This is a genomic window from Edaphocola flava (assembly GCF_004118155.1).
Lineage (GTDB): Bacteria > Bacteroidota > Bacteroidia > Chitinophagales > Chitinophagaceae > Edaphocola > Edaphocola flava.
The window spans coordinates 748,955-1,210,327 of the sequence record NZ_SAIQ01000001.1; the positions used below are offsets into that span (position 1 = coordinate 748,955).

The following is a 461,373-nucleotide window of genomic DNA, read 5'->3' on the forward strand; positions in this document are numbered from 1 at the left end:
ATTTTTTTTTAATTATTTATTTTTTTCAAAAAAAACACTTAAATCAGCTCCGGGCAATTATTAAGCCATGATTATCACTGCTTATCGCAGTAATGTAACATTGCCTGTTTTATTGACCATTTTGCCGGTTTGTGCATCTCTGAGGCGTATAATGTAAACATATACTCCATTAGGCTGTGGCATACCATTCAACTTGCCATCCCATCCTGAATTGATGTTAGAAGAGGAGAAGATCTTCTGACCCCATCTGTCATAAATTTCAAAGATCTCCATTGCGAAATTGCCTCTGAAGCTTGGTTTGAAGGTGGTATTGTTCGGGTTAAAGGCATTAGGCATATCTGCTACACCTTCTTGTCTCACAATAAAGTCAATAGAATCTGATACAGAACAACCTTCATCAGTAGTTGCTGTATAGAAGTAACGGGTATTTACCAATGGGCTGAACAATGGATTGGACAGGCTTGAATTATTGATACCAGATACCGGGAACCAGTTGAAATGAACGGCATTTGTTGATGGCTCCAGCTGATAGCTTTCTCCGGCCCAGATTACTACAGAATCAGGCAGGCTTACCGCTGCAGCAGGATGCACCGTAATGTTTACAAATTGTGTATCGATACAGCCATACTCGCTGGTGGCCAGCAGGCGGAACTGTGTTGTGGTTATCGGGCTAAAGGTCGGTGTCAGGCTATTCGGATCGCTGACCCAGTTGGTCGGCGTCCAGCTGTATGTATTATCCGGATCCAATGGCTGATTATCAATCGTACTGTACGCACTTACCGGAACGGACTGGTTAGGACAGATACTGGTATCTCCCGGCAGCACATTCAGGAATTCTCCCGGATACACGGTGACCGTCATCGTATCACTACCCACACAACCGGCCGGGGTGGTGGCCATAACAATAATATCTGTGGTGGCATTAGCCTTGAAGATCGGTGCAATACGGTACGGATCATTAAAGTTTGATTCCGGCATCCATTTGTATGTAAAGGCACCTGTATCCTGAGGATTGGTCTCTACAAACATAAACAGACTGTCATAAGTACACATTGAGGTATCGCTACCGATATTCACCCCTATGGTCTGTACATCTACGGTAAAGCTGGCATTAGAAACACGACAGTTCGTATCCAGCGAAGGGATGTTTACATACAGATTATAATTATAGATACCAGGAGCAGGGAAGCTGATGCTGGCAAAATCGATAGTTGGAGCTGTTACACCTAATGTTGGATTCCATACATAACTTAATGGTCCGAAGATGGTATCTGTTTCTACATTTACATCCAGTATTTGTCCAAAACACATTGCAGTATCACCTACATCAATAGTCACATGGATAGAATCCTGAATTACTACGATTGCAGAATCCAGTACTACAGGGTTAGCGCTACAGCTGTACGGAGACAAGAATTTGATCCATACTGTTTTATCGGCTCCGGCAACTGGCAATGGTAATGCTTTTACATATACGTGTCCGGTAGTTGCATTTGCAGGAATAGTTACTGTTCCTGTCAATAACTGATAGTCCACACCATTAACAGCTGTACCGGATAACTGGTACGGGATTGTCAGCGGCAGAGGAGCAGCATTTGGTCTGGAGATGGTTACATCTGCCTGAGGACAACCTCTTACGATAAATGCGGTATCGCTGGTAGTAATATTCATACCGGAAGCACCTGCAGATAAGGCAATAGAGTTAAGGCTTCCTGCTTTCAGGAATACACCAGAGTTTAATGAACCATCAGACACATCCGCTACGGCCAGTTTCAATCTGTATGTATCACATGGAACAACACTCTGTATTGCAGTTAATACCGTAGTCATACCGTCAAATACGATATTTGGATTAGCTGTAGGAGTAAGGTTATCTACATAATATGCGGTAAATGGAGAACCGGTAGCAATAGCATTACACGTAGTAATATTACCGAAAGTACCTGCACCACCGTTTACAGTATTGATCGCAATAGGTACATTGGTTGTACCCGGTACCAGGGCTATGTTACGTTTAGTAGGAATAGAAGGGATGTTAGAAACAATACCAGGTCCGGAGATCAGGAATGCGAAAGCATCGTTGAACTGAGAACAGGCATATTCCGGATACTCTTCTGAACCAAATACATATTGGAATTTAACTGTATCACCAGCCGGAATAAAGTCAAACTGCAGCACGCAGGCATTATTGGTTGTAGCACCATTCATAAGTGCAGAAAGGTCAGCATCACCTCCATTATTAGCAGCAGATGACAGCATTCCATTGGTTGCAATAGCATCTACACCAGTCGTAAATGTAGCAGTATTGGTCTTGGCAGCACCGGTAGTTAGTACGATACCGCTGTCGATACCGAGGTTACTGATACCGGAAAAGGTGCCCGCACCACCAGTACGACAGGTCATGGTAGGATTCAGGGTAATAACCCCTACCCCAACCAGCTTATCGACAAGTTGAGCAGCGGTTACATTGTCTACAATAGTCAATTGCGCTTGGGAGCGGGGCATTGCAAAAAGAATACACAAGCCCAGCAAAAGAACATGTCGGATTTTAGTATAACTCAATTTCATAAATTGACTTTTTTTATATGATGAATAAGGGGTTTTTCGACTACTAAAATATGAAAAATTGTTTAAAGATAGTTAAAACGGGCTAAAATTCAAGTACCGGACAAAAAAACGGTCATGAAAACCATGACCGTTTTAATATTTATTTTTTTAATAATATTTACTTTCCTTGTATTAATCCGAACTGAGCGCTCAGCTCCATCATCTTATCCATAGGCTTCTTAGCCGCCAGGCGTAAAGATTCTTCCATCAATATTTCCGGCATCTCATACTTCAGGCAGAGGTAGAGTTTTTCAAGCGTATTGAGCTTCATATAAGGGCAATCGTTGCAGGCACAATTATTTTCCGGCGGTGCCGCAATCAGGGTTTTATGCGGAGCATTCTTCTGCATCTGGTGCAGGATTCCGGATTCAGTGGCCACAATAAAGGTATCTGCCTCGTCTTTTTCTACGTAAGACAGCAATTGCGATGTAGAACCGATAAAATCTGCAATTTTCAGCAGCGGCTCCTCACATTCCGGGTGGGCGATCAGCTTAGCCTCAGGATGCTGTTCTTTCAGACGGGTAATTTTCTCCAGCGAGAAGATTTCATGTACCATACAGGCCCCGTCCCACAGCAGCATATTGCGGCCGGTAACTTTATTAATATATCCTCCCAGATTCTTGTCCGGAGCAAAAATGATTTTCTGGTCTGCAGGCAGGCTATCTACAATCATCTTGGCATTGGAAGAGGTACAGATGATGTCACTGAGTGCTTTCATACCGGCACTACAGTTAATATAGGTAATCACAATATGATCCGGGTGCTTTGCTTTGAACTGGGCAAACAATTCCGGAGGGCAGCTATCGCTGAGCGAGCAGCCTGCATTAAGATCCGGCAGCACCACTTTCTTACCCGGGTTCAGTATTTTGGCCGTTTCTGCCATAAAGTGTACTCCGGCAAATACGATCATATCTGCATCCGTTTTCGCAGCAGCCTCTGCAAGTGCCAGGCTGTCGCCGATAAAGTCTGCAATATCCTGTATTTCCGACTCCTGATAATAGTGTGCCAGCAGCACCGCATTCTTTTCTTTCTTTAGTCTCTTGATTTCTTCAAACAGGTCCAGGCGGGGATCAATAGGCATATCCAGGTAGCCTTTTGCAGGCACCTGAGCCACCAATTCGTTGTATTTATCTGCAGTTTCCATTTTAATTATATATATCCGTTATTATTCAGATATCTAATTTAGACAATTTAATGACAAAGAACGACCAATTTTTCTTTATGACTTTGTTAATTTAAACCTGTTCTTTGCAGAATACAAAGGTACGACATTCAGATGCCTTGTTTCTTTATTGTTTTTTGTAGATTTGCCCGAATATATAGTTCTGTATCCGATTTTTTACAATACATTTTCCGACATGAAAAAATTGTCTATACTTCTTTTCTCTCTTGCTTCAACAATGGCACAAGCACAACAATTACTGACACCCGAAACCCTATGGAAACTGGGCCGCGTCAGTACACAATCTACTACTCCCGATGGCAGTACGGTCCTGTACACGGTAGCGCATACTGACCTTACTACTGAAAAAAGTAACAAGACGCAGTACCTGCTGAATATGGCCACAGGCGAGAGCAAGCCAACTACGGTACTACAGGGCAAACAGTTTGTACAATGGGACAAAACTGGTCTGTATGCTTTAAATGACGGCTCTTTATTCCTGAGTAAGGATAATGGTGTAACCTGGACCAGGATTCATTCCGGCCTGAAGGATGCGACCAATGTGCGCATCTCTCCAGATGGTAAAACAATTGCCTACAGTAAAATGGTTGCTATTGACAAGATCAAAGGCAACGCTCGTTATAATGATGTACCCAACAGTTCTGCATATGTATTTACAGACCTGGACATCAGACACTGGGATTACTGGAATGATGGTAATTACTCCCATATCTTCATCACCGGCATTAACAGCAGTGAGTCGAAAGATATTATGCAGGATGAGCCCTACTATGCACCACAGGTACCTTTCGGCGGAGCCGAAGATTTTGTGTTCAGCACAGACAGCAAGACACTGATCTATGTATGTAAAAAGGCAAAAGGTAAGGCTTATGCGCAAAGCACCAACACGGATCTGTATGCATATAATATGCAGGATGGCCGTACCGATAACTGGACCAAAGGTATGATGGGTTATGATATGAAACCTTTATTCAGCCCGGACGGAAAGTACGTTGCCTGGACCAGTATGGCACGTGATGGTTTCGAGGCCGATAAAGTGGACCTGTACCTGATGGATCTGGCTACTAAAAAGAAAACAAACCTGACTGCTAGCTGGAACGAAACAGTAGATGGTGATTATATCTGGGGCAATGACAGTCGTACCCTTTATTTCAATGCGGCTTACCGTGGCACCCAGCAACTGTTCTCTGTTAATATTACTACTCCTGGCAAAGTAAAGATGATCACGGATGGTGCGTTTGATGTAGCGGGTGTTGTCGCACAACATAAGAAAGATATACTGGTAAGCAGAACGGATATGAACCATAGTGCAGAACTGTATATGGTGAATACGGCCAATGGTAAAATGAGCCAGGTATCTCATGCCAATGATGAGGTATATGCAGGCACTGCAATGTGTACTTCTGAATTGAAAATGGTCACTACAACTGATGGTAAGCAAATGGGTGTATGGGTTGTATATCCACCAAACTTTGACCGTACCAAAAAATACCCTACCCTGCTGTACTGCCAGGGCGGACCACAATCTGCGTTAACACAGTTCTACAGTGTACGCTGGAACTTTGCGCTGATGGCCGCTAATGGATATATCGTTGTCGCGCCAAACCGCAGAGGTATGCCGGGCTGGGGCACTGAATGGAATGAAGCGATCAGCAAAGACTGGGGCGGACAACCTATGCGCGATTATCTTGCGGCAATTGATGCTGTGGCAAAAGAATCTTATGTAGATAAGAACCGACTGGGTTGTGTAGGTGCAAGCTATGGTGGTTACAGCGTATTTATGCTGGCTGGTATTCATGAAAATCGCTTTAAAACATTTATCGCACATGATGGCCTGTTTGATATGAAGAGCTGGTATGGCACTACTGAGGAGTTATGGTTTGCCAACTGGGACCTGGGTGGTAATTACTGGCAGAAAGATATGCCGAAAGCATACACTCAATATAATCCAAGCAACTATATAGACAAATGGAATACTCCGATCATGGTCATCCAGGGTGGTATTGACTTCCGTGTGCCGATCGAACAAGGGCTGCAGGCATTCCAGGCGGCGCAGTTGAAAGGTATTAAAAGCAAGCTGCTGTATTTGCCGGATGAGAACCACTGGGTATTGCACCCGCATAATGGCCTGGTATGGCAACGTGAATTCTTCTCCTGGTTGAAGGAAACCCTGAAATAAATACAAGAAAACCATTAAATAAAGAATTATGCAATTACATACTATCGATACGGGCTTATTCAAACTGGACGGCGGTGCCATGCATGGTGTAGTACCTAAAAGTTTGTGGAACAAACTGAACCCGGCAGATGAGCATAATCTGTGTAGCTGGGCGATGCGTTGTATGCTGGTTGAGACAGACGGCAGACTGATCCTGATCGATACCGGTATAGGTGACAAACAGGACGAGAAATTTTTCGGGCACTATTACCTGCATGGAAATGCAAGCCTGCTGGGCTCTATCAAAGCGAAAGGCTATAGCCCGGAAGATATTACAGATGTATTCCTGACGCACATGCACTTTGACCATGTAGGAGGTGCTGTAAAAAGAGCGGGTGATCAACTGGTGCCTACGTTTAAAAATGCTACTTACTGGAGCAATGCCAATCACTGGGACTGGGCGGTAAACCCTAATGACCGTGAAAAGGCTTCTTTCCTGAAAGATAATATCCTGCCCCTGCAGGAGAGCGGACAACTTCGATTTTTCGAAGGTGCCGATGGCGATGAGTTCGTTCCCGGTTTTAAAGTAAGACTGGTAAACGGCCATACAGAATCGATGATGCTGCCACAGATTGAATACAAAGGAAAAACAATCCTTTACTGTGCCGATCTGTTACCAAGCATGCATCACCTGCCGTTGCCATGGGTTATGGCTTACGATACCCGCCCCCTGGAAACGTTGAAAGAGAAAAAAATATTGCTTGATGAGGCTGTTGCGAACGACTGGCTGCTGTACTTTGAGCATGATGCAACCAATGAGTTGTGCTCTTTACAACAAACAGACCGCGGGATCCGTTCTGGCACCATAATGACATTAGAAAATATGTAATATACAATTCTGTTTTTTATCAGTATCTTATATTTCACGTCTAAAAAGCTGCTTTTTTCTTATAAAAAGCAGCTTTCTTTTTTTAAACCTTTTTTGTATATTGTCAACTTTCAGGCTATTTATTGGCATTTTTCACCAACCAATCTACTGTAATGGTAGTCTATATTAGGGTGTGACAATTAATAACCATCATTGTAAAATAACTAGTGTACTATGGGTAAATTTTTATTACTAACCGGCATTTTAGGCTTAGCTGCATCTACCAGCTGGGGCGGTCCTAAAATACCGGATGCAAAGCATCAGCACGAGGCCGGAGAGCAGGCTGCACTTTCTTTTATTGAAAATAAAGGACAATGGGTTTCGGAAGCCAAGTATCAGGCACATGTTGCCGGCGGTGTTATGTTCCTGACCGACAAGGGCTTCGTGTACAACTTTGTCAGTTCAGATGATCTGGAGGCATTCCACGAAGCGGCAGACAAGGGCAACAATTCTGCTGACCTGCCGATACACGGCCACGCTTATAAAGTAAACTTTGTAGGTGCAAATACGAATGTAACGTACAGCAATTCCGGTAAGAAAAGTACGTATCATAACTACTTTATCGGTAACGACGCCAGCAAATGGGCTGGACATGTGGGATTATACGAAGGTGTAACCCAACATGATATATATAATGGTGTTGATCTGAAGGTTTATTCAGAAAACAACAATGTAAAGTATGACTTTGTAGTGAAACAAGGTGCTAACCCTCAGCAAATCCACCTGTCTTTCGACGGTGTGAGCCCTAAAATTCAGGCTGACGGTTCCCTGCTGATTGCAACAAGCGTAAATAAGGTAATTGAGCATGCACCGTATACCTACCAGGTAATTGACGGTCAGAAAGTTACCGTTCCTTCCCGTTATAAATACGAGAAAGGAGCACTTACCTTTGATTTCCCTAAAGGATATAACAAAAACTACGACCTGGTGATTGACCCGGCCCTGGTTTTTGCAACATATAGCGGTGGTGTAGGTACTACACCATACTATGCCCACTCTACCACTTATGACAAAGCAGGTAATACCTATACTGCGTCATTGGCTTACGGTATAGGCTGGCCTACCACAACAGGTGCTTACCAGACTACTTTCCCTGGCGGTACAGGTTGTGCTGGTATTAATAAATATACTTCTAATGGCTCTACGCTGGTATACTCTACCTACTTCGGTGGTACGGCCAATAACGTTCAGCCTAATACCTTAAGAGTAAATGACAGTAACCAGCTGGTAATGGCGGGTAATGTGTCTACTACTACCATGCCGGTTACAACCGGTGCTTATCAAAGTACCCTGAATGGTGCATCAGATATCTATGTAGTTAAATTTACGGCTGACGGTTCCGGCATCCTGGCCAGTACTTACCTTGGTGGTACCGGTATGGAAGCCTTACAAAACGGTTCTACCTTTGCCTACACAGGTCTGGGTGGTTCTAACGGTAACCCTGCAGACGTTGCATTCGATGCTTCCGGTAATATCTGGGTGGTATCCAATACTGCTTCTACCGACTTCCCTACTACTGCTACAGCGTACCAGTCTGCCAATGGTGGTAGCCACGATGCGGTAATCGCTAAACTGAATGGCAACTTAAGTTCCTTAATGTACGCTACTTATATGGGTGGTAATGCCTGGGACGGTGCTATCGGTATTGAATATAATAAGAATACAGACGAGATGGTTGTAGCAGGTTATGCCGGCTCTGCCAACTTCCCTACTACTTCAGGTGCTTACCATACCACTTCAGGTGGTGGTATCGACGGTTTTGCCGTTAAATTCCGCAACAACAACCCTATGGTTCAGGCAAGTACTTTGTTAGGTACTTCCGGTACAGATATCGCTTACCGTGTAGCGTTTGACTGTGGTAATAATATCTTTATCGCAGGTAGAACAGATGGTGCTTACCCCGTAACCAATACAACGGCTCAGGGTTTAGTATCAAATGGATATGTATTTATCGATAAACTGAATCCAAGTCTTTCTTCTACTATTGCTTCTACCAGAACAGGTGCCAGCAACAGCAGCATCACGCCTACGGCGATGATGGTGGATATCTGTGGTAACATTATGATCTCTACAGTAACCAGCTCAAGTAACCAGACTGGTATGCCACTGACTCCGGATGCATTCGATGCGTCTCCTAAACCTTCTTACTTCGCAGCCTTTAAAGCAAACTTTACGGAACTGATCTTTGGTAGCTTCTTCGGAAGTGCGAGTGGTGACCACTTCCACACCGGTATCTGCCGTATGGACCCTAACGGTATTGTATACCAATCAGTATGTGGTACAAGCACAGGCTTCCCTACTACTCCATGGTCTTATGCTCCAGTTAAGTTAAACGGTGGTACCAACGATAACATTACGTTCAAATTCGCTTATGATATCGTAAGTATTGAAATGGAAACAGAATCAGGCCAGGGTGGTAACCAACTGAACAGAAAACACACCGTGAGAGGTTGTAATTCTGCAAAAATCACCTTTACAAGAGGCGGTGACACTACAGTACCAATGATCCTGCACATCAACAAATTAGGTGATGCTGTAAACGGAACCGACTACCAATACCTGCCAGATACCGTTTATTTCAATGCCCTGCAAACAAGCAGAACTATCGAAATCAAACCATTACTGGTACCTAACATGCCTACCGGTCCTAAAATGGTCATCATTGAGGCGCTGAACCCTTGCGGATGTGATAATGGTGTACAAAATGTAATTAAGAAAGATACCGTTTACATCTTAGACTCTCTGTATGTAAATATCTCTAACCCTTTACCGGCTTATTGCCCTGGTACCCAGATATCTATTACTGCCGATACAGACCCTACCCTGGACTTTGACTGGACGCCTGTACAATATAACCTGGGTAGCCTGACGATCAACCCGATCCTGTTAACAACCCGCGACTATACTATTACAGTAAGACAACCTGGAGCTCCGGCTACCTGTCCTCCGCACAGCAAAACATTCCATGCCCTGGTAGAACAGTACCCTATAATCTCCATGCCTTCCGATACCATCGTCTGCGGTCAGGACTCTGCAGTAATCGCGGTATCAGTATATCCTGACACGGTTAATTACCTGTATACCTGGACTCCAAGCACAGGTCTGAGAGCGGCTAATATCGGTACAAACTACCTGTTAAGACCAACTGGTACTTATACCTATAACCTGCATGTAACAACGCCTTTAGCGAACTGTTTCTCAGATCACCAAATGATCATTAATGTAAGACCTCCGTTCCAGCTGACTAACGTACTGCCAGTAAGTGGCACTACCGTAAACTATGGTGAAGAGGTAAATATGTCTGCAATGGGTGGTATCTTATACTCCTGGTTACCGGTAAGCATGTTCTACGATCCGGATAATCAATATGCAAGAACCTTCCCGATCACTGAGCCAGGAACCTTCCAGGTAATCGGTATCGATGAGTATGGTTGTAAAGACACTGCATCAATTGACCTGGAAGTGAAATATCCGCTGGATCCGATTATGCCAAATGCATTTACACCAAACGGTGACGGTAAAAACGATGTATTCGGTCTGACCAACGCTAAATTCCAGAAACTGCTGCGCTTCGAAATCTATAACAGATGGGGTCAGCAAGTATTCAACACTATCGATCCGATGAAAGGATGGGATGGTAACTTTGAGGGAAATCCATGTGCACAAGCTGTATATAGTTATATCATTACAGTAGAACTGCCTAACAAGGAACTCAAAACATATAAAGGAACGGTCACCTTATTCAGATAAGACTGATTGAATCTGATACAAAAAGACCGGGAACGATAAACGTTCCCGGTCTTTTTTATATGCCTTACTCACATATAAGCCCATATACGAAAGGAGCCGCAAGATCATCTTGCGGCTCCTTTCGTATTATTAAATGATGTATTGCTTATTTGTTAAGAATGTAGGACATGATATAATCATTCATAGCTTCTATATAGTTACATCCTGGTCTGTTCTGATCGCTCTTCAGTTTCACGGCCATATTATTCAGTACTTTCTGTACTGTATGGTCAAAATCTTTATCCTCTATAGCATCTGCCAGCTCTCCGTTCAGTTCTTTAATCTTTTCTTTGGCCACCTTCAGCACCGGTACACTCTGGCGCATGATATACCATTCTGCAAATTCGTGAATATAGAATGATATTAATGCTTTAGCTTTTGGTACTTCTTCCTGACGGCGTTGCAGGGTCACATCATTGATCTTGGACAGGTCATCTACATTAGCCAGGATGATGTGCTTGTATGAGCCCAGAGAAGGACTTACATTATTAGGGATAGAAAGGTCTATAATGATCTTGTGGTCCTCTTCAGCAAAATGTGCCTCTGTGATAATCGGGGCCGATGCATTTGTGGCTACAATAATCACATCATATGCACGTATCGCCTCACTCATTTCGGCAAATGGAATATGACGAATGCCCAGTTCTGCTGCAAAAGTAGCCGCTTTATCTTCGGTACGGTTTACCACAGCCAGGTTGTCTTTCAGTCCCAGTTCCTGGATCAGGTTTTTACAGGTATTCTTACCTATATCTCCCACCCCGATCACCAGTATCTTACTGTCACTTAAGGTCGGCACATGCCATTTAAGAAATTGTACAGCTGCGTAGGCTACCGATACGGTACCACTGCTCAGATTGGTCTGGCTGCGGATTGCGCGGGAAGACTGCAATACGGTATTGAATAAACGATCAAGAAAGGCATTGGTTTTACCTTTCTCTTTAGCGTAGTTAAAGGCTGTTTTTAACTGCCCTACGATCTCATAATCGCCCAGGATCTGAGAGTCTATACCAGCCGCGACATTAAACAAATGCTGTACCGCCATAGTACTCTCCATTGTATAAGCATGCTCCCGCAGCAGGTGCAGATCGCCATCTGTGTATTTACACATCAGGGCCATCAACAGCTCTACATCTTTGGCTACACCATATACTTCTGTACGATTACAGGTAGATATTACAAAAAGGGCCCCCACTCCATAATCAGGGGCATCGGCCAGTAGACGGTCATAGGCATCTGCACCAATGGCAAAACGACTACGAATCTCCGTACTCGTGTTCAGGTGGTTAATACCCACACACCAGAATTCCTGTAAATTGTTCCGCTCGTCTAAAATCATAATCGATGAATACAAGAATTGACATTACTGGCGCAAAGGTACATTATCATTTGCACACCTTTAAGTAGTTCTGTCATTCTAATGTCATAAAAATTGTACCATATATCCTATATACGAATAAAGACAGAAGTCAGTTTTAAATATTATTTTTGCTAAAACTTCTGTGTACATGGCTAAAAAAGGCTTGATTTTAATGAATTTGGGTTCTCCCGACAGCACTTCTGTCAAGGATCTGCGTAAATACCTGAATGAATTTCTAATGGATGAGCGGGTAATTGACAAACCATACCTGTTTCGCTTGCTGCTGGTTAAGGGTATAATTGTTCCTTTCCGTGCACCGAAATCTGCCGAAGCATATGAGCAGATCTGGTGGCCAGAGGGCTCTCCACTGGTAGTCCTTACGCAACAACTGAGAGAAAAGGTAGCTGAAAAGACTGATATGCCTGTAGCTATATCCATGCGCTATGGCAATCCGACTCCGGAAGCAGCCTATGAGGCCTTACTGAAAGAAAATCCAGACCTGGAAGAGGTAATCTTATTCCCATTATACCCGCACTATGCTATGAGCAGCTATGAAACAGCCGTGGAGCATATGGTTCAGGCTAAACAAAAGCATAACTACAACTTTAAACTAAGTGTTGTGCCCCCGTTCTACAACCACCCGGCATATATTGCGGCCCTGTCTAACAGCATTAAACCGCATGTGGCCGATACCGACAGCTTTGATCAGCTATTATTCAGCTATCATGGTATCCCGGAGCGCCATGTAACCAAAACAGACCCTACCGGACAGCATTGTATGAAGGTGGAGAACTGCTGTTACAAATCTAACCCGAGCCATAAAACCTGCTACCGTCACCAGGTAACGATGACCAGCGAGCTGGTGACTAAAAAACTGGGCCTGCCTAAAACCAAATGGCAGCAAAGCTACCAGAGCCGCCTGGGCCGTGATCCATGGCTATTGCCAAGCACACAGACTGTAATACCTGAAATGCCGGCAAACGGGGTTAAGCGCCTGAAAGTAGTTTGCCCTTCATTTGTAAGCGACTGCCTGGAAACATTGGAAGAAATCGAAATGCGCGGTAAAGAAGACTTCATCTCTAATGGCGGTACGACATATGAGTACATTCCCTGTATGAATACGGCCGATGACTGGGTAGATGCGGTAATTGAGCTCTGCAATACAGCAGTATAACAATATATATAGTATAGTAAACATAACCGGAAAGGGGTACTTAGACAGCTCAGTACCCCTTTCCGGTTAATAGTTAATAATTAAGTAACAATAATTTCAAATTGTAGTAACATTAAGTTTAAACCTTTGCGCGAAATTCCACAACACGAAATAAGTATGCACAAAATTATTACTACAGTTGCTATTGCGTCTATCGCGACAACTGCATTCGCACAAAATGCGCCTAATCTTAAAGGTAATATTAAAGACGGCAGCAACAGCGAAGGATTACCAGGGGTAACCGTAAGTGTATTTGAAGCTGGCAAAACAACCAGTACACTGAATGCGCTTACCGACATTGACGGTAATTTTGAGTTTACCCTGAAGCCAGGTAATTATAAAATTGTGATCGAGAGCATGGGCTATCAAAGCAAAGAGATTACGGATATCACAATTGCGGAAGGTGCAAGTATGCCTGCTGTAAATGTAGTAATGAGTGAGTCCAAATCTACCGAGCTGAATGAGGTTGTTGTAAGCAGCTCCATGAAGAAAGAAACGGTAAATGCACTGTTCACCATGCAGAAAAATGCAGCATCCGTTTCTGACGGTATCTCTGCAGAAGCGATCAAACGTTCTCCGGATAGAAATACTGCCGATGTGCTGAAAAGGGTAAGCGGTACAACCATCCAGGATAATAAATTTGTAATCATCCGCGGTCTGAGCGACCGTTATAATACTGCCTTGGTAGATGATGCGGTACTGCCTAGTACTGAACCTAACCGTAAGGCATTCTCTTTCGACATTATCCCTTCTGCGGTAATTGACAATATCATCATCACTAAAGCCGGCACACCGGATCTGCCTGCCGATTTCGCAGGTGGGGTGATCAATGTACTGACTAAAGAAGTACCTGAAGAGAACTTCAACAATATCAGCATCGGTACAGGTTACAATACCGTATCTACCTTTAAAGATTTCAAAACGGGTTATAAAAGCAGCACCGATTTCCTGGGATTTGACAATGGCAGAAAATTGCCTAAAAACTTCCCTACGGTTAAAGAAGCAGGTGGATTCCTGACTCCGGCTCAAAGCGCATCATACCTGAATATGCTGAACAATGACTTCAGTGTACAGACACGCAGCGCTTTACCGATGATGAACCTGCAGGCTGGCCTGGGTCGCGTATACAGACTGGGTAACGGCCGCAAATTCGGCTTCTTCGGTGCCCTTAACTACAACCACAGCGAGAACATCAGACCAAATGTACTGCGCCAGTACGATGACTATAACTATACGGACAATGTATATAACTACTCTACTACTTTAGGTGGTGTGGTGAATATGGGCTACTACTACGGCAAAAGCAAGATCGGTCTGAAAACATTATACAACCGCAACTTCGATGACAACTTCATGTATCGTGAAGGATTGAACATCGGAAGAGGTACAGACATCCGTTACTATGCCTTTGACCTGGTACAGAAAGCCCTGTTCAAAACTACGCTGAACGGTGAGCACCAATTAGCTGGCCAGAGCAAGATCAACTGGTTATTATCGTATAACTATATCAGCAATAACCAACCGGATCAGAAGAAATTATCCTACGGTTATAACAATGCAGAACAAGCTTATGTAGCGGATCTGGGTACCCTGGGTAAAGCCAATAACCGTATGTTCAGCAAGCTGGGTGAATCTATCATCAATGCAAACATCAACTACAGCAAGCCGGTTAACCTGTTTGAAAAATCAACTTTAAAAACCGGTCTGTTCGGACAATACCGTACCCGCGATTTCAGCAACAGATATGTGGGTGCCACTACATCTGATCAGAGCGTACTGAAAAATGGTATTCAGGACCTGTTCAGCCCGACCAATATCAACAACCAGATCTATGATTTCAGAGACCAGACCGGTCCTGGAGATGCATACACTGCACAATCCAGCACATCAGGAGCTTACGCTATGCTGGACAATAAATTCACTGATAAGTTAAGACTGGTTTGGGGTGCACGTCTCGAAGCATATAAAATTGACCTGAGTACTGTAGAGAAAAAGTATGTAGATCAGTTCTGGTGGGATGTATTGCCATCTGCTAACCTGACTTATGCCCTGACAGAGAAAACCAACCTGCGCGCTTCTTATTTCAAGAGCCTGGCCCGTCCGGAGCTGAGAGAGATGGCTTTAATGAGCTATTATGATTATGAGCTGAATGCAAACATCAACGGTAATCCGAATCTGAAAAGAACGACGATCAACAACTTCGATCTGAAGTATGAATACTTCCCTACCGGTGGTGAGATCCTTTCTGCATCAGTATTCTACAAGGACTTCTCTAACCCTATTGAGAATTACCTGTACGGTTCTAACAGTGCGTATGACATCACTCCTATGAACTTCCCTAATGCCCGTAACATCGGTGTGGAATTGGAAATTCGTAAGAAATTAGGTTTCCTGGGTAGCGATTTCCTGAACAACTTTACGTTCTATGCAAACGTAGCCCTGATCAATTCTAAGGTTACACTGGACAAGACACGTTATATCAATGGTATCGCTTCTGACTCCCGCCCACTGGCCGGACAGTCTCCGTACATGATCAATACCAGCCTGAGCTACCGCTCTCCTAACAGCAAACTGAACCTGACAGCGATGTACAACGTAATCGGTCAGCGTATTTACCTGGTAGGTGACGGACGTTTCGGAGATGTGTATGAAATGCCACGTAACCTGTTAGACTTCCAGGTAGCATACAACCTGTCTGAAAGAAGCGAACTGAAACTGAATGTTAAAGATATCCTGAGTAGTCCTTATCGTTTCTACTTCGACCAGGACAGCGATAGTAAATTTACCGGTTCTGCATTCAAAGATGGCAGCATGCAGGCAAATAAAGACTGGATCCTGCAACAATACAGACCAGGTACGACTTTATCACTGACTTATTCTTATAAGTTCTAAGACCAAAAATTGTCCCCCATAATACACACATGCGAAAGGGCTGCCATATGGCAGCCCTTTCGCATGTAATCGGCAAAATATTCTTTAGTTTTGTACCCGTAATTTCAACAAGCCCAAAACCATCAGCTACAGCGGAGAACCCATATTGCAAACCTCAGTCGAATTCCTGAAAGGAATCGGCTCCTTTAAGGCGGAACTGCTCCGCAAGGAACTGCATATCAGTACCTATGGAGATCTGCTCCATTACTTTCCCTACCGCTATATCGACGGCACCCAGGTACAGAATATACAATCGTTACAGCCAGACCAGGAATGGGTACAGCTGAAGGGCATCATTATGAACTTTAATGAGCATGGCAGTGGTTTTAAGAAAAGGCTTACCGCCACCCTCTATGATCAGACGGGCCAGCTGGAACTGGTATGGTTTCAGGGCATCAGCTATGTGCAGAAAAACATACTGCCCAATACGGCGTACAGCATATTTGGTAAGCTGACCTTTTTTAATGGTTTCCCTACCATTACCCATCCCGAGATTGAAGCCATCAAACCGGGGCAAAACAATGCTGCACCGACTATGCAACCCGCATACAGTGTAACAGAAAAACTGAGGTCCAAAGGGTTAAACAACCGTTCATTTGCAAAGGTGACCCAGGCACTGCTTGAAAAGATCAGGCCGGGAGATATTTATGAAACGCTTCCACCAAACATCCTGCAGCAGTACAATCTTTGCGGCCGGTATGAAGCCTTAAGCCAGATACACTTCCCTCAGAATGCTATGGCACAGCAGCGCGCCAGCCATCGCCTTAAATGGGAAGAGCTATTGATCGCACAATTGAAAATCACACGTGCCAATATCCGCAATCACCAGCAACCGGGCTATGTGTTCGGTTCTGTGGGCGATCTGTTCAATACCTTCTACAACGATTACCTGCCTTTCGACCTAACGGGGGCTCAGAAAAGGGTTATTAAAGAAATCCGAACCGATACCCTGCAGGGAAGACAGATGAACCGGCTGGTACAGGGAGATGTAGGCAGCGGCAAGACAATGGTGGCATTGCTCAGTATGCTTATAGCTGCAGATAACGGCTACCAGAGCTGTATGATGGCACCTACTGAGATATTAGCCCAGCAGCACTTTCAGGGCATCAGCGATTTGTTGAAAGACATGCCGGTCTCCATAGCGATACTTACCGGATCTGTAAAAACGAAGGAGCGCCGCCGTATACTGGAGGGACTGAAAGAGGGCACTATTCATATAGTTGTGGGTACCCATGCCCTGGTAGAAGATAAGGTTACATTCCGGAACCTGGGCCTGGCCGTGATTGATGAGCAACACCGTTTCGGGGTATCGCAAAGAGCTAAGCTCTGGCAGAAAAACACATTACCACCGCATGTATTGGTCATGACGGCAACGCCTATTCCCCGCACACTGGCCATGACCTTGTACGGAGACCTGGACGTATCTGTTATTGATGAGCTGCCTCCGGGACGTAAGCCTATTCACACCACCCACCGGTTCGATGTGTACCGGTTCAAGATCATGGAATTCATCAAATATGAAATTGAAAAAGGGCGACAGATCTATATCGTATACCCTTTGATCGATGAGAGTGATAAGCTGGACTATGAGAGCCTGATCGCCAATTATGAGCAGGTCAAAACATACTTCCCTGATCCGAAGTATAATGTGGCTATGGTTCATGGCCGTCAGCCTGCCGATGAAAAGGACCGGAATATGCAGCGCTTTGTCTCCGGCGAGGCCCATATACTGGTATCGACAACCGTAATCGAGGTGGGGGTAAATGTACCTAATGCATCGGTGATGCTGATTGAAAGTGCAGAACGCTTCGGGCTGTCACAATTACATCAGCTGCGTGGCCGTGTGGGGCGTGGTAGCGAAAAATCTTACTGCATATTGCTTACCGGGCAGGAGATCTCTAAAGAGAGCCGTCAGCGCATGAGCATCATGACGCAGACCAATGATGGCTTCCTGATTGCGGAAGAAGACCTGAAGATGCGTGGCCCTGGAGATATATACGGTACCCGCCAAAGCGGGGCACTCGATTTCAAAATTGCCGACATCGTACAGGATGCAGCGCTGGTCGAAGAAACGAAAAAGGCAGCTGAACTGATCTTATCTGAAGATCCCGGCCTTACCCATCCCAACCACAGAATGCTGTACCAGGCATTGCACCATAATACCCAGAGCAATACTCTGCAATGGAATAAGATCAGTTAAAAAACAGGGATACATGGCTCAGCAATTATCCTTATTTTTGTCTGAATCTAAAAAAGTATTACCCATTATGAAACGGATTTTATTATTAGCGGCTTTAATGAGTTCGGCTACATTTGCGGCGATTGCACAGAAATATAAAGCCATTATTAAAACCGATGCCGGCACAATCGAGGCTTTCCTGTATAACAATACTCCGCAACATACCAAGAACTTTGTAAAGCTGGCTAAATCGCACTTTTACGAAGGCGTACTGTTCCACCGTGTTATTCCTGATTTCATGATCCAGTCCGGAGACCCTAATTCCAAAAAGACGAAAGCCGGTGAAATGCTGGGCGATGGTGATGTGGGATATAAAGTACCTGCTGAGTTTCGCTATGAGTATTTCCATAAAAGAGGTGCTTTAGCTGCAGCACGGGACAACAATCCAGAAAAAGCATCTTCCGGATGCCAGTTCTATATCGTAGACGGTAAGAAATATACCGATGCTGAGCTGGACCAGATTGAAAAGCGCAACAATAAGAAAATACCGGATGCACAGAGAAAAATCTATAAAACTATAGGTGGCACTCCGTTCCTGGATGGCAATTACACCGTTTTCGGTGAGGTAACTAAAGGTATGGATGTTGTGGAGAAAATAGTAAACCAGCCTCGCAATCAGGCCGATCGTCCGAATAAGGATCAGCACATTCAGTCTGTAAAAATCAAGAAAAAATGGTTGGGCATCTGGTGGTAAACTAACAAAGCGTACATGTATACTAACGTAAAAAAACTGCTGGATCTTAAATATGAGACCTATCATAATGAAGCCTTCATAAAGAAAGATCCGGTTTCTATACCACATTTATTTTCTCAAGTACAGGATATTGAAATTGCTGCATTTTTTGCAGCAATTTTAGCATGGGGCAATCGTACCATGATCCTGAATAATTGCCGCAGGCTGCTGGAGATGATGGACAATGCTCCTTACCAGTTTGTATTGCAGCATGAAGAGCAGGATCTTAAACCACTGTTTCACTTTGTACACCGTACATTTAACGGTACAGACCTGTTACATTTTATAGCCTTCTTTAAAGTGCATTACAGCAAATACGAACTGCTGGAAAGTGCCTTTATCCCGCCGGGAACTGAGGCAGTAAATGTGGAACGATCGCTGAATCATTTCCATCACTATTTCTTCAGTATACCGGATGCTGCAGAACGCACCCGTAAGCATATTGCCAGCCCGGAACGGGGCTCTGCCTGTAAGCGGTTAAATATGTTCCTGCGCTGGATGATCCGCAAAGACAGTCCGGTAGACCTGGGTATCTGGAATTACCTGACTCCGGCACAACTCATTTGTCCATTAGATACGCATGTGGCAGATGTATCCCGCAGATTGGGGTTAATCGAGCGCAAGCAAAATGACTGGAAGACGGCTATAGCGCTTACGGAACACCTGCGTGCTTTTGATCCCGAAGACCCGGTAAAATATGATTATGCTTTATTTGCATTGGGCGTGGAAGAACGTTTTTAAAATACTGAGGCGCGGGCTTTGCCCGCGCCTCAGTATTTTAAAAACGCATTTTATATCGTTACCTGCTGATGCAGTCTCGGGATGTGCACTACGCCAAAACCCTTAGCCAGCAATCGCTCGCGGAAAGCACGCTGCGGTTCATATTCTCCATGCACAAGGAATACCTGCTGCACTTTAGTGGCATCCTGACAGGAAATCCATTGCAGGAGATCGTTATAATCGCCATGAGCACTCATACTCTCAATCACTTTTACCCTCGCATTCACCTCATAGCCCTTACCGAAAATGGTGACTTCTTTCTGACCAGACTTCAGCCTTCCGCCCAGTGAGTTAGGTTCACAATATCCTACGATCAATATTGTATTGCGGGTATTCTCAATATTGTTGGCAATATGATGTTTCACCCTTCCGGCTTCTGCCATACCGGAAGAAGAGATGATGACACAAGGATCGTTACGCAGATTCAGCGCTTTAGAAGCATCTACGTTTTTGATCATGGTCAGCCCAGGAAATGCAAAAGGATCATCATCACGTTTCATCACTTCCTGCACCGCGTCATTAAACAATTCCGGAAAGCGTTTAGTCAGTTCCGTAGCTTCAACAGACAGAGGACTGTCTACATAATATGGTACTGGTGGTAAGCGCTTTTGTAAGGAAAGTGCATTAAGGGCATACAGCAGTTCCTGTGTACGACCCACACTGAAAGAAGGTATGATCAGTTTGCCTTTTTTAACAAGGCAGGTTTCTACAATAGTCTCCAGGAAGCGCTCCAGAGAAGGCTGTACACGATTATGTTCCCGGTCGCCGTAAGTACTTTCCATGAGGATAATATCTGCCTGCGGGAAAGGAGCCGGAGCATCCAGGATAGCATCATCATAACGCCCCACATCTCCGCTGAAGGTGATATGTTTGGTCACACCCTCTTCTTCTATTTTCAGGTGCACACAGGTGCTACCAATAATATGTCCGGCTTCGGTATGCAGCACGCTGATCTGCGGATCTATCTGGTACCATTCGCCCAGGGGTGCAGCCTGCATTAAGGCAGTTGCCTTGTCTACATCTTCTTCCGTATACAATGGCTCGACTAAGGGCCTGCCCTGGCGCTTTCTTCTTTTATTGATATAAGTGGCCTCACTTTCCTGAATCCGGGCAGAATCGGCCAGCAATAACCCCGCCAATGCTGCTGTGGCTTCGGTACAGAATATTTTACCCTTAAACCCTTCCAGCACCAGCTTGGGCAGTAAACCCACATGGTCGATATGCGCATGCGATAACACCACATAATCTACCGTAGCAGGATTAAAACCAAAATGAGCATTCAGCTCCATGGTCTCACTACCCATACCCTGGAACATACCACAATCCAGCAGTACCTGTTTGCCGTTATCCAGGGTAATGAGGTGCTTGGAGCCGGTTACCGTACGGGCCGCCCCGTGAAATCCTATTTTCATAATTATAATTAAAAATGATCCGTAATATAGCCTGACGGCCTGTTGAGAATAGATTCCAAGTTACAGATTAAAGTGTTACAATCTTCTAAATTGTTTATTTTTGGTCAGCATAAATCATTTATATGAAAAAATCTCTTCTGCCTCTGGCCTCTCTCTTACTTATGGGCCAGATGTCAAACGCACAACATATGAATTATCCTCAGACCCGTAAAGAAGACCAGGCCGACAATTATTTCGGTCAGAAGGTAACCGATCCTTACCGCTGGCTGGAACAAGATACAGCCAAAGAAACGGAAGCTTGGGTACAGACGCAAAACCAGTTCACCAATGCTTACCTGCAACAGATCCCTTACCGCGATGCCATCAGAGAAAGACTGACGCAGTTATGGAATTATGAAAAATACTCTGCTCCTTTCAAAAACGGGCAATACTACACTTTCTACAAAAATGATGGTTTACAGAACCAGTCCGTACTTTATATCCAGACTGGCATTAATGGCAAGCCAGAAGTATTACTGGACCCGAACAAATTATCCGGCGATGGAACGGTAGCCTTACAGGCGACAGCATTCTCCAAAAAAGAAAAATACTTTGCATATGCAGTATCTGCCTCCGGTAGTGACTGGCAGGAAATATATGTGATGGATGTAAAGACGAAGCAACTGCTTTCTGAGAAAATTGAATACGTAAAATTCACCGGTATTTCCTGGAAAGGCGAAGAAGGCTTTTACTACAGCGGTTATTCCAAGCCTAAAGATGAGGCCACCAAATATTCTGCAAAAACAGAATACCAGAAAGTATTCTTCCATAAAATAGGTACTGCACAAAGTGAAGATATACTGGTGTATGAAGACAAGGAACATCCATTACGCTATGTAGGCGCAGACCTTACCGAAGATGAGCGCTTCCTCGTGCTGGGTATTTCTGAAGGTACAGACGGTAGCGAGATCAAGATCAAAGACCTGAAAGATGCAAGTAATAAAGGCTTTACCACTATCGTACCGGGCTTCGAAACCAATGCTTCCGTGGTAGATAACATCGGCGACAAAATCGTACTAAACACCAATAACGGCGCCCCGAATTATAAAGTAGTTTTACTGGACCCAAAAAATCCGGCAGCTGCCAACTGGCAAACCCTTATCCCAGAACAGAAAGAAAAACTGGAAGGCGTGGGTACAGCAGGTGGCAAATTGTTTGCCAATTACCTGAGAAACGCGGTAAGCGTAGTAGAACAATATGATTACAAAGGCAAGAAAGAACGCAGCATCACCTTACCGGGCTTAGGTACGGCAAGTGGTTTTGGTGCGCATAAAGACGATAAGGATTTTTATTATACCTATACTTCGTTCATCAATCCTCCTACGATTTATCACTATGATATTGCCACAGGAAAGTCTACCCTGTTCCGCAAGTCCAGTGCCAAATTCAACCCGGAAGAGTATGAGACGAAACAGGTTTTCTATCCTTCTAAAGACGGCACTAAAGTACCCATGTTCATTACCTACAAAAAAGGCTTGAAGCTGGATGGCAATAACCCTACGATGCTGTATGCATACGGCGGATTCAACATCAGTCTGACCCCATCATTCTCTATGGCACTGATTCCATTCCTGGAAAGTGGTGGTGTTTACTGCCTGGCCAATCTGCGCGGTGGTGGCGAGTTTGGCGAAGACTGGCATAAAGGTGGTATGCTGTCTAACAAGCAAAATGTATTTGACGACTTTATCTCTGGTGCTGAATTCCTGATCAAAGAAAAATATACTTCCAGCAGCAAGCTCGCTATCCGCGGTGGTTCTAACGGAGGTTTGCTGGTCGGCGCCTGCCTGACGCAGCGCCCGGACCTTTATGCAGTAGCCATCCCGCAGGTGGGCGTACTGGACATGCTGCGCTATCATAAATTCACTGTAGGTTGGGGCTGGGCTGTAGAGTACGGTAGCAGTGATAATCAGGATCAGTTCGACTACCTGATCAAATATTCTCCTTTGCACAATATCAAAAAAGGCACGTGCTACCCTGCAACTATGATCACCACTGCCGATCATGATGACCGTGTAGTACCGGCGCACTCTTTCAAATTTGCAGCGACCCTGCAGGAAAATCAAGGCTGCGAAAAACCGAATCTGATCCGTATCGACTCCAAAGCCGGACACGGCGCCGGTAAGCCAACAACAAAAGTAATTGATGAAGCTGCTGACATCTGGGCATTCACTTTATGGAATATGGGCATTAAAAACCTGAAGTTTCCTAAATAAGTACAATTCAAGATTTCAAGTATAATAAGAAGGCTATCCCGACGGGATAGCCTTCTTATTATTAGTATTTCTGAAATTTCACCTGCTCTGTTCTCCCTTGCTGCTGCACTTCCAGAATATAAATTCCTTCCGGGAATTGCGTAATATTCAGCGCTCTGTCTTGTGCCAGTTTATTCTGATCTACAACTACCCCTTTCATATTGATGATCTGGTAATCCACCAATTCATTCTCCTTAAATGATTTGCCCAGTATAATAGTTATACGATCATTGGCCGGGTTAGGAAATACAAGTGTTTGGCTTGTCTTCATTACCGGAAACGGAAGTGTTGCATTATACTGAATTTCTGTTTGATCAAAATCATCGAAGTAAATATAAGGTTCCAGATTCGTCATATACAAATCATCAATCATACTGTGTATAGCAATCGTATCATTAATATCTTCTACCATTTTATTGGCCACTGCCTCATATACATTTCGTTCCAGTAGTGTACTGTCTTCCTCATTAAGGCGGGTTTGCAGATATATGGCCGAACCATCTTTCTCCCTATAAGTGTCCGGCCTGCCATATGTAGGCGCGACCATATTCAGGGCATTTTTTGATCCATAAAACATACGCTGACCACATGCATTGGTCACTTTAAGCGACCAGCTTACGCTATAGTAAAAAATACCGAAATGAAAAAAGCGCGGTGTCTGTATAGACGAACCATAAGCATGATAAGTATTACTGCCGTTGACCGGATGGGAATAATTCACCACCCACTCATAAGTTGCGCCAGCCTGTGGATTAAGCACCTGTAGGCTCAGGCCCATTTTAAAAGGGAATATGTTCTGAAAGCAGGATACGACCTGGTTACTCACGGTACCATTCTGCACCAGTTTATTTATTTTATTTGAAGGACATCCATCGGGTGTATACTGATACTGTAGCAGCGCTGTATTGGCCGGTACAGGATTGGCTGTATTGTTCTGTACATATACTGTACTGCCCTGGTTAGCATAACCGGTAATGTTTAAAGAGTTATTATCGACCGACCAGGTACCCCCCGTTACCGGAGGAGTTACCGAAAAGGCTGCTGTACCGCATACATAAGCAGGCCCAGTGATCTGCGACGAACTGTTACATATTTCGCTATACCCATCAAGCTCAGGATGGCGCTGCCAGATTTTTACATAATCGACTTCGGCCTCGCCCAGCTCGGTGACACCTGAAGTAGCTGGGCCATGAATCCCGTCAACACCGGTAGTAATATTAAAGTTACAGTTTGAGTTATCCCTTCTGTAAGGGAAACCGTAGGTAACTTTATAGGTTCCATTTGGGTTACAACCCGAACCGATCTTAACTGTATAGCTCAGACCACTGTTTGTATAGACTGAAGCCTCTTTATAATACTTCCACATGGTATGCACCAGCTCATTGTCCAGGTAGAAGCGTATGACAGTAGTATCCCACTCACAGGTATAGGTATGCCAGTCATTCAGGTAAAGGTAATTGCCCGCCATCCAGTTGATATATTTTTGCCGGGGATACTGGATATCTTTTGCATTTTGTGAGGCATTTTTAGTAGTATGATATGGTAGGGGAGCAACAGATGTATCGGTAGACTTCTTACCCCATGCATGGGTTGGATAAGACATTCTGGTCCTGTAACGGTTAAAGGTGAAGGGATTGCCTCCATACTGTCCGCTCCAGTCCGGGCCATAGCTTTCGGCCATATCTATTTCATTGACTCCTACATAACTACCATACCAAGTCCATAAAGTAGTATGGGCTTTGGGGAATACCGGCATTTTCATACGCACCTCAAACTTGCCGGCATTAAAAGCCTTTTTCTGGTTCTGGTAATAGTACCGGGTAGATATTTTACCTGTGGTATAATATTCTGTATGCCCATCAGCATCCGTATAGGCCTGGCTTTTCACCTTCAGTTTTACCGTACCATTACTCACAATCACATTTTGGTCCAGGTCACCGGCATTCCATTCGTCATGTATCCCATCAGGCTGCCACCAGCCGGAGCGTCGCGAGTTAGCGTTCTGGCAGTAATCGTTATAATACCAGCCTCCATTGGGCAGAGGCTGCTCCATACCCAGCCAGGAGCCATAGGTGATCCATTTAGAATCGTCCAGACTGGTTCCATTGAAATCGTCAAACAAAATGAGTTTCCAGGGGCTGTTGTCACAAATCTGTGGATTTGAACCGGAAGCAAAGGTACGATCGGGCAGCCAGGCATTCTGTGCGTAAGATAAGCTGCATAAACCTGAGGACAGCAGCAGGGCTGTTAAGTATTTTTTCATAAATGATTTATGATTTTAAGTGTTAAAAATAAAATATTGTGGATTTATGGGGGATTAGACATAGCAACCCCAGACCGTACCGAACATAGTACAGATCAGGTTAGTTGTAAAATCATTAGAGGAAATTGCTCAGGACGCTAGCGGACGGTAATATCCTTTGGTTCATATATAGTACCCCTGACTAATAAGCTATCATTGCCTTTGATATAAAAACTATTAGTAGGATCCGGGAAGTAAGAATAAAATACTGTAGGGTTAATTATATACTTACCCTTACCCTTATACTCATAAGCATCAATACGCGAAGAGTTATGCTTGTCTGTAAAGTACTGTACACCATCAAGAATAAACCCAATGGGTACCAGGGTATCATCTGTTCCTCCATAACTAAGAACAAATGAACCTGATTTAGGATATGAATGAACATTAAAATCAAATTCGAAGCTGATTTCTTTTCCATTAATTTTATTGAGTAGGTATATTTGTGGTTGTCCCATCATATAATATCCTTCAACGTTTCGTGTACTTAGTCTTGTACCATCAATATATAATTCAGATTTTTCATTTCTATCCTTATTGCAGGCCGCAAAGCCCAAAAGAAATAAAGCGGATAATAATAGTGAAGTGTATTTCATAAAAGTGTACTTGTAGTGGTATAAAAGTTTTTATAGATTCAGATTATGATAAGTACTATCGTATAGTTTTATCTTTAGCTTCGTAAATAGTGCCCCAAAAGCGGATACTGTCATTGCCTTCTATAGCTTTAGTGCTATCACTTGGATCAGGTACCCGTATCCGCAACCAGATCGGCTCTATAGTATATTTTCCTAGACCATTTTCTTCAGTAGCCGAAACAACAGCGTTTGTATAAGAGGAAACAATATAAATTTTACCATCCCCAAGGATAACTCCAATATTTGCAGTAGCAGGTTGGGTACTGTTAGAAATTGGGATAGCACCACTTTTGGAGAATCCCGCATCAAAAAAGACCAGAGATACAAATTCACTCCCTGAATAAGTCATCTCTGAGTTTCCACTCATAACATAAGCCTCAAACTTTCGTGTTTCATATTGTTTACCGTCAATATAGAAGGTAGATTTTTTATTTCGATCCTTATTGCAGGCCGAGAATAGAAGAAGAAGCGAGGCAAATAAAGAAAGGTATTTTTTCGGCACAGTTTAGTTGTATTGATTAGCTAAAATTAAAATAAATCATCTGTTTGTGTATCAATTCCTTACTATCTAAATGTTAAAGACGTAAGGAAAATTTCAATTTCAAAACCAGCATTTTAAATAGTGAAGGAAGCCGTAAATGAACGGGCGCTACAATTATATATATTCTGAATCAATGATGTTCCTGTAAAATATTTGTTATCTGAATGGTCATTTCATTGTATTACTGTAGTTTTAAACTCACAAAACTGATCCTACGATATTTTATCACCAATATAATTGTGCGATTTGCAGACTGACTTTCTAATCATAGGTTCCGGTATTGCCGGACTCACTTTTGCCATCAAAACGGCACAACGCTTTCCTGAGGCCAGGATCACTTTGCTGACCAAGGCTCAGGAAGATAATGAAACCAATACTAAATATGCACAGGGCGGTATCGCGGTAGTAGATACTGACGGTGATAGCTTTGACAAACATATAAAGGATACCCTCATTGCCGGTGACGGATTGTGTAATGAGGAGGTGGTTAAAATTGTGGTTACTGAAGGTCCGCAGATGGTACAGGAGATGATCGACTGGGGTACCCGCTTTGATAAAGATGCGCAAGGCGAATACCTTAGGGGTAAAGAAGGCGGGCACTCCGACTTCCGCATCCTGCATTATAAAGATATTACCGGCTGGGAAATTGAGCGCGCACTACTCGAAGAAGTCAAGCGTTTTGACAATATCCATATCTTCAAAAATTATTTTGTGGTGGATATTATTACACAACACCACCTGGGACACCTGGTGACCAAATCGACACCGGATATTACCTGCTATGGTGTATATGTGCTCAATAAAGAGACCAACCATATAGAGAAGATACTGGGTAAGGTCACGCTTATGGCGACCGGTGGTGCCGGACAGGTGTACCGCAGTACAACCAATCCTAAGATCGCGACCGGCGATGGTATTGCTATGGTATACCGTGCTAAGGGACGTATCGAAAATATGGAGTTTATACAATTCCACCCTACTGCCCTGTACGAAGTGGGCGTCAGTCCTTCTTTCCTGATTACGGAAGCGGTACGTGGCGACGGGGGCATCTTACGCAATGTGCATGGAGAAGCATTTATGCCACGCTATGATGAACGTAAAGACCTGGCTCCCCGCGATATTGTAGCCCGCGCTATAGATAATGAAATGAAGGTAACAGGTGCATCGCACGTATACCTTGATTGCCGTCATATGGATCAGGAAAAATTCCTGCATCACTTCCCCAACATTTATGAGAAGTGTAAAAGCATCGGTATAGATGTGTTTACACAAATGATACCAGTAGCTCCGGCGGCACATTACTGCTGCGGAGGTATTAAAACGGATACACGCGGACAAACCTCGATCATGCACTTACTGGCCTGCGGTGAATGCAGCAGTACGGGCCTGCATGGTGCCAATCGCCTGGCGAGCAACTCCCTGTTGGAGGCACTGGTATACGGTAACCGCTGTGCAGACCGGGCTGCAGAACTATACCTGAACAGCACCTTCCGGGACGATATTCCCGACTGGAATGCGGACGGTACTGGAGAACCGAAAGAGATGATCCTGATCACCCAGACCCGTAAAGAGCTGGAATCGATTATGAGTGATTATGTGGGTATCGTACGTAATGATGTGCGGCTGCAAAGGGCTATGCGCCGCCTGGATCTCCTGCATGATGAAACGGAAGCCCTGTATGAAACCAGCACAATCTCACCGCAACTGGTCGAGCTGCGCAACCTGATCACTATCGGCTACCTGATTGTAAAAGGGGCTCAGTTCCGTAAAGAGAGCCGGGGCCTGCATTACACCACAGACTATCCCGGAAAGAATGATATACTACAGAATATTGTTCTGTAATAAAAAAGGAAGCGCATATGCGCTTCTTTTTTTATTGATGATATTTTTTAGCCCTGCGGATAAAGTATATGGCCAGTAATATTACACCTACTACTTCGCCCAACATACCCAGGCCTAGCATCATCGCTGCACCAGGCAGGTGTTCCAGCTTGAATAAAGCACCTACGAGTGTGGAGATAATTCCTGCAGCGGTCAGAATGATTGCGGTAATGACTAATGATTTCATGTTTTTATATCTGTTTTTCGGGTGTACAAATTGTAATGCTTACTCCTGGCTCATTACTTTATAAGTCGGGTCTTCCATAATATTTACCTCTATTACAGTAGCGGCGTTTTGCAATATTTTCCGGCAGTCTTCACTCAGGTGGCGCAGGCGCAATACCTTACCCTGCTGCTGGTAGCGATCTGTCAGTTTATGCAGCATGTCGATAGCGCTCATATCTGCCACACGACTTTCTTTAAAATCGATGATCACTTCGGCAGGATCATGTGCCGGATCAAATTTTTCTGCAAAAGCGGAAACAGAACCGAAGAATAAGGGTCCGTAAATCTCATAATGCTTCACCCCGTTTTCATCGACATACTTGCGGGCACGAATGCGTTTGGCATTATCCCAGGCAAATACAAGCGCGGCAATGACCACACCGGCTAATACAGCCAGCGCAAGGTTATGCAGCAGCACGGTAATTACCGCAACGGTAATGCCTACAAATATATCTGATTTAGGCATTTTGTTGATGATGCGAAACGATACCCACTGGAAGGTCCCGATCGCCACCATCATCATCACGCCAACCAATGCAGCCATAGGTATCTTTTCTATAAAAGGTGCACCCACCAGGATGATGATGAGTATAGTAACGGAAGCGATAATACCGGCCAGTCTGGCACGAGAACCGGCGTTAATATTGACCAGCGTTTGCGCTACCATGGCACAACCTCCCATACCTGCAAAAAGGCCATTAGTCACATTGGCCGCACCCTGTGCCATAGCTTCTCTGTTGGCATTTCCCTTTGTACCGGTAATCTCATCAACCATAGACAAGGTGAGCAAGGACTCGATCAGGCCCACACCCGCCATAACAAGAGAGAAAGGAAAGATGATCTTTAGGGTATCCAGTGAAAAGGGTACCAGTGGAATATGAAATGCCGGCAGGCTACCGCTGATATGGGCAATATCCGCTACCGTTCTGGTCTGTATACCAAAGCCTGTAACGATGGCAAATACGACCAGTATAGCCACAAGCGATGCCGGAACGGCTTTGGTCATTTGAGGAAAAAAATATACAATGGCAATGGTCAGCAAAGTTAATCCCAGCATCACATACAGGGCATTACCCTGCAACCATTGGGTGCCACCGGCAGTTTTGAATTGTACTACCTGCGCCATAAAGATGATGACAGCCAGGCCATTCAGAAAACCATACATTACCGGCTGGGGTATAAGGCGTACAAACTTTGCCAGCTTCAGTGCACCAACCAGGAATTGTAATACTCCGGCCAGCAACACTGCTGCAAACAGGTACTCCATACCATGATCTTTGGCCAGGGCAATTAATACCACCACCGTGGCTCCGGCACCGCCGGAAACCATTCCCGGACGGCCTCCAAGGATGGCTGTAACCAATCCCATCAGGAAGGCAGCATACAGTCCGGTAAGTGGGCTAAGGCCCGCCAGGATCGCAAAAGACAGCGATTCCGGGATCATGGTCATGGCTACGGTAAGCCCGGCTAGTATTTCATTTTTATAATTAACCTTCCGGCTAAAATCAAATGGACTGGTAAAAAAAGGCATAATGAATAAAACTGAAAATAGCTGAGGTGCGGGGGATTACAAAAAGAAGCGCTCCGGGCAGAAGCCTGAAGCGCAATATATAAGGTCGGTGAGGAGAAACGGATTATCCTTTTACGTTCGTTTTAGGCTTACGCATGATAGCTACGATCTCAACAATGAATCCCAGGATCACCACAATCGGTGCCAGCGTAATTCTTCTGAAACTGAAGATATCTTTTGAATACACATTTGGATCGTCACTTTTACCACCTGCCATCAGCATGAAGCCGATAACGATCAATGCCAGTCCGGCAAACATCAGGTAATAGTTCTCTTTGCTAAACTGAAATGTCTTTGGTGAATTGCTTTTATTATTGGGTAATGCCATTGATTGAATATTAGAATGCCAAAAATAGTAAATTATTTTTTAATACAAATCCTCAACTTTAAGTTTAAGATACTTTAATACTGAACGGTGTGTACTGATCAGGGATATCAGCACGCCCAGTATCAGTACCAGTACCAGTAAAGCGATAAACAGGGTATTGTCACTGAATGCGTTCAGTTCCGGGAAGCGGCTCAGTACAAAGGATTTTAAACCCAGGATTGCTACAATGGCCACCGCTGCACTGATTAGTCCGCTGAAGATCGCAGAACGGTCAAAAGGACGGGCAATAAAGCGATGGGTTGCACCCACCATCTGCATGGTCTTAATGGTATGACGGCTGCTGAACATGGATAAACGAACGGTATTGTCGATGAGGAAAATAACACTGAACAGTAAGATCAGGGAAACTACCGCCAGGATAATGCTGACACGGTTAAGGGTGCTGTCCAGCGTGTTGACGATCGGTTTAGGATACACCACTTCACGCACAATATTGCTCTGCAACATGAATTTTTTGATCTTCTCCATGCTGTCTGTATTCACATAGCCCGGATACAGATTTACATTAAGAGAGGTATACAGTGGGTTGAAGTCCAGCAGTTCGGTAAAGTCTTCATCGTACTCTTTAGAAAACTGTGCAGCCGCTTCTTCCTTTGTGATCATTTTGACCTGGGATACAAAACCCTGTTTTTCCAGTATTTTCTGCAACTCATCCGCTTTTTCCTGGCGGGTATTATCATGCATGATGACCTGCATCTGTACATTCCCTTTCAGGAATTTGTTCATGCCACGGCCATTCAGCATCAGCCAGCCCAGTGAGCCCAGCAGGAATAATACCAGCGCTACGCCGATGATGGAGTATATATAAGAAGGTGTGATTTTCTTCATCTGATCTGTTTAAGCTAATCCGGTATAATAGCAGATATACCGGCGATTTGCCCAAAAATAGTAAAAAACTGGCTAAACATAAGCCATTAACATTGGATAAATACCCACATTTCTCTAAATTTGCTTCACGAAATTTCAAAAAATTCAACATTTTCAATTATTCCCGATGGATAAATTAGCAACCCTGCAGCAGCATACCGAAAAAGCATTATCAGGTGGCGGACAGGCAAGAATCGAAAGTCAGCACAAAAAAGGAAAACTTACGGCGAGAGAAAGAGTGCAGTTATTAATGGATGAAGGTTCGTTTGAGGAGATCGGTATGTTTGTGAAGCACCGTTGCACAGACTTCGGCATGGAAAATGAACAATACCTGGGTGATGGTGTGGTAACGGGTTACGGTACGGTAAACGGAAGACTGGTATATGTATTCTCTCAGGACTTTACTGTATTCGGGGGCAGCCTTTCCGAAACGCAGGCAGAAAAGATCTGTAAGATCATGGACCTGGCCATGCAGAACGGTGCTCCGGTAATCGGTCTGAATGACAGTGGTGGTGCGCGTATCCAGGAAGGAGTAGTCTCCCTGGGTGGTTATGCCGATATCTTCTATCGCAATGTACAGGCTTCAGGTGTAATCCCGCAGCTGTCGGCCATTATGGGACCTTGTGCCGGTGGTGCGGTATATTCTCCAGCAATTACCGATTTCATCCTGATGGTAGAGCATACTTCTTATATGTTCGTAACCGGACCGAATGTGGTAAAAACAGTGACACATGAAAATGTAACCAGTGAAGAGCTGGGTGGTGCAATGACGCATGCTGAGAAATCGGGTGTGACACACTTTGCCTGTGCCAATGAGATCGAGTGTATTGATTACCTGAAAAAACTGCTGAGCTATATGCCACAGAACTGCGAAGAGGATGCACCTATCTACCCTTACGAAGCGGGCAATGAAATCAGGGAGAAACTGAAAAACATTATCCCGGAAAATGCGAACCAGCCTTATGATATGAAAGAGGTGATCGAAGAGCTGGCCGATGCAGATTCTTTTGTGGAAGTACATAAACATTATGCGGAGAATATTGTGGTAGGCTTTGCACGCATTGCTGGTCGCAGCATCGGTATCGTAGCCAATCAGCCGGCAAGCATGGCAGGTGTACTGGACATTAATGCTTCTAAAAAAGGAGCACGTTTCGTACGTTTCTGTGATGCCTTCAATATTCCTTTATTAGTACTGGTAGATGTTCCGGGCTTCCTGCCAGGTACAGACCAGGAGTGGAACGGTATCATCTCTAACGGTGCTAAATTATTATTTGCGCTGAGTGAGGCTACTGTACCTAAGCTGACCGTGATTACCCGTAAAGCTTACGGCGGTGCTTATGATGTGATGAACTCTAAACACATCGGTGCGGATATGAACTATGCATGGCCTACTGCAGAGATCGCGGTAATGGGTGCTAAGGGTGCTGCAGAGATCATCTTCAAAAAAGACATCGCTGCTGCTGAGGATAAAGATGCAAAATGGAAAGAAAAAGAACTGGAATACACAGAGAAATTTGCAAACCCTTACGGTGCTGCAGCACGTGGCTTTATCGACGAGGTTATCTTACCGGAAAACACGCGTGAGAAACTGATCCGTGCATTTAAAATGCTGGAAAATAAAGTGGTTAAAATGCCGAAGAAAAAACACGATAATATTCCGCTGTAAACGGTATACATCGATATAAAAAAGGGTTCGCAATGCGAACCCTTTTTTATATCGATTCTAATTTAGAATTATCTTAACTGACTATCCGCATATAGTAAACTATTTTATTCGTCCTTTTGTCCGGCAACAAAAGGACCAAAAGTGCCTTTGTTTTCATCAAGGCGATTGCGAGGCACCGCCATTTTGTACCGTTGCGTGCACTGATCGTCTGAGCTTAACGTGTGATGCGTTCGCTGCTCAACGATCGCAGCTCCACTCCAAAATGGCTATCGCTGTGATGAAAACAAGTAAGCGATCCGTACGGTACGGATCGCTTAGAAAGGCCTTATAAATCCAGCGTTGATTTTTTGGCGGTACCTTTTGCATCAAGGCAAAAGGTAGCAATAGATATAAATAGAATGCATAAAATATAATACTAGACTTTGTTCCCTTTAAGCGGATACCAGTTTATCTTATTTACCACATTTATTGTATTCATCCATAATGCGCAGGAATACTTCATTGTTTTCTGCTCCTTTGAATACATTGTATTTATAACCGTCTTTTTTGTCTTTGATTTTCTCAGATACTTCCGGACAGTCTTTCAGGTATTCGCTCATTTTTTTTGCAAACGGAGTGAAGGTAATGTCAATAATCTCATGAGCATTTTTAAACTCCGGCAACATTACATAATAGCCTGTGCTTAAGGTATAAGGCTTGCTTGCTGCAAAGTCTTTAGGTGTTACTTCCAGTTTGCGCAGGAAGAACATTTTGAATTTATCATCATCACTGTTGTTCAGGCGCTCCATGAAGATGCGGGTATTGCCGATAGAGATATCGTCTTCCTTCATGCGTATAGGATAGAAGGTTTTATTCTTTACCGTAAAGAATTTTACATCCTTACTGCCCAGTTGTTTCGGCTCCATTTCATTTGCAGGCGTAAACCATACAAATTTCAGATCTGTCATGCTTGTACTCACTATAAACTTCACAGTACCTTCCTGTGTGGTACCATCCTCAAACGTTACACTGCCATTACCATCGATGATGTAATTAGCACCTTCATATCTGCCCAGATCATCTTCCTTTCCGGCAAATTTGTTCAGCTTATCCATAAATTTTCCCTGTGCCTGTACAGTGTGTACAGCACCCAGGATGCAAGAAAAGAGCATTGCGCCCAGTAAAATTTTTTTCATGATTATTTGTTTATCTTTAGCGGCAAAAATATATAAAAAATGTTCAATAAGTACCCTGTCCTTGTTTTTATCCTGTTATTGCTGCCTGGCTTATCCAAAGCCCAGCAAATCACTTTTGATAAAAAATCCGGCAACTTCCAGGCTGATGGGAAAGTGATTGCCAACCTCTCTTCGGAGAAAGTAAAAAGCATCGGCAAAAGCTACTATGTAAAAGATGCTGCCGGTACAAAGACACTGCTCTCTTATGAGCTGCACAGCTTTGAAGACACCTTCGGCAGTGCCACCGTTTACTATTACAGCATTGAGGCTCCTGAGCCGGGCTATAAAGCTTACCGACCGAACTTCACCAGTATGAATACATTCAAAGAAGTGGGTGAACTGGTCGTGGCCGAAAATCTGTTGCAGGCCGATGGTTCGCTGAACAGCGAAAAGGTAAAGGCTTATTTTGAAGAAAACAGTTCAAAGAATATAGACTACCCTTCCCGTCATGCATTCATTAATGACTCTCTGATGAAGCTGGTGAATATACCGTCTACACCTGCAGAACGGGATATGCGTAAACCGCCTGTCGCCAATGAATATGGTAAGATAGGACAGGATAATGTAGTCATCGGTTTCTGGGAGCTGGTAGAGGGCGTGAATGATGATTTCAATCACAGTAAAAACTACAAATTTATTATCCGTAACCTGAATGGTGGTATCGTATGTGTATCCTGGATCAGGCTGTCAGGCTCGCATACGTATGCATTCAAAAACGGAATGCGTACCCGTGAAAGCTGGCAGGGACTTGACCTGGTGAATAATAACCCGATCAGCAGCCCTGGTGGTCAGCAGGGATATGCGGCGGCACTGGCACAGAACTTAATCAGAATGGGTTTGCTTTAAACAAACCCATTTATTTTAACTGAGTATCCGCTTTTAGAAAAAAAGCTCTACATTATTTCTTTGATTTCATTTTGTATTTATGGCTACCTTTTGCCTTGATGCAAAAGGTACCGCCAAAAAATCAAGGCTGTATAAATCCCTGGCTAAAAATCAAGGTGTCGGTCGGTCGCAAACCAGACTCACTTCGCTCAGACAGTGGTTTCCGACTTTATCGACCGAGCCAATGATTTTATTAACGCCGGATTTATAAGGCCATTTGAACGATCTGTACTTGTACGGATCGCTTATTGTTTTCATCACAGCGATAGCCATTTTGGTTGGAGATGCGATCGTTGAGCACCGAAAGCATCACACGTTAAGCTCAGACGATCAATGCACGCAACGGTACAAAATGGCGGTGCACCGCAATCGCCTTGATGAAAACAAAGGCACTTTTGGTCCTTTTGTTGCCGGACAAAAGGACGAAGAAAATAGGTTACTACATGCGGATTTCAGTTTATTTTATTTAAGGTGTTTCCAGCAAGGCATATATGGCAAAGGAAGCCAGCCAGTGCTCTCCTCCGTAACCGCCATTGAATATCTGCGGCAGCGTGGCATTGAGAAAGGCATCTGATGCGGTTTTAAAGCGTACTTTGTAAGGATTACGATCACTCAACTGACTGCTGATTGAGCGCATACACCATGCCCTGCTGAACGAGAGTCCGTCAAGATGTACGGTCTGGTAATCGCTGCGATCACTCACTACCGGCATGGCACATAAACGATCTATACTGCGTGTCTTATAGTATTGTTCAAACCAGGTATTAAATGCTTTTTTATCCAGCACTCTCTTCATCAGATCGGCGGCCATCAGGCTGGGTGAAAAAAAGTCGCTGCCATCAGGCTCCAGATAGGCAGGCATATCACTGTTACCAAAATAAAACTCTTTCGCTTTAGTACTGATCTGGTGCAGGAATGCGGTATCGCCCTGCTGTTTAGCCCAATCATAGGCAAAGGCTAAACCAAAGGCTGTATTGGGATGCACACCGGTCCTGTTCGGATAGGTCTGCTTAGGCAGGTATGCTTTCCAGAGGCTGATGATCTTTTGGGTAAGGGGCTGCATGGACTGATGCCATTTCTGAAACACCGGATCCTTACCGCTGGCCAATGCTTCATCCAGCTTCAGCAACCAGGCCCAGCCATAGGTACGTTCATAGGTGTTGGAGGCGGTATACTTACCGAAATAACTGGCTTCCCGCTCCATTTTATCTCGTTGAAAACTGTTATCCAATACGGCAATGATGCTGTCCCGATTGGGTAGCTGTGGATATTCCTGTAATAATCGTACCAGCATCCAGTGCCCATGTACACTACTGTGCCAGTCCAGGCAACCGTAAAATACGGGATGCAGTTCGCTTGGCAGCAGTCGCGCATCTGCAACGCTATCGGACAGATGGCTTGTCTTATTCGGAAATTCGGATGGGATACAATGCAGGGGCATTCTGCTAAGCTTCAGTGCGATCTCCTGGTTCAGCTTTGTCTGCGCAGACAGGTTGCATGCAGCACAAAACAGGCCAAGCAATACGATAACTTTTTTCATAAACACTAATATAGTTATTCTACTTCAATTGCCATCCTTTCCGGATCAGGAACTCTTTACAGGAAGGACAGAAGCCGGTTTCTTCATCGGTTGGATTACCACCTTCTGCATCGCGCATATAACATGTGGGCACAGGGCAATGCGGTAAGCCTTGTGTATGACCTAATTCATGTATCGCAATTTTAAAAAACTGGTCTTTCACTTTATCCTTATTTACCCGGAATGTAGATGCGACACAGGCATTGCCCGGCCGGAAACCCAGACCCATTAAACCCCAGTCTGCGACATCTCCTTTCGTTGCACTGATGTCTTTATGCGTAAGGGCAATCCAAACGGTATCGGCACCGCTTTTATGTCTGAGCATATGAATAATGGAATCGGCCCGATAGCGGTTGCGCGGTTGGTAATATGCTTGGGCAGGCATTGGTAAAGGCTTGCATAAATATGTTTTGGTATTGATCTGCCTTATCTGTTGCAGCATTGCACGGGAAAGCTCAGGAGAAAAATCGCCCAGAGGCTGAATCATAATAGTCTTGCCGGATGACTGCTTTGTATCTGAGCTACAGGATACAGCACTGCAAAACAGCAAAACCAACAGAAGAAATAAAATGGATTTTAAGAAGTAATGCATAGTAAACCGTATGAATTCAAATATACGCAAAAACAAGCTGGGATAAGCGCCTGTCTGGTTTCATATAAAAAAGTAATCGCTTAAAAAAGGGGGGAATAACACCTAAAGCAAAGGGGAGAAACACCCTGGGCTCGCGGGTATTTTTCACGGTATTTTTTCAAGCAATCATTTTTAATATTATCATATCTCCGCTCAAACAATTATACGTAAAGGCTTGACGCCTGCGCACGTCATATAATCCTTTTTTTACGTTCTTTGCAGCTGCTGATACTATTGACTATAGGGTGTACCTTAGCGCTGCAATTATTCACCCATATAAACACATAGAGTTATGACAAAAATGCCGATTTCGGAAGTTCCTGAAGTACAGATCAACATTGAAGCGTACAGAGATAACGTAATTTTCACCGACCTGGGTGGCAGACCTATCGAACGCCCACAGGGAGAACTGCATTCTATTGAATCTTTTCAGACTTTATTTGATGATTTTTGTAAGCTGCCTGCATTAAATCCAGACCAGGATTGGTATGTAGGTGTTTACCCTTGCATTAAAACAGATAAAGACGGTATCCAAAGACTCTCTTTCTATTTTATTCCTACTATCGGAGAGAAAGGTCTGACTAACCCTCCGGGCACAAGAATCAGTACTTCGAAGTTAACGGACTACTTACAGGCAGTAAACGGCGGTGTAACACCTGCTCAATTAGGAGACATTCAAAACAACGTATTTGACATCGGCAATCTGTGGCCATAAAACACTATGATCCTCTATCTTAATATCATCTTCGAACTGATCTGTCTTTGTTTTGCTGTTTTTACCCTTCCAAAAGTAAAAGCACCATGGACATTATTTATACTGTACCTGTTATTTGTAGTGGGCATTGAAAGCTATGGCCTGTACGCCGCAGAAAACCACATCAGCAGTAAAATGGTTTATAACATTTATGTCCTTACCAATTTCTATTTTGTTCAGGCGATATTATATAAGATCTGTAACCTGAACAGTACGGGAAAGATACCTGCATGGATCTTTTCCGTATTGTTTCTTTTGTTTTACGGAGGAGAATTAATGTATAATGGTCCGGAACAATTTACGCTGACCAGCATGATTCTTTCCAATATTCTCATTACTATACAAAGTCTGTACTATTTTTACAGCCTGATGACGCAGGATGATTTTGTACAACTGAAAAGTCATGCTCCCTTCTGGCTGGTAGCCGGGCTGCTGATACATGCATTCGGCAGTACTGCTTCCTTCCTGTTTTACGAGTACCTTGTTGCTATTAATAAAGAACTAAAGATTCCTGTACGGCAAGTCATCATTCTTTTTCTTAATTTTATCTTGTACGGCTCCTGGAGCTATGCCTTTGTATGCAAGTATCAGCAACGGATATCATCTTAATTGTAGGACTCATTACCACAATGACACTCATTGTCGTCATTTTTTTGCTTGCTTATGTTGCGGTCTATAATAAACGGAAGAGAAAGCATGTGGAAGAAAAGGACAATATGAAACAGGCATTTTCGGAACAGTTGCTCCAGGCCCAGCTCGAAATACAGGAGCAGACCTCCCGGAACATCAGTGAGGAGATACATGATAATGTGGGACAGGTATTGAGCCTATCCAGCATACAACTGAATATGCTGATTCAGCATCCTGAAAAAGCAAAAATTGAACTTGCCGAAATCAAAGAAAACATTGATCTTGCACTGGAAGATCTCAGGGGCATAGCCCGTAATCTTAACGGTGGTTACCTGCAGCAGATCAGCATCAATGAGTTTCTGCAAAAACAACGGCGACAGCTGAATAAAGGAGGTCAGCATCTTTGCGAAATGTACACTTCCGGTACTGAAAAAAATATACCGGTACAACATAAAATTATCCTATTCCGTATTTTGCAGGAGTGCCTGCAGAATATCATTAAACATGCACAGGCTACAGAGATTATCCTGCGTACTGCATACACTGAAGATCAGGGATTGAAAGTGACAGTACAGGATAATGGTATTGGCTTTAATGTTTCAGACCAACAGAACAGAGGGCTGGGTATTGGCAACATGGAGCGCCGAATGCATTTACTGCAGGGCGAGTTTGCAATAGAAAGTAATGCCGGACAAGGCACAACCATACACCTCAACATCCCTTCTTATGACTAGTAAATATATTAATGTTGCCATTATTGATGACCATGCCTTATTTAGAAAAGGGCTTAAAATGCTCATCAACAGCATCGACAACTTCGAGGTGATTATGGAAGCCGATAACGGCCAGTCCTTCATCGAGGCATTGCCCTCAGACAAGTTGCCGGATATAGCCTTGCTGGATATCCGTATGCCGGGGCTGGATGGTTACGAAACGGCCTCCTGGCTGAGTCACCATTACCCTCAGATCGCCATCCTGGCCCTGAGCACTATGGATGATGAGGCGGCGATTATTAAAATGATTCAGAGAGGAGCCAAAGGTTATTTACTGAAAAATGCAGATACCGATGAGCTGCAGAAAGCTATTGTAGCTGTACTGGAGCAAGGGTATTTTTACAATAATCATATCACCCATAAAGTGATCAGTACTATAGGTGGAGTGATCAATGGCAGTTCTCCGATTGCTACAATCATTAACCTGAACGAACGGGAAAAGGAATTCCTGAAACTGGCCTGCTCTGAAATGAGCTATGCAGAAATCGCCAAAGCGATGTTCCTGAGCCCGCGCACTATAGATGGATACCGGGAGAGCCTGTTTGAGAAATTCCAGGTTAAATCCAGGGTGGGACTGGTCTTATATGCCATTAAACATGGCATTGTTGTACTGGACTAATCCTGCTGAAATGAATATAAAAATTGTGGCCCTCTTATACAGAGGGCCACAATTTTTATATTATCAATATTCAAACTTATCTGAATAATCTATCTCAGTAAAGTCACCGTTCCTTGTTTTTTAAATGGCTTACCTTCTGCCGTACGGGCATCGATCTGGTACACATATACTCCGGCGCCCTGCGGCTTGCCTTGCCAGGTCCCATCCCATCCATGCTCTATATCGGTGGTAGAGAATATTTCTTCTCCCCAACGGTTAAATATCTTAAAGACATTCAATGCGGCAATACCTCTTTTCACCACTTTAAAACTACCATTACCTGGAACAAAGGCATTAGGCATATCAATCGCTGTGTTCATCACCAGTATATCTACAGAGTCAGAAACGGTACAACCGTTTTCGGTAGTGGCTACCACAAAATAACGTGTATTTACTTCGGGACTCATCACAGGATTGCTGACATGTGCTGAGTTCAGCCCTGCATCCGGGAACCAGGTAAAGTGTACTGCATTGGTGGCCGGCTCCATAAAATACTGCTCTCCGCTATAGATATTGACTACATCAGGAATACTCAGCACTGCAGCCGGGTGTACGGTGATCTGTACCTGCTGTGTATCGGTACAGCCTTTATCACTTGTACCGATTAAGGTATAGGTACCACTGGTTACCGGTGTAATCAGCGGAGTGGCACTGCTTGTATTATCTACGTACAGAGCGGGCGACCAGCTATACTGCTGTGCTCCTGTGGCCTGTAATTGTACAGAGTTGCCGGGGCATATTGCGGCTTCATTGAGGTTCAGATTAAGGAAGTCACCGGGATTGACAATCACATGTACGGTATGCTCCATCCAGCAAGTGAGATTAGGATCCGGTGCCGATACTCTCAGGGTGTAATTGCGGGACTGATCTGCAATGAACCATACATTAGGGGCAGTAGTACTATTCAGGCCCGTAGATGGGGTCCAGGAATAGCTGAAATTAGGATTAATGGGATTGGTACTCGTTTCTAAACGAACGGTATCATACTGACATACAATCAGGCTGTCCGGTGCCAGAATCTTGCCTGGTGACGGCATAACATTTACCGTAATCGTCGAGACACTGTCGCATCCGTTTATATTCTGGAAGGTGCTGTCGAAAGTACCTGCGGTATGTACAAACTGCCCGAAAATATTAATAGAGTCTCCCTCACAGATATAGGCAATATCGTTAGTGGCTGTAGTGCTTAAGGTAATCGCAAACTGACCCGTTACCTGCACACAACCATTCAAGGTCATAGTACAGGTATAGGTGCCCGTAGCTGCTAGCGGTGCATTGGTAACCGTTGCGGTCTGCCCTGTAGCGGTAAAGCCATTAGGCCCGGTCCACTGGTAATTGGTGTATACTGCATTGGGTGCAGTACTTGCCGGAGCAGTAAGGGTAAAGTCGCCTCCCACACAAGCCTGGCCTGAAAAATTGATTACCTGATTCACGGGGGTAATGGTAATATCGTCCATGATCATACCCAGCGTGGATGGATTATTTACATTGGCCAGATCTAAAGTTACCGTAGCCGTGGTTGGGGTAAACTGGTAATTCTGGCACTGCAGGTTGAAAACCGTATTGGAAGAAGATACATTCTGGTTTAAGAAAACCGCAGTACCATTATATACTTTTGCATTAATCGTGCAAGGAATAGGCGGCAGGCTAAAGCCCGCACCTCCTGCGGTTCTTCGCGTACATTTAAAGGAAAGGTTGTAGGTTTCTCCCGGTGTTACAGGGATATTTATCTGGCGAAAATTAGAACCGTTATCGATCTCTGCGGTAAGATTGGTTGTGGTACCACCATATACATTTTCTGCCATCACCTCGGCGGTAGTAGCCGGGGCAAAAAATGTCCAGCCGGTATTGCCGGCAGTAAAGGTTCCGTTGGTTACGAGATTTTGTGCCCGGGCTTTCCCTAAGCTTAAAATACCGGTAAATAAGAAAAATAATCCGAGACGATAATTCAGATTTTTCATATAAAATGAGATAAAATTGTTTTCAGATGCTAGCACAAAATAGAGCTGTGTTTTGTGGAAATGAAACTTTTGACAGACATTTTTGCGCTCCTTGCTATCTATAAAAGACAGGCTGAAAGCAGATTTAGTTTGTATTAAAAAAATATTCAGATAAGTATTTGAAGATTGATGCAGTACAAATTGACTATAATTATATGTATATAAGTTACCGATTCGTTAATCATAAAATGTTTATCAATTACATGTCTGTAATCCTGTAATGAAGCTAAAAACACTCAAAATTGGTGATATGCTAGAGTTGAAGCATAAAATATAGGGATGGGTAAGATTTACATTGAGAGCGAACAATCATCAATAATAATATTTGCCTTGCCAGTATCCTGCCTGTAACATACCTGTTTAATGAAGAGAAGAGACTACCAGCCTTCAGGTCAAGTGGACTTCTCTTCAAAGCCTGAACAGTATACGTGAGGATTCAGAACCTGAAACACAGCGTTAAAATATGGGCAGATGAATAGACATTCACCTGCCCATATTTATACTATGCGATCAAAAGTCTGTTGTCAATAAGATTAGTCTTTAATCACCTTTACATATTCAATGATACCATCTGCATGTTTTACCTGAAGCGTATACATACCAGAGGCCAAGGCACCGAAGCCGTTTAACTCGTATTCTTTGACACCTTTAATTGCCTCAATGTGCATACTCATATGCTGTTTGCCAATGGCGTCCAGAACACTGATCTGTACCTTACCGGATTGCGACTCATTCAGCTTAACATATAGGGTATTGTGCTCTGTACCATAAGGATTGGGATACACCTCAATATTATTATTGCTATGGTCGCAGGTATTGGCCAGACGTGTTGTCTTGCTGTAATAAATACCACCATCTTCTACCTGAGCGATACGGATGTAGTTATCTTTATAAGGTAAGTCTATTAACTGCTCATAGGAGGCAAGCCTGAGATTCTGGCCTTTGACAGTGGCTACAGTATTATATGTTTTACCATTTTCGCCCAGCTCTATCCTATACTTCATATTTCCTCCTGCTTCATCCTGTGCGGTCCACCGTACAACAGCGGTATTGCACGCCTGCTGCGCTGCTTCGAACCAGGTGATTGACAATGGCAGTGGCAGAATCTCTGAATTCTGGATTGTGCTTGTTGACACCGTATCACAAAGACATTGACTCTGACCAACCGGTTGTGACGGATTGTTAGCAAAACGCAAGAGTACATTTTTACTGACACAAGCTGCACAATTGGCCTGCATAGTGTCATAATAATCAATACTTATCGACTGCCCAGCAGCCAGACCTCCTGTATAGTTCAGGGAAGCATATTGTTTATCTCCTGCATTAATAGAACCGGAGTTGTCCATATCCATAAATACTTCCATAATAACTGATGTACCAGAAGCCACATCGGCAGTACCACTGTTCGTCAGCATACCGGACATTTTAAGTTTACTGTGCGGATTGCAGTTTGTACCCTGTGGTGTACAACCGGTATTAAAGCGAATGGTATCAATATCTGCGCTCAGTGAAGGCCGCAGGGTAATCAATGGGGTACTGGTATCTGCTCCGTTTATGGTAGAAATAACACACATCATATTGTCCCGGGCACACCAGAGATTCCCTCCGATATAGGTATTAATGGTCGCTACCCGCTCAGAATCAATGGTACAGTGGTTAACTCCTGCAGATTCTGTATACTGCATATAAAACACTATACTATCGCCCGCAGGTATACCAGCTGCATATTGCCAGCCAATGGTCTGCTTGCCGGTGCCATCTGTACTGACGGCAGGGTTAGTAGCCGGGGCATTATGAGAACCTGTGGTGGCTGATGAATAGCTCACAAAGTTATATGCTGCCGGCAATTTGACTTTAACAGAATCACCGGACAAAGTCGCGCCACCACTAATAGGAAGTACAATACGCATAACACCGTTACTGCCTGATCCGCAGTCGCTGATCTGGGTTACGCTCATCTTCGGATTGGTCAGATAGCTGAGGCTGGGCGCTCCTACAATGTTCAATGGTGGCGGGTCTGTATTAAACAGGCTGGTGACCGGACCACAGGCTACATTACCGGCAACACGACTATGAATCATTGAACCTGAAGTATAGCCACAACTGGTCGTAATGGCGACCCGAAGTTTCATCTTATTGGCCGGTGTCATACTGATCTTTCTCAGGGTATCTGTGGCGGGCATCGTCCAGCTGTATACCCCTGCGCTGAGTACGGGATCTGTTGTATTGACAAAAGCACCATTTCCATATTGCAGCTGTGTACGGCCCGGAATCATGCTCATGCCATTGGGCAGCTCAAAAGATACCTTAACGGCATTTGCATCCTGTGTCTGGCTGTTGACTATATAGAACTGTACGGTATCGTCATTACAGATATCCTTGGTTGTTGTAAACAGACTATCACTCATCTGCAGTTCTCCGGCAAAGGTATTCAGGGTATATGTCGATTTATTGGCGTTAGCCTTACAGTTATAATTGGCCCAGCTGGTCGGATATCCCATACATGGTGTACGGTCGGCATAAATATCCAGGTTCAGACTTCCTGCACACTGAACAATATGGGTATAGATATCGTAATCTTTGGTAGTGCCATTGGCCCCCAGATTGCCTAACTGAAAGATGTAACTGCCCGGGGCACTCATCGGCACTATGTCTCCGGTACTCTTAATCTTTACGCTATCTACAATAATACCTGATGTATTGGGAATGTACATCCAGTTGTTATCTATGGTGCCGAATGCCTGTGAATTATTAACCGTGTAGCGAACCGGAATGATCGCTTTATTACTGGTTACATTGGCCGTGCTGCCAGCATATAATACAGGCTGACAATTATTAACTCCGGGCCAGAATAATGTTGTGCCTGTGCCGGTAACAGTATTCGCATTCAGATTAAGGGTATCCAGCATAGGACGCATATGCTCAAAATTCCAGACTACCGGGAAGGTTGTGGATGGCTGTGTATGGTCTCTTGTGCAGGTCGTGGATGGATTGGTATACTTTGTAGTCACATCGACATTAAACGCAGAATACAAATTAATCTGCCTGTAGTTAAATCCGTAGTTAGCGGGTATCTGTTTCAGATCAACAATCAATGTATCATTGACAAACGTATACGCAGATGCGGGCAATAATTGGTTATTGATGGAACTAACGCACTGAGGGCTTCCTTTGATAATACGCACCCAAGTGAGGCGCACTGCGGTTGGTGTGAAATTAGAAGAAGCCGGTATATTTATTTTGAGCAAAGTTGGTGCATAAACATTCCTGCTCTCATAAGGAAACCAGTTTGTACCACAGGAAGATGCCTGAATCTGGCTGCTAAGAATATATCGCACGGCTACAGAATCTGAGCACGTGGCAGGACCTGCCAAACGAGTTGTACTAAAGCTTCTGTTCATATCTATTGTATGAAAGTCGCAGACTACAGAATCACACTTCAGCAATTGTGTTGTTGTAGGATTTACTGTCTGTGAAATACCCGGTATATGCTGGAAGCTCCAGACCATATCTCCCCATCCGAAGTGTGGTTTATAATAAATTACATTCTGGGTAAGTTCTACGGTATCTCCATCCATATAGGTAAGCAGGCCGGGAATATTTAGTCCTCCAGTGCCCTGCAAGGAGATATTGGTCCGGAAAGTCCTGCCGGTACTTACGGGCGTAGAGGTTCCTGTACCGGAATACGTACCTACTCCTGGCCGCCTGATCACTACCTGCGGTGCCTCTTTGGTCAGAAATGCATTACAGGCATTGGCGGAATTAGTATCTGAGTAATTAATAGAGCTGTTCACAAACAGGGATGGTATCCCCGCCACGTTAGTGGTGTGTACTACTAATTTGTACTTCAACTGTAATGTATCACCCCAGGTAATGCGGTTTATGGCCACCTGGTTCAGATCAATATTACCTGAAGCATCTGGTAGTCCATCCTGATTATTGTCCGGGGCGTCGAAAGTCGTACGCTGATGACCATAATTCAAAATAGACACCCCATCTGTACAGGCACTTGCACACTGGCTGTTCCATATCCAGGTTGCGGGGAATGTAGTTGCTCCCGATTCTATGGCAGGCTCAGTATTGGTTGTATCAATATCATAGATACGGGTCATGCGTACACGACGCTGGGCCAGGCCCGGACACTGGTTTACAAAGCCGATACTCAGCTGCCAGGCTCCGCGACGGTAACAGTTATACACATCTTTGGTACGAAAGTCCGGAACCGGGCAATTACTGCGTTTAAAATATATGGTGATTGTACTATCAATTGCTGTGTTATCCAAAACCATATCAGCATACCAGGGGTTATTACTCCAGGTACTCAGGCGACCGAATGTCCGGTTCAGCTTTCCATCCCATTTTACGCCACCATTGGTATAAATCCTGATCGCGAATGAGCTTTTATCTGTGTAGAACGGAAGGTCCATAACATCCATACGCAATAAGGTACGTATGGTATCATTTTCAAAATAGGCACATTTACGGCCATCGGTATTTGTACTATCGATAAAAACACCTGGTGCATGGAACTCTGCCAGCAAATGGCCGCTCCCGCTTGTAGGGTTAAATTCTGAGCGCTGCACTGTATCCAGTCCATTATAGATTTTTTGGGGAAAGGCCATTGCACAGCCCGTAAAGGTCCCTGACGGACAGCCTTGCCAGCTAATACGGTTGTCAGAAGCGCCACTCAATGCAGGACCGTAAATACCGCGCATACAGCCGCCACAAAAGCTTTCGGAGAAGCAATGGTCAAATTCTGAGGAGGACACACGGGTGAGCGGTCCTGCCGTCCTTACCTCAAAGGTAACGACCACACTATCGCCAGGAGCCAGATCGCCCAGACTCAGCATGGCATTATTCCATTTATTTGAATTGGGAAAAGTCGTTAATGATTGCGCATAATCAGCTGGTGTACCGGTATTCCAGGCCCATGGTATACCGGTTAGGCGGCTCATCGGAGGACGATATAGGGTGCCCCCGTTTTTGGTTACCCAGATTGTTGCTGTATCGATATACTTCAGTCCGTAAACTGAGGGAATTATTGTCGTATTCACAGCGGTCACCTGCGAGTTATTCTTCACTAATTCCATATACTTATTGACACGGGTATATATCTGTCCAGGTGTATCAGGATCGCCTAATGCATATAAAGTGCGGGTTAGTGCCGGTTGTAAGGGGCTACTGGCATTAATACTGGTAACTGTATTTGCGGTATTACTGCTTGGATTGCTGCAATTAGATCCATAGCATCCCCAGGTAGCCGTGAGTGTCCCGTTGATCGGGCTGGTGCTTCCTACCGCCATAACAGTATCATGCAAAACCAGGCATTCATTCTGATCCAGTTTGCCATCACCATTACCAATGGTTGCAAAATCGGCTGCAGTCAGTACTGTTCTGGCATTGTTTGTGCCCAGACCAGTGGCAATACCATTGCTAAATCCCTTGACTATAAGACTACTGTTGCTATACACGTCGGAAAACACTAGGCTATCCAATGCTCCGAAACCACCATTGCAAATTGTAATGTCACGAACAAAAGGTGTAAGGCAGTTCGCACTGATGGTACCGGTCTGCGCTGGTGTAATGGAAACTGAAGGGAACAGCATTCCATAGTTGGCCGTAACAAATGGTGCAGTATACAGGCTACCCCAACTGGCGGTATAAGTATTTTTAATATTGGCTGCTATTGTTGATACAGCGCAGGAAGCCCGTACCTGGAAAGTAATATCTACAAATCCGCTGGCCGGTATCGAAGCCAGGTTAAAGGTTACAATATTAGCGGATACGGTGGTCCCGAAAGTAACGCCTGTACCTGATACAGAGCCCGATACATAATTGACACCTGGAGGCAGGGAGTCCCGTACGACTACTCCGGTAATGGGTGCGGCCGTAACATTACTCACCCGGAGTACAAAAGTACCTGGTGTCATCGCACAGGTGGTCAGATCCGGTAATTGCACCGAACTAATATTTAGGCTGGTGCTTTGCTGAGCTAAACCGAAAGTGCCCCGTACGAAGCATGTGAGCAGCAAAAACAAGAATTTAAGATAGTCGAGCTTTTTCATTTTTTTAATTTTGATATACAATAAGTCAGTGTATGGCAATAGTTTATACTGAATAATTGCAAAATTATTTTAAATAAAAGCCAGCTCATAAGCCTGAGCACTAGATTAAGTACTGTTTTTATGGCGATCTCAATTATTTAATACGTGTCAAATAAGTTGAATTTCAGGCAGAAATAAAGCATAAAAAAATACAACAAATACTAAATCAATATGTTATCTAAACATATTAGCTACTCGAGTGAAAATAGCACCCCATACTTTTGTTTGGTATTGCCGATATTGGCATATCGCGGGGTTGGGCCATAAAACATAGAATGTCAGAGACTTGGCATGACCTTATGCCAAAATCATTCAGCCTGCCCTGAAATAAGGATATTATTCTTTGGATCCAGTCTCCGGCTTTCAATTCCGATGCAGGATAAAAATAAATCTACTCTTCTCTATAATTTATACAGACTTGTTTTCGTTATTTATTTAACACAATTGTGAATAATTAATTAGAGTCAGAAGGCCTATTGGTTCTAATTTCTTTTTTTAACCTTTAAAGTTAATTTGATTATGAAAAAATTCTTTTTTGCAATTACTTTAAGTTTGTTTGCAGCCTTTACTGCAGATGCAGCGGTTACCCCGGTTGGTAGCGGAACAATACCATGTGCATATACCGCTTCTGTAAGACATTATACGTATAACCCTACTACAGGTGTTACCACATATTATGGCCCATACTATTATTTTAATTCTCTAACAGATGCGTTTACGTATATATTAGAACAATACCCACCTGTGCCTTACGAAAGGAATAGTGGTGCTAATATAGCGTGTTATACAGAAGGTCCGGTAATAGGTCCTCCTGGTCCCTAAATGATGCGTAAGTATATATTCCATTATATGATTAAGCCTACCCATTTTGGGTAGGCTTAATCTATTTACAGCATTTATTTGTGCTTATTATTTTGCTCTATTTTATCCCGGGCATATACATTAATAAAAGAGATATTCAGAGAGGTAAAATCGGCTGTAATGCGCAAAGAAAAAGGGAAACAGCGCGATTGCTATTTCCCTTTTGTGACCTCGTTAGGATTCAAACCTAAAACCTTCTGAGCCGTAATCAGATGCGCTATTCAGTTGCGCCACGAGGCCATTCCCTTGATTGGAGTGCAAAGATAGGAAGTTGTTTTTTTTCTACCAAATTTTTTTAAAAAAAATTAAAGGCCGGGTGTAAAAACCCGGCCTTTATTATTCTGAAGCTTAACGCTTTGGATATTAATATTTAGTTGTCTCAGCAGCCCAGTTTGTCCATCCTGCAGTCCAATCGGTAGTACCGTCAAATGCACCGATATAAGCAACTTGCTGGAAGCCTGTCAGACCTGCGAAGCTTGCACCTGTAGCTGCCATAGAACCACTTTTCAGCAGGAAGCTAGGTGTACCGGTTGTTGCAGATACAGCTGGTGAATATTTGTATGCATCAGCTAACATAACTGTATCGCCGTTTGCATAGCTTTTGTTGTTGTTGGCATCAAACCATGTGGCAACATCGAAAGAAGAAGAAGATGCTTTCTTAGGAGTTGTACAACCAGCGATGATGTTGTTTTTGAACATTAATGTACCTGCAATAGCATTACCTGAAGTAGCCGTACCTTTTGTATCATCGATGTATACACCTACAGGGAAACCTAATAACATAGAGTTTACCAGAGACATAGATGAGTTACGACGGATCTGCGCACCATTCTGGAAGTTAGCATTGATACCGCTCAGAGAAGTTCCTTTACCAGGTCCAACGATGGTCATGTTAGAGAAGATCGCTTTGGTCTGAGGCGTCTGAGTAGAACCGTTACCATCGTTATCTGATTCGAAACCGTTAGAACCACTTACGTCCGCTACGTTTTTAGCACGTTGTGCCACACCGAACTGAACCTGACCAGAGAAACCGAAATCTGTATCGAAATCATCATCCCATGAATAAGTAGCTACTAAGTGATCACAGTTTACAGTACCACCGAACCATTCGAAGGCATCATCACCAGAACGGTAAACCTGTACATAGCTGATAGTAGTACCGTTACCAACACCACCCATAGTCAGACCGTTGATTTCGTTATCCGGAGAATATGCGATACCAGCGAACTCAATTCTTACATATTTTAATACACCAGAGTTATCGTTAGCAGCTGTACCACCATACTCATTGTATTTAGCTTCCTGACCAGCAACTGTAGGAACCAGACCACCTTCGATGCGCGCTGTACCACCACTTGGGTTGATAGGCGCTTTACCTAATACGATGATACCACCCCAGTCACCTTCACGACGAGAACCCGCAGCTTCTTCTGAAGTAAATACGATAGGTTTATCTTTAGTACCTTCTGCCATAATTTTACCACCACGGGTAATGATCAGGGTACCTTTAGTTTGTTTATCGCCCATGATGATCGCACCTGGCTCAACAGTCAGGGTTACACCATCCATTACATACACAAAACCTTCGATGGTATACTTAACACCCGCTTTCAGGGTTTTGTTAGCAGTAATATCACCTTTCAGCACGTTACTCTCCGGAGTCGGATCTACAGTAGTTTTATCTTTACAAGATGTCAAAGATGTTGCAGCAAACAGTGAGCCGGCAACGGTTGCGAGTAATAAACCCTTTTTCATAATCGCTTGATTAAATTTGTTTTTTATAAACTTTGGGGCAAAAGTACCCTACCAGTATAACCAAATTGTTATCCCACTATTACGCTTATATTATCGCATTATTACCGAATTGTTACCAGCAGTCTGGACCACGCTATAAAAGGATAAGGAGCCGCAGTTGCGGCTCCTTATCCTTTTATAGCGTAATCTATTTAATCCATTATATATTCGACTTTGACCTTCTCAATACGCAGCTTATCTACTGCCAGTATAGTAAAGTCATAGTCTTCGAAACTGATCTGTTCATTGATCGTAGGAAACTTACCGGCAATCTCGAGCACAAGGCCGGCCAGAGAATCGCTCTCTCCTCGTATTTCGGCAAAGGTGCTGAGCGGTATACCCATTATACGACACATATCATTAATGAGCATTCGCCCTTCAAATATATATGCGGTGTCGCTTATCTTTTTAAAGTTATGTTCATCTTCATCAAACTCATCCTTAATATCACCGATGATCTCTTCCATAATATCCTCTAGGGTAATGATACCGGCTGTGCCACCAAACTCATCTACAACCACTGCAAAGTGTACCCTGTTATCTCTGAAATCATTCAGCAGATCATCAATCAGTTTATGCTGATGTACATAATATGCCGGGCGTATAAGGGTGTGCCAGTCAAAGTCATCTAAACCTATATAAGGCAGAAAATCTTTAGTAAATACCATACCCACAACCTCATCTATATTAGTACGGTATACGGGTAAACGGGAATATCCTGCATCCAGCAGCTTCTCTCTTACTTTGGTAATGTTCCAGCTCTCACGGATAGCCACTACATCAAGGCGGGGCTGCATAATCTGTTTTACACTGATGCTGCCGAACTTTAGTACGCCTTTAAAAATCTCCACTTCTTCTTTCGAAGCTGCATGACCCAGACTGGCTTCTATAGCATCTTCCAGCTCCTTGAGGTTATCGATCTCTTCCAGTTTGCGGTTGCGTTTCTGATCGCGGTATTCATCAGAGTCCACCAGTACCTGACCTATTCCTTTAAAGGTAAGAAACAGCACATTCACAATTGGTGCGGAGAATCCTGCCATGCGTATATTATTCTGACGGGAATAAACCTTCGGTAATACTTCTACAAAAAGTAATAACAGGAACATGGAGGCCAGTAATACAATGCCGAGTATAACTACTAAATGAGCCTCTTTGGGTAACAGTAAACGGGCCATGTGATTCATCAGGAAGATGATCAGTATTGCCAGGGTTATTTTGGATACTCTTAAAGTAGACAGCAATAGTTCAGGATCTTCCAGGAGGGTAATGATCATGCGGGAGTTCTGATCCTCTTTTGTTTTCAGGTAATTGATATCCTTCAGTTTAAGACTGAAGAAACCTACCTCTGCTCCTGCAGCAACAGATGCAAGAAAGAGTATACCCAGTACAAGGATACATAATGTGGTAATTGTTGTTGGCGATACCGCCAATGCCGCCTGTAAAATCACAACCATAATCTCTGAATATCTGTCAATAAAACGTCCTATCGCTAAAATAATCAAAACGCATGGTTTTGATTATTCAGTATTGCTCTGCCACTGCAGAAAATTTAATCTTAAAAAGGCAATATGTCATCCAGTTCCGGATCATTTCCCGGGTTCAGGAAAGTGTTATCAATATTGTCCGGTTTGCCCGATCCCTGGTGGTCACTTTCTTTACGCTTATCCAGCATGACCAGGTTTTCGGCTATAATCTCTGTCTGAAATCTCTTGTTCTTATCTTTATCTTCCCAGCTGCGGGTTCTCAGTCTTCCTTCTATATATACGAGGCTGCCTTTATGTAAGTACTTACCCGCCAGTTCTGCCAACCCTCTCCATAAAACAATTGTATGCCATTCTGTTTCTGATACCACATTTCCGTTTTTCTCCTTCCTCATCTCAGTAGTCGCCAATGGAAATTTTGCTACGGGAATTTCTCCCTCTATATACTGCAGATCCGGTTCCTTACCCAAATTTCCAATTAGTACTACTTTATTCACGCCTCTCATACGATATAAATTTTACTGTTAAAAATATGGCTTTTTCTAATTTAATAAATAAAAATAAGGTTTTTCTTCCAAAAACGAAACTATTGTTTTGGGGAAGGAATAATTATTCAACTCCGTATAAGGGACCCACATTCCATCGGCTGTGAAGTAATCTGGAATAGCATTCAGGTGAACTATAGAGAACGTACTGTGTATCAGTTGATGGGTTAACCGCTGCCTGGTCTGCAGTACTTGTTCCTGCTTGCTGCTGATATATTGTGTATCATTCAAAAGACGGCACAGCTGCTCCGGCATGCTATCTTCTACCAGGAAAAACTCATACAGGCTCTGCCATACATCTCTGGCCGTTCGTTGCTGCACATATACCTTATCTGCGCAAACCAGCACCCAATAATTGAGCCAGCGTTCTTTCACCTTTATCTTTTGCAGCTTAACCGGCAGCTCAGCCACCGTGCCCTGATTGTATGCTTTGCACTGTGCAGACAGACAACATTCAGCACACAAGGGCTGTTTCGGTTTACATACCACTGCTCCGAAATCCATTATCGCCTGGTTGTAAGCCGCAGGATGCTGTGCATCAAATACGGCATCTGCCAGTTCTGTAAATATCTTTTTCCCTTCAGGAGTATTGACGGGTGTGGGTTCTGCAAAATAGCGCGACAGTACGCGGTACACATTCCCATCTATGACAGGATAAGGCAAGCCATATGCAAAGGAGGCTATGGCTGCAGCTGTATAGGCCCCTACTCCTTTGAGGGCAATAATATCGTCATACTGATCCGGGAAACGCCCCTTGTAGCGTTCTGCAATTTCCCTCGCGGTATGCAACAGATTGCGGCAGCGGGCATAATAACCCAACCCCTGCCATAGGCGGAACACTTCGTCTTCCGGCGCATTCGCCAGATCGGTTACGGTCGGATATTGTGTGATAAAACGCAGGTAATAAGGTAATCCCTGCTCTGCACGGGTTTGCTGCAATATAATTTCAGAGAGCCATATTTTATACGGATCTTTTTCCTCTTTCCAGGGCAGACTTCTATCATTAGACTCGGTATGCCAGCGCAACAGGGCTTTGGCAAAAGCAGAAACAGTTTTCATTCTTATGGGTAAAATACAAAAATAATGGCTGCCTGAAATATACAGGCAGCCATTATTCTGTTAAGGCAAATATAGTTTAAATGATCGGATATTACTTAACTACATTCAGTTTCTTGGTCGTATGACCTTTACTGGTCTGAATGCGTAAGGTATACATACCTCCGGCCAGGTGTTCTGGTAATGCTACTTTGTATGTACCATTATGCTGCTCGAAAGAAGGTACCTGCATTATCTCCTGACCCATTACATTATAGATCGCCAGAGATTGCAGTTTAACCGATACATCATCAATTTTGATATAAGCAATGGTTCCGTCATTAGGGTTTGGATATACCTGTACCAGTTTACCCACCTGGTCTACGTCATTAAGACCGGTACCGATAATGCTTACCATTGTGCTGTCTAATACATCACCGCAGGTGCTGTATGTAGTCAGGCTCACATTGTAGTTACCACCTGCAGGATAAGTATGCGTAGTTTGTCCTGTGCTGGAAGCGCTTGCAGAAACCGTTACCGGAGCAGAACCGTCACCAAAGTTCCATTTGAAACTGGTTACATTCTGAGGATTAACTGCAGAGAAGCTGAAGCTGCTCGCCGCCGTAGGTTGTGTAACGATGCCATCTACTATCGGCATATATCCTGTTGCGATGATTTTAATGGTATCAATTGTCAGACAGCCCTCATTGCTGGTTACATATACCACATAAGTACCTTCACCTGCAATAGAAATTGTTCTGGTCGTTGCACCGTTATTCCAGTAATAATTACCACCGTTTTGTCCGCCAGGACCCGCATCCAGTATACGTGTACCACCCAGACACAGACCTGTTCCACCAGCTTCCAGATTTACAACCGGATTCCATTTCAGGCGCACTTCGATAGTATCTCTTCCAATACACCCATATGAGTTGTCTACGGCAACATGATATATGCCGCTCTGACCTACTGTACGTGTCGGTGTAACCGCACCATTATCCCAGGTAAATACAGGACTGTTCGGAATAGTACCCGGATCCAGTGTAATGGTTGTACCCTGGTCAACGCAGGTGTTAACATCTGGCCCCAGGTCTGGCATAGGCACAGGATTAACTGTAGCTACTACCGGAACCCTTACTGATTCACAAGATGTTTTGACAACCCATTTGTATAAATAATAGTAGTAATCACTTGTTGCACCACCGGAATATGCTGAGGTAATGCTGGATACACCTGCAACAGTGTAAGGATAAGAGAAACCGGTAGCATACTCACGCACCAGGTTAGTGATACCGGATGTAGCTACTACAACCAGTCTGTAACCAGTACCTGCCGGTACGCTGAAGTTCAGCGGAACAACATTCATGGTACCGTTTGCACTAACATTAACGCTGGCAGTAGCAGATTGTAAGGTTGTACCGGCAGCATTTTTCAGGGCAATTGTTACCGCTCCCGTAGGTGAGGTACCCATTGGATACACATTGACACTTTCCAGGGTAAACGGCGCCAGGGCATCGAACATCAGACCAACATCGTTAAAGCCACTGTTACCAGAGGTAGAAGTAGGTGTAGGTTTACCCGTATTATAAACGGAAGTACCTGCGCTGGCCGCTGCATAGAATGTAGTTGTTACCGTCAGGGAAGGAGTATTGAATGTAGCTCCTGAACCGATGCTATTGCCGCCGGTTGCCGCTTCATACCATAATACCTGGCTGGAAGCACTGGTTGGCGTAGCGCCGATTACAACAGAACCATCTCCGCATCGTTGGCCATCTGTAGCGGTAATAGATCCTGGATCACCTACTACTACGCTGTCTACAGTGGTTGTCTGTACCAGTGTGCCATCACAAAGGATCTGCATGCGGTAGTATGTTGTACTGGTAATGCCGGTAACCGGAAGGTTAACTGTCGTCAGCGGGCTGCCGATATTAGTCCACGGACCTGCTGCTGCAGTGGCACGTTGCCATTGATAGGTAAAGCCGGTAGCCGGTGGCATACTGATATTGATACCTAAGGTACTATTACCATTTAGACACAGGAAATTAGGGCTGGTTACTGAATGTATTGCAGGCAGCGTTATGGTGCTACATGCCGGAGGATTAATAATGATAATTGTATAATCTTCTGTTTCTCCATAATAGTAATCGGGACATGGATCAAATGAGGTAGAACCTTCTACACCACGTACACGGATTCTGGTAGGACCTGTTAAGGCAGTAGCAGGAGGAATGATGGTACCGGTAAAGGCACTACCCGCAGGAATGGTATTAGGAGAGGCGGCACATAATTCTGTAACCGGATCGAACACACCATCATGGTTCCAGTCTGCCCAGATGCGTACACCTGTGCTGTAAGATGCAATATTTACCGCAAAGTCAAACCCGAATGAATGGGCTGCTGTAACGGCCATAGAAGTGTAATCGGAATATCCAAGTGCACCGCTGGCGCAACCAGTACCCAGATTGCTCACATCTATCATAGCACCTGTTGTGGCAAAGCCATCAATTGTACCACCATAGGTACAACCATAGGTATACGTCGGTGTACAATAACAGTTAATGAAGTTCTTAATCGTAATATGCTTGGCATTGCTGTATACCGGTGTACCACCGCTACATGATGTTTTCAGACGATAGTAAGCAGCGGTATTGATACCTGCTGTCATCATATAGTATACAGTGTTAGCACCCGTAACATCTGTCCAGCTACCTGCAGCTCCGGTAGGAGATTGTTCCCACTGGTATACCATGCCACTACCATAACTGGTACCGGTTGTATTCAGGGCAAAGGAAATATTAGGACAGATAGAATCTGGTACACTTGCAGCAATAGTGCCTGGTGTCGGCGGATTGGTACAAGGTGGTAATGCAATAATATTAATGGTATAATCTTCAGCCTCTCCATAATAAGCAGAAGCACATGGTCCAAAGCTTGTAGAGCCTTCTACACCACGTACACGAATCCTGGTAGGACCGGTAAGCGCAGTCACCGGCGGAATGATCAGGCCATTAAATGAAGAGCCTGCAGGAATGGTATTTGCAGATTCCGAACATAATTCTGTAACCGGATCGAAGATACCGTCATGGTTCCAGTCGGCCCAGATTTTTACACCTGTTTCGTAAGCAGAAATATTTACGGTAAATGTGAATGGTAAAGATTGCACTGCAGAGATGGCCATGGAGGTATAGTCAGAATAACCCGCACCGCCGCTTGCACAACCGGTATTGAGGTTACTGATGTCAACCTGCGCACCGCTGGTAGAAAAGCCATCAATCGTACCGCCATACGTACAACCATAAGAGTAAGTAGGTGTACAGAAGCAGTTCATGAAGTTTTTCTTCAATACTTGTTTTGCATTGGTGTATACTGGTGTACCGCCACTACAAATAACTTTAAGGCGGAAATAGGTAGTCGCTGAAATACCCGCAGAAAGGGTGTATGTGATATTGGTTGCACCCGTAACATCTGTCCAGCTACCCGCAGCTCCGGTAGGAGACTGCTCCCACTGATAGGTCATACCACCACCCAGGCCTGTGCCTGTGCTCGCTAAAGCGAAAGAGACGTTAGGACATATAGAATCCGGAACGCTGGTCGCAACTGTACCTGCAGTCGGAGGGTTAGTACAAGGTGTAGACGGTGTAACCAGGAGTGTATAGTCTTCTACTTCTCCATAATCCACTGCGTTACAGGCATCAAAAACAGTAGAGCTGTAAGAACATCTAACACGCATTCTCTTGCTGCCTGCTGTTGCACTGGCCGGAACGGTAAAAGATCCGGTAGCCGTAGCTCCTGAAGAAAGTGTTGTTGTCGGATCATAAACAATCTCACCCGGATCGGTAAAATCGCCATCTTCATTCCAGTCAACGAAAATTTTATAACCCTCGCTCCAGCCAGGATTATTGACAATAGTAAAGTTAACTGTTGCACCTGCCGTAGTGGTGTGGAGCATCGAGGTCTGGTTGCTGATACATGCTGTGGCAACTGAGGATCCTGAGTTCAGATTCGAAATGTTGGTGACGCCCCCGGTAGTAGAAAAGGATTGGATGTAGTCATCATCACAACCATAGTTGTAAGTGGGGGTACAATAGGTCTGGGCATTGCTTTTGACACCCAGTCCGAGCAGCATCATAATGCAGATGATGCCGCGAAGATGAATAAATTTCAGATTCATACTTAAAGGTTTACATGTGGAGAATGCGTGTCGCTCATGCCCTGTAATGAATTGCAGCTTTATCTTGTTGGTAATAGTAGGTACAACTTATAAAACAACTATTAGCAGAAATGAGAAACAAATGCTAAAGTATGAATATTTTCACATACAAGTGTAAAATATGTAAACTTTAATTAAACAATCAATTTCATTATGCATAAAAAAGAGGCATGCAGTAAACTACATGCCTCTTTTAGGTATTTAAGGATAAGAAAAAGTACTATTTCACTATCTCCAGTTTCCTGGTGGTCATACCTTTATTCGTATTAATACGGATATTGTACACACCAGAAGCCAGGCGCTGAGGCAGTGTTACTTTATGTTTATTTGTGCTGCCATCAAACGATTTAAGCGTATAGATCTCCTGCCCTAAAACATTGTACATTGTGATCTCTGTAACTTTTACATTACCGATTGCTTCGATGTACAGGATATTACCATCGTTCGGATTAGGATAGATCTGAACCAGTTTGGCATCTCTATCGATGTCATTGATACCGGTACCACCTACAATCGTTACCATAGTGCTGTCCATAATATCGCCGCAGACGCTGTATGTAGTCAGTCTTACGTTGTAGTTACCACCACCTGTGAATACGTGATTGGTCAGCCCTACAGACGAAGTAGTTGCAGGCACCGTTACCGGAGCCGAACCGTCACCAAAGTTCCAGGTAAAGCTGGTTACATTCTGAGGATTCAGTGCAGAGAATTTAAAGCTGCTTGCAGTTAATGGCTGTGTTACAATACCATCCACTATAGGCATATAACCACTAGGGGTGATCGCTACAGTATCAATGGTCAGACAGCCCTGGTTGCTGGTTACATAAGCGATGTATGTACCCGGATTAGTGATCGTAATGGTTCTGGTTGTTGCACCGGTATTCCAGTAATAGTTACCACCATTCAGACCGCCAGTACCGGCATCCAGTACTTTAGTACCGCCCAGACAAAGGCCTGTTCCGTTTGCACCAAGATCTACAACAGGATTCCATCTCATGTTTACATTAATGGTATCTCTGCCCACACAGCCGAATGTATTGGTCACTTTGACATTGTATACGCCAGTTTGTGTTACATCTCTTGTTGCAGTAGTTGCACCATTATCCCATAAGTATACTGGCACATTAGGTATCGTACCCGGATTCAAAGTAATCGCAGCACCCTGATCAATACAGGTGTCGATATTTGGTCCCAGGTTAGGAGCCGGTACCGGATGGATGGTTGCAATAACCATCTGACGTGGAGCCGATTCACAAGGTTTGATACCCAGTATCATATTTGGTCTCTGCGTAATGGTAGAACCTGTACCCGTATTGCTACATTTTACAGCAGGGGTTACATTATCCTGGTTGTTATAGTGAGTAGATACAAATGTTGTAGTATGATATCTTACGGTACTGATCGGATTCGAGCTATTGTTATTGCTCCAGCAGGTCTGTACTACGATGTTAGATACACCATCCCATGTAAACGGAACGTCGAAGTTAAGCGTATTCAGACCAACAGAGGTTGTCCAGTTCGCAGGGTTTCTCACCTGAGTAGTGGCAATCCATGTAGCTGTGGTCAGTGCAGTAGCATTAGTCTGACCCATGCTTACCGCAAAACCGTTATAAGTAGTACCCGCAGTAGAACCCGGAACCACTACATCAAATGCCAGGGAGTTGATTGTAGCACCCATAGTAGCACCTGCAGCCAGCAATTCAGAAGCTGTAATCAGGAACTGGTGTCTGTATCCGCCCCATACGCCATAGAATGGAGTAACGGCACCTGTACTAACTGTTGTACCATTTCCGATAGCGACACTGCTTGGTGCAGAACCGCCTACACCACCTACAACCCAGAAGGTATCGGTTTGTGTCAGGAACGGAGTTTGCCATGGAGAGCCGGTACCAATAGGAGCACCGCCGGCACTGTTTTCATACCATTTTGCAGTACTGTTACCGCCTGTTACGGCTTTCAGGGTAACCTGGCCTGGTCCGCAATTGAAGCTATCTGTTTTAGAGATCAGCGTCGGGTTAGCAATCACAATCTGTTTCACAGGTTGCTGACAGGTTGTGCTGCTTGCAGAGATAAGGGCACGATAAAATCTGTTTGTCGTCAGTGTTGGTGTCGTATAGGCCACGCCTGTTGCACCGGTAATATTAGTATATGTCGCACCGCCATTCAGTGACTCCTGCCATTGAATGCTACCGGTGTAATAATTGGTATTAGGACTCAGTGATAACAGGGATGCACCGCTGGTACAGATCGTATCAGGAGCAGCTGTAATCGTCACATTACCTGGTTGTACCCATACTCTAAAGGTATCTGCTCTGGAACAGGTAGTAGATGCTGCTGTGGTATCACCACCGATTGCAAAATAAGTGCGTTGTCCTGCTACTGATGATTTCATGTATACGGTGTTTGCAGAACCTCCGGTGTACGGAATAGTTGCAGCAGCATCGGTATACAAATCTGTAGTCGGATACCAAATGTATGGAGTATACGGGTTTGGTGTCGGAGGTGTAATAGACAGTGTAGCAATAGTATTGTTACATACTACCGGTGGCGCAGATTTGGTTGCAGCCGGTCCGGCATTTACAGTAGCCACAACTGGTACACGAGGAGATTCACAACCTACTTTTAATATCCAGTTGTAGAAGTAATAGTAGAATGCAGTTGAAGCACCACCTGTATAAGATGAAGTGATAGAACTGATACCGGCTACATTATACGGGAAGGTAAATCCTGTACCGGACTCACGGATCAGTGTAGTCATACCGGTAGCAGCGGTTACTACCAGACGGTAGTTAGTACCAGCAGGCACGGTAAAGTTCAATGGTACTGTATTCAAAGCACCTGCAGCACTCACCGTTACATTGGCTGTTGTAGACTGTAAAGTCGTACCAGCTGAGTTTTTCAGCGCGATGGTAATCGTACCTGTAGTAGATGTGGTACTCATTGGGTATACATCTACACTTTGGATAGTGAATGGAGCTAATGCATTGAACATTAAACCTACATCACTGAAGCCAGAGTTACCGCTGGTAGAAGTAGGGGTGATTTTACCTGTAGCATAGTTGGTTGTACCCGAACCTGCCGCAGCGTAGAAAGTTGTTGTACCGGTAATATATGGTGTATTAAATGGTGTACCCGTTCCGATAGACAGACCACCGGTTGCAGCGGTATACCATAATACCTGGCTTGCAGGGATGGTTGGCGTAGCACCGATCTGTACCTGGCCTGGTCCGCAACGTTGTCCGTTTACGGCATTTACCGTTCCCGGATTGGTTACAATCACGGTATCGGTTGATGTAGTAACTACCGGAGAGCCGTTACATAATACTTGTAAGCGATAATAAGTTGTTGCCGTAACGCCATTTGCAGTAGCACTTGAACTGGTACCTGCAGTACCCAGATTGGTCCAAGGGGCAAGACCGTTAGGAGAGGTTTGCCATTGGTACGTAATACCTGTTGCTGCAGGCATTAATGAATCTATAGTCAGACTTACATTTCCGGTTACACATAATGCACTCGGGTTTACAATGGCGTTAACATTGGACGGGAAGGTTACAGTATTACATGCAGGAGGTACGATGATACTGATCGTATAATCCTCTGTTTCACCCCAGGTCTGGCTGCTACAAGGCGTAAAGGTTGTAGAACCTTCTACGGCTCTTACTCTCAAACGTGTAGGGCCGGTAAGCGCTGTTGCAGGAGGAGTGATGGTACCAGTGTAAGAGCTACCGGCAGCAATCGTAGCTGCAGAAGCAGCACACAGTTCTGTTGTAGGATCAAAAACACCATCATGGTTCCAGTCTGCCCAGATTTTTACACCAGAACCGAAAGCAGAGATATCTACTTTAAAGTTGAACGCAAATGTTTGCGCTGCAGTTACCGTAAATGCGGCATAGTTGGAATAACCCAGGTTACCACTGGCACAACCCGTATTCAGGTTGTTTACATTGGCAATCGCACCGGTAGTGGAGAAGCCGTTGATCGTACCACCATTGGTACAACCGGAGGTATATACAGGATTACAGTAACAGTTGATAAAGCTTTTTACAGCAACCAGTTTTTCATTGCTGAATACTGGCGTACCACCGCTACAGATTGATTTCAGGCGATAGTAAGTATTCGCAGTAATACCGGCTACGGTGTAGTTCAGCGTAGTACCACCGGTAACATTGGTCCAGGAACCGGCAGCACCGGTAGCGGATTGTTCCCATTGATAAGTCATACCCGAACCCAGGGATGTACCTGTAGTCGCTAAAGTAAATGCAACGTTAGGACAAATAGAATCCGGAACGCTGGTAGCTATAGTACCTGGTGTAGCAGGATTGGTACATGGTGCGGAAGGAATTACAGTTAAGGTGTAATCTTCTGTCTCACCGAAACCCTGGCTGCTACAACCGTCGAATGTGGTGGTATTAAATACACAACGTACCCTCAGGCGTTTATTACCAGGAGTAGTTCCTGCAGGAATCACAAATGATCCTGTTGCTGAAGCTCCGGCTGCTAGTACAGCAGTGGGGTTATACACGATTTCTCCTGCATCCAGGAAGTCTCCGTCTTCATTCCAGTCTACAAATATTTTGTAGCCTTCTCCCCAACCGGGGCAGTTCAGAATGGTAAAGTTAACTGTGGTCGTGGCCGTAGCCGTATGCACCAGCGTCGTCTTGTTGCTGAAGCAGGAGGTGGCAGAGGAGGACCCAGAGTTCAGATTCGAAATGTTGGTTGTACCGCCGGTTGTGGAAAATGACTGTATATAGTCATCTGTGCAACCATTCGTGTATGGAGGTGTACAATACTGGCCGTAGCCTTTCATTATACCCCCGGTACCCAACACCAGCATTAGCAGCATAAATAGCTGCCTGCCTAAGGTAAATTTCCGTTTCATACTTCTAAAATTTATTAGTTGGCAATAGTGATAAGTGGCTTGAATTAAATATTACAGCAATGGAGACGCCATAAAGAGATCATAATGTGATTATGACCCAAATACAGCTCTCTCATCTTTAATTAGACATCTCCCTGTAAATAAAGGTTGGTATATCTTTAAAAATATTCCATATAAAAAATTAAGTATTCTCTTTAAGCAAAAAAGACCTGTAGTATTCCTCTATTTCCCCATTTTATGGTGCGTATCTGACCTGGTGCTGATCGTCGCCTGCAGGCAGACAGCCATAAAAAAAAGGCCAACCTTACGGCTGGCCTTTTTTTATATGGAATTGCAACAGATTATTTCGCAATTTCAAGTTTACGTGTTGTCAATCCTTTATCGGTATTGATACGGATGTTGTATATACCGGCAGCCAGGTGTTGTGGCAGGGTTACTTTATGCTTATTGGTAGTAGATTCAAAAGCATTCACTTTTAATACCTCTTGTCCGATAGCATTATAGATAACCAGTTCTTTCACTTTAACTGCTCCTACTGCTTCAACATACAGTACATCACCATTATTCGGGTTAGGATAAACCTGTACCAGTTTAGCATCTTTGTCTATATCATTGACACCGGTACCGCCGATAATAGTTACCATAGTACTGTCTGTAATATCACCGCAGACGCTGTATGTTTTCAGTGTCACGTTGTAGTTACCGCCACCAGGGAATGTGTGGTTGGTTAAACCTACTGTTGACGTAGAAACAGGCACAGTAACCGGTGCAGATCCGTCACCGAAGTTCCAAACGAAGTTGGCAACATTCTGAGGGTTCAGTACAGAGAACTTGAAACCGGTTGCAGATAATGGCTGAGTAATGATCGCATCAACTGTTGGCATATAACCGCTTGGTACGATATCTACTGTATCAATGGTCAGACAGCCCTGGTTGCTGGTTACATAAGCAATATATGTTCCCGGGTTAGAAATAGTAACCGTTCTGCTGGTTGCACCTGTATTCCAGTAGTAGTTACCACCGTTCAGGCCACCTGTACCGGCATCCAGAACTTTTGTACCACCCAGACACAGACCTGTACCATTAGCTGCTAAGTCTACAACAGGATTCCATTTCATGTTTACATCAATCGTATCTCTGCCTACGCAACCATATGTGTTGGTTACTTTCACATTGTAGATACCAGTTTGCATCACACCTCTTGTCTGTGTAGTTGCACCGTTATCCCATACAAATACTGGGTTATCAGGCAGTGTACCAGGGTTCAGGGTAATTGTGCTGCCCTGATTGATACAGGTATCGATATTCGCACCCAGGTTCGGAGCTGGTACAGGACGGATATACGCAATTACCATTTGACGTGGTGTTGATTCACAAGGTTTAGTGATCAGGAAGCGCATATTTGGTCTTTGACTCAGTACAGAACCAGTCGCAGTATAGTTACATGCATCGGCTGGTGTAAAGCTATAAGAAGTATTATAGTGTGTAGCAGCAGATGAAGTCGTATGGTACTTAACTGTATTAGACGTGTTAGAAGAGTTATTATTACTCCAACAAGTTTGTACTACCACATTAGATACACCATCCCAAATGAATGGTACGTCAAATGTCAGGGTGTTATAACCGGTAGTTGTGGTCCAGTTAGCAGGCAGTTTTACATCTGTAACCGGTAACCATGAGCTGGTTACTAAAGTTGTAGCTGTAGTATGACCCATTTTCACCGCAAATCCGTTATAAGTTGCACCTGAAGTAACAACGTCAAATGCCAGATTCAGAATTTTAGAACCACCTGTTGCACCTGCAGCAGTCATTTCCGCAGCAGTGATCAGGTATTGATGTCTGTAACCACCACCTATACCGTAGAATGGAGATACCGCACCAGTACTGGTCGTAGTACCTGACCCGATATTCACATTAGTTGGTGTCATACCACCACCTGCAACTACCCAGAAAGTATCTGTTTGTGTCAGGTATGGCGTCTGCCAAGGAGAACCGGAACCGATTGCAATACCACCATTTGCACTTTCGTACCATTTTGGTGTACTGTTACCGGCAGTAGTAGCTTCCAGGGTTACAGAACCCGGTCCGCAATGCATACTGTCTTTTTTAGATACAAAGCTTGGTGTAGATACTACAATGTATTTGGTTGGTGATGCACATACGCTAGAACCCGCATTTACCATCAGACGATAGTATTTGTTAGCCGTCAGCGATGCAGTGGTATAGCTTGTACCATTAGCACTGGCTATATTCACATATGTAGCACCATTGTCATTAGACTGTTGCCATTGCAGGCTGTTTGGATAATAGTTATTGGTAGGTACTACTGTCAGTACAGTTGTACCGCTGTTACAGATCGTATCCGGGAATCCGGTAATCGTTTGGTTACCTGGTTGTACCCATACATTAAAGGTATCCGCTCTTGAACAGGTAGTAGCCGCTACAGTAGTATCGCCACCGATTGCATAATAAGTGTGCTGACCAGCTACAGAAGATTTCATATAAACTGTATTTGCAGAACCACCAGTGTATGGAATAGTTGCCGCAGCATCAGTATATAATTCTGTAATTGGATACCATTTGTATGGAGTATAAGGATTCGGAGTCGGAGGGGTCATAGATAAAGTCGCAACTGCATTATTACATACAACCGGAGGAGCTGACTTAGTTGCAGCAGGACCAGGGTTGATTGTAGCAGTAACCGGTACACGTGGAGATTCACAACCTACCAGCATGTTGAAACGGATATTAGGACGGCTGGTGCTGGTGTAGGTATATGCAGGAGCAGAACATACTACAGCGTTATCACCATAATAATATAATGATGAGTTGAAGCTTGTTGTGCTACCCGCTACGGTGTTACCAGATACATATGATGTATTGTTGAAACAGGTTTCAATAATGATGTTAGATGCACCATCCCATACAAACGGAGTGCTCAGTGTGTGCACGTTAGTGCTGGAAGCAGTCGGTAAGTATGAAGCATTGGTATATACAGAAGTCATACCAGTCTCCCATGCAGCTAAAGCAGTCAGTGTTGTTTGCTTCATTTTGATTTCGAAGTTGGTCAGTGCCAGAGTATTGGCACCAATCACCTGAAATGCTATTGACTGGATAGTACCAGGACCGAACCCTAAAGCTGTCAGTTCTGATGCACGGATCAGGTACTGATTCTTATTACCATAATAATAGTTATAGTAAGGGTTAGGTATGCTTAATGCCGTAGTACCTGTACCCACCCATTGTGAAACCGGGCTGGTACCAGAAGCAGCAGCAGCATAAAAGTTGGTAGTAGCAGGGATGTACGGAGTTACATATGCGGGACCTGTAGCTACTGGTAAACCACCCGTTGCTGCTGTATACCAGTTAATCTGTGTACCTGCGATAGATGGTGTAGCACCCAGAGATACCTGACCAGGTCCGCAACGCTGACCGTTTGTACCAGTTACAGTACCAGGGTTATTTACAATAACAGTATCTACAGAAGAGGTTACTGCCGGAGAACCGTTACACAGTACCTGCATACGATAGTATGTAGTTGCAGTCAGACCAGTAACACTACCACCAGGAGTTGCTGTAGCAGTACCCAGGTTAGTCCATGGACCAGTAGCAGCAGGTGCACTTTGCCATTGATAAGTGATTCCGCTGGCCTGAGGCATCAGGGAGTCAATAGTCAATACTACATTACCGGTAACACATAATTTACCAGGAGATGCATCAGAGTGAACGTTAGTAGGGAAAGTAATTGTGTTACAAGCAGGAGGAGTTACAACATTGATTGTGTAATCTTCTGTCTCACCATAACTGTATGTTGTACATGGATCAAAGTTAGTAGTATTATATACCGTTCTTACACGTAAACGGGTAGGACCAGCCAGTGCCGTTACAGGAGGAGTGATCGTACCGGTAAAGGTACCGCTGGTTACCATGGTAGCACCAGAGTTTGCACAAATCTCAGAAGTACTGAACACACCATCGTGGTTCCAGTCTGCCCAGATCATAACACCGCAACCATAAGTCATTAAGCTTACATTAAAGTTGAACGGGAAACCTGCAGCGTTAGAAATCGACATTGCCATGAAGTTACCATAGCTGGCAGGAGAACAACCAGAGTTCAGGTTGCTTACGTTCACCATAGCACCAGTAGTAGAGAAACTGTTGATCTGACCTAAAGTACAACCATATTGGAAGGTTGGTACACAGAAACAGTTCAGCCAGCTTTTTACAGCAACCAGCTTAGCAGTAGAGTAAACCGGAGTACCACCGCTACATACTGCTTTCATACGGAAATAAGTATTAGCTGTAATACCTGCAGTCAGGTAAGAGTTAGGGCTTACCGCGCTGGTCACATTAGACCATGAACCTGCAGCACCAGTAGCGGATTGTTCCCATTGATAAGTCATACCGCTACCGATTGTAGCACCAGTATCTACCAGGGCAAATCCCACGTTAGGACAAATAGAATCTACAAGAACCGGAGAACCGGCCAGAGGAGGGTTAGTACATGCTGGACCAGTTACGATATCAAACTGTGCATCCGGTCTGCTTAAAAATGCAGTTGCACCGGCAGTATTCCCAGTTGTCATTGAACAACCTGCAACACCATCAGCATAATAACCAAAAGTACGGGTAGTAGTGAATGTAGTACATCTAAAGCCATAGTTTACACTATAGCTGGTATTATCTCTACACACCTCGATCAGGATATTGTCTACTCCGTTCCAGAAGTATGGGGTCGAAAAGGTATACGTGTTCCATCCTACAACCGGAGTCATAGTGGCAGCAGTATACACATTCGTCATACCAGTTGTCTGTAACGCAGTAATCGAAGTGATGGTATTAGATATACCAGCAATCTTGATGTTTACATTCAACGGAGTCGGAGAACCTAATGAAGTAATATTAAAGCCGAGGCTGTTAATATTACCGGCAGTAGCACCTGCAGCAGTCAGCTCAGATGCAAGATACAGATATTGTATTCTGTTATCATGATAGTAGGTAGAGTACGGCACAACGCCGGTTGTGCTGTTTGCTGTACCTGTAGTACCTATTGTATAGACAACAGCATGGCTCAAACGCGGCATAAACGCCAGCGGAATAAGCAGTAAAGAGAAAAGCCAATGTTTTGCTCTCTCAATAAACGTAAAGTTTTGCTTCATACTTTAAATTTTAAAAATCCTTATATACTAGTTTGCTTCACGAATATAAAAAAATTATTATCAATTTCTTATATTTTAAAAGAAAAAAATTTTATAATTTCTTAACAAATGTATGTATATACAAATACCCTTAACAAGGTAGACAGGCCCCAAAATAAAAGGGTTGGTTTGCAGGGAAATATTTTTTTTAAAGAAGATTATCCAGGGCAGACCGCAGCTCTCCCATGGCATGCATGTCACCGGCAGCACGGGCACGCTCAATCCCCGCCTCATATATTTCCGCCGCAGCCGACTCCTTACCTGTACGCTCCAGCAGCTTGCCTAAATGATAATAGGTTGCAATGTATTCCGGCCGGGCTTTTAAGTTATCATTAAAATATTTTTCTGCATCTTCAAGGGCATCATTTTTTACATACTCCAGTGCCAAAGCATGCACGAGAAAAGGATCTTGAGGCGATTGGGCTAAAAATTCTTTAAGTCTGGTGATTCTATCCATATTACAATGTTCTTTCTTGTTTTCTGATTAAAGATTGAATTAATGCAAAAATTGAATAAACTTTTTATTTTTGTTGCTTATCCAAAATCTTTTTTTATCACATGCAAAAAACAAACGGAATAAAAAGATTCCTGCCTGATGCTATAGTCATCATTGCATTTCTGATTATTAGCGCACTATACTGTGCTCCGGCCCTTAAAGGTAACCGCATAGCTCCACATGATACCATCAGCTGGATGTATATGAGTAAAGAAGCCAGAGACTATTATGCCGTGAATGGTAAAGGACCGGGCTGGTCTAACTCCATGTTCGGTGGGTCTCCTGCTTCAATGATCTATCAGCCAAGCTCTGCCAACTGGTACAATACCATATTTGGAAAAGTACAATTGCAGCCGGACGACGGCAGCCTTAACCCGATTATGCTCTTCTTCTTGGCTATGGTGAGCTTTTTCCTGCTCATGAAAGCACTGCGACTCAATTCATGGTTGAGCGGAATAGCCTCGGTTGCATTTGCATTCACCTCCTACCACTTCATCATTATTGCGGCAGGGCACGTGACCAAAATGATAGACCTGTTGCTATTCCCCGGAGTCATTGCAGGTATCATCTATATTTACCGCGGCAGGTATGCCTTAGGTACATTGTTATTCGGTATATTCATGGCTTTGTTTATTGGTGCCAATCACTTCCAGATTATTTATTACGGCGTTATCGTTTTTGCAGTATTAGGACTGGCATTCCTCTTTATTGCCATTCGCCAAAAACAGTTAATGTCTTTTGTCAAAGGCTCTTTACTGATCCTGCTGCTGTCAGGGGTATCGCTCCTGCTTAACTATGCCAGCATCATCATCACCTCAGACTATAGTAAGTATTCTATCAGGGGTAATGCCAGCGAGTTAACCATCAACAAAAAAGACAACCCCGAAGAGAACAAGAATAAAAGTGGCTTATCCAAAGACTATGCCTTCCAGTGGAGCAATGGTATCGGAGAGACATTCTGTATCCTGGTACCGAACCTGTATGGCGGACAGAGTGGTGAAAACATCGGTCCAAATTCCAAATTCGGAGAGGCGCTCTCGGAGCTGGGTGTACAAGACTACCAGGTAGAGCAGATGACCTCCAGAGCACCAACCTACTGGGGGCCACAGCCATTCCTTTCCGGCCCTATCTACTTTGGTGCGATTGTTTGCTTCCTGTTTGTATTGGCATTGTTTGCAATCAAGAGCCCTTTAAAATGGTGGATTACGGCATTATCAGTATTATTTATGATGCTGTCATGGGGTAAAAACTTCGAAGCATTTAACTACTTCCTGTTCGACCACCTGCCCTTATACAACAAGTTCAGAACGCCGAGCATGGCACTGTCTATCACCGGAATATTATTCCCTTTACTGGGCTTCTGGGGACTGCACGAGTTCATGAGCGATCGCTATACAAAAGAGCAGCGCATAGCCATGCTGAAAAAAGCACTGTACATTACCGGTGGCTTAACGGTACTGATCCTGCTGTACAGCCAGACGATGATGAGCTTTAAAGGAGACGGTGATGCTGAAATGGCAAAATCTTACGGAGAGCATGCCAATAATCTGCTGAAAGCCATCAGAGAAGACCGCCAGTCACTGGCTCTGAAAGACAGCTTCCGCAGCCTGTTATTCATTCTGATTGCCGCTGGTGCAATATGGGCATATGCAACCGAGAAATTACAGAAAAATATTGCGGTTGCCTTACTGGGACTGTTCTGTATTATTGACTTATGGGGTGTAGGACACCGCTATGAGCATGAAGAGACCTATACCGATGCGGCTACCCTGGAACAGAACTATTATACCCCACGCCCGGTAGATGTCGAAATCCTGAAAGACAAAGACCCTGACTTCCGTGTGCTGGATCTGTCGATCAATACATTCAATGATGCCAAATCTTCCTATTTCTATAAAACAATAGGCGGGTATCACGCTGCAAAACTGCAGATTTACCAGGATCTGATCGAAACACAAATCAGCAAATTGAACAGTTCAGTACTGAACATGCTGAATACAAAATACATCATTACACAGGGTCAGCAACCAGGACAGGAGCGATTAATTCCGAATCCCAATGCACTGGGCAATGCATGGTTTGTATCAGAAATTCACTTTACCAAAACAGCTGATGAGACGATTCTGAGCATGAATGCCCCAAGTATCCAGGATGCAAAACCGGATAGCCTGAACAGTGGATTCAATGCACTGAAAACGGCCGTAATCCGCGATCAGTACCGTGCTGCAATAGGAGCCGACAAATACACTAAAGATTCTACTGCACGCATCAAACTGACCAAATATGATCTGCCGGCATTAACCTATGAATCTGTAAATGATCATGATGGTTTCGCCGTATTTTCCGAGATCTATTACCCGGAAAACTGGAAAGCATTTGTCGATGGTAAAGAAACGCCGATCTATTGCGTAAACTATGTTTTAAGAGGTATTAAAGTACCTGCAGGTAAACATGAAATCAAATTTATCTACGAGGATAAAGCGTTTAAGAAAGCAGAAAATATTACCACTATCGGTAGTATTGTCCTCACTGTAATTATGCTGGCTGCTCTTGTTATGGCATTCATAAAAAGAAATAAGCCTAAAGAGGAAACACCGAACGACGAACTGGTGTAAATACAGACGTAAATACTTACATTAAAAAAAGTGCGGACAGTTAAACTGTCCGCACTTTTTTTGCTTACTATGTATAGGTTTATTTCTTTATCTGCCATATAACGGCACCATGATAATGGAGCAGATGCCTGATCAGGTAAGGATCTGATACCGTAACAACACTATCCCCTACCTGGCTCTGTATATACGCTCCGGCAAGATCCGGCACCTCCTGTTTTTTCATGATCAAACCCTTTGCTTTAGCCTGATACAAATAAAATTTCAAAGGTGCATTATAGTGATCATCAAAAACCAATACAGCTCCCTTTTCATCCTCATCTCCTCTGTTATACTGGCTAATGTGCTGCACGTTGATTTCCGCATGTGCATCATTTCCCGAAAGGGTATCTTTCAACAACACAACATAGGCCGTCGTAAACAATAATATCAAGAAACCGATCCCCATCCTGCGCTTCAGCTGGCTGATGTTTGCCGCATGGCGCAGGTATTGATATGCGCTCGACAAAGCATAAGCCGCTACAATGGCTAAGAAAGGATATACCGGGGCATCATACCAGCCCAGCTTGGTTTTGGCCAGAGAGATCATCAGCAAAAACCCCAGGCCCATTAAAGCCGTAAACAGGACCAAGCGGCCATGTGCGGTACGGCGTTGCCGATACCCCAGCCACATACCTGCAGGCACAAACAGGAACCAGAAAATAAAGTCTCTGCCCGTCATCCAGGAAAGGTAGAAAGTCCAGTTCCCGTCGTTGGCTTCTTTTGCTTCCAGAAAACGCCCGCCCAGTTCATTTTCCATCACCGCATGAAGATAGCCGGGATTATACCGCTCGCGGATAAAGTAATAAGGTAGCGCTATCAGCAAGAAAAGTACTATTGCGAAATAAGTATTTTTATTGCGGAGAAAAGCCTGTAATTGCCCGCTCAGCAGGAGATAAAAGACGAGAGCAGGCACAAATAATAATCCGGCAACCCCCTTGGTAAGCACGCCCAAACCGAATGCCACAGCCGCTATCCAGATCTGGCGGGTAGATTTTGTCTCGGTATACTGCCACAAACTAATTCCTCCTACTGTAGTCCATAAAGTAAGCAGGGCATCGTAATCTCCCGTACGCGTTACATGCAGGTCTACATAACCTTTCGTCGTTACCAGTATACCGGCTGTAAGTATTGCCCATACCGGGTTTCCAATGCGTTGTTGTATAAACCGGAACAAAAAAATCAGTGTCAGCAGGGCGGCCATTGCAGAAGGAAAACGTATAGCCCATTCATTAATGCCCCATAATTTCAGGGAGCATACCTGCAGCCATATCATCAATGGCGGTTTGGTATTCCACATATCAGGTTTGCCATCGAAATAGGTAACCCAGGGATTGTGGTTTTCATACATTTCTATGGCATTTACCGCCAGTCTCGATTCATCCCAGAGCCGGATGGACAAACTACCCAAACCGGCAAATAAGGGAATGCAGGCCAGGATAAACAGGGCAGCATATATAATTCGGTTCTGATGGAATTGCTGAGGCATGAGACTATGAAAACATTTTTAGATCTGCTACATAACAGAACGCAATATTACTAATGTCTACGTAAAAATAAGCGGGCAATAAAAGATCCTGGTAAGATAGCAGATCTTTCAAAAAAGGGCATAAAAAAAGTCCAAACAATATGTTTGGACTTTTGAAGAGAGCAGAAGACGCGATTCGAACGCGCGACCCCAACCTTGGCAGAAGAATAGTCCTGCTGCTTTTAACGGCTTACAAAAGGACAATGATGTAGTGTAAGTGGATAGTACGTTGCGACAATATATTCTCAAAGGAATTACAACACTCAAATTGCAAATAAAATAGTTTGACTCTATAAATTTAAGCTGGATAAATAATTCACAAAACTATTAAATATATTGCCTTTATACCAACAATATTTATACATTTGCATTTTTTTCAGCAATAAGGTTTTTTAACATTTAAACTTAAACAATTACCGAAAAATATAATATTAATAAGGAACAACAATACATTCAAATTTAAAAAAATATGAAAATCACTAACTACAGTTAATATCAAAGTATGACATCCCTAACTATGATTAATAATTTTTATTTGCGCAGAGTTTCATTTTGAACTGCAAAACAAGTATCCGCTATCTAATTTTAACAAATACTATTATTACCAAGCGTTTTTCAAACACCAATATTTATCACTATACTCAACATAGGTAAAAGAACGCCATGCCAAACTATGTTGAAAAAATTTAATGGTAGGCAAAAGACTTTATGATGAAAAAAATTATTGCACCATTTGCAATTCTGGTTTCATGTTGCACAGTTACCAACACAAATGCGCAGGATTATCGACCTGCATATTTAACTGTAGAAAATCAATTCATTTCTACAAATTTCGACATTGTCGATTTCTCTGGTTGGTTGGAAGCTAAGTATGATAAAGAATTAACGCTTGAAGAGTTTCTTGCCAATAAACAACATTTTGGTCTTGGGGACGAAGATGGCTTCGTTTTAGTTAGAGAAACCGGAGATAATTATCCATTCATCAAGGAAGAAGATAGAATAACACACTCCCGGTACAACCAAACTCACAATGGTGTAAAAGTAGAATATGCCGAAATATTTCTGCATCATCAGAATGATAAAATTAAATTCATTAATGGAAAAACAGCAGAAGGGCTCAGCATAAATGTTTCACCATCGTTGAATGAGAATGAGGCTTACGACAAAGCAATTGACTACTTAGGTACAGGCAATATTTATAGCTGGCAGGATGCAGAATACGAAATATCACACAAAGAATGGAAGAATGATACAGATGCGACATCATATCCAAAGGGAGAACTTTTAATAGCAAAATTAAATCTGAATCAGGACTATTCTAACAAAGAGTTCGTATTGGCTTGGAAGTTCAACATTATCTCTTTGTCACCAGCAATGTCAAAAGCAGTTTATGTTGATGCTCATACAGGAGAAATCATCAAAGATCTTGATTTACAAAGCCATGGATCAGGAAATCTATCTTACGGTTATGGAAGTAATGTTTATTTAGACACTCGATACAGAGGCGGATTGTACTCGCATTATGTAGCAAGAAGCGACGACGCAAATGCTCCTAAAATCTGGACAAAAAAACACCACTCTACAGGTGCATTCGGAGGTTATAACTGCACCTGGCCATATAATATAATGGGATGCACCACCAATGCCTTCGACCAGGATGATTACTGGGAAGATGAAGTTGTAGCTACCCCTCACTGGTTAGGTACAAAGGCATGGAATTTCTGGAAAGTAAAATTTAATAGAGAGAGCTATGATAATGCGGGCGCGGAAGTAAGGATACTCAATAATATGCCGCAGAAGCAATCTTCATACGATCCGAACGATGATGTACTCCGTTTTGGACGCTTAGATGGCGCGAACGGCGGACCCCATCAGGCCACAAGGGATATTTTCGGTCATGAATTTGGCCACGCAGTGATTAGATATACACTTGCTAACGGAAATTTCAATGGAGCCAATGAACCCGGAGCATTATGTGAGTCTTTTTCGGATATTTTCGGGTACGAACTGGAACGATATATCAATGGAGGACATCTCAACTGGTCTCTGGGCGAAGATACACAAATAAGAAGATGGATGAACAATCCTTCTCAATCAGTAGTTTATGGAGCAGCAGAAGGTTGCAGTGATCACAATCAAAGTCAGCCTGCTTTCTACAAAGGACCAAGATGGTATTTTGGTAGTTGCGACCGAGGTGGTGTGCATATAAACAATGGTGTACAAAACTACTGGTATTACCTACTATCTCAAGGTTCCGTCAATGCTCCCGAAGGAACATTTAATAATATTTCTGTAGGTGGAATCGGCTCCGATAAAGCTTTGAATATAACTTTCTACAGCCTCGACAACATTTTGTCTTCAAATTCAAATTTTAATGACGCCAAAAATGGTGCCATTTTAGCTGCTGCTATACTTTACGGTAGTTGTAGTAATGAAGTGATACAAACGACCAATGCCTGGGCTGCAGTAGGTCTGGGAACAGCCAGACTTCCACTCTCAATTTCAGGGCCTAGTTTTATAGGATTTAGTGGAAGCACAGGCCTTCCAAATTCAGGCTATCCAATTAATTATTATGCTAATGGTGGTAATGCAAGACAGTATGTATGGTCTTATAGCGGGAACTGGTCTTATTCTGTTTTAAGCCCAGGTTTCCCTTGGGATAATCATTTTAAAATTACTAATTTTAACAACCAATTTGCTACTTCTATACTTAGTGTTAGTGATAGATGCACTACGGTTTCCAGAACAATCTATTTCCTTAATACAGACCATATTATTGAAATAAATCCCAACCCGGTAATATCAGGTACAGCACAAGTTCGCTTAAAAATGCCGGTTGTTGACGACGCTAATCCTGTTATTATAAACATTGTAGACCTGCAGGGAAATTTAAAACTAAACCGAACAGCGACTACCAGTGAATTAACAATTGATCTGAATGCTCTGCCAAATGGCAATTATGTACTTCATGCCAGTCAAAATGAATTGGCAGGAAGCATTCAGTTTATTAAACAATAAAATTACCATTCACACGTTGCACTAAGCATAAGTGATTTGCAGCGTGTGAATATTTAAACCCGATTAAATGAAAACAATATCACTAATAGCTTCATTCATTTTGTATTCTATTTATGCAACAGGACAATTAAAACATTCATTCGCATTAGATTACAATATATATGGAAATGTTTTTTCATCGCCACAACAAGGCTTTTTCTCTAAAGAAAATTACAGGTATTTTTGGCCACAAATAAGTTATACAGTAAAAAAAGGTAAACAAAGCCTAAGTCTATCTGCGTTAATTTATGGAAAGGAATTGTATTATAGAGAATTAAAAGAAGGTGATCTATATAGATATGAAAATACTAGCTTTAATGCACTATATGGATATGAAATATGGGAAAAGAAAAACTTTGCCTTCAATCTAAACGCAGGCTTGAATTATGGCAAGTATTCGCATAGCAGTGTTGCTTGGATGCCCGATCCATACGAATACATTCTTGATGGAGGAAAAGAATGGGCTCTTGGGCTTGTAATTGGTGCAAACCCTCGTTTGAAAGTGTGGAATGGCTTTTTTGTAAATGGTAATTTTAGATATACATTGAACCCATTTACTCATTATACCAGACATTCAAATACACTATATATAGGGGTCGGATTGGGTTACGAATTTGGGAAAAGCAGAAATTAGGAATTATTTACGCCAATTAATAAAAAATCATCTTTGAAAATTACTATTCCGTTTTATTGTCCTCAATTTTGGCAAAACGTAGCTATTAAATAACAAACTTATACTTGTTTAATAGTTAACTGTACCTCAGAATTTATCAAGAACAATTGATAAAAATAGTAGTCTAAATAATCATCAGGTAAAGAGTTTGAACTTTTACAGGTTCTCCCTGGCAAATGAAATAGGTCATCAACGTTGATGACCTATTTCATTTATATCAGCCTTTGAAGAAAGTAATATTTGTTCGACACAATAAAAAAACCGTACTCAAATGAGTACGGTTTTTACTTGGAGCAGAAGACGCGATTCGAACGCGCGACCCCAACCTTGGCAAGGTTGTGCTCTACCAGCTGAGCTACTTCTGCAGGTTAGGTACGCTTGCGTACCTACTGGTTTTTTGTGCCCCGGGCCGGACTTGAACCGGCACGGACATTGCTGCCCACAGGATTTTAAGTCCTGCGTGTCTACCAATTTCACCACCAGGGCTTAGGCAAATCATAAAAATGATTGTCTAAAAATTCCCTAAAGAATTTGGAGCAGAAGACGCGATTCGAACGCGCGACCCCAACCTTGGCAAGGTTGTGCTCTACCAGCTGAGCTACTTCTGCATTGAATATTGAAAGAACTTTAGAACTCTTTTCCCGTTTGGGATTGCAAAGATAGGATTCTTTTTTAATCGCACAAATTTTTTTGTCAAAAAATTCAAAAAAATTTTTCCAATATTCCGTTTATACTAGTATTCAAAGTCTACCCCGGTATAGTTATGCGGAGTGATCGCTTTAAGCTCTTTTTTGATTTCTACTGAAACATCCAGCCCTTCGATAAACTGGTGCAGCGTTTTCTGTGTTATACCCTCTTGTCCTCTGGTCAGCTCTTTAAGCGCTTCATACGGTTGCGGATATTGTGCTCTTCTCAGAATGGTCTGAATAGCCTCTGCCACTACAGCCCAGTTATTATCCAGATCTGCACTGATTTTCGCCTCATTCAGCAACAGTTTACCTAAACCTTTTTCAATAGATTTTAAGGCAATCAGACCATGCGCCATAGGCACACCAATGTTTCTCAATACCGTAGAATCGGTAAGGTCTCTCTGCAGGCGGCTGATCGGTAATTTGGCACTCAGGTGCTCATATAAAGCATTGGCTACACCCAGGTTTCCTTCTGCATTTTCAAAATCGATAGGATTTACTTTATGTGGCATGGCAGAAGAACCAACTTCTCCTTTCTTTGTCTTTTGCTTAAAGTACTCCATCGATACATATGTCCAGATATCACGACAGAAATCGATCAGGATATTGTCAATACGTTTTAAGGTATCGAAGTGTGCCGCAAGGTTATCGTAGTGCTCGATCTGAGTCGTAAACTGCATTCTCTGCAGGCCCAGGCGCTCATTTACAAATTCGTTACCGAAAGCAACCCAGTCATGGCCCGGGAAGGTTACGTGGTGCGCATTGAAGTTACCGGTCGCCCCTCCGAATTTCGCAGCATAAGGAACATATCCGAACAGGTCGATCTGGTTTTGCAGACGCTCTATAAACACCATAATCTCTTTACCTAATGTTGTCGGAGAAGCAGGCTGACCGTGTGTTTTAGCCAGCATAGAAATATCTTTCCAGGAGCGGGCCATCGTGCGTATTGTAGACATTACATTCAGCAGGTAAGGCATGTATACTTCCTCTACAGCTTCTTTCCATAAAAGCGGGATAGCTGTATTGTTTACATCCTGAGAAGTAAGCCCAAAGTGTACCCATTCTGCAACACTTTCTCCGCCCAGCTGATTCAGCCGCTCTTTGATAAAATACTCTACTGCTTTTACGTCGTGGTTGGTTACCTTTTCGGTTTCCTTGATCTGCTGTGCATCCTCTTCAGTCATCTCTTCATAGATCGCACGCAACTGAGCTGGCTTTACAGATTCCGGCATCGTGAAAATGCCTTTATCTGCCAGTAAAATAAAATACTCAATTTCTACCCGTACACGATAACGGATCAGACCGAATTCAGAAAAATATCCGGCCAGTTCCTGTACTTGTTTATGATAACGACCGTCTACAGGGCTTATGGCGCCTAATGGAGAAAATGATGACTGCATAATATTGATATGAAATATTTTTTATATAGAACAGCGCAAAAGTACAAACTATTGTTAGAATCATAAAATACTGTAACCAGACCACTTTCGAAATATGCTTGTTACAGCCGGACAATCCATACTTGTACGGCACCTTACACAAATGGCATTAAAAAATATTTAAGATTCTTTGTAACTTTTTTGCCTTTAATTCGATTAAGTATCATTGACCGCATAAGATTACGATGTGGTCCGTTCTGGTATATATCACCCCCTATAGACCCTATCATGATGAAATGTAAAACACTGTTACTGCTTTGCTGCAGCTTACTCTGCTGCCAGGTAATATGGGCAGTCACACTTAAAGGAAAAATCACAGACCCTAAAGGCGAGGCTATTCCATTTGCCACCCTGCAGGTCAGCGGAACGAGTAATGGCACTGCCGCCAATGAAGATGGTTACTATGTGCTGCAGCTGCCCGAAGGCAAAGCCACACTGGTTGTACGCATGATCGGTTATAAGCCGGCCTATAAAACCCTTATGGTAAGCAATAGTACTGAAACGCTGGACATCGTCCTGGAAGAAGAGTCGAAAGAACTGACAGAGGTTACGGTAAAAGCTAATGCGGAAGATCCTGCATATGCCATCATGCGCCAGGTTATTGCACAAAAATCGAAGCACAGTAAGGCGATTAAAACACTGGAGGCAGATGTGTACCTTAAAGGTAAACTCCTGATGCGGGATATACCTAAATCTTTTTTCGGAGTAAAGATAGAAGAGAAGGATGCGGCTGACATGCAAAAGGACCTGATGCTGGACAGTAACAACAGGGGTATCTTATACCTGTTGGAGCAAATGACGCATTATACCTATAAGGCCCCAAAAAGCACCTACAATGAGGTAAAAGCGATAAAGACCAGCGGAGATCCCAAGGGACTGGGATTTGCGCAAATGCCGGCTATTGTAAATATTTATGAAAATAATGTAAGCCTGCTCTCCGGCATCGGCAGCCGTGGCTTCATCTCTCCGGCACATAACAATGCATTTTTCTATTACCGCTTCCGGCTGCTGCAATCCTATATGGACAATGGCCTGATGATTCATAAAATTGCGGTTATACCAAAAAGGGAGTATGAACCTCTGTTCCGGGGTACGGTTTATGTGGTAGAGGGCGACTGGGTTTTCCAGCAGGTGCAGCTATCGCTGGACAAGCGGGCCCAGATGGAGATGCTGGACACGCTTGTGTTTGAGCAGCAATACCGCAAAACGGAAGACAGTAAATTATGGGTGATACAGCAGCAGATTATGTACCCGCATATGTCTCTCCTGGGCTTTAAATTCTCCGGTGATTTTGTGACCAATTACGGCAATATGGTGATCAATAAACCGGTGAATGAAAAATTATTCAGCAGCAAAATAATCAGCACCTACGATCCTGAATCTTTATCAAGAGACAGTAGCTATTGGGAGCAGCAAAGGCCCATAAGCCTTAGTACGGAAGAGCAGACCAACTATCATAAAAAAGACAGTGCGGCACAGATAATGCAGAAAATGCGGGACTCGCTCGGCCCTCCGAGTTCCCGCCGGCTGGACTTCATTTCCTTCTTGACCACCGGTGCGTATATCCGCAAAGGCCATCATGAATTCGGATTAAGCGGGCTGCTCAATCAAGTAGGATATAATACCGTTGAGGGTTTATACACCGGACTGGAGCCTTACTGGCAATACAATCCGCACAAAGGAGATATGGTAAAACTCATCGCCAACAATCGTTATGGCTGGGCCAATCAGCAATACCAGTATATGTACACCGCACAATATGCGCATGAGGATACTACCCGAACAGATAAGGGCTGGAAAGTACAGCTCAGTGGCGGCCGTTATGTATTCCAGATTAACCCGGACAACCCGATCAGTGCACCATGGAATACTTCTGTAAGCCTTTTTTACGGGGCAAATTATATGAAACTGTACCAGGCAAGCATCGGCAGACTTAACTTTGAAAACCGTTGGGGCAACGGATTATCCTTATCGGCAGATCTGCGTTACGAGGACAGAAGCCCGATGGAGAACCATACGGATTATACTTTCTATCAAAAAAGAAGAGGCGAATTTACGCCTAACAATCCACCCGAATTGCCCGCATTTGAGGCGCATAAAGCGGCCATCGCAACCATCAGCCTGAACTATCAGCCAGGCTGGAAATATATACAATACCCCCAACAAAAAGCAGCTGTAAAAGGCAATGCTCCACTGTTCGGCTTATCCTATAGTAAAGGTATAGCAGGTATTATGGGCAGCCGCAGCGATTTTGACCGCTGGACGGTTTCGGTAAAAGATGAATTCTCTATGAAGTTACTGGGAAATATCCGCTACAATGTACTGGCAGGGGGCTTTCTGAACAAGCGCTATGTAGGCAACCCGGATATGTATCATATTATGGGCAACCAGACTATCCTGTCAGGTCAATACCTGAATAGCTTCCAGCTGGCCCCTTATTACCGCTTCAGCAGCATTCCCTCTCTGTATACTGAAATGCATGCAGAATGGCATTTCAACGGCTGGCTTACGAACAAAGTGCCCCTGTTTAAACGCCTGAACTGGCATTTGGTTGCTGCCGGTAATCTTATGTACATTAACCAGAACCAGTACTACGGCGAATATTCTGTCGGACTGGAAAATATAGGCTTCAAATTTATGAAAGTGCTGAGGGTCGACCTGGTTGCCGGATACGAGCAGGGTAAGGCACGGCCGAATTATGGTTTACGCCTCGGGTTAAGCGGAATTTTCTCAACCTTGAAATAATCTGGGAAAAGCTGTATATTACCCCTTTGTAATCACTATTGCGCACATTTTTGAAATGATATTAATTTTTATTAGATTTGCGCACTTTCATTTTATTAAAAACATAAAGTAGGAAAATGGCAATAATTCAAAACATCCGTGACAAATACGCTAAAATAGCAGGTGGGGTCATCGTTGTGGCCTTAGTAGGCTTTGTTCTTATGGATGCTACCAGTGGCGGTCGCGGCGGAGGGTTATTTGGGAAATCTACCAAAATAGCGAATGTAAACGGCAGCAAAATCGATTTTAAAGAATATGAATCCCGTATTACGGCATATGAAGATCAGCTGAAACAACAGGGACAACCGACTGACGAAAATACCCGTGCACAGGCGAGAGACCAGGTGTTCAACCAAATGGTACTGGAAAAGCTGATGGCTGACATCAATGATAAACTGGGCCTGACGGTTACAGAATCAGAGATGAAAGAAATGTTCTCCGGCAATAACCTGGACCCTATGGTAATGCAGGCACTGACTGGTGGCCAGCAGGTAGATCCTGCACAGGTGGCTGCTCAGGTAATGCAACTGGAGCGCACTAAAGATCCTAAGCAAAAAGCACAATGGGAGCAGTTCAAAGCACAATTGAGAGAGGCTAAAATCCAGAATAAATTTTCTGCTATGGTAGCCGGTAGCGTGTATACTCCAAAATTCGTACTGGATGACCAGCACGAAGGCAGAGCCAACAACGCGACCATCAGCTATGTAAACCTGCCATTCACACTGATCAGTGATGATAAAGTAAAGGTTACTGATGATGATATTAACAAATACATTCAGGCTCATAAAAAACAATTCGAATCTAAAGAAGAGACTCGTGCTGTGGAATATGTAAGCTTCAACATCCTGCCTTCTAAAGATGATACTGCACGTGTAATGACTTCGATCAATGCACTGCGTGCAGACTTTGCTGCAGCTACAGATGATGAGGCATTTGTAAAAAGAAATTCTGACAACCCGGTTCCGGTAGCGTACCAGACTAACGAAGCGTTACAAACTTTACCTAATGCTGCAGAAATTACTTCAGCTGCTCCGGGTAGCGTTGTAGGCCCGTTCTTTGTGGGTGAAAATGTTACATTGGCTAAAGTGGTTGATCGTGGTAGCTTCCCTGATTCTGTAAAAGTGCGCCACATCCTGGTGATGACGAAACAAGGTCCTAATGCAATGCGTACTGATGCTCAGGCTCAGGCTCGTATTGACAGTGTACTGGCTATGGAAAAAGCTGGTGTACCTTTCGATTCACTGGTTGTACGCTTCTCCGATGACTATAATCCTCAGAGGCCTGATGCACAGAAAGGTGAATATGAATTCCCGCTGTCTCAGAAATCAGGTATCAGCAAAGAATTTGGTGACTTCGCATTCAGCAGTGCTGCTGTAGGCGCTACTAAAGTGGTAAAAGTTGACAACCAGGGTTATGCCGGTTTCCACTATATCCAGATCCTGAAAAAAGGTAAAGAAATCTCCAGCAGCAAAATTGCGTTTGTTGGTAAGCAATTAAGCGCGGATAACAATACTTATAATGCGATTTACGCAAAAGCATCTCAGTTTGCTCAGAAGATCACTACTGATCCTAAAGCTTTCGATAAAGAAGCATTGGCTAATGGGCTGAACAAACAAAATGCTGCTGGTATCAATCAAAACAGCTTTATCATTCCTGGTGTAGGTGCATCTAATGATATGGTAAGATGGGTATATAATGCTAAGGTTGGTGATGCTTCTCAGATCTTCCCATTAAGCGGCAACCGCCTGGTGGTAGCTAAACTTACGGAGATCAATCCTAAAGGTATCATTAAGCCTACCGGTGCTACTAAAACAGCCCTGGAAAGCTACCTGAAACAACAGAAGAAAGCTCAGTTACTGATCGATGCCAACAAAGGCAAAGGACTGGATGTAATTGCACAAAACAATCAATTACAGGTTGCTACTGCAGATTCAGTAACATTCGTTGCTAACTCTATCCAGGGTATCGGTAACGAACCTAAAGTACAGGGTTATATCTTCAATAAAAACTTCAAAGAAAACACTGTTTCTCCTGGTATCGGTGGTCTGAATGGCGTATACTTCGTTCTGGTAAACAAACGTTTTGTAAATGCTGCAATGGGCCGTGATCTGAAAACAGAGCGTATGATGAACGATATGATGATGAAATCAAATGCAACGCAAATGATTATGCAATCAATCCGTGAGTCTGCTGATGTAAAAGACATGAGAAGCAGCCTGTATAACTAGACTACTACTTTTCGTATATAAAAAGGGTTATGTATCACTACATAACCCTTTTTCTGTAATATTGCATACCCAAAATGTTCTGAGCAATGCCGGCACCCAAACGTCTCGTATTTACTGTAACCAATGACCTGAATTATGACCAGCGCATGATTCGCATCTGCACTACCCTCGCCGAGGCAGGGTATGATGTTACGCTGGTAGGTCCCTGGCGCAAAAGAGGGCAGCCTTTGATCAAACGGCCATTCCGCCAGACACAGTTACGGGTACTGGCACCAGCCGGCAAATTATTCTACGGCAGCTACTGGATTGTACTGTTCTTTTACCTGCTGTTCAAAAGAGCAGATGTGATCTGTGCCATAGACCTGGATACTATCATGTCCGTACTCTGGGCTTCGAAGATCAAGGGCTGCAAGCGTGTATATGATGCGCATGAGCTATTTACCGAAATGAAAGAGGTGGTTACTAAACCACGTGAAGCAAAGATCTGGAACTGGATTGCAGATTATGCGGTACCGCAATTTCCGGTTGGCTACACTGTAGGTAATTACTGTGGCCAGTACCTGCTGAAAAGACATGGAGTACACTACCCTACTATTACGAATGCAACGGTTTTACGTCCGCTGGAAACCATACCGGACCGGGATAGTAAACCGTTTATACTATATCAGGGTGCGGTGAATAAAGGGCGCTGTTTCGAACAATTAATACCCGCCATGCAGTGGGTAGATACACCATTGCTCATCTGCGGCAGAGGAAACTTTTTTGAAGAGGCACAGCAGCTTGCAAAGGAATATAATGTGAGTGATAAGATCACTTTTAAAGGGTTTGTACCACCGGACGATCTGTACCATATTACCCGTGAGGCTAAGATAGGCCTTATCTTACTGGATAGCGTGTCACAGAATAATGTGTATTCTTTGGCCAATCGCCTGTTTGATTATATGCATAATGCCGTACCTCAGTTATCGATGGATTACCCGGAGTACCGTGCGGTAAATGAACAATATGAAATTGCACTTTTGCTACCCGCAGATCCGAGTCCGGAACTGATTGCAGCAAAAATCAATTACCTGCTGCACGAAAAGGATTATTACAATAAACTGGTTGCAAACAGTCTCGAAGCCCGTAAGGTGTATAACTGGCAGGAAAATGAAAAAGTCCTGCTGGATATTTATAAAAAATTATTAGCCGGCTCATGAGTTTACGTTTCTCTGTAGTCATACCGATGTATAATGCGAGCCGGACGATACTCGCAACAATTACCTCCTGTCTCGAACAGGAGTACTTGCCGCATGAGATAATTGTTGTTGATGATTGCAGTACGGACAATGGCGTAGCACTGGTACAACAAACATTCGGAGATAAAGTAAGGGTATTGCAACAGGCCGCCAATGCTGGCCCTGCTGCGGCCCGTAACAGCGGCTGGGACCATGCCTCCGGCGATTTTATAGCCTTCCTCGACAGCGATGATCAATGGCACCGGGAAAAATTGCGTTTATGCCATCAGGTACTGCTGGCACAACCTCAGATCGACCTGCTCTGGCATTATTACCAGACTGCTGATCTGCCCCAAACATTCAATAGCGCAACAACACCCGTTAGGACCTCATTTTTGAGCCTTTTGCGCCAAAACCCCATATCTACCAGCTGCGTATTATTCAGGCGAAATACGAGCCTGAGATTCGATAGCAGGATGCGGTATTGTGAAGATTATGATCTTGCACTGAGATTTACCTATAGTCACCAGACCTGGTTGCTGCCCTTATTCCTAACTCAGCTCGACAGACCGGTGCTGAGTGAAGGCGGACTGAGTGCCAACCGGAAGCGCATGCGTATGGGTGAAATGCAGGCCTATAGTCATCTGGCCAGGTTACACCCCGCCTTTACCTTGCTGATACCAATTTTATATATCTGGAGTGGGGTCAAGCACCTGCTGGGTGCCCTTTGGCCTTCCAGGAAAATAAAAAAAGCCGCAGAATAATTTCTGCGGCTTTTTGTTTACACTGAATATTTTATACTCTTTGATAGTCATCATCCAAACGAATGATGTCATCCTCACCAAAATAGGTACCATATTGGATCTCTATTATGGTCAGCGGAGTTTCTTGTTTGTTTTCCAATCTGTGCTTGGCACCTTGCGGTACTCTGAATACTTCACTGGGACCTAAAGTATACACTTCACCATCAAGGGTTATGGTTGCCTCACCTTCAATAATAGTCCATATTTCAGAACGATGATGATGATACTGATAGCTTAACCGCCCTTTTGGCTTCACTACGATACGCTTTACTTTATGTGTCGGTGCATCTTCCAATACCCAATATTGCCCCCATGGTCTGATATCTGTCTCCATCTTTTATTGCGTCAAAACTTTTAAAAAATACGATCTCGAATTATAGAACTGAAAATTCGGGAAAAATATTATAACAAAAAAGTAAATTATGAATAATAAGGCGAAATCATGAGGTAAACCACCACACCGGTTACCGATACATAGAACCATAAAGGCCAGGTATACTTTGCTATCTTGCGATGACGGTCAGACTCTCCGGTCAAGCCCCTGTATGCTGTGAACAGGATGAACGGCAGGATCACTGCAGCAAGAATAATGTGTGTAATCAGGATGAAATAATATACCAGTTTGATGACTCCGGCACCGCCATATTTAGTATCTCCAGCCCATAAATGGTGACAGATATAAGATACCAGGAATAGTACCGAAAGAATAATGGCCAGTAACACTACATTTTTATGCAGGTTAATATTCTTTTGTTTAATCGCAACCAGGGCGATGATCAGGCACAGAGAAACCAGCGAGTTGATGATTGCATTAGCCAGGGCAAACTGGTGCACATCAAAGCTAAACGGGTATGGAATTTTCAGCACTTTACTGTCGAGTAAAACAACTGCTGCAAAAATGATCACAGAGACCAGGATAATCCAGAAACGAGCCCGGCGGTCATTCTTATTAATAATGGCTTGCATAGAACTATTTATTATGATTTTTACGTTTTTCGAGATCCAGTAAGATGACACCATCTGCAACCTTGGTCAGGGCGTGGCCATCCAATCCATCATAGTAACCGCGTATATTACGGAAGGTATCGACCAGCACTACCTGCTGAGAGTGGATGAACTCATCCGGAGTTTCCGCATCCAGCTTCAATCCCAGCTCATTTTTGGCATAGTCAAATATTTCCTGCTGATTGCCGGTCAGGAACCACCAGCGGTCATGCTGCGTTGTAAATCGATTGGCATAGGCTCTCAACGCAGGCACACTATCATTAGGATCTACAGAGATGCTGATGAACTGAACCAGGTCACGGCTTTTCTTATCAAATGCTTTTACCACTCCCTGGATATTGTGTGTCATTGCGGGACATACAGTCGGGCATTTGGAGAAAAAGAAATTGATCACCAGTATCTTTCCCCTCAGATCTTTATTAAGGCTTACCTGCTGGCCTAACTGATTGGTCAGCTGTATATCTTTCAGGGTATGAAATACAGTATCATACTTCATTTTACCATCTACCAGTTGACTATCTACCTTTTCCGGACGATAGAATTTCGGGATATTAAGTGCGCTGCTTACGGATTTGTTATAGTATAGGAAAAAAGAAAGCGGGAGCAAAACTGCCACCGCTATTCCTATTAAAAATCCTTTTGACTTTTTTGAAGACATTATGGATAAATATGTTTTAAAATATTAATGGCCTCCTACAATAGCTTTAACCGTATGGCCGAAAGTTTCACCAATACCTAAGTGATAAGTAGAATCTACTAATAACACTACTGCCAGCCACACTACTAAAAGCATCGGGAAGAGCACGAATTTAGCAAATACTTTGGTTTCATCACCTAAGTGCATGAACACTTTAACAATGTAGTATGCTTTTAACAGAGTAAAAGCTACGAAGAAAGTAATGATCAGGATATGCGGTACATTAGCATTAGATGTATATAACATCAGACCTGCAAATACCTCGATAATAGTGATCAGGGTAAGGATACCGGTAACTTTCCAGATTCTCTTAACCTTAGCACGGCTTTCATCAGAGTTGATATCTTCATGATGAGCCAGAACACCGGAATATAATTTAGACTGATCTCCTTCATATAAGTGAGTCAGATCGTGAGTATCGTGATGGTGAGACATAATTTATTTGATATTGATAATCTGAATAATAATATTTTTTCCTCGCAAGGTATCGGTTACAACAGGTAGAAGAAGGTGAATACGAATACCCAAACCAGATCTACAAAGTGCCAGTAAAGACCTACTTTTTCAACCATTTCATAGTGACCCCTCAGCTCGTAAGTGTTATTTACAACATTCAATAAGATAATGATGTTGATGATTACACCTGATGTTACGTGCATACCGTGGAAACCGGTAATGGTAAAGAAGTAGTTATAGAACTCATGTGTTGCGCTCAGGGCTACCTCTGGTGTCTTCTGCAACACATCCGTTACATAAGGTTTATGGGTATTAAAGAGGTGTTCAAAAGAGCTAACAGGTGTTTTAGACAGATCATTGTAAGAATCCCACCATGCACCGCTGTGGTATAAGTGGGTCCACTCCCAAGCCTGACAAGATAAGAAGATCACACCACCGATAATGGTCCAGAGCATCCATTTGATTACGCCGGCTTTATCATTACAGTGACCGGCATGTACAGCAAGTACCATGGTTACAGAAGATACGATCAGCACGAAAGTCATAAAACTTACAAATACCAGTGGAGCATTCCAACCTTCGAAAAATGGTACAGAATGGAATACATGGTTTGGATCAGGCCATACTTTGTGCATAAATCTGTTAGAGCCCATTGAGGCTAACAAACCGCTGAAGGTTAAAGCATCTGATAACAGGAAAAACCACATCATTACTTTACCGTAGCTCAACTTAAACGGCGACTGCCCTCCGCCCCAGATAGAAGGGGATTTAGCATTTGTTGTTGCGTGTGTCATAATTTTGTAAAAACAATTTTATTGGTATACTTCTATGCCAAATTACTTTTTAAATTGGGTGCAATTTAGTAATAGAAATTCACTTTTGCTGTATTTTTGTTAAAATATTTTTTATTATAATTAGTCTCCTACTGCTTTCTAGCGATACATCAGCAGGAATACATATAAGTATAACCACAGAATATCGATAAAGTGCCAGTATGCACCGAAAATTTCCAGTCCCACCGCATTTTTCTGAGGATTAAAGAAACGATTCTTGATCAGTACAACAATCAGGGCTACTACGCCACCCAGGATGTGCGCAAGGTGCGCTCCGGCAATAACATAGAAGAATGAGTTGCTCACATTACCGTTGATGCGGATATTATGCGCATACATATCTTTAAATCCAAGGTATTGTAATACCATGAAGGTGATACCCAGAGCCAGTGTCAGCAGCATCAGTCCGTTATAGGCACCCCAGTTTTTCTTTTTAAATGATTTCAGGCCCAGGAAGTAGGTAAGGCTGCTCACCAGGATTACACCGGTTGAAACGGTAAATATCTGCGGCATTTCAAATTGCTCCCACATACCTTGACCACGGCGTACCAGGTAACCGCTGGTAAAGCCGGCAAACATCAGCATGATACTCCCTAAGGCAAACCACATTGCAAACTTCTGCGGATGCACTTTCCGGGTAGGCGCTGGTAATTGTTCAGTCATCATCGGGTCCTTTACTGTTTCCATTATTATTTAAATATATTGATTTAATTAGAGTTTGTCATATAAAAATGCCAGCAACACTATCGGGAGGTAAAAGAATGAAGTATACATCAATCCTTTAGCGCTGGAATTATCACTTCTGCGGTAGAACATGAAAGAAGCTACAAAATAAGCCAGCCCCAGGGTTACGGCAACATACATAGAGAACGTTCCGGTAAGCTTTATAGCATAAGGGATCATGCTGATCGGAATCAGGGTAAGGCTATAGTACATACACTGCAGACCGGTATAGCGGGTCTTTCCGGCATGGCTCGGCAGCATACGAATGCCTGCGCGCAGGTAGTCATCATACCCCACCCAGGCGATAGCCCAGAAGTGAGGAAACTGCCAGAAGAATTGTATCAGGAAGAGTGCCCAGCCGCCTACATTTTCCAGGCCACTGAGCGAGTTGCTGGCCGCAACCCAGCCGATGATCGGCGGTAATGCGCCCGGTATAGCTCCGATGAACGTTGCGATCGGGTGGATCTTTTTCATCGGGGTATAGGCAAACCCGTAAAGTAATAGGGATAACAGGCCAAGCATGCCTGCGAAAACATTGAAGAAATAGCAAATGGTGCCCACACCAATTACGCCAAAGATAAACACCAGTACCCATGCCTCAGAGGTCTTCATGCGTCCGTCCGGCAAAGGTCTGTTCTGCGTACGACGCATGTGCTTGTCGCTCTCCCGCTCCAGGATCTGGTTTACGATATTGGCACTGATCGTAATCAGGCTACCTCCTATGGCGAGCAATAAAGCTGTTACCCAGGTAAAGTTGCCATGAGGTGCCAATAAATAACCGATTAAACTGGAATATACAACCATAAAGCTCAGATTAGCTTTGGTCAGTTGTATATAATCCTTCAGTTTAGAGGGTTGCGTCTTATTTTTGTCATCAGTAATTGCCACCGTGGTACTCAATTTCTAGAAGTGTTATATGATCAGCTTGCAAAATTAAGGCTTTCGGGTGGATAAAAATTTAATTTTTTAGACAGAAAAACTGTCGCCACAGGCACAGGTACGGCTGGCATTAGGGTTGATAAAGTGGAATCCTTTACCATCTAACCCGTCGGAATAATCCAGGGTGGTATCGCATAAATACAGGAAACTCTTGATATCTGTTACCAGGGTAATGCCTTTATCTACAAATACCTGATCTCCGGATTGTGATTGATTATCAAAATCCAGCTTATAAGAAAGGCCCGAACAGCCACCACCTACAACACTAACGCGCACAAAAAAATTCTCACCCAGGCTTTCATCCTGTTGAATCTGTAATACACGTGCAACGGCTTTATCAGAAATATATATCATGTTATTATTTTTTCAGTTCATTTACTGCCGCTTTAATTTTCTCTACTGCGAAGCGGACTTCTTCCACAGTATTATATCTTCCAAAGCTCAGGCGTACTGAACCCTCTATCACCGTTTGAGGCAGGTTCATCGCTGTAAGCACATGAGAAGCCTTTTGTTGTGCCGAGGTACAGGCCGACCCTACTGAAAAGGCAATGTCATTGTTTAACTTGCTCACCAGCCGCTCTGCTTTTATCCCTTCAAATGCAATATTCAGCACATTCGGCAATCGCTGCACCGGGTCTCCGTTCAACACGGCCCCTTCAATTTCCAGCAACGCCTCCTCAGCTTCATTTCTAAGCGCATGTACTGCACTCATCCACTCTTCCATATGCAGACGGCACTGCTCTGCAGCCTTTCCCAGGCCCACAATAGCCGGCACGTTTAAAGTGCCGCTGCGCATTCCGTTCTGGTGCCCTCCTCCATCGATCTGTGCAACCAGCTGGACCCTTGGTGATCTGCGCCGGGTGTACAGGATACCCACTCCTTTAGGACCATAAAATTTATGCGCGCTTAGCGCTAAAAGATCTATACCATCGTCCTGCACATTAACGGGTACCTTTCCCACAGCCTGTGTAGCATCACAGAAAAAGAACACTTTGTGTGCTTTCGCAATGGCACCAATCTCTTTTACCGGATGTATAACGCCGGTTTCATTATTGGCATACATCAGGGCAATCAGGATCGTGTCCGGAGTAATAGCCGCTGTAAGTTCCTCCAGGCTTATTCTTCCGGCTTCGTCCGGATTAAGATATGTAATCCTTGCTCCCTGGCTTTCCAGGTGTGCGCAGGTATCTAATACTGCCTTATGCTCTGTACTGCAGGTGATGATGTGATTACCAAATCCTTTCATCACCTCAAATACGCCCTTCAGAGCCAGGTTACAGCTTTCTGTTGCTCCGGAAGTAAATACAATAGATTGGTCTTCTGCATGTATTAATTCCGCCACCTGCCTCTTTGCTATCTCAACCGCTTCATCAGCCTGCCAGCCTTTAGCATGCGTCCTGCTTGCTGCATTCCCAAATTTTTCTGAGAAATAAGGCAGCATCGCCTGCACCACTTCTTCCGAACAGGGAGTTGTTGCGTTATAATCGAGATATACCAAAGCCGATCAGGGTTGAGAAAATTAAATACAAAAGTACGGGCTTTAACTTAGTTTTGTAGCCTCAAGTATATCATCATTTTTGATTCCTTGATTTGCAATATTTATAATTTTATTTTATGTTTAAAAATGTAGAACATATCGGCATCGCTGTCAAAGACCTGAATGCCTCCATTTCCCTCTTCGAGCAGTTACTGAATGACAAAAGTTATAAGACAGAAGCTGTTGAAAGTGAAAACGTAAGTACCGCTTTTTTCCAGACCGGTGAAACTAAAATTGAGCTGGTTGCCTCATCCAGCCCGGATGGCACCATTGCGAAGTATATTGAGAAGAAAGGGGAAGGTATTCACCACATTGCTTTCGAGGTTGAAAACATCGAAAGTGAGATGGCCAGATTGAAAGAATCAGGCTTTGTTTTACTCAATGAACAACCTAAAAAAGGCGCAGATAACAAGCTAGTATGCTTTTTACACCCAAAAAGTACAAATAGTGTACTGATCGAATTATGTCAAGAAATTAGATAACAATCTATTCTACAAATAAATACACATATCACCTTTTCTCATTAACAATCGCGTAAGACATAGCTATACATATATTTCAGTAATTTTGTTGGCGTATACCACTATTCGTACAGTAGTGGGCGTATAAGTATTATGTGTAACGTCATTTTTCATCTCTTTAACAATTGTACTACTGACCTATGAGAAAAGCAGACATGGTAGCAAGGATTGCTGACAAAACTGGCATTCCGAAAGTTGACGTACTCGTAACCTTAGAAACATTTTTCAAAGAAGTTAAGAACTCTCTTACCGACGGCGAAGCAGTGTTTATAAGAGGATTCGGGAGTTTTATCGTCAAAAAAAGAGCGGCAAAAATCGGCCGCAACATTAAGAAAAACGTAGCAGTTGAGATTCCGGAGCACCTCATTCCGGCATTCAAACCTGCTAAGGAATTTGCACAATCCATCAAGGATTATGGCAAATCAACCACTTCCGATGACGGAAGTGACGATTAAACCCTATAGAAAAAGAGCAAGAAGAGTCTTACTGAAATAAATCATAATGTCGCCTTGGTTACACGGGCGACATTATGTTTTTTGCAAATATGAAATTGTGCACAACTTTTCATAGAATTTTTTTTATGTAAATGTATCTTTGTTTTAAAAAATAAATAATATGTCAGAGGAAAAACTGAAAGCGCTCAAAATGACGCTGGATAAGATTGATAAGGACTTTGGTAAGGGTTCTGTGATGAAGCTGGGTGAGAAGAATCAGTCAGAGATGGAAGTTATTTCTACGGGTTCTCTCGGACTGGATATTGCATTAGGAGTAGGCGGTCTGCCTAAAGGAAGAATTATAGAAATATACGGACCGGAATCTTCTGGTAAAACAACCATAGCTATACATACTGTTGCCGAAGCACAGAAAGCAGGCGGTATCTGCGCTATTATAGATGCAGAGCATGCTTTTGATGCTGCTTACGCCCGTAAACTCGGCGTGAATGTGGATGAGTTACTGATTTCTCAACCTGACTATGGTGAGCAGGCCCTGGAGATTGCAGAGCGCCTGATCTTATCCGGAGCACTGGATGTAGTTGTAATTGACTCTGTTGCAGCCCTGGTACCGAAAGGTGAGCTGGAAGGCGAAATGGGTGAAAGCAAAATGGGATTGCAGGCTCGTCTGATGAGCCAGGCCATGCGTAAGCTGACTGCCGCTATTTCCCGTACTAACTGTACCTGTATTTTCATCAATCAGTTGCGTGAAAAAATCGGTGTAATGTTCGGTAACCCCGAAACTACAACCGGTGGTAATGCCCTTAAATTCTACGCATCTGTACGTCTTGACATCCGCAGATCTACTGCAATTAAAGATGGCGATGTAGTGTTGGGTAACCGTGCTAAGGTTAAAGTTGTTAAAAACAAAGTTGCACCTCCATTCCGCGTAGCAGAATTCGACATTATGTATGGTGAGGGTATCAGCAAAATCGGAGAACTGATTGATCTTGGTGTTGAACTGGCTATCCTGACCAAAAGTGGTTCATGGTTCAGCTATGGCGATAACAAAATAGGCCAGGGTCGTGATGCAGTGAAAAACTTCCTGCAGGACAATCCTGAATTTGCCGCAGAGATTGAAGCAAAGATAAGAGAGCAGCTGAAAACAGCTTAATTCTGACCAATAAAACAAAAAGGGTACGCCAATATACAATGGCGTACCCTTTTTGTTTAAATACAGCACTCAAACAGCTTTAAAAACAAAGAGCGCAATCATTATCTGGTTGCGCTCTTTGTAATATGCTATAGAAGGATTATAATTCCCACATATCCATTTCTTTTTCGATGATTGCATTCATCTCATCTTGTCCTTTAATCAGACCATCAAATCCACCTTTGTAGTTCTCATTGGTAGGATTGTTATGACTAGTTTTAATAACATATGAAGAGAAGAAGCCACGATCCAGGAAATCGGTCCATGACATACGACGTACATCATTTTCAGGATTATATACTTCATACTGTGCCAGTATATCTCTGGCTTCAGGATAGTAAACTGTGAATAATCTTCTAAACCCTCTAGGTACGCCGTCCTCTGTGTAAGTAATCATTAATGGTGAAATTGCGCGGATACGGGAGATCATACGGCCTGCATTGCGGTCGAAGATCCAATCTTCCTGAATTTCATATTTATCAACACTAGAAGGATCAAAGCTACCATCGGTGGTTACTTGTTTTTCCTCTCCTGTTACAGGATCTACAACGGTAGTAGTTCTAGACTCACCCATTATATTCTTATCTAAATCTTCAGTCGACAATACTCTCGTAAATTTATCATCAGCAAATGCTCTAATTTTACCTTTACGGGCTGCGTCAACTAAAATCTCGATGAAAGCTCCACCACCAGTATATTCATCACCCTCGTACAGGAATGAAACATTCTGCTTTTCTTTTACATCGATACGCTTCCATACACGACGTTTGAAGGCTACATCAATTTCACGGATATTGTGCCATTGTAAAGCTTTGTTGTCGTGATTTACACGATCAATCATTCCATCCGGAACTAATGAAGGCTGCCACTCTTGGGTTACATATTCCTTAGGACGAGCTTCACTGTTCGCTCTGTCAGCGTTTAAGGATCCTTGAGCCATAACAGCAGGGCCAACCATAACCAGGTTACCAAGGATTAATGAATATCTTAAAAGGGCTTTCATATCTAAATTTTCTTAATTATATTAATAAATATTATCTCAGCTTTACAATAATTGCACCATCAACGCTTCTTGGCGGTACACCAGGACCAACAACTTTGATATTCTCAAAATACCAAGTGTCACCAGGCTTAGAGCTGTTTATGAGTGCTTTAGAAGCTGCATTAAATGTAGGACCAGCTACTTCAACTCCTTGCTCTTCACCATCTGAACCTTTACCAATACGCACCATTCTGAAAGAGGATACTGTAAATCGATAATCATAAATAAAGTTCTCTAAGTCAGCAACCAGACCCAGCTGTGCTTTCGCCTGATTAGCAGGTATTGTAATTGAACCTGTTTTGCCAGCAAATTTTATTACAGGGTTAGGTACCGTTCTGATCCGCATTGTACCACCACCAACTTTTACAATCTGGCCCGACTTATTACGCGCAGATATAGTATAATCTACACCTTTATTATTAGGAGTTGTCACCTTTACAGTAAATTTGCCAGAGCCTACTTTGGTAATTGTTGCACCAGGCATATCCCATGACACATCTTCAATGTTATAACCAGAAGCAGACAGGGTAACCGGGTTATCCAGACCGATATACATCACGTTCATCTTATCTAACTGTAAAGAAGCACCTGCAGTACCTACGGTATAGTTGAATGACCAAGGTTGTGTTTCAGTTTTACCTTTTACAGTCAGAGAGATAGTACCACGTACTGTTTGTACACCTGTACCATTTGCCTTGAACTTGATCACACCAACGCCGTCTTTTACCGTTGCACCACCTACGTTAGAAGTAACAACCGGATTAGCAGACTTACTGTAAGAAGCTAATGCAATGTTTGCAGTAATTTCATCACCTGCCAGTGCGTAGTTTGTACTTGGTACAGCTACCGCCATCAGACCGTCAATCTTATAAATAGTAGAGTCAAATACTTCATCCCCTACCTGAGCCATCAAATGCTCAATCATTACGCTCTCTGAATTCTTCACATCACTCTGCCATTTAGAGAACAGGGTTACTGCTGCAATAACAGGAATGTTATGGAAGGTACCAAAAGACCAGTCACCACCAGGGTTCAGATCACTTTTATCAATTGAATTGATTTTTAAAGGTATACTTTTTCGTAGATCAGCTTGCTGATCCTGTGGAACTTTTGCAACCAAAGAGTTTATATAATCTTCCAGTTGCTTTTTAACCACATCACCTTTTTTCTCTTCTACGAACATTCTTGTAGCGATATCAATATCATCCATGAATTTGATGCGCTTAACACCAGATTCCGTAACCCAGCCACCTGCTGTAGTAACAATCTGATCTTTCCATTTGGAAAGTTTATCATCCATACTCTGTGTTTCAGTACGGATCAACTCTGCAATTTTATACAAAGAGTCTGCTTTAGGTTTTAACTCAGGTCTCTTATCTGCAATATGCTCAAATGCAGTGTACATTCTCTTATTCTTATCTGCTATACCCTCATTCGAAGTCTCGATACTGGTATTGATCGTGCTAAATGCATCCAACACCTCCTTAGTGATATTCAGAGCTAACATCGCTGTTAACACCAAATACATAAGGTTGATCATCAACTGCCGGGGCTCCTTAGGTATTGACATCCTTTATACTTTTGTTATATAGTGAATTAATGAAGTTGAAACAATCTCAGGATTAACGTCCCTGCATAGCAGATAACATGTTACCGTAAATGTTGTTCAATGAAGTTAAGTTTCTGTTCAGGGAAGCAATTTGTGTTTTTACTGCTTCGGCATCCTGAGCGGTAGAAGACATTGCTTCTGAAGCGCTTGCCAATGTACCGTAGAACTTGTTCATTGCTTTCAGGTGATTGTTTGCATCTTGCAATTCTACTTCGTAAATCTGGTTCAGGGAACCTAAGTTTTTAGACAATGTCTGTACTTGTGAGTGGAATTTCTGAGTATCTTCTGCAGCATTGTTGAAAGACTGCATTGTACCTACTGCTCCAGCGAAAGTATCTTTCATCTGACCTAATGAAGTTGCCGCTTCACGAGCACTTTGAGTGAACTCGCCTGTTGCTGCAGTTACATCAGTGATATCTTTCATTTGACTAACGGTAGTACCGAATTTGTCAAAGTTTGATTTCAGGCTCTTGAAGTAATCTGCTTTCAGATCTGCTTCGTCCAGCATTTTATCCAGTGCTGCACCAGCTCCTGTTGCACCGCTTCCGCTACCAGCACCTAATGGTTGTGTAGGAGGAACGAATTTAATACCTTTTTTATAACCTTCAACTACAGGGTTTTCATCCAGGTTAGGATAGTAACGCTCCCAGTAGTAATCTTTGTGAGGAGGTAAGATACCTAACAGTAAGAATAGAAACGCTTCAGTTAACAGACCAATAGTCAACATGGTACCAGCTCCCGGTAAGTGCTCCAGTTTAAACAGGGCTCCCACCAATACTACAGCCGCACCCACACCAATGATCAGGTTTTTGATATATTTACCTTTCTTCGTTTCAAAAAATAAGACTATTGAATTCATTATTTTGAGTTGTTTAATTATTGTTATTAATGATTAATTATTTTCTGGTACCAGGTGCAGGTTCAGCGATACCGATTGCCTCAGCAGTACGGATATAAACGTTTCTGAAACCAATGTATGCCTTAGCGGTATCAGCAAATTCATAGTCACGATTTTGGATTTGTAAGAACGGAGCAGGGTCTCTCCAGCTACCACCTTTAACTACTTTTCTGCGCATCCATGCTGGGTCAGAATCTTTAATTTTAATATTGATATCCGGGTTCATGTCAGAAAGGAAGTTGCGGTCATAAGCACTTACAGTATACGTTGTGCTTGTCCACTCTGCAACGTTTCCGGACATGTTGAACAGACCGTAGTCGTTCGCCCAGTAAGCATCAGCTCTTGTGGTATAAAGACCACCGTCTGCTGCGTAGTCACCGCGGCCAGGTTTGAAGTTAGCCAGGTAACATCCTTTTTGGTTGGCCACATATGGTCCGCCCCAAGGATATGGAGACAGTTGACGACCACCTCTTGCTGCCCACTCCCATTGCGTTTCGCTAGGCAGTGCGAAGTAACCTTCGAAGTACAGTTTACGGCCTTCTCTGTCTGTTCTCCACAATTGTGTTCTCCAGTGAGCGAAAGCGTTAGCCTGGAACCAGGTAACACCTACAACAGGATACTCATTAAATGTAGGAGACCAGTTGTATTGTAAAGCGATCGGCTCATTGTTAGAGTAGTTAAACTGTCTTACCCAAACAGCTGTATCCGGGTAGGAAGAAATGCTCTTTTTCACAACGAAATCCGTTCTTGGTTTTCCCGGATTTTTAGTCGCTTCTTCGTAATCGAAGTAAGAGAAGTTATATACCAGTTTGGAATTATCAAACTCTTTTTTACCCCAACCCGATTGCTCTGCAGGGATGTATAAGTTCATCAGCTGATCTTGAACATCAGCATCTTTCCAGTTGATTTTTTGCTTCCAGTCAATACGTTGGGAGCCATCTTCGTTATCTACAAAATGCTGTAATTGCGTATGTGCGATTGAATCTCTTACCCAGTTCGTAAATTGACGATACTCTGCATTAGTGATTTCGGTAGCATCCATATAGAACCCTTGCACCTGAACGTTGCGCACTTCAGCATCTAATGCATTCTGAACATCCTGATCGCTGTAGCCAGTTCTTAGATAGCCCGCCGGAACCCAAACCATACCTACTGGTGTAGGAGGTCTGTAGCCGGGATTTGTGTTGTAATCACCCACAACCTGACCTTGCGAACCAGGTTTTCCGCAACTGGCGAACAACATAGCGACAACGGCAATACTCAAGGATTGTTTTCTCATCTGTTTGTAATTTTCTTTGTTATTGCTTCTTGATTTTTAAGTTTTCTGCCCAACAAAAGTTTTAGCAAAATATTAAAATAATGATATCTAACCTTTCAGGGCCTGAACTCGTCTAAATTCATAAAACACTTAAAGATAAAGCACTTTAACGATTTTTTACAAGTTTTTTAACCAAATTTAATTTCCAAATATCTAAAAAAAACTTCAGAAATCAAATATTTTCTAAAAAATCACAGCACAATATTTAAAAAGTTTTTTAAATAAACAAGTGTCTTGCTCTTTTTTTAATAAAAAACAGAGTGGGTACCCTTATTTAACAGTTAACAATTGGCTAAATAAAGATATTTTGTAAATTATTCCAACATTTCCTTCACTTTTATTTTAGATAAAATATTTCTCAGCCCTGTCTCGGGTGGTAAACAGGCAAAGTGATCACAGAGATAGAGTTGTTGCTCGCCCGAAAGGTTCTTCCCGACACACACAGGTAATTGATTACCAGGCTGAACGGGCATAAGCAGAACATGCGGGACAAAGGTCCTGTGTAGGGTAGACAGGCTCTCTTCAATATTATTTCCGGCGATAAGGAGGGTGTTCAAATTATTATAACGTTGCAATGTTGTAGCCCAGTATGCAAAAGAGGTAGGATATCTGATAACCTTTGCCTGCATACTCAATAACATGCGCTTCCCCCGGCTTTCGGTCTCCTGATCTTCGTACCATCTCGCCAGGCGAATGCTGTTTTCTGCCATCATTGCATTCACAGAAGGCATGGCTCCGTCATAGGTTTCAATCTTGCGCACAATAATGTCTTTCTGAGCCTCATCGCTAAAATAAAAGAACATTTGCTGCGGGTCGCTGAAATGCGCTACGGTGTACTGGTAAAGGCTTTGAGCAACATCCAGGTACCTGCCGTCTGCCAGTGTACTGCTGTAATCCAGCAGCGCCTTGATCAGGTAAGCATAATCTTCCAGGCTGGCATTAAATTTCACCTGCTTGCCGTCATAACTACGATATAAAACGTCTTCTTTCAAGAAGGTCTGTAATAACCAGTCCAGTAGTGTTGAAGCGGTATCACTGTATTTTTTTTCACCCAGTGCTGCAGCAGCTTTCAGCAAGGCAGAAGCCATCAGTGCATTCCAGGAGAGGAGAATTTTATGGTCCAGTAATGGCCGGTTACGCTGTGCTCTCCGGCCGAATAATTGTTGCTTCGCAGTACGCAGTAGTTCGTCCAGATTTTCGGAGGTTAAGCTGTATTTTTCCAGTATATAATGCAACGGTTTATCATTATGCAGAATAGTGGCCCCTTCCCAGTTCCCTTCCGGAGTGATATCCCAGTACTCCAGTAATGCCGGATGAATATCCGGGATGAGTTCCAGAACTTCTTCATAAGTCCAGGTGTAAAATTTACCTTCCTCGCCATCAGAGTCCGCATCCAGCGCTGCAAAGAAGCCTTTTCCGCTTTGCACAGGAGATAATTCGCGCAGGCAGAAAGCAATTGTTTCTTCTATCACCCGGCGGTATCTTGCGGCCCCGGTAATCTTATACGCATCTGATAAAACCTGAATAAAAAGTGCGTTGTCATACAGCATCTTTTCAAAATGCGGAATCAACCAGTCATTATCGGTAGCGTAACGTGCCAGTCCGCCGCCAACCTGATCATATATACCACCGTTCAGCAGGGCATCGAGGCTAAGCAGGGCCTGGTCCAGCGCAGTTTTATTATCTGTAAAAAAGTAATAGTCCAGCAGAAACTGGATCGTCATGGTCTGCGGAAATTTAGGTGCGGCACCAAAGCCTCCGCTCTCCATATCTGCCTGCCCCATTATGTTTCGAAACACCGTTTCAAAATGCTGCTGCGGGTTTTCGGTTTCTATATCAACCGCAGTTTCCGTAAGACTCAATTGCTGCAAATGGGCCACGAGCTGTTCGGACTGATGGTGAATATCTTCAGGTTTCTTTAACCAGGTCATGTGTATCGCTTCCAGCACCTCCATCCAGGAGGCTCTTTGGTATACCCTTTTCGGAGGAAAATAGGTACCGCCATAAAATGGCTTACGCTCCGGTGTCACAAACATGTTCAGCGGCCAGCCTCCCTGCCCGTTCAGCACCTGTAGGGCATCCATGTACAAATGGTCTACATCAGGGCGCTCTTCACGGTCTACTTTTATATTGATAAAATGCTCGTTCATGTATGCCGCAATAGCCTCATCTTCGAAACTCTCTCTCTCCATAACATGACACCAGTGGCAGGCCGCATATCCAATACTGACCAGGACAGGTTTCTGCTCGCGGCGCGCGCGCTCAAAAGCTTCTTCTCCCCAGGGATACCATTCAACGGGGTTATGAGCATGCTGCAAAAGATAAGGACTTGATTCGTGTATGAGACGGTTAGCCATAATTGTGTTTGATCTGTTTTTAACCGGTGAAATCCAGTTAGATATAGTTAAATGAAATATAAAGGGATGAAATTAGTCATTTTTGCCATTTGGAAGATTAACTTTGCGCAATATGCAGCAAAGGCTGCCCGGATGAATCTGATATGAAAAAAGTATTTCCTGTTATTATTGTCCTCATATGTCTCTCCCTCTTCGGGCTGATGTTTATTCAGCTCAACTGGGTAAAAACGACAATGGAGGTGCAGAAGATTAAGTATAGCTTTGAGATTGAGAATGTTATAAACAAAACCCGTTCTGACCTGCGTAGCCGTTTGGCCATGGTCAGGGGACTTAACCCTAATTTTATCCGTATTACAGATCTGAATTCAGATAACTTTCTGTGGTCGGGTGTGAGTACCTTGCCTGAGGCGGACATCCGTAATATTATTCAGACGCACCTTAATGAGGAAAAGATAAAACTGCCCTTTGAATACTGCATTACCCTAAGGGGAATGGTAGAGAATAATTCCCGTAATTTCAGAAGAGAAATGTTTGAAAGTGCTTACCAGGCACCACTTACGCTGGATGGCAGTTATGGATTGATCCTGTATATCGAAGAGCCTAAAAATTATATTTCTCAGCGCACGGCATGGATGTTTGGCGCCGCAGCTTTATTTACAATCATCATTATTGCGGCTTTTGCACTGACCATCCGAACCATGTTTAACCAGAAAAAGATCGCAGAAATCAAGTCGGACTTTATCAACAACATGACGCATGAGTTCAAAACGCCGCTGGCTACAATTTCCCTGGCATCAGATGCCCTCTCAATGGAGAAAGTACGCAAAAATCCCGATATGCTGGACTACTATTCCGGCATCATTAAATCGGAAAATAAGCGGATGAACAAGCAGGTTGAAAAAATTCTGCAGGCAGCGCAGATCGACAAAGATGATCTTAAGCTGAAATTGCAACCGATTAATGTTCATGATGTTATCGAGAAAATGACGGAAAGTTTCTCCCTGCAGATTGAGCAGCAAAACGGCACACTGGACTCTAACCTGCTGGCCAAAAAATCGATGATCATGGCAGATGAAGTGCACTTCTCCAACATCATATATAACCTTATGGATAATGCCGTTAAATACTCCGGCGATCATGTTAAACTAGAGATCTCTACGGCTAACAGCAAAGGTAATGTGGTGATCAAAATAAAGGATAGCGGCATTGGGATGAACAAAGAGACGCAAATGCATATTTTTGAAAAGTTCTATCGCGCCCATACCGGCAATCTGCACAATATCAAAGGGTTTGGCCTGGGGCTGAGCTATGTGAAAGCGATTGTAGAATCACATAAAGGAAAAATAAAGGTGGACAGTGCATTGGGCAAGGGAAGTACCTTTACTATTGAACTGCCTTTATCTTCAGAAGAAATAGCATAAACTCAATTCTTTTTATACTCATTTATTAACCAAAAAATCAAAACAGAAAACAATTTTATGAAAGTAGCTGTTGTCGGCGCCACAGGACTTGTTGGCAGTACAATGCTCCAGATCTTATCAGAGCGCAATTTTCCAGTAACTCAACTGATCCCTATCGCATCCGCAAAGTCTAAGGGTAAACAGATAAAGTTTAAGGGAAATGAATACCCGGTTGTAACGCTTGAAGAAGGACTGGAAATGAAGCCAGACATTGCACTATTTTCCGCAGGGGGCAGCACTTCCCTGGAATGGGCTGAGCGCTTTGCTGATGCTGGATGTTTTGTCATTGACAATTCATCTGCATGGCGTATGGATCCTACCAAGAAACTGGTAGTACCTGAAGTAAACGGTGATACGCTTACCAAAGCTGATAAGATCATCGCTAACCCTAACTGCAGCACCATACAAATGGTGGTAGTATTACAACCTTTACATAAACTGTATCATATCAAACGTGTAGTAGTGAGCACTTACCAGTCTGTAACCGGAAGCGGTCAGAAAGGTGTAGATCACTTGCTGGCAGAGCGTTCCGGGGCAAATGACAAACAATTCTATCCGCATGCGATTGATATGAATGTTATCCCGCATATTGATGTATTTACCGAAAACGGTTATACCAAGGAAGAGATCAAAATGATTAAAGAGACCTGTAAAATTATGGGTGATGACAATATCAAGGTTACCGCAACTACAGTGCGTGTACCGGTAATGGGTGGCCATAGTGAAAGTGTCAATATTGAATTTGAAAACGACTTCGATCTGAATACGGTAAAAGATACCCTGGCTAATGCAGATGGTATAAAACTGGTAGACGATGTACAGCAGAATCAATATCCGATGCCGCTGGATGCATTCGGTAAAGACGAGGTATTTGTAGGCCGTGTGCGCAGAGATGAATCCCAGGCCAATACCCTTAATTGCTGGATCGTGGCAGACAACCTGAGAAAAGGAGCTGCTACAAATGCAGTTCAAATTGCAGAACATCTGGTAAAACACAGCCTAGTATAAAAATAAAAACATTATATTAGATAATTATATTATACATATTTACCTAAAAAGCTATAGTACAGATTGTACTGTAGCTTTTTTTTCATTTAAATACAGTGTTTATAACTTGCTCAAACTCAAAATGGAGCGTTTTCTGTATTTTTTTTATATTTTTACCAACCAGTAATAAAGCCTTGGCTGTCTTTATATTATAATGCGATAAAATAAGTTTTTTTACTCCAATAAACTGTATGACGATGAAAAAGTATACCATATTGCTCTTGCTTGCAATATTCTCAGGCTTCCTTTCCAGGGCGCAAATCGGGTTAACGTTTGATGACACACTCATTTGTAGGGGAACCACTATAACTATGGGTGCCACATTTACCGGTCAGGTGAATGGCCTGAATACGGATGACTACTTTACCGATGAAGTAATTGATATCGGTTTCCCATTTGTATTTTACGGACAGACATATAATAAATGTGTGATCTCCGGTAATAATTTTATCTCTTTTGACACCACACTGGCTACAGCGTATAGTTCTTACCAGTACACTACGGCCTTAAACTCTACCAACGGCCAGCTGAACAAAGTGGCTATGCTTGGTTTTCAGGATCTGGATTTGAGTCAAGGTGGTACACTTAAGTACCAGACCTTCGGTACTCCCGGTTCCAGAAGATTTATCGTAGAGTATTGCCAGGTACCGAAATATGGTTTTTCCTGTAACCAATACAAGGTAACTAACCAGATCATCCTGTATGAAGGTTCCAATATCATTGAGTTCCATACAGCTGATATGCCTGGTACACCAACTTGTCCGAGCACAAACAGTGCTGCTAACGGCGGTAACTCTATCCAGGGCCTTCGTGATGTAACAGGTACAACTACTAATCAGATTTTTACACCAAACAGAGCTCCAGCAGATCTGTGGGGAACTATCGGTAGCACCAACTCTTCAAGAAGATATACGCCAATCGCGACTGCTCCGTTTTATGTAATTGACAGCATTCCGTTCAATCCATGGCAGATCATCGAAAATGCGAATAGTGCATTACTGAAATGGTATGATGCAAACGGTACATTCTTAGGTCAGGGACCAACAATGACAGTTACACCAGTTAACCCTCCATCTCCTGCAACCGGAACTTTCTATGTGGTAGAATATGTAGGACAGGCTGGTTGTGATCAGACTCAGACCTATACATTCCTTGATACAATCCATGTCCGCTATGATGATAAGAAAGCGTATGTTTCCCAGGCTATCTGTGCGGGCGAAACCTACAATTTCTACGGACAAGTACTGTACAAATCAGGCGTATATGACACAACTTTCAGCACTACAGGCTTAAGCTGTGACAGTACTATTATCCTGACACTTACTGTAAATCCTCGTCCTAATGTGACCCTGAATGAAAATAGCAGCGTTAAAATCTGTCAGGGAGATACATACATCTTCAGAGCGGTGAAACAAACCGGTGCTACTTATCAATGGATAAAAGACGGTGGTGCCATACCAGGTGCAACAAGAGATACATTGCCAGCCACTACACCGGGTAACTATCGTGTACGTATCACGACCAATAAAGGTTGCGTGGACACATCGAAATCTGTAGAGCTGAAGGTTAAACCAAACCCTACAGTGAAGATATCTTATGTGAGCAGAAACGATTTCTGTGCTGAGGATACGGTAACCCTGAAAGCTACTGCTACGGGTGATAACCTGGAATATGTATGGACTCCGGATGAGTACGTGAGAAGAACCTCATTGGGTATATACAGCATTGCAGAGGCAGCGGTACCGCAAACCGGTTATGTGAAAGTAACGGTATACAACGGCGATATCTGTTCGGCTTCTGACTCTGTGCTGATCAAAGTACATCCTTGTTGTGAAATCGGTATGCCTTCTGCATTCACACCGAATGGTGATGGTAAAAATGATTACTTCAACCCGATCCTTCAGGTAGGTCAGAAAGTGGTAACCTTACAGGTATATCACCGCAATGGTCAGCTGATTTATGACAACGAAAACCCGACCAAAGGATGGGATGGTAAAGATAAAAACGGTAACTATTATACCAGTGATGTCTTCATGTATATCCTGAAATACAACTGTTCGGATAATAAAATTTATGAGAAAAAAGGTGACATTACTATCGTAAGATAACATCCATCCACATCATATAAAAAGAGCGGCACGCAATTATTGCGTGCCGCTCTTTTATGATTCAGCTATTTCAAAAAGCTGACAAAAATCATAAAAGGGGCTGACATTCATCAGCCCCTTTTGCATTTGTGCCGGCTAATTTTGTATTCAAACGAAGCCGGTATATGAGCATTTCTTTTATCAACTTCAATTCTTTTTCCAAAAAAGAATTGTGCCAGTTTATCGTGCGGAGATGCTATGAGAATATGCGTAAAGCTATCCGGCGGATGGAGGCACATTATGTGCATGAGGACTTTGATACGGACCGCAATGATGACCTGGAGACCGCACTTCCCTTTATATTTCTACAGTTCAAGGAATCCTGCGAACAGTTGATGCTATGGGAAGAGAAGCTTATACTTCCGTACTTCCAGGATCAGGATCATACACAGTCCAGATACCGGGCCAATACGATCCTGAACCCTCATCTGCTCACCGTCAAACATGAAAAGCTGAAACAATTATATGATAAGATAAAGTTTCATAGTGTGCATGATGTACATCACCAGAATGAAACACTGTACCAGATAATGAGGTACGACCTGTTGCAAACCAATATACAACTGCTGGACTGGGAGTATCTGATACAGATACTCCTCTACAGCAAGCCAGTCCCTTAAGATCTCACCTGTCCTACTTCAACTCAAACAAAACAACATGGTGAACGAAACTGTATTGCAGACGGCTACGGCTACTGTTTGCTATCACTGCGGAGAAGATTGTCCCAACAACAGCATGCGGTATGATGATAAAGTATTTTGCTGCAGCGGTTGCCAGACCGTATACACCCTATTGCAGGAGAATGGCCTCTGCAATTATTACAACCTGAACGAACATGCAGGTATTAACCGGAGAGAAGTCATCCGGAAAGATAAATTTGCGTTCCTGGAAGATCAGTCTATCCGGCAGGCGCTCATCCGGTTCAAAAACGAGGTCGAGACCCACGTAACGTTTTACATTCCCTACATACACTGCAGCAGCTGTATGTATCTCCTGGAGCAGCTATACCGGATTCATCCTGGTGTAATCCGTACCGATATCAACTTCCTTAAAAAAGAAGCAAGTATTATTTTCAATGAAAAGCAACTACCCCTGCGGGCTTTGGTAGAGCTGCTTACAGAACTGGGGTATGAACCTCATCTCAGCCTGCAGCAAATGAAGCAGGAAAAGCCGAAAGTTAATCGCAGACTGGTTTACCGCCTGGGCGTTGCCGGATTTTGTTTCGGCAATATTATGCTGATGAGTTTCCCCGAATACTTCTCTGAAGATGTACAGCAGGAGGCTTACCTGGGCAGCATTTTCCGCTATCTTAATCTCGTGCTGGCACTACCTGTATTTTTCTATTGTTCTTCCATATTCCTGCTATCTGCCTGGAAAGGTTTAAAACATAAGCACATCAATATCGACTTCCCCGTTGCCATAGCCATTGTAGCCACCTTCGGACGCAGTGTAGCCGATGTCCTTTTTCAACAGGGAGCCGGCTATTTCGATTCCCTTTCCGGCATCGTTTTCTTCATGCTCATCGGTCGTGTGGTACAGGACAAGACATACGGCGCACTAAGCTTTGAGCGTGATTATACAGATTACTTTCCTATAGCTGCAACAGTAGTAAAAGACGGACAGACAATTGCTCGTCCACTACCGGATATAAAGGCCGGTGATACGCTGAAAATACATAACAATGAACTGGTACCTGCCGATGGCATCCTGGTCAGGGGAAAGGCCCAGATAGATTATAGTTTCGTGACCGGGGAATCCGTTCCAGTACTGCCAGAAACGGGAGAGATCATCTATGCAGGAGGTAAACAGCTGGGTGCTGATATAGAACTGCTCACGGTCAAAGAAGTGGCCCAGAGCTACCTTACCGGTTTATGGAACAAAGAACACCAACAGGATGATGCCGCGATAAAAGCACATGAAACGCAGTCTTTCGTACATAAACTTGCCACAAATTTTACCTGGATCGTACTGGCGATTGCATTCATTACCGGCCTATACTGGTGGGCTCATGATCCTGCCAAAATATGGCCTTCTGTCACTGCCATACTCATCATCGCCTGTCCCTGTGCACTGCTGCTGACCTCTACCTTTACAAGAGGCTATATCCTGCGCATATTGGGCCGAAACGGATTGTACCTGCGCAATGCACATGTAATCGAACCGCTGGGAAAATTAAACCACCTGGTGTTTGATAAAACCGGTACCCTGACTGCAGCAGAGCAGATTTCGGCTGCACACTACGGGCCCGAACTTACAATTGAAGAACAGCAGCTCATTGCCTCGCTCACCCACCCCACAACACATGCCATGAGCCGTCCGGTAAGGGCTATTCTTAACCACGATCACTTATACGAAGTCTTCGGCTTTCATGAATATCCCGGACTAGGCGTAAGTGGTACGGTTAATGGAAAAGAAGTCCGCATCGGTACTGCCGGATTTATGCAAAGGAATGCGGAACACATTGCACAAAAGGGCACCATACTACTGATCACTATTGATGAAGAAGATAAAGGATATTTTGTCTTGACACAGGGCTTAAGAAAAGGAATAGAAGGCCTGCTGCACCGCTTACAAAAGTTGCTGCGTATCTCTATGCTTTCCGGCGATATGCCGCACCAGGCCAAACTGCTGCAACAGGTAGCCGGCCCGGATGTAAATCTGCGCTTCCAGCAGCAACCGCATGATAAGCTGGCTTATGTGCAGCAACTGCAACAGCAGGGCAAAACGGTGGGCATGATCGGGGACGGATTGAATGATGCCGGTGCCCTCAGGCAAAGTAATGTGGGCATTTGTATTGCAGAAGATACCAACTCCTTTACTCCGGCAGGAGATGCTATTCTGAAAGGCGCGCAGTTGCATATGCTGGACAAACTGATCCTGATGAGCAAGAGCAGCAGGCTGATCATTATCCTGTGTTTCAGTTTCTCGTTCCTCTACAATACCATCGGTTTAATCCTGGCGGTACAGGCCAGACTATCTCCTATTGCAGCCGCTATATTAATGCCCTGCAGTACCCTCAGTATCATCTTACTGACCTATATCGTCAGTAAAATCCGCAGTAAAAAGCTGGGCCTGAAATAGGCACTAATCAAAGTATGATAAAAGTCATATTCCGCTATGAGTATTGTCATAGAATAGTCGGGTAGCCGGGAATAATTTTGTATAAATTTTAAGACAATGAGCGTAATCATCATTTTACTGGGATTGAGCTTATGCGTGAGCATCGGCTTTCTCATTGCATTTATCTGGTCTGTAAAATCAGGTCAGCTGGAAGATGACTACTCTCCCGCACATAAAATATTCTTCGACGATAACCAGCCCGGAAACGTCCAATAAGCATTCTTACAAATCGTCTATACAATTAACCAATATGAATAACGAAGCTATAGTACAAAACACTTCCGGCATGCAGGTAGAGAAATTCTACTACGACAACAAGACGGTGAAAATGTTTGGTGTTGCAGCCATTTTCTGGGGCGTGATCGGTATGCTCGCAGGGGTTTACATTGCATTTGAACTGGCCTTCCCATCCTGGAATCTGGGTTGGGCCCCGATTACCTTTGGGCGCATGCGCCCTGTGCATACCAATGCAGTCATCTTTGCCTTCGTCGGCAACATTATATACATGGGTGTTTACTACTCCCTGCAACGCCTGCTGAAAGCGCGTATGTTCAGCGACAAACTCAGCAAGATCCACTTCTGGGGCTGGCAACTGATTATTCTTTTCGGCGCATTAAGCCTCTGGATGGGTTTTACACAAGGTAAAGAATACGCCGAACTGGAATGGCCGCTGGATATTGCCATCACACTCATCTGGGTAGTCTTCGGTATCAATATGTTTGGTACAATTCTGAAAAGAAGAGAGCGCCATCTGTATGTGGCTATCTGGTTCTATATCGGCACCTGGGTAGCTGTGGCTATGCTGCATATTGTCAACTCATTTGCACTGCCCTACTCCGGTATGCATAGCTATAGCTGGTATGCTGGTGTACAGGACGGCCTGGTACAATGGTGGTACGGACACAATGCGGTAGCTTTCTTCCTGACTACTCCATTCCTGGGTTTGATGTATTACTTCGTGCCTAAAGCGGCCGGCAGACCTGTTTATTCTTACCGCTGGTCTATTATCCACTTCTGGTCACTTATCTTCATTTATATCTGGGCCGGGCCACACCATCTGCTCAATACCGCATTACCCGGCTGGGCACAGTCTTTAGGTACCGTCTTTTCCATCATGCTTATTGCACCCTCATGGGGTGGTATGCTCAATGGCTTACTGACGCTGAGAGGAGCATGGGATAAGGTAAGAGACGAACCTATTCTGAAGTTCTTTGTGGTAGCACTTACCTGCTACGGTATGGCTACATTTGAAGGTCCGATGCTGTCTCTGAAAAGTGTTAATGCCATCAGCCACTATACAGACTGGACCATTGCACACGTACACGTTGGTGCGCTGGGCTGGAACGGATTCCTTGCCTTCGGCGCCATTTACTGGCTGTTCCCGAGATTGTACCGCACAGAATTATTTTCCAAAAAACTGGCCAATACGCACTTCCTTATCGGCACCCTCGGCATCATCCTGTATGTAGTACCTATGTACTGGGCTGCACTGACACAATACATGATGTGGAAGCAGTTTACACCGGAAGGAACACTGAAATATCAGTTCATCGAAACAGTAACCAAAATTGTACCAATGTATGCCTTAAGGGGATTCGGTGGCCTGCTCTATGTTTCCGGAATATTCCTGCTGATATACAACATTGTCAAAACAGCTAAGAAAGGAAACTTCCTGGCTGAAGAAGAAGCCTTTGCCGCACCATTACCAAAAGTAATGCCTAAGGTGGCCAAAGAGCACTGGCACAACTGGATCGAGCGCCGCCCTGTGCAAATGCTGGTATTGGCCCTGATCGCAGTCGCTATCGGTGGTATTGTAGAGATGGTACCAACATTCCTGGTCAAATCAAATATTCCATCAATCACTTCTGTGAAACCCTATACCCCACTTGAGTTACACGGCCGTAACATTTATATCCGCGAAGGCTGTTATACCTGTCACTCCCAGATGATACGCCCATTCCGTCATGAAGTAGCCCGTTACGGAGATTATTCTAAAGCAGGTGAATTTGTGTATGATCATCCGTATCAATGGGGTTCTAAACGCACCGGACCGGATCTGGCCCGTATCGGCGGTAAATACCCGGACAGCTGGCATTACAATCATATGCTGGAACCGGAAATGATGACCGCAGGCTCTATCATGCCGGCTTACCCATGGTTGTTCACCGATCGCATCGACAAAACCAAAACACCGGATATCATCAATGCGATGACCAGACTGGGTGTGCCTTATCCTAAAGGATATGATGCTATCGCAAATGACGATCTGGAAAAGCAGGCCATGCAGATCAAAGAAAGCCTGGCGAAAGATAAAATAAACGTAAAAACAACTGATGAGATCGTAGCCCTGATCGCTTATCTGCAACGCATGGGTACAGACATCAAAAAAGATAACAGGGATAGCCTGAATATGGCCGTACCGAATTAATCATACACAAACTAAGGTTTATGAAATTCAGAAATTATCTGACCTCAATCGAAGGTATCAGTGCGTATCCATTGTTTACACTGATCTTGTTCATGCTCATTTTCGTGCTCGCATCGATCCTGATTTTCAGCAAGAGTAAAAAAACAATCGATCACATCAAGAATATTCCCCTGGAAGACGGACAGGAATAAAACACCATTAATCCACATAGCTGATGAGAAAAATATTATCACTAATCGCCCTTACAGCCCCTAATATATTGTGGGCCGCAGACCCAGCCCCAGTCGCAGCAAGTGCAGGTCCGGAAAGTCCATGGGCAGCCCTGGCCAATCCTGTAGCCATCATCATGGTCACTATACTGATCGTACTGCTCTTCGTTATTATTTTCCTGAGCCGTATTGTACTGAACTCCCTGGAGTTTTACAAGGCTAAACGGCAGGCCGAAAAAAGCAAAAGCAATAGTAGTGCACTGACGGCAATATTAATCCCACTACTCCTGTTCTCCGGCCTGAATGCCTTTGCACAGACAGCCGATGAGGCTGCCGAAGCCGCGCCCAAAGCTGTGGAGCTGATCGGAGGCATGAACCCTACATTGTTCTATACGCTTTTTGGTGTGTTTATCCTGGAAGTGGTGGTCATTATTGTCCTGCTTTCTGTAACCCGCTTCCTGGTTGGCCTGGAGCGCAAGAAAGAGCATAAGAAAGAAAAAGGGATCAGCTGGTGGGAAAAAATGAATGCCACCAAATCACTGGATGCCGCCTCAGAAGCAGAGGCCAACTGGGGGCATAGTTATGATGGCATTGAGGAGCTGGACAATCCTACACCACCCTGGTGGGTAGCAGGCTTTGCCCTCTCTGTCATTGTAGGGGTCATATACTTCTACCGCTATGATATTGCTAAAACGGCTCCGAACCAATTGGAAGAATATGCGATTGAGGTACAGAAAGGAGAAGCTGCCAAGCTGGCCTACCTTGCTTCTGCTGCCAATAATGTAGATGAGAATACCGTAACGGCATTGACTGAAGCAACAGATATTGAAGCCGGAAAAGCAGTATTTGTACAGGTATGTGCAGCCTGCCACGGAGCAGATGGCGGTGGTAGTGTAGGACCAAACCTCACAGATGACTACTGGCTGCATGGCGGTGGTATCAAAGACATCTTCCGCACCATTACAGTCGGCGTTCAGGATAAGGGAATGAAATCCTGGAAAGATGATTACTCACCAAGACAGATTCAGCAAATTGCCAGCTATATTAAAACACTGCATGGCACCAAACCCGCGACACCAAAAGCTTCGCAAGGAGAGTTGTATATAGAGGAAAGCAAAGAAAACGGTGCACAAGCCACAGCAGCTCATGGGACAGCTGCTGCAGCGGACAGTACATCAGTACAGTAAGTTTTTTTGTTTTGAGTTGAAAAAAAGGCTGTCCTGATTCTTCAAGACGGCCTCTATTTTTTCAGAAAGTCCTGCAAATCCTTCATCCATGTTTCCTTAAAATTTTACAACATGGCATTTATTAAAGAGAGTGAACACTCTTTCAGAGACGAGTTATCAACCATAGATGAAAAAGGCAAACGTAAGTGGATCTATCCTTCAAAACCAAAAGGAAAATTCACCACTGCACGCTATTACCTGAGTTACCTGTATTATGCACTGTTCTTCGGTCTTCCGCTAATACATATTCATGGACATCCGCTATTGCAATTCAATATTCCGGAAGGTAAGTTCATTATTTTCGGCACCATATTCTGGCCCCAGGATTTTTTCATTTTCGGGCTCATCATGGTTGCGGCCATCCTTTCGATTGCCCTGTTTACCATGGCATATGGCCGTATTTTCTGCGGATGGATCTGTCCGCAAACTATATTCATGGAAACTCTTTTTCGCCGTATCGAATATGCAATTGACGGCGACGCCGCGCAGCAGCGTATCCTGAAAAAACAAACCTGGACCACTACAAAAATTATTAAAAGAGTCCTTAAACAAAGTCTCTTCATTGCACTATCCTTCCTGATCGCAAATACTTTTCTGGCCTACATCATCGGCACAAAATCATTGCTTAAAATCATGAGCGAACCGGTAATGCAGCATGTCGGCGGCTTCATGGCCATACTGTTATTTACGGGGGTATTCTACGGAGTATTTGCCTACATGCGCGAACTGATATGTACGAACATCTGTCCCTACGGAAGGCTGCAAAGTGTACTGCTCGATAAGGATTCTATAGTAGTGGCCTATGATTATAAAAGAGGCGAGCCCCGTGCCAAATTCCGTAAAGAACAGGGAGATGCCGGTGATTGTATTGACTGTCTGCAATGTGTGCGGGTATGCCCTACCGGTATTGACATCCGGAATGGTACACAACTGGAGTGTATTAATTGCACTGCTTGTATTGATGCCTGTGATGCTATGATGGTAAACATAAAACGCGATACCGGCCTGATCCGGTATGCATCTGAAAGCAATATTGCAGAAGGCAAAAAAAGTGTTTTCACGTTAAAGCTAAAAGTATATACCAGTATCCTGGCCATTATTATGATCGGCATTACAGTGCTGCTTGTAAAGAGTAAAAACGTAGATGGAAATATCATCCGTTCCGCGGGCATGCTATTTCAGGAACGCGGTACAGACAGCATTTCAAACCTGTACAATGCCAAATTTATCAACAAAACATTTGACCGTTTCGACCTTAGTCTGAAGCTGGAAGACCGGAAAGGGTATATACAGATGGTAGGTAAGGAACAGATCGGCATGCGCCCGGAAAGCCAGGGCAGTACTAATTTCTTCATCGTACTACCTCGTACAGAAATCCGCAACCGGAAGGAGAAACTAAAAATCGGTGTATACGAAAACGGGAAACTGGTCATGTACCTGCATACTACTTTCCTCGGACCAATGTCCTGAACAATTTATTCAACCAAATCAAAAAAATAAAATCATGGAATACCAAGTCAAAACAAAAAAGCCATACGGCTTCTGGAATTGGGGTACTATACTCACCTTTGTTTTTATCCTCGGGGCTTCAGGCATCATCTTCATGGTGTACCGCTCACAGCAAATGTCTGCAGAGCTGGTTACAGACAATTATTATGCAGAGGAATTGCAATTTCAAAAAAAGATAGACGCACGTACCGCAGCCAATACCCTATCCCGCAAAGTGGCTATTGAATATATCAATGCACAGCATGCAATCGTGGTATCCTTCCCGCAGGAGTGCCTGAAAGAACATATAAAAGGCCATATCTATTTCTACAATCCTGCCAGTGGCAAACAGGATCGCATTATTCCCATCGCTATGGATGCACAAGGCTTGCAGGTGATCGCCGCAGACAAGATCGACAAAGGCACCTATTCTGTGCAGGTGGAGTGGAGCATGAATGACAAGGCTTTCAGTACGGATGTTCCGTTTACCAAACTATAGCGATATGTACACCGCAATTATTTTTTCCGCATTGGCAATGGGTTTCCTGGGTAGTTTTCACTGTATCGGTATGTGTGGCCCACTGGCCTTATCGCTTCCGGTACAGCACCTCAGCGGATGGAGGCGATGGATGGGTATACTCCTTTACAATCTCGGACGCATCAGTACCTATGCTATACTGGGTTTACTACTGGGCCTGATCAGCACACAATTTTCATTCTTCGGCTGGCAGCAAAAAATATCGGTAATACTGGGTTCTGCGATGATCGGCTACCTGCTCTACAGCTTGTTGGCAGGAAGAAAAACCGGCAGAAAAGCCATACAACTCCCCTGGCAGAAAAATGTGCTGCAAGCCCTGGGCCGATTATATGCTCATAAAAAAAGCTACACCCTTTTCTTAATTGGGCTGCTCAATGGTTTATTACCCTGCGGCATGGTCTATATGGCCCTTACCGCAGCCTTTGCACTGGGCAGCCATCAGCAGGCAGCTGCGTTTATGGCGGCCTTCGGTGCCGGTACATTACCGGCCATGGCAGGTATCGGTTACCTGGGTAGTATGATCAGTCTTAATTTACGCAACAAGATCCGTCGTGCAGGACCTTATCTGGCAGGCTTTATGGGGCTACTGCTCGTCCTTCGTGGTCTGAATCTGGGCATTCCCTACCTGAGTCCGGAAATCAGGGAGCAAAAGGTGAGTTGCTGCAGCCCGAAATAAAGGGCAGGAAAAGCAAAAAATCAAAATCCTTATCCTTAAATAGTTTATTTTCGTCACATATTTTTCGGTATGGTATTAAATTATGTCTGGATAGGTTTTTTCCTCATCGGTTTTATCGTTGCATTATATAAGGTGGCATTTCTGGGCCAGATGGATATTTTTTCCACCATGGTCACCAACTTATTTGACAGTGCCAAGACCGGCTTTGAAATATCTATCGGTCTTACCGGTATGATGGCCCTCTGGCTGGGTGTTATGAAGATCGGTGAGCATGCGGGTGTGGTAAATTTTTTTGCCCGTGGCGTACAGCCGTTTTTCAAAACCCTCTTCCGCGGTGTACCTAAAGGACATCCGGCCTATGGCAACATCGCCATGAACTTCTCGGCCAATATGCTGGGACTGGACAATGCCGCGACTCCGCTCGGGTTAAAAGCCATGAATGATTTGCAGGAGCTGAACCCGCAGAAGGAAAAAGCGAGCGATGCCCAGATCATGTTCCTGGTGCTGAATACCGCAGGCATTACCCTTATCCCCTCATCGGTCATTGCCATTCGCCAGTCTATGGCAATAGAACAGCATATAGCCAACTTTAATGCTGCTGACATTTTCTTACCTATTCTTATTTCCACATTTGTCGCCTTTACAGCGGGCATACTGATCACGTCTGCATTTCAGCGCATCAATATCTTTAAATGGCCGGTGATTATTTTTATCCTGGGCTTTGGTGGTGCTATATTCGGGCTGGCCGCATGGTTGCGCCAGTTTCCTGCTGAGACCATGAGCAAATATGTGGGCCTTATTGGTAGTGGGGTGATCCTTACGATCATTATGCTGTTCCTGATAGCTGGTCTGCGCAAAAAACTCAACGTATACGATCTGTTTATCGAGGGGGCCAAAGAAGGCTTTACTACGGCCATTAAAATCATCCCTTACCTGGTGGCCATGCTGGCGGCAATCAGCGTTTTCCGCAGCTCCGGCTGTATGGATTATCTGGTTGGGGGCATTGCTTTTGTAGTAGCTGCAATGGGATTAAATACAGATTTTGTACCGGCACTTCCGGTGGCTTTCATGAAGCCATTAAGTGGTGGCGGCGCCCGTGGTTTGATGGTTGATGTACTTAAGGAGCATGGTGTAAACTCTTTCCCCGGAAAGATTGCCTCTATTATCCAAGGCTCTACAGAGACCACATTTTATGTACTCGCCGTATACTTCGGCAGTATCAATGTTAAAGATACCCGCTATGCTTTGCTATGCGGTTTACTGGCCGATGGAATCGGCTTAATTACAGCTATTCTAGTAGGCTATCTTTTCTTTCATTAATTTTATAGCTGATTTTTTATCTGATGAAGATATTTCTGGCCCAACAAAACTATATTATCGGTGACTTTGAACACAACACTTCCAGGATACTGCAAGCCATAGAACAGGCTGCAGCTGCAGGTGGTGAGCTTATCGTCTTCCCCGAACTGGCTATCTGTGGCTACCCTCCGCGCGACTTCCTGGAGTTCGAAGATTTTATCGACGCCTGCAAAAATAGTATTGACCGTATCTGCGCCGCAGCGCAGGATATTGCAGTACTGGTAGGTGCGCCCAGCCGCAATCCGGTACCACAAGGCAAAGACCTGTTCAATAGTGCATACTTTATTTACGAAGGCAAGGTGCAGCAGGTGATCAACAAAACCTTGCTGCCCAATTATGATATTTTTGATGAATACCGCTACTTCGAACCATCCTTTGACTGGAATATAGTTTCGTTCAAAGGCAAGCGTCTGGCAGTAACTATTTGTGAAGATATATGGGATATGGAAGCTGATCAGATGTATCGCTTCTCTCCTATGGACAAGCTGATCGAGCAGCAACCAGATATCATGATCAACCTCAGTGCTTCTCCATTTGATTATACGCACGCAGAAGACAGGCTTTGGGTGGTTAAGGAGAACTGTAAAAAGTACCAGCTGCCGATGCTCTATTGCAATACGGTCGGCTCTCAAACCGAGATCGTCTTTGACGGTGGATCGATCATTGCGGATGCCTCCGGCAACATCCTCAAAACATTACCCTATTTCGAAGAGGCTTTAGATTTTGTAATCTGGAATGAAGAAGACAACAGCCTGGAGCTGCCGGTGCAGCACAGTGCGGAAACACTGCCATCTGCTCCATTGAACCCGGTTACCTATGAAAGTGAACTGAATATCGATCGCATTCATAGTGCACTGGTTATGGGCATACGTCAGTATTTTGAAAAGATGGGCTTTAGCCAGGCTGTTGTAGCCAGCTCTGGTGGTATTGATAGTGCAGTAACACTGGCACTGGCCTGTGAGGCACTGGGACCAGATAAGGTACATGCGCTGCTGATGCCTTCACAATTTTCTACGGGCCATTCAGTAGATGATGCGGTACAGCTGTCTGAAAATCTGAACAACCGTTATGACATCATCCCGATCAAGCCGGTATTTGACACCTTTGAAGCTGCGCTGAAACCCGTTTTTGGTGACAGGCCATTTGACGTAGCGGAGGAGAATATACAGGCCCGTACCCGTGGCACGATGGTGATGGCACTGGCCAATAAATTTAATTACATATTACTCAACACTTCCAACAAAAGCGAACTGGCTACCGGTTACGGCACCTTATATGGTGACATGGCCGGTGGGCTTGCCGTGCTGGGAGATGTATACAAAATGCAGGTGTACGCCCTGGCGCGATACATCAATCGCGACAGAGAGATCATACCGGAACATATCATTACCAAAGCCCCTTCTGCAGAGCTGCGCCCGGGACAAAAGGACAGCGACAGCCTGCCGGACTACCAGGTACTCGACAGCATTATATACCAGTATGTAGAACGCCGTCAGAGCCCGCAGAACATTACCGGTCAGGGTTATGATCCTGCATTGGTTAAAAGGGTTATTACCATGATCAACCGGAATGAATATAAGCGCAATCAATTTTGCCCTATCATCAGGGTATCATCCAAATCCTTTGGCATCGGTCGCAGAATACCGATCGTAGGAAAATATTTAGGTTAAAAACATAAACGACAAACCGTAAAAAACGAAGTACAACAATAAAGAAAATGGATACAAAACAGAGACCACCGGTATATTACAGCGAATATCTGCAACTGGATAAAATCCTGAATGCACAGTTTCCGGAAAGTGCAAAAGAAGGCATAAAGGCAGATGATGAAATGCTGTTTATTATCATTCACCAGGCATATGAACTCTGGTTCAAGCAAATCCTGCACGAGGTCAATATTGTAAGAGAGATCTTCAAACAACCGAACGTACCGGACAACTCTTCCGATATTTTCAATGCTGTATCCCGCCTCAAAAGGGTGATCAAAATAATGGAGATTCTCGTGGCGCAGATCTCTGTACTGGAGACCATGACTCCACTGGACTTCCTGGATTTCAGAGACCTGCTGCGTCCTGCATCGGGCTTCCAGAGCATACAATTTAAAATTATTGAAGCCCTGCTGGGGCTGGAATATGCAAACCGTTTCGGTCATGAATATTACCTGTCTCAACTGAACGAGGGTGATATTAAAAGAGTAAAAGATGCAGAGCATGAAGTGTCTCTGATTGTATTGCTGAATGGCTGGCTGGAGCGCATGCCTTTTGCCAACCAGGATAAGTACTGGTCTGAGCATACATTCTGGGATATTTACCGTGCGCAATATGCATCGGGACTATCTCCTAATGAGCAAGCTAACCTGGAAGTATTTGATCAGCTGTTCATCCAGCCAGAGCGTTATCCGGAAGGTCGCCGCCTGAGTCAGCTGGCTATGAAAAATGCATTGTTCATTATGCTGTACAGGGATTATCCTATGCTGCACCTGCCTTTTGAACTGCTGGATCGTTTACTGGAAATAGATGAGCAATTATCGATGTGGCGTTACCGCCATATTCATATGGTACAACGTGCAATCGGTAAACGTGTGGGTACAGGAGGCAGCTCTGGTGCCGCTTACCTGAAATCTGCTGCGGAGAGTCATATTATCTTCAAAGAGATTGCAGAGATCAGCTCCTTCCTGATGCCTAGAAATGCGTTACCGCAATTACCGGATGTACTGGTTAAGGATCTGAGTTACAATAAAGACTAAGCTTAGTTAATTAATTGTAATTAATGCTTCCGTATCTGTTTGGATGATATAAATGCAGTACATTAGTACACACATAAAAAAACAGTACATTATGAATATCTCTGAATTATTAAACAGTGCTACCGGCCAACAAATCGTATCTCAGGTTTCTGAACGATTTGGTCTGGATCAGCAACAGGCAGGCGCTGCAGTGCAGTCCGCCATTCCTATGATCCTGGGTGGTCTGGGTCGCAACTCACAAACCCCGGAAGGTGCTGCTGCACTGAGCCAGGCATTGGACAACAAACATGATGGTAGTATACTGGATAATATCCAGGGATTTTTTGGAAACAGCGATGCCGCTGAACAGGACGGCAATGGTATCCTGGGACATATCTTTGGCAACCAGGTTTCTGAAGTGAATAATGGTGTGGCACAGTCTTCCGGCATCAGCCTGGCTAAGATAGGACCGATTGTAGCTATGCTCGCACCTATTGTAATGGGTTATCTGAGTAAACAGAAACAACAGAATAATGTATCAAACTCCGGCGGTCTGGGTGACCTGATCGGTGGCTTAACCGGCGGCGGACAAGGTTCCAAAGGCGGACTGATAGACATGGTATCCGGCTTCCTGGATAAAAACAAGGATGGCAATATGCTGGACGATATCATGGGTATGTTCGGTAAGAAATAAGTGAAATTTTAAATTGTGATTGAATATTAACTAACAGGGCATCCTTCATGAAGGATGCCCTGTTAGTTAATAACACTTTTATGTAAGCTTATTTATATATTTGTCTCTATGAAAAAGATAGAGCCGATACTCATTACCCTCGTATTTACAGGTGTTGTTTTAAAACAATTTCATATTGCCGGTCATGCTACTATTATTACCCTAAGTATATTGATATTAGCATTCATATATATGATATTTGGCTTTGCCTTATTTAACGATATCCGATTACGGGATATTTTCAAAAAATCAGCCTATCAGCAATTAAATGTTTGGCGTATAATTGGAAGTGTATTCCTGGGTCTGACCTTAAGTACATCAGTTGTAGCCATTTTGTTTGGACTACAGGATATGCCAGGGAAAGAATATATGTTATTAATTAGTATGTTAGAACTGGCGCCGGCATTTCTTGTGGTCTTGTTCAAAACGATACAGCACAAATCAAGTTTTTATATTAAAGTACTTTCAAGGGTATCAGCGGTAATAATTCTTATTGCCCTACTATGGCAATATCCCGGTATACTATAATCTTTTCCTATATTATGCGCAACATTCATACCCATATTGTTCATCCCCTGGAGGAAGAGGTTGTCAGCCTTTACGAAAATTTTCCTCAATGCCTGGATCTGTCTTCCTGCAGCCTGGGCCTGCATCCATGGTATCTGGAACAGGCAGAGCGAGACTGGGAGGTGCTGCAGCAGTATGCAACATACTCACATGTAATGGCTATTGGTGAATGCGGACTGGATAAGGTCTGCGGTACTCCCTGGGAGCGGCAACAGCAGTATTTTCAATTGCAGATAGGATTGGCCAACCGCCTAAACAAACCATTAATCATTCATTGTGTAAAGGCATATGCCGAATGCATGGCGGAACTACAGGCCGCCAAAGTGCCAGTGGTCTTTCACGGTTTTAATAAATCTATAGAAACGGCACAAATGCTGCTGAGTAAGGGCTACTATCTTTCCTTCGGACATAGCCTGTTCCGGGAGGGCTATGGAGACATTCTGAAGCGGGTACCACCGGAGCGCATTTTCCTGGAAACAGACGATAAAACGGACATTTCTATCGAAGATGTATATAAAAGAGCGGCAGAATTGCTCAATTTTCCATTAGATGCGCTTATTTTGCAGCTGGAAAAAAATTATCAAAATATTTTATAGGTATGCAGGATAAAAGTTGGTTGTCGAGAACGACCTTACTTATTGGGGAAGAGGCTTTAGATAAGCTGGTGAACAGCCATGTTATGGTAGTAGGTCTTGGTGGTGTAGGTTCTTATGCTGCTGAATTTATATGCCGTGCTGGTGTAGGTAAGATGACCATTATTGATGGTGATGTGGTAGACCCGACCAATCGTAACCGCCAGCTGCCGGCCCTGGCCACCAATCATGGTGTATCGAAAGCCGATATTATGGCGGAGCGCCTTAAGGCGATCAACCCCGAACTGGAGCTGATCGTTGTAAAAGAATTTATTACTCCTGAGCGTGTTGAGGAACTGCTGGATACTAATCCGGACTATGTGATCGACGCGATTGACAGCTTTACGCCAAAGACTACTTTTATGCGTATAGCCCATAACCGTAATATCCGGTTTGTGAGTTCTATGGGTGCCGGTGGAAAGGTAGATCCTACCCGACTGAAGGTGACGGAATTGTCTAAAACATACAACTGTCCCTTTGCTATGAAAGTGCGCAAAAGAATGCGCAAATACGGTGTGAACGGAAAAGGCGTTACGGTTGTTTTTTCAGATGAAATGCCGATAGAGGAATCACTGATGATGACCGATGGCAGTAACTTTAAGAAGTCATTCTACGGTACGATTTCATATGTACCGGCAGCATTTGGCGGCGCTGTTGCTTCCGTTGCGATCAGAGAACTGATGAAGTAACAATTAGCGGGGTATTGTGTACCTTTGCCCCACATTTATTTTATATATAAAATTTCCGCAATCGTGAGAACGAAAATTAAAGACATTTTAAACAGCGAATCATTAGATTATACGGTAAACATTAAAGGATGGGTACGCTCTTTCCGCAATAACCAGTTTATTGCGCTGAATGACGGATCTACTATTCATAATATCCAGATCGTGATTAATCCGGAGCAGGCTGATGAAGCCGTACTGAAAAATATTCAGACTGGTGCGTCCATGAATATTAACGGTAAGGTTATCGCCTCTCAGGGTAAAGGACAGCGTGTAGAGATCGTTGCGGAAAATTTTGAAGTTTTAGGCACCTGTAATCCGGAAGAGTTTCCGTTACAAGCCAAGAACAGACCTAGCCTGGAATACCTGAGAGAAATTGCACATCTGCGTTTCCGTACCAATGTATTCGGTGCGGTATTCCGCGTACGCCACAGCATTGCTTATGCTATCCATAAATTTTTTAATGATAAAGGTTTTGTATACCTGCACACCCCTATCGTAACGGCTTCTGATGCCGAAGGCGCAGGTGAGATGTTCCGTGTAACCACACTGCCGTTTGACAATCCTCCGCGACTGGAGAATGGAGAAATCGACTTTACGGAAGACTTCTTTGGCAAAAGCACTAACCTGACCGTAAGTGGTCAGCTGGAAGCGGAACTGGCAGCGATGTCATTCGGTGAAGTATACACTTTCGGCCCTACGTTCCGTGCAGAAAACTCTAATACTACACGCCACCTGGCTGAGTTCTGGATGGTGGAGCCAGAGGTTGCGTTCAACGATCTGAAAGATAACATGAACCTTGCTGAGGAATTCATTCAATATATCATCAGGTATGTGCTGGAGCACAATATGGATGATCTGCAATTTCTGGAAGAAAGACTGGCGAATGAAGAAAAGCAGAAACCGGCAAATGAGCGCAGTGAAATGAGCCTGCTGGAGAAGCTGAACTTCGTTATCAATAATCAATTCGAGCGCATTACGTATACCGAGGCGATCGACATCCTGCTGCAATCAAAACCATACCAGAAGAAACAATTCAAATATGATGTTTCCTGGGGTATAGACCTGCAGAGTGAGCATGAGCGCTTCCTGGTAGAAAAACACTTTAAAAAACCAGTTATCGTTACCGATTACCCTAAAGATATCAAGGCCTTCTACATGCGCCAGAATGATGATGGCAAAACCGTTGCGGCTATGGATATCCTGGCACCGGGTATTGGCGAAATCGTCGGCGGTTCTCAGCGTGAAGAGCGCCTGGAACTGTTGGAAAAACGCATGGAAGAGATGGACATCCCTACTGAAGAAATGTACTGGTACCTGGACAGCAGACGCTTTGGTACGGCACCACATGCCGGTTTCGGACTGGGCTTTGAGCGTATGGTATTGTTCATCACCGGTATGACCAACATCCGTGACGTAATTCCTTTCCCGCGTACACCTAAGAACGCAGCGTTCTAAGGTACCGGCCTAAAAAGACATTAATAAATGGACATATCCTTATCCTTAATTGTACCTGTGTACAACAGGCCTCAAGAGGTAGAAGAATTATTAAACAGCCTGAGCCATCAGAGCAATAAGCATTTCGAAGTGCTTATTGTGGAAGATGGCTCTTCTGTGCCTTGTAGCGATGTGGTGGCCAAATATGCGCCTGTACTGGATGTCAGCTATTACAATAAGCCGAACTCCGGCCCTGGTCAGAGCCGTAACTATGGGGCAGAAAGAGCGAAAGGTAATTACCTTGTATTCCTGGATTCTGATTGCGTCATTCCACCAGACTATATCAAGGCCGTGCTGGATTCTTTAAACAATCAGTATGTAGATGCATTTGGCGGTCCGGATGCGGCCCATGAAGATTTTACGGATTTTCAGAAAGCCATCAATTACTCCATGACATCTATTATTACAACAGGTGGCATTCGTGGTGGCGGGGAGAAAATGGATAAATTTTTTCCCAGGAGCTTTAATATGGGTTACTCCAAAGAAGTATTCGAGCGTACCGGGGGCTTTGCTAAAATCCGTTTTGGCGAAGATATTGATATGAGTATCCGTATCCTGTCCAACGGATTCAAAACAAGATTGATCAGGGAAGCATTTGTATACCATAAAAGACGCAGCACGTTCAAACAGTTTTTCAAACAGGTACATAACTCCGGCATTGCCCGCATCAACCTGCAGAAAAGACATCCGGGTACGCTGAAGCTGGTACATACCTTACCGGCTCTATTTACCCTCGGATTTCTGGCCTGTCTTATCGGTGCCATATGGTGCCCCTATTTGTTACTGCCTTTAGTACTGTTTTTTGTGATTGTATTCCTGGATGCCACACGCAGTACCAAAAGTGTACGTATCGGATGGCTGGCTATGGGTGTAAGCTGGATGCAGCTCGTGGGCTATGGCAGTGGTTTCATCATCGCCTTTATCCGCCGCAATATCCTGGGTCAGGGGGAATATGCATCTTTCGAAAAAACATTTTACTCTTAAAGCGTCCCCATTTTCTATGCTTTATATAAAAGCTTTACATATCATATTTGTAGTGACCTGGTTTGCGGGCATATTTTACATGCCACGCCTGTTTATCTACAATACCGAGGCACAGGGCAGAGCAGATCTTTCCGCAGAAAGTAAAGGTGTATTGACCCAGCAATTTCAGATCATGATGAAGCGTCTGTGGCGCGGCATTACCATTCCCTCTGCCGTACTGACGGCCATTTTCGGTCCCTTAACAATGTATCGTTTCGGTTACTTCAGCTCGGTGCCTTCATGGCTCTGGGTCAAGCTGGGCTTCGTCATAGCGCTCTATATTTATTTCTTCTTTCTGCATGGTATTTTTAAACAGCAGATGCAGGGTATATATAAGCACAGCTCTATGCAGTTAAGGATCTGGAATGAAGTGGCGACTATTTTCCTGGTCGTGATCGTATTCCTGGTATCGGTAAAAGATAGCATGAGCTGGATCTATGGCCTTATTGGTCTTATAGTATTTGTAGTAGCACTGATGAGTGCGATACGTGTTTATAAAGTCATTCGTAGTAAAAAACAATCTTAAAAATATAAGTAATGGAACAATTAGTAAAAGAATTAGTGGAGAAAGCTAACCTGACTGAAGAGCAGGCTGCCAAAGCAACTGAAGTTATGGTCGCTTTTGTAAAATCAAAAGTACCGCCGATGTTTCAGGATAAAGTCGATGATATGATTGCCGGTAAATTTGATATGGGTTCTATTGCCAGCATGCTGGGAGGAAGTCCCCTGGATATGCTGAAAGGGATGTTTGGTAAGAAATAATTTTCAAAAGTAAAAAGGAATGGGTTGCAGCATATGCTGCAACCCATTCCTTTTTATAATAAATAAAATAACTATCCGCTATAAGCAACCTTTTTATTCGTCCTTTTGTCCGGCAACAAAAGGACCAAAAATGCCTTTGTTTCCTTTAAGTGGATGCTCAGTATAAATAATATCTAATCAAAATACTGATCTGCCATGTAGATAAAGCTGGTCATGGCTACAGCACCTAGATGTAACTCTCTTTTGTTGACATCCTCAAACACATCTCTACGGCTGTGGTGCATATCGAAATAACGTTGCGAATCAGGCTGTAATCCGGCCAGACGGCAACCGGTTTTTCCTAAAGGTCCTATGTCTACACCACCGCCTTCTTCTTCAAAATCATATACACCTAATGGCATAAAAATCGATTTCCAGTTACGGATTTTATCGCGATCCGCAGCAGATACCTTCAGACTGAAACCGCGTGGTGTATAACCACCCTCATCACTCTCTAATGCAAAAACATGTTTCTCCTTACGGGCTTTAGCGCTGTCGGCATAGGTTACGCCACCACGTGCACCGTTTTCTTCATTGGCATATAATACCACACGAATGGTATGCTTTGGCTGCAGACCCAGTTGTTTAAATGTACGCAGTACTTCTATCGACTGCACACAACCCGCACCATCGTCCTGTGCCCCCTCGCCTACATCCCAGGAATCAAGGTGACCGCCCACAACAATAAAGCCCTCTTTCTGACCCCGCAATTCACCAATCACATTATAAGACAGGGCAGTACCCTTCATACCACAGGTTGATTGTAATGCAGCTTCTGTCTTACCTGCCTTACACCACTTAGCCAGTGCATCTGCGGTACTGTTTCCGATCGCAATAGCGGGTATCTTGCGCACATCATCATCATATCTCATAGACCCGGTATGCGGCACATCTTCCAGGCCGGTCGACAATGATCGTATAATCAAGCCGGAAGCTCCTTTACGCGAAGCAACATTGGCCCCGTTAAAACGGTATGAAGCAATATCGGAATATCCGTCAAAGGTCTTTACAAATTCCTGGCGGAAGGCATAGTTCATAAATACAATCTTTCCTTTCACCTTAGCCTCCGGTGCTGCATTCAACTCTTCCATATTATTGAAGCAAACGATCTCGGCAGTTAAGACCTTACCTTCTGTACCTTCCGAATTGCCCAGAGACAGCATAGGAATGGTTTGCCACTTACCCTCATATTTTACTCTCAGCGATTCTTCGCCCCGTATCCATTTAGGTACCGTTACCGGCTGCAGCCAGACCTTATCAGCACCGGAACGCTCCAGCAATGCCTGGCCCCAGGCAATAGCTTTGTCCTGCTGCGGACTGCCGCTCAGTCTATGTCCTATGGTTTTACACAAGACCCTTAAGTTTTCATAGGCCTCACCGCGCAATAAAATCTCATCACTGATCTTTTTTACGATGGCACTGTCAGACTGTGCATGAGCCGTGGCGGCCAGCAGGCCTAAACATAAGCATAGTAATCTTTTCATATTATTTCTTAATCTGTTGCAAATGTAAGTGTTGTATCAGACAAATTATAATGATAAGGCTGCCGGACAGAAACAGTTAAATAAGAATCAGTAATTTTACAATTGCACAAAGTACAGACGAATGGGAGATAGCCGCAACTTCATTATTGAACGCGTACAGACGGAGACCAATCAGGCCAAAACTTTTTTTATCATACCTGTGGAAGGACAGCAACCGGTCTATAAGCCCGGCCAGTTCTTACACCTGGCCTTTCCAGCCAAAAACAATACGGAGTATCGCTCTTATTCTTTTTCTTCTATTCCGGAGGAGGGAATGGCTTTTACCGTTAAGGCAATGGAGAATGGCAATATTTCCCGCCTGTTTTATGATCATTATAAAGAGGGGGATGAGCTTAATGTCATCAACATCGCCGGAAAGTTCGTTTTACCGGATGATCTTTCTGAGATACAACAGGTACTCTTATTTGCTGCCGGAAGCGGCATCACGCCTGTCTTTTCTTTGATCAAATCCATACTGCTGCATCAGCCACACATCCATATTTTCCTGGCCTACAGCAATAGTAGTCCGCAACAGACTATCTTCTACCATACCCTACAGGAGCTGCAACAACAGTTTCCGGAACGGCTGGAGATCGAATTTATCTTCAGCAATAATAAAAACCTGCTTAAGGCAAGGCTGAGCGGCTTCTGGTTGCAGGAATTGATTGCCCGGCATAAAAAAGCCGACTGGCCCCATATACTGGCCTATACCTGCGGTCCGATAGAATATATGGATACGGTGAAGATTACTTTATTTACAGAGGGTATGGTACCGGCGCAGTTCTTTATGGAGTACTTTGAAACAATGAGCGAAGAGATGATCATTGCCCCAGAAGACAAAGAAGCCCATATGGTGCATATTCATTTTAAAGATACCGACACGACCGTAACCGTACAGTATCCGGATAGTATACTGGATGCCGGTTTAAACGCAGGTCTGCACCTGCCACATAGCTGTCGCTCCGGGCAATGCGGTACCTGCGCTGCCCGAATTGTAAAAGGTGAGGTATGGATACAGTATAATGAAGTACTGACCCACAAAGACCTGGAAAACGGACTGACGCTTACCTGTATGGGATTTCCGATAAACGGTGATGTAACGATTACCTACGATTAAGCAGGGTGTACGAGAAAGATTGTGGGACGCTTATGCAGATCCGGTTTTTGTTTGCTCCATTCACCTATCGTGAGTGTTTTTACAGAGGCTGTTTCTGCAGTGATGTCTACCGCAATACATAATTTCGTTTTTTGCGGATGCAGGGCTTTTAATGCCTCTTCCAATAACTGGTTATTACGGTACGGAGTTTCTATAAAGATCTGTGTTTCCTGTTTTTGCTGGGCGATCTGTTCCAGCTCTTTTAATGCTTTGCCACGCATGGGCTCCTTTACCGGTAAGTAACCCAGGAAGCGGAATCCCTGACCATTAAAGCCGGAACCCATCAATGCCAGCAAAATAGAACTCGGCCCTGTATAGGGAATGACTACTGCACCCAATTCCTGGGCACAGGATACGAGCTCACTACCGGGATCGGCCACAGCAGGGCATCCGGCCTCACTCATCACACCCACATCATAGCCCGCTTTAAGCCATTGACGCAGCAATGCCTTGTCTGTGGTATGCTGCTTGTTTACTTCTGCAAAAGTGATCTCATCAATCACAACTTCTTTGTCATATGCCTTAAGCCACCTTCTCGCGGTACGTACCTGTTCTACAAAATAGTATTTCAGGCGACATGCCTGCTGCTTTACTGCTTCCGGTATGGTATCTGTTGCTTGTTCTGCAAGGGGTACGGGTATGAGGTGTAATCGGCCTAAAGACATATCTGTTGTTTATTTTCAAACACAAAGAACGTCATTTTTCTACAAATCATCCGGTAGCCGATTTCAACAATAACTTACTAGTTTTGCAGCATGATCCGAAAAGGAGTTTGTTTCTGTTTATTAATTTGCCTCGCCTTGCTGTTGCACAGCTGCAGCCAGAAAAGTAATGGACGTGTACATAAACCCAATTACATTCCTGCAGATTCCTTGTCTGCACTGCTTTCCGGACTGGAAGAGGGAGACATTGTATTGCGTGCGGGCAATGATGTGACCAGCAATATGCTGCGGCAACTGAACCTTAAGGATAAACGGTTTTCACATTGTGGCATTGTATTTTCCGAATCGGGTGCCTGGTGGGTATACCATAGTATAGGCAGTGAGTCTGCTCCTGACCAGGCCATTAAAAAAGAGCCGCTCATGCATTACTGGAATCCTGAAGATAACCTTGCCATCGGCTATGCCCACCTGCATATAAGCCGGCAGGAACGTACAAAGCTCTTACATACTGCAGATAGCTTATATCGCCTGCAGATCCCCTTCGATATGCAATTTGACCTGAAGAGTGACGATCGCATGTACTGCACAGAAATGGTGGCAAAGTCCATACAGTGGAGTATTCCGGAAGCTCACCTGCAACCTACAGATACGCTGGGCAGGCAATACTGGGCGGTAGATAATATCATTCGTAACAGGCTTGTAAGCGCAGTACATTACCTGCAGGTGAAATAAAGTCAATTTTATTACCTTTGCTGACAATTACGCATTATTATGAACAAATATATTCTGGGTTTATTATGCAGTCTTTTCCTGTTTCTGGGTGGATGCAGGAAAGATTCTTCTAAAGATGTAGCAGAACGCTTTGCCAATGCTTTTCATCACCGCGACTACAAAACAGCTATGTCTCTGGCTACAGCAACCAGCCGTACACAACTGGAAACCATCAGCCAGTTTGCAGGTAACCTTCCGGATGCATCTGCACAGGAGGCCAAAAATATCCTGGTAGTGATGGGTAAAGGTGAGGAGAAAGGCGATCGTGCGACGTACTACTATACGACCTCCGACAGTGATATAGAACAGAAGATCAACCTCATAAAAGTTGATGGTAAATGGCAGGTAGAATGGAATAAAATGGACAGCCCTGTAGTAGACAAGAAAACAGAAGCTCCGGCTGCTGCTCCCGCAGACTCCAGCGTACAACTGGAAGTTGGTACACCGGAAGGCCTGGATACTACCCTGATACGCGAGTAGACTAATCAAAAAATAAATCGGCAGCAATGCCATCGGCGAACAGTTTTCCGGCAGCAGTCAGGATATACTGTTCGCCTTTTTGCTGCACACGCTCACCCAGGAAGGGATCAATTTTCTCCTCCAGCTCTTTCAGATAATCTGTACCGAAACGATTGGTTACATACTGCCGGTCTATACCCCACATGGTGCGTAAAGCGGTTAGGATATACTCATTGAGCTGATCGGCTACAGACAATACTTCCCGTTCTATATTCATGATCCCTGCTTCAATGCCTTTTATATACAGGGCATTATTAGCTACATTCCACTGACGGCTTACCTGGTCGAAAGAGTGAGCAGACGGACCTATTCCAAGATATGACACACCCTTCCAGTAATTGGTATTATGTACTGCATACTGCCCGGGTAAAGCGAAATTGGAAATTTCATAATGATCAAATCCGGCAGCGGTAAGAAATGCCGTCATCAGCTCAAACTGCTGTGCCGCCTGTTCTGTCATTGGTGCAGGCACCTTTCCTTTTCCTACCTGGTGCGCCAGTAAGGTATGCTCCTCTACTGTCAATGCGTAGGCTGATACATGTGGTATACCGAAACGTACGGCTTTCTGCATATTCTCCATCCAGAGGGCATTGCTTAGGCCCGGTGTACCGTAAATAAGGTCAATCGTTAGATTGCTGTACCCTGCATCCTGTGCTCTTTTGATGGCAGACTCTGCTTCTCCCGCCGTATGTGCTCGCTGCATAAAACGCAGATCGGACTCTTCAAAGGATTGAACGCCCATGCTCAGTCTATTGATTGGTGTATGCCGTAAGCCGGACAAAAAGGTATCATTCACATCGTCGGGATTAGCCTCCAGCGTACATTCCTTAAGGTCAAGGGTATAATTCCGGTAAATTGTTTCCCATATCAGCGCTAATTCCTTCTCTGAAAGCAGCGATGGTGTGCCACCACCAAAATATACTGTTTCTACAGCTGCTCCGGCCAGGTAGTCCTTACGCAGCACCAGTTCCCGGCAGATTGCGCTCACCACGTCTTCTTTATATTTCAGTGAAGTGGAAAAGTGGAAGTTGCAATAGTTGCAGGCTTGCTTACAAAAAGGAATGTGAATATATATACCGCCCATGGATTATGTGAATCTGTATGGCAAATTTCAGTATTTTCGCTGTATTAAAAATGAAAATTACTATGCAAAAAATATTGAGCCTCCTGATGATGATTTGCTTTGGTACTGTTGCCGCTGTGGCACAGCAGTCTGCGGCCCCAAAACAACCGGCCTGCTCCGATGCTAAAGTGCATGGCAAACTGGTTTCTATCGATAAAGAATGGGAAAGCAAACAATATAAGCTGGTGTACTTCAGTTCTGAAAATGTTCCGAGCAAAGCTATGGTTCCGTTTAAGTTTGAGGTAAAACAGGGTGAGACTTACCAGATCAACTATGTTGTGGGCGCACACGCATCCAAATACCAGGTAACTGTGGTGGATGAGCAGATAAAAGAAGTAGTGAAAGAAAAGGGCAAAACCACAGGCAATGACCAGATGACGGTTGTGAGCAAACAGTTTACAGCTCACTCAAATGGCGTATATATGCTTGTATTTTCACAGCAAACCAAATCAGGCAATTGTGTAGGTATTTCTTTATTGAAAAAATAAATCCGGTATGAAACGGCTGATCCGTAAACTTTTCGGCTGGCGTGAGGGTACGCCCTTCAGCTTTTATCTTACCGATTTTGTATTTCGTAAGGTGCTCCGGCAGAATGCTTCGGCCCGATGGCCGGTGCACTTTACCAGTACTATTCATAACGGAGAGCGCATTACGGTGGGTAAGGATACCTATCCAGGAGACTCTCCGAATAATTATATCAATGCGGCCAATGGTATAGAAATAGGTAGCTATACCAATCTGGGGCCGAATGTAAGCCTGATATCTGCCAACCATGATGCTGTTGATAATAGTGTCTCTATACCGGCAGAACCGATACGGATAGGGGCATACAGCTGGATCGGCAGTCAGGTTGTTGTATTGCCAGGTGTACAACTTGGCGAATTTACAATCGTAGGTGCAGGAGCTGTAGTAACCAAAAGTTTTACTGAAGGCTATTGTGTCATTGCGGGTAATCCTGCCCGTATAATCAAGTCCCTCGACAAAGAAAAGTGTTTAGCATTTGCAAGAGAAAACCCTAAATAAGATCATTTACAAAGATTCCTTTATCATCTTTTCCATAAGGTTGCTCAGCACCCTGGCGATGATACTGATCGCTTATGCTTTCTCGCACAGCCTGTCTACTACAGATTACGGTCGCTATACCAATTACTGGAACCGTTTCTATGCCTTTAATGCTTTTGCAGGGCTGGGTATTGCGGCTTTTATCTTTACTTATTCAAAAGACAAACTGATCCTGCTCTTGCGGCAGATCAAAAGAGGGCAATATATTGCACTGGCCTTATTTATGCTGGTAGCCAGCATTGCCTTTGCCGGTGTACAGGCCCGATCGGGATACCCCGCTCTTATCTCCATAGCATTTATGCTGTTGAATACACTGTGTATCATCACAGAATCTGCACTGATCATCTTCCGTAAATTCCGGCAGATATTCTGGATCAACCTCCTATACCTGATCGCTTTTCTCTGGCTGCATTACCGGCAATTACATGCACCGATATTTGATGCTGCCAGTTTATTCAGCAGTCTATGTATCCTGTTTGCCGTAAAGTTGCTGGTCAGCGGTTTTTTCCTGTACGAGCGTAATGCGGCACCACAAGCAGAAGAGGTGCCTGCCGAAACTAATTACCAGAAATTGTGGTTGCATCTGTATCTGTTCGACATGACGCAGATACTGATGGTCTATGTAGATAAGTTTGTGGTTTCTATTTTGCTGAACGAGTCTACGGCTGCTATTTATAATAACGGGTCTACGCCCATTCCTCTATTGCCTATTATTTTCTCAGCAGTATCCAGTGCTTCACTGATGCAGTTTTCGAAATATGATAAAGGAGATACCGTAATGCAAACAAGCATTATGCGCAACCTGGCCAGGATATTGTCCAACTTTGCCTTCCCGATCTTTTTCTTTTTTGTGTTTTTCAGATACGAGTTTATCGTCACTTATTTTTCGAACAAATACATTCCATCGATCCCCATATTCCTGGCTTCGCTTTTCGTCATTCCATTGAGGATGTTCAATTACACGATTATTTTCCAGAAGCATGAGCGGGGAGATATTATTAATACCGGGGTACTGCTGGATATAGGTGCTACACTGGCACTGGTGTATCCTTTATACCTCTTTATGGGCCTTCCGGGTATTGCACTAAGCTTTGTATTGGGCACTTACATACAAGCCGGTTTTTACCTGTATAAGATGACCCGCATTTTACAACAACCCATACACAGGATTGTACCAATAACCAATCTGGTGATGAAGTTTCTTTTCTATGGGCTGCTGGTCTACGGTCTGTATGAAGGTTTGATCCCTTTTGTGAGACCCATAACGGCTATGCTCAGCACCATTTGTGTGACCGCTGTGGTGATACTGGCCATCGTACGCAGAGAATACAGATCTGCACAACACCTCTCATAATACACCATAAAGAGTTTTTTTGAGCGCTTAGGGAATAAGCGCTAATTTTGCTACATATTAAAAACGATTAGGATTTGATAGAGAATAAGAATATCCTGGACCAGGAAGTGGATGCTGTACTGGTGGGATTGATCCAAAAGGATCAGAATGAGCGACAGGTAATGGAATACCTGGATGAGCTGGCTTTCCTGGCAGAGACTGCCGGTGCAAAGACCATGAGGAAATTTGTACAGAAATTGCCACACCCTGATAGCCGCACGTTTATCGGGAAAGGTAAGCTGGAAGAAGTTGCGGCTTATGTAAAAATGAAAAATATAGGCCTGGTTATATTCGATGATGAACTGACCGGCTCACAGATCAGTAATGTACAGAAAGAAGTAGGGGTTAAGGTTATTGACCGTTCGGATCTGATCCTGGATATTTTTGCCCGCAGAGCCAAAACGGCACAGGCCAAAACACAGGTCGAACTGGCCCAGTACCAGTACATCCTGCCACGCCTGAGAGGGATGTGGAGTCACCTGGAGCGCCAGGGAGGGGGTATCGGTTCTCGTGGTCCGGGTGAAACGGAGATCGAGACTGACCGTCGTCTGGTAAAAGATAAGATCAACTTACTGCGCAAACGCCTTCAGGAGATTGACAAACAATCTCAGACTCAGCGCCAGCAAAGAGGAACCTTTATCCGCGTAGCCCTGGTTGGCTATACCAATGTGGGGAAGAGTACGCTGATGACGGTATTGAGTAAATCGGATGTATTTGCAGAAAATAAACTGTTTGCCACACTGGAAACCACTACCCGTAAGGTGGTGTTTGAGCAGACTCCTTTCCTGCTGAGCGATACGGTTGGGTTTATCCGTAAGCTGCCGCATCACCTTGTAGAAAGCTTCAAATCAACACTGGATGAAGTTAGAGAGGCGGATATCCTGTTACATGTGGTGGATGTATCACACCCTAAATATGAAGATCAGATTGGTGTTGTGGACAAAACCCTGCAGGAAATTGGTGCATTTGATAAACCGATCGTACTGATCTTTAATAAAATGGACCAGTATATCAGAGAAACCTTTGATGAATTCCTGACAGAAGAGGTAAAAGAGGACTTGCTGAAACAATTGTACCGCCGCTGGGATAACCTGACGCACGGTAATGCTTTGTTTATTTCTGCTACAGAACTGTCTAATATCGAACGCCTGCGGGAGACTTTATTACACAAGGTAAAAGAGCTGTACAGCATCCGTTACCCATACATGACCAACTTCTTCTAGACTATGAACCAGACCAAATTATCGGTTAACGTAAATAAAATTGCCACCCTGCGCAACAGCCGCGGTGGCAATAACCCTAACCTGTTGCAGGTAGCCCTGGATTGTGAGCGTTTTGGAGCAGATGGCATTACGGTACATCCGCGCCCGGATGAGCGCCATATCCGCTATGCAGATGTGTATGAGTTGAAACAGGCGATCAGTACTGAATTTAATATCGAGGGTAATCCTAAGGAAGATAAATTTGTACAACTGGTACTGGACAATAAACCGGCGCAGGTAACTCTTGTGCCTGATGCTACCAACCAGCTTACCTCAAATCACGGCTGGGATACGATTAAGGAACAGGCTTTTTTACAGGAAATCATACCAGTATTTAAGCAGGAAGGTATACGCGTATCGGTATTTGTAGATCCGGTGGTGGATATGGTGAAGGCGGCAAAAGACTGTGGTACGGATCGTATAGAACTGTATACTGAGGCCTATGCTGCATATTTTCCCAAAGATAAAGAATCGGCCATAGCGGCTTATATAGCTGCTGCAAAAGCCGCACAGGAGGTATCACTGGGCCTGAATGCGGGACATGACCTGGACCTGCATAACCTTACTTATTTTGCGCAGCACATTCCTGGTCTGCTCGAAGTATCGATCGGCCATGCACTGGTCAGCGATGCTTTGTACATGGGCTTACAGAATACAGTAGCCATGTATAAGCGTTGCCTGGGCGCATATTAAATCAGAAAAACAGCTGGATATATTCAGTCCAGTATAGTACAGCAGAAAAATATTTTTCACTGTACTATACTGGACTTTTCTTTTTTTACGTCTTATATTTAGGAAATAAAATAAAATATGCTTGAATTGATCTTTACAAATATGTAGCATTTCATATCGGATTTCATTTTTTTGATGTTTGCCAAAATCAGCGACATGAATAGTAAAATCTTATCAACCCTGCTCCTGCTCTGCTTTCTCTCTACATCTGCAACAGCACAGCAAACCAGGTACGGGTCCAATATCATACGCCTTACACCACTATCAGGATTTGGTCAGACTTTTAATGAATATGACGGGCACTGGTCCATAGGTATGTCTTATGAGTATATCCTGGGCAGACAACAACGTATCGGGATTTGCATACCATTCTATTACGGACTAAATGTACAAACAGAGGTAGTCTTGTCTAATGGCATCACTATTGATAACTATGCATACCTCTGGAACCCTGGTGTGAAATTCTACCCCTTTGGCCAGACAAGGCTGAACTATGCGCTGGGACCGTCTGTATTTGCTGCTTATGGCGATGCAAGTACCTATATAGGTATGGGTCGTACGGAGATTGCTACCTACCGGAAGTACGGAATGATGATCAATAATTATCTTCATTTCAATTGCACGCCTTTATTCAATATTGGTATGGAGCTGGCCATCGGCATCAGCCCGATCAATAAACGTAAGGTTGCCTTCCAGCAGGAGCAATCACTGGAGACCGCTTCTTTTATTAAATTAGGTTTCCAGGTAGGCTTTCGTTTCTGATCCGTATCATTATTTCTATCTTTGCCCTAAGGCGTGTCACGTTTTTTACGTCTATACAAAAAGAGCTATAATTGCATATTACAGATTTAAGTATTTTTTCACCGTTAAACGAGCTATCTATGTCTAAAAAAATCGCCCTTACACTATTGAGTGCTGTTGCCTTATGTAGCACCACCTCTCTGTCTGCCAGACCACCTGTGCAACAAGCCTCTGCCAGACCTCTGTATGGCCCGAATGTCGTACGCTTCACGCCAGTAACGGTTTTTGATAATTCTGTAGGTATTGGTTTTGCCTATGAGCGCATTCTGGACAAGGAGGGTAAAATAAGCGTCAATATCCCTATATACCTGGGCATAAATACGAACAGCGGTTATTACAGCGGACCTGGCTATAACAACAATACCAATTATTCCATGTTATTGAATCCTGGTGTTAAATTCTATCCTGCCGGGCAGAGAAGAGTAACTTATGCACTGGGTGCATCTTTATTTACTATGATGGGTGAAGACGATTATTATTATGGCGGTCCTGCAGATAAAGCAGATTATCTTAAAGCCGGCATCATGATTAATAACTATGTTCACTTCAACATTACGCCGAAATTTAACCTGGGCCTGGAGTTAGGTGTGGGCCCGAGCTACATCAATCAGTACAAAACCGTTAATTACACTAATAATGAGGGTATCGGTTTTAGTGCACAGTTCGGCTTCCATATGGGCTTCCGTTTCTAATTTAATTATAAATACTAAAAACAATGTTCAAAAAATTACTTTCAGCACTGCTCGTACTGGTTATGGCAACCGGAGCAGCTACTGCTCAGCAAAACAATTATGGTCCTAATATTATCCGTATTATGCCGCTTACCGCTTTTAACGGAGGCGTGGGTCTGGGGGCATCTTATGAGCGTATCCTGGACAAAGATGGCAAAATAGGACTGAACATACCGTTCTCCCTGGGTTTTCGTAACAACGGTGATTATAACAATGATATGAACGCCACATTCATGGTTAATCCTGGTATTAAATTCTATCCGGGTGGTCAGCGTAAGGTAACTTATGCCCTGGGTGCGTCTTTATTTGCATCTTTCGGGACAAACAATGGTTATCGTTATGATATAAACCAAAGCTATCAGTATGTAAATGCCAATACGCTGCAAGCTGGTATTATGGTGAACAACTACCTTCAATTCAACCTGTCTCCGAAAGTAAATATCGGACTGGAACTGGGTGTGGGACCTGCCTACATCGATCAGGAGAGAGATGTTACGAATCATATTACATACAACAACGGACTGAATGTAATGGGGCAATTCAGCTTTCATATCGGTTTCAGATTCTAAAAAAATACATATCAATGAAACTATGGGGATTACCGGATGGTAATCCCCTTTTGTTTTTATATTTTTGTGACAGATATTCAATGCATGAAAAGTATTTATTTTAAAGAGCTGAGCTCTTTTCTCAGCTCCGTGGTGGGTTATGTGGTCTTACTGGTATTCCTGGTGGTGCTGGGTTTATTTTTATGGGTGCTGCCCGACAGCAATTTCCTGGATTACGGCTATGCCAGTATGGAACAATTCTTTACAATTACCCCCTGGTTAATGTTATTCCTGATACCGGCCATAACCATGCGCTCGTTTGCAGATGAATTTAAGGGAGGCACTATTGAATGGCTTTCGACCAAGCCGCTAACCTTGCACCAGATTGTGGGTGGTAAGTTCTGGGCATCGTTTACCCTTGTGGTTATTGCCCTGATTCCTACATTGATCTATGTATTTGCGATTAACTGGTTAGCTATCGAAAATGCGACCCTCGATTTCGGCGCGATTACCGGGGCTTATATCGGTTTATTACTGCTGATTGCCTCATTTGTTTCTATAGGTATTTTCTGCTCTACACTTACAGATAACCAGATCGTGGGTTTCCTGCTGGCACTGATTCTGTGCTGGCTGCTCTATAGTGGCTTTGAAGCCATAAGCCGCTTACCGGTATTCTCCGGCGGTGCAGATTATTATATTCAGCTGGTGGGCATGGACGCCCATTACAATTCGATCAACCGCGGGGTGATCAATACTAAAGATGTAATCTATTTCCTGAGTATAACTGCTGTATTCTGGCAGCTGACCATATTTTCATTAAAGCGTAAAAAACTCAACTAATCTTATTGGAAGCGATCATATATAAGTCGACAGGAAGTTTTTATACCGCCATAGATGATACGGGAAAGGTGTGGATTGCACGCGCCCGGGGTAAATTCAAAATAGATAAAAGCATTAAATCTACCAATCCGATTGCTGTGGGTGACCAGGTTACCCTGCAACCGGAAAGCGAGCAGGACAGTACGGCCATCATTACAAAAATTGGCCAGCGGCACAATTATATGGTCCGCACTTCGCCGCATAACCGCCACCACAAACATATTGTTGCGTCGAATATAGACGAAGCTATTGTGGTAGCAACGATTCATAGCCCGCGCACCTCTAACGGTTTCCTGGATCGCTTCCTGATTACTGCAGAAGCATATCATATTCCTGCTACCATCGTGTTTAATAAAGCCGATCTGATAGAGGGAGCATATGTGGCCGAATGGGAGGAAAGAAAACAATTATACGAAGCGATCGGTTATCCTACATTTACCATTCAGGCTACTGACCCTACAAGTGTGCAAACGCTGAAAGATCACCTTGCAGGTAAGACCACTCTGATCAGTGGTCACTCCGGTGTGGGTAAGAGTACGCTTATCAATGCGCTCCTGCCTACTCTGGACTTAAGGGTTCAGGAGGTTTCTGACTGGAGTGGTAAGGGACAACACACAACTACTTTTGCAGAAATGTTTGAGCTGAGCAACGGAGGTAAAATTATAGACACACCGGGTGTAAAAGAATTCGGGATTGTGGATATTGACCAATACGAACTGGCACAATACTTTCCGGAGATGCGTGCCAGGATGCCGGATTGCAGGTTCAACAACTGTCTGCATATAAACGAGCCGGACTGTGCGGTGAAAGAATCTCTGGGAGCCGATATCAGCATTTCCCGTTATGAAAGCTACCTGAATATCCTGGAGTCATTACCCAAAAACAATTATTAGAAGTATGAATCCTGCAGCACTGCACGTCATCAGGAGTCAGCATCCTGATTATTTAAAAGTACTGGTATTAAGACAGAAAGTATTGCGCGCACCGCTGGGCATGAACCTTTATGATGAAGACCTGAGCCGTGAAATAGACGAGCATATATTTATCTATAAAGAAAATGAAACTATAAAAGGTTGTCTGCTACTGGCACCGGTTGCGGTTCAGAAAGGAAAGTTGCGCCAGATGGCTGTTTCAGAAGAGGAGCAAGGCAAAGGAATAGGTGCAGCCCTGATCCGGTTTGCAGAAGAATTTGCCAGAAGCAAACAGTACAAAACATTCGAATTACATGCCCGTATATCTGCCCTTCCGTTTTATGAAAAACTGGGCTACGAAGCAATAGGAGCACAGTTTACAGAAGTTGGCATTCCACATGTAAAAATGATCAAACAGTTATAACAAAATGGCTAAGGCAACGAAAGAGAAAGTAGATACTTTAGGAGAGTTCAACCGGCTGATGGCGGTGTTGAAGTCTCGTCAATACAAGAATATTTATTTACTGGAAGGAGAAGAGCCGTATTATATAGATCTGCTGCTGGACTATTTTGATAACCAGATCCTGGATGCAGATCAGAAAGATTTTAACCTGATTACCCTGTATGGTAAGGACAGCGAATGGAGTGAGATAGTCAATGCCTGTAGCCGCTTTCCGATGTTTGCAGAACACACTATTGTGATCTTAAGGGAGGCTGCCCAGTTGCGCCAGCCCGATCAGCTGATTCCCTACTTCGAGCAACCGTCTGCCAGTACTATACTGGTAATCGATTATCGCGGTAAGGAGACAAACAGTAAAGACAAATGGGTAAAGCCCCTGAAGGATAAAGCTGTTATTTTCAAAAGCAACAGGCTGGCCGAAGATGATATACCTTCATGGATACAGCAATATGGCGCCATGCAACAATATAAGGTATCTGCTGAACTGGCAGAAATGCTGGCCGGATACCTGGGCAATGACCTGCAGAAAATAACGAATGAACTGGAGAAGGTAAAGATCAATGAGCCGAATATGGCTGAGCTTACCGCAGAAATGATAGAACGTTATGTGGGCATCAGCCGGGAGTATAATTATATGGATCTGCCCAAAATGATTTTTACTAATGACAAAGTGCGCATAAGCCGTATGCTTACTTATTTTGTGGCTAACCCCAAAAGTGCTCCTCTGCCTGCGCTGATGGCAACATTCTATACGTTTGCCGACCGTACTTATCGCTGCTATTCTGTGCCAGATGATTATAACAACCCGGAGAGTCGTGCATTGTATTATTACCGTTCATACTCCCGGATGTTTTCCGTTACGACAATACATAAATTCATTGCCCTGCTGAATGAATTTGCTTTAAAAGCAGTGGGCATCAATATCTCAAACAAAGACGACAGTGAATTATTAAAAGAGCTGGTCGGTAAATTAAACGCATTATTATACCCTCAAGGATAAAAAAACAATTATCATGAATTTAGATCTGACAAATAAAAGAGCGCTTGTTGGCGGCAGTACCCAAGGTATAGGATTAGCCATTGCGAAAGAATTATCTTTGCTGGGTGCAAGTTGTACCCTGATTGCCCGTAATGAAGATAGCCTTAAAACGGCTGTTGCGACATTGGATACAAGTAAAGGACAGGTACATGAATACCTGGTAGCAGACTATAGCGATTATCAGAAAGTAGCTGCTACAGCACAGGAATATGTGGCCGGAAAGCCGGTGCATATCCTGATCAATAATAGTGGTGGCCCTGCTGCGGGACCAATCGTAGATGCGCAGCCAGAAGCATTCCTGGCTACTTTCCAACAGCACCTTATCTGTAACCAGCTGCTGACGCAGGCAGTGATTCCTTCAATGAAAAAAGACGGGTATGGCCGTATTGTAAATGTGATCTCTACTTCTGTAAAAATACCTTTGAAAAACCTGGGTGTATCCAATACAATTCGTGGTGCAGTAGCTTCCTGGGCTAAAACAATGAGCAATGAACTGGCTCCGTTTGGCATTACCGTAAACAACGTATTACCAGGTGCAACCGCAACTGCACGCCTGAGCAACATTATCGATAATAAAGCCAGCAAAACCGGCATGGATAAGGATGCGGCGGCACAGGAAATGATTGAAGAGATACCGATGAAGCGCTTCGGTCAGCCAGAAGAGATTGCTTCACTTGCAGCTTATTTATGTTCTCCGGCTGCGGCATATCTTACAGGGGTAAGTATCCCTGTGGATGGTGGCAGAACAGGAAGCCTGTAGAGCAGTACAATAATTTCAAAAAATAACAGGGATCAGAAAACGAACAATTCGCTCGTTTTCCGATCCTTGTTATTTTTTAGCTAAAACCATTTCACTTGTTTTTACCGTATATAGTGGAAACTCGTTAATTATGAAGAAAATTATTTTACTATTATCCGTTTCCATCGCGTGCACAACAGCGAAAGCACAATCCATTATCGGTATCACTACCGATGATAAAATATTTGAAATGGCACAGGCAAACAGTCCTGGCACCATTACCACTCCTATAAGTATAACCGGTATTAGCGCAGGCCAGACCATTGCCGGGATCGACTATCGGCCAAATACCGGCGAATTATATGCACTAGGGTATAACGCTGCTTTGAGCAGCGGCAATGCAAGATTGTATGTAATTAATAAAACGACAGGAGCTGCCACAGCCATTGGCCCTAATGCTATTGATCTCAATCTAGGCAATGGCAGTATCAGTATTGACTTTAACCCTACTGTAGACCGCATACGGATTGTAGGTGCAAATGGTAAAAATTACCGTTTACACCCTGTAACCGGTGCAATTGTAGCGACAGATGGAGATCTGGCCTATGCAACCGGCGATGTAAATAGCAGTACAGTTGCGCAAATCGGAGCTTGTGCCTATACAAACAGTTATATAGGCAGTGAATCTACCACACTGTACGACTATGACAAAAACCTGAATATACTGGCTACACAGGTTCCTCCAAACAATGGTACACTCAATACAATTGGCAGCTCGGGTATTATGGTAAATAATACAGTCCCGAGTTTGGGTATGGATATATACTTCGACCCGGTGTCCAAGACGAACATGGCTTACCTTAATGCTAATACCGGAAGTGGCAGTAATGATAATCTTTACTCGCTTAATCTGACTACAGGATCTGCAACATTGGTAGGGCAGATCGGTACCGGTATTAATGTAAAAGACATAGCTGTGGTCATTGACAGAACTGTTCCAGCCACCTACAGCGGCCAGCTGGTATATGGTCTGACTACTAATAACCGTAACCTTATTAAATTCTCTACCGGTAATCCAGAACTGATACGAGAGCTGTTACCGATTAGCGGTGTAACTGCCGGACAAGTAATTGTCGGAATGGATGTACGCCCTGCGGATCTGGGATTGTATGCTTTGGGCTATAACAGCATGAGCCGGGAGTATCAGGTGTATCAGATCAATACCAGCAACGGTGTGGCAACTGCGGTAAATACTACACCCGGAATGATCAATTTAGGAACTGGTGAAAAGATCAGTTTTGATTTTAACCCTACTGTAGACCGTATACGGGTTGTCTCAACAAATGATTCGAACTATCGCATAAACCCTGCAACAGGTGCCATAGGTGCCTTGGACACCAACCTGGCCTTTGCAGCTACTGATATACATGCTGGCGTCAATCCTCACATAGGCTCTGTAGCATACATCAATAGTTATAAGGGTGCTACAACTACTGCTATGTATGGTATTGAAGATTCTTTACAGTCGCTTGTGCAGATCAATCCTCCTAACCAGGGTACTATCATTACTATTGCCGATAATATCCTGATGTTTAATCCTGCAGATTTGACTTCTGATATAGATTTCTATTATGACTCTGTCAGTATGATGAATATGGGTTATCTCCATGCCAATACCAATACCTCGGTTAATGATAAATTATACAGCATTAATACCAATGGCACGGTAACATTGATTAATGATATAGGAATGGGCATTCCGGTATCAGATATTGCAGTACAATTGACGTTCACTAACACTTCTACTAATAGTATTGCAGAGCTGCCCCAGAAAGCATTGTACGCAGTATATCCTAACCCGGCCTATGATGAGCTACATATTGTCTTCTCTGAAAATACAGCACAGCAAATGGTTCTAAATATTACGGACATAAGTGGCAAAACAGTGTTACAACAATCTATAGCCAAAGGTGCTTCCGAGATAAGCATATCGGTAAATGCACTGAGCAATGGACTTTATTTCCTGAATAGCTCCATACCAGGTGCAAAAGCAGTATCATTTATGAAGCAATAATAAGCAAACCGGTTATAATATAAACAGAGGGATGTCTGAAGACATCCCTCTGTTTATATTATAACTTTACTATTCTCTAGGCAATCTCTTCTTCCTTAACAATCTCTTCCTCGCCCATTACCATTTCTTTTTCTACAACCAGGTTATCGATAATAAACTTCTGGCGCTGTGGGGTATTATTACCCATATAGTATTCCAGCAGTTTCTGTATAGGCGCATCTTTGGAGATCAATACTGGGTCTTTACGCATATCCTCCCCGATAAAGTTACCGAACTCGTCCGGAGAAATCTCTCCCAATCCTTTGAATCGGGTAATCTCTGGCTTACCTCCCAGTTTATACACTGCTTTCTGCTTCTCTTCTTCTGAATAGCAATAAATAGTTTCCTTCTTATTGCGCACACGGAATAATGGCGTCTCCAGTATGTATATATGACCATTACGCACCAGGTCAGGGAAGAACTGCAGGAAGAATGTCATGATCAGCAAACGAATGTGCATCCCATCGACATCGGCATCGGTTGCAATTACAATGTTGTTGTATCGCAGGCCATCCATACCGTCTTCAATATTCAATGCGTGTTGCAGCAGGTTGAACTCCTCATTCTCATATACCACCTTTTTGGTAAGGCCAAAACTGTTCAGCGGCTTACCTCTCAAACTGAATACGGCCTGAGATTCTACATCACGGCTTTTGGTAATAGATCCGCTCGCAGAGTCACCCTCAGTAATGAAAATAGTGGATGTCAGTTGCTTTTCCTGCAATGCTTCTTTATTCTTTCCGCTTACCTCTTCATTAAGGTGCACACGGCAATCTCTTAATTTCTTATTGTGCAGATTGGCTTTTTTCGCTCGCTCATTTGCGATCTTACGGATGCCTGAAAGTTCTTTACGCTCACGCTCACTCTGTTCAATCCTTTTTTTCAGGGCATCTGCTACGGCCACATTTTTATGCAGATAATCATCCAGTGCCTTCGAGAGAAAGTCCAGTACAAAGCTCTTCATGGACGGGCCATCGGGCGCTATAGTAAGGGAGCCCAGTTTTGTTTTTGTCTGACTTTCAAATACCGGTTCCTGCACTTTTACCGCAACTGCAGCACAGATCGTCTGGCGTATATCAGAAGCATCATAGTCCTTTTTAAAGAAGTCTCTTATTGTCTTTACATAAGCCTCTCTGAATGCCTGCTGATGGGTACCACCCTGGGTTGTATGCTGCCCGTTTACAAAGGAAACGATGTCTTCTCCGTAACTTCCGGTATGTGATATGGCTACTTCAATATCTTCTCCTTTCAGGTGAACGATCGGATAGCGCAGATCATCTTCATTAGTCTTATTCTGCAACAGATCCAGCAGACCGTTTTTGGAAACGTATTTTTTACCATTCAGGTATATTGCTAAACCGGCGTTCAGGTAACAATAGTTCCATATCTGGTTCTGTACATAATCCATAATGAAGTGATAGTTCTTAAACACCGTATTGTCCGGTGTAAATGTCACTTCAGTACCATTAGCTTCTTCCGTTTTTGTTTCTTTACCTTCTTCGAGCAATTCTCCTTTCGCAAACGTAGCAGTTTTGCATTTTCCCTCACGATAAGCGGTAACAGAAAAGGCAGAGCTCAATGCATTCACGGCTTTGGTACCCACACCATTCAGACCCACCGATTTCTGGAAGGCCTTGCTATCGTATTTTGCACCGGTATTGATCTTACTCACTACATCTACCAGCTTACCCAAAGGAATACCGCGACCAAAGTCTCTTACGGTAACCACACCTTCCTGGATAGTGATATTGACTTGCTTACCAAATCCCATGGTATACTCATCAATACAGTTATCTACAACTTCTTTCAGCAGAATGTAGATCCCGTCATCCATACTGCTCCCATCACCAAGCTTACCGATATACATACCGGGGCGGAGGCGTATGTGTTCTTTCCAGTCAAGGGATTTAATACTACTCTCATCGTAGTTGCTTTGCATTTCACTCATATGACGACTTCACTGATTTTATTAAAATATGATGGCAAATTTAACTAATTGTGGCGGCTTTATATTTAAGTATTTGCCCAGTTCTTCAATATATTTAATCCCGACTCGGTCAGAACCGACTCCGGATGAAACTGTACACCGGTACAGGAGTACTTCTTATGACGGAAGGCCATAATAATGCCCTCATCAGTTGTGGCAAGGATCTGCAGGTCTGGCTTGTCTTCCATTCCTGTTGCCAGTAAAGAGTGGTAACGCATCACCTGTAAGGGACTTGATAGTCCGGAAAATATATGCTGTCCATTATGTTGTATCTGACTCGTCTTACCATGCACAGGAAAAGGAGCTTTAGTGACCTTGCAGCCGAAATATTGTGCCAGCGCCTGATGACCGAGACATACGCCCAGGATTGGGATTTTATCATGAAAATAATCAATCACAGACATCGTAATCCCGGCATGTTCCGGATCTTTGGGACCTGGTGATAAAATAATGCGTTCCGGGTTCAGCTTAATGATTTCATTCAAACTCAACTCATCGTTACGGATCATGCGCACATTCTGATGCACCTGCTTCAGATAATCCGCCAGGATATCCGAGAAAGAATCGTAATTATCAATCAGTAACCACATTTACGGCAGATGATTATTTACCTTATCAAACATGCTGCCCAGTTCGGTATAGCTTTCTTTTACAAATGGTAATAATTTACCAATAATATCAAAACCTTTAGCTGCGAAGGGTTCTACTATGGCGTAAGTCTTCGATCCGGCTTTGGTTTCCGGCCTGATCAGGCTTACTTTATCGGCCAGCCACAATACACTGCTCCAGCCAAAGGTCACTATAATACCATACACAAGGGCTCCGGCCATTTTATTGGCCCAACCAAGCTTTACTGTTTTCAAGCCCTTATCTATCGTTCGCGCAATCATATTAATGATAAATATAATCGCTATAAATACGACTAAATAAGAAAGCATCGGTATCCAGGGACTTAATGACGATTGCTCATTAAATAAATAAGCGGATAATTTATGAGAAAACTTCAAGGCACCCAGCATGGCAATGATGACTGCGGCCAGCGAAAAGGCAGCAAAGACCAGTCCTTTCCGGTATCCCTTCATCATAAACCATACCAATAGTACAAGATATATAAAATCAATGGGCATAAATATGCAGGTATTTTAAAGATTCAAAAGTACGAAAACGAAGGTTCCATAAAACAAAAGATTCAAACCAATGATGGCTTGAATCTTTATATCCATTCTGAGCTATATAATATTATTATATTACGCTAAAAGTCTTTTTACTGTTTCGGAGATCAATTTGCCATCAGCGCGGCCCGCAAGTTTTTTGGAGGCAGATCCCATCACTTTACCTAAGTCGGCAGCACTGGTTGCACCTACTTCTGCAATGATTGCTTTAACCTCAGCTTCCAGCTCTTCGTTACTTAATTGCGCAGGCAGAAACTTGTTGATGATTTCAATCTCTTCCTGCTCTTTTTGTGCAAGGTCAGTTCTGTTTTGCTGTGTAAAAATCTCCAGAGAATCCTTGCGCTGTTTCGACATTTTAGTTAATAACTTTAATTCATCTGCCTCGCTCAAAGATTCTTTCGCTCCACTGGCTGTTTGTTCAACCAATATTGCCGCCTTTATTGCTCTAAGGGTACGCAAAGCCACTTCGTCTTTAGCACGCATAGCCGCTTTGAGTTCTTCCATTACTTTTGCTTCTAAACTCATGATTATTAAAATTTAAGCAAAAGTAAACCTTAAAAAATACATTGAAAATATTTTGTTGAAATTATATCATTCTATTAAATTTTATTTATCTTTGGTTTAAAATTGTTTAACTTCAATAAAAACTTTTTAAGAGCATGAAAAAAATATTATCTACTCTAGCTTTAGCGACAATTGGCGCTTTTAGTTCTTATGCGCAGAACATTGATCTGCAAGCATTCGTATTCATCGACACAACCGGTAATCCATTAACAGATACTGCTGATCGTACAAACACAATGAATGTAAGCATCAACCAAGGTCAGACTTTTACCGGAACAGATGCTTATGCTGTTCCTAACGGTGCTACTACTGATAGTATCTACGGTATTTACGGTATGTTCACTAACGGTCCTGATGCCTTAGGTAACGGTGACAAAATTTTATTCTCTTATTCTGGCGGTCGCTTCCTGAGAGAAGATGAGGCTATTGCACAAGGAGTACCATTTGCAGATAAGTATTTCTGGCTGAACCAAATTACTTTAAGCAGTGCAGTAGAATCACCTAGTACTGTTGCAAGCTTCTCCAAATTAGCAGTTGACAGTATTGGTCTGTTAATGGACTGGGATATGTGGGTTGACAGTGGTAAAATGTCTTTAAAAGGTAAACCACATGATACTTACGTAAATGGTAAAGCTTATGGCTTCTTCTTCCGTGTCTATGGTTTAGGAGACGATGCTGACAACCCAGGAAACATTGATGCTAATAAAAAGAACAACCTGTATGTTCAGAAAGTAATCTGGAATGGAGGTGGCGTTGGTCTGAAAGATATGCTGGCTAAAACTAAGCGTGAAAACTTAGTTGTATATCCTAACCCAGCTACAAGCGAAATCTCTTTTGATTATAACTTCAAAGTTAATACTACTGCTGTATTAACCATCAGAGACATTACTGGTAAAACAGTTCGTGTAAATAACTATGGTCGTCAAGTTGCTGGTGCCAGAAACTTCAAATATGATATTTCTGGTTTAGCTGCTGGTACTTACACCGTTGAATTCGTTACTGGCGAAACTAACGCTGTGAGCAAAGTAGTTATCAAGTAATCTGATAATAACCAAGACAATAAAAAGGGCGCTATTCAATGAATAGCGCCCTTTTTATGTCTTTCTTGTATGTGGCGGTTTTTTGGATAATGTGGTTGATTACCCACCCAAGATAAGGGCGGCATTATGAATTACAATGCCATAGCAATGCTCCACAGATACCCTATTATCCTCTTACTTATTGTATAAACTTACTCCATTTAAACTATATACACTACTTGAGCCCAAATAGTTCAATATTTCAAGAGTGTACTCCGGAAGATTATACAATCCTACAACAGAAGCTTATAACCGTCTAAATTATAGTCAAAAACATTATTCAATAAGACATAGCTCACTTAGTATACACTATAATCTGGGTAACCTCTAACTATACGCTATTACTTATAAACACGACTATCACATTTGGATAAATCTATCTAACTTCCATATAGAGACTTAAAACAAGGGATCAATTTTTATACTATACTAACTAAAACAGGTTGTTTAAAAAAATTACTACATAAAAGTAAAGGCCATGATTTATTATCATGGCCTTTACTTTTATGTAGTAATAAGTACTATTATGGATTTTGATAAACTCCTAAGTTCTGATTTAATTCAGATCCAGGAATTCTCCAGTTAATCTTATCATCTGTAGCGTTAATCACCATGTTATCAGAACCGATAATTCCAGATAAGAAGCCAGAAGAACCTCTGTTAATAGCAGCTAAAGAAGTTACACCGTTAAATCTAGCCATTTGACGCTTAGCATCGAAATATCTAAAGCCTTCACCCCATAATTCGACACGTCTTTGACGCCAGATTTCATGAACGATCTGATCTTTATTTACAAAAGCCGTAGTTGTATAGTTTGGATCACGAGTAACACCGAACTGGCCCAATAAAGTTAAGGCATCAGTAGTATTCCCTTGTTGTGCTAAAGCTTCTGCTTCAATCAAATACATCTCAGCAGTTCTCATCATCGGATAATCTGCGATGAAGCTGGTTTTAGAATTAGCATAAAATTTAAGCTGAGATTTACGAGCCAAGTTACCTGATGGGTTAGATAACCACCATTGTCTTCTTACGTCAGAATCAGGAATTCTTGTTAAAGTTGTATCGATAGTGCCAGCACCAAAGAAGATCGCGTTACCAATAATTTTCTGAGAACCAGTTGCATAAGCATTTAATGCAGGATCCATATGAGACATAAATGACGCATAAACACCATTTTGCTCAGCATTGATTACTAAACCCCATATCCACTCTCTGTTAGATACTTGGTTAAAACCATTAAGCAATTCAGTACCATTCATCAGTGACCAGCCCTGACGAGCGGCATTTGCCATAGTAGCTGCTTTAGGCCAGTCTTGCTCATACATTGCCGCTCTTGCATATATACCTCTAGCAACATTGATGTTGATCTGAGATTTATCACGACGGGCAGGAGTTCCCGGTTTCTCAAAATAAGCAATAGAAGAATCCAAATCACGATTGATCTGATCAATTACTTCAGTCAAACTTGCACGCGGATTACCAACTTTCGTAGGCTCAGTGTAAATAGGTACCCCTAAAGCTTGTGAAGGGGGCACTGCGGCCTTAACACCAGTTCTTGAACCAGGATTAGCTACAACATATTTACCATCAATGCTGTTATATGGGTACTGATAACATTGAATCAGTTGCAGGTATGCCCAGCCACGGAAAGCATAAGCTTGCGCTTTGATTTCGTTTCTATCTTCTTCTTCACCTGTGGCCGCATCAATATTTTGCAGAATGAAGTTTGCATTATTGATCACAGCATAGTAAATACTCCATTGGTATGAACTTCCACCACGGGCATCATTCCAACGTACAGCAGAAGTAATGAACCAGTTTGATCCATAAGCAGACAAACCCATATCTTCACACATTAATTCATATGTCATGTTGATAGAAGGTATGCTGAACTGATCGTGATCATCAGCATCAAACAGTCTTCTAGTCATACCGTTAATCACAGAACGGGCACCACTAACTGTTTTGAATACATCCTGTGTAATAGCCTGATCGGTAGGCTTTGTATCCAGGAAAGATTTTTTACAAGAGGTTGCACCTAAAGCTAATGCTAGAGATAAACCCGCAAACCCTAATATTTTATTGATTTTCATTTTAATTTAATTATTTGAGTGAATTACAGTCCAACATTAACACCAACTACATAAGTTCTATATGGGAAGTATGTAAAGTTAGTCGCTCCGAAGAAAGAAGATTGTACATCCAGACCTGTTCTAGCAGTAAAATTCAGTACATTATCCATTGCATAATAAATTCTTACACTCTTGAAAGAAGAGCGTGATAACATTTTTGGAGTTAAAGTATAGCCAAGGTTTACATTTCTTAATTTCAAGAAGCTATTGCTTACCAGGAAACGACTAGAAGCGGAACCAGCATTAGTACCTGCACTACCATAAGAGAATTTAGGAACAACATTTGCATTATTTTCATCACCAGATTGGCTCCATGCATTAATCATATCAGCATGAATTGCATTACCACGGGTCTCAGCACCACCACTCATCAACAGTGCGTAAGTACCATCATAGTTCTGGCCACCCAGACCAAATGTAAATGTGAATGATAAGTCGAAGTTTTTATAGCTAATTTGATTAGACATTGAACCTTCAAGATCTCTGAAAGGAGATTTGAATAATTTTCTGTCTTCTGTAGTCAAGCTATTATAGTCAGTGGTTACAGAACCATCTTTCTTATACCATTGAGATACACCATTAGAACTAACACCAGCATATTCATATGTAAAGTAAGAACCAACAGGTAAGCCTTTTGCTAAGATATCAATTCCGCCAATCAGAGAGTCTTCGCCCTGAATCTGAGTAATCTGGTTTTGGTTATGTGCCAGGTTTACTCTTGTATTCCAGTTGAATTTTTTAGAACGTACCCAGTCATAAGATACCTGCAGTTCAACACCACGGTTTCTCATAGAACCAACGTTTGCGTAATAACCAGAAGTACCAACAGATAATGCTAAGGGCTGAATATATAACAGGTTGTTAGAACCTTTGTTATAGAAATCCAGGGAAGCAGTCAGTCTGTAATTCTTTGTTGCAACGTCGATACCTAAGTCCATTTCAACCTGGCCTTCCCATTTCAATTTATCATTACCATAGTTAGCAAAAATCAGACCTGGATTACCAGCATTAGGATAAGAAGCGAAACGATCTAACCATGAATAGTAACCATTGATCGCGTCATTACCGGTAACACCCCAGCTGAAGCGCAATTTCAACATTTCAAGTTTATCTTTCATGCCGCTCATGAAAGATTCTTCAGAAATCAACCAACCAGCACCGGCAGCACCAAAGTTACCCCAACGAGACTGAGGGCTGAAACGAGAAGACCCGTTTCTACTGAATGAACCGTTCAAGAAGTATTTCTTTTTGAAGCTATACTCAGCCTGACCAAAATATGTTTCAATTCTCAGACGATCAACTTGAGAACCAGAACCTTCACCAACAGCAAAAGCAGCACCTTCAGTAAAGCCAGGAGCGAAAGCACCTGTTCTACGCATATAAGTGAATGAATTCTTCCAGTTGTATGCCTCGTGACCAACAGTCAAAGAGAATGTATGCTGAGAAGAGTCATTCTGGTTCAGGTTGTTAGCCTGTGGTTTCCAGGTTAAAAACTGGTTGAATGTGTAGTTAATGTTTGTAGTAGATTGTCTGGTAGTTCTACCCAGTACATTAGCAGCATCACCGTACTCAGAGTTATAATAGTTTAACTGATCACCGGAATAATAGTTTACGGAGAACTGTGTTTTTGCAGTCAGGTCTCTGTAGATTTTTGCCTCTAAGTATCCAACACCGTTACCATTTAGAGCAAGTGTATTAGGCTTATTATAAGTTAATGCAGCAACAGTATTCGTATTCAAACCGAATGGTCTTAATTCAGTATTACCGTGCGCAGTACCGGTAGTGTTATAACCGAAGTCATATACAGGAGTACCATCTGCCTGATACATTCTGTTACCATTTGCATCGTAACGGTATACCGGGTAGATTGGACCCATTTGCATTGCACCAAAGAAAGGGTTAGAATATGCAGTACCTGAACCTAAGAAGAACAATTGATCTTCATAAGCAGTCTGAATTTTAAACCCAGTTTTTAACCAGCTGTTAATTTTAGAGTTAACATTTAATAATGCTGTAATACGACTATAGTCAGAGTTCTTAACGATACCCTGATCTCTTGTATAACCTAAAGAGAAATAGTAATCACTTTTATTGTCTCCGTTAGAAACAGACAAGTTGTAGTTCTGACGGATACCAGTACGTTTCAGTTCATTTTCCCAGTTATCTGTCCATAACAAACTTGCATCAGGATTAACTTTACCGTCAATCATTAATTTATCGTTAGGAACATTATATGCATTGTAACCACCCAGGAAATCAACAAAATCTTCTGAGCTTGTACCAGTTGTAGACTGATCTGCATAACCTTTCCAGGCCATTTCATAGTAGTCCTTAACCCCTAAAGTTTTATAAGCAGGGATAAAACGCTGTAAAGCACCTACAGAAGCATCAAAACTAATTCTTGGACGCTCAGATTTTTCACCACGTTTAGTAGTAACCAGGATTACGCCATTCGCTGCACGCGCACCATATACCGCTTTAGTAGTCGCATCTTTCAGGATAACGATATCTTTGATATCAGAAGGGTTAATTGTATTTAACGCACCGGAATAAGGAGCACCATCCAATACGATCAGCGGGGAGCTGCTCGCACTCAAAGAACCCATACCACGCACCATGATATCAGGGTTAGAGCCAGGCTGACCGCCGCCACTGGTAACTAATACACCCGGAGCAGCACCATCTAAAGCCGCAGCTACACTGGTAACTGGTCTTTTAGCGATTTCCTTAGCAGTAACTGTACTGATCGCACCTACATAAGTTCTTGGATCTAATTTGGTACCATATACTGTAACCTCGTCGGTTTCTGTAGAAGCACCTGCACTAAATGAAAAATCTACAGTGTTGTTATTGCTTCTAATTCTAACTTCTTGCTTTTCGTTACCAAATGATGAAAAGATCAAAGTGTTCGCATCATTCGGTACAGAAATGCTGTAGTTACCATCATCATCACTCAGTGCAGAGATGTCTGTACCTTTAACTGTGATTACAGCACCAGATATAGCTTCTCCGTCTTTATCCTTAACGGTACCTGTAATTACTTTCGTCTGGGCGAAAGCTGTTTGCGTGATGGCTGAGACCACTGCAAACGAGAGTAGCATTTTCTTCATACCCTTTTTAGATTATTGAAAAATTTAAATTTTTATTTTCTATAACATATTAACACAGCATTATCTTAAAATGTAACAACACTTCTCAATAATGCTGCGCTAAATTAACTAAAAAATAATACAATTTGTATTTTTTTTATAAAACTTATTACTTATTGATAACAATTCTTTTTGTAAGTTGACTATTGTCTACCAACACGTTAACCATGTAAACACCATTCGCGGCATAGTCAATTGACATTTTGTAACTATTATTAGTAACCTGGTTCACGCTTGCTTTGCTCACCACCTTTCCTAATACATCATAAATTACGATAGATGCATTTTTAGGCGTAGCAAAGTTGAACTGAATTGTGATATTACCATCAGCACTTGGATTAGGATATACCTGGAAAGCAGAATTATCCATTTGATCCAGGCCTCTGATACCTACAGCATTTGTACAGTTGCTTACCGGAACCGTTTCTACGGCCATTACGTTGCTACCGCTTGGATCCAAAGCATCTTTCAGACGGCTTTGTGCACCGGCAAAAGCAGGGAAGTTCGTTTGATCGAACGGATTTTCCCAACCTACAGGAATTTTAGAATACTGAGAAGAAACACCGAAATCTTTACCATCCAGGTTACAAGATGCATCAGGACCACCGGATAATACACCAATGATTCTACCGTACACATCGAATAAGCCAGAACCTGAAGATCCGCCAGCAGTACCACCGGTTAAGGTATTAATATTCCAGTGCGTATTAGATACTGCGGTCTGGTTGAAGGTACCGTTACCGGCAACTTCCAGTGCAGCTGACAATTTCATCAGGTCACCGCCAGGATGGTGCATACCAATGAAGTAGTTATATTCATCTTCCATTTCTGCAACAGAATAACCGGCTTTTCTAGACCAGCCAGCCAAGTGTGCATTAGTAATTGGAGACAGGTTATCATTCAGCTCTAACAACAGGAAATCCTGTACCAGAGAAGGATGCGCAGGATTACCTGCCATCGAAGGGTAGTTACTTCTGGATACGAATTTCGCACCGCCAGTCAAGGTTGGGGCATTTATGGCATTAGGTAATCCGGTACCATTACAGTTAGTTGCTTTGAAATTAAAACGGAACTGCCAGTACTGGAAGTGTGCGTTTGTTCTTTGGTTATCACCATCACAGTGTGATGCAGTGATAAATAAAGGACGACAAGTAGTACCATAGTTACGTGTATTGTTGATCAGTGTACCGCTACAGAAACCGATATCAGCGAACGTAGAATCCGGAGAAATCAGAATTCTCGCTACACCTGTTCTTTCATCAGCATAATCATTTGCAGCAGGACAGATCGCATTTACGTGACATTGAGCAGACTGGCCAATTACTGGTGGGTTAACAGGATCAATCTGGGTACTGCTGTATTGTGCTACATCATTATCCAGACCTCTGTATAAGGCACCAGCATTTTTAATGCGGTATTGAATATCGCTTACATTTACGTTAGGATCAATATCCATTTCGATATTCACAACGCTACCCTGTACAGGTTCATTGGAGAATCTGCCATCAGCAACATTATGGTCTGCAGTGTATGCACCCAAAATCTGGCGACCGTTTGCATTGCTTACAAACAATCTAACCCCTTTCGGCAAGTGGAACTGATCATAATATAAAGTGATCGCTTGTGCTTCCGGAATTTCTACAGAAAGTTTCCAGATACGAGTACCATCAGCAAGATAAGTCCAGCTACCGGTTTTTTGAAAATCCAGATCAGCAGGTATTGTAGTACCAACTCTGTACATCTTCACCGCATTCGCTGCTTGTGCATCTTCCAGAGCCAGACGCTCATAATCCGGTTTTTGCAATATTACATGCTTATTAGCAATCGTCACATAGTCTCTAACACTAGCGGACAATGGGAATCCTCCTGCTCCAACCTGAGCCTGCGCAGTAAGACCGCCAAGACACGAAAGCAAGGTAATAAAATACAACTTCTTCATAAAAGAGTTTAAAATCGTGAACTTTTAAAAAATAAGGTTTGTAAATGTAGGGCTTATTTTGTAAATATAAGACAATTTTTCAAATCTGAACGGCATATCTGCTATATTTTCTATGATACTTATTCCTTCCATTTCTTTCAATTTATTCGAATTATTGAACAGAAAAGTATCTCCATTTCAAAGCATGAAATTGTAACAAATGACATCTATTGCCAATCCCTTTACGACAAAGGTTTTCCACATTTTTTTAAAAATGTGTATATTTTTTAATAAAAAATTTCACTACGTAAAAATTACTTTTTAATATTGTGCAAGAATTCGTTCTTACTAACCCATTTTATACAAAAGTTCAGTGTAGCATACGCTGAACTTTTTATTTTTACATTCCGCTCAAACAAAGGCCCCTACAGCGTTTCAACGGTTAGCCATTTCAATGATGAAAACTTTTTCCTACATTTTGTTTTACAAACCCTTTCAGGTCTTGTCTCAGTTTTCTGCAGAGGGCGATAAAAAAACACTCGCAAATTTTTTCAGCGACATTGAAAAAAATATTTATCCTGTAGGTCGTCTCGACTATGATAGTGAAGGCCTGATCTTACTCACAAACGATACAAAAATAAATCAGCAATTGCTGAGCCCAGCAGCAGCACATCAGAAGACATACTACGTACAGGTTGAAGGTATCCCGTCGAAAGAGATGCTGCAACAATTAACCGAAGGCGTAGTTATTTCTGTAAATGGCAAGCCGCATAAAACAGCTCCTGCAAAAGTTTCTGTAATTACCGAACCGGAGGCTATTCCGGAACGAAATCCTCCCATACGTTTCCGCAAAAATATTCCTACTAGCTGGATTGCACTGAGCATTACAGAAGGCAAAAACCGGCAAGTCCGCAAGATGACCGCAGCCGTAGGCCTGCCAACACTAAGACTGATCCGTCAAAGCATAGGCAGTGTAGAAATCGGCAGTATGCAGCCAGGAGAATTTATATACCTGCGCCCCAATCTTGTAAAGAAATTATTCCTCCCAATCTCCTAAATGACCCATTAATAATTTCGCAACAATTGCGTAATGATAGTGTAATAGGCATCTAACATTTCCGTAATAGGTTTAAGGTTACTTCGCATAAACCTTTATACCAATTCTTATGGCAAGATCCTTGTCTGTAGCGGTTATTAGTGATGTACACCTGGGTACGTACGGATGTCATGCCACCGAATTACTCAATTATCTGAGGAGTATTAATCCCCAGATACTAATCCTCAACGGCGATATTATTGACGGATGGCAGTTCAGTAAAAGATACTTTCCCCAAAGCCACTTTGAAGTCATCAATGAAATCTTTAAAAAGGTCTCTGAGGGTACACGCGTGGTGTATATCACCGGTAATCATGATGAAATCCTGAGAAGATACTCTGATATGGAAATCGGCAATATCCTACTGACCGATAAATTTCTACTGAACATTGATGGCAAAAAGATGTGGATCTTTCATGGTGATGTTTTTGATAATACCACAAAAGGATCCGCTAAAATTATTGCCAAACTGGGCGGAAAGGGATATGACCTGCTCATACTGCTAAACCGTGCTATCAACTTTTGCTTAAAGCTGATGCACAAGAACAAAGTATCTCTATCCAAAAAGGTGAAAAATGGTGTAAAAAAGGCGATTACTTATATTCACAACTTCGAACAGACCATAGCAGATCTGGCGATTGAAAAGAAGTATGACTATGTGATCTGTGGCCATATACACCAGCCCTTGATTAAAAATATCAGTCAGGAAGATGGGTCTGTCACCTATCTGAACTCCGGCGACTGGATCGAAAACCTCACCGCACTGGAATATAATAACAATGAATGGTCTCTGTATCAGTATACAGAATGTGAGTTTGCAGATATTCCCAAATCAAAAAAAATGTACAAGAAATACGAGGTAAACCTGGAAATGGATATCCTCCAATACATACATTCCACAAAGACGGCAATATGAGGATTTTCTATGCGGTACAGGCCACTGGCAACGGGCACATCAGCAGAGCAATGGAGATACTTCCCGCACTATCACAATATGGAGAAGTAGATGTTTTTCTAAGCGGAAACAATGCAACGCTAAAGGCAGATTTACCTGTTATAATGCGCAGTAAAGGCATTAGCTTACATTACACTTCAAAAGGGAAAATAAACTTCTTAAAAACGGCGCTGAATATAGATCCATTGCACGTTATAAAGTATGCAAAAGAGCTACCGCTGAAGCAATACGATCTTATCATTAACGACTTTGAAAGCATTACCTCTCTTGCTTGCAAATGGCAGCGCGTACCATCTGTTCATTTCGGGCATCAGGCCAGTTTTGCCTCACCCAAGACGCCAAGACCCCGGCATAAAAACTTCATGGGAGAAGCGATCTTAAAGTACTATGCGAGCGGAACAGTTTCAGTGGGACTGCATTTTGCAGCATACGACCAGTATATACTACCGCCGGTAATTAAAACAGAGATCTGGACTGCACAACCGACAAAACAGGATTTTATCTGTGTATATCTACCTTCCTGTTCAGATGAAATGCTGCTCCCCTATTTATCACAGATAAAGGATTGCAGTTTCCATGTATTTTCCCGGCAAACTTCTTTCATCACAACGAAGCAAAACTGTACTTTCTTTCCTGTAGATAAATCATTGTTCAACCTCAATCTTACGCACTGCCAGGGAATCATTACCAATGCCGGTTTTGAAACTCCAGCTGAAGCTATGGCCCTGAACAAAAAGATACTGGCGATTCCTATTGGCGGGCAATATGAACAGCAGTGCAATGCTGCTGCACTGGCCAGACTGGGCGTATCTACGCTAAATAAAATAGACCTTCATTTCACAGAAAAGGTCCGCCAATGGCTGGACCTTCCTGATACAGTTTATGATCACTCCTTTAACCGCTCTACTGCTCATATAATTCAAGAAATGATGCAGATAGCAGAAAAGGAGCAGGTATTTACTTCACAATCTCATCAACTACTTTTTGAGTAAGCGGATGATAATTGGGTCTGGCAAGGGTATAGATTTCTGAAGCCATTTGTTTGCCTTCAGCAGTCTTCATCATCTCTTTATATAAAGGCTGCAAGAACTTCTCTCTGCCGGTTACATAAAGGAAAGAGCGCATTGCGGGGTATGCAGGCGTATACTTTGTTTTTATAGACAAAAGATACCAGAGATCAGCCTTTTCACTGTTCTGTGTCTGTGTAAGATGATATACCTGATCCAGGTCTTTCATCTGCTCCAGATTGATGTTTGAAGTAACCATCTGGCGCAGGAAATGCATCCATTCATAAGTACTCCATTGTACAGCCGGTAAAGCAGCAGCTTTAGTACCGGTAGTAAACTTTTTCGCCACAGAATCAACTTTTACGAAACGCTCCATATCTGCTCTCGGACAGCTTTTCGGAATGCCGGCACTATATACCCATTCATTGATATTTATCTTCATCTTCCAATCAGGATTCTGATCCAGCAGATGCTTGTTCAGATAATCAATGAAATCTTTTGTGTTCATTGTCTTGAAGGCATTATCGTTGAAATATTGAGTAAGGAAAGTATCCATTTTTGCACGGCCAACGGTCAGTTCAATAAGCTTCAGCAAATGTGCTCCTTTTTCATAGGCAATGTCGGTAAGCCCGTCATCTGGATTACGTCCTTTCAGGTTCAGCCGCAGGTGTGTATCTTCAGGTTTATCTTTCAGATCTTCCATAGTAGCCACAAGGTCCTGATAGCCCAGTTCCCATTGCATATCAGTATACGATTTACCTTGCATGGCTTCTGTAATACGACGCTCGAAATACATGGTAAATCCTTCGTTCAGCCAGAAATCATTCCAGGTATGATTGGTCACCAGATTACCACTCCAGTTATGTGCCAGTTCATGTGCAATCAGGTTGACCAGCGATTTATCTCCGGCCAGGATAGTAGGGGTACAGAATGTTAGTTTAGGATTCTCCATACCTCCGATCGGGAAGCCTGAAGGCAGTACCAGTATATCGTATCTTCCCCAACGATATGGTCCATATAATTCTTCGGCCGTATGCACCATCTTACCTACATCTGTAAACTCGTTATACGCTTTGGCCAATATGGACGGCTCGGCATAAACACCTGTACGGTCATCAATAGATTTAAATCCGATATCACCAACGGCCAGAGCCATCAGGTAAGCAGGTATCGGCTTATCCATATGGAAGGTATAGACGCCATCTGCCGCTTTCTGTTGTGGATTGGTTGCACTCATCAGGGCCATCAAACCCTTCGGAACAGTGACTTTTGCATCGTAGGTATAACGTACGCCAGGACCATCCTGCACCGGTATCCAGGTACGGGCATGTATACTCTCCGATTGTGTGTAGAGGAATGGGTGCTGCTTGCCGAAAGTTTGCTCCGGCGCCAGCCATTGCAACGCAGTCGCTTTATCGGTGGTATGGTAGTAAATCTTAACTGACTTATTTTCTGGCTTGATGGTTACATTCAATGCAGTACCCAGTACAGAATCCGGGTTACCCAGTGTATATGCAGCTTTGGTTACACCATCCAGGAAAACACTGTCAATAACCAGGTCTTTCGTATCAAAAATAATCTGGCTTTTTTTATACGGATTTTCGATATCCCAGAGGGCACTTCCTGTGATCATTTTTGTATCAAAACTCACCTCAATATCCAGGAACAGATGTGTGCCCTTTACACTGTCTGCATTGCTTTGTGTATGGTAATCTTTATTGTCGAAAGCAGCTTCTGCTGCCAGTGACTGTCCTTTATCCTTATCGCCCGACTGTTTACAGGCAAGAAGCGTACAAGCCGCCGCAGAAAGGAGAAGTAGTATTTTATTCATATTAGATATTATCAGATTATCGTGGGTTTACATTGCCCGAAACAAAACTACTGAATTAATTTTCTTTATCCCCATGCTGACTTAATTTCGTGTTATTCAAGCAATGAACATATGGAGCAGATCAATATATTCTGGCATCGGAGAGACCTTAGAGCAGATGATAATGCAGGACTGTATTACGCATTAAAGCAACAGAAGAATGTGTTACCGGTATTTATTTACGATACCGATATACTGGACGAATTAGGTGACAAAACTGATGCCCGGGTAAGTTTTATACATCAATCTGTTGAGCAACTTGGGGAATTTTATGCAACACAGGGTTCAGGCTTACATACGTTTAAGGGCCGCCCTGCCGAAGTTTTTGCTGCACTGGCACGGCAATACAAGATTGGAGCTATTTATTGCAATGAAGATTATGAGCCCTATGCCCTTAAACGGGATCAGGCCATTGCACAATGGTGTGCGCAAAATGATATATCCTTTCATTCTTATAAAGATCAGGTCATATTTTCTGCACAAGAAGTACTTAAATCTGATGGAAATCCATACACAGTGTTTACTCCATACAGCAAAGTGTGGAAGGCCAAATTGAATGACTTCTTTACACGCTCCTACCCGACGGAAACATACTACGCATCCCTGATTCAGCTGAACTCAAAGCCGGTGTCTTTAAGCCTCGAGGTACTCGGATTTGAACAAACAAGAATAGCCCTACCAGGTAAAAATATTAAGGCCACACAAATACGGGAGTATCACTTAACCCGTGATCTACCCTACCTTATAAACGGAACAACACGTCTGGGTATACACCTCCGGTTCGGAACGCTTTCTGTCCGCAAACTCGTAAGGCATATTATACCTCTGAATGAAACCTTTCTGAATGAGCTGATCTGGAGAGAATTTTTCCAGTCTATTTTATGGCATTTCCCACAGGTAGTACAACAATCTTTTAAGCCGCAGTACGATCATATCCGCTGGCGTAACAATGAGCAGGAGTTTGCTTTATGGTGCCAGGGCAATACCGGCTTTCCGATTGTAGATGCAGGTATGCGTGAACTCAATGCTACAGGGCATATGCATAACCGTGTACGCATGATCGTGGCCAGCTTTCTGGTTAAGGATCTGTTGATTGACTGGAGATGGGGCGAAGCATACTTTGCAGAGAAACTACTGGACTATGAACTGGCTGCAAATAATGGAAACTGGCAGTGGGCTGCTGGTTGCGGATGTGATGCGGCACCTTATTTCCGGGTATTCAATCCAGAATTGCAGCAAGATAAATTTGATCCGGATAAACAATATATCAAGAAATGGGTACCGGAATACGGAACAGGAAATTATGCGGAGCCCATGGTAGACCATAAAGCGGCAAAGGAGCGCTGCATCAGCGCACATAAAGAGGCTTTGCAACAGGCAAAATAAAACAGGGACTAATGTTGTCCCTGTGAATAACTTACGCCGGCTAAAACAGCCACCTGCAAACGGTTTGTGGCTGGTGGAATAGGGCAATTATAATGTACACTGTATGCACAATAGGGATTATATGCTTTGTTGAAATCCACAGTCAATATACCATTACGGATATCTTTTACCGAAAGATCAATATACCTTCCTGCACCATAGGAGGTATGTCCACTGGTCTTATCTGTAAACGGTAAAAATAGCCCGTCAGGATCTTGTGCATGCGGAGGATCGGCCTGGTATATAATCAGGCTTACAGCAGTATCTTTCAGCGTAAAATCCAGTTTACCATATTCCTTAAAGTATTTTGTCTTCTTTGCGGAAGTAGGCATCGCCAATGTTGCACCACTGTCGATTGGGGTAAACCGTGCATCGACTATATAGTCCTTACTCAAAGGATAAAAGGTAATGCCCTTGAAGTCAGCTTTCTCTTCCGGATGCAATGGTGTGGTACTATCCTGCTCCCAGAAAACCTTCAGCTCTTGCTGAAAATCGCCGGCAGGCTTCAGGACCGGGTCAGTAGCTGTACCAGCACAGGATTGCAACAGAAGCGCAGCAACAATGATCGTAATTATAAAACGCATAGACTATACATAAAGCTCCATGACATGAGCCATGGAGCTGATGAATAAATATTAAGACAATCCGGTAATGACACCATTGTTATCGATATCCATACCTGCAGATGCCGGCACTTCAGGCAAGCCCGGCATACGCATCATCTGGCCAATGACCGGAATAATGAAACCTGCTCCGGCTGCCACTTCAAATGTGCGTACATTAATCACAAAGCCTTCCGGACGGCCCACTTTCTTTTCATCATCTGAGAAAGACTTCTGGGTCTTGGCCATACATACCGGAAACTTATCAAAGCCTAACTTCGCAAATGTCTTCATCTGGTTTTTGGCCTCTGCACTGAATACAACCTCAGCCGCTCCGTATATTTCTTTGGCAATGATATTGATCTTCTCTTCGATGCTCAGGTTCCAGTCATATAATTTGCGATATGCATTCTTGCCTTCTTCGATAGAAGCAACTACAGCCTCTGCCAATGCGGCTGTACCAGCACCACCTTCAGAGAAACCTCTGGAGACTACTGCTTTGACACCCAGGCTGGCACATTTATCAATTACAAAATTGACTTCTGCATCGCTGTCGGCCGGGAAATGGTTAATGGCCACAACAGGATTCAGGCCGAATTTCTTACAGTTTTCAATATGTTTTTCCAGGTTAGCAAAACCATTCGCTACCCTTACCAGATCTGGTGTGTTATATTCTTCTTTTTTGGCACCACCATGATGTCTCAGGGCACGGATAGTGGCCACCAGTACCATCGCCTTCGGAGCAATATTTCCGGTAGGGCATTTAATATCCAGAAATTTTTCTGCACCAAGATCGGCGCCAAATCCGGCTTCTGTCACTGCATAATCTGCAAGAGACATACCCGTCTTGGTAGCAATAATAGAATTCGTTCCCTGTGCAATGTTGGCGAATGGTCCGGCATGTACGATTGCAGGATTACCCTCCAGGGTTTGTACCAGGTTAGGCTTAATGGCATCTTTCAACAGGATCGCCATAGCACCCTGTGCTTTCAGGTCGCGCGCAAATACGGGCTTGCGGTCGTAGGTATAGCCAACGAAGATATTACCCAGTCTGTTTTTCAGGTCTTCAAAATCCTTAGCCAGACAAACGATCGCCATTACTTCGGAAGCCGCGGTAATGTTGAACCCATCTTCTCTTGGCACACCATTTGCCTTACCACCCAATCCTATTACGATCTGGCGCAGCGCACGGTCATTATTATCCATTACCCGCTTCCAGACTATGGTACGCGGATCGATATCAACTCCGCTGGAACGATGCTGGAGATCATTATCAATTAGTGCAGAAAGCAGGTTATTGGCCTTTTCAATAGCAGAGAAATCTCCGGTAAAGTGCAGGTTAATATCGACCATTGGAATTACCTGAGAATATCCGCCTCCGGCAGCACCACCCTTAATGCCGAATACTGGCCCCAGTGAAGGTTCCCTCAGTACGGCAATAGCTTTTTTGCCTATTTTATTCAGTCCGTCCGTGAGGCCGATGCTTACCGTAGTTTTTCCTTCTCCGGCGGGTGTCGGGGTAATAGCAGATACCAGGATGAGGTTGCTGTTTTTTACTTTTTCTTCATCAATAAAACTAAGCGGTAGCTTAGCTTTATGCTTACCATAATATTCCAGGTCATCGGCTGAAATACCAATAGTAGCTGCGATATCGCGAATATGTTTAATGTGCGCACTTTGCGCAATCTCTAAATCCGTAAGCATGGGATGTATATTATTTTGGAGTACAAAGCTACGCATTAAGCGTGAAGATGTATGATATTGGATATCCGATTATTTCTACTATTTGAATTTATTATTCCCTCTTCATTTTATGAGATTTATCACATTTTTAGTGGCTAAAATTTGCGAAATTTACGGTGTACACTAAAATGGATTTTTTATGAAAACGATTATTGTTCCGGTAGATTTCTCTCATGCTTCTGTAAACGCTGCAGAGTATGCCAGTCAGATGGCCGGTCATATGCGGGCTGATAAAATAGTATTGTACCATACCTATGGTGGTTCTTACCAGATCCTGGATGCCGGTACTGAGATTATTCGTTCTGAAATCAACTCCCAGTTACAACATCTTTCAGATGCATTGATTCCGCTTGCCGGAAATGACGTAAAATTTGAGCTGGTGGCCGGTGATGGTTTCCTGATAGATGAGATATTGGAACTGGTCGACAAATACAATGCTGACTTGATTGTGATGGGTATAACCGGTAAAAATGCGCTTGAACATAAACTGATTGGCAGCAATACGCTGCGCGTGGCCAGCGATTCGGCCTGCCCGGTATTGATTGTGCCTTCGGAGGCCAGCTTTAAGGAAGTAAAAAAGGTAGCCTTGTCTATGAAGTTTAAGGCGGGTATACTTGATGAAACGCCTTATGACCATATCCGTAATATGATCAAAGACCTGAATGCAGAGCTGGTGATCCTGAATGTTGCAGATGAAAGCCATAGGGTAAACCCGCAGAATATACAATCCGGTCTTACCGCGACACACATTATGTTCGATGATATAAATGCAAGCATTGAGTTCCTGGGCGAAGATCGTGTTGTGGAAAGGGTTACGGATTATGTACAGCAGCATGAAGTTCAGATGCTGATCTCGATAACCCATAAACTCGGATTCCTGGAATCCTTATTTAAAGGATCAGTAACCAAGCAACTTGCTTTTCACACTCATGTTCCACTAATGGTATTCAAAGCGATTCAACCGGAGGAGTAATGCTGCGATGTTTCTTTAACTGAGTATCCACTTAAAGGAAACAAAAACTAATATTATGATTTAAATAGTCTATTTATATCTTTTGGTACCTTTTGCCTTGATGCAAAAGGTACCGCCAAAAAATCAAGGCTTTATAAATCCCTGGCTAAAAATCAATGTGTCGGTCGGTCACAAACCAGACTCGCTACTCTCAGACAGTGGTTTCCGACTTAATCGACCGAGCCAATGATTTTATTAACGCCGGATTTATAAGGCCATTCTAAGCGATCTGTACTTGTACGGATCGCTTGTTGTTTTCATCACAGCGATAGCCATTTTGGTTGGAGATGCGATCGTTGAGCAGCGAACGCATTACACGTTAAGCTCAGACGATCAATGCACGCAACGGTACAAAATGGCGGTGCAACGCAATCGCCTTGATGAAAACAAAGGCACTTTTGGTCCTTTTGTTGCCGGACAAAAGGACGAATAGAATAGTCACCTACATGCGGATAATCAAGTTTACTTTATATAAAAATGGCACTATCACTGATAGTGCCATTTTTATATAAAGTAAACTGTCTTTAGAATGTTTTTCCTTTATAGAATACTTTGTACATATTCTGACCGAAGCGGTACTGGATCACATCATAATCCAGTCTCCACTCTGCTACGGAAGCACTGGTCACATCAAAAATATCGCCTTCGGTAAACACCCGCAGTACATTAGCCGTATTCACATAGGCCAGTGAGTTATAAGCCACCTTATAGGATTGCGGATAGTACGCATCCAGGGTATAGATCTTTCCTTTGTAAAATACTTTAAAATAACCACTCGCATCCCTATAGGCCACTACATTATCTCCGACTTTATAATCAGGGTTAAAATAGCCTACAGTATTGGTTTCTCCATTATAGAATATTTTAAAATAGCCGTCATTGCTTACATAAGCGACCAGGTTATCTCCGGCCTTATAACTCGTCGGAGTAAAAGATTCGAGCTCGGTAACCTCTCCTTTATAGAACACTTTAAAATTACGGTTGGCATCTACATACGGAACTACATTACGACCTACATCGAAGCTGGTAACAGTATAGGTTTCCAGTTCATTCAACTCGCCCTTATAAAAAACTTTAAAGCGATTGGCATAGTTTACAAATGCTGCGATGTTATCCGATACTTTTACAGAAGGCAACTGCCCGTCTGCAATGCTCAGGCCATCATTGACTACACTGGTATCAATGTCCAGGGTATTGCCTCCACCCAGGAAGGATTCAATCTCTACAATATTGCCACCGTAATATGCTTTGTACAGGGAGCGTACATTATCGAAGAACAACACTACACTATCTCCAACTGCATAGGTGGACATATAATTGGACAGTCTTGTTGTTGTACCATTTTCCCATACAAACAGCGCATTGTTATTGCGATAGGCAACCAGGTTGTCTGTCACCTTAAAATCGGATGTAAAGCCCTGGTTGATCAGTTGTACGCCGCCTTTGCTGTAAATTTTAAAATTGCGGGTATTGTCCAGGTAAGGAATGGCTACTCTGCCTATATCATACCGAACCGGAAGCAGGCTTTCAATTTTACGGTCAATGCCATTATCCCAAACCATAAACTGGTTCTGAAAGTTGGTGTAAGCCGATACGGGTTGTGCCATTACTTTGCTGCCTATGCTGCATAAAATGGCCAGAAGCGTATAAACATATTTCATTATAAAAGGAAATTTTATAAGCAGTAAAGATAATCGAAATATTCCAGAATGCTTATAATGCATATGAGCAATATGCTAATGCATATTGCTCATATCTACTTTTGCTTTACTGCTTTTTGCAAACAGTATAATTGGGATACCCACCAGGAATACAATACCAATGCCCATAAATACATCCATGTAGGATAATACTACTGACTGTTTCATGATATTTCCTTCCAGTGCTGTGTAGGCCATTTGTCTTGCTATATTCAAAGGACTACCCGAACTCATAAATTGCGCCACCATACCCTCAAATCGCTGCTGGAATGCAAGATTATCTGGGCGTATATGACCAATCATATCCATTCTGTGTACGGCGTTCTGATGGCTCATATATGTTGTTATCAGTGCCACACCAAACGATCCGCCCAACTGACGCATCATTCCCGTAAAGGAAGCACCCTCTCCGATCTCTTTTCCTTTCAATGTACTCAGTGAAAGTGTGGTGATCGGGATGAACAGCATACTTAAAGCGAAGCCACGGAACATCAGTAACCAGAAGAAGTGTTCTTTACCAGTATCCGGTGTAAGAATGTTGTGTCCCCATACACTGTAGACAAAGAAGAGGAAAAACCCTGTAGCGGCTATGTATTGCTGCTTCACGCCTCTCTGGATCATCTGACCTACAATAGGCATCATAAAGGCTGTCATTAATGCTGCCGGCACCATGATCAGACCTGCCTGGAAGGCAGTCCAGCCTAAAGAGCTCTGCAGGTATAAGGGGATAATGAATGTTGAACCATAGAGTCCGAAACCGAGGATAAAGGTAAGTACTACCCCGATCTTAAGGTTACCATCCTTCAGTACCTTGAGGTTTACAATAGGATTGGCACAGGTCATTTCTCTCCAGATAAACAGGTAGAAACTTACTGCTGATACAATGGATGTGATCAGGATTGTCGGGTCACTGAACCAGTCAGATTCCTGCCCCCTTTCCAGTACAAACTGTAAGCAGCCTACCGCTGCGGTAAGAAACAGAATCCCCCACCAATCCACTTGCTTAGCACTTTTCTTGGTGCCGCCATAGTTCGGATTACGGACATATTGCAATGCCAGTATTGCGGCGATAATTCCTAAAGGAATATTGATATAAAAGATATAAGGCCAGCTGTAATTCTCTACCAGGTATCCGCCTAATGGTGGTCCTAAAGTAGGGCCGATAATTACACCCATACCATATAAGGCCTGAGCCATACCGCGCTTTTCTTTAGGGAATACCTCGGTAATAATTGTCTGAGAAGTTACGAGTAAGGCACCGCCACCGACACCCTGCAGGAAGCGGAACAATACCAGCTCCCACATCGTTGACGCATTACCACATAATAAGGAACATATGGTAAAGAGAATAACAGATCCGGCAAAATAGTTACGACGGCCAAACTGTTGTGACAACCAGCTTGTCATCGGGATAATGATTACATTGCCGATGGCATATGCCGTAATCACCCAGCCGATCTCGCTCAATGTTGCGCCCATATTACCTTTCATTTCATTCAGGGCCACATTCACGATCGTCGTATCCACGATTTCTAAGAGCGCACACATGATAGCGGTAACTACGATAATCACCCGCCTGCTGCCGTACTCTACTAAAGAGTCTTGTTCCATAAAATTTTGAATGGATGATTAAATAATTATTTCAAATGCACATCGACAAATACGCTCATACCTGAACTTAATTTCTTCAGGAAATCCGGGCTTACCTTATCCGTAAAGTCGATTCTTACCGGAACTCTTTGTACAGTTTTTACAAAGTTGCCAGAAGCATTATCCGGAGGTAACAGAGACGTTTTTGCACCTGTTGCCGGTGAGAATGAGGTCAGTGTACCTTCCAGTTTCTGGCCAGGGAATGCGTCTACTGTTACCGTTACGCGCTGTCCGACTTTCATTTTGGTCAGCTGTGTTTCTTTAAAGTTCGCTACTACCCATTTTTTATCATCCGGTATGATCTGAAATAAAGACTGTCCAGGTTGTACCATTTGCCCGGGCTGGATATTTACGGTACCTACATAACCATCTACCGGAGCCAGGATTACAGTATAGCTCAGATTCAGTTCTGCAGAAGCGATGCCTGCTTCAGCCTGCGCAATTGCTGCATTAGCTACTGCTACCTGACCGCGGTTTATACCACTCTGAGAAGCTACAGAAGCAGTTTGCTTCATTGCTGCTTGTTTCTGTGCATTCAGAATACCTAATTGTTTCTGTGCAATCTGGTACGCGGCTTCGGCCTGCTCAAACTGTTGCTGTGTAACAGAGTGATCTTTGATCAGATTCTGGAAACGTTCGTAATCTTTCTGCGTTCTCCACAGGTTCACTTTTGCACTTTCGATCTGTGCATCGATAGTACCGGTATTGGCTTGTGATGAAATTACATTCGTCTCAGTAACAGAAGAACCCGCCGCAGCTACGCTGACATTGCTTTTTGCAGATACCAGTCGGGCTTGCGCCTCTTCCAGTTTAACTACGTAATCTCTGTCATCAAGGATAACTAATGTATCTCCTTTCTTAACCATCTGGTTGTCCTGAACCCTGATATCTGCAACATAACCTCCTACGCGCGGAATTACCGGGCTGATGCGGCTACTGATCTGTGCATCATCTGTATCTTCATGTTTCTGTCCTTCTGAGTATTTATAGAAACCGTAACCACCGCCTAATATTACCAACGCCCCGAATATGACTGCAAATTTTTTGCTTTGCTTTTTCTTTGAAGCAGTTTCCACGTCGTGTTGTGCTTGATTATTTTTCATTTTGATATTTATTGTACTTTATTTTTTAAATGAATTATTTTTTTTGAGGATAATAAGACTGGTACAGTGTACCGGTAGTGAGCAGTAATTTCTGATAAGCCACTTTGCTGTCTACTTTAGCGAATTCGTAGTTTACATTAGCCTGCAGTTTGCTGGCATCAGCATCCAGTAATTCGGTTGCGGTAGCCAGGCTATTGTCGTACTTATTTTTAACGATCTTGTAGTTCTCATTTGCGAGGTCAATAGCGCGAGACAATACTTCTACTTTCTTCACACTCTCCAGGTAATCCTGGTATGCTTTATGTGTCTGCAGTTTTACACCGTCTTTCAGTTCTTCCTGGGCCAGGCGCACATCTTCCTGCTGTGCCACACTCTGCTTTACCTTCGCTTTATTCTTGTACAGATCCGCGATATTGTAACTAATACCTACTCCAACATTCATGGCATTGGTTACGGTAAGTGCATCATGAATGTCTATCGCCGCATAACCACCGCTGGCTGCTATTGTAGGCAGGTAGTTGCCTTTGGTGACCTTAGTATTGTATACTGCTGCCTGCGCTCTGTTGTCCAGTGCTTTCATATCGGAACGGTTGGCCAGGGCTGCAGATTCATAGTAATCCATGGACTGCACTTCTGGTTGTATCGCTTCTTTATCTCCGGCAATCGTTACATCAGTCTGCTCATTAATACCCACCATCAGATCGAAATTATAGTTTGCGATCTTTTTATTGTTCTCTGCATCGAGCACTGATAATTCCATGTTTTTTTCCTGCAATTGAATGTTCAGTAGGTCATTTCTCGGAATCAGGCCATTCTTTTCCAGATTGGAAAAGTCTACAACTCTTTGTTGTGCTGTTTTTAAATGCTCTTTTACCAGGTCCAGGTATGTTTGCGCTTTGTACAGGTTGTAATACGCTTCAATGGTATTTTCTACAACTGCATCTTTCTGATGTTCAAAATCCAGCACTGCTGCTTTTTGCAGGTATTTTGCGGCCTGTACACCATTATTGATTTTGCCACCAGCATAAATCGGAACAGATGCAGTAGCCATTCCTAAGGCAATCTGGTTTACTTTAATACTTCCACCCTCAGACTGTCCGCCATTATCTCCCGAAGACATGGCCTTCAGTAATGGTCCTGTTACAGTCGGTGTGTTCAGTCGCATGTATTGCCCGTTGATCTTCAGATCCGGCAGGCGACGATCACGTGCTTCTTCCAGTTGAGCAGAAGCCTTGTCCACAGCAATGTTGCTTCTTTTCAATGCTTTGTTGTTCTGAATACCTAATTCAATGGCTTCAGTAAGGCCCATATTGCGCTGCTCCTGAGCGCCGGCAACTGTGCTAAAAGTCATCAGCGCCGCAAATGCACATACGGATAATCTATTTTTCTGTATCATTGGTTAAATATGCTTTTAGCATTATTTTTAATTCTTTACTTAATTTTTTCACCACTTTTTGCTGGTACAGCTCTTCGTTATCTTCAGGAATATTATAAACCAGGCTGTAATACGGAGTATTGGAGATCACCTGATTTATGGATCCGATCATTACACATGCCAGCATTATTACGTCAATATCTTTACGGAACAGGCCCGTCATCTGTCCTTTCCTGATCACAGATTCAATTGTTTTACGATTTTCCATCCGGCTCTTCACCACTTTAGCAAAAATCACAGAATCCTTATCCACTTCCTTCGTTGTTTCGCGGATCATGATCTTATTGAACTGGCGGCTTTTGTAGAATGAGGTCACAAAGAAATCGACAAAACGCTCGATCATCTGAAAAGGCTCCAGCTTATCATTAGCGATTATGGCATCAATCTTAGAGGTTTTTTCGCTTAAATGCTGGTCGAAAATCGCTTCCAGCAGTTCTTGTTTGGACCCGAAATAATAAGAGATCATCGCAAGATTAACACCAGCCTCATCGGCAATATTACGTACCGAGGTTTTAGTGAAACCCTGGTCAGCAAAGAGCCGCAATGCTACCTCCATAAGGTGCAACTGCTTATCGTTATACTGACTTTCCATAGTAATTAAACGTTTGTTTGAAAAGCAAAAGTAAAATAAAAAACTAAACAAACGTTTAATTGGTTTATTTTTTTACAATTTTATCACAAAAAGGACCGGCACCATAAGGTGCCGGTCCACATATAATAGCTACAATCAGGCTGTTTTTTTAGGAAAGATTAAATGATAAATCTGTATAATCCCGATCAGACCATTGGAGATAATGATGGGCATTTTCCAACCCAGCAGGATACCATATGCTACAAATAAGATGCAGCCCACCAGGTTGATGATGCGTACGATTTTCAATTGCCTGGGCATAAATGAGATAACCAGGAAGGCCATAGCCAGATAACCTACAATCTCTATCTGCTGATCCATAAAGAGGATTATTTATTAATTAAAAGAGGTTAAAGGGCTTCCAGCACCACTTCCATTTTGGAGCCACGGGAACCTTTTACCAGTACAACACTATTGACAATGGGGTTACGACTGATCCAGTCATAAGCCTCTGCAGATGTAGCAAACCATTGGTACTGGTCCTTCACCGATTCAAACTCCTCACCGACCAGCAGTACTTGCTCAAAATTCAGATGCTTTGCAAGATCCACCAGCGATTTATGCTCCTCGTAGCAACTCTCTCCCATTTCCTTCATAGCGCCCAGCAACAACCATTTGCTTTTGTCTGTGTGCAGGGTAGCCATATTTTCCAGTGCCAGTTTCATACTACTCGGATTAGCATTGTAGGCATCCAGTATAATTGTATTGGTTCCTTTTTCGAGTAATTGTGAGCGGCTGTTAGAGGGTTGGTAAGCTTCCAATGCCGATTTGATGGTATCAATATCCATATCGAAATAGGTACCGATCGCTACGGCAGCAAGCACATTGGGCAGGTTATAATCACCTACCAATTGGGTTTGTATGGTGGTTTCCATACCCGAACTCAATACGGCCAGCTTCAGCAGTCCGCTGCTTTGCAGGGGCTTACCGATAATTTTAGCATTAGTCGTACCATATGTATATTGATGGGCTATGCCCTGAGCCATTTCGCCCAGGTAGTCAAGATCGCTGTTGATAAAGATCGTTCCCTGATGTTCGCGTATATAGTCATATAGCTCTCCTTTTGCTTTACGCACACCTTCCACACTCCCAAAACCTTCCAGGTGGGCTTTCCCTACATTATTGATCAGACCAAAATCGGGTTCTGCTACAGTACAGTAAAAAGCGATTTCTTTCTGGTGATTGGCCCCCATCTCTATAATGGCCATTTCTGCATCTTTCCTGATTTTGAGTATGGTCAGCGGTACGCCGATATGATTGTTCAGGTTGCCTTCTGTAGCATAGGTACGGTACTTTGCCGAGAGGACTTTTGTTACCAGTTCTTTAGTCGTTGTCTTACCATTGGTACCGGTAATGGCAATAAAAGGGATGGTGAATTGACGGCGATGATGCAAGGCCAGCTGTTGCAAGGTCTCCAATACATCAGCCACTAAGATACAACGCTCGTCTACGACAGCATCTGCTTCATCTACGATGCAGTAAGCAGCTCCGGCATCTAGAGCTGTTGCTGCAAAACGGTTGCCGTTAAAATTAGCTCCTTTAAGGGCGAAATACAGATCTCCCGATTTAAGTTTGCGGGTATCGGTTTGCACATCCGGGTGCTGCAGGTATATCTTATATAAAGAAACAATATCCATGTTCCAAAAATAAATTAGTCTTGTTTACAATAATTCAGGTGTATTATTTTTTGTGCACCGGCACGCACTTTATATCGCTCATCGCTACGCATGCCACACACCCACACTACTTTCTTGCTATCTTCCAGTACCCATATATGCTCTTTTTCATGCAATGGCACTTTAGCATCGATCAGTATTTTCTTGACTTTCTTTTTCTTCATTCCCATACCGAAGGGATAGAAATAATCTCCTTCTTTCCATGGGCGCAGGATCAACGGAAAAGTCAGCTGGTCTGCATTCAAATATAAATCATTTGGACCGATCTGCGTCGCTACGGGCAGTTCATGGACAGACTTTATCTGTATATCGAAACCCGGGCCCTGTATCTGTTGCTGCCCTTCTTCTATCAGGATATGCCCACTCTCTTCTGTTTTTCGGGCAGTAATGATGAAAAAGTTGCGATCTTTGATCAGGCGGTAATCGCCCATAGGTATATAATGTCCAGAAATGCTGTGCATCATATGCAGCACATCCGGCACCTGTGCCGGTGTGAGCCCGAATGGCTTCAGCAATTCATAGGTAATTGTAGCCAGGGGCTTGCAGTGTACCAGCTTACGCAACGGGATGCGCCAATCCTTGCCCGATTGCATCAGTAATGATTTACGATAGCGCTCCACACCCTGACGATATAACTCTTCTGCTTCTGCGAAGCGCAGGGTATTGTCGAAAAGGCTTTGCTGTGCATTGGGGAAAATCTCCTGCACCTGCGGCAGCAGATGATGCCTTACTTTATTGCGCAGATAATCATCTTTCTCATTGCTGGCATCTTCTCTCCATTCAAGATTGATCTCTTCTGCGTATGTTTTAAGCTGTTCTTTTGTAAAAGGCAACAAAGGACGAATAATGCGTTTCTGCTCCGGCAATATACCATGCAAACCAGCCATGCCCGTACCCTTAAAGAAATTCATCAATAATGTTTCTACGCTATCCTGCTGATGGTGGGCCGTAGCGATACAATCGTAGTTAATCTCCTTTCGCAGGGTTTCAAACCAGTCATAACGCAATTGTCGTGCGACCAGTTGTATATTCCCCCCTTCTGCTTCAATAACTGTTGTAGTATCAAAATCTTTGCTGTAGTACTGCACTTCATTGACAGTACACCATTCCTGCACCAGGGCAGCGTCTGCATCTGATGCGGCCGCCCGAAGATGAAAATTGCAGTGTGCTACAGCAATTTCAAAACCGGCAAGCCCGTATGGCGATTGTGCAAAGTATTTTTTAGCCTGAACGAACAGGCTGGCCATTGCCATACTATCCAGTCCTCCGCTCACAGCCAGTATAATCTTACTGTGCCTCCAGTTATATCGATCTATAATATTAATCAGTTGCTCCAACATATGCGGCAACAAAGGTACATACAATAAAAAAACCTCTTCAGAAAGAAGAGGCTTTTTACAAAAAATATTTAAAGGCTTATTTAGCGCCTAATTTAGCTTTGATCTGAGCAGTTATGTTATCTGCATCTTTAGCATACAGGATACCTTCAGAGTTCAGGATGTAATCATAACCGTTTGCTGTACCGTAATCTTTGATCGCTTTTTGCGCTTTTTCCAGTACTGGTTTGATTAATTCTTCACGTTTTTTCTCAACTTTCTCCTGAGAAGATTGATCATAATCCTGAATACGTTTTTGCAGGTCCATGATCTCTTTATATTTTACTTCTTTAACTGCTTCAGACATTGTTTTTTCACCTTTAGTGAATGCATCAGCTTTAGTCTGGTATTCAGTCATCATTGTTTTTCCAGCGTCTTCAAAAGTTTTGGCATAAACCTCCAAATCTTTATTTGCCTTTACCATATCAGGCATGGTTGCTAACAGTTCAGAAGCATTTACATAACCGATTTTTTGTGCACTCGCGCCAATCGTCATCAGAACCCCAACAATGGCTAATACAAAGATTTTTCTCATTTCTTGTTTAATTTATTTGGTTTTTTGTGTGTGCAAATATATAGTAATATATTTTATTTTTTGGTAATCATCTTTAAAATATCTTCACTTTTATCCAGCTTAGGATCAGCGTAAAATATGGTAATTCCACCCGACTTATCATAAATGATATCATAACCTCTTGAAGCTGCGTAAGACTGAACAGAGTTAAACACTTTATCCTGAATCGGCTTGATCAGTGTCTGGCGTTTTTTGAACAATTCTCCTTCATAACCGAAGTATTTTTTCTGCAGATCTTTGGCTTCTTTCTCTTTGGTTACAATCTCTTCTTCTCTTTTAGCCCTCATAGCTTCTGAAAGCATGGCGCGCTCGGCCTGATAGCTTTTATACATCTGGTCTACACTCTGCATTTTAGCATCTACTTCTTTCTGCCAGCCATCAGAGATATTGTCCAGTTGCTTTTGTGCAGAACTGTATTCCGGTATTTTCTCCAGGATATATTTAGAATCAATTACACAATATTTCTGTGCCTGTGCGGCAAATCCGGTACCGATGAACAGTAAAGCGGCAACGATTAGTTTTTTCATCATGATATTTTTTGCTTTTGGATGCACTAAATTACTTTAAGTTTAATGAAAGCAGGTCTTTAACGGCTAATTTTCACTATTTCTTTACAACATTACAGGTTCTGGCCTTGATTTCCTTGCCAAAAAAGAGGCTGGCATGTGCCTCGAAATCAGCGGCATCGCCTGTGGTAAAGAATAATTCCGTTCCGCTCTTGTCCATGCGCGTCTCCATTTCCGGATGTCTTTGCAGGTAATCGGCAAGACTATCGGCTACTAATTCGCCCTGGCTGATTATACTAACGGAATCTGGCACGAATTGTTGTAATATGGGTGTTAAAATGGGATAATGTGTGCAGGCGAGCAGTATAGCATCAATTTGTTCATCCTGTTCCAGCAATTGCGATACATCACTGCGAATAATCAATTGTGCGGCTTCGGTCTGGTAGGCATTCGCCTCAACTAATGGCACCCAGAGAGGACAGGCATGCTGCTGCACTTCCATTTCGGGGGCAAAGTTCTTGATCTCGATCAGGTAAGATTCTGACTGTACTGTACCCATTGTACCTAATATACCGATATGCTTACTACGGGAGTATTGTCCGACCACCTCTGCTGTGGGGCGAATAACGCCCAGCACCCTCTTATGTGCTCCCAGGCGGGGCAGATCATGTTGCTGAATGGTCCGCAAGGCTTTTGCGGAGGCAGTATTGCAGGCCAGGATCACCAGTTCGCAACCATTCGCAAACAGCCATTCCACGCATTCCAGCGTATATTCATATACCGTTTCAAAAGATCGGTTACCATAAGGTGCACGGGCATTGTCGCCGAGATAAATGTAGTTATACTCCGGCATACGGGCAGCAATGGACTTAAATACGGTAAGCCCGCCATAGCCTGAATCGAAAATACCTATTGATGCCATGAAAAATCGGTTGTAAGGACTGCAAAATACACAATACAAACGGATTTATACATATCAGCTATTTAATTGTTCCTTAACATTAATGACAAAAAATGACAAAGCCAGACCTGTAACAGGACTCAGAAAACAGACTTTATGTATTATCTTTGCCGGATTATGCCTGTGATGTGATTCACTTAGTTAATTCAGATTTGACATGAAAACGATAGGAGAAAATACACCATCACTTACCCTTGAAAACTGTTCTAAATGTGTTGCCCAGGATGCGGGCAGTATGCATGTGTGCCATATCGGCAAAGGCTCTGTTCAGGAAGTGTTCCTGAAAGACTTTTCGATCTGCTATGGCAATGTAGATATGATGCGGGAACGCCTGATTAACTATGAGTATGCAGAGCCTAGCGTAAAAATGCTGTTTCAGTTCTGTGGATCCAGGATTGTAAAGATTGATGGGTTCAAAGAAGATGTAGAAATGTCCTGCAACAGCCATACACTTCTGTATACTAATATTAATGCTGGTCAGGTACATTATTCCGGTTGTGAACAGCAAAAGTTTCTGGAGGTTAATTTCAAACCGTCTTTCCTGATTCCTTATCTGCCTAACGAAACAATATTCAGCAAATTTCTCTCCCGCATAAAGGATCAGAAAAATGCAGTATTGTCCGGCACGAAAGGCCTCGTATCTGTTCCGATGCAGCAGGTGATCGACAGCATTTTTGACAGTAAGCGTAACGGTGCATTACAGCATTTATTCCTCGAAAGTAAGGTGAAAGAACTCTTACTTCTCCAGATCGAAAGCTACCTTAAATCTGCGGCTGAAGACAAAGCTGCGGTACATAAATATCATGTAGACAAGATTTACCAGGCAAAGGCAATTATCGAAGCCAATATAGGCCATCCCTGCTCGCTGATCGATCTTGCGCACCAGGTAGGCACTAATGAATGCACGCTTAAAAAAGGTTTCCGTGCTTTACTGGATACCAGTGTCTACAGTTACTGGAACGATCTGAAAATGCAAAAGGCTTATAAAATGCTCCAGGAAAGTGATGCTTCTATAGCAGATATTGCGCTGGATACCGGATTTAAAACGCCTCAGCACTTCTCTACTGCCTTCAAAAAGAAATATGGTATAACACCCGGAAAGGTAAGGACCGAACCGGTTGCAAAATAAGATATTCAATTAAAAAGCGGCTCCTGTATTGTACAGGAGCCGCTTTTTAATTATCGTGTTTTGATTATTTATTGTTGCTGGAAAGTGCTGACATGCCTTTCCGCTTTGGTCGGAAAGATATCCTTAATGGTAATCAGGATACAGGTTTCTTCTACATCTCCGAAATCAGGGTTATTTGCCGTATCGAATGTTTTCATCGTGCTACTCAGGTTCATATAGTTATTGATCAGCGGAGGTATATTTTCACCACGCTCCTTCACAAAGTTATTGAGCAGTAGGTGTCCTTTCTTGTACTCCTGCCCCTGCAGCTGATTCAGGAAATCATTTACAGGACTCACAATATTTACTTTCAGCTCCGGCTTCGCCTGCAGCAGGTTATCCTTATCCGGGAAGTAATACTGCATAAAGGCCATAATATGATCTCTGGCCAACAGGTCGAAGGTCTTATACATGGTTACTTTACCAAAGAAGTACTTAATATCAGGGTGCAGTACGACTAGTGCCCCCAGTCCATCCCAAAGATTGTCCAGGCTGAAAAGCCCTTTTTTACCTCCGTCTTTTCCCTGGTACAAGGGTTGTACGAAACTGCGACCCAATTCTATGGTATCCGGCAGGTAATTCTTTATAAACTGTTCTGAAAAATCAAAGTAATGTGTGGTAGACAGGTGTACTTTACCTGCTTCGTCAATGGCATCCTTGCATTTAATATAACGATACCCACCAATAATTTCCTTATCCTCAGGGTTCCATACAATCAGCTGCTGATAACTGTACGGTCCTTCATCATTCTCGTCCAGGTCATAAGGTTTTCCGGTGCCCCCGCCGCCGTCACGGAAGGCCCACTCGCGCAGGCGGCCGATCTCCAGCAATACATTAGGGGCATTGTCTGCATTTACAATATATATTTCATTGCCCCCTTTATTGGTTTTACGCAAAAAGGTATGCTCGTTCAGCTCCTGCTCTAATAATGCTCTGGATACCGGTGCTATGATCTCTTCCATCAAAATCTTGTAGAATATAGAATAGGTTAAAATTAATCAGGTCTAAATTTAATATTAATATTTGTAATCTCTATGACCTTATTTTCCCTTTGAGGGCTGCTGGTACACAAATGTACGGGCATACTCTTCAAAGCTGAGTTCTGGGTTTTTGCCCATTGCATATACGTATGTTCTCATACACTCTGCCCACTCATCCGGCTTGCGGCTATTGTCAAATACGGTATAAGGTATAGGCTTTCCAAAATGTATGTGCGTACTGTTATTGCGCAGTTTATACATTTCATTTGGGAGATAAAGCATTTCAATATTGGCCTTTATCCCTAACATTTTACGGAAACTGCTGAGTCGGTAAAAGAATTTGCTGAGCTTGCCCTGTACCAGAACAGGGATAACAGGTTGCTTATATTGTACTGCCTTTCTGATAAAGCTGCGGTTCCAGGGAAGATCCTGTATCACGCCATCTATTTTACGGCTTACCAGTCCGGCAGGGAAGATCATCGTTACATTGCCACCGGCATATATCTGATCTATCCGGCGCAGGTTCTGGGCTGCATTAGCACCTACTTTATTTACAGGTACGAAAAGGGAACCAAAGTTCTCTAGCCGTGTAAGGATGTCATTAACCAGGAAGTGGATATCTTTTCTTACCTTACTCACTATCTGTATCAATGCCATACCGTCGATACCACCAAGCGGGTGATTAGAGGCGATGATACAACCTCCTTCCGTCGGCACATTTTCCAGGCCCGACCAGGTGATCTTTGCACTTACCTCTTCCAGTGCGGCTTCCAGGTATTCAAATTCAAACTTATGGTGATTTGCATTTTCGAAGCGGTTTATATCCTCTTCATGTACAATATTCTTGATGTAGTTAACCAGAAAGCTGGGTGTCCACTTATGGGCAGACGGATTTTTATCCCGGAAGATCTTATCTATATCCACATATTTCTTAAATGCCATACTCAACTTATTGAACCTTGCAAATTAGTGAATTTATGCGGCTTGTATTACAAATATGGGCGTTTAGCGGAGAAATTTTGCATTTCTGTTAGTACTCCACTCTGGCGGCATCAGGGCCAAAAGAATCTTTTCCCGGATCGTTTTTGCCGCCCGCATCTCTGCAAACAGTTTACGGAAAGCATATAGCTGCACATCCCAGAATCCCTTGGGCTCATGGCCTATGGAGCCGTATACTGGTTTGGCCTCTTCTGCCACGAAAGTGCCGAAAAGCTTATCATAAACATTCATAAACTCGCCGTAATTCTTATCGATATACTCCGGGTTGCGTGCATGGTGTACATGGTGTGCCGAGGGGTCAATCATAATCCAGTTCACCAATGGTATTTTAGACACCAGATCTTCATTGATATGTATAAATGTACCCCAGATTTTAAGCAATGAGTATGTGATCACGAAGACGACTGGCTCTACACCAAACAAGGGTATAAGCAGGTATAATGCATCTGTGCTGATGACGTCAAATATAGAGTTCCTCACCCCTGTAGAAGTATTCATATGTAATGCAGAGTGATGCACTTCATGCAGGCACCAGAAAAAGCGCACTTTATGGCTCAGGTAATGGGAGCAGTATTGCAGGAATGTGTAGAGGAAGAAGCACAACGCAAACTGGTACCAGCCCGGAAGGAGGTTTATAAAACGATGCTGATACAAATAGGGATTAACCCGGGCGAGCAGTATATACTGAAGACTTGTCTGGGTCACAATGACCAAGAGACCAGACAGGACATTGATGCGAACTTCCCTTAAAAGAAAGCGCTTGTTGTTATAAAGATTGTATGCAAATTCCAGTGCTATAAAACTGATGACATAGACTGGCAAAAACTGTTTCAATGATTGGTAAAAGGCGATCTGATTCATAAATGATCATATTTTATTATATCCTCTCCAACGTCCAGATAATTTCTCCACAAATTTAATGAATCAGGATATTAATAACATCTATTAACCTTCATTTATGAAATAAAAAAAGGGTACCCTATTCAGGGTACCCATCACATTGTGAAAAGAAAGTTTATTTGATAGTGATGTACTTCATCATTACTTTTTCAATTTCTTTTTTGCGTGCTGCATCTTTCAGTTGTTTTTGCTCTACTACATCCAGTGCCTCATACATTAATTTATCATCTACCGCTTTAACCAGGGTCAGTGTGTTACCTTTGGACATTTGCTCATTCCATACCGCTACAACATCTTTCCAGAATTCTTTTTTCTCAGCAGTCCAGAATTTAGCGGCAGCATCACATTTACTGTCTTCTACACGCACATATTTGTTATATCCCTTTTCGTATGCCAGTACATTATCAGCAGCGCCTTCTTTGCGAATGATCTTTTTATTGTCCTGCTCATGCATATATCCTTTAGAAGAAACGATAAGGCGATTAGTACGCTCCATTACGTTATAATCGCTGCGTTTAGTATACTCTCTGCGAGGTAAAGGTGCATCTGCAGTGTTCAGCCAGAAAAGCTGACCATTAGTCTCTACCCATTTAGAAGTACCCTGGTAGCGTGGTGCATCATCTACTTCCCATACCGTTTGCGTCCACTCACCTTTTACAGCAGCTGCGCTTAATGGTGCTTTTTTGATCCACTTCTGATCGCCGTTATAGCTCCATAAGTTTGTTTTTTCAAACTCCCAGTCTTCTCTCCAGTGCTTGATCACCTGACCACCGGCAACGAGTAAGTGCTGCATTACATATTTTTTAGGAGTAGCTTCCAGGGGCAATACCATTTCCACTACGGCATGCTCATTCAGTTTTCCCACAGTTTGTTTTTCTGTAGTATCGTTAGTGAAGGTCTCTGCGTAGTTGAAGCTAACTTCGAAACAGCCGCACAGGTTTTTAATGGCTTCCTGATCTTTTGCTGTTTGTGCATTTGCGGCAGAGATTGCTGCCAGTACTGAAATCCCCGTAATTGCTAATGTTCTTAACATGATTTTTTTGTATTGTAATGATTGATTTAAGCTTAAGTATTTATAAGTAATAAAGTAGAATTATTGAAGCAGTTCGTATCTTAACTCCGGTCTTCCTCTTTCTCCACCGTCTTCAGAAGTGAAACTCAGGAACTTCAACCTGTAGTAATTACCCTGGCTGTCTTTTACAATATAGAAGCGGGTCTTGATCACACCAGGATCAGTAACACTTGGTGCAGCGGTTTTACGCCATCTGCTGCCAATTTTCCAGCGCTCGCTGACAAAAGTTTCTGCCTCAGCCATAGCCCTGGTATAATTATTAAACGCAGTCGTAGCTTCTGCTGCAGTCGCATATTCCTTTTCTACAGCCATTGTACCATTGAGGTAGTTGATGGCTACCAGATCGGAGAAAACATATGCTACGAAATCGTTACCCAGTGGTGTTTTGTAGATAGCCATGGTCCACATAATATCCCAGTCAGATTTTTTAGGCTCACCACTTACTACACCCTGCTCAAAGAACCAGTATTTAAAGTTGTAGTCCTCGTCTTTGGCAATTTCAATTGTATTGAACGTGGTAGCATCGATGGGCGCATATTGCAAAGTATAGCCACCGCTTACATTACGCTGCACACGAATCTTTATGAGATCTCTTGCTGCAACCGAACCCGCTGTGCCACGATGAATGACAATTACTTTATTTTCTGCTTCAGTACTGCTGACTACCGGAATGGCCGTTTTGGTCAGGTCTCCGTCAATATCATCTATCATAGCAAATGCTTCCGGTGAAGGATTGGCTATATCCAGCTCAAAGCTGACACCTGCTACATCTGAACTATTAACCGCATTGATATCGGTCTTATTGGTCACTTTGGCCATAGCAGCTGTAGTATTATTGATCAATACACGAAAATCGCTACCGCAGTAAAAGGCCAGATCCCAGCCCGCACGCGTAAGTGTACGCTGCTTATCTTTACTGAAATCAATGAATACGGAATTACCGGCAGCCGACCCTTGTTCTGAACCCACAATTCCATTTACCTGCATAGTATTACCGTTAGAACTGCTGTCTATAGGGGGAACATAAATATCTTCAATCTTTGTTTTATTACAAGAGGCAAGGCTCAGCAAAAGCACCGTAAACCATAATGCATATCTCATACTCACTATTTTAATTTGTTATTAAAATTTACGTTCAGAGAAACGAAGTAAGAACGACCGTAACTAAACGCAATATTCCCGCCACCACCGTGTACAGACCCAGAAGTAGCTGTACTTTGTAACTGGCTTACATTAAATATATTTCTTACGCCGCCGGTAACACTTAGCATAGAGCTAATTCTTTGCTGTACATTCACATCGGCCAAATGGTAGCCCTGTGTGTAGGTCAGGTATATTTCCTGTTCTCCATGATCATTCTTTTGGCTACCATAATTGGTACGTTTTGCGGTGTATTTATAAAACAGATTGATCCTGGTTTTGGTCTTTTGAATGTGATACATCACCTCCACGTTTGCTTCTGGGCTCCAGTTAAGCGCACCATACTTTGTTTCAAGTTTTGAAGATGCCTCCAGATCATTACGTAAGCCCAACAGTAAGCCGCCCAACTTCCATTCAATATTTTGTGTGGTATACTTGTTTGTAAAGGATATTCCGGTTGTTTTATTGTTCGCAATATTTACATAAGTATATTTAGTAGTACTGTTCTCTGCCAGCGCCAGTACAATCTGGTTATCAAATACGTTGTAGAAATATCCGATTTCTGTAGAATAGACACTTTTATCATTTACCGGTTTGCGATAAGTTAGAGATCCGTTAAAGCTGTTAGAGTTTTCTGCTTTAAGTTCCGGATTGCCTTCAATATCGTGGTTAGCATCCTGGAAGTTGAGATACAATTCTGTAAGCGATGGTGCACGAAAGCCTCTTGCATAAGACAGTCTTACGGATAAGTTATTATTGAAGCGGAATAAAGTATTTAATGAAGGTAGAGCCGGCGGTGCATCATATTTAGAGTTCTTATTGAAACGGACTCCGGGACGAATATTAATCCGATCCGTAGGTTTATATTCTGCCGATACAAAGCCTGCATAGTTACTTATTTCAGGCATACCTTTAATACGCTCTCCACTAGCCTTATCCCAGCTGTATTCAATACCCGGCTGTATACTCAGCTTATCATGAACATTATACACCGCAGAGGCACGGAAGTTAATAGAATTGAACTTTGCGGTATCCTGATCTCCATCACCATTAGTCAAACTTATGGTTCTGCTACGGTAATCGATTAATTCTGTTCTTGTAAAACGGGCATAGTCGGTATAGGCAAAGCTACTATTCAGAACCAGATTTGGATTCCAGCGATAATTGAACTGTGCCTGCTGCGCCATTCTGCTGGTGGTAAATGTTTTGTTTTGTGCCCTATATGTATTCAGGTTAACAGGTAATTTGGTGAGGATCTGCTCCAGCAAATAATCATTGCGATAGAAAAGATCCCATTTATTGGCATGATATCCCAGCTTTACAGATGGCAGCCACTGTTCCTTTGGCTTCCAGCTCTGTCCACGACCTATGCTGTCTGCACCAAAACCGCCAAAATCGTAGTGTAATATACCTACCTGCGCATTCCAGCCTTTATTATCCCAGCTGGCACCCAATTGCTGTGTGTGCAAGCCTTTATTGGTCCCAAAGCTATACTCTTTACCTACAGTTTCTTCAGCCACTTGAGCCTGTAACTGCAGTGTTTTTTCTTTAGATTTTTTAGTAATGATATTAATAACTCCCGCCAGGGCATCGGAACCATACATGGTAGACATTGGCCCTTCTATAATTTCAATACGTTCGATCTGAGCCGCATTGATCTGGTTCAGGCTCTCGCGGATATCGCCGCGGTCCAGCACCGGCACGCCGTCCATCAGGATCTTGATATTACGGCCGCTCATCCCCATTAGAGAAATGTCGGCAGTGCCTAATGCCATATCATTATTAAAACGAATGCCCAGCTCGCCACTCAGGATCTGCTGTACATTAGTTGCTGCACGGGCCTCAATCTTTTTCTGATCAATGACCTGCATCTTATATACCGATCTGCGCAGGCTCTGCGGCTGGTACTGTGCGGTAACCACCACCTCATCCAGGTTATGTCGGGTAGAGTCGGATTGCTTTTGTGCATTTGCCGTTTGCGAGAGTCCATTCACAGCTAAACCTATACACAATATAGTTAAGTGTACACAGGTACGGGAACGGCCTTTCAAAAACATAACTTTTCGCACAATTACAAGATTTTTTGCAAAACTATTAACAATAACGGCATTGAAGTTGTCAAATCAGGAACTCTTGTTATAAAATCGGGATTTTTTACGGTTATCTGACAATACTATATACATAAAAAATATTTTAAATGTAACAGAATTCAGAAAAAGATCAAATTAGCCTTATATTAGCGGAAACATTTAGTACATGAAGAAATTTTTACTTTTCCTGGGCCTGCTCTTCTGCAGCCTTCATTTTTCTGCATCCGCACAGACTACAACTATAAAGGTATTTGATACTGTACTGTATTTTGACGGTTATGCCAACAGAGTAGATACTCCATTGCCTCCTCCCGGTGTTATACGCCACCGTAACGACCTGTATGCACGCAAGCTCAGCACGCAGGAATTACAATCTATCGGTAATACCCTTACCATGAATATAACGATTAAGGCTGCCTGCGATAACTATGACCGTATAGGTAATGTAAACATCGCATTTGTACCTAAAGGTGATACTACATACAGTCCGGATAGCGTGTCCAGAATTGAGATAGGCCGTTATATTACTCCATTCATGAATAAAAATGTATCTCCAAAGCAGGTACCCTATACTTATACAATGGACAATGTAGCATACCTTTTGCGTGATGCTGCACTGAATGCGGAATATGATATATGGGTAGAACTGGAGCTATTTGGTGTGCCTTATGCAGCTAATACCCAGGTGGCAGGCTGTGCCGGCAGAAACGATGTATTCTACGGATCTCTGGATTTCGTGACCAGCGGCCCTACCGGATCACAGAACAATAATGTGCTTATTCCTATTGCATTTAAAGAATCATTCAATAATTATAATGCAAATGCTACAGATACTGTGGGTAAAACAACCAGAACATTTACGTTTGATGTGCCGCAGAACCTGACTGATGCCTCTTTCTTCCTGATTACTTCTAATCATGGTGCAAACTCCGGAGGAGAAGAATATATCCGACGCAACCACTATGTATATTATGACGGCAGCCTGATTCATACGTACAAGCCGGGACGTACCTCCTGTGAGCCGTTCAGACAATACAACACTCAGGGTAATGGCATCTATGGCAGCAGCCCTAAATCGGATGCAACCTGGCAGTCGTTCAGTAACTGGTGTCCTGGAGATAAAATCGACATTCGGGTATTGAACCTGGGTCCAGTAACTGCAGGTACGCATAAATTTATGATCACTGTACCGGCGGCTACCTTTGCCGGCGGACAAGGAAACTTCCCGTTATCCTTATACTTCCAGGGCAAAACTTCTGGCATGCTATCGACCAAGGATGCGCAGATTACGAAGTCTTCTTTCAGTGTATATCCTAATCCTGCACAAGGTGCCGTAATCGTAGAGCAAAAGGGTAACCTGTCTATAAAAGGTATACGCGTATATGATGCGCTGGGCAGAAATGTCCTGACACAGACTCAGGTTAATCAACCGAAATTCAGCTTTGTTACTACAGATTATGCTTCCGGTTTATACCTGATCCATATCGAAACCAAAGAAGGAACTGTAATTGAAAAATTACAGGTTATCAAATAGAACATAATAACATTTTCGTTCCGCAGGGAAGCTCCAAAAGGGCTTCCCTGCTTGTTTTTAACCCTATTGAGCAATTTATTATTTGCTGCGTCACAGCTTGACGGAGACACGTTGTTTCTTTGCTCTAACAAACCAGAAAACCCTATCAACCTCAAAAACCACACCTATGATTTTATATATTCCCCGGTATGAAATGCCCATCTTAAAACCGGCATAAAAACGCTTGCTCCGGCACCCAATAGTATAATCATACAAGCATACCCCAAACCTGCATTCTTCATTCGGCACTAGCGAGAATAAGATGCCACACCCTACTGGGGTATGACATTGTATTGCCTTATAAACCCCATATTTTTTAAAACCCTATTATTTATGACAACTTATCAAAAACTAACCGGTAAAGTGACCATTACCGGTGGAAAACCGGCCAGTCAAAATCCATCCGGCCTGTTATTACAAGCCTACATCAGTACCACACCTGAACACCAGCTGTGGCTGGGATCTGCCCGTGTAGCCGCAGACGGCAACTTTACGCTGCTGGCCAACACAGATAGCACGGCCTCAGACAACATGGTTATCTATGTCTACAACAATGAAACATTGATCAAGCAATTTTCTCTGGAAGGCATCAAAGAAGACCTGGAAATCGAAATTACAGCAACAGAATATGATACAGCCGTACCGGATGATGTGATGGGCAAAGAACATGCCGATTATTTTGTGATCCGCGGCTCTGTATTACTGGGTACTGCAGGTGTTGCTGCCGTACCACTGGATACCAATAACTGGCAACTGGTATTGCAGAAAGCTCTGTTCCGTGAAAGTATTGCCATTGCAGGTACACAGATCGATTCGTTTGGCAATTTCGAGTTCAAAATTCCGTATCGACTGTTGTATGAAAGCACAACTGCCAAAGAGTTCAATGCAATCCCTAAACTGCAGATTGCACTGGAGCGCAATGAGATTACCGGTCCGGTTGCACTGTCTTCATGGATCGACCTGGATGTACAGGAGCAGTTTGTAACGGTGACAATGGATACACCAAGTCAGTATAGTGATTTCTACAGAGAGTACGATTACACAACACAGGTAATCGTAGAAGTTTCTGGATTTGGTGAAGCAGTCTTCAATGGCTTCGTTACAGAAGGCGAACAACCTGAAATAAACCTGCTGAAAGCCACAACTGGTATAGACCCGGTAAATGTGGGCAACCGAATTGCAGCAGCCAAACTGACCAGTAGTTATAGTCTTAATGCAGAACTGATGTATGCATTGATCCGTAAAGGATACCCAACAATGGAAGCTATCGCTACACTGAACGCTGAAAGCATTTTGGCTATTGTTCAGGAAGCGAAAGATCAATGGGTCATCAACAATGAAACTTCGACAAGCACACTGTTAGAGAAAATTGACCTGGCCCGCGTGAATATGGCTACAGAAGAGCTTACCTCTGAAGGTGTAAGCCTGAGAACCCTGTTACTGGCCATGGTGAATGATGCTGATGTGGTAGCAGCATTCCTGAAAATGTACCTGAACAATGATTCGGAGGACATGCCCGCATTCTGGACTGCTGTTGCTGCCAATAGTAGTATTGGCACAACCAATGCCAAACGATTCCAGGATGGCCTGCAGGTAATGGCTGTAGTAGGTATGCAACCCGAGATGATCAAGGACATTATGGGAAAAGATCTGCCCGCTGATGTAAGCGAATACCTGAAACAAACTCCTGGCGCCTGGCTTGAGGAAATCAACTACGTATGTAATACCAATCTGAAGCTCTGTGTACCTGATGGTATCCGTAATGGTGTATCTCAGGAAGACTATACCAATATTGAGGTGAAGCAAGCCTACAGTGAAAAAATCTACAGTATCGTTTCCGAATTATACACGGTAAGCCGCATTAAAGATATGCTGACTACCGATACCGCTTTCATCGCAAAGTTTGAGAAAGCCACCGAGATTAAGGCTTTCCTGAATGCTAATCCTGAATTTGATTTCAGAATCAGCCGCATCTGGGATGTAGCACCGGAGGTAGATGCAGATACCCGTAAAGAACTACAGGGATTACAAAATATGAGCCGACTGGCCTCTGGTAAACCTGATGTATTACAGAAACTGATCACTGCGGGTTTCCGTTCTTCCAATGCAATTGTGGCAGAGGGAAAAGATTCCTTTGTGACTAAGCTCTCGGGTGAACAACCGGAACAATATGCTGGCATAGCCAAAGAAATCTATGATAAAGCAAAACTGGTTGATGCCCATATCAAACAATCTTATGTACAGCTGCTGCCGGGCAACTTTGCAGAAAGAGTAACTACCAATTGGGAAGCCTCTATGTGGACCAACGAGGCGCAACCTGGCTCTGAATACAGTTATCCTGATCTGGAGTCATTATTTGGCGACATGGACTTCTGTGCCTGCTCCGACTGCTCTTCTATGTACAGTCCATCAGCTTATTTTACCGATGTCTTCAACTTCATTAAGACCAAAGTAATGAGCAATGCCGGAGAAGAACTGGTGCGTCGCAGACCGGATCTGAAACACATCGATCTGAGCTGTAAGAATGCCAATACGCTCATGCCCTACATCGACCTGGTGAATGAGCTCCTGGAACTGCAGATCCTGAAAGACATTTCTAAACAAAATGGACAGGATCAAAACATGTTTGTTCCCGATTCTTTCCAGACAACGGCTACCGCTGAGGAGCTGGCTGCTTATCCGGAACACACCTATAATGTACTGGAAACCATTAATGGCAAAACACATAAAATACCGACCGCATACCACAACTACGTAAAAGTATATGATGATCGTCTGAACAAGGCTATCTTCCCAAATACCTTACCGTTCAACCTGGCCACAGATGAGAGCCGTGTGTTTCTGAAGCACCTTGGCCATGCCCGTAAAGACCTGATGCAATTGTTCAAGTCTACTACGTTCGATACTGCATGGAATAATACAGAGGTGAATGCCTATACTGCTGCTGCAGAGGTACTGGAAATCAACAGTCAGGTTGCCGATATCATTACTAAAAACGTTTCGAATGATATCTGGAAATACTACGGATTTGCTGCCGAAAATACCTGGTATGATACCTTGCGTACAGACCTTGAAACCCTGCTGCACAATATCCAGGTGGAATACAAGACCTTCCTGGAAATGCTCACTACCGACTTCCTGAACCCTGTTGTACCAGCCATTGATGGTCGTGCATTTGCCATTACAGCAAAAGATCCGGATCCGTCAAAAGCAGGTACTTGTAAGATCGAAGAACTGATGCTGGTGTTTAATGTTACTCCTGGTGATAATACAACACAAATTAAAGACAAGAAGGTAGCTTTCTTCGACAAGCTACACCGATTTGTACGCCTGATGAATGCTACAAAATGGACCGTTTATCAGCTAGACACAGTTTTGCGCAGCCTGGATGCAGAAGATATCGCAGCCGCTGAACTTATCTATGTCGCACTGACCAAACAATGGTCTGAACAATACTCCCTGGCTCCGGAATACCTCTGTGCTTTATGGAGTGGTATTGATACAGTGCGATATATGAATATGGATAATGAGACGCAACCGGAATATCCGTCTGCATATGATCGTTTATTCCGTAATAAAGGGGTTACGAATCCTACAGATCCGAACTTTGAAGATCACGGTGCGATCTCAGGAACGATCCAGGATAACCTGGGTACGATTATTGCCGCATTTAATACCACCGAAGAGGATATTACAATGGCGATCGGCAGCAATCTGAATGTGAACACCACGCTGGAATTGCTCAGCCGTATACAGCAGCAAGTGTTATTGTATCGCTTAACGGGTTATGAATCCCTGAAGGAATTATACTACAACCTGCAGCTAACCTTCAACCTGTCGTTTGATGATACTACTCCTGCAGCTGCCATTGCATCGTTCCGCAGATTCCGCGAAGCAAAAGCATTTGCCGATAAATGTGTCCTGAAAACAGACGAACTGCAATTCCTCCTGCAGCACCGCGACAGTGGCAATAAATTTATCGTAGATGATGCCGGCATACAAGCATTCTACGAGCAGTTGAGAACAGAGCTGAAACAGGTGCTGGGCGATGGCAAACTTACCGGCAACACAGATGAGGTACTGGCCATGAAAGATCGTCTGGAAAAACTAACGATTCAGAAATTTACCGCTGCATTTGCCACAGACCTGGATTATACCAAAGCATTGTTATCCGGTTTGATTGTACCACTGACCAGTACAAAAACATTGCTGGAGATACTGGTATCTGATGAATTTATCAACAGTACAATAGCCATCACAGCCACAGACTTTATTTCCGGGCTCATCACTTTTGATGAACTGTACAGAACGTATCACTTATGTTCCAAGGCAGCATTGATCACTTCAAAACTGCTGTTAGGCTCTAAGTTGTCTATCCTGTTACAGCAGGCCCATGCACCATTGGGAGTATTCAATATCAATGATCTTCCGGTAGCCACGTTCCAGACAGGACAAGATCTTGTTGATGGATTTACCAATCTCAATAACTGGATTGAGCTGAGAGATACCTTGCGTCTGACCGACACACAGCTGATCGGCATCCTGAAGGAGATTACCACCGGTGTGGACAATAGCCAGCTGTTACAGACACTGGTCAACACCATGCTGTGGAGTGCCGATGACCTGGTATACTTACTGGGCGAAGGTATCACCAACAAAGGTGTGCTGAAATATACCTTCTCTCCGGCAGTAGCCAATACCCATGATTACCGCAAAGCCAGTCTACTCCTGCAGGTCGATAAGATCATGCGCGCCATCAAAAAAACAGGTCTTTCTGCAAGAGCGTTACATGCAAGCTTATTACCACAGATCATTACGGAACAATCCGTTGCGGTGCGTAAAGCTGCGAAAGCCAAATATGAAATTACAGAATGGTATAGCGTCGTAAAACCATTGCAGGATGTATTAAGAAGAAGTCAGCGCGACGCGCTGGTAGCTTATCTGCTGGTAAATCCGGAGATTATCTTGAAAGACAGTACAATGAAACTGAAGAATGAAAACGACTTGTTTACATATCTTCTGATTGATGTGGAAATGGAATCCTGCATGAAGACTTCGCGTCTGAAACTGGGTATCAGCAGCCTGCAATTATTCATGGATCGTGCAATCCTGAACCTGGAGCAGTATTATAAAATTATACGCGATCCGAATACCGGTCTCATTACAAGCAGTACTATTGAGCCTATCAACCTTACGGAAGATAATATAAGCCAATGGCAGTCCTGGAGAAAATGGTATCGCATCTGGGAAGCAAACCGTAAGATCTTCATGTATCCGGAGAACTGGATCGAACCGGAACTGCGCGATAAGAAAACCGGTTTATTCAAAGAACTGGAATCACACCTGTTACAGGATGAGGTAACGGATGCGCGTGTAGAAGAAGGATTCCGTACTTACCTGGACGGGTTGAATGAAATCGCCCGACTGGAGCCGGTTTCCGCTTACCACCAGACCAGTTACGGAAAAGATATCCTGCACGTATTCGGCCGCACGGACAGCGATCCGCAACGTTACTATTACCGTAACCGTGAGGATAATGAATGGTCTGAATGGCAGCGAGTATCTGTTGATATCAAGAGCCAGCATGTGGTACCCGTAATGTGGAACAATAAGATGTACCTGTTCTGGCTGACTTTCCAGAAGAAAAAACCAAGTACCAGCAGCAGTACCAATACGACTACTGGGGAAACTGTGGGTAATGGCAAACCAAGCATGGACAGCAAAGCAGAACGATTCGCCGATCCTAAAAAAGCCAGAGAATTTGCTTACACCGGAAATAACTGGACAGAGTTAATGACCAATCCTTATGCCAATGCAGGCACTGCAATCATGAATGATACGGACAACGACCGTTACAGCATCTGGAACATTACCCTTAACTGGAGCCAATTCCAGGACGGCAAATGGTTAAGCCACGACCTGAGCAAGGATATTATGGACATCGATCTCGCGAAAATCCAGATCAACGGCAATGCAAAGTCGAGTATTACAGATAATGCACAGGCTGCTGATATTATTTACAAACTGACCAATAATGGTTCCATTACGATTGAAGAATTCTTCCGTAAAAGAATCTTCCTGTTCACACCGTTCGATCTGACACAGGATACAGAAGATGGTATAGCGTTCAACCTGTTGTTCGCACCAGGATTGAATGAGGTAGGAACTGGCCTGCATACTTTCCTGTGGAAAGGAGATAACAGCCGTGACCCGTTTGTATTAAGAGACAGCGATCGCGGACACAGCATGCTGGCTCCAAGCGGTACGCGTTTCAATAATATGAAATTTGTACAGGACAAGGCACAAGGTGCAGGATTCAAGAAAGATGCTGCATATAGTCATAATAACTCCGGCTACTTTACGTATTCGTACCTGACTTATTACCCTAACCAGGCATCTGTAAAAGTATACGGTTCTCCGGTACAGATCCTGAAACAGTCGCCAACACCGTTCCGTTTAACGGCTTGTGCCGCTACGACGACAGATACGATGTTTGACCCGGTAAATAAACGCTTCTTCTATGAAGATGAAAACAATACCTTCCTGGTTGAAGATACATCCGGTACACTCACCGCCTACTTCGATCCGAAACTGATCAATGCGGGCAAGTACATTTCTCTGGATAACGTAACGCGCTTCTCTGCTGCGAATTTCTCTGCTACGGCAACCAAGTCTGGTGCGATCAGCAATACACCAGTACTGGGTCAAAGCAAGACAGCAGAAAAGGGTTATAAATTCCAGACCTTCTATCATGCTCAGGCTCCGAAACTTACGGCAGCACTGAATAGAGGTGGTATTAATAATCTGTTGACCCTGGCCAACCAAAGCCAGTCAGATACGATGAACTTCGTTTCAAAATATGCGCCAACGGCTAAGGTAACGAGTCCGTATCCGAAGAATAATATGCAGTTCGATTTCTCCGATCCGTTCAGCATGTATAACTGGGAACTGTTCTTCCATGCACCGATGCTGATTGCACAACAACTGAGCAATAACCAACAGTTTGCTGAAGCACAGAAATGGTATCATTATATCTTCAACCCGACCAGTACCACCGGAAATGGCGTGCAGCGCTACTGGAAATTCCAGAAGTTCTATGAGATTGCCGGCACACCGATCCAGACGATAAATGATCTGCTGATCAGCATCCATAACAATAACCCGGATGCAGTGGCACAGGTAAAAAAATGGGAGAAAGACCCGTTCAATCCACACCTGATCGCCCGTATGCGTATACTGGCATACATGAAAAATGTGCTGATGAAATACCTGGATAACCTTATTGCCTGGGCAGATAATCTCTTCAAAAGAGATACCATCGAATCCATCAACGAGGCTACACAACTATACATTTTAGCAGCCAACCTGCTGGGTGAACGTCCGAGACAAATTCCTGCAAGAGTTAAACGTACCGATCTCACTTTCGAAGAGCTAGCTGATGAAGGACTGGATGCATTATCCAATGCGATGGTTGCTATCGAATCATTCCTGGCACCTAACCAAGCTCCGGGTGTAAACATCTACCAGACCGATGCAGAGAAAGGTGAAGAGCGCAAAGAGGAGGGCAGTATTGCAGTAGAAACCTTCTACTTCTGTCTGCCGAAAAATGACAAGCTGTTGTCTTACTGGGATACTCTGGCCGATCGCTTATTTAAGATCCGCAACTGTATGAACATTGACGGTGTTACACGCCAGCTGGCCCTTTATGAGCCACCGATCGATCCGGCATTAATGGTGCGCGCCAAAGCTATGGGTCTGAGTACAGAAAGCCTGCTGAATGATATATACGGAAAAGGCAGACCATTCTACCGTTTCAGCTATATGGTACAAAAAACCAATGAGCTGCTGGGTGATGTAAAATCACTGGGAGGTTCTATGCTGAGTGCCCTGGAGAAGAAAGATGCAGAAGCCTTGTCGTTATTACGCTCCGGCCAGGAATACGACCTGCTGGAAAAAGTAAAAGAGATCAAGACGCAACAGATCGCAGAAGCGACCAGCAACCTGGAAAACCTGCGCCTGGCGAAGAGCAATACGCAGATCCGCTACGACTTCTACAGCTCCAGACCGTTTATGAATGCCAATGAACAGAAACATCTGGACAAAATGCAGTCTGCGATGACTTACCAGATCGTACAAGGCATTTTGCAAACTGTTGCTGGTGCTGTCGCTGGTGTACCAACCTTCCATCTGCAAATACCAGGTGCAGGTACAAGTTATGGAGGCCTTCACCTTTCTAACGTTATGCAGGCAGCAAGTACCGCAATTGGTATAAAAGTAGCAGTGGATAACAGTAAAGGCTCTATGGCTGCCACAACCGGTGGTTATGAGCGCAGGAGAGATGACTGGCAAATGCAGGCTGCAACAGCAGCGAAAGAACTGCAGCAACTGGATCAACAAATACTTGCATCAGAAATCCGACTGGATATCGCGAATAAAGAACTGCGCAACCATGAGTTGCAGATGGATCACAACATCGCTGTAGACAACTACATGCGCAGCAAGTTTACCAATGTTGATCTGTACAGCTGGATGATTGCACAATTAGCTACGACCTACTTCCAGAGCTATCAGATGGCTTATGACCTGGCTAAACAGGCTGATGTATGCTTCCAGAGCGAATTACCGGCAGGTAAATACCCAACCGGAGGTTTCATCAAGTATGGTTACTGGGATAGTCTGAAAAAAGGTTTACTGAGCGGAGAGAAATTACAGATGGACCTGCGTAAAATGGAACTGGCGTATATGGAGTCTAACGAACGCGAACTGGAACTGACCAAACATGTATCCATGGCGATGTTCAGCCCTGCATCCATTATACAACTGCGCCAGTCTGGCAACTGCACCATTGATATTCCAGAGGTATTGTTCGACCTGGATTACCCGGGCCATTATATGCGCCGCATTAAATCGGTAAGCATTTCTGTGCCTTGTGTAGCTGGTCCATACACGACCATCAGCTGTGAATTGCGACAAGTGAATAGCAAATACCGCAAGTCTGCCAGTACCGCAGGCAACTATACCGATTCGGATAAATATGTATCCACTACATCTAATAGTGTAGTAGCGACCAGCAGTGCGCAAAATGACAGTGGTGTATTTGAACTGAACTTCAGAGATGAGCGTTACCTGCCGTTTGAAGGAACCGGTGCTATTTCGGAATGGAGCATTACCTTCCCGGATACTTATCGTCAGTTCGACTACGATACCATTAATGATATCATCCTGCATATCAAGTACACAGCCCGTTCCGGTGGTGAAACCTTGAAAACCAAAGCAGAGGAAAATATCAGTACAACACTTGCGGCTATTTCATCAGACATCATGTTACACCGCTATTTCAGTGCCCGTCACGAGTTCAGCAATAACTGGTTTGCCTATGCCAAAAACTTTGAACACAACAGCTATGCCCGTTTGCAGATGAGTATGACACAAGACAACTTCCCGTTCTTTACCAAGGGTAAAACCATTACGGTAAAACAGATCAGGATGAGTATGAACGGCAAGTCCAATCTAACGGATGACTATACTGTAGGCATTACCTACACCTCAGCAAACGGTTATAAAACGGTAAGCAAAACATTCGATAGCGACAATAAATACACCAATACATTTGGTTTGGGTGCAAACCCGATTGTCTTCGCGAACAATGCCAAACTATTGCAGATTGCTGTAACAGACAGTGATGGCAATCCTGTTAATGCAGCTGACTTACTGGACGATCTGTATGTAGTACTGGATTACACCATTGCCTCACCAGGACCGGATACTGAAGAGGACGATGTAGCGCAAATTGATATTCCTACAGCAAATCAAGTTGCCTGGTGGAAAGCAGATGATGCACTAAACACGGTCGTTACCGATCAGAAAGTAACTATGCTAAAAGACAAGAGTGACCAAAACATCAATATGATTCCATATAGCGGTGTCAATACCCCTACTTTAGTGAGCAGAAACGGGATCAAAGCACTCGAATTTATCAACAGTGCCCTTTATAATACAAGCAACCCTAATATCATTTCCGGATATGATTCATTTACCATTTTCATGGTCGGTAGTACCTCGCTTATTCGTGGTTCATATGGTATAGGTTCTAATAACTGGAGCATTGCTGTGCTGCCTGTTTTATTCTCAACATTATTCAGTCAGAATGCCATTGAGCGGGTAGACCTGCACCAGACTGCATCAGAATTAATGATTACCAGCCTGGAGCAAACACTGGGTATGGCCACGATAAAGACATACAATACTAACGGTGGCATGGATCAATCAACAACTGTCAGCAATGGCTATTTAAGAGACACTGACAATATTGGCTTTGCCTTAGGAACCGATGCCAAAATAGATGTGCCTTACAACGGTGACTTCTATGAAGCCCTTGTCTATGACCGCGTACTGACAGAACAGGAAATCCAATCTGTACTGAGTTACCTGAAATCAAAGTACCCATTCCTTAACGCATAAACCTGATGTAACCATGAAAAATACAGATCAGCAATACAATAATCAAGAACAAACCAGGAGCCAGGCCGCAAAGGCCTCGCCCCTGGAACAATACAGCGTCCAACCAAAACAGGACGAGGACCGCAGTCCTTATTACAAAAGCGCTGCGCCCGCTATCGCCCTCCCCAAAGGGGGAGGCGCGATCAGGGGGATAGATGAGAAGTTTACGGTCAATGCCGTGAACGGAACAGCTTCAGTAGAAATCCCTCTGCCCCTTACAGGGGGCAGAGGAGGTTTCTCTCCTGCCTTATCGATCAGCTACAGCAGTGGCGGTGGTAATGGTATCTGCGGACTGGGATGGAACCTGGGCCTGCCTTCTATTCAACGTAAAACAGACAAGCGTTTGCCGGAATATGACGACGCACATGAAAGTGACGTATTCCTGCTGGCCGGTGCCGAGGATTTGATTCCGGAACTGGATGCACAGGCAAATCGCCTGATCTCCACAGAAGGGATCTATACGGTAAAAAAATATCGTCCGCGCATCGAAGGTTTATTTGCCCGCATCGAGCAGATCAGCCAGGGACAACAAGTGTGGTGGCGCGTCACTACAAAAGACAATATCACTACTTATTACGGACTCAATGCTGCAAGCCGGATCGCCGATCCAGCTGATGCTACACGTATCTTCCAATGGCTGCCTGATATGGTAGTAGACCATAAAGGAAATGTGCAGCAGTTTGTATATGTTGCAGAGAACCTGGATAATGTTCCGGATCATGTATTCGAGCGCAATCGACTGAACGGAACCGCAGCCTGTACCAATACATACCTGAAAACGGTCCGTTATAGCAACCGTACTCCTTATTTCATTGCAGAAGCCGACACCTGGAAACCAACACTACCGGACACAGAATGGTTGATGGAAGCCGTCATAGACTACGGTGACCACTCCGGCGAAAATCTGGTCCCTGATCAGAACTGGGCGTGCAGAAAGGATGCCAGTTCTGGTTTCCACGCAGGTTTTGAGATCCGCACCTGGCGCAAGATTCAGCGTGTGTTGATGTTCCACCGTTTTGAAGATTTAAACGATGGTGCAGCAACGCTGGTCCGCAGCCTGGAACTGCAGTATAAAAGTGATACCCAAACTACCGCAGAAACGCTGGAAGCAGACTTCATTACAGCAGCCCTATCAAAGGGATACAAGTTGGATGGCAGTGGCAACTATATTTTCAAAGCCTTACCGGCCATGACTATGGAATATAGTCCGTTGGTATGGGATACTACTATTCATAAAGTCGATGCAGCATCTTTCCGTGGTGCACCACAGGGCTTAACGGGTCCTTATCAGTGGACCGATCTGGAGGGAGAAGGCATCAGCGGTATCCTGAGCGAGCAGGAGGGTAACTGGTACTATAAACATAACCTGGGTAACGGACAATTTGCCGCACCCAAACAAGTAGCGGAAAAGCCTAATTTCTCCGGCCTGGGCAATGGTTTGCAGTGGCAGGATCTGGATGCAGACGGCCGCAGACAATTAGTGGATGCACAGCTGGCCAAAGGCTACTGGCAGCTGGACGGACCAGATGCCTATACCGAATACAAAAGCAAATGGGAGCCTTTCCGCACGTTTGAAAAAAATATCAATATTGACTGGAATAGCCCATTCACCAAAATGCTGGACCTGAATGGTGATGGCCGTGCCGATGTGCTGATCACCGAAGACCGCGCCTGGACCTGGTGGGAGAATGAAGGCAAGACCGGTTTTGATTTTGGAGGAAACAGTCCGGTATATACCGATGAAGAAAAAGGACCTTCTTTACTGTTGCGCGATGCAGTGCAGAGCATCTTTCTGGCCGATATGAATGGCGATGGTATGACCGACCTGGTGCGTGTGCGCAATGGTGAAGTCTGCTACTGGCCTAATATGGGCTATGGTCGTTTCGGAGCAAAAGTGAGCATGAGCAATGCACCGCTTATGGCGGAAACAGACCTCTTCAACCCGCTCTACATCAGCCTTTCGGACATTAGTGGCACGGGAGCTGCCGATATTATTTATACCGATGGCTACAACTGTACCGCCTGGATCAACCATTGTGGTAACGCCTTCTCCGAAGCAGTAGAGATCAATCCGCTGCCGGCAACCGATGCATTCAGCAAACTGGCGGTGATGGATTTTCTGGGCACGGGAACAGCCTGCCTGGTATGGAGTTCTCCATTGCCTAAATATGCCGATGCTCCTATACAGTATATCGACCTGATGGCAGGCATTAAGCCACACTTACTCGTACAGTACCATAACGGTACCGGTAAAACCGTAAGTGTATCTTACAAAACCTCTACCCAGTATTACCTGCAGGACAAACAGGAGGGGCTGAAATGGGCTACCCGTTTGCCTTTCCCGGTGCATTGTATCGATACGGTTACGACTTATGATGTTGTGAGCGATACTCGTTTTGCCCAAAGCTATCGTTATCGTCATGGTTATTACGACCATGAAGAGCGTGAGTTCCGCGGCTTTGGATATGTAGAAACGGTGGATATCGAAACGGTAGATCATACCGAAGGCAGCATGGACCAGGAACCCGTACTGACCAAAAGTTGGTACCATACCGGGGCCTGGCTGCGCGGTGATGCCATTCACCAGGAATTTGCCAAAGAATATTTAGCATTCGAAGGCTGGGATACCCCTTTTGCAGATGGTCAATCAAGACCCATTATTACAATGCCGCAGGGTATGGATGCTTTGCAGCAAAGAGAAGCCTGTCGCGCATTGAAAGGCAGTCCGCTGAGACAGGAAGTATATGCCTTACCCCAAAATGAATTACCGCACATTTATACGGTGACAGCATTTGCCTATGCCGTAAAACAGGTACAGCCAGCACCGGTTAATGCCAACTGGCACGCACCCATACATGCCTCCTTTATGAGTTTGCAGGAACAGCAGATCGCCTTCAGTTGTGAAGGAAATATGGAAGATCCGCGCATCATGCATCAGCTGACTTTATCAACAGATGCGTATGGCAATCCGAAAGAGCAGGTACAGATCGCCTATGCCCGTAAGCATAGTGATACCAGTCTGCCGACAATCGTACAGCAGGAGCAGGCAAAGCTCCACATCACTTACAGTACCAATACTTTTACCGAAGATGCCATCACGCCACAGCATTATCGCCTGCGGGTGCCATATGAACAGAAGGCCTATGAAGTGCGCATCGCTGCTCCGGTAAATGAGCCCCTGTATAGCATCTCCGGGCTAAAAGCAGCAATCGCTGATACAACTGAAATCGATTACAGTCAAAGCAGTACATTGGGTACGCGCAGACTGCTGAGCCATGGAAAAACAAAATTCCTGGGTAATGATACCACTACGGTATTGGCTTTTGGAGCGCTGGATACCCTGGGCTTAGGATATGAAAGTTACCAGAAAGCTATTACGGACACTACCCTGGCCTATGCCTATGACAGCCGGGTCAATGATACCATGCTGGAAGAAGGCGGATATGTGGATATGGATGGTGCCTGGTGGATTCCCTCCGGAACGGCAACATATGATCTGCCACAACAGCATTTCTACACACCAACCACTTTTACTGATCCCTGGGATAATGTGACCGTAGTGGAATTCTGGGACAATGATCGCATGCTGCCTAAGAAGGTGACCGATGCGATAGGCAACAGCAGTGAAGTGCTGCGCTACAACTGGTATACCTTGCAGCCAGAGCGGATGAAAGATGCCAACAATAATATCAGTGAAGTGCTGTACGATGCTCTGGGTATGGCCGTGGCTATGGCCGTTAAAGGTAAAGACGAGGGTACTGAAGGAGATACGCTGAGTGGCCTGGACATTGATAGCGTTACCGATCTGGCTAACCAGCAAACCTTCTGGAGCAACCCGGACAGCATTGCAGAGGAACTCTTACAGGATGCTACCTGGCGTTGTATCTATGATATGAACAGCCTTCCGGTGCGTGTAGGCATGATTGCCTGCACAGAGCACACATACGGAACGGCCGTTAATACGCCGGAACTATTGATCCGACTGAGTTACAGCGATGGCTTCGGCAGATTAATTATGCACAAAGCGATTGCCGATGTGGCACAGGATCAAGACTGGATCGGAACTGGAAGAACGGTGTATAACAATAAGGGCAATGCGATTATGCAGTACGAGCCCTACTTCAGCGATACCCATCTCTGCGATACAACAGAACAGGCTGAAGCACAGGGTGTAAGTGCAAAAGTATTTTATGATCCGGTAGGTCGTGTGCGCGAAACGCAGGTGCCGGATGGTACCTTTAGCCGTACCCGATGGACCGCCTGGGAGCAGGAGTTATGGGATGCAAATGATACCGTGCTGGAAAGTGACTGGTATACAGCCCGCATTGGTGGTACCTTAGGTACTGCTGAACAGGAAGCCGCTACAAAAGCAGCCGCACATGCCAACACACCAACCATCGTTCATACTGACTCTTTAGCCCGTGGTTTCTTTTCCATACAGCAAAGCGATGCGACAACCTTTATTGAAAGTTATGAGGTGTTGGATATACAGGGACAAAGGATTTCGATGTTCGATGGCCGCGGATTGCAGCCTTTACAATACCGTTATAATATGCTGCAGGCACCTTGCCACCAGGAAAGTATCGACAGTGGCACGGCCTACACCTTATTGGACGTAGCCGGACAGCCGCTCTACGCCTGGGATGCAGAGGATCGCAAAACCTATATGACTTATGATGTACTGCGCCGCCCATTAGCGCGTTACCTGACGATTGGTCTTACAACCACTAAACCCGAATACTGGATTTATGGTGAAGAGCAAACCGACGATACCGCACTGAACCTGCGCGGACAAGTGTATGAGCACTTTGATGCCAGTGGCAAACAACAGGCGGTGCAATACGATTTTAAAGGCGCTCCGCTGGAAAGCACACAACGATTACTCAGCAGTGCGACCATCACAGAAGTAGACTGGGACAATGCTCCGGCTTTAAGTACCGAAGTATTTACGGCCACCATACAATATGATGCACTGGGCAGAGCGGCTAAAACTACCGACCCGGGCGGGCATGAACATCATTACATTTTTGCACGCAGTGGGGCTTTACAGCAAGTGAAGCTTGACGGAACGATTTATGTTCAGGAGATCGTACATGATGCCAAAGGACAAAGGCAGGCCATCTGGTATGGTAATGGTACCAAGACTTCGTATACCAACGACCCCTTTACTTATAGTCTGCGTCGCCTGCTTACAGTGAAGCTCAGCACCAACGACATTTTGCAGGACCTGAATTATATCTATGATCCTTCGGGCAATATTACCCGTATTACCGATGCGGCACAACAAACGTTGTTCTTCGACAATACGGTGGTGAGCCCCGATCAGGTCTTTACCTACGATGCACTGTATCGCCTCATCCAAGCGGAGGGGCGTGAACAGAAAGGCACTAATGACTTTGAGGTAACGGATAATTTCACCGACACCTCCTGGAAGGTGGCCCATAAAGGAGATGGTGCAGGGGTACAAAGGTATACGCAATACTATACCTACGACGAGGTGGGCAATATTCTTGAACTGCAGCATAGTGCCGGCACGGCGAGCTATACCCGCACTTATACCTACAGCAATAGCCATAACCGATTACTGAGTACTACGGTGGGTAGCGATACCTACACCTATGCACATGATGTACGGGGCAATATGAGTGCCTTACCGCATATGAATAACATGGCCTGGAACCATCATAACGAACTGGCTTCGGTGGTGAAAGGTACAGACACTACTTATTACCAGTATGGTGGTGGTCAGCGTATCCGCAAGCATACCATAAAAGGTACGATTGCAGAGGAGCGGATTTATTTGGGTGATTATGAAATCTACCGTAAATTCGACAATAGTTCTTTGATTTGTGAAAGAGAGACCCTGCATGTAAGCGATGACAGCGGACGCATTGCGATGCTCGAAAACCGGACTTACGGCACGGCTGCTGACGATAATAATACCACAGCTACCCTGACCCGATATGTGTACAGCAATCACCTGCAATCGGCATCTTTAGAGTTGGACGAGGATGCCAATATCATCAGCTATGAGGAATATCATCCTTATGGTACTACATCTTACCAGGCCGTAAATGCCAGTATTAATGCCGTAGCCAAACGCTACCGCTACACCGGCAAAGAACGGGATGAGGAAAGTGGCTTGTACTATCATGGTGCACGCTATTATATTCCCTGGTTATGCCGATGGACAGCGGTAGATCCTCTGGAGGTTAAGTTTGCGGGTATGAGCCCATATAACTATGCTTTTAATAACCCGGTGATGTGGAATGACTTGAGTGGGGCGAGTCCGGGGAGTGATAAAGATGAAATATTCATGGGAGGTGTAGGAGAGACTGTTGATGTTATTGATACAAGAATGCGTGAAGGTCAAAAGAAAACTTTAACCTACTCCACAACAATCTCTGGGCCCGGCGGACAAGCAGCCACATTCACGTCTTCAACCAATTTTTATTTCCACATTCAGGATGACAAGAATGCAAGTGGTTGGTATGCAGAGGACGACTACATCAATATGATGGCTAACCCAATGGTTGGATTAATTCATGCTGCAGTAGGTGATGAAAAACGATATATTTTTGGATTTGGGGTTGGAAATAATGAAGCACTTGCTAAAGCCGATGATGCTGCATTACAATTCTTAAAATCTAATAAAGGTTTAATTTCACCTGACTTTTACGATCTTTTACAAAATAAATCAGGAGAATTAGCCAGTAATTTCAGTCTTAAAAATTCTGGAAGTGGGGTAGTTTATCTTTCTGATAGTCCACTTGATATAATCGGGCCGGGAATTTTGAAAGCTGCAGGAAAGGCAAGTATTTCGATGGTAGAAATGCTAGGAGCATTAACAAAATCCGAAATTTCCGCATTTAATATTTCTGTCTTTAATCTAACGCGTCAAATGACAACACAGATGACGTCTGAAATGCTGGAAGGATCATTAGCAAAAATGGCTACTGCTATTGATGAAATTGCAGGATCAAGTCGTAATGCCGTCACTAGGGCGGTCGGAGCGAATTCATTACAAGTAGAAGCCAGATGGATTAATCATGATGTATGGAATAAATTAACAAAATTGGGATTACAGGATAAATTTAAATCTGCTATGGATAAAGGGTTTGCACCAACGAGAGAAGGGGGAAGCGGAATTATCCGATTAACCACTGGGGAAAAAATCGAGCATGCAGGAAACCTTTATGAATACAAGATTAAAATATTAGGAAAAGGTGTAAGTCATTATAGATTATACGGAAGGCTAGATAATAACGGTGCTCTTGTTTTTGATTACTTACTAAATAAATAAATATGAACTTATTAGAAATCGAGAATCAATTTTCTACATCATGCAACATTGATAAAATAAAAGATGATTTAACTCAATCCTTTTTTCGTCTCATTCATAATGAAGAAAACATTGAAATTAAAAATGAAATTGATGAATATGCGAAAGGTAATGATTTGGTTCTGATCTTTTCTGGCATAAGTTTACACATATTAAATCACAACAAAAGGGCCCCATACTTCTTTGCTAGATTAGATATTAGTACAAACTCATTGAACAACCCATTTGCATGGTATGATATTGAATATGGGGTACAGGGTGAGTTTTTAGATGATTATTTAGATTTTTATTGATTAGATTGTTTCCATTTTGGAAAGTAGTGTATAAGCTTTCTTATTTTTACTAAAATATTTCATATCTAGCAAATACTAGAATATATTGATATCAAAATAATTACTACAAAAGGCAGCCCTAAGGCTGCCTTTTGTAGTTCTAACTTAAATAATAGCCTCTGATGAGATCAAATAAAACTAAGTGTCACAGATTTATGGGCGAACAATAAAAACCGTTGGTCTCGTATTTGGAACAACTATGAAACCTTCCGTAAATTCGATACTCTCTTAGCACGCGCAGGGGGTGCACGCCAGTTGGGCCTTTAAATCAAGTGTAATGGGTGAAGTATTTGAAAGTGCAGCATATGGTATTGAAAATACATTTTGGCAACATTATCTCAACAATAAAAAGTAATTAACATGAATTGGGAAAAGATTTTTATAAGAATTTTAAATGGAGAGCAGGACATCCCCTCACCATACAGTAAAGATGGAATATTAAAAACACTCTTTGTTATAGTAGATAAAGAAACAAATTTAGGCTATCTTTTAATTTGGTGTTCAGTTACACATAAAGCAGTTCAGCTATCTCGAATGAAAGTTCCCCAAAACACAAAGCTAAATTCTGTATATTCTGATGAAATAAAGAAAATGGATGTAATAAACTATGAATTACAGGATATAGGAGTTTTTACATCTGAGATGGAGGCTAATATGAGAAGGTAGTATTATAACTTTAAGTATGACTCTATTATTTTAAATTACGCATCCGATACCGGGGGTTCTTTTTCTAAAATATTTTCCTTTTCCTAAAGCCTCGACATGTCCTGGCGTAGGCGGGCCGTTTCTTTGCTATATAAACACAGACACCCTATAAACCCTGAAACACCGAACCTACATCTTTTCTATTTTTCAGGGTTAAGCACTGCACTCCTTTATTTGATACTATTCTATCAAAATTTCTAAATCTACCGTAAATTCGATACTTCGACAGCATCAAGACTGTCTAGTTCTTTGACACCATCGACAAGCTCAGTGCAGGTTTGTGAAAAAGAGACCCTGCATATAAGCGATGACAGCGGACGCATTGTGATGCTCGAAAACCGGACATATGGTACGGCTGCTAATGATAATAACACCGCAGCTACCCTGACCCGTTATGTATACAGCAATCACCTGCAATCTGCGTCACTGGAATTAGATGAAAATGCAGCTATCATTAGTTACGAGGAAATCAAGCCCGCGCAGATTCGCCAATTCCAAAATGAAAAATAAAAAATAGATTGGCAATATCATCCTTATGGCACCACATCTTACCAGGCGGTTAATGCCAGCATTAATGCCGTGGCCAAGCGTTACCGCTATACCGGCAAAGAAAGAGATGAGGAAAGCGGCTTGTACTATCATGGTGCGCGCTATTATATTCCCTGGTTGTGCCGATGGACGGCTGTAGATCCGATGGAGGCTAAATATACGGGTATGAGCCCTTACAACTATGCCTTTAATAACCCGGCGATGTTTAATGATCCGAGTGGAATGGAGGGTGAAGGATTTAAACAATCCAATCCAATTAATCTTGATGAAGTTTCCATTATCGGACGACATCCAGTTCATGATAAAATTTAGAGTTTACAAAGTGAAATTACTGGTCATTTGATTAATGCTGGCATCAATCTTGCTACAACAAAAACACAGTTTTCTCCCACAGCTACCGTCCTAGCAATTTTAATGCCTTCTCCTGGAGAAAATGCAGCAGCGGATTATTTACAAGGTGTAAAATCAAGAGCATCTGAATACGCTGATATACTAAGCGCGCTTGCAGGTTTAGCAGACAAACTAATAGAGGCAAGCGGAGCCGAAATTAGTCCTGCTAAGCCTCCAGAACATTCTAATTTGGACCCAGTGGGTCAAGCAATGCAATTCTATGCACAACTCCAGATCGTTAACGCTCTTGCAAAAAATATTGAAGACTTTACAGCTGATGTAAAAGCTGCTTCACATGGGGACAATACCGCAAAAGGAAAATTAGGTTTAGACGTGCTAATCACCGTACTTACAGAAGCAGTGGGCGCATATGCAAAAGCGACACGGGCGGTTAGACTAGGAGAGGAAATACGTGCACCTCAAGGATTCAAAAGTCCGTATCCTGAAAAATGGCAGAGGTCAACATTTAGTACTACTCAAGGTTCAGAGTTCATTGATGATGCAATTAGGACTACAGAACAACCACTATCCTCCAGTGTGACAAGTAGAATAAAACGAAAAGCTGCATATGAAACATATAGTCCTCATTGGGTTGAAGCCAATCTAAATGATGCTCTAAGTCAATTCGCCCCAGGAGTAGGTGGCATTATTTCGGCAGACGGAGTAAAAACCAGATTTTTGAATCGTAATACAAACATAGAAGTAATTTTTGACAATGAGAATAGTTATTTCAGAATCTATGATCACAATAAAAATCAATACATAAATATGAATGGGCGTGTCCCCTCGACCAATAAACTTAGTGGTAAAGCAGCAAAAAATTATATACAGTCACAAACCCATTTCAAAAATGTTAGAAAATGAAAAGACAATATTTAATCTTTGTTCCAGACAAAAATCTAAATGAAACAAACACCGAGTATGCAGATATTATTAATTGGGGCTTTGAACATATAGGTCACTCTAATGTTTTTGCACTGAATGAAGAAGAGGCGTATATATTACAAAATGAGACCCCTATATTGGATTATATTAACGACAATAATGAAAGTATGATTCAAGTCGGAGAAGATAGCTGGATCGACTCTATTGAGGTAAAAAATATCGTATATAATGAAGTGAAAGATTATTATTCCAAACTTAAGGACGGACAAATAAAAGACATGGTCTCAAAAATTTTATCCATACTAAATATTTCCATACAGACTGGGCGGAATATGTACTTTTTTTGGTAATCTTAAAAATCTCACTAAAGGAATTGATCTTCAGACTTATTATTTTAATTTCAACACTTCTCTGACGGCGAGATAAGTATATCAAAAAATTCTGAAACGCGAACCTGCGATATGTAGCTTTTGAGGGTTATCTACTTATTAATTTGGCATTGATTCTATCATACTCTGAACCAATCCATTATAAATTCAATAATCGAGCATTATACTTTATTTATTCTGCACGCGTAGGGGTTCGCGCGCAAGTGAGGTTTTGAATGATTAACAAACGTATGTGCAACAGAATAGGAACTATACTTTTTAATAGATAGCAAAATCCAGATCTTATAAAAGCAGTTAATAAACAAATTCAAAGATTAAAGCAAGTATATTTTAATTGAAAATTCTATCCTTTATTTGGAAGATAAAAACTATAAAATATGTCAATAGCCTTAACGATAAAAATTAAAAACAATCCAGAAATCAACATTCCCATTGCAACAGAATTATTCTTTGATCGTTGTTGGATTAAAGTCGCAAAGAAGAATAATCTTCAACTTATTTTATCAATGCAGTCTGGCTATATATTTGATCAATCATCAATTAAACCCATTTTAGAAGAACTAACTCAAATGACTAAAAGTATCAATATAGAAGAATTAGAAACTCAAGATTTTAATTTCTTAAAGGAAAGACTGGCTTTTATAGTTAATAAGATTAGTCAAGTTTTAGCACAAGAAGAGGGCTCTTTTATTGGTTATGTTGGCTAAGAAGTAAAATTGCTCTATAAATTGGCACACAAAGTTCGTGCGCCAGTTTATATGTTTTATAAATATTGTCGATATTTACTTTTAAGGCATAAACATTAACTAAAGAAAGAAATCCAGTAACGTGTATTTCAGTTCTCCTACGAGCTTAAAATTGCATTCTATAGATTAGGATAAGCCAAGCAATTGAAAACAATAAATTCAATAAAGTATACTATGTATCTTTCAGCATTTCTAAAACGCTAAATTATGGAATCCAAAATATACGGAGCCATGAAGAAAATCTTTTTTGTTGCCGATGAAGATACAGCATTGGCGATACGGATTATTTCAAGATATCTCAAAAAGTACCTTAACTACAATACTATTGAAGATATTATCAATGCGATCAATAACTACTATTCGAAAATGCAATCTGATTCAAATGAATCAGGAAATGATTTTTTTGATTTGTATTTTCATCATGATCATCCTTTTTTGGTAGCTTGCAGAATCCATTACCATAACAATCAAACACTACAAGATCAATATTCAGATTTGTTAAAATGGCTTAGAGATATAAATTGGTTTAATGTGCCAGATAATGCTCAAACTGATTATCAAATTTGGTTTGATGAAGAAAGCAAAAAATAAATTTCATTAAAAAAAATTCCAATTCCCCCGGTATCTTCCTTCCGATACCGGGGGCTCTTTTTTAAAAAATATTTTCTCCTTTTCTCAAAGCCTGAACGTATCTTGGCGTAGACTGGTTGTTTCATTATTAAACCTTATAATTAATCTACAGTAAATTCGACAATAGTACATTATATTTTAGTCTATTTACACACGCAGGGCTCCCCGCGCCAGCAGGGGAGTACAAAAGGGCACTTACAGAAAGGACAAGGACTTTAAATACCTACAGAGATTTATTGAAAGGAAATAAAGGACAATTAAATGAAATGGACAGAAGTACTATTTTCGAACAAATTGCAGATTTAACAAATAGATACTGGCCTTCAATGGAAAGGGTTAAACTATGATTATTCACAAAATAAAGTTTTAAAATGATAGAAAATAAAATATTAAAAAAAATAAAACTGGAATATCCAGAATTTTTATTTAAAGAAAATGGCCTGATATTAAATATGAATAGCTTGCTAACTACCATTTTTGAAAAGGGAGGGCCTATTGATATTAAAGAAGCCATGAAATTTTTCGATTTTGTCAATTCATTTAATACCGGAGATAAAGAAATCTATGATATTATAGAAGTTGGTTTTCTAGAATTGCTTACTGACAATATTGAACGGCAAAAATTAGGTTTCGAGAATTTAAAGCTTGATTTATTAGAAAGATTTAATAGACTCTTTGACCATAAATTCATTAGATTATATGGAAATCAATAATTTTTTTTGTCAATTTTGATATTAAGTAAAATCATTAAGTCCTCAATTTTCTCATTAAAAATGGTTTAATAAAGAAAAAAATAATTTGTCATTAAAAGAGCCTCCGCCATCTCATGATACCGGGGGTTCTTTTCTAAAATACTTTTCCATTTCACATAGCCAGTAAATAGACGGGCTACCTCATTGCTGCACTTTCAAATCTAATCTACCGTAAATTCGATACTCGACAGGCTAAGCACTGTCAAGTTCTTTGACACCTTCGAAAAAATTAGCATCAATGCCGTAGCCAAACGCTACCGCTATACCGGTAAGTAGCGCGATGAGGAAAGCGGCTTGTACTATCATTGTGCGCTATTACATTCCCTGGTTGTGTAAATGGACAGCGGCAGATCCTCTGGAGGCTAAGTTTGCGGGTATGAGCCCATATAACTATGCTTTTAATAACCCGGTGATGTGGAATGATTTGAATGGGAAGGCTCCGGAGGATGGAGATACTCCAAAAATATTTTTCACACCTGCTCCCTTACCTGCCGATAGAAGCGATAATACTAACTATAATCCAGGACCTAATCCTAGTGATTATAAAAAGCCAACAATATCATCTGATTTTTAAAAAAATAGACGAACTACAATTTCAACCACAATACCTGCTGATCGATCGGAACTCCCCAATATTATACCATAAGAAAAGTGCGTCAGAGGGAAAAGCAATCGTAGAAAAAAATAAGGAGTAAGCAAAAGCGCAAGCTGCAGCTGATACCTACAGACAAAATCAAACATATCTTTCTGGTGCAGCATCATTGACACCAGGGGACATAAGAAGGCGAAATCAGGCAAAATTTGATGCATGGTATAAGAATGAGATGGCGCAAAGGGCAACACAAGATCCTTATGGACACGGTCTTGCTTCAAGTGTTGGTGTACAAGGAGGAATGGCTCTTGTTGTTCCAGGGTATGGAGCTTCTTTAGGAGTACTTCAAACATATTCTGGAATAAAGAATGACAATAAGGTGGATATTGGTTTAGGTTTATTAAATCTTTCAATTTCAACTTATGGGGCTTATAGAAGTGCTAGTAATTATCTAAAATCAAATCCTATAAAAAGCACGAAGGTGGAACTTATGGGGGGGCTAATCCGAATTTAGCAGATGGCGTGATTAATTTTGATTTGGAGGCGAATATTGGAATTCGAGATGGTGTGGCTAATTTTTCTAAACATTTTGCCCCAGAAAGTATTGATGCCGTTCAAGTTAATAATCCAAGAGCTGAATTTTTAACTGAAATTAATACATCATTAAGACTTGGTGCAGTCGTAAGTATAAGAGGAACATATAGCAATCCCTTTTTCAGAAAAATATGGACATGAAAGGCTGACGGCTTAAGTGGATATACTGTGATAAGTACTACAGAAAATGTTCCAAATTTAGGATATATGCATACTGGAGGACAAAAGCCTGTTACTGGTGTAATAAATCAGATTATTTTACAAAAAAATTAATTATGAAATTGGTATTTGAAAAAAACATTGACGAATTGGATACTTTTGAATCCTTCTTTGGACAAATTGAAAAGAACAAAAGCAACTTAATAATTCCATATTTAAACTTAGGGATTAGCAATCATGAGTTAAATCCAAGTAAAAAGATTCAATACATTGATTATGCTTATATTATAGCCCAAGAGTTGCTTTTTTTTAAAATAGATCAAATTGTAGTAGTCAATAAGCTTAACGATAAGTATAACTACAAAGAGTCAGTATTTTTAGGAGGTGAATCTTTAATTGAAAATCAAAAAGTGTATGATATTGAGTTACAAGCAAAACATATATTTTTGCAAATCAATGAAAATTATCAGATCCGCGAAGAGCCTTGGCTGCCAGTGGATACACCTAAATATCCCAAAAATATGGACTTCGACAAAGTAGATCAATTTATCTATAACAGAAGCATACCTGAGAATGTAAAAAAGTATTTGTTATAATGACATATTATATAAACTGAGTCTCCGCTTTTAGGAAACAAAGGAAAAAAGAGTACATTCCCTGTATATTATATAGTAAAGTAGGGGATAAAAAATAAGAGAGGGCATTTAAGCCCTCTCTTTTACTATATAGTTTATGAAGTATTTAGAGACATTTAATGATTTTAGCCATATATGTCCCCCGGTTGATTATAATAAAAAGGCTAGGGATAAAAAGGTTATGGCCGAATTTGAAAGAGAAAGAGAATAAGCAGATTATATAAATAAAGCGATTTAAGCTAATAAACTTTTAGATTACATTGATAAGAAATATGTGTTAATTACCTTGACTTATCAATATAAATTTACAGAAGTATCAATGTTATCTATTTAGGAAAGTTCAAATATATCCACTTTCCAATGAGCAATTATGAGCTTTTGTTACGAAGCTACGCACATGGAAATAGAGATTATAATATTGACATCTTATTTAAAGGAGTTTATAGTTTGAATATAATTACAAGCTATAAAGGTTTAACTATATCTGCCATTCCTAATAGGATAACTATGTTGTTTTGAATTCTTCAGAAGAGTACATTTTCAAATTAACCAGTCTAGACAGAATAAGTACTTATATAAATGCTGCGGCTTTTGGTGTATTTCATAATAAGCAACAATTTAGAGAAACAAGCGTAGGGGGATTTTATGTAGTCAGAACATAATAAACAACAGTATTTGTCAGAATATGATGAAAAGGTCATTGATGTATTCATCAGAAAATAGCTAGTATATATTATACCCCCGGCATCTCCCTATACCGGGGTTCTTTTTTAAAAAATGCACTTATAATCAATATACCCTAAATTCGATACTTTGATAGGCTCAGTAATGTATATAGTTCTTTCGACTTTATCTCTTAGCACGCGCAAAGGCGCGCGCGCCAGTCGGGGGCGCTATCAGTTATCACGATTTTGACAAGATTCGGGGATACGCTTTTAAGCAATTCTCAACATTTGAATCTTCTTTTAAATACGCAACCGACTATATAATAAAATCGAAAGGCAAAATACTATTTAATTTAACAGGTGTTGATGTTAAATTCGCAATGACTATGCCTAAAAATGTTAGTTTATATGAGCAAGTCTATAATGGTAAAAGTCTGTGGGAATTGGGTAAAATTACGGAGTGGGAATTTAGCAGAATTAGTCAAAATCCTGAATTGCTAAAAAGAACATATTTCATATTGAAAAATGTGAACATACCATTTAAATCTTTAATTAAATATTTTAAATAAAACCCTATGTTTTATCAATTTAGAGAACAACTCAAAATGAGAGGATGTTATGCAGGTATAGTTTTAAAAACACACTTGAATCCTGTTAAAGAAACCAAGCTTATTTTCAACTATGAAGGAGATCCTCAATGGCAAACAATATGCGAAGCAGGAGCTAATATTTTCTTCGATTATTTTAAATGGGTTGCCAAGGGAGAATTAATAGTCGATATTGAAAATATTGATTGGATGCCCGCTGACAGCAATAACCTCATTATTTTGTATGCAACTATAGAAGCCTTAGGCAAAGATCTAGACATTGTAATCCCCAATCTTTCTTTTCACCGAGATTCTGAAAGTTTTATCTTTCCTGAATGTAGAATTTTAACCGTGTAATAGTTGGCAATGTATCAAAAGTGGTGACATTTATTACAACTCTTATTGGTACTGCATCTTATTCCTCAAGTACTAATATTTTTAAATCAATCGCGGCAACCTATATGGTTGCCGCGATTGATTTAAATGCAAAAACCCCATTTAAAATCGCTTCATCACAAGTAAGTGTATCAAAAGTGTTGATGAAATTTTCAGATAATTAATGAGCGTTACCGTAAATTCGATACTTCGACAGGTTCAGTACTGTCTAGTTCTTTGACACCTTCGACAAGCTCAGTGCAGGTTTGTGAAAGAGAGACCCTGCATGTAAGCGATGACAGCGGACGCATTGCAATGCTCGAAAACCGCACTTATGGTGCGGCAGCTGACGATAATAATACCGCAGCTACACTCACCCGGTATATGTATAGCAATCATCTGCAATTGGCTTCACTGGAATTAGATGAAAACGCAGCTATTATTAGTTACGAGGAAATCAAGCCCGCGCAGATTCGCCAATTCCAAAATGAAGAATAAAAAATAGATTGGCAATATCATCCTTATGGTACCACATCTTACCAGGCCGTTAATGCCAGCATTAATGCCGTAGCCAAGCGCTACCGCTATACCGGTAAAGAGCGGGATGAGGAATCTGGCTTGTACTATCATGGTGCACGCTATTATATTCCCTGGTTGTGCCGATGGACGGCTGTAGATCCTTTGGAGGCTAAATATGCGGGTATGAGCCCATACAACTATGCGTTTAATAATCCGGTGATGTGGAATGATCCGAGTGGGATGGAAGGGGAAAAAGTTGGGGTTGGTACCGAAACTCTGCTGGTAATTTAAAGTTTTTTGAAGGAGATGTATATGGAGATGCATTTAAAAAATCAGGCATAAAGGGTACATTTGAAGGTGAGGTACACGATGGAATAACTGGAAATCATTACAAACAGGATGGAACTATTGAGTCCGGTAAAGTAAGATCAGCAGGCGGTGCCCCATCTTCTGGAAGAAGTACCCCACCCAAAGCGGCGGCAGCTGTTGAAACCGCTAAGCCACCAGAGGCCCCTGAAGTAAAGAAATTCAACATGGCTTATATCGGTTCAAAAGCCAAAACAGCCTCAGATGAATTGTCATTGAATAATTTATGGGAAAGCTATAAGAAAAACTATCCTATTGCTGCCGGAGCAACTAATGGAGCTTGGAATTTTGTCAGTGGTACATTAACCGGGTTATGGGAAATGGCAAAGCATCCTGTAAATTCCATAATTGGACTGGGGAAACTTTCTATTGCGACAAATCCTGGTTTGTCTGGTTTATTCCCTAATATCACCAACGAAGTGTATTCAGGATTATATCATACTGGTGTAGGAATGGTGAATAAGTTTAAAACCGGAGACAGCTACACCAGGAGCTCGATGGTAACAGAAGGAGCATTAACGATTCTCTCAATGTTCGTTGGGGGGAGAAATCAAAGGGGTGACTACAGCAAGAGAGCTTGGATGGTCTTCAAAAAGTTTAAGAATTGCGGAAGCAGAATTAAATACTGGGAAAACAGAAATCTGGGCAAAGTCGCAGATGGAAGCTGAAGAGCTGTTTTTAGGTAAATTCCAAGCGGAAGGTTATAGAAATTCAGAAGGGCTTACACCAACTGGTTCCAGAGACTATTTTGGACAAAAAGAAGGTTTTTATCATTGGGATATTGAATTTGAAACTTTAAAAGATGGAAAATCATGGTTAAAACAACATAGTCCAGATAATCCTCATGGGGCTACCCCACATTTACAAATTGAACCTGTTAAAGGTCCTAGATTATACATTTTTTGGCCACGATAAAATAAATATGGAAAATGAAATAAAATTTTCAATGAAAGTGTGGAATACCTTGAACATGACAAAAGGCTGTATAGCCACAGAGGTCAAACCTATTAAAGACGAAAATAGAAAATGGATAGCCATTTACCCTTTAGATGAAGGCGACAATAGAGGTAGATACAAATATTTCGAAATAGAATTATCAAGAAAAATTATTGATAATGATTTAGATTGGTTTGATCAAGATGAAATAAAAGAGGAAATTTTTATTCATTCTTTATCTGAGCTTAATACGCTTTTAGAAACAAAGAATTTAAACCCTCTATCTTTCGATGTTCCATGGAAATTTAATTATCCTTATCATTATTAGGGTAATGTTATTTTCGGATAGTGCTACTTTTATCTTGTTATGTAATAATGTAGAGTATTACATTCATAAACAATAATTAATATTCTACGCTATTTGGTAATGTATCAAAGTTGGGTAGTGTTCAAAACGGGTAGTGTATCAAAAGTGTTGATGAAATTTTCAGATAATCAATGAGCGCTACCGTAAATTCGATACTTCGACAGGCTCAGTACTGTGTAGTTCTTTGATTTGTGAAAGAGAGAACTACCAGCAAACTGACAGAAAACTGCGGAGGTAGAATAGACGCTTCGGAATTCTCAACTTATGAAAATCTTTGGTTCATTAATACAACACCAAAATAATTAAAATTTTATGACAAAAACAGATGCAGAAAAATTAGTTCTTGAATATATCAAATCAAAAAATAAAAATCTTAAGAACACTGATTTAATAATCATTGATAACGCCACGATCGAAGACGATTTTGGATGGATGTTTTTTTACAATTCTAAGGTATTTGTAGAAACTGGCAATATAATGTTTGCACTAGGAGGAAATGCGCCAATAATATTTGATAAAGATTCGAGCGAGATAGTCCTTACTGGAACACGACTTGATCCAGAAATCTACTTAAAATTATATAAAGAATTAAGACATGATCTATTTACTTTCAAAACTGCATGCACAAATTATCCTAATTGAATAGAAAATGAATAGTTATTACTCAAACAGGCATATAAGTTAATCACATGGCTGTTTTAAGATTACCTCTAATTAGATTCTTGAATGACTATTTCGTTCATTTAGGTATTCTAATATACTTTGATTAATTATTATTCTAGATTTGATTTTAAAAAGAGCCCCCAGTATTGAAATACTGGGGGCTCTTTTCATAGTTCAAATAATTAATCTACCGTAAATTCGATATAGAACATTCTGCTTTACTTTCTCTGCACGCACAGAGGTTCGCGCGCAAGTGAGAGTTTTGATTGCATAGGAAGCGATAAAGGTGCATGTGCCAGCAGGAGGATTAGAACATCTGAAAAATATTTTATTAACGGTAAAGAAAATTTTTATAAATGAATATTGAGATAGTAAAACTTTTATCCTTAAAAGATGATTTAAATCAACATATAAAGGCTTTTTCGGACGGATGGTCACTAATCTGTGAATTAGTGCCAAATCAAATATTAGAAGTTTTGGATGAAAGGCATTTCGAATATACCATTAAGGATTTGACATTTTGGAAAGATTGGGAATATGGAAAGAAAGAAATATCTGATGATCTTTTCATCTCTGAAGTATTAGGTGATTTAACAAATTCAGGCAAAGAAGTTGTTTTAGTATTTGATGATTGCTTCAAGACAGGTGAAGCTTATAAGGTTATAGCAAAAGAAATGACTTCGTTAAAGGCAAACTTAAAATTTGAAGAAACTCTTTTTGAACCTTTCGATCACATATTCTACATTAAAAGCGAAAACACTTTGATTTTGGTACACCATGAAGGCAAAGTTATAACTGTTGATCTAGCGAGCGCATGGTAAAAGAACCAATTTTCGATACGAGTAAGTCTTATAAATCGGAATATTTTGATCCTAAGTAAAAACTGGCACACGAAGTTCGTGTGCCAGTTTTTATTTAAAGCCCTCTTCCCGATACCGGGGTTCTTTTTAAAAATATTTTTCCATTTCCCTACGCCAGGACATGTCCTGGTGTAGGCAGGTCGTTTCTTTGCTATATAAACACGGACACCCTATAAACCCTGAAACACCGAACCTAATCCATGCCGCTTTTTAGGATTATGTAATACATCCCTTTGTTTGATATTTATTCCATCACATTTTCTAATTAATCTACAGTATATTCGATATACAACATTCTGCTTTACTTTTCTGCACGCGCAGGGGTACGCGCTAGTGAGAAGCTACTTGCATCAGCAGGAGATTGGCTAACGATTATGCTGCCAAACATTATTTCAATAAAGGTATTTTCAACAAATTAAAAATAAAGTAATGATGAGTTTTAAATATAGGGCAATGCGAGATGGCATTGGAATTGCTATAGATGCAACAATAAATATAGAAATTATACATAAAGATGAATCCGACAATGTCCCAATAAGTATTTTATTTAACGATAATATTCCAAAAACATTTAAGGAAAGCATTCCTTTGATTGAAAGCACAATTAACCATTATTTGCACCTATTTAATAGTCAGATTCAAAATAGTATTTTACAGGTTACATTTGAAGAAATAGAGACCAATCCTGCACATTATCAGGTGGAGAGCTTTATAGGTCTAACAGTAATGTTACTCAATGAGTATTTTAGCATTAATATTCCTGAACCCATATATACTAGAAATCCATCTATCGGAAAATTTGTTTTTGAGCTCCAAGATTAATATCCTATTTTATTGCATTAGATAGAGGGCATTAACAACTTAAGAGTTATTTATTGATTTAGCTTTGGAGCTCCGTGAAGGCATCTACCCAAAAATGTACTATGATTGATACCAAATAAGGAACAAACAAACTATATGCCACAACTCTCATCTATTGCTTCGACAAGAACTTTTCGCAGAATCAATTACTTTGATATAAAATCGGAATGATCAATTCAAAAAAACAAAGAAAATTATGCAAAACTGGCACACATAGCTCGTGTGCCAGTTTTAATTTAAAGCACTCTTCCAAATATCAGTATTCTTTTTTAGAATATTTTTCCATTTCACTACACCAAGATATGTCCTGGTGTAGGCGGGTTAATACTTACTGTACTTTCTAATTAATCTATTGTAAATTCGATAATAGTGCGTTGTACTTGATCCATTCTGCGAATACAGGTGTTCGCGATAGTGAGTATTTTGATTGCATAGCAAGCAATATAGGTGCCTGCGCCAACTGGTGAATCCAGAAAGTATAATTAAACAGATTATGGAAAATGAGAAAATTTAAGATTCTATTCCCCACAGGTTATTCTATTGATAATTTTGAAAATGACAACATTGATATTAATGTTGTATTTGAGGACCAAACGGTTTATGTTGCTACAGCATTTACTCTTATTAACATAAGGTTGTTAATGGGAACTAGCAAATACTTTTGGGCAAGTGATATGTTTATTGTCAGTGACCTAAGAAAGGAAACATTAAAAAAGGCTATCAATGAATCGCTTAAAGATGAATATTTCGAGCTAATTTTCAATAAAATTGGAGATATTCAACACATTTATGAATGCAATAATTTTGATGAAATTAAAGAGATATAGAGTGCCGATTTGCTAAATGTAATAGCATTTTTAGATGGCTACTCTTGATTTATTAGTAGCTCTTAAGAATTACTTAAGTTGAGAGGAGGAATTTCCATTCACCTTATTTTATGCCAAAATTAAAGAAAGTATAGTATGACAGATAAACTTAAAAACTTAGATGGAATAACAGACATTATTGTTTTAGTTAAATTGAAAAATAAGTATTCATGGTTTTGCAGTGACAAAACATTTTGGATAATGGATTATGAGAAATACTCCCATTCATTTGACGAAAACGACAATGATTTTTCTGAACGATTTGATATTGGTATTTTAGAAAAGAAAACTGCAGATGCTTTTCTGATAGCTATGGAGCCTTATCGGGTTTCTTTATGTGAATTAAGAATATTATTTGAAAGTTCTCTTCCTCTGGAATCATTTAATGAAGCTTATGGTCTTTTTCCCAAGCTTTTTATTGACTTCGATACAAATCAATTATTTTCAGTTTATAGTGAACTTTTGCAAATGGAGTTGTTTATTCCCATTGGTTGGACAGGAAAATATGAAGAATTTTCATCCCGAGTTCCGCTAGAGGAAAAATACTGGATAATACAAGACATCGATTATTTGCAAGAATTAATAGATTAGAATTCAATAAAAATTAAATATCAATTAGTCTAAGTGAAACATATACTGTATCAACTAGTATATATTGGTATTTGTCTCACCCCCGGCATCTCCCGATACCAGGGGTTCTTTTTTAAAATATTTTCTCCTTTTCTCAAAGCCTCGACATGTCCTGGCGTAGACAGGTTATTTCATTATTGTACTTAATAATTAATCTACCGTAAATTGGATACTTCAACAGGCTCAGTATTGTATATAGTTCTTTGGACTTTATCTATTAGCACGCGCAAAGGTGCGCGCGCCAGCAGGGGGCCCTAATCCTAAAAGATAATAATTTTAAATTTATAAATAAATGAAAGGCTTAAAATCAACATTTGATAGTGCAGAATTAAGAGTACTTTATAATGTCTTTGGGATGTTAAAATATGGAATTGATGATGAACAAAAAATGCTCAAGGTCATTTCAAGTCCCATATTTAAAGAACTGTTCACAGAAATACATTGTGAATTAATAAATCATTTAAATGATCGAGCGTTGAGTAATAATCAACGACCAGTTACTGAAAACATAGAAGAGTATCCTAGTATTTTAAATACATTAAAATCACAGGTTAAAAAATGTATAGAAATGTATTCTAACATAGAGGATTATGATTGGGCTAGCTGGCCGGAAAAAGACAAAAAAGATTTGGTAATTAATCTTGCAAGTCCTTATTCTGTAAATGATACGACTATTGATGAGATTCTGAATAAGAAGAATTAAACCTAAGTTGGGGGGTAGTGTTCAAAACGTCAATTGATTAATAAATCATATGCATTTGTAGTTGCCTTTAAATCAGATTTCTGATTTAAGAGATAAAGAAGGAAGACTGTATAGTCTTCCTTCTTTGCATTTTAAAGCTCCAAATGCCTTGGGCAATGTATCAAAAGTGTTGATGAAATTTTCAGATAATTAATGAGCGTTACCGTAAATTCCATACCTCGACATACTCAGTACTGTCTAGTTCTTTGATTTGTGAACGAGAGACCCTGCATATAAGCGACGACAGCGGACGCATTACGATGCTCGAAAACCGGACTTACTGCACGGCTGCTGACGATAATAATACCGCAGCTACCCTCACCCGATATGTGTACAGCAATCACCTGCAATCGGCTTCACTGGAATTAGATGAAAACGCAGCTATCATTAGTTAAGAGGAAATCAAGCCCGCGCAGATTCGCCAATTCCAAAATGGGAAATAAAAAATAGATTGGCAATATCATCCTTATGGTACCACATCTTACCAGGCGGTAAATGCCAGCATTAATGCCGTAGCCAAGCGCTACCGCTATACCGGCAAAGAACGGGATGAGGAAAGCGGCTTGTACTATCATGGTGCGCGCTATTACATTCCCTGGTTGTGCCGATGGACAGCTGTAGATCCGATGGAAGCAAAGTATGCGGGTATGAGCCCTTATAACTATGCCTTCAATAACCCAGTGATGTGGAATGACTTGAGCGGGGCAAGTCCGGGGGACGGGCAGGATGAGGATATATACAAGAATTTCCCTAAAAATCCAGAAGCTGGACAGATCCACTATGAAAATGGCAGACAATGGATTTATGATCCTGAAGGTTGGATAAGAGTTGATAAGACTTCGTATTCTGAATCTGAAAACAACAATAGTTCATTAGGGATTTTAGGAGAAGGCCATGGCTTAAATATTTGGGAGGCCGCAAATACTCAGGTAGCTACTCCTGAAATGTTATATAATAGAAGTAAAGAAGAAGCCGCAGAAACAATGGTTAAAGCTCAATTTGCTGTTGGAGGAGCTGTTGCGGCTGGAGTAGTAGCGGCGGCGGCGGCACCAGTAATCACATTTGGGTCGTTATACACGGCTGCGGTCGGCAGTTCAAGTGTCGCTGTAAGTGGAGCAACTTATACAGGTGGAGGAACTGCAGCTTTAACTTTAGGAGGGGGTAATGCAGGAGGGTTATCTCTTGGAGCAGGAGGTTTTAGTTCAGCTTTAACAATAGAACAAGTTACGACTATACTCAATACAATAAGAGGTGCTATTGTTCTTAATGAGCTTGCAACTAAGGTAAATACTTTAGAAAAAACGGAAGAAGAAAGTAACAATGACCAAATAATATATAGATCAATGAGAATAGACATCAATGGATCTCCTCTACTCGAAGAGTCAGCTAGAGGTTTAGGTGTTCGGCCAGGTAAGGATATTCTTATTAAAGATGGTTTTGTATTTCCCTTTACAGGCGGAATGTCAGCATCTCCTGATGACCCAAATTACCTTCCTAATCATAGAAAGCCTATCTCTTTAGGAGGAACAGGAAAAGATCCTGTTTTCTATATGAATACCAAAATGTTGCCTCCTGGTCTTAAATTTGTGCAAGATAGTAAGACACATGGGACAATTCAACCTTCTATGGCAATGTCATATGAAGATTATAAAACTCTTTTATCAATAACTAAAAATTTATGGAAACTAACTGGAAATTAAATCTCAAAAAAAAAATAAATTCTCAGATTTCTTTATTGGAGATATCAGGCTTTTTTAAAGAATTAAAGAAAAGCAATATTAAACAAAATGAAATACGCGAATTTTTATATGAAATAAAAGCCGGGGCTGTTGATGAAATAATCGAAGATAGAATATTAGAGATTCTAGACATTTTAGAAGGGTATTGCCAACCTCAATATAAAGTATGGTAATAGATAGCGTTATACTACAATTTTAGAGCCCCCGGTATCGGAAGATATCGGGGGCTCTTTTTTTTAATATTTTCTCCTTTCCTCAAAGCCTGGACATGTCCTGTCGAAGGTGGGTTAATCCTTACTGTACTTTAAAATTAATCTACCGTAAATTCGATACTTCGACAGGCTCAGCACTGTCTAGTTCTTTGATTTGTGAAAGAGAGCCCCTGCATTTAAGCGACGACAGCGGGCGCATTTCGATGCTCGAAAACCGTACATATGGTACGGCTGCTGACGATAATAATACCGCAGCTACCCTCACCCGGTATGTGTACAGCAATCACCTGCAATCGGCTGCGCTAGAATTAGATGAAAATGCACTATTATTAGTTACGAGGAAATCAAGCCCGCGCAGATTCCCCAATTCCAAAATGAAAAATAAAAAATAGATTGGCAATATCATCCTTATGGTACCACATCTTACCAGGCCGTAAATGCCAGTATTAATGCTGTAGCCAAGCGCTACCGCTATACCGGCAAAGAACGGGATGAGGAAAGTGGATTGTACTATCATGGTGCGCGTTATTATATTCCTTGGTTGTGCCGATGGACAGCGGTAGATCCTTTGGAAGCAAAGTATGCGGGCATGAGCCCTTATAACTATGCGTTTAATAACCCGGTGATGTTTAATGATCCGAGTGGGATGGAAGGCGAAGCTAAAGGAGGCACTTGGTTTTATGACAAACAAAATCAATTACGTTTCGACTCGCAACATACTTATTCTAACTTCCCTAGTGATAAAGGTACCGCGATGGGGGTTGATTTCTATTTACAAGCTGGTGCGCAAAAAGGAGATAAACAAAGTGGAAGTTATTTTTATAAAAATGATGGAACTAGAGAATATATACCGCCAATAGCAGAAGCACCAACAGATCCCGTAGAGGCCCCGAGTATTGTAAAAGAGAAGGTTAAATACATTAGCAACAAAATGTAGTGTATCAAAGGTCCAAACAGTTAAAACAACTCCAATTACAAAACCATCAGCAAAGCAATATACAAGCACTTCAACTGGGTACAGCCAACATACTGCTAGCACTACGTGGGATTATTCTTCTGCCATAATTAAAACAGCGGATATTATTACAGACTTTGTTCCGGTTATTAGTGGTGCAAAAGATATTTATAAAGGTATTAGAGATGGCAATTACTCCCAAGTTGCAATTGGTGCAGCGTTTGTTGTCTTCGACCTCTTAACCATGGGTGCTGGTAGCTTATTTAAAGGAGGTGCTAAAACCATTATAAAGGAAGGAATTGAATTTACTGCAAAAGAAAGCAGTGAATCACTAGCAAAAAAAGGTGTCGCATTTGCAATCAAAGAAAGTGATGATCTTGCATTTGGGTTAAGCACGAACCTTGATGAATTTTCATCAGCAACTGGTTTTAAAAATTACAAACAGTTTACAAGTGGTGGATTTAAGCCGAATGAAATTGAGCAAGCAATAAAAAATAGCTCTAATAATTTACATTTTAATCTAACTGATTTTACAAAATGGAAATATATGAAGTATAGTAATAATCCAACACGTCCAACTTTAGGAAATATAACTAACAGGAAATTATTTAATATTTATAATATATCTGGCGCTCTAGAAAGAACAAAATTTTACAAATTTATTAACGGCAGCTATCAAGTTGTACCAAAACCATTTTAATTATGTTGTTTAATTCAAAAAGACTCTTTCAAACTTGGATGTATTCAGTGAGTCATTCTACATTGATATTGAGAAGCACAAATACTGAAGATTCGGAAATGAAAGGATATAATATTGATATTGAATTCTGGGGTACCCAATATATGGAGTTGCCAAGTTTATTTAAAGGAATTCAAATACAAATGTATGAAGGTGATATACCGGACAACCTTCAAAAATTTAAAGTTGATATTGACAATAAAATTTGGCATTTATCCCTTTAAAACACTTATTTAAAAAACAATAAAGACTACCTGTATTTGGTAGTCTTTTTAAATTTCTAAATTATGGCTTTATTACCTTTAGTATTTGTTGTAATAATTTACTTAGTAAAATTCCTATCAGAATTCCACTTCCGAATAGAAGAATTAGAAAGGAAAAAGAATAAGGATTTTTAGGAGAATAAAATGAAAGAACTGAATATATTGCAGCAATAATACTACTTACAGCAACTAGAATTTCGATTGTGTTTTTCCTTCTTAAAGATCTTTGTTCTTTTTCCTTAACAATTGTGTACCCACCATTTTCGATCAGAGACATACCTTTATATGTAACCATATATCCGATATTACCGTCTATATCTTCTGATTGTTTAATGTTACCATCATCTTCAAGTTTGTTCCAATATAAATCAAGGTTCCTTGTAAATTCAATATCATTAAGTTCCTTGTATTTATGAATGATTTCTTTTTTCAAGTAAGGTAATTTAGTAACACTACCAAAGGGTTGTTTTATTTGATACTCATCTTTATATTTTTCAGCAACCATTCTTGTTCAACATTTACTTCATACAAATGTTTAAGGAGTATATCTAATATCTGGTAATCTTTCATGAGAAAAAATAAAGTATTCCCAAATATATGAATTCTTCATTGTTCTCTAAATAGATTTTAGAACATTGTAATACTTAATGAAAAAATAAGGTGTTTGTATTTTTGTTAGTTCACAACTGGATATTATACTACTCATAATGACAGATACTTTTTTATCATCTAGTTTCTGTGAATTTGTTGCAGCGTCATACCAATGTGAAACAATCATAATTGCTGCACAACATAATGTTTCAGCCTTACTAAACATGAAATATATAGAATTATTCAAATAGTCTAATATCCGAGTTGATTCGGGATAAGTTTTTGAAGAGATAGTATACTTCACATATTTCAACAGTATGTCGTTATTTGACATTTTATGATGAATCTCCTTCAGTTTAATAGATCCATAATTATCTTTAAAAAGCTGCATAAACACCCTCACTAAATCATGAGGAGACGTTTTATTCATTATTTGTTGGTTATCCATAACCTTAAAACTTAACTATTAAACCGGCACCATTCCTTGTTAGACCAACATTAAATGATATTTTACCTGATGATTTATTAAAGTAAGAAGTAGTTTGATAGGCTTTGGTTTTAGCGGAGATTCCAAATGGAATCGCAGCTATTTCCATACCTAACCCAACTCCGGTTACAGCTAAACCTGACCAAAATAATGGTATGTTTACATCATCAAACGAAGAAACTAAACTCAAAATCATCATTGTTGCACCACCTACAGTAGGAGCAAGACCTGCGTAACCAAGTATTTTAGAAGTTTGGTATTTACGATAGTAGTCAAGATACATTTCCTTGCCGTGAGGAGTTTGAGACATGATTTCCATCATTCTAGGTTTTTTAAGGTTGCGTTCAACCCGATAACCATTCTCATCAATGATATGAAACTTACCTCCCCATGTGTAAGCTAATTTGTGGTTTACATCTAGGGATTCTTGTGCTTGAGCATTGAAGATAAATGCTGTGCAAGCGATTGTAAGAACAAGTCTTTTCATTTTGTCGTAGTTTATTGAGCGTTAATAAAATGAGAAAGTGTAACATACTCACTTCAGTACTTGCTCAAAGGCTACGACACCTTACTAAACGCACGTGAAATTTTCTGCTACACCTGTACAGGTATATCATAATCACATCCTCGTTTAGTTTCTGGTTTATTGTCGTAGTTTAGAGCAGAAATCTATGAAATGATACAATAAGTTATATGTTGGTTCCTTTATATATTCAAATGCAAAATTTTTAACAAAGTTATGAAATTAGGGAACGCGCTACTCCAAGTAGAAAGAAAAATAAATTCAGTAATTTTACTGCATGGCAAAAAAGAAAAAAGCTCCTCCAAAAACTATGGAAGAGCTAACTAAACAACTCGAAAAAGAGTTGAAAGATAAAAGTATGGATAAAGAGGAGTTTGATAATGCTTTGAAGAAAATACTTAAAAAGCCTAAGAAGCCAAACAGTTAATCAGATCATTAAACATCTCTGGACTATTACGTTGATTGTAACGGAATACGAACTCATTCATATAAAGTTGCAGGTACTTTTTAGAAACATGAACGTACGAACCATTAATTCCTCGTTTTACAGTACTCCAAAAGTTCTCTAAACCGTTCGTATAAACTTCATTGTTTTCACCTGAAACATAATTACCTCTACCATGAAAACAGATACCATGATCGTAATCTTTGTTTAATCCGGTGTAAGAATTCCATTCATCAGTCATAATAGCACTACCAGCTTCTACTTTATCGTAAATTAAAGGCTTTAAAGTTTGAGATTTTACATCAGGTACAGTATATGCAATTACTCTACTGGTTCCTTCTTCTGAGCGTTCCAGTATACCAAATACAGGTGCTTTATCCTTGTATGCTCTACCTTGACTATTCTTTACTTTTTTGTCTTTGTGTCGGTTCTTATTTTTGCCACCAACATACGTTTCATCTAACTCAATAACACCAGACATAATTGTTTCATCATTGTTGATTAGAGTACGTATTTGTTTCAACATTCTGAAAGCTGTCTTATAAGTAACCCCGAGGTGTCTCTGTAATTCACAAGCACTTAAACCGTTCTTACTGATGGTGAAAAGAAATATAGCAAAGAACCAGTATGTTAAAGGAACTCTGGTACGATGAAATACTGTACCAGCACAAGGGTATATTTGATAGTAACAACTTGGACATTGATAACATTGTCTTGTTTTAACTCTGACAAAAGATTTGGTACATCCACATTTTGGACATTCGGTCATATTACCATGAGTAAGTCTGAAGATCTTGTCTAAACAGGCTTCATCATTTGGATATTCCTCACGGAATTGCTTAATTGTGTATTTATTCTTCATGATATAAGGAATAAAAGACTAGAGGGAGAAAAGAGGAGGTTGGTAAGAAGTGTGTTACAAAAGTACTAAAAAACGCCTTGCAAAATACAAGGCGTTATTACTAAAATTTAAAATTCTTCAAAATGATTACTAAAAAAATTACATGGCTTTCACCAAATGGAGGTTATGATTTCAAAAGTTATGAGTGTATCTACTATTTCTTTGGAATTCCTTTTTGGAAAACCATAGTTTTAGCTTGGAAAACTAAACTCGCCCAAAAAAATTACTAACCTCTTCTATTGTTTGAGCTACTTTATACGATTTGGTTACAGTTAATATTTCTGTGCAAGGTTGACCATTACCAAATATAATAGCGGGCGAAATAGAAACAACATGAGTGGGATTAATGAAAATTTCATCCCCATCTACTGAAGTAACTTTAAATAATTTTTCCATAATTTTTTATCTTAAAAATAAGAAAAATATCCAACAACTGTTTTAAAGGGATAAATGCCTAAAATTTTTCAATTATCTACAGGCAATTCATTGCATTATATTATTGCAGCTGGTTGCAGAGTAGGGAAAAATAGCTGGATTAGCGAAAATCGTATATTAGATCCAACTCTTGATTATGAGGAAACAATAGCAATATTATAAGGTAATGTATCAAAAGTGTTGATACCTATTACAACCCATATTGGTACTGCATCTAATTTTTCAAGTACTAACATCTTAAAATCAATCGCGGCAACCTATATGGTTGCCGCGATTGATTTTAATGCAAAAAACCCATGTAAAATCTCTTCATCACAAGTAAGTGTATCAAAAGTGTTGATGAAATTTTTAAATAATTAATGAGCGTTACCGTAAATTCGATACTTCGACAGGCTCATTACTGTCTAGTTATTTGACACCTTCGAAAAAGTTAGCATCAATGCCGTAGCCAAACGCTACCGATATACAGGCAAAGAGCGGGATGAGGAAAGTGGCTTGTACTACCATGGTGCACGCTATTATATTCCCTGGTTGTGCCGATGGACGGCGGTAGATCCTTTGGAGGCAAAGTATGCGGGCATGAGCCCATATAACTATGCGTTTAACAACCCGGTGATGTGGAATGATTTGAGTGGAGCAAGTCCGGGGGACCCTCCAACGACGTATAATGGCAAACAAGTCCAACATACACGGATCACTACTGATTACGGTATGTATGATTTGACATTAGGTTATAATACTGAAACTGATAAATTTGATCAGGTTTTAAATAGTGAAATAGTAGACCTCCACTTTGCATCAGACACAATAAGTTCAAGTACTCAATCTTTTGCTGGTGTTGTACCTATCGCAGAATGGTTATCTGCCACCTTGACGGTTGAGGCAGCTGCAAGTACACTTGCAACTGCGGCCCCAATTATTGTACCGATAGCAATAGCTGTTATAGTTGCATATGTAGTTAGTAAGCTTTTAGAAGAATTTTTACCCCCTACAACTGTTCCAACAGAGGAGGGTGAAGATGAAACAGTTACTAGAAATCCAGATGGTTCAGCTAGACAAGTGCGTAATCCCGGAAATGAAAGGTACCCCGGCCAAGGACGCTAACCTAGGCCAGCTAATAAACCACAGCCAGACCCAGATCCAAAATATCCTGGTTTAGAAGTTCTAACTGAAGACCCAGATCCAGAAGATGATAATTTAATTTATAGAGCAATGGAAACTAGTAATGGAAATTGGATAGCAAGTCCATTAATTGGAGCAAAAAATGCAAGACAACTTGGCGCAAGGGCCTCTGACATTAAGCCTCAAAATGGAATCGTTGGTCCAGCTTATGATAATGGAAAATTATTGGGTTTAAGTGTGAATAGTAGTTATAAAAAAGCAGAGGATAGACTTTTTGGCCTAAATGGTACGGATGAATACAAAAATAAAGAAGGTGCTGTTGGTGTATTTGACAAGAGGTTTCTCCCAGATGGCTTAAGTGCAATTGAAGATAATAAGACAACAAAGCATGTAACCATATATCCTAATAGATCCATGTCAATGGATGAGTATATAGCTAAGTTAAATTCAATTAATTGGATTCCAGTTAAACGAAAATCAAAATAAATAAAACTATGAACAATTATAACAAAGCAAAGTTAAAAACATTACAAAATGAAAAAATCCTTATATTTATTGATGATACAATATCAATGCTAAACAAAAATTGTATTGAGGAATCTGATTTTCGTCCTTATACTTTTTCTTACATTGACAAGTTAAAAAATCTAAACTTATCACGGTTAGAAAGCTTTATTATTATACAGGAAATACGAGATCGTTTTGAAGAATTAAATCCAAATATGTGTGATTGCATTGACTCTTTTATCCATGATATTTATACAAGACATATTGGAGATTATCCAATTTCTGGGATTTTAAGATTTAAAAATGAACCTACAGATTTAAAAGAACTCCACCAGTTTGTTTGCAATAATCTTTGGTTGCAAGATAAAGCTTGGGAAAATAATTAGTACATTCAATGCTAATTGATTCCCACGGGATCTCCCGATACCGTGGGTTCTTTTTCTAAAATATTATTCCATTTCACAAAGTCTGGACATGTCCTGGCGTAGGCAGGTTGTTTCATTACTGTACTTCTAATTAATCTACCGTAAATTCGATACTTCGACAGGTTCAGTACTGTCTAGTTCTTTGACACCTTCGACAAGCTCAGTGCAGGTTTGTGAAAGAGAGACCCTGCATGTAAGCGATGACAGCGGACGCATTGCGATGCTCGAAAACCGGACTTACGGCACGGCTGCTGACGATAACAATACCGCAGCTACCCTCACCCGATATGTGTACAGCAATCACCTGCAATCGGCTTCACTGGAATTAGATGAAAACGCAGCTATTATTAGTTACGAGGAATATCATCCTTATGGCACCACATCTTACCAGGCCGTTAATGCCAGCATTAATGCTGCAGCCAAACGCTACCGCTATACCGGTAAAGAACGAGATGAAGAAAGCGGCTTGTACTATCATGGTGCACGCTATTATATTCCCTGGTTATGTCGATGGGTAAGTGTGGATCCGATTAATAGTGAGAATTACAATATTGTAAAAAGTAATTCGCAGCTTAATACACAAAGAAGTTATTTAGAGTTGGCTGCAAGTGGCTATGAGTATTGTGGTGATAACCCGATTGGGTTCATTGATCCCGATGGGGAACAGAGAACAACCGCACCTGTAAGAAATGCTACGAGGCCTTCTCCTCCTGTATCTAGAAACGTGCGTAACAACGTTAGAATTGATCCAAATGTACTTGATCCTTATAATGGTGGGAGTATTCCAATTCCATTGCGTGGCGGTAGAGGAACGATTTGGGCTCCAGTTAATCCTAACACAGGTGCAGGTGCCTCAAATGCATTTCTTCTTACATTAGCAGCTCATTTCCAAACAGAAAAAAAAGTTGTTTATCCAACGGCAGAACAAAGTCGCTTCTTGATGAGGCAGGCAGTGTATAACCAGAAGGCTATAGAAAAAGGCGCTGCTCCTTTCACTTCAATAGAAGAAAGGAAAAAATATGAAGAAACACAAAGGATAACCAATGATTTTAACAAGCTAACTGAAGGCGAAAAAAACAATATTGCCAACCGAATAGCAATCGGTAGGGCTACTTCACAAGACTTGCTCTTTTTGTCAAGAATAATGCAAGGGACTGGCCGAGGACTTATTAGAGCTAACGCATTCGAATCAAATTGGCCAACGGCTAGTTTAAGAGAAGTGATTCAACAGTTTACTCCAAATTATGTTCTTTCATCTACTGACCAAAAATTAATTTATCATGATGTAAAATCTGGATTCGAAGTAATTTATGATAAAGAGGGTGATTATTTAAGAATTAGGAAGTTAAATATTGATGGTAAACGTACATTTGTTGATCTGACAGGAAATATTCCTAATAATAAAATAGAGAATGGTAGGACAATTGGCAGAACTCAGGCAGAATATAATCAAGTTACTCACTTTAAAAACACTGATAGAAAATGACAAAAATCATTACAGTTCCTAAAGACAGAAATGCTATGGATGCATTAGATTTTGATCAAGCTAATGAAAATCAACTCCTTGAACTAAGAATAAGCAAAGAAGATTTTGATGACATATGGAAAGTTGGGCTTTTTCAAGAAATTAACCAGATTATTAATTCCAATATTGATATTGCAGAAGATGAATCAATAAATGACATTGAATCACTTCAAAAGTTACTCGACAGCAACATTTTTTCTAGAGCAGATTATACACCAAGACAGACAGAAATAATTAATCATTTAAAAAACCTAATAATCGCTGCAGTTGACAGAAATACAGGAATATTCTTCTATTTCTAGTAAAGCTGATTTAATATTCTGGTAATGTATCAAAGTTAGCGATACAGACACCAATCATATTTAACCTATTGATTTTCAATAAGTAAATATTTGTTTTAATAAAATAATGGGAGTAGCATTTGCCTGCTCTCATTATTTTTAGGTAGTGTATCAAAGCTGTGTATATTTAATTAGCTACTTTTTAAATTACTGGAAATAAACAATTTGATAAAAAGTTATTTGTAATTTAATTTTTTATTTCGGGCGACCTATAAGGTCGCCCGATTGTTTTAAAGGCAATAAACGGTCTGTAATGCAAAGAATAGTGGCTAAGTGTATCAAAGTTGTGTATGAGAAAATTAAGTGTATTGAATGTAGATTTTCATGTGTGAAAAATGGAATATCATCAGGCAGTCAACGCTATCGTTGCAGAAGCTGCGGAAAAGAGTATGAAATGGACGAGCTGTGTATTTATGTAAAGAACAAGGCCCGAAAACGCTGGATAGCTTATGCTATAAGAAAAGATACTAGGGAAGTGGTAGATTTTTCTATCGGTAGCAGAACGAATAGAACATTAACAAAAGTAACAGATACTTTGATATTGTCGAATGCAGTAAAAGTATTTACAGATAAGTTGATCAATTACAAATATTTATTGCCGTCAAGTATTCATTCAACAAAAAATAGAGGTACCAATCATATCGAAAGAAAAAATCTTACGTTAAGAACCCATTTGAAAAGATTGGGCCGGAAAACCATTTGTTTTAGCAGGAGTATAGCTATGTTAGCAGCCTGTTTAAAGATTTATTTCTGGGCATAGTAATTTATGAAATCTACCGTAAATTCGACAATAGTACATTATATTTTAGTCTATTTACACGCGCAGGGGTGCGCGCGCACGAAGAGGGGATTGACTAACAATTATGCTGCTGAACATTATTTCAATAAAGGCATTTTCAACAAATTAAAAATAAAGTAATGATGAGTTTTAAATATAGGGCAATGCGAGATGGCATTGGAATTGCTATAGATGCAACAATAAATATAGAAATTATACATAAAGATGAATCCGACAATGTCCCAATAAGTATTTTATTTAACGATAATATTCCAAAAACATTTAAGGAAAGCATTCCTTTGATTGAAAGCACAATTAACCATTATTTGCACCTATTTAATAGTCAGATTCAAAATAGTATTTTACAGGTTACATTTGAAGAAATAGAGACCAGTCCTGCACATTATCAGGTGGAGAGCTTTATAGGTCTAACAGTAATGTTACTCAATGAGTATTTTAGCATTAATATTCCTGAACCCATATATACTAGAAATCCGTCTATCGGAAAATTTGTTTTTGAGCTCCAAGATTAATATTCTATTACAATGCATTAGACAAAGAGCATTAACTAAACATAAGGTATTTGTTCAGGTAATGTATCAAAAGTGTTGATGAAATTTTTTTTAAATAATTAATGAGCGTTACCGTAAATTCAATACTTCGACAGGCTCAGTACTGTCTAGTTCTTTAGATTTTATCTCTTAGCACGCGCAGGGGTGCGCGCGCCAGCAGGGGATCAAAATTTGGCAATTATCAACGTATTGCAAAAGATAACGGGAAGATATTTCATGTCTATTCACAAAATACAATACCCCAAATTTTTAAAGATTTCTTTAACAGAAAAGGTATTCCTTATAGGGAAAACTTAAAGCATTAATTGTAAATAAATTCATAAGAATATGTCTAAATCAGCTGATATTAAAGTATCAATAAGCCACAATCAAAACAATGTAAGTGTTCTTGACATATTAAATCTATTTCAAGCAACAGGATGGCAATTAGATTACCATGGAAATATTGGATATCTACCAATAAATGATGAAGATTATAATTGGACAACTGTTTTAGTTTCCGATAAACAAAAGGTGTATGATGATATTTATAAGAAAATTCAAAAAAAAGAGACTATTGGTATCACATTAGTAAATCAACAAACCGACATCGGGATGAATTTACTTATAGACTTTGCAATTCAAACCCTAAATTTTGACCTATCCATTAATCGCAAGGAAATTAATGAAATTAAAACGACTGATTTTTCCTTTTATTTAACCAAAATTGTGCCTATACTCCAAAAAGCGGGTTTGATTATCGAAATAATTGAATGTATAGAAGCCTAACTTATAATTGTCACGAACATCTTAACATATAGTTCTATTTCCTACCCCCGGTATCTCCCGATACCGGGGGTTCTTTTTTAAATATTTTCTCCTTTTCCTAAAGCCTGGACATGTCCTGGAGTAGGCAGGTTAATTCATTACTGTACTTCTAATTAATCTACCGTAAATTCGATACTTTGACAGGCTCAGTACTGTCTAGTTCTTTGACACCATCGACAAGCTCAGTGCAGGTTTATGAAAGATAGACCCTGCATGTAAGCGACGACAGCGGACGCATTGCGATGCTCGAAAACCGGACTTACGGCACGGCTGCTGACGATAACAATACCGCAGCTACCCTCACCCGGTATGTGTACTGCAATCACCTGCAATCGGCTTCACTGGAATTAGATGAAAACGCAGCTATTATTAGTTACGAGGAAATCAAGCCCACGAAGATTCGCCAATTCCAAAATGAAAAATAAAAAATAGATTGGCAATATCATCCTTACGGTACCACATCTTACCAGGCCGTAAATGCCAGCATCAATGCCGTAGCCAAGCGCTACCACTATACCGGCAAAGAGCGGGATGAAGAAAGCGGCTTATACTATCATGGTGCGCTATTATATTCCCGGGTTGTGCCGATGGACAGCCGTAGATCCTTTGGAGGCACCAAGTTTGCCGGCATGAGCCCCTATAACTATGCTTTTAATAACCCGGTGATGTGGAATGACTTGAGTGGGGCGAGTCCGGGGGATGAAAGCCAAAGTGGTTTATGGTTCAAATATAATGCAGAAGATGGTAGATATGGCTTCAAATGGGCAAAAGGGGCATCTTCATTGGAAGAAATAAAAGCAGATAAAGAATATAGTAAATATGACTTAACCGGAGATGTATACCAGACCTATGATTATAACGATGCTGCTGGAATGCGTACTTATTTATGGGCGGATGGAAGTTATTCTCAATTCGAACGGACAACTACTCAGACAATCTCAGGGTGGTTTGGATTTGGATCTAATGGTCATTATAGAAACGAATATTCATCTGGAGGTTTTGGTGATGCCTATAATTATATCCGCTTTCTTGATAATGCTTCTGCCTCTATATATAACTTTGGGTTGGATATTGGATATTCTTTTAAAAATTTCAGTTTTCAGGGAGTAGCGGATGAGGCATCTGCAATTGCTACTTATCATTGGGATACTCCATTTGCTAAACAAGTAAATGATACCAAAAACCAGTTTAAGTCAGTATTTTCAGATATAAAGTTTTATGAAAACATTGCAGGAGCATTAATGACTGCAAATGCTGCAAATGCGTCAAGGGGAATAGTAAATATTACGAATCCAGAAACTATTACTTTTTACCATGGAACGAGCTTAGAAGGTGCTGCATCTATGAATTCTTCAGGTATTAAATTATCTCTTGGCAATCCTAAAGCAGATTTTGGTCAAGGTTTTTATCTCACCACCAATTCAAATGAAGCATTATCAAGCGCTGCAAGAATTTATGGCTCCTCAAATAGTACATTAGTTAAGTTCTCAGTACCTATAAGCAAACTCAACAAACTTTCAACCTATAATTTTTCAGGTACAACTTCGACTTGGGAAACATTTATAAATTTTAACAAACGTGCTATAGGCGTTAATAATATTGGCAATTATGATGTGATCACCGGTCCACTTTTTGGTAGAATTAAAAGTACCGGTCAAATATTGCAATATGGAAATCGAACGCAAACTGCAATATTTACACCTAAAGCTGTTAATCTCTTTAATAAATATATGTCAAAATGATTAAAACAATTTTTGTAGCCGATGAAGATACGGCATTTGTAATTCGGATTATTTCAAGATATCTCAAAAAGTACTTTAACTACAATACTAATGAAGATATTATTAATGCGATCAATAATTACTATTCGAAAATGCGATCAGATTCAAATGAATCAGGAAATGATTTTTTTGATTTGTATTTTCATCATGATCATCCTTTTTTGGTAGCTTGCAGAATCCATTACCATAATAATGAAACCTTACAAGATCAATATTCAGATGTGTTAAAATGGCTTAGAGATATAAATTGGTTTAATGTGCCAGATAATGCTCAAACTGATTATCAAATTTGGTTTGATGAAGAAAGCGGAAAATAAGTTTCATTAATAGTTTCTTTTCCAAGCCCCCGTTATCTTCCGATACCGGGGGCTCTTTTTTAAAAAATATTTACTCCTTTTCTCAAAGCCTGGACATATCCTGGCGTAGGCAGGTCGTTTCTTTGCTGTATAAACACTGACACCCTATAAACCCTGAAACATCGAACCTACACCATGAAAAATATTATAAACCTAACCCGGTACCCTGGCTGTTTTTTCCGCAGGATTACGCACTACCTTAGTGTGTTCCTGGCCTACACCCCATCCCTGCTTTTACTCACTGTTTTTGCCCTGTCACTTATGATCCTCCCTCAAGGGGCAGACCTTTTGGTCAAAACTACGGAAAGCAGCCATTGGTATTCCGGACTCTGGGTCCTCCTCTCCCTTTTTTTCTGGAGCTATATGCTCTGGTATTCGGGCCGCATGATCTCTTATTGCAAAGAAAAATTATTCCGTAAGTCTTCCCGGCTGATGTTCCACATTCCACGCCTGTTGGGCTTTTCGGTCTACAGCATATTTATTTCAGGCTTGCTGATCAGCACTGCTGATCCTGATCAATACGATACGACAAGCCTGCTGGGCATACTGCTCATGGGCATTCCCCTGCAATACGTAGCCTTACATCTTTTGCTCAAAGAACTAAGCAACCGCATATACTTTTACTTTGGTCAGAAAGGCATCGACTATACTTTTCGCCTTACGGCATTAAGCTGTGCATTGCTGATCGCATCTGTAATACCCGGCACCTATCATGCCTACTGGCTGATGCTGGTCACCCTGGCCCTGCAGATCTGTTTTCTGCTGCTGGTTATGATCCGCAAAGAGATTAGCGAAACGCGTATTCCCTTGTGCTGGAAATACCGTGTACAAAGGCTTTTAAACCGTTTGTTCCGCTCCTTTCGCCAGCGTATTCCAGACCGGGAAGAACATGCTTTCCTGGTCTTACAGTTATTGGCCTTCATTTCTTTCATCACTTTTGTGCTGACGATTACCATACAATCCTTTGCGGTTGCATTGGGTAGCCTTACCGTACTCATGCTGGCTTTCGGATTTTACACCGGCCTCTGCAACCTGGTTTGGGTATTTGCTTATGTGCACCGTATCAACATTGTATTTTTCCTTTTTCTGCTGGCACTTGGCGGTGCGCAGTTACATAATGTGCATCGCGTAGAAACGGTGCCCGTTAAAGGTTTAGACTATAGCCTGCGACCAGATTTTAAAACCTACATCTATTCCTGGCTGGCGCATCATGAAGAGGCTTTGCGCAACCCCGATCAACCGGTGGTCCCTATGATCTTTGTACACAGCGATGGTGGCGCCTCCCGCTCCGGATACTGGGTGGCCGGGGTATTGAGCCGCCTGGACAGCCTGAGTGAAACACAGTTCAGTCAGCATCTGTTTGCGCTCTCCGGTGCATCTGGTGGTAGCCTGGGCAATACGACTTATTATAGCTTATTGTATTTACGACAACTACAGCATATGCCGGCGCTGCATGCCGAAGCGGAGGCTGCCGTTTTTCTGAATCATGATTTTCTCAGCTTCAGCCTGGCACGGATGATGGGGGCAGATCCTGTAAATTACATCTACCCCATTCTGCCCGACCGGGCAAGGGCACTGGAACAAAGCATGGAAGCGGCCGGAACGGAACAATCTGTATTACACGGATTTTTTGCCCGGCCTTTTTCGACCCTATGGATCGACACTGCTAACCGTACTTTACTGCCTATTCTATGTATTAACACGACACGTATGCAGGATGCACAACCGGCTGTCATCAGCAATGTATTACTAAGCCGGCTTGCTTTTGGCAAAAGGCTGGATGTGTTATCGTTGCTGCCTCCTGAGGAGGATATCCGCATCAGCACAGCAGTGGTGCTGGGCGCGCGTTTTCCCTATATCAGTCCGGCAGGCAGTATTGCACAACAGGCACAGGCCAGGCTGGAAGAACACTACTTTGTGGATGGCGGTTATTTTGATAATTCAGGTGCGGGTGTGGTACATGAAATGATCCTGGAGATTGAAGAATTGTTCCGGCATGATGATTACCTGAAAGCACATTACGGAGCAAGTTTGCAGAAGATCCGATACCAGGTTTTGCACATCAGCAACAGCCCGCGTAGTACGCCGAAACTGAAACGGATCAACACGATGGTGAACGATCTGGCGGCACCCTTCATTACGCTGGTGGGTTCATACAATGCACAAACGGCAGTGAATGATTTTCGCCTGCAGGCTTATGTTACGGCTTTGCAGCAATACCATCGCAGTATGCCTTTGTATCCAGCTTACCAGGAGATCAATCTGTATCTGAATGACAGCCTGGCGGCAAAGGAATATTACAGTATGAACTGGGTGCTATCGGATGCTACCATACAACGCATGACGAAGCGGTTACATACCCACAGCGACATACAGCAGTTTGCTCATTATTTAAAACTGCACACCTTGCCCTATACGAAATTATTGATGACTCAAACTCATAAACAACCTTAAACACTATGGCTTTACAAATTTTCAATCCGCAATCTGAATCCGGTGTATACCAATTGCCGGATTCGGCGCCCATCCTCAGTCCCGAGCATGTACAGCGCCGTCTCACAAACAGCAAACAATTATCAGGAATAGAGCTGCGCATCCGTTCTGTGTTTGTCAAGAACAACCGCACGATGAAGTTCTGGCCTTTCCCCGGGTTGGCTAACCTATACCTGGTATGCTTCATTGTGAGCGATACGCCCAATCAGTCTTTATGGCCGGTGCGGGTAATTACCTTTCCGGGAGTTGATGATCATGATAGCTTGCCGACTAATGAGACGATCTTTTATTATGCTGATGAAAACGGGATCAATATGCCCGGCCAGCTGCATCTTGTCGCTACGGTAGTGAAGAGTAAGAAAGGCATGCGTAATGCCGGCGCTATACTGGAGCAGCTACAGCAGGATGTACATTATGACAATCTCCTGCAAAAGGTTACGGCGATGACCCGCAATGCGACCACAACCGGTGCGATCATTGAAAGCATTAAGGACCTGAGTCACCTGGTAGGGCAATACCTGGGTAAAGTGGAAGATCGTCCGCTCGCTACAATCATGAAAAGCTTTACAGCACTGGCCGGAGACTGGGATGATGCAGGCACACGCACCATCAGTATCTCTACCGCTAATGTTGATTTTGCATTTGATCTGATCGTGAAGAAACAGGATCTGCTGATCGCATAAAAAATTAACTGACTATCCGCTTGCAGGAAACAAGTATAGATTTTTATGCTGTTTTGATTTACTACCTTTTGCCTTGATGCAAAAGGTAGTAAAAGATATATTGGCTATATAAATCCCTGGCTAAAAATCAATGTGTCGACCGAGCCAATGATTTTATTAACGCCGGATTTATAAGGCCGTTTCGAGCGATCTGTACCGTACGGATCGCTTCGTCATATCGACCAAAGAGCAACGGAGCGGAGATATCTCCTTTTTGTATCTGTAACAGGAGATTTCTCGACTTCGCTGAATGCTATGCTCGAAATGACGCAGTTGCAGTTTTGATGTAAACAAAGGCGTTTCTGATCTTTTTGTTGCCGGACAAAAGGATCAGAAAACTTTGACTAAATGTAGATTGTCATAATAAATTATGTACATGCCCAAATAAAAGCGCCGCGAGAAATAATCTCGCGGCGCTTTCGTATGGATATTTCATCAGGCACTTAATCTTGCGGCTTGTACATGCATCCAGTCGTAATTGCGGGTCCGCCCCAGGCTTACCCAGCCTTCTTTTTCCCAGAACTGCCACCAGGCTTCATATTCCGCTCCGGCAAAAGCAGCTTTATCCCTGCCCCATTTCAACTGGTTTCGCTCCGGATCAAAGTCCAGCGCAATGCCCCAGGAATGTGTGCTGAGTGTCGTTCCGTTACGGGTCTTACGATACTGGAAGCAGCCTCCGTAATGGTTCAGGTGCAGGCGGTCGATATCCTCTAAACCGTAATGGTCCAATACCTGGTTCAGTACACGCAGTATACTGTCTTTTACTTTGTAGTGCGTGGTAATCTTATCTACCGTTTGTGTCGTATCCCAGGCCAGCTTAAAGGGATAAGGGATGGCATAGGTGATCAGGTTAGGATTATGCTCGGCAAGTGCGGCGCCGTAAAAGCGGTTCAGCGCAGTCTGTGTCTGTAACGGCCATACATTTTCCGCAGCCGGAGCAGCAGGCGGGAAGATGAGTATAGCAGATAGCTGGTTAAAAGCCCGTTGCGTTTCCGGCCCCCAGATACCATCTACCGGTCCGGGATCATAACCGGATTGTTTGCAATATAGTTGTATGCAGCCGGTCAGTTTACGATCGGTATCCCAGCGTACAGGCAGGCTGGAGAGCAGCCCCAGTGCTGTTCTGGTTTTCGGCCCCGGTATGCCATCTACATTACCTACCAGCAAAGATTGTTGTTGTAAAAATTGTTGTGCTGTTTTAATTTGTTCCATAGTCCATTTCATGATGTTGCAGTTTGTGTATTAAATGTTTTTAAAGCCATATTGTTTCGTAGATATCTTTGTAGTCGGCAGCTTCAATAATTTCAAACCCAACGCGCTCCAGGAAAAATCTTTTGCCGGCGTCGATGTTCATTGCTCCGCGTGTACAGACATACCAGCCTTTTCGTTTCTGATCCCTGTATTTTCGGTAAAATTTCATGCGCTCTATCAGCAGCCAGCGGAGGAATGTTTCATTCTCTTCCAGTGCCAGCCCAAATATGAACAGTGATTTTCCGAACAAAATCTGCAGCCATGTTCTCGCACCTTTCCATAACAACATATGATCGCCGGAATGCAACTCTTCTTCCTGCCCTTTGTATAACATAGCATGTGCGCGTTGCACACTGCCCATGTAGTGACTCAGGCCCAATCGTATGCTACGGTGGTAATTAATCATACCATTGATATACCAGATCCCGAAGCCGTCTGTAGGCAAGGCTAAAGGGGCAAGCCCATGATAAGTGGTCCAGGGATAAAAATCCGTGAAGCCCTCTGACTCTGTGCGCAACAGGCTACAGGAAAGCGTTCTCGAAAACGTTTCCTCAAAATTGGTGGTCAGTAAGGGGGCATTCAACCCGAAGATATGTTCTGTAATGAGGCGATGATGATCTGAAGGCTGCCAGTCCTGTAACATTAATGCTACTTCTTTCTGCAACTGCAACTCGCGGGTATTTTCCAGTTCCAGGATATCATAGAATTCTGTAAGAGAAATACCATTGGGCCTCCGGCTAAGGGTTTGCAGGGCCACTTTATCCCAAAGCTGCATCAGCAGATCATCCCAGGAAAGTGCATGGGGATTATTGGGATACCGGTTGATGCCATTACCGATAATAAAGGCAATATTATCGCGGTTGCTGAGTATGATGTCTTTGATTTGGGAAGGATACATACAGATACAATATGAGTACCTGTAAAATAACGAACCGGCTACGCCATTGTATGACGCAGCCGGCAACATTTTTAATAACCAAAATACTATCGGATCAAAGTAAGGTCTCCAGAATATACCACTCTTCTCTGTACCTGTTCCAACAACTAATCCTCTTTCATACGGGAAGTTTCTTTAGTATCTTTCATACCTGCATACACCAGCAGGGAGCAGAAAATGCATGCGGTGATGTACCAGTAAAAATAATGCTCTACCCCTTCCTGCTTGAACCATAAAGCCAGGTATTCTGCGGTACCGCCAAAGATGGCTACCGTCAGTGCGTAGGGTAATCCTACACCTAATGCCCTTACTTCTGCGGGAAACAACTCTGCCTTTACCACTGCATTGATAGAGGTGTAGCCACTGACGATGATCAGTGCTGCCAGTAACAGGAAGAACGCGGCGATCATAGAGGTTGTATGGCTGAGCGCGGTCAGCAACGGTACGGTACACAGGGTACCTAATATACCAAACCCAAGTAAGAGTGGTCTCCTCCCGATCTTATCAGATAAGGCTCCGAAAACGGGTTGCAGACAGGCAAAAATGAATAGGGTAATAAATGATATTAAGGTGGATTGTTCTTTGCTTAACTGCACGGTATTGACCAGAAATTTCTGCATGTATGTGGTGTACGTATAGAAGGCCAGGGTTCCTCCGAGGGTAAGTCCGATCACGGTCATCAATTGGCGCGGATGTTTCATCAGTTCTTTGATGCTGCCTTTTCGTTCATCTTTCACGGAGTTTTTCTGATGCTCAAATGCCTCGGTTTCGTGCAGGTTTTTGCGGAGGTATAGCGCGATAACGGAGAGTATAGCCCCGATCACAAAAGGAATGCGCCAGCCCCATTCATTGAGCTGCGCTTCGGTAAGCAATAATTTCTGCAGTAATAGCTGAATGCCCAATGCGATCAGTTGTCCGCCGATAAGGGTTACATACTGGAAGCTGGAGTAAAAACCACGGCGGTCTTCAGTGGCCATCTCGCTGAGGTAGGTAGCCGATACACCATATTCTCCACCCACACTTAAACCCTGTAACAGGCGTGCCAGCAGCAATAAGGCCGGAGCCAATACCCCAATGGTACTGTAAGCAGGTGTCAGCGCAATAAGCAGTGAACCGAAGGACATCAGCAATACTGAGAGGGTCATGGCTTTTTTACGGCCCACCCTATCGGCAATACGACCAAACATCCAGCCACCGATCGGGCGCATGAGAAAGCCTACGGCAAAAATACCGGCAGTATTCAGCAACTGTGCTGTCATATTTCCGGTAGGAAAAAAGCTATGGGAAAAATAGATGGCAAAGGCTGCATAGGCATACCAGTCGTACCATTCTACCAGATTGCCGATCGAACCGCCGATAATGGCCTGAATACGCTCCCGGGTAGTAATCGGAGTGCTTTGGGTATTGGTCTCGCTCATGGGGTAAAATTAACGGAATTAGGCATATCATGAATATGCACAGACCGTTTAAACCCCTCGGCCTGCCCCTGTTCACAAAAAAATAGCAGCAAGCCGGATATTCATTTAACTTCGGTTGTTTTGAACATGCAACACGCACCACACTATGATGACAAACAAGTTAGCTATCAAAATATTGCTGGGACTGGTCTCGGCGGTGATCTTATTTCACCTCTGCATTATTGTAAAGATTATCCCGTATGAAATTACCTGGGGAGGTCGTCTGAAAAATGATACAGAAATGTATGTTTCTGAAGCGGTATCTATCCTGATCAATTTATTTTTGGGATTCATACTTCTGATCAAGGGAGCATTTATCAGGCCATATCTCAAGCAGGGCATCAATGCAATACTCTGGGTATTTTTTACACTGTTCTTATTAAACACTATTGGCAATCTTTTCGCAAAAACAACATTTGAGCAGTCATTTGCAGTGCTGACACTCATTTTTGCAGCACTTATCGGCTTCATTCTGCGCCATAAGAGCGCCCGGTAATGCTTAATATTAAGGCAGTATTTAATTGAAATTTACCTTTGAGGTATCTATAACGTTATATTCGATTTCATATGAACATACAAGAGCAGATAGGTGCATACATTGCCAGCCAAACAGAGCCTAAACGCAGTGAGGTAGAAATACTGCATCAACGCATACTGCATATTTTACCGGAAGCTAAGCTATGGTTTTTCGATGGCACCAACGAAGAGGGCAAGGTAGTGAGCAACCCTACTATCGGGTACGGATTGTACACTATAAAATATGCCAAGGGAACGACCAGGGATTTTTTCCAGATCGGGTTGAGTCCGAACAAAACCGGCATATCTGTACATATCATGGGTATTGCAGATAAAACTTATCTGAACCAGACTTATGGAAAGGAATTGGGTAAAGCAAGTGTGAGCGGATACTGTATCAAGTTCAAAACGCTGAAGGATATTAACCTGGATGTGCTAGAGTCGGCAATCAGGTATGGATTTGCCGGTCCGCATGAATAGCGATTGGCATAATGGAAATGGATCTATACTTTATAAAACCGGGATATTCTATGATTCCTTATTAGAGATAGATTCAAATAAAAAATGCTACCCAATGGGTAGCATTTGACCTGGCGGAGAAAGAGGGATTCGAACCCCCGGACCTGTTACAGTCAACGGTTTTCAAGACCGCCGCATTCGACCACTCTGCCATCTCTCCGGGTGCAAAATAAGCGTATTCGGTCTTAATCACCAAATTTTTTTGAAAAAAAACTTAACACAGCTTTCACGCATTGGCCCAAACACAATGCTGTATAGACTTTCGCTCGCTCTTTACTCCCCGCCGGAGGCTGATTTGCAGGAACACTAAAAACCTGAATGCGACATTTTCCGTAAATTAGTACATGATATTCAAAAATTATTTCATAGCGATTACTTTGCTGCTGCTTACATTTGCAACGGTATCCTGCGGGCAGAATACCGGCAGCCTTATTCAATCTAATACTTTTAAGAAAATGAATGAACCACAGCAAAATCCTGATGCACAACCTAAACAAATTGATACGGCTATCTTTGCCGCCGGCTGTTTCTGGTGTGTTGAGGGTCAGTTTCAATACCTGGAAGGTGTACAGGGTGTGAAAAGCGGTTATATCGGTGGCACATTGGCTAATCCGACTTATGAGCAGGTGTGTACCGGTCTTACGGGACATGCAGAGGCTGTAAGAGTTATATATGATCCATCTGTAGTCAGTTATGATGAATTACTGGCCGCATTCTTTGTATCACATGATCCTACTCAGCTGAACCGCCAGGGCAATGACATTGGTACGCAATACAGAAGTGCCATCTTCCCACAAAATGAAAGCCAGAAAGAGAAGGCTCAATATTATATTGCTCAGCTGAACAAAGAGCAGGCCTATACGCATCCGGTAGTGACTACTATTGAGGGTAAGGGTCCGTTTTACGATGCGGAAGCCTATCATGACGATTACTTTAACCGTAACCCGGAAAACAGTTACTGCCAGCTGGTGGTAAAACCTAAAATAGAAAAGTTCAAAAAGGTTTTTGCAAATAAGCTGAAACACTAATCAGTTATAATTAAATAAAAAGGAAGCACTCTTTCGAGTGCTTCCTTTTTATTTGCAATCATCATAATAAAATTACTCGTGGTACCATAAAACATTTTATTTTTTAATTACTTTGTACCCAAGTATCTATATGTTACTACTATCACTCAATCATGAAAAGACTTTTACTCTTCCTTACCCTTCTCTGCCATTTTCTGATCAGTGCTGCTGAACAGAAAATAGATACAATTTTCCTGAAAGACATCCCCCTGCAAAAAACGCTTAGCCGGATGAATTTCAGTATCCAGACCAGCACAGACGAAAACCAGAACTGGAAATTTCGTAATGCTGATAGCAGTGTGTTTGCTGATCCGGCTTATCAAGACAGCCACTGGTCTGTCCGTAACTCTATGTCTAGTGGTGGAGAAAACGCTTACAAAGAATTGCAGCAAGGGGTTTCCTGGTTCCGGGTGCCGGTAGTGGCCGATACGGCACAGGTAGGGAATGTATACACTTTACTATTCCGGAGCAACGGCGCCATGAGGGTATACCTGGACGGCAAGTGTATTGCACAGAGGGGGCATTTTGCAAAAGAGGGCAAAGCAGATTATCTATCCATGAATAAGAACCCGGTATTCTTTACGGTAGCGCAGACCGGAGTACACATGCTGGCGATACAATATGAAAACGACCTGGCTTTAAAAGAGCAAGACTCCTGGGGATTCTCTGTTGTACTGTTCAATACGGATGATATAATGCAGATGCTCAGGAATAACCTGATCCTGGGTTCTGTGGCGCTTATCGGTGTAGGAACGCTCTTTTTCACCTTATTCTTTATACATTTTTTATTATTCTTATTCTACCGGAAAGAAATTTCGAATTTATACTTTGCGCTCTTTAACCTGAGCATTGCCTTTCTGTTATACCTCGTTTATTATAGCACTAATGCGGAAAAGGACATCAGTAACAATTCGTATAGTATCCTGTCCATTGCACTGTCCTGTATAACAATCTGTTTTTCATTATGCGCCTTTACGGTTACCTTATTCAGCAAAAAGAAAACTTTCTTGAAAATTGTACTGGCCTTAAGTCTTATTGTACTGGCACTTGCCCTTTTTGATCCAAAAGACGAAAGTGGCTTGTCAGCATATACTATGATTGCACTATTGGTTGTGTCCCTTGTATATACCATGGTCAGGATCATCATCGCCATTTTCAAACGGGTACCGGGCTCGCTGATCCTGGGTTTTGGTATACTTTTCTGTCTGTTATTCATTATAGGTCTGTTTATTACTGTTTTTATTGCCGGTAATATAAAGCTGAATATGCTCCTGACCATCTTATTCGTCCTTTCGATATTCAGTATACCGGCTTCCATCTCTTCTTTTCTGGCCTGGCGTTTTGCGACCACTAACAAGAACCTGAGCAAGCAGCTGGTTGCGGTTGAACAATTATCGGCAGAGAAGCAAAGCATCCTGGAAAACCAGAACATTACGCTGGAGCAGGAAGTAGTGGTGCGCACACAGGAGGTGATGCGGCAGAAACAGGCACTTGAAGAGGAAAAACAGAAGACCGATAACCTGTTGCTGAACATCCTGCCGCATGAAGTTGCGGAGGAATTAAAAACAAAAGGCTCTTCTAAAGCGCAACAGTTTGATGAGGTTTCCGTACTGTTTACCGACTTTGTTAACTTTACTAAAATCTCGGAAACGCTGGGCGTGGATGAGCTGCTGGAGGAACTGAATATCCACTTTACGGCCTTTGACCGCATTATGGAGCAACATGGCCTGGAGAAAATAAAAACTATCGGTGATGCTTACCTGGCTGTAAGCGGCCTGCCTCTGGCCAATAAGATGCATGCAAAAAATGCTGTCGCAGCGGCAAACGATATTATCGATTTCGTGGCACAGCGCAAGTTGCAGGTGCCTTACGGGCTGGATATTCGCATCGGGATTCATTCCGGACCGCTGATTGCCGGTATTATTGGGGTGAAGAAATTTGCCTACGATATATGGGGCGATACCGTAAATACGGCCGCCCGTATGGAACAAAACAGCATACCGGGCATGATCAATATCTCGGAGAGTACCTATCAGCTGGTACAGGATTATTACCCATGTACCTACAGAGGTAAAATTGAAGTAAAAGGCAAAGGGGCATTAGATATGTACTTTGCAGGAAAACCAAACCCTGAAATTTAAACCCAATTATGATTCGAACGTGGGCAATCCTGACCGGATTGTGTTTTTTATTATTTAATGGTGTGTGTGCCAAGGCACAAACAACGCAAACCGGTAAGAAAGATTCTTTACTGGCAGCATTACCTAAAGCCCGTAATGAAGCGGACCGGGCCAATATTCATTTTGAAATGGGCCGCGATGCCTTATCAGGAAAACGCTACCGGGAAGCCTTAACTTACTTAAACGCCAGTCTTCCTTATTATCATCAATCTAATGACCTTAAAAAAGAGGGCAGAATATACTTCGGCATTGGTATTATTTATATCAATGGTCTGCGGCAAACCGATAGTGGCATTGTGGCGCTGAACAAGGCAGAAGCACTAGCCAAAAAGCTGCAATCTGACTCTCTGCTGAATGTGATCTATAGTCTTCTGATCTATACGCATTCCAATATGGGTAATACAAAGGAGTCCTTAACTAACTCCAGGAATCGTTTAGCCATCGGTCTGCGCAGCCAAAATGACAATGTAATCGCGGAGTCTTATCATTATATTGGTATTGCTTATGCAACTATGGGGGAAAACCGTAATGCTATGGACAATTACCGGAACTCGCTGGCGTATTACCGTAAGTCGGGGAATAAAACGGGTATCTCTGACCTCATGCTGAATATGGGGGAACAATACTTCCGGGAGGAAAAATATGATACGGCCAGAACGTTTCTTAATGATGCATTAAAGATCGCAGAGGAGCAAGGTAATAAAGGGAAGCAAACCGTTATCCTAAGCATGCTGACGAATCTTTACATTACGCTGAAAGATACAGCAAATCTGAACATAGCTTTAGACAAGGGTATGGCTGCCGCGCAGGCTACGGCTGACCCTATGTATATCTCTTCCTTCTCGGTAATAAAGGGTCTGGTAGATCTGTATGGGATGATGAAGCCGGATGGTGGAGGAAGTTATATCATTATTCCCGGGCGTCGCCAGGAATTTGAGCAAACGGTAGCAACCATAACCCAGCAACTGGATATCTACAAGCAATCGTCTATCGACATTTCCCGCTGGACCCAGATACACCTGGCCCTGGCCATAGCCAACAATCTCCTGGGCAGGCCGCAGATGGCTTATGATAACCTCGTTGAATACAACCGGTATAAAGATAGTTTTGCCAACCAGGAAAAGGCGAAGCAGTTTTCTGAAATGGAGCGCAGGGTGGTCGCTGATGCTGCTGATGTTAAAGTAAACTATGCTAATACGGTCCGTAATGTGTCTCTTGCTGGCCTGGTATTGTTATTGCTGGCCTCTGGCGTTATCTTGTATGCTTACCGCCAAAAACGCAGGGACAATAAGCTTATCGCTGCCGAAAGGGCCAAGTCGGACAACCTGTTGCTGAACATCCTGCCGCATGAAGTTGCAGAGGAACTAAAAGCAAAAGGCTCTTCCAAAGCACAACAGTTTGACGAGGTTTCGGTACTGTTTACCGACTTTGTTAACTTTACCAAAATCTCTGAATCGCTTGGTGTAGATGATTTACTGGAAGAGCTGAATATTCATTTTACAGCGTTTGACCGTATTATGGAGCAGCATGGTCTGGAGAAAATAAAGACAATAGGTGATGCCTATCTTGCGGTAAGCGGATTGCCGGTAGCGAATGAAATGCATGCCGTCAATGCTATTGCTGCGGCAAAAGATATTATTGCCTTTGTGGCTGCACGCCGCCAACAGGTGCCTTATGGACTGGATATCCGCATCGGGATTCACTCCGGGCCACTGATTGCGGGCATAATCGGGGTGAAGAAGTTTGCCTATGATATATGGGGCGATACGGTAAATACGGCTGCCCGTATGGAACAGAACAGTACACCGGGCAGGATCAATATTTCGGAAAATACCTGCTCTCTGGTAAAAGAAAGTTATACCTGCACTTATCGCGGTAAGATAGAGGTGAAAGGAAAAGGGGCGCTGGATATGTATTTTGTTGAATAATTAAGGGCTTATACAAGCCGGACTAAAATTTAAAGGAATATGCAATACACAGAAGTGGAACAACTGATACTGCATAAATTGCAGCATGAGCTGCCGCACCATTTATCTTATCATAGTGTGGCACATGTAAAGGATGTAATAGAAGCTGCTACTTATATTGCAGCTGAGGAGGGTATACAGGGCGATGACCTGATCCTCCTGCGCACCGCTGCCCTATTTCATGATACAGGATTCCTGCACGGGGCCAAGGATCATGAACAGAAGTCTTGTGATATTGCCAAAGACATTCTGCCGGGTTATGGATATGATCCATCGCAAATAGACCGCATCTGCGGTATGATCATGGCGACACGTATACCACAGACTCCGCAGAACCTGCTGGAGGAGATTCTGGCAGATGCGGACCTGGATTACCTGGGACGTGATGATTTTTTTACCATCGGGGACCGATTATATGAAGAGCTCTCGGTATTTGGTATGGTCAGTAATGAATGGGACTGGAATGTACTGCAGGTCAGATTCCTGGAAGCACACCACTACTTTACCCATACAGCAATACGATTAAGGAAACAGAAGAAAGAAGAAAATTTACAAAAGATCAAAGACAAATTATAAGCTATTATGAGCAACAATACCACTCACCACGGACCACTATTTACCTTATCTGATATCATATATCTGGTGCTGGGTGTGCTTTCCGCAAGTTTTGCCTTAAAGAGTTTCCTGGTTCCCAATCACTTTCTCGATGGTGGTGTTACAGGTATTTCCCTGCTGATCCATGAGGTGTTTCATGTAAACCTGGGTATCATTCTTTTAATCCTGAATATCCCGTTTATCATCTTATCCCGTTACCTGGTCGGCAAGCATTTTGCTATCCGCAGCGGTCTTACTATTGCGCTTATTGCACTAACCCTCCAGTTTGTAAACTTTCCGGAACTAACGCATGATAAATTGCTGGTAGCCATGTTCGGTGGCTTTTTCCTGGGTGTGGGTATCGGCCTTTCTATGCGGGGCGGTGGTACTTTTGATGGCATGGAGGTGCTGGCCCTGTTTACCTTTAAGAAGAGCAGTTTTTCGATTACGGAGATTATATTGGGCATGAATATCCTCATCTTCATCATAGCCGCTTTGTTTATGAAAACGGAGACGGCTCTATATGCGATGCTGACCTATTTTATTGCCAGCCAGACGACGAAATATGTTATTGAAGGTATTGAAGCGTATACCGGCGTAACCATTGTTTCTGCCAATAGTGAAGCGATCAAGAAGGCACTTGTACTCTCTCTGAACCGTGGCATTACGGTATATAAAGGCGAACGCGGATTTATGAAAGACAGCTTCGAACAGAGCACGGAAGTGGACATTGTATTCACTATCGTGACCCGCCTGGAAGTGAGAAAGATCAAGAACATTGTACATGCCATTGACCCGAAAGCATTCATTTTTGTGCAGACGGTAAGAGAACCTCAGGGTGGTATTGTAAAAGAGATCGTCAAACACTAAATAAATAATTTATCCATAAAAAAAGAGAGGGAAGCACTAAGTGCTTCCCTCTCTTTTTGCATATAATGTGCCTGGCCATGAATGGCAAGGCACGATTTTCTGTTAAAAAATGAAACAATTACTGTTTTACAATTTTACCTGCAAATACTTGTTCCGTACCACGAACAACGATAACCTGGTACATACCTGCTGCGAAGCGGCTCATATCGATGCTCTCATTCTCGCCTCTTGCCTGCTGGCTGATCATGATCTGACCGATGCTGTTCATTACTTTAATGGTTTCACCACCGGTTAAGCCCATAACACGTGCATTTCCGCTGGTTACAGTTGGTGCCAGCTGAATGTTACCGCACTCGCTCATGTTTACTTTAGTTACCGTGCTGTACTCAAACATACCATCGCGGTCTACCATTTTCAGACGGTAGTAGCCAGAAGCATTTTGCTGTACAGAAGTGCTGTATTTAGCACCATTAGCTGCATTTTGAGCATCCAGAGATTTGATCATTTTATAATCACGACCTTCAGCACTGAATTCTACTTCGTAATGGTTCAGATTTGCTTCTTTTGCACTTTCCCAGTTTAAAACAACAATACCACAAGACTGTTCTTTTGCATTAAAAGAGCGTAATGTTACCGGTAATGGTGCTGCTACTGACAGTGACACCTGTGTAATATCGTTGGCGATATTTGTATTACCTACCTGAATAGGAACAGATCTGTCTACAGTCATAGTAGAATTCTGAGGACTACCTACTACAGTGAAGCCTGCAACATTTACAATAGCATCTTCTGTATTTCCTGCATCAATTGCATTATTATTAGTCAATACTAATTGACCGCTAGGGCCGGTTGTGTAAGAAACGACAGTCCAGTTGTTAACAGTTGGTACGGTGTTGTTGGCAATACCGTACTGGCTCGGGAAGCCGATCGTAACTTCCAGGCTACCCGCAGGGATTACGCCATTTGTACCAGGCAGTGCAGTACTTGCATTCTCTACAAAATAGTTTACCTGGCCGCTACCGTTAATCGAGCTGCCACCACCTACCATATAAGGTCCCGGGCTGGCCGGATCTGCGTTCACTGCATTCGCAGGAATCTGTGCGTATATAGAAGTACTTAATAATGCTAAGCTTGCTAATAAGGATAATTTTTTCATATTCTTTCTTTTTGGTTTGTTTATAAATGAATTGTATTTTCTGAAGAGAGAGAATAGCCGTCAATGACCAGAAGATCATTGACGACTATAAGGGTACTATTTATTGAACATTTACTTTTCTTACGCTACTGTTGTTGGTACTGTTACGCTCTCCGCCTGAATTGTTCAGGATTACCGGAGTGATATTCAGCTGGCTGATTGTAGCCGTGCCTAATACCTGCATCGTCACACCAATTGAAGACAAACCATAGGCTGAGATATTCTCACCTGCTTTCAGTTTAAATAACATGGTCGTTGCAGAATTGGTAACCAATTCCCACTTAGTGTTATCTATAGGGGTAGCAGCCGGGAAATTCATTGTAGTCAGGGTCGGATCGAAAGTGTAAGAATAGATCGCACTGTTTTTAGACAGACGAACATATACCGGACTAGCTTCATTATTAGTCGGTACACCTTGCAGCTCGCTTACTCTTAAACGGAAGTTTGCAGAGGTTCCTGAACTGATGATAAAGTTAGATGCACTGATTTGTGTTGACATGGTCAGATCCGGAACCTGCTCAACCAGTATGTGCAATGTAGCACTTGCTGTAGCCGGAGTAGTTGCGTTATCGGTAACAACATAAGTAAAGTCTACAGGGCCTACATAACCAGCCAGTGGAGTAAAGGTATAGCTACCATCTGCAGCCAGCACCAGGATACCCTTGCCTACAATAGTCTCTGTTTTTGCCGTTACGGTTTGTGCATCATCATCCGGGTCAGAATCATTGGCCAATACACCGTTTGCAGCAGTTGTGGTTAATACATCGCCGTTTTTGGTTTGTATATAATCATCAGCAGCCAGGGTACTGTTTGTATAGGTAGTTGGCAGAACAGTTACGATCTGGTATGCGCCGCCACATTGTGCTGAAGTTTGGTTATCACAAACATTATAATGGATCGTATCGATACCGATAAAGCCAGCGGCAGGAGTATAGGTTACATTACCATTTGTAGTATTTGCTACTGCAGTACCACCATAAACAGTATTGCCCGCAGTTGCGCCATTCATGTCGGTCAGGGTTATAGACGCCGGTACTAAAGCAGAACCACCGGTTCCGGCATAGTCATTGGCCAGTGAGTGAATGATTACACTCTGTCCCATTTTAACGGAAGCGATATCCGTATTGATAACCGGAGCAGAAGTAAGTACACTCTGATCTTTAACGGTGATCGTCAGTAATTGATTTATACAAACAGAGTTGTCACAAACAGGTACATTGAATTGGTATACACCGGCTGTTGCCGTAGTGAAGGTATACGTACCATCTGCATTTACAGAAGGTAATGCTGCTGCAGGATTACCACTCAGTGCAACTGCTGCTGCATAAGTAGTTGTTCCGGTCACCACATCATTTGTTTTTACATTACCCGGAATAGCCTGGTTGATGTAGCCTACATTGAAATCTGGTCTGCTGAAATTACAGGTTGTACCCGGAGTACCTGCAGGGAGGAAACGAGTATCTACGAATGCACCGTATATATCGATATACTGATCCAGCGCTGTTACCAGTGTGTTCATCGAGATCTTGATCTCATCAAACGGCATGGTGGTAATGAAACCTGCATTGTACACATTGGTATCGCTACCGATCAGGTTAACCAGCACGGAAAGGTTAAGCAGGTTAGAACCGGTATTGGTTTCCTGCAATACACCATTGTTATAAGTAGAGATCGTAATGTTAGGCAGTAAAGATGCTGCAATCGCAAAGTTGTTTCTTTTAATCACGAAACCCGCAAATGTTCCCGCAGGATATACATACTGAGGTACCGCTACACCCAAAGAAGTTGTAGACAATGCATTCACAGTATTATATAATCTGGAGAAGTCTGTATTGGTAGCAGATACTGCATTCCACGGATCATCTACTTTACAGCCTGCACATACAGCACCGCTTACACCAGTATTAGCACCGTTTACCACAGCACCATGCTGTGTCTGGCTCAGTACTTCTGAAGTGTTACATGGTACATTGCGTGCACAAGAGGTTTCGATGTATGTTTCATACACATTGATTGTACCTAATACATTTGCAGCAATCAGGTTGTTTACTTCCATAACAACTTCGTCGAAAGCAACATTACTGATGATACCTACGATTTGTTTAGGGCTTGTACCACCGGTAAGGATATCGGTACTTACACCAGCCAGCAGCGGCTGTCCTGTACCATCCTGCACCAGGACATCATCTTTGTATAATTTGAATTTGATGTTACCAACTACGTTAGCAGCTAATAATGTTGTGCTCTCAATTTCAAATCCTGCGTATGAACCAGCAGGATAATCCTGAAGCTGATTTTTAACCGCGATACTACCAGTAGATAATACACCTGCAGTCAGGTCGATAGTAGCGAATGTACTGCTGTTACCATCGATCAGGTTGTTGGTATTGTTGATGGCACAAGATACACAGCCTGTTCCTGTAACACCGGTACGTCTTGCGTTAACAAATACAGGATAATCCGGGTTAGCAGTATTTTTAAGGCCTACTGATTGCGCACAGGTAATATCATTAGCACAGAATTGCTTCAGAATGGCACCATAGATACGTGTAGTACCCAGGTCTGCAGCCAATGTCTGGTTAATGGTCAGGCGTACACTGTTGAATTGTCCTGTAGGAACGAAACCGATGATCTGACGACCGGTGCTGTTCAGCAGGCCAGTGTTCAGCGCCAGCAAACCATTGCCAGTCACGGACTGTACCAATGTATCATTTCTGTATACCGCTACAGTCATATTGCCCAACAGGCCTAAGTTTAGCAGGCTTGGATTCTCAATATCAAAACCGGCAAATGTATTGTTATACATTGTTACCTCGTCCTTGATTTCAAATTGTGCATTTGCCGCAACACCTACTGTCTGTACGATAGTTGCATAGTTGGTCAGGTCTGCATCAATTGCAAATTCGGGATTATTGACAGAAGAGTTTACGCCTAATAAGGCTGTAGAACCAGCTTCAGTAGATACCGGATAGGCCGGAGTAGTCAGGTATTGATTAGTGTTACAAGCCGGAGCTGCACCTGCGCAATAACGTTCTACTACAGCACCATATACCTGCAGATTGCTTCCCAGGCTCAGTGTACTGAATTGCTCAATCATAATACGGTCAAAGTTCTTAGTGGTTCTGAAACCAGCTCTTTGTTTTCCCGTAGCGGATAACAGGTTCAGTTCTAATGTACCGGCACCAAGGGTTGCTTGCTCCTGTAAAGTAGTACCCAGGTACGTTTTGATGGTAACACTTCCTAATAAATCAAGATCCAGTAAACCGCCTGTACTCTGAATATCGAAACCGGCATAAGTGCCCGCTGCGTAATATCCGCCGGTACTTTCTACGGTTAAGCGTATAGTTGATAAAAGAAGTGTATTGAATGTAGCAAAGTTAGCTGCATTGTTATCAGTAGCATTGCCTTGTAAGCTCAAGCTGGCAAGGCCGCTGGCACCGGTCCAGGAAGCACCCGTCACAATTGTACCGGGAGCACTATTGGTACCAACCGAAGACAATGAGGTTGGAACATTACAAGGGGTAAGAGGCGCCTGGGCAAAGCCTTGAGGGGCCATAAACAGCATTGCTGTGATTAGGGAGAATAACCGGACGACGATACTCGTACGGCTGGCGTAAATTTTTGACATAATTAGTTTGAATTAGTAAGGGGTTAATTAATGTTGATAACAACATATACTCTCCATATTCTCATACATAAAATGGATCAGCAAGGCACGCAAAAAGCCCTGACGCATGTGGGACATCAAGCGTCAATAAAGATTGCGGAAATGCAATCCCGTTCTTATACGGAAAGGCGAATAAGTAGATACATACCTACGCAAGCATGCGTACGTACATAAGCAGTAAGTAGATCAGTAAATGTCTAAGTTAAATCGAAAACGTAGTATTTGCGATCAATAAAGCCGAACATAATTTTGTTTTTAGAGTGAATAAATGTGGTAAACCCTTACCCTTTCCCTTGTGGGGGAACTGGCCTAATACAACTCACATTTAGTTTTTGCATAGGTATAATTTGCACACTAAAAATAAAACGCTCTATTGCACACTACGAAAGTGTATAGAAATTGGGGACATCATTATTCAAAAAATAAGCTTATACAAGACTTATGTAAGAAATGAATAACAATATTGGATGTAGTTTCAATAGCAAATTTAAAAAATGATCTGTAAACACAATCATTTTTATGTATAAAAATTATTAATTCCTCTTAACCCTGGTTCAAAAGTGCAGAAATAAAGGCACAGCCTGCACTGCACCACTATAAATGGCTCAGGCAGGAGCGGAAGTGCTCCAATAAAAAGAAATAAAACAGGTAATTAGTCCTGCAGGTTTGCAGTATTTAATAAGCGATTGAAGTCTAGTACTTTAATACGTTTACCATCCAGATCAATGATGCCATCTTTCTTAAATTCAGACAGCAGCCTGATAGCAGACTCTGTGGCAGTACCTACTATATTAGCAATCTCATCGCGGGTAAGCCTCACATTTAGGGTCTGCCCATCTTCGTCAAAGCCATAAGTTTCCTTTACAAATAGCAGTGCCTCTGCCAGCCTTTCGCGTACAGGTTTCTGTGCAAGGTGTGCAACCTTCTGCTCTGCTCTGCCTAGTTCCAGGCTGATGAGCTTCATAAAGTCCAATGCGAGATTATTATCCTTAGTCAGGGCTCCCATAAATTGATCCCTTGGAATAAAACACACAGCAGTATCTTCTAATGCGATTGCAGATGCGGAGTATCTTGTATCGCTCAATAAGGCCTTATAGCCAATCAGATCGCCGGGTTTGGCAAGTCTGTATATATGTTCCTTTCCATCGTCTCCGTTCTTAGAGATCTTCACCTTGCCGGAATTGATACAATAAATGCCATAAGAGCGCATACCCTCATGAAAAATGATCTGTCCCTTTTTATAGCTGGTACAGGTCTTCTCTTCACTGATCAGATCCAACTGCTCCTTACGGGCATTGCAGAACACACTGGATTGCTTGTGCGCGCAATTGTTGCAGTTGTCATCCGGACAGTTATAAGTGCTCATATTTTCATCCTCAGGCTTCATCTTGCAGGGTTTATTTAAACTAATGGAATACTACAAAATTATATATAAAATAAATGAGGCAATAATATATTGCCTCATTTATACATAATATGTTATTAATGCTCTTCTTCTCCCGGACGTAAAGGAACGTTTTGAGGAATAAAGTCATTTCCGTGACCATCATCTTTATAATCATACGGCCAACGGTGTACTTCAGGAATTGGACCTTCCCAGTTACCGTGCTCCGGATGAACAGGTGTAGTCCACTCCAGTGTAGTTGCCTTCCAAGGATTCTGGCTGGTAACTTTTCTACCGCGGAACATGCTCACGAAGAAGTTGAATACGAATAATAATTGTGCAAAGAATGTGATCACAACTACAACAGTGATGAAAGCATTCATTGGTTGATAATCCTTATAAGATACCCACGCACTGTAATCGTAGTAGCGACGTGGCATACCCGCCAGACCTGCATAGTGCATTGGCCAGAAGATCAGGTAAGCACCGATGAAGGTGATAAAGAAGTGGATATAACCCAGAGTATTGTTCATGAATCTGCCGAACATCTTAGGGAACCAGTGGTACACACCGGCAAACATACCGAAGAATGCAGATACACCCATTACCAAGTGGAAGTGCGCAATAACGAAATACGTATCGTGCAGGTGAATATCCAGAGCAGAGTTACCTAACCAGATACCAGTCAGACCACCAGAGATGAAGATTGATACGAAACCAATTGCAAACATCATCGGTACAGTGAAACGGATACTACCTCTCCAGATTGTAGTCAGCCAGTTGAATACTTTGATCGCAGATGGGATCGCAATTAACAGGGTTAACAGTACAAACACAGAGCCTAAGAACGGACTCATACCCGATACGAACATATGGTGCGCCCATACTACCAGTGCCAGTGAAGTGATACCGATCAGAGAGATAATCATTGCCAGGTAACCAAAGATTGGTTTACGGCTATGTGTAGATAATATTTCAGAAGCCATACCCATACCCGGCAACATTACGATGTATACCTCAGGGTGACCTAAGAACCAGAATAAGTGTTGGTATAAGATAGCAGAACCACCAATGTGCGATAATGCTTTACCACCGATAAAGATTTCAGACAGGTAGAAGCTGGTACCCATGTGACGATCAAAGATCAACAGAACCACACCGGAAACTAATACAGGGAATGATAATACACCCAGGATAGCGGTGAAGAAGAAAGACCAGATTGTCAATGGCATACGTGTCATCTTCATACCATTAGTTCTCATATTCAGAATAGTAGTGATATAGTTCAAACCACCTAATAACTGAGATACTACGAACAGTACCATACTGATCAACCATAAGTCCATACCTAAACCAGAACCTAAAGATGCTTCTTTAAGTGCACTCAATGGAGGATAAGTCGTCCATCCACCAGCAGCAGGGCCGGTTTGAACAAATAAAGAAACAAACATGATCACACTGGAAACAAAGAAGAACCAGTAAGATAACATATTCATAAATGGTGATGCCATATCGCGCGCGCCAATCTGAAGTGGAATCAGGAAGTTACTGAAAGTACCACTCAAACCGGCAGTTAATACAAAGAATACCAGGATAGTACCGTGCATTGTTACCAATGCATAGTAAAATTCAGGAGTCAGTTTTCCTCCTTTAGCCCAGTGACCCAGGAATTGCTCCATAATAGGGAAGCTAGACTCCGGGAAACCTAATTGTAAACGGAAGAATACGGAGAATAAAGCACCGATTACAGCCCATATAATACCTGTAACCAGGTATTGTTTACCGATCATCTTATGATCCTGGCTAAATATGTACTTTGTAAGAAAGTGCTGTTTAGGATGATCGTGATGACCCTCGTGATGTTCGTGCGCACCGTGTGCATGTGCTAAAGTAGCGTCGTTACCCATTTTTATATTCAATTTACAAACCTTATAAAAAGGCAGAAAATAATTTAATGTTTAAAAATTTTATTACTTGGATGCAACAGTTTTGGTAGTATCCTGAGCTGCAGCAGGGGCAGGAGTTTCAGTTCCTTCCTTTACCGCTGTTGCCGGAGCGGCTTCAGCAGGATGTTGCAGATCGTAATAAGGTTTTTGCTCAGCTAACCATGTGTTGAATTCTTTCTCAGTCTCAACTACTACAGTACCTCTCATAGAATAGTGGCCTTTACCACACATCTGATCACAAGTGATTTCATAAACGAAATCTTTGTTACCGGTAAGCTGTTTCATTTCAGCAGTAGTTTTTCTTGGTGTAAACCACATTGTAGTGGTAATACCAGGAACAGCATCCATCTTCATTCTGAAGTGAGGCAGACCCACATCATGGATTACATCACGGGAATTGATAATGAATTGTACGTCTTTATTATTAATGATGTGTGCTTCACCATTTTCAACAATGATATCGTCTTTAGAAGCCGGATCGTTCCAATCCAGACCCAGAATATTGTTCGCGTCGTTGATCAGACGGAAGTTTGTTTTACCAAACACACCATCTTTACCAGCATAACGGATCACCCAGTTAAACTGCTTACCCATAACCTGCACTTTTAAGGCACCTTCCGGAGCTTTACCTGTAATGGTAACCCAGTTTTTCAGACCAATCGCAACCAGGACCATCAGCGTTAAAGCCGGAATAGTAGTCCAGATTACCTCTAACTTATTATTATGAGAATAGAAGTAAGGCTTCTTATCATCTCTTGCCTGATATTTGTAAGAGAACCAAAACAGCACAGCTTGTGTTGCAAGAAATACAGCACCTGTAATGATCAGCGTTACATGCAGCATTTTTTCATACTCCAGCCCTTGTACAGAAGCTGATTCCGGCAATCCTAAAGGAGCCAGGTATTGATGACACTTATAAATACCGTAGAGACCCAGGATGAAGACAACTACTAATAATACTGCCATCAGCTTATTAGTACTCTTGGCTACAACTTCTTCGCCTCGTATGATATTAGCATATTCGCTGGCTTTGGCAATCTGGTAAATGATGATAAAAACCAGAATAACTAAGGCGGTTAATATTAATCCCGACATTGTTGAATGTTAATTATTTAATTATTAAATGCAGGTGAACGGAACACCCCAATTCTTTTCCTATTATACTTGAAACTATATTAACTCAGATGGACAACAGACTCCTTCAGGAATATGTGATTATGCGGAATCAGGTCAGACTTAGTTAATGTCTTAGACACCGTCAGAATCATAACACCTGCAAATCCTGCAAAAATACCCATTTCGTACCAGCTGATATTCCAGTTATGACCGGAAGGACCAGGATAAGTTAATAAATATAAGTTTAACCACTGACCAAAGATAATGATCATCGCCATAAACACCACTGTAAAGTAGTTACGTTTGCTTGGGCGGGACATCAGGATCAGGATCGGTCCTACAAAGTTTACAACAATATTCAGATAGAATAAGAAGCTGTAAGGTCCGTTTTGACGTTTGTTATAATAAGTTGTTTCCTCAGGAATGTTACCATACCAGATCAGCATGTATTGTGCGAACCAGGTATAAGTCCAGAAGATAGAGAAGGCAAACATGAACTTACCTAAGTCATGGATGTGCTCTTTATTTACCAATACAAGATTACCTTGATTTTTCAGGTATACAGTCCACAACAGGATCAGCGCCATACCAGAAACGAACGCTCCTGCGAATACGTGCCAGCTGAACAGTGTTGAATACCAGTGTGCATCAATACTCATGATCCACATCCATGGAGTAGTACTCATCATAGTTAAACCATAAACTACCATGAAAGCACCAGCCAGAGAAACTGTTTTCCAGTAAAGTTTAGTTGAATTTTTTGGTGCAGACTCCTGTGCAATGGACATTGATCTGAACTTTCTACCGAAGAAGCTCCACAGACCTACTGCAGCAACAGAGAATCCGATGAACATTCCTTTATTCAGGAATGTAGATTTACCTTCCAGTACTTTATCACCATGAGGATTTACCCAGTGATAAATAGGATTATGATCACCTAAACCGAAGATCATGCTGAATAAAATGATCAGCACCAGCAGACCGAAAACCCAAACATTAGCACCGATAGCTTCCGGTACTCTTTTATAGGCAACAATCCAACCTCCCTGAGCCAAACCGGCAGCCGCCTGAATGAATATAGAAGAGATAGCCATGAACAGGAAGAAAATACCATTTTGCATTAACCCCATCCAGAAACGTACCAGACCGGTTTCTTCATGCTTTCCTAAAAAGCAGACAGCACCAGCGATCAATGTAATAATACCAATTAATGATAATACCAAACCTGTTTTCTTTAAACCCGAAGGGACTTCAAAACGATCGGTCATAATGTATCTATTTTTTTATCTAATTAATTATTTGTTGTTATGCTTATTTTTTTGCAACAGTTGTATCTTTAGCTGCAACAGCTCCTTTCGCAGCAGCAGTATCAGTTGCAGCTGTACTACCTGCAGCTAAAGTGAATGGTGCACCACCGTTTTTAGATTGTACCTGCTTGATGTAAGCTAATACCTGCCAACGTTGCTTTACATTCAACTGGCTAGCATAAGATCCCATCATATTCTTACCGTAAACGATTGCATAGTACATTTTACCGATAGGCATAGTCAGGTAAGCTGCACCGCCTTTAAGGTTAGCCGGAGCCGCAGCAAACGGGCCAGAACCATCTTTGTACAATGGACCATTACCGTCCAGTTTATCACCGTGACATACACCACAGTAGATATTGTACAGACGAGTACCCTCTGCCATTTCTCCTTCAGTAAATTTGTAAGGAGATTGCAGTGCATAATAAGCACCGGTATCGGCAGCTGTCAGGTGTAAAGGCAGGTCATGACCTCTTGCAATAGTTCCTGCAACAGGCTCACGAGATGTCAAACCATCTTCAAAGTTCGGGTTTTCCGTATAGGCATCGTATGCACGGGAATAAGTCATATCCGGAGCATAGATTTTACCGGGATTACGACGTATACTACCGCTGTTACAAGAAGCAGCCAGCATAGCGCTACCTACCAAAAATGTTACAACAAAACGTTTATTCATAAAATTCTGTATATAAAATGACTCCTTACGGTTAGTCAATTATTATTATGCTAATTGTTTTTGATATTCTTCTTCTTTATCGAATCTACCATACCACCAGCCTTCTTCAGCAATCTGTACATTAGTCTCTACAGGGTTGGTACTATTCAAAAAGTTCATCAGCTCAGCTTCATCAGTTCCTTCTGTAACTTCAATAACCACTACAAAAAGATCATCTGACTGGCGCGGATGGAAAACGTGTTTCTTTACACCCGGCATGATCTGGTTCAGATAACAATAAGTCAGTACCATACCTACCGCAGCAAACATTACAGTAAGCTCGAAGGTAATAGGAATCATTGCCGGTAAAGAGAAGAACGGTTTACCGCCATAGTTAATAGGCCAGTCTGAAGTAAAGATCCAGGACATAAAACCTAATGCGGTGCTGGTACCGGTGATACCAAAAATAAAACCGGCAACGTGCAGATCCGTTTCTTTTAATCCCATTGCCTGGTCCAGGCCATGCACTGGGAATGGAGTATACACATCGTGCAATTTATAACCACTGTGACGTACTTTATGAACGGCATCAAATAATGGTGCCTCATCATCGTAACAAGCTATTGCAAATTTTTTAACTGCCATGATTTGTGTTCTTTATTTATAAACCCGTTTTACAACCGGTTAAAAATGCTTTATTTAATTAATGTGCGTGTTCAGCAATGTGAATAAACTCTTCCAGAGATTTTTCTTCCAGTGCCAGGTTATCCTCATGTGCTTTATCGCCGGTAGTTTTCAATACAAACTTAATCTCTGCGATTGCAATAACCGGGAAGTATTTAGAGAACAGTAAGAAGCAAGTAAAGAACAAGCCAAATGTACCTAAATAGAATCCAAGCTCAGGCCATGTAGGTGAATAGTAAGACCAGTTAGATGGAATGTAATCACGATACAATGTAGTAGCGATAATTACGAAACGCTCAAACCACATACCAATGTTCACCACGATAGACAGGATGAAAGAGAACACGATATTACGACGTAATTTCTTGAACCAGAAGAACTGCGGAGACACTACGTTACAAGTCATCATCGCCCAGTAACTCCACCAGTATGGTCCGAGTACACGCCATTTAAATGCTTCCTGCTCGTATACAACCTGGCTGTACCATGCCATAAACAGCTCGGTCAGGTAAGCGATACCTACGATAGAACCAGTCAGTACGATTACTTTATTCATCGCTTCGATGTGACCCATCGTGATATACTCTTCCAGATGATAGATTTTTCTAACCAGGATCAATAAGGTATTTACCATCGCAAATCCGGAGAAGATCGCACCCGCAACGAAGTACGGAGGGAAGATGGTTGCGTGCCATCCCGGAATTACTGAAGTAGCAAAGTCAAAAGATACGATCGTGTGTACAGAAAGTACCAGAGGGGTAGACAGACCAGCCAGAACTAAAGACAGGGCTTCAAAACGCTGCCAGTTTTTAGCTGTACCAGTCCAACCGAAAGAGGCTAAACCGTATAAACGCTTACGTAATTTAGTTTTCGCTCTGTCACGGATAGTAGCAAAGTCAGGAATCAGACCAGAGTACCAGAATAACAGGGATACTGTAAAGTAAGTTGAGATCGCGAATACGTCCCACAGCAGTGCTGAGTTAAAGTTAGGCCATAATGGACCGCGGGTATTTGGTAAAGGCAATACATACATCGCATCCCAAACACGACCCATGTGGAAGATAGGGAACTGACCCGCACACATTACCGCGAAGATTGTCATCGCCTCAGCTGCACGGTTTACACCAGTACGCCAGTGCTGACGGAACAGTAAGAGGATCGCAGAAATCAGTGTACCAGCGTGACCGATACCTACCCACCATACGAAGTTGGTGATATCCCATCCCCAACCGATAGTGTGGTTAATACCCCAAACACCGATACCCCAGTACACTTCCCAGAATACAGAGAAGGCACCAAAGCCTAAGAATAATAAAGAGACTACTAAACCAAAGTACCAAAGCTTTGATGGCTTTTGCTCAATGGGACGACAGATATCTGCTGTAACATCCTTGTAGGTCTTGTTGCCATCTACTAATGGCTCTCTAATGAACGATTCGTATTTTAAATGCATAATTGATTTATTAATGCTGTACGGCTAAAGATCTTAGCAATACAAATCTAATGTCAATTTTTTTATTCTTAGAACCGGCCCGAAGACCGGCTCTGATGATATATTAAATATGTTTATTGTAAACTTCGTCATGCTCGCTACCGTTCATCACTACATCCGTGTTACGGATTTTAGACAAGTAACTTACATTTGGTAATACGTGGATAGACTCCAGCATATAGAACAGACGCTCTTTATTGTTTACGTATCTGTCCTGGAATACTGCACTTTCTTTATCGTTAACGTTACCGAAAGTGATACAACCATTAGCACATGCTGACTGACAAGCTGTTTTCACATGATGATCTTTCAATGGTGTGCCTTCTTTTTTAGCAGTCAGTTTACCATCCTGCAGACGTTGTACACAGAAAGAACATTTTTCCATTACACCACGTGAACGTACAGTAACATCCGGATTCAGTACCATTCTGGTCAGGTCATCATTGATGTCATCACGACGGCCATCTTCATACAGGTTATCATCGAAGCAGTCTGCACCATTCCAGTCAAACCAGTTGAAACGACGTACTTTGAATGGACAGTTGTTAGCACAGTATTTAGTACCGATACAACGGTTATATGCCATTTGGTTCAGACCTTCAGAACTGTGGTTGGTAGCAGATACCGGACAAACGTTCTCACAAGGAGCATTGTCACAGTGCTGACACAGCATAGGCTGGAACACCGTTTGAATAGTATCCGGATCATTAGGATCACCAGAGAAGTAACGATCGATTTTCAACCAGCTCATTTCCTGAACTTTGATCACGCGATCTTTACCTACTACAGATACGTTATTCTCTGCCTGACAAGCAATTACACATGCTGCACAACCTGTACAAGTATTCAGGTCGATAGACATTGCCCAATGCAGGCCCATAGACTCGTGTACCGGATAGTGTGTACCGTTTTTACGGAAATCTTCTTCGAATTTTTTAGCGTCAAATTTATCCCCTTTACCGTAAGCGTCATGACCTTCATGATGCTCTTCGTTAGGAGCTGTCAGATAATGCTCAATAGCTTCTCTGCGCTCATCAATCAACTCGTAAGGGTTTTCCTTGAATTTCTCTAAAGTATATTCGTATATAATAGGGCGTGTTTCTGCACTATTGTGTGTTTGGGTAACCGCAACAGGATAGAATTCTGCGGTTTTCTCAATCGTTACCGGAGCATTATAAGTGAAGGTTCCGTTGAAGCTAACCAATGGATAAGTGTTTTTACCCAGGTTTGCTGCTGCACGGCCTACACCTTCAGATCTACCGTAACCCACAGCTACTGCAACCACATTGTGATGCATACCTGGAGTAACGATTACCGGTAAGGTAACTTCCTTATTACCAACTTTTAATTTTAATAAACGTTTTTTAGGATCAACCTGGTTGATAGAAGTCAGCTCAGCCTCAAATTTTTCTTTTGCAGTCTTAGGAGACATCATCACGTAGTTATCCCAGGCAACTTTAGTCACCGGATCAGGCATTTCCTGTAACCATGGGTTATTACTCCATGCACCGCCATGACCCATAGCAACGTTCTGGAATACCACGATTTCGTACTCACCACCTTTCACCGCGCTTGCTTTAGCGATTGCATCAGCAACATTGCCGGAGAAAGAGGCACCGCTTACTGCAGGAGTAGCAGGCTCGATAATACCATCTTGTAATGCTTTATCGAAAGTAGCTTGTCCTAATTTACCGTTCCAGTAAGCATTAAACAGATCGTGGTAAGTACCTGTAGCACCTGCCCATTTCAGTAAGCTGTCCTGGAATGCTCTTGTTTTGAACAAAGGAGCGATAGTAGGCTGAATAAAGCTAATATAGTTTGCTTTAGGCTCAGCATCACCCCAGCTTTCCAGCCAGTGATGATCAGACACTACATATTTACATTCTTTAGCAGTCTCGTCTAAACGATCGCTGAAAGAAACAGTTGTTTTTACTTTTTTAAGACCTGCCAGGAATTTAACTCCGTCGAAGTATTCGTAAGCAGGATTTACACCGTGGATTAACAGTGAGCTAACCTGACCAGCATTCATTGCATCTACCAGCGCTACCATATCCGCATCAATACCTTTTTTGTATTTCAGAGGATTAGCAAAGTCGATAGTAGTGCCATTTGCACCGATCGCGTTATTGATTGCATTAATAATGATCTGTACATTTACGTCATTGCTGCCGCTTACTACAAGACCATTTCCTTTTTTCAGGTCAGCTGCTGCCTTTACAAGCATTTTATCCAGGTTTTTAGAACCTGTGTTTGGTGCTGCACCTGTAGTAACTGCGCTATATAAAGCAGCAGCAACTTTACCGTACTCAGATGGTTTGCAGGTAGCACGCTCATCGGCATTAGCACCGGTCATGCTCAACATACCTTCTACCTGGTAGTGCTTAGCCATTTCTGCAGTCTTAGCGTTTTTACCTTCGATCTTACGGCCGATAGTATACCCTTTACTGAATTCTACCGGAGATAACCAGGTACCCAGGAAGTCTGCACCCAGACTGAATATTGTTTTCGCTTTCTCAAACAGGTAGTTAGGAATCATGCGGCTTCCGTAAGAAGCTTCATTAGCCAACAACATACCAGAATAAGAAACCGGATCGTATGTTACATGTTTTGCAGTTGGATATTTAGCCAGGAATTGTGCAATCGACTGCTCTGTAGTAGGGCTGCTGATTGTTCCGGTCAGTAAGTAGATCGCACCACCTGCTGCCAGACCTGACATAATACCTGAATCTACTGCATCAAACGTATCAACTGGCTTACCATCAACATGAGGCTGACGTAATCTCGTTTTGTCATACAGACTTAAGGTAGCAGCTACCATACGGGCAGAAGAACCACCAGCGGTAATGGTAGAGAGTGTATTACCCTCGATCATGATAGGACGTCCTTCGCGGGTCTTAACTACTACCGGAATGATATCTCCGTTATCTACGAATGTAGATGCATAATAGTTAGGTACACCCGGAATAATATCTTCCGGCTTAATTGCATAAGGGATCGCCTTTCTTACTGGCATTTCACAACTTGCTGCAACAGTAGCCGCAAGTGTGCTGAATCCTAAAAATTTCAGAAAATCACGACGCGGAGTAGTGGCATTCAATAAATTATCACTTAAGTCAAGTGGTAACTCTTCATTGAATTCGTTGGCTACACTTTGTTGATACTCTGGTGTATTCGCCAACTCTTCTAAACCTTTCCAATATTTTTTTTGACTCATAAGTCTGCTTTATATTGTAATATAATACTCGTAAAACGATGTATTGTTATTTTTTTAAATAATATTAATAGTGACATTTTTGACATTCCAGACCACCCAGCTCAGCTTCAGTTACACCGTCTCTCTTACCGTCTTTAATCTCCTGGTGGTATTTTTCAAAGATGCTGTAGTAGTTATTATTCTGGAAATCAACTTTAGTTTCTCTGTGACAGTTAATACACCATCCCATAGATAAAGACTCAAATTGTTTTACCTCGTCCATTTCCTGAATTGGACCGTGACAGGTCTGACATTGAACCTTACCTACTCTTACGTGTTGGCTGTGGTTGAAGTAAACGAAGTCTGCCAGGTTGTGGATTTTAGTCCATTTGATCGGAGTAGCAAGGATTTTACCCTGGTTGTCACGTTTGTATTCTTTTTTAGCAGGATCCCAGCCAGCGTATTTGTATAACTCCTGAATCTGTGCAGTACCATCGATTTTGTTTCCTTCGTGGTCGAACAGTTGCTCACCAGTATATTCACCGATCTGCTTGTGACAGTTCATACATACGTTAGTAGAAGGAATCATTGCCTGACGGCTATCGTTAACACCTGCGTGACAGTATTGACAGTTGATCTGGTTAATACCGGCGTGTACTTTGTGAGAATAGAAGATTGGTTGCTTAGGCATGTAGTTTTGCTGACGACCCATTTCAACACCACCGTTTACCATCCAGTAACCGGCAAGGATAAATAACAGGATACCAACTACTGCGATGAACACTTTATTTCTTTTCAGTGGTACATCCTTTTTATTAGGAATACCTTGTTCTGTATTGGCAACTTTATGTAAACCTTTGTTGATACGGATCAGGATCAGGGCCAGGACAGCCAGTACGATCGTAACCAGTACATATAACCATGTGTTATCTGCTTCTTTAGCAGGAGAACCAGCTGTATCGCCACCGGATGGAGTAGTAGTAGGTGGCTTATACTCTTCTACGTATTTAATGATTGCATCGATTTCCTCTTCTTTCAGATTAGGAAATGCAGTCATTGCAGTTTTGTTCCATTTAGTATAAATACCATTTGCGTACTTGTCGCCGCTGGCAATTACTGCAGCAGAGTTCTTAACCCATTTGTGGATCCACTCTGTGCTTGGAGCACGGCCTGTGATACCTTGCAGCGCAGGACCGGTTGCATCTTTAATAGGGTTGTGACAAGATGCACAGTTAGCCTGGAAAAGCGCTTTCCCGTCTTGTGCATTAGCCTGTGTAAAGCTTCCGAATACCGTTAATACAGCAATCAGAGCCATTATACTAACACGTTTAAACATAAAATTTAACTTTAAATATGCAGACACTAGAATTGTTTTTGTTTTTTAACTTAAGATTTACACAATCGCGCTTGCAAAAGTACAACACGAAATCCAATTTTTGTCCACATTTGTTAAAATTTTTTTTTCAATGCTGGCAAGGGTTTCAGCCGATTAATTGTCATTTTGAATATATGTTTGTCAAAATTGTGTCATACGCGGCATCACAGTTTTGTCAGAAATCCAAATCAAATCTTTACCTTCCCTTGACAAAAAGGCGCAAAACATATTTTAACAATAGATATATATGAATAATTAACGGTCGAAAGTCAGGCGCTCGCCCATGATATTATCGATCACTTTTACACCATCAAATACCAGGTTCCCGTTTACATAGGTCTGGTCAATGCTGTAATCGAATGTTTTTCCCTCCAGCGGGCTCCATGCACAGTGATACAGGATATTCGATTTATCCACAGTATATGGTTTCTGACCCAGCAATACCAGGTCGGCAGCATAACCTTCTTTCAGATAACCTCTTTTTGCAATCCTGAAGCAATCTGCTGGGGCATGGCACATTTTTTCAACCACTTTCTCCATACTGATCTTTCCTTCCTGTACATATTGCAGCATCAGTTGCAGAGAGTGCTGTACCAGGGGCAGTCCGGCAGGTGCCTGTGCGTAAGGCTGCTGTTTTTCTTCCCAGGTATGCGGGGCATGGTCTGTCGCAATGATATCCAGGCGGTCGTCCAGCAGGGCTTCCCAAAGGGCAGTACGATTTTCCGGCGCTTTAATAGCCGGATTACATTTGATCAGGTTGCCTTGTGTAGCGTAATCATCGGCGGTGAAGTGCAGGTGATGTACACATACCTCATTGGTAATGCGTTTATCTTTCAACGGCAGCATATTGGAGAACAATTGCAGCTCTCTTGCCGTAGTAATATGCAGGATATGCAGGCGGGTATCATACTTTTTAGCCAGTTGAACGGCGGTAAAGCTGGAAGAAAAGCAAGCCTCTGCATCACGGATCAGCGGATGGAAGGAGGCGTCTGTAGGATTGGGATATAACTCTTTATTGGCTGCAATAATACGTTCATCCTCGCAGTGTGTGGCAATCAGGTGCCCGGTTTCGGAGAAGATGGTGTTCAGGGTAACGAAGTTATCTACCAGCATATCGCCGGTGCTGCTGCCCATAAAAATCTTGATGCCGCAGACATTGTGCAATTTCTCATTTGCTTTAAGCACTTCTTCCACATTATTATTGGCTACACCCATAAAGAAGGAATAGTTAGCCACAGAAGTATTGGCGCCGATAGTGTATTTCTGCTCCAGTAGGTCTTGTGTGGTTGCCGGTGGGTTGGTATTGGGCATCTCCATAAAGGAAGTAACCCCACCTGCTACAGCTGCACGTGATTCAGAACCAATGGTAGCCTTATGCGTAAGCCCCGGCTCTCTGAAGTGCACCTGATCATCAATTACACCTGGTATTAACCATTTACCGGTTGCATCTATTTCCTGTACCTGCTCTGTCACCGACAGATTTTCTCCGATTTTCTGAATCAGCCCGTCTTTAACCCAGAGGTCTGCGATAATGGTTTTGCCCTCGTTTACGATCCGGGCATTTTTGAAGAGTATATTGTTGCGCATGTAAGAAAATTGAACGTGAAGCCCCAAAAATAAAGACTAATATGTAAAAAGGGCAGATAATCCTGAAATGTTTGTGCTATATAGCCGGACTGCATCATTCCTTAATATTAGAAATTCGCTCTATAGTTGTTTTAAATTCAGCAATGACCTGCTGATTGTAGATGAGTAATTCGGGGAAAGTATGGCTTTCAGCGTAATGGTAGATTTTTCTATTGAGCTCGTCAGCATAAGTTCTTAAGGAATCCTTTTGTGCAGCACTTATTTTGCTATCATTCACCCCCACAAAAAATATTGTCCCTGTCTTAGCTTTTAATGCCTCAACCTGATGGCTCATGTAGGACTCGTACTCATCCAAAGTCGCTTTCCGGAACAGGGCAAAGGACCTGAAATGTCTGAAGTATGCTTTCCGGAAAGACTCCTTTCCGGTTAAGTCAAAATAACCACCATCTGACTTACATATCTGTGTATTACGGCCAATATAATTACCTTCAGTTGGATTAAATATCAGGGTATCGATATCTACAAAGTATGTTGGTAAATCTACCGCCCTTATTTCCAGGTACAATGTATCTCCCGCCACGGTCAGAAACATCTCTTTTCTTTTCTGGTCTATCTTGTAGAGGCTAGCGTATTCATATCGCTCTCCGGCATATACAGCAACACTGGTATACAGAAAAGCAACCAGGAGTATCTTGGCAAACAGTTTCATATGTCCAATATTAAAAAAGAGTTGCCAGCTGGCAACTCTTTAGCAGAAATAAATTATTTATTACGGAAGAATATCTTAATCGGCACGCCTTTGAACCCAAAGTGATGACGCAGTTTATTTTCCAGGAAGTTCTGGTACGGTTTCTTTATTTCATCCGGGTGGTTGCTGTAGAAAGCAAACGACGGAACCATAGTCGGGATCTGCATCACGAACTTAATGCGTACATTGTGTCCGCGCATCATCGGTGGTTTAAAGATCTCTACTTCTTTCAGCATCGCATCATTCAGTACAGATGTAGGTATTTTCTTCTGACGGTTTTCATAAACCTCCAGCGCCTGTTCCATTGCCTGGAAGATACGTTGTTTCTCCTGTGCAGAGATAAACACTACCGGCACATCACAGAAAGGCTGTAAGCGTTCTTTTAGCTGCTTTTCGTAATCACGGGCAGTATTGGTTTGCTTGCCCTGTATCTTATCCCATTTATTCACCAGGACAATAATACCTTTACCCTTACGGGCTGCAAGGCTGTAAATGTTTACATCCTGAGCAGTAATACCTACTTCGGCATCGATCAGTAACATACACACATCTGCCTCATCCATCGCATTGATGGCACGGATTACAGAGTAAAACTCCAGGTCTTCGTTTACGTTTTTCTTCTTACGGATACCTGCAGTATCAATCAGCACGAACTCCTTACCAAACATATTGTAATGGGTATGGATAGAATCGCGTGTAGTACCTGCGATATCAGAAACAATAGTACGGTGCTTACCTGTCAGTGCATTCAGTAAGGTGGACTTACCGGCATTAGGCTGACCAATAATGGCTATTTTAGGAATAGGATTTTTAGGATAGGCCACCTTGATCATCTGGCCATACTCATCTTCTTCCTCTACCCAGATCACATCTTCATCATTGACATAATCTTCAGGTATAAAAGAGGTAACCATATCCAGCATATCACCGGTACCACTACCAGATGCAGATGCAATCATTATGGTATTATCAAAACCATAGGCATAAAACTCTGTTGCATCCAGCTGGCGTGCAGCATTGTCTACCTTGTTAACAACTAAAATAACCGGTTTTTGAGAGCGGCGCAAAACCATGGCCATCTCATTATCTAATTCTGTAGTACCCGCACCGGCATCAACAACGAACAAAACGACATTCGCCTCTTCAATTGCAATATGTACCTGTGTACGAATCTCTTTTTCAAATACATCTTCGGAATGGGACACGAAACCTCCGGTGTCAATCACATTGAACACTTTACCGTTCCAGTCGCAAATACCGTATTGGCGATCACGTGTAACTCCACTAAAATCATCTACAATCGCCTTCCTTTGTTCGACCAAACGGTTGAACAACGTTGACTTTCCGACATTGGGTCTACCTACAATGGCTACCGTAAATCCTGGCATAATTTTATTTTTATAATGCTTATAAGCCTGCAAAGATACAATAAGCTAACGGAACTGCACATTTTCCTTTAATATGTGCCTGATTTAAACCAAAAAAGACACGCTGCGAAAGCGTGTCTTGTGCGAAATAAAAACTATTATCTACAGTTTATGAAACTTCATGATAGTTTCTTTTGTACCATTACCTACTTTCATCAGGTAGATGCCGGTGCTTAAGGCAGATGCATCAGCTTTGTACTGGTTGGTACCGCTTCCGAAGATTGCTTGCTCTGTCTGCAGTACTCTTCCGGTCATATCCATCAGCTGGAAGCTGTATTTGCCCGGAGTTGTATTTTCAATCTGTACTGTTACCGCACCGTTTGAAGGGTTAGGGAATAACTGTACTCCTTTTATTTGTTCTGTATTACGAATGCTGGTAGTGGCTTCTGTAATATTAGCGCTGGTTCCGAAGTTCCACTGATCTCCGGCATCGTTATTACCATTACCATTCACACCATTAATAACGGTATAAAACTTAACTGTACCGGTTCCTGCAGCAGGTGCCGTCCACTGGAATTGTGCAGCATATATGATATTACCGCTGTTAGGAGTACCTGCAAGTGGTGTAGTGTGCTCCAGAAGGGTATTATTTGCACGAGCTGCTACGCCGGTTACGCCATTTGCAGATAATGTTCCTGCTGCTACTCCGCCACTTTTAGCGCAGGTCAGCTGGAAGCCGAACTTAGGATGTCCGGTGCCGGTATTGCTACCTGCGAGTACTACTGTATAGGTTTGCCCTGGTACATAAGTAGTAACCGGCGTGGTACCGTCCATTAGTATTACCGCTGCTGTAGTAGCATTGTTCTGAGTTCCGTGACAGTTAAAACAACCGGTAGCACTACCGGTACTGTTTGTCTGGTTACCTAAGGTACCATGTGTACCATTCTGGTAAGAAGATAACACTATAGTGGCTAACACACCAATAGAAGCAATAGAAAGTAATTTTTTCTTCATGCGTGAATCTTTGTTTATTGAAAGTTGAAAGGAAAATAAATTTAATATATTTTCAATATTACTAATAAATCGTGATTTGTCCGTTTTTTGTCACAGATTTTTTTGATTTAGGTGGCGATCAAATTGTTACCCGCTTATTTCTTATAAACTACCGTTAAAATTTATTAATTTTATGTCCTTATTCATTTACATTTTTGAGCAACATGAAAAAAATTTTATGTAATCTGCTCGCTATTGCAGGCTTAGGTATTTCTGCCCATGCTGCAACAGGCGACACTACGGTGGTACAAGCGCACAATGAAAAACAGCTGCAGACGTACACCAATTATGATACGACCATTACCTTCCCTAACGGTTCGCTCTCTTACCAGAAGATCATTATGGATTTTACCTTAGGTAAGTATAACTGTGGTGGTAGCTATAACCCGGCTACAGCGGGTGAAGGTACCGGCAAAAGCGGATGGTGTTCTGACTGGGATTATGACCTGCACATTATCGTAATGACTGCTGCCGGCGATACGCTTGAGCTGGGCGAGGTGATTACTCCATATGCCAATACTACCCTTCCTATGTTCCCATGGACATGGAAAAGAAATTACCGTTATGATATTACAGATCTGTACCCTATCCTGAAAAACGGTGCTACCATCCGTATTTTCTATGCAGGCTGGTCTGGTGGATTTACCGGCACAACCAAATTTTCTTTCATTGAAGGTACTCCTCCGCGCGAGGTACTGGGTGTACAATCTTTATGGCAGTCTCCTGGCTCTGGCTTCTCTTATGGTGAAGCCGTTTCTATCGACTCTCAAATTGTAAAAAGAACGCTGACTGCTCCTGCAGGTACTACTGCTGCTACCGTACGCACTATTATGTCCGGTCACGGATTCGGTAACCAGGCTTACTGTTCTGAGTTCTGTTCCAAATGGTACCGCCTGATGGTGAACAACCAGAATGTAGAGCAAAAATCGATCTGGAAACCAAGTTGTGGTTCTAACCAGGCCTATCCGCAGTCAGGTACATGGGTTTATGACCGTGCTAACTGGTGCCCTGGCGAGCATGTAGAGCCTTACTTGCAATCCGTTCCGGTATCGGCTTTATCAGCTCCGTTTACGGTAGACCTGGACTTCCAGCCATATACCAACGTGGGTACAACCAGTAATCCTGGTGCATGGTATAAATTATCTTCTGCTATTATTTTCTACGGTGATTACAACCGTCAGAAAGATGTGGGCGTAGAGCACATCATCAGCCCTACCACAGATGCAAACGAATACAGAAACAATCCTATCTGTGGTTCTCCTAAAATCGTTGTAAAAAACTACGGGTCTGAAACTGCAACCAGCATTAAATTTGAATACGGTGTTGAAGGTGGCACGATGAGTACTTATACCTATACCACCAGCCTAGCAGCCAATGCCAGCGCAGAAGTAAACCTGCCTTCCCTGGCTTCTCTGCAGACTGCAGCGCCAAACAGCGTTTTTGTGGTAAAAGTATTAATGGTCAATAATGCTACTGACGAGAATCCGGATAATAACCAACTGAAATCTGAATTTATTCCTTCTCCTGAGTGGACTGGCGGTAACTTCTCTATCCAGTTGAAAACTTCCGGAGCCGTTTCAGGTCAGCAAAACCGTACGGACTGGAAAATTGTTGATATCGCTACTGGCAATGTAGTGGCTTCCAGAAATGGTATTGCAAATATCACTACTTATAATGATACAGTACACCTGGCAAACGGTTGTTACAGACTGGAGCTGGATTGCAGCACACTGGGTGCAGGTCTGAGAAACCCTTACCTGATCAGTACTGCCGGTAGCTTCATTGTAAGAAACCTGGGTACAAACCAAAGAATTACACTGGATAAAAACCGTGATGGCCAAACTTCTGCTTACCAGGGCAACCTGGAGGGCTGGACAGGCAATGGATTTACCCAGTACTTTACCGTAACCGGTTCTACCAGTGTATTGAAAGTGGAGAATGACATCAACCTGAACATGTATCCTAATCCTACTATGGATGTACTGCACATCCGTGTAGACGGTTTGTCTATACAGAAAGGTACCGTGACGTTAACCAATGCTATTGGTCAGGCGGTATATACTGCAGAGATGAAAGGCAATGACTTCACACTGAATACGGAAGTATTCCCTTCAGGTATTTATACGTTAACCTACAGCTCTGATAAAGGAAGCCGTGTAGAAAAAGTTTCTATAAAACACTAATCAGTATTTTTAATAAATAAACGGGCCGCAGTAATCACTGCGGCCCGTTTATTTATTAAAAATCTTATTGCTATTATACCTGCCACTCGATTGGCTTTTTGCCATGTGCCTGCAAGTAAGCATTGGTCTTGCTGAATGGTCTGGAACCGAAGAATCCGTTGTAGGCTGAAAGGGGTGAAGGGTGCGCCGATTCTATGATACAGTGCTTTGTCGTATCAATCAGTCCTTTCTTGGAGCGGGCATTTCCGCCCCAAAGTATGAAGACGATGTTTTCTTTTTCCTGTGATACTTTTTCAATAATCGCATTGGTAAAGTTTTCCCAACCGATCTTGCTGTGTGAATTGGCCAGACTGGCTTGCACCGTAAGACTGGTATTGAGCATCAGCACACCTTCTTTGGCCCAGGACTCCAGAAAGCCATGATTGGGTATCTGGAAACCCGGAATGTCAGTGACCAGCTCCTTGTAAATATTGGCAAGGGAAGGCGGTGGCTTTACGCCAGGGCGTACCGAGAAGCAAAGGCCATGAGCCTGACCCGGTCCGTGATAAGGATCCTGGCCAAGCAATACTACTTCTACTTTATCAAATGGGCAAAGCTCAAAGGCACGGAATATATCCTGTCCTGCTGGATACAGGGTTATACCCTGTTCACGATCGTATTTGATGCGGTCTACGATCTGTTTAAAATAAGGTTTCTCAAATTCTTCTTTCAGCTGGTGCTTCCAGCTGGTTTCTATTTGTACATCCATAGGTCTTTAGTTTAGGCCGAGGCTCTGATGTCCAGTACTTTTAATTGTAGCGATGTTTCATTGTTCCATTCGTTTTCATCGATGGTATATACAATATCAAAAGGCTTGTTGCTGTTGATCAGGTCAAATTTATAAGCAAGGTTAAATCCTATACCACTAATCGGTTGTGCACCGTTCTGGCTTATTAGAAATTTGATGTGCTGATCTTTCACAATCTTGCAGGATTGCCTGAAGTTAGTCACCCCTCTGGAAAAAAATACCGGTCGCAGATTATCGGGTCCGAATGGCTCAAACTGCTGCAAAATATTGAAGAGTTTATAATTGACCTGCGACAGCTCCAGTTCAGTGTCGATCAGTATTTCCGGGCAGCGGGATTCTGTAGAAATGGTTTGACGCACTATATCTTCAAATCGTTGCCGGAAGGGTTCGAAATTTTCCTTGCTCATCGTCAGTCCGGCGGCAAAGTAGTGTCCGCCATAATTCTCCAGCAAATCGCTGCAGGATGCAATGGCATCGTGTATATTAAAGCCGGTAACCGAGCGGGCCGAGCCGGTAATCTTATTATTGGATTCGGTAAGTACGATAGTAGGTTTGTAATAGTAATCTACCAGTCTGGAGGCCACAATACCGACTACTCCTTTATGCCAGTGCGGACGGAAAAGTACTGTGCTGTAATTGTCTTTATAACCCAGATCTTCCTGCAGAATCAGCAATGCCTCATCCGAAATACTTTTATCGACCAGTCTGCGGTCACTGTTATCCTCATGCAGCTGAGCCGCCATTTTCTGTGCAGTGGCATAATCCTTTTCAATAAAGAGGGCAACTGCTTTATTGCCGTCATCCATTCTGCCGGCAGCATTGATGCGGGGAGCGATGACAAAGACCAGATCGGAGACCTTGAGTACTTTTTTAGTATCTACCAATTCCCGGATCACTTGTATAGCCAGACATGGATTAAGGTTTACTTTCTCCACCCCGAAGTATGCCAGGATACGGTTTTCTCCATTGATGGGTACAATATCTGCGGCTATAGAAGTTGCGACCAGGTCAAGGTAATTATATACCAGCGACATATCCAGTTGCCAGAACATAGCCAGGCCGCTGATCAGTTTGAAACCTATCCCACATCCACTTAGTTCTTTGAACGGATAAGGGCAATCGGATTGTTTAGGATTAAGGATGGCTATGGCCTCCGGCAGATGTCCTTCTTCGGGTAAATGGTGATCACATACAATAACCCCAATACCTTTTTCTCTGGCATAGGCTATTTTCTCTACTGACTTAATACCGCAATCGAGGGTAATGATCAGTGAGATGCCCTGTGCAGCGCATTCATCAATAGCTTTAGTAGATAATCCATACCCCTCATTATAGCGATGCGGTATATAATAGCAGAGCTGCTCTTTGGACAGGTCAGGAGCATTGCCACGCAGAAAGTCGTATACCACAGCTACGGCCGTAGTACCATCCACATCATAATCTCCGAAGATCATGATTTTCTTTCCTTCCCTTATGGTTTGATCGATATGTGTTATTGCATCCTGCATTCCTTTCATGAGGAACGGATCATGCAGGTGCTCCAGCTGTGGCCTGAAGAAGTGCTTAGCCGAAGCAAAATCACGGATACTTCTCTGGGCCAGCAAGCGGCATAATGATAAACTGATGTTCAGGTCTTTCTGAATATTCTGTGCTAATGGCTCATCTGTCGGCTTAAAGGTCCATCTCTTTTCTAATCGCATAATGGTTCGGGTTTACGGTGGTGTATCAGGTTAATGAAGCTGGCGGTGCAGCGGTTACTGTCCGGGTATTACCCCGTTTACCGGAGCCTGTCCGTCTTTAAGCTTCATTATAGGCACCACATCCTGTACCGGTTGCCATTGAAAGTTGACCCATTTCAGTCCGTCTACCATTCCCGAAGGCACCAATGTATTGCGGCGCTGCGGCTGGTTTACTTCTGATATTACGCGATCATATATGATCATTCCTTTTTCATTATCCCAGTTCAGAGATACCTGTGCACCTTTCTGGTACTCCAGCACAAATCTTTTACTGGGCATATTATTTACGCGGAAGTAATCTCCGCCAAATGTGATTTTATTACCTTCGATATTCAGTACGTCAACTGTTTTTGTACTAAACCCATTTCCGTTCTGATTGGAACCTAATATAAAATATAGAGGACTGCCATTCGCTGCTTTCTGTGTCAGAATGCGGTAATATTCTACACCGAACCAGTTTTTATTGGAAAGCGGTCCGTAAAGGGCATTGCCTTCAATCTTTTCTGACATATCCAGCAGCGGGTATAATTGTCCGTCTGCTTTCTGAACGGCTCCGTAATAGCGGAAGCCAGCCAGTTTATATTCAATGGTCCAGTTAAAAATGCGAAAACTCTTGTCGTCCGGACTGATGATATGAATTTTCTTGCCCAGGCGTTCGAATGGAAATGCATAGGCATTTTCCTGTTTCAGCAAGGCACCAAGCTGCTTTACAAACTTATGGCAGTATTCAATACGGTCTTCGTACATATAAGCCCGGTACATAGAATCGGCCGAAACAATAAGGGAATCTTCCGTTTTCTGGAATGCCTTTAACTGGTCGGCAGATAATTTCTGGGCAAAAACCGATGTCATTCCTGCAGGAACGCAGCATAACAACAGGAGTAATAATTTTTTCATATCAACAAATTTCTATCACTTTCAATACGGATGAAGCTAAAAATACACTTTTTTTCCCTTTATTCCGATTTTTTCACCTCATTCCACAGGGCATCCTTCTCTGCAAGGTTCAATGCAGTAAAGTCAAGTGCTTTACTTTTAGCCAGGTCTTCCATCTGCTCAAAACGTGATTTGAATTTTTTATTGGTCTTTTCCAGGGCCGTTTCGGCATCGATACCCAGGAAGCGACCATAATTGATCAGAGAGAACAACACATCGCCGAACTCTGCTTCCTGCTCTGCTTTCGTGCCTACGGTCAAGGCTTCTTTAAGCTCGCCTAATTCTTCCTGTACCTTATCCCATACATCATCTGCAAGCTCCCATTCAAATCCTACCTGCTTAGCCTTATCCTGCAAGCGGGTTGCCTTTACCACTGCGGGCAGCGATTGCGGAACACCACTCATTACGGAGCGCTTACCCTCTTTCAGCTTCAGCTGCTCCCAGTTTTTCTTCACTTCCTCTTCATCCTCTACCTGTACATGGGCGTATATATGCGGGTGGCGAAATACCAGTTTGTTCGCAACTCCCTCGATCACATCACTTAAGGTGAATTGGTTTTGCTCCTGGCCTATCTTACTGTAAAACACAATATGCAGCAGCAGATCACCCAGCTCTTCTTTAATTCCTTTCCAATCCTCTTCTGTAATCGCATCTGCCAGTTCGTACAGCTCTTCTATAGTCTGTGTACGCAGGGTATGAATGGTCTGTTTTTTATCCCAGGGGCATTGCTCCCGCAGGTCATCCATTATACTGATCAGGCGCTCCAGTGAATTATGGTAGCTCATATATTGCTTAATTTTTTCTCTGTAAAGTATATTTGTCTTTAAAAATACCGCTGAACGCAGCTTTTGCTGCACTTAGCCGGATAAGATGACCCTGCTCAAAACGATAATATTCTATCCTGTTCACTTCCGGGTAGGTAACGGTTATGAGGCAGTCCCCTTCAATTTTCCAGTGGCCTGTATACTGCAAACGGTTTTCGCCCTCGCCCAAAGTCTTCTCTACACTTTCATTCTCTCTGAACTGAATACGGGTAAGGCGTAACAAATTACTATCATAACAATCGTATCCGAAGCAGGGTACATTGCCCTCAAAAACACCTGGCTTAAACGAACAGGCAAATTGGCGCGCAACCGGCTCCGGTGGGGCTTCTACAACCGGCAAAGGCTTTGCTGCGTGTTTTCCGGTTCTGCAGGAAGCCAGTAAAACCAGACACAGAAGCGTGCAATACCAGTAAAAGAGATTGCTTTTCATAGAGGAATATTTTGAGATGCCCTGCAAAAATAAGCTGATTGTTCCACATTAGTCTGTGTACCCACTATTATTCGTAATTTTGCAATATGATTGATTTCAGCCCGGAAATAAAATATAAAACAGCAAGAAGCGGAGGCAAAGGTGGCCAGAATGTAAATAAGGTAGAAACTATGGTGGAAGCCCGTTGGAGCATCCTTGAAAGCAAGGCTTTCAGTGAAGAAGACAAGGCGCTCATATTTCTGGCGCTGGCAAACCAGATTAACGGAGAAGGTATACTTATCGTTAGAGCATCTGAAAACCGCTCGCAGCTAGAAAATAAGGAACTGGCAACTAAAAAGATGTTGCAATCGGTACGCAAATCCCTGATAAAACAGAAAAAGCGTATTGCCACCAAACCGTCTAAAGCTAAAGTGGAAAATAGACTGGACCAGAAGAAGCAACATGCCGAACGCAAACAAAACCGCCGGAAAGACTGGTAAGATATAAAAAGCGCGGCTTCTCTGAAGCCGCGCTTTTTATATATCAGGTTTGTAATGATTATAGTTGTTCTAAAGAATCCTTAATAATGGCAACACATTCATCTATCTGTTCTTTGGTAATGACCAGTGGTGGTGCAAAGCGGATTTTATCGCCATGTGTCGGTTTGGCCAGCAATCCTCTCTCTTTCAGCGCCAGGCACAAGTTCCAGGCTGCATCTTTGTCTTCATGACGGATCACAATTGCATTCAGTAAGCCTTTACCTCTTACTTCCGCAACATAAGGATTGTTCAGGTCTCGGAGTGCAGTCCGGAAATATTCACCCAGTGTCTGGGCATTTTCCGCCAGCTTTTCATCCTGCAATACATCCAGTGCAGCCATAGCTACTTTACAGGCCAGTGGATTGCCCCCGTATGTAGAACCGTGTTCTCCCGGTTTGATGTTCAGCATAATCTCATCATCAGCCAGCACGGCAGAGATCGGTAATGTACCGCCAGATAATGCTTTACCAAGTATAAGGATATCGGGGCGTACATTTTCATGATCACAGGCCAGCATTTTACCGGTACGGGCCAGACCAGTCTGGATCTCATCTCCGATAAATAATACGTTGGCTGCTTTACACATGTCATATGCCTTAGCCAGGTAGCCCTCGTCTGGCACAAATACACCTGCCTCTCCCTGTATAGGTTCTACCAGGAAGGCGGCAACATTTTTATTTTGCAGGGCCTGATCCAGCGCTGCCAGATCGTTGTAGTTCACTACATTATAGCCCGGCATAAACGGTCCGAAGTTATCTTTAGCGGTAGGATCTGTACTGAAGGAGATCACATTCAGCGTGCGTCCGTGGAAATTATCTTTAGCGGTAATGATTACTGCTTCATTCTGTGGTACGCCTTTCTTTACATATGCCCATCTTCTGGCCAGTTTCAGCGCCGTCTCTACGGCTTCTACCCCACTATTCATCGGCAATACTTTATCATAGCCGAATAGTTTGGTGATATATTCTGAATAAGTACCTAAAAGATTACTGTGAAATGCTCTTGAAGTAAGTGTGAGTACCTGCGCCTGATCGCACAGTGCTTTTATAATTTTTGGATGGCAATGCCCCTGGTTCACAGCGGAATAACCACTCAGGAAATCGTAGTAGCGTTTATCATCAACATCCCATACAAATACACCCTCACCCTTGTTCAGCACAACGGGTAACGGATGATAGTTATGGGCTCCATATTGCTCTTCCTGCTCTATATACGAGCGTGTAACATCGCTCAGTAAAACCGTATTTTCCATATAATGCGAAAGTAAATAATTTAATCCGTAGCAAAAAATTGGCCTTATCTGCAATTTTTAACGCCATATCTCGTGCTAATGACTATCTTTGCCCTGAAATTGTAATTAAACATGATTGAAAATAAAGAAGGATACGTTTCCCAGTCCATCGCAGAAAACGGTATTGCAACTATTGAGTTTCAACACCCTATGAGCAATAGCCTGCCAGGAGCGATTCTGCGTAAGTTAGCCGATACAGTGACTGAGTTGGGTAATAATGATGCTGTAAAAGTGATCATTTTAACCAGCGCGGGAGAAAAAGCTTTCTGTGCCGGAGCCTCTTTTGATGAATTGATTTCGATTACAAACAAAGAAGACGGGCACCGTTTTTTCAGCGGTTTTGCTATGGTTATTAATGCTATGCGCAAATGTCCTAAGTTTATTATAGCCCGTATCCAGGGTAAAGCTGTAGGTGGTGGTGTAGGCCTTGCCTCTGCTGCTGATTATGCTATTGCACTGAAAGGTGCCGGCATTAAGCTGAGTGAACTGGCAGTAGGTATCGGACCATTTGTGGTTGGACCTGCTGTAGAACGTAAAGTGGGCTTATCTGCTTTTGCCGAATTATCTATTGATGCTACGAATTGGAGAACCTGCAGCTGGGCCAGAGAAAAAGGTCTGTATGCATCGGTACACGAAACGGTTGCAGAAATGGATGAAGCGATTCAGACACTGGCCAATACTTTATCCAAGTCTAGTCCTGAAGCAATGAAAGATTTGAAAGCTGTAATATGGCAGGGCACAGATCACTGGGACGAGCTGCTGGCCAGCCGTGCAGCAATCAGCGGCCGACTGGTATTAAGCGATTTCGCAGTAAATGCGATCAGTGCTTTTAAAGCAAAAGCATAAAAAAACTAAAGACAATGTGAAAATTCGTCATTTAAATGTTATATTAATGTGATTTTCACTATAAAAAGTTATTGATATATATATTTTTTTATTTTTTTCAATATCTTTGTATACTAATACATAATTTTATACTAATTTCAATTAATGCAGAGAAGAGGGAAACCGCAAATTCCAAATAGATCAAGAGAACCGGAACACAAGATAAACAATATGATCAAGGCCCCACAGGTACGCGTTGTGGGTGAGAATATTGAAGGTGGTGTAATGTCAATCGAAGACGCCCGTAAACTGGCCGAACAGCTTGAAGTAGACTTAGTAGAAATATCGCCGAATGCGGAACCTCCCGTTTGTCGCTTAGTTGATTATAATAAGTTTCTTTACGAAAGGAAAAAGAAAGAAAAAGAACAAAAAGCAAAAGCAAAACAATCTGAGGTTAAAGAAATCAGATTCACTCCCAATACGGATGATCATGACTTTGAGTTTAAATTAAAGCATGCTCAGAAATTCCTGCAAGATGGGGATAAAGTGAAGTGTTTTGTACAATTTAAAGGTAGATCAATTCTATTCCAGGATCGTGGTCAACTATTGCTGCTGAAATTCGCAGAGAAGTTAGCCGAATATGGTTCCTTAGAGTCGATGCCGAAAATGGAAGGCCGCAGAATGCTGGCTATGTTTACTCCTAAGAAAAAGAAGTAAGCATCTTTCCAGCCGGTTTGTATAACCGGTATTAACAAGTTTTCATGGTGATAGGGTTTATAGGGCTAGCTCGTTCTCGAGCTGGCCTACTTTTTAATTAAACTGTACAGAATAATTAATTATGTGGCAAAAAATTGCAGACTTCGTGCTGCGCTTCAGGGTATTATTAATTATAATAATACTGGCCATTACCGGGGTAATGGGTTATTATATGACTACCGTGCGGATGAGCTATGACTCTACAGGAGCTATACCTACCTCCAATCCCAAATACAAAGTCTACAAAGAATTCCAGGATAAGTTTGGCAACAACGGTAACTCCATTGTACTGGGTGTACAAACCGATAAACTTTTTGAACCCGAAATGTTCAAGGCCTATCTTAAACTGGTCGAAGACATTAAAAAAGTGCCTTCTGTAGAAGGAGTCCTCTCTATAGGTGATGCCGTAATGCTGGGCAAAGACAGCGCGGGTAAACTCAGTGCTGTACCTATTTTCAAAAAAGACCACACTCAGCGATATGACAGTAGTAAGGTGGTATTTGACAATCTGCCGATCTATAACGGATTGCTGTACAATAAAGAGACCAACGCCTACCTGATGATGGTGACCATCAATAAGCAGGACCTGGGTACTAAAGAACGCATCCGCATTATTAATGATATCGTAAAACTGGGAGATGACTTTCATGTAAAGCAGCAAACAGATGTACACTACAGCGGCCTGCCTTTTATTCGTACTCAGATGGCGGAGAAGATCAAAAAAGAGCTGAACCTCTTCCTGGCTTTATCTCTGGGGCTGACTGCCCTGATCCTGCTGATCATTTTCCGTTCCTTTACGGCTATGCTGGTATCTATGATCATTGTATCTATAGGGGTTATCTGGTCATTTGGTACATTAGCCCTTTTCGGATATAAAATATCTATACTTACAGGAGTTATTCCGCCACTGGTTGTGGTGATTGGCATACCGAACTGTATCTACTTCCTGAATAAATACCATACTGAATATAATATAAGTGGTAATAAAATCACTGCGCTGCGTAATATGGTGGGCAAGATGGGTATTGTAACCCTGTTTACAAACCTTACAGCAGCTATTGGCTTCGGGGTATTTGCGCTTACAGACAGCGTAGTACTGAAAGAATTCGGACTGGTAGCCGGACTGAATATTATGGCCCTTTTCTTTGTATCCCTGATACTGATTCCGGCTATATTCAGCTTCTTGCCTGCGCCACATACCAAACAAACTAAGTATACAGAAAGCCGATGGATGAATGGTATCCTGAATAAGGTCACGAACTGGGTATTTCACCATAAGACCATCTTATTTACAACCACCATTATATTGTGTGTTGCCGGACTGGCGGGTATATTCCGTCTTAAGTCTGTAGGACATATGGTAGATGACCTGCCATCTAAAGATGTTATTCTTACCGATCTCAAATTCTTTGAGAAGAATTTTAAAGGCATTATGCCACTGGATATCAGTATCGATACCAAAAAGAAATATGGTGCCCTGACTTCTCTGGAAACCTGGGAGAAAGTGGATGCATTGACTAATTTCCTGGAGGCTCAGCCGGAAATCGGTGGGGGCATTACCTTGATTAAGGGGGTAAAATTTGTCAAACAAGGCTTTGCTGGTGGTGGTCCTGAAAACTATTCATTGCCGGGTGCTACAGAATTCAGTGGTATCAGACCTCAGTTGTTAAGTACTTTCAATAAGCAGAAAAAACATAATGAAGGTACTGATAGTATGCAGCAAACCGGCGATCAGTTGAATAAGATGTTGTATTCTTTTATCGACAGTAATGCGCAAACAATCCGGGTGAGTGTAAACGTGGCCGATATTGGTTCGGTAGCAATGCCAAAACTGATTGATACCCGAATCAAGCCGGTTATAGATAGCCTGTTTGACAAAGAGCAATATAATGTGCATATTACCGGTGCAAGCATCATCTACCTTGAAGGAAGTAACTTTATCATCAACAGCCTGCAGGAGAGTCTGCTATGGGCTTTCGGCATGATCCTGGTATGCATCATTATACTCTTCCGCTCTGGCAGGATTGTACTTATGGCCCTTATTACCAACATTGTTCCACTCATGATTACCGCAGGGGTAATGGGTTGGCTGAATATTCCGTTAAAACCATCTACCGTACTGGTATTTAGTGTTGCACTGGGTATTACGGTCGATGTTACCATACGATTCCTGGTCAATTATAAACAGGAATTACCCAAGCATGGTTCTATTGCAGAAACGGTGCGGTATACGATTAAGGATACCGGTCTGAGTATTATTTATACCAGCATCATCCTTGTTGTCGGATTTGGCGTATTTGCCGTATCTGAGTTCGGAGGTACGCAGGCATTGGGCTATCTTACTTCCCTGACCCTGTTCCTGGCAATGGTTTTCAATCTGACCTTACTGCCGGCACTGCTGCTGGTTATGGATAAGAAGAAAAAATAATCCACAATTTACTATTGTACGATAGCCCCTGACAGAATTCATGTCAGGGGCTATCGCGCATAAATATATGATTCCATAAGAGCAGTATGACATATTGCAATTTATTATAAAATAACATTCATTATTTATCAATTAAGAGAATTATTATTTATATTTACGGTATCATTCATCAAACAAAAACAATTTTATGAAAAAAGTACTCCTCTCTCTTATGGTGATGCTGGCATTCATGACCAATGCAATCGCTAACACCCTTACGATTTACAATTTCACACCATGCTTCTACGGCATCAGTACCCAGGGCGGTTACATATTTATTGGCCCGGGAACGATGGGTGCTGTATATACCAGTGGCTCCGGCGGACCTTATACCAGTGCTAAAGTAGTCAATGGCGCTACATCTCCTTCCGGTCCGTGGACTGGCCAGCAAGTAAATGTTGGGCCGGGCGCATCATCAGGATCCAGTGCAACTGGTGTTGCCTGTAACAGCGGTAATCCATTCACTGTTTTCTGGTCTCCTAATGCTTCAGGAGATATTACCATGCTGATCAATTAATGTTTGTTATAATACCTCTTAAAAGTAAAAAGGCTGCTCATGGAGCAGCCTTTTTACTTTTATATAAAACTGATTTAGTTTTCTATTTACATCTCAATCTCAGCCATTACCGGACAGTGATCGCTGTGCTTTGCTTCCGGCAGAATAGCTGCATGTTTAACCCTTGCCTGCAGGTCTTCTGTTACGCTGATATAATCAATACGCCAGCCCTTATTATTGGCACGGGCATTAGCACGGTAACTCCACCAGCTGTAGTGGTGCGGATCCTGGTTATGCAGGCGGAAGGTGTCGATCAGGCCATTACCAAACCATTTATCCATCCAGGCGCGCTCCTCTGGTAAATAACCAGAACTATTCTTATTGCTTACCGGGTTATGGATGTCGATTGGTTTATGACAGATATTATAATCGCCACAAACAATCACAGAAAAATCCTGCTTTTTGAGTTCATCTATATACCCGAAAAACTCTTCCAGCCATTGGTATTTATAGGCCTGGCGTTCATCGCCGGAGGTACCCGACGGGAAGTATGCTGAGATAACCTTGGTGCGCCCGAAGGTTAGCGTGAGGGCACGGCCTTCCATATCGCTCTGCTCAAAGCCGCTGCCATAGGTAACATCATCCGGTTTCACTTTAGAAAACACGGCCACACCACTGTACCCTTTTTTCTGTGCAGGATACCAGTAGGTTTCATAACCCAAGTCTTCAAACTGCTTGTAGTCTACATTTTCTTTATGTGCCTTGATCTCCTGAAAACAGATAATATCAGGATTTTCCTCTTTCAGCCATTCTACCAAACCCTTACTCATGGCGCTACGCAGGCCATTTACATTGTATGATATGATTTTCATATAGTCGTAACTTTTTCTAAAACTAAGGCATTATTTTTAAGAATCGGAACCACAGGATGTATATCTACCTGTGTACAGTATTCCAGGTCTTTCAGCAATCCGAAATTGGCTAAACGCTCATAGTGAGAACCAACTTTCAGATAAGACAATAGATCAGGGCGACGCAACGCATCATCATACATAGACCCGGCAATCATTGCACTATCGCATTTGATATCAAAGTAAGACTGGACTTTACGAACCACTGCGCCTGCAAAAAGATTGTCTTCCATATTAGGACGATCTTTCCACGAAGCACAACCCAACAGCACGTCTTTGTCCTGTGCAATAAGGAAGTCACAAACAGCGCTCAGGTTCAGGAAGGACCCGATAATGATTGTATCTGCATCCTCTACCTGGTGCAGCAAGCGGGTACCGTTTGTAGTGGTAAGGTTCAGGATTTTACCGGAAATAAATTCTTCCGGATATTCCAGAGGAGAATTGCCGTATTGCAATCCAGGAGCTACCTGGCCATTGCGCTCACCTGCTGTTATACTATTCGGTGTGCATGCACCCAGTGCAATACACTCTTCTACAGTTGCTACAGGTACTACTTTCTCCGCTCCATTGGCCAGTGCGGCGGTAATTGTAGAGGTAGCCCTGAAGATATCAATAATCACTACAACTTTCCCTTTTGTATCATATAGATGTAACAAAGCCGGGGAAAAACAAACTTCCAGATTTTTCTTAACTGTCATGTATATATATGCTGCTTTTTACGAAGGTTTTTTGATGAAACGGGTGCTATAGTTCAGTCCATTTTCATTGGTTAAGGTAAGGAAATAGCTTCCTGCTGCTAAGGTTGCGATATCTATAACTGCATTATGAAACGCTGCCTGCTGCAGGGTACGGCCCATAAAATCGGTAATACGGTACTGCTTCCAGTCTTTCTGGTCTGTGCTGATATACAACTGATCTCCTGAAGGATTGGGGTATATGCTGAACTGTATTTCTTTATGTGCTGTAATGCTGAGTGAAGCATCATCCTGGTTCAGGAAGAATTTCCACATTTCCAGTGCCATATCGAATTTGTTATTTGTATTGGCATAATTATACCAGCTATGGGTACCATTATGTATTTTATATAAAGCGGTGCGCTCACGCCCGTTATGCGCATAGCGATAATGGGTCATCCATACCGGATCTGCTGCACTTCCGAAATTAATGGAATCAACATAAACCGATTGGTGACGGTTCTGCCAGTAATGCATCAGGCTATCGACAGAAATACCTGCTTGTGCCGTAATAATGCCGGAGTTAAATACACCCTGCCAGGTAACCACCCCATCGTCTGTGCCGTGAAAATGCGCCATAGGTATCGTTTTGCCAGCGCAGTTCTGTATTGCCAGGGCTCTGGTGCCGGAAGCAGAGGCTGCTGCCCGAAACTGTCCCGGAGCTTCGCAGATAAGGCGCTGTGTCATAAATCCTCCGTTGGAAAAACCACAAACATAAATCTTATCTCCATCCACACTAAAACGGCTCTTAACCGTGTCGATCAGGGATTTCAGAAATCCGGCATCATCGACATCGGGGTTGAGCGTGAGGGTTCCCAAAGGGGTATTTTCCAGCACGATGCCGCTGTTCCAGCATGCTCCAATATTACCCGCAAGCGGCACGGTATAATCCAGTGCCTGAGGCGATACCAACAGCATGTTGGCAGTATCTGCAATTGCCTTCCATGAAGTAAGGTCCACATCATTCATGCTGCCGCCCAGGCCATGCAGCATCAGCACAACTTTCATCTGTTGCTGACCCGACTGGTGGTGATATGTTTTATACTGCCGCTGGCTATTGCCGGCGGTAATATGTGCGGTATCCCATTGCTGGCTATAACCGGCAAGAAAAGACATTGCCATCAGCAATGCGGTTAAAACAGTATTCTTTTTCATAAGTAAATTTTCAATGCAGGTTAAGGTCGGGCGTTAAAAATACAATATTATTAAAGAAAATTGCAATAAGCCAACAAAGGCTGCAATGTGCAGCCTTTGTCCTTTATACAATAATTATTGCTTAAAACTCATTAACACCGTTTACGGTGGTATACTTCATTGTGTATTTTACACCCGGATTGATGTATTTATACACACTGTGGCTCATCAACGCAGCTTCATGGAAACCACACAGGATCAGCTTCAGCTTATTGGTATAGGTGTTAATATCACCGATAGCCCAGATACCTTCTACACCTGTAGAATAGTCCTCGGTGTTCACTACAATAGCGCTCTTATCGATATTTAATCCCCATTTCTCAATCGGTCCCAGTTTAGGGCTCAGACCAAACAACGGAATCAAATGATCGGCATCGATAGTCGTTGCTTCTTTGGTTTTGCTGTTCTCCATGCTTACCTGCTGCAGGGTGCCGTTACCGGATACTGAAGTAAGGTTGGTATTCAGAACAAGGTTGATTTTTTTCTTTTCAGCAAGTTCCATCACTTTAGATACTGAATCCGGAGCACCTCTGAAGCTCTCGCTGCGGTGTACCAGTGTCAGTTCTGAAACGATATCTGCCAGGAAAATAGTCCAGTCCAGGGCAGAATCCCCACCACCGGCCAGCACCACGCGCTGTCCTCTGAACTTTTCAGGATCCAGGATCATATAATTAACCCCTTTTCCGTTTTCGAATTTTTCGAGGTCGGCTACAGCCGGTTTTCTTGGTTCGAAACAACCTAAGCCACCAGCAATAACGATAGCCTTAGCCTCGATCTGCGTACCCAGATTGGTCGTGATCAGGAAGTCTGCAGTACCTCTGCGTTCTACTTCTTCTACACGCTCTCCCAGGGTAAAGGTAGGATGGAATGGTTTTGCCTGTTCCATCAGATTGTCTACCAGTTCCTGCGCGCCTACTGAAGGGTAGCCAGGAATATCATATATTGGTTTTTTAGGATATATTTCAGAAAGCTGTCCACCTACCTGAGGTAAATAATCAATAAGGTGACAACGCATTTTCAATAAACCTGCCTCGAAAATAGCAAACAGTCCAACCGGACCGGCGCCTATTATTGCGATATCTGTCTGAATCATTATAGAAATTTAGGCCGCAAAATTACGATTTTATTCGGCATTACATAAAATCTCATATAACTAAGATCTAAAGATTTACATAAATTTTACACTATTTCTAAAAACAAATTGTTATTTATATATAAAAAAATTAGCTTTGCTTTTCTTATTCTCCAGTATTTTCTACACAAGGAAAACAGAGATTTTTCAGGGTAAAATAGTTGTGCTTTTTTCCTCCCGGCATTCTGACAAGATGCTTGACTGACAAGGGTTACAAGTAATGATATACAAACTAAAATGGGTTTATTTAACTTTTTAACACAAGAAATTGCAATTGATTTAGGTACTGCAAATACCTTAATTATTCATAACGATCAGGTAGTGGTTGACGAGCCGTCTATCGTAGCTAAGGAACGCAGCACTAATAAAATAGTGGCTGTGGGCAAAAAAGCGATGATGATGCACGAAAAAACGCATGAAGAGTTGAAAACCATCCGTCCGATGAAAGACGGTGTGATCGCAGACTTTGATGCGGCTGAAGGCATGCTGCGCGAAATGATCAAAATGGTATATCCGAAGAAACCGTTGTTCCCGCCAAGCTGGAGAATGGTCATCTGTATCCCGTCCAGCATCACAGAAGTAGAGAAGCGTGCCGTTCGCGACAGTGCGGAACAGGCTGGTGCAAAAGAGGTGTACATGATCCATGAACCAATGGCTGCGGCTTTAGGTATCGGTATTGATGTAGAAGAGCCTACGGGTAACATGATCATTGATATAGGTGGTGGTACCACTGGTATCTCCGTGATCTCCCTGGCCGGTATCGTTTGTGATCAGAGTATCCGTATTGCCGGTGATGAGTTTACTGCAGACATCCTGGAAGCTATGCGTCGTTATCACAGTCTGAACATTGGTGAGCGTACTGCTGAACAGATCAAGATCCACGTAGGTTCTGCTCTGAAAGAGCTGGATAACCCACCAGATGATATTGCTGTAAATGGTCGTGACCTGGTAACCGGTATTCCTAAGCAGATCCAGGTTTCTTACCAGGAGATTGCTGAGGCACTGGACAAATCTATCTTCAAAATTGAAGAGGCGATCCTGAAAGCACTGGAAAGCACTCCTCCTGAGCTGGCTTCTGACATCTACAGAAGAGGTCTGTATCTAACTGGTGGTGGTGCCCTGCTGAGAGGTCTGGATAAGCGTATTTCCAACAAGATCAAGCTGCCGGTACATGTTGCGGAAGATCCGCTACGTGCAGTAGTAAGAGGTACAGGTATGGCGCTGAAAAACATCGACCGTTTCACCTTCCTGATGAAATAATTTTTAGAACACATAGTAATGGCTCAATTAGACAATACTGAATAATTGAGCCATTTTACAATATAAAAAGACGGTATTTGTGGTCAAACTCATACAGCTCATACGACAATACTGGAACGTTATCCTGTTCGTCCTGCTGGAACTGATCTGTTTCCGGCTGATCGTGAAAAGTAACAGCATGCAAGGTTCTGACCTGATCAATTCATCTAATGCATTGGCTGGCTTCTTTTACGAAAAACAGAATGATGTAGTTACTTATTTCCAGCTCAGAACGGTCAATAAAGAGTTGCTGGCAGAAAATGCAAGGCTGCATAATGAACTTTCCGGATTTCAGTATTTTGATACCCTGCAGAATGTTTCTGCCAAAGTTCCATTGGTGGTATACGATACAGTGAAGGCCAGAAAAGACAGCGCTCTTGCTGTAAATGACAGTACACAGCCGGCAAAACCGACTATTGTACAGGAGCTGAGGCCATTTGGTAATCCTAAGATTGTGGGCTATGCTTCCTATACATATATTGCTGCCCGTGTGATTAATAACTCTGTTGTAAATGACCGCAACAACTATATTACGATCAACCGTGGTGCTGCCGACGGTATCCGTAAGGATATGGCTGTGGTTTCCAGCGAGGGTATAGTAGGTCGTGTGGCTGATGTATCAAACCATTATGCTACCATCATTTCTGTACTCAGTTCCCGTAATATCAGTACACAGATTGCCGGTGGTAATATAGGGGTAACCAGCTGGTCCAATAACTCTCCGGATTTTGTAACGATGTCGCAGGTAGATATCCGTACTAAAGTAAGGAAGGGCGATACCGCTTATACCACATCATATTCGGTATATCCGGAAAATGTGCCTGTAGGTACTGTTGTCGCTATTGATACTTATAAAGTGAATAACTCCCTTAACCTGAAACTGCGCTTATCCAACAACTTCCGTAACCTGAAATATGTATACGTGGTGAAAGATAACCTGGGCACGGAGCGTAAAGACCTGGAAAAAGCTGCAGCGGCCAAAGAGAAGGCGGCAATGGATGCGGTACATAAAAAATAACCTGAGATTCTGTAATAATGAGTATATATTTAAGAAATTTCCTGCGCTTCCTGGCTTTGATCGGTATCCAGGTATTGCTGCTCAATAAATTGTCTTTACGCTGGTGGACGAGCCCTAACGGCTTTCCTACCTTTACACCTTTTGTATACCCTTTATTTATCCTGCTGCTGCCTATTTCTACACCTGTATGGTTTGTACTGATCTCCGGATTTGGACTGGGACTTACAGTAGATATGTTTATGAATACCGGTGGTATACATGCAGCGGCTTGTGTATTTATGGCATTTGCCCGTATGGCGGTTTTAAAGCCAATTCTGCCGCGTAAGATATATGAGTATAAGAACCTTTCACCTTCGGTAAAGACGATGAACTGGACGCCTTTTATGACCTATTCCAGCATATTGTTGTTCCTCCATCACCTGGCATATTTACTGCTGGATATATGGAGCCTTCATGCCCCGCTGTACCTGGTGATAAAACTGCTGGCTTCACTGGTGACCAGCCTGCTGTTTGTGGCATTGTATTCCCTGTTGTTTTCCAACTCGATCAATACGCAGTATAAAGATTAATGTTAATCGGGTCGTACCCAAAACTATATTTATAAAAAGGCACGCATTCTATAATGCGTGCCTTTTCTTTTATTGCTAAGTATATCTCCTTACAACCGTGCGGCTCTACCGGCACAAGTTATAAACTTGCGTCGGAGGAGGTCTGGAGAGCAATGAACAATAAAAAGGCCCGTTCCGGAATCGGAACGGGCCTTTTTATATATTGACTCCTTATGGAGCTGAAATCTTATGCTGTAACGGCAACTGCTTTTTGTACCAGTTCAGCAGCTTCGCTCAACAGGATAGCAGATTGTACTTTCAGACCAGATTCTTCGATCAGTTTTTTAGCTTCTACCGCGTTAGTACCTTGCAGACGAACAATGATAGGGATTTGGATATCACCTAAGTTGTTGTACGCTTCGATAACACCCGCAGCAACACGGTCACAACGAACGATACCACCGAAGATGTTGATCAGGATAGCTTTTACGTTAGGATCTTTCATGATGATACGGAAACCAGCTTCTACAGTTTGTGCATTAGCAGTACCTCCTACATCCAGGAAGTTAGCAGGCTCACCACCAGCCAGTTTGATCATATCCATGGTAGCCATTGCCAGACCGGCACCGTTTACCATACAACCTACGTTACCATCCAGTTTTACGTAGTTCAGGTTGAATTCACCTGCTTCTACTTCTGTAGGATCTTCTTCAGATTTATCTCTTAACGCTTCGATGTCTTTGTGACGGATCAGGGCGTTATCATCGATATTCATTTTACAGTCAACAGCGATGATTTTATCATCAGCAGATTTGAACAGAGGGTTGATCTCCAGCATACCGCAATCCAGACCAACATAAGCGTTGTACAGATTGGTTACGAATTTGATCATATTTTTTTGTGCATCACCGGTCAGACCCAGGTTGAATGCGATATTGCGCGCCTGGAATCCTTGCAGGGAATAACCAGGTTTTACGAACTCTTTGTAGATTTTCTCAGGAGTGCTGTGTGCTACTTCTTCGATATCCATACCACCTTCGGTAGAGTACATGATAACGTTTTGTTTTGTAGCGCGGTCTAATAAGATAGACAGATAGAACTCTTTACGATCGCTAGGACCATCATAGTACATATCTTTTGCCAGCAGGATTTTGCTTACTACTTTACCTGCTTCGCCAGTTTGGATAGTAACCAGTGTATTACCTAAGATATTTGTAGCAACCGTTTTCACATCATCAGCGCTCTTCACAACCTGTACACCATGCTGAGACGGTACTTCTTTCATTGTACCTTTACCACGACCACCCGCGTGAATCTGCGCTTTCAACACAGCAAATTTGCTGTTAGTTTCCGCAGCAATTTTCTCGTAAGCAGCTACTGCCTCTTCCGGGGTAGAGCAAGCAACACCTTCCTGTACAGGAACGTCGTATTTTTTTAATAACTCTTTCGCTTGATATTCGTGTAAATTCATTTTTATGGATTTAAAAAAAATTGATTTTGCAAATATAATAGTTTTTGAAGATAAAAATTGGAATAGAAAGGCTAATTACCTATAATATCATTTGGTAAACAGGCCTCCATATTAAATATTTTAGCCATAAAAAGTAAAAATACCTGTCGGTGCACTAAAAGTGCTTCTGAATCTCATCTTTATACGTCTCCCCTATTGGTATGGTCATATCACCCACCTGCAGTGATTTATATTGCACCGAATCGATCCGCTTCAGGGGCACAATAAAGGAGCGATGGACTCTTATGAACAGGTTTCCAGGCAGTTGCTCCATGATATTTTTCATAGAAAAACGGGCTACGATCCGAGGTTTATTTTCCTGATAGATCTGTATGTAGTCATCCAATCCTTCAATGTACAGGATATCTTCATAAGGAATGCGGTGCAGTTTATAATCAGCACGAATCATCAGGTGACTTTGGGTCGTCTGGTTCTTACGGAAGTTCCATTCATTACGGGCCTTCTCCAATGCCTGCATAAACCGTTCTGATGAAAATGGCTTGAGCAGGTAATCGGTCGCATTTACATTAAAGCCCTCAACCGCATATTCACTGTATGCAGTGGTGAAAATGACCATAGGACCGTTCTCCAGCATTTTATAAAATTCAATCCCGTTCTTTACCGGCATCTGTATATCAAGAAACAACAGGTCTACCGGATATTTGTTCAGGTATTTTACCGCTTCGCTCTGGCTGGTAAAAGTCTTCTCCAGAGATACAAAATCGACCTGCTCACACAAGTGGGTGATCACTTTAAGGGCCAATGGTTCATCGTCTATAGCAATTGCTTTCATGATTCCAGGAATATTTTCAGGTCTACAAGATACATGCCGTCTGCCTGTGTGGCAAACTGAAGTTTATGCTTCTGCGGGTATAAAAGGTTTAGTCGTTTCTGCACATTTTCTATGCCGGTACCGGTTTTGTGCTGCTCGTCAAAACTATTTGCTGCAATGGTATTGAGTACGGTCAGGTGCAGCTGGTAATCGGAGAGCACAAACCTGATGTCTATTACAGAATCTTCATCGGGATTCACCCCGTATTTAAAGGCATTCTCAATAAAAGGGATCAATAGCATGGGTGCTATACGCTTACCATCGGGACTGCCCTCTACCTGCATACTGAACTTTACATTATCGCTGATCCGCAATTTCTGCAGATCGATATAATCTTTGATATATTGTATTTCTTTACTGAGGGCTACAAAGTCCTGCTCACTCTCACTCACTACATAGCGCATGATACCAGACAGCTTCAATACGGCTTCGGGCGCCCCATCTGATTTTTCAAGCGTAAGCGCATACAGGCTGTTGAGGGTATTGAACAGGAAATGAGGATTGATCTGTGCTTTCAGGTAAGACAGCTCAGCCTGCGTTTTTTCCTCGTGCATCTCGTCCATACGTACGTTAACCTTCATGAGTATAGACGAAAAATAGATGAGAAGGAATTGTACAATGCCACCGCCAAACAGTTCCATAACAAAACGGGAAGCCCGGCGGTGCTGCCGTGCCGGAAACTGCGGTCTTATACTGGGCCTGGCACGCTCAAAGAAAAATATCCAGTCGGGTAGTTTCAGGATCAGGAAAAAGCAGGCTATACTGATGAGTACATACAGTAGCTTCTGATCTTTAAAAAACAAGCGGGGTAAAAGAATATAGTAATTGAGATAGAAGAAAAACAGCAGCAGTACCTGCCGGCAGAAGACATTCTGAAAAGGTCTTATCGCAAACAGGTTTCGTCCGGTATTAAAATCGGGCGAAAACAGTACGGGCATCATCAGGAAGCCAATACTGCCCAGTATATGAAACATTATGGTGCGTTGCTTTTTAGTCATATCTATCGGTTGTTCTTCAAAATTAGTCCATACCACAACATACAAAATGTAAAATGCGACCAAAAGTGGTATTTCATCGGCATAAAATAGTCAAAAAATGCATATTCCTACAAAAAACAGCCATTTACCTATATTATTTTTCCGACAAGTAAAGGCATACTACTTTAGCATCACAACGGTTTTAGTTTTAGTAGTGCTAACCCCGGTTATTATTTAGGTAATAGTAGTATGAGTAGACAACAAAGTCGCGCCCGGCGCGGCTTTGTCTATTTTCAGACAGTACGGCTGCAGTAAGCTTTAAACTCGCAGACATAAGGTTGTTCACATTGCGGGCCCATATGTATCGCCGGTGCATCCGGTTCTTTTAGCAACTGCTGAAATGCAGTTATATTCTCATCCATTACGCTATAATTGGACTTTAGCTCTTCTGTCAGGTCTATGACTTTGTATCCATCCTGCCCGTCGTTCAGCACTATATTGAAGGTGAGCGGGGCATTTAATGTCGTGCTGCAGATATAATACTGCAGGCTCAGGTCCCAGATAAAAACGGGTTTGAGCTGTTCGCTGTTTTTGACCTCGTATATGGTATAAGCATCTCCTTCCTTCACCAGCACATCGGTCATCACCAGTGTTTTGCCACTGATAAAACAGGCTTCAAAAATAGTGACTGCCGGTTCCTGCTCCAATACGGCTCTAGTGTAGGAAGCGCCCAACGTATATATATCATTGCCCAGTACAGCGGGTACATCTACTGCGGGACTAAAGTGGCTTTTAAACAGGTATTCAAAATCTCTACCCTCCCGGAAGCGCTCCAGGGTAGCGGCATCGTGCGGGGTGCGCTCTTTGGGCTTATGCTTGTTGAGGTATAAATACTTCTGACACTGCATGCCTTTTACAAAGGTGCTTTTAGACAATTGGTAGAATTGCGGTGTCAGGTATCGTATCTCAATTGGGGCGTACATACTTATGGAAAAATACAAAATTAGCGTCTTTTGTAAACATAGATACCTTATGCTGAAGCGAAATCTATTCTTCCTCTTACTGGCTGGTTTCCTGAATGCCTGTAATACCAATAGTCCGGCACAGAAATCGACCGGCAAATCAGACCGGTATAACAACATTCCTGGGCAGGCCGGAGCCGCATTGCCTGCGGCTACAGCAAGGGGTAGTGCACTGGCCCGGGCCGCAGAAGACATAATAGATGATCGCATTGTATACGACCCGCAATACTTTGCTATTGATTATCCTAACGGAGATGTTCCCAAAGGTAAGGGGGTGTGTACAGATGTCGTTATCCGGAGCTTTCGCAAGATAGGTATTGATCTGCAGAAAGAGGTGCATGAAGACATGCAGGCTCATTTCGCTCTTTATCCCCAGATATGGGGCCGGAACTCTACCGACCGGAATATTGACCACAGAAGGGTTCCGAATCTGATGACATATTTTTCCCGAAAGAAATATGAAATGCCCATTACACAAAAAGGTACTGATTACTTACCCGGCGATATTGTGGCCTGGCGCCTGCCTGCCGGACAGACCCATATCGGTATTGTGAGCCGGGAGCCGGTCTCTCACAGAACGCATTACATGATTGTACACAATATCGGCAATGGCCAGGTGCTGGAAGATTGTCTCTTTAAGTTTGAGATCATAGGGCATTATCGTTTACCTTCATAAACATGACAACGTTTTGAGATATATAATTCAACAGATGGGGCGGCAATTTGCCGCCCCATCTGTTGAATTATTAAAAATGATTACTTTTTGGTACTATAGATCGCCATTGACTGTGGCAAATGGCTCTGGATGTTTTTGATCCGTGTGGCATCGCTGGGATGCGTACTCAGGAACTCCGGCGGGGCACCGACCGAACCGGCAGCCATTCTTTGCCAGAAGCCTACTGCCTCTGAAGGATTATATCCCGACATAGCCATAAAGTCCAGTCCCATAAGATCTGCTTCAGACTCATGTTTGCGGGAGAAGGGTAAGATAACCCCAACTGAGGTTCCTACTCCGTAAGCTGTATTGAACAGGTTACGGGTTTCCTGCGGTTTATTGGCCAGTGCTACACTCAATGCTGCTCCGCCAAACTCCTGTATCAGTCCCTGGCTCATGCGTTCATTACCATGACGTGCAATGGCGTGGGCAATCTCATGGCTCATGACTACTGCCAGTCCGGTTTCTGTTGCTGTAACCGGGAGAATTCCGGTATACACTACCACTTTTCCGCCGGGCATACAGAAGGCATTTTTCTGGGCATCCTGTACCAGGTTAAACTCCCAGTTGAATCCTTTCAATATACTGCTCTGGCCTTTACCGGCATAATAGGCCTGAATGCCTTGTGCCAGTTTATTGCCTACCCGCTGTACCATTTGTGCATCTGCCGTGCCGGTCACTCTTTTGTTCTGGGCAAGGAAGGTGTTATACTGCTCATTGGACAGTGAGGTAAGGGTACCTTCCGGTACCAGGTTCAGCGAGGTTCTGCCTGTAGTGGGGTTTTTAAAACACCCGGCTACACTTCCGGCAATGGCTACTGCCATTACCGCTCCCAATACTTTTTTCATTTCTTTTTTCATGTGTACTCGTATTTAGGTGGTTATCGATGAGGTTATTTAAACTCATACCCGATATCCTTACGGAAGTTCATGTTCCGGAAAGATATGGATGCAATATTCTCATATGATGTACGCAGTGCGTCCTGTATGTCATTTCCATAAGAGGTAACGGCCAGTACACGACCACCATTGCTGACTACGGCACCATCTTTGGTGGTAGTACCTGCATGGAATACTATACTGCTTTTTACCTGGTCCAGGCCGCTGATAGCATCACCTTTCTCATACGCTTCAGGATAGCCACCGGCTACCAGCATTACCGTACAGGCTGCTTCAGTTTTATGTTTTACCACTGCTTTATCCAGGGTGCCGGCTTTCATCTGTCCGATCAGCTCCAGCAGATCGTTTTCCAGTCTCGGCATTACGACTTCCGTTTCCGGATCGCCCATACGGCAGTTATATTCAATCACAAAAGGATCACCGTTTACATTGATCAGACCGAAGAACACGAATCCGTAATACGGAATTCCTTCTGCAGCCAGACCTTTGATCGTTGGTTCAACCACCTGGTCTACCACTTTTTGCATAAACTCGCCCTGTGCAAACGGCACCGGAGAGATAGCGCCCATACCACCGGTATTGAGGCCTTTGTCTCCCTCACCTATACGCTTATAGTCTTTTGCCTCCGGTAACAGTACATAATGTTTACCATCGGTAAAGGCAAAAACAGATAATTCTACACCGGTAAGGAACTGCTCTATAACTACTTTACTACCTGCATCTCCGAATTGCGCTTCTTTGATCATGGCGGTAAATACTTTTTTCGCTTCTTCTTTATCTTCTGTAATGACTACACCCTTTCCTGCAGCCAGACCATCAGCCTTCAGTACAATAGGTGTGCTGTGCTGCTCCAGGTAAGCCAGACCTTCGTCAAAATTACCGGCATCAAATGTGGCATATGCCGCGGTAGGAATATTGTGGCGTTGCATAAAGGCTTTGGCAAAATCTTTGCTGCCTTCCAGTGCTGCGCCCAGTTTAGACGGGCCTACGACTGTAATATGCTTCAGTTCATCGTCACTTTTGAAAAAATCATAAATACCGTTTACCAAAGGATCTTCCGAACCCGGGAAGAGTGTATCGATCTGGTTTTCGATACAGAAAGCCTTGATCGCCTCAAAATCATTGATACCCAAAGCAATATTGGTACCATATGCAGCCGTACCCGCATTACCAGGTGCGATAAACAGTTTTTGACAAAGAGGAGACTGACTCATTTTCCAGGATAAGGCAGATTCGCGACCTCCGGATCCTAACAGTAAAATATTCATCATAGAAAATAATGTGATAAAATGTGATTTTACGGCAAATGTACACCCATTTTTCACAAAAAATCGGCACACACCCGGGGGTATATGCCGATTCTATAGCCTGAAATTGTTATTTTATGAATTATTTTAGTAATAATTGGCCTGTATATAATCCGCTTCTCCGCGGGTATTACCAACCACTACAAAGCCTACGCTACCCTTTACAATATAACGGGCGGGTACGGTAAAGGCTTTATAACCATTTACATATCCGATCCAGTTATTACCAGATTGTTCGATCTTAACCTCGTTCCAGTTACCATTGCCATTAACATAGCTGGCTGTACGTGGACTTACGATGGTCGAAATATCATTACTACCTCCGTTACCACCCTCGTCATAAAGCGCCAGGTATCCGTCTACACTAATGGTGAAGGAATAACCATAAGCGCCTGAAGCGGCATCATAACCAAAGAGTAATCCCATATTATTGTCAGAACCGATACGGGTCTGGATCACGAAATTGCGATCAGGATTGAACTGTATATTTTTAGCTACATAAGAAGCTACTCCGTTGGGGTCGAGATAATTGAAAGAAAATGTTCCGTTGGATACTACCCCGTAAGCATCATTTACATTATCGGCAAAGTTCCAGTCATTACGGTTATCTACAAACTCATCTACAAATTCATAGGTATTGTCTGGCGGATAAGGATCCACATATTCTTTATAACATCCGCTTAAAAGAAAAGAAGCAGCAATCGTTGTCAGTAATAGTATTTTTTTCATCTCTAACTATTTAGTGCATTTAAGACTGTGCAATTTACGCAGGGTTTAAACAGGCACCTAAATTAATATGATCGGAAAATGTTTAGATTTGTACCCAACAAAAATTAAATGGTTATGAGCCCGGAGCAAGCTAAAGATATTTTAATGAAGAAAGATGGCTTTTCTCAATGGATGGACCTGGATATAGAAAAGGTAGATCACGGATACAGCAAACTGCATTATACTATAAGACCAGAAATGCTGAACGGATTCGGCACAGTGCATGGTGGGGTATTATTTTCTGCTTCAGACTCGGCACTGGCATTTGCCTGCAACAGTCATGGCATACTGAGTGTGGCTATGGAAGTGTCTATTTCTTATACCCGCCCGGCTTTTGAAGGACAGAGACTTACGGTAGAGGCACAGGAGATCAATCTGGGTAAGACTACTGCCCTGTATGACATCAAGACCTATAATGAGGAAGGTAAACTCATATGTGTATTTAAAGGTACTGTTTACCGCACCGGAAAGCCGGTCGAATAGGCCCCCAATATGAACTTATGGTTAAATAGGATCCACATATTATCTTATCGTATATAATAGGGGTAATTTGCGCTCGCATTTTAAAAATATGCGTTCGTATGAAACTAATTTACAAAGTATTATTTGCTATAGTAAGTATTGCTTTTGCTTATAACAGCTATGCGCAGACTACGGTGATAGATCCTCATGCAGACGGAGGATTTGAACTGGGCACTACCTTTGCAGCCAATGGCTGGACCCTGGTCAATAATTCCGGCAATGACGGGAATAACTGGTTTATCGGGAACAGTACCTTGTCTAATGCAGGCAGTACTTTTGCGCCTACCAACAGCCGTATCGCTTACATTTCTCAATCGAATAATGGTAGTAGCTGGAGTTATAACATCAACGAATACTCCACTACCCATTTCTATAAAAATGTTACGTTTCCGGCCGGACAAACGATCATTAACCTGAAGTTCCGCTGGAATGCTAAGGGAGAAGGGACCAGTTCGCAGGCATATGATGTACTGTATGTATATCTCTGCCCGACTACCCTTACACCGGTAACCAACTCTCCATATGGAACTTCCAACAACCCTGCATCCTGGACCGGAACCGGTACGGCGACTTTGCTGGGTGCATTTCACTCCTGTACGAATCCATCGGGCACTACAGCAAACCTGACGCTACCGGCAAATCTTGCCGGCACCAGCCGCAGACTCGTATTTACCTGGAAAAATGGTAATACACTGGGTATACAGCCCCCGGCTGCTATTGACAGTATTGCACTGACGACCGATTGTCCAAAATCTACGGTTACGATCAATAACCTTACGGCTCCATGCTCCAACCAGATAAACCTGGGTACTACGGTTATCAATAATGTGGCCGGAGGAACGTACCAGTGGTATCGTAATGGTAATCCGATACCGGGCGCCGTCACTCCTTCTTACAATTCCAATACTTTACTGAACGGAGACCTGGTGCAGGTGGTATATAGTACAAACAATGCCTGTGGGTATAAGGATACTGCAGATCTCACCATACACTACAATACCTCCGGGCAAAAAACAGAAAGCCTGAGCCTGTGTGCCCTGCAGCTGCCTTATGTATGGCGCGGCATTACCATTCCGGTTACTGCAGTGAGCAATCCGAACTATACCAGTGTAACCATACCACAGGGAAGCGGATGTGATAGTGTGATTACACTTAATCTAACGGTAACCCCTTCACCTTCTAAGACCGAGGTGATCAGTACCTGCCGTAACCTGCTGCCTGGTACTGTATGGAGGGGCAAACAGCTGCCGCCGAATGCAGTGAGCAATGCCCGGTTCGATTCTGTATATGTAAGCAATGTGCATGGTTGTGACAGTATCATTTTCCTCGACCTGCGTATTACGGATCAGGCCCAGGTGATCAGCCAGAATTTGAGAGACTGTAAACGCATCACCTTCCAGGGCAAAACATATACCAACAGTACAATAGTGAGGGATACGCTTTTAAACATGAGCGGTTGCGACAGCATTTATCATGTAACCAACCTCATCATTGATCATTTTACGGTAAGCCTGAGCAGCGATATTCCGAATCCCAATATCGGGGAATCGATCAATCTGCAGACTGCCTCCAGCGATGTAAACTACCAGGTTGTCGGCTGGTCTCCGGCAGAGCTGTTTCCGGACCAACAGGCCTACAGCCAGGGTATACCCGCACCGGAGCAGGCAACAGTTAAGGTTATTGCTAAAAATGATATCGGCTGTACAGACACTGCTATGCTGATTATCGCCGGTACCGATTTCTCTACCGACTTTATGATGCCGAATGCGTTCACTCCGAACAGTGATGGCAAGAATGATATATTTGAACCTAAGTTCCGCATGAAGCGCAATTATAATGTAGTTACTTTCGAAATCTTCAACCGCTGGGGCAACAAAGTATTCGGTAGTTACAATGCCGGAGACAAAGGCGGCTGGGATGGTTATGTGAATGGAAAAAGAGCCGCTGCAGATGTATATTTCTACTATATTGTAGTGTACTTCAGCGATGGCAGCAAAGTGGTGAAGAAAGGTGATGTTACTCTGATGTATTAATTTAATACATATCTATACTTAAAAAGGGCCGGGCATCCGACCCTTTTTAAGTATAGATACACCGCTAAAACAAATCATAAATTTTGTCAATATTATGTTTACGCTGTCATTACAATGTATATTTTCCTATTTTTGCATAGCATAAAAAATACATAATGGAAGAAATTGCAGCAGGCCCTTTACTCAGCACCATAGAATACCCTTCTGACCTTCAGAAGCTGGACAAACTCCAACTGCAACAAGTATGTAACGAACTCAGACAATTTATCATTGACTGTGTGAGTGTAAACGGGGGCCATTTCGGCGCCAGCCTTGGCGTTGTGGAGCTTACCGTAGCTTTACATTATGTGTTAAGGGCTCCTTACGATAAACTGGTATGGGATGTAGGCCATCAGGCTTACGGACATAAAATCCTGACCGGCAGAAGAAAGGTTTTCCACACGAACCGTAAATTTAAAGGCATCAGCGGGTTTCCGAATATCAGCGAAAGTGAATATGACGCGTTTGGCGTAGGCCACTCTTCTACGTCTATTTCTGCTGCCCTGGGCATGGCCATTGCGTCTAAACTGAAGGGAGAAACGGACCGCAGGCATGTTGCCGTGATCGGTGACGGTGCTATGACGGCCGGACTGCCTTTTGAAGCACTGAACCATGCAGGTGTGGCCAATGCCAATATCCTGGTTATCCTGAACGATAATAATATGAGTATTGATGCGAATGTAGGGGCACTGAAAGAGTACCTTACCGACATCACTACTTCTAAAACATACAATAAACTCCGCGATGATTTCTGGCACCTGCTGGGCAAACTGCCGGCGGCGAACTTCCAGAGAAATATGGCTTCTAAGATTGAAGCCAGCCTGAAAGGGGTGGTATCTAAGGCCAGTAACCTGTTTGAGGCGCTGGGCTTCCGCTATTTCGGACCTGTAGATGGCCACAATGTGGTGAAACTGGCCGATCAGCTGAAAGATATCGTAGATCTGCCTGGCCCGAAACTGTTGCACATCAAAACGGTTAAGGGTAAAGGTTATGACCTGGCGGAAAAAGATCAGACCCTGTGGCATGCCCCGGGATTGTTTGATAAAGTGACCGGTCAGATCAATACTAAAGTTTTTAATACTCCTCAGCCTCCGAAATACCAGGACGTATTCGGTAAGACCATTATTGAGCTGGCAGAACAAAACCCTAAGATTATGGGTATTACACCTGCCATGCCATCGGGTTGTTCGCTAAAGTATATGATGGCTGAGATGCCCGATCGTGCACTGGACGTAGGTATTGCCGAGCAGCATGCCGTTACGGTAAGTGCCGGACTGGCCACACAGGGTATGAAAGTGTTCTGTAACATTTACAGCTCTTTTATGCAACGTGCTTATGATATGGTGGTTCATGATGTAGCGATCCAGAACCTTCCTGTGATCTTCTGCCTGGACCGTGCCGGAGTAGTAGGTGATGATGGGGCCACGCACCACGGCGCCTATGATGTTGCCTATATGCGCTGTATTCCCAATATGATCGTTAGCTCTCCGATGAATGAATCAGAGCTGCGTAACCTTATGTACACGGCACAACTGGATGAAAATACGCATCCGTTCGTGATCCGCTACCCACGCGGGCAAGGTGTATTGCCGGAGTGGCAGACGTCAATGGAAAAAATTACTGTCGGTACCGGTCGCAAGATCAAGGACGGTAGTGAAATGGCGATTATTACCCTGGGGCACTGCGGTAACTTCGCAGTTGAGGCTTGTAAAGAGCTGACTACATTGGGTATTGATGCGGCGCATTATGATCTGCGTTTCGTAAAACCACTGGATGAGGCAATGCTGCATGAGATCGGTAAGCGCTTCAGCAAAATCATTACGGTAGAAGATGGCTGTATCCGTGGTGGTATGGGCAGTGCTGTACTCGAATTCTTCAACGAACATGGCTATAAACCATCTGTTACGATCCTGGGTATCCCGGATGAGATCGTAGAGCATGGTAAGCCGGAAGAACTGCATCATTTATGCGGTTATGATAAGGATGCCATTGTTGCTGCTGCCAAAAACTTCAGTTCCGTAGTGGCTGAAACTGTGAGCATTGGAGTTTAATTAACATCATTTCACATAAGCTTGGCTTTTAATACATTAAACGCTGCTTTATTTTTACAATCTAAATCAACAACAAAAAGACAAAATATATGAAAAAAGTATTTGCATTAATTCTGGCCGTGTTAACCCTGAGCACCACTGTAACGTTTGCGCAGGACGCCAAAGCTAAGGCCGTGCTGGATAAGCTTAGTGCGAAAATCAAAGGGATGTCCAGCCTTAAAGCCAGCTTCTCCTTTGTTGCTAAAGATTCAAAGGGTAAGGTGCAGCTGAACCAGAAAGGTACCATCATGATGAAAGGTGAAAAATACCATGTGACCGTTCCTAACCAGGAAATGATCTCTGATGGTAAAACCATGTGGACCTACATGAAAAGTAATAAAGAAGTACAGGTTGCAAACTACAATCCTGCAGAAATGACCATGTCTCCGGCTAAATTATTTTCCGGAAGCTATGCAAAGGATTTTAATTACACCTATGCAGGTCAGCAAACCATTAAGGGTAAAGTAGTTGATATTGTTTACCTGACGCCTAAATCGGCTAAAACTTTTAAAAGTGTAACCATCCTGATCGATCAGACTGGTATGGTTATGAGTGGTAGTGTAGAAGAGAAAAACGGTAACTATTATACTTATTCTCTTTCCGGTGTTCAGGCTAATGGCGCAAGCGCTGATGCTTTATACACCTTCAATGCAAAGGCATATCCTGGTGTTGAAGTAATCGATTTACGATAGTATTTTCTCATCATTTATATTAAAGATAGCCACTCCATCCCGGGTGGCTATCTTATTTTGTGGCAGACAATCTATTCTGGTTTTCAATAGATTAGTAATGTCTACTCTATTGAAAGATATTTACTACTTGTACGGGGTCATAAACCTGAACTCCCGTAACAACGCCGTCCTGGGTTTTTATCGTACACACATTACCCATATGAAATTTCAGGCGTCCAAGATTGCCCGAAGGGTCAATGAGTACGTTTGGATGGGTATAGTTATGGTTATCACGGGGCTTTGGCAGGATGAAAATATAATGATCAGGAGGAGACTTGGCTTTGTCAAAAATATATTTTAAACAGCCGGAGCACGCCTGATCAGCAACTAATACATTTTCAGGTAGTTTTTATACGACTACACTGCTGTACTGGAGGTGATCCGGTACCCCTTCTATATACTCTATTTCATTAAGGAATGTTTTCCATTCCTCACATTTGCGGTAATAATCCGGCGACAATGTAATATCCTTTAGTAGCCAGGTTCCGGTGATGTGTTTGCGGATATAACTTTGCTGCACCAGGGCAGATGCCCCCGGCGGTAAGCAACAATAAAAGTGCTGAAATGTATAATTTCCGATACATTATATATTAATAAAATATAAGAAAATTGCACTGATCGTGACAATTTTAAGACATAAATATGTAAAATATTCCTAAAATAATATATAAATCACAGAAAAGCAGCATTTATTGAATAATTTCGGGCTCCTTTTTATACTAGTACATTAACAGTAATTTCCATGAAATCTATATATACGATCGTCAGCCTTATGTGCATAAGTCCGCTGGTGTCTCTGGCACAATCGGAATCTTTGCGCATTACCGGTAAGGTATTTGACGAAACCAAGGCTCCGGCATCTTATGCCGATATCCGCTTATACCGTTCTTCTGATTCTTCTTTTGTATCCGGCGTGCCTTCTGCAGAAGATGGCAGCTTTGAAATAAAGGCAGAAAATGGAAAATACTATGCTACTGTTTCTCTTTTCGGCCTGTCCAGCAAGATAATTTCTATCAGTAAACAAACGGGAGAGGCTGATCTCGGTTCTGTGTACCTGAAAGCAACTGCTGTAGGCCTTAAGGAAGTTACGGTTACTGCAGATCAGAACCAGATGTCGCTCAAGATTGATAAAAGGGTATTTAATGTGGCGGCTGATCTGAACAATCAGGGTGCAAATGCTACCGAGGTGTTGCAGAATATTCCTTCGATTACGGTAGATGCTGAAGGCAATGTAAGTCTGCGGGGTAGCCAGAATGTGCGTATCCTTATTGACGGCAAGCTTTCGGGTTTTGCGTCTTCGGCAGATGCGTTGCAGCAGCTGCAATCCGATATGATCGATAAGATCGAAGTAATTACCAATGCCTCTGCACGATATGATGCACAGGGCGAATCGGGTATCATCAATATTATCCTGAAAAAGAATCAGAAAGCGGGTTTTAACGGTTCGGTGACCCTGAGAACGGGTTACTATCCCGATCATGGTGTTGGTATTAATGCCAATTACCGTACGGGCAAATTCAATTTTTTCGGTTCTTATACCTTAAGCCGCAGAGAACATCCCGGTACCAGCTATACTGATCAGCGGGTACAGAATGCGGATACAGGTTTCGCCTACCACCAGGACTATCGCCATGAACGCAAGAAATGGGGTAATAACGGTTCTTTTGGGTTTGATTATATGATCAATGATAAAAATACACTCAGCGTCACCGCATCTGTCCGCTCTGGCTTGGGCAATAATGTTTATTACCGGACCTATGAAAACTATGATCTGAATAATACCTTACTGAGTACGGATCAGCGCGATGAAGCAAACCGCGAAATGGAAGATCTGTTTGAGGGAAGTATTGCCTACACCAGAAAGTTCAACAAACCGGGTATGGAATGGAAAACGGAATTAAAAGGATTTCGCGACCAGGATTATGAAAGATCCAATTATACCGAAACATCTACCCGATATGCGCAAACTGAACTGGAATATTCTAAAACATATGTAACAGAACAGAATTTATTATTACAATCAGATCTTACAATTCCTTTTGCTAAAGATGGTAAGGTAGAGCTTGGTGGTCGCAGTCAGAACCGTTATTTCCTGAACGAATTCCGCTTTGGCGAAATGAATGCGGGCAACTGGGAAACGCCACAGGCATTTAATGATGATTTCGACTATGTGGAAAAAGTACATGCAGGTTATGTAATGGCCTCTAATACTTTTGGCAAGCTGGGTATGCAGGCTGGTCTGAGAGGAGAATATTCTGATATCCGTACCAGACAACAGTCGCAGGGCCAGTGGAACAAAAAAGAGTATATGAACTGGTTTCCGAGTGCCGCCATTTCATACCAATACAGCAAGCAGAAAACATTTCAGCTGAGCTATAGCCGCCGCATTAACCGTCCGGGTCAGTGGGATCTGATGCCGTTTATGAAATTCGGCGATAACCGTGAAATGCGTGTGGGTAATCCTAACCTTAATCCGGAGTACACCGATGCACTGGAGTTCAGCTTTATGCAGAACTGGGATAAGGGCTCTCTTTTATCATCTGTATACTACCGCAAAACTACCGATAAGATTGAGCGCATGGCATCCTATGGCAGTGACGGTATTATATACCGAATACCCCTGAATGTTGCAGACAGAAATGCCTATGGACTTGAGCTGAATGGTAATTACACATTAAGCAGCTGGGCACGCGTGACCAGTGGTTTCAATTTCTTTAAAGAGGTGGTATTCGGTACCTACCAGAACCAACATTTTGAGGTGAATAACTTTAGCTGGACAAACCGCACTTCCTTTAACTTTACCCTGCCTCAGCGTTGGAGAATACAGGTATCCGGCAACTATGAAGCGCCTAAGGTTAATCCACAAGGCCGCTCTCTGGCAGTGTACTTTGCCGATTTCGGTATGACAAAAGATATCCTGCGCAGCAAAGCCACTATCGGCCTTAATGTCAATGATGTATTCAATACCCGTAAGTGGCGCAGCATTACAGAAACTGCCGAGATCTACTCTGAGAGCATGTTCCAGTGGCGCCCGAGAAGTATACGACTGGTGTTTAACTACCGCTTCAACCAGCAACCTAAAGATCATTCCAAAATGGATGATATGATGGATGGTGAAGCTTAAGTATAAAAATAAAGAGGAAATGCGATATGCATTTCCTCTTTATTTTTATATCCTATTTCTTACAGTACGCCTACTTCCTGCATGCAGGTTTTCATCATCTCGTACGTACGCTCAATATCATTATCCAAACCTATGGAGAAACGGATCAGGCCATCGCTCAGACCCATTTCTGCCTGCTCTTCTGCCGGGATCTCGCTTGAAGTAGAAGTACCCGGCGCACTGAATAGTGTTTTATAAAAGCCCAGGCTTACTGCCAGGTAGCCGATATTGCGGTGCTGCATCAGTTCCATCAGCTCATTCGCTTTATCTAAGCTGCCAACATCAATGGTCATCATCCCGCCAAAGCCGTATTCTGCATTGTACATTTTCTTGTATAGCTCATGTCCGCTATGACTTGGTAGCCCGTTATACACAACTTTCAGTCCATCCTGTTCAAAACGCTCTGCCAGGAACAAAGCATTACGGCTGTGCTGCTGAATACGGATGTGCAGGGTGCGTAGGTTTTTCAGGATGCTGGCTGAACGGTAGCTGTCCATAGTTGGTCCCAGTAGCATTGCTGCGCCATCATTTACATTTCTCAGGTCATCGATGAATTGCTGTGTACCACATACCACACCACCAACGGTATCACTGCTGCCATTGATAAACTTGGTGAGACTGTGAATAACTACATCTGCACCTAAAGATATCGGTGCAATAGCCAGTGGAGAGAAAGTATTGTCCACCACCAGTTTTAAGTTGTGTTTCTTAGCCAATGCTGCCATGCCAGCGATATCGGTAATTTCCATAAGGGGATTGCTCACCGTTTCGCAATACAATACTTTAGTTTGGGGGGTAATGGCTTTTTCAACAATATCCAGCTTGGTGCTATCCACAAAAGTGGTGTGTATATTCAGCTTTGGCAGAAAATTTTTCATGAAAGCATAAGTACCTCCGTAAATGGTCCTGCTTGATACAATATGATCACCAGCACCACACAGTTGTAATAAGGTCGCGGTAATGGCGCCCATACCGGAAGCAGTTACATTAGCCGCCTCGGTGTTTTCCATAGCAGCCAGGGCCTGGCCCAGGTACAGATTGCTTGGAGAGGAGTGTCTTGAATACAGGTAACAACCTTCTGCATTGCCTTCAAAGGTATCGAACATCTTTTTGGCTGAAAGAAAGGTATACGTAGAAGAATCTGAAATAGACGGGTTGACTCCTCCGAATTCACCGAAATACTGTAAATCCTGGATTTTGTCTGCGGGATTAAAGCTCATAATACCAACTGAATTTTGATTAACGTTTTAATAGATTTGTTTATCTTTTTGACTAATAAATATCATATATCCTTCTGCTGATATTCCATCTCAGTCCGGCATACAGAAACAAATTGTTTCCGGAAGAAATACCACCACTATTTTTACGGAAATAATTACCTCCTGCTTCAATATAAATGTTGGGACGCAACTCATAAGCTGCATTCAGGTTTCCAAATAGTCCTTTTTCTACAATACCATTAAACATCCGATAGCTGTCCCCGGCCATACGCTGATCTGACAATCCGTATATGCCGTTTCCGATCTTCGCGCTATCTGCTCCTCTTTTAGATACAATGGCACGCGCTGTAATATTAAGTCTTGGTACCGGCTGGTATCTGAGCTGGGCAATCAGTTCAGCATAATTATTCCACATAGGATGTGCCAGAGGCTGATTGTAATGGGTAAAGCTGGTTATGCTGTCTTCCTGCGCCATATAGGTGAACGGACGGATGATATTAAACTCGGCCTGTGCATCCAGATTAGGCACTCCGGCCACATTGAAATATTTTATGCCCAGTTGGGCTGCATACTGGTTTTTCCAGGAGGCACTACCCAGGGCCGACCAGTCGGCACGATCTATGTATAACTGTCCGTATAGTTGCAGACCACTTAAAGGTAAAGCCTTGAACTGTAATCCCCAGGCATTATTATTAACCGTATTGCCTATACCCATTTGTTTCGCCAGGCTCTGGTAGCCAATTACGGGTACAATCATTTCTACCGGCACGCCTGTCTGTTTGGCAAACACTGTGCTTTCGAAAATACCCACATTCAACCAATGGTTGGGTGTATAATTCAATTGGTGAATACTGGCATACTTGCGTGGCAACAATCCATCTCCACTTAAGAGCACTGTATTATTGGACACCAGTTCTGTATACAGATTTTCATATGAAAAGTCTCCCCACTGGCTGCGCAAACGCAGGAAGGTTGCGGGTGCCGTTGAATTGGATATGACCAGGCTCCTGATCCCGTAACCGATCTGATTACGGTCGTAGCCAAAGGTGAGCCCGACATGATCTCTCCACAAAGCAAAATCAATATAGCCTCTTGCCAGGAAGAAATCATAATTATTACCATTCTTTACACTATAATGCTCTCCGGGAAACTGGCCCCTGTGGCGGGTTGCCCACTCATCTATGTAAGCAGGAACCTTCTCCTGGTTATCGGCCAGCATGGTATAAAAGCCTACCCTGTCTGCTATACGGCCGCGTACTTCTACCCCTCTTGTATTGATAGAACGAAAACCACCGTCTTTTTCATAACCGCCCTGCAGGTATAAAACAGGGTTTACAACCATGAAGAAGTCATCTTTATCAATATGCAGCAGATCCGGTTGTTTTTTATAAAAGTAACGGAGGACCGGACGCCTAGATTCTATGGCTCCGCCCTCTCCTGAAGAATTGGTATACCATTCTCCGCTGATGGAAATAGCCCTGCCAATATTATAGGCATCTATATCATTAACGACAAGGCCACGTGTGCGGCTCGCGCGCTGCACTTCGGCCAGGAAATCGACAACATCTTTCCGCGAATAGGGTTTAGAAGCAGTATTGAAAGCAGAGATCAGGTAGCCAGAACGGGTCTCCAGCCGGTCTACCAGGTCATACTCTTCAGATCCGTAATTGAGATAGGTATTCTGTGCGGCAACAGGTATTGCTGTAGCGCACAAGCTGAACAACATTGCGGCTGCACGTAAGGTGTATGTAGTTTTTAGTAAGGCCATAGTATCGATTTGAAACACTGAAGCGACACACAAAAGTATCTAAAATATATGGAATGTCATCGGGTCTGCTCATACATGCGAATACAGCACTTTATTTTACAAAAAGACAAACTCCATTCTGGAGATATAACCTATTTTTGAATAGATGAAGGTGTATACCAAAGTAGAAAAACTGATGGGTTCTGTTTTTACCCTTGGCATTGCAGCAGCCTCCGATAGTCAGGCTGCACAACTGCTGGATATAGGTATTGCAGAAATCAGGCGTATCGAAGATATGCTCTCTGAGTTTAAGCCCGATTCAGAAACCATTCTGATCAACAGGTCTGCGCCAGGTAAGCCTGTAACCGTTTCTGCAGAATGCTTTGCCATCATCAAACGATCGCTGGATATGTCGAAACTTTCCAAAGGTGACTTTGATATTACTGTAAGTCCTTTAAAAAAATTATACCGTTTTAAGAATACCGCTTTTGCAATGCCTGCCGCCGAGGAGATCAAAAGCACTTTGCAAACGATCGGATATACAAAGATCCTTACAGATGAAGCTGTACAGGCTGTTGGTTTTATCGCAGAAGGAATGCAGATCAGTTTTGCAGCGATCGGCAAGGGATATGCTGCAGACCGGGTAAAGATGCTATGGAAAAATGCAGGTGTACTATCAGGATATATCAATGCCAGCGGAGATCTTTGTGCCTTCGGCAATAAACCGGATGGCCAACCCTGGACTGTAGGTATTGCAAACCCCGACAATCCTGCAGAGATATTGTTCTACATACCGCTGAAAGATTCTGCAGTAGCTACTTCCGGTGATTATGAACAGCATTTCATACATGAGGGCAAACGGTACAGTCATAATATTGATCCGCATAGTGGTCTGCCCATATCCGGTATTAAAAGTGTTAGTGTCTTTTCTCCTGCAGCAGAATTGTCGGATGCCCTGGCTACGGCCGTTTACGTAAAGGGTATATCTAAAGGAATGGATTTTATCAATCAATTACCCCATACCCATTGCATCATCATAGATGAAGATAATCAGGTCTACGGATCTGAACAGTTGCAATAACTGTTATATTAAAATTAGTATATAGTTAATTCACAATTTATTTTCGACCTTTGTGCCCCAAAAAAGAACAGTACAAACACATTCAATCTAAGTATGAAATTCAGATATGACATAGGCTTACTACGGGCCATTGCAGTCCTTAGTGTATTATTATACCATTATAAAGTTCCCGGCTTTGGCGGAGGTTTCTCCGGAGTGGATGTCTTCTTTGTAATATCTGGTTTCCTGATGACAAAGATCATCCTTAGCGGGTTTGAGAAAGGCTCCTTTTCGGTGTGGAGCTTTATTGTAAAGCGCGCCAAAAGGATCGTACCACCACTGGTCGTGCTGGGATTCTGTTTGCTGCTGATCTCTAGTTTGCTATTTTTCGGTAATACGCATTCTCAAAACAGCAGGAACATATTTGTAGGCCTTACCTTTATTTCTAATATTTATTTCTGGCTTAAGCAAAGTTATTTTGACAGCGATGCGCAAAGCAATATTTTTCTGCACAGCTGGTCATTGTCTGTTGAATGGCAGTTCTACATGCTTTACCCGATACTGCTCTATCCCTTCAAAAAACTGTATTTCCATCACAAAAAATGGTTTACTGCCGGCTTGTTGACGTTTACGGCATTATCTTTTTCACTGTGTCTGCTGCTGATAGGAAAGTATAGCACTTTTACCTTTTATATGATCCCTACCCGTGCCTGGGAAATGACACTGGGTGGTCTCGCTTTGCTTTACTCTGATCATATAAAACTCAAGGATACTGCTCGGCGCATTCTTATTATACTTTCCTTCGGCATCATCCTGCTCTGTAATGTTTTTCTGAAAGAATCTATGCCCTGGCCATCGGCTTATACTTTATTTCCTGCCATAGCTACATTCCTCATTATTGCCTTAAATACCAACTACTCTTGGTATCAAAACAAGCTGTTTCAATTTGTCGGAAAGATATCTTATTCACTTTACCTATGGCACTGGCCTTTCTACGTTATATTCCGGTTTTTCCTCCTGGATAAATATCCGGTTTTATTGATTCCGATCGCCTTGTCATTCATATGCGCTATCTTATCCTACTACCTGATAGAGCAAAAGGAAGGATTTGGCCGCATGCGTTTTATTATCCCTACAGCACTGGTCAGCCTTGGCTGTGCGCTGGTATTTTTCTACAAACCTGCCAATGCTTTTACCAATAGTGTCCGGGTCTTTAATGACAACTACAAAGCCTATTATGATAAGTATGATCAGCTGGATCAATTCAATGCCCATAGTTGTTTTGTAACCAGTGATGAACAATATACAAAGTACGACTATGCTAATTGCCTTAAGGTAGATGTTGCTAAACAAAACATCCTTTTGCTGGGCGATAGTCATTCGGCAGAATTATCAAAATCTTTCCGCAAAAGCTTGTCTCCGGATCAGCATTTACTCGAAGTATCTGCGGGGATGACTTTTCCATTCCTGGAGCCTAAAGGATTAGAAAGATCGGTAACGGTGCTTCGCCATTTTTATAAAGAATTTTTGCCGGCGCAGAAACAGCACATCAATAAATTATTTATTTCTGTACACTGGCTGATGGATCTGGGCTATTCAAAACCGGAAATAAAAACACATATCCAGGAACTGATACAATACCTGGAACAAAACAACATCAACTATTACTTTATTGGTCAGACGGAAAAATATACAGCGCCATTCCCGAAAATAGCATTGCAGCTTGATAAAAAAGTAGACCAGATTCCGGATATGTACTACGACCAGAATGGTGCTGAAATGAACCATTTTCTGATGAGCTTCATTCCTAAGGAAAGATATATTAATGTATACAAACTGCCAGGTATGCGTAAAATAGATCAGCAGTCTAATATGCCATATATGTTTGACAATAATCACCTTACTGAATATGGTGCAGATCAGTTAACTGCTTATTTAATCAGAAATAAATATTTATAGACCTATATTTGAGTGGCTTATGAGGATTAAATTTTTATTTTATTTTCTGGTGTTGAGTTTGCTGTTTGCTTCCTGTAAAACAGTGAAGCCTTATGAGCGGCAATTTGTCAACGATACAGAAATGCAGATGGGCGATGATGCCGGCAACCGTTTTAATCACTATGTACACTCGATTCGTGAAGGTGCTGTTCCGGCCAATGGCCCGAAAGGCAGCGGGGGCTGCGGTTGTAACTAATCTTATGGCAACATGAACAAAGAATTAATCGTACTGGGTAGTATTGCATTATGTAGCCATAATCTTAGTGCACAGGATACAAAGGAGCAAGATACTATTGATCAGAGTGATATTGAACTGGTATATAACCATTACATCCAGGATGGCAATCACTCTGCGGTAACAGGTGGTACCGGTACAGAGGCCCTCACAGTGTATGGCCCTTCTGTAAATATTAAACGCAGCCGGAAAAATAATATACTCACTTTTAATGTGGGTACGGACATTATTAGTTCTGCCTCTACGGATAATATTGATTTTGTAAAATCTTCGGCCTCTTATACCGACATTCATGGTTATACATATGGTGTGCTGGAACATAAGTTCCGCAATGGTTTTAACCTGTATGGGGGTATGGGTTTTTCTATAGAGAGCGACTACTTCTCTTACAGCGGCCGGCTGGGATTTTCGAAAGAGGATATAAAAAAACAGCGTAGTTATTTCGCAGAAATACAGGCTTTCAATGATGACCTGCGCTGGGGGCGCATCAATGAAAATTATTATAAAGCGGTAAAACTGATTTACCCGGAAGAGCTGCGCTACCGGGAATGGTATGACGGATATAAACGATACTCTTACAATTTCAAAGCAGGCTTTACCCAGATTGTGGATAAGCGCAATGTAATAGGCATCTACCCGGAATTGATCTGGCAACAGGGCCTGTTATCCACACCATTTCACCGGGTATATTTTACTAACGGACAGGTCCTGGTGGAGCAGCTACCGGAGCAAAGGCTGAAGGCCAGTCTGGGACTGAAATGGAATCGCTTTGCCGGTGGCAGAACCGTATTAAAACAAAGCATAAATGCGTATACAGACAATTTTGGTATTCACGCACTGGCACTGGAACAGGAGACGGCTATAAAACTGAACCGGGTACTGACGATCCTACCCAATGCGCGCTTTTATACCCAGAGTGCTGCTGATTATTTTAAACCATATAAGCAGCACGATATTTCGGATCAGCATTATACATCAGATTATGATTATTCGCGTTTCTATAGTTACAGTGTAGGTATGGGTTTCCGTTATAATCCTTTCAAAACACTCAACAGGCATTTTCTGTTTAGAGGAATGACCCTGCGGTATAATTATTATCAGCGCAGCGATGGCTTATGGTCACATATACTCTCTGCTTCATTTCAGTCGGTCTTTACACGCAATACCAAAAAGTAAATACCGCAATTTCCGGATTGTGCAAGCCGGCTTATTTTCAGAATTTTGTACTAAATATTTAAAGATGCAAACTTCTTCAGACCATACCCAATCAAGCCTGGACTTTGAGCGTATTGCAGCTGCAATACGCTATATCAATGCACACTTCCAGGAACAACCCGACCTGGAAACCATTGCGGAGCAAGTGCATATGAGTCCTTTTCATTTTCAGCGCATGTTCACGGAATGGGCAGGCATCAGCCCTAAAAAATTCCTGCAATACATCAGCCTCAATTATGCCAAGTCCTTGTTGAAAGAAGATCCCGCACAGAGTCTTCTTGATGTAAGCTTTGCTACTGGACTATCCAGCAGCAGCAGGCTGCATGATCTGTTTATAAAAATTGAGGGCATGAGTCCAGCGGTGTATAAGTCAGGAGGTAACCAATTACATATTGAATTTGATTTTTATCCCACACCTTTCGGACAAGTGATTATTGCCAATACCGATATTGGCATTTGCTACATGGCCTTTGAAGAAAACTGGGAAAAGGCTATGAGTAAACTGCAGGCTTATTTTCCACATGCAACACTAGTCATGAAAAAAAACACTGTGCAGCGAAGCGCACTATCGGTTTTTACATCAGATACTGTTCCGGAAACACCGATACACCTGCATTTGAAAGGCACCGCATTTCAGCTCAAGGTCTGGGAGGCTTTATTAAAAATTCCGATGGGTACTGTAAGCACTTATGGAAAGCTGGCGCAAAGCATTGACCAACCAAAGGCTGCACGTGCCGTGGGCACAGCCATTGGCTCAAATCCTGTTGCCTTCCTGATACCCTGCCATCGGGTAATACAGTCCAGTGGCCACTTTGGCGGTTATATGTGGGACCCGGTACGCAAAACAGCCCTCATTGGCTGGGAGCAGGCACAGGTGCATCAATAGAATGTAAAAGCGAACAATCAATAATATACATAAACGAATACGCCCGCCGATGTGGCGGGCGTATTCGTTTATGTATTTATCTGAATTTTATCTAAACATTCCCGTAGGCATTAGACTGGCCACCATCGATGGCAATCACCTGTCCGCTTACATATGAAGCGTCATCACTCAGCAGGAAAACGACTAATTTAGCTACCTCTTCAGGCAGGCCCAGTCTTTTAGTCGGATTCGCTTTTGCATATTCCTTTTCCGCAGCTTTCGGATCTGCTGCATTAACCTGTCTGAAGGCTTCTGCTACCATTGGTGTCAGTATAGCACCAGGCGCAATAGCATTTGTGGTAATACCAAACTGTCCATATTCCAATGCTGCATTTTTAGTCATACCGGCTACAGCATGCTTGGTGGCCACATATGGAGTCTGGTTCATGACACCGCGTATACCACCTACAGAAGCGACATTCACGATTCTGCCATAATTTTTTTCTTTCATTACCGGTATAATATATTTCATACCATAATACACACCCATCAGGTTAATATCTATTACTTTTTTAAACACGCCCAGGTCATAATCCGTCATAGGCGCCTGGCGCCCTTCTATACCGGCATTATTGTAAAAACCATCTATGGTACCATAGGTTGCTACGGTCTTATCTACATATTCTTTCACCTTCGCTTCATCTGATACGTCTGCTACTACGCTTAGTACCTGCACCTCATTTCCGGCTTCTTTTCTGATCTCTTCTTCTGCTGCTGTTAATGCATCTGCATTATAATCTACTAATGTCAACTTTGCCCCTTCTTTTGCGGCTACGATAGCGGTCGCCAAACCTAAGCCCATACCAGCTCCGGTAATGACAATTACTTTGTCTGCTAATTTTTTCATCTGGAAAAATTTATTGAATTTAAAAATGCGGTGGAGGCTTTTTTAGATAGCCAAAGTTACTCATAAGCCAAACCGAAGACCCGGTTTTAACGTTAAGGCTTGTTTAAGGGAATCCTTATATTTTCATAAATACTTGTACGTACATCTATTTTTATTATACCGCAAGTTCCGGATTGTGACAGCTGATACAATACCGTATTTTTGTGCTGCATTATTGTCGATATTATGAGCCAGCTCAACCTGTTTAGTTCTTCTGCCGATCAGCCTATCAACCTGCTTCCTTATGAGGGTTGTGTATTATATTATGGTCCGGTTATGCCCGCAAATGAGGCAGATCGTTTTTACGAACTGCTGATGCAGACGGTGGACTGGAAGAATGATGAAGCGATCATTTTCGGTAAGAAAATTATGACCAAAAGGAAGGCAGCCTGGTACGGAGACCATTCCTTCTCTTACACCTACTCAAAGGTTACCAAAACGGCATTGCCCTGGAATGATCCGCTGCTGGAACTGAAAGCAATGTTGGAAAAGATACTGGGTGTGACCTTCAACTCCTGCCTGCTGAATTTGTATCATGATGGTCAGGAAGGTATGGCATGGCATAGTGATGATGAGCGGGAACTGCAGAAAAACGGTACCATAGCCTCGCTCAGTTTCGGAGCAGTACGCAAATTTGCATTTAAACATAAACAGACCAAGGAAACGGTAGCACTGGATCTGGCGCACGGCAGCCTGCTGGTGATGAAAGATACCACACAGACTTATTGGCTGCACCGTCTGCCACCTACAACAAAGGTATCCGCACCCCGGATTAATCTTACCTTCCGGATCATGAATCATCCCGGTTAAAAAATTTACCTGTTTTATATATACGTTTTTATTGATTCCCCGTTATTAACTATATCCTTTTCCCGAACCGGGAGGGGAATGCTGTTTTCTTCCAGACCATGAAACAGGTGCTGATCGAAATACGGTATAATATACCCGATAGTACACCAGGTCATTGAAAACTGCATGGAACATGAAGAAATACTATCTCTTACTGATTATTTTCGTGCTCGGAATCGTTATTTCGGGTATACAACCACATGATTACTTTACCTGGTTCCTGGAAGTTTTTCCTGCGCTGCTAGGTGCAATGGTACTTATTGCTACATTTGAAAAATTCCGTTTTACTTACTGCGTTTACGTACTGATATTGCTGCATGCCCTGGTATTATTTATCGGCGGCCATTATACCTATGCTGAGGTTCCGCTCTTTGATACCATCAAAGAGGCACTGGGCCAGGAGCGTAATAATTATGATAAGGTAGGGCATTTTATGCAGGGCTTTGTACCGGCTGCTATTATACGCGAGCTGCTCATCCGTCGTAATATTATCAATGTCAAATCCTGGATACCTTACGTAGTCTTATGTATGTGTATTACCATCAGCGTTTGTTACGAATTTCTCGAATGGGCTGTTGCGATCTTTACCGGCAGCGCTGCTGAAGATTTCCTCGGCACACAGGGTTATGTATGGGATACCCAATCCGATATGCTGTATGCCAGTATAGGGGCCATTACGTTCCTGCTTATTTTCCACAGATGGCATGACCGCAGGATGATACGGGAATTTGATAAGGCATAAATGATGGATCATTTCGTAAACTGATGTATATTGGCTACTATTTGATTACTTATGTATCCTTTGCAATATAAACTCATTATTCCTCATCATTTCGATATGGCCACGTTGCAGAAGGAAGTGGAAAAAGGTGGAAAATTCATTACCTATTCTTATAATATTTCGCTTCTTGGGCTAATGCTTAACCGGTTGTCTCCAGCTATATTTATACCCGCTGGAAAAACTGATGTACACTACCGGAAAAAATTTAATGCCTTATGTTATGTTTTTGGTTGGTGGTCATTGCCGGGAATTCCAAAAACCATCAGCAATATCCGGTTTAATAATAGCGGAGGACTGGATATTACCGATGATATCATGCTTAATATAAAGGAAGAAAGCTTTCCGCAACAGACTGTATCTATAGTCTACACAAATATGTCGTATGACCAGCTAAACAAAGAAGATCTTAAAGCGTTTAAAAAGGTGCTGCAAAACACATCTGGGGAATATTATATTGAATCTTGTATTGCTGGATTGTGCATCAATACTGCAGACTCTGAGCGCCGTACTTTTGCAGTAGGAATTAAATTGAATGGTTCTATTGAGGAACATCTTCCTGCTATAAAGAAAGATTTATACCGACAATTTTTCAAGTATGTAGTTTTCCGTTTTATTGACTTATCACAACATTCAGAAGAGGCTGTATTACTGAACAGGCAAGGCACCCGTATTTTTTAGCAGTTCTCATAAATATTACTATATTCTCCTTAGCTTTACAGCAGTATACTTATCCCTCCTTTTTGATATGAACAGTTCTAACCTGAAAACTTTTTTGACTTCTAATGTGGATATGGATGAACAGATCATCCGGGAGCATATCGAAAATCTGAAAAAGATACAGGTTAAGAAGGGTAATTTTCTGCTGCGCCAGGGTGATGTCTGTAAACATTCCTTCTTCGTGGAAGAAGGTCTTTTAAAGTATTATTCTATTGATGAAAAAGGTAAACAACATATCCTTCAGTTCGCACCGGAAGGTTGGTTTGTAGTTGACCGCGAAAGTGCTTTTTTCAACCAACCCTCACAGTATTTCATAGAAGCCCTGGAAGATAGTGTAGTGACTATGATTGATGTAGATATGTTTGCGTCTTTGTCCTTACACAATCAGTCTTTTGCTTTATTCAACAATAAACTGCTGCATAATCACATCCGTCATCTGCAAAACCGCATTAATCTTTTATTGAGTGCTACTGCAGAGGAGCGTTACCTCGATTTCATACGCATATATCCCGATCTGCTGCTACGCGTGCCACAGACATTGGTGGCTTCTTACCTGGGTATTACCCCCGAGAGCCTGAGCCGTGTACGTAAAGACCTGGCTACCAAAAAGCATCAAAAGCAGTAATTACCATACATCAATGGATACCGCACCGGCCGTGTTGTAATTTTGTATTACAAAAAATGAATAATTATCATGGCTATAAAAAACGTTGTATCTGTAATGGCACCACCGGAACCTCATTTCGTAGGCGACGGCTTCAGGGTGCATAATTTTATACCACAGGGTAGCCGCACGGGTATGTACCGTATGGATCCTTTTATCATGCTGGACTACAACTCGGCGCACTATTTTGAACCCAGTGCTACACCACGTGGCGTAGGGGTGCACCCGCACCGCGGCTTTGAAACGGTTACAATTGCATACAAAGGCAGTGTAGCCCATCACGATAGTTCCGGTGGTGGTGGTGTAATTGGGGAAGGAGATGTACAATGGATGACGGCAGCTTCCGGTGTATTGCATAAAGAGTATCATGAAGAGCAGTTCAGCAAAGAAGGTGGCTGGTTCCAGATGGTACAATTATGGGTAAACCTGCCGGCCAGGGATAAAATGTCTGCACCTAAATACCAGTCCATTACCAAAGATCAGATTCCAAGAGTGGCCCTGCCCGATGGGCATGGTGAGGTAGCTATGATCGCCGGGGCATATATGGATAGCAAAGGCGCAGCCGATACCTTTACTCCGGTACATCTGTATAATGCATTTCTTCATAAAGGTGGTCGTGCCGATTTCAGTTTTCCGGTCAGTTATAATACAGCACTCCTGGTTGTGGAGGGAAGTATTGTAATTAATGATGCGGAAACGGTAACTACGGATCATTTTGTCCTGTTTGGCAATGCAGGTGAAGACTTTCATATAACGGCTAGCGAAGATGCTGTAGTACTGATCATGAGCGGCGAACCGATCAAGGAGAATATTGTGGCGCACGGACCATTTGTGATGAATAATCAACAGGAGATATTACAGGCATTTGATGATTACAACCAGGGCAAATTTGGCTACCTGGAGGATCAGGTATAATACCAGAGGAATAAACAGGACAATTAACTATTTAATAATAGAAAAATCGGATATTTAGAACCATAAAATTCAAATCAATATGTCAAACGTAGGATTAATTATAGAAGAGCGGGCGGCCAATATCGGCAATTTCATGGTAGGTCGTTTATTGCCCTTTTCGCAAAAACGTTCTGTTGGTCCCTTTGTATTTATCGATCATATGGGTCCGGTACAGATGAAGGATTATGAAAACTTTGATGTGCCACCACATCCGCACATTGGGCTTTCTACACTTACCTATTTGTTTGAAGGGTCTATTATGCACCGCGACAGTATGGGCGTGGCCATGGAAATTCAGCCCGGTGCTGTAAACTGGATGACGGCCGGAAAAGGGGTTACTCATTCGGAGCGCACACCGGAATACCTGCGTCATTCTGAAAAGAGCCTGCACGGATTGCAGATCTGGGTAGCCCTGCCGAAAGAACTGGAAGAATGCGAACCTTCTTTCAGTCATGTGGAAGCTGCAGATATCCCGCATTGGGAAGAGGATGGTGTGTCTTATAAACTGATCGCCGGTGCATTATTTGATCGTAAATCTGCCGTGCCGGTGCACAGTCCATTATATCTGATAGAAATTAAAAATAAAGAAGCTGCATCGATCAATATTGGTGAGCATTTGTTTGGCGAAAGTGCATTATATATCCTGGAGGGCAGTATACATAGTGATGGTGAAACTTATGAACCAAAGCATATATTGATTGCCAATGATGCTACACTCTGCAGCTTCGATATGGCACCAAATACGACGGTGTATATCTTCGGTGGCAATGCCTTTCCTGAAGAGCGCTATATCCACTGGAACTTTGTGAGTTCTGATAAGGAGAAAATAGAAGCGGCCAAGCAGGCCTGGAAAGCACAGACTTTTCCTAAAGTGCCGGGCGAGACAGAGTTTGTCCCTTTACCGGTGTATAAAGCGAAATAATGAATTGTAGTTTATAAAAAGTTCCGGCGGATATTTCCCGCCGGAACTTTTTTATTGGATTAATATTTCTTTACTACAATATAAAATTTGAAATATTAACATTATTTTGCGGAAAATTCTAAATATCACTCGATAGTGTACTGAACACACTGTTAGTCTTGATTATCACAGGATTTTTTTGCTGTAAAATGTGAAATGCAATTTTAAAATACTTTACTAATAAACAAAAAAACAATGTTCAAGAAAATCCTATCTGTAGCGCTATTGGCTACCACTCTGTTTTTTACTTCCTGCGAGAAGGAGAATATTAACGTAGATCCTCCTGGAACTGGTAGTAATGCCAACGATGGTTTCAATTGGTCAGGCACTGCGCCTTTTTCTGTTTTTATTGATGGTGTAAGTTTTGATGTAGATACTAACACTGTCGAATACGATGCTTACCAGGATAGAATAGTCATAGATGCTGATGGAAAGAATTCAATGACTGATCATCGTATAGCGCTTATGATGCCTGCTGATGCAACAAATGATAAAGTTTATAGTATTACGAGTACAGCATTTATTAATTATGATGATGAAAATCCAGAGGAAGTGATATTGGCACCTATTTCAGGTAAGTTAAAAGTTGTTCAGAATACATCCGAATTGATAGAAGGTTATTTCTATTGTACAGTTAAAAATTATCAGACCGGACAGTTAAAAACTATGACGAAAGGTTATTTCAAAGTGAACAAAAAATAATCATCCCCGTATATTATTTAAACCCCTCTTCGAGAGGGGTTTTCTTTTTGTATATTTACTATTGATCTGAATGTCATGAAAAGAATATACCTGCTCATTTTAGGTTTATGTACTCCTGCAATACTATCTGCGCAGGCCAGCATACGATTTAAGGTTCCGGGACAGGACCTCTGGGGTCTGAAAGACCGCAGTGGTAAAACAGTCGTTCCCGCAACCTATTATAGCATCGGCAATTTTAAAAATGGCCGGTATATTATATACAAAACATCATTCGAAACCGGGATGATGAATGAGTATGGACAAATACTGCTCCCTCCCACATATAGCAGTATCTATGATCTCGACAGTATTGTACAGGTACGTAAAGATGGTAAATCCGGTATACTAAACAGGGATCTGAAAGAAGTATTGCCGCTGCAATACCAGCATCTGCAGCATTTTGACAGTTTTTATCTTGCAAAATATGCAGGTAAATTCGGCGTATTGAATCCAGATTTTAGTGTAGCAATACCTTTCGAACATGGCATAGTGTATCATAATTCGATATACAGCCGGCAGTTTTTATGGTATGATAATGGTAAATATGCCCTGGCCGATATCCGCAATAAAATACTGATCCCACAGGAGTACGAATTTATTTCCGGACCTCAATATGGACTGTACATAGGTATGAAAGATGGAAAGATTACGCTGTTTGACGATAAAGGGAAGAAACTATGGAACTCAGATTATAAGGACTGTATTGTTCTGGATGCGGATCATATTGCCGTCAAAAATGCAGAGGATATATACGGAGTGGTAAACCGAACCGGTAAAATAGTTATCCCCTTTCAATACCATAGAATAAGCGCAATCAATGAGGGCATATACATCGCACAGAATATCCGTAACTTATGGGGTGCGGTAAATGCAGCCAATAAAGTGGTTATTCCGTTTGATTATGCTGAATCATTTGCCTTTAAAAAGAAGATTGCCCTGGTGAAAAACAGTAAGCAGCTTTATGGATATATTAATACCCAGGGTAAACCCGTAACGGATTTTATATACGACAAAGCAAATCCATTTTCGGGTGATTATGCACGCGTCACCAAAAATAATCTGTCCGGATTAGTTGATGTTCAAGGGAAAGAAGTATTGCCTTTAAAATATGATATTGTTTCAGTAGTCATTGATAATCATGTTTATGTAATCAAAAATAAAGAGCATTTTATACTTGACTTATCAAAACCCGATGCAGCGGTAAAGAAATATGATTACATCGATATTGGCGACTACCTGCAGCATTTACTCGATGAAAAAGCAGATTATCCTATACTGGCCCGGAAGAAAGATGGCCGATACGGTTATATAGATGCAAAGGGTAATGAGCTTACCCCATTTATCTATGATAATGCCGGCAGTTTTATAGATGATCATGCCAGTGTAATGTATAAAGGAGCATTGGTGCTTATAGACAAGCATGGAAACATATTGCCCGAAAGATAGTTCTGTTCAGTATATGATACACATAAAAAAAGCCCTCACTTGCGTGAGGGCTTTTTAGTATTTCGATTTCAGTCGGAATTATTTTCCTTCTTCTTCGTCTTTCAGTTTAGCTTTGATATCCGCTAAAGCACCCAGGTTACCTAAAGTTGGTTTTTCAACTTTATCCTGTACTTTTTTCACTGAATCTTTGGTTTCTTTTGCGTGAGCTTCTTTTTCGTCAGCTTTAGCTTGTTCCCAAACACGTGCGTGAGATGCCATGATACGTTTATCGTTGCGATCGAATTCGATGATTACGAAATCTAATGTATCATCTACATTGATATCACCACCGTCTTCTCTGCGTAAGTGACGGGTTGGAACGAATGCTTCCAGACCATGCTCCAACTGGATGTTAGCGCCTTTGTCATCTTTACGGATTACTTTACCCTGATGAGTAGAACCTACTGGGAAAATACCTTCGAAGTTGATCCATGGATCGTCTTCGATTTGTTTGTGACCCAGAGACAGTTTACGGTTATCTTTATCGATAGACAGGATAACTACTTCGATTTCTTCACCAACTTTAGTGAATTCACTTGGGTGGTTGAAACGTTTAGTCCAGCTCAGATCACTGATGTGGATCATACCGCCGATACCAGTTTCCAGTTCTACGAATACACCGTAAGGAGTAATGTTTTTAACGATACCTTTATGTCTGCTTTCAACCGGGAAACGATCATCGATGTTTTCCCAAGGATCTTCAGTCAGTTGTTTGATAGATAAAGACATTTTACGCTCTTCTCTGTCCAGAGTAACCACTTTTGCTTCGTATTCGTCACCCATAGTGAAGAATTCTTTCGCATTGATTGGTTGAGAGCTCCAGGTAATTTCTGAAACGTGTACCAGACCTTCTACGCCAGGTAATACTTCCAGGAAAGAACCGTAGTCTTCGATGTTTACTACTTTACCTTTGATTACAGAACCTTCTACGATTTCCGCAGGCAGGCTATCCCAAGGGTGAGCAGACAATTGTTTCAGACCCAGGCTGATACGTTTTTTCTCATCATCGAAATCAAGTACAACAACGTTCAGTTTCTGACCGTTTTCCAGTACTTCGCTCGGATGAGAGATACGACCCCAGCTGATATCTGTAATATATAACAGACCATCTACACCGCCTAAATCTACGAAAGCACCAAAGTCAGTTACGTTTTTGATGGTACCTTCCAGTACTTGACCTTTCTCCAGTTTAGACATGATCTCACCGCGTTGTTGTTCCAGATCGCTCTCGATCAGCGCTTTGTGAGATACTACTGCATTACGGATCTGCTCGTTGATTTTCACAACTTTGAAGTCCATAGTCTTACCTACGTACTGATCGTAATCAGTTACTGGTTTCACATCAATTTGAGAACCAGGTAAGAATGTTTCCAGGCCATTAACGTCTACGATCAGACCACCTTTAGTTTTAGAGGTAATCGTACCGGTAACCACTTCGCCAGATTTGAAGTAGTCAACCACGTTCTGCCAGCTACGTACCTGACGTGCCATACGGCGGCTCAGATTCAGATTACCGTTACGGTCTTCTTTCTCTACAACCAGAACTTCCACTGCATCACCGATTTTTACACCCGGCATGTCGCGGAATTCATTTAAGGATACTAAGCCATCAGACTTGTCACCAATGTTAATGATAACATCAGTTTTAGTCAGACCTTCAACTGTACCAGTGATCAACTCACCGTCAGTGATAGCTTTAAATGATCCATCATACTCTTTTTCAAGAGCTTCACGCTTCTCCTGTGAATAGTTAGAAACGTTGCGTTTGTCAATGCTCCAATCGAAATCGTCGTGAGCATTGTTTTGATTGTTAATAATTTGGTTTTCTTCCAAGTTTAATGTCCTCCTTTTATAAGAAATTTTTGGTCGACAAAGATAGCACTTTTTTTTAATGTGGAAAACTTTTTATTTTTTCTTATTTTTAAGCAGCTGATTTACAATTAAAAATTATTACAAACATGCATTTTAAGCGCTGTAAATCTTTGTATTACATACTATGTTATGCTACAGGCTATTATGTAAATAAAAAGTTAGTGTTGCTCCAGATTACAAATTGATTTCATTTAAACATTACATTTGGATTAACCCCTTTTTCACCATAAATAATATAAGAAATGTTGAAAATCATAACATTGATTTCATGTACAGCACTGCTTACCCGTGCAGAACTATCAGCTCAGGCGCAGCAAGCTACACCTGCCCAGGAAGCCATTATAGAAAAGTACCTGAGCAAAGGTGCATACCTGCATCATTACACAAGTCACGAATGGACAGATTACATTAATGCTGCTTTAGGTGAAGATTCTACAATTGCCCTTTTATGGCATCATAAAGCACTCCCATTGTGGAAAACAATGCGTTACGAAATGGCTTTGGCCAGTTTTGACAAGGCAGTACAATATAGCCGGAAGGAGTATCTGGCCCGAAGAGGATTTTTAAAATGCATTTTCCAGAAAAATTATAGTGGAGCACTTACCGACCTTGAAGCAGCAAAAAAAGAATTTGGTCTGGGTTATGAGAACGATCACTCTTATGACTTCTACATTGCCATCTGTCATTTACAACTAGGAAAGTACGCAGAAGCTAAACGAGTTTTGCTGGCCGAAATAGAAAGAACCGATGGCAGACCTTCTGGATATACTCCGCATTATCTTGAACTCTTCTTTATGGGCATCATCCATTATGAATTAAGAGACTATAATAAAGCCATAGATTACTTTGAGCAGTCGATCGGGAAATATCCACAATTCTCTGACGCCAAATATTATAAAGCAGTATGTTATTTAAAAAACGGAAATCAGGAAAAATATAACAGCCTCTTACGCGAAGCAAAAGGCGATTATGATAATGGAATGACTATTAGTGAGGATAGCCGCTTCTATGAAAAATATCCCTATCAGGTAAACTGGGCTATGGTTCAGTTACCGGAATAAAAATTGTTTATATTACACTACTATGAAAGAAAATATAAAATACCTCACCAGGCTTACTGCTATGGTTACCGGTACCTGGCTTAAACTAAATCTCTTTTTCGGATCCATATCTGTCATTAGTGTTTTCCTCGGCCTGTTCTTTTTGCTTAAGGACATAGATTCAGGACACTCGGGCCATGCGGGTGCAGCACCGGCACTTATTTTAATGTTCATCCAAAAACCGGTTGGTTCTATACTCTGGTTATTGATACTGGTATGCCTATACCTGGTCTTTCTATTTTCAGGAAAGTACGTCATTTCAAAACTTATAAACCGTATTGTGCATGATAAATCGGAAACCATTATTATTCCGATATTAGATAAAATCATTTCTGGAACGAAGGCCTTGCAGCCTGGAGCAGTAAGAAAAGGTATAGATGCTGCTGTAGTGAGGATACAGCTCTCCAAACAGCTTAAAAGTGAAGGCGGAAATAAATGGATTAATCGCATTATTCATTTTGCACTGAAACGCATTGCACTGGATGATGTAGATTTTGCAGATCCGGCATTAAAACTGGATGTGGTCATCAAAAATAAAGTGCTGCAGTTTCTGAAGGACAATAGCAATCCGGACAAAACATTATTATGGTGTATTCTTGGCTTCCAATGTCTGGCATTACTGTTTATATATTTCTTTCCGTATTAGTTTCAGCCAATAATTTTTTTCAATAGCGTCGTTATTTGCTTTGGTTGTTGAAAAACCATACTGTGCCCGGCATCCTGAATGATATAATCCGGCGATTCTATATTACGGAGGGGTATAATCTTATCATTCGTACCGTGTATGTGGATAACCGTACCCCTGGTTTCTGTATTATCCCATTCCAGTATTGCATCCATAGCCCAGCGGGCAAATTTTGGATCGGTATCGCGCAGTACATCACGCAAAATCACTTTTTCTCTCTTGTTATACACACCAAAGAGGTTATAAAACACTTTATTGGGGCGGAGCAATAAAAAATCGGGCAGGTAACGGTGCAATTTTAATTTTCCAAAGAAACCAAAATAGCCGGGCAACTCAGAAGCCGCTTTTGCAGAAGAGATGAGGATAATTTTTTCTGTAGAGATAAGCTTACCGATTTCCACAGCGATCATACCACCCATAGATAATCCTATAAGTACAGGATCGGGAGTAGTAATCTGTTTTATAAGCCTTGCTGCATATGCTGCCAGACTCTCTTTATGCATCGGGGGTATCCACTGAATATAAAGTACTGAATAAGTATCAAGGTCCAGGTAGCGAAATACCCGCTCGTCGGAACCAAGGCCGCTAATGAGGTATATATGCTTCTTTTCCATATACTATATATAATTTAAAGGCGCGGAGCGGCCGCCAGTAATTTTTTGGTATAATCCATCTGCGGATTGCTCATAACCTGATCTGCCAGTCCCTGTTCTATGATTTTACCTTTTTCCATAACCATTATACGATCACTGATTGCTTTTACTACATGCAGATCATGGGTTATAAACAGGTAGGTCAACTGATGGTGTTGCTGCAGTTCGCTGAGTAAGGACAATATCTGGGTCTGAATGTTGATATCCAGCGCAGCAACCGATTCGTCACAGATGACCAATTGCGGTTGTAATGCCAGTGCGCGGGCTATACATATACGCTGGCGCTGGCCTCCGGAAAATTCATGGGGATACTTATCAAAAGCATTGGCTGGCAGCTGTACCTGGTCCAGTAATTCGAGTACACTATGTTTCACAGACTTATCCACAGGTATATGGTGAACTTTTATCGGTTCTGCAATCGCGGCACCTACTGTAAGCCTCGGATTAAGGCTCGCGTAAGGGTCCTGGAAGATGATCTGTATATCTTTTCTCAGTTTTGACCATTCATGCTGCGCAATATGGGTAATGTCTTTGCCTTTAAAGAAAATATGCCCGTCTGTAGCTTCCTGCAGCCCTAATATACACTTGCTTAAGGTACTTTTTCCACAACCCGATTCACCAACCAGTCCTAAAGTCTCTCCTTTGTTCAATGTAAAACTTACATCATCCACTGCTTTGAATACCGATGTTGTTTTTCCAAGCCAGTTTTTTTCAGTCGGATAATAGACTTTCAAACTAGCGACCTCAAGTATCGTTTCTGCAAGCGGTTTATCCACAATTTCCCTGGTGAATTCAGGTGTCTGCATCTGCTGTACTACTTTTCCTTTTTCGAGGATCAGAAAATCATCTGCTATAAGCTTAGCCAGCGCCAGATCGTGCGTAATAAACAGCATAGCCATACCGAACTCCTGCTGCAGCTGTTTCATCAGCTCTATAATCTCTTTCTGCACCGTTACATCCAGTGCGGTAGTAGGCTCATCGGCAATCAGGACCTGTGGATGATTACACATTGCCATTGCAATCATAACCCTTTGCTTCTGGCCTCCTGATAACTGATGTGGATAACGTCCGTATAAAACTGCCGGTTCTGGTAGTTTTACCTTCTGCAACCAGTTAATCGCCTGCTGTTTAGCTTCTGTTGTGGATATTTTCTGGTGTGCCAGTATACACTCCCTTAACTGACTGCCTACGGTCTGTATTGGGTTTAGCGCACTCATTGGCTCCTGGAACACCATGCTGATCTTATTGCCCCTTACTTTCTGCCATTCCTTTTCGCTGAGCTTATTCAGGATCACTTCATCCGTCTCATCCAGCATGATGTAGCCGGTCTGTTGGGTATTTTTCGGTAAAAGGCCCATAATGGCCAGTGAGGTGAGTGACTTACCGGAACCAGATGCACCGATGAGTGCCAGTGTCTGAGCTTTGTCGATGTGGAAAGATATGCCCTGTAAAGCATGGAAGGGCTGCGGGCCTTCGAACATGATATGGAGATTCTTTACGGTGAGCATTGTTTCTGGATTATTCTGGCTTTTACGGTTAGACTGTTGATTTCGTTTGTTGTGAGAACAAAAGTAGCCGTTTATTCCGAAAAACAATGAGCGGCCAATTTTACTATTCCCCTTTACTGTAGTAGTTGATAATATATTTTTTTAAAAAAAATTACTAACTATTATTATGACTGTGGAAAAGGGGATAACTATACTTTTTCTTTGTATGATTATTGAAATACCAATCTTGTTTGGGGATTATTAACATGTTTAAAACAGGCTGTAAGTATTGATTTTACTGTATTCTTCTATACTTATTCCACATTGTGGATAAGCCCTGTGTATAACAACTATTCTTTTTGTGAATTGGGATAACCCTGTATTTTTCCCTTTGATCTGTGTACTATTCTACTATTAAATTAATGTTATTTATAATTTAAAGAAAAGTTAAGGAACTTGTTTAAAGTTATTAGCTAGCCTTCCCACGGGTTTATCCACTGCTTTGTGTATAAGTATAGAAGAACTAGATGGGTAATCCACATAGATATATCTTTTGAGAGATAATATGTTGTAGTTTTTGAGTTTTATACATATTATTATTTAAGGTATTTTGGCTTGAAATCCTTTATAGTATTGTATTTCATCTATATAACTCATCTGTTTATCTATAATTATTATTCTCATTATAATGAATTATTAATTTACTTACTTTACTTTGTACACGATTTAACCTGGAGTATAGTGCTAAGGAAAATGTGGTTAGTTCTTTTACAAGCATGGCAGACCAGTTATCAACATTTAATCTCTGTTGATAACCATTAATAATAACAAAGCCGTACTTATTATAGTACGGCTTTATTGAAGGTATTAAATAGATATTCTTTATTTGGTTCTTTCCATGATCCATTTGGTTACAGTTGGGGCCAGTTCTTTTTGTGATTTACCACCAACAAATACACCAATATGTCCGCCAGGGAAGGCATATTCGGTTTTGTCTTTAGTACCAATTTTATCCATTACTGCAAGTGTACTTTTGTTTGGAATGATGGTATCACCAGTAGCATATACATTCAGATAGGGAACTGTCATTTTCTTCAGATCTACCAGTTCACCTCCCAGGTAGAACTCACCATTGATCAGCTTATTGCCTTTAAACAGATCTTTAATGTATTTGCGGTACATCTCCCCTGCTATTGCAGGAAGATCAGATTTCCACTTTTCCATTCTCAGGAAGTTAGATACTTTATCTTCATCATCGATGCTGTCCATAATACCTAAGTACTTAGATATATTCATAGATGGTTTTAACATCGAAAATGCACTGTCAATCATCTCACCGGGAATAGTGCCTACCGTATCCACCATAGTATCCACATCCAGGTATTCTGCCCATTTGTACAGCATGTTTTCACGTGCGCCGAAGTCGAATGGGGCTACATATGTAGTTAAGGTTTTAAGCTTTTGAGGATAACGTGATGCATAGATCATTGAGTAGGTACCAGCCTGGCATATAGCCATCTTATGGATTTTAGGTACTTTATGCTTCTTACGGATGAAGTCTATGGCATCATTCATATAACCATCGATATAGTCTTCCATAGTCAGGTATTTATCTGCCTGAGTAGGATAACCCCAGTCCATGATATAAACATCCAGTCCCAGATCTACAAACTTCTTCATTAAGCTTTTATCTGGCTGGAGGTCCAGTACATCATGCCGGTTCAGCATGGCGAATGATACAAGTACAGGAATTTTGCATGTAGCAGGTGTATCTCTTAAGTAGTGATAGATCTTTACTTTATCTTTCTGAAATACCAATTCTTTAGGTGTAGTAGCTACAGCTACATCATCCATTTTCTGCAGGGTTTCATAACCCTTAAATAATTTTTCTGTTGTTGAGGAAAGTTCATCAAAAACCTGGGTCGGATTAAAAGTCATAGAACAGCTTTTATAGGGTAATCAAATAGTTTTATTAAAAATAAATGTATGATTATATTTTTAATAAAACAAACTATTACCAGTCGTTCTTAATTATCTTTTTATTGCTTTTAATCTGTTCCAGTGCAAAGGTTTCTATATCAGTAACTTCTAAATTCTGATCAGCCGACAGGTCTAATTGAAATAATTTATTGCCATTTACCTCTATAGTTAATATACGGTGACGTACAATTAATCTCAGTACTTTATCCCAGCTGATGAATGAGGTACGATAATTAGGAATAGCTATCCCCTCTTCATTAATTGTAATGATACTTGGTTTCTCAGCAGCATTTTCATAATAGAAGGCATACATAATACCTAATATACCAATACCTGAAAATGCTGCGGGTACATACCATGCTTTGTTGATGCAGAACACACATACCGGAAGCAGCATAGCCAATTCTATAACCCTTAAGATTGTACTGTTTTTCTTTTCTACAATTCTTTTATTCATACCTATGATCAATGCCAGTAAGACTATACCTGCAGCTATGTAAATGCCTGAAACGGATTTATATAGCATAGCATCTGCATCAGGTGCAGCAGCTTTGGTTTGTCCTAATAATGCAATGATCACGAATGAAACTGCTCCCATAATAATCAGTAAGAATGCGGCCATCAGGTGAGAGAAGGTTACATTCTTTTTATTGATTCCTTTTGTTTGCAGATAGAGCTGGTATGTTGTCATATATAATAGTATAGTGTTTGATTAAGATTGAGACATCAGGATGTTGCACATTTTGTACAGTACTCTGGCACCTACCAGTGGATCTATACAATCGTGACTATGTTCTCCGGAGCTGACTTCATTCAGATCAAAACCAATGATTTCTTTTTTGCTTTCTTTCAGTTTTTTAAACAGGTAGAATATCTGTTCCACTTCGAATCCGCCCGGAACCGGTGTACCAGTATTCGGACAAAGTTTAGGATCTAAACCATCTATGTCAAAACTGATATATACCTTTTCTGGAAGGCTGGCAATGATATCATCAACGATTACTTTCCAGGCTGCTCCTTCATACATTCTTTCTTTTATATCCTTATCAAAGAATGTAGTTACTTTAGGATTGTTATTAATAATCTCCAGCTCTTCATCACAGTAATCTCTGATACCAACCTGCACCAGCTTACTGATTTCCGGTACTTCCTGTAATACATTATACATGATAGAAGCGTGGGAATATGTAAAGCCTTCGTATGCGATACGGAGATCAGCATGCGCATCGATTTGCAGTATACCAAAGTCTTTATGTTCTGTAGCCAATCCCTGGATATAGCCTAATGGAGTACTATGGTCTCCACCCAGCATAACAACCTTTTTACCTTTCTGCATATAAGAAACGGTAAGGTCTTTAATCCATTGTTTAAACATCTGGCCACCTTCATTTACTTCTGTCAGTTTTTGACATAACTGATTGTTGCAGTCGATTGGCGCACCTTCAGATAAGGCGCCAATGATTAGTTCAGAACAAGAGCGTAAGTAATCACTTTTCTTTTTAATGTTCTTATCTATCGGCAACATATAATACCCTTTCTTCCAGGTATCAACCCCATCCGGATCGTAAAGATCTATCTGCAAAGAAGCTTCCATAATCTGCTCAGGGCCTCTGGAAGTACCAGCTCTGTAGCTTACAGTTACCTCCCATGGAGCAGGGATAATGATCAATGAAGAATTGTCTTCTGTAGTAGGCAATCCGAAGATGTTGTTGTCTTTTAATCCCACTGAGTTTGGATCAAAATTATCAAATACTGACATTGTTTATTTTTTTAAAACAGAACCGCAAAAGTACGTATTTTATTGTTAAGCTAATATAAAATAGATTATATGTTTCACGTGAAACTTTGTACTGTATTAGCTTTCTCTATACACAATGTACTATAGTTTAAACTGATATTGTTCCACGTGAAACATTTACTTATGGGAGGTTAATTTTGTTTCACGTGGAACAATGTATTGCTACATTATACCCTACTCTTTATATGTGTATATAGATATATTCATTAGGTATATAGCTATACTATAAATATCTTTGCATAAATTAATTTCAAACAATGTTTCCAGAATATGATGTGATAGTAGTAGGTGCAGGACATGCCGGTTGTGAGGCTGCTGCTGCTGCTGCTAATATGGGTAGTAAAACCTTACTCGTTACCATGAATATGCAGACGATTGCACAGATGAGTTGTAATCCTGCTATGGGTGGTATTGGTAAAGGACAGATCGTAAGAGAGATAGATGCTTTAGGAGGATATAGTGGTATTGTATCAGATAAGTCTATGATACAGTTTAGAATGTTGAATAAATCAAAAGGACCTGCTATGTGGAGCCCTCGCTGTCAGAGCGATCGCCATGTGTTTGCAGCTACCTGGAGAGAGATGCTGGAACAAACCCCTAACCTTGATTTTTGGCAGGATATGGTTAAAGGACTCATTGTTTCACGTGGAACAGTACAAGGTATTGTGACCGGAATGGGTCAGGAAATAAGAGGTAAGGCAGTAGTATTGACCAATGGTACCTTTCTTAATGGTATCATCCATGTGGGTGAAAAACAGTTTGGAGGAGGCCGTATGGGTGAAGGCGGTGCTACTGGTATTACCGAACAATTGGTTGGTTTAGGCTTTGAAGCAAGCCGCCTTAAGACCGGTACCCCACCCCGAATAGATGGTAGAAGCCTGGATTATAGTAAAATGATGGTGCAAGAGGGTGATGAAGAAGTAGTCGGATTCTCCTATAAAAATGTAGAAAGCATCATTAAAGCCGATCCTTCTAAGCAACGTAATTGCTGGATCACTTATACCAGCCAGGAAGTACATGATATTCTTAAAACCGGATTTGATAAATCTCCTATGTTCCAGGGTAGAATTCAGGGTACAGGTCCGCGTTATTGTCCGAGTATTGAAGATAAAATTAACCGCTTTGCAGATAAAGATAGCCACCAGTTATTTGTAGAACCAGAGGGATGGAATACCGTTGAAATCTATGTAAATGGCTTCAGTACATCCCTGCCGGAAGAGGTTCAATACAATGCCATTACTAAGGTGCCGGGCTTCGAAAACTGTAAATTCTTCCGTCCGGGTTATGCCATCGAGTATGATTACTTTCCACCAACGCAGCTGAAGTTTACACTGGAAACTAAACTGGTACGTAATCTGTTCTTTGCAGGACAGATCAATGGTACTACCGGTTATGAAGAAGCAGCTTGCCAGGGTCTGATTGCCGGTATCAATGCCAGCAGAAATGCACACGAACTGGAGCCATTCAGCCTGCAAAGAAATGAAGCATATATAGGGGTGCTGATCGATGACCTGATCAATAAAGGTACCGATGAACCTTATCGTATGTTTACTTCAAGAGCGGAATTCAGAACTTTGCTGAGACAGGACAATGCAGATGTGCGCCTGACACAAAAAGGTTTTGACCTGGGATTGGCCAAACAGGACAGATTAGATGCGGTGAATGTTAAAAATGATCACGTAGCGCAAATCAGGCAAATATTGGCCGAAATGCCTATTGAGCCATCAGAAATCAATACTTTCCTGGAAGAAAATGGTCAGACAGCCCTAAAAGAGCGTCAAAAAGTGGCAAAATTGGCTTTAAGGCCCGACATTTCGATAGAATTGCTCGCTGCGCACCTACCCCAGCTCCAGGAAAATCTGAAGCCGTTTACAAAACAGGAAATTGAGCAGGCAGAGATCCTTTTGAAGTATGGTATCTATATGGAAAAGGAAAAAGAAATGGCGGAAAAAATGAGGTACATGGAAGAACTCATTATTCCGGATCAATTCAATTATGAAAAAGTGCAGGCCATCTCTACCGAAGCCAGACAAAAACTTACCAGAATTCGCCCGCATACTTTAGGACAGGCGAGTCGCATCTCCGGAGTAAACCCGAGCGACATCCAGATCCTGATGGTGCATATGGGAAGATAGTATTTTATAAAAATGTAAAAAGAGTTGGGTATCTAAATACTCAACTCTTTTTTTTGAAATATATTTACACCTAAAATTATAACCCCTGAATCCATGTATAAATATTTACTGTATCTATTTGCATTACTCTTCTCTTCATTCATTTTATCTGCTCAAGAGCAGTATACCGATTTTTCTGTTAATGGTAAATTTGGTTTGGTTAATGTAATGAACCTGGAAGAATATGTTGCCCCTTCTTATGCAAAGAAAATCCTCTTCTCAGATGATTATCTGGGTTTTGAAAAAGGTGCTGATCTTGATTTTTATAGTAAAACCACTGGAAAGTTATTTCCGTTTTCTACTGCGGAACAGCATTACCATTTATATGTTAAGACAAGAGAATATCTGCATATTGCTACAAAAGAGCATAAAAGTGCCCTTTTAGATCAACAATTTAAAATAGCCCATACCTTTCCTTATTTGTATACTTCTATAAATAATTTTTTATTCACACCATTTATTATTGCAAAGTCGAAAGAGGGATATGATGTTTATAATACAAATCAATCTTTTAAACTATTGCATAAAAAAATAAAAGCATCCGATTATTCCATTATTAAGATATTGGATAAGGAAAAAAGGCTCGATTATTATGCTGTTTTCTATGGAAAGGAAACCGTTGATTTGTATACTGAAGAGTTCAAATTGCTGAAAAGTATCCGTACACATGCCAATACAGAAATGGAAGCAATTGCCATCCTGAAACCATATTATATGGTAAATGATGAAATAGAAAATTTTGATCCTCCCAGAGTAGCGGATATCACTGACTGGTATTTAGTAAGGCAGGAGAATGGATATAAGATTTATGAAACACAGCTGTTTTCAAGCTTATATCTTAAAGTTAAAGACCGGTTTGACGTACAGAATACCTGGTCGGATGAGGTTAAAATATTTGACAAAAGTGCAAAAGAAACCTATGTATTTAAATTGAATGGAACAGAGAAAAAAGCCCTGATTCCGATGAAATACCAGCAATTAATGGGTCTGGAAATATTGAAAAAAAACTAAGAATTGTAGATAGAAAAATGGTTTTCAGTATATCACTGAAAACCGTTTTTGCTTTATTTCAATAAAAACTCAATCGCTCTTGGAAAATAGAAATGCTCCAGTTTGTGGATATTCTGCGCCAGCATTTCCGGAGTATCATCCTCCGCTATGGTACAATGTGCCTGGACAATTACATTACCTTCATCGTAGTGTTCATTTACATAGTGAATCGTAATGCCACTCTCCTTCTCTTTCTGTTCTATCACTGTATTATGGACATTCATACCATACATACCTTTACCACCGTATTTAGGCAGTAAAGCCGGGTGAATATTGATGATTTTACCTGGGTATTTTTCAACCAAAGCAGATGGTATTTTCCATAGAAACCCTGCAAGTATCAGCAAATCAGGATTATATGTATTTATTTTATTTATAAAATCTTCAGAAGAAAAACGCTCTTTATTGATCATTTCTACCGGGATATCATGCTTTTCAGCGATATTCAGTACACCTGCACCAGCTTTATTGCAAACAATAGCCACAGGTTTAGCGATGTTTTTACCTTCAAAATAGTCAAGTATAGCCTGTACATTAGAGCCGGCACCGGAAGCAAATAAAATGATATTTTTCATGCTGCAAAGGTATTTTATTTAGCAACAAAAAAAGATAGTTCTGTACACAGAACTATCTTTTCCTTTATTAAAATACTTAATTTATTTTACTTCCTGCATTAGCTTTTTAACTACAGGTGATATAATAATCAATACTACACCGGCTATAAGTGCATAGATAGCCAGTTGCTTATAACCATCTGTATAGGCCATCAGTTTTTCTACCGGACTGGCATGCTCATTGGCCTGCGCCATACCAGCACCCAGGATACCCGCTACATATTGACCATAAGCACTGGCAAGGAACCACATACCCATCATTACACCCTGCAGGCGTGCAGGAGATAATTTAGTCATAATAGACAGACCTATCGGAGACAAACATAATTCACCAAAAGTAATTACCAGGTAAGCAAGTGTAAAGATATCAAGACTAGCCATACCCGGTACTAGCTGGAAGAATCGTGTTGCATAGAATACATAGAATGCCAGGGCCAGGAATATAAATCCTAAACCGAATTTCACAACGGTATTAGGCTCTATTTTCTTCTTTGCAAGGCCTAACCATATCAGGCCTACAATAGGTGCAAATATGATCACAAATAGCGAATTAGCGGCATTGTTTACCCCATTAGGGTCCAGTTTAATTGCACCTAATAATTTATCATCCAGGTTATTGGCAGCAAACAAACTAAGAGATCCGCCACTTTGTTCGAAGAATGCCCAGAAAATAATAGAGAAAATAATAAATACTAGTGCTGCACCTAATTTTTTCGCTTCTGCAGCAGTATGACGAGTCATTTCATAAATCAGATATATAAGAGTAGCCGGGCCAATGATATACATAAACCAGTCCGTATATTCCGTTTTAGCTACCATTTTCATAACTACTGGAATCATTGCCAACGCACCAATGTACACTGCATACTCGTACCAGGCTTTACCGTTTTTAACGGATTCAGTGCGTGCTTTCATCGGTGCTGCATTCGGATCATTTCCAATTGTACCAAAATCGAAATCCTGTTTCAATGTATTATTTACAGGAGGATTGGTAATCGGTGACAGCCCTATTGGTCCTAAGTGTTTTCTTGTATTCAGAAAGGTGATCAGGCTTATTGCCATTACTACAGCTGCCAGACCGAATGCTACGTTCCAGTGTAGATGATCTGGTATCATGCTACCTAATAATTGTCCCTTACCAATCGCTACACAGGCATAACCGCCCAGCAGAGCACCTATATTGATACCGGAATAGAACAGGGAAAAACCTGCATCACGGCGATTATCGCCCTGTTTGTAAAGGTTACCCACCATAGTAGAGATATTTGGTTTAAAGAAACCGGTACCGATTACTGTAAAGGATATACCCAGAAAGAAAAATTTATGCGGATCGGCTGCGAGAATAAGGCTACCTATAATCATAAGTATACCACCCCAGAATAATGATTTTCTGAATCCTAATATTTTATCGGCAAATAAACCGCCGATGAAGGTAAATGCGTAAACAAATGCCTGAGTAGCGCCATATTGCAAATTGGCCTGCGTTTCCGGCATAGACAGCTGGTTTACCATAAAGAAGGTAAGCATGCCGCGCATCCCGTAAAAGCAAAAGCGCTCCCACATTTCGGAAAAGAATAGATGCCATAATTGCTTGGGATATTTGCCTTTAAAATCCTGAATTTCTTCTAAGGTAAGATTCTGACTCATTGGTTTGATTTAGTATTCATGAAAATAAAAAGTCTCTAACCAGAGTTAGAGACTTTAAAAGTATGTAATTTTTCTTATTATTTGACGCCGTGCATCATTCTCACCAGAACTTTATTTAAGGCGATCATAGCCAGTCCGCAGATGATTACGAATATAGAGATATACAGGAATATCTTACCTGCACCCAATGTTTCTACAGAAGAAGCGAGGAATCCACCAACGATGTTTGCTACGAAAGAAGATAATAACCAAACACCCATCAGCAATGAAGCCAGCTTAGGAGGTGATAATTTGGTTACTACAGATAGCCCTACAGGAGACAAACACAGCTCACCGATAGTATGTACCAGGTAGGTTAAGATAAGCCACCAGATGCTTGCTTTAATGGCTTCATTAGGAATATCGCCACCTCTTTCCTGTACTGCACCCAGCATGAACCAGAAACCGATACCCAGAATAACCATACCTAAACCCATTTTCAGAGGAGTAGATAATTTCTGACCCATTCTGCTTTCCCAGAATACTGCGAATACAGGTGCCAGTAATACAATGAATACAGGGTTTACACTCTGGAACCATGAAGTAGGGATTTCAAATCCGAATACATTACGGTTAATAAACTTATCTGTATATAAAGTAAGAGAAGAACCCGCCTGCTCGAAACCGGCGAAGAAGAAGATTGCAAAGAAGAAGAACACAAAAATAACAGTGATTCTTTGCTTTTCCTCCTTGGTCATCGGAGCATTGCTTTTTACGCCTTCAATTTCTGTATTTGCTTTTTTAGTAGTCGGTTTCAGACCCAGGTTACCCAGGTATTTTGCCGCCAGCATGTTGAAAATGATCTGGCCTAATAACATACCTACACCTGAAGCCAGGAAGCCATATTTATAACCATAAGAGATAACCGTTCCGGCAGCATCCTTGGTAGCAAAGATATTATCAGTCAGTAAACCGATTACCAGTGGAGCCAGGAAGGCACCAAGGTTGATACCCATATAGAAGATAGAGAATGCTGAATCTCTTCTTTTATCTCCATCCTGGTATAAACCACCCACTAATGTGGATATGTTCGGTTTAAAGAACCCGTTACCTATGATAAGAAGGAATAGACCAAGGTACATACCAGTATGGTTGCTCATGGCGAAAAGGACAAACTGCCCCAGCATCATAATCGTACCACCGATCGTGATGGCTTTACGCTGACCCAGGTAAGTATCTGCCAGCCAGCCTCCGATCAGAGGGGTGAAGTATACAAAACCGGTAAAGAAGCCATAAATAAGACTGGCGTCTTTAGGGTCGATTGCCAAACCGCCCTGGAAAAGGGATTTGGTTAAGTAGAGCATTAAAATGCCGCGCATTCCATAATACGAAAAGCGTTCCCACATTTCTGTGAAGAACAGCAGATACAATCCTTTAGGATGCCCTTTTTTTGCTTGAATTGCTTGATCCATCTTTGAATTAGATAATTGTTAAATTTTTAATTTTGGCTGACTAAGGTATGCAAATTTCTTTACATAGAGTTAAAATATTGGCCGAAGTTTAACCATGTCAAATAAAAATCCCCCAGGTTCTAACCCTGGGGGATGCGCTATAATAATAAATAATATTAGTCAATAGAAATTTCGCCTAAACGGGCCAGGTACTTGTCTACGTCGCGTGCCTGTAATGTGTTCGGGAATTTCTCCTTAATCTCTTTGTAGAATTTCTTAGCATCTTCTAATTTACCTGCTTTCTCGCTGGCCAGACCTGCACGGAAAGTATATAAAGCTGAAGTGTACTGATCGTTTTCGTTAGAAGCTGCTTTTTTGTAGCTTTCGATACCTTTATCTGTTTTACCGGCATCCATATATGCATCACCTAATGCACCCTGAGCCAGATTAGCTACTACAGTACCTTCACCATTAAACTCGCTCAGATACTTAATTGCGTTATTAACATCACCGGTTTTCAGATAGCTGATACCCGCGTAATATTTAGCCAGGTTAGCTGCTTTAGTACCACTGTGTTTCTTAATTACGGTTAATGCACTTGGATGCTGACCATCTCCTTTCAGTACAGAGTTTACCGAATCCACTTCGAACCACTTTTGTACATAAGAAAGGTCTTTCATTGCTTTCTCTTCTCCCGGAGCCTGTACCAGATATTTATAACCAAAGTAACCGCCTACCAGCACCAGTACAGCAACTACTGCACCAATAATCACTTTTTTATTTTTATCAAAAGAGTTCTGCATCACAAAAGCTACATCTGTTGCTTTCATCTTGCTATCGTTCTCTCCAAACACTTCTACGCCAGGTTTATTTCTAGATGATTGAGCCATTATTGAATTATATATAATTTTAAGTGGGGCAAATTTATATTAAATTTATATAATTGTCAAATGTATGCCCGTACTTGTTTAAAGTTTTCTGGAGAATAGGAAAATATTTAGATAATTAATATGATTATCAAACAGTTATAAGCTTACCTAATCCTCTGCTTCCCTTTCATGATGCCGATGTCTATAGTTAATCTTTAAAATTAAATAAGTCTCTGTAGGCCTTGTTGAATTTTGCTTCGCTGAAATGTGTTACTGCATATTCATAATTATTACGGGATATCTGCTGCAATAATTCCCGGTCGGCCGATAATCTTTTTAGTTTTTCCAGCCCGGATGTTACAATAGCCTCTTCTTCTGTTTCATGTATCAACAGACCTGCCACCCCATCAATAATATTTCCCCGTATGCCATCTACCGCAGTAGATACAATAGCGACACCACAGCTCATAGCCTCCATAATGCTTAATGGGAAACCTTCAAAAGCCGAAGTCATAATAAGTACATCCATCTGTTTGTGTAGATCATACATCGATTTTTCATCAGTAATGAGTCCGTGCCAGTGTATATGTGGTCGTATGTCTGCAGGGATCTCAGATTCAAAATTGCCGGCAAAATGAAATTCAATCGGTAATTGAGCGGCCAAAGCCTTTCTTGCGATTTCCAAAATCAGGTGTAACCTTTTAGGCCATCCGCTGCGGCCGGCATAGTATACTTTTAAAGTATCGCCGGGAGAATGGACAGTGTATTGCTTCGGTACCGGCACCGTATTTTGAATCTGTGTGATGCGACTGTCATACAACGAAGGAATGCCCAGCTCACGGTAATAATTAATATGCTGGTCAATGATCAATTGTGTAATCATTGCCCGCTTATCTATGACAGGAATGTAGGGGAACGTAATCCAGCCGAAACGCTTTTCGGCATTATGGATCAATTCAGTCTTTAGAATGTTTTTACGAATGTGCGGGAATAATTTATAAGCAAAATTGCACTGACCATTAAAGACAGCCGGTGCATGATCCTGCTGATTGATGTATTGTGCACATATGCCCCGGTAAAGAAAATTGAATGCGTAAAGCCATTTATTGTCCGTGTACCGGCTGATGTCTTTTATCGTAACATGTGGAAGGGTGAAAAAGCGTTTCATTTCCACCTCGTCTGACTTACGGGTAAAAAACACGATTACTTTTTTATCCGGCACCGCCCGCAGTACCGAAGCATGTACTTTTTCGGCGCCCCCCAGTCCGTAAATAGGAAAGAAACAAAATAGATCATACTCTTTTTCCGGGAGTGGATTCAGCCGCGCAACCAGTTTGCCGGCCAGCACGAACGGAAACATAATTACCTGTTCGATGTATCTTTTTAATTGAATCCAGGGATAAAGTGGCATGGCACGCGTTTTTGTAAAATGTTAGGATAGCAAATATAAAAAAAGACGGTAACAATATGTTTTTCTGGCCAGATATCCATTTAGATGCTGCCAGCCAGGCTAATTATAAAACTGAGTATCCGCTTTAAGGAAACAAAGTCTAGTATTATGATTTATGTAGCTTATATATCTATTGCTACCTTTTGCATCAAGGCAAAAGGTAGCGCCAAAAAATCAAGGCTGTATAAATCCCTGGCTAAAAATCAATGTGCCGGTCGGTCGCAAACCAGACTCGCTTCGCTCAGACAGTGGTTTCCGAATTATCGACCGAGCCAATGATTTTCTTGACGCCGGATTTATAAGGCCATTTTGAGCGATCTGTACAGTACGGATCGCTTATTGTTTTTATCACAGCGATAGCCATTTTGGAGTGGAGCTGCGATCGTTGAGCACCGAACGCACCACACGTTAAGCTCAGACGATCAATGCACGCAACGGTACAAAATGGCGGTGCTTTGCAATCGCCTTGATGAAAACAAAGGCACTTTTGGTCCTTTTGTTGCCGGACAAAAGGACGAATAAAATAGTTGACTACATGCGGATAATCAATTTATATAATTTATTATCTTTTGGTTAATCCAATGCTTATTCCCGATTATATAATTACATGTTCGACAAAATGATTATATTTGTCGATATGGAAACGATTTCTGAATATGAAAAAATGAAACAGCAGATACTGGTTGCTGCGAAATCTGTTTTTATAAAGTATGGATACAATAAAGTATCTATGGATGATATTGCCAAGGCTTTAGGGAAAAGCAGGAGTACACTGTACCACTATTTTAAAAATAAGAAAGAAGTATTTGAACTCATTGCCTTCACCGAGTTTAAACAGATTATGCAACTGGCAGAACTGGAAGTAATCAAAGGAAAAAGCATACAGGATAATCTTATTGACTACTACAGTAAAAAAGCAGATTGTGCCAATGAATTGCTGGTTGCCTATAGCTCACTTGCCGAGGAGATAAAAGCCCATGAAGACGTGTTTTATGAAATCTCTAAAATGCAGGTAGAGGCAGAAGCCAGTGTATTAAGAAGAATACTGGAATGGGCTATTGAACAGAAAGAAATTAATACCGGCAAGGAACGTGATATTACTTTCCTGTCGAGAGTGCTGACTACTGCACTGCGCAGTTTTGAACAGGAAGTTTTCCTGCAGAACAAGTTCAGTACATTTAAGGTAAACCTTTCTATGCTGGTAGAAATTTTATGTAAAGGATTACGCTAAAGATATATTATACTAAAAGATACGGGCTGCACAATATTGTGCAGCCCGTATCTTTTATAGATAAGAACAGAAGTCTTATTTGTTGGAAGTAGTTGGTTTCATCGCCACCACTTTGATCCACTCATTCAGCACATTTACCGTTTCGTTCAGGTAAGCGTCTTTTTTAAGAGCATCAATCCATTTTTTATTTTTCTCTTTAGAGCTGGTATCCACATTTACTTTTTCCAGGTCAGCCTTCAGGTTCATAACCACCAGTTTGGTTTTAGCACTGTCAATCTGATCCAGTTTTTTATTGATAGCCTCGCCTTCTGCAATTTTCGCCATGTATTTGGCCTCATTCAGAGGGTATACATTATGGTCCTGCTGCGATTTTAAGCGGGCACCTGTTTGTTTTACCAGGTTAAACGTTTCGCTGGTACTGGTTCTCTTTTTACTATCCCCGATCATTGCTGCCAGGTTAGGTATACTGTTTGTTTTGCTGTAGTCAGATTCTTTAATCTTATCCCATGCCAATGCAGAAGGATTTTTACGCTCACCCATATCATCCAGTCCTTCATACACATCTGGTAACAGGATGTCCGGAGTTACTCCTTTTAATTGGGTAGAACCACCATTGATACGATAGAATTTCTGAATCGTTAATTTCAGAGAACCTATTCCTTCAAATTTAGCATCACCGTTTTTAGCAGCGATCCAGGAATCAATAATACTCTTACGCGCCTCAGGAGATACAAACGGATCCAGCGGAACCAGTTTCTGCACCGTACCTTTACCAAAAGTGTTGGCACCGATAATTACAGCCCTGCCATAATCCTGCATTGCTGCAGCCAGAATTTCAGAAGCAGATGCCGAACCGCCGTTTACCATGATGGCCAGGGGTCCTGTGTATACCGGTTCAGATTGGCGGCTTTTTAATGTCATGACATTATCGCCACGACCTCTTACCTGTACTACTGGGCCTTTGCCGATAAATATACCTGCCATGTCCACCACATCGCTCAGAGAACCACCACCATTATTACGCAGATCCAGAACAATACCGTCTACACCTTCTTCTTTCAGTCTGATCACTTCATTCTCCACATCTTTACCGCTGGTACGATCACCATTTCCGGTAAAGTTGGTATAGAACTCCGGTAAGTAGATATACCCGATACGTTTACCATTACTCTCTATAACAGATGACTTGGCATAGGTATCTTCCATTTCTACTTTTCCGCGCACGATCGGGATAATCTGTTTCGTACCATCTTCATGCTTTACGTGCATTTTTACGACAGTACCAGCTTTACCACGGATCAGTTTTACCACATCTTCTATTTCGTACCCTTCGATATCTACAGGTCCCGTCTCTCCCTCTACTTTTTCGATAATATCACCGCTTTTCAATTGGCCTTGCTGCCAGCTAGGGCTACCGGTAATGATCATCTGTACTTTGATCTTTCCATCATCCTGCGCCTGTAATTGTGCACCGATACCGATAAAGTTACCAGACATCGCTTCATCAAAACGCTTGCGATCTTCCGGCGGGAAGAAATCTGAGTGCGGATCTTCAGCACTGGTCAGACCATTCATATATAAAGAGAAGCGATCATTTTCATTCAGCTTTTTAAGGCGTTTGAAATAGCGATCCTGCATCTTAACCACTGACTCGCGGGCTTCCGCCTCCAGCACAGCGCTGGTTTTGGCTACATAACCTACAGAGTCTTTAGCTTTTTTCTCTTCAGTTTTTTTCAGATCTACATACTTAGCCAGTACACGGTATTTCAGCAGCTGCTCCCAGCGGGCTTTCATATCCGCTGTGTTTTTTGCAAACTTCAGCTTATCACCATCCAGTTGTATGCTATCGTTTTCATTAAAGTTGAACGGCTTGTTCAGTATAGGTTTGTAATACTGCTCTGCCTCGGCTATCCTTTTTACAAATATGTCATTCAGCTGATTGAAAAAATCTGTACGATTATCCATAATCTGATCATCGATCATGAACTGGTATTTCTTCAGCTCATCATAATCAGTTTGCAGCAGAAATTTCTTATCATAATCCAGCCCTTCGATAACCTTATCGAATACCTTTTTGGAGAAGCTGTCATTAATTTCTCTCGGAGCATAGTGGCCCTCCTGCATAATAGCCATAACCGTCTGCTGGATTATAGCATTCTGGCCCTGGGGCTGTGCATTGGCATTGATATAACGGAAGGATAAAAATGCCAGTAAACCTCCGCATACTACAGAGGGAATCAAAATCTTGTTTTTCATAAATTGCAACATACGCGGGTATACGACCTGTAACAGAATCTTTTTGTTAGATAAAATGCAGTTTGATAATATAATTAAAAAACAGTATACAAATGTAAACTAAAATTGAGTTAATAAAACTACAAAACCAAGAGTATACTATTATATTAACGTTCGTTTTGCGAAAACGTTATAATCGACAGAGACCCAGCACCTAAGATAAGGTATCCATCATGCTCAGAAACGCCTCTTCTGTCAGTATATTGATGGTGGTGAGTTTTTTTGCTTTCTCCAGTTTAGAGCCGGCATCAGCACCCACTACCAGGTAATTCAGCTTACTGCTTACTCCGCTCAGCAGCTTTCCGCCTTTGGCTTCCACCATAGCTTCTGCATCACTGCGTTTGAAATGGCTCAGTGTACCGGTAAACAGGAATGTCTGTCCGTTCAGGCCACCTTCTGCACTTTCGGTACTCACAGCTGTTTTGCGCTGAACATTCACGCCCAGCTGTTCCAGGTGTTCGATCAGCAGAATATTGTCTTCGTTACGGAAAAACTGAAATACAGCATTGGCTACTTTCGGTCCGATGTCTTCTAGCGTACAGAGCTGCGCTTCATCCCATTCTTTAAATTCATTCAGATGGGTTACGGCTTTGGCCAGGGTCTTGGCAGTCGTCTCTCCTACATATCGGATACCCAGCCCATAGATCAAGCGGTGCAGCGGTTGGCTTTTACTGTTTTCAATAGCTGTCTTCAGATTATCCACCGATTTTGCACCGAACTTATCCAGTTGTCCGATCGCTTCAAAATCTAACTGATAGATGCCCTCAACTGTACGCAGCAATCCCAGTTCATAAAAGCGGGCAATGTTGGCCCCGCCCAGGTTGCGTATATCCATCGCATCTTTGCTGGCAAAGTGTATCAGTCGTTCTACAACCTGTGCATCACAATTGATATTCACACAACGCCATGCGGCTTCCCCTTCGGGTTTGAATAATGGATCATTACATACCGGGCAATTTGTTGGAAACACAATGTCCGTCTCTGTTCCATCCCGCAGCTCGGTAAGTGGTTTGACGATATAAGGAATAACATCACCGGCACGTTCAACGAGTACAGTATCGCCTATCTTCAAATCCTTTTCCCGGATCACATCTTCATTAAACAGGGAAATGGAACCAACGGTAACACCACCAATAGGCACCGGTTGTATTTTGGCTACCGGACCTATATTACCGGTACGGCCTACCTGGTATTCTACCTTCAGCAATTTACTGGTAGCCTGTCTAGCCTTGAATTTATAGGCAATTGCCCAGCGCGGATGGTGAGATGTTTGTCCCATCGTTTCCTGATCAGACAGATGGTTTACCTTAACCACCATACCATCTATCTCAAATGGCAATTCATCCCTTTTGGTTTCATAGGCATCGCAGTAAGCAATCACATCATCTATAGAATCGGTGCGCAGCATATCGCGTGTGGGTGTAGCAAAGCCCATACTGTCCAGCCAGTTCAATACTGAATAGTGGCTTTCCAGAACGGCGTTATCTTCTTTATTATCTGTATTGGTATGGTAGCTGACATGGTATAAAACAGCGTGCAGTCCACGTTTGGCCACTTCAGCCGCATCCAACATGCGCAGCGAGCCGGAGGCCGCATTGCGCGGATTGGCCAGTATAGACAAGCCCTCTGCGATACGTTGTTCATTAAAGGCCTTGAAGGTTTCTTTTTTAATGATCACTTCTCCCCTGATCTCTATAGCCGATACGCCTTTGGCAGAAAGACGGGCAGATAAAGGAATAGATTTGATCTGTTTCGCATTAAGGGTAATATCCTCTCCACGCACACCATCGCCACGGGTAGCGGCACGTGCCAGCCGGTCATTTTCATAGTACACAGATATACCGGCACCATCATATTTTGGTTCTACGGTATATTCCAGTTTTTCTTTTCCGGCAAATTCTTTGCACTTCCTGTCCCACTCCCGCAGATCATCTGCATTATAAGAGTTTTCCAGGCTCAGCATGGGTACAAAATGCTCAACGGTCTGAAAGCTGGAGCTCAGGCCCCTGGCCACTCTTTGTGTAGGAGAGTCTTCTGTAACCAGTTCCGGATGCGCTGCTTCTATATGCTTCAGCATGCGGAACAATTTATCGTATTCCACATCGGCCAGAACCGGACTATCCTGTACATAATATTTCCAATCCAGGTAGTTGAGTATCTTCCTGAGATCGGGAACGTTTGTACTATCGGTTTGTTCTTCATTGATCTGCAGCAAATCCTGTGCGGTTTTGCTGAGGTTTATTTCTTCTTCCTGGGTGTACATAATCTCTTTTTTTCTGAATATTACGGCATTAATGTCTCGGTCTGCCCACAAAGGATTGCAGCATTTTTGCTTTTGAATAGACGCCTTTTTTCAGCCTGTCGGGGTTACACTTCTTTAAACTGCGGAGCAAATGTTCAATCGCTTTTCCCCAGTCTCCCTTTGCGTACTGCTTCACGGTCTCAATATCATAGATATGCATATTTCGGAACATTCTCCAGTAAGCATCATATACCACAATATTGTTCAGGTTATCGAACCCGTATAATTGCAGTAAGAGTAAGGCTTCCGGGAGTTCATAATCAGGGTTCAGTTTTACACTGCTCGTTATCTGCGTTTCACTCATGCCAACTGCAATCAGGTTTTCCCTGATATGTTGCAGCTTGGCTCCTTTTTTGATGAGGTGTATATAGTATTCAATATCTACCTTCCACACAAAGCGTTTATCATAGCATACCTCCTTAAGGCTGTGGTGCACAAGTATCACACTCGGATTACCGATGGTATTGTTCGCATTAAGGAGCATAGGATTGCGCAGCAGATCTTTCAGGCTTTTCTCCGGAAATAATGCCGCTTCTTGCTTACCCGATTCCAGGTAGATATAGGTATAATCTGAAAATATAAATGATGCACCGGAGCCGGTATGGTCCATGAATCGCTGGAGACTTTGCGGATGCATAAAATAATCATCATGATGCATGATCTTGATCCACTCCCCATTGGCCAGTGCTATGGCCCTGTTCCAGTTTTCCGGAGAGCCCAGGCTCGGTGTGTTTTTGAAGTATCTGATCTGCAGGTCTGCAAAATCGGAAAGAACCATATCCTTTACCGTATCGTCAGGGCTGTCATCAGTCAGTACAATTTCAAATTGTGTATAACTTTGAGCCCTTATGCTTTCCAGGAGTCTTTTTACTTTCTCTGCATTTTTATAACAGGGGATACAAATGGAAACTAATACTGGCATCATTGCTATGTAAATAATGGAAGTGATCAATTAAGGCTGATTCCAGAGGCATGAAGCCATACCGCAAAACAGCACTGTCAGATAAAAAATTTAGGGATGGCCTGCTCCGGTTAGCCGATGGGCTCCAGGAGAAATGCCAGGGTATCCGATTTTTCGATAGGGCGTGCTGGTCTGGCAAGTAAAGGATCCAGCAACCTTGTTGTCATAATCCTGGTGACTATTTTCTGAGCCAGTGCCTTTACCGGTCCTATCTGGTCACCATTCCATGGAGCAGGATCAATAACAGCTCCGGCACTGTCTAACCGTGGCGGTATATGACCATAGTCATTGAATATCTTATAGCGTGGTTTAATGAAATTGTTGCGGTTAAACTTTGTAAAGTCTACAAGCGAAACCGTACAGTTCAATTGCTTTGCAATGTATGCAGCAGATTGTTCTGAGAACCACCAAAGGTGTACAGGAGGTAAATCCGACATCCAGGGATCTTTCAGGCTGCTTACCGATTTATTGGGTGTAGTTACAAAGATCTTTCCACCCTTCTTCAACATTTTGTACAGACACTCCATGAAGGCAACCGGATGTTCCAGATGCTCAATCACCTCGGTAAGGATGATGAGGTCATATTCTTCCAGGTGGTTTTTATAAAAGTCAAATACATCTGCACATTCATACAGTGCACCAAAAGTATTGGTCGCTTCTGCAACCGCAGTAGCAGAGATGTCTACACCTCTGATATCATATCCTTTCTGATGAATGGCATAAGTAAGATAGCCAAAGCCGGAGCCTACTTCCAGTATGTTCTTGCCTTTAAAGTTATGCAGTACCTCTTGCACAGCCCAGTACATAGACTCTGCATCGGCGAGGAATTTTAAGGCATCTTTACTGGCCTTAGCTTGTTTGCGATAGTAGTAATATCTGTTATAGCCGGGTACAAATTCAGCATTTTTATAAATAGCCTGGTATATTTCTGTTGTGAAATCTACCGGTAGCACAAAACTCGTGTTGCACTGCTTGCATTCATATATATCAAAGGTGTTACCTTCCTGATAACCATGATGATCTTTTGCAATTAAAGTAGAGGGAGCGCCACATAATCTGCACTGCATATATTTATATATTTTTTTGACTAATAGGCACAAATGTAAGCATTAATATTGCCAACTTAAAAACTGTGGAAAAAATATCTGTTATTCCCGGTAATGCCTACCGGCGCCAGATTTTTTTCTTTGCCAGCAACAGCAGATCATTCATTTCTCCGGAAATATTAAAGTAGAGGACCGGTACGATATACAGCACCATAAATACAGTACCTCTTACAAAAATATCGGCCAGGACATTAGGCATATCCGGCAGGTAAAACGCAACAGAAGTAGCCAGCGCACCGATCAGTATGATCAGCGGTGTTTTACTGCTGAATGGCTGCATCTTAAAATACCTCCAGATCATTACCGAACGCAGCAGGCAGAAGAGTAACAACATAATCGCCTGACCAAATGCAGCACCCAATAATGGATTCCATTTGATGAAAAGGATATTGGTAGGGATGGAAAGGATTACGATAATCGTCGCAATAAAAAAGTCCGTTCTCCAGTATTTAGACAAGCTCAGCAGCGTATCATTCATACCCATAGACAGTTCTACCAGCTTCGCAATACCTACTATCAGGAAGATGCTGATCACCGGGTGAAAGTCTTTTCCTTTGCTGAAGAAAACAATATTTTCAATATTAGGCAAAATCAGTCCGAATAAACAAAAGCCTACGATCAGCAGACTTAAAGAAGCATTTTTCTGCATACGGCCTACCTTGTACAGGTCATTGTGCAGGAACGCTTCAGAATATGTCGCACTGCCGATTCCGCGCATGGCCCTTTGCGGCACATCCAGCATCGTCACCATAAAGGTGGCAATGGTATAAATACCCACATCTTTAAGACCTTTCTCACTGATACCCATTATAAGGATACCGTTAAGGGCAAACGGTAAAACAGCGATGACTACCCCGGAAAAGTGAAACAGGGAGAAACTGATCACCTTGCGGTAGATCTTTCTGGTCAGCGTACTGACGTAAAAATTAAGTTTAATACCCTTCTTATACGAAATAAGGATGACCATAGCAATCACCGAGGGCACATACATCAATGAAAAGATAAGGAAGAAGGTATCAATACTGATGATATTATAAATATACAGCACGATGGCTACGGTCTGTACCAGCCGAAAACCGATCTCTTTGATCAGGTTACCGATAGCCGTGCGCTTGAGCATAAAAGAAAATCCCTCCATCTGGCCCATCATCACCAGGGAGATGGTCAGCGGAATCACCAGGTTGAAGTATTGTACCAGCAAAGGAGAATTCTCTCCAAACTTCAGCACAATCAATTCTTTAAAAGCCAGGAATCCAAACAGTATGAGCAGACAACCAAACAAGCCTACCATTAATACCAGGAAAGGCAGGTCATTCTTCTCCCGCCCCAACCGGGCCTGGTACAAAGGAAAAAACTTAAGCAGTGCCGTATTGGTCCCGAAGGTTGCCAGCATGGAAAACAGTACCGATATGTCTCTGAAGATACCCGTAAGACCATACTGGTCCATATTCAGGTATTTGGTATAGAGCAACAGTGTATTTACCGCCCCGAGCGCAAACCCGATAAAGATGTATATAGAAGAAAAAATACTCTGCTTTCTTACAATTCCCATGTAATACTGAATGTATAAATATTATGTCAGGTAAAAGTACTGGATTTATTAATTCTTAAGCTGTTTCAGCTTCTTTTGTATGGCTTTTCGCTCCCCTTCTGTCGCTATATCCTTTTTCAGTGCCATAATATACATCTCCTCAGCTTTAGCTTTATTGTGGTAATGCATGTAATAGTCACCGAGAATGCGATAGGTATCATAATAGCTGGGGTTGGCAAACATCAGGCTATCCGGATTGAAGTTATAATCTGTATGGCCAAAAGCCTGTTTGTTTTTGACCAGGCGGAAGTATAAGTAGTTCTGATATTCTTTCGTATTCAGGAAGCTATCTGCCGGAATGGTGTACTGTGCTACAGACACGGTACCCTTACTAGGTTTAGCTTTCTGTTCAAAAACCTTTTTCAGATCATAGCAAACATAAGCGCCCAGCTGCCAGGGATTGGTACTCACCCAGAAGCGAAGGCTATCCGGCATCATAATGATAGAATGGTGTGCGATCAGTTGGTTAATCGCTTTCTCATTGCCCAGGCCAATATCGGAATTGTTAAGTCCTTTTTGATCTCTCAGAATATTGGCCACTTTAGTCGGATTCAGCGGGTAATCACCCTCCATCAATTGAGAGAGGCGCTTCTGACGGTAGACAGATGCACTGTTTTTCATCTGCTCCCGGTTCGATTCTTCCTTCAGCAGTTCTGTACTCTGGTAGTGATTGGTACAGGTTATGCTATTATCAACTGGATAGTATACATCCAGTTTTTTAGGCGTTTTCTCAATCACCACTGCTTTCTTGTCTATTGCAGAACCGATCAGGAAGCTCTCGCTGACAAACATTTTGCGTGTTTTGGCGATGCGTATAGCCTCATCAATATTTTTAGTGTACTGTAAGATCTCTCTGGCCACCAAGGATACCGGTGTAGCAGCACCGAATGGGATCTGAGAGGGTGCCGCATTTATGGTTACGGTAAGTCCTTTTTCATTCATGCCGGAGACAACCCCAATAAAGCCGCCCCAGGTAATATAGGCAAAGTTGTAGCCCGAATCAGGAGCCACAAATTCTACGATCTTATTTTCGGCAAAGGCATCACCTACCCAGAAATCAAAATTGCGACCGATGATCAGGCTGCTATCCTCCGTCTTATTGGCCCATGCCCCGAAAGAGGTACAGCCTACGAGCATCATGTTCTGCATGGCATGACCTACATCATGTGCTGCATGATAGTTCAGTATGCGGGAGTAACGGGTACCGATCCAGTCAAAACTGTCCAGGGCATATTGTGAGATGCCATAGATTTCCATTTTGTATTCGCGGCTTATATGATCAGAAAGATCCCTGTTCATAAACCCGATAATGTATTTGAGAAATTTGAGATATCCCTCAGAGGGTATCATAGATTTGATCTGGTTGGTAAAGGCTATTTCCTGGTCCACGATCAGCTGCTTGCTCAGCGCTCCCGCTTTCAGGCCCCGCTCATACGGACTGCCGCTTACATACATCTCATAGAGTCCATGCTCATTGCGGCTGATCCAGTTATCGCCCAGTGTAGTCATACTGTCGGTAACCAGTGGTGCCGCGATCTGTACCTTTTCCTGCTCTGTCAGAACCGGCGGTGTAGCGTCAGCGATATTATATACATATATAGCAAATGCACCAGAGAGTAACACCAGAACACCTAGAAAGATAAGGAAAAACTTAAAGATTTTTTTTACCACAGACATGAGAGAGATCCTTTATAAATTAAGCCGAAAATGCGTACAAAGGTAGCACAGCCTTGGCGATATAATTGTTATAAAGAATGTTAAGCATGTGAAATCAATACATTTGTATCATTTAAAATAAATATTTCTGAATATTAGTATAAGTATTGTCTCCTGAATCTGAACAATATAAAGGTAAAATGTTTAAAATGTCACTTTTAGGCGCAAGCAGCGTCATTTTGTCTTATCGGCAGCTCTTGGAACGAAATTTGGAGCTGTTTCAGGTAAAAAGAGACTAAAAATGCAAGAAAAAGGCACTATTTCTATTCATACGGAAAACATCTTTCCGATTATTAAGAAGTTTTTATACTCAGATAATGAGATCTTCCTGCGCGAGCTGGTATCTAACTCCGTTGATGCCTGTCAGAAAGTAAAACGCCTTTCCTCCCTTGGAGAAGTAAAAGGAGAACTGGGTGAGCTAAACGTTTCTGTTGCAGTCGATAAAGAAGCGAAGACCATTACCATAAATGATAATGGTATCGGTATGACCGCCGAAGAAATTAAAAAATACATCAACCAGGTAGCCTTCTCCGGTGCTACAGAGTTTGTAGAGAAGTTTAAAGATGCCAAAGACGCCAATGAGATCATTGGTAAGTTTGGTCTGGGATTCTACTCTGCATTTATGGTAGCCGATAAAGTAGTTATAGACACCCTGTCTTACCGCGAGGGAGCAGAAGCTGCCCGCTGGGAGTGCGATGGCAGTACCTCTTTCGAGATTTCAGAAGGCAGCCGCAGCGAGCGTGGTACTACCATTACCCTGTACATTAATGCCGAATCTGAAGAATTCCTGGAAGAGCAACGCATCGAAAATATACTGAACAAATACTGTCAGTTCCTGCCCATAACTATCCAGTTCGGTACCAAAACCGAGCACGTACCGGATGGTGAGGACGCCGAAGGCAAACCACAATACAAAGAAGTTACTGTAGACAATATCATCAACAATAGTAACCCGATCTGGAATAAGCCACCTTCTGAACTGAAGGATGAGGATTACCTGAACTTTTACAAAGAACTGTATCCATTCTCCGAAGAGCCCCTGTTCTGGATTCACCTGAATGTAGACTATCCGTTTACCCTGACCGGTGTACTGTACTTCCCTAAAGTGAAGAACGAACTGGAGCTGCAACGCAATAAGATCAAACTGTTCAGCCGCCAGGTATTTATTACCGATGAGGTTAAAGACATCGTACCAGAGTTCCTGATGTTACTGCATGGTGTGATCGACAGTCCGGATATTCCGCTCAACGTTTCCCGTAGCTTCCTGCAGGCCGATGGTAATGTGAAAAAGATCAACAGCTATATCACCAAAAAAGTAGCAGAGAAGCTGGCCGATATGTTTAAGAACGATCGTAAAGGCTTTGAAGAGAAGTGGAAAGACATAGGTCTGTTTGTAAAATATGGCATGATCTCTGAAGAAAAATTCAACGACAAAGCCAAAGATTTTGCCCTGCTGCAAAATGTGAAGAATGAATATTACACCCTGCCGGAGTATGCAGAGAAAGTAAGCCCGCTGCAAACCGATAAGAACGGAGAAGTGGTGTACCTGTACAGCGCCAATCCTGCTGCACAAAATACCTTTATCCAGGCCGCGGCCAAGAAAGATTATGATGTACTGCTGATGGATGGTCCGCTGGACAACCACTTTATCGGACAGCTGGAGCAGAAACTGGAAAAGACCCGTATGAAGCGTGTAGATGCTGATGTGATGGACAAACTGATCGAAAAAGAGCACAATTACGAAAGCGTGCTGAACGAAGACCAGACCCAATCAGTAAAAGCACTGTTTGAAAAAACCATCAACAACCAGCAGATGAATGTAGAGGTTACAGCGATGAGCCCAGAGGATCTGCCGGTGACCATTACTATGGACGAGTTTATGCGCCGCATGAAGGATATGTCTAAAATGGGAGGTGGTATGATGAACTTCTATGGCAACCTGCCCGATAGCTATAAAGTATCGGTGAATGGTAACAGCAAACTGATACAGAAGATAGTAGATACACAAGACGAGGCACAGAAAGAACAACTGTCCCGTCAGGCATTTGACCTGGCACTGCTTGCGCAAGGCATGCTTACAGGCGATGCATTGACCGCATTTGTACAGAGAAGCGTAAACTTAATGTAAGCTTTCATCAATCAATTATAGACAGGACCGCAGGCATTTATGCCTGCGGTTTTTTATGTGTATAGACGTTTACAATTCCTTCGCTGGCGCGCAATCCCTGGCGCGTGCCATATACCCCTACCTCAGAGGTAGGGGGGCCTACCCTATAGCTGCGCGCGCACATACCATACCTCGGTATGTCCGATGCCGCGCTCGGAGCTTTCGGGCCAGACCTGCCCGGTTGGTGCCCACCAGCTCGGCGCGCCCGCACCATAGCTCGGTGGAACAATAGCCAAAGCTGCGATCGCGCATAACAGAGCCCGGCCTGTTTATAGAAGACCCCCGCGCTTGCAAGTGCCTTGCTCGCCCCGCCGTAGTTCTTGATGAGCAGCAGCAGGTTTTCAGCAATTTGGGTCAGGTTTGGTACAATTGTAGCCATGCGCCTGATCATACACCGCAGATACACAGGTAGTTGTGCTATAATAGCGCCACCCTGGTATAGACCAGGGCTGGCGCTATTTTTCTTACCTCACTCCTGCTGCAAGAGTGGTGCCTGGGGCAGGCCGCCCTCTATGCGCAGCAAGGCCATAGTCTCTTTCAGCGCATTGGTTATGGGCACATGGTCTTCGTGCAGGATCACCAGCCGGCCCGGCACGGCCAGTATGGTTACGTACCGGCCGGGTACAAAGCAATAGTCTACCAGCCAGTGGCCGGTTATCTTCAGTTGCGGGCCATGATGGCCGGGGCCACGCCCTATCTTTATGCGGTGCATATTGGGGTCAGACTTTCTCTGTTCAGACATAAGTATTGGGGTTTTAGTTAAGTACAAAACAAGGCTATGGACAGTAGCATAAATTATGCAGGCAGGCATAAATTATGCGTTGCTCCGGCATAAATTACTGTACCTTTACTGCTATAATTTTTTTTAGGTAAAACCGTACATTTGTATTCCTATGACGCATACAACACCGAACAAAAACATACACGAGGGCCGCAACCTCAAACGCTTTCGCGAGATGCTGGGCATGAAGCAAGAGGTACTGGCGCAGGAACTGGGTCAGGACTGGACGCAGAAAAAAGTATCGCTGCTGGAGCAGAAAGAGACTATAGAACTACCTGTACTACAACAAGTAGCGGCTATACTGCACCTACCCATAGAGGCCATAAAGAACTTTGATGAAGAGCAGGCGGTGAATGTGATTTCGAATACTTTTACAAGCAACGATACTTCTACATTAAACGCAGTTAATTTACAACCGACCTTCAATCCTTTAGATAAAATGGTTGAGCTCTATGAGCGTATGCTGCAACAGCAAAAGGAGATGATCGATAGGTTAGAGGCATTGATAAAGAGGTAAGTATATTCTAATAAACAATAAAGGAGCCGTGAGGCTCCTTTTTCTATTTTATTAGTAGTGTGTATATATCTATGGATTTTGTTTAGGCACTAATAACTTATTTACACCGTCAATTAATTGGATGTCGAGTCATTTAATCTGATTGTTTCTTTTTGGAGCCGTATACTATTTTGTATTTCCGTTAGTGCTCGGAATTGATCTTCCAGACTTTTACTCATTGACTGAATAGTCATTAATGGTAAAGGCCATAAACTTAATGATTTCTCCAATGTTTTGTCAGAGAGGCAGCCATTATCCGCACTGTGTGATTTCTCCAACTCAGAGAGATACGCGCGGTAAGTAATACCTGGGAACATAAACTGATCAAATGCATTATATGTTTCAACATGAGATTTCAACTCATTATAAACTTGCTTGGAAAGGTTTTGAGTAGCTTTGAATTGAGCGGTTAAATGAAGTTTGTCTTCTTCAGGCTTCTCTTCATAATCCTTCTTAGCTATTTTCTTTGCAAGATTGTAACCACCAATAGCAACAATTAAACTTAAAATACCAATGATTAAATTGTAATCCATATTCTATTTTTATACATTAAAACTAAGGATTTTGTGTCTAGTTGTAACATGAAACTTTTTAAATAACTCCTGCTGGCGCGCGCTCCCAGCGCGTGCGCTAGCCTGCAATCGTTCCCGTCATTTCGAGCACAACGAAGTGTAGCCGAGAAATCTCCTCCATGTTTCCTTCAATCAGGAGATATCTCCATTTCGCTTCGCTTCAGTCGATATGACGATGAGCGTGTTCCCGTCTTTTCGAGCACAGCGGAGTGGTGTCGAGAAATCTCCTGAATGCAAGTATAAAAGGAGATGTCTCCACTCCGGTCGACATGACGATGCCACAGAAAGAGGAGATGTCTCCATTTCGCTTCGCTTCAATCAATATGACGAGTACATTAACCTGCATAGAAGCATGGAAAAACTATTTCCATTAGTTTTGTGCCATTCAAAAAGTACAGATGAAAAAATTACTAAGTTGTCTCTTGTTCTGTAGTGGTGTACTATCTTATGCTGCGGCGCAGGAGAATAATACCAGCATGTCCGTAGCCAATATGTTCCTGACCCATAAAAGCGAATGGGGCAAGGTGTCGAGCGTAAAAGAGCTGGCTACAGCTATTGCCGCGCAGACAACAGATGGAGAGGTACAGTTAAGAATGCTTATGTTATGGATGAATAATTACCTTGAGGTAGATGAGGCTAAATATAATAGTGGCAACTTTCAGCCCACAGGCCTGGACAATGTAATGAAGTACAGGAAAGCATTTGGAATAGATTATGCAGAGCTGACGACGGCGTTCTGCAAAGAGCTGAAGATACCCTGCTTGGGTGTACTGGGCTATAGCAAAATGAAAAACTATGTGGCCGGTACGGGTTTTAAAGAACCGAATGCGAGCTGGAACCTGGTTAAAATTCAGGGCAGGTGGTATATCTGTGACCTGTTCTCTTCGACCCATAGTATGTTGCCCCGCGGCGGATTCATGTCTGTACTCGATACCCGCTATTTTATGCCCGATCCTGCCTGGTATATTACCCATGCCATTCCTATGGATCCAGCATTTCAACTACTGACCAACCCGATCAGTATGCAATCATACACCAATGCAGGTTTGGATGCTATAGATACAAGTGTACATCCGCTGAATAGTGTCGATTATACTGCCTATGCAGAGCAAACACTGAAACTGTCACCTGCTGCAAGAGCTATGCAAGAGGCTAAGGCTGCTTATGCCTATAATCCTGCCAATCCCAATACCCTCATCAACACTTATTACAACCAGGGTGTAGATCTTGCCCGGAATAGTAAGGCAACGAATGAACAACTGAAACGGGCAAAGTCCTACCTTGCCAAAGCAAAGGAGCTGTTGCTAGCCAATACTGCATTGCCAGAGGTGCAGGCCCTCAAAGAGCCCTGCATCAAAGGAATTCAGTATCTTAACACGATTATTAAATAATTTTATGCCACAATCCATGCAATGGGCGCATCTGTACAGCGATGCCCGGCCCAACGATGCCAGCGATAAAACACCCAATAGCGATACCCTGCGCACCTCATTTATGCGCGATTACGATCGCATTATTTTCTCCTCGGCATTCCGCAGGCTGCAGAACAAGACTCAGGTCTTTCCCCTGCCCGGACCGGCATTTGTACACAACCGGCTTACCCATAGCCTGGAGGTCGCCTCTGTAGGCCGTACCCTGGGCAAGGCTGTGGGCCAGCAGATCGCAGAAACCCATAATCTGAGCCCGGCCGGCAAAGAGTTTTATACCTATGAGCTGCCCTCGGTAATCGGTGCGGCATGTCTGGCACATGATATCGGCAACCCGCCGTTCGGTCATTCCGGCGAAGACGCTATCCGGCATTACTTCAATGACCTTGCTGATAGTACGCAGCGCAGGCTGAAAGATAATATGAGCCCCAACCAATGGGCCGACTTCAGCAGGTTTGAGGGCAATAGCAATGCCTTTCGCATACTTACCCATAACTTTAATGAAGCCTCATCGGCCTATAACATTACCCAGACTACACTGGCCGCAATTGTAAAATATCCGGCTACCAGTCTGGAAGGCTTTAATAAAAAGACGGGGCTGATCAGCACCAAAAAATCGGGGTACTTTGATAGCGAGCGCGATGCCTGGAAGAGTATAGCTACACAGCTGGCTCTGCCTCAGCTCGAGGGCTTTGAAGATGTGTATGCCCGCCATCCATTTGTATTCCTCACCGAGGCAGCAGATGATATCTGTTACCGCATTATAGATATGGAAGATGCTCATCGTCTGGGCGTGATCAGCTACCAGCAGATACTGGAACTGTTCCTGCCATTCTTTGACGAAGGGCAGACCTACAATAGCATAGATAAGGTAAGGGAGAAGCTGGACAAGATCATAGACCCCAACCGCAAAGTAGAATACCTGCGAGCAGTATGGATAGGGCGTATGATAGATCTGTGCAAAGAAGCCTTTATGCAGCAGGAGTCACTAATGCTTGCCGGCGGTTTACAGCAATCCCTGCTGGATGTGTTGCCGGAGCGCTATACTACATTGCTGAAGAAGATAGATGAGCAATCGATCAGGCATATATACAATCAGAAAAGTGTGGTAGAGATAGAGATTGCCGGTTTTAATGTAATCGGTAAATTACTGGAGATTTTTGTAGAAGCACTACTGGCTTCCGGCAATGCCAAGTCGGAAAAGGTGCTGCAGCTGATACCGGCGCAGTTCCCGATAGATAAGGAAATGGGATCATTATATCATAACCTGCAGTCGGTTACAGATTATATTTCAGGGATGACGGATCTTTACGCCATCGACCTGTTCCGGAAGATTACGGGAATAACGATTAAGGAACTATAAAAAGCCTATGGCTTATTTCTGGCGGCTGCGCTTGATCCACAAATAAGCCATAGTGCCCATAAATCCTACCGGGATAGCAGCCAGGTACAGAATACCTGTGTTCAGGCTGGACGCTGCACTCTCACCGAAACCTTCGGCGGTTTTGGTACAAACTGCGCAACCCTGTGCAATAGCCTGAGACAGGCTGCATGCGCTGACAATAAGCAGTGCGGATAATTTTTTCATACTGCAAAAGTACGGGTTTTTAATTGACCTGCGTACCGTACATTTTTGTTTGCTGAAATTTGATCTCTTTATCCTTTACTGTAACCTGGTACAATTCCTGGAAAGAACCATCTCCCGGATCGAAACCGATTACCGCACCGTACTCCAGGCTGTCTATACCTTTTACCATAGGTTTTACCACATTGTTTTCATACCATTTCGGAAACAGCTTGTCTGTACTGTTCTGATTGGCACCATAGTTCAGGTCAATCTTGAAGGTGCCGTTAGCAGCACTGCTGTCTGTAGTAGAGATAATGACCTCAAACTTACTTTTATTCAGATCATCTTTGATGGCTTTGGAGTAATCAGCAACTTTTTGCCCTTTGGCCGGTACGGTCCATACATTCAGTTTCGGAAGGGTTTGTTGTGTCTTTTGGCTGTCAGTACCATTATTTTCTTCCCCACAGGAAGCCAGCATAAGCCCGGCAACAGAAAGGACGAGTAAAGCTATTTTTTTCATAGCCGCAAAGTAAATGATTTCGGTTATTTGTACCTAATTTTGGGTTTAATAAACTGCCAACAATGCAAATACCACCCTACCTGAAACCAGGTGATACCATTGCCATAACCTGCCCTTCCGGCTACATACCTAAAGAAACAGTAGGCATTGCACAGCAAATGCTTGAGTCCTGGGGCTACCGGGTAATCCTGGGCGAGACCGTAGGCGAAAGTGATAATTACTTCTCTGCACCGGATGAGGTAAGAAGAAGAGACCTGCAGTCCTTCCTGGACCGTAATGATGTACAGGCCATACTGATGGGTCGTGGAGGCTATGGTATGAGCCGCATTATCGATGACCTGGATTTCAGCCGCTTTATACAGCAACCCAAATGGCTGTGTGGCTTCAGCGACATAACCGTGCTGCACAGCCATGTGCTATCCAATTATGGTATTGCCACCCTGCACGGGCCTATGTGCAGCAGCTTTAAGCCCGAAAATGAAGAGAAGGCATTCCTGAACTCATTCCGATCCGTTATTACGGGTACAGCGGTCGAGTACCCTGTTCCGGAATGTGTATATAACATAGAAGGTACGGCAAGAGGAGTATTAGTCGGGGGCAACCTGGCAATGCTGGCACACCTTACCGGATCGGCTTCGGAACTGAATACAAGAGATAAAATCTTGTTTATAGAAGATATCGGAGAGCATTTATATAATATAGATCGTCTTTTATATAATATGAAACGCAGCGGAGCGTTATCTAATATAAAGGCACTGGTCTGCGGGGGCTTTACCGATACAGAAGATACTACCCGTCCGTTTGGCCAGAATGTATACGAGATCATTCTGAACCATGTAAGATATATGAATATTCCGGTCTGTTTCGACATCCCGTGTGGACATATTGAGGAAAATTTTAGCCTTTCGTTCGGACAAGTGTATGAGCTTCAAGTACTAAAAGGAGAGAATAGATTTTGTCTATCGCAATAGAAAAAAATCTTATAAAAAGAATTACTTGTAGATACAATCTTTTGTTCTATCTTTGCATTGCAATTCTAATCAAAGAGAAACAAAAACTAAAAAAAATAATATTTTTTAATGAAAAAATTTTTTATCTTCGCTGCCGCTTCTACCCTGGCTTTTGCAGCATGTAAAAATTCAGAGGGAGACCAAGCAAAAACAGCAGAAACTCAGGAAGTAGCGAAACAATCTGGTTCGGTATACAACCTGGATACTACAGCAAGTTCTATCAAATGGACTGGTTACCACAAAGGAGGTCTGAATCCTCGTTTCGGTATCATCAAAGCATCTGGTACTGTTTCTGTAGAAAACAATGCAATCACTGGCGGTTCTTTCAACATTGATATGAACACCCTGATTACGGATACAGCTGCAGTTGCTGCTGCTGAAGGTAAAAAATCAACAGATCTGGATGGCCACCTGAAAAGTCCTGACTTTTTTGACGTAGCAAAATATCCAACTGCTAAATTTGAAATTACCAGCGTTGCTCCTTTTGACAGTTCAAAAGTGAAAAGCGTAATCGAAGGTGCTACTAACATCGTTAGCGGTAACCTGACATTAAAAGATAAAACAGTTAACGTAACTTTCCCTGCGAAAGTAAGCGTAAGCGAAACTGAAGTTTCTGTTGAATCTAAATTTGTAATCAACAGATCTGATTGGGGATTGACTTACAAAACAGAAGGAAATCCAGCTGACTGGGGTATCTCTAAAGATATCGAAATCCAGATGAATGTAAAAGCAAAGAAATAATAGTACTTTAATAGTTTTTTTCATAGGTGTAGGTTTTAGTTAAGGGCTTATCTGTCTAGATATGGCCCTTTTTTTATGTCCCTATGTCTCGGGTTTTACCTAACTTCGCAGTCTTATGCAGCACCAATATTTGAGCGAACTGAATGAACAGCAGAGAGCGGCCGTTACACATATTGACGGCCCGTTGATGATCGTAGCCGGAGCCGGAAGCGGAAAAACTAAAGTACTGACTACCCGTATTGCACACCTGCTGCGTAATGGCGTAGACGCCTTTAATATACTGGCACTGACCTTTACCAACAAGGCTGCCGCAGAAATGAAAGAACGTATCGAGAAAATACTGGGCAACTCCGAAGCCCGTAATCTGTATATCGGTACCTTCCACTCTGTATTTGCCAAAATCATGCGTGCCGAAGCGCAGAAAATTGGTTATCCCAACAACTTTACCATATATGATGCCGATGATGCCAAGAGCCTGCTCAGAAGCATTATCTCTGAAAATAACCTGGACGATAAGATTTACAAACCTAATGTAATCTTAAGCCGTATCTCCGGTGCCAAGAACAGTCTGATCGGACCGGCACAGTACCTGAGAGAACCGGCTATTGCCCAGGAAGATGCGCGCGCCAACCGTCCGCTGACGGGGCAGATCTATGCACAATATGCCAACCGCTGTTTCAAAAACGGTGCAATGGACTTTGATGATCTGCTGTTTAAAATGTACGAATTGCTGAAAACACAGCCTGAAGTACTGGCCAAATACCAGCACAAGTTCAAGTATGTAATGATTGATGAGTACCAGGATACCAACACCGCCCAGTATAAAATTGTAAAAATGCTGGCTGCGGTAACGGAAAATATCTGTGTGGTAGGTGATGATGCGCAAAGTATCTACTCCTTCCGTGGTGCAACAATCCAGAACATCCTCCAGTTTCAGAATGACTATGACGATGTGAAAGTGATCAAGCTGGAGCAGAACTATCGTAGTACACAAAGTATCCTGAATGTAGCCAATAAGATTATCGGTAATAACAAGAACCAGATTCCTAAAAATCTGTGGACTGATAATGAAATAGGTGAGAAGATAAAACTGGTCAGAACCCTGACAGACAATGATGAAGGCCGTTATGTTGCCGATGCTATTGCGGAGCATAAACTGCGTTATCACTATAGTAACAAAGACTTTGCCATCCTGTACCGTACCAATGCGCAAAGCCGTTCTTTCGAGGAAAGCCTCAGAAGAATGAACATTCCTTACCGCATATTCGGTGGTCTGTCGTTCTACCAGAGAAAGGAGATCAAAGACTTTATCGCCTACCTGCGTGTTACTGCCAACCCGAGAGATGAAGAAGCGATTAAACGCATCATCAACTACCCGGTAAGAGGCATTGGTAAAACCAGCCTGGAGAAAATGGTGATCGCAGCAAATGAAAGCGGTAAACCATTATGGGAAGTGATACAGGCGCCTACTGCTTATGGCCTTAAAGGTGCATCTGCGGCAGCGGTAGAAACATTTGTAACACTGATTAAAAGTGCACAGACCATGCTGAAAACGCATAATGCCTATGATGTGGCATTTGCCGTAGGTAAGCATAGTGGTCTGGTAAAAGAGTTATACGCAGATAAAACGGTTGAGGGTCTGCAACGTTATGAGAACGTACAGGAATTACTCAACTCTATTAAAGAATATACAGAGACGCCAAACGCAGACGGAGAACTGGAAGAAGATAAAAGCCTGGGTACTTACCTGCAAAACATCACCCTGCTGACCGATGCGGATAAAGAAAATGACGAAGACCAGGATGTGGTAAAACTCATGACCATTCACGCGGCAAAAGGACTGGAATTCCCTTGTACCTTCGCTGTGGGATTGGAAGAAAACCTCTTCCCATCAGCTATGAGTCTATATGCCCGTGAAGATCTGGAAGAAGAGCGTCGTCTCTTCTACGTTGTGGTAACCCGTGCAAAGGCGCGTCTGTGGATTACATTCGCCAACAGCCGTTATCGTTTCGGACAGCTGGTGCAAAATGATCCGAGCCGCTTTATAGATGAGATTCCTCAGGAATATATAGATAAAAGCTATGCAGGAATGGCTGGCGCAAGAGGATCATTCTCTTCGGGCCAGGGCAATTCAGGTGGTGGCGGAACATTCGGTAAACGTGCTGCGATCCAGCCGAAAGCAGCTGCCCCGCAGGAAAGAAGTAATATCGTTCAGGCGAAGAGCGCGACTGCATCCTCTACGTCTTATAGCCATACCCCATCTGCTGATTTCACTGCCAGTAATCCTGGCGATATGGAAGTAGGACAAAAAGTAGAACATATGAAATTCGGTTTTGGTACTATTCGCGGCCTCGATGGTAATCCTAATAACCGCATGGCCACTATTGATTTTGAAAATGGTATAGGTGTGAAGAAAATCATGCTGCAATATGCCAAGCTTAAGATTATAGAATAAAACAAAACTAACTATATACCATGATTACAATGACCCGAAACATATACAGACAACTGCTGCAGTTAAAGCAGGAAGGAAAAAAAGCCTTTGCTGTACTGATCGATCCGGATGACATCAGTCCGGAGCAAGCCGCCATACTGGCTCAGAAATGTGCCGATGCCGGAGTCGATTATGTATTGTTTGGGGGTAGTATCATGGTATCCGATCATTGGAACGATTGCATCCGCAGCTTTAAATCAGTATCCGACATTCCGGTGATCTTATTTCCGGGCAGTCCGGCGCAGGTTTGCAAGAGCGCAGATGCATTGCTCTATTTATCATTGATATCAGGTCGTAACCCGGATCTGCTGATCGGTCAGCATGTGATTTCTGCACCTGCTATCAAAGCCAGTGGCCTGGAAGTAATGGCTACGGGCTATATGGTTATTGATGGTGGTGTACCTACAGCAGTATCTTATATGAGCCATTCAGCGCCGCTGCCACACAACAAACCAGAACTGGCATTGTGTACGGCCTGGGCCGGAGAGATGCAGGGCAAACAGCTCATCTATATGGATGCCGGTAGTGGTGCCAAATATCCGATCTCACAGGAAATGATTAAGAAGGTAAGCGATAATATTGCGATCCCTTTGATTATCGGTGGGGGTATCCGCGATGTGGAAGGGCTGCAAAAGGCATTAGATGCCGGGGCACAGGTAGTGGTAGTCGGAAATGCGATTGAAAAAAATCCTGACCTGATTGCGCAAATGAGCCAGGCCACCAAACAATACAACCTGTAAATAATCCCACTATGGGTACTGTAGAACTGATCTCCGCAAATACTTTATTGTTCCGTGCCCATATCATAACCTATGGTGCAGCAGCAGATGCAGTATTGACAGAGCGCATCAGGACTGAGATAGAAGCGATGTGGAATGCTCCCGAAGGGAGAATACTGCATAACCTCAAGCCATTAAGACTTAATTTTTCTATTACAGCCGACTGGCAACCCGATCTGCAACCGGAAGATATAATGCAGAATACCAATCCGCTCAATAATTACTTCAGAATAGAAGAATTTGTAAACGGAAACATTTCCTTCGTGGATGCGCTGGGGTGTAATACTGGATTTTTCAAAAAAGACAACCTATACGAAGGCTCGACTACTGCCGCACATGAGTTCGGACATACCTTAGGACTGGCCCACCCCACTGACCTGGATTTTAGGGGGAAAGGCATTCCGGGTATTATGTATCCGAGAGGCACCCTGGTCGATCCTGCATTTCAGTACGATCCGTCTGTGCCTGCCGGACAAAACGGAGGTACGATGCATCCGATGTACCGCAAGGTAAGGGCAGAAGATGTAGCAATGTTACAGATCAGCAAACTGCAAAACGATTTCGTAATCGGTGCGCTGAGTAATGTATGGCATGATGATCATAGCCGTTTCGCATAAGATTACTCATTCAGATAAATACAATAAAGGGACTTCATCAATGAAGTCCCTTTATTAGTAAAAATATAGTTAGATCTGATCTTATTGTGCCACTGCTTTCTGTACAGCCAGTACTGTCTTTATATTCAGCTCTTGCCCCGAACGCATAATAGCAACAATATTATCAGCGGTAGCCAGTTTATCGGCATTGATAACAATAGTAGGCTCCTTATCCTGTGCAGCTGCAACAACTGATTGAATGGCAGTAGTCAGGGAATCGGCAGCAACAGGCTTTGTACCCACAAAGAATTGCTGATCGGCATTGATCGATACCACAACGGTTTGTTTTACCTTAGTATCAGTATTGGCTTTCGGATTGGCCAGCTTGATGACATTAGGATTAGCCAGTGTCGCGACGATCAGGAAGAAAAATAAAAGGATGAACAGTACATCGTTCAGTGCAGATGTATGTGCTTCCGGTTTATGTCTTAATGCTTTTCTGATATTCATTCTTCAAGAGATATTTTACCTGTCTTGCAAATGTAGGGAATCTGTTTTATAATATACTGTTATTCTAATACATAGCTTAATCTTACTGTAATGCGGGCTGTTTTCTCTTTACTGCGGGTATCAAAATTACCGCCATAGCTATCTTCCTCTATACTACCCTTTCCAGTAATCTGAAATACACCCATACTGGCATCTTTCAATTTGCCCAGATCACCATTGCCCGTTTTGACAATTTTCTGTGCACGTTCCCGCGCATCTTTCGTGGCATTCTCAATCAGGTTATGTTTCAGGCTGGGCAGATCAGAATAGGTATATTGAATGTCCTGTCCGTTAAACTCAATGCCTGAATTAATCAGTTCAGAAGTCTGATCCGATACCTGTTCGATTTTACGCATCAGTGCATCATTTTTCTGGCAGAAAAAGCTAATGGTTTGTGTAGCAGTATATCCGTCAAATACTTCTTCCGACTTGGTATCTCCATCTTTAGTCTCGGTGCTTACCGTCCGGAAGGTCTTTGCAATATTGGCGCCGCCAAAAGTGAATTCACTTTCTTTAAAGCCTTTGGAAATAAAAAACTGACGTACTTTCTCTTTATCCGCAAGAATGGTGTTGTATGCCTCTTTCGCATCCATAGATCTTGCGCTGAAACTTCCTTTCCAAAAAATCTCATCAGAAGTAAAATCTTTTGTACCCAGGCCTACAACATTGATCGCATCCTGGTTGGCATTGCGGTTACGTATGCCTTTGCCGACCACAAATGCAGTAATGATCATAGCCAGGCCCCATATGGCGGCATAGAGAAGAGATCTGTTCTTTTCCATAAGTATATAATTTTCTTAAAATTACAGTAAATTATATATCAATGCACTATGGTAAGAAATAAAAATGCAGATCCGGAGGATCTGCATTTTGTATCTTTTTAGATATTGATATGTTACATCGGAGACAGGTATTGTGCATAAGCATAACCTTCTTCACCGGCAGCCGTTCTGATCTTCCACCAGCTATCGTCTGTTTTTTCAACCAGGGTAACGACTTCGTTATGTGCCGCTTTTCCTACGATTTCACCTTCCGTGCTTGGCACACTTCTGATATTCAGGTTTGTGCTGTCCGTGGTTACTTTTAAAGAAGCGCCGGCATCGGCTTTGATGTCAATATTCATCATCAGGTCTCCGCTGGCCATATTCGGATCGATCTGACTGTACATATTCCATAAAGCATCATAATCTGCGGTTGAATTGGCCGTACCGCTTACATGCAGCGCTCCTCCTTGTTCTGCAACAGAAAGATTGGCTACACCCATATTTTTAGCTGCATCCAGCAATGATGCATATTTATCTTGCAATGACATAATATTTTGTTTTTTTACAGGTTTAAGATTATTTTTTATCCTTCAGCTGGCTTACATCAGATTTGACTTTGGCAGCAGCAAGCATTTGCATAATTTTCATTCTGTCCGCTTTGCTCACCTCACCGGTAAGTACGGCTTTATCAGCAGTAAAGGTTACGGTCACGCCTTTAATATCTTTAATGCCATCCATAACTTTTTGTTGCGTAGCAGCATCCAGTGTAGTGGTCACAGAAGCCGGAGGAGGAGGTGGCGGAGTTACTGCAATATTGTTTACCACAGATTTTACACCGGATTTTTTATCCAGATTTTTTACTGCAGCCTCAGCACTGGCTTTGTCTGCATCATTATTTACGTTGCCGGAGAGCGTTACCACACCATCTTTAACCTCTACGGCTACACCAGGTGTTACCACAGCCTCAGCATTGGACTTAACCGTAGCATCAGGTACTTTAGAGGAGCATGATGGAGTCATTACAGCAATAGCACCTGTAATCATCAGTGCAGGAATAATGTTCTTGTAATTCATACGATTAGTTTTTTAATTTAGTGTTGGGTGAAGTTATAGTATTAAATATTAATAAATCAGGCCTTAACAGGAAAATCACAAAATCTTTACATGTATAGCTTTCATAATAAGAATATTTTGGCTGTAAATCATATTTGTATTACCTTTGCATCAGAAAAAGAGGACCTGGGGGCATGAGCCCCCATGTTTCGTTGAATAAAATAATGGATATCATAACCTTAGTTACCAACAAGATAGAAGAGCTGACTATTGATTCGGCCTTGTTTCTGGTAGAAGTAAAATTGAAACCCACCAATAACATTAAAGTTTATATGGATGGGGATAGCGGGGTAAATGTTGAAGCCTGTACCAAAATCAATAGAGCTTTGTACAAAATGATCGAAGAGTCCGGCATGTATCCTGAAGGAGATTTTTCTCTGGAAGTGTCCAGCCCGGGTGTAGATGAGCCCCTGAAATTTTTTAGACAATACACTAAAAATATTGGCCGTACGGTGGAGATTACACTGAACGATGATACCAAACATCTTGGTGTATTACAATCAGCTACAGAAGAAGCGGTAGTACTGGAAAAGCAGGTCGGTAAAAAGAAAGAAATTGTTGTTGAGACAATACCTTTTGATACGATCAAAGCAACAGTAGTACAGATTGTATTCTAAAACATTAATAAACCTTACAAAGCAAATTGCATTTGTTTTAAACAATATATTTTAAATCACAATGGCTAGTATTAACTTAATTGAATCGTTTCAGGACTTTAAAGAAGCAGAAGGGATAGATCGTTCTACCCTCATGAAAGTACTGGAAGACGTATTCAAAACGCTTTTGAGAAAAAAATACGGTTCGGATGATAACTTTGATGTAATCGTTAACGACCAGACCGGTGACCTGGAAATCTTCAGAAGAAGAACCGCAGTAGAAGATGGTTTTGAAGAAGATGATAATGCTGAGATCCAGATATCTGAAGCAAGACTGATCGACCCTGATTATTCAGTAGGTGAAGAAGTATATGAAGAGATTGATGTACTGGACTTCGGTCGCAGAGCTATTCTCGCAGCCAAGCAAACACTTGCTGCCCGTATCAGTGATTTAAAGAAAAACAGTATCCTGCAAAAATATGCAGAGCGCGTAGGTGAGATCATCAATGGTGAAGTATACCAGATCTGGAGAAAAGAACTGATGCTGCTGGATGAAGAAGGTAACGAATTATTATTGCCTAAGTCTGAGCAGATCGCTGGCGACTTTTTCCGTAAAGGAGAACCACTTCGTGCAGTAGTGAAGAAAGTAGAAATGCGCAGCAATGCACCGGTTATTATCCTGAGCAGAACACACTCTTCTTTCCTGGAAAAACTTCTGGAAATCGAAGTTCCTGAAATTCAGGATGGTCTGATCACGATCAAGAAAATAGTAAGAGAGCCAGGTGAGCGTGCAAAAGTAGCAGTAGAAAGCTATGATGACCGTATCGATCCGGTAGGTGCTTGTGTAGGTATGAAAGGTAGCCGTATTCACGGTATTGTAAGAGAACTGCGCAACGAAAATATCGACATCATTAACTATACAGCCAATACTTCCCTGCTGATCCAGCGTGCGCTGACTCCGGCAAAAGTAAACCGTATAGATCTGAATACAGAGAAAAACCATGCTGATGTGTACATGGATACCGATCAGGTATCTCTGGCTATTGGTAAGAAAGGGGTAAACATTAAACTGGCACAGCAACTGTCTGGCTTTAGCATTGATGTATACCGTGATGTAAAAGAGTCTGCAGAATTCGATATCGATCTGGACGAATTTACAGATGAGATCGAAGCATGGGTTATTGCAGAATTCAAAAAAGTGGGCTACGATACTGCATTAAGTATCCTGGAGCACTCTGTTGAAGAGCTGACTCGCCGTACCGATCTGGAAGAAGAAACGGTTAAAGACGTACGCCGCATCCTTGAGGCTGAATTTGAAGATGATGGTACCGCCGAGTAAGCTGAACAATACGCAATGTGTGTTAACTTTTAGCAACATTGTATGGAAACATAAAAATTAATATCGAATTTTGGCTTTCAATCGTGCCAACATTTGATATATGCATTATAAAATGATTAATATCGATAATCACACGGTTGAAAGCGAATTATAAGAATGTCCGAAACATCAAATACACCCAGACTACTGGCCGCGGCCAAAGAGTTTAACATTGGTAAAGAAACCCTCGTGGATTTTCTGACAAAAAGAGGCTTTGAAGTAGATTCCAAGCCCAGTGCTAAGCTCTCCGAAGACATGTACAGTGCCTTGCAGGGCGAGTTTGCCAAAGATAAAGCGGCTAAGCGCAAGAGCGATGCCATTGCTTTACCTAAGGGATCTTTATTGGAAAATCTGAACAAGCCAAAGGATGAACTTGATCTTAACGCAAAAGACAAGAAAGATCCTAAGGCTAAAGTTGTGATTGCAGCACTGCCTTCTGATAAACCAGAAGCACCGGAAACGCCTAAAGCAGAAGAAAAACCTGCTGTAGAGGAAACTCCGAAACCTGCTCCGGCTCCTGAACCTGCCCCTGTAGCAGAAACGCCTAAACCGGAAGTGGCTCCTGTAGTGGAAGCTCCTAAGCCTGCTCCTACTCCTGCTCCACAACCGAAAGCGGAAGAAGCTCCGGCACCAGCACCTGTTGCTCCTGTAGCAGAAGAAGCTCCTAAACCGGCTCCGGCAGAAAAAGCTGAAGAAGAGGCACAACACATCGACACAAAATCTCCGAAACTTTCCGGACCTAAAGTATTAGATAAAATAGACCTTGAGGCAATGAACCTGGCTACCCGTCCTAAAAAAGGTGCGGTAACCAAGAAAAAAGAAGAGCCTCAAAAGGTAGAAGAGCCAAAACCAGCAGCACCGGTACAGGAAGCATCTGCTCCTAAGCCAGCTCCGGTAAAAGAGGAACAACCTGCTCCGGCACCTGCTGCTCCTGTAGCGGAAACGCCTAAACCGCAAGCTGCTCCTGCTGCAGAAGCTCCTAAACCAGCAGCTCCTGCAATACCGCCGGCTCCTGCCAAACCAGAGCATATCGAAATGAATGCACCGAGACTGGCCGGACCGAAAATCTTAGGTAAAATTGAACTGCCGGTTAAAAACGATAACAGCAGAGATAGCAGAGAAAAACGTAAGAGAAAACGTATTCCTGTAGATAAGAAACCGGAAACAGGCGGAAATAATAATAACAACAATACTAACACCGGACAAGGTGGTGGAAACCGACCTCATGGTGGTGGAAACCAGCAAGGCGGAAACCGACCACAAGGTAGTGGCGGTGGCTATCAGGGCAATCGCCCGGGTGGCGGTGGCGGCTACCAGGGCAATCGTCCGGGTGGTAACCAGGGTGGACCAAACAACAGAAATAATAACAACAATAACAATAACAGAGGCAACGACAGAAGAGGACCTCATGCCGGTCGTAACAACCAGGCACAGCAACAACCTCAGGAAGTCGATGCTAAAGCAATCCAGGATAAAATCAGGGAAACACAGGCCAAACTCGCAGGTGGTGGCGGTAAAGGTAAAAACCTTAAAGCCAAATATCGCCGTAATAAACGTGAGGAAATGGCTGAGAAACGTGCAGCTGCAGAAGCGGAGAGCGATAACAACGTAATACAGGTTACAGAGTTTATCTCTGTAAGCGAATTGGCTAACCTGCTTGATGTAAGCTTTACTGAAGTAATCAGCAAGTGTATGAGCCTGGGTATTATGGTGTCTATCAACCAACGTCTGGATGCAGAGGTAATTGAACTGGTAGCAAACGAATTTGACAGAGAAGTAGAATTCATCAACCTGCAACAGGATGCTGATGAAGAAGAAGTTGAAGACGATCTGGTTGAAGATACTGAAGAGCGTGCGCCGGTGGTAACCATCATGGGTCACGTTGACCATGGTAAAACTTCATTATTGGATTACATCCGTAATGCAAGCGTGGTAGCCGGTGAGGCCGGAGGTATTACTCAGCACATTGGTGCATACCAGGTGAAAACAGGTTCCGGTAAGAAAATTACTTTCCTGGATACTCCGGGTCACGAAGCGTTCACCGCGATGCGTGCTCGTGGTGCCAAAGCTGCGGATGTAGCGGTTATCGTAGTAGCAGCGGATGATGCAATCATGCCTCAGACCCGTGAAGCGATCTCCCATGCTCAGGCAGCAGGCTTACCTATGGTATTTGCCATCAACAAAATAGATAAAGACGGAGCTAATCCTGAAAAAATTAAAGAACAACTTTCTGCCATGAATATCCTGGTAGAAGACTGGGGTGGTAAGTTCCAGAGCCAGGAGATTTCTGCTAAGAAAGGTATCGGTATCGAAGACCTGCTGGAGAAAATCCTTCTGGAATCTGAATTACTGGAACTGAAATCTAATTCAGAAAAAGTAGGTACCGGTTCTATTATCGAAGCCTCACTGGATAAAGGTCGTGGTTATGTATCAACTATGCTGGTACAGAACGGTACCCTGAATATGGGAGACATGATCGTATCCGGTCAGTACTTTGGTAAAGTAAAAGCAATGTTCAATGAAAGAGGACAGCGCGTTAAAGAAGCTGGTCCTTCTACACCGGTACAGGTACTGGGTCTGAATGGTGCACCACAAGCCGGTGAGAAATTCAGAGTGTATAACGATGAAGCTGAGGCGAAAGAAATCGCTAACCGTCGTGCACAGATCCTGAGAGAACAAGGTATTCGTACCCGTAAACATATTACCCTGGATGAGATCGGACGTCGTCTGGCTCTGGGTAACTTTAAAGAACTGAATGTAATCATCAAAGGTGACTTCGATGGTTCTGTAGAGGCATTGAGTGACTCATTACAAAAACTGTCTACAGAAGAAGTAGTGGTAAGTATCGTACACAAAGCTGTCGGTCAGATTACCGAGTCAGACGTATTGCTGGCTTCTGCATCAGATGCCATTATCCTTGGCTTCCAGGTGCGTCCTTCTTCTCAGGCTTCCAAGCTTGCTGATCAGGAAAACATTGAGATCCGCTACTACTCTATCATCTACGATGCAATCGATGAGATCAAGAGCGCCATGGAAGGTATGCTTGAGCCTACAATCGAGAAGAAAATCGTGGGTAATATCGAAGTTCGTGAAGTGTTTAAAATCAGCGGCGTAGGTACCATCGCAGGTTGTTATGTGTTAGACGGTAAGTTTAGCCGTAATACGAAGATCAACATTATCCGTGACGGTATAGTAGTACACCATGGAGAACTGGCATCTCTGAAACGTTTCAAAGACGATGTGAAAGAGGTAAATGCAGGTTACGAATGTGGTTTGAGTGTGAAAAACTACAACGATCTGAGAGTCAGCGATATTATCGAAGGCTACGAAGAAGTAGAAGTAAAACGTACCCTTAACTAAGAGCGTACTATACATAAAAGAAAGGTCCGGCAATATTGCCGGACCTTTCTTTTATGTATAAAATCAACGTTCCTGGATTATGGTTGTGTTTCCATAACCGTTTTTAATTTATCTAATCCTGTAGCCAGATCAGCACCAATCATTTTATCGAAATCCATAAACAGCATCGTGATGTTCGTAGGGTAAGCCATACTTCCCTCAAAACCCCATGTCACTTTGGTTTGTGCAGGACTCGCAGCTTCTGTGATCATATATGCATGTTCTGTAGATTCGAATGGTTTAATAAAACGCAGCTCATAATCGATACGGGAGCCCTCCGTTATTTTCTTGATTTCCTGTGCTCCCTTGCCTACATCCTCATCTTTACTGTCCCAAGCAGAAATGAACCCGACAGTAGCATCAGTACCGGTATAGGTTTTAATCATATTAGGATCCATAGTAGCCCATTTGCTGTAATTATTCTGATTCTTGAGGTACTTTATATAATTAAAAACCTCAGCCTGTGGCTTATTGATGATGACTGCCCTCTTTACAGAATAGTCTTTTCTGACAAACAATGCCACGATGAGCGGGATCGCAATAATAATGAGTAACGCAATCAGGATTTTCTTAAGTACTTTCATATTTTTTGTTTTTAGGTGGAAAATATAGCTTAAATATAATGATTGCATTACATGTTTTATAATTTTCAAATCATATATTTCTATGGTGATAACTAATGCCCTGATCCTGAATTCATTTATTTTTCAGGTACTCCAATATACCTGCAAAAACAACAAACAGCTGATTGTCGCATACATACCGGTAGTTAAACCCCGGTACTTCGGTTAAAACTCAGTATTTTTACAACCTGAAATATTAAAGCACATTTCGCTCAAATGAAAATAGACATACATACCCATATAATGCCGGATAAGATTCCAAACTGGTTTGAAAAATTCGGCTACGGAGACTTTATTACATTGCAGCATCATAAGCCTTGTTGTGCCAAAATGATCAAGGGAGACACATTCTTCAGAGAAGTAGAACACAACTGTTGGGATGCTACAGTGCGCATGAAGGAAATGGATGATACTGAAGTTACAGTACAGGTGTTGTCTACTATTCCGGTATTATTTAACTACTGGGCCAATCCTAAGCATGGACTGGAAACCTCCCGCTTCTTTAATGATCATATTGCGTCTGTAGTAGAGCAGCATCCTGACCGCTTTGTAGGGCTGGGTACATTGCCTTTGCAGAACATAGATCTGGCCATTAAAGAGATGGAACGTTGTATTGTAGAATTGAAAATGCCGGGTATAGAAATAGGTTCTAATATTAACGGGCGTAACCTGAGTGACCCATACTTTAATCCGTTCTGGGAAGCCGCAGAAAAATTGGGTGCCAGCATATTTGTGCATCCATGGGAGATGATGGGCGAAAATGATATGCAACGCTACTGGCTGCCCTGGCTGGTTGGGATGCCGGCAGAGACCTCAAGAGCAATCTGCAGTATGATATTCGGAGGTGTTTTCGAACGCTATCCATATCTTAAAGTGGCATTTGCACACGGAGGTGGAAGCTTCCCGGCTACAATAGGCCGTATCGAGCATGGCTTCAATGTGCGCCCCGATCTGTGTGCGATTGACAATCCGCACAACCCGCGTAACTATATCGGTAAGTTCTGGATCGATGCCCTGGTACATGATGAAAAAGCACTTGACTTTATAGTAGATGTAATGGGTGGAGATAAGATCTGTATGGGTAGCGATTACCCTTTCCCGCTGGGAGAGCATCATCCGGGCAAGTTGATAGAAACCCATATTAAAGATCAGCACCTGAGAGAACAACTCCTGGCCAAAAATGCTATGGACTGGTTAGGTGTATACCGCTTTTAAGAAAAACGAAAAGATTAAATGAAAAAGATATTGAGAATAGGTACCCGCGATAGCCAGCTCGCACTGTGGCAGGCCAATACTGTAAAGGATTTGCTGGCAGCTGCAGGTATGGAAGCAGAACTGGTACCCGTTAAAAGTGAAGGAGACCTTGACCTGGTTACCCCTTTATATGCAATGGGTGTGGAAGGTGTATTCACCAAAACACTTGATGCCTACTTACTGAGTGATAAGATTGATATTGCGGTACATTCTATGAAAGATGTGCCTACACAGCTGGCACAGGGAATTGTACAGGCCGCAGTACTGCCGCGTGCCTCTTATAAAGATATACTGGTGTTCCGCTCCGGTAAGGAAAAACAGGAACAATATGATAAAATAGGTACCGGATCTATACGCAGAAAGGCTATGCTGCTGCACCGTTATCCGGCCTGCATCGTAGATAACCTCAGGGGAAATGTACAGACTCGTTTGCAAAAACTGCAGGATAGCGACTGGGATGGGGCCATATTTGCAGAGGCAGGTCTCAGCCGTATGAACTTACTTCCGGATACTTATGAAGTATTGGACTGGATGTTGCCGGCACCCGCGCAGGGCGCTATTATGATCGTCTGCAGAAGTGGAGAAGAAGACACCTTCAATGCTTGCCATAAATTAGATAATGAAGCGACAGCTATCTGTACCCGTATAGAGCGTGATTTTCTGAAGACGCTTATGGGAGGCTGCTCTACCCCGATCAGTGCCCTGGCACAGATTGATGGCGATCAGATCCTTTTCGAAGGAAATATCTGTAGCCCGGATGGTAAAGAACTGCTGGAAACCAGCAAAACGTTTGCTATTCATGAATGGCAGACAGCAGGTGCAAATGCCGCACAGGACCTATTAGCCAAAGGTGCCGGTCGTATTGTGGAAGCGATAAGAAATAAATAAAATAATCAGTACAACATACGGAAAGAGGTGCAGGATAACTGCACCTCTTTCCGTATGTTAAAGGCATAGCTTTTACAAAACTTTAGGGCATGTGACGCATTATGAATAAGTTGATTTGATTAACTTTAGTGTACAAACAATTATTGTTCACCATTAAAACTACCCGTTATGCCAGATAGTCTTATTGCCGGTATGCAGTACGCACTGCAAACCAATATCGAGAAAATTGATGTGAACGATCCTGATTTACATCAGACCATTCATCCCGGAAAAGCAGAAGCATTGGCACAGGCGGCTATCCCTTCTGTTCTGATTGGAGCGCTCATTCATTTAGCCAAACAAAAAGAACCTTCAGCACATATCCCGGATATGGATACCGTATTTGCACAAAAATCTTCAAATGTCGTAGAGGCTATTGCCAATTACGCGCATACTACTAAAGAAGAGGCCGGAGCATATATTTCAAGAGCTATTGCAGTATTAAACCAGATGGCAACAGATGACCATCGCGGAGAGGGAGTAGCCCTGATGCGTGCATTGGAAAACCAGCAGAGCGATATCCTTAAATACCTGCCCTCCGATCTCAATATTGGTTCCACCCTGGGTATAGACCTTATTGATGACCGTACACATAAAATGGAAGGGCCATTATCTTCTATTGCCAACTACTTTTTTAATGAACATATACACAACAAAAAATCAGATGAAGCGTTGAATAATGAGGATGGAAGTATAGAAGGTGCAGCAGATAAATTGTAATACTAGAGATCAATAATCTGTATTCCTTCAAAATGAGGTCCCGCAAGCATTTCGATAGATTCGGACTGTGTATGCGTCATGAAAATCTGGGCAATGTCCAGTTGATTCAATAATGAGAAGAAGCGTGATAAGCGCTCCTGGTCAAGCTTTTCAAAAATATCATCCAATAAAATCAATGGAGATTTTCCTAATTGGCGCAACCATTCCAGTTGCGCCAATTTCATGCCGATGAGTAATGATTTTTTCTGACCCTGAGAGGCATGCGTTTTGCAGGGATTGCCGTCCAGCAGAATCTGCCAGTCTTCGGTATGTGGCCCTGCTGTGGTTCTGCGTGCTTCAATATCTCTTCTGCGATTATATACCAGTAATTCCTTAAGCTGCTCCGGTTGAGTCGTAGAAGGCTTGTAAGCTATTCCTATGTTTTCACTATGTAATGCAATAGATTCGTAGAACCGGCAGACCATCTCCGGCAGGTGTGCCGACAACTCCTGCCTTTTGGTGATGAGGTAGCTACCGTGCTGGGCTAACTGTGTATCATATACCTCAAGAAGGTCTGTATTTATTTGAAAAGCCGGAGTCTGCTTCAGGTACGCGTTGCGCTGCATCAGTATTTTCTGATAAGACAGCAGCGATTCCAGGTACTGGCTATCGGCTTGTGCCAGCAGACCATCAATGAACTTACGCCGTACATCACTGGCGCCATTGATAAGCTCTATGTCGTCAGGAGCAATCATCAGGGCCGTATGCTTGCCGATATAATCCGTAACCCGTTCAACCAATATTCCCTTTTCCGTAATCTTCTTTTTACCCTCTTTCCAGACAATACAGGTAGCCTCGCGAGCATCATCAGTATCGGCAAAGTGGCCTTCAATACGAAAACCCTCCCTGCCTTGCTGCACATTATTAATCTCCTTTGACTGGAAGTAACTTTTTGTAAAGCACAGGTAGTAAATGGCATCCAGGAGATTGGTCTTGCCAATGCCGTTTTTTCCGGTAATACCAATCACTTTTGCGTCGAAAGAGAACGACTGCAAATCATAATTTCTGAACTGGGTCAGGCTTATGGATGATAGAAAACTCACGGATTAAAGCGGAATGTTACGTAAAGTGCAAATTTGCATAAATTGATACACTAACTCAATATTTTTAACTATTTTCGCAAAAATAAAATTGAATCAGGTGCAAACACAATTCGATAAACAACAGTATTTAGAGTGGTACGAAAGTATGCTGTTACAGCGTAAATTCGAAGAGAAAGCAGGACAGCTTTACGGAATGCAAAAGATCCGTGGGTTCTGTCACTTATATATCGGTCAGGAAGCCGTATCAGCAGGTATTATGTCTGCACTGAGACCGGATGATAACCTGATCACTGCTTACCGTGACCACGGTCTGGCACTGGCAAAAGGAATGACTGCCAACGAATGTATGGCTGAATTATATGGTAAAGCAACCGGTTGTACCGGTGGTAAAGGCGGTTCAATGCACTTCTTCTCTAAGGAAAAGAGATTTTTCGGAGGTCATGGTATCGTAGGTGGACAGATTGGTCTGGGTGCCGGTATCGCATTTGCCGATTATTACAACGAGAACGATCGCGTTACTGTATGTCTGTTTGGTGATGGTGCTGCCCGCCAGGGTATTCTGCACGAAACCTATAACATGGCTATGTTATGGAACCTGCCGGTTATCTTCATTTGCGAAAATAACTTCTACGCGATGGGAACATCTGTAGAGCGTACATCCAAAGTACTGGATATCTCTAAAATGGCAGATTCTTTCGATATGCCTTCTGAAACTGTTGATGGTATGGATCCTGAAGCGGTACATATGGCAATGGAGAAAGCGGTAACACGTGCACGTGAAAAAGGCGGCCCTACTTTCCTTGAGATCCGTACTTACCGTTATCGTGGACACTCTATGAGTGACCCTGCGAAATACCGTACTAAAGAAGAAGAGGCAAAATATAAAGAACAGGATCCGATCCAGTTCGTGCTGAAAAGAATCGAGGACAAGAAGTTTGCTACAGAAGAAGAAATCGAAGCCATCAATGAAAAGGTGAAGAAAGAAGTTGATGAGTGCGTGAAATTTGCAGAAGAAAGCCCTTGGCCGGATATCAGCGAATTATACAATCATATCTATGTACAGGAAGACTATCCATTTATTAAGGATTAATAAATGCATTAATAGAATTAAAAGCCTCTCAGGAACTATCCGGGGAGGCCTTTTTTATGTGTAAACATTTGCCAGTACTGTATTTGAGCTATTATCACACTTATGTAAATTAGCAATCCTATAACATATAAATTTAGCAAACATTTATATGCAAATACGCGGTCTATTCAGTACTTTTGCCCTTTACAGAGAGTAAGATAGTATGAAAAGATATTCTCCTTTTATTATTGGATGTGCTTTCCTGGGTTTGAGCTCTTGTAGCAACAGCCCTAAAGTAGATTCATTTAATGTACAAGGGACAATTAAGGATATGCCTAAAACAATGGTGTATCTGGAAGAAATAGGACTGAATAATGAATTAAAAATTACCGATTCTGCAGAAAGCGGTTCTAATGGCGGTTTCAAGCTTTCTTGTACCAAGGATAAAGAACAAAAGATGTACCGTGTGAAAATGGGCACTAAGTTTATCCTGGTACTGAATGATGAACCTACTGTAAAGCTGAAAGCAGACTGGGATAATATTGAACAATATTCAGTGGCGGGATCTCCCGGGTCTTCCAGCCTTAAAAAACTGGTGAATCAGATGTATGCTTATGACAAAATGTTCGAAGCATTACATATGTCTGTAGATAGTATCAATGCTTCTCCTAAGCATGACAGCCTGCTGACTGTTGCACAAAGTGAATACGACAATCGTATGAACGAGATGCGCAGCTATATGAAGCAGTATGCCGATACCACCAAGTTCCTGCCGGTAGCAGTATTGGCTGCACTGCGTGTTGAGGATCTGCTTAATGATCAGACCTTCCTTGATAAGTTCACTAGTTCACTGGATAAACGATTTGGTAATCAAACGCTCGTTGCAGACTTTAAAAAACTCATCAATAGTTTTGGAGGCAGCACTAAAGTTAAAAGCAGTAGTGTAAAACTGCATACCCCGGCGCCGGAGTTCAACATTAAAGACTTCAACGGTCAATCAGTAACATTGAGCAAGTATAAAGGAAAGTATGTGCTCATAGACTTCTGGGCATCCTGGTGTCCTCCATGCCGTGAAGAGAACCCTAATGTAGTTGCTGTGTATAATACATTCAAAGACAAAAATTTCGACATCCTGGGGATCTCCTTAGATGATGATAAAGACAAGTGGAAGAATGCAATCAAAGAAGACCAGATTACCTGGACACAGACAAGTGAACTGAAAGGGTGGAAGTCTTCAATTGTAGATTTGTATGGTATTGAATCAATCCCTTCCAATGTGCTTATAGATCCTAGCGGAAACGTAATCGGCATTAACCTTATGGGAGATGAGCTGAAGGCAAGACTTGAAGAATTGCTGAAATAGAACATAAATAACCGTATATAAAAAGAATCGCCGCAATCTATGATTGCGGCGATTCTTTTTATATGTACTACTTTCTTTAGATAGCCCATTTCACATAGGTAGCACCCCATGTAAAACCACCACCAAAAGCAGCTAAGATAATATTATCACCTTTATTCAGTTGGCTTTCATACTCCCACAGACACAATGGTAGTGTACCGTTAGTTGTATTACCGTAACGCATAATGTTCAGCATTACCCTGTCTTCCGGAACATTCATACGGCTCGCAGTTGCATCGATAATACGTTTATTGGCCTGGTGTGGTACCAGCCATGCCACGTCCTCGCCTGACAGGTTGTTACGGTCCATGATCTGTGCAGCAACGTCAGCCATATTAGTTACTGCAAATTTAAATACCGTCTGACCTTCCTGATATACGAAGTGTTCTTTATTGGCAACAGTTTCCATAGTAGCAGGTCTTCTTGAACCACCAGCTTTCTGGTGCAGATGTACCCAGCCATTACCATCACTTTTCAGGATTGAGTCGATGATACCATTACCCGAATCATCAGCCTCCAGCAATACTGCGCCGGCACCGTCACCGAAGATAATGCAGGTAGCGCGATCTTCATAGTTCATGATAGAACTCATTTTATCACCACCTACTACGATTACTTTCTTACATCTGCCGTTTTCGATGAATTGTGCACCGGTATTTAAGGCATACATAAAACCACTACAGGCAGCATTAACATCAAAGCCAAAGGAATTGGTCAGACCGCAACCAGCCGCAATCAGGTTAGCTGTAGCCGGAAACTGCATATCCGGGGTAGTAGTAGCACAGATAATCAGATCAATCTCCGTTGGATCAAGATTCTTCTTTTCCAGTATTTGCTTTACCGCTTTAATACCCATTTCAGAAGTACCCATATCTGCACCTTTCAGAATGCGTCTTTCCAGGATACCCGTACGGCTACGGATCCATTCATCAGTAGTATCGATCATTGTTTCCAACTCCTGGTTCGTCAGCACATAATCCGGAACATATCCTCCTACTGCAGTAATGGCAGCGTGTGTTTTACTCATTTATAATAATATTAAAAAATAGCGAATTAATTATTTTACATGGTCATACCACCACATACATTAATGGTCTGGCCAGTAATATAGCCACCCATATCAGAAGCCAGGAACAAAGCCGTGTTGGCAATTTCTTCTGGTTTCGCAAAGCGGGTCAGCGGTATTTTCGCCAGCCATTTATCTGCTCCTTCACCACCCTCTTTCAGGTAGTGGGTCATATCGGTTTCTACAAAACCTGGAGCGATAGCATTGCAACGAATGTTGCGGCTACCCAGCTCAGCAGCGATAGACTTGGTAAATCCGATAATACCGGCTTTAGAAGCAGCATAAGCACTCTGTCCGGCATTACCCTGTACGCCAACTACAGAACTCATATTGATGATGCTGCCTGAACGGGCTTTCATCATCGGGCGTATTACTTGTTTGGTCAGATTAAATACAGATTTAAGGTTAGCCTGCATCACTTCGTCCCATTGATCTTCAGTTACACGCAGTAACAGGTTATCGCGGGAGATGCCTGCATTATTTACACAAATATCTATGTTACCGAAATCTTTAACTACTTGGTTTACCAATTGTTCAGCTTCTGCAAACTGTGCGGCATCACTTTTATAAGATTTTACCTGTACTCCCAGAGCAGCAACCTTTAACTCAATTGCTTTTGCTCTTTCTTCAGAAGACAGATATGTAAACGCAATGTTCGCTCCTTGTTCGGCAAATTTCAGTACAATGGCTTCACCAATGCCTCTGCTGCCGCCGGTGATCAATGCGGTTTTACCTTCTAATAGTTTCATTAGCAGTAATTTTGTAGATTTTTTTGATCAATAATTCTTAAACATTTCTGCTTTTTGTCAAAAGCGAACGCTAAGGTACATCATATTCCTATTATTCAAATAAAAAAGCACAAAATTATGATGTTCCGGGGCGCTTGAGGAGCCTTTAAAACCTTGTCTGGAACACATATAGACAATTTCTATTATTTTTTTATTGTTTAGTGTAATATATAAATTATGTCTATGATCGGAACATTATTTTTATCAAATAGTTTTGGTTTTAGGAAAAGAATTTAAGTAAATTTGTTTAACCTAAATGATACGATATGTTTGACGATGACTGGAATGATGATGACGATTTTGCCGGAAGTATAGAGGAGCTGTTGAAAGAATACGAATCTATAAAAAAAGGTGAAAGTGTCAGATTCTGGAACGAGCAGGAATTTGAATTGGTCATAGACTATTTCTATCAAAATAACCAGGAGGCTGAGGCACTGATTGCTTGCGAGATTGCCCTGGTCCACCACCCTTTCTCTTCAGAATTTTATATACTTAAAGCAGAACTGCTTTTTCAATCACAGAAATACCGGCAGGCAATCAGCGTGCTGGATGAGCTGGAGGCAAAAGACCAGCCTATATTAGAGGCCGTAATCCTGCGTTCTGATATCCTGGTCGCACAACTTAAATATGATCAGGCGGCCATGTTCCTGGAGCAGATGTCATTACAGTTTTCCGGAAAGGAAAAAATTGAGATCATGCTTGAGCTGGCGGAAGTCTATGATGAATGTGAGCAACTGGACGCTGTGTTTGATATCCTCAAGGCTATTTTGCAGATCGATCCTTCAAATGACGAGGCTCTGCATAAAATATGCTACTGGGCAGACTTTGCCGAAAAGCAGGAGGAAAGTATTGCCCTGCATCAGAAGTTGATTGACGATGCTCCTTATAATGCGCTGGCCTGGTTTAACCTGGGCTCGGCATATCAGGGACTTAAACTTTATGAAAAAGCTATTGATGCATACGAATATTGTGTAGCTATAGATGATAAGTTTGAATTTGCTTATCGTAATATGGCTGATGCATATATGCGCCTGAAGTGGTATGATAAGGCTATCGAGTCTCTCGAGAAAAACCTGGAGCTGGGTAAGCCCGAAGACGTCATTTTTGAGGCTATCGGACACTGTTTTGAAAAGAAGAAAAACTATCCCAAAGCCAGGCACTATTACCTGGAGGCTACCCGTCTTAATCCGACGGACGATGGTATATACTTCAAAATAGGACAGACCTATGCCCTGGAGCAGCAATGGGAAAAAGCCCTGAAGCAATTCGCGAAAGCCTATGAACTGAATAAAGAAAACGTTACCTATTGCCTGGCTTTAGGAAATTGTTTACTGGCGCTGAATGAAGGTGTAGAAGCCATTTCATGCTTCCTTACTGCAGTAAAATTAAAAACCAATTTTAAGAAAAGCTGGTTAGCCTTGATTCGTTGTTTATACCTGTTCGGTTTCTATGAAGAAGCATTGGAGCAGCTAATTGAGTCCCGCAATTTCTGTGAGCAATCTGCAGATTTCCTTTACTATCACTCTGTGATTCTGTTTGCACAAGGCAAAACCAAAGATGCCATGTTGAAACTGGAAGATGCTTTGGAAGAAGCACCACGCAAGCTGAAAATTGTAGAAGAACTGAACGCTGATATTATGCACCGTAAGGCAGTTATAGACCTGGTGGCTAAGTATAAAAAATCTGGTAAATAGATTTCGCTTATATCGAATCTGATTACAAAAGCCGTTACAACAATGTAACGGCTTTTGTAATATCTGTAAAAGTAAAGAGGTCGCCGGCTTTAATAGCCGGCGACCTCTTTAAGATTTATAATGAATGAGTTTAGTCGTTTTCTGCAATTACCTCTTTTACTTCCGGAATCATGCGCTTCATCATACCTTCAATACCTGATTTTAGTGTGATCATAGAAGAAGGACAACCAGAGCAAGAACCTTGCAGAGCCAGTTTTACAATGCCATCATCATAACCGATAAAGCTGATTGCGCCACCGTCCATCTCTACAGCAGGTTTAACGTAGTTCTCCAGCATTTCCTTGATGCGTTTTACTACATCAGTATCATCGCCGCTGATCACGTTACCATCATTTTGCTTTTCAGGGATCAGCTCCTCGATAATAACTTCTTTACCCTCTTCCAGGTATGTTTTCAAGAACTGACGGATAGTAGGGATTACCTCTGTCCACTCAGTTTCCGGAGTTTTGGTTAAGGTCACAAAATTGCTGGCGATAAACACACCTCTTACAAATGGGAAGGAAAATAATTCCTGAGCAAGTGGAGAAGGTTTCGCATCTTTTTCTTCAGGAAAATCGATACTGCGCCCTGGATACAAAAGTTTGTTGGCAACAAACTTCATTGTTTCCGGATTAGGAGTCATTTCAGTATAAATACTGACAATTGTATGGCCAGCTGCGTTCAACATGATTATGTTTTTTTTGTATATGAGTATGGCAAAAGTACAAAAAAATACCAATGGAGATTTATAATAATCTCAATGGCACTAAAGAGAAAATTGATACTATAGCATACTCTTATGCTCCGCCACCAGGACCGAAGATCTGTTCCAGCCTTTTTTTACGGTAAGTAAAGATATTCTGTACCTTTTTATGAACAAATAATGCTCCTGCAATCCAGCCCAGGAAGGATTTGCCAATGTCATAATGCAAAATATCAGTCATGAGCACACCACCATCCTGTTCTTCAAAATGATGTTCATGATGCCACATCTTATAAGGTCCGCTTTTCTGGTTGTCGACAAAGAAACGATGCTCTTGTATATGAGTGATCTCCGTACACCAGCGCATTGGGATATGGGCAAAAGGCCGGATCACATACAGGATAATAAGCCCCTGGTACATTTTATCCGGTATCGGAGAGATGATCTCAAATGTCATATCTTCCGGTGTTATATCCTGCAGATTAGCCGGAGTTGCAAAATAGTTCCAGGCTTTATCCAGCGATACGGGTAGCCATTGTTTATGTATAAGTGTTCTGATCAATTGAATTTCTGCGTTTTAGACATTGTGAAGTTACTGATTTTAGCGCAAAAAGCCGGCCCTGTAAGGCCGGCTTTTCTAAGGTGCAGGTATGCGCTTAATTTACTTTAGCCCATGCAGTAGCAAGATTATTGGTATTGATACCTTTAAGAATGTTGGTCGTACCCTCTGCTGCATCAAACCAGATATACTCCTCACCAATGTAGTTCGGTAGTCTTTCCGGCGCAATGGTATTCTTTTTGAATTTAGCATCAGGAATGCCTGTGTAAGTAATCCCATCCCCGATATGTATACCATTACGTACCGTAATTGCATTATCGACAATCGCGTTGTACCATCTGAAGGTTGGGGTAGTCGTATTAGAGGGCTCTTTTTTTATAGTTACATTTTCCAGGGTAATGGAAGTGTAACCATAACCAAAGCTTGATCCGAATACTGTAGCCGTTTCACCACCTGTCAGGTAAATGGTACTGTTTTTAAGAATGATCTCATTGGTAAACATAGATGGGTTATTATTGTAAGTACCTACAAGACCTACCGGAGAGAATTGAGCATCATACCCGTCGCTGCCCCGGTCGTTGCTCAGATAAACAGTACTGCCTTCAAACAATACTTTAGGATAAGCGCCGTTTGGCGGGCTGCCATAAAAACCATTGAAGTGGTAAGTGCCATTCTTGAAAGTACAGTTGATATAATTCAATTCTGCAATCGAGCTTGATCCCGTAAAGGCAACAGCTGTATTGTCAAAGGTGCAACCATTAAAGGTAATAACAGAACGATTACCCTGTAGGCATTGGAGAATATAATTCTTGAAGGTATTATTACGGATAATAGTACTATCGCTCTGGAAATAGGACATTGTCCTGATTTTGTTTTCAAAAATATTATCCGCTATCTCCGGACCAAAATTTGAATAGTTGAAGTTGCAATTCAGAAACGTATTTTGTTTCATATTGGAGGTGAATGTAAAGTCCAGTCGCCCATTTTCAACATGGTTATTGATAAAGTTCATTTCCTTTGGAAACGCCATGGCAACGAAATTGCTGAAATAGTTGTTTGTGGTGTTTACTTTACGTGCCGCATATATGACATCCTGGTTAAAGTAAATAGCCCATGTCATTTTTTCAAATTGGTTATTATGGATTTGCACCATATTTGCATCTGCAATAAGAATAGCAGTAGTTAAATTGTAAAAGCGATTATTTGTAATAGTAGTATTATAAGAACCGGCCACTATACCTACTTTATGTTCTCCGATATCACAATTGTTAACTGTTATGTCCAGGCAGAAACTACCGCCGAAATTGATCTGGTATCCGCTGCCATATCCATTCATTTCTTTGTCTTCTCTCCAACCTAATCCATTGTTGTATAATTTGCAGGATTCAATGAGTGTATGATTCGTACCCCCACTAATGCCGCCCAGATGGTTGTCAACGAACTCACAATTTTTCACAGTGAAATGGGAGCATGGATCAAAAGCAATCTGAAGATTAAAATATACATTCGCATCATTGCTGGCATAATTATAGGTTACAATGCGCAGATATTGGGCATTAACCGGACGTTTTATTTCTTCCAGTACCTGGTTTGTTTCTTTCGCAATTAATTGTTGGTTGGAATCATACCAGAAGAGTTCTGTTTGAGCTTTGTAAAAAGCAGCTTTCAATGTATTGCCATCTGCTTGTGTAAGGCTCAGTATGTTCTGATTTTCTGAAGTGCCGGATAACGTAAGCAGGTTGGTTTTATAAGTATTGTTAAGATCGATTGGCACGTAATTCAGGTTATCAGTGCCGTCAGTGAGTAAATCACCTTTACTGAATACTGGGTTCCAGCTTTCATAACTGACCGGTGTATTGCTAATAATAATAGCCTCTCTCATAAATCCCCTGATGGTTGTATTTTCTACGGAACAGTGACGGGAACCGTGATCAAAGATGATACCAGAACTAATACTTTCATAGACCTCACCGGATACAAATGATCTCTGGTAAACATCACCGAGAATTTCTCCACCAATAATTTTGGCATTATTGGCTCGATAGAATCCAAAGGCAAAACCATAGAATTTATATACTGGGTTACCCGAATTATCATAAGGACTGCGGTTTACACTGTCATACATCATTTCAATACGGCAACCCGATAAATCAAATGTCGTATTGGAAGGAATGGCTACGCAGGTATTGTTTTCTCGTGCAGCCTGAAGGCCCTGTGGTCGGTTCAAAAAAGTAAACGTGTATATGCCTTTGGGCAATTTTACAATAGATGCATTTAATGTATTTACGGCATAGTCAAGCGCAGCGTTGATTCCGTCAACATTGTTTTTCGCAATAGCGTAATCGCTTGTGGTGTAAGGTTTCTGCGGCACCCAGTCTTTAGTAATATTGAACGCATCCAGTTCAATGAGATAGGTTGCCGGATTTTCTGATGGTGTTGGCATTTTAAATGGTGTTTAGGGTTAATAAAACGACACATAAAAGAACATACAGTACAGGAGCATGATGATGATATGGCTGTGATACAGAGATGCACGCGACCCTTGATTAGTTACGCTGTACTGTATATCCTAAAATATGTGTCTGAAGCAAAGAAAGGGCGGGACTACGTCAGGCTATGTCACCGCGGATTTTTTTTACTGCTAATTGATTTTTTATTGCGCACTGTACTTGCGTAATAGACAAGGTTGAGTATTTATTTTTAAATTTATAGCCTTTCCCACACTGCATTTCATCAGTTGATTGTTTGTTGAGTATTATTTGCGCATAACCATTGCGTAGTGTTGCGTGCATCTTTGCATTGTACAAAGCGAAAACAATAAAGCACTTTGCGGATAATAAGCGTACAGTAAAACAATTTGAAAACGAAAAAAATATGAACAGAATAAATGGCAATGACCTTATTGAATTAGGGTACCCGGAAAATGCTATCCTTGGTGCTGCCCTGAAAATAAATAAGAAAAGAGTAGGCTTTACCCGTGATCAGATGATGCAAAAATATAAAGAGGTGCTGGAGCATCCGGAACAATTTGTTGCAGACCCGCTGTTTGCTAAGCTTGCCGCATTGATCATAAAAGGAGCGGAAGCGGAAACAAGCATCATCCCTTTAAGAACAGCTCCACTGCCATATGAAACTTATGGCGCAGAAAATATCGAAGAGGGTGCACTGAAACAGATGGATACCGCGATGAAGCTCCCGGTAGCGGTGGCTGGAGCTTTAATGCCTGATGCCCACCAGGGATATGGCTTACCTATCGGTGGTGTGCTGGCTACTAAAAATGCAGTAATTCCTTACGGAGTGGGCGTAGATATTGGTTGTCGTATGGCTTTGTCTGTATATGACCTGCCGGAGTCTTACTATATTCAGCATCATGATGTATTGCAGGGCATATTGACAAAAGAATCTATGTTTGGTGCAGGGAGAGGATTTACTGGTTCCTATAGATCTGAGCATGCTGTATTGGACAATACTTTGTTCAACGAACATCAATTTATCCAATCGCTGAAAGATAAGGCCTGGGCTCAGTTAGGGACTTCCGGTGGCGGTAATCATTTTGTTGAATTCGGGATTATCCGTTTCGAAGAAGATGACGCAGCATTGAATATTCCGAAAGGCAATTACCTGGCGCTGTTGACCCATTCCGGTTCCCGTGGCCTTGGCGCAACGATTGCTGGACATTATACCCGATTAGCGAAAGAACTGTGTGCACTGCCTTACGAAGCACAGCATCTGGCTTACCTGGATCTGTTTTCAGAAGCGGGACAGGAGTATTGGCTGGCCATGAATCTGGCTGGCGATTATGCATCGGCCTGTCACGAGATCATTCACCAGAAAATAGCCCGTGCTCTGGGTGCAACAGTACTGGCCCGCGTAGAGAACCATCATAACTTCGCCTGGAAAGAGCAGTGGAATGGAGAAGAGGTAATTGTACATCGTAAAGGAGCCACACCTGCTGGTAAAGGTGTAATGGGTATAATTCCGGGATCAATGACTGCACCGGGATTCCTGGTAAGAGGTAAAGGTGTCGCAGCTGCGATTAATTCGGCCTCACATGGTGCAGGACGATTAATGAGTCGTACACAAGCTATCAAAACGCTGGATAGTTCAGCAATAGCTGAGGTATTGCAGCAACATAATGTTACCCTGATTGGTGGCGGAAAAGATGAAGCACCGATGGCTTATAAAAACATTCATGCGGTGATGCATGCACAGTCAGATCTTGTAGACATTGTGGCCACATTCGAACCTAAAATGGTGCGTATGGCAGATGATGGGAGTAAAGAAGATTAAAGCCGCTACAGTGTAGCGGCTTTTGTTTTATTGTTGTGCTTCCTTTGCAAACAACTCCAGTAATTTCTGCATATCGTGTCTCCAGAAAAATTGTTCCTTTACTGTTTCCGATCCTGCATCTTTATAAAACAATCGGAAGGCAGACATATTTCCGTTCCCGACCTTTTCTATATTTAGAATCTGCTTACCATAAGCCCTGGCTTGTTTTTTGAATTCCTGCAATTCATCATTTACCGAAATCGGCTCCATATCATTCATTTTTTATTGTTGTTGCAAACTGCTCATCACCTTATCTCCGAATTGCTCCAGTGACGGATCACGGGCGCCCATCAACAGTAAAATGCAATCATCTGTAAAGTGAGGTTTCATAGCTGTGATCAGTTCGTTTCGGTCTGCCACAAAAAAGGCATTAATACCTTTTGCTTTTAAGTCTTCGATCAGGTCGGCAGCAGAAATATCTTTGGTGGTTGTACCGCCGGCATAATAAATTTCGCTCATCCACATTTCATCCTGCGGACGTAATGCCTTACTGATTTCTTCTACCAGTTCTGTACGGATAAACTTTGTCGGGGCAAATCCATGTGGCTGAAACCATGCGATCAATTTATCGGCAACAGGTTTACAGGCTTCAATACTGGCGGCGATTTTAGCCGGATTATGTGCATAATCATCGATAACAGTTATACCATTTACAGTGCCTAATAGTTGATGTCTGCGATAAATGCCCGGATAGCTGGATAATGCAGCAGCACACTGTTCTTCATTGATGCCGAGTTGTCTGGCTACTGCAATACAGGCCAGAGCATTTTCCATATTATGTGCACCTATGGTCGGCAGATGCATGGCAACGCCGTTGACGTTGAAATAAATATTGAACCCTTCCTGTCTGAAATGATGACCTTCATTAGGCGTGCCTTTCCCAAAATCCAATGCAGTATCGGTACTGTAACTGGACGCTAAAGCATGAGAGCGGTTCACAATAAAATGCTCCTGTGTATTGCCTTTGAAAATGGAGAAGATTTCATGCAGTTCCGAAAGTTCTTTATGATCCTTGTCAATGCTTAATAGCACGCCGATAGCAGGTTTATATTGCACTAAAGAGCCATCACTCTCATCCGCTTCAATAATCAGCCAGTCGCTGTTTCCAACATGACAGTTTCCGATCTTACCTTGTTTGATCAGAGACACAATGCCCGCACCCGTGATCAGTGAGGCATCAATTCCATTTTGCGTCAGTAAGTGAAACAGCATAGCCGCTGTCGTACTTTTCCCACTGGTGCCGGCAATGGCAATCGTCTTTTTGCTCGCACATATCTGTGCCAGTAATTGCGCACGGGTAATGATCGGAATATGCAGAGACTTTGCCCTGGCCACTTCTACATTAGTGTCTTCGATTGCAGTACTGACTACCAGTACCTCATCCTGTTCGGTAATTTGTGCTTTCAGCTGATCAAAGCAATGTATACCTTCTGCTTCAAGCTGTGCCTTTGTGTGATCATTAGCATCGGTATTGAACAAGCGGTCGCTGCCCGATACCTGCTTTCCCTTCCCGCTCAGATACTGGGCAATAGCACTCATGCCTGCACCAGCTACACCTGCGAAAAAGAAACGTTGTTTATCTAAAATATGATCAGTCATGATTTCTATGTTGTATCTACAAAAATAAAGGTTCTCGGCCTGATTTTACACCGTAAGTGCAGCCTTATTTTTTGAAAGAAGATAGGCTGCTGAAAAAAAATTTTTTATTTTCAAAAAAATACATTCAACTTTGCAGCAGATATAATCTCATTGTGTAACCTCTTAAATACACAATACCATGACTGAACAATTCTACATATCGTCCCTCTTTATTGCAGCCTAGATAAGGCAGCTTTCTTTTTGTTTTCCGGTGTCGAAAATCTGTGTATTGCAAGCGCAATGCCAGTAACAGCTGTACTTATCTGCTTCATTATTCTTTAGGGACTATCTCCTTTAAGGACGAATCGAAATTTTCATTTTTTTATATATACACAACAAATAACGGTGGCTGCCGGAGGCATATTTATGCCCGTCCACCATCCGAGTCATGGGAAATTTAAAATTAAAAGAACTCAGTAAGATCGGCTATACCGACAACCAGGCAAGAGCACTGGTGGTACAGACGATGTCGAAATATTACAAACACGAAAGTACAACAGTGCTGTTGCAGCTGCTGAAAGATATACGGCTTCAACCGGAGCAATACCTGCAGGATGCCATCCTGGGAAAGATTGCAAGAACCTTTATTACAGAAGAAAAAACCTGTTCGTTCCGCAGTTATGAATTATTGCAGGAAACAGGTGCCATACACACATTTGGCGCAAAATATATAGAAGCCAGTGCCCGGCAGCAAATGGAAGTGGCTATGTCATTACCGATAAGCCTGCAAGGTGCGATGATGCCCGATGCACATGCAGGTTATGGACTGCCGATCGGAGGCGTGCTGGCTACACAAAACGCAGTCGTGCCTTATGCAGTCGGAGTCGATATCGGTTGCCGTATGGCATTAAGCATTGTAGATGCAGAGGCCAGTTATCTAAAACGATTTGCCTACCAGTTGAAGCAGGCATTAAAAACATATACCCACTTTGGAACCGATGGTCACCTGGAGTTTGCGCAGGAGCATGAGATACTGGATGATCCCCGCTTTCAGGCGACAGCACTGTTACGGAAGCTGCATGGAAAAGCAGTATTACAGTTAGGTTCCTCCGGGAGCGGTAACCACTTTGTAGAATTTGGAGTGATTACGCTACAGCCTGATAATGCAATGGGATTGCCTGCCGGCGATTATACTGCACTGCTGTCACACTCAGGCTCACGTGGTCTGGGAGCCAATATCGCGATGGAGTATACGCGTATTGCTATGGATCAGTGCAAACTGCCCGCATCTGCCAGGTCGCTGGCCTGGCTTGATCTTGATGCAGAAGCCGGACAAGAGTACTGGATGGGTATGGAGCTGGCCGGTGATTATGCTAAGGCCTGTCATGAACGCATTCATCATAACCTCTTGCAGGCACTGGGATTGAAGCCACTGGCACAGGTATCACACCATCATAATTTTGCCTGGAACGAAGTACTGGCAGATGGCACACCTGCCGTAGTGCATAGAAAAGGAGCGACTCCCGCACATAAGGGTACATTGGGCATTATACCCGGCAGTATGACTACCGCTGCATATCTCGTTGAGGGCCTGGGTAATGAACGGGCATTGCAGTCTGCATCACATGGGGCAGGCAGGGCAATGAGCCGCAAGCGTGCCAAAGAAAATATGACCGTCAGTGAATTAAAGAAAATGCTGGCTAGGGCCGATGTAAGCCTTATAGGCGGAAGTGTGGAAGAAAACCCGAGGGCTTACAAAGACATTGAAGAGATCATTGCTGCACAATCAGAACTGGTAACAGTGCAGGGACGGTTTATGCCTAAAATTGTACGCATGTGCAAAGACTAAAAATTAATTAGAATGGACAAAACAATAATACAGATCACCTCCGGTCGCGGACCGGAGGAATGTACCAGGGTCGTAGCCAAAGTACAGGAATATATACTGAAGCAGGTAAGAGCAAATGCAATCCGGGTCGAAGTGGCGGATACCGTGCCCGGAGATATAAAAGGAACGCTGCGTTCCGCAACTATAATGGCTTATGGTAATGTGGATATATTGCAAAAAGAGTGGGAAGGAACGGTGCAATGGATTGCGCAAAGCCCTTATCGCAAAATGCACAAACGTAAAAACTGGTTTGTAGGTGTGCGTTTCTTTCCGGTTGATGCATTGCAGGCCTGGAAGGAAAGTGATGTAGTATTTGAAACCTGCAGAGCATCCGGTCCTGGCGGGCAAAATGTAAACAAAGTAGAGACTGCAGTAAGAGGAAAGCACATCCCATCCGGAATACAAGTCCTGGCTGCAGATACACGCTCTCAATTGCAGAATAAAAAACTATGCGCAGCACGGTTGAAAGAGAAAGTAGAGCTCTGGTATACCCGGCAGCTGACAGAAGCACAGCAGGATCGCTGGCAGGAGCATAATGTGCTGGAGCGCGGCAATCCCGTTAAAACTGTTAAAGCACCACTGGTATAAAAACTTTTTTATTTATTTTGAATGATGGAATTCGGACGTGTAGCGGCATCAGCCATAAGCAAGATTGATTTTACTTTACCTCCCGATCCGGAGCAGAATGCCTCCGTACTGGAACACAGTATTGCAGTATCACGCAAGCTTTATGTGGGTTGTCCTAAGTGGACTTCCAAAACATGGCTGGGTAAAATATACCCGGAGCAGACTAAGGAAAAAGACTTTCTGAAGGAATATGTAAAGCATTTCAACAGCATTGAACTGAATGCAACACATTACAAAGTGTATGATCATACTGCTATCCGTAAATGGGCAGCTATGGCTAAGGATCAGGAAGACTTTCTGTTTCTGCCTAAGATGTATAAAGAGATAACGCATTCCGGATCTATGTATGAAAAGGAGTTGCTTACCTATGCTTTTCTGGATCCGCTGAAAGAGTTCGGTGCGCATCTGGTACCGGTCTTTATACAGCTCAGTGATCAGTTTTCGCCGGAGCGGCAAAAGGAACTTGCTGATTACCTGTCTGCATTGCCGGAAGGGTTCAATTATTTCCTGGAGCTCAGGCATAGAGACTGGTTTACAGCCGGGCAGCAATCATTTTTTGATTTCCTCTCTACTTTGAATATCGGTATAGTAATCATTGATACGCCGGGTCGGAGAGACTGTGCCCATATGCGGCTGACCACAAATAAAACAATGGTCCGCTTTGTCAGTAATAGCCTCCACCCTACTGATTACGACAGGATCGATAGCTGGGTGCAAAGGCTGAAAGCCTGGTATGACAAAGGATTAGAAGCATGCTACTTCTTCACACATATGCCGGATGAGGAATTCTGTCCTGAGTTAAATACATATTTCGCAAAACAAATGGCCAGTGCTACCGGCATCAATATTCGCCTGCCGAAGTTTATAGAAAAGAATACTTTGTTTTAATAATAAAGGCCAACCGTAACGGTTGGCCTTTATTATTATTGCTTAAGTTTAAATTGTTGTGATAATAACTCCAGTGAGCGCATGCGTTTTTCATGATGCGGAGAGCCACATTGGATCATGATCTCGTCCACTTCAAAAACTTCTGCAATCGCATGTAGCGACTGTTCAATCTGTTCCGGTGTGCCGATCAGGAATCGTGGCGGCATACGCGGATCATCCAATGGTTCGATAGGCGGAACAGCTCCAAGCAATTCTATGGCGCGGTCTTCACTTTCCATCAGGCTGCTGGTATCACCCTGCATCAATCGTTTCATAGAAAGCGCAATGGGGGCAGCCATGCGTGCCGCCTCGTCTTCCGTTTCTGCACAGAATACCCAAAGTGCCAGTATCATTTTAGGTGTTGTGCTACACAGTGCCTTCTCCGACGGACGGAACTGATCCTTATATATACGGGATATAGAGTAAGCCTGCTGCGGATTGATGAACCCTGCAAATGCATACGGCATACCTAAGTATGCGGCTGCCTGTGCACTCCAGGAGCTGGAACCCAGCAGCCAGGCATCGGGCTGATAGCTGCGGTCGAAGTTAACCATATGAAAAGGATGATCGGATTCGAAATCACCGTGCATCCAGGCCATTAATTCTGCAAGCTGCTCTGCAGAATCGCTGGTGTGTGGCCGCTCATTGCGGTTACGCTGCAGGGCTATGTCAACATATAGTCCGTTGGTGGCTCTGCCGATACCCATATCTATTCTTCCGGGAAACATTTCTGCCAGTAACGTGAAATTTTCTGCAACTTTATAAGGGCTGTAATGATTCAGCAGCACAGATCCTGAGCCCACTTTAATAGTATTTGTTTTTGCAGCCACCATAGGAATCAGTACCTCAGGCGCACGGCCGATCAGCCCGTTAGAGGCATGGTGCTCTGCAAGCCATATACGTTCGAACCCTAAAGCCTCTGCTCTCTGTGCTGTATCAATAGTATTCAGCACCGCTTGATGACGATCTCCTCCTACAGGAACGACAGAAAGATCGATCAGGGATAGTTTCATTTTTGAGTTGATTTATTTTAAACAAAATTAGGTAACTTTACTTTCCAAAAGATAGTGCTTTCCTTTTGGAAAGTGTTAAATATTTAATTTATGCCTAAGATCAATTGTGCGGTATGTACCGATGTATTACTGCCTGTGAGAGATGCGCTGGATGCAATCAGTGGTAAATGGAAGTTGCAGGTGATTATTGCAATTGCTGCAGGCAACCATCGGTTTACCGAAATTGAGCGCAGCATTCCGGGTATTACGCCCAAGGTGCTGAACAAAGAACTGAAAGACCTGGAGCAGCAATTACTGGTCAAAAGAACCGTTCATGATAGTACACCGGTACTGGTTACTTATGAAATGACCAGACATGCTAAAAGCCTGGAACCCGTAATCGCTATGTTGCGCGACTGGGGTAAAAAACATCGTAAACATATTCAACAACAATATAGCAAACAAACGGTATGATGACAGATGAACATTTTATGAAACAGGCGCTACGTGAGGCTCAGAAGGCATATGATATGGGAGAGATTCCTATTGGTGCAGTGGTGGTATGGAATGAGCGCATCATCAGCAGAGGGCATAACCAAACGGAGCAGTTGAATGATTGTACGGCACATGCAGAGATGATTGCTCTGACTTCTGCCTTCAACGAAGTAGGCGCTAAATACCTGACAGATGCTACTATTTATGTTACGATAGAGCCTTGCCTGATGTGCTGTGGGGCTTTGTACTGGAGCAAGATCGGAAGAGTTGTATATGGTGGTACAGATATTAAGAGTGGTTATAAACGCGTGGTGGGAGAGCAATATGGTTTTCATCCCAAAACGACTATCTCGCATGGTGTACTTGCAGATGAATGTACACAGTTGATGAAAGACTTTTTCAAATCTAAAAGATAGAAATAAAAAGCCCCGGTTGTACCGGGGCTTTTTATTAAGATACTTTTCTGAATGGAATATTGTTGAATATTGCTACCTGTAACTGATTGGTTGTTCGGGTCCGGGCTACCTGCTGCATAAATCCGACTTCGAAGCGCAGATCTTTACGGATATTATAGCCTACAGCACCATACAGACGATTACGATCAAAGTGTTCCTTTTGTGCATTAATGAATAGCTCATTATATGCGCTCAGGTATACAACTCCTTTATCCATAACCTTTTTGTTCAAGGGTATGGTTAAAGAAAGGTGATAACGGAAGCGGGTAGCATACTTGTCCTGCAGGAAGCGCTCTTCGATCCGGTAACGGTGTTGCAGATTAACCCGTCCGAGTGCCTGTTTCGTGGTAAACTGCTGGAAAATGCGATGCTCTGAAAATTCAGTTTTCTCATCTGTATCTGCAATATAGGGCTGATTCAAAATATAGCCGTAGCCCAACAGTATATTGTTATTGTTTGGAGTAAGGTTATAGCCTATACCGGTACGGATCAGCAACTGGTCCAGGTCGCCACCAAGATTATGATTTCTATACTGTATTTCATTATGCCAGTTCCAGCCTTTGCCAAATCCCTGGTTGCCGAAATAGTTATACCAGGCGCCTATTTTGGCAGCTTGTGCAAACAAGGTAGCAGAGACCACAATAAATAAGGCAAATAGAGATACGGTCTTTCTGATCATAATTTTTTCGGTTTGCTGCAAATATAGGACAGGTATACTGGATAATAAAAAGCAATGCCCGCCTTTACGGCGGGCATTCTCTTAATTCTATTTATAAATCTCGAATTATCTTAAGAATAATAACTCTCTGTATTTAGGCATTGGCCAGATCTTATCATCAACCAGTAATTCCAGTTTGTCTGCATGATAACGGATCTGCTCAAAGCGCGCTTTGATATTGGTACAGTAGTCAAATGCTTTCTTGTGCATATCAGTCAGCTTATTCGCTTTCTTGCGCTCTTCGATCATCGCTTCTACATTATTATTCAGCTCCTGAATATGACCACTGATTACTTTGATCAGGTTCAGTTGTGCCGCATAGGTATCTTCACCCAGACCCAGATCTTTCAGGCCTTTTACATTTGTTACCAGGTTGTTCTGATATTCAACTGCAGCAGGTAAGATATGATTGGTACACAGGTAGCCCAGTACGCGTGCCTCGATCTGTACACGTTTTACATACTCTTCCAGTACGATCTCATGACGTGCAGCCAGTTCTCTTGCGCTATAGATACCCATTTCAGTAAACATATCTATAGTCTCTTTCTTAGCCAGCACATCCAGTGCTTCAGGAGTAGTTTTGAAATTGCTCAGGCCACGTTTTGCCGCTTCCTGCGCCCACTCATCACTGTAGTTATCGCCTTCGAATAAGATATTCTGACTGTCTTTAATAGATTGTCTCAGCGTTTGCAGGATTGCGATTTCTTTTTTCTCACCACCGGCGATCTTAGCATCAACTTCTTTCTTGAACTCGATCAGGGTTTTAGCCATAATCGTATTCAGGGTACTCATAGAAGAAGCACAGTTAGCAGAAGAACCTACCGCTCTGAATTCAAATTTATTTCCGGTGAATGCGAATGGAGATGTACGGTTACGATCCGTGTTGTCCATCAGCAGTTCAGGAATATGCTTGTGAATATCTAATTTCAGGATCACCTCATCCTGCTCTGTAAATTTACCGGAAACACGCTCTTCAATTTCACCCAGTACTTTGGTCAGGTATTCACCGATGAATACGGAGATGATTGCCGGAGGTGCCTCATTTGCACCCAGACGGTAGTCATTACCTTCAGATGCGATTGCTGCGCGCAGCAGGTCTGCATAATCATGCACCGCTTTGATCACATTGATGAAGAACGTTAAGAACAACAGGTTTGTTCTCGGCGTTTTGCCAGGAGCCAGCAGGTTAATACCTGTATCTGTAGCTAAGCTCCAGTTATTATGTTTACCACTACCGTTTACACCTGCAAATGGTTTCTCGTGGAATAATACTTTCAGTTTATGACGCTTTGCCACACGGTTCATTACATCCATCAGCAAAGAGTTGTGATCTACTGCAATGTTCACCTCTTCAAAGATCGGCGCACATTCAAACTGTGCAGGAGCAACCTCATTGTGGCGGGTACGCAGTGGAATGCCTAATTTATAAGACTCTTGTTCAAAATCCTGCATGAAGGCAAATACGCGTTCTGGAATGGCACCGAAGTAGTGATCTTCCAATTGCTGACCTTTAGCAGGAGCATGACCGATAAGGGTACGACCACATTGTACCAGATCCGGACGTGCATCAGCCAGGGCCTCATCAATTACAAAATATTCTTGTTCCCATCCTAACGTAGCGGTTACTTTAGAAACGTTTTTGTCAAAATAGTTACATACATCAACCGCCGCCTTATCCAGAACAGCAATAGATTTCAACAATGGTGCTTTGTAGTCCAGAGACTCACCACTGTATGCAATAAAGATAGTAGGGATACATAAAGTTTTACCCTGTGCAGTCTCCATGATGAATGGTGGAGATGCCGGGTCCCAGGCGGTATAGCCGCGGGCTTCAAATGTTGCACGGATACCACCGTTAGGGAAGCTCGATGCATCTGGTTCCTGTTGGATCAGGGCATCACCATCAAAGGTTTCCAGTGGTGAACCATCTGATTTTAAGGTAAAGAAAGAATCGTGCTTTTCGGCAGTAGTACCGGTTAATGGCTGGAACCAGTGTGAGATGTGTGTTACACCTTGTGACATGGCCCAGGCTTTCATACCGGATGCGATCTGCTCTGCCATTTTACGATCTATCTTGCTTCCGGCTTTTACAGAAGCCTGCAGGCTTTTGTAGGCTTCGTCGCTTAAATATTCGCGAACTTTAGCTCCGGTAAATACATTCGATCCAAAGAATTCGGTAATCTTCTTACCGGAATAATCCAGGATTTTTTTGTCGTTGTGCAAATGCACTTCATCAATAGACGCAAAACGATGTGCAGACATTTTAAAAATATTTAATGTTATTAAAAATAAGAAATAATGTTACTTTTTGTACTCTCGGTACGCAAAAGTATAGATATTTTTTGATTCGATGCGTTAATTGTGGTCAAAAAAACTAAAAAAAGTGATAATTAAAAAATAATCACATGTATGATAAGGCAAAATCGGGATGTAATTGTCCGCTCAAAATGCATTCTTCACGTGTTTTTTGTAAGGACATGCGGATGCTGAACCTGTCTTCTCTGAGCAGGTCCATAGATGCTATAGGCATATCTGCCTTAAAATCTACCGCCCCAAGGCCATAATATTTGAATAAAGCTTCTTTGGCACACCAGGCCAGTGTAATACGGTGCATATCTCCTGCAGTAATCTCCTGTTCTGCATCAGAAAGGAATTTGGATTGCAGTCGCAGTATTTTTTCCTGGTACACCTGTATATCTATACCTACCGATTTTTGGGTGCTGACAATGGCTGCAGCATAAGGAAAGGAGTGGGAAATGGAAAACCAGATGGAATTGTCTTCCAGCATAGGTTTACCCAACGGATGAATGCTGATGCGCTCAAAAGGGAAACCAGGTACCAGTAATTGCAACAAAAAGCGACCGGATAAATGTTCCAGTCGCCTTTTGGGGTGTTTTTGCTCTGAGCCAAACCCAAGGGCCTGGCTGAAAAAATCTTCCGATTCTGTGATCTTCCAGATGGCAATATGCGTATCGTTATGTTCCAGTGTCTGGAGTAATGGCATAATGTATCTGCTATTATTAATAAGTAATAACCTGCTCTTCCATCTGCGGCATAGCACGGAACTCATACTGCTGATTACGCAGTTGTGGTTCAAAACCAGCTTCGCGAATCGCTTGTTGTATGCCACTGGCGGTAAAGCGGTGCGGAGCACCGGCAGCGCTCACAACATTCTCTTCGATCATAATCGAACCAAAGTCATTAGCACCGGCATGCAGACACAACTGACCTACTTTTTTACCGACCGTCAGCCAGCTGGCTTGTATATTTTTGATATTAGGCAGCATGATACGGCTCATGGCAATCATGCGGATATATTCTTCGGCAGTCGTATCGTTTTTGGCACGACGAATCTTTTTCAACAGTGTGTCTACATCCTGGAAGGTCCATGGAATAAAGGCCACAAATCCTTTTGCACCTTCAGGTTTTTTGGCCTGTACCGCTCGGATTTTTTCCAGGTGTTCGAAGCGCTCTCTGATGGTTTCGATATGACCAAACATCATAGTAGCCGTAGTCGTCAGACCCACCTGGTGTGCGACTTCCATAACATCCAGCCACTCCTGCGCACTGCATTTACCTTTAGAGATCAGGCGGCGTACACGGTCGTCCAGTATCTCGGCACCAGGGCCAGGCATACTGTCCATACCGGCTTCTTTTAAAGCGACCAGTGCTTCTTTATGGCTTACTCCGGAAACCTTACAGATATGTGCTACCTCCGGTGGTCCCAGGGTGTGCAGCTTCAGGTTGGGAAATAAAGATTTTAGTTCTTTAAACAGACCCACATAATAGTCCAGGCCCAGATCCGGGTGGTGACCACCTTGTAACAGCAATTGCTCTCCACCGTATTTAAAGGTTTCTTCAATCTTCTGCTTGTAGATCTCAATATTGGTTATATATCCTTCTGCATGTCCGGGAATGCGGTAAAAATTACAGAATTTACAGTTGGCAGTACATACATTGGTCGTATTCATATTACGGTCAATGATCCAGGTTACTTTACCGTGTGGCACCTGCTTCTTTCTGATCTCATTGGCTACAAAAGCCAATTCAGTCATGGGTGCATGTTCAAACAAATACATACCCTCTTCTACTGATAAAAATTCCAGATCAAGGGCCTTCTTATATAACTGAGACAGATTCATAAACTATTCCTGCTAGGCAAATTAGTACATAGCGTGTACAAAGGTAGGTAAAACTTTGTACGGCAATGGAAATTTAAGAATCTTTATACATTACCATCCGCTACCGGAATCAGGCTCCAGGCCTTACTATTGAAGGTATTTTTAACATTTTGATTTATTTTATATGCTTGGTGCGTATTAAACTAATGGTTAACTTCACGTTCTAAAGTAAATAACTATTTAAATTTTTATAATCATGAAAAAAGTATCATTGCTGTTAGGTGCCTTATTATTAGTAGGCGGCGTATCTTTTGCTGGTGTAAAAGAAAAGAAAGAGAAAAAAGCAAAAACAGAAAGCTGCACTAAAGGCGGAAGTTGTTGCGCTAAAAAAGGAAAAGATGCTGAGAAAACAGTAAGCGTAGAGAAAGATACCAAAGAGGTAAAAGCAGATGCGCCTCAGATTCAAAGAGGTAAGCCAATGCGTGCTACACAACTGTAAACAACAAAAGATATAATTATAATAAAAGAGCGCAGGAAAACCCTGCGCTCTTTTATTATGGGAATACATGTAATTTATAATTTTATAATAGTGCTACAGCGTCTTTGGCGAAGTAGGTCGCGATAAGATCTGCCCCTGCACGCTTGATCGAAGTAAGGCTTTCAATAATAGCCTTCGGTTCATCGATCCAGCCTTTCTCCGCAGCAGCTTTGATCATAGCATACTCTCCGCTTACGTGATATGCCGATACTGGTAGCGTGGTATTATTTTTGATTTCGCGGATAATGTCCAGGTAAGCCATAGCCGGTTTAACCATAACAATATCTGCACCCTCTGCCTCATCATTGTATAATTCGTTCAGTGCTTCCAGGCGATTGGCATAATTCATCTGGTACGTCTTTTTGTCTCCGAATCCCGGAGCACTGTCCAGTGCATCGCGGAAAGGTCCGTAGAAGCAACTGGCATATTTTGCGGTATAGCTCATGATCCCAACATTGGAATAGCCTTCCGTTTCCAGTGCATGGCGGAAAGCGCCGATACGGCCATCCATCATATCGCTCGGTGCAATGAAATCGGCACCGGCTGCGGCATGGCTCAGGCTCATGCGTGTAAGGGCTTCGACCGTTGCATCATTAAGGATCGTTCCTTTTTCCGGGTCTACGATGCCATCATGTCCGTAGATAGAGTATGGGTCCAGTGCCACATCGGTCATGACAACCATACCCGGCACTGCATCTTTTATCGCCTTCACGGCTGTTTGCATCAGGCCGTTGGGGTTCCAGCTTTCCTTACCGGTATTATCTTTCAGCTGATCGTCACATTTGATGAACAGAAGCACAGATTTGATACCCATATTCCATACCTCTTTTACCTCATCAATGGTTTTGTCTAGTGAGCGGCGGTAATAACCCGGCATAGAGGGTATCTCATGTACGATGTCTTTACCCTCATCAATGAATATGGGTAAAATAAAGTCACTTGGTGTTAATACCGTTTCGGCCAGCATGCTTCTGATGGCAGCACTGCTTCTGCTGATACGGTTTCTTCTCTGCAAATACATAATATAGTGATTTCAATAATTCAAATAAATAATACTAGGCCCATTCTTTAGGATGCATACAGGCATCTAAAAGTGCGGCTTCCGGGCTTCCGGCTTCCGGCTGATAGTTATAGTCGAAGCGGACAGTCGGCGGCAGGCTCATCAGAATACTCTCTGTACGTCCGTTTGTTTTTAATCCGAATATAGTACCTCTATCATGAATAAGGTTAAACTCTACATAGCGGCCACGGCGTATTTCCTGCCAGTACTTCTGTTCCGGAGTATAGGCCATATTTTTATTTTTTTCGATGATCGGAATGTAGGCTTCCGTAAAGCAATTACCATTGGCCTGCTGAAAAGCAAACAGCTCATCCAGACTTAATTGAACATGCGGCAATTCTTTATGAACAGGACCACCCGGCTTTACATGATCGTAGAATACACCACCAATGCCCCTCATTTCAAAACCACGGTGTGCATTATTAAAGTAGGCATCACATTCTTTTTTCAGTACAGGATAAATATCTGTGTGGAAGCTATCCTGCGCCAACTTCAAAGTGTTATGGAAATGTCTGGCATCAGCCTCATCCAGGTAATAAGGAGTAAGGTCTGCACCGCCGCCAAACCAGCGGTCACATACATTGCCATCGGCATCATATAATTCAAAGTAGCGCCAGTTGGCATGGGTTGTTGGTACCATAGGATTAACCGGATGCAACACCATGCTTAAACCGCAGGCAAACCATGTATGTCCGTCGATATTCAGTTGCCGGCGCATAGTGTCGGTTACGGTACCGTATACCACAGATGTATTTACACCACCCTTTTCAAAAACAGCGCCATTGCTGATTACACGGGTTTTGCCCCCTCCGCCTTCCGGTCGCTCCCACAGATCTTCTACAAATTTTGCCTTACCATCACTGGCTTCTAAAGCGGCACAAATTCGGTTTTGCAGATCATGTATAAAGTCGATCCAGATGTCTTTATGGAACATAGCAGAAATATGTTTTAAAAAAACAAAGTCAAAATTCTAATGAACTTTGACTTTGCCTTTGAGATTATCGTTTCAGGTTTTTATATTCTTTCAGCGCTGCTTCAAGGCAATCCATAGCGTTGTTGATAGCATCTTCATTCAGTACATATGCCATACGCACTTCATTTTTCCCTAAGCCGGGCGTTGCGTAGAATCCACTTGCCGGAGCCATCATTACTGTGCTGTTGTTATGACGGAAACTTTCCAGCAACCATACGCAGAAGTCTTCACTGTCTTCAATGGGCAGTTTTGCCATAGCATAGAAAGCACCACCAGGATTAGGGCATACAACACCTTCCATCGCTTGCAGGCGTTTAACCAGCAGGTCTCTGCGGGAAGCATATTCATTCAATACACTGTCAAAGTAGTTTTCCGGCAGGTCGCAGGCAGCTTCACCCAGGATTTGCTCAAAGGTAGGTGGAGACAGACGGGCCTGTGCAAAGCGCAGTACCGCTGCATATACTTCTTTATTTTTAGTCACCAGGGCGCCGATACGGGCACCACAGGCACTGTAGCGTTTAGAAATAGTGTCCAGTAAGATTGCATGCTCTTCCAGACCTTCCAGTGCCAGTGCAGAGAAGTGCTTCTGACCATCATAACAGAATTCCCTGTAGGCCTCATCGCTGAACAGGAACAGGTTGTGCTTGATACAGATGTCTCTCAGTACCATCAGTTCCTCTTTGCTGTACAGGTAACCGGTAGGGTTATTCGGATTACAGATCATAATCGCCTTGGTATTCGGCGTTACAGCTTTTTCAAATGCTTCGATAGAAGGCAGGGCGAAGTTCTCTTCAATAGTAGAGCCGATCGGCACTACTTTAACACCAGCCGCAACAGCAAAGCCATTGTAGTTAGCATAGAATGGTTCCGGAATAATGATTTCATCACCAGGATTCAGGCAGGACATCATCGCAAAAGATATGGCTTCTGAACCACCGGTAGTGATAATGATATCGTTTTTGGTAACGTTTAATTGCTGACGGACGTAATATGCAGCCAGTTTCTCTCTATAACTTTCAAAACCTTCGCTCGGACTGTACGCCAATACCTTAAGATCGGTATGCTTAACAGCATCCAGGATGCTTGGAGGCGTTTCGATATCCGGTTGGCCAATGTTTAAATGATATACGGTAGCACCGGATTTTTTAGCTGCATCAGCATAAGGAGTCAGCTTTCTGATAGGTGAAGGTGGCATCAGTTCGCCACGATTCGAAATTTGGGGCATAAAACGCTATGTCTTTAATTGGGTGCAAAGTTACGGCTTTGGCGTATATCAAACACCTCAAATATGTAAAAACAAATGTGAACCGGTCGTCATTTTCTATGTTCATATATTATATATGACAATTGGCTGATTATATATCTGTGTTCTTACCGTAGTTTTGCGCCTTAAAATTTTATAGCTGGAAATGAATAAACGTTTACTGGGTCAATTATCAGGAATGTTTCTGCTGAGCTCGGGTGCCTGGGCACAGCAAAATCAACAAATTGTACTGGACAATGTTACGGTATTGTCTAATCGTCTGGACATACCATTGTCGCAGCAAAACCGCAATGTCGTAGTATTGTCCAAAGACGAAATTGCCAAAATGCCAGCGCGTTCTGTAAACGAACTGCTGAGTTATATTGCCGGTATTGATGTGCGTCAGCGTGGACCGAATGGGTCTCAGGCCGATATAGGCATCGATGGAGGAGGCTTTGATCAGACGCTGATCCTGGTAAATGGGGTGAAAATGAGCGATCCGCAGACGGGACATAATATGATGAACCTGCCGGTAAGCCTTTCTGCTATTCAGCGTATTGAAGTATTAAAAGGTGCTGCAGCCAGAATATATGGTGTGAATGCCATGATGGGCGTGATCAATATCGTTACGCAAAGCCCTATGGAAACCGGTGTAGATGCTATGGTATATGCAGGTTCCAGCTTTCAGAAAGATGATAGTACACAGCAGACTTACCTGAGTTATGGTGCTAATGCTACAGCTTCTTTCTCTGGCAATGAGCAATTGGGCAACCAGGTGTCTTTGGGTATTGATAAAGGAAACGGATATCGTTACAATACCGAATATCAGAATGTAAAGCTGATGTATAACGGTGTGTATACCCCATCAAAAAAAGCAACCTTTAATATTATGGGAGGTTATGTAAATAATGATTTCGGGGCCAACCTGTTTTACGCAGCGCCAAAAGATAAGGAAGCTACAGAGCAGGCCCAGATTGCGGTAGGAAGCATCTCCGGGAAAATAAAAGCTACTGATAAGTGGACCATCAGTCCGATACTGAGTTACCGTTACGGTAAAGACGATTATATCTTCATTCGTCAGAAACCGTCTGTGTACCGCAATATACATGAGACCAATACTATGGATTTCTCCCTGAACAATGCCGTCGCATTTGGAAAAGGAACACTGGGTGTAGGCCTGAATTACAGAAGTGAGCAGATCAATAGTACTAACCTGGGCAAAGGTACCAGAGAGAACTATGGTCTGTTTGCAGAGTACCGCTACCTCTTCAATGATAAATTTGATGCCAGCATCGGTGCATTTGCCAATTATAATTCTGTTTATGGTTTTAAATTGTATCCGGGGCTGGATATCGGTTGGCAGATCAAGCCGGAGTTGCGCTTGTATGCCAATGTAGGTACCGGTCAGCGTCTGCCTACCTTTACAGATCTGTATTATGTAGGACCCAGCAATGTAGGTAATCCTAACCTGGTTCCGGAATGGGCTACTACTGCCGAGCTGGGACTGAAATATGCTGAAAACGGATTGCGTGCAGAACTTTCTGGCTTTTACCGCCAGGGAATAGACTTTATCGACTGGACGCGTACAGATACTGCACAACCATGGCAGCCGCAGAACTATGCCAAAGTACAGACTCTTGGCCTGAGAGCACAGGCATATTACCTGTGGACCATCAGCAATACCGTAAAAGTAAACCTGAACTCGGCTTATACTTACCTGAAGCCAACGCTGAACGATGACGGATCGGCGCAGTCTAAATACGCGATCAACAGTCTGGCACATCAATGGGTGACTGGTGTAGAACTGTTATTGGGCAAAGGTTTCAGCCTGTCGGTTAAAAATCGCTACCTGAGCAGACTGAATACTCCGGAGACTTCCGGCGCATACCGTCTGGGCAGTTATAACCTGCTGGATGCACGTGTGGCGTATAACTGGTCTAAGTTTGGTATCTATGCCGATGTGAATAATATCAATAATGTACAATATATCGAGACCGGCGTAGTACCATTGCCGGGCAGATGGTGTACACTGGGATTGAAATGTAACCTGCGTTAAGGATCAGATCAGTTTATATAAATGATGAAGCCCGCAATATTGCGGGCTTCATCATTTATATTGTTTCAGCAGAAATTAGAAACGCTCTAATTTGCTGAAGAAGAAATCACCTTCGATTGCTGCATTCTCATCGCTGTCAGAACCGTGAACGGCATTTTCACCGATAGATTTTGCAAACATTTTACGGATAGTACCTTCAGCTGCTTCTGCAGGGTTAGTAGCACCGATAGTTGTACGGAAATCAGCAACAGCGTTATCTTTTTCCAGGATAGCTGCTACGATAGGACCGCTGCTCATGAAGTCAACCAGCTCACCATAGAAAGGACGCTCTTTGTGTACTTCATAGAACTGACCTGCTGCTTCTGCAGTCAGTTTAGTGTATTTCATTGCTACGATTTTGAAACCAGCTTTGTTGATTTCAGCTAAAATCGCACCGATGTGACCTGCTGCAACTGCATCAGGTTTGATCATTGTAAACGTTCTGTTTGTTGCCATAAAATAAATGGATACTTAAGTTTTTATTTGAGCCGCAAAAATAGCGTAAATTTTAATATGGTCGTGCATGAAATTATTGCAAACACAGACACATTAATCTAAAACAGTGATACCGGCAGCCGTAAAGCGGTTATTTACTTTAGGTTGGGTAATGGCTTCAATTTCTTCTTTAGATTTTTTAGCATCTTCGGCATAGTGGCGCAGTTCTTCAACAGAAGTGCTCTCCTGGTAAGCCTCACCGCTCAGCAATACAGATTTGCCGATCAGGTCCATAGGCACGAAGAAGGCATAATCTTTCATTTTTACAAAGACAGTTTTACCGTTTCCGAGATCAACATTAGCCCAGCAGCCTCTTTTTTCACAAACAGAGGTTACTTTACCTTTTACCTGCATTTTTACAGGAGTTTCACCTTTCAGCTTCTGTTCAAAGTCATTGCCAGCGACAACTTTCTTCTCCCCGATATTTGCTCCATATACAACGCCTTTAGCAGCAGGTGTAATATTTCCCTGAGCCATAGCTGTAGTATAAGTCAATGCACTAAACAGTATTATTCCGAAGATTTTTTTCATATTAAAAAATTTTAGCAAAAATAAATAATTATTACTCCTTTACCGTCATGAAACTGTTTTTAACAGAAAAATAGTGTTTAGGAGAGCAGGGTGTTCAGGGCATTTTCGTCAAAACCGATTACGACTACTTTGCCGTTTTTGGTGATTACCGGACGTTTGATCAGGCTGGTGTGTTCCTGCATCACCGATATGGCAGATGCCGCATCGGTTACACTTTCTTTTGCTGCATCGCTCAGGGCGCGCCAGGTAGTGCTTTTTTTATTCAGCAGGCGCTCCCATTCGGTTTGCGCACACCAGTCTTTTAATGTAGTGGTATCAATACCTTCCTGTTTATAGTTGTGAAATTTGTAGCTTACTTTATGTGCGTCCAGCCATTTCTGTGTTTTCTTTACGGTATCGCAATTAGGTATTCCAAATAAAGTGATCATATATATTATATCTATCTGATAATTTAAATTTCTTTTTTTCTTTTTTTGTCAAATACATCAGCTTCTCTGCGCTCTTTAGACGGCGGAAAGATAAAGTCTGCCGGGTATCGACGGAAATAGCGTACAATATAACGCAGCACTATAGGCACTTTCGTAATGGATACGCTGCGCGACTTAAGGGCCACGAAGAATGCCAGGCTAAAGCTGACGGCGAAGTTGAAAAAACCTATGCCGATTACGCCTATTGTGGTCCATATCCAGTCATAGGCGCTCACCTGGTTATCCAGTCCCGCTACGCCAAAGCCGAAATAGGCCGTAGAGATGGTGATATGCCGGATGTCAAAAGGAATGCCGAAAAAACTGCCGATCAGGCTGGCGTAGCCCAGCATAAAACCAAGGCATATGTTTCCGATAATGCCTCCGAGATTGCGGGACACGTAGTCTCCCAGCCGTTTCAGCCGCTGTGAGGGGAAATATTTTTTCAGCTGCGGATGCTCTGTAATACGATTGGCTACACTGCTGTACGCCGCTTTATTGTCAAAAAAACCGGTAATCAGCCCGCTGATAAACAATGCTATACCCGTGATGCTGGCGTAAAACCAGGCCAGGCTTTTTAATGGATTCTGATCCCGCATGGCCTGCACCGATTCCTCAGCAGTATGCAATAAATGATCGCCGGTCAGGTAACTCCAGCCTACTGCAATGAGGTAAGACATCGGAAACACGACAATAAGGTTACCTGCAAATGAGGCAAACTGGCTGCGCCATACTTTGGCAAAGGTCATGGCCAAACCCCGGAAGGAGATGTCGCCTTTGTTTTTCTTAGAGTCGAGCCCGCTGGCCATCGCACTGGCGGTCATGGTAGGCTGCTTGGTTGCCAGGGATGCTCCCGTTACAAAAAGGGTTACAAATGCAATAGCATAATTAAGCCCATAGCAGAAATACTGCCAGAACAGCGGCATTTTGATCATATGCAGCAAAGCCTTTACCAAAGCGGCGAAGGCAATAATAAAACCACCGGCTACCGCGCTGTAGAAGAAGTCTACATATTCTTTACGTGTTGTGGTAATATAATGTTCTCCCGATTCACTTTTATGTTCGGCGATCTGGTAGGCCAGCATCTCTATGTTTCGGGTATACAGCAATCCTATGCTGTTTCTGGTATTGACCCCAAATATGATACCCTTAAACATGATAACCGTGTGCTCCCATGCGGTCTCTGAAAGATATTCCGGTGTAAGGAAGCGTACAATGACGCGCATACGGTTCAGCAATTGGGCTGTACGTAGCAATACATAAGATTGTTTCAGGCTGGTGCCGTTGCGGATGGTGTTTTTACGGATCTGTTCAATGATCTGCTCACAGTGTATAATCTGCTCCCGGATATTTTCCGCGGCAAGTATAATCGTATTGGGAGAGGTGCTGTTATCATTCAGCAGCTCGATAAAGTTCTGAACACTCCTGTTTTGTTCCAGGAATGGCGGCGTTTCCTGTTTTGTGGCTTTGGTATAATGTCTGAACTCGTCTTCCAGTCCCAGGTAAGAGATCTTTACAGAAATGGTGGCCAGGGCATTATTCAGCTGTCTGCGTATAGGTAAAGAAATTTCTTGTGCAGATACCTGTATTAATTTAAAGAATGCAGTCCATTCTTCATTCCCGATGGCATTGACCCACTCAAAGTCATCCTTTTTATTAAATGTTTTTTCCAGTAGATAATTAAAGGAGCGCTTCTCCGGTACCGGCGGCAGGATCCGGTGCCTTAACTGTTTGGTCAGTTCTTCGGTAAAGGAATTACTGTTCAGCAGGCCGACTTTTACAAAAAGTGTTTCGATCTCCCGATGATGGACCAGAAAGAGAAACATTTGCTGCAGGCCATTGCGGAATGCGGCATCATGCTTTAATGTTTCTACAAGCACTTTCAGATTTGTATTAGGCAATTGCTGCTTACGCGGGCGTATAAAGCCGAACAGTTGTATAAACAGATCTCCGTACCGGTTGCTGTCGGTATTGGTCCTGATCTCTTTTACAATATGATCAATTGTAATCAGGTCGCGTTTATGTTTCCATTTTGTGCGGAGTTGTCTTATCATTTTGTCGTCAGTAGCTGCCGACCTCAACGATGGTATCGTATTAGCCGATCTGCAGCGTTTCTTTCAAATGTTTTAAATACAGTGTAGCACAAGCCATGGCATCTGATAAAGCATCGTGGTGATTCAGCGGTATTGCATATTGATTACACAGAGCTTTCAGATTGGTTTTGTAAATTTTGTAAGTACACTTTGTCTGAAACGGAGGAATAACCATTTCATAAAAGGCAAGTGTTTTCTTCAGACAGGAAGCATCAAATAATGCATTGTGTGCGACAACCGTCTGATTGGTAATGAAGGGCTCGATCAGGTGCCATACCTGGTCAAATTTAGGTGCATGAGCTGTTTTGCGCCGATCAATACCATGTACACGGGAGTTACCCCAATGGTAATAATTGTCCGGTGGTTGCACCAGTTGATTTACAGTATGCGTAACTATTCCGTTCTCTACACGTACCAGTCCGATCTGGCAAATACTGTGGTAAGCGCCATGTGCCGTTTCGAAATCAATAGCTGTAAAGGAAGGAATTGTACTCATAAAGTGCAAATATATAATTATGCGTACAATATTTCTGCCGGATATTTGGGGATATTAAAGTTTTTGTACCTTTGCACATCTAAATTACTTTAATACATTTTAAATATTTTCTATTAATGGACATCTTTGCTAAGATAAAGAAAGATAGAGGCCCAATCGGTCAATATCAGGACCTGGCTCATGAATATTTTGCATTTCCTAAACTGGAAGGAGAGATCGGGAGCAGAATGAAGTTTAACGGGAAGGAAAAAATCGTTTGGAGTCTGAATAACTATTTGGGCTTAGCAAATCATCCTGAAATCAGAAAAGCGGATGCCGATGCCACTGCAGAATATGGTCTGGCTTACCCTATGGGTGCCCGTATGATGAGTGGTAACTCTAATAACCATGATCAGCTGGAAAAAGAATTTGCACAGCATGTAGGTAAAGAAGATGCTATGCTGCTGAACTTTGGCTACCAGGGTATGGTGTCTGCAATTGATACTATCGTATCCCGTCATGACGTAATCGTATATGATGCAGAAAGCCACGCATGTATCCTGGATGGTCTGCGTCTGCACCCGGGTATGCGTTATAAATTTAACCATAATGATGTAGCTGATTGTGAAAAACAGTTACAGCGTGCGACTAAATTTATCGAAGGTACTCCAGGTGGTATCTTAGTGATTACTGAAGGTGTATTCGGTATGAACGGTAACCAGGGTAAAGTAAAAGAACTTGTAGCACTGAAAGAAAAATATGACTTCCGTCTGTTTGTAGATGATGCACATGGTTTCGGTACTATGGGTAAAACCGGTGGTGGTATTGGTGAAGAGCAGGATTGTACCGATGGTATCGACCTGTATTTCTCCACTTTTGCAAAATCACTGGCCGGAGTAGGTGGTTTCATTGCTGCTGATAAAGACGTACTGTATTTCCTGCGCTACAATATGCGTTCACAGATCTTCGCTAAATCATTACCTATGGCAATGGTTGTTGGTGGTCTGAAACGTATGGAGCTGATCAGAACCATGCCGGAACTGAGAGAAAAGCTGTGGGATAATGTAAATAAATTACAACAAGGCTTAAAAGAAAGAGGATTCAACATTGGCACAACCAATACACCGGTAACACCTGTGTACATGGAAGGTGAATTGCATCCTGCACTGCAGATGATCGTAGACCTCAGAGAGAACTACAATATCTTCTGTTCAGTAGTAGTATACCCTGTAATTCCTAAAGGACAAATCATCCTGCGCCTGATCCCTACAGCGGTGCATACCGATGATGATATCAAACAAACGTTAGAGGCATTCTCTATTGTAAGTGAGAAACTGAAGAATGGTGAGTACCCCGATGTGTTTCCAGATATCAAAGATCTGATGGTACATAAAACAGATACTCAGGTTGGGTAATTATATAAGATATAAAGAAGCGGCTACTGATTCAGTAGCCGCTTCTTTATGCTATCCTAAATCCCGTAAATATTTATACTACGTCACAGCTTGTCGTATGCTCTGCTTATTTTGCCCGCAAAATCAAGTAGAATACTATGGAGCGGATCAGGGAAAAACTAAGCATACTGGCCGATGCGGCTAAGTATGATGTGAGTTGCAGTTCCAGTGGCAGCAAGCGAAAAAACACAGATAAGGGGATCGGAGATGCCTCAAATGGAATTTGTCATACCTACACAGAGGATGGACGCTGTGTATCCTTGCTTAAGATTCTACTGACGAACTATTGTATATATGATTGTGCCTTTTGTGTATCGCGCAGCAGCAATGATATTAAAAGAGCGGCCTTTACCGTCGATGAAGTAGTAGAACTGACGATGAACTTCTATCGCAGAAACTACATAGAAGGACTGTTCCTGAGTTCGGGTATTTTTAAAAATGCCGATTATACAATGGAGCGATTGCTGAAAATCGTAAAAAAGCTGCGCACAGAAGAGCGCTATAATGGGTATATACACCTGAAAACAATACCTGGCGCCAGCGAGGAGCTCATCAATGAAGCTGGTCTTTACGTAGATCGGATGAGTATCAACCTGGAAATGCCCACGGAAGAAGGACTGAAAAAGGTGGCACCGGAGAAAAGCCATGAGGCCGTAAAGCGCCCTTTGGGAATTGTACAAAACAAAATACAACAGTTCCGCGAAGAACGAAAGCTGATAAAGCATGTGCCCCGGTTTGTGCCAGCCGGACAAAGCACACAAATGGTAATTGGTGCGACACCTGAAAACGATATGCAGATCATGCATACCGCATCGGCCTATTACAAAAACTTTTCCCTTAAGCGGGTTTATTATAGCGGCTATATTCCTATTCGCACGGATGATGTGTTGCCAGTGGTACAGCCTCCGTTGATGCGGGAGCATCGTTTGTACCAGACCGATTGGTTGCTGCGCTTTTATGGTTTTAATGTGCATGAGTTGCTGAACGAAAAGCATCCGGACCTGGATATGCAGGTAGATCCGAAGCTGATGTGGGCTCTACGCAATATGCACTGCTTCCCGGTAGACATTAATACCGCTGATTTTCAGAGCCTCCTGAGGGTACCTGGCATAGGCCGCCAGTCCGTACAGAAAATACTCGAAGCCCGGAAGTTTGGCCGGCTCAGGATCGATCAGCTGCGCAAACTTGGCATTGCCTATAACCGTGCACAGTACTTTATTGTCTGTGCAGATACGCCTGTTGGGCTAGGATCGCTACAGGAGCACCAGGTTAGATCCCGTATACTGAGCCTGGGCAAAAGCAAATATGCCCCTGCATTTTCCACTCAGCTAAGCCTATTCTGATGATCTACCTGTTTGATAAAAGCTTCGAAGGATTGTTGTCTGCAGTATTTGACCGGTTTGAATACAGGCATGATGTTTCCCGTTTGCTTCCTGCAGATCAGGCGCAACAGGTTTTATTTGAAGAGACACATACCGTATACAGCAGCAGTGCAAAATCGGAAAGAGTATGGAAAGGCATACAAGCTAAGGCTGATGCGGCCTGGCAACGGATCATATATTGTGCTTTTCTGTCAGAGCTCACGGAAGTGCACCATACTTTATTTATGGTGCTTGTGCGCTTATTTGCAGGCCAGGTAAATCTGAAGAATTTCGGAGATGCAACAGTACTATTGCTTTCCCAGACGGCAAAGAAAGTTGAGCGGGAGAAGCACCGTATGAAAGCCTTTATCCGGTTTGAGAAGAGTGAAGATGGGATGTACTTTGCCAGGATAGCGCCTGATTTTAATGTCATACCTCTGATCATTACTTTTTTTAAAAATCGCTACGCAGATCAACCCTGGATTATATATGATCAGAAACGGTTATATGGCGTGCTGTATGATACCGACCAGGTGCATCATATCCGCAAATTGCCGGAGGATTTGTCAGATCATATGTTGCCGGATAAGCCTGTACAAATGGATGAGGACGAAACACTTTATGCCACGCTGTGGAGAGACTATTTTAAAAGTACTAATATAGAAGCCCGCAAAAATCCGAAATTGCATCGGCAACATGTCCCTAAGCGGTACTGGCACCTGCTTACAGAAAAAAAGATCATATGGGAGTAGTTTGCACCATCAGGTATTAATATATTGAAATTCTCTTAATGTTATATACGTAAAATTTCCGATTCTAAAAAATATTTTTTGGTTATATATTTAAACAAAATTTTCAACAATAAATTTTAAGTATTAAAAAATTATATTGAATATTAATAAGTTATAAATATATATTGAAAACCTATGTTCTGCCCTATTGTTTAGAATGTTTAGTTTTTATAGTTTTGGCTTTGACTTCAACTCGACTAACCTTTCAAAATATTTTTAATATGAACGTAAAAGAATCCACTTCTGCTATGGTCACTTATACACAAGAAGAAGCTTTCGAAGCCAGTTTGGCCTATTTCAAAGGTGACGATCTTGCTGCACGTGTGTGGCTCAATAAATATGCATTAAAAGACTCTTACGGGAATCTTTATGAGAAATCTCCGGCTGATATGCACCGTCGTATTGCTTCGGAGATTGCCCGTATTGAAGCAAATTATACCAATCCGATGAGTGAAGATGAGGTATATGATCTTATTAAAGATTTTAAATACATCATTCCTCAGGGTAGCCCTATGACCGGTATTGGTAATCCGTACCAGATCGCTTCCTTATCTAACTGTTTCGTAATCGGTAACAATGGGAATTCCGATTCTTACGGCGGTATTATGAAAGTAGATCAGGAGCAGGTGCAGCTGATGAAACGCCGTGGTGGTGTAGGTCATGACCTGTCCCACATCCGTCCTAAAGGCTCTCCGGTTAAGAACTCAGCACTGACCTCAACCGGTCTGGTTCCGTTTATGGAGCGTTTCTCCAATTCTACCCGTGAGGTAGCGCAGGATGGCCGCCGTGGAGCACTGATGCTTTCTGTATCCATCAAACATCCGGATTCTGAAGCATTTATCGATGCTAAAATGGAGCAGGGCAAAGTAACCGGTGCCAATGTTTCGGTAAGAATTACTGATGACTTCATGAAAGCCGTAGAAGCCGGAACGGTTTATCGTCAGCAATACCCTATCGACAGTGAAAACCCGGTATTTACAAAAGATGTAAATGCCCGTGATCTGTGGAAAAAAATTGTACATAATGCGTGGCGCTCGGCAGAGCCGGGTATCTTATTCTGGGATACTATTATCCGTGAATCGGTACCGGATACCTATGCAGACCTGGGTTATAAGACATTATCTACCAACCCTTGCGGAGAAATTCCTTTATGTGCATATGACTCCTGTCGTCTCCTGGCCATCAACCTGTATTCCTATGTAGAAAACCCATTCACTCCGGAAGCGAAATTTGACTGGGATCTGTTTAAGAAACACATCCATGCTGCACAGCGTATGATGGATGATATCATCGACCTGGAACTGGAAAAAGTTGCCGTGATCCAGCAAAAAATCGATGAAGATCCGGAAGATGCAGAGATCAAACGTATTGAGCGTAAGCTTTGGGACAATATCTATCATAAAGCACAGGAAGGCCGTCGTACCGGTATCGGTATCACTGCAGAAGGCGATATGCTGGCTGCATTAGGCATCCGCTACGGTAGCGAAGAAGGTATTGCTTTCTCTACAGAAGTACATAAAATCGTTGCCCTGGAAGCATACCGCAGCTCGGTGTACACCGCAAAAGAACGCGGAGCCTTCCCGATCTTCGATGTGGAAAGAGAAAAAAATAATCCGTTTATCAACCGTCTGAAAGAAGCTGATCCTGAACTGTATTTTGAAATGACAGAATATGGTCGCAGAAATATTGCCTTACTGACTATCGCTCCTACCGGCACCACCAGCCTGATGTCTCAGACCACCAGCGGTATTGAGCCTGTATTCCTGCCAGTGTACAAGCGCCGCAGAAAAGTGAATCCGAATGATAAAGATGTGCGTGTAGATTTTGTGGATGAATTAGGTGATAGCTGGGAAGAATATATTGTATTCCACCACAACTTTAAAAAATGGATGGAAATAAGCGGACATGATATCAGTAAAAATTACACACAGGAAGAGCTGAATGAACTGGTAGAGCAATCTCCATACTTCAAAGCCACTTCAAATGATGTGGATTATCATGCCAAAGTACGTATGCAGGGCGCGATACAGCAATGGGTAGACCATAGCATCAGCGTAACCATCAATATGCCGAACGATGTAACAGAAGACCTGGTTGGTGAGCTGTACATGGAAGCATGGAAGAGCGGTTGTAAAGGTGTTACCGTATACCGTGATGGTAGCCGCAGCGGTGTATTGATTGCTGCTGATGATAAGAAGAAAGAATCGAATAATAATGAGATAAGTGATGACCCGGATGAAAGTGCAGATGCCCGCATCTTCCCGACCACACGTCCGGAAACGCTGGATGCCGACGTAGTGCGCTTCCAGAATAATCGCGAGAAATGGATTGCCTTCATTGGTCTGATCGATGGTAAACCTTACGAAATCTTTACCGGTCTGTCTGATGATGATGATGGTATCCTGATCCCTAGATGGGTAAATGAAGGCCTGATCATTAAAAACAAGGATGAAGACGGTAATACCCGTTATGACTTCCAGTTCCAGAATCAGAGAGGATACAAAACCACCATCGAAGGCCTTTCACATAAATTTGACCCGGAATACTGGAACTATGCTAAGCTGATCTCCGGTACCTTACGTCATGGCATGCCTATCGAAAGAGTGGTAGACCTGATCAACGGGCTGCAATTAGATGACAATATCAACACATGGAAGAACGGTGTGGCCAGAGCGCTGAAGCGTTATATCGCGGATGGCGTAACGGCACAAAAAGCCAAATGTTCTAACTGTGGTGGAAATAATTTACAGTATCAGGAAGGTTGCCTGACCTGTAAAGACTGTGGCAGCTCCAAATGCGGATAAGCCCATAGTGATTTGAATATTAACACAAAAGGATCGGGTCTGCATTTGCAGACCCGATCCTTTTTATATTTTGCAGGAACATTTTTATGATAATGTAGCCAGGGCTGTTTTGATTCTTTGTACTGCTTCGCTGATCTGCTCCATTGATGCTGCATAAGAAAAACGAATACACTGATCGTTGCCGAAAGCTGCACCGCTTACCCCGCTTACATGAGCAACATTGAGCAGGAATAAAGCAAAATCATCAGCATTGTTTACCTCATTGCCCTGCGCATCTTTCTTGCCAAAATAATAAGAAATATCCGGGAATGCATAGAATGCTCCTTCCGGAACCAATGTTTTGAAACCTTCTATTTTATTCAACTCTGCAATAAAGAAATCTCTTCTTTCATGGAAGGCTTTCACCATTTCCATAGAAGGCGTGTTATCCGATAAAAGAGCCGTCACTGCAGCCTTCTGTGCGATAGAGTTGGTGCCGGAAGTAAAGGACCCCTGTATTTTCTCACAGGCTTTTATCATAGCTACCGGAGCGGCAATATACCCCAGTCTCCAGCCTGTCATTGCAAATCCTTTTGCAAAACCATTGACCAGTACTACTTGTTCCCTGATTGCTTCAAACTGGGCAATGCTTTCATGCTTACCTACATAATTAATGTATTCATAGATCTCATCGCTAACGATAGTGATGTTGGGATATTTTTTGAATACCTCAACCAGACCTGCTAATTCTTCTTTGGAATATACAGCGCCGGATGGATTACACGGAGAAGAGAAAATAAACAAACGGGTTTTCTCTGTAATAGCCGCTTCCAGCTTGGCCGGAGTAATTTTAAAATGATCTTCTATACCGCAGGATACGAACTTGCATACACCTTGCGCCATTTCTACCAGTGCCGAATAAGTAACCCAGTAAGGAGTAGGAATTACTGCTTCATCACCGGCATTGATGGTAGCCAGTATCACATTGGCCAGAGATTGCTTGGCACCCGTTGATACTAAAGTTTGTTCCGGAGTATACTCCAGGTTATTATCTCTTTTCAGTTTATGACATACTGCTGCTCTCAGGTCAGCAAAACCCGCTACTGGTGTGTATTTGGTAAAGCCATCGTCTAATGCCTTCTTTGCCGCATCTTTGATATGTTGCGGTGTGTCGAAATCAGGTTCTCCCAGACTCAGATTAATTACATTAACCCCTTTTGCCGCCAGTTCGCGACCCAGCTTGGCCATGAGTAAAGTTTGTGGTTCGGAAAATCGGTCGACGAATGAAGAAATCTGCATCATCTTAGTTTTTTTGGTTTGGAAAGAAACAAAGGTAACAGAAATAGCACATAATAGTAGCCTGAAAAACAGAATATTCTACTACTTTTTCATTCAGGCAATTAGGGTTAAATTTGCTCCCGTATTCAATAAACAATTATAGATGAAACCTTCAATTCCTCAGGGCACGCGTGATTTTTCGCCTGCTGATGTGCGGCGTCGCCAGTACATACTCAATACCATCAAATCGGTATTTGAAGTGTACGGGTTTCAGCCATTGGAAACTCCTTCTATGGAAAACCTGAACACCCTTATGGGTAAGTATGGCGAAGAGGGAGACCGACTGATCTTTAAAATCCTGAACAACGGATTACATGAAAAGAAAGATCAGGCTAAACTGCATGAGGAATGGGATAAAATACTGAGTAAGCCCTACAGCTCTACAACCGTTACGGAACGTGCTTTACGCTACGATCTGACCATACCATTTGCCCGTTATGTGGTGATGCACCAGAATGACCTGGCCTTCCCGTTTAAGCGATATCAGATGCAACCTGTATGGCGCGCAGATCGCCCGCAAAGAGGCCGCTACCGTGAGTTCTGGCAATGTGATGCCGATGTGGTGGGCAGCAATTCCCTGCTGAACGAAGCAGAGTTGCTGTGTATTTACCAGGATGCATTTCACCGCCTGAATGTACCGGGTATACAAGTGAAAATCAATAGCCGTAAAGTATTGGCAGGACTTGCAGAATGCTGCGGTGCTGCGGAGCAACTGACCGACATTACAGTCGCCATCGATAAGCTGGACAAGATCGGCTGGGATGGTGTGGCCAAAGAGCTAACCGAACGTGGGCTGGAAGCGGATAAAGTAAGCTATATCCAAAACTATCTGAACATTTCGGGAAGTACAGAAGAGCGCCTTGTAGCTATGGAAACATTGCTTAAGGATAGTGCAACTGCACAGCAAGGCATAGCAGAACTGCGTACTACACTGAAATATATGGCACAGCTGGAGCGCAGTGAGTGGACCAGCGAAGTGCTGGTAGACTTTACCCTGGCGCGTGGCCTGAACTACTATACCGGTGTGATTGTAGAAGTGGGTACTACTGCTGTAAAAATGGGCAGCATTGGTGGCGGTGGCCGTTACGATGACCTTACCGGTTTGTTCGGATTAAAAGGCCTGTCCGGTGTAGGTGTATCTTTCGGTATCGATCGTATCTATGATGTAATGACAGAGCTGAATCTATTCCCAGAAGATGTAGATGTAACCACCCGCATCCTGTTTGTAAACATAGAGCCGGAGGCTGAGACCACTATACTGTCTTACCTGTCCCATTTAAGAGGTCTGGGTATTTCTGCAGAGTTATACAGCGATGCTGCTAAATTTGATAAACAGATGAAGTATGCCGATAAGCGTCAGATTCCTTATGTAGGTATCGTAGGTAGTACAGAACTGGCTCAAAAGGTGATCAATCTGAAAAATATGACTACAGGTGAGCAACAGCAGCTCTCTATTGAGCAGTTGTCCGAACATTTAGTATAATCTACTTTGTGGCTACTTCCATCAAGATAGTCATTCACTTTATATCAAAAAAGCAGCGGCAATTAGCCGCTGCTTTTTTGATTGTTATTAGATACTGCTTATTGTTTGGTAAACTGTTTTTTACTGCTGCTGCCATCTTCATATACGGCTTCAAGGATATAAGTACTTCCGGCTAGCCTGCTCAGGTCTATTGCAGAGGTGCCGTTTGCAGTAAGCACTTTACGTCCGTAGAGGTCATAAATGTATACCGTACTTATGTTTTGTTTTCCGTTACTCAGGTACAGTGTATTCGTTGCCGGTACAGGGTACAATAGCAGATCTGTAGTATTGCTGCTGAGCATTACCTGAACGATGTTGCTATATCGGTGCGCAGCATCCTGGTCTATCATGTTCAGTCTATAGTAATTAATACCCTGCGCCGGATTGTTCTGCGTATAACTGTACTCGTAGGTATTGCGTGTCTGTGCCATAGACTGTGCCTGCTGACGATCCAGTTCCTGCCAGTTTCTGGCATCTGTACTATACTCCAGCACATACATTTTTACGCCCTCTTCTTTTGTGGTTTTCCACTGAACAGCTACAGTACCGTCTTTCCGTGCTGCTTTAAAGGACATCAGATCCAGTGGTAAAGGATTTACCGTAAAGGCTTTGGCCAGATCACCACGCAGGTTGCCACCGCTGGTAGGAACATTGCTCATCGTCATATTCGTTAATGCTCCTGTACTCAGGTTTACCCCTGCATAATCGCCGGTCGTGAATAAGCTGTACAAGCTGCCTCCCGGGTCGAACATAATACCCGCTGTTTCCTGCCCTGGTGCCGTATTCACAGTACTGCCTACCGGAGCTACACTGGATACCCCGCTGGCCGGAGCATTAAATACCACAGGACGCCCTACTGTTGTACCACCTTGCGGGTAGGAAATATAGGCATAAACCAGTCCGTTTGAAGGGTTGATATCGATGTCCTGTATACCGCCGTCTGCATTGAATATGTTGGGATAGCTGCTGTTGATCTGGTCCAGGAAGCTTTGCAGTGCTGCTGTAAGGACAGGATTGCTGAAATCCAGCTGGTAATAGCCAGAAAGGCCTGCAACAGTTGTACCTGGGGTTGGGCTCAGACCGGCTACGTTATTGAGCCAGCACAGGTATCCTTTAATATCTGCCGTCGTTAGGTTAGGGGGCAATCCCGTACTCTGTGCTGCTGCTAGTTTTGCCACACCTGTAGGAGTAAAGCCATAGGTCGTATAATAGTATGCCCCGTTATAGATTGTACCCGCAGAAAAGTTTACATATTCCAGCGTTTGTGTGCCCGGAGTAGGAAGTAAACCCATATCCTGGTATTGCCCGTTGGCACCTATACGGTACAGGCTTACACCCATGCTGTTACCGATAGTATTATCAGTACCCACCCAGGTAGCACCGTATAAGAGACTATCTGTAGCATTCAACCCGATCCCGTTCACATTATAGGGGAGGGTAAATGGTGCGCTGAGGGTAAATGCAGAAGATGACGGATTAGTAGAAGTGCCGATATAATAAGTCTTCGCTGCGGTATTGTCTCCTGCTTTTGACAAGGAAACATAAGTGTTAGGAAGGAACTTGGTCAGGGCTGCATGAGCCTGAAACGTCATTAAGGATACTGTAGCACACATAAGTGCTTTAGTTGAGATTTTACACATAATGTATTGATTTTAGAAGGGCCTAAAATAGCAGTATACATGCGTGTTACGGGCTAAAAATTGGTTAACAGGAAATCGTTATGATATCATATTTATATATATTTTTTAACGATTGGTGGCTATGTTTCTACAAATATGTTATTAAGTTCTATATAAAAATTTATTCAATTTATCTGTACCGACAATAAAAAAATCCCCGAAAACCGACAGTTTATTGTCCGGCTTTCGGGGATTTCAAGAAAAATAGTCTTATTTATGGTTTACCTGGTAGCGTAGCCAGTTCAGGATTTCGTTCATCGCTTTAGGTGAAAAAGTCTGCTCTATTGTAGCGTATTCAGATGGTGCACCGGTGTTTGCCTCCTGGAATAAGTGATTCAGGCCGGGTAGTTCCAGTATAGATACTTTTTCATTTTTACTCTGCTGCATAGCCTCTTTAAGCGCTTCAGCATTGGCTTTTGCCGGAACCTGTACATCTTTTTCTCCGTACAATGCCAGTACCGGGCATTGCACCTTCGCAATATCCTTTGCCGGATTGTATTTAAGGAAAAAGCGTATCCAGGGATTATTTAACTCAGAAACATAATTGCGTACGGTCGCATCCTGGCTTATGCGCTGTGCAGAATCGTTTGTGGGCTGCAGTTTGAGGGCTACCTTAAGGTAAGCACTTAACTCTTTGTCCGCTTCTTCTTCTGATTTGCTGCGCACCACAATATCATACAGTGCACTGTTGATGCGGTTAGCCTCCTCAGCCTGTGCTTCAGGCATACCTTCTGCAGCTGCAATGGCTTTTTGCTGTTGCAATAATAATTCCGAGCCTGGCATCGCTGGTCCCGCCAGCATAACTATGAAACCAATATTCGCCGATTGAGCAGCCAGCATCGGTGCTATGGCCCCTCCCTCACTATGACCAATCAGGCCAATCTGCTTTTTATTGATCTCTTTTCGCTTACTCAGGTATTGTACAGCAGCCAGTGCATCATCTGCAAAATCGCGGCTGGTGGCTGCTTTGAAGTCACCACCGGATGCGGCCGTTCCCCGATCATCATAGCGCAGTACAGCAAAGCCGTTACGGGTCAGAAAATCGGCCAGCACCAGGAATGGTTTATGGCCTAAGATCGTTTCATCCCTATCCTGCGGTCCGCTGCCACTGATCAGTACTACAGCCGGATAAGTGCCCTTCTGTGATGGCATAGACAATGTTCCTGCCAGCTTAATGCCCGCTTGTTTGTTTTCGAAGGTTATCTCTTCTGTATAATACGGATATGGTGTTTTAGGTGTTTGCAGTTTTGTTTTGGTCAGTGTTTTATCCCGCTCCAGGTCTAAGGGTATTGACTGGCCGCGTTGGGTAAATGTGCCGGAGAACTTATCTCCGCCTTCATTCAGGGTACCCTTGTATTCCATCATAATAGCCGGGATAGATAACTGCAGCACCCCTTGTTCAAAAGCGATTTTGCTAACTGGTATACCCCTGGCGCCCTGGTCGGGACTGTCCATAGAAGCCGTGTAGCCGGTATCCGTCTTTTTAATATTGAGCACAAGATCCAGTGCAATATTCTGAATCTTTAAAGTGCCCGCCCAGGATCCGGAGATATCCTGGCAAAAGGATGGTATGGTGCACAGGAGAAAAAACAAGCATGCTGCGGTCGTGCGCAAGTGTCTGGTCATATAAAAATCAATTAAAGAAATAACGTGTGATGGTCAATAATCGTACAAAGATATCAGATCAAAAATAAAGCCACTCTCCTGAACAGGAGAATGGCGTAAAAACTATTTATGAGCAGAAAAAATTAATGATGATCATTCCACCATCCGTCTTCTTTCCAGTTGAAGGAGAATGGCATGATAACCAGTGATAATGTAAATGCATTTTTACCGGTCAGCTGGCTGTTGCTCTGTAAGCCAGGTATATTGAACAGATTATTTCCTTTTTCGTAGAATGGAATGTTACCAAAAGCGTACTGTGCTCTTAATTTGAATACAATACCCGCTTTCAGCCCTACTTCACCCTTAATAAATGGGGTAATGCCCGTGCCGAATCCGCCACTGCCGTAATCTACAGTCATGTTCAGTGAAGGGTGAACGCCTGCACCAAAGGTACCCGTCCAGCGACTGTATTTTTCCAGGGTAGCCTCGCCTCCGAATTTCAGATCAAGACTCACCGGAAGTGCCATTTGTACAGATACTGCAGAGAATCCGAACATCGGATCGCTGTAAGTAACACCGTTTACATTTCCGTTCTCGTCTGTGGTAAAGCCACTGAATTCAGGCACTTTATAATCCCACATGTAAGCGTTGTATGCATAATCGATGCCTAAGGCCAGCAAAGTATGTCCGCCAAGACGTGCCATTGGTATATAAGTACCGGCAAAGCCGCCATAACCAAATTTACTGTTTACATTCTGGCTGATATCCCGTGTAAATTCTTTTCCTGATCCACCGTCTTTAATGGTTTCAGTACTTTGATAGGTAGCATTAGCCATTGAGTAAGAGTATCCTATTTCCCAGCGTTTCAGAAAGTTAGGTAAGCCGTTGCCCGCTTGAGCTTCAGCACATCCGGCAAGCAGGATAGCTGAGGCTATTGCCGTCTTAAGCATAGTAAATTTCATTGTTGTTTAATTTATATACTGGAAAAGTAATAATTTTTTCGATAAAAATTAACAAAATCAATATATTTTGTAAGGAAAAAGTTAATCTTTCTTTTTAAGGTAGTCTGTGAAGTTATTTCCCTGGTTTTTTTCCTTGCTGAAATGAGTATTAAAGTCTGAAGATTTGTTTTTAGGAATAGACAATGATTTCCATTCTTTACTCAGCATTTTACCCAGGAATACGATTTGACCAACATGATAAGCATAATGGGCGATCTGCCGTTGAATGGCTTCCATGACACTATGCGCCTGGCTGCGTATATATACGGTCTTGTTCAGGTCCGCATCGGTAAGTGTATTTAAGGTATCCAGCAGCACTTTCCAGCCCTCGCTCCATTGCTGCATTATGCTGTCAGGGTTATGGTCTGCAGCCTCAAATTCACTATCGCGGTTTCTCCATTCCTTTTCTCCGTCGGTAGTAAGAAAGTCGGTCCAGCGGGATAGCATATTGCCATGCAGATGCTGTATGATCAGCGCTATACTATTGCTGTCCTCGTTCGCCTGCCAGAATAATTGTTCGGGATCGATCTGTTGAACTGTTTTTTCTCCCAGGGTTTTATAATACTCAAAAAGCACAATACTGTTTTTCAGAAAAGACGTTTCCATATCTATATTAATTTAAAAAGGCCCTTCCGGTTAAGGAAGAGCCTGAGTTTAAAAATGCTTTACATCCTGATTGGATTACAGGTGTTGCTGAATTTTTTTCTCAAAAGCAGATCTAGGAGCGGCACCAACTTGTTTGTCCACTACTTCTCCGTTTTTGATATACAGAATGCATGGAATGCTGGTTACTCCATACTCTACAGACAGATTAGGGTTTTCGTCTACGTTAACTTTACCCACGTTTACTCTGCCTTCAAATTCAGTAGCCAGAGCGTCAATAGTAGGTCCTAAAGCCAGACATGGACCACACCATGGAGCCCAGAAATCCACAACGGTAAGTTTGTCGGATTTTAATACTTCTTGTTCGAAGTTAGCATCATTATATACTGCTGCCATTATTAAGAATTTTACTTATTTAAATGATTGGACAAAGATAAGGGGCATATTCCGGAATAAAAAATAGAGGATGATAATACGTTTATCATCCTCCGCTATATTATAAAAATATTATGATTATGTTTAGAATTTGAACCCTAAAGTAAGTGCAACAATATTGCGGTTTGTTTTAGTAGCGGCAACATCCGGAGCAACACCACTTACCACATAAGCATTCTCTTTATAAGAAGAAGTGCTGTACAGGTAAGTCAGGTCCAGGAAAGCACTGCTGCCGAAACGGTAACCAAGGCCCAGGGAATAGTCTGTGCGGTTGCTGCCCAGATCGCTGTATTTACTGCTATACGGGTTGCCATACATCGCAAAACCGGCTCTTACAGAGAATGGTGAAGTTACTCTGTATTCGGCACCCACTCTTACATTGGAGGCACCGCGATACAATTGATTGATGGAATTGTTTACATCAATCTGGTAATCTGTATTGCCATTGAAGCGGTAGGACATAGTCTGGTAAGGCACATATTCGTAATCGGCAGTAATAAACCCTTTATTACCGAAAAATCCGGTAGCACTTAGTACACCTCTCCATGGCGTTCTTAAGGTATATTCGTATTGATAGATATTTTGTGGTACTACGGTACGATTGCCTGCACCATCTTCAACATTAGCTACGATATTATAATCTGCATAGTCGGTAAGAGAGATCCATGTTGGGGTATGAATAGCTGCACCAATCCGGAAAGCCTTATCAGGGGCGAAGATCATCCCGAATTTACCGTTTACACCCACACCTGTGGTTTGCAGGTCTTCCCTGAACGTGAATCGGTCAAATCCGTTACTGTTAATACCGGTAGCATCAGCTTCCATGAAATCAGTGATGCGCTTAAAGCGGTATGAAGTTATGCCCAGCGTACCACCGATCATAAACTTATCTTCATAATTTGCACCCAGGCTGAAGGTATATTCATTAACGGCACCCTTGCTGCTGGAGGTTTTCATCTGATCTAAGCGTCCGCCCTGCTCAATGACATTGCGGTATGGAACTGATTTCAGGTTATTGTCCAGGAGGTAAGACTGGTAGCCCAGGTAACCATAAGGGCCTGCGGCCTCTTCTACTCCATTCAGTTGTGCCGCTTCGGCAAATACCTCAGAGAAAGAACTATTACCGTTCATGCCTCTGTAGGTTACATTATTATTGAAATCGGCCAGTTTATTAAAGCCGATTGCGAAAGTTACTCCTTTCCAGCCGCTCTTATTGCGACTGTTATTGAATACCAGGCTGGCATTACTCAGCTTCAGTGCTGTGCGTTCGTCAGTTGTATTTTCTCCCAGGTAGCTGCTGGAGTTATTGTTCATTCTCAGCGAAGGAGTAATCGTAAATTCACTTTGTCTGTATACACCTAATCCAGCCGGGTTAACACTGGCAGCAGAATAGTCTGCGCCTAAAGAGCCTGCAGCACCACCAATCGCCAGTGAGCGGGCGGTAGTTCCGGTTGTCAGCATTCCATATCGAAGAGCATCATCTGCAGTCTGTGCAAAAACAGCAGAACCAATCAGTGCAAAAGCACCGGCAATCATTGCGGTTTTGGTAATAAGATTCATAAAGATCATGATTTTATAGGGTGTAAAAATACAATGTTTATCTGTGGTGTATTTCAGATGTCGCGTATAGGACTACAATTTTAGCAAATGGTTTAAACTTATACAAAGAAACCCCATAAAAATAAACAGCGCACGGAAGAACTCCGTGCGCTGTTTAAATGACTTTATATCAGGCTTTTTTATCTTGTTCCGGTTTGTCTTCATCTTTCTGGGTTGCTTTATCCCATGCATCTTCTGCTTTATCTTTCAGGTCGCCGGCCATATCTTTTGTCTTATCCCAGGCTTCCTCCGCCTTGTCTTTTGCAGCGTCCAGCAGGTCTTCTGCTTTGTCACGTGCCTGTTCTGCAGCATCTTTAGTTGCTTCCCATGCATCAGAAGCTTTGTTTTTTAATTTATCCCAAAGGTTTTCTTCTTTAGGGGCATCCTGTTTATTCAGTTCTTCAGACATAATTTATTTTTTTAAGAGGTTAAAGATTATATGGTAGTAAAGTTAATGCATTGATTGCATCTGGTGCAGGCAGCGGTATAATTTAACATTAGCATCATTCCTGTCTTTTCCCGTAACCAACGGGTCATGTTTTTTTGTACTTTTGTATACATTTTTACATCATGCAGCAATACCATACTTTACTGAATTATATACTGGACAACGGCGTACAGAAAGAAGATCGTACCGGTACCGGCACTATCAGCTGTTTCGGGTACCAGATGCGCTTTGATCTGAATAAAGGGTTCCCTTTACTGACAACAAAGAAACTGCACCTGAAGTCGATTATATATGAATTATTATGGTTCCTGAATGGCGATACCAATATTCAATACCTCAAGGAGCACGGTGTGCGTATCTGGGATGAATGGGCAGATGCCAATGGTGATCTGGGTCCCGTGTATGGTAAGCAATGGCGCAGCTGGGAAGGTGCAAATGGTAAAGTGTATGACCAGATCAAAGATGTGATACACCAGCTGAAAACAAACCCGGATAGCCGACGTATTATCGTCAATGCATGGAATGTAGCCGAACTGCCGGATATGGCCCTGAGCCCTTGCCACGCATTGTTCCAGTTCTATGTAGCGAATGGTAAATTGAGTTGTCAGCTGTACCAGCGCAGTGCCGATGTATTCCTGGGCGTACCGTTCAATATTGCCTCTTATGCCTTACTGACCATGATGATCGCACAGGTATGTGATCTTCAATTAGGCGAGTTTATCCATACTTTCGGCGATGTACACCTGTACAATAACCACCTGGAGCAGGCTAAACTGCAATTGAGCCGTGAGCCGTACGATCTGCCCACCATGCGCATCAATCCGGAAGTGAAAGATATATTCAGCTTCCGTTTCGAAGATTTTACTTTAGAAAACTACCAGTCACATCCGCATATCAAAGCAGATGTAGCCGTATAAAATAATTGTTTCAATGGCCGTCATACTTCCTGTTAAAGGCATCAGCCCCGAAATTCCTGAAAGCGTTTTTATTGCTCCTAATGCAACCATCGTTGGTGATGTGATCATGGGGGAAGAGTGCAGTATCTGGTTTAATGCCGTAGTACGCGGAGATGTAAACAGCATTCGCATGGGCAACAGGGTAAATATTCAGGACGGAGCCTGCATTCATTGTACATATGAGAAAACCAAAGTGATCATGGGCAACAATGTTTCTGTCGGACATAATGCTATTGTGCATGGCTGTACGATAGAGGATAATGTACTGGTAGGAATGGGTGCCATTGTAATGGATAATGTACATATTGGTAGTAATACCATTATTGCAGCGGGAGCGGTAGTGCTGGAAGGCACACAAGTGCCGTCAGGATGCATTTTTGCCGGAGTGCCTGCAAAAAAAGTAAAAGATATCAGTGCAGAGCTGACAGAAGGCGAGATCAACCGCATTGCCACCAATTACGTAATGTACAGCGGCTGGTTTAAATAATTTATTCCGGTTGCTGCACCTGGATCAGGGGAATCAGGCTTTCAATTTCCATTGCTTTTTCCGGTTCTCCTATATTGTCATACGTCGTAGCCAGGTGCTCCAGAAGCAAGACAATTACCGAGCGGCTGTCTAATGCCTTCAGCTCTGTAAACCGATCGTACTGCCCGTTCTTCTTCAGGTACATCATAATATCGTTCCGGTTATAGATCATGCCATTGGACGGATCTATAAAGAACTGAACCCTCTGGATCGCATTCTGCTCATCCATATCTTCAAAAGAATACACATGATCGAAATAGGCCAGTATAAACTGGTCGGGCAGGTCTATGGCATAAATAGGTACATCCAGCATCTCGCATAAAGTGAGATACAGGATACCGATAGAAATGGCATTGCCCTGACGGCTTTCCACCGTATGGTTGACAAAAAACAGATTGGGATTGTGTTCTGTAAGTTCATGCCCCTTAAGGCGGAAGAAATTGTACAGGATACCATTAATAATATTGATCTGCTCCAGCGGGGTCAGGAAGTTGTTGAGCTCCAGCCATACATTCCGGCGCATCAGTTCAAACTGGTGCAGAATGGCCTCTCGGTCCATGTCCGGAAACCGGTATTTGGCAATGATCAGTGCAGCTTCCAGTGCAGAAGGGCTGCTGGCCTTGGACCAGTGAATCAGTTCTGTCTGCAATTGCTGGTAGAAAGTCTGATGAATCAAGGATTCGATACGGGACTGCGCCAGCGGGCTGTCCGATACTTCCCAGAGGGCTTCCAGTTTCGGTACAACAGCTGTTCCGTAGCTCAGCAATTTCTGAGATACGGTTTCATATACTTCCTGATCTGGGTCGTCGATCAGTTGTAATAACGCTATTATTTCCTTGTCTGAATTCATGCCCCTCATGCCGATTATTTCCTACATTTACTTACAGAAACAAATATAATGAAGGAATACGGTATAATCGGCAAAAGTTTATCACATAGTTTCTCTCCACGTTATTTTGACCAAAAATTTACGCAGGAATCCATTGATGCAGTGTTTCGGGCATTTGAACTGCCGGAGATAGATGCGGTGAACGATCTGTTGTATGACCGTCCTCAGCTGGATGGTTTATGTGTAACGATACCTTATAAAGAAGCCATTATCCCTTACCTTGATGAACTGGATGCTGCTGCGCTGGATATTGGTGCGGTCAATTGCATACAATTCTGCGGAAATAAACGGAAAGGCTATAATACAGATGTCATCGGGTTCTCCGCATCCTTAAAACCATTATTGCCCCAGGAGCCGCTACAGGCTTTGGTATTGGGAACCGGTGGCGCTTCGAAAGCGGTTTGCGCTGCACTGAAGCAATTAGCAATACCTTATACACTGGTGAGCCGCAATGCCATTTCAGGACACCTGACTTATACCGATCTTGACGAACAGGCTATTTCGGCGCATCGATTAATTGTCAATACAACTCCTTTAGGTACTTACCCAGATATTACCGATCTGCCCCCGATACCATACGATGCGGTCAGTGCACAGCATATTCTTTATGATTTAATTTACAATCCTGCCGAAACAGCATTCCTGAAAGAGGGAAAGTCGCGCGGAGCAAGGGTTAAGAACGGACTGGAAATGCTGGAACTGCAAGCCGAAGAGAACTGGCGGCTGTGGACTGCTGGGCATTAAGGGTAGAATTTCGTAACTTCGCGGACATCCCCATATACTATTCCGCAATATGTTAAGGACTTTACATCTCCTTGTTTTACTGTTAGTTACGTTTTTTTCTTTTGCGCAGGAAGCGCCCAAGCGAGAGTTCAGAGCCGTATGGATCGCCACTGTTGGTAATATAGACTGGCCTTCTAAACCCGGACTGGGTGCCGCACAGCAGCAGAAAGAGTTTATCGACCGGCTTGATTTCCTGCATGAAAATGGCTTCAATGCCGTTATTGTACAGGTGCGGCCTGCAGCTGATGCATTTTATGCATCAGAATGGGAACCCTGGAGCAAATACCTGAGCGGCAAGCAAGGCGTAGCCCCGTTCCCGATGTATGATCCCATTGCATTTATGGTGGAAGAAACACATAAGCGAAACATGGAGTTTCATGCATGGTTCAACCCTTTCAGGGCATTGGTCAACAGTGCCATCAACCCTAATCCCCCTTCACACGCAACCCGTACCCATCCAGAATGGGTAATTCATTATGGAGGCAAGTCCTATTTCGATCCCGGAAATCCTGCCGCGCGCAATTATGTAAACCAGGTGATCCTGGATGTGGTGAGACGATACGATATAGATGGGGTGCATATTGACGATTATTTTTATCCTTATAAAATTGCCGGTAAAACATTTAACGATCAGCGCTCCTTTGCAGAGTATGGTGCCGGTATGAGCATTGATGACTGGAGAAGAGATAACATCAACAAATTTGTAGAAACGCTCTACAAGTCTGTAAAAAAAGAGAAGATGTATGTGAAGGTAGGCATCAGTCCGTTCGGCATCTGGCGCAACAACAGGCAGGACCCTACGGGTAGTGCGACTAATGGAACCAGCTGTTACGATGACCTGTATGCCGATGTAGCTACATGGGTGCGTAATAAGTGGGTAGACTATGTGGCACCTCAGTTGTACTGGGAGCATGGGCACCGCCTGGCGGCCTATGATGTGCTGGTACCCTGGTGGAAAAGCCTCTGTAAAGAGCGTGCACTATATATCGGCATGGGCGTATACCGTATGGTAAATGCGACACAGCCCGTATGGAAAGGTTATGGTGAGATACTGAAACAGGTACAGACTGAGCGTAGCTATAAAGCAGATGGTGCGATCATGTACAGTATGTCCAGTTTTGATAAAATCGGTTCTGGTTTATCTAACCAGTTAAAGCAGGCGGAGTATTACGGTTCTATTGCCATTCCGCCGGCTATGCCCTGGCTGGATAACACAGCACCGGCAGCTCCGAGAGCTATACTGAAAGTAACCAATAACCAGAAGTCTGCAATCATTACCTGGGAGCCATCGGCCAGTAAAGAGCCGCTGAAATACCTTGTGTATAAATTTAATAAAGGTGAAACCGTTGATCTGAATAAGTCTATCAAACTGGTAGCCATCACACAAAAGAATGTATTTGTGGATGATGATCCTGACTTTATACATGCGCAGTACGTGATCACGGCTGCAGATCGCCTGTGGAATGAAAGCAAACCAAGTGAAATACTAGTCTATCGATAATCATTTTAAATTGTAAACAGCATGGAATTATACTACTCGTTCTCTATCTTAATTGTTCTTGCGGCAGTTTTTGCATATATCAATGCCCGATTTTTAAAACTGCCCTCCGTGATCGGAATAATGGTAATTTCCATGTTGTTCTCTATAGGCCTTGTAACCACAGGCCGCTTTTTTCCCAAAACCTTCTCTGGTTTCCTGAACCTCTTGTCCGGCTTTGATTTTACCGAACTGGTTATGGGAGCCATGCTTAACTTTCTCCTGTTTGCCGGAGCCATACATATCCGCCTCAAAGATCTTAAAGAACAGATGTGGCAGGTATTGACACTTTCTACTGTTAGCGTTGTGATCTCCACCTTAGTTGTCGGATATTTATTCCATTTCGGAATGGGGCTTATCGGCTTACAGATCCCACTGGTGCATTGTCTCCTCTTCGGTGCGCTTATTTCTCCTACAGATCCGATCGCCGTACTCAGCATTCTGAAGCAAACCAGTGTATCACAATCTTTAAAAACTAAAATTGCCGGAGAATCACTGTTTAATGATGGTGTGGCCCTGGTATTGTTTATCCTGATCAGGGGTATTGCCGAGGGTAGTGCAGTAGATATTACGCCTAAAGGCATTTCTATTTTATTCATCAAAGAAGCTGTAGGTGGTATCACCCTTGGCATAGTGATTGGTTATATAGGCTCGATCATGATCAAGCAGATCGATGATTATACCGTAGATGTACTCATCACCCTGGCTATTGTAATGGGCGGCTACCTGATTGCCGGTCAGCTGCACGTATCTGGTCCGCTGGCGATGGTGGCCGCGGGGCTTATTGTCGGCAACTATGGTCGTGATAAGGCCATGAGCGAAACCTCAAGAGAGTATGTAGATCGCTTCTGGGAGTTGAATGATGAAATTCTGAATGCTATTTTATTCCTCTTCATCGGCTTTGAGGTATTACTGATTCCTGAATGGAAAGTATACTGGCTTCCGGGGGTGATTGCTATTGTAATTGTATTATTTGCCCGCTATATATCTATTATTATCCCGGCCAGGCTGATCAAGTTTAATAAAAAGCTAAGCAAGCAGTCCATCCTTATTCTTGTATGGGGAGGCTTGCGTGGCGGGGTGTCTATCGCATTGGCCTCATCTCTGTCAGAGCATACCAATAAGAATATGATCCTTACGGTGACCTACTTTGTAGTCATCTTCTCGATCATTATCCAGGGTTTGTCTGTGGGTAGACTTACAGGGCCCCGTTCGTTCTCTACGCGCAGGCGCAGGGTATCCCGAAGGCTGGATCGCGCAGCCAATCCCGGCCTCTAACGTTAAATGTTATATGCATAAATTATAATTCGCAATTAAGTTTTACCTTTGCGCCTCATATTATATTGAATTAACACATAATGGATCGCAATTCAGTCATTGGTTTTGTATTGTTACTTGCCCTGGCCACCGGTTACATCTTTTACAGTAACAATTCCGCCAAGGAGTATCAAGCCAAAAAAACTGCAGATTCTTTAGCTTATGCTAAAGCACACCCGCAACCTGCTGCAAACACTGCAGTATTGAAAGACACTACTACCGTAGTGGACACTTCGCTTCCGACCGCATTCCGTGGTGCAGAGCAAATGGTAACCGTAAGCAACGGACTTATCAACCTTAAAGTAACCAGCAAAGGTGCTTTCCCGGTTGAGGCTAACCTGGTTAAATTTAAAACCTATAGCCAGAAGCCTTTATTACTGTTCTCCGGCAAACCAGGCAACCGTCTGGCGTTTAAGATCCCGGTTAATGGTAAAGATATGTGGTCTGATGAGCTGAACTTCACTCCGGAGCAGAAAACCGCAGCTGATGGTAGTCCGCAACTGGTAATGACAGCTGATGTCGGTGCCGGTAAAAGTGTAGTAATGACCTATACCCTGCCTAAGGATGGTTATATGATGGATGCAAGCCTGCGCCTGGTTGGTATGGCTGACGGTCTGTCTAAAACTACCGAAATCCCGGTAGAATGGAAAACAACAGCATTAAGTACGGAAAAAGACCTGAAGAACGAACGCACAAATGCGCAGATACACTTCCGTTACCAGAGTGGCGAGCATGATTACAATACCGTATCCCGCAAGCCTAAAAAGTCTATGGATGAGGCGCTGCAATGGATGGGTGTAAAAACGCACTTCTTCAACTCAACCATTATTGCTGCCGAAAAACCGTTTAAGAAAGGTTCATACGATGCTGCTGAACCTAATGATTCCAGCATTGTGGCTACAGACTTAAGCACCATGAGCATTCCGGTTGCTGCGTCGAATGATTTTGCCTTTAACTTCAGATGGTATATCGGACCTAATGATTATAATACCCTGAAATCATATAATTATGAAATGGAAGAAATGATTCCTCTTGGTTTCGGTATCTTCTTCTTCGTAAAATATATTGCGAAATGGGCGATCATTCCATTGTTCAATGTGTTGTCTTCATTCATCTCTAACTTCGGTATCCTGATCATCGTGATGACCCTGATCATCCGTTTCGTTTTATCCTTCTTCACATACAAAAGCCAGTTGTCTTCAGCGAAGATGCGTGTGCTGAAACCGGAGCTGGATGAACTGAAAGCGAAGTATGCCGATAACCAGCAACAGTTTGGTATGGAGCAAATGAAATTATACCGCACTGCGGGTGTAAACCCATTAGGTGGTTGTTTACCATTATTACTGCAGATGCCTTTCCTGCTGGCCATGTATTATGTATTCCCTACAGCAATCCAGCTGCGCCAGGCGAAGTTTTTATGGGCTGATGACTTATCAACTTATGATAATATCCTGAACTTACCATTCAGCATTCCGTTCTACGGAGACCACGTGAGCTTATTCACCCTGCTGATGACCGTATCCAGTTTGTTACTGGCTATATACAGCAAGCAAATGACCGGAGGTCAGGAAATGGCAGGCCCTAACGGACAAGTGATGAAATGGATGCCTTACATCATGCCAATCATGTTCCTGGGCTGGTTCAACAACTTTGCAGCAGGTCTTACCTTCTACTACTTCTTCTCCAATATGCTGAGCTTATTACAGCAGTTTGTTATCCAGAAGTTCTTTATTAATGAAGAGAAAATTCATGCGAAGATCAAGGCAAACAGAAACAAGCCAGCCGCTACCTCTAAATGGCAGCAAAGGCTGGAAGAAATGCAGAAGCAACAGCAAAACAGAAAATAAGCTAAACGCTTAGTTATATAAAAAAGGAAGCCGGAATGTATCACATTCCGGCTTCCTTTTTTATATACTATCCTTGTTGTTGAATTTGATTGAAAGAGGAGTCTTACTGTACACCATCAATCAGATCGGTATCTCCTGTCTTTGGGGTAGGATGGTCCTGTTGTGGTTCGTCATCGATTAATGGCCCCTTTCCTGCAGCCTTCATCTTATTCAGGTAATTCATATAGCTGCCAAACTGGTTCATCAGGTTGTATCCGTCATTGGTGAGGGTCAGCTTGCCGTTTTTGCCAAATCCGATCACTGCTTTCATCAGGCCGGAGTTCGTAATGATATCCCAGAAGGATTCCAGTGCTTTGCCTTCAGAAACCGAAATGTTATTCGGGGTCAGTATTTCATTTACGAAATCGAGGTCTCTGCGGTCACCGTTATTATATAATTCCCGAAGGCTTACATCAATCAGTATAGCTTCAATATCTTTAGGGCTAAACTGTACTGGTTTATTCCCCGCCGGGTTCTGAGCATCTTTGCCCGTGCTGGCTTGTTTGATTCCCCTCTTACGCAATCTGTTAATCGTTTCTCTTGATTTCATACGCTGATCTGTTGTGTTCAATAGAGTAAATATACTAAAAAAGCGGTACTTACAGTCTGGCAAGAATGGTCTGTCCGCCTTTTGTCTTATCACCGATATTTACCTCAATTTTTGTACCAACAGGGAAGTAAATATCTACACGTGAACCGAAACGGATGAAACCAAATTCTGCATTCTGACCAATAGTCTGTCCGTCCTTAACATAATAGCAGATACGGCGGGCCAGAGCACCGGCGATCTGACGCATCAGCAGGGTTACCTGGTTGTTGGCTACAACTACTGTAGTACGCTCGTTTTCTGTAGAGGACTTCGGATGCCATGCTACCAGGTATTTACCAGGATGGTATTTTACATATTTGATCAGTCCTTTGATCGGGCTGCGGTTTACGTGAACATTCAGGGGAGACATAAAGATAGAAACCTGTAAACGCTTGTCTTTGAAATATTCGTTTTCTACAGTTTCTTCAATCACCACAACTTTACCATCTGCAGGGGCAATCACCAGGTTATCACCTTGTGTAAAGGTTCTGTTCGGAATTCTGAAGAACCAAAGTACCCAGAACCATAATAAGAAAAAGGCTGTTTGTAAAGTCCAGTAAGCAATCTGGAAAGCACAGCCCGCTTTATTCAGCAGGAAATGGTTTAAGATCGCCAGCCCGGCAAATAAGATAGTAGCAATAGTGATATATTTATATCCTTCGCGATGAATCGTCATAATTAAATATGAATGGTTAAAAAATGAGTGTCAAAATTAAATCAAATTATGCTGCCATCGCAAACATTATATAAATATAAGCAAATGGCAGTGCGGCCAGCAGCGAATCAAAGCGATCCAGAGCCCCGCCGTGACCCGGCATTATATTGCCAGAGTCCTTAATGCCCGCCAGTCTTTTCAGTTTAGACTCCAGCAGGTCACCTGCTGTACCGGCAAATGCTGCAATTGCTGCAAAGACCATCCAGTCTATAGGATGGAAGCGGGTAGCGTAGTCGTAATGCGCCCAGATCGCAGCGCCACCAATTGTAAGCAATGCACCACCAATAGTACCTTCCCAGGTTTTCTTTGGCGAAATGGGCGAAAAAGGTGTTTTGCCGATGAAAGACCCAACGATATAAGCCATCGTGTCATTCATCCATATCATTAAAATTAAAGCCAGGGGCAGGGAGAAATGGATGCTCCATAACTGCACCATCAGCGCCATCGGTACCGCAACATATAATAAGCCAATAAGGCTCATGACCCCGGCAGCCAATGCGGTACGTTTGGACAGTATCGCCGGGAACAGGATGATCAGCGGGATGCCCGTCAGCATAGCGGTTTCGAATGCGCCGGAAGCAGAAAGGTTTACTCCTACAAATACCAGCACACCCATTACCTGTGTCAGCCATTGCAGCCAGGCAGGAAAGTGAGCCTCTTTAAAAATGTTCTGTGCCAGTCGGTAAAACTCACGGATGCCCAGGGACTGGATCAGTAGCGCCAGCCCGACAATGCCGTAAACAGAGCCCGTCCACAAGTGGCCCAGCAGGCCAAACATCATAATAGCAGCAAAAACAATGGCAGAGCCCAAACGGGTAAAAAATACAGGCCAGTTCATAAATTATCCGGAAATATTATTTTGATAAGAAGATTGATACGGCATAGACCAGGTCTTGGCGAAGCCATGAGTGCCGGCAAATATGCGGCGTAGTGTGAAAAATACAATAACAGCTCCTGCGACTAATAAACCAATGATCACATAAATAGGGAGCTGTTCCTCTTCCAGATGCGGATTGCGCGATACCCAGAATGCCTGCAATACCTGTATACCATTATTTAGGAAATGCAATAAGATAGCATACCAGATATTACCGGTACGATGGTAGATGAATCCAAGTACAATCCCAGCCAGGGTAATAGGCAGGAAATTGTAGATACTGGCATGGTACATCGCGAAGAACAAACCGGTTGCAATAATGCTGAATACAGGTCTTTTCAGAAAACTATTAAAGAAACGCTGTACGATACCCCGGAAAAAAATCTCTTCGCAGAAGGCCGGAATCAGTGCGATAAAGATAACCCGGATGATGATATCACCGACAGTATCCATACGCAGCAGGGCAGCTTCCATAGCTTTGCGCTGTTCCTGCATGGTATCGGCTTCAGTACCCCAGGAGAAAGATTGTAGTAATGCAGAAAGCCCTAATATCAGTGCCAGCATACCTATGGCTACTATGAACATACTGGCTGCACGGGAGCCTTTTACCGGTTTGAAAGATAAAAAGAAACGCGGGCGGTCGGGGAGCAGGTATATAAAAGCCAGCGCCGGTAACAGGAAGGTCAATACCTGCGACAGTCCGTTCAGCAATAACAATCCCCAGCTGAGATTACTGTCGACCGGAGTTGCTGTACTATTGAGCGATTTAAGATCTATATGCATCATACTGGTCAGGGCCTGGCTGCTGCCCATAAATAAAGCCGTGCCCAGAAAATAAAGACACAGAAAAAATAATAACTGCATGGCCGGAGCTTGCCGTCTCAGCTGAAACATACGCATGATCATCACTTGGTAAGCTGCAAAGATACTCAATGGAACGCAATGGCCCGAAACAGATTATGTAAGAAAACTGTTATATAAAAAGAGGCTCCCGCATTGCAGGAGCCTCTTTTTATATAATTGATCCGGGTTTTTAATAACCCAGTGCTTTATAGATATAATCCTGTGTTACCACACGGGTACCTGCTTTATTGATCAGGTTATTGTCGGCTGTAGGATTGATGCGGTTAGAGAGGAAGATAAATACAACTCCCTTATCCGGATCGGACCATACACAGGTGCCGGTAAAGCCCTGATGGCCGAATGCACTTTTACTGCAATAATCAGAGGCAGGACCACCGTCACCAGAACTTTTTTCCGGCTTGTCAAACCCGTAGCCTCTGCGGCTGATTCCTGAACGGTAACCGGTAAAATAGCTTACAGTTTGCGGACTCAGTAATTGCTTACCGCGGTAGGAGCCACCATTCATCAGCATTTGCATAATAATAGACAGGTCCTCTGCATTAGCAAATAGGCCGGCATGGCCCGTAACCCCGCCCAGCATTGCAGAAGCCATATCATGTACATATCCCTGCAGGAACTGGAATCTGAAATAATTATCCCTTTCGGTAGGGGCACAACGTTGCTGCCAGTTTTTGGCCCATGGATTAAAAGTGATATTTTTTAAACCCATTGGTTCGTAAAAGTTTTCAGAAACATACTCATCCAGCGGTGTTTTAGTTACAGCTTCTACAACCTTTTGCAGGAAGAGAAAGTCCAGATCGCTGTATACATAGGAAGCCGGAGTAGTAACCGGGCTTTCCAGAATCGTTTTCCATACCGTATCTACATAATGCTGATTCATATACATACCCGATGCCACCGGCACAGAAAATTTCGCATTCTTGAAGGCCGCATAGATATTGGCATTCGGATTGCCTGTGCTGTCAATGGTACTTTTGTAGAATGGTATCCAGGCTTTCATACCAGCCTGATGCAGCAATATATCACTGATCTTTAATCCTGCTTTATTGGTACCCAAAGTCCAGGGCAGGTAATCGCCCAGGGTTTTGGTCAGGTTGATCTTTCCTTGTTCGTACAGCTTCATTACAGCCAGCGTAGTTGCAGCCAGTTTGGTCACGGAGGCAATATCATACAGGGTTTTGTCCGTTACCGGAACATTATTGCCATAGCTGAAAGTGCCGAAATTCTTTTTATAAACCACCTGCCCATTCTTAAGGGCCAGTACCTGGCAACCCGGGAATACTCCGCGACTGACAGAGCCATTTAAGTAGCTATCCAGGGCAGAAAGTGCAGTTGGATCTTTGATTAACTGGTTAGGGCTTGTTACCGGATTCGTTACAACCGGTGTGCCTGCATTCGGCTTCTGGACTCCCACAGGCGTATTGACCGGTGCCGGTTTACTGCTTGCCGGCTCTATATTGCTGCACGGGTGTACCGGTAATAATCCTCTGGCGGTCATGCGACCAGTCAGTACATTAAGTGCAGCCTTATAAGTAGCATCGTGCTCCTCATAAGTAACAATACTGGACGGCGCATTACAGATATATTTCAGGGCATAGGCATTTCCGAAGTCAATAAATAAAGTATTATTGAGCAGGCAGAGCTGTTTCAGAAAAGCCAGTTGCATCACATCCAGGCCATAATTATCCTTAGGGTATAAATTTAGGTCTTGCATGCCGATAATAACCGCATCATATCGCTTCAGGCTATTGAGCAGTGCATCCATTCTGGCGGCGCTCTGGCTTTTGGCAAAGCTGAATACGCTGGTATTAGGCAAGGCAGCCTTCAGCATATTATGAAAAAGCTTAGGATCTGTGGTCTGGAGATTCTCTGTTTTGCCCACAGATACATAGGCATAATTACCGTTGGGGCGGAGTGTCAGCTTATCCATGATATGGTTATTATCCCTTACCATGGTGATGGCTTCAGCAGCTACATTTTCAAATATGGTCTGTGTATAACGGTTCAGGTCTGCAGTTGCATTTTCTGGTTCCACTTTTGCTACACGGTTCAGGCCGGCATCATATTTGGCTGCCAGTATTTTCTTCACACTTTTCTCTAGTCGGGCAGTAGTAGTTTTTTTCTGTTTCAGTGCATCCTGTATTTTAGCGATACCCTTAGGTACATCTTCCGAAAACAGCAGCACATCATTACCGGCCAGGAAGGCCTGCAGGTCCGCTTCTCCGTTAGGGTAGTACTTCGCTACACCCTTCATGTTCAGCGCATCGGTAAAGATCAGTCCCTGAAATCCCATTTCGTTTTGGAGCAGATCGGTCACAATCTTTTTGGATAAGGTAGAAGGTACACCTTTTCCCGGTTCCAGTGAAGGAATCGAAAGGTGTGCTATCATTACGCTCTGTACTTTCTGCTGGAATAATTTCCGGAAAGGATACAGCTCCAGGTCATATAACTGCTGTTTGGTTTTGGTAATGATCGGGAGGTCCAGATGCGAGTCTACAGATACATCGCCATGTCCCGGAAAGTGCTTGGCAGAGGCCATAATGCCATTATCCTGCAATCCCTTTACATAAGAGGATCCCAAAACAGACACCCATTCTTTATCATCTCCAAAGGAACGGAAATTGATCACCGGGTTGTCCGGGTTATTATTGACGTCTATATCCGGAGCAAAATCAATATGTACACCCATACGCTTACACTGGTACGCGATAGCAGTGGCCATCTGTTCTACTAATGCAGCATTTCGGGTTGCACCCAGCATCATCTGCCGGGGAAAGTTCTGTACTCCGGTCAGGCGCATACCAAGACCCCACTCCGCATCCATACCAATCAGCAGCGGCACCTTTGTGCTGCCCTGGTAAGTATTTGTTTGCTGCGCCTGAGCTTCTGGTGTGCCCTGCATAAAAATGATACCACCAATCAGGCGATTATCGATCAGGGACTGTATCTGCCCCTGGTTATATTTTTCGCCTCCGGAATAGGCCGCCACCATAAATAGTTGGCCTATCCGCTCTTTTTCAGAAAGGCGGTTATAAACGCTGTCTACCCATTTCTGCCGGGCAGTTTGTGCTAGCAGTACTGATCCGCAGCCGGTAACCAGCAGTATACTTAATATTAGTTTCTTCATATAGTTTTCTCCCAGGTAAAAGATGATTGGATGCTCGCTTGCAAATTAAAATAAATTAGCTTCCGGCTTTACCATCACGTCTTAAAAATAAACAAAATGTATGGAGATGGCCATATAATAATTTCCTGCACGGGAAAAATTGTACATTTGAAAAAAGGATCTGTTGATTTAAAGTAAAATGCCCGGAGGTTCGTCTTCCATGGTATGAACCATTCAATTGCTTTATCTATGCCGGATAGTACTGCCCCCACCATAACCGATACGGTAAAGAAATATGGCGCCCAGCTGATGGGCTTTATCAGGGGCAAGGTAAAGAAGCTGGAGGATGCAGAAGATGTACTGCAGGATGTCTGGTACCAGTTCAGCCGGCTGACGGATATCGGTGAGCTGGATAGTGTCAGTGGCTGGTTATATTTTGTGGCAAAGAATAAGATCACAGATCTATACCGTAAGCGCAAGCCCGAAGCACTGGAAGATTATACCTATGAGCAGGAGGATGGTACCTTTGATATAAAAGAGGTTCTGCTGATGGATGACAGTAATAATCCTGAGCTGACTTTCTTTAAAGAAACCTTCTGGAAAGCCTTTATGGATGCCCTTTCCGAATTGCCGGAGGTACAGAGAGAGACCTTTGTACTGAATGAAATTGAAGATATGACCCTGCAGGAGATCGCCGATCTGCAACAGGAAAATATAAAAACGGTGATCAGCCGAAAAGGATATGCAGTCAAGCACCTGCGCAAGCGGCTGGAGCCTTTATATAAAGAGTTATACCCCTAAAAATGCATTTTATGAATCGCTATAATCGTGGGCGCAAGCCATTTTTTTTATTATTTATACTGGCCTTCTTCCTGATAGGATGGGTAGTGATGTTTTTATGGAATGCCATATTGCCTGAACTGGTCGGGGTTAAGGATATCCGCTACGGACAAGCCCTGGGCCTGCTGGTATTATGCCGCATCCTGTTCGGATCTTTTGGTTTTAAAGGTCGTGGCGGTCCCGGAGGAGATGGCCGGTTCGGCGGCGGGGCTCATATGAGAGAACGCCTGATGTCAATGACAGAAGAGGAGCGACAACGCTTTAAAGATAGTTTACGGAACAGGTGTAAACCTTCTTAAATAATCAGCATATTATACTATTGTGGCGCGCCTTAGGCGCGCCACAATTTTTTTTTGAAAAAACTTTAAAACGGTTAAAGTAAAACAGCATGATGGCCGTCTTCAATACAAATCGATCGATAATAAATTTTTAAAAAACTAAAAAAATTATGAAAAGTAAACTGCGTTTTATACTGCCCCGCCTGCTGGCTGTAACCCTGCTTATCGGTGCCGCTTCATTTGTACTGTTTATTGTGTTCAAACTGTTGCTGGCCGTGGCTGCTATCGCCGGACTGGTATTCCTCGCCGGGAAGATCATGGGTAAAAACAGGTTCAGGGGAAAATGGAAAACAGATGGTCCGCAACAAGGTATTATGCCTCAGGAATTTTCCGGTTACGATGCTCCGGTAAGTCCTTACAAGACGGCAGCGCCATTAACCATCGTTCCAATCCGCTAATTATAACAACACATCTTTTAATTTCAAAAACAATATCAAAATGTTCAATAGACAATCATTCGCAAACGATCATAACTGGAACCGCTTTAAAAACTGTAAAGGTGATTTCGGTAAAAAAATTGAAGAACGCTTCGGCATGAAAGCGCCATGGATGCAGGGTTTCGGTCAGTGCACCGCAGCCAATATTGCAGAAACAGAAAATGGTTTTGAGATCAGCCTGTTCGCGGCCGGACTTAAAAAAGAATCATTCCAGATTTCGGTAGGTGCAGGAGATATCCTGACGGTTGCATACAACGCTCCTGAGCAAGGCAGCGGCAACAGCTTTATCTATGAAGAGTACCAGCCGGCTTCTTTTGAGCGCGCCTTCCAGCTGAATGGCAAAGTACTTACTGACCAGATCAGTGCAAGTTATACAGATGGAGTACTGAAAATCACATTACCTAAAAATCCGGAAACCAATAAACCGGCACAGGAGATTCAGGTGCTTTAATCCTAAAATACTATTCACGCAGCAAAATAGAGTGGGCGCGGCTTTTGCCGCGCCCACTCTATTTTAGATTCTTATTTTCCACAAGATATTAGTACCGTATTTACCCCACTCTTTCAATCTTGGTTGCAGTACTTTAAACAATTGTTCGTTATTAATCTCTTTCCCTTTTCCTATCTTCTTTACCTCATTTTCGTGCAGCTGTACGTTGCTGACTTTTGTGGCAAACCAGGTGGTATACAACCTCGGTATGGCCAGCCCCAGGATCATACCCGGCAGGCCCCCAAATGATTCCGGTCCACCGCTGACCATGATCTGCTCGGTATAGTAAGCAACAACAACTACAGTGTCATCAATCACTGTTGTGGCCTTGCGGCAATTATAACCGGCAATTGGCCGCATTTCATCCAGAATCTTCCACTGGTATTTTGGCAGGCTGTCTTTTACGATATAGGTATTATCATACACCTCCTTTTGGGCAGCAATGGTCTTGTCCGTAAAATTCTTGAGTACGATATTCTCGCCGGCAGGATCTTTTCCACCCCACATGGGTATTTTCTCCGGGCCGTCTTTGTCATAAAAGTACGTGCTCTTTTTTTTGTCAAAGTCCATTTTGAAAAAGACTGTCTTGTTCTTAGGCAGCTTCTTAATGTACTCTTTCATAAATTCACTGTCTTCATCGTCGTCCATTTCCAGCTGCATACCCAATCGTACATTTGTCGTCTTCAGGTATTCGATAGAGCCGGAGGAGGTGAACTGGGCGGTACTGCGAACAGATACCATCAGCAATGCACAGCCCATCAGTAATAATGCTTTCATGTGTTTTATTTTCTTACTAAACATTAATCGTTCGATTCTTCTGTTTCGGTATTGCCAGGAGTCTTGCCTGAAGCCGCTTTGCTGTACGTGAAGTTCCAGGCCAGTTTCAGCAGGAAGTATCTTCTGATATTGTTGTAGGTTGATTCTGTAATATAGTTATCATAGGCACTTCTGGAGAAACCTACATTACGATTAAAGAGATCATTGCCCTCCAGTCTGATGTTCAGAGAGCGATTCTTCAGAATCGATTTGCTGAGGAATGCATTGGCCAGGAAGATATTATTGTTCTTGTCCTGAGCATCTGTTTTCTCCCGTAGTAACCAGTTAAAGCTGAAACCCAATTCAATACCTTTCCAGAAAGTATATACGGCCTCAAACTCCTGCCTGGTCATCAGAAATTTATTAACTGCAAGCGCATTTACAGAGCTGCTGCTGATATTATATGTCGGGCTTATGTTATAGCTCAGTTCGATAACAGAATCTTTATAATAGTCCAGGTCCAGTCTTAATCCCACAGAGGTATTGCGGGAGGTATTCAGGACACTATTCAGGTAGCTGTTACTGTTGTTGTAATTACCATTAAGTCCGATACCCATTCTGGTTTTTATCGGTTTTATTTTTGTGGAGTAACCACCATACACGCCTGTATTCCAGTTGCCGTTCAAGTTAATCGTTTGATAAGTATTTACGCCTTCCGGTGTAATGTCGCGTCGTTGACTGAATGCATTCTGTGTGAAACTGTAACGGACATTACCGTAGAAGTATGTTTCAGAAAGCATTTTATACTGGTTAAAATTAACGGAGAAGCTATGGTTAAATGCCTGAACCAGGTCGGGATTACCCAGACGGATATTCAAGGGATCGGTATTTTGTACCATAACCTGAATCTGGTCTATACGGGGTTGTGACGTAGAACCATTGTAGTTGAATCCTACATTCAGAGAACGGTTCCTGCTAAAGTTCAGAGAAGCCCTTGGAAAGAAGTTCAGATAATTCCGGGAAAATTCTGCTCCGCTGAAATTGTTGGTGTTCTGGTATTGTGCGTAGGCTACATTACCACCGAAGTTAAACTTCAGTTGCTTGTTGATATTATACCGCAGGTTAGCACCGGCAGAATTGGTCCATATGCTGTAATTGTAATCACTGCTGTAGATTGAGTTTAAAGTGTCCGTTTCTCCGCCCGGTGCCCGGTCAAAGCTCAGGTTTGATGCTGTGTTTTTTATGTAGTTACTGTATGCATTCAGGACCAGGTACATCTTATCCTTGATCAGCGGCTCAGTATAGGTGAAGCGAAGATTGCTCTGCAGGTTCAGCGTACTATCTGTCTTGCGCTGATTGAATGTCTGTGCAGTACCGGTGGTGTAGAAATTATTTTCAGACAGGAAAGAGCCATCGGCATTGCGCTGCATATAACTTCCGTTCAGCGTAGCAGAAAAAGACCGGCCCTGTACCTTATATTTTTTCCGGTAAGAAACGTCCAGACTGGCATTGGCTGTAGTACTGGTATTGTTATTTTCGGTACGGCTGTCATTGATCAGGTTGCCGTCCATATCGGTATAGTTTGCCGTATTCAGGCTGTTGGTTTTGGCCTGATTTATACTTCCTTTAGCCGTAACCACCAGATTGCTCAATGAATCAATGGTAATGTCTGCACGGCCGTTGAGAGAGTTCAGTAAGTTGCTGCTTTTGCTGTACGCAGTAGTATTGTTGACATACTGTGTATCCGGCATGATGTATTGTGTCCGGGTGTTCTTCGATACCTCCAGCTGGTAGCTATTCACCCTGTAATCAGTACTGAGGTTTACCTGGTCTTTTGCACCGAATTTGTTACTGTAGTGTACACCACCATTGATACTTCTCGGCAACCCTTCTCCGCTGAAGGTTCCGTTATATCCGCCCAGCTCATTACCGCCACCTCCGGAAGTCATCATCATCATACCATCCTCACCTTCACCATCACCCATACGCATCATAGCACCGCCACCGCCATATTTAGAAGCGTCATTCCAGCCCAGCCCCACATTATTAGTATTACTGGTAATGGCATATGCCGCAATCTTGCGTTTATTTTTAAAAGCGCTGACCATAAGCTGGTTTTCATAATACTTCGGTAAACCACCACCCAGGATAATTTTTCCGAAATAACCACTCTTGGCATTTTCTTTCAGGGTCAGATTGATGGTTTTGATTTTGGTACCATCATCAATCCCCGTCAATTGCGCTTCTTCTGTTTTTTTATCAAAAACCTGTACCTTATCTACAGCAGCAGCACGCAGCATTTTGGATAGTACTGCCGGGTCATCTGCAAAAAATTCATCTCCGTCTACGAGCATCTTCTGCACCTTCTCACCATGTGCGGTTATATTTCCTTTCTGATCCACTTCAATACCAGGCAGCTTTTTAAGGAGTTCTTCCACAGTAGCAAATTGCCTCACTTTGAAGCTATCAGCAGCATACTCGACCGTATCACCTTTAATGATGATAGCCCGTGCATCGGTAACGATTACTTCCTGTAACAAGTTTTGTTTGGAGATCATAGGTACCTCACCTACATCTGTTTTGCTTTCATCCACCTTTACCTCTCCGATAAAATTGGCGAAGGTCGGATGTGCATAGATGAGCAGATAATTACCTTTCTGAGGCACTGTCAGCCTGAATATGCCTTCCTCGTTGGCACGGGTAAAATCCTGTAAGAGAGAATCTGATTGGTTGATAACACTGATACTGGTATACCCCATATTCATCATGGATGCGGTATCGATAATCTTACCCTCAATCGTATAAGCATCCTGGGCCTGTGACCAGAATGGACATAATAAGGTAAGCAGTAGCAGTAAAGATCTTAATTGCATAAGCGGTTATAATAACAATTCGGTAAATGTAGCTATACGTGGAAAACGCAATGTTAATTCACAATAGTATGCAATTAATCCCGAAAAGCTTATAAAATAATAAAAGAGTCACTGTCCTTAAGGAAGGGAAGACGCGTACGGGCAGACAGCAGCGCTTCTTTATCAAGGGTATAAGTAAATATTTCTTGTCGGTCGGTACAGTTCCATAGTACCTCTCCCCATGGATCGATCAGCGAGCTACTGCCGTTATGATAAATGTCGTTACCGTCACTTCCGATGCGGTTTACACCAACTACAAAGCACTGGTTTTCTATGGCCCTTGCGGCAAGTAGTGTATCCCAGGCTTTAATGCGCCGTTCCGGCCAGTTGGCCACATACAGCAGGACATCATAAGAGGGACCTTCTTCCTGATGCACGTTTGGCGGATTTTGTCTTGCCCATACGGGGAAACGCAGGTCATAACAGATCTGCAGATTGATCTTCCAGCCATTCACCTGAACGATAACCTTATTGCTGCCGGCGGTATAAAATGCATCTTCACCGGCAAATCCGAACAGATGCTTCTTATCATAATGATACGCAACACCGTTTGGCTGCATCCATATCAGGCGGTTGTAAAAATGCCCTTCTTCTTCTATAATAATGCTGCCGGCTATTATTTTGCGCCGCTGCATTGCCTCTTGCTTCATCCAGGATACGGTATAACCATCCATGGGCTCGGCAAGCTTCTGTGGGTCCATGGAGAATCCAGTAGAGAACATTTCCGGGAGTACGATCACATGGGCATTTGCCGGCACCTGATCCATAAGTTGCCGGAACATATCGAGATTCGCATCACGATTTTCCCAATGAAGTTCGGTTTGTATAAGACTTAGGGTAAGGGCTTGCATGTCGGGTGAAATTAAAGGTTCCGGTATTTTTGGGCAAATGTTTCAGGTACAGTTGTAGTGGTACGGGTATTATAGTCGAAGCAGACCAGTGCAACCTTTGCTTCAGCAATAAGTACTTTAATGCCATTACGCATTGTCTCGATCCTGTATAGCAGGTCAAATGATCGGGATGTAAAATTTGTTAAAAATAATTCAAAATGCAGCTGGTCTCCCAGGAATGCCTCATTACGGTAACGTACCATAAGATCAGACTGGATAAGGGCTGCACCCTCAATATCAAACTCGGTATAAGCCCATGCGGAAAGCATCAGTACGCGGCTTTCATGCAGCAGGGCTACCAGTTTATCATTGGCCAGGTGGTTACCGTAATTGATGTCTGTAACTCTTACAGACAGTGTGGTTTCAAAATCTGCTTTACGATCAGGGAAAATTATTTTTACTCTAGACATGGCCTTGTTGTTGCAACATCTGTAAAAATAGTTAATTTCGTGCCTACAAACCCACTAGTAAAAACAAAAAATGAAAATTATCTGTATTGGTCGCAACTATGTAGCCCATGTTTTAGAATTAAAAAACGAGATACCGAGTAGCCCTGTAATTTTCCTGAAGCCTAAAACCGCTTTAGTACACCAAAGTTACCCTGTACATTATCCGGAGTTTACGGATGATCTGCAATATGAGGCTGAAGTAGTATTGAGAATCAGCAAGAATGGTAAAAATATTGCTGAGCGCCATGCACGTAATTATTACGATAAGTGGACAATCGGTATCGATTTTACCGCAAGGGATCTACAACAAAAATTAAAAAAGCAGGGATTACCCTGGGAGCTGGCAAAAGCATTTGACGGCTCTTGTGTCGTCGGCGATTTTGTAGACATTCCTAAGGATATGAAGAATGTACCGTTTGAATTGTACCAGAATGAAGAAAAGGTACAGTCCGGTAATACGGATAATATGATTTTCTCCTTTGATAAGATCGTGAATTATGTATCCAAATATTTCACGCTGCAGATGGGAGACCTGATCTTTACCGGCACCCCGGAAGGCGTTGGCCCGGTTTTACCATACGATGAACTGGTAGGAAAACTGAACGGAGAGGAGCTCCTGAAGTTGACTATCATCTAATATTTAAACTGATCACATGACAGGCGTTCGGTCATACCGATTTTACAGGCAGCTCGTTTTTTTCGGGCTGCTTTTGTTTTTTATATCCGGTACTACCCAGAGCCGGGCCCAGCGCTATGCATTACAGAACTATAATACAGAGAACGGATTGGTACAGTCGCAGGCATTGGCTATGGTACAGGATCCGCTCAATCGTCTGTGGGTGGGTACTTTTGGCGGATTGTCCGTTTTTGACGGAAGCGAGTTTAAGACGTATACCCGTGCCGATGGTCTGATCAGTAATACCGTTACCGCTATCGGATTTGCCCCGAACGGAATTACCTGGATTGGTACGGCAGAGGGCATTTGCCGGTTCGACGGGCTGCATTTTAAGTCTTATGCCCTGGATCCACATTCAGAAACAAGCCTGATCAATGATATAAAAGTTGATAATCAGAATCGTGTATGGCTGCGCTCCGGTAATAAGATCTATATCTTCCGAGGAGACCGGTTTGAACTGGTACCAACAGATGGTATTATAACCTCTATGTTTCTTGATGAGCAACGATATATACACGTGTGCTATCTGCAGAAAGGGGTTTTCAGATTTATCAATAATCAATGGCAACCACTTACAGACCAGGTGCCGGACGGGTTCTGCCTCTCGGTGTATCAGTCTAAGTACAGTGGTAAAATGTATATACTGACCACAACGGGTCTGTATCTGGTGAACGACCGTTCCCTGCAATTACTGACTAATGATCTGCCTGGTTTTGATATTACCACACTGGCCACCAAGATTGTGGTAGATCAGAATGAACATATATGGATCGCTGTAGGTAATGGATTATGGTTCTATGATGATACGCATGGTTTTGTAAAACTGAATGCAAGCAACGGTTATACCGATGAGCAAACACTCTCAATCTTTATAGACAATACAAACAATATATGGCTGGGCACTAACGGAAGTGGTATTTTTAAATACTCAGACAGCCCGTTCAAAATATTCGACAATACCCAGATTCCTTTTGCCAAAAGCATCATCAGCATTTTTCAGCGCGGAAAGGATCTTATCCTGAGCACTGCCTATCATGGCATTTTCCGCTTCGATGATCAGACCAATACCATTACCCAGATTCCGCTTCCAAACTTTGCCACCAGCATCATCTCTATTTATGATGACCCTGATCGTGGTACATATTATGCAACCTACCGCGGACTCTGGAATGCACACAATGGCAAGCTGAAGCAGATCGGAACTAAATCTATTCCGTTCATCACCGATTGGACAACCATCAATGATGAGGTATGGTGTACAAATGGTGAGGGGCTTTGTGTTATAGATAAGGATAGCCTGAGGCTGGTGAAGCAAGGACCTTATCGCAGACTGATTGCCTACGATAAAGAAACCATCATCCTGGGTACTAAAAAAGGGTTGCTGAAATATAACCTGCTTACCGGTACAACAGATAGTCTGAAAGGACTGCAGATGCTGAGGGTGCAATGTATGACCGGTAATGCACAGCGGTTGTATATAGGCACAGATGATAACGGTATCGTTGTGTATGAATACCAAACGGGCAGGATCTATACGATAAGTCATGATGACGGACTCAGCTGTAATTATGTGTATAACTTGCTGATTGATTCGGACAATATGTTATGGGCAGGAACCGGTTGTGGTATAGACCGTATACGATTTTCTGAGACGGGCACCTATCAGCTCAAAAGCTATGGAAAGACAGAAGGGCTGTCCGGTGCAGAAAGTAATGAAAGAGCGTCTTTCCAGGATGCTGAAGGGAATATATGGTTTGGTACAACCAAAGGTTTGTACATGTACAACAAACGAAAAGAGAAAACATTCAGCAGTGCGCCATTTGTTACCCTGACCAATGTACAGTTATTCTCCAAAAATATCCCGACCGGTAAATACAGCGATAGTACCATACCTTATCTTCGTATACCCTATCAGCCTGTATTTGGGCATAATCAGAACAACCTTACATTTTCTTTCCGGGCTATTTCCCTCTCCTCTCCTGAACGTATAGAGTATCGTTACAAACTTGAAGGCGCAGATCCTAATTTTGTGGAGACCAAGCAGACCTCTGTAGTATATACCAACCTGCCTCCAGGTCAGTACACCTTTATTGTATATGCATCTGACGAGAATGGTAACTGGGCAGAAAATGCCTACCGTTATCCGTTTACGATCAAAGCTATATTCTACCAGACTACGATATTCAAAGCATTGGTGAGCCTGTTACTGGGTATATTGATTGCCTATATCATATACTGGTACAGCCGTAAGAAAGAGGCGCGACGACAATGGGAAATGAGGCTGAGAGAGGAAGAGCAGAATAAAGTACGACAGCGCACAGCAGAAGATTTTCATGATGAGATTGGTAACAAGATTACCCGTATCAATCTCCTGACTATGATGGCAGAGCGCAAGATTTCGGGGCAGACCGAACTGGGCGATATACTGTCGCAGATCAGGAACAATACACAATCTTTATACCACGGATCAAAAGATATTATCTGGTCTTTGCAGAGAGAAAGCAATTTCCTGAAAGAGGCCCTTCTGCGTATACAGCAGAATGCTTCAGCAATACTGGAAGATACCGGCATTCGCCTGCACATAGAAGAGGAACCACCGATCAGGTTTGATGTAAAGATGCCGCTTGACTACAGCCGCAATCTGATCCTGATCTTTAAAGAGGCGATTAATAATGCCATTAAATATGCCGGAGCAGAAAATATATACCTGCGTTTTTACGAAGATATAGACAGCAGCGTTGTACTGGAGCTCTCAGATGATGGTAAAGGCTACGATCCTGAAAACAGTACCGGTGGTAATGGCTTAAAGAATATGCACAATCGTGCAAGGGCCATAAAGGGTAAGCTCAGTATCATCAGTCATGCCGGAGAGGGCACTACTATAAGATTACGGATGTTTAAATACAGCTTTAAAAAATAATGCACTGCAAAAGCAGTGCATTATTGCTTTGAAATATATTCCTGTACCGCCTGCCAGCTGCCGCCATTGGCACAATCAATACCCAGTTGATGCAGGTAAGCTGCAGCTTGTCCGCTGCGTATACCCTTTGCACAGCATAGTAACAGCGGTTGCTCCATAGCCTTGATTTCATCCAGTCTGCCAGTTAGTTCATGCAGGGGAATATTAATACTTCCCGCCGCATGCCCTTCGCGGTATTCCTCAACCGTACGCACATCTACAATTGTTTTAAAAGAATGACTCATTGCTGTAATTTTTTGCCGCAAGTTACAGGTTATTCATCAGTGAAAATGTAGAACACCGATCGTATTTATTAATATGTTAATCACATTTTGGTAAGTAATGCAAATGGCAGGATAAGTATCTTTGTGACACAAAAATAATTACAATGAAAAAAGCATTATTCATCGCAGCCATCCTGATTGGTGGCAGCAGCGTACATACCTTTGCACAGAACAACCTGCTGAATACAGTAGCTTCTGCTGCCGGAGCGGTAAAAACAGTACAGAAGATCAGCAATGTTGCGGCTACAGCAAAAGAAATATCAGGTGTCCTCACCAAAACCCTGGGTCTGAATACAGCGCAGAACGGTAAACTGATGAACATCTTTACCAAGCATATCACCGGTACAAATAGCATCTCATCACTGGCCAATTCTAATATGGCATCATATGCATCCAAATTATTAGGAATCAATACAGGAACCCTTAGTAGCCTGAAAACGTTGATGACAGCCGCACAATATGCTAAATTGCTTGGCCTGGGCGGATCTAAAGGAAGCACCAGCTCATTATTAGGAGCATTAAGCGGTGGCAATAACCTGTCTACAGGAGCGGCCAGCGTGTTGTCCAGCCTTTTACTGAAATAGAACCAGAATCAATAATAAGCATAAAAAGAGGAAGGCTGTAGCATTGCTACAGCCTTCCTCTTTTTATGCAATAATGTTAATTAAATCGTGGCAATACACTTCAGCTCAATCGCGATCGGGGTAGGCAGAGAGTTGATCTCTACTGTGGTACGGCAAGGCTGATTGTCTTTAAAATACTCCGCATAAATACGGTTATAAGTAGCAAAATCACGCTTCATATTCACCAGGAATACAGTAACATCTACCAGTTTGTCCCAGCTGCTGCCACTCTCTTCCAGCACTACCTTAATGTTCTCAAATACGCTACGGCATTGCGCTTCAAAATCAAATTCCAGGAAGTTGCCGTTTTTGTCCAGCTTCAATCCGGGAATTTCGTCAGTAGTCGTACGCGGACCGATGCCGGAGAGGAACAACAGGTTGCCTACTTTACGGGCATGAGGGTACAGACCTACCGGTTTAGGCGCTTTGTCGGTCGATATTTTTTCAGACATAATGCTAAATTATTTTGAATTTAAAAGAACAAAGATAATAAACCTGGTAAATTATTTAATTTAGAGTGTATGAAACAGATTCCGGCATTAGTAGAAACCATGTACTGGGATGGACATACTATCGTCTTGTGGCCTTATCATCTGCGCCGCCTGCAAAAAGGTATCATACATTATGGCCTCGATGCAGACGAAGACATGATCCGTGAGCTGATCATGCACCGGATACAACAGGGTACCAATATGCCGCAGAAAGTGCGGCTGGAGCTGAGCCAGGCCGGTGCTGAAATTACATTATCACCCTTTACCCGGGAAACAGACCGGGTCGTACAACTGGGTATCGCAACAGATCTGGTCATAAGTAGTGCCCTTGCTACAGGACTGAAAACGACGGATAGGGGTATTTATATGCAGGCACAGGCACAGGCAGTGCAGCAGCACTGTGACGATGTACTTATTCCTAATGAAAAAGGGCATTGGGTAGAAACCGCCATTTACAATATTATCTGGCAGGACCCTGATACTGATGTATTGTTTACCCCCGCCGAAAGAGAAGGTTGTATAGCCGGAGTAATGAGAGGCTATCTGCTGGAAAAGGACTATGTCCGTGAAGCGGTACTCTATCCCGAAATATTACAGACCGCGAAAGCAGTATGGGTGTGTAATGCATTAAGAGGAATACTACCGGTAAACCGGGTAGGTATACAGGAATATATCATCCAGAACTTTCCTATCTGAAATAATAATGACGCAGGCCCGTAAAATAAGACATGTCAGCCTGAATGCCTTTTTCAAAAAAACCATAGATTGTAGATCCCGTACCACTCATTGATGCATAAACAGCACCAGCGCTGTAAAGGTGCGCTTTGATCTGCTCCAGTAATGGATGTACCGAAAATATCGCCGGTTCAAAATCATTATGTACCTGTTTATGCCATTCATTGACAGGAAGTGCAGACAATGTGCGCAGATCGAATGATGCCGGTTTCGGCACCAGCTGTCCGAAAGCAGTAGCAGTACTGATGTGCAACTCGGGGCAGATCACCTGCAGGCTGTATTGGCTCAGGTCTAATGATATTGGGCTTAATACTTCTCCCCTGCCCGAGGCAAAGCTCGGTTTATTGTCAATGAAGAAAGGGCAATCACTACCCATTCGCAGTGCATACTCCTTAAGTGTAATAGCATTCAGTCCAAGCCCAAAAAAATCATTTAACAGGCACAGCATAAAAGCCCCGTCGGCAGATCCGCCACCCATGCCGGCCCCCATTGGTATATGTTTCAGCAGGTGTATGCTTACCGGGCTTATCTGTTTGGGGTAGTCCTGCTGCAATAATGTCCAGGCCTTCCATACCAGGTTATTATGCTGCTCACCGGCTATATCCAGTCCGTGTATCTTCATCTCCATTTCATCGGCAGGCAAGATTTCCAGCACATCATTGATCGGAACAGGATAGAAAACCGTCTCCAGGTTATGGTATCCGTCAGGTCGTTTTTCGGTAACAAACAGGCCTATGTTGATCTTGGCATTCGGGAAACTGAGCATAAAAAGTCTTTAGGATACAAGCACAAATTTATTCATAAATTTGAAATTCTAAATTAGAAAACATGGCATTCAGAGTATATACCAAAACCGGCGATAAAGGGACTACTGGTCTTATCGGTGGTACACGAGTAGGCAAAGACAGCATCAGGATAGAAGCATACGGAACTGTAGACGAGCTGAACTCCTATCTGGGACTGGGTACAGACCAGTTAGACGATGAGCAGATCAATGAATGGATACTGGAGATACAAGACCGTTTATT

Annotated in this window: 388 protein-coding genes, 5 tRNA genes and 1 pseudogene (1 of these 394 running past the window's edge); 208 read left to right on the plus strand and 186 right to left on the minus strand. The window is 42.7% G+C overall.

What is annotated here, in order from left to right:
• Positions 1-81 precede the first annotated feature (81 nt).
• Complete coding sequence (locus tag EMP01_RS03265) at positions 82-2,505, minus strand: choice-of-anchor L domain-containing protein (RefSeq protein ID WP_161971204.1); 2,424 nt, start codon at positions 2,503-2,505, stop codon at positions 82-84.
• A gap of 220 nt (positions 2,506-2,725) precedes the next feature.
• Positions 2,726-3,751, minus strand: a complete 1,026-nt coding sequence (gene nadA / locus EMP01_RS03270) for a quinolinate synthase NadA (RefSeq protein ID WP_129020050.1) — start codon at positions 3,749-3,751, stop codon at positions 2,726-2,728.
• Between the two features lie 214 nt (positions 3,752-3,965).
• On the opposite strand from nadA, the gene EMP01_RS03275 reads away from it, so the two are divergent.
• The 3 genes from EMP01_RS03275 to EMP01_RS03285 all read left to right on the plus strand — a co-directional run bounded on the left by EMP01_RS03275 (position 3,966) and on the right by EMP01_RS03285 (position 10,626).
• Entirely contained in the window at positions 3,966-5,969 is a 2,004-nt protein-coding gene (locus tag EMP01_RS03275) for a S9 family peptidase (RefSeq protein ID WP_129020051.1), read from the plus strand.
• A gap of 28 nt (positions 5,970-5,997) precedes the next feature.
• Positions 5,998-6,837 carry an MBL fold metallo-hydrolase gene (locus EMP01_RS03280; RefSeq protein ID WP_129020052.1) on the plus strand — a complete coding sequence of 280 codons (840 nt, stop codon included), beginning with the start codon at positions 5,998-6,000 and terminating at the stop codon, positions 6,835-6,837.
• A 213-nt stretch (positions 6,838-7,050) separates the two neighbouring features.
• Entirely contained in the window at positions 7,051-10,626 is a 3,576-nt protein-coding gene (locus EMP01_RS03285) for a DUF7948 domain-containing protein (protein ID WP_129020053.1), read from the plus strand.
• 145 nt (positions 10,627-10,771) lie between these two features.
• On the opposite strand, the gene hemA is transcribed toward EMP01_RS03285, so the two are convergent.
• Entirely contained in the window at positions 10,772-12,001 is a 1,230-nt protein-coding gene (gene hemA, locus EMP01_RS03290) for a glutamyl-tRNA reductase (protein WP_129020054.1), read from the minus strand.
• 169 nt (positions 12,002-12,170) lie between these two features.
• Here hemA and hemH point away from each other — a divergent pair, with 169 nt between their 5' ends.
• The 5 genes from hemH (at position 12,171) to EMP01_RS03315 (ending at position 19,879) form a co-directional block, all read left to right on the plus strand.
• Positions 12,171-13,196: a ferrochelatase gene (gene hemH, locus EMP01_RS03295; RefSeq protein WP_129020055.1), complete on the plus strand. Its 1,026-nt coding sequence runs from the start codon at positions 12,171-12,173 to the stop codon at positions 13,194-13,196.
• A gap of 156 nt (positions 13,197-13,352) precedes the next feature.
• Positions 13,353-16,127, plus strand: a complete 2,775-nt coding sequence (locus tag EMP01_RS03300) for a TonB-dependent receptor (RefSeq protein WP_129020056.1) — start codon at positions 13,353-13,355, stop codon at positions 16,125-16,127.
• A gap of 145 nt (positions 16,128-16,272) precedes the next feature.
• The gene (recG, locus tag EMP01_RS03305; protein WP_129020057.1) at positions 16,273-18,366 is read left to right on the plus strand and encodes an ATP-dependent DNA helicase RecG; all 2,094 of its coding nucleotides are present in this window, start codon (positions 16,273-16,275) and stop codon (positions 18,364-18,366) included.
• 67 nt (positions 18,367-18,433) lie between these two features.
• The gene (locus tag EMP01_RS03310) at positions 18,434-19,099 is read left to right on the plus strand and encodes a peptidylprolyl isomerase (protein ID WP_129020058.1); all 666 of its coding nucleotides are present in this window, start codon (positions 18,434-18,436) and stop codon (positions 19,097-19,099) included.
• A gap of 15 nt (positions 19,100-19,114) precedes the next feature.
• The gene (locus EMP01_RS03315; RefSeq protein ID WP_129020059.1) at positions 19,115-19,879 is read left to right on the plus strand and encodes a TIGR02757 family protein; all 765 of its coding nucleotides are present in this window, start codon (positions 19,115-19,117) and stop codon (positions 19,877-19,879) included.
• A gap of 50 nt (positions 19,880-19,929) precedes the next feature.
• Here the strand turns inward: EMP01_RS03315 and EMP01_RS03320 are convergent, their stop codons facing one another.
• Positions 19,930-21,330 (minus strand): MBL fold metallo-hydrolase RNA specificity domain-containing protein, encoded by a 1,401-nt coding sequence (locus EMP01_RS03320; RefSeq protein WP_129020060.1) that lies wholly within the window; start codon positions 21,328-21,330, stop codon positions 19,930-19,932.
• A gap of 122 nt (positions 21,331-21,452) precedes the next feature.
• Here EMP01_RS03320 and EMP01_RS03325 point away from each other — a divergent pair, with 122 nt between their 5' ends.
• Entirely contained in the window at positions 21,453-23,582 is a 2,130-nt protein-coding gene (locus EMP01_RS03325) for a prolyl oligopeptidase family serine peptidase (RefSeq protein ID WP_129020061.1), read from the plus strand.
• A 61-nt stretch (positions 23,583-23,643) separates the two neighbouring features.
• Here EMP01_RS03325 and EMP01_RS03330 read toward each other — a convergent pair whose 3' ends face one another.
• From EMP01_RS03330 to EMP01_RS03340, 3 genes are all read right to left on the minus strand, one after another.
• Entirely contained in the window at positions 23,644-25,884 is a 2,241-nt protein-coding gene (locus tag EMP01_RS03330; protein WP_129020062.1) for a T9SS type A sorting domain-containing protein, read from the minus strand.
• A 137-nt stretch (positions 25,885-26,021) separates the two neighbouring features.
• Entirely contained in the window at positions 26,022-26,519 is a 498-nt protein-coding gene (locus tag EMP01_RS03335; RefSeq protein ID WP_129020063.1) for a hypothetical protein, read from the minus strand.
• A 55-nt stretch (positions 26,520-26,574) separates the two neighbouring features.
• Complete coding sequence (locus EMP01_RS03340; RefSeq protein WP_129020064.1) at positions 26,575-27,060, minus strand: hypothetical protein; 486 nt, start codon at positions 27,058-27,060, stop codon at positions 26,575-26,577.
• Between the two features lie 285 nt (positions 27,061-27,345).
• On the opposite strand from EMP01_RS03340, the gene nadB reads away from it, so the two are divergent.
• The gene (nadB, locus tag EMP01_RS03345; RefSeq protein WP_129020065.1) at positions 27,346-28,941 is read left to right on the plus strand and encodes an L-aspartate oxidase; all 1,596 of its coding nucleotides are present in this window, start codon (positions 27,346-27,348) and stop codon (positions 28,939-28,941) included.
• Positions 28,942-28,972: 31 nt separating this feature from the next.
• On the opposite strand, the gene EMP01_RS03350 is transcribed toward nadB, so the two are convergent.
• The 4 genes from EMP01_RS03350 to EMP01_RS03365 form a co-directional block, all read right to left on the minus strand.
• Positions 28,973-29,167 (minus strand): GldL-related protein, encoded by a 195-nt coding sequence (locus EMP01_RS03350; protein ID WP_129020066.1) that lies wholly within the window; start codon positions 29,165-29,167, stop codon positions 28,973-28,975.
• A gap of 39 nt (positions 29,168-29,206) precedes the next feature.
• Entirely contained in the window at positions 29,207-30,736 is a 1,530-nt protein-coding gene (locus EMP01_RS03355) for a SulP family inorganic anion transporter (protein WP_129020067.1), read from the minus strand.
• Positions 30,737-30,839: 103 nt separating this feature from the next.
• On the minus strand, positions 30,840-31,103 hold the full coding sequence (locus EMP01_RS03360) for a DUF3098 domain-containing protein (protein WP_129020068.1): 264 nt from the start codon (positions 31,101-31,103) through the stop codon (positions 30,840-30,842).
• Between the two features lie 39 nt (positions 31,104-31,142).
• Positions 31,143-31,991: a cell division protein FtsX gene (locus EMP01_RS03365; RefSeq protein WP_129020069.1), complete on the minus strand. Its 849-nt coding sequence runs from the start codon at positions 31,989-31,991 to the stop codon at positions 31,143-31,145.
• A 166-nt stretch (positions 31,992-32,157) separates the two neighbouring features.
• On the opposite strand from EMP01_RS03365, the gene EMP01_RS03370 reads away from it, so the two are divergent.
• Positions 32,158-33,696: an acyl-CoA carboxylase subunit beta gene (locus tag EMP01_RS03370; RefSeq protein WP_129020070.1), complete on the plus strand. Its 1,539-nt coding sequence runs from the start codon at positions 32,158-32,160 to the stop codon at positions 33,694-33,696.
• Positions 33,697-34,148: 452 nt separating this feature from the next.
• On the opposite strand, the gene EMP01_RS03375 is transcribed toward EMP01_RS03370, so the two are convergent.
• Positions 34,149-34,871 (minus strand): hypothetical protein, encoded by a 723-nt coding sequence (locus EMP01_RS03375; RefSeq protein ID WP_129020071.1) that lies wholly within the window; start codon positions 34,869-34,871, stop codon positions 34,149-34,151.
• A 39-nt stretch (positions 34,872-34,910) separates the two neighbouring features.
• On the opposite strand from EMP01_RS03375, the gene EMP01_RS03380 reads away from it, so the two are divergent.
• Entirely contained in the window at positions 34,911-35,756 is an 846-nt protein-coding gene (locus tag EMP01_RS03380) for a hypothetical protein (protein ID WP_129020072.1), read from the plus strand.
• Between the two features lie 505 nt (positions 35,757-36,261).
• Here EMP01_RS03380 and EMP01_RS03385 read toward each other — a convergent pair.
• Positions 36,262-37,335, minus strand: coding sequence for a DUF2891 domain-containing protein (locus EMP01_RS03385; RefSeq protein WP_129020073.1), 1,074 nt, complete (start codon positions 37,333-37,335; stop codon positions 36,262-36,264).
• A gap of 19 nt (positions 37,336-37,354) precedes the next feature.
• Complete coding sequence (locus EMP01_RS03390; RefSeq protein ID WP_202615983.1) at positions 37,355-37,861, minus strand: hypothetical protein; 507 nt, start codon at positions 37,859-37,861, stop codon at positions 37,355-37,357.
• A 436-nt stretch (positions 37,862-38,297) separates the two neighbouring features.
• Here EMP01_RS03390 and EMP01_RS03395 point away from each other — a divergent pair, with 436 nt between their 5' ends.
• The 4 genes from EMP01_RS03395 (at position 38,298) to EMP01_RS03410 (ending at position 40,781) form a co-directional block, all read left to right on the plus strand.
• Positions 38,298-38,720, plus strand: coding sequence for a hypothetical protein (locus tag EMP01_RS03395; protein ID WP_129020075.1), 423 nt, complete (start codon positions 38,298-38,300; stop codon positions 38,718-38,720).
• A gap of 6 nt (positions 38,721-38,726) precedes the next feature.
• The gene (locus EMP01_RS03400) at positions 38,727-39,368 is read left to right on the plus strand and encodes a hypothetical protein (RefSeq protein ID WP_129020076.1); all 642 of its coding nucleotides are present in this window, start codon (positions 38,727-38,729) and stop codon (positions 39,366-39,368) included.
• A gap of 107 nt (positions 39,369-39,475) precedes the next feature.
• Entirely contained in the window at positions 39,476-40,123 is a 648-nt protein-coding gene (locus tag EMP01_RS03405; RefSeq protein WP_161971205.1) for a sensor histidine kinase, read from the plus strand.
• Positions 40,116-40,781, plus strand: coding sequence for a response regulator transcription factor (locus EMP01_RS03410; RefSeq protein WP_129020078.1), 666 nt, complete (start codon positions 40,116-40,118; stop codon positions 40,779-40,781). The genes EMP01_RS03405 and EMP01_RS03410 overlap by 8 nt, the downstream gene beginning before the upstream one ends.
• 89 nt (positions 40,782-40,870) lie before the next feature.
• On the opposite strand, the gene EMP01_RS03415 is transcribed toward EMP01_RS03410, so the two are convergent.
• Positions 40,871-42,781: a T9SS type B sorting domain-containing protein gene (locus tag EMP01_RS03415; protein ID WP_129020079.1), complete on the minus strand. Its 1,911-nt coding sequence runs from the start codon at positions 42,779-42,781 to the stop codon at positions 40,871-40,873.
• Positions 42,782-43,353: 572 nt separating this feature from the next.
• Complete coding sequence (locus EMP01_RS03420; protein ID WP_129020080.1) at positions 43,354-48,885, minus strand: T9SS type A sorting domain-containing protein; 5,532 nt, start codon at positions 48,883-48,885, stop codon at positions 43,354-43,356.
• Between the two features lie 558 nt (positions 48,886-49,443).
• Between EMP01_RS03420 and EMP01_RS03425 the strand changes: the two genes are divergently transcribed.
• On the plus strand, positions 49,444-49,746 hold the full coding sequence (locus EMP01_RS03425; RefSeq protein ID WP_129020081.1) for a hypothetical protein: 303 nt from the start codon (positions 49,444-49,446) through the stop codon (positions 49,744-49,746).
• Between the two features lie 205 nt (positions 49,747-49,951).
• Here EMP01_RS03425 and EMP01_RS03430 read toward each other — a convergent pair.
• From EMP01_RS03430 to EMP01_RS03470, 9 genes are all read right to left on the minus strand, one after another.
• Positions 49,952-50,025: transfer RNA gene (locus tag EMP01_RS03430), tRNA-Arg, on the minus strand.
• A gap of 123 nt (positions 50,026-50,148) precedes the next feature.
• Positions 50,149-51,540: a hypothetical protein gene (locus tag EMP01_RS03435; protein WP_129020082.1), complete on the minus strand. Its 1,392-nt coding sequence runs from the start codon at positions 51,538-51,540 to the stop codon at positions 50,149-50,151.
• A gap of 191 nt (positions 51,541-51,731) precedes the next feature.
• Positions 51,732-53,033 (minus strand): gliding motility-associated protein GldE, encoded by a 1,302-nt coding sequence (gene gldE / locus EMP01_RS03440; RefSeq protein ID WP_129020083.1) that lies wholly within the window; start codon positions 53,031-53,033, stop codon positions 51,732-51,734.
• A 101-nt stretch (positions 53,034-53,134) separates the two neighbouring features.
• On the minus strand, positions 53,135-53,566 hold the full coding sequence (locus EMP01_RS03445; protein ID WP_129020084.1) for a single-stranded DNA-binding protein: 432 nt from the start codon (positions 53,564-53,566) through the stop codon (positions 53,135-53,137).
• A gap of 36 nt (positions 53,567-53,602) precedes the next feature.
• A complete protein-coding gene (gene mutY / locus EMP01_RS03450; RefSeq protein WP_129020085.1) occupies positions 53,603-54,664 on the minus strand; it encodes an A/G-specific adenine glycosylase in 1,062 nt (353 codons plus the stop codon).
• 91 nt (positions 54,665-54,755) lie between these two features.
• Complete coding sequence (locus EMP01_RS03455) at positions 54,756-58,811, minus strand: GEVED domain-containing protein (protein ID WP_129020086.1); 4,056 nt, start codon at positions 58,809-58,811, stop codon at positions 54,756-54,758.
• 259 nt (positions 58,812-59,070) lie between these two features.
• The gene (locus tag EMP01_RS03460; RefSeq protein ID WP_129020087.1) at positions 59,071-63,729 is read right to left on the minus strand and encodes a GEVED domain-containing protein; all 4,659 of its coding nucleotides are present in this window, start codon (positions 63,727-63,729) and stop codon (positions 59,071-59,073) included.
• A 341-nt stretch (positions 63,730-64,070) separates the two neighbouring features.
• The gene (locus tag EMP01_RS03465) at positions 64,071-68,888 is read right to left on the minus strand and encodes a GEVED domain-containing protein (RefSeq protein ID WP_129020088.1); all 4,818 of its coding nucleotides are present in this window, start codon (positions 68,886-68,888) and stop codon (positions 64,071-64,073) included.
• Between the two features lie 187 nt (positions 68,889-69,075).
• Complete coding sequence (locus tag EMP01_RS03470) at positions 69,076-69,384, minus strand: hypothetical protein (protein ID WP_129020089.1); 309 nt, start codon at positions 69,382-69,384, stop codon at positions 69,076-69,078.
• Positions 69,385-69,485: 101 nt separating this feature from the next.
• Between EMP01_RS03470 and EMP01_RS03475 the strand changes: the two genes are divergently transcribed.
• Entirely contained in the window at positions 69,486-72,038 is a 2,553-nt protein-coding gene (locus EMP01_RS03475) for a YfhO family protein (RefSeq protein WP_129020090.1), read from the plus strand.
• A 79-nt stretch (positions 72,039-72,117) separates the two neighbouring features.
• Here EMP01_RS03475 and EMP01_RS03480 read toward each other — a convergent pair whose 3' ends face one another.
• Entirely contained in the window at positions 72,118-73,563 is a 1,446-nt protein-coding gene (locus EMP01_RS03480) for an ArnT family glycosyltransferase (RefSeq protein WP_129020091.1), read from the minus strand.
• Positions 73,564-74,310: 747 nt separating this feature from the next.
• Here EMP01_RS03480 and EMP01_RS03485 point away from each other — a divergent pair.
• Together EMP01_RS03485 and EMP01_RS03490 are read left to right on the plus strand one after the other, a co-directional pair.
• The gene (locus tag EMP01_RS03485; protein WP_129020092.1) at positions 74,311-76,620 is read left to right on the plus strand and encodes a M4 family metallopeptidase; all 2,310 of its coding nucleotides are present in this window, start codon (positions 74,311-74,313) and stop codon (positions 76,618-76,620) included.
• A gap of 67 nt (positions 76,621-76,687) precedes the next feature.
• Positions 76,688-77,293, plus strand: coding sequence for a hypothetical protein (locus tag EMP01_RS03490; RefSeq protein ID WP_129020093.1), 606 nt, complete (start codon positions 76,688-76,690; stop codon positions 77,291-77,293).
• A 328-nt stretch (positions 77,294-77,621) separates the two neighbouring features.
• Here EMP01_RS03490 and EMP01_RS03495 read toward each other — a convergent pair.
• The 4 genes from EMP01_RS03495 to purB form a co-directional block, all read right to left on the minus strand.
• Positions 77,622-77,697: transfer RNA gene (locus EMP01_RS03495), tRNA-Gly, on the minus strand.
• A 35-nt stretch (positions 77,698-77,732) separates the two neighbouring features.
• Positions 77,733-77,818 (minus strand) — tRNA-Leu (locus tag EMP01_RS03500).
• A 46-nt stretch (positions 77,819-77,864) separates the two neighbouring features.
• Positions 77,865-77,940 (minus strand) — tRNA-Gly (locus EMP01_RS03505).
• Between the two features lie 125 nt (positions 77,941-78,065).
• Complete coding sequence (purB, locus tag EMP01_RS03510; RefSeq protein ID WP_129020094.1) at positions 78,066-79,421, minus strand: adenylosuccinate lyase; 1,356 nt, start codon at positions 79,419-79,421, stop codon at positions 78,066-78,068.
• A gap of 267 nt (positions 79,422-79,688) precedes the next feature.
• On the opposite strand from purB, the gene EMP01_RS03515 reads away from it, so the two are divergent.
• The 4 genes from EMP01_RS03515 to EMP01_RS03530 all read left to right on the plus strand — a co-directional run bounded on the left by EMP01_RS03515 (position 79,689) and on the right by EMP01_RS03530 (position 86,453).
• Complete coding sequence (locus tag EMP01_RS03515) at positions 79,689-82,205, plus strand: DUF5686 and carboxypeptidase regulatory-like domain-containing protein (RefSeq protein ID WP_129020095.1); 2,517 nt, start codon at positions 79,689-79,691, stop codon at positions 82,203-82,205.
• 116 nt (positions 82,206-82,321) lie between these two features.
• On the plus strand, positions 82,322-84,472 hold the full coding sequence (locus EMP01_RS03520; protein ID WP_129020096.1) for a peptidylprolyl isomerase: 2,151 nt from the start codon (positions 82,322-82,324) through the stop codon (positions 84,470-84,472).
• Positions 84,473-84,558: 86 nt separating this feature from the next.
• Positions 84,559-85,671 carry a glycosyltransferase gene (locus EMP01_RS03525; protein ID WP_237559459.1) on the plus strand — a complete coding sequence of 371 codons (1,113 nt, stop codon included), beginning with the start codon at positions 84,559-84,561 and terminating at the stop codon, positions 85,669-85,671.
• Positions 85,668-86,453 carry a glycosyltransferase family 2 protein gene (locus EMP01_RS03530; RefSeq protein ID WP_129020097.1) on the plus strand — a complete coding sequence of 262 codons (786 nt, stop codon included), beginning with the start codon at positions 85,668-85,670 and terminating at the stop codon, positions 86,451-86,453. The genes EMP01_RS03525 and EMP01_RS03530 overlap by 4 nt, the downstream gene beginning before the upstream one ends.
• Positions 86,454-86,484: 31 nt before the next feature.
• On the opposite strand, the gene EMP01_RS03535 is transcribed toward EMP01_RS03530, so the two are convergent.
• The 9 genes from EMP01_RS03535 to EMP01_RS03575 form a co-directional block, all read right to left on the minus strand.
• Positions 86,485-86,826, minus strand: coding sequence for a phosphomannose isomerase type II C-terminal cupin domain (locus tag EMP01_RS03535; RefSeq protein ID WP_129020098.1), 342 nt, complete (start codon positions 86,824-86,826; stop codon positions 86,485-86,487).
• Between the two features lie 86 nt (positions 86,827-86,912).
• Positions 86,913-87,458, minus strand: coding sequence for a DUF420 domain-containing protein (locus tag EMP01_RS03540; RefSeq protein ID WP_129020099.1), 546 nt, complete (start codon positions 87,456-87,458; stop codon positions 86,913-86,915).
• 4 nt (positions 87,459-87,462) lie between these two features.
• Complete coding sequence (locus EMP01_RS03545; protein ID WP_161971206.1) at positions 87,463-88,113, minus strand: SCO family protein; 651 nt, start codon at positions 88,111-88,113, stop codon at positions 87,463-87,465.
• Positions 88,114-88,179: 66 nt separating this feature from the next.
• Positions 88,180-88,629: a cytochrome C oxidase subunit IV family protein gene (locus tag EMP01_RS03550; protein ID WP_129020101.1), complete on the minus strand. Its 450-nt coding sequence runs from the start codon at positions 88,627-88,629 to the stop codon at positions 88,180-88,182.
• Positions 88,630-88,685: 56 nt separating this feature from the next.
• Positions 88,686-89,444, minus strand: a complete 759-nt coding sequence (locus EMP01_RS03555; protein ID WP_129020102.1) for a cytochrome c oxidase subunit 3 — start codon at positions 89,442-89,444, stop codon at positions 88,686-88,688.
• 138 nt (positions 89,445-89,582) lie between these two features.
• Complete coding sequence (locus tag EMP01_RS03560; protein ID WP_129020103.1) at positions 89,583-90,170, minus strand: cytochrome c oxidase subunit 3; 588 nt, start codon at positions 90,168-90,170, stop codon at positions 89,583-89,585.
• Positions 90,171-90,194: 24 nt separating this feature from the next.
• Complete coding sequence (cyoE, locus tag EMP01_RS03565; protein ID WP_129020104.1) at positions 90,195-91,106, minus strand: heme o synthase; 912 nt, start codon at positions 91,104-91,106, stop codon at positions 90,195-90,197.
• 66 nt (positions 91,107-91,172) lie between these two features.
• Positions 91,173-91,499 carry a HesB/IscA family protein gene (locus EMP01_RS03570; protein ID WP_129020105.1) on the minus strand — a complete coding sequence of 109 codons (327 nt, stop codon included), beginning with the start codon at positions 91,497-91,499 and terminating at the stop codon, positions 91,173-91,175.
• A gap of 4 nt (positions 91,500-91,503) precedes the next feature.
• Positions 91,504-92,643 (minus strand): cysteine desulfurase family protein, encoded by a 1,140-nt coding sequence (locus EMP01_RS03575; protein WP_129020106.1) that lies wholly within the window; start codon positions 92,641-92,643, stop codon positions 91,504-91,506.
• Positions 92,644-92,759: 116 nt separating this feature from the next.
• On the opposite strand from EMP01_RS03575, the gene mce reads away from it, so the two are divergent.
• From mce to recA, 3 genes are all read left to right on the plus strand, one after another.
• A complete protein-coding gene (mce, locus tag EMP01_RS03580) occupies positions 92,760-93,164 on the plus strand; it encodes a methylmalonyl-CoA epimerase (protein ID WP_129020107.1) in 405 nt (134 codons plus the stop codon).
• 179 nt (positions 93,165-93,343) lie between these two features.
• Positions 93,344-93,658, plus strand: coding sequence for an HU family DNA-binding protein (locus EMP01_RS03585; RefSeq protein ID WP_129020108.1), 315 nt, complete (start codon positions 93,344-93,346; stop codon positions 93,656-93,658).
• 160 nt (positions 93,659-93,818) lie between these two features.
• Positions 93,819-94,808: a recombinase RecA gene (recA, locus tag EMP01_RS03590; RefSeq protein ID WP_129020109.1), complete on the plus strand. Its 990-nt coding sequence runs from the start codon at positions 93,819-93,821 to the stop codon at positions 94,806-94,808.
• Between the two features lie 139 nt (positions 94,809-94,947).
• On the opposite strand, the gene porN is transcribed toward recA, so the two are convergent.
• The 5 genes from porN to EMP01_RS03615 form a co-directional block, all read right to left on the minus strand.
• Complete coding sequence (gene porN / locus EMP01_RS03595) at positions 94,948-95,850, minus strand: type IX secretion system ring subunit PorN/GldN (protein WP_129020110.1); 903 nt, start codon at positions 95,848-95,850, stop codon at positions 94,948-94,950.
• A gap of 31 nt (positions 95,851-95,881) precedes the next feature.
• On the minus strand, positions 95,882-97,459 hold the full coding sequence (gene porM / locus EMP01_RS03600; RefSeq protein WP_129020111.1) for a type IX secretion system motor protein PorM/GldM: 1,578 nt from the start codon (positions 97,457-97,459) through the stop codon (positions 95,882-95,884).
• A gap of 52 nt (positions 97,460-97,511) precedes the next feature.
• Positions 97,512-98,357, minus strand: a complete 846-nt coding sequence (gene porL / locus EMP01_RS03605; protein ID WP_129020112.1) for a type IX secretion system motor protein PorL/GldL — start codon at positions 98,355-98,357, stop codon at positions 97,512-97,514.
• Positions 98,358-98,394: 37 nt separating this feature from the next.
• Positions 98,395-99,675: a T9SS ring complex lipoprotein PorK/GldK gene (gene porK / locus EMP01_RS03610; protein ID WP_129020113.1), complete on the minus strand. Its 1,281-nt coding sequence runs from the start codon at positions 99,673-99,675 to the stop codon at positions 98,395-98,397.
• A gap of 353 nt (positions 99,676-100,028) precedes the next feature.
• On the minus strand, positions 100,029-102,071 hold the full coding sequence (locus EMP01_RS03615; protein WP_129020114.1) for a thioredoxin domain-containing protein: 2,043 nt from the start codon (positions 102,069-102,071) through the stop codon (positions 100,029-100,031).
• Between the two features lie 143 nt (positions 102,072-102,214).
• Between EMP01_RS03615 and EMP01_RS03620 the strand changes: the two genes are divergently transcribed.
• The 23 genes from EMP01_RS03620 to EMP01_RS03730 all read left to right on the plus strand — a co-directional run bounded on the left by EMP01_RS03620 (position 102,215) and on the right by EMP01_RS03730 (position 126,433).
• A complete protein-coding gene (locus EMP01_RS03620; RefSeq protein ID WP_129020115.1) occupies positions 102,215-103,492 on the plus strand; it encodes a sensor histidine kinase in 1,278 nt (425 codons plus the stop codon).
• Between the two features lie 57 nt (positions 103,493-103,549).
• A complete protein-coding gene (locus EMP01_RS03625) occupies positions 103,550-104,539 on the plus strand; it encodes an aspartate-semialdehyde dehydrogenase (protein WP_129020116.1) in 990 nt (329 codons plus the stop codon).
• 236 nt (positions 104,540-104,775) lie between these two features.
• Positions 104,776-106,686, plus strand: coding sequence for a T9SS type B sorting domain-containing protein (locus tag EMP01_RS03630; RefSeq protein ID WP_161971208.1), 1,911 nt, complete (start codon positions 104,776-104,778; stop codon positions 106,684-106,686).
• Positions 106,687-106,850: 164 nt separating this feature from the next.
• Positions 106,851-107,345: a hypothetical protein gene (locus EMP01_RS03635; RefSeq protein WP_129020118.1), complete on the plus strand. Its 495-nt coding sequence runs from the start codon at positions 106,851-106,853 to the stop codon at positions 107,343-107,345.
• 37 nt (positions 107,346-107,382) lie between these two features.
• Positions 107,383-109,806 carry a heavy metal translocating P-type ATPase gene (locus tag EMP01_RS03640; protein ID WP_129020119.1) on the plus strand — a complete coding sequence of 808 codons (2,424 nt, stop codon included), beginning with the start codon at positions 107,383-107,385 and terminating at the stop codon, positions 109,804-109,806.
• A 96-nt stretch (positions 109,807-109,902) separates the two neighbouring features.
• On the plus strand, positions 109,903-110,061 hold the full coding sequence (ccoS, locus tag EMP01_RS03645) for a cbb3-type cytochrome oxidase assembly protein CcoS (RefSeq protein WP_129020120.1): 159 nt from the start codon (positions 109,903-109,905) through the stop codon (positions 110,059-110,061).
• Positions 110,062-110,095: 34 nt separating this feature from the next.
• Positions 110,096-112,273 carry a cytochrome-c oxidase, cbb3-type subunit I gene (ccoN, locus tag EMP01_RS03650; protein ID WP_237559461.1) on the plus strand — a complete coding sequence of 726 codons (2,178 nt, stop codon included), beginning with the start codon at positions 110,096-110,098 and terminating at the stop codon, positions 112,271-112,273.
• A 20-nt stretch (positions 112,274-112,293) separates the two neighbouring features.
• Positions 112,294-112,464 (plus strand): cbb3-type cytochrome c oxidase subunit 3, encoded by a 171-nt coding sequence (locus EMP01_RS03655; protein WP_129020121.1) that lies wholly within the window; start codon positions 112,294-112,296, stop codon positions 112,462-112,464.
• Positions 112,465-112,487: 23 nt separating this feature from the next.
• Complete coding sequence (locus EMP01_RS03660; protein ID WP_129020122.1) at positions 112,488-113,669, plus strand: cbb3-type cytochrome c oxidase N-terminal domain-containing protein; 1,182 nt, start codon at positions 112,488-112,490, stop codon at positions 113,667-113,669.
• 111 nt (positions 113,670-113,780) lie between these two features.
• Positions 113,781-115,178, plus strand: a complete 1,398-nt coding sequence (ccoG, locus tag EMP01_RS03665; protein WP_129020123.1) for a cytochrome c oxidase accessory protein CcoG — start codon at positions 113,781-113,783, stop codon at positions 115,176-115,178.
• Positions 115,179-115,212: 34 nt separating this feature from the next.
• Positions 115,213-115,695, plus strand: a complete 483-nt coding sequence (locus tag EMP01_RS03670; RefSeq protein ID WP_129020124.1) for a FixH family protein — start codon at positions 115,213-115,215, stop codon at positions 115,693-115,695.
• Between the two features lie 4 nt (positions 115,696-115,699).
• Complete coding sequence (locus EMP01_RS03675) at positions 115,700-116,410, plus strand: sulfite exporter TauE/SafE family protein (RefSeq protein ID WP_161971209.1); 711 nt, start codon at positions 115,700-115,702, stop codon at positions 116,408-116,410.
• Positions 116,411-116,479: 69 nt separating this feature from the next.
• On the plus strand, positions 116,480-117,730 hold the full coding sequence (locus EMP01_RS03680; RefSeq protein WP_129020126.1) for a nucleoside recognition domain-containing protein: 1,251 nt from the start codon (positions 116,480-116,482) through the stop codon (positions 117,728-117,730).
• A gap of 23 nt (positions 117,731-117,753) precedes the next feature.
• The gene (locus tag EMP01_RS03685) at positions 117,754-119,439 is read left to right on the plus strand and encodes an NAD+ synthase (protein ID WP_129020127.1); all 1,686 of its coding nucleotides are present in this window, start codon (positions 117,754-117,756) and stop codon (positions 119,437-119,439) included.
• A 47-nt stretch (positions 119,440-119,486) separates the two neighbouring features.
• Positions 119,487-120,515, plus strand: coding sequence for a tryptophan 2,3-dioxygenase family protein (locus EMP01_RS03690; RefSeq protein WP_129020128.1), 1,029 nt, complete (start codon positions 119,487-119,489; stop codon positions 120,513-120,515).
• A 91-nt stretch (positions 120,516-120,606) separates the two neighbouring features.
• Complete coding sequence (locus tag EMP01_RS03695; protein ID WP_161971210.1) at positions 120,607-121,188, plus strand: DUF937 domain-containing protein; 582 nt, start codon at positions 120,607-120,609, stop codon at positions 121,186-121,188.
• A gap of 108 nt (positions 121,189-121,296) precedes the next feature.
• Positions 121,297-121,755: a hypothetical protein gene (locus tag EMP01_RS03700; protein WP_129020130.1), complete on the plus strand. Its 459-nt coding sequence runs from the start codon at positions 121,297-121,299 to the stop codon at positions 121,753-121,755.
• Positions 121,756-121,769: 14 nt separating this feature from the next.
• Entirely contained in the window at positions 121,770-122,390 is a 621-nt protein-coding gene (locus EMP01_RS03705; protein ID WP_161971211.1) for a TatD family hydrolase, read from the plus strand.
• 2 nt (positions 122,391-122,392) lie between these two features.
• Positions 122,393-123,115 (plus strand): tRNA threonylcarbamoyladenosine dehydratase, encoded by a 723-nt coding sequence (locus EMP01_RS03710; RefSeq protein ID WP_129020132.1) that lies wholly within the window; start codon positions 122,393-122,395, stop codon positions 123,113-123,115.
• Positions 123,116-123,178: 63 nt separating this feature from the next.
• Positions 123,179-124,609, plus strand: coding sequence for an asparagine--tRNA ligase (asnS, locus tag EMP01_RS03715; protein ID WP_317125590.1), 1,431 nt, complete (start codon positions 123,179-123,181; stop codon positions 124,607-124,609).
• A gap of 27 nt (positions 124,610-124,636) precedes the next feature.
• Positions 124,637-125,632: a glycosyltransferase gene (locus tag EMP01_RS03720; protein WP_202615984.1), complete on the plus strand. Its 996-nt coding sequence runs from the start codon at positions 124,637-124,639 to the stop codon at positions 125,630-125,632.
• 16 nt (positions 125,633-125,648) lie between these two features.
• Positions 125,649-126,197, plus strand: coding sequence for a CopD family protein (locus EMP01_RS03725; RefSeq protein ID WP_129020133.1), 549 nt, complete (start codon positions 125,649-125,651; stop codon positions 126,195-126,197).
• An 11-nt stretch (positions 126,198-126,208) separates the two neighbouring features.
• Positions 126,209-126,433 carry a hypothetical protein gene (locus EMP01_RS03730; RefSeq protein ID WP_129020134.1) on the plus strand — a complete coding sequence of 75 codons (225 nt, stop codon included), beginning with the start codon at positions 126,209-126,211 and terminating at the stop codon, positions 126,431-126,433.
• 173 nt (positions 126,434-126,606) lie between these two features.
• On the opposite strand, the gene EMP01_RS03735 is transcribed toward EMP01_RS03730, so the two are convergent.
• Positions 126,607-127,956 carry a M20/M25/M40 family metallo-hydrolase gene (locus tag EMP01_RS03735; RefSeq protein ID WP_129020135.1) on the minus strand — a complete coding sequence of 450 codons (1,350 nt, stop codon included), beginning with the start codon at positions 127,954-127,956 and terminating at the stop codon, positions 126,607-126,609.
• A 121-nt stretch (positions 127,957-128,077) separates the two neighbouring features.
• On the opposite strand from EMP01_RS03735, the gene EMP01_RS03740 reads away from it, so the two are divergent.
• Entirely contained in the window at positions 128,078-129,112 is a 1,035-nt protein-coding gene (locus tag EMP01_RS03740) for a flavin reductase family protein (RefSeq protein WP_129020136.1), read from the plus strand.
• On the opposite strand, the gene EMP01_RS03745 is transcribed toward EMP01_RS03740, so the two are convergent.
• Positions 129,109-129,816: an SAM-dependent methyltransferase gene (locus EMP01_RS03745; RefSeq protein WP_129020137.1), complete on the minus strand. Its 708-nt coding sequence runs from the start codon at positions 129,814-129,816 to the stop codon at positions 129,109-129,111. The two genes, EMP01_RS03740 and EMP01_RS03745, sit on opposite strands and share 4 nt — an antisense overlap.
• A gap of 135 nt (positions 129,817-129,951) precedes the next feature.
• On the opposite strand from EMP01_RS03745, the gene EMP01_RS03750 reads away from it, so the two are divergent.
• Together EMP01_RS03750 and EMP01_RS03755 are read left to right on the plus strand one after the other, a co-directional pair.
• Complete coding sequence (locus EMP01_RS03750) at positions 129,952-130,545, plus strand: YiiX/YebB-like N1pC/P60 family cysteine hydrolase (RefSeq protein ID WP_161971212.1); 594 nt, start codon at positions 129,952-129,954, stop codon at positions 130,543-130,545.
• Between the two features lie 39 nt (positions 130,546-130,584).
• A complete protein-coding gene (locus EMP01_RS03755) occupies positions 130,585-131,064 on the plus strand; it encodes a nuclear transport factor 2 family protein (RefSeq protein ID WP_129020139.1) in 480 nt (159 codons plus the stop codon).
• A gap of 1 nt (position 131,065) precedes the next feature.
• On the opposite strand, the gene hemW is transcribed toward EMP01_RS03755, so the two are convergent.
• On the minus strand, positions 131,066-132,187 hold the full coding sequence (gene hemW, locus EMP01_RS03760; RefSeq protein ID WP_129020140.1) for a radical SAM family heme chaperone HemW: 1,122 nt from the start codon (positions 132,185-132,187) through the stop codon (positions 131,066-131,068).
• A gap of 62 nt (positions 132,188-132,249) precedes the next feature.
• On the opposite strand from hemW, the gene EMP01_RS03765 reads away from it, so the two are divergent.
• The 14 genes from EMP01_RS03765 (at position 132,250) to EMP01_RS03830 (ending at position 144,857) form a co-directional block, all read left to right on the plus strand.
• Positions 132,250-132,714: a hypothetical protein gene (locus EMP01_RS03765; RefSeq protein WP_129020141.1), complete on the plus strand. Its 465-nt coding sequence runs from the start codon at positions 132,250-132,252 to the stop codon at positions 132,712-132,714.
• A 7-nt stretch (positions 132,715-132,721) separates the two neighbouring features.
• The gene (locus EMP01_RS03770) at positions 132,722-133,249 is read left to right on the plus strand and encodes an acyltransferase (protein WP_129020142.1); all 528 of its coding nucleotides are present in this window, start codon (positions 132,722-132,724) and stop codon (positions 133,247-133,249) included.
• Positions 133,227-134,642, plus strand: coding sequence for a lipopolysaccharide biosynthesis protein (locus tag EMP01_RS03775; protein WP_129020143.1), 1,416 nt, complete (start codon positions 133,227-133,229; stop codon positions 134,640-134,642). The genes EMP01_RS03770 and EMP01_RS03775 overlap by 23 nt, the downstream gene beginning before the upstream one ends.
• Positions 134,643-134,716: 74 nt before the next feature.
• Positions 134,717-135,904 (plus strand): GTPase HflX, encoded by a 1,188-nt coding sequence (gene hflX / locus EMP01_RS03780; RefSeq protein WP_129020144.1) that lies wholly within the window; start codon positions 134,717-134,719, stop codon positions 135,902-135,904.
• Between the two features lie 3 nt (positions 135,905-135,907).
• Positions 135,908-136,636 carry a pyridoxine 5'-phosphate synthase gene (locus EMP01_RS03785; protein ID WP_129020145.1) on the plus strand — a complete coding sequence of 243 codons (729 nt, stop codon included), beginning with the start codon at positions 135,908-135,910 and terminating at the stop codon, positions 136,634-136,636.
• A gap of 195 nt (positions 136,637-136,831) precedes the next feature.
• Entirely contained in the window at positions 136,832-137,437 is a 606-nt protein-coding gene (locus EMP01_RS03790) for a hypothetical protein (protein ID WP_129020146.1), read from the plus strand.
• Between the two features lie 119 nt (positions 137,438-137,556).
• Entirely contained in the window at positions 137,557-138,168 is a 612-nt protein-coding gene (locus tag EMP01_RS03795) for a hypothetical protein (protein ID WP_129020147.1), read from the plus strand.
• Positions 138,169-138,191: 23 nt separating this feature from the next.
• Positions 138,192-138,776 (plus strand): hypothetical protein, encoded by a 585-nt coding sequence (locus EMP01_RS03800; RefSeq protein WP_129020148.1) that lies wholly within the window; start codon positions 138,192-138,194, stop codon positions 138,774-138,776.
• Positions 138,777-138,860: 84 nt separating this feature from the next.
• Positions 138,861-139,595, plus strand: a complete 735-nt coding sequence (gene gldF, locus EMP01_RS03805) for a gliding motility-associated ABC transporter permease subunit GldF (RefSeq protein ID WP_129020149.1) — start codon at positions 138,861-138,863, stop codon at positions 139,593-139,595.
• 5 nt (positions 139,596-139,600) lie between these two features.
• Positions 139,601-140,527, plus strand: coding sequence for a ribosome small subunit-dependent GTPase A (rsgA, locus tag EMP01_RS03810; protein ID WP_129020150.1), 927 nt, complete (start codon positions 139,601-139,603; stop codon positions 140,525-140,527).
• A 4-nt stretch (positions 140,528-140,531) separates the two neighbouring features.
• Complete coding sequence (locus EMP01_RS03815; protein WP_129020151.1) at positions 140,532-140,969, plus strand: GNAT family N-acetyltransferase; 438 nt, start codon at positions 140,532-140,534, stop codon at positions 140,967-140,969.
• A 4-nt stretch (positions 140,970-140,973) separates the two neighbouring features.
• Positions 140,974-142,005 carry a DNA polymerase III subunit delta gene (gene holA, locus EMP01_RS03820; protein ID WP_129020152.1) on the plus strand — a complete coding sequence of 344 codons (1,032 nt, stop codon included), beginning with the start codon at positions 140,974-140,976 and terminating at the stop codon, positions 142,003-142,005.
• 13 nt (positions 142,006-142,018) lie between these two features.
• Positions 142,019-142,804 (plus strand): SDR family oxidoreductase, encoded by a 786-nt coding sequence (locus EMP01_RS03825; RefSeq protein WP_129020153.1) that lies wholly within the window; start codon positions 142,019-142,021, stop codon positions 142,802-142,804.
• Between the two features lie 130 nt (positions 142,805-142,934).
• Positions 142,935-144,857 carry a DUF4394 domain-containing protein gene (locus tag EMP01_RS03830; RefSeq protein WP_129020154.1) on the plus strand — a complete coding sequence of 641 codons (1,923 nt, stop codon included), beginning with the start codon at positions 142,935-142,937 and terminating at the stop codon, positions 144,855-144,857.
• Positions 144,858-144,933: 76 nt separating this feature from the next.
• Here EMP01_RS03830 and EMP01_RS03835 read toward each other — a convergent pair whose 3' ends face one another.
• The 4 genes from EMP01_RS03835 to EMP01_RS03850 all read right to left on the minus strand — a co-directional run bounded on the left by EMP01_RS03835 (position 144,934) and on the right by EMP01_RS03850 (position 148,580).
• Complete coding sequence (locus EMP01_RS03835; RefSeq protein ID WP_129020155.1) at positions 144,934-146,844, minus strand: DNA topoisomerase IV subunit B; 1,911 nt, start codon at positions 146,842-146,844, stop codon at positions 144,934-144,936.
• A gap of 65 nt (positions 146,845-146,909) precedes the next feature.
• A complete protein-coding gene (locus EMP01_RS03840; RefSeq protein ID WP_129020156.1) occupies positions 146,910-147,473 on the minus strand; it encodes an anthranilate synthase component II in 564 nt (187 codons plus the stop codon).
• Entirely contained in the window at positions 147,474-148,010 is a 537-nt protein-coding gene (locus EMP01_RS03845; protein ID WP_129020157.1) for a CvpA family protein, read from the minus strand.
• A gap of 120 nt (positions 148,011-148,130) precedes the next feature.
• Positions 148,131-148,580: a GatB/YqeY domain-containing protein gene (locus EMP01_RS03850; RefSeq protein WP_129020158.1), complete on the minus strand. Its 450-nt coding sequence runs from the start codon at positions 148,578-148,580 to the stop codon at positions 148,131-148,133.
• Positions 148,581-148,855: 275 nt separating this feature from the next.
• Between EMP01_RS03850 and EMP01_RS03855 the strand changes: the two genes are divergently transcribed.
• The gene (locus tag EMP01_RS03855; protein WP_161971213.1) at positions 148,856-149,659 is read left to right on the plus strand and encodes a T9SS type A sorting domain-containing protein; all 804 of its coding nucleotides are present in this window, start codon (positions 148,856-148,858) and stop codon (positions 149,657-149,659) included.
• 563 nt (positions 149,660-150,222) lie between these two features.
• Here the strand turns inward: EMP01_RS03855 and EMP01_RS03860 are convergent.
• The 3 genes from EMP01_RS03860 to EMP01_RS03870 all read right to left on the minus strand — a co-directional run bounded on the left by EMP01_RS03860 (position 150,223) and on the right by EMP01_RS03870 (position 156,918).
• Positions 150,223-151,791, minus strand: a complete 1,569-nt coding sequence (locus EMP01_RS03860; protein WP_129020160.1) for a RagB/SusD family nutrient uptake outer membrane protein — start codon at positions 151,789-151,791, stop codon at positions 150,223-150,225.
• Positions 151,792-151,814: 23 nt separating this feature from the next.
• On the minus strand, positions 151,815-154,940 hold the full coding sequence (locus tag EMP01_RS03865; RefSeq protein ID WP_129020161.1) for a SusC/RagA family TonB-linked outer membrane protein: 3,126 nt from the start codon (positions 154,938-154,940) through the stop codon (positions 151,815-151,817).
• A 148-nt stretch (positions 154,941-155,088) separates the two neighbouring features.
• Positions 155,089-156,918 (minus strand): T9SS type A sorting domain-containing protein, encoded by a 1,830-nt coding sequence (locus EMP01_RS03870; RefSeq protein WP_129020162.1) that lies wholly within the window; start codon positions 156,916-156,918, stop codon positions 155,089-155,091.
• A 436-nt stretch (positions 156,919-157,354) separates the two neighbouring features.
• Between EMP01_RS03870 and EMP01_RS03875 the strand changes: the two genes are divergently transcribed.
• From EMP01_RS03875 to EMP01_RS03885, 3 genes are all read left to right on the plus strand, one after another.
• The gene (locus EMP01_RS03875; protein ID WP_129020637.1) at positions 157,355-157,954 is read left to right on the plus strand and encodes a pseudouridine synthase; all 600 of its coding nucleotides are present in this window, start codon (positions 157,355-157,357) and stop codon (positions 157,952-157,954) included.
• A 109-nt stretch (positions 157,955-158,063) separates the two neighbouring features.
• Positions 158,064-158,909 carry a UDP-2,3-diacylglucosamine diphosphatase gene (locus tag EMP01_RS03880; RefSeq protein WP_129020163.1) on the plus strand — a complete coding sequence of 282 codons (846 nt, stop codon included), beginning with the start codon at positions 158,064-158,066 and terminating at the stop codon, positions 158,907-158,909.
• Positions 158,906-159,940 carry a glycosyltransferase family protein gene (locus EMP01_RS03885; protein ID WP_129020164.1) on the plus strand — a complete coding sequence of 345 codons (1,035 nt, stop codon included), beginning with the start codon at positions 158,906-158,908 and terminating at the stop codon, positions 159,938-159,940. The genes EMP01_RS03880 and EMP01_RS03885 overlap by 4 nt, the downstream gene beginning before the upstream one ends.
• Here EMP01_RS03885 and EMP01_RS03890 read toward each other — a convergent pair.
• Positions 159,906-161,786 carry a M1 family metallopeptidase gene (locus tag EMP01_RS03890; protein ID WP_129020165.1) on the minus strand — a complete coding sequence of 627 codons (1,881 nt, stop codon included), beginning with the start codon at positions 161,784-161,786 and terminating at the stop codon, positions 159,906-159,908. The two genes, EMP01_RS03885 and EMP01_RS03890, sit on opposite strands and share 35 nt — an antisense overlap.
• A 111-nt stretch (positions 161,787-161,897) precedes the next feature.
• Between EMP01_RS03890 and EMP01_RS03895 the strand changes: the two genes are divergently transcribed.
• Entirely contained in the window at positions 161,898-163,211 is a 1,314-nt protein-coding gene (locus EMP01_RS03895; RefSeq protein WP_129020166.1) for a cryptochrome/photolyase family protein, read from the plus strand.
• Positions 163,212-163,219: 8 nt separating this feature from the next.
• Here EMP01_RS03895 and EMP01_RS03900 read toward each other — a convergent pair whose 3' ends face one another.
• Together EMP01_RS03900 and EMP01_RS03905 are read right to left on the minus strand one after the other, a co-directional pair.
• On the minus strand, positions 163,220-163,834 hold the full coding sequence (locus EMP01_RS03900) for a DUF1684 domain-containing protein (RefSeq protein WP_129020167.1): 615 nt from the start codon (positions 163,832-163,834) through the stop codon (positions 163,220-163,222).
• 51 nt (positions 163,835-163,885) lie between these two features.
• A complete protein-coding gene (locus EMP01_RS03905) occupies positions 163,886-165,556 on the minus strand; it encodes a formate--tetrahydrofolate ligase (RefSeq protein ID WP_129020168.1) in 1,671 nt (556 codons plus the stop codon).
• A 178-nt stretch (positions 165,557-165,734) separates the two neighbouring features.
• Here EMP01_RS03905 and EMP01_RS03910 point away from each other — a divergent pair, with 178 nt between their 5' ends.
• Complete coding sequence (locus EMP01_RS03910) at positions 165,735-166,568, plus strand: universal stress protein (RefSeq protein ID WP_129020169.1); 834 nt, start codon at positions 165,735-165,737, stop codon at positions 166,566-166,568.
• Positions 166,569-167,131: 563 nt separating this feature from the next.
• Here the strand turns inward: EMP01_RS03910 and EMP01_RS03915 are convergent.
• From EMP01_RS03915 to murI, 11 genes are all read right to left on the minus strand, one after another.
• Positions 167,132-168,268, minus strand: a complete 1,137-nt coding sequence (locus EMP01_RS03915) for a hypothetical protein (RefSeq protein ID WP_129020170.1) — start codon at positions 168,266-168,268, stop codon at positions 167,132-167,134.
• Positions 168,269-168,343: 75 nt separating this feature from the next.
• The gene (locus EMP01_RS03920; RefSeq protein WP_129020171.1) at positions 168,344-169,918 is read right to left on the minus strand and encodes a DHA2 family efflux MFS transporter permease subunit; all 1,575 of its coding nucleotides are present in this window, start codon (positions 169,916-169,918) and stop codon (positions 168,344-168,346) included.
• Between the two features lie 26 nt (positions 169,919-169,944).
• Positions 169,945-171,060, minus strand: coding sequence for an HlyD family secretion protein (locus EMP01_RS03925; RefSeq protein WP_129020172.1), 1,116 nt, complete (start codon positions 171,058-171,060; stop codon positions 169,945-169,947).
• 34 nt (positions 171,061-171,094) lie between these two features.
• Entirely contained in the window at positions 171,095-172,456 is a 1,362-nt protein-coding gene (locus EMP01_RS03930) for a TolC family protein (protein ID WP_129020173.1), read from the minus strand.
• Positions 172,440-173,087, minus strand: a complete 648-nt coding sequence (locus EMP01_RS03935; protein WP_129020174.1) for a TetR/AcrR family transcriptional regulator — start codon at positions 173,085-173,087, stop codon at positions 172,440-172,442. Before EMP01_RS03935 ends, EMP01_RS03930 begins: the two co-directional genes overlap by 17 nt.
• Before the next feature lie 135 nt (positions 173,088-173,222).
• A complete protein-coding gene (locus EMP01_RS03940) occupies positions 173,223-173,447 on the minus strand; it encodes a uroporphyrinogen decarboxylase (RefSeq protein ID WP_129020175.1) in 225 nt (74 codons plus the stop codon).
• A gap of 29 nt (positions 173,448-173,476) precedes the next feature.
• A complete protein-coding gene (locus tag EMP01_RS03945; protein WP_129020176.1) occupies positions 173,477-174,763 on the minus strand; it encodes a UDP-N-acetylmuramoyl-tripeptide--D-alanyl-D-alanine ligase in 1,287 nt (428 codons plus the stop codon).
• A 14-nt stretch (positions 174,764-174,777) separates the two neighbouring features.
• The gene (tilS, locus tag EMP01_RS03950) at positions 174,778-176,142 is read right to left on the minus strand and encodes a tRNA lysidine(34) synthetase TilS (RefSeq protein ID WP_129020177.1); all 1,365 of its coding nucleotides are present in this window, start codon (positions 176,140-176,142) and stop codon (positions 174,778-174,780) included.
• Between the two features lie 76 nt (positions 176,143-176,218).
• Positions 176,219-176,713, minus strand: coding sequence for an OmpH family outer membrane protein (locus EMP01_RS03955; RefSeq protein ID WP_129020178.1), 495 nt, complete (start codon positions 176,711-176,713; stop codon positions 176,219-176,221).
• 53 nt (positions 176,714-176,766) lie between these two features.
• A complete protein-coding gene (locus EMP01_RS03960) occupies positions 176,767-177,282 on the minus strand; it encodes an OmpH family outer membrane protein (RefSeq protein ID WP_237559463.1) in 516 nt (171 codons plus the stop codon).
• 73 nt (positions 177,283-177,355) lie between these two features.
• Complete coding sequence (gene murI, locus EMP01_RS03965; RefSeq protein ID WP_129020179.1) at positions 177,356-178,180, minus strand: glutamate racemase; 825 nt, start codon at positions 178,178-178,180, stop codon at positions 177,356-177,358.
• A gap of 196 nt (positions 178,181-178,376) precedes the next feature.
• Here murI and EMP01_RS03970 point away from each other — a divergent pair, with 196 nt between their 5' ends.
• Positions 178,377-179,348, plus strand: coding sequence for a helix-turn-helix domain-containing protein (locus tag EMP01_RS03970; RefSeq protein ID WP_129020180.1), 972 nt, complete (start codon positions 178,377-178,379; stop codon positions 179,346-179,348).
• 68 nt (positions 179,349-179,416) lie between these two features.
• Here EMP01_RS03970 and EMP01_RS03975 read toward each other — a convergent pair whose 3' ends face one another.
• From EMP01_RS03975 to EMP01_RS03985, 3 genes are all read right to left on the minus strand, one after another.
• On the minus strand, positions 179,417-180,349 hold the full coding sequence (locus EMP01_RS03975; RefSeq protein ID WP_129020181.1) for a GNAT family N-acetyltransferase: 933 nt from the start codon (positions 180,347-180,349) through the stop codon (positions 179,417-179,419).
• 78 nt (positions 180,350-180,427) lie between these two features.
• Positions 180,428-181,309, minus strand: a complete 882-nt coding sequence (locus EMP01_RS03980) for a 1-acyl-sn-glycerol-3-phosphate acyltransferase (protein WP_129020182.1) — start codon at positions 181,307-181,309, stop codon at positions 180,428-180,430.
• A gap of 63 nt (positions 181,310-181,372) precedes the next feature.
• Positions 181,373-181,969 carry a sterol desaturase family protein gene (locus EMP01_RS03985; RefSeq protein ID WP_237559484.1) on the minus strand — a complete coding sequence of 199 codons (597 nt, stop codon included), beginning with the start codon at positions 181,967-181,969 and terminating at the stop codon, positions 181,373-181,375.
• Between EMP01_RS03985 and EMP01_RS15665 the strand changes: the two genes are divergently transcribed.
• On the plus strand, positions 181,916-182,116 hold the full coding sequence (locus EMP01_RS15665) for a hypothetical protein (RefSeq protein WP_237559490.1): 201 nt from the start codon (positions 181,916-181,918) through the stop codon (positions 182,114-182,116). The genes EMP01_RS03985 and EMP01_RS15665 overlap by 54 nt on opposite strands.
• A 265-nt stretch (positions 182,117-182,381) precedes the next feature.
• Here the strand turns inward: EMP01_RS15665 and EMP01_RS03990 are convergent, their stop codons facing one another.
• Genes EMP01_RS03990 through EMP01_RS04000 form a run of 3 tightly spaced genes read right to left on the minus strand, consistent with a single transcriptional unit; the run spans position 182,382 to position 186,529 of the window.
• A complete protein-coding gene (locus EMP01_RS03990) occupies positions 182,382-183,299 on the minus strand; it encodes a DUF6607 family protein (protein WP_129020184.1) in 918 nt (305 codons plus the stop codon).
• Between the two features lie 60 nt (positions 183,300-183,359).
• Entirely contained in the window at positions 183,360-184,439 is a 1,080-nt protein-coding gene (locus tag EMP01_RS03995; protein WP_129020185.1) for an HmuY family protein, read from the minus strand.
• Positions 184,440-184,444: 5 nt separating this feature from the next.
• Entirely contained in the window at positions 184,445-186,529 is a 2,085-nt protein-coding gene (locus EMP01_RS04000) for a TonB-dependent receptor plug domain-containing protein (protein ID WP_237559464.1), read from the minus strand.
• A 205-nt stretch (positions 186,530-186,734) separates the two neighbouring features.
• On the opposite strand from EMP01_RS04000, the gene EMP01_RS04005 reads away from it, so the two are divergent.
• The 33 genes from EMP01_RS04005 to EMP01_RS04160 all read left to right on the plus strand — a co-directional run bounded on the left by EMP01_RS04005 (position 186,735) and on the right by EMP01_RS04160 (position 225,384).
• Positions 186,735-188,102 (plus strand): peptide-N-glycosidase F-related protein, encoded by a 1,368-nt coding sequence (locus EMP01_RS04005; RefSeq protein WP_161971214.1) that lies wholly within the window; start codon positions 186,735-186,737, stop codon positions 188,100-188,102.
• Positions 188,103-188,474: 372 nt separating this feature from the next.
• Entirely contained in the window at positions 188,475-198,602 is a 10,128-nt protein-coding gene (locus tag EMP01_RS04010) for a Tc toxin subunit A-related protein (protein ID WP_161971215.1), read from the plus strand.
• A gap of 13 nt (positions 198,603-198,615) precedes the next feature.
• Positions 198,616-205,944, plus strand: a complete 7,329-nt coding sequence (locus EMP01_RS04015) for a SpvB/TcaC N-terminal domain-containing protein (RefSeq protein ID WP_129020188.1) — start codon at positions 198,616-198,618, stop codon at positions 205,942-205,944.
• 2 nt (positions 205,945-205,946) lie between these two features.
• The gene (locus EMP01_RS04020; protein WP_129020189.1) at positions 205,947-206,276 is read left to right on the plus strand and encodes a hypothetical protein; all 330 of its coding nucleotides are present in this window, start codon (positions 205,947-205,949) and stop codon (positions 206,274-206,276) included.
• A 399-nt stretch (positions 206,277-206,675) separates the two neighbouring features.
• Positions 206,676-206,981 (plus strand): hypothetical protein, encoded by a 306-nt coding sequence (locus EMP01_RS04025; protein ID WP_129020190.1) that lies wholly within the window; start codon positions 206,676-206,678, stop codon positions 206,979-206,981.
• 288 nt (positions 206,982-207,269) lie between these two features.
• A complete protein-coding gene (locus EMP01_RS04030; protein ID WP_129020191.1) occupies positions 207,270-207,530 on the plus strand; it encodes a hypothetical protein in 261 nt (86 codons plus the stop codon).
• A gap of 3 nt (positions 207,531-207,533) precedes the next feature.
• The gene (locus tag EMP01_RS04035; RefSeq protein ID WP_129020192.1) at positions 207,534-207,881 is read left to right on the plus strand and encodes an RHS repeat-associated core domain-containing protein; all 348 of its coding nucleotides are present in this window, start codon (positions 207,534-207,536) and stop codon (positions 207,879-207,881) included.
• Between the two features lie 27 nt (positions 207,882-207,908).
• Entirely contained in the window at positions 207,909-208,823 is a 915-nt protein-coding gene (locus EMP01_RS04040) for a hypothetical protein (RefSeq protein ID WP_129020193.1), read from the plus strand.
• Positions 208,820-209,194 carry a hypothetical protein gene (locus EMP01_RS04045; RefSeq protein WP_129020194.1) on the plus strand — a complete coding sequence of 125 codons (375 nt, stop codon included), beginning with the start codon at positions 208,820-208,822 and terminating at the stop codon, positions 209,192-209,194. Before EMP01_RS04040 ends, EMP01_RS04045 begins: the two co-directional genes overlap by 4 nt.
• Before the next feature lie 416 nt (positions 209,195-209,610).
• Positions 209,611-209,940, plus strand: a complete 330-nt coding sequence (locus tag EMP01_RS04050) for a hypothetical protein (protein ID WP_129020195.1) — start codon at positions 209,611-209,613, stop codon at positions 209,938-209,940.
• Between the two features lie 270 nt (positions 209,941-210,210).
• Positions 210,211-210,570 carry a hypothetical protein gene (locus EMP01_RS04055; protein WP_129020196.1) on the plus strand — a complete coding sequence of 120 codons (360 nt, stop codon included), beginning with the start codon at positions 210,211-210,213 and terminating at the stop codon, positions 210,568-210,570.
• A 410-nt stretch (positions 210,571-210,980) separates the two neighbouring features.
• Positions 210,981-211,322 carry a hypothetical protein gene (locus EMP01_RS04060; protein ID WP_129020197.1) on the plus strand — a complete coding sequence of 114 codons (342 nt, stop codon included), beginning with the start codon at positions 210,981-210,983 and terminating at the stop codon, positions 211,320-211,322.
• A 319-nt stretch (positions 211,323-211,641) separates the two neighbouring features.
• The gene (locus EMP01_RS04065; protein WP_129020198.1) at positions 211,642-211,935 is read left to right on the plus strand and encodes an RHS repeat-associated core domain-containing protein; all 294 of its coding nucleotides are present in this window, start codon (positions 211,642-211,644) and stop codon (positions 211,933-211,935) included.
• Between the two features lie 187 nt (positions 211,936-212,122).
• Positions 212,123-212,467 carry a hypothetical protein gene (locus tag EMP01_RS04070; RefSeq protein WP_129020199.1) on the plus strand — a complete coding sequence of 115 codons (345 nt, stop codon included), beginning with the start codon at positions 212,123-212,125 and terminating at the stop codon, positions 212,465-212,467.
• Positions 212,468-212,490: 23 nt separating this feature from the next.
• Positions 212,491-212,688, plus strand: coding sequence for a hypothetical protein (locus EMP01_RS15670; RefSeq protein ID WP_237559466.1), 198 nt, complete (start codon positions 212,491-212,493; stop codon positions 212,686-212,688).
• Positions 212,689-212,822: 134 nt separating this feature from the next.
• On the plus strand, positions 212,823-213,302 hold the full coding sequence (locus tag EMP01_RS04075; protein ID WP_129020200.1) for a hypothetical protein: 480 nt from the start codon (positions 212,823-212,825) through the stop codon (positions 213,300-213,302).
• 1,279 nt (positions 213,303-214,581) lie between these two features.
• Positions 214,582-214,950 (plus strand): hypothetical protein, encoded by a 369-nt coding sequence (locus EMP01_RS04080; protein WP_129020201.1) that lies wholly within the window; start codon positions 214,582-214,584, stop codon positions 214,948-214,950.
• Between the two features lie 255 nt (positions 214,951-215,205).
• A complete protein-coding gene (locus tag EMP01_RS04085) occupies positions 215,206-215,466 on the plus strand; it encodes a hypothetical protein (protein WP_129020202.1) in 261 nt (86 codons plus the stop codon).
• Between the two features lie 3 nt (positions 215,467-215,469).
• Positions 215,470-215,778, plus strand: coding sequence for an RHS repeat-associated core domain-containing protein (locus EMP01_RS15790; protein ID WP_129020203.1), 309 nt, complete (start codon positions 215,470-215,472; stop codon positions 215,776-215,778).
• 242 nt (positions 215,779-216,020) lie between these two features.
• Positions 216,021-216,521 (plus strand): hypothetical protein, encoded by a 501-nt coding sequence (locus EMP01_RS04095; RefSeq protein WP_129020204.1) that lies wholly within the window; start codon positions 216,021-216,023, stop codon positions 216,519-216,521.
• Positions 216,511-216,768 carry a hypothetical protein gene (locus EMP01_RS04100; RefSeq protein ID WP_129020205.1) on the plus strand — a complete coding sequence of 86 codons (258 nt, stop codon included), beginning with the start codon at positions 216,511-216,513 and terminating at the stop codon, positions 216,766-216,768. The genes EMP01_RS04095 and EMP01_RS04100 overlap by 11 nt, the downstream gene beginning before the upstream one ends.
• Before the next feature lie 7 nt (positions 216,769-216,775).
• Entirely contained in the window at positions 216,776-217,117 is a 342-nt protein-coding gene (locus tag EMP01_RS04105) for a hypothetical protein (RefSeq protein WP_129020206.1), read from the plus strand.
• A gap of 351 nt (positions 217,118-217,468) precedes the next feature.
• Positions 217,469-217,798: a YrhB domain-containing protein gene (locus EMP01_RS04110; RefSeq protein ID WP_129020207.1), complete on the plus strand. Its 330-nt coding sequence runs from the start codon at positions 217,469-217,471 to the stop codon at positions 217,796-217,798.
• A gap of 377 nt (positions 217,799-218,175) precedes the next feature.
• Entirely contained in the window at positions 218,176-218,640 is a 465-nt protein-coding gene (locus EMP01_RS04115) for a hypothetical protein (protein ID WP_129020208.1), read from the plus strand.
• A 468-nt stretch (positions 218,641-219,108) separates the two neighbouring features.
• Complete coding sequence (locus tag EMP01_RS04120; protein WP_129020209.1) at positions 219,109-219,501, plus strand: hypothetical protein; 393 nt, start codon at positions 219,109-219,111, stop codon at positions 219,499-219,501.
• A gap of 539 nt (positions 219,502-220,040) precedes the next feature.
• On the plus strand, positions 220,041-220,367 hold the full coding sequence (locus EMP01_RS04125) for a hypothetical protein (protein WP_129020210.1): 327 nt from the start codon (positions 220,041-220,043) through the stop codon (positions 220,365-220,367).
• A 135-nt stretch (positions 220,368-220,502) separates the two neighbouring features.
• Positions 220,503-220,997: a hypothetical protein gene (locus tag EMP01_RS04130; RefSeq protein ID WP_129020211.1), complete on the plus strand. Its 495-nt coding sequence runs from the start codon at positions 220,503-220,505 to the stop codon at positions 220,995-220,997.
• Between the two features lie 331 nt (positions 220,998-221,328).
• Positions 221,329-221,739, plus strand: coding sequence for a hypothetical protein (locus tag EMP01_RS04135; RefSeq protein ID WP_129020212.1), 411 nt, complete (start codon positions 221,329-221,331; stop codon positions 221,737-221,739).
• Positions 221,740-221,984: 245 nt separating this feature from the next.
• The gene (locus tag EMP01_RS04140; protein ID WP_129020213.1) at positions 221,985-222,173 is read left to right on the plus strand and encodes a hypothetical protein; all 189 of its coding nucleotides are present in this window, start codon (positions 221,985-221,987) and stop codon (positions 222,171-222,173) included.
• Between the two features lie 51 nt (positions 222,174-222,224).
• Positions 222,225-223,478, plus strand: coding sequence for an RHS repeat-associated core domain-containing protein (locus EMP01_RS04145; RefSeq protein WP_129020214.1), 1,254 nt, complete (start codon positions 222,225-222,227; stop codon positions 223,476-223,478).
• Entirely contained in the window at positions 223,457-223,690 is a 234-nt protein-coding gene (locus EMP01_RS04150; protein WP_129020215.1) for a hypothetical protein, read from the plus strand. The genes EMP01_RS04145 and EMP01_RS04150 overlap by 22 nt, the downstream gene beginning before the upstream one ends.
• A gap of 427 nt (positions 223,691-224,117) precedes the next feature.
• Positions 224,118-224,666 (plus strand): RHS repeat-associated core domain-containing protein, encoded by a 549-nt coding sequence (locus EMP01_RS15755; RefSeq protein ID WP_129020216.1) that lies wholly within the window; start codon positions 224,118-224,120, stop codon positions 224,664-224,666.
• 262 nt (positions 224,667-224,928) lie between these two features.
• A complete protein-coding gene (locus EMP01_RS04160) occupies positions 224,929-225,384 on the plus strand; it encodes a hypothetical protein (protein ID WP_129020217.1) in 456 nt (151 codons plus the stop codon).
• A 324-nt stretch (positions 225,385-225,708) separates the two neighbouring features.
• On the opposite strand, the gene EMP01_RS04165 is transcribed toward EMP01_RS04160, so the two are convergent.
• A complete protein-coding gene (locus EMP01_RS04165) occupies positions 225,709-226,191 on the minus strand; it encodes a hypothetical protein (RefSeq protein WP_129020218.1) in 483 nt (160 codons plus the stop codon).
• 538 nt (positions 226,192-226,729) lie between these two features.
• On the minus strand, positions 226,730-227,251 hold the full coding sequence (locus tag EMP01_RS04170) for a hypothetical protein (RefSeq protein ID WP_129020219.1): 522 nt from the start codon (positions 227,249-227,251) through the stop codon (positions 226,730-226,732).
• Positions 227,252-227,564: 313 nt separating this feature from the next.
• Here EMP01_RS04170 and EMP01_RS15490 point away from each other — a divergent pair, with 313 nt between their 5' ends.
• The gene (locus EMP01_RS15490; protein WP_161971216.1) at positions 227,565-227,714 is read left to right on the plus strand and encodes a hypothetical protein; all 150 of its coding nucleotides are present in this window, start codon (positions 227,565-227,567) and stop codon (positions 227,712-227,714) included.
• Here EMP01_RS15490 and EMP01_RS04175 read toward each other — a convergent pair.
• Positions 227,695-228,594: an IS1595 family transposase gene (locus tag EMP01_RS04175; RefSeq protein ID WP_129020220.1), complete on the minus strand. Its 900-nt coding sequence runs from the start codon at positions 228,592-228,594 to the stop codon at positions 227,695-227,697. The two genes, EMP01_RS15490 and EMP01_RS04175, sit on opposite strands and share 20 nt — an antisense overlap.
• Positions 228,595-228,837: 243 nt before the next feature.
• The gene (locus tag EMP01_RS04180) at positions 228,838-229,029 is read right to left on the minus strand and encodes a hypothetical protein (protein WP_129020221.1); all 192 of its coding nucleotides are present in this window, start codon (positions 229,027-229,029) and stop codon (positions 228,838-228,840) included.
• Positions 229,030-229,503: 474 nt separating this feature from the next.
• On the opposite strand from EMP01_RS04180, the gene EMP01_RS04185 reads away from it, so the two are divergent.
• The 12 genes from EMP01_RS04185 (at position 229,504) to EMP01_RS04240 (ending at position 240,458) form a co-directional block, all read left to right on the plus strand.
• A complete protein-coding gene (locus EMP01_RS04185; RefSeq protein WP_129020639.1) occupies positions 229,504-230,172 on the plus strand; it encodes an RHS repeat-associated core domain-containing protein in 669 nt (222 codons plus the stop codon).
• A 108-nt stretch (positions 230,173-230,280) separates the two neighbouring features.
• On the plus strand, positions 230,281-230,676 hold the full coding sequence (locus EMP01_RS04190; RefSeq protein WP_129020222.1) for a hypothetical protein: 396 nt from the start codon (positions 230,281-230,283) through the stop codon (positions 230,674-230,676).
• Positions 230,677-230,684: 8 nt separating this feature from the next.
• Positions 230,685-231,083, plus strand: coding sequence for a hypothetical protein (locus tag EMP01_RS04195; protein ID WP_129020223.1), 399 nt, complete (start codon positions 230,685-230,687; stop codon positions 231,081-231,083).
• Between the two features lie 181 nt (positions 231,084-231,264).
• Entirely contained in the window at positions 231,265-232,608 is a 1,344-nt protein-coding gene (locus tag EMP01_RS04200) for an RHS repeat-associated core domain-containing protein (RefSeq protein ID WP_129020224.1), read from the plus strand.
• The gene (locus EMP01_RS04205; protein ID WP_129020225.1) at positions 232,605-232,949 is read left to right on the plus strand and encodes a hypothetical protein; all 345 of its coding nucleotides are present in this window, start codon (positions 232,605-232,607) and stop codon (positions 232,947-232,949) included. The genes EMP01_RS04200 and EMP01_RS04205 overlap by 4 nt, the downstream gene beginning before the upstream one ends.
• 292 nt (positions 232,950-233,241) lie before the next feature.
• Positions 233,242-233,748 carry an IS1 family transposase gene (locus EMP01_RS04210; RefSeq protein WP_129020226.1) on the plus strand — a complete coding sequence of 169 codons (507 nt, stop codon included), beginning with the start codon at positions 233,242-233,244 and terminating at the stop codon, positions 233,746-233,748.
• A 158-nt stretch (positions 233,749-233,906) separates the two neighbouring features.
• On the plus strand, positions 233,907-234,299 hold the full coding sequence (locus tag EMP01_RS04215) for a hypothetical protein (protein WP_129020227.1): 393 nt from the start codon (positions 233,907-233,909) through the stop codon (positions 234,297-234,299).
• Between the two features lie 366 nt (positions 234,300-234,665).
• Positions 234,666-235,106: a hypothetical protein gene (locus tag EMP01_RS04220; protein ID WP_129020228.1), complete on the plus strand. Its 441-nt coding sequence runs from the start codon at positions 234,666-234,668 to the stop codon at positions 235,104-235,106.
• Between the two features lie 467 nt (positions 235,107-235,573).
• Positions 235,574-236,887, plus strand: coding sequence for a DUF3990 domain-containing protein (locus EMP01_RS04225; protein ID WP_262707773.1), 1,314 nt, complete (start codon positions 235,574-235,576; stop codon positions 236,885-236,887).
• Positions 236,884-237,243, plus strand: a complete 360-nt coding sequence (locus EMP01_RS04230; RefSeq protein WP_129020229.1) for a hypothetical protein — start codon at positions 236,884-236,886, stop codon at positions 237,241-237,243. The genes EMP01_RS04225 and EMP01_RS04230 overlap by 4 nt, the downstream gene beginning before the upstream one ends.
• Before the next feature lie 174 nt (positions 237,244-237,417).
• Positions 237,418-239,736: a hypothetical protein gene (locus EMP01_RS04235; RefSeq protein ID WP_129020230.1), complete on the plus strand. Its 2,319-nt coding sequence runs from the start codon at positions 237,418-237,420 to the stop codon at positions 239,734-239,736.
• A 5-nt stretch (positions 239,737-239,741) separates the two neighbouring features.
• Positions 239,742-240,458, plus strand: coding sequence for a hypothetical protein (locus EMP01_RS04240; RefSeq protein ID WP_129020231.1), 717 nt, complete (start codon positions 239,742-239,744; stop codon positions 240,456-240,458).
• A 474-nt stretch (positions 240,459-240,932) separates the two neighbouring features.
• Here EMP01_RS04240 and EMP01_RS04245 read toward each other — a convergent pair whose 3' ends face one another.
• From EMP01_RS04245 to EMP01_RS04255, 3 genes are all read right to left on the minus strand, one after another.
• Positions 240,933-241,721: a M15 family metallopeptidase domain-containing protein gene (locus tag EMP01_RS04245; protein ID WP_202615985.1), complete on the minus strand. Its 789-nt coding sequence runs from the start codon at positions 241,719-241,721 to the stop codon at positions 240,933-240,935.
• A 28-nt stretch (positions 241,722-241,749) separates the two neighbouring features.
• Positions 241,750-242,646 carry a hypothetical protein gene (locus EMP01_RS04250; RefSeq protein ID WP_129020232.1) on the minus strand — a complete coding sequence of 299 codons (897 nt, stop codon included), beginning with the start codon at positions 242,644-242,646 and terminating at the stop codon, positions 241,750-241,752.
• A gap of 146 nt (positions 242,647-242,792) precedes the next feature.
• Positions 242,793-244,103, minus strand: a complete 1,311-nt coding sequence (locus EMP01_RS04255) for an MFS transporter (RefSeq protein WP_129020233.1) — start codon at positions 244,101-244,103, stop codon at positions 242,793-242,795.
• A 145-nt stretch (positions 244,104-244,248) separates the two neighbouring features.
• Between EMP01_RS04255 and EMP01_RS04260 the strand changes: the two genes are divergently transcribed.
• Complete coding sequence (locus EMP01_RS04260) at positions 244,249-244,638, plus strand: hypothetical protein (RefSeq protein WP_202615986.1); 390 nt, start codon at positions 244,249-244,251, stop codon at positions 244,636-244,638.
• A 71-nt stretch (positions 244,639-244,709) separates the two neighbouring features.
• Positions 244,710-245,138, plus strand: coding sequence for a DUF1801 domain-containing protein (locus EMP01_RS04265; protein WP_129020234.1), 429 nt, complete (start codon positions 244,710-244,712; stop codon positions 245,136-245,138).
• Positions 245,139-245,249: 111 nt separating this feature from the next.
• On the opposite strand, the gene EMP01_RS04270 is transcribed toward EMP01_RS04265, so the two are convergent.
• Positions 245,250-245,337: transfer RNA gene (locus EMP01_RS04270), tRNA-Ser, on the minus strand.
• A gap of 184 nt (positions 245,338-245,521) precedes the next feature.
• Between EMP01_RS04270 and msrA the strand changes: the two genes are divergently transcribed.
• From msrA to EMP01_RS04295, 5 genes are all read left to right on the plus strand, one after another.
• Positions 245,522-246,205: a peptide-methionine (S)-S-oxide reductase MsrA gene (msrA, locus tag EMP01_RS04275; RefSeq protein WP_237559469.1), complete on the plus strand. Its 684-nt coding sequence runs from the start codon at positions 245,522-245,524 to the stop codon at positions 246,203-246,205.
• 152 nt (positions 246,206-246,357) lie between these two features.
• Positions 246,358-248,385, plus strand: a complete 2,028-nt coding sequence (locus EMP01_RS04280; protein WP_129020235.1) for an adenylate/guanylate cyclase domain-containing protein — start codon at positions 246,358-246,360, stop codon at positions 248,383-248,385.
• Between the two features lie 8 nt (positions 248,386-248,393).
• Positions 248,394-250,352, plus strand: a complete 1,959-nt coding sequence (locus tag EMP01_RS04285; RefSeq protein ID WP_129020236.1) for an adenylate/guanylate cyclase domain-containing protein — start codon at positions 248,394-248,396, stop codon at positions 250,350-250,352.
• A gap of 39 nt (positions 250,353-250,391) precedes the next feature.
• On the plus strand, positions 250,392-250,967 hold the full coding sequence (locus EMP01_RS04290; protein ID WP_129020237.1) for an HD domain-containing protein: 576 nt from the start codon (positions 250,392-250,394) through the stop codon (positions 250,965-250,967).
• 6 nt (positions 250,968-250,973) lie between these two features.
• On the plus strand, positions 250,974-251,855 hold the full coding sequence (locus EMP01_RS04295; protein ID WP_129020238.1) for a YitT family protein: 882 nt from the start codon (positions 250,974-250,976) through the stop codon (positions 251,853-251,855).
• A gap of 118 nt (positions 251,856-251,973) precedes the next feature.
• Here the strand turns inward: EMP01_RS04295 and EMP01_RS04300 are convergent, their stop codons facing one another.
• The 15 genes from EMP01_RS04300 to EMP01_RS04370 all read right to left on the minus strand — a co-directional run bounded on the left by EMP01_RS04300 (position 251,974) and on the right by EMP01_RS04370 (position 274,585).
• Positions 251,974-253,011 (minus strand): T9SS type A sorting domain-containing protein, encoded by a 1,038-nt coding sequence (locus tag EMP01_RS04300; protein ID WP_129020239.1) that lies wholly within the window; start codon positions 253,009-253,011, stop codon positions 251,974-251,976.
• Positions 253,012-253,111: 100 nt separating this feature from the next.
• A complete protein-coding gene (locus tag EMP01_RS04305; protein WP_129020240.1) occupies positions 253,112-256,678 on the minus strand; it encodes an Ig-like domain-containing protein in 3,567 nt (1,188 codons plus the stop codon).
• 691 nt (positions 256,679-257,369) lie between these two features.
• Complete coding sequence (locus EMP01_RS04310) at positions 257,370-258,104, minus strand: Crp/Fnr family transcriptional regulator (RefSeq protein WP_237559470.1); 735 nt, start codon at positions 258,102-258,104, stop codon at positions 257,370-257,372.
• A gap of 95 nt (positions 258,105-258,199) precedes the next feature.
• Positions 258,200-260,008, minus strand: a complete 1,809-nt coding sequence (locus tag EMP01_RS04315; protein WP_129020241.1) for a cytochrome c oxidase subunit I — start codon at positions 260,006-260,008, stop codon at positions 258,200-258,202.
• 63 nt (positions 260,009-260,071) lie between these two features.
• Positions 260,072-261,142, minus strand: coding sequence for a cytochrome c oxidase subunit II (locus EMP01_RS04320; RefSeq protein WP_129020242.1), 1,071 nt, complete (start codon positions 261,140-261,142; stop codon positions 260,072-260,074).
• 80 nt (positions 261,143-261,222) lie between these two features.
• Positions 261,223-262,431 carry a quinol:cytochrome C oxidoreductase gene (locus EMP01_RS04325; RefSeq protein WP_129020243.1) on the minus strand — a complete coding sequence of 403 codons (1,209 nt, stop codon included), beginning with the start codon at positions 262,429-262,431 and terminating at the stop codon, positions 261,223-261,225.
• 43 nt (positions 262,432-262,474) lie between these two features.
• Entirely contained in the window at positions 262,475-263,146 is a 672-nt protein-coding gene (locus tag EMP01_RS04330) for a c-type cytochrome (RefSeq protein WP_129020244.1), read from the minus strand.
• Between the two features lie 45 nt (positions 263,147-263,191).
• On the minus strand, positions 263,192-263,770 hold the full coding sequence (locus EMP01_RS04335; protein ID WP_129020245.1) for a DUF3341 domain-containing protein: 579 nt from the start codon (positions 263,768-263,770) through the stop codon (positions 263,192-263,194).
• 58 nt (positions 263,771-263,828) lie between these two features.
• Positions 263,829-265,262 carry an NrfD/PsrC family molybdoenzyme membrane anchor subunit gene (nrfD, locus tag EMP01_RS04340; protein WP_129020246.1) on the minus strand — a complete coding sequence of 478 codons (1,434 nt, stop codon included), beginning with the start codon at positions 265,260-265,262 and terminating at the stop codon, positions 263,829-263,831.
• A gap of 103 nt (positions 265,263-265,365) precedes the next feature.
• Positions 265,366-268,515, minus strand: a complete 3,150-nt coding sequence (locus tag EMP01_RS04345; RefSeq protein WP_129020247.1) for a TAT-variant-translocated molybdopterin oxidoreductase — start codon at positions 268,513-268,515, stop codon at positions 265,366-265,368.
• A 64-nt stretch (positions 268,516-268,579) separates the two neighbouring features.
• Positions 268,580-269,809 (minus strand): c-type cytochrome, encoded by a 1,230-nt coding sequence (locus tag EMP01_RS04350; RefSeq protein ID WP_237559471.1) that lies wholly within the window; start codon positions 269,807-269,809, stop codon positions 268,580-268,582.
• A 315-nt stretch (positions 269,810-270,124) separates the two neighbouring features.
• Positions 270,125-271,456 (minus strand): dihydroorotase, encoded by a 1,332-nt coding sequence (locus tag EMP01_RS04355; protein WP_129020249.1) that lies wholly within the window; start codon positions 271,454-271,456, stop codon positions 270,125-270,127.
• A gap of 94 nt (positions 271,457-271,550) precedes the next feature.
• Positions 271,551-272,165 (minus strand): hypothetical protein, encoded by a 615-nt coding sequence (locus EMP01_RS04360; RefSeq protein ID WP_129020250.1) that lies wholly within the window; start codon positions 272,163-272,165, stop codon positions 271,551-271,553.
• Positions 272,166-272,218: 53 nt separating this feature from the next.
• Positions 272,219-273,592 carry a ribosome biogenesis GTPase Der gene (der, locus tag EMP01_RS04365; protein WP_129020251.1) on the minus strand — a complete coding sequence of 458 codons (1,374 nt, stop codon included), beginning with the start codon at positions 273,590-273,592 and terminating at the stop codon, positions 272,219-272,221.
• 141 nt (positions 273,593-273,733) lie between these two features.
• Entirely contained in the window at positions 273,734-274,585 is an 852-nt protein-coding gene (locus EMP01_RS04370; RefSeq protein WP_129020252.1) for a T9SS type A sorting domain-containing protein, read from the minus strand.
• A gap of 203 nt (positions 274,586-274,788) precedes the next feature.
• Between EMP01_RS04370 and EMP01_RS04375 the strand changes: the two genes are divergently transcribed.
• Positions 274,789-276,807: a peptide-N-glycosidase F-related protein gene (locus EMP01_RS04375; protein ID WP_129020253.1), complete on the plus strand. Its 2,019-nt coding sequence runs from the start codon at positions 274,789-274,791 to the stop codon at positions 276,805-276,807.
• A 73-nt stretch (positions 276,808-276,880) separates the two neighbouring features.
• Here EMP01_RS04375 and ung read toward each other — a convergent pair whose 3' ends face one another.
• The 5 genes from ung to EMP01_RS04400 are packed head-to-tail and all read right to left on the minus strand — an operon-like array spanning position 276,881 to position 281,523.
• Positions 276,881-277,555: a uracil-DNA glycosylase gene (gene ung / locus EMP01_RS04380; RefSeq protein WP_129020254.1), complete on the minus strand. Its 675-nt coding sequence runs from the start codon at positions 277,553-277,555 to the stop codon at positions 276,881-276,883.
• Between the two features lie 11 nt (positions 277,556-277,566).
• Positions 277,567-279,294 (minus strand): single-stranded-DNA-specific exonuclease RecJ, encoded by a 1,728-nt coding sequence (gene recJ, locus EMP01_RS04385; RefSeq protein ID WP_129020255.1) that lies wholly within the window; start codon positions 279,292-279,294, stop codon positions 277,567-277,569.
• A 54-nt stretch (positions 279,295-279,348) separates the two neighbouring features.
• Positions 279,349-280,230: a hypothetical protein gene (locus EMP01_RS04390; RefSeq protein ID WP_129020256.1), complete on the minus strand. Its 882-nt coding sequence runs from the start codon at positions 280,228-280,230 to the stop codon at positions 279,349-279,351.
• Between the two features lie 59 nt (positions 280,231-280,289).
• Positions 280,290-281,054, minus strand: a complete 765-nt coding sequence (mazG, locus tag EMP01_RS04395) for a nucleoside triphosphate pyrophosphohydrolase (protein ID WP_129020257.1) — start codon at positions 281,052-281,054, stop codon at positions 280,290-280,292.
• Between the two features lie 7 nt (positions 281,055-281,061).
• On the minus strand, positions 281,062-281,523 hold the full coding sequence (locus EMP01_RS04400) for a hypothetical protein (protein WP_129020258.1): 462 nt from the start codon (positions 281,521-281,523) through the stop codon (positions 281,062-281,064).
• Positions 281,524-281,612: 89 nt separating this feature from the next.
• Between EMP01_RS04400 and arfB the strand changes: the two are divergent.
• Positions 281,613-282,002 (plus strand): annotated as a pseudogene (gene arfB / locus EMP01_RS04405) (alternative ribosome rescue aminoacyl-tRNA hydrolase ArfB); the annotation flags it as partial.
• Positions 282,003-282,060: 58 nt separating this feature from the next.
• On the opposite strand, the gene rocD reads toward arfB, so the two are convergent.
• Positions 282,061-283,293, minus strand: coding sequence for an ornithine--oxo-acid transaminase (gene rocD / locus EMP01_RS04410; RefSeq protein ID WP_129020260.1), 1,233 nt, complete (start codon positions 283,291-283,293; stop codon positions 282,061-282,063).
• 111 nt (positions 283,294-283,404) lie between these two features.
• Between rocD and EMP01_RS04415 the strand changes: the two genes are divergently transcribed.
• The 4 genes from EMP01_RS04415 (at position 283,405) to EMP01_RS04430 (ending at position 287,897) form a co-directional block, all read left to right on the plus strand.
• The gene (locus EMP01_RS04415) at positions 283,405-284,178 is read left to right on the plus strand and encodes an enoyl-CoA hydratase/isomerase family protein (protein WP_129020261.1); all 774 of its coding nucleotides are present in this window, start codon (positions 283,405-283,407) and stop codon (positions 284,176-284,178) included.
• A 144-nt stretch (positions 284,179-284,322) separates the two neighbouring features.
• Entirely contained in the window at positions 284,323-284,874 is a 552-nt protein-coding gene (gene infC / locus EMP01_RS04420) for a translation initiation factor IF-3 (protein ID WP_129020262.1), read from the plus strand.
• Positions 284,875-284,995: 121 nt separating this feature from the next.
• Entirely contained in the window at positions 284,996-287,341 is a 2,346-nt protein-coding gene (locus EMP01_RS04425; RefSeq protein WP_129020263.1) for an efflux RND transporter permease subunit, read from the plus strand.
• 187 nt (positions 287,342-287,528) lie between these two features.
• Entirely contained in the window at positions 287,529-287,897 is a 369-nt protein-coding gene (locus EMP01_RS04430; RefSeq protein WP_129020264.1) for a glycoside hydrolase family protein, read from the plus strand.
• Positions 287,898-287,983: 86 nt separating this feature from the next.
• Here EMP01_RS04430 and EMP01_RS04435 read toward each other — a convergent pair whose 3' ends face one another.
• The 4 genes from EMP01_RS04435 to EMP01_RS04450 form a co-directional block, all read right to left on the minus strand.
• Positions 287,984-288,748: an exodeoxyribonuclease III gene (locus tag EMP01_RS04435; RefSeq protein ID WP_129020265.1), complete on the minus strand. Its 765-nt coding sequence runs from the start codon at positions 288,746-288,748 to the stop codon at positions 287,984-287,986.
• A complete protein-coding gene (locus EMP01_RS04440) occupies positions 288,745-289,485 on the minus strand; it encodes a 2-phosphosulfolactate phosphatase (protein ID WP_129020266.1) in 741 nt (246 codons plus the stop codon). Before EMP01_RS04440 ends, EMP01_RS04435 begins: the two co-directional genes overlap by 4 nt.
• 18 nt (positions 289,486-289,503) lie before the next feature.
• The gene (locus tag EMP01_RS04445; protein ID WP_129020267.1) at positions 289,504-290,676 is read right to left on the minus strand and encodes a T9SS type A sorting domain-containing protein; all 1,173 of its coding nucleotides are present in this window, start codon (positions 290,674-290,676) and stop codon (positions 289,504-289,506) included.
• A 121-nt stretch (positions 290,677-290,797) separates the two neighbouring features.
• A complete protein-coding gene (locus EMP01_RS04450) occupies positions 290,798-291,808 on the minus strand; it encodes an NAD(P)/FAD-dependent oxidoreductase (protein WP_129020268.1) in 1,011 nt (336 codons plus the stop codon).
• A gap of 276 nt (positions 291,809-292,084) precedes the next feature.
• On the opposite strand from EMP01_RS04450, the gene EMP01_RS04455 reads away from it, so the two are divergent.
• The 3 genes from EMP01_RS04455 (at position 292,085) to EMP01_RS04465 (ending at position 294,733) form a co-directional block, all read left to right on the plus strand.
• Complete coding sequence (locus EMP01_RS04455; protein WP_124636459.1) at positions 292,085-293,107, plus strand: rod shape-determining protein; 1,023 nt, start codon at positions 292,085-292,087, stop codon at positions 293,105-293,107.
• Between the two features lie 79 nt (positions 293,108-293,186).
• Positions 293,187-294,164, plus strand: coding sequence for a rod shape-determining protein MreC (gene mreC, locus EMP01_RS04460; RefSeq protein ID WP_129020269.1), 978 nt, complete (start codon positions 293,187-293,189; stop codon positions 294,162-294,164).
• Positions 294,165-294,181: 17 nt separating this feature from the next.
• Positions 294,182-294,733: a rod shape-determining protein MreD gene (locus EMP01_RS04465; RefSeq protein ID WP_129020270.1), complete on the plus strand. Its 552-nt coding sequence runs from the start codon at positions 294,182-294,184 to the stop codon at positions 294,731-294,733.
• Positions 294,734-294,959: 226 nt separating this feature from the next.
• Here the strand turns inward: EMP01_RS04465 and sucC are convergent, their stop codons facing one another.
• The 4 genes from sucC to EMP01_RS04485 all read right to left on the minus strand — a co-directional run bounded on the left by sucC (position 294,960) and on the right by EMP01_RS04485 (position 299,014).
• The gene (gene sucC, locus EMP01_RS04470; protein WP_129020271.1) at positions 294,960-296,183 is read right to left on the minus strand and encodes an ADP-forming succinate--CoA ligase subunit beta; all 1,224 of its coding nucleotides are present in this window, start codon (positions 296,181-296,183) and stop codon (positions 294,960-294,962) included.
• Positions 296,184-296,337: 154 nt separating this feature from the next.
• Complete coding sequence (locus tag EMP01_RS04475; RefSeq protein ID WP_202615987.1) at positions 296,338-297,015, minus strand: LytR/AlgR family response regulator transcription factor; 678 nt, start codon at positions 297,013-297,015, stop codon at positions 296,338-296,340.
• A complete protein-coding gene (locus EMP01_RS04480) occupies positions 297,012-298,052 on the minus strand; it encodes a sensor histidine kinase (protein WP_129020273.1) in 1,041 nt (346 codons plus the stop codon). The genes EMP01_RS04475 and EMP01_RS04480 overlap by 4 nt, the downstream gene beginning before the upstream one ends.
• Before the next feature lie 272 nt (positions 298,053-298,324).
• Positions 298,325-299,014, minus strand: coding sequence for a hypothetical protein (locus EMP01_RS04485; RefSeq protein ID WP_129020274.1), 690 nt, complete (start codon positions 299,012-299,014; stop codon positions 298,325-298,327).
• Between the two features lie 49 nt (positions 299,015-299,063).
• Here EMP01_RS04485 and EMP01_RS04490 point away from each other — a divergent pair, with 49 nt between their 5' ends.
• Positions 299,064-299,729: a DUF1287 domain-containing protein gene (locus EMP01_RS04490; protein ID WP_129020275.1), complete on the plus strand. Its 666-nt coding sequence runs from the start codon at positions 299,064-299,066 to the stop codon at positions 299,727-299,729.
• An 80-nt stretch (positions 299,730-299,809) separates the two neighbouring features.
• On the opposite strand, the gene EMP01_RS04495 is transcribed toward EMP01_RS04490, so the two are convergent.
• From EMP01_RS04495 to EMP01_RS04505, 3 genes are all read right to left on the minus strand, one after another.
• Complete coding sequence (locus EMP01_RS04495) at positions 299,810-300,628, minus strand: M48 family metallopeptidase (RefSeq protein WP_202615988.1); 819 nt, start codon at positions 300,626-300,628, stop codon at positions 299,810-299,812.
• Between the two features lie 32 nt (positions 300,629-300,660).
• Positions 300,661-301,938, minus strand: coding sequence for a phosphoribosylamine--glycine ligase (purD, locus tag EMP01_RS04500; RefSeq protein WP_237559472.1), 1,278 nt, complete (start codon positions 301,936-301,938; stop codon positions 300,661-300,663).
• A 123-nt stretch (positions 301,939-302,061) separates the two neighbouring features.
• On the minus strand, positions 302,062-302,703 hold the full coding sequence (locus tag EMP01_RS04505) for a hypothetical protein (RefSeq protein ID WP_129020276.1): 642 nt from the start codon (positions 302,701-302,703) through the stop codon (positions 302,062-302,064).
• 114 nt (positions 302,704-302,817) lie between these two features.
• Here EMP01_RS04505 and EMP01_RS04510 point away from each other — a divergent pair, with 114 nt between their 5' ends.
• The 4 genes from EMP01_RS04510 (at position 302,818) to lolA (ending at position 308,118) form a co-directional block, all read left to right on the plus strand.
• Complete coding sequence (locus tag EMP01_RS04510; RefSeq protein WP_129020277.1) at positions 302,818-303,225, plus strand: hotdog fold thioesterase; 408 nt, start codon at positions 302,818-302,820, stop codon at positions 303,223-303,225.
• Positions 303,226-303,323: 98 nt separating this feature from the next.
• Positions 303,324-305,297, plus strand: coding sequence for a T9SS type B sorting domain-containing protein (locus EMP01_RS04515; RefSeq protein WP_129020278.1), 1,974 nt, complete (start codon positions 303,324-303,326; stop codon positions 305,295-305,297).
• A 155-nt stretch (positions 305,298-305,452) separates the two neighbouring features.
• A complete protein-coding gene (gene dxs / locus EMP01_RS04520) occupies positions 305,453-307,387 on the plus strand; it encodes a 1-deoxy-D-xylulose-5-phosphate synthase (protein WP_129020279.1) in 1,935 nt (644 codons plus the stop codon).
• Positions 307,388-307,476: 89 nt separating this feature from the next.
• Positions 307,477-308,118 (plus strand): outer membrane lipoprotein chaperone LolA, encoded by a 642-nt coding sequence (lolA, locus tag EMP01_RS04525; protein ID WP_129020280.1) that lies wholly within the window; start codon positions 307,477-307,479, stop codon positions 308,116-308,118.
• A gap of 388 nt (positions 308,119-308,506) precedes the next feature.
• Here the strand turns inward: lolA and EMP01_RS15495 are convergent, their stop codons facing one another.
• Positions 308,507-308,677 (minus strand): hypothetical protein, encoded by a 171-nt coding sequence (locus EMP01_RS15495; RefSeq protein WP_161971217.1) that lies wholly within the window; start codon positions 308,675-308,677, stop codon positions 308,507-308,509.
• Positions 308,678-308,899: 222 nt separating this feature from the next.
• Between EMP01_RS15495 and EMP01_RS04530 the strand changes: the two genes are divergently transcribed.
• The gene (locus EMP01_RS04530) at positions 308,900-311,281 is read left to right on the plus strand and encodes a TonB-dependent receptor domain-containing protein (protein ID WP_129020281.1); all 2,382 of its coding nucleotides are present in this window, start codon (positions 308,900-308,902) and stop codon (positions 311,279-311,281) included.
• 59 nt (positions 311,282-311,340) lie between these two features.
• Here EMP01_RS04530 and EMP01_RS04535 read toward each other — a convergent pair whose 3' ends face one another.
• Both EMP01_RS04535 and EMP01_RS04540 read right to left on the minus strand, forming a co-directional pair.
• Positions 311,341-312,540 carry an aminotransferase class I/II-fold pyridoxal phosphate-dependent enzyme gene (locus EMP01_RS04535; protein ID WP_129020282.1) on the minus strand — a complete coding sequence of 400 codons (1,200 nt, stop codon included), beginning with the start codon at positions 312,538-312,540 and terminating at the stop codon, positions 311,341-311,343.
• 52 nt (positions 312,541-312,592) lie between these two features.
• Positions 312,593-314,308: a hypothetical protein gene (locus EMP01_RS04540; RefSeq protein ID WP_129020283.1), complete on the minus strand. Its 1,716-nt coding sequence runs from the start codon at positions 314,306-314,308 to the stop codon at positions 312,593-312,595.
• Between the two features lie 145 nt (positions 314,309-314,453).
• On the opposite strand from EMP01_RS04540, the gene EMP01_RS04545 reads away from it, so the two are divergent.
• From EMP01_RS04545 to EMP01_RS04565, 5 genes are all read left to right on the plus strand, one after another.
• Positions 314,454-315,368 (plus strand): FAD:protein FMN transferase, encoded by a 915-nt coding sequence (locus EMP01_RS04545; RefSeq protein ID WP_129020284.1) that lies wholly within the window; start codon positions 314,454-314,456, stop codon positions 315,366-315,368.
• A gap of 93 nt (positions 315,369-315,461) precedes the next feature.
• A complete protein-coding gene (locus EMP01_RS04550; RefSeq protein WP_129020285.1) occupies positions 315,462-317,306 on the plus strand; it encodes an acyltransferase family protein in 1,845 nt (614 codons plus the stop codon).
• Positions 317,307-317,325: 19 nt separating this feature from the next.
• Positions 317,326-317,541, plus strand: coding sequence for a DUF4266 domain-containing protein (locus EMP01_RS04555; RefSeq protein WP_129020286.1), 216 nt, complete (start codon positions 317,326-317,328; stop codon positions 317,539-317,541).
• Positions 317,542-317,553: 12 nt separating this feature from the next.
• Positions 317,554-318,756, plus strand: coding sequence for a DUF3570 domain-containing protein (locus EMP01_RS04560; RefSeq protein ID WP_129020287.1), 1,203 nt, complete (start codon positions 317,554-317,556; stop codon positions 318,754-318,756).
• 64 nt (positions 318,757-318,820) lie between these two features.
• A complete protein-coding gene (locus EMP01_RS04565; RefSeq protein ID WP_129020288.1) occupies positions 318,821-319,681 on the plus strand; it encodes a bifunctional transcriptional activator/DNA repair enzyme AdaA in 861 nt (286 codons plus the stop codon).
• A gap of 91 nt (positions 319,682-319,772) precedes the next feature.
• On the opposite strand, the gene EMP01_RS04570 is transcribed toward EMP01_RS04565, so the two are convergent.
• Complete coding sequence (locus EMP01_RS04570) at positions 319,773-320,567, minus strand: glucose 1-dehydrogenase (protein ID WP_129020289.1); 795 nt, start codon at positions 320,565-320,567, stop codon at positions 319,773-319,775.
• 225 nt (positions 320,568-320,792) lie between these two features.
• Between EMP01_RS04570 and EMP01_RS04575 the strand changes: the two genes are divergently transcribed.
• The 8 genes from EMP01_RS04575 (at position 320,793) to EMP01_RS04610 (ending at position 327,719) form a co-directional block, all read left to right on the plus strand.
• Positions 320,793-321,416: an alpha-ketoglutarate-dependent dioxygenase AlkB family protein gene (locus tag EMP01_RS04575; protein ID WP_129020290.1), complete on the plus strand. Its 624-nt coding sequence runs from the start codon at positions 320,793-320,795 to the stop codon at positions 321,414-321,416.
• A 172-nt stretch (positions 321,417-321,588) separates the two neighbouring features.
• Entirely contained in the window at positions 321,589-322,197 is a 609-nt protein-coding gene (locus EMP01_RS04580; protein WP_129020291.1) for a DUF2238 domain-containing protein, read from the plus strand.
• Positions 322,198-322,293: 96 nt separating this feature from the next.
• On the plus strand, positions 322,294-322,914 hold the full coding sequence (locus EMP01_RS04585; RefSeq protein ID WP_129020292.1) for a hypothetical protein: 621 nt from the start codon (positions 322,294-322,296) through the stop codon (positions 322,912-322,914).
• 67 nt (positions 322,915-322,981) lie between these two features.
• Entirely contained in the window at positions 322,982-323,578 is a 597-nt protein-coding gene (locus EMP01_RS04590) for a Crp/Fnr family transcriptional regulator (protein WP_129020293.1), read from the plus strand.
• A gap of 69 nt (positions 323,579-323,647) precedes the next feature.
• Positions 323,648-324,532, plus strand: coding sequence for a pirin family protein (locus EMP01_RS04595; RefSeq protein ID WP_129020294.1), 885 nt, complete (start codon positions 323,648-323,650; stop codon positions 324,530-324,532).
• Positions 324,533-324,611: 79 nt separating this feature from the next.
• Positions 324,612-325,493 carry a pirin family protein gene (locus EMP01_RS04600; RefSeq protein ID WP_129020295.1) on the plus strand — a complete coding sequence of 294 codons (882 nt, stop codon included), beginning with the start codon at positions 324,612-324,614 and terminating at the stop codon, positions 325,491-325,493.
• A gap of 234 nt (positions 325,494-325,727) precedes the next feature.
• Complete coding sequence (locus EMP01_RS04605) at positions 325,728-326,234, plus strand: hypothetical protein (protein WP_129020296.1); 507 nt, start codon at positions 325,728-325,730, stop codon at positions 326,232-326,234.
• A gap of 75 nt (positions 326,235-326,309) precedes the next feature.
• The gene (locus EMP01_RS04610; RefSeq protein ID WP_129020297.1) at positions 326,310-327,719 is read left to right on the plus strand and encodes a WG repeat-containing protein; all 1,410 of its coding nucleotides are present in this window, start codon (positions 326,310-326,312) and stop codon (positions 327,717-327,719) included.
• Between the two features lie 78 nt (positions 327,720-327,797).
• Here the strand turns inward: EMP01_RS04610 and rpsA are convergent, their stop codons facing one another.
• Positions 327,798-329,591: a 30S ribosomal protein S1 gene (gene rpsA, locus EMP01_RS04615; RefSeq protein WP_237559473.1), complete on the minus strand. Its 1,794-nt coding sequence runs from the start codon at positions 329,589-329,591 to the stop codon at positions 327,798-327,800.
• A 281-nt stretch (positions 329,592-329,872) separates the two neighbouring features.
• Here rpsA and EMP01_RS04620 point away from each other — a divergent pair, with 281 nt between their 5' ends.
• On the plus strand, positions 329,873-330,691 hold the full coding sequence (locus tag EMP01_RS04620) for a tetratricopeptide repeat protein (protein WP_129020299.1): 819 nt from the start codon (positions 329,873-329,875) through the stop codon (positions 330,689-330,691).
• A gap of 22 nt (positions 330,692-330,713) precedes the next feature.
• Entirely contained in the window at positions 330,714-331,376 is a 663-nt protein-coding gene (locus EMP01_RS04625; RefSeq protein ID WP_129020300.1) for a hypothetical protein, read from the plus strand.
• A gap of 2 nt (positions 331,377-331,378) precedes the next feature.
• Here EMP01_RS04625 and EMP01_RS04630 read toward each other — a convergent pair whose 3' ends face one another.
• From EMP01_RS04630 to EMP01_RS04650, 5 genes are all read right to left on the minus strand, one after another.
• Positions 331,379-332,029, minus strand: a complete 651-nt coding sequence (locus EMP01_RS04630; RefSeq protein WP_129020301.1) for an alpha/beta hydrolase — start codon at positions 332,027-332,029, stop codon at positions 331,379-331,381.
• A 14-nt stretch (positions 332,030-332,043) separates the two neighbouring features.
• Positions 332,044-333,576, minus strand: coding sequence for an ABC transporter ATP-binding protein (locus EMP01_RS04635; protein WP_129020302.1), 1,533 nt, complete (start codon positions 333,574-333,576; stop codon positions 332,044-332,046).
• 861 nt (positions 333,577-334,437) lie between these two features.
• Positions 334,438-335,493: a class III poly(R)-hydroxyalkanoic acid synthase subunit PhaC gene (gene phaC / locus EMP01_RS04640; protein WP_129020303.1), complete on the minus strand. Its 1,056-nt coding sequence runs from the start codon at positions 335,491-335,493 to the stop codon at positions 334,438-334,440.
• 76 nt (positions 335,494-335,569) lie between these two features.
• Positions 335,570-336,226 (minus strand): hypothetical protein, encoded by a 657-nt coding sequence (locus EMP01_RS04645; RefSeq protein ID WP_129020304.1) that lies wholly within the window; start codon positions 336,224-336,226, stop codon positions 335,570-335,572.
• A gap of 21 nt (positions 336,227-336,247) precedes the next feature.
• Positions 336,248-337,294, minus strand: coding sequence for an agmatinase family protein (locus EMP01_RS04650; RefSeq protein ID WP_129020305.1), 1,047 nt, complete (start codon positions 337,292-337,294; stop codon positions 336,248-336,250).
• Between the two features lie 296 nt (positions 337,295-337,590).
• Here EMP01_RS04650 and mnmG point away from each other — a divergent pair, with 296 nt between their 5' ends.
• Positions 337,591-339,468 carry a tRNA uridine-5-carboxymethylaminomethyl(34) synthesis enzyme MnmG gene (gene mnmG, locus EMP01_RS04655; protein ID WP_129020306.1) on the plus strand — a complete coding sequence of 626 codons (1,878 nt, stop codon included), beginning with the start codon at positions 337,591-337,593 and terminating at the stop codon, positions 339,466-339,468.
• A 93-nt stretch (positions 339,469-339,561) separates the two neighbouring features.
• Complete coding sequence (locus EMP01_RS04660) at positions 339,562-340,518, plus strand: hypothetical protein (protein WP_129020307.1); 957 nt, start codon at positions 339,562-339,564, stop codon at positions 340,516-340,518.
• Between the two features lie 53 nt (positions 340,519-340,571).
• Here the strand turns inward: EMP01_RS04660 and purN are convergent, their stop codons facing one another.
• The 5 genes from purN to EMP01_RS04685 form a co-directional block, all read right to left on the minus strand.
• On the minus strand, positions 340,572-341,132 hold the full coding sequence (gene purN / locus EMP01_RS04665) for a phosphoribosylglycinamide formyltransferase (RefSeq protein ID WP_129020308.1): 561 nt from the start codon (positions 341,130-341,132) through the stop codon (positions 340,572-340,574).
• Positions 341,133-341,213: 81 nt separating this feature from the next.
• Positions 341,214-342,818: a peptide MFS transporter gene (locus tag EMP01_RS04670; protein ID WP_129020309.1), complete on the minus strand. Its 1,605-nt coding sequence runs from the start codon at positions 342,816-342,818 to the stop codon at positions 341,214-341,216.
• A 77-nt stretch (positions 342,819-342,895) separates the two neighbouring features.
• Entirely contained in the window at positions 342,896-344,269 is a 1,374-nt protein-coding gene (locus EMP01_RS04675) for a peptide MFS transporter (protein ID WP_129020310.1), read from the minus strand.
• Positions 344,270-344,424: 155 nt separating this feature from the next.
• Positions 344,425-345,138, minus strand: a complete 714-nt coding sequence (locus EMP01_RS04680; protein ID WP_129020311.1) for a tetratricopeptide repeat protein — start codon at positions 345,136-345,138, stop codon at positions 344,425-344,427.
• 187 nt (positions 345,139-345,325) lie between these two features.
• Positions 345,326-346,528, minus strand: a complete 1,203-nt coding sequence (locus tag EMP01_RS04685) for a glycosyltransferase family 4 protein (RefSeq protein ID WP_129020312.1) — start codon at positions 346,526-346,528, stop codon at positions 345,326-345,328.
• A 676-nt stretch (positions 346,529-347,204) separates the two neighbouring features.
• On the opposite strand from EMP01_RS04685, the gene EMP01_RS04690 reads away from it, so the two are divergent.
• A complete protein-coding gene (locus tag EMP01_RS04690) occupies positions 347,205-347,798 on the plus strand; it encodes a TetR/AcrR family transcriptional regulator (RefSeq protein WP_161971218.1) in 594 nt (197 codons plus the stop codon).
• A 75-nt stretch (positions 347,799-347,873) separates the two neighbouring features.
• Here EMP01_RS04690 and EMP01_RS04695 read toward each other — a convergent pair whose 3' ends face one another.
• The 6 genes from EMP01_RS04695 to EMP01_RS04720 form a co-directional block, all read right to left on the minus strand.
• Positions 347,874-350,054, minus strand: coding sequence for a carboxy terminal-processing peptidase (locus tag EMP01_RS04695; RefSeq protein WP_161971219.1), 2,181 nt, complete (start codon positions 350,052-350,054; stop codon positions 347,874-347,876).
• A 193-nt stretch (positions 350,055-350,247) separates the two neighbouring features.
• The gene (ligA, locus tag EMP01_RS04700) at positions 350,248-352,356 is read right to left on the minus strand and encodes an NAD-dependent DNA ligase LigA (RefSeq protein WP_129020315.1); all 2,109 of its coding nucleotides are present in this window, start codon (positions 352,354-352,356) and stop codon (positions 350,248-350,250) included.
• A gap of 28 nt (positions 352,357-352,384) precedes the next feature.
• On the minus strand, positions 352,385-353,320 hold the full coding sequence (locus tag EMP01_RS04705) for a glycosyltransferase family 2 protein (protein WP_129020316.1): 936 nt from the start codon (positions 353,318-353,320) through the stop codon (positions 352,385-352,387).
• A gap of 107 nt (positions 353,321-353,427) precedes the next feature.
• A complete protein-coding gene (locus EMP01_RS04710) occupies positions 353,428-354,423 on the minus strand; it encodes a class I SAM-dependent methyltransferase (RefSeq protein WP_129020317.1) in 996 nt (331 codons plus the stop codon).
• A 97-nt stretch (positions 354,424-354,520) separates the two neighbouring features.
• Positions 354,521-356,014, minus strand: coding sequence for a lipopolysaccharide biosynthesis protein (locus EMP01_RS04715; RefSeq protein ID WP_129020318.1), 1,494 nt, complete (start codon positions 356,012-356,014; stop codon positions 354,521-354,523).
• Between the two features lie 48 nt (positions 356,015-356,062).
• A complete protein-coding gene (locus EMP01_RS04720; protein ID WP_129020319.1) occupies positions 356,063-357,730 on the minus strand; it encodes a C45 family autoproteolytic acyltransferase/hydolase in 1,668 nt (555 codons plus the stop codon).
• Positions 357,731-358,010: 280 nt separating this feature from the next.
• Here EMP01_RS04720 and htpG point away from each other — a divergent pair, with 280 nt between their 5' ends.
• A complete protein-coding gene (gene htpG / locus EMP01_RS04725; protein ID WP_129020320.1) occupies positions 358,011-359,897 on the plus strand; it encodes a molecular chaperone HtpG in 1,887 nt (628 codons plus the stop codon).
• A 508-nt stretch (positions 359,898-360,405) separates the two neighbouring features.
• On the opposite strand, the gene EMP01_RS04730 is transcribed toward htpG, so the two are convergent.
• Positions 360,406-360,678: a SymE family type I addiction module toxin gene (locus tag EMP01_RS04730; protein WP_129020321.1), complete on the minus strand. Its 273-nt coding sequence runs from the start codon at positions 360,676-360,678 to the stop codon at positions 360,406-360,408.
• Between the two features lie 151 nt (positions 360,679-360,829).
• Between EMP01_RS04730 and EMP01_RS04735 the strand changes: the two genes are divergently transcribed.
• Entirely contained in the window at positions 360,830-361,234 is a 405-nt protein-coding gene (locus EMP01_RS04735) for a helix-turn-helix transcriptional regulator (RefSeq protein ID WP_129020322.1), read from the plus strand.
• Positions 361,235-361,347: 113 nt separating this feature from the next.
• Here EMP01_RS04735 and EMP01_RS04740 read toward each other — a convergent pair whose 3' ends face one another.
• Complete coding sequence (locus tag EMP01_RS04740; RefSeq protein ID WP_129020323.1) at positions 361,348-361,806, minus strand: hypothetical protein; 459 nt, start codon at positions 361,804-361,806, stop codon at positions 361,348-361,350.
• A 251-nt stretch (positions 361,807-362,057) separates the two neighbouring features.
• On the opposite strand from EMP01_RS04740, the gene EMP01_RS15500 reads away from it, so the two are divergent.
• Genes EMP01_RS15500 through dgt form a run of 3 tightly spaced genes read left to right on the plus strand, consistent with a single transcriptional unit; the run spans position 362,058 to position 364,635 of the window.
• A complete protein-coding gene (locus EMP01_RS15500) occupies positions 362,058-362,219 on the plus strand; it encodes a hypothetical protein (protein ID WP_161971220.1) in 162 nt (53 codons plus the stop codon).
• 24 nt (positions 362,220-362,243) lie between these two features.
• Complete coding sequence (locus tag EMP01_RS04745) at positions 362,244-363,236, plus strand: transglutaminase domain-containing protein (protein ID WP_129020324.1); 993 nt, start codon at positions 362,244-362,246, stop codon at positions 363,234-363,236.
• A 4-nt stretch (positions 363,237-363,240) separates the two neighbouring features.
• Positions 363,241-364,635, plus strand: a complete 1,395-nt coding sequence (gene dgt, locus EMP01_RS04750; protein WP_237559474.1) for a dGTP triphosphohydrolase — start codon at positions 363,241-363,243, stop codon at positions 364,633-364,635.
• Positions 364,636-364,647: 12 nt separating this feature from the next.
• Here dgt and EMP01_RS04755 read toward each other — a convergent pair whose 3' ends face one another.
• Together EMP01_RS04755 and EMP01_RS04760 are read right to left on the minus strand one after the other, a co-directional pair.
• On the minus strand, positions 364,648-364,860 hold the full coding sequence (locus EMP01_RS04755) for a hypothetical protein (RefSeq protein WP_129020325.1): 213 nt from the start codon (positions 364,858-364,860) through the stop codon (positions 364,648-364,650).
• A 19-nt stretch (positions 364,861-364,879) separates the two neighbouring features.
• Positions 364,880-365,359 (minus strand): hypothetical protein, encoded by a 480-nt coding sequence (locus EMP01_RS04760; RefSeq protein ID WP_129020326.1) that lies wholly within the window; start codon positions 365,357-365,359, stop codon positions 364,880-364,882.
• 62 nt (positions 365,360-365,421) lie between these two features.
• Between EMP01_RS04760 and EMP01_RS04765 the strand changes: the two genes are divergently transcribed.
• The 5 genes from EMP01_RS04765 to EMP01_RS04785 all read left to right on the plus strand — a co-directional run bounded on the left by EMP01_RS04765 (position 365,422) and on the right by EMP01_RS04785 (position 371,000).
• The gene (locus tag EMP01_RS04765) at positions 365,422-366,330 is read left to right on the plus strand and encodes a S66 peptidase family protein (protein WP_129020327.1); all 909 of its coding nucleotides are present in this window, start codon (positions 365,422-365,424) and stop codon (positions 366,328-366,330) included.
• A gap of 108 nt (positions 366,331-366,438) precedes the next feature.
• Positions 366,439-367,110, plus strand: a complete 672-nt coding sequence (locus tag EMP01_RS04770; protein ID WP_129020328.1) for a YceI family protein — start codon at positions 366,439-366,441, stop codon at positions 367,108-367,110.
• A 115-nt stretch (positions 367,111-367,225) separates the two neighbouring features.
• Positions 367,226-369,565, plus strand: coding sequence for an ATP-dependent helicase (locus EMP01_RS04775; RefSeq protein ID WP_129020329.1), 2,340 nt, complete (start codon positions 367,226-367,228; stop codon positions 369,563-369,565).
• A gap of 29 nt (positions 369,566-369,594) precedes the next feature.
• A complete protein-coding gene (locus tag EMP01_RS04780) occupies positions 369,595-370,344 on the plus strand; it encodes a geranylgeranylglyceryl/heptaprenylglyceryl phosphate synthase (protein ID WP_129020330.1) in 750 nt (249 codons plus the stop codon).
• Between the two features lie 11 nt (positions 370,345-370,355).
• Complete coding sequence (locus EMP01_RS04785; protein ID WP_129020331.1) at positions 370,356-371,000, plus strand: peptidase M10; 645 nt, start codon at positions 370,356-370,358, stop codon at positions 370,998-371,000.
• A gap of 81 nt (positions 371,001-371,081) precedes the next feature.
• Here the strand turns inward: EMP01_RS04785 and EMP01_RS04790 are convergent, their stop codons facing one another.
• The 4 genes from EMP01_RS04790 to EMP01_RS04805 all read right to left on the minus strand — a co-directional run bounded on the left by EMP01_RS04790 (position 371,082) and on the right by EMP01_RS04805 (position 373,366).
• Positions 371,082-371,489, minus strand: coding sequence for an ExbD/TolR family protein (locus EMP01_RS04790; RefSeq protein ID WP_129020332.1), 408 nt, complete (start codon positions 371,487-371,489; stop codon positions 371,082-371,084).
• Between the two features lie 59 nt (positions 371,490-371,548).
• Positions 371,549-372,310, minus strand: a complete 762-nt coding sequence (locus EMP01_RS04795; RefSeq protein WP_129020333.1) for an SIMPL domain-containing protein — start codon at positions 372,308-372,310, stop codon at positions 371,549-371,551.
• A gap of 113 nt (positions 372,311-372,423) precedes the next feature.
• Positions 372,424-372,840: an SH3 domain-containing protein gene (locus EMP01_RS04800; RefSeq protein ID WP_129020334.1), complete on the minus strand. Its 417-nt coding sequence runs from the start codon at positions 372,838-372,840 to the stop codon at positions 372,424-372,426.
• 28 nt (positions 372,841-372,868) lie between these two features.
• The gene (locus tag EMP01_RS04805) at positions 372,869-373,366 is read right to left on the minus strand and encodes a BON domain-containing protein (protein WP_129020335.1); all 498 of its coding nucleotides are present in this window, start codon (positions 373,364-373,366) and stop codon (positions 372,869-372,871) included.
• A gap of 203 nt (positions 373,367-373,569) precedes the next feature.
• Between EMP01_RS04805 and EMP01_RS04810 the strand changes: the two genes are divergently transcribed.
• The 3 genes from EMP01_RS04810 (at position 373,570) to infB (ending at position 378,739) form a co-directional block, all read left to right on the plus strand.
• Positions 373,570-374,022: an LSm family protein gene (locus tag EMP01_RS04810; RefSeq protein WP_129020336.1), complete on the plus strand. Its 453-nt coding sequence runs from the start codon at positions 373,570-373,572 to the stop codon at positions 374,020-374,022.
• A 61-nt stretch (positions 374,023-374,083) separates the two neighbouring features.
• Positions 374,084-375,340 (plus strand): transcription termination factor NusA, encoded by a 1,257-nt coding sequence (gene nusA / locus EMP01_RS04815; protein WP_129020337.1) that lies wholly within the window; start codon positions 374,084-374,086, stop codon positions 375,338-375,340.
• A gap of 156 nt (positions 375,341-375,496) precedes the next feature.
• Positions 375,497-378,739, plus strand: coding sequence for a translation initiation factor IF-2 (gene infB, locus EMP01_RS15760; RefSeq protein ID WP_129020338.1), 3,243 nt, complete (start codon positions 375,497-375,499; stop codon positions 378,737-378,739).
• Between the two features lie 77 nt (positions 378,740-378,816).
• On the opposite strand, the gene EMP01_RS04825 is transcribed toward infB, so the two are convergent.
• Positions 378,817-379,362 (minus strand): SRPBCC family protein, encoded by a 546-nt coding sequence (locus tag EMP01_RS04825; RefSeq protein WP_129020339.1) that lies wholly within the window; start codon positions 379,360-379,362, stop codon positions 378,817-378,819.
• 255 nt (positions 379,363-379,617) lie between these two features.
• On the opposite strand from EMP01_RS04825, the gene EMP01_RS04830 reads away from it, so the two are divergent.
• The 3 genes from EMP01_RS04830 to EMP01_RS04840 all read left to right on the plus strand — a co-directional run bounded on the left by EMP01_RS04830 (position 379,618) and on the right by EMP01_RS04840 (position 382,302).
• On the plus strand, positions 379,618-380,616 hold the full coding sequence (locus EMP01_RS04830) for an amidohydrolase family protein (RefSeq protein WP_129020340.1): 999 nt from the start codon (positions 379,618-379,620) through the stop codon (positions 380,614-380,616).
• Positions 380,617-380,634: 18 nt separating this feature from the next.
• A complete protein-coding gene (hemC, locus tag EMP01_RS04835; RefSeq protein ID WP_129020341.1) occupies positions 380,635-381,543 on the plus strand; it encodes a hydroxymethylbilane synthase in 909 nt (302 codons plus the stop codon).
• Between the two features lie 168 nt (positions 381,544-381,711).
• Complete coding sequence (locus tag EMP01_RS04840; RefSeq protein ID WP_129020342.1) at positions 381,712-382,302, plus strand: hypothetical protein; 591 nt, start codon at positions 381,712-381,714, stop codon at positions 382,300-382,302.
• A 2-nt stretch (positions 382,303-382,304) separates the two neighbouring features.
• On the opposite strand, the gene recF is transcribed toward EMP01_RS04840, so the two are convergent.
• Positions 382,305-383,384 carry a DNA replication/repair protein RecF gene (recF, locus tag EMP01_RS04845; protein WP_129020343.1) on the minus strand — a complete coding sequence of 360 codons (1,080 nt, stop codon included), beginning with the start codon at positions 383,382-383,384 and terminating at the stop codon, positions 382,305-382,307.
• A gap of 97 nt (positions 383,385-383,481) precedes the next feature.
• On the opposite strand from recF, the gene pdhA reads away from it, so the two are divergent.
• Positions 383,482-384,474 (plus strand): pyruvate dehydrogenase (acetyl-transferring) E1 component subunit alpha, encoded by a 993-nt coding sequence (gene pdhA / locus EMP01_RS04850; protein ID WP_129020344.1) that lies wholly within the window; start codon positions 383,482-383,484, stop codon positions 384,472-384,474.
• 202 nt (positions 384,475-384,676) lie between these two features.
• On the plus strand, positions 384,677-385,816 hold the full coding sequence (locus EMP01_RS04855; RefSeq protein WP_129020345.1) for a TlpA disulfide reductase family protein: 1,140 nt from the start codon (positions 384,677-384,679) through the stop codon (positions 385,814-385,816).
• A 76-nt stretch (positions 385,817-385,892) separates the two neighbouring features.
• Here EMP01_RS04855 and EMP01_RS04860 read toward each other — a convergent pair whose 3' ends face one another.
• Positions 385,893-386,882 carry a beta-ketoacyl-ACP synthase III gene (locus tag EMP01_RS04860; protein WP_129020346.1) on the minus strand — a complete coding sequence of 330 codons (990 nt, stop codon included), beginning with the start codon at positions 386,880-386,882 and terminating at the stop codon, positions 385,893-385,895.
• A gap of 35 nt (positions 386,883-386,917) precedes the next feature.
• Entirely contained in the window at positions 386,918-387,670 is a 753-nt protein-coding gene (gene fabG / locus EMP01_RS04865; RefSeq protein WP_129020347.1) for a 3-oxoacyl-[acyl-carrier-protein] reductase, read from the minus strand.
• Positions 387,671-387,975: 305 nt separating this feature from the next.
• Between fabG and EMP01_RS04870 the strand changes: the two genes are divergently transcribed.
• Complete coding sequence (locus tag EMP01_RS04870; RefSeq protein ID WP_129020348.1) at positions 387,976-389,403, plus strand: tetratricopeptide repeat protein; 1,428 nt, start codon at positions 387,976-387,978, stop codon at positions 389,401-389,403.
• Between the two features lie 130 nt (positions 389,404-389,533).
• Here the strand turns inward: EMP01_RS04870 and EMP01_RS04875 are convergent, their stop codons facing one another.
• From EMP01_RS04875 to EMP01_RS04885, 3 genes are all read right to left on the minus strand, one after another.
• Positions 389,534-390,130: a NifU family protein gene (locus tag EMP01_RS04875; protein WP_237559475.1), complete on the minus strand. Its 597-nt coding sequence runs from the start codon at positions 390,128-390,130 to the stop codon at positions 389,534-389,536.
• Between the two features lie 109 nt (positions 390,131-390,239).
• Positions 390,240-390,707 (minus strand): SRPBCC family protein, encoded by a 468-nt coding sequence (locus EMP01_RS04880; RefSeq protein ID WP_202615989.1) that lies wholly within the window; start codon positions 390,705-390,707, stop codon positions 390,240-390,242.
• A 94-nt stretch (positions 390,708-390,801) separates the two neighbouring features.
• Positions 390,802-393,147 carry a right-handed parallel beta-helix repeat-containing protein gene (locus EMP01_RS04885; protein WP_129020349.1) on the minus strand — a complete coding sequence of 782 codons (2,346 nt, stop codon included), beginning with the start codon at positions 393,145-393,147 and terminating at the stop codon, positions 390,802-390,804.
• A gap of 431 nt (positions 393,148-393,578) precedes the next feature.
• On the opposite strand from EMP01_RS04885, the gene EMP01_RS04890 reads away from it, so the two are divergent.
• Positions 393,579-394,994, plus strand: a complete 1,416-nt coding sequence (locus EMP01_RS04890; protein ID WP_129020350.1) for an RtcB family protein — start codon at positions 393,579-393,581, stop codon at positions 394,992-394,994.
• A gap of 27 nt (positions 394,995-395,021) precedes the next feature.
• Here the strand turns inward: EMP01_RS04890 and EMP01_RS04895 are convergent, their stop codons facing one another.
• Together EMP01_RS04895 and EMP01_RS04900 are read right to left on the minus strand one after the other, a co-directional pair.
• Positions 395,022-395,243 (minus strand): hypothetical protein, encoded by a 222-nt coding sequence (locus tag EMP01_RS04895; RefSeq protein ID WP_129020351.1) that lies wholly within the window; start codon positions 395,241-395,243, stop codon positions 395,022-395,024.
• 12 nt (positions 395,244-395,255) lie between these two features.
• Positions 395,256-396,632, minus strand: coding sequence for a UDP-N-acetylmuramate--L-alanine ligase (locus EMP01_RS04900; RefSeq protein ID WP_202615990.1), 1,377 nt, complete (start codon positions 396,630-396,632; stop codon positions 395,256-395,258).
• Between the two features lie 427 nt (positions 396,633-397,059).
• On the opposite strand from EMP01_RS04900, the gene EMP01_RS04905 reads away from it, so the two are divergent.
• The 3 genes from EMP01_RS04905 to EMP01_RS04915 are packed head-to-tail and all read left to right on the plus strand — an operon-like array spanning position 397,060 to position 400,014.
• Positions 397,060-398,460, plus strand: coding sequence for an RtcB family protein (locus EMP01_RS04905; protein WP_129020353.1), 1,401 nt, complete (start codon positions 397,060-397,062; stop codon positions 398,458-398,460).
• A gap of 12 nt (positions 398,461-398,472) precedes the next feature.
• Complete coding sequence (gene prfH / locus EMP01_RS04910; protein WP_129020354.1) at positions 398,473-399,087, plus strand: peptide chain release factor H; 615 nt, start codon at positions 398,473-398,475, stop codon at positions 399,085-399,087.
• A 21-nt stretch (positions 399,088-399,108) separates the two neighbouring features.
• Positions 399,109-400,014 carry a DUF72 domain-containing protein gene (locus EMP01_RS04915; RefSeq protein WP_237559476.1) on the plus strand — a complete coding sequence of 302 codons (906 nt, stop codon included), beginning with the start codon at positions 399,109-399,111 and terminating at the stop codon, positions 400,012-400,014.
• A 35-nt stretch (positions 400,015-400,049) separates the two neighbouring features.
• Here the strand turns inward: EMP01_RS04915 and EMP01_RS04920 are convergent, their stop codons facing one another.
• Positions 400,050-401,066: an MsnO8 family LLM class oxidoreductase gene (locus tag EMP01_RS04920; RefSeq protein ID WP_129020355.1), complete on the minus strand. Its 1,017-nt coding sequence runs from the start codon at positions 401,064-401,066 to the stop codon at positions 400,050-400,052.
• A gap of 90 nt (positions 401,067-401,156) precedes the next feature.
• Between EMP01_RS04920 and EMP01_RS04925 the strand changes: the two genes are divergently transcribed.
• Both EMP01_RS04925 and EMP01_RS04930 read left to right on the plus strand, forming a co-directional pair.
• Positions 401,157-401,519 (plus strand): winged helix-turn-helix transcriptional regulator, encoded by a 363-nt coding sequence (locus tag EMP01_RS04925; RefSeq protein WP_129020356.1) that lies wholly within the window; start codon positions 401,157-401,159, stop codon positions 401,517-401,519.
• Positions 401,516-401,956: a nucleoside deaminase gene (locus tag EMP01_RS04930; RefSeq protein WP_262707771.1), complete on the plus strand. Its 441-nt coding sequence runs from the start codon at positions 401,516-401,518 to the stop codon at positions 401,954-401,956. Before EMP01_RS04925 ends, EMP01_RS04930 begins: the two co-directional genes overlap by 4 nt.
• A gap of 34 nt (positions 401,957-401,990) precedes the next feature.
• Here the strand turns inward: EMP01_RS04930 and EMP01_RS04935 are convergent, their stop codons facing one another.
• From EMP01_RS04935 to mqnC, 4 genes are all read right to left on the minus strand, one after another.
• A complete protein-coding gene (locus EMP01_RS04935) occupies positions 401,991-402,674 on the minus strand; it encodes a DUF2490 domain-containing protein (protein ID WP_129020357.1) in 684 nt (227 codons plus the stop codon).
• Between the two features lie 105 nt (positions 402,675-402,779).
• Entirely contained in the window at positions 402,780-404,975 is a 2,196-nt protein-coding gene (locus tag EMP01_RS04940) for a glutamine synthetase III family protein (protein ID WP_129020358.1), read from the minus strand.
• A gap of 139 nt (positions 404,976-405,114) precedes the next feature.
• A complete protein-coding gene (locus tag EMP01_RS04945; protein WP_161971221.1) occupies positions 405,115-405,717 on the minus strand; it encodes a 4'-phosphopantetheinyl transferase family protein in 603 nt (200 codons plus the stop codon).
• A 16-nt stretch (positions 405,718-405,733) separates the two neighbouring features.
• Positions 405,734-406,855, minus strand: a complete 1,122-nt coding sequence (gene mqnC, locus EMP01_RS04950) for a cyclic dehypoxanthinyl futalosine synthase (RefSeq protein WP_129020360.1) — start codon at positions 406,853-406,855, stop codon at positions 405,734-405,736.
• Positions 406,856-407,090: 235 nt separating this feature from the next.
• Here mqnC and EMP01_RS04955 point away from each other — a divergent pair, with 235 nt between their 5' ends.
• Entirely contained in the window at positions 407,091-407,333 is a 243-nt protein-coding gene (locus tag EMP01_RS04955; RefSeq protein ID WP_129020361.1) for a hypothetical protein, read from the plus strand.
• Between the two features lie 82 nt (positions 407,334-407,415).
• Here the strand turns inward: EMP01_RS04955 and hemB are convergent, their stop codons facing one another.
• The 3 genes from hemB to EMP01_RS04970 all read right to left on the minus strand — a co-directional run bounded on the left by hemB (position 407,416) and on the right by EMP01_RS04970 (position 410,630).
• Entirely contained in the window at positions 407,416-408,393 is a 978-nt protein-coding gene (gene hemB / locus EMP01_RS04960) for a porphobilinogen synthase (protein WP_129020362.1), read from the minus strand.
• Positions 408,394-408,427: 34 nt separating this feature from the next.
• On the minus strand, positions 408,428-409,366 hold the full coding sequence (hemF, locus tag EMP01_RS04965) for an oxygen-dependent coproporphyrinogen oxidase (protein ID WP_129020363.1): 939 nt from the start codon (positions 409,364-409,366) through the stop codon (positions 408,428-408,430).
• Positions 409,367-409,430: 64 nt separating this feature from the next.
• A complete protein-coding gene (locus EMP01_RS04970; RefSeq protein WP_129020364.1) occupies positions 409,431-410,630 on the minus strand; it encodes a pyridoxal phosphate-dependent aminotransferase in 1,200 nt (399 codons plus the stop codon).
• A 184-nt stretch (positions 410,631-410,814) separates the two neighbouring features.
• Between EMP01_RS04970 and EMP01_RS04975 the strand changes: the two genes are divergently transcribed.
• Positions 410,815-412,704 carry a TonB-dependent receptor plug domain-containing protein gene (locus EMP01_RS04975; protein ID WP_129020365.1) on the plus strand — a complete coding sequence of 630 codons (1,890 nt, stop codon included), beginning with the start codon at positions 410,815-410,817 and terminating at the stop codon, positions 412,702-412,704.
• Positions 412,705-412,779: 75 nt separating this feature from the next.
• Here the strand turns inward: EMP01_RS04975 and EMP01_RS04980 are convergent, their stop codons facing one another.
• The 5 genes from EMP01_RS04980 to EMP01_RS05000 form a co-directional block, all read right to left on the minus strand.
• The gene (locus tag EMP01_RS04980) at positions 412,780-413,199 is read right to left on the minus strand and encodes a nucleoside-diphosphate kinase (RefSeq protein WP_129020366.1); all 420 of its coding nucleotides are present in this window, start codon (positions 413,197-413,199) and stop codon (positions 412,780-412,782) included.
• A 93-nt stretch (positions 413,200-413,292) separates the two neighbouring features.
• A complete protein-coding gene (locus tag EMP01_RS04985; protein WP_129020367.1) occupies positions 413,293-413,769 on the minus strand; it encodes a DUF4920 domain-containing protein in 477 nt (158 codons plus the stop codon).
• A 77-nt stretch (positions 413,770-413,846) separates the two neighbouring features.
• Positions 413,847-414,197, minus strand: a complete 351-nt coding sequence (locus EMP01_RS04990; protein ID WP_202615991.1) for an ArsC family reductase — start codon at positions 414,195-414,197, stop codon at positions 413,847-413,849.
• Positions 414,198-414,220: 23 nt separating this feature from the next.
• Positions 414,221-416,287 (minus strand): formate/nitrite transporter family protein, encoded by a 2,067-nt coding sequence (locus EMP01_RS04995; RefSeq protein ID WP_129020368.1) that lies wholly within the window; start codon positions 416,285-416,287, stop codon positions 414,221-414,223.
• 40 nt (positions 416,288-416,327) lie between these two features.
• Positions 416,328-416,822, minus strand: coding sequence for a 3'-5' exonuclease (locus tag EMP01_RS05000; protein WP_129020369.1), 495 nt, complete (start codon positions 416,820-416,822; stop codon positions 416,328-416,330).
• Positions 416,823-416,938: 116 nt separating this feature from the next.
• Here EMP01_RS05000 and EMP01_RS05005 point away from each other — a divergent pair, with 116 nt between their 5' ends.
• The 4 genes from EMP01_RS05005 to EMP01_RS05020 all read left to right on the plus strand — a co-directional run bounded on the left by EMP01_RS05005 (position 416,939) and on the right by EMP01_RS05020 (position 423,211).
• Positions 416,939-418,216 carry an aminotransferase class I/II-fold pyridoxal phosphate-dependent enzyme gene (locus EMP01_RS05005; RefSeq protein ID WP_129020370.1) on the plus strand — a complete coding sequence of 426 codons (1,278 nt, stop codon included), beginning with the start codon at positions 416,939-416,941 and terminating at the stop codon, positions 418,214-418,216.
• 137 nt (positions 418,217-418,353) lie between these two features.
• Positions 418,354-419,598, plus strand: a complete 1,245-nt coding sequence (locus EMP01_RS05010; RefSeq protein WP_129020371.1) for a putative DNA modification/repair radical SAM protein — start codon at positions 418,354-418,356, stop codon at positions 419,596-419,598.
• Complete coding sequence (locus tag EMP01_RS05015) at positions 419,598-420,368, plus strand: TIGR03915 family putative DNA repair protein (RefSeq protein ID WP_129020372.1); 771 nt, start codon at positions 419,598-419,600, stop codon at positions 420,366-420,368. Before EMP01_RS05010 ends, EMP01_RS05015 begins: the two co-directional genes overlap by 1 nt.
• A gap of 260 nt (positions 420,369-420,628) precedes the next feature.
• Entirely contained in the window at positions 420,629-423,211 is a 2,583-nt protein-coding gene (locus EMP01_RS05020; protein WP_129020373.1) for an adenosylcobalamin-dependent ribonucleoside-diphosphate reductase, read from the plus strand.
• An 84-nt stretch (positions 423,212-423,295) separates the two neighbouring features.
• Here the strand turns inward: EMP01_RS05020 and EMP01_RS05025 are convergent, their stop codons facing one another.
• The gene (locus EMP01_RS05025; RefSeq protein ID WP_317125593.1) at positions 423,296-424,492 is read right to left on the minus strand and encodes a pyridoxal phosphate-dependent aminotransferase; all 1,197 of its coding nucleotides are present in this window, start codon (positions 424,490-424,492) and stop codon (positions 423,296-423,298) included.
• 139 nt (positions 424,493-424,631) lie between these two features.
• On the opposite strand from EMP01_RS05025, the gene hisS reads away from it, so the two are divergent.
• Positions 424,632-426,011, plus strand: a complete 1,380-nt coding sequence (hisS, locus tag EMP01_RS05030) for a histidine--tRNA ligase (RefSeq protein ID WP_129020374.1) — start codon at positions 424,632-424,634, stop codon at positions 426,009-426,011.
• Positions 426,012-426,109: 98 nt separating this feature from the next.
• On the opposite strand, the gene EMP01_RS05035 is transcribed toward hisS, so the two are convergent.
• The 7 genes from EMP01_RS05035 to EMP01_RS05065 all read right to left on the minus strand — a co-directional run bounded on the left by EMP01_RS05035 (position 426,110) and on the right by EMP01_RS05065 (position 433,381).
• On the minus strand, positions 426,110-427,690 hold the full coding sequence (locus EMP01_RS05035; protein ID WP_129020375.1) for a T9SS type A sorting domain-containing protein: 1,581 nt from the start codon (positions 427,688-427,690) through the stop codon (positions 426,110-426,112).
• A 249-nt stretch (positions 427,691-427,939) separates the two neighbouring features.
• On the minus strand, positions 427,940-429,355 hold the full coding sequence (locus tag EMP01_RS05040) for an alpha/beta hydrolase family protein (RefSeq protein ID WP_129020376.1): 1,416 nt from the start codon (positions 429,353-429,355) through the stop codon (positions 427,940-427,942).
• Between the two features lie 122 nt (positions 429,356-429,477).
• The gene (locus tag EMP01_RS05045) at positions 429,478-430,296 is read right to left on the minus strand and encodes a hypothetical protein (RefSeq protein WP_129020377.1); all 819 of its coding nucleotides are present in this window, start codon (positions 430,294-430,296) and stop codon (positions 429,478-429,480) included.
• An 81-nt stretch (positions 430,297-430,377) separates the two neighbouring features.
• On the minus strand, positions 430,378-430,941 hold the full coding sequence (locus EMP01_RS05050) for a DUF1572 family protein (RefSeq protein ID WP_129020378.1): 564 nt from the start codon (positions 430,939-430,941) through the stop codon (positions 430,378-430,380).
• Between the two features lie 75 nt (positions 430,942-431,016).
• A complete protein-coding gene (trxA, locus tag EMP01_RS05055) occupies positions 431,017-431,334 on the minus strand; it encodes a thioredoxin (RefSeq protein ID WP_129020379.1) in 318 nt (105 codons plus the stop codon).
• Between the two features lie 123 nt (positions 431,335-431,457).
• The gene (locus tag EMP01_RS05060; protein ID WP_161971222.1) at positions 431,458-432,933 is read right to left on the minus strand and encodes an OmpP1/FadL family transporter; all 1,476 of its coding nucleotides are present in this window, start codon (positions 432,931-432,933) and stop codon (positions 431,458-431,460) included.
• A 169-nt stretch (positions 432,934-433,102) separates the two neighbouring features.
• Positions 433,103-433,381 carry a YtxH domain-containing protein gene (locus tag EMP01_RS05065; protein WP_129020381.1) on the minus strand — a complete coding sequence of 93 codons (279 nt, stop codon included), beginning with the start codon at positions 433,379-433,381 and terminating at the stop codon, positions 433,103-433,105.
• Between the two features lie 161 nt (positions 433,382-433,542).
• On the opposite strand from EMP01_RS05065, the gene EMP01_RS05070 reads away from it, so the two are divergent.
• A complete protein-coding gene (locus EMP01_RS05070; protein WP_129020382.1) occupies positions 433,543-434,337 on the plus strand; it encodes a thymidylate synthase in 795 nt (264 codons plus the stop codon).
• Between the two features lie 13 nt (positions 434,338-434,350).
• On the plus strand, positions 434,351-434,863 hold the full coding sequence (locus tag EMP01_RS05075) for a gamma carbonic anhydrase family protein (RefSeq protein WP_129020383.1): 513 nt from the start codon (positions 434,351-434,353) through the stop codon (positions 434,861-434,863).
• Position 434,864: 1 nt separating this feature from the next.
• Here the strand turns inward: EMP01_RS05075 and EMP01_RS05080 are convergent, their stop codons facing one another.
• Positions 434,865-435,752: a transglutaminase family protein gene (locus tag EMP01_RS05080; protein ID WP_161971223.1), complete on the minus strand. Its 888-nt coding sequence runs from the start codon at positions 435,750-435,752 to the stop codon at positions 434,865-434,867.
• A gap of 48 nt (positions 435,753-435,800) precedes the next feature.
• Between EMP01_RS05080 and EMP01_RS05085 the strand changes: the two genes are divergently transcribed.
• The 4 genes from EMP01_RS05085 (at position 435,801) to yidC (ending at position 441,275) form a co-directional block, all read left to right on the plus strand.
• A complete protein-coding gene (locus EMP01_RS05085; RefSeq protein WP_129020385.1) occupies positions 435,801-436,535 on the plus strand; it encodes a shikimate dehydrogenase family protein in 735 nt (244 codons plus the stop codon).
• 49 nt (positions 436,536-436,584) lie between these two features.
• Complete coding sequence (locus tag EMP01_RS05090; protein WP_129020386.1) at positions 436,585-438,075, plus strand: glycoside hydrolase family 10 protein; 1,491 nt, start codon at positions 436,585-436,587, stop codon at positions 438,073-438,075.
• 21 nt (positions 438,076-438,096) lie between these two features.
• Positions 438,097-439,389, plus strand: a complete 1,293-nt coding sequence (locus EMP01_RS05095) for a cation:proton antiporter (RefSeq protein ID WP_129020387.1) — start codon at positions 438,097-438,099, stop codon at positions 439,387-439,389.
• An 80-nt stretch (positions 439,390-439,469) separates the two neighbouring features.
• Positions 439,470-441,275 (plus strand): membrane protein insertase YidC, encoded by a 1,806-nt coding sequence (yidC, locus tag EMP01_RS05100; RefSeq protein WP_129020388.1) that lies wholly within the window; start codon positions 439,470-439,472, stop codon positions 441,273-441,275.
• Between the two features lie 103 nt (positions 441,276-441,378).
• On the opposite strand, the gene EMP01_RS05105 is transcribed toward yidC, so the two are convergent.
• The 5 genes from EMP01_RS05105 to EMP01_RS05125 all read right to left on the minus strand — a co-directional run bounded on the left by EMP01_RS05105 (position 441,379) and on the right by EMP01_RS05125 (position 447,486).
• Positions 441,379-441,864, minus strand: a complete 486-nt coding sequence (locus EMP01_RS05105) for a hypothetical protein (RefSeq protein WP_129020389.1) — start codon at positions 441,862-441,864, stop codon at positions 441,379-441,381.
• A 49-nt stretch (positions 441,865-441,913) separates the two neighbouring features.
• Entirely contained in the window at positions 441,914-442,579 is a 666-nt protein-coding gene (locus tag EMP01_RS05110; RefSeq protein ID WP_129020390.1) for a phosphatidylserine decarboxylase family protein, read from the minus strand.
• 46 nt (positions 442,580-442,625) lie between these two features.
• Positions 442,626-443,456 carry a phosphatidate cytidylyltransferase gene (locus EMP01_RS05115; protein ID WP_129020391.1) on the minus strand — a complete coding sequence of 277 codons (831 nt, stop codon included), beginning with the start codon at positions 443,454-443,456 and terminating at the stop codon, positions 442,626-442,628.
• A 3-nt stretch (positions 443,457-443,459) separates the two neighbouring features.
• A complete protein-coding gene (locus tag EMP01_RS05120; RefSeq protein WP_161971224.1) occupies positions 443,460-444,359 on the minus strand; it encodes a type II CAAX endopeptidase family protein in 900 nt (299 codons plus the stop codon).
• A gap of 169 nt (positions 444,360-444,528) precedes the next feature.
• Positions 444,529-447,486, minus strand: coding sequence for a glycoside hydrolase family 3 N-terminal domain-containing protein (locus EMP01_RS05125; protein WP_129020393.1), 2,958 nt, complete (start codon positions 447,484-447,486; stop codon positions 444,529-444,531).
• A gap of 204 nt (positions 447,487-447,690) precedes the next feature.
• Here EMP01_RS05125 and EMP01_RS05130 point away from each other — a divergent pair, with 204 nt between their 5' ends.
• From EMP01_RS05130 to EMP01_RS05145, 4 genes are all read left to right on the plus strand, one after another.
• Entirely contained in the window at positions 447,691-448,266 is a 576-nt protein-coding gene (locus EMP01_RS05130) for an RNA polymerase sigma factor (protein ID WP_129020394.1), read from the plus strand.
• Between the two features lie 11 nt (positions 448,267-448,277).
• On the plus strand, positions 448,278-448,604 hold the full coding sequence (locus EMP01_RS05135; RefSeq protein WP_129020395.1) for a hypothetical protein: 327 nt from the start codon (positions 448,278-448,280) through the stop codon (positions 448,602-448,604).
• A 149-nt stretch (positions 448,605-448,753) separates the two neighbouring features.
• A complete protein-coding gene (locus tag EMP01_RS05140) occupies positions 448,754-449,041 on the plus strand; it encodes a hypothetical protein (protein WP_129020396.1) in 288 nt (95 codons plus the stop codon).
• Positions 449,042-449,081: 40 nt separating this feature from the next.
• Entirely contained in the window at positions 449,082-449,531 is a 450-nt protein-coding gene (locus tag EMP01_RS05145; protein ID WP_129020397.1) for an Hsp20/alpha crystallin family protein, read from the plus strand.
• 63 nt (positions 449,532-449,594) lie between these two features.
• Here EMP01_RS05145 and EMP01_RS05150 read toward each other — a convergent pair whose 3' ends face one another.
• The 4 genes from EMP01_RS05150 to EMP01_RS05165 form a co-directional block, all read right to left on the minus strand.
• Entirely contained in the window at positions 449,595-450,347 is a 753-nt protein-coding gene (locus tag EMP01_RS05150; RefSeq protein ID WP_161971225.1) for a GLPGLI family protein, read from the minus strand.
• 23 nt (positions 450,348-450,370) lie between these two features.
• Entirely contained in the window at positions 450,371-453,199 is a 2,829-nt protein-coding gene (locus EMP01_RS05155) for an outer membrane beta-barrel protein (protein ID WP_129020399.1), read from the minus strand.
• Between the two features lie 89 nt (positions 453,200-453,288).
• The gene (locus EMP01_RS05160; protein WP_129020400.1) at positions 453,289-454,089 is read right to left on the minus strand and encodes a nitrilase family protein; all 801 of its coding nucleotides are present in this window, start codon (positions 454,087-454,089) and stop codon (positions 453,289-453,291) included.
• Positions 454,090-454,100: 11 nt separating this feature from the next.
• On the minus strand, positions 454,101-454,538 hold the full coding sequence (locus EMP01_RS05165) for a thioesterase family protein (protein ID WP_129020401.1): 438 nt from the start codon (positions 454,536-454,538) through the stop codon (positions 454,101-454,103).
• A gap of 70 nt (positions 454,539-454,608) precedes the next feature.
• Between EMP01_RS05165 and EMP01_RS05170 the strand changes: the two genes are divergently transcribed.
• Both EMP01_RS05170 and EMP01_RS05175 read left to right on the plus strand, forming a co-directional pair.
• On the plus strand, positions 454,609-455,214 hold the full coding sequence (locus EMP01_RS05170; RefSeq protein WP_129020402.1) for a fumarylacetoacetate hydrolase family protein: 606 nt from the start codon (positions 454,609-454,611) through the stop codon (positions 455,212-455,214).
• Between the two features lie 73 nt (positions 455,215-455,287).
• Positions 455,288-458,173, plus strand: a complete 2,886-nt coding sequence (locus tag EMP01_RS05175) for a ligand-binding sensor domain-containing protein (RefSeq protein ID WP_161971226.1) — start codon at positions 455,288-455,290, stop codon at positions 458,171-458,173.
• Positions 458,174-458,193: 20 nt separating this feature from the next.
• On the opposite strand, the gene EMP01_RS05180 is transcribed toward EMP01_RS05175, so the two are convergent.
• On the minus strand, positions 458,194-458,457 hold the full coding sequence (locus EMP01_RS05180) for a rhodanese-like domain-containing protein (protein WP_129020404.1): 264 nt from the start codon (positions 458,455-458,457) through the stop codon (positions 458,194-458,196).
• Between the two features lie 143 nt (positions 458,458-458,600).
• Between EMP01_RS05180 and EMP01_RS05185 the strand changes: the two genes are divergently transcribed.
• On the plus strand, positions 458,601-459,080 hold the full coding sequence (locus EMP01_RS05185; protein WP_129020405.1) for a hypothetical protein: 480 nt from the start codon (positions 458,601-458,603) through the stop codon (positions 459,078-459,080).
• A gap of 80 nt (positions 459,081-459,160) precedes the next feature.
• On the opposite strand, the gene EMP01_RS05190 is transcribed toward EMP01_RS05185, so the two are convergent.
• Positions 459,161-459,571 carry a RidA family protein gene (locus EMP01_RS05190; RefSeq protein WP_129020406.1) on the minus strand — a complete coding sequence of 137 codons (411 nt, stop codon included), beginning with the start codon at positions 459,569-459,571 and terminating at the stop codon, positions 459,161-459,163.
• A 69-nt stretch (positions 459,572-459,640) separates the two neighbouring features.
• Between EMP01_RS05190 and EMP01_RS05195 the strand changes: the two genes are divergently transcribed.
• Positions 459,641-460,306, plus strand: coding sequence for an aminotransferase class IV (locus EMP01_RS05195; protein WP_129020407.1), 666 nt, complete (start codon positions 459,641-459,643; stop codon positions 460,304-460,306).
• Here the strand turns inward: EMP01_RS05195 and ispE are convergent.
• A complete protein-coding gene (ispE, locus tag EMP01_RS05200; protein ID WP_129020408.1) occupies positions 460,299-461,111 on the minus strand; it encodes a 4-(cytidine 5'-diphospho)-2-C-methyl-D-erythritol kinase in 813 nt (270 codons plus the stop codon). The two genes, EMP01_RS05195 and ispE, sit on opposite strands and share 8 nt — an antisense overlap.
• 62 nt (positions 461,112-461,173) lie before the next feature.
• On the opposite strand from ispE, the gene EMP01_RS05205 reads away from it, so the two are divergent.
• A protein-coding gene (locus tag EMP01_RS05205; RefSeq protein ID WP_129020409.1) for a cob(I)yrinic acid a,c-diamide adenosyltransferase crosses the window boundary here: on the plus strand, positions 461,174-461,373 show its 5' end (the start). It continues 367 nt past the right edge of the window; the window shows 200 of its 567 coding nt (coding positions 1-200); its start codon is at positions 461,174-461,176; the stop codon falls past the right edge of the window.

What these genes read in the sequence shown, in the direction of transcription:
- EMP01_RS03265 (WP_161971204.1), bottom strand. Translation starts at nt 2,505, where the DNA reads ATGCCCCGCTCCCAAGCGCAATTGACTATTGTAGACAATGTAACCGCT.
- nadA (WP_129020050.1), bottom strand. Translation starts at nt 3,751, where the DNA reads ATGGAAACTGCAGATAAATACAACGAATTGGTGGCTCAGGTGCCTGCA.
- EMP01_RS03275 (WP_129020051.1), top strand. Translation starts at nt 3,966, where the DNA reads ATGAAAAAATTGTCTATACTTCTTTTCTCTCTTGCTTCAACAATGGCA.
- EMP01_RS03280 (WP_129020052.1), top strand. Translation starts at nt 5,998, where the DNA reads ATGCAATTACATACTATCGATACGGGCTTATTCAAACTGGACGGCGGT.
- EMP01_RS03285 (WP_129020053.1), top strand. Translation starts at nt 7,051, where the DNA reads ATGGGTAAATTTTTATTACTAACCGGCATTTTAGGCTTAGCTGCATCT.
- hemA (WP_129020054.1), bottom strand. Translation starts at nt 12,001, where the DNA reads ATGATTTTAGACGAGCGGAACAATTTACAGGAATTCTGGTGTGTGGGT.
- hemH (WP_129020055.1), top strand. Translation starts at nt 12,171, where the DNA reads ATGGCTAAAAAAGGCTTGATTTTAATGAATTTGGGTTCTCCCGACAGC.
- EMP01_RS03300 (WP_129020056.1), top strand. Translation starts at nt 13,353, where the DNA reads ATGCACAAAATTATTACTACAGTTGCTATTGCGTCTATCGCGACAACT.
- EMP01_RS03310 (WP_129020058.1), top strand. Translation starts at nt 18,434, where the DNA reads ATGAAACGGATTTTATTATTAGCGGCTTTAATGAGTTCGGCTACATTT.
- EMP01_RS03315 (WP_129020059.1), top strand. Translation starts at nt 19,115, where the DNA reads ATGTATACTAACGTAAAAAAACTGCTGGATCTTAAATATGAGACCTAT.
- EMP01_RS03320 (WP_129020060.1), bottom strand. Translation starts at nt 21,330, where the DNA reads ATGAAAATAGGATTTCACGGGGCGGCCCGTACGGTAACCGGCTCCAAG.
- EMP01_RS03325 (WP_129020061.1), top strand. Translation starts at nt 21,453, where the DNA reads ATGAAAAAATCTCTTCTGCCTCTGGCCTCTCTCTTACTTATGGGCCAG.
- EMP01_RS03330 (WP_129020062.1), bottom strand. Translation starts at nt 25,884, where the DNA reads ATGAAAAAATACTTAACAGCCCTGCTGCTGTCCTCAGGTTTATGCAGC.
- EMP01_RS03335 (WP_129020063.1), bottom strand. Translation starts at nt 26,519, where the DNA reads ATGAAATACACTTCACTATTATTATCCGCTTTATTTCTTTTGGGCTTT.
- EMP01_RS03350 (WP_129020066.1), bottom strand. Translation starts at nt 29,167, where the DNA reads ATGAAATCATTAGTCATTACCGCAATCATTCTGACCGCTGCAGGAATT.
- EMP01_RS03355 (WP_129020067.1), bottom strand. Translation starts at nt 30,736, where the DNA reads ATGCCTTTTTTTACCAGTCCATTTGATTTTAGCCGGAAGGTTAATTAT.
- EMP01_RS03360 (WP_129020068.1), bottom strand. Translation starts at nt 31,103, where the DNA reads ATGGCATTACCCAATAATAAAAGCAATTCACCAAAGACATTTCAGTTT.
- EMP01_RS03365 (WP_129020069.1), bottom strand. Translation starts at nt 31,991, where the DNA reads ATGAAGAAAATCACACCTTCTTATATATACTCCATCATCGGCGTAGCG.
- EMP01_RS03370 (WP_129020070.1), top strand. Translation starts at nt 32,158, where the DNA reads ATGGATAAATTAGCAACCCTGCAGCAGCATACCGAAAAAGCATTATCA.
- EMP01_RS03375 (WP_129020071.1), bottom strand. Translation starts at nt 34,871, where the DNA reads ATGAAAAAAATTTTACTGGGCGCAATGCTCTTTTCTTGCATCCTGGGT.
- EMP01_RS03380 (WP_129020072.1), top strand. Translation starts at nt 34,911, where the DNA reads ATGTTCAATAAGTACCCTGTCCTTGTTTTTATCCTGTTATTGCTGCCT.
- EMP01_RS03385 (WP_129020073.1), bottom strand. Translation starts at nt 37,335, where the DNA reads ATGAAAAAAGTTATCGTATTGCTTGGCCTGTTTTGTGCTGCATGCAAC.
- EMP01_RS03390 (WP_202615983.1), bottom strand. Translation starts at nt 37,861, where the DNA reads ATGATTCAGCCTCTGGGCGATTTTTCTCCTGAGCTTTCCCGTGCAATG.
- EMP01_RS03395 (WP_129020075.1), top strand. Translation starts at nt 38,298, where the DNA reads ATGACAAAAATGCCGATTTCGGAAGTTCCTGAAGTACAGATCAACATT.
- EMP01_RS03400 (WP_129020076.1), top strand. Translation starts at nt 38,727, where the DNA reads ATGATCCTCTATCTTAATATCATCTTCGAACTGATCTGTCTTTGTTTT.
- EMP01_RS03405 (WP_161971205.1), top strand. Translation starts at nt 39,476, where the DNA reads ATGAAACAGGCATTTTCGGAACAGTTGCTCCAGGCCCAGCTCGAAATA.
- EMP01_RS03410 (WP_129020078.1), top strand. Translation starts at nt 40,116, where the DNA reads ATGACTAGTAAATATATTAATGTTGCCATTATTGATGACCATGCCTTA.
- EMP01_RS03415 (WP_129020079.1), bottom strand. Translation starts at nt 42,781, where the DNA reads ATGAAAAATCTGAATTATCGTCTCGGATTATTTTTCTTATTTACCGGT.
- EMP01_RS03420 (WP_129020080.1), bottom strand. Translation starts at nt 48,885, where the DNA reads ATGAAAAAGCTCGACTATCTTAAATTCTTGTTTTTGCTGCTCACATGC.
- EMP01_RS03425 (WP_129020081.1), top strand. Translation starts at nt 49,444, where the DNA reads ATGAAAAAATTCTTTTTTGCAATTACTTTAAGTTTGTTTGCAGCCTTT.
- EMP01_RS03435 (WP_129020082.1), bottom strand. Translation starts at nt 51,540, where the DNA reads ATGAAAAAGGGTTTATTACTCGCAACCGTTGCCGGCTCACTGTTTGCT.
- gldE (WP_129020083.1), bottom strand. Translation starts at nt 53,033, where the DNA reads ATGGTTGTGATTTTACAGGCGGCATTGGCGGTATCGCCAACAACAATT.
- EMP01_RS03445 (WP_129020084.1), bottom strand. Translation starts at nt 53,566, where the DNA reads ATGAGAGGCGTGAATAAAGTAGTACTAATTGGAAATTTGGGTAAGGAA.
- mutY (WP_129020085.1), bottom strand. Translation starts at nt 54,664, where the DNA reads ATGAAAACTGTTTCTGCTTTTGCCAAAGCCCTGTTGCGCTGGCATACC.
- EMP01_RS03455 (WP_129020086.1), bottom strand. Translation starts at nt 58,811, where the DNA reads ATGAATCTGAAATTTATTCATCTTCGCGGCATCATCTGCATTATGATG.
- EMP01_RS03460 (WP_129020087.1), bottom strand. Translation starts at nt 63,729, where the DNA reads ATGAAACGGAAATTTACCTTAGGCAGGCAGCTATTTATGCTGCTAATG.
- EMP01_RS03465 (WP_129020088.1), bottom strand. Translation starts at nt 68,888, where the DNA reads ATGAAGCAAAACTTTACGTTTATTGAGAGAGCAAAACATTGGCTTTTC.
- EMP01_RS03470 (WP_129020089.1), bottom strand. Translation starts at nt 69,384, where the DNA reads ATGGATAGAATCACCAGACTTAAAGAATTTTTAGCCCAATCGCCTCAA.
- EMP01_RS03475 (WP_129020090.1), top strand. Translation starts at nt 69,486, where the DNA reads ATGCAAAAAACAAACGGAATAAAAAGATTCCTGCCTGATGCTATAGTC.
- EMP01_RS03480 (WP_129020091.1), bottom strand. Translation starts at nt 73,563, where the DNA reads ATGCCTCAGCAATTCCATCAGAACCGAATTATATATGCTGCCCTGTTT.
- EMP01_RS03485 (WP_129020092.1), top strand. Translation starts at nt 74,311, where the DNA reads ATGATGAAAAAAATTATTGCACCATTTGCAATTCTGGTTTCATGTTGC.
- EMP01_RS03490 (WP_129020093.1), top strand. Translation starts at nt 76,688, where the DNA reads ATGAAAACAATATCACTAATAGCTTCATTCATTTTGTATTCTATTTAT.
- purB (WP_129020094.1), bottom strand. Translation starts at nt 79,421, where the DNA reads ATGCAGTCATCATTTTCTCCATTAGGCGCCATAAGCCCTGTAGACGGT.
- EMP01_RS03515 (WP_129020095.1), top strand. Translation starts at nt 79,689, where the DNA reads ATGATGAAATGTAAAACACTGTTACTGCTTTGCTGCAGCTTACTCTGC.
- EMP01_RS03520 (WP_129020096.1), top strand. Translation starts at nt 82,322, where the DNA reads ATGGCAATAATTCAAAACATCCGTGACAAATACGCTAAAATAGCAGGT.
- EMP01_RS03525 (WP_237559459.1), top strand. Translation starts at nt 84,559, where the DNA reads ATGCCGGCACCCAAACGTCTCGTATTTACTGTAACCAATGACCTGAAT.
- EMP01_RS03530 (WP_129020097.1), top strand. Translation starts at nt 85,668, where the DNA reads ATGAGTTTACGTTTCTCTGTAGTCATACCGATGTATAATGCGAGCCGG.
- EMP01_RS03535 (WP_129020098.1), bottom strand. Translation starts at nt 86,826, where the DNA reads ATGGAGACAGATATCAGACCATGGGGGCAATATTGGGTATTGGAAGAT.
- EMP01_RS03540 (WP_129020099.1), bottom strand. Translation starts at nt 87,458, where the DNA reads ATGCAAGCCATTATTAATAAGAATGACCGCCGGGCTCGTTTCTGGATT.
- EMP01_RS03550 (WP_129020101.1), bottom strand. Translation starts at nt 88,629, where the DNA reads ATGTCTCACCATCACGATACTCACGATCTGACTCACTTATATGAAGGA.
- EMP01_RS03555 (WP_129020102.1), bottom strand. Translation starts at nt 89,444, where the DNA reads ATGACACACGCAACAACAAATGCTAAATCCCCTTCTATCTGGGGCGGA.
- EMP01_RS03560 (WP_129020103.1), bottom strand. Translation starts at nt 90,170, where the DNA reads ATGGAAACAGTAAAGGACCCGATGATGACTGAACAATTACCAGCGCCT.
- EMP01_RS03570 (WP_129020105.1), bottom strand. Translation starts at nt 91,499, where the DNA reads ATGATATATATTTCTGATAAAGCCGTTGCACGTGTATTACAGATTCAA.
- mce (WP_129020107.1), top strand. Translation starts at nt 92,760, where the DNA reads ATGTTTAAAAATGTAGAACATATCGGCATCGCTGTCAAAGACCTGAAT.
- EMP01_RS03585 (WP_129020108.1), top strand. Translation starts at nt 93,344, where the DNA reads ATGAGAAAAGCAGACATGGTAGCAAGGATTGCTGACAAAACTGGCATT.
- recA (WP_129020109.1), top strand. Translation starts at nt 93,819, where the DNA reads ATGTCAGAGGAAAAACTGAAAGCGCTCAAAATGACGCTGGATAAGATT.
- porN (WP_129020110.1), bottom strand. Translation starts at nt 95,850, where the DNA reads ATGAAAGCCCTTTTAAGATATTCATTAATCCTTGGTAACCTGGTTATG.
- porM (WP_129020111.1), bottom strand. Translation starts at nt 97,459, where the DNA reads ATGTCAATACCTAAGGAGCCCCGGCAGTTGATGATCAACCTTATGTAT.
- porL (WP_129020112.1), bottom strand. Translation starts at nt 98,357, where the DNA reads ATGAATTCAATAGTCTTATTTTTTGAAACGAAGAAAGGTAAATATATC.
- porK (WP_129020113.1), bottom strand. Translation starts at nt 99,675, where the DNA reads ATGAGAAAACAATCCTTGAGTATTGCCGTTGTCGCTATGTTGTTCGCC.
- EMP01_RS03615 (WP_129020114.1), bottom strand. Translation starts at nt 102,071, where the DNA reads ATGGCTAACCGTCTCATACACGAATCAAGTCCTTATCTTTTGCAGCAT.
- EMP01_RS03620 (WP_129020115.1), top strand. Translation starts at nt 102,215, where the DNA reads ATGAAAAAAGTATTTCCTGTTATTATTGTCCTCATATGTCTCTCCCTC.
- EMP01_RS03625 (WP_129020116.1), top strand. Translation starts at nt 103,550, where the DNA reads ATGAAAGTAGCTGTTGTCGGCGCCACAGGACTTGTTGGCAGTACAATG.
- EMP01_RS03630 (WP_161971208.1), top strand. Translation starts at nt 104,776, where the DNA reads ATGAAAAAGTATACCATATTGCTCTTGCTTGCAATATTCTCAGGCTTC.
- EMP01_RS03635 (WP_129020118.1), top strand. Translation starts at nt 106,851, where the DNA reads ATGAGCATTTCTTTTATCAACTTCAATTCTTTTTCCAAAAAAGAATTG.
- EMP01_RS03640 (WP_129020119.1), top strand. Translation starts at nt 107,383, where the DNA reads ATGGTGAACGAAACTGTATTGCAGACGGCTACGGCTACTGTTTGCTAT.
- ccoS (WP_129020120.1), top strand. Translation starts at nt 109,903, where the DNA reads ATGAGCGTAATCATCATTTTACTGGGATTGAGCTTATGCGTGAGCATC.
- ccoN (WP_237559461.1), top strand. Translation starts at nt 110,096, where the DNA reads ATGAATAACGAAGCTATAGTACAAAACACTTCCGGCATGCAGGTAGAG.
- EMP01_RS03655 (WP_129020121.1), top strand. Translation starts at nt 112,294, where the DNA reads ATGAAATTCAGAAATTATCTGACCTCAATCGAAGGTATCAGTGCGTAT.
- EMP01_RS03660 (WP_129020122.1), top strand. Translation starts at nt 112,488, where the DNA reads ATGAGAAAAATATTATCACTAATCGCCCTTACAGCCCCTAATATATTG.
- ccoG (WP_129020123.1), top strand. Translation starts at nt 113,781, where the DNA reads ATGGCATTTATTAAAGAGAGTGAACACTCTTTCAGAGACGAGTTATCA.
- EMP01_RS03670 (WP_129020124.1), top strand. Translation starts at nt 115,213, where the DNA reads ATGGAATACCAAGTCAAAACAAAAAAGCCATACGGCTTCTGGAATTGG.
- EMP01_RS03675 (WP_161971209.1), top strand. Translation starts at nt 115,700, where the DNA reads ATGTACACCGCAATTATTTTTTCCGCATTGGCAATGGGTTTCCTGGGT.
- EMP01_RS03680 (WP_129020126.1), top strand. Translation starts at nt 116,480, where the DNA reads ATGGTATTAAATTATGTCTGGATAGGTTTTTTCCTCATCGGTTTTATC.
- EMP01_RS03685 (WP_129020127.1), top strand. Translation starts at nt 117,754, where the DNA reads ATGAAGATATTTCTGGCCCAACAAAACTATATTATCGGTGACTTTGAA.
- EMP01_RS03690 (WP_129020128.1), top strand. Translation starts at nt 119,487, where the DNA reads ATGGATACAAAACAGAGACCACCGGTATATTACAGCGAATATCTGCAA.
- EMP01_RS03695 (WP_161971210.1), top strand. Translation starts at nt 120,607, where the DNA reads ATGAATATCTCTGAATTATTAAACAGTGCTACCGGCCAACAAATCGTA.
- EMP01_RS03700 (WP_129020130.1), top strand. Translation starts at nt 121,297, where the DNA reads ATGAAAAAGATAGAGCCGATACTCATTACCCTCGTATTTACAGGTGTT.
- EMP01_RS03705 (WP_161971211.1), top strand. Translation starts at nt 121,770, where the DNA reads ATGCGCAACATTCATACCCATATTGTTCATCCCCTGGAGGAAGAGGTT.
- EMP01_RS03710 (WP_129020132.1), top strand. Translation starts at nt 122,393, where the DNA reads ATGCAGGATAAAAGTTGGTTGTCGAGAACGACCTTACTTATTGGGGAA.
- EMP01_RS03720 (WP_202615984.1), top strand. Translation starts at nt 124,637, where the DNA reads ATGGACATATCCTTATCCTTAATTGTACCTGTGTACAACAGGCCTCAA.
- EMP01_RS03725 (WP_129020133.1), top strand. Translation starts at nt 125,649, where the DNA reads ATGCTTTATATAAAAGCTTTACATATCATATTTGTAGTGACCTGGTTT.
- EMP01_RS03730 (WP_129020134.1), top strand. Translation starts at nt 126,209, where the DNA reads ATGGAACAATTAGTAAAAGAATTAGTGGAGAAAGCTAACCTGACTGAA.
- EMP01_RS03735 (WP_129020135.1), bottom strand. Translation starts at nt 127,956, where the DNA reads ATGAAAAGATTACTATGCTTATGTTTAGGCCTGCTGGCCGCCACGGCT.
- EMP01_RS03740 (WP_129020136.1), top strand. Translation starts at nt 128,078, where the DNA reads ATGGGAGATAGCCGCAACTTCATTATTGAACGCGTACAGACGGAGACC.
- EMP01_RS03745 (WP_129020137.1), bottom strand. Translation starts at nt 129,816, where the DNA reads ATGTCTTTAGGCCGATTACACCTCATACCCGTACCCCTTGCAGAACAA.
- EMP01_RS03755 (WP_129020139.1), top strand. Translation starts at nt 130,585, where the DNA reads ATGAACAAATATATTCTGGGTTTATTATGCAGTCTTTTCCTGTTTCTG.
- hemW (WP_129020140.1), bottom strand. Translation starts at nt 132,187, where the DNA reads ATGGGCGGTATATATATTCACATTCCTTTTTGTAAGCAAGCCTGCAAC.
- EMP01_RS03765 (WP_129020141.1), top strand. Translation starts at nt 132,250, where the DNA reads ATGCAAAAAATATTGAGCCTCCTGATGATGATTTGCTTTGGTACTGTT.
- EMP01_RS03770 (WP_129020142.1), top strand. Translation starts at nt 132,722, where the DNA reads ATGAAACGGCTGATCCGTAAACTTTTCGGCTGGCGTGAGGGTACGCCC.
- EMP01_RS03785 (WP_129020145.1), top strand. Translation starts at nt 135,908, where the DNA reads ATGAACCAGACCAAATTATCGGTTAACGTAAATAAAATTGCCACCCTG.
- EMP01_RS03790 (WP_129020146.1), top strand. Translation starts at nt 136,832, where the DNA reads ATGAATAGTAAAATCTTATCAACCCTGCTCCTGCTCTGCTTTCTCTCT.
- EMP01_RS03795 (WP_129020147.1), top strand. Translation starts at nt 137,557, where the DNA reads ATGTCTAAAAAAATCGCCCTTACACTATTGAGTGCTGTTGCCTTATGT.
- EMP01_RS03800 (WP_129020148.1), top strand. Translation starts at nt 138,192, where the DNA reads ATGTTCAAAAAATTACTTTCAGCACTGCTCGTACTGGTTATGGCAACC.
- gldF (WP_129020149.1), top strand. Translation starts at nt 138,861, where the DNA reads ATGAAAAGTATTTATTTTAAAGAGCTGAGCTCTTTTCTCAGCTCCGTG.
- EMP01_RS03815 (WP_129020151.1), top strand. Translation starts at nt 140,532, where the DNA reads ATGAATCCTGCAGCACTGCACGTCATCAGGAGTCAGCATCCTGATTAT.
- holA (WP_129020152.1), top strand. Translation starts at nt 140,974, where the DNA reads ATGGCTAAGGCAACGAAAGAGAAAGTAGATACTTTAGGAGAGTTCAAC.
- EMP01_RS03825 (WP_129020153.1), top strand. Translation starts at nt 142,019, where the DNA reads ATGAATTTAGATCTGACAAATAAAAGAGCGCTTGTTGGCGGCAGTACC.
- EMP01_RS03830 (WP_129020154.1), top strand. Translation starts at nt 142,935, where the DNA reads ATGAAGAAAATTATTTTACTATTATCCGTTTCCATCGCGTGCACAACA.
- EMP01_RS03835 (WP_129020155.1), bottom strand. Translation starts at nt 146,844, where the DNA reads ATGAGTGAAATGCAAAGCAACTACGATGAGAGTAGTATTAAATCCCTT.
- EMP01_RS03840 (WP_129020156.1), bottom strand. Translation starts at nt 147,473, where the DNA reads ATGTGGTTACTGATTGATAATTACGATTCTTTCTCGGATATCCTGGCG.
- EMP01_RS03845 (WP_129020157.1), bottom strand. Translation starts at nt 148,010, where the DNA reads ATGCCCATTGATTTTATATATCTTGTACTATTGGTATGGTTTATGATG.
- EMP01_RS03850 (WP_129020158.1), bottom strand. Translation starts at nt 148,580, where the DNA reads ATGAGTTTAGAAGCAAAAGTAATGGAAGAACTCAAAGCGGCTATGCGT.
- EMP01_RS03855 (WP_161971213.1), top strand. Translation starts at nt 148,856, where the DNA reads ATGAATGTAAGCATCAACCAAGGTCAGACTTTTACCGGAACAGATGCT.
- EMP01_RS03860 (WP_129020160.1), bottom strand. Translation starts at nt 151,791, where the DNA reads ATGAAAATCAATAAAATATTAGGGTTTGCGGGTTTATCTCTAGCATTA.
- EMP01_RS03865 (WP_129020161.1), bottom strand. Translation starts at nt 154,940, where the DNA reads ATGAAGAAAATGCTACTCTCGTTTGCAGTGGTCTCAGCCATCACGCAA.
- EMP01_RS03870 (WP_129020162.1), bottom strand. Translation starts at nt 156,918, where the DNA reads ATGAAGAAGTTGTATTTTATTACCTTGCTTTCGTGTCTTGGCGGTCTT.
- EMP01_RS03875 (WP_129020637.1), top strand. Translation starts at nt 157,355, where the DNA reads ATGAAAACTTTTTCCTACATTTTGTTTTACAAACCCTTTCAGGTCTTG.
- EMP01_RS03880 (WP_129020163.1), top strand. Translation starts at nt 158,064, where the DNA reads ATGGCAAGATCCTTGTCTGTAGCGGTTATTAGTGATGTACACCTGGGT.
- EMP01_RS03885 (WP_129020164.1), top strand. Translation starts at nt 158,906, where the DNA reads ATGAGGATTTTCTATGCGGTACAGGCCACTGGCAACGGGCACATCAGC.
- EMP01_RS03890 (WP_129020165.1), bottom strand. Translation starts at nt 161,786, where the DNA reads ATGAATAAAATACTACTTCTCCTTTCTGCGGCGGCTTGTACGCTTCTT.
- EMP01_RS03895 (WP_129020166.1), top strand. Translation starts at nt 161,898, where the DNA reads ATGGAGCAGATCAATATATTCTGGCATCGGAGAGACCTTAGAGCAGAT.
- EMP01_RS03900 (WP_129020167.1), bottom strand. Translation starts at nt 163,834, where the DNA reads ATGCGTTTTATAATTACGATCATTGTTGCTGCGCTTCTGTTGCAATCC.
- EMP01_RS03905 (WP_129020168.1), bottom strand. Translation starts at nt 165,556, where the DNA reads ATGCTTACGGATTTAGAGATTGCGCAAAGTGCGCACATTAAACATATT.
- EMP01_RS03910 (WP_129020169.1), top strand. Translation starts at nt 165,735, where the DNA reads ATGAAAACGATTATTGTTCCGGTAGATTTCTCTCATGCTTCTGTAAAC.
- EMP01_RS03915 (WP_129020170.1), bottom strand. Translation starts at nt 168,268, where the DNA reads ATGAAATATGTTTATACGCTTCTGGCCATTTTATGCAGCATAGGCAGC.
- EMP01_RS03920 (WP_129020171.1), bottom strand. Translation starts at nt 169,918, where the DNA reads ATGGAACAAGACTCTTTAGTAGAGTACGGCAGCAGGCGGGTGATTATC.
- EMP01_RS03925 (WP_129020172.1), bottom strand. Translation starts at nt 171,060, where the DNA reads ATGAAAAATAATCAAGCACAACACGACGTGGAAACTGCTTCAAAGAAA.
- EMP01_RS03930 (WP_129020173.1), bottom strand. Translation starts at nt 172,456, where the DNA reads ATGATACAGAAAAATAGATTATCCGTATGTGCATTTGCGGCGCTGATG.
- EMP01_RS03935 (WP_129020174.1), bottom strand. Translation starts at nt 173,087, where the DNA reads ATGGAAAGTCAGTATAACGATAAGCAGTTGCACCTTATGGAGGTAGCA.
- EMP01_RS03940 (WP_129020175.1), bottom strand. Translation starts at nt 173,447, where the DNA reads ATGGATCAGCAGATAGAGATTGTAGGTTATCTGGCTATGGCCTTCCTG.
- EMP01_RS03945 (WP_129020176.1), bottom strand. Translation starts at nt 174,763, where the DNA reads ATGGATATTGTTTCTTTATATAAGATATACCTGCAGCACCCGGATGTG.
- tilS (WP_129020177.1), bottom strand. Translation starts at nt 176,142, where the DNA reads ATGTTGGAGCAACTGATTAATATTATAGATCGATATAACTGGAGGCAC.
- EMP01_RS03955 (WP_129020178.1), bottom strand. Translation starts at nt 176,713, where the DNA reads ATGAGAAAAATCTTTGTATTAGCCATTGTTGGGGTTCTGATGACGATT.
- EMP01_RS03960 (WP_237559463.1), bottom strand. Translation starts at nt 177,282, where the DNA reads ATGATGAAAAAACTAATCGTTGCCGCTTTACTGTTCATCGGTACCGGA.
- murI (WP_129020179.1), bottom strand. Translation starts at nt 178,180, where the DNA reads ATGGCATCAATAGGTATTTTCGATTCAGGCTATGGCGGGCTTACCGTA.
- EMP01_RS03970 (WP_129020180.1), top strand. Translation starts at nt 178,377, where the DNA reads ATGAAAACGATAGGAGAAAATACACCATCACTTACCCTTGAAAACTGT.
- EMP01_RS03975 (WP_129020181.1), bottom strand. Translation starts at nt 180,349, where the DNA reads ATGGAAGAGATCATAGCACCGGTATCCAGAGCATTATTAGAGCAGGAG.
- EMP01_RS03980 (WP_129020182.1), bottom strand. Translation starts at nt 181,309, where the DNA reads ATGGCATTTAAGAAATATGTGGATATAGATAAGATCTTCCGGGATAAA.
- EMP01_RS15665 (WP_237559490.1), top strand. Translation starts at nt 181,916, where the DNA reads ATGGCTCAGGTAATGGGAGCAGTATTGCAGGAATGTGTAGAGGAAGAA.
- EMP01_RS03990 (WP_129020184.1), bottom strand. Translation starts at nt 183,299, where the DNA reads ATGTTAAGAACATTAGCAATTACGGGGATTTCAGTACTGGCAGCAATC.
- EMP01_RS03995 (WP_129020185.1), bottom strand. Translation starts at nt 184,439, where the DNA reads ATGAGATATGCATTATGGTTTACGGTGCTTTTGCTGAGCCTTGCCTCT.
- EMP01_RS04005 (WP_161971214.1), top strand. Translation starts at nt 186,735, where the DNA reads ATGAAGAAATTTTTACTTTTCCTGGGCCTGCTCTTCTGCAGCCTTCAT.
- EMP01_RS04010 (WP_161971215.1), top strand. Translation starts at nt 188,475, where the DNA reads ATGACAACTTATCAAAAACTAACCGGTAAAGTGACCATTACCGGTGGA.
- EMP01_RS04015 (WP_129020188.1), top strand. Translation starts at nt 198,616, where the DNA reads ATGAAAAATACAGATCAGCAATACAATAATCAAGAACAAACCAGGAGC.
- EMP01_RS04020 (WP_129020189.1), top strand. Translation starts at nt 205,947, where the DNA reads ATGAACTTATTAGAAATCGAGAATCAATTTTCTACATCATGCAACATT.
- EMP01_RS04025 (WP_129020190.1), top strand. Translation starts at nt 206,676, where the DNA reads ATGAATTGGGAAAAGATTTTTATAAGAATTTTAAATGGAGAGCAGGAC.
- EMP01_RS04045 (WP_129020194.1), top strand. Translation starts at nt 208,820, where the DNA reads ATGAAAAGACAATATTTAATCTTTGTTCCAGACAAAAATCTAAATGAA.
- EMP01_RS04050 (WP_129020195.1), top strand. Translation starts at nt 209,611, where the DNA reads ATGTCAATAGCCTTAACGATAAAAATTAAAAACAATCCAGAAATCAAC.
- EMP01_RS04055 (WP_129020196.1), top strand. Translation starts at nt 210,211, where the DNA reads ATGAAGAAAATCTTTTTTGTTGCCGATGAAGATACAGCATTGGCGATA.
- EMP01_RS04060 (WP_129020197.1), top strand. Translation starts at nt 210,981, where the DNA reads ATGATAGAAAATAAAATATTAAAAAAAATAAAACTGGAATATCCAGAA.
- EMP01_RS04065 (WP_129020198.1), top strand. Translation starts at nt 211,642, where the DNA reads ATGAGGAAAGCGGCTTGTACTATCATTGTGCGCTATTACATTCCCTGG.
- EMP01_RS04075 (WP_129020200.1), top strand. Translation starts at nt 212,823, where the DNA reads ATGAAATTGGTATTTGAAAAAAACATTGACGAATTGGATACTTTTGAA.
- EMP01_RS04080 (WP_129020201.1), top strand. Translation starts at nt 214,582, where the DNA reads ATGTTTTATCAATTTAGAGAACAACTCAAAATGAGAGGATGTTATGCA.
- EMP01_RS04095 (WP_129020204.1), top strand. Translation starts at nt 216,021, where the DNA reads ATGGCTTATATCGGTTCAAAAGCCAAAACAGCCTCAGATGAATTGTCA.
- EMP01_RS04100 (WP_129020205.1), top strand. Translation starts at nt 216,511, where the DNA reads ATGGAAGCTGAAGAGCTGTTTTTAGGTAAATTCCAAGCGGAAGGTTAT.
- EMP01_RS04105 (WP_129020206.1), top strand. Translation starts at nt 216,776, where the DNA reads ATGGAAAATGAAATAAAATTTTCAATGAAAGTGTGGAATACCTTGAAC.
- EMP01_RS04110 (WP_129020207.1), top strand. Translation starts at nt 217,469, where the DNA reads ATGACAAAAACAGATGCAGAAAAATTAGTTCTTGAATATATCAAATCA.
- EMP01_RS04115 (WP_129020208.1), top strand. Translation starts at nt 218,176, where the DNA reads ATGAATATTGAGATAGTAAAACTTTTATCCTTAAAAGATGATTTAAAT.
- EMP01_RS04120 (WP_129020209.1), top strand. Translation starts at nt 219,109, where the DNA reads ATGATGAGTTTTAAATATAGGGCAATGCGAGATGGCATTGGAATTGCT.
- EMP01_RS04125 (WP_129020210.1), top strand. Translation starts at nt 220,041, where the DNA reads ATGAGAAAATTTAAGATTCTATTCCCCACAGGTTATTCTATTGATAAT.
- EMP01_RS04130 (WP_129020211.1), top strand. Translation starts at nt 220,503, where the DNA reads ATGACAGATAAACTTAAAAACTTAGATGGAATAACAGACATTATTGTT.
- EMP01_RS04135 (WP_129020212.1), top strand. Translation starts at nt 221,329, where the DNA reads ATGAAAGGCTTAAAATCAACATTTGATAGTGCAGAATTAAGAGTACTT.
- EMP01_RS04150 (WP_129020215.1), top strand. Translation starts at nt 223,457, where the DNA reads ATGGAAACTAACTGGAAATTAAATCTCAAAAAAAAAATAAATTCTCAG.
- EMP01_RS04160 (WP_129020217.1), top strand. Translation starts at nt 224,929, where the DNA reads ATGGGTGCTGGTAGCTTATTTAAAGGAGGTGCTAAAACCATTATAAAG.
- EMP01_RS04165 (WP_129020218.1), bottom strand. Translation starts at nt 226,191, where the DNA reads ATGGTTGCTGAAAAATATAAAGATGAGTATCAAATAAAACAACCCTTT.
- EMP01_RS04170 (WP_129020219.1), bottom strand. Translation starts at nt 227,251, where the DNA reads ATGAAAAGACTTGTTCTTACAATCGCTTGCACAGCATTTATCTTCAAT.
- EMP01_RS15490 (WP_161971216.1), top strand. Translation starts at nt 227,565, where the DNA reads ATGGCAAAAAAGAAAAAAGCTCCTCCAAAAACTATGGAAGAGCTAACT.
- EMP01_RS04175 (WP_129020220.1), bottom strand. Translation starts at nt 228,594, where the DNA reads ATGAAGAATAAATACACAATTAAGCAATTCCGTGAGGAATATCCAAAT.
- EMP01_RS04180 (WP_129020221.1), bottom strand. Translation starts at nt 229,029, where the DNA reads ATGGAAAAATTATTTAAAGTTACTTCAGTAGATGGGGATGAAATTTTC.
- EMP01_RS04190 (WP_129020222.1), top strand. Translation starts at nt 230,281, where the DNA reads ATGGAAACTAGTAATGGAAATTGGATAGCAAGTCCATTAATTGGAGCA.
- EMP01_RS04195 (WP_129020223.1), top strand. Translation starts at nt 230,685, where the DNA reads ATGAACAATTATAACAAAGCAAAGTTAAAAACATTACAAAATGAAAAA.
- EMP01_RS04205 (WP_129020225.1), top strand. Translation starts at nt 232,605, where the DNA reads ATGACAAAAATCATTACAGTTCCTAAAGACAGAAATGCTATGGATGCA.
- EMP01_RS04210 (WP_129020226.1), top strand. Translation starts at nt 233,242, where the DNA reads ATGCAAAGAATAGTGGCTAAGTGTATCAAAGTTGTGTATGAGAAAATT.
- EMP01_RS04215 (WP_129020227.1), top strand. Translation starts at nt 233,907, where the DNA reads ATGATGAGTTTTAAATATAGGGCAATGCGAGATGGCATTGGAATTGCT.
- EMP01_RS04220 (WP_129020228.1), top strand. Translation starts at nt 234,666, where the DNA reads ATGTCTAAATCAGCTGATATTAAAGTATCAATAAGCCACAATCAAAAC.
- EMP01_RS04230 (WP_129020229.1), top strand. Translation starts at nt 236,884, where the DNA reads ATGATTAAAACAATTTTTGTAGCCGATGAAGATACGGCATTTGTAATT.
- EMP01_RS04235 (WP_129020230.1), top strand. Translation starts at nt 237,418, where the DNA reads ATGAAAAATATTATAAACCTAACCCGGTACCCTGGCTGTTTTTTCCGC.
- EMP01_RS04240 (WP_129020231.1), top strand. Translation starts at nt 239,742, where the DNA reads ATGGCTTTACAAATTTTCAATCCGCAATCTGAATCCGGTGTATACCAA.
- EMP01_RS04245 (WP_202615985.1), bottom strand. Translation starts at nt 241,721, where the DNA reads ATGAAATGGACTATGGAACAAATTAAAACAGCACAACAATTTTTACAA.
- EMP01_RS04250 (WP_129020232.1), bottom strand. Translation starts at nt 242,646, where the DNA reads ATGTATCCTTCCCAAATCAAAGACATCATACTCAGCAACCGCGATAAT.
- EMP01_RS04255 (WP_129020233.1), bottom strand. Translation starts at nt 244,103, where the DNA reads ATGAGCGAGACCAATACCCAAAGCACTCCGATTACTACCCGGGAGCGT.
- EMP01_RS04260 (WP_202615986.1), top strand. Translation starts at nt 244,249, where the DNA reads ATGATGACAAACAAGTTAGCTATCAAAATATTGCTGGGACTGGTCTCG.
- EMP01_RS04265 (WP_129020234.1), top strand. Translation starts at nt 244,710, where the DNA reads ATGAACATACAAGAGCAGATAGGTGCATACATTGCCAGCCAAACAGAG.
- msrA (WP_237559469.1), top strand. Translation starts at nt 245,522, where the DNA reads ATGATATTCAAAAATTATTTCATAGCGATTACTTTGCTGCTGCTTACA.
- EMP01_RS04280 (WP_129020235.1), top strand. Translation starts at nt 246,358, where the DNA reads ATGAAAAGACTTTTACTCTTCCTTACCCTTCTCTGCCATTTTCTGATC.
- EMP01_RS04285 (WP_129020236.1), top strand. Translation starts at nt 248,394, where the DNA reads ATGATTCGAACGTGGGCAATCCTGACCGGATTGTGTTTTTTATTATTT.
- EMP01_RS04290 (WP_129020237.1), top strand. Translation starts at nt 250,392, where the DNA reads ATGCAATACACAGAAGTGGAACAACTGATACTGCATAAATTGCAGCAT.
- EMP01_RS04295 (WP_129020238.1), top strand. Translation starts at nt 250,974, where the DNA reads ATGAGCAACAATACCACTCACCACGGACCACTATTTACCTTATCTGAT.
- EMP01_RS04300 (WP_129020239.1), bottom strand. Translation starts at nt 253,011, where the DNA reads ATGAAAAAATTATCCTTATTAGCAAGCTTAGCATTATTAAGTACTTCT.
- EMP01_RS04305 (WP_129020240.1), bottom strand. Translation starts at nt 256,678, where the DNA reads ATGTCAAAAATTTACGCCAGCCGTACGAGTATCGTCGTCCGGTTATTC.
- EMP01_RS04310 (WP_237559470.1), bottom strand. Translation starts at nt 258,104, where the DNA reads ATGAAGCCTGAGGATGAAAATATGAGCACTTATAACTGTCCGGATGAC.
- EMP01_RS04315 (WP_129020241.1), bottom strand. Translation starts at nt 260,008, where the DNA reads ATGGGTAACGACGCTACTTTAGCACATGCACACGGTGCGCACGAACAT.
- EMP01_RS04320 (WP_129020242.1), bottom strand. Translation starts at nt 261,142, where the DNA reads ATGTCGGGATTAATATTAACCGCCTTAGTTATTCTGGTTTTTATCATC.
- EMP01_RS04325 (WP_129020243.1), bottom strand. Translation starts at nt 262,431, where the DNA reads ATGACCGATCGTTTTGAAGTCCCTTCGGGTTTAAAGAAAACAGGTTTG.
- EMP01_RS04330 (WP_129020244.1), bottom strand. Translation starts at nt 263,146, where the DNA reads ATGAATAAACGTTTTGTTGTAACATTTTTGGTAGGTAGCGCTATGCTG.
- EMP01_RS04335 (WP_129020245.1), bottom strand. Translation starts at nt 263,770, where the DNA reads ATGGCAGTTAAAAAATTTGCAATAGCTTGTTACGATGATGAGGCACCA.
- nrfD (WP_129020246.1), bottom strand. Translation starts at nt 265,262, where the DNA reads ATGCATTTAAAATACGAATCGTTCATTAGAGAGCCATTAGTAGATGGC.
- EMP01_RS04345 (WP_129020247.1), bottom strand. Translation starts at nt 268,515, where the DNA reads ATGAGTCAAAAAAAATATTGGAAAGGTTTAGAAGAGTTGGCGAATACA.
- EMP01_RS04350 (WP_237559471.1), bottom strand. Translation starts at nt 269,809, where the DNA reads ATGGCTCTGATTGCTGTATTAACGGTATTCGGAAGCTTTACACAGGCT.
- EMP01_RS04355 (WP_129020249.1), bottom strand. Translation starts at nt 271,456, where the DNA reads ATGCGCAACAATATACTCTTCAAAAATGCCCGGATCGTAAACGAGGGC.
- EMP01_RS04360 (WP_129020250.1), bottom strand. Translation starts at nt 272,165, where the DNA reads ATGAAACTGTTTGCCAAGATACTCCTGGTTGCTTTTCTGTATACCAGT.
- der (WP_129020251.1), bottom strand. Translation starts at nt 273,592, where the DNA reads ATGCCAGGATTTACGGTAGCCATTGTAGGTAGACCCAATGTCGGAAAG.
- EMP01_RS04370 (WP_129020252.1), bottom strand. Translation starts at nt 274,585, where the DNA reads ATGAAGAAAAAATTACTTTCTATTGCTTCTATTGGTGTGTTAGCCACT.
- EMP01_RS04375 (WP_129020253.1), top strand. Translation starts at nt 274,789, where the DNA reads ATGAAAAAAATTTTATGTAATCTGCTCGCTATTGCAGGCTTAGGTATT.
- ung (WP_129020254.1), bottom strand. Translation starts at nt 277,555, where the DNA reads ATGGATGTACAAATAGAAACCAGCTGGAAGCACCAGCTGAAAGAAGAA.
- recJ (WP_129020255.1), bottom strand. Translation starts at nt 279,294, where the DNA reads ATGCGATTAGAAAAGAGATGGACCTTTAAGCCGACAGATGAGCCATTA.
- EMP01_RS04390 (WP_129020256.1), bottom strand. Translation starts at nt 280,230, where the DNA reads ATGAAAAAATTATTACTCCTGTTGTTATGCTGCGTTCCTGCAGGAATG.
- mazG (WP_129020257.1), bottom strand. Translation starts at nt 281,054, where the DNA reads ATGAGCTACCATAATTCACTGGAGCGCCTGATCAGTATAATGGATGAC.
- EMP01_RS04400 (WP_129020258.1), bottom strand. Translation starts at nt 281,523, where the DNA reads ATGAAAAGCAATCTCTTTTACTGGTATTGCACGCTTCTGTGTCTGGTT.
- rocD (WP_129020260.1), bottom strand. Translation starts at nt 283,293, where the DNA reads ATGGAAAATACGGTTTTACTGAGCGATGTTACACGCTCGTATATAGAG.
- EMP01_RS04415 (WP_129020261.1), top strand. Translation starts at nt 283,405, where the DNA reads ATGATTGAAAATAAAGAAGGATACGTTTCCCAGTCCATCGCAGAAAAC.
- infC (WP_129020262.1), top strand. Translation starts at nt 284,323, where the DNA reads ATGCAGAGAAGAGGGAAACCGCAAATTCCAAATAGATCAAGAGAACCG.
- EMP01_RS04425 (WP_129020263.1), top strand. Translation starts at nt 284,996, where the DNA reads ATGTGGCAAAAAATTGCAGACTTCGTGCTGCGCTTCAGGGTATTATTA.
- EMP01_RS04430 (WP_129020264.1), top strand. Translation starts at nt 287,529, where the DNA reads ATGAAAAAAGTACTCCTCTCTCTTATGGTGATGCTGGCATTCATGACC.
- EMP01_RS04435 (WP_129020265.1), bottom strand. Translation starts at nt 288,748, where the DNA reads ATGAAAATCATATCATACAATGTAAATGGCCTGCGTAGCGCCATGAGT.
- EMP01_RS04440 (WP_129020266.1), bottom strand. Translation starts at nt 289,485, where the DNA reads ATGACAGTTAAGAAAAATCTGGAAGTTTGTTTTTCCCCGGCTTTGTTA.
- EMP01_RS04445 (WP_129020267.1), bottom strand. Translation starts at nt 290,676, where the DNA reads ATGAAAAAGAATACTGTTTTAACCGCATTGCTGATGGCAATGTCTTTT.
- EMP01_RS04450 (WP_129020268.1), bottom strand. Translation starts at nt 291,808, where the DNA reads ATGATTCAGACAGATATCGCAATAATAGGCGCCGGTCCGGTTGGACTG.
- EMP01_RS04455 (WP_124636459.1), top strand. Translation starts at nt 292,085, where the DNA reads ATGGGTTTATTTAACTTTTTAACACAAGAAATTGCAATTGATTTAGGT.
- EMP01_RS04465 (WP_129020270.1), top strand. Translation starts at nt 294,182, where the DNA reads ATGAGTATATATTTAAGAAATTTCCTGCGCTTCCTGGCTTTGATCGGT.
- sucC (WP_129020271.1), bottom strand. Translation starts at nt 296,183, where the DNA reads ATGAATTTACACGAATATCAAGCGAAAGAGTTATTAAAAAAATACGAC.
- EMP01_RS04475 (WP_202615987.1), bottom strand. Translation starts at nt 297,015, where the DNA reads ATGAAAGCAATTGCTATAGACGATGAACCATTGGCCCTTAAAGTGATC.
- EMP01_RS04480 (WP_129020273.1), bottom strand. Translation starts at nt 298,052, where the DNA reads ATGACTAAAAAGCAACGCACCATAATGTTTCATATACTGGGCAGTATT.
- EMP01_RS04485 (WP_129020274.1), bottom strand. Translation starts at nt 299,014, where the DNA reads ATGTACGCCCCAATTGAGATACGATACCTGACACCGCAATTCTACCAA.
- EMP01_RS04490 (WP_129020275.1), top strand. Translation starts at nt 299,064, where the DNA reads ATGCTGAAGCGAAATCTATTCTTCCTCTTACTGGCTGGTTTCCTGAAT.
- EMP01_RS04495 (WP_202615988.1), bottom strand. Translation starts at nt 300,628, where the DNA reads ATGAAAAAAGAAATGAAAAAAGTATTGGGAGCGGTAATGGCAGTAGCC.
- purD (WP_237559472.1), bottom strand. Translation starts at nt 301,938, where the DNA reads ATGATGAATATTTTACTGTTAGGATCCGGAGGTCGCGAATCTGCCTTA.
- EMP01_RS04505 (WP_129020276.1), bottom strand. Translation starts at nt 302,703, where the DNA reads ATGAAAAAAATACTATTACTGACAACGATTGCTGCTTCTTTTCTTTTA.
- EMP01_RS04510 (WP_129020277.1), top strand. Translation starts at nt 302,818, where the DNA reads ATGAGCCCGGAGCAAGCTAAAGATATTTTAATGAAGAAAGATGGCTTT.
- EMP01_RS04515 (WP_129020278.1), top strand. Translation starts at nt 303,324, where the DNA reads ATGAAACTAATTTACAAAGTATTATTTGCTATAGTAAGTATTGCTTTT.
- dxs (WP_129020279.1), top strand. Translation starts at nt 305,453, where the DNA reads ATGGAAGAAATTGCAGCAGGCCCTTTACTCAGCACCATAGAATACCCT.
- lolA (WP_129020280.1), top strand. Translation starts at nt 307,477, where the DNA reads ATGAAAAAAGTATTTGCATTAATTCTGGCCGTGTTAACCCTGAGCACC.
- EMP01_RS04530 (WP_129020281.1), top strand. Translation starts at nt 308,900, where the DNA reads ATGAAATCTATATATACGATCGTCAGCCTTATGTGCATAAGTCCGCTG.
- EMP01_RS04535 (WP_129020282.1), bottom strand. Translation starts at nt 312,540, where the DNA reads ATGAGCTTTAATCCCGCAGACAAAATCCAGGATTTACAGTATTTCGGT.
- EMP01_RS04540 (WP_129020283.1), bottom strand. Translation starts at nt 314,308, where the DNA reads ATGGCCTTACTAAAAACTACATACACCTTACGTGCAGCCGCAATGTTG.
- EMP01_RS04545 (WP_129020284.1), top strand. Translation starts at nt 314,454, where the DNA reads ATGAAGGTGTATACCAAAGTAGAAAAACTGATGGGTTCTGTTTTTACC.
- EMP01_RS04550 (WP_129020285.1), top strand. Translation starts at nt 315,462, where the DNA reads ATGAAATTCAGATATGACATAGGCTTACTACGGGCCATTGCAGTCCTT.
- EMP01_RS04555 (WP_129020286.1), top strand. Translation starts at nt 317,326, where the DNA reads ATGAGGATTAAATTTTTATTTTATTTTCTGGTGTTGAGTTTGCTGTTT.
- EMP01_RS04560 (WP_129020287.1), top strand. Translation starts at nt 317,554, where the DNA reads ATGAACAAAGAATTAATCGTACTGGGTAGTATTGCATTATGTAGCCAT.
- EMP01_RS04565 (WP_129020288.1), top strand. Translation starts at nt 318,821, where the DNA reads ATGCAAACTTCTTCAGACCATACCCAATCAAGCCTGGACTTTGAGCGT.
- EMP01_RS04570 (WP_129020289.1), bottom strand. Translation starts at nt 320,567, where the DNA reads ATGAAAAAATTAGCAGACAAAGTAATTGTCATTACCGGAGCTGGTATG.
- EMP01_RS04575 (WP_129020290.1), top strand. Translation starts at nt 320,793, where the DNA reads ATGAGCCAGCTCAACCTGTTTAGTTCTTCTGCCGATCAGCCTATCAAC.
- EMP01_RS04580 (WP_129020291.1), top strand. Translation starts at nt 321,589, where the DNA reads ATGAAGAAATACTATCTCTTACTGATTATTTTCGTGCTCGGAATCGTT.
- EMP01_RS04585 (WP_129020292.1), top strand. Translation starts at nt 322,294, where the DNA reads ATGGCCACGTTGCAGAAGGAAGTGGAAAAAGGTGGAAAATTCATTACC.
- EMP01_RS04590 (WP_129020293.1), top strand. Translation starts at nt 322,982, where the DNA reads ATGAACAGTTCTAACCTGAAAACTTTTTTGACTTCTAATGTGGATATG.
- EMP01_RS04595 (WP_129020294.1), top strand. Translation starts at nt 323,648, where the DNA reads ATGGCTATAAAAAACGTTGTATCTGTAATGGCACCACCGGAACCTCAT.
- EMP01_RS04600 (WP_129020295.1), top strand. Translation starts at nt 324,612, where the DNA reads ATGTCAAACGTAGGATTAATTATAGAAGAGCGGGCGGCCAATATCGGC.
- EMP01_RS04605 (WP_129020296.1), top strand. Translation starts at nt 325,728, where the DNA reads ATGTTCAAGAAAATCCTATCTGTAGCGCTATTGGCTACCACTCTGTTT.
- EMP01_RS04610 (WP_129020297.1), top strand. Translation starts at nt 326,310, where the DNA reads ATGAAAAGAATATACCTGCTCATTTTAGGTTTATGTACTCCTGCAATA.
- EMP01_RS04620 (WP_129020299.1), top strand. Translation starts at nt 329,873, where the DNA reads ATGTTGAAAATCATAACATTGATTTCATGTACAGCACTGCTTACCCGT.
- EMP01_RS04625 (WP_129020300.1), top strand. Translation starts at nt 330,714, where the DNA reads ATGAAAGAAAATATAAAATACCTCACCAGGCTTACTGCTATGGTTACC.
- EMP01_RS04630 (WP_129020301.1), bottom strand. Translation starts at nt 332,029, where the DNA reads ATGGAAAAGAAGCATATATACCTCATTAGCGGCCTTGGTTCCGACGAG.
- EMP01_RS04635 (WP_129020302.1), bottom strand. Translation starts at nt 333,576, where the DNA reads ATGCTCACCGTAAAGAATCTCCATATCATGTTCGAAGGCCCGCAGCCC.
- phaC (WP_129020303.1), bottom strand. Translation starts at nt 335,493, where the DNA reads ATGACTTTTAATCCGACCCAGGTTTTTGATGAACTTTCCTCAACAACA.
- EMP01_RS04645 (WP_129020304.1), bottom strand. Translation starts at nt 336,226, where the DNA reads ATGACAACATACCAGCTCTATCTGCAAACAAAAGGAATCAATAAAAAG.
- EMP01_RS04650 (WP_129020305.1), bottom strand. Translation starts at nt 337,294, where the DNA reads ATGTCAGTATTTGATAATTTTGATCCAAACTCAGTGGGATTAAAAGAC.
- mnmG (WP_129020306.1), top strand. Translation starts at nt 337,591, where the DNA reads ATGTTTCCAGAATATGATGTGATAGTAGTAGGTGCAGGACATGCCGGT.
- EMP01_RS04660 (WP_129020307.1), top strand. Translation starts at nt 339,562, where the DNA reads ATGTATAAATATTTACTGTATCTATTTGCATTACTCTTCTCTTCATTC.
- purN (WP_129020308.1), bottom strand. Translation starts at nt 341,132, where the DNA reads ATGAAAAATATCATTTTATTTGCTTCCGGTGCCGGCTCTAATGTACAG.
- EMP01_RS04670 (WP_129020309.1), bottom strand. Translation starts at nt 342,818, where the DNA reads ATGAGTCAGAATCTTACCTTAGAAGAAATTCAGGATTTTAAAGGCAAA.
- EMP01_RS04675 (WP_129020310.1), bottom strand. Translation starts at nt 344,269, where the DNA reads ATGGATCAAGCAATTCAAGCAAAAAAAGGGCATCCTAAAGGATTGTAT.
- EMP01_RS04680 (WP_129020311.1), bottom strand. Translation starts at nt 345,138, where the DNA reads ATGGCTCAATCATCTAGAAATAAACCTGGCGTAGAAGTGTTTGGAGAG.
- EMP01_RS04685 (WP_129020312.1), bottom strand. Translation starts at nt 346,528, where the DNA reads ATGCCACTTTATCCCTGGATTCAATTAAAAAGATACATCGAACAGGTA.
- EMP01_RS04690 (WP_161971218.1), top strand. Translation starts at nt 347,205, where the DNA reads ATGGAAACGATTTCTGAATATGAAAAAATGAAACAGCAGATACTGGTT.
- EMP01_RS04695 (WP_161971219.1), bottom strand. Translation starts at nt 350,054, where the DNA reads ATGAAAAACAAGATTTTGATTCCCTCTGTAGTATGCGGAGGTTTACTG.
- ligA (WP_129020315.1), bottom strand. Translation starts at nt 352,356, where the DNA reads ATGTACACCCAGGAAGAAGAAATAAACCTCAGCAAAACCGCACAGGAT.
- EMP01_RS04705 (WP_129020316.1), bottom strand. Translation starts at nt 353,320, where the DNA reads ATGATGCCAGTATTAGTTTCCATTTGTATCCCCTGTTATAAAAATGCA.
- EMP01_RS04710 (WP_129020317.1), bottom strand. Translation starts at nt 354,423, where the DNA reads ATGCAGTGCAGATTATGTGGCGCTCCCTCTACTTTAATTGCAAAAGAT.
- EMP01_RS04715 (WP_129020318.1), bottom strand. Translation starts at nt 356,014, where the DNA reads ATGGGAATTGTAAGAAAGCAGAGTATTTTTTCTTCTATATACATCTTT.
- EMP01_RS04720 (WP_129020319.1), bottom strand. Translation starts at nt 357,730, where the DNA reads ATGTCTGTGGTAAAAAAAATCTTTAAGTTTTTCCTTATCTTTCTAGGT.
- htpG (WP_129020320.1), top strand. Translation starts at nt 358,011, where the DNA reads ATGCAAGAAAAAGGCACTATTTCTATTCATACGGAAAACATCTTTCCG.
- EMP01_RS04730 (WP_129020321.1), bottom strand. Translation starts at nt 360,678, where the DNA reads ATGTCTGAACAGAGAAAGTCTGACCCCAATATGCACCGCATAAAGATA.
- EMP01_RS04735 (WP_129020322.1), top strand. Translation starts at nt 360,830, where the DNA reads ATGACGCATACAACACCGAACAAAAACATACACGAGGGCCGCAACCTC.
- EMP01_RS04740 (WP_129020323.1), bottom strand. Translation starts at nt 361,806, where the DNA reads ATGGATTACAATTTAATCATTGGTATTTTAAGTTTAATTGTTGCTATT.
- EMP01_RS04745 (WP_129020324.1), top strand. Translation starts at nt 362,244, where the DNA reads ATGAAAAAATTACTAAGTTGTCTCTTGTTCTGTAGTGGTGTACTATCT.
- dgt (WP_237559474.1), top strand. Translation starts at nt 363,241, where the DNA reads ATGCCACAATCCATGCAATGGGCGCATCTGTACAGCGATGCCCGGCCC.
- EMP01_RS04755 (WP_129020325.1), bottom strand. Translation starts at nt 364,860, where the DNA reads ATGAAAAAATTATCCGCACTGCTTATTGTCAGCGCATGCAGCCTGTCT.
- EMP01_RS04760 (WP_129020326.1), bottom strand. Translation starts at nt 365,359, where the DNA reads ATGAAAAAAATAGCTTTACTCGTCCTTTCTGTTGCCGGGCTTATGCTG.
- EMP01_RS04765 (WP_129020327.1), top strand. Translation starts at nt 365,422, where the DNA reads ATGCAAATACCACCCTACCTGAAACCAGGTGATACCATTGCCATAACC.
- EMP01_RS04770 (WP_129020328.1), top strand. Translation starts at nt 366,439, where the DNA reads ATGAAAAAATTTTTTATCTTCGCTGCCGCTTCTACCCTGGCTTTTGCA.
- EMP01_RS04775 (WP_129020329.1), top strand. Translation starts at nt 367,226, where the DNA reads ATGCAGCACCAATATTTGAGCGAACTGAATGAACAGCAGAGAGCGGCC.
- EMP01_RS04780 (WP_129020330.1), top strand. Translation starts at nt 369,595, where the DNA reads ATGACCCGAAACATATACAGACAACTGCTGCAGTTAAAGCAGGAAGGA.
- EMP01_RS04785 (WP_129020331.1), top strand. Translation starts at nt 370,356, where the DNA reads ATGGGTACTGTAGAACTGATCTCCGCAAATACTTTATTGTTCCGTGCC.
- EMP01_RS04790 (WP_129020332.1), bottom strand. Translation starts at nt 371,489, where the DNA reads ATGAATATCAGAAAAGCATTAAGACATAAACCGGAAGCACATACATCT.
- EMP01_RS04795 (WP_129020333.1), bottom strand. Translation starts at nt 372,310, where the DNA reads ATGGAAAAGAACAGATCTCTTCTCTATGCCGCCATATGGGGCCTGGCT.
- EMP01_RS04800 (WP_129020334.1), bottom strand. Translation starts at nt 372,840, where the DNA reads ATGTCATTGCAAGATAAATATGCATCATTGCTGGATGCAGCTAAAAAT.
- EMP01_RS04805 (WP_129020335.1), bottom strand. Translation starts at nt 373,366, where the DNA reads ATGAATTACAAGAACATTATTCCTGCACTGATGATTACAGGTGCTATT.
- EMP01_RS04810 (WP_129020336.1), top strand. Translation starts at nt 373,570, where the DNA reads ATGGATATCATAACCTTAGTTACCAACAAGATAGAAGAGCTGACTATT.
- nusA (WP_129020337.1), top strand. Translation starts at nt 374,084, where the DNA reads ATGGCTAGTATTAACTTAATTGAATCGTTTCAGGACTTTAAAGAAGCA.
- infB (WP_129020338.1), top strand. Translation starts at nt 375,497, where the DNA reads ATGTCCGAAACATCAAATACACCCAGACTACTGGCCGCGGCCAAAGAG.
- EMP01_RS04825 (WP_129020339.1), bottom strand. Translation starts at nt 379,362, where the DNA reads ATGAAAGTACTTAAGAAAATCCTGATTGCGTTACTCATTATTATTGCG.
- EMP01_RS04830 (WP_129020340.1), top strand. Translation starts at nt 379,618, where the DNA reads ATGAAAATAGACATACATACCCATATAATGCCGGATAAGATTCCAAAC.
- hemC (WP_129020341.1), top strand. Translation starts at nt 380,635, where the DNA reads ATGAAAAAGATATTGAGAATAGGTACCCGCGATAGCCAGCTCGCACTG.
- EMP01_RS04840 (WP_129020342.1), top strand. Translation starts at nt 381,712, where the DNA reads ATGCCAGATAGTCTTATTGCCGGTATGCAGTACGCACTGCAAACCAAT.
- EMP01_RS04855 (WP_129020345.1), top strand. Translation starts at nt 384,677, where the DNA reads ATGAAAAGATATTCTCCTTTTATTATTGGATGTGCTTTCCTGGGTTTG.
- EMP01_RS04860 (WP_129020346.1), bottom strand. Translation starts at nt 386,882, where the DNA reads ATGAGTAAAACACACGCTGCCATTACTGCAGTAGGAGGATATGTTCCG.
- fabG (WP_129020347.1), bottom strand. Translation starts at nt 387,670, where the DNA reads ATGAAACTATTAGAAGGTAAAACCGCATTGATCACCGGCGGCAGCAGA.
- EMP01_RS04870 (WP_129020348.1), top strand. Translation starts at nt 387,976, where the DNA reads ATGTTTGACGATGACTGGAATGATGATGACGATTTTGCCGGAAGTATA.
- EMP01_RS04875 (WP_237559475.1), bottom strand. Translation starts at nt 390,130, where the DNA reads ATGTTGAACGCAGCTGGCCATACAATTGTCAGTATTTATACTGAAATG.
- EMP01_RS04885 (WP_129020349.1), bottom strand. Translation starts at nt 393,147, where the DNA reads ATGCCAACACCATCAGAAAATCCGGCAACCTATCTCATTGAACTGGAT.
- EMP01_RS04890 (WP_129020350.1), top strand. Translation starts at nt 393,579, where the DNA reads ATGAACAGAATAAATGGCAATGACCTTATTGAATTAGGGTACCCGGAA.
- EMP01_RS04895 (WP_129020351.1), bottom strand. Translation starts at nt 395,243, where the DNA reads ATGGAGCCGATTTCGGTAAATGATGAATTGCAGGAATTCAAAAAACAA.
- EMP01_RS04900 (WP_202615990.1), bottom strand. Translation starts at nt 396,632, where the DNA reads ATGACTGATCATATTTTAGATAAACAACGTTTCTTTTTCGCAGGTGTA.
- EMP01_RS04905 (WP_129020353.1), top strand. Translation starts at nt 397,060, where the DNA reads ATGGGAAATTTAAAATTAAAAGAACTCAGTAAGATCGGCTATACCGAC.
- prfH (WP_129020354.1), top strand. Translation starts at nt 398,473, where the DNA reads ATGGACAAAACAATAATACAGATCACCTCCGGTCGCGGACCGGAGGAA.
- EMP01_RS04915 (WP_237559476.1), top strand. Translation starts at nt 399,109, where the DNA reads ATGATGGAATTCGGACGTGTAGCGGCATCAGCCATAAGCAAGATTGAT.
- EMP01_RS04920 (WP_129020355.1), bottom strand. Translation starts at nt 401,066, where the DNA reads ATGAAACTATCCCTGATCGATCTTTCTGTCGTTCCTGTAGGAGGAGAT.
- EMP01_RS04925 (WP_129020356.1), top strand. Translation starts at nt 401,157, where the DNA reads ATGCCTAAGATCAATTGTGCGGTATGTACCGATGTATTACTGCCTGTG.
- EMP01_RS04930 (WP_262707771.1), top strand. Translation starts at nt 401,516, where the DNA reads ATGATGACAGATGAACATTTTATGAAACAGGCGCTACGTGAGGCTCAG.
- EMP01_RS04935 (WP_129020357.1), bottom strand. Translation starts at nt 402,674, where the DNA reads ATGATCAGAAAGACCGTATCTCTATTTGCCTTATTTATTGTGGTCTCT.
- EMP01_RS04940 (WP_129020358.1), bottom strand. Translation starts at nt 404,975, where the DNA reads ATGTCTGCACATCGTTTTGCGTCTATTGATGAAGTGCATTTGCACAAC.
- EMP01_RS04945 (WP_161971221.1), bottom strand. Translation starts at nt 405,717, where the DNA reads ATGCCATTACTCCAGACACTGGAACATAACGATACGCATATTGCCATC.
- mqnC (WP_129020360.1), bottom strand. Translation starts at nt 406,855, where the DNA reads ATGAATCTGTCTCAGTTATATAAGAAGGCCCTTGATCTGGAATTTTTA.
- EMP01_RS04955 (WP_129020361.1), top strand. Translation starts at nt 407,091, where the DNA reads ATGAAAAAAGTATCATTGCTGTTAGGTGCCTTATTATTAGTAGGCGGC.
- hemB (WP_129020362.1), bottom strand. Translation starts at nt 408,393, where the DNA reads ATGTATTTGCAGAGAAGAAACCGTATCAGCAGAAGCAGTGCTGCCATC.
- hemF (WP_129020363.1), bottom strand. Translation starts at nt 409,366, where the DNA reads ATGTTCCATAAAGACATCTGGATCGACTTTATACATGATCTGCAAAAC.
- EMP01_RS04970 (WP_129020364.1), bottom strand. Translation starts at nt 410,630, where the DNA reads ATGCCCCAAATTTCGAATCGTGGCGAACTGATGCCACCTTCACCTATC.
- EMP01_RS04975 (WP_129020365.1), top strand. Translation starts at nt 410,815, where the DNA reads ATGAATAAACGTTTACTGGGTCAATTATCAGGAATGTTTCTGCTGAGC.
- EMP01_RS04980 (WP_129020366.1), bottom strand. Translation starts at nt 413,199, where the DNA reads ATGGCAACAAACAGAACGTTTACAATGATCAAACCTGATGCAGTTGCA.
- EMP01_RS04985 (WP_129020367.1), bottom strand. Translation starts at nt 413,769, where the DNA reads ATGAAAAAAATCTTCGGAATAATACTGTTTAGTGCATTGACTTATACT.
- EMP01_RS04990 (WP_202615991.1), bottom strand. Translation starts at nt 414,197, where the DNA reads ATGATCACTTTATTTGGAATACCTAATTGCGATACCGTAAAGAAAACA.
- EMP01_RS04995 (WP_129020368.1), bottom strand. Translation starts at nt 416,287, where the DNA reads ATGATAAGACAACTCCGCACAAAATGGAAACATAAACGCGACCTGATT.
- EMP01_RS05000 (WP_129020369.1), bottom strand. Translation starts at nt 416,822, where the DNA reads ATGAGTACAATTCCTTCCTTTACAGCTATTGATTTCGAAACGGCACAT.
- EMP01_RS05005 (WP_129020370.1), top strand. Translation starts at nt 416,939, where the DNA reads ATGGACATCTTTGCTAAGATAAAGAAAGATAGAGGCCCAATCGGTCAA.
- EMP01_RS05010 (WP_129020371.1), top strand. Translation starts at nt 418,354, where the DNA reads ATGGAGCGGATCAGGGAAAAACTAAGCATACTGGCCGATGCGGCTAAG.
- EMP01_RS05015 (WP_129020372.1), top strand. Translation starts at nt 419,598, where the DNA reads ATGATCTACCTGTTTGATAAAAGCTTCGAAGGATTGTTGTCTGCAGTA.
- EMP01_RS05020 (WP_129020373.1), top strand. Translation starts at nt 420,629, where the DNA reads ATGAACGTAAAAGAATCCACTTCTGCTATGGTCACTTATACACAAGAA.
- EMP01_RS05025 (WP_317125593.1), bottom strand. Translation starts at nt 424,492, where the DNA reads ATGATGCAGATTTCTTCATTCGTCGACCGATTTTCCGAACCACAAACT.
- hisS (WP_129020374.1), top strand. Translation starts at nt 424,632, where the DNA reads ATGAAACCTTCAATTCCTCAGGGCACGCGTGATTTTTCGCCTGCTGAT.
- EMP01_RS05035 (WP_129020375.1), bottom strand. Translation starts at nt 427,690, where the DNA reads ATGTGTAAAATCTCAACTAAAGCACTTATGTGTGCTACAGTATCCTTA.
- EMP01_RS05040 (WP_129020376.1), bottom strand. Translation starts at nt 429,355, where the DNA reads ATGACCAGACACTTGCGCACGACCGCAGCATGCTTGTTTTTTCTCCTG.
- EMP01_RS05045 (WP_129020377.1), bottom strand. Translation starts at nt 430,296, where the DNA reads ATGAAATTTACTATGCTTAAGACGGCAATAGCCTCAGCTATCCTGCTT.
- EMP01_RS05050 (WP_129020378.1), bottom strand. Translation starts at nt 430,941, where the DNA reads ATGGAAACGTCTTTTCTGAAAAACAGTATTGTGCTTTTTGAGTATTAT.
- trxA (WP_129020379.1), bottom strand. Translation starts at nt 431,334, where the DNA reads ATGGCAGCAGTATATAATGATGCTAACTTCGAACAAGAAGTATTAAAA.
- EMP01_RS05060 (WP_161971222.1), bottom strand. Translation starts at nt 432,933, where the DNA reads ATGAATCTTATTACCAAAACCGCAATGATTGCCGGTGCTTTTGCACTG.
- EMP01_RS05065 (WP_129020381.1), bottom strand. Translation starts at nt 433,381, where the DNA reads ATGTCTGAAGAACTGAATAAACAGGATGCCCCTAAAGAAGAAAACCTT.
- EMP01_RS05070 (WP_129020382.1), top strand. Translation starts at nt 433,543, where the DNA reads ATGCAGCAATACCATACTTTACTGAATTATATACTGGACAACGGCGTA.
- EMP01_RS05075 (WP_129020383.1), top strand. Translation starts at nt 434,351, where the DNA reads ATGGCCGTCATACTTCCTGTTAAAGGCATCAGCCCCGAAATTCCTGAA.
- EMP01_RS05080 (WP_161971223.1), bottom strand. Translation starts at nt 435,752, where the DNA reads ATGAATTCAGACAAGGAAATAATAGCGTTATTACAACTGATCGACGAC.
- EMP01_RS05085 (WP_129020385.1), top strand. Translation starts at nt 435,801, where the DNA reads ATGAAGGAATACGGTATAATCGGCAAAAGTTTATCACATAGTTTCTCT.
- EMP01_RS05090 (WP_129020386.1), top strand. Translation starts at nt 436,585, where the DNA reads ATGTTAAGGACTTTACATCTCCTTGTTTTACTGTTAGTTACGTTTTTT.
- EMP01_RS05095 (WP_129020387.1), top strand. Translation starts at nt 438,097, where the DNA reads ATGGAATTATACTACTCGTTCTCTATCTTAATTGTTCTTGCGGCAGTT.
- yidC (WP_129020388.1), top strand. Translation starts at nt 439,470, where the DNA reads ATGGATCGCAATTCAGTCATTGGTTTTGTATTGTTACTTGCCCTGGCC.
- EMP01_RS05105 (WP_129020389.1), bottom strand. Translation starts at nt 441,864, where the DNA reads ATGAAATCAAGAGAAACGATTAACAGATTGCGTAAGAGGGGAATCAAA.
- EMP01_RS05110 (WP_129020390.1), bottom strand. Translation starts at nt 442,579, where the DNA reads ATGACGATTCATCGCGAAGGATATAAATATATCACTATTGCTACTATC.
- EMP01_RS05115 (WP_129020391.1), bottom strand. Translation starts at nt 443,456, where the DNA reads ATGAACTGGCCTGTATTTTTTACCCGTTTGGGCTCTGCCATTGTTTTT.
- EMP01_RS05120 (WP_161971224.1), bottom strand. Translation starts at nt 444,359, where the DNA reads ATGCAGTTATTATTTTTTCTGTGTCTTTATTTTCTGGGCACGGCTTTA.
- EMP01_RS05125 (WP_129020393.1), bottom strand. Translation starts at nt 447,486, where the DNA reads ATGAAGAAACTAATATTAAGTATACTGCTGGTTACCGGCTGCGGATCA.
- EMP01_RS05130 (WP_129020394.1), top strand. Translation starts at nt 447,691, where the DNA reads ATGAACCATTCAATTGCTTTATCTATGCCGGATAGTACTGCCCCCACC.
- EMP01_RS05135 (WP_129020395.1), top strand. Translation starts at nt 448,278, where the DNA reads ATGAATCGCTATAATCGTGGGCGCAAGCCATTTTTTTTATTATTTATA.
- EMP01_RS05140 (WP_129020396.1), top strand. Translation starts at nt 448,754, where the DNA reads ATGAAAAGTAAACTGCGTTTTATACTGCCCCGCCTGCTGGCTGTAACC.
- EMP01_RS05145 (WP_129020397.1), top strand. Translation starts at nt 449,082, where the DNA reads ATGTTCAATAGACAATCATTCGCAAACGATCATAACTGGAACCGCTTT.
- EMP01_RS05150 (WP_161971225.1), bottom strand. Translation starts at nt 450,347, where the DNA reads ATGAAAGCATTATTACTGATGGGCTGTGCATTGCTGATGGTATCTGTT.
- EMP01_RS05155 (WP_129020399.1), bottom strand. Translation starts at nt 453,199, where the DNA reads ATGCAATTAAGATCTTTACTGCTACTGCTTACCTTATTATGTCCATTC.
- EMP01_RS05160 (WP_129020400.1), bottom strand. Translation starts at nt 454,089, where the DNA reads ATGCAAGCCCTTACCCTAAGTCTTATACAAACCGAACTTCATTGGGAA.
- EMP01_RS05165 (WP_129020401.1), bottom strand. Translation starts at nt 454,538, where the DNA reads ATGTCTAGAGTAAAAATAATTTTCCCTGATCGTAAAGCAGATTTTGAA.
- EMP01_RS05170 (WP_129020402.1), top strand. Translation starts at nt 454,609, where the DNA reads ATGAAAATTATCTGTATTGGTCGCAACTATGTAGCCCATGTTTTAGAA.
- EMP01_RS05180 (WP_129020404.1), bottom strand. Translation starts at nt 458,457, where the DNA reads ATGAGTCATTCTTTTAAAACAATTGTAGATGTGCGTACGGTTGAGGAA.
- EMP01_RS05185 (WP_129020405.1), top strand. Translation starts at nt 458,601, where the DNA reads ATGAAAAAAGCATTATTCATCGCAGCCATCCTGATTGGTGGCAGCAGC.
- EMP01_RS05190 (WP_129020406.1), bottom strand. Translation starts at nt 459,571, where the DNA reads ATGTCTGAAAAAATATCGACCGACAAAGCGCCTAAACCGGTAGGTCTG.
- EMP01_RS05195 (WP_129020407.1), top strand. Translation starts at nt 459,641, where the DNA reads ATGAAACAGATTCCGGCATTAGTAGAAACCATGTACTGGGATGGACAT.
- ispE (WP_129020408.1), bottom strand. Translation starts at nt 461,111, where the DNA reads ATGCTCAGTTTCCCGAATGCCAAGATCAACATAGGCCTGTTTGTTACC.